General features: G+C 69.3%; 370 protein-coding genes, 1 tRNA gene, 3 rRNA genes, 9 pseudogenes and 2 riboswitches. Of the genes and pseudogenes, 116 read left to right on the top strand and 267 right to left on the bottom strand.

Annotated elements, in window-relative coordinates; translation table 11 throughout:
* Positions 1-7 precede the first annotated feature (7 nt).
* The 4 genes from OG741_RS30220 to OG741_RS30205 all read left to right on the top strand — a co-directional run bounded on the left by OG741_RS30220 (position 8) and on the right by OG741_RS30205 (position 5,511).
* Positions 8-1,282 carry an HRDC domain-containing protein gene (locus tag OG741_RS30220; protein ID WP_405603111.1) on the top strand — a complete coding sequence of 425 codons (1,275 nt, stop codon included), beginning with the start codon at positions 8-10 and terminating at the stop codon, positions 1,280-1,282.
* 404 nt (positions 1,283-1,686) lie between these two features.
* On the top strand, positions 1,687-2,907 hold the full coding sequence (locus OG741_RS30215; RefSeq protein WP_266482186.1) for an acetyl-CoA C-acyltransferase: 1,221 nt from the start codon (positions 1,687-1,689) through the stop codon (positions 2,905-2,907).
* A complete protein-coding gene (locus OG741_RS30210; RefSeq protein ID WP_405603110.1) occupies positions 2,904-5,030 on the top strand; it encodes a 3-hydroxyacyl-CoA dehydrogenase NAD-binding domain-containing protein in 2,127 nt (708 codons plus the stop codon). The genes OG741_RS30215 and OG741_RS30210 overlap by 4 nt, the downstream gene beginning before the upstream one ends.
* A 94-nt stretch (positions 5,031-5,124) precedes the next feature.
* Complete coding sequence (locus OG741_RS30205) at positions 5,125-5,511, top strand: NTP pyrophosphohydrolase (RefSeq protein ID WP_405603109.1); 387 nt, start codon at positions 5,125-5,127, stop codon at positions 5,509-5,511.
* Between the two features lie 82 nt (positions 5,512-5,593).
* Here the strand turns inward: OG741_RS30205 and OG741_RS30200 are convergent, their stop codons facing one another.
* From OG741_RS30200 to ngcE, 11 genes are all read right to left on the bottom strand, one after another.
* Positions 5,594-7,111, bottom strand: coding sequence for an amino acid permease (locus tag OG741_RS30200; protein WP_405603108.1), 1,518 nt, complete (start codon positions 7,109-7,111; stop codon positions 5,594-5,596).
* Between the two features lie 154 nt (positions 7,112-7,265).
* Positions 7,266-9,179 (bottom strand): 1-deoxy-D-xylulose-5-phosphate synthase, encoded by a 1,914-nt coding sequence (gene dxs / locus OG741_RS30195; protein WP_405603106.1) that lies wholly within the window; start codon positions 9,177-9,179, stop codon positions 7,266-7,268.
* A 212-nt stretch (positions 9,180-9,391) separates the two neighbouring features.
* Positions 9,392-10,681: a sugar ABC transporter permease gene (locus tag OG741_RS30190; protein WP_405603105.1), complete on the bottom strand. Its 1,290-nt coding sequence runs from the start codon at positions 10,679-10,681 to the stop codon at positions 9,392-9,394.
* Positions 10,678-11,466: an ATP-binding cassette domain-containing protein gene (locus OG741_RS30185; RefSeq protein ID WP_405603104.1), complete on the bottom strand. Its 789-nt coding sequence runs from the start codon at positions 11,464-11,466 to the stop codon at positions 10,678-10,680. Before OG741_RS30185 ends, OG741_RS30190 begins: the two co-directional genes overlap by 4 nt.
* 182 nt (positions 11,467-11,648) lie before the next feature.
* Positions 11,649-12,761 carry a substrate-binding domain-containing protein gene (locus OG741_RS30180; RefSeq protein WP_405603103.1) on the bottom strand — a complete coding sequence of 371 codons (1,113 nt, stop codon included), beginning with the start codon at positions 12,759-12,761 and terminating at the stop codon, positions 11,649-11,651.
* 121 nt (positions 12,762-12,882) lie between these two features.
* Positions 12,883-14,082: an ROK family protein gene (locus OG741_RS30175; RefSeq protein ID WP_405603102.1), complete on the bottom strand. Its 1,200-nt coding sequence runs from the start codon at positions 14,080-14,082 to the stop codon at positions 12,883-12,885.
* 234 nt (positions 14,083-14,316) lie between these two features.
* The gene (locus tag OG741_RS30170) at positions 14,317-14,760 is read right to left on the bottom strand and encodes a hypothetical protein (protein WP_405603101.1); all 444 of its coding nucleotides are present in this window, start codon (positions 14,758-14,760) and stop codon (positions 14,317-14,319) included.
* 2 nt (positions 14,761-14,762) lie between these two features.
* On the bottom strand, positions 14,763-15,230 hold the full coding sequence (locus tag OG741_RS30165) for a MarR family winged helix-turn-helix transcriptional regulator (RefSeq protein ID WP_405603100.1): 468 nt from the start codon (positions 15,228-15,230) through the stop codon (positions 14,763-14,765).
* Positions 15,231-15,335: 105 nt separating this feature from the next.
* Positions 15,336-16,271 (bottom strand): carbohydrate ABC transporter permease, encoded by a 936-nt coding sequence (locus OG741_RS30160; RefSeq protein ID WP_405603098.1) that lies wholly within the window; start codon positions 16,269-16,271, stop codon positions 15,336-15,338.
* Positions 16,272-16,285: 14 nt separating this feature from the next.
* Positions 16,286-17,215, bottom strand: coding sequence for a carbohydrate ABC transporter permease (locus OG741_RS30155; protein ID WP_405603097.1), 930 nt, complete (start codon positions 17,213-17,215; stop codon positions 16,286-16,288).
* A gap of 43 nt (positions 17,216-17,258) precedes the next feature.
* Positions 17,259-18,698, bottom strand: coding sequence for an N-acetylglucosamine/diacetylchitobiose ABC transporter substrate-binding protein (ngcE, locus tag OG741_RS30150; protein ID WP_405603095.1), 1,440 nt, complete (start codon positions 18,696-18,698; stop codon positions 17,259-17,261).
* Between the two features lie 506 nt (positions 18,699-19,204).
* Between ngcE and OG741_RS30145 the strand changes: the two genes are divergently transcribed.
* Positions 19,205-23,041, top strand: coding sequence for a GH92 family glycosyl hydrolase (locus tag OG741_RS30145; RefSeq protein ID WP_405603094.1), 3,837 nt, complete (start codon positions 19,205-19,207; stop codon positions 23,039-23,041).
* 90 nt (positions 23,042-23,131) lie between these two features.
* On the opposite strand, the gene acnA is transcribed toward OG741_RS30145, so the two are convergent.
* A complete protein-coding gene (gene acnA / locus OG741_RS30140; protein WP_405603093.1) occupies positions 23,132-25,846 on the bottom strand; it encodes an aconitate hydratase AcnA in 2,715 nt (904 codons plus the stop codon).
* A 264-nt stretch (positions 25,847-26,110) separates the two neighbouring features.
* Here acnA and OG741_RS30135 point away from each other — a divergent pair, with 264 nt between their 5' ends.
* Positions 26,111-26,467 carry a VOC family protein gene (locus tag OG741_RS30135; protein ID WP_361905015.1) on the top strand — a complete coding sequence of 119 codons (357 nt, stop codon included), beginning with the start codon at positions 26,111-26,113 and terminating at the stop codon, positions 26,465-26,467.
* 48 nt (positions 26,468-26,515) lie between these two features.
* The gene (locus OG741_RS30130; RefSeq protein WP_324987218.1) at positions 26,516-28,045 is read left to right on the top strand and encodes a UDP-N-acetylglucosamine 1-carboxyvinyltransferase; all 1,530 of its coding nucleotides are present in this window, start codon (positions 26,516-26,518) and stop codon (positions 28,043-28,045) included.
* 96 nt (positions 28,046-28,141) lie between these two features.
* Here the strand turns inward: OG741_RS30130 and OG741_RS30125 are convergent, their stop codons facing one another.
* The 10 genes from OG741_RS30125 to OG741_RS30080 form a co-directional block, all read right to left on the bottom strand.
* Positions 28,142-30,115, bottom strand: a complete 1,974-nt coding sequence (locus OG741_RS30125; RefSeq protein WP_405603092.1) for a collagenase — start codon at positions 30,113-30,115, stop codon at positions 28,142-28,144.
* Positions 30,116-30,403: 288 nt separating this feature from the next.
* Positions 30,404-31,594, bottom strand: a complete 1,191-nt coding sequence (locus OG741_RS30120) for a M6 family metalloprotease domain-containing protein (protein WP_405603090.1) — start codon at positions 31,592-31,594, stop codon at positions 30,404-30,406.
* A 65-nt stretch (positions 31,595-31,659) separates the two neighbouring features.
* The gene (locus OG741_RS30115; RefSeq protein ID WP_405603089.1) at positions 31,660-32,925 is read right to left on the bottom strand and encodes an alpha/beta fold hydrolase; all 1,266 of its coding nucleotides are present in this window, start codon (positions 32,923-32,925) and stop codon (positions 31,660-31,662) included.
* A 378-nt stretch (positions 32,926-33,303) separates the two neighbouring features.
* Positions 33,304-33,990 carry a GntR family transcriptional regulator gene (locus tag OG741_RS30110; RefSeq protein ID WP_405603088.1) on the bottom strand — a complete coding sequence of 229 codons (687 nt, stop codon included), beginning with the start codon at positions 33,988-33,990 and terminating at the stop codon, positions 33,304-33,306.
* 47 nt (positions 33,991-34,037) lie between these two features.
* Positions 34,038-35,408, bottom strand: a complete 1,371-nt coding sequence (locus OG741_RS30105; protein WP_405603087.1) for an aldehyde dehydrogenase family protein — start codon at positions 35,406-35,408, stop codon at positions 34,038-34,040.
* The gene (locus tag OG741_RS30100) at positions 35,405-36,409 is read right to left on the bottom strand and encodes a proline racemase family protein (protein WP_405603086.1); all 1,005 of its coding nucleotides are present in this window, start codon (positions 36,407-36,409) and stop codon (positions 35,405-35,407) included. Before OG741_RS30100 ends, OG741_RS30105 begins: the two co-directional genes overlap by 4 nt.
* Positions 36,410-36,440: 31 nt before the next feature.
* A complete protein-coding gene (locus OG741_RS30095) occupies positions 36,441-37,349 on the bottom strand; it encodes a dihydrodipicolinate synthase family protein (protein ID WP_405603084.1) in 909 nt (302 codons plus the stop codon).
* A gap of 71 nt (positions 37,350-37,420) precedes the next feature.
* Positions 37,421-38,884, bottom strand: a complete 1,464-nt coding sequence (locus tag OG741_RS30090) for an NAD(P)/FAD-dependent oxidoreductase (protein ID WP_405603082.1) — start codon at positions 38,882-38,884, stop codon at positions 37,421-37,423.
* Positions 38,865-39,179, bottom strand: coding sequence for a (2Fe-2S)-binding protein (locus OG741_RS30085; protein WP_324987141.1), 315 nt, complete (start codon positions 39,177-39,179; stop codon positions 38,865-38,867). The genes OG741_RS30090 and OG741_RS30085 overlap by 20 nt, the downstream gene beginning before the upstream one ends.
* A gap of 28 nt (positions 39,180-39,207) precedes the next feature.
* Positions 39,208-40,362 (bottom strand): NAD(P)/FAD-dependent oxidoreductase, encoded by a 1,155-nt coding sequence (locus OG741_RS30080; protein WP_405603080.1) that lies wholly within the window; start codon positions 40,360-40,362, stop codon positions 39,208-39,210.
* 240 nt (positions 40,363-40,602) lie between these two features.
* Between OG741_RS30080 and OG741_RS30075 the strand changes: the two genes are divergently transcribed.
* From OG741_RS30075 to OG741_RS30050, 6 genes are read left to right on the top strand one after another with little or no spacing between them, the layout of a single operon-like run.
* Entirely contained in the window at positions 40,603-42,354 is a 1,752-nt protein-coding gene (locus tag OG741_RS30075) for an ABC transporter substrate-binding protein (RefSeq protein WP_405603079.1), read from the top strand.
* Positions 42,355-42,369: 15 nt separating this feature from the next.
* Positions 42,370-43,302 carry an ABC transporter permease gene (locus tag OG741_RS30070; protein ID WP_266482033.1) on the top strand — a complete coding sequence of 311 codons (933 nt, stop codon included), beginning with the start codon at positions 42,370-42,372 and terminating at the stop codon, positions 43,300-43,302.
* The gene (locus OG741_RS30065; RefSeq protein WP_405603077.1) at positions 43,299-44,285 is read left to right on the top strand and encodes an ABC transporter permease; all 987 of its coding nucleotides are present in this window, start codon (positions 43,299-43,301) and stop codon (positions 44,283-44,285) included. The genes OG741_RS30070 and OG741_RS30065 overlap by 4 nt, the downstream gene beginning before the upstream one ends.
* Positions 44,285-45,289, top strand: a complete 1,005-nt coding sequence (locus OG741_RS30060) for an ABC transporter ATP-binding protein (protein WP_405603075.1) — start codon at positions 44,285-44,287, stop codon at positions 45,287-45,289. The genes OG741_RS30065 and OG741_RS30060 overlap by 1 nt, the downstream gene beginning before the upstream one ends.
* The gene (locus OG741_RS30055; protein ID WP_405603073.1) at positions 45,286-46,284 is read left to right on the top strand and encodes an ABC transporter ATP-binding protein; all 999 of its coding nucleotides are present in this window, start codon (positions 45,286-45,288) and stop codon (positions 46,282-46,284) included. The genes OG741_RS30060 and OG741_RS30055 overlap by 4 nt, the downstream gene beginning before the upstream one ends.
* Before the next feature lie 8 nt (positions 46,285-46,292).
* Positions 46,293-46,568, top strand: coding sequence for a hypothetical protein (locus tag OG741_RS30050; protein ID WP_405603072.1), 276 nt, complete (start codon positions 46,293-46,295; stop codon positions 46,566-46,568).
* On the opposite strand, the gene OG741_RS30045 is transcribed toward OG741_RS30050, so the two are convergent.
* The 5 genes from OG741_RS30045 to OG741_RS30025 form a co-directional block, all read right to left on the bottom strand.
* Positions 46,565-48,040 (bottom strand): PP2C family protein-serine/threonine phosphatase, encoded by a 1,476-nt coding sequence (locus OG741_RS30045; protein ID WP_405603070.1) that lies wholly within the window; start codon positions 48,038-48,040, stop codon positions 46,565-46,567. The genes OG741_RS30050 and OG741_RS30045 overlap by 4 nt on opposite strands.
* Positions 48,041-48,156: 116 nt before the next feature.
* Positions 48,157-49,707, bottom strand: a complete 1,551-nt coding sequence (locus tag OG741_RS30040) for an MFS transporter (protein ID WP_405603068.1) — start codon at positions 49,705-49,707, stop codon at positions 48,157-48,159.
* 86 nt (positions 49,708-49,793) lie between these two features.
* Positions 49,794-50,639, bottom strand: a complete 846-nt coding sequence (locus OG741_RS30035; protein WP_405603066.1) for an alpha/beta fold hydrolase — start codon at positions 50,637-50,639, stop codon at positions 49,794-49,796.
* Positions 50,640-50,700: 61 nt separating this feature from the next.
* The gene (locus OG741_RS30030; protein ID WP_405603064.1) at positions 50,701-51,099 is read right to left on the bottom strand and encodes a RidA family protein; all 399 of its coding nucleotides are present in this window, start codon (positions 51,097-51,099) and stop codon (positions 50,701-50,703) included.
* On the bottom strand, positions 51,096-52,226 hold the full coding sequence (locus OG741_RS30025) for an acyl-CoA dehydrogenase family protein (RefSeq protein WP_405603062.1): 1,131 nt from the start codon (positions 52,224-52,226) through the stop codon (positions 51,096-51,098). Before OG741_RS30025 ends, OG741_RS30030 begins: the two co-directional genes overlap by 4 nt.
* Positions 52,227-52,357: 131 nt before the next feature.
* Between OG741_RS30025 and OG741_RS30020 the strand changes: the two genes are divergently transcribed.
* A complete protein-coding gene (locus OG741_RS30020; RefSeq protein ID WP_405603061.1) occupies positions 52,358-53,974 on the top strand; it encodes an AMP-binding protein in 1,617 nt (538 codons plus the stop codon).
* Positions 53,975-53,978: 4 nt separating this feature from the next.
* Positions 53,979-54,785, top strand: coding sequence for a PaaX family transcriptional regulator C-terminal domain-containing protein (locus OG741_RS30015; RefSeq protein WP_266481982.1), 807 nt, complete (start codon positions 53,979-53,981; stop codon positions 54,783-54,785).
* A gap of 4 nt (positions 54,786-54,789) precedes the next feature.
* Here OG741_RS30015 and OG741_RS30010 read toward each other — a convergent pair whose 3' ends face one another.
* On the bottom strand, positions 54,790-57,228 hold the full coding sequence (locus OG741_RS30010) for a bifunctional salicylyl-CoA 5-hydroxylase/oxidoreductase (protein WP_405603059.1): 2,439 nt from the start codon (positions 57,226-57,228) through the stop codon (positions 54,790-54,792).
* A gap of 86 nt (positions 57,229-57,314) precedes the next feature.
* Positions 57,315-58,142, bottom strand: coding sequence for an enoyl-CoA hydratase family protein (locus OG741_RS30005; protein WP_405603057.1), 828 nt, complete (start codon positions 58,140-58,142; stop codon positions 57,315-57,317).
* Between the two features lie 239 nt (positions 58,143-58,381).
* Between OG741_RS30005 and OG741_RS30000 the strand changes: the two genes are divergently transcribed.
* On the top strand, positions 58,382-58,801 hold the full coding sequence (locus tag OG741_RS30000; RefSeq protein ID WP_405603055.1) for an ATP-binding protein: 420 nt from the start codon (positions 58,382-58,384) through the stop codon (positions 58,799-58,801).
* Positions 58,802-58,995: 194 nt separating this feature from the next.
* On the opposite strand, the gene argF is transcribed toward OG741_RS30000, so the two are convergent.
* The 21 genes and pseudogenes from argF to OG741_RS29895 form a co-directional block, all read right to left on the bottom strand.
* Positions 58,996-60,027 (bottom strand): ornithine carbamoyltransferase, encoded by a 1,032-nt coding sequence (gene argF, locus OG741_RS29995; RefSeq protein WP_405603054.1) that lies wholly within the window; start codon positions 60,025-60,027, stop codon positions 58,996-58,998.
* A gap of 100 nt (positions 60,028-60,127) precedes the next feature.
* Positions 60,128-61,360 carry an arginine deiminase gene (locus OG741_RS29990; protein ID WP_405603053.1) on the bottom strand — a complete coding sequence of 411 codons (1,233 nt, stop codon included), beginning with the start codon at positions 61,358-61,360 and terminating at the stop codon, positions 60,128-60,130.
* Between the two features lie 81 nt (positions 61,361-61,441).
* The gene (locus OG741_RS29985; protein ID WP_405603051.1) at positions 61,442-63,448 is read right to left on the bottom strand and encodes a hypothetical protein; all 2,007 of its coding nucleotides are present in this window, start codon (positions 63,446-63,448) and stop codon (positions 61,442-61,444) included.
* Positions 63,448-65,565, bottom strand: coding sequence for a hypothetical protein (locus OG741_RS29980; protein ID WP_405603049.1), 2,118 nt, complete (start codon positions 65,563-65,565; stop codon positions 63,448-63,450). The genes OG741_RS29985 and OG741_RS29980 overlap by 1 nt, the downstream gene beginning before the upstream one ends.
* Entirely contained in the window at positions 65,562-68,108 is a 2,547-nt protein-coding gene (locus OG741_RS29975; RefSeq protein ID WP_405603048.1) for a hypothetical protein, read from the bottom strand. Before OG741_RS29975 ends, OG741_RS29980 begins: the two co-directional genes overlap by 4 nt.
* An 8-nt stretch (positions 68,109-68,116) precedes the next feature.
* Positions 68,117-71,446, bottom strand: coding sequence for a tubulin-like doman-containing protein (locus tag OG741_RS29970; RefSeq protein ID WP_405603046.1), 3,330 nt, complete (start codon positions 71,444-71,446; stop codon positions 68,117-68,119).
* A 41-nt stretch (positions 71,447-71,487) separates the two neighbouring features.
* Positions 71,488-73,929, bottom strand: coding sequence for a VWA domain-containing protein (locus tag OG741_RS29965; RefSeq protein ID WP_405603044.1), 2,442 nt, complete (start codon positions 73,927-73,929; stop codon positions 71,488-71,490).
* A gap of 7 nt (positions 73,930-73,936) precedes the next feature.
* Entirely contained in the window at positions 73,937-74,383 is a 447-nt protein-coding gene (locus OG741_RS29960) for a Pycsar system effector family protein (protein ID WP_266481952.1), read from the bottom strand.
* A gap of 59 nt (positions 74,384-74,442) precedes the next feature.
* Positions 74,443-75,828 carry a hypothetical protein gene (locus OG741_RS29955; protein ID WP_405603042.1) on the bottom strand — a complete coding sequence of 462 codons (1,386 nt, stop codon included), beginning with the start codon at positions 75,826-75,828 and terminating at the stop codon, positions 74,443-74,445.
* Positions 75,825-78,119 carry a hypothetical protein gene (locus OG741_RS29950; RefSeq protein ID WP_405603041.1) on the bottom strand — a complete coding sequence of 765 codons (2,295 nt, stop codon included), beginning with the start codon at positions 78,117-78,119 and terminating at the stop codon, positions 75,825-75,827. Before OG741_RS29950 ends, OG741_RS29955 begins: the two co-directional genes overlap by 4 nt.
* Complete coding sequence (locus OG741_RS29945; RefSeq protein ID WP_405603039.1) at positions 78,116-78,943, bottom strand: hypothetical protein; 828 nt, start codon at positions 78,941-78,943, stop codon at positions 78,116-78,118. Before OG741_RS29945 ends, OG741_RS29950 begins: the two co-directional genes overlap by 4 nt.
* Before the next feature lie 77 nt (positions 78,944-79,020).
* Positions 79,021-79,749, bottom strand: coding sequence for a Crp/Fnr family transcriptional regulator (locus tag OG741_RS29940; protein WP_405603038.1), 729 nt, complete (start codon positions 79,747-79,749; stop codon positions 79,021-79,023).
* 308 nt (positions 79,750-80,057) lie between these two features.
* Positions 80,058-82,637: a polynucleotide kinase-phosphatase gene (locus tag OG741_RS29935; RefSeq protein ID WP_405603036.1), complete on the bottom strand. Its 2,580-nt coding sequence runs from the start codon at positions 82,635-82,637 to the stop codon at positions 80,058-80,060.
* On the bottom strand, positions 82,634-84,109 hold the full coding sequence (locus OG741_RS29930) for a 3' terminal RNA ribose 2'-O-methyltransferase Hen1 (RefSeq protein ID WP_405603034.1): 1,476 nt from the start codon (positions 84,107-84,109) through the stop codon (positions 82,634-82,636). The genes OG741_RS29935 and OG741_RS29930 overlap by 4 nt, the downstream gene beginning before the upstream one ends.
* Before the next feature lie 104 nt (positions 84,110-84,213).
* Positions 84,214-85,137 (bottom strand): homocysteine S-methyltransferase, encoded by a 924-nt coding sequence (gene mmuM, locus OG741_RS29925; protein WP_405603033.1) that lies wholly within the window; start codon positions 85,135-85,137, stop codon positions 84,214-84,216.
* A gap of 5 nt (positions 85,138-85,142) precedes the next feature.
* Positions 85,143-86,066: an LLM class F420-dependent oxidoreductase gene (locus tag OG741_RS29920; RefSeq protein ID WP_405603032.1), complete on the bottom strand. Its 924-nt coding sequence runs from the start codon at positions 86,064-86,066 to the stop codon at positions 85,143-85,145.
* 378 nt (positions 86,067-86,444) lie between these two features.
* Positions 86,445-86,939, bottom strand: a pseudogene (locus OG741_RS29915) (DUF6099 family protein); the annotation flags it as partial.
* Between the two features lie 181 nt (positions 86,940-87,120).
* Positions 87,121-87,456, bottom strand: a complete 336-nt coding sequence (locus OG741_RS29910) for a nucleotide pyrophosphohydrolase (protein ID WP_405603031.1) — start codon at positions 87,454-87,456, stop codon at positions 87,121-87,123.
* Positions 87,453-88,649: an ATP-binding protein gene (locus OG741_RS29905; protein WP_405603030.1), complete on the bottom strand. Its 1,197-nt coding sequence runs from the start codon at positions 88,647-88,649 to the stop codon at positions 87,453-87,455. The genes OG741_RS29910 and OG741_RS29905 overlap by 4 nt, the downstream gene beginning before the upstream one ends.
* Positions 88,650-88,705: 56 nt before the next feature.
* Entirely contained in the window at positions 88,706-89,104 is a 399-nt protein-coding gene (locus tag OG741_RS29900) for a cell division protein SepF (RefSeq protein ID WP_405603029.1), read from the bottom strand.
* Between the two features lie 109 nt (positions 89,105-89,213).
* Positions 89,214-89,645, bottom strand: coding sequence for a nuclear transport factor 2 family protein (locus tag OG741_RS29895; protein ID WP_328667491.1), 432 nt, complete (start codon positions 89,643-89,645; stop codon positions 89,214-89,216).
* Between the two features lie 107 nt (positions 89,646-89,752).
* Here OG741_RS29895 and OG741_RS29890 point away from each other — a divergent pair, with 107 nt between their 5' ends.
* The 10 genes from OG741_RS29890 (at position 89,753) to OG741_RS29845 (ending at position 99,383) form a co-directional block, all read left to right on the top strand.
* Positions 89,753-90,322: a PadR family transcriptional regulator gene (locus OG741_RS29890; RefSeq protein ID WP_405603028.1), complete on the top strand. Its 570-nt coding sequence runs from the start codon at positions 89,753-89,755 to the stop codon at positions 90,320-90,322.
* Between the two features lie 502 nt (positions 90,323-90,824).
* Entirely contained in the window at positions 90,825-93,422 is a 2,598-nt protein-coding gene (locus OG741_RS29885) for a tetratricopeptide repeat protein (protein ID WP_405603027.1), read from the top strand.
* Positions 93,419-93,799, top strand: a complete 381-nt coding sequence (locus OG741_RS29880) for a hypothetical protein (RefSeq protein ID WP_405603026.1) — start codon at positions 93,419-93,421, stop codon at positions 93,797-93,799. The genes OG741_RS29885 and OG741_RS29880 overlap by 4 nt, the downstream gene beginning before the upstream one ends.
* On the top strand, positions 93,796-94,464 hold the full coding sequence (locus OG741_RS29875) for a hypothetical protein (protein WP_405603025.1): 669 nt from the start codon (positions 93,796-93,798) through the stop codon (positions 94,462-94,464). Before OG741_RS29880 ends, OG741_RS29875 begins: the two co-directional genes overlap by 4 nt.
* A 53-nt stretch (positions 94,465-94,517) precedes the next feature.
* Complete coding sequence (locus OG741_RS29870; protein ID WP_405603024.1) at positions 94,518-95,081, top strand: hypothetical protein; 564 nt, start codon at positions 94,518-94,520, stop codon at positions 95,079-95,081.
* Between the two features lie 192 nt (positions 95,082-95,273).
* On the top strand, positions 95,274-96,242 hold the full coding sequence (locus OG741_RS29865) for an RNA polymerase sigma factor (protein ID WP_405603023.1): 969 nt from the start codon (positions 95,274-95,276) through the stop codon (positions 96,240-96,242).
* A gap of 85 nt (positions 96,243-96,327) precedes the next feature.
* A complete protein-coding gene (locus OG741_RS29860; protein ID WP_405603022.1) occupies positions 96,328-97,233 on the top strand; it encodes an alpha/beta fold hydrolase in 906 nt (301 codons plus the stop codon).
* Positions 97,234-97,364: 131 nt separating this feature from the next.
* On the top strand, positions 97,365-98,054 hold the full coding sequence (locus OG741_RS29855) for an alpha/beta fold hydrolase (RefSeq protein WP_405603020.1): 690 nt from the start codon (positions 97,365-97,367) through the stop codon (positions 98,052-98,054).
* A gap of 114 nt (positions 98,055-98,168) precedes the next feature.
* Positions 98,169-99,005, top strand: coding sequence for an alpha/beta fold hydrolase (locus OG741_RS29850; protein ID WP_405605845.1), 837 nt, complete (start codon positions 98,169-98,171; stop codon positions 99,003-99,005).
* A 168-nt stretch (positions 99,006-99,173) separates the two neighbouring features.
* On the top strand, positions 99,174-99,383 hold the full coding sequence (locus OG741_RS29845) for an alpha/beta fold hydrolase (protein WP_405605843.1): 210 nt from the start codon (positions 99,174-99,176) through the stop codon (positions 99,381-99,383).
* Between the two features lie 139 nt (positions 99,384-99,522).
* Here the strand turns inward: OG741_RS29845 and OG741_RS29840 are convergent, their stop codons facing one another.
* A complete protein-coding gene (locus tag OG741_RS29840) occupies positions 99,523-99,900 on the bottom strand; it encodes a winged helix-turn-helix transcriptional regulator (RefSeq protein ID WP_405603019.1) in 378 nt (125 codons plus the stop codon).
* 105 nt (positions 99,901-100,005) lie between these two features.
* Between OG741_RS29840 and OG741_RS29835 the strand changes: the two genes are divergently transcribed.
* The gene (locus OG741_RS29835) at positions 100,006-100,371 is read left to right on the top strand and encodes a DoxX family protein (protein ID WP_405603017.1); all 366 of its coding nucleotides are present in this window, start codon (positions 100,006-100,008) and stop codon (positions 100,369-100,371) included.
* Positions 100,372-100,452: 81 nt separating this feature from the next.
* Here the strand turns inward: OG741_RS29835 and OG741_RS29830 are convergent, their stop codons facing one another.
* The gene (locus OG741_RS29830) at positions 100,453-101,250 is read right to left on the bottom strand and encodes an SDR family NAD(P)-dependent oxidoreductase (protein ID WP_405603016.1); all 798 of its coding nucleotides are present in this window, start codon (positions 101,248-101,250) and stop codon (positions 100,453-100,455) included.
* A 107-nt stretch (positions 101,251-101,357) separates the two neighbouring features.
* Here OG741_RS29830 and OG741_RS29825 point away from each other — a divergent pair, with 107 nt between their 5' ends.
* The 3 genes and pseudogenes from OG741_RS29825 (at position 101,358) to OG741_RS29815 (ending at position 103,167) form a co-directional block, all read left to right on the top strand.
* A complete protein-coding gene (locus tag OG741_RS29825) occupies positions 101,358-101,960 on the top strand; it encodes a TetR family transcriptional regulator (RefSeq protein ID WP_405603014.1) in 603 nt (200 codons plus the stop codon).
* Positions 101,961-102,510: 550 nt separating this feature from the next.
* Positions 102,511-102,627: pseudogene (locus OG741_RS29820) on the top strand (cold shock domain-containing protein); the annotation flags it as partial.
* Between the two features lie 147 nt (positions 102,628-102,774).
* A complete protein-coding gene (locus OG741_RS29815; protein WP_405605841.1) occupies positions 102,775-103,167 on the top strand; it encodes a cupin domain-containing protein in 393 nt (130 codons plus the stop codon).
* A gap of 78 nt (positions 103,168-103,245) precedes the next feature.
* Here the strand turns inward: OG741_RS29815 and OG741_RS29810 are convergent, their stop codons facing one another.
* From OG741_RS29810 to OG741_RS29760, 11 genes are all read right to left on the bottom strand, one after another.
* A complete protein-coding gene (locus tag OG741_RS29810; RefSeq protein WP_405603012.1) occupies positions 103,246-103,986 on the bottom strand; it encodes a thioesterase II family protein in 741 nt (246 codons plus the stop codon).
* 21 nt (positions 103,987-104,007) lie between these two features.
* Positions 104,008-105,282 carry an aminotransferase class I/II-fold pyridoxal phosphate-dependent enzyme gene (locus OG741_RS29805; protein WP_405603011.1) on the bottom strand — a complete coding sequence of 425 codons (1,275 nt, stop codon included), beginning with the start codon at positions 105,280-105,282 and terminating at the stop codon, positions 104,008-104,010.
* 147 nt (positions 105,283-105,429) lie between these two features.
* Positions 105,430-105,657, bottom strand: a complete 228-nt coding sequence (locus OG741_RS29800) for a phosphopantetheine-binding protein (protein WP_405603009.1) — start codon at positions 105,655-105,657, stop codon at positions 105,430-105,432.
* 44 nt (positions 105,658-105,701) lie between these two features.
* Positions 105,702-106,649: a chlorinating enzyme gene (locus OG741_RS29795; protein WP_405603008.1), complete on the bottom strand. Its 948-nt coding sequence runs from the start codon at positions 106,647-106,649 to the stop codon at positions 105,702-105,704.
* 90 nt (positions 106,650-106,739) lie between these two features.
* Complete coding sequence (locus OG741_RS29790; protein ID WP_405603006.1) at positions 106,740-108,320, bottom strand: amino acid adenylation domain-containing protein; 1,581 nt, start codon at positions 108,318-108,320, stop codon at positions 106,740-106,742.
* Positions 108,308-109,018 carry a hypothetical protein gene (locus tag OG741_RS29785; RefSeq protein WP_405603004.1) on the bottom strand — a complete coding sequence of 237 codons (711 nt, stop codon included), beginning with the start codon at positions 109,016-109,018 and terminating at the stop codon, positions 108,308-108,310. The genes OG741_RS29790 and OG741_RS29785 overlap by 13 nt, the downstream gene beginning before the upstream one ends.
* Before the next feature lie 45 nt (positions 109,019-109,063).
* Positions 109,064-110,854 (bottom strand): 2-isopropylmalate synthase, encoded by a 1,791-nt coding sequence (locus OG741_RS29780; RefSeq protein WP_405603003.1) that lies wholly within the window; start codon positions 110,852-110,854, stop codon positions 109,064-109,066.
* Positions 110,855-110,958: 104 nt separating this feature from the next.
* Positions 110,959-112,254 (bottom strand): cation:proton antiporter, encoded by a 1,296-nt coding sequence (locus OG741_RS29775; RefSeq protein WP_405603002.1) that lies wholly within the window; start codon positions 112,252-112,254, stop codon positions 110,959-110,961.
* 162 nt (positions 112,255-112,416) lie between these two features.
* The gene (locus OG741_RS29770; protein ID WP_405603001.1) at positions 112,417-114,231 is read right to left on the bottom strand and encodes a BTAD domain-containing putative transcriptional regulator; all 1,815 of its coding nucleotides are present in this window, start codon (positions 114,229-114,231) and stop codon (positions 112,417-112,419) included.
* A gap of 247 nt (positions 114,232-114,478) precedes the next feature.
* Positions 114,479-115,477 (bottom strand): DMT family transporter, encoded by a 999-nt coding sequence (locus tag OG741_RS29765; protein ID WP_405602998.1) that lies wholly within the window; start codon positions 115,475-115,477, stop codon positions 114,479-114,481.
* A 98-nt stretch (positions 115,478-115,575) separates the two neighbouring features.
* Entirely contained in the window at positions 115,576-116,007 is a 432-nt protein-coding gene (locus OG741_RS29760) for a DUF2000 family protein (RefSeq protein ID WP_405602996.1), read from the bottom strand.
* A gap of 49 nt (positions 116,008-116,056) precedes the next feature.
* Between OG741_RS29760 and OG741_RS29755 the strand changes: the two genes are divergently transcribed.
* Positions 116,057-116,899, top strand: a complete 843-nt coding sequence (locus OG741_RS29755) for an AraC family transcriptional regulator (RefSeq protein WP_405602994.1) — start codon at positions 116,057-116,059, stop codon at positions 116,897-116,899.
* A 69-nt stretch (positions 116,900-116,968) separates the two neighbouring features.
* Here OG741_RS29755 and fabD read toward each other — a convergent pair whose 3' ends face one another.
* From fabD to OG741_RS29680, 15 genes and pseudogenes are all read right to left on the bottom strand, one after another.
* Complete coding sequence (gene fabD, locus OG741_RS29750; RefSeq protein WP_405602993.1) at positions 116,969-123,790, bottom strand: ACP S-malonyltransferase; 6,822 nt, start codon at positions 123,788-123,790, stop codon at positions 116,969-116,971.
* On the bottom strand, positions 123,787-124,671 hold the full coding sequence (locus OG741_RS29745) for a 4'-phosphopantetheinyl transferase family protein (protein ID WP_405602991.1): 885 nt from the start codon (positions 124,669-124,671) through the stop codon (positions 123,787-123,789). The genes fabD and OG741_RS29745 overlap by 4 nt, the downstream gene beginning before the upstream one ends.
* A 1-nt stretch (position 124,672) precedes the next feature.
* Positions 124,673-124,936, bottom strand: a complete 264-nt coding sequence (locus tag OG741_RS29740; protein ID WP_405602988.1) for a phosphopantetheine-binding protein — start codon at positions 124,934-124,936, stop codon at positions 124,673-124,675.
* A 71-nt stretch (positions 124,937-125,007) separates the two neighbouring features.
* Positions 125,008-125,868: a 3-hydroxyacyl-CoA dehydrogenase family protein gene (locus tag OG741_RS29735; protein ID WP_405602985.1), complete on the bottom strand. Its 861-nt coding sequence runs from the start codon at positions 125,866-125,868 to the stop codon at positions 125,008-125,010.
* A gap of 12 nt (positions 125,869-125,880) precedes the next feature.
* A complete protein-coding gene (locus OG741_RS29730; protein ID WP_405602983.1) occupies positions 125,881-127,065 on the bottom strand; it encodes a hypothetical protein in 1,185 nt (394 codons plus the stop codon).
* A 4-nt stretch (positions 127,066-127,069) separates the two neighbouring features.
* A complete protein-coding gene (locus OG741_RS29725) occupies positions 127,070-128,236 on the bottom strand; it encodes an acyl-CoA dehydrogenase family protein (protein ID WP_405602980.1) in 1,167 nt (388 codons plus the stop codon).
* Between the two features lie 25 nt (positions 128,237-128,261).
* A complete protein-coding gene (locus OG741_RS29720) occupies positions 128,262-129,491 on the bottom strand; it encodes an ATP-grasp domain-containing protein (protein ID WP_405602978.1) in 1,230 nt (409 codons plus the stop codon).
* A 15-nt stretch (positions 129,492-129,506) separates the two neighbouring features.
* The gene (locus OG741_RS29715; RefSeq protein ID WP_405602976.1) at positions 129,507-130,511 is read right to left on the bottom strand and encodes a hypothetical protein; all 1,005 of its coding nucleotides are present in this window, start codon (positions 130,509-130,511) and stop codon (positions 129,507-129,509) included.
* A gap of 5 nt (positions 130,512-130,516) precedes the next feature.
* A complete protein-coding gene (locus OG741_RS29710; RefSeq protein ID WP_405602973.1) occupies positions 130,517-131,749 on the bottom strand; it encodes an ATP-grasp domain-containing protein in 1,233 nt (410 codons plus the stop codon).
* Positions 131,746-133,215, bottom strand: coding sequence for an FAD/NAD(P)-binding protein (locus OG741_RS29705; protein WP_405602972.1), 1,470 nt, complete (start codon positions 133,213-133,215; stop codon positions 131,746-131,748). The genes OG741_RS29710 and OG741_RS29705 overlap by 4 nt, the downstream gene beginning before the upstream one ends.
* 104 nt (positions 133,216-133,319) lie before the next feature.
* Entirely contained in the window at positions 133,320-134,357 is a 1,038-nt protein-coding gene (locus OG741_RS29700; protein WP_405605839.1) for a 3-isopropylmalate dehydrogenase, read from the bottom strand.
* 24 nt (positions 134,358-134,381) lie between these two features.
* Positions 134,382-134,963: pseudogene (leuD, locus tag OG741_RS29695) on the bottom strand (3-isopropylmalate dehydratase small subunit); the annotation flags it as partial.
* A gap of 5 nt (positions 134,964-134,968) precedes the next feature.
* A complete protein-coding gene (gene leuC / locus OG741_RS29690; RefSeq protein ID WP_405602969.1) occupies positions 134,969-136,375 on the bottom strand; it encodes a 3-isopropylmalate dehydratase large subunit in 1,407 nt (468 codons plus the stop codon).
* A 417-nt stretch (positions 136,376-136,792) separates the two neighbouring features.
* On the bottom strand, positions 136,793-138,121 hold the full coding sequence (locus OG741_RS29685; RefSeq protein WP_405602966.1) for a class I SAM-dependent RNA methyltransferase: 1,329 nt from the start codon (positions 138,119-138,121) through the stop codon (positions 136,793-136,795).
* A gap of 82 nt (positions 138,122-138,203) precedes the next feature.
* Positions 138,204-140,252: an APC family permease gene (locus OG741_RS29680; protein ID WP_405602963.1), complete on the bottom strand. Its 2,049-nt coding sequence runs from the start codon at positions 140,250-140,252 to the stop codon at positions 138,204-138,206.
* A gap of 184 nt (positions 140,253-140,436) precedes the next feature.
* Here OG741_RS29680 and OG741_RS29675 point away from each other — a divergent pair, with 184 nt between their 5' ends.
* The gene (locus OG741_RS29675; protein WP_361904881.1) at positions 140,437-141,105 is read left to right on the top strand and encodes a TrkA family potassium uptake protein; all 669 of its coding nucleotides are present in this window, start codon (positions 140,437-140,439) and stop codon (positions 141,103-141,105) included.
* Positions 141,105-141,773, top strand: a complete 669-nt coding sequence (locus OG741_RS29670; RefSeq protein WP_266481867.1) for a TrkA family potassium uptake protein — start codon at positions 141,105-141,107, stop codon at positions 141,771-141,773. Before OG741_RS29675 ends, OG741_RS29670 begins: the two co-directional genes overlap by 1 nt.
* 93 nt (positions 141,774-141,866) lie before the next feature.
* Here the strand turns inward: OG741_RS29670 and OG741_RS29665 are convergent, their stop codons facing one another.
* The 7 genes from OG741_RS29665 to OG741_RS29635 all read right to left on the bottom strand — a co-directional run bounded on the left by OG741_RS29665 (position 141,867) and on the right by OG741_RS29635 (position 148,424).
* The gene (locus tag OG741_RS29665; protein ID WP_405602961.1) at positions 141,867-142,604 is read right to left on the bottom strand and encodes a DUF3159 domain-containing protein; all 738 of its coding nucleotides are present in this window, start codon (positions 142,602-142,604) and stop codon (positions 141,867-141,869) included.
* 3 nt (positions 142,605-142,607) lie between these two features.
* Positions 142,608-143,015: an OB-fold nucleic acid binding domain-containing protein gene (locus OG741_RS29660; RefSeq protein WP_266481863.1), complete on the bottom strand. Its 408-nt coding sequence runs from the start codon at positions 143,013-143,015 to the stop codon at positions 142,608-142,610.
* 33 nt (positions 143,016-143,048) lie between these two features.
* Entirely contained in the window at positions 143,049-143,735 is a 687-nt protein-coding gene (locus OG741_RS29655; RefSeq protein WP_405602958.1) for a response regulator, read from the bottom strand.
* Positions 143,736-143,772: 37 nt separating this feature from the next.
* The gene (locus OG741_RS29650) at positions 143,773-146,313 is read right to left on the bottom strand and encodes an ATP-binding protein (RefSeq protein WP_405602956.1); all 2,541 of its coding nucleotides are present in this window, start codon (positions 146,311-146,313) and stop codon (positions 143,773-143,775) included.
* Positions 146,314-146,513: 200 nt separating this feature from the next.
* Positions 146,514-147,290: a DUF3710 domain-containing protein gene (locus OG741_RS29645; protein ID WP_266481857.1), complete on the bottom strand. Its 777-nt coding sequence runs from the start codon at positions 147,288-147,290 to the stop codon at positions 146,514-146,516.
* Between the two features lies 1 nt (position 147,291).
* Positions 147,292-147,804 (bottom strand): dUTP diphosphatase, encoded by a 513-nt coding sequence (gene dut, locus OG741_RS29640; RefSeq protein WP_266481855.1) that lies wholly within the window; start codon positions 147,802-147,804, stop codon positions 147,292-147,294.
* The gene (locus tag OG741_RS29635) at positions 147,804-148,424 is read right to left on the bottom strand and encodes a PaaI family thioesterase (protein WP_405602954.1); all 621 of its coding nucleotides are present in this window, start codon (positions 148,422-148,424) and stop codon (positions 147,804-147,806) included. Before OG741_RS29635 ends, dut begins: the two co-directional genes overlap by 1 nt.
* A 58-nt stretch (positions 148,425-148,482) precedes the next feature.
* Here OG741_RS29635 and OG741_RS29630 point away from each other — a divergent pair, with 58 nt between their 5' ends.
* On the top strand, positions 148,483-148,941 hold the full coding sequence (locus tag OG741_RS29630) for a DUF3093 domain-containing protein (RefSeq protein WP_405602952.1): 459 nt from the start codon (positions 148,483-148,485) through the stop codon (positions 148,939-148,941).
* 13 nt (positions 148,942-148,954) lie between these two features.
* Here OG741_RS29630 and OG741_RS29625 read toward each other — a convergent pair whose 3' ends face one another.
* The 4 genes from OG741_RS29625 to OG741_RS29610 all read right to left on the bottom strand — a co-directional run bounded on the left by OG741_RS29625 (position 148,955) and on the right by OG741_RS29610 (position 152,471).
* Positions 148,955-149,872: a hypothetical protein gene (locus OG741_RS29625; protein WP_405602951.1), complete on the bottom strand. Its 918-nt coding sequence runs from the start codon at positions 149,870-149,872 to the stop codon at positions 148,955-148,957.
* Positions 149,873-149,885: 13 nt separating this feature from the next.
* Positions 149,886-150,182 (bottom strand): DUF4193 domain-containing protein, encoded by a 297-nt coding sequence (locus tag OG741_RS29620; protein WP_142213239.1) that lies wholly within the window; start codon positions 150,180-150,182, stop codon positions 149,886-149,888.
* A 394-nt stretch (positions 150,183-150,576) separates the two neighbouring features.
* A complete protein-coding gene (locus OG741_RS29615) occupies positions 150,577-151,812 on the bottom strand; it encodes a sensor histidine kinase (protein WP_405602949.1) in 1,236 nt (411 codons plus the stop codon).
* A gap of 5 nt (positions 151,813-151,817) precedes the next feature.
* Positions 151,818-152,471: a response regulator transcription factor gene (locus OG741_RS29610; RefSeq protein ID WP_142213241.1), complete on the bottom strand. Its 654-nt coding sequence runs from the start codon at positions 152,469-152,471 to the stop codon at positions 151,818-151,820.
* Positions 152,472-152,806: 335 nt separating this feature from the next.
* Between OG741_RS29610 and OG741_RS29605 the strand changes: the two genes are divergently transcribed.
* Positions 152,807-152,974: a hypothetical protein gene (locus tag OG741_RS29605; RefSeq protein WP_355824410.1), complete on the top strand. Its 168-nt coding sequence runs from the start codon at positions 152,807-152,809 to the stop codon at positions 152,972-152,974.
* Positions 152,975-153,373: 399 nt separating this feature from the next.
* On the opposite strand, the gene OG741_RS29600 is transcribed toward OG741_RS29605, so the two are convergent.
* Both OG741_RS29600 and OG741_RS29595 read right to left on the bottom strand, forming a co-directional pair.
* Entirely contained in the window at positions 153,374-154,174 is an 801-nt protein-coding gene (locus tag OG741_RS29600; protein WP_405602946.1) for an inositol monophosphatase family protein, read from the bottom strand.
* A 9-nt stretch (positions 154,175-154,183) separates the two neighbouring features.
* A complete protein-coding gene (locus OG741_RS29595) occupies positions 154,184-155,323 on the bottom strand; it encodes a ferrochelatase (RefSeq protein WP_405602945.1) in 1,140 nt (379 codons plus the stop codon).
* Positions 155,324-155,475: 152 nt separating this feature from the next.
* Here OG741_RS29595 and OG741_RS29590 point away from each other — a divergent pair, with 152 nt between their 5' ends.
* The 3 genes from OG741_RS29590 (at position 155,476) to sepH (ending at position 159,512) form a co-directional block, all read left to right on the top strand.
* Positions 155,476-156,711: an MFS transporter gene (locus OG741_RS29590; RefSeq protein ID WP_405602943.1), complete on the top strand. Its 1,236-nt coding sequence runs from the start codon at positions 155,476-155,478 to the stop codon at positions 156,709-156,711.
* Positions 156,677-157,990, top strand: a complete 1,314-nt coding sequence (locus OG741_RS29585) for a D-arabinono-1,4-lactone oxidase (RefSeq protein ID WP_405602941.1) — start codon at positions 156,677-156,679, stop codon at positions 157,988-157,990. Before OG741_RS29590 ends, OG741_RS29585 begins: the two co-directional genes overlap by 35 nt.
* 466 nt (positions 157,991-158,456) lie before the next feature.
* Entirely contained in the window at positions 158,457-159,512 is a 1,056-nt protein-coding gene (gene sepH / locus OG741_RS29580; protein ID WP_405602939.1) for a septation protein SepH, read from the top strand.
* A 60-nt stretch (positions 159,513-159,572) separates the two neighbouring features.
* Here the strand turns inward: sepH and OG741_RS29575 are convergent, their stop codons facing one another.
* A complete protein-coding gene (locus tag OG741_RS29575; protein ID WP_405602937.1) occupies positions 159,573-160,403 on the bottom strand; it encodes a sulfurtransferase in 831 nt (276 codons plus the stop codon).
* Between the two features lie 225 nt (positions 160,404-160,628).
* Here OG741_RS29575 and OG741_RS29570 point away from each other — a divergent pair, with 225 nt between their 5' ends.
* Positions 160,629-161,402, top strand: coding sequence for a VOC family protein (locus OG741_RS29570; protein WP_405602935.1), 774 nt, complete (start codon positions 160,629-160,631; stop codon positions 161,400-161,402).
* Position 161,403: 1 nt separating this feature from the next.
* Here OG741_RS29570 and OG741_RS29565 read toward each other — a convergent pair.
* From OG741_RS29565 to OG741_RS29555, 3 genes and pseudogenes are all read right to left on the bottom strand, one after another.
* Positions 161,404-161,517 (bottom strand): annotated as a pseudogene (locus OG741_RS29565) (thymidine kinase); the annotation flags it as partial.
* Between the two features lie 24 nt (positions 161,518-161,541).
* Positions 161,542-163,008: a glycoside hydrolase family 1 protein gene (locus OG741_RS29560; protein WP_405602933.1), complete on the bottom strand. Its 1,467-nt coding sequence runs from the start codon at positions 163,006-163,008 to the stop codon at positions 161,542-161,544.
* A 44-nt stretch (positions 163,009-163,052) separates the two neighbouring features.
* On the bottom strand, positions 163,053-163,484 hold the full coding sequence (locus OG741_RS29555; protein WP_405602931.1) for an ATP-binding protein: 432 nt from the start codon (positions 163,482-163,484) through the stop codon (positions 163,053-163,055).
* A 74-nt stretch (positions 163,485-163,558) separates the two neighbouring features.
* On the opposite strand from OG741_RS29555, the gene OG741_RS29550 reads away from it, so the two are divergent.
* Complete coding sequence (locus tag OG741_RS29550) at positions 163,559-166,165, top strand: LuxR C-terminal-related transcriptional regulator (RefSeq protein WP_405602929.1); 2,607 nt, start codon at positions 163,559-163,561, stop codon at positions 166,163-166,165.
* Between the two features lie 62 nt (positions 166,166-166,227).
* Here OG741_RS29550 and OG741_RS29545 read toward each other — a convergent pair whose 3' ends face one another.
* From OG741_RS29545 to OG741_RS29530, 4 genes are read right to left on the bottom strand one after another with little or no spacing between them, the layout of a single operon-like run.
* Positions 166,228-166,878 (bottom strand): thymidine kinase, encoded by a 651-nt coding sequence (locus tag OG741_RS29545; protein WP_405602927.1) that lies wholly within the window; start codon positions 166,876-166,878, stop codon positions 166,228-166,230.
* 45 nt (positions 166,879-166,923) lie between these two features.
* Entirely contained in the window at positions 166,924-168,129 is a 1,206-nt protein-coding gene (locus tag OG741_RS29540; protein WP_405602925.1) for an alkaline phosphatase family protein, read from the bottom strand.
* On the bottom strand, positions 168,129-168,713 hold the full coding sequence (locus tag OG741_RS29535) for a DUF5998 family protein (RefSeq protein ID WP_405602923.1): 585 nt from the start codon (positions 168,711-168,713) through the stop codon (positions 168,129-168,131). Before OG741_RS29535 ends, OG741_RS29540 begins: the two co-directional genes overlap by 1 nt.
* 37 nt (positions 168,714-168,750) lie before the next feature.
* Positions 168,751-171,696 carry a GNAT family N-acetyltransferase gene (locus OG741_RS29530; protein WP_405602922.1) on the bottom strand — a complete coding sequence of 982 codons (2,946 nt, stop codon included), beginning with the start codon at positions 171,694-171,696 and terminating at the stop codon, positions 168,751-168,753.
* A 106-nt stretch (positions 171,697-171,802) separates the two neighbouring features.
* Here OG741_RS29530 and OG741_RS29525 point away from each other — a divergent pair, with 106 nt between their 5' ends.
* Positions 171,803-172,084, top strand: coding sequence for an HPr family phosphocarrier protein (locus OG741_RS29525; RefSeq protein ID WP_266489224.1), 282 nt, complete (start codon positions 171,803-171,805; stop codon positions 172,082-172,084).
* 171 nt (positions 172,085-172,255) lie between these two features.
* On the opposite strand, the gene OG741_RS29520 is transcribed toward OG741_RS29525, so the two are convergent.
* The 4 genes from OG741_RS29520 to OG741_RS29505 all read right to left on the bottom strand — a co-directional run bounded on the left by OG741_RS29520 (position 172,256) and on the right by OG741_RS29505 (position 177,037).
* On the bottom strand, positions 172,256-172,933 hold the full coding sequence (locus OG741_RS29520; protein WP_266489222.1) for a GntR family transcriptional regulator: 678 nt from the start codon (positions 172,931-172,933) through the stop codon (positions 172,256-172,258).
* A 197-nt stretch (positions 172,934-173,130) separates the two neighbouring features.
* Positions 173,131-173,901: a M23 family metallopeptidase gene (locus OG741_RS29515; protein WP_405602919.1), complete on the bottom strand. Its 771-nt coding sequence runs from the start codon at positions 173,899-173,901 to the stop codon at positions 173,131-173,133.
* A 12-nt stretch (positions 173,902-173,913) separates the two neighbouring features.
* Positions 173,914-174,078, bottom strand: a riboswitch (cyclic di-AMP (ydaO/yuaA leader).
* A gap of 230 nt (positions 174,079-174,308) precedes the next feature.
* Positions 174,309-175,697, bottom strand: a complete 1,389-nt coding sequence (locus OG741_RS29510; RefSeq protein ID WP_405602916.1) for a M16 family metallopeptidase — start codon at positions 175,695-175,697, stop codon at positions 174,309-174,311.
* Positions 175,694-177,037 carry a pitrilysin family protein gene (locus OG741_RS29505; protein WP_266489218.1) on the bottom strand — a complete coding sequence of 448 codons (1,344 nt, stop codon included), beginning with the start codon at positions 177,035-177,037 and terminating at the stop codon, positions 175,694-175,696. Before OG741_RS29505 ends, OG741_RS29510 begins: the two co-directional genes overlap by 4 nt.
* Positions 177,038-177,236: 199 nt before the next feature.
* Here OG741_RS29505 and OG741_RS29500 point away from each other — a divergent pair, with 199 nt between their 5' ends.
* Positions 177,237-179,687 (top strand): DNA topoisomerase (ATP-hydrolyzing) subunit A, encoded by a 2,451-nt coding sequence (locus OG741_RS29500; RefSeq protein WP_405602914.1) that lies wholly within the window; start codon positions 177,237-177,239, stop codon positions 179,685-179,687.
* Here OG741_RS29500 and OG741_RS29495 read toward each other — a convergent pair.
* The gene (locus tag OG741_RS29495; RefSeq protein ID WP_405602912.1) at positions 179,684-180,733 is read right to left on the bottom strand and encodes a CobW family GTP-binding protein; all 1,050 of its coding nucleotides are present in this window, start codon (positions 180,731-180,733) and stop codon (positions 179,684-179,686) included. The two genes, OG741_RS29500 and OG741_RS29495, sit on opposite strands and share 4 nt — an antisense overlap.
* 112 nt (positions 180,734-180,845) lie before the next feature.
* Between OG741_RS29495 and OG741_RS29490 the strand changes: the two genes are divergently transcribed.
* On the top strand, positions 180,846-181,532 hold the full coding sequence (locus tag OG741_RS29490) for a DUF6082 family protein (protein WP_405602910.1): 687 nt from the start codon (positions 180,846-180,848) through the stop codon (positions 181,530-181,532).
* 68 nt (positions 181,533-181,600) lie between these two features.
* Here the strand turns inward: OG741_RS29490 and OG741_RS29485 are convergent, their stop codons facing one another.
* Positions 181,601-182,764, bottom strand: coding sequence for a citrate synthase/methylcitrate synthase (locus tag OG741_RS29485; RefSeq protein ID WP_405602907.1), 1,164 nt, complete (start codon positions 182,762-182,764; stop codon positions 181,601-181,603).
* Positions 182,765-182,851: 87 nt separating this feature from the next.
* Here OG741_RS29485 and OG741_RS29480 point away from each other — a divergent pair, with 87 nt between their 5' ends.
* Positions 182,852-184,087: a citrate synthase gene (locus tag OG741_RS29480; RefSeq protein ID WP_405602905.1), complete on the top strand. Its 1,236-nt coding sequence runs from the start codon at positions 182,852-182,854 to the stop codon at positions 184,085-184,087.
* A 21-nt stretch (positions 184,088-184,108) separates the two neighbouring features.
* Here the strand turns inward: OG741_RS29480 and OG741_RS29475 are convergent, their stop codons facing one another.
* The 6 genes from OG741_RS29475 to OG741_RS29450 all read right to left on the bottom strand — a co-directional run bounded on the left by OG741_RS29475 (position 184,109) and on the right by OG741_RS29450 (position 194,627).
* Positions 184,109-185,725 (bottom strand): glycoside hydrolase family 13 protein, encoded by a 1,617-nt coding sequence (locus OG741_RS29475; protein WP_405602902.1) that lies wholly within the window; start codon positions 185,723-185,725, stop codon positions 184,109-184,111.
* A gap of 155 nt (positions 185,726-185,880) precedes the next feature.
* Positions 185,881-186,756, bottom strand: a complete 876-nt coding sequence (locus OG741_RS29470) for a carbohydrate ABC transporter permease (RefSeq protein WP_405602900.1) — start codon at positions 186,754-186,756, stop codon at positions 185,881-185,883.
* A 16-nt stretch (positions 186,757-186,772) separates the two neighbouring features.
* Positions 186,773-187,732, bottom strand: coding sequence for a carbohydrate ABC transporter permease (locus OG741_RS29465; protein ID WP_405602898.1), 960 nt, complete (start codon positions 187,730-187,732; stop codon positions 186,773-186,775).
* 3 nt (positions 187,733-187,735) lie between these two features.
* Positions 187,736-189,121, bottom strand: a complete 1,386-nt coding sequence (locus OG741_RS29460) for an ABC transporter substrate-binding protein (RefSeq protein ID WP_405602895.1) — start codon at positions 189,119-189,121, stop codon at positions 187,736-187,738.
* Positions 189,122-189,270: 149 nt separating this feature from the next.
* The gene (locus OG741_RS29455; protein ID WP_405602893.1) at positions 189,271-190,278 is read right to left on the bottom strand and encodes a LacI family DNA-binding transcriptional regulator; all 1,008 of its coding nucleotides are present in this window, start codon (positions 190,276-190,278) and stop codon (positions 189,271-189,273) included.
* 59 nt (positions 190,279-190,337) lie between these two features.
* Positions 190,338-194,627, bottom strand: coding sequence for a discoidin domain-containing protein (locus tag OG741_RS29450; RefSeq protein WP_405602890.1), 4,290 nt, complete (start codon positions 194,625-194,627; stop codon positions 190,338-190,340).
* 253 nt (positions 194,628-194,880) lie between these two features.
* On the opposite strand from OG741_RS29450, the gene OG741_RS29445 reads away from it, so the two are divergent.
* On the top strand, positions 194,881-196,524 hold the full coding sequence (locus OG741_RS29445) for an ATP-binding protein (RefSeq protein ID WP_405602887.1): 1,644 nt from the start codon (positions 194,881-194,883) through the stop codon (positions 196,522-196,524).
* The gene (locus tag OG741_RS29440; protein WP_405602884.1) at positions 196,521-197,246 is read left to right on the top strand and encodes a response regulator; all 726 of its coding nucleotides are present in this window, start codon (positions 196,521-196,523) and stop codon (positions 197,244-197,246) included. The genes OG741_RS29445 and OG741_RS29440 overlap by 4 nt, the downstream gene beginning before the upstream one ends.
* A gap of 37 nt (positions 197,247-197,283) precedes the next feature.
* Here the strand turns inward: OG741_RS29440 and OG741_RS29435 are convergent, their stop codons facing one another.
* The 5 genes from OG741_RS29435 to OG741_RS29415 all read right to left on the bottom strand — a co-directional run bounded on the left by OG741_RS29435 (position 197,284) and on the right by OG741_RS29415 (position 203,505).
* The gene (locus OG741_RS29435; RefSeq protein ID WP_405602882.1) at positions 197,284-198,876 is read right to left on the bottom strand and encodes a cation acetate symporter; all 1,593 of its coding nucleotides are present in this window, start codon (positions 198,874-198,876) and stop codon (positions 197,284-197,286) included.
* Positions 198,873-199,352, bottom strand: coding sequence for a DUF485 domain-containing protein (locus OG741_RS29430; protein WP_405602879.1), 480 nt, complete (start codon positions 199,350-199,352; stop codon positions 198,873-198,875). The genes OG741_RS29435 and OG741_RS29430 overlap by 4 nt, the downstream gene beginning before the upstream one ends.
* A 99-nt stretch (positions 199,353-199,451) precedes the next feature.
* A complete protein-coding gene (locus tag OG741_RS29425; RefSeq protein WP_405602877.1) occupies positions 199,452-200,126 on the bottom strand; it encodes a response regulator in 675 nt (224 codons plus the stop codon).
* Positions 200,123-201,283, bottom strand: a complete 1,161-nt coding sequence (locus OG741_RS29420; protein WP_405602874.1) for a sensor histidine kinase — start codon at positions 201,281-201,283, stop codon at positions 200,123-200,125. The genes OG741_RS29425 and OG741_RS29420 overlap by 4 nt, the downstream gene beginning before the upstream one ends.
* A gap of 104 nt (positions 201,284-201,387) precedes the next feature.
* A complete protein-coding gene (locus OG741_RS29415) occupies positions 201,388-203,505 on the bottom strand; it encodes a type IIA DNA topoisomerase subunit B (protein ID WP_405602872.1) in 2,118 nt (705 codons plus the stop codon).
* Positions 203,506-203,938: 433 nt separating this feature from the next.
* On the opposite strand from OG741_RS29415, the gene OG741_RS29410 reads away from it, so the two are divergent.
* Positions 203,939-204,169: a hypothetical protein gene (locus OG741_RS29410; RefSeq protein WP_142213264.1), complete on the top strand. Its 231-nt coding sequence runs from the start codon at positions 203,939-203,941 to the stop codon at positions 204,167-204,169.
* 127 nt (positions 204,170-204,296) lie between these two features.
* On the opposite strand, the gene OG741_RS29405 is transcribed toward OG741_RS29410, so the two are convergent.
* From OG741_RS29405 to OG741_RS29380, 6 genes are all read right to left on the bottom strand, one after another.
* Positions 204,297-205,118: a S1 family peptidase gene (locus OG741_RS29405; RefSeq protein ID WP_405602870.1), complete on the bottom strand. Its 822-nt coding sequence runs from the start codon at positions 205,116-205,118 to the stop codon at positions 204,297-204,299.
* A gap of 149 nt (positions 205,119-205,267) precedes the next feature.
* The gene (locus tag OG741_RS29400) at positions 205,268-206,827 is read right to left on the bottom strand and encodes an RNA polymerase sigma factor (RefSeq protein ID WP_266489189.1); all 1,560 of its coding nucleotides are present in this window, start codon (positions 206,825-206,827) and stop codon (positions 205,268-205,270) included.
* 345 nt (positions 206,828-207,172) lie between these two features.
* Positions 207,173-208,060: a FadR/GntR family transcriptional regulator gene (locus tag OG741_RS29395; protein WP_266489188.1), complete on the bottom strand. Its 888-nt coding sequence runs from the start codon at positions 208,058-208,060 to the stop codon at positions 207,173-207,175.
* Between the two features lie 159 nt (positions 208,061-208,219).
* Positions 208,220-210,061: an ATP-binding cassette domain-containing protein gene (locus OG741_RS29390; RefSeq protein ID WP_405602868.1), complete on the bottom strand. Its 1,842-nt coding sequence runs from the start codon at positions 210,059-210,061 to the stop codon at positions 208,220-208,222.
* 101 nt (positions 210,062-210,162) lie between these two features.
* On the bottom strand, positions 210,163-210,927 hold the full coding sequence (locus tag OG741_RS29385) for an NUDIX domain-containing protein (protein WP_389370040.1): 765 nt from the start codon (positions 210,925-210,927) through the stop codon (positions 210,163-210,165).
* Between the two features lie 168 nt (positions 210,928-211,095).
* Positions 211,096-212,466 (bottom strand): DUF4192 domain-containing protein, encoded by a 1,371-nt coding sequence (locus tag OG741_RS29380; protein WP_405602864.1) that lies wholly within the window; start codon positions 212,464-212,466, stop codon positions 211,096-211,098.
* Between the two features lie 111 nt (positions 212,467-212,577).
* Here OG741_RS29380 and OG741_RS29375 point away from each other — a divergent pair, with 111 nt between their 5' ends.
* Together OG741_RS29375 and OG741_RS29370 are read left to right on the top strand one after the other, a co-directional pair.
* Positions 212,578-214,755, top strand: coding sequence for a RecQ family ATP-dependent DNA helicase (locus OG741_RS29375; protein ID WP_405602862.1), 2,178 nt, complete (start codon positions 212,578-212,580; stop codon positions 214,753-214,755).
* Positions 214,756-214,982: 227 nt separating this feature from the next.
* Positions 214,983-215,612 (top strand): hypothetical protein, encoded by a 630-nt coding sequence (locus OG741_RS29370; protein WP_405602860.1) that lies wholly within the window; start codon positions 214,983-214,985, stop codon positions 215,610-215,612.
* A gap of 193 nt (positions 215,613-215,805) precedes the next feature.
* Here OG741_RS29370 and OG741_RS29365 read toward each other — a convergent pair whose 3' ends face one another.
* The 3 genes from OG741_RS29365 to OG741_RS29355 all read right to left on the bottom strand — a co-directional run bounded on the left by OG741_RS29365 (position 215,806) and on the right by OG741_RS29355 (position 217,959).
* Positions 215,806-216,429, bottom strand: a complete 624-nt coding sequence (locus OG741_RS29365; RefSeq protein ID WP_405602858.1) for a hypothetical protein — start codon at positions 216,427-216,429, stop codon at positions 215,806-215,808.
* A gap of 82 nt (positions 216,430-216,511) precedes the next feature.
* On the bottom strand, positions 216,512-217,213 hold the full coding sequence (locus OG741_RS29360) for a ribonuclease HII (protein WP_405602855.1): 702 nt from the start codon (positions 217,211-217,213) through the stop codon (positions 216,512-216,514).
* 119 nt (positions 217,214-217,332) lie between these two features.
* The gene (locus OG741_RS29355) at positions 217,333-217,959 is read right to left on the bottom strand and encodes a TetR/AcrR family transcriptional regulator (protein ID WP_405602852.1); all 627 of its coding nucleotides are present in this window, start codon (positions 217,957-217,959) and stop codon (positions 217,333-217,335) included.
* 119 nt (positions 217,960-218,078) lie between these two features.
* On the opposite strand from OG741_RS29355, the gene OG741_RS29350 reads away from it, so the two are divergent.
* Positions 218,079-219,635 (top strand): MFS transporter, encoded by a 1,557-nt coding sequence (locus OG741_RS29350; RefSeq protein WP_405602850.1) that lies wholly within the window; start codon positions 218,079-218,081, stop codon positions 219,633-219,635.
* 94 nt (positions 219,636-219,729) lie between these two features.
* Here OG741_RS29350 and OG741_RS29345 read toward each other — a convergent pair whose 3' ends face one another.
* From OG741_RS29345 to OG741_RS29335, 3 genes are all read right to left on the bottom strand, one after another.
* Positions 219,730-220,638 carry an ADP-ribosylglycohydrolase family protein gene (locus OG741_RS29345; RefSeq protein WP_405602848.1) on the bottom strand — a complete coding sequence of 303 codons (909 nt, stop codon included), beginning with the start codon at positions 220,636-220,638 and terminating at the stop codon, positions 219,730-219,732.
* 12 nt (positions 220,639-220,650) lie between these two features.
* Positions 220,651-221,310, bottom strand: a complete 660-nt coding sequence (locus OG741_RS29340) for a histidine phosphatase family protein (protein WP_405602846.1) — start codon at positions 221,308-221,310, stop codon at positions 220,651-220,653.
* A 92-nt stretch (positions 221,311-221,402) separates the two neighbouring features.
* Positions 221,403-222,008, bottom strand: a complete 606-nt coding sequence (locus OG741_RS29335) for a YdbC family protein (RefSeq protein WP_266489158.1) — start codon at positions 222,006-222,008, stop codon at positions 221,403-221,405.
* 166 nt (positions 222,009-222,174) lie between these two features.
* Between OG741_RS29335 and OG741_RS29330 the strand changes: the two genes are divergently transcribed.
* Positions 222,175-222,696, top strand: coding sequence for a TerD family protein (locus OG741_RS29330; protein ID WP_405602842.1), 522 nt, complete (start codon positions 222,175-222,177; stop codon positions 222,694-222,696).
* A gap of 77 nt (positions 222,697-222,773) precedes the next feature.
* On the opposite strand, the gene OG741_RS29325 is transcribed toward OG741_RS29330, so the two are convergent.
* Both OG741_RS29325 and nrdR read right to left on the bottom strand, forming a co-directional pair.
* Positions 222,774-225,671: a vitamin B12-dependent ribonucleotide reductase gene (locus OG741_RS29325; RefSeq protein WP_405602840.1), complete on the bottom strand. Its 2,898-nt coding sequence runs from the start codon at positions 225,669-225,671 to the stop codon at positions 222,774-222,776.
* 173 nt (positions 225,672-225,844) lie between these two features.
* Positions 225,845-226,357 carry a transcriptional regulator NrdR gene (gene nrdR, locus OG741_RS29320; RefSeq protein ID WP_266489153.1) on the bottom strand — a complete coding sequence of 171 codons (513 nt, stop codon included), beginning with the start codon at positions 226,355-226,357 and terminating at the stop codon, positions 225,845-225,847.
* A 587-nt stretch (positions 226,358-226,944) separates the two neighbouring features.
* Between nrdR and lexA the strand changes: the two genes are divergently transcribed.
* Positions 226,945-227,730 (top strand): transcriptional repressor LexA, encoded by a 786-nt coding sequence (lexA, locus tag OG741_RS29315; protein WP_142213283.1) that lies wholly within the window; start codon positions 226,945-226,947, stop codon positions 227,728-227,730.
* 111 nt (positions 227,731-227,841) lie between these two features.
* Here the strand turns inward: lexA and OG741_RS29310 are convergent, their stop codons facing one another.
* The 5 genes from OG741_RS29310 to OG741_RS29290 all read right to left on the bottom strand — a co-directional run bounded on the left by OG741_RS29310 (position 227,842) and on the right by OG741_RS29290 (position 235,878).
* The gene (locus tag OG741_RS29310; protein WP_405602837.1) at positions 227,842-229,836 is read right to left on the bottom strand and encodes an ATP-dependent DNA helicase; all 1,995 of its coding nucleotides are present in this window, start codon (positions 229,834-229,836) and stop codon (positions 227,842-227,844) included.
* A gap of 49 nt (positions 229,837-229,885) precedes the next feature.
* On the bottom strand, positions 229,886-231,718 hold the full coding sequence (locus OG741_RS29305) for an IucA/IucC family protein (RefSeq protein WP_405602835.1): 1,833 nt from the start codon (positions 231,716-231,718) through the stop codon (positions 229,886-229,888).
* Positions 231,719-231,793: 75 nt separating this feature from the next.
* Positions 231,794-232,531, bottom strand: coding sequence for a GNAT family N-acetyltransferase (locus OG741_RS29300; RefSeq protein WP_405605837.1), 738 nt, complete (start codon positions 232,529-232,531; stop codon positions 231,794-231,796).
* Between the two features lie 35 nt (positions 232,532-232,566).
* Positions 232,567-234,474, bottom strand: coding sequence for an IucA/IucC family protein (locus OG741_RS29295; RefSeq protein ID WP_405602833.1), 1,908 nt, complete (start codon positions 234,472-234,474; stop codon positions 232,567-232,569).
* A 27-nt stretch (positions 234,475-234,501) separates the two neighbouring features.
* Entirely contained in the window at positions 234,502-235,878 is a 1,377-nt protein-coding gene (locus tag OG741_RS29290) for a diaminobutyrate--2-oxoglutarate transaminase family protein (protein ID WP_405602831.1), read from the bottom strand.
* A 295-nt stretch (positions 235,879-236,173) separates the two neighbouring features.
* Here OG741_RS29290 and OG741_RS29285 point away from each other — a divergent pair, with 295 nt between their 5' ends.
* Entirely contained in the window at positions 236,174-237,349 is a 1,176-nt protein-coding gene (locus tag OG741_RS29285; protein ID WP_405602830.1) for a trypsin-like serine peptidase, read from the top strand.
* A 252-nt stretch (positions 237,350-237,601) separates the two neighbouring features.
* Positions 237,602-238,759, top strand: a complete 1,158-nt coding sequence (locus OG741_RS29280; RefSeq protein ID WP_405602827.1) for a trypsin-like serine peptidase — start codon at positions 237,602-237,604, stop codon at positions 238,757-238,759.
* Positions 238,760-238,845: 86 nt separating this feature from the next.
* Here OG741_RS29280 and hflX read toward each other — a convergent pair whose 3' ends face one another.
* The 6 genes from hflX to miaA all read right to left on the bottom strand — a co-directional run bounded on the left by hflX (position 238,846) and on the right by miaA (position 246,889).
* Positions 238,846-240,336 carry a GTPase HflX gene (gene hflX, locus OG741_RS29275; protein ID WP_405602825.1) on the bottom strand — a complete coding sequence of 497 codons (1,491 nt, stop codon included), beginning with the start codon at positions 240,334-240,336 and terminating at the stop codon, positions 238,846-238,848.
* Between the two features lie 166 nt (positions 240,337-240,502).
* Positions 240,503-241,963 (bottom strand): M1 family metallopeptidase, encoded by a 1,461-nt coding sequence (locus OG741_RS29270; RefSeq protein WP_405602822.1) that lies wholly within the window; start codon positions 241,961-241,963, stop codon positions 240,503-240,505.
* A gap of 66 nt (positions 241,964-242,029) precedes the next feature.
* Positions 242,030-244,108: a RelA/SpoT family protein gene (locus tag OG741_RS29265; protein WP_405602819.1), complete on the bottom strand. Its 2,079-nt coding sequence runs from the start codon at positions 244,106-244,108 to the stop codon at positions 242,030-242,032.
* Between the two features lie 359 nt (positions 244,109-244,467).
* Positions 244,468-245,370 (bottom strand): diaminopimelate epimerase, encoded by a 903-nt coding sequence (dapF, locus tag OG741_RS29260; protein ID WP_405602817.1) that lies wholly within the window; start codon positions 245,368-245,370, stop codon positions 244,468-244,470.
* Between the two features lie 34 nt (positions 245,371-245,404).
* Positions 245,405-245,845, bottom strand: a complete 441-nt coding sequence (locus OG741_RS29255) for a hypothetical protein (protein ID WP_405602814.1) — start codon at positions 245,843-245,845, stop codon at positions 245,405-245,407.
* 105 nt (positions 245,846-245,950) lie between these two features.
* Positions 245,951-246,889 (bottom strand): tRNA (adenosine(37)-N6)-dimethylallyltransferase MiaA, encoded by a 939-nt coding sequence (gene miaA / locus OG741_RS29250; protein WP_405602811.1) that lies wholly within the window; start codon positions 246,887-246,889, stop codon positions 245,951-245,953.
* Between the two features lie 183 nt (positions 246,890-247,072).
* Here miaA and OG741_RS29245 point away from each other — a divergent pair, with 183 nt between their 5' ends.
* Together OG741_RS29245 and OG741_RS29240 are read left to right on the top strand one after the other, a co-directional pair.
* Positions 247,073-247,402, top strand: coding sequence for a hypothetical protein (locus tag OG741_RS29245; RefSeq protein WP_405602809.1), 330 nt, complete (start codon positions 247,073-247,075; stop codon positions 247,400-247,402).
* Between the two features lie 31 nt (positions 247,403-247,433).
* Positions 247,434-247,688 carry an antitoxin gene (locus OG741_RS29240; RefSeq protein ID WP_405602808.1) on the top strand — a complete coding sequence of 85 codons (255 nt, stop codon included), beginning with the start codon at positions 247,434-247,436 and terminating at the stop codon, positions 247,686-247,688.
* 82 nt (positions 247,689-247,770) lie between these two features.
* On the opposite strand, the gene OG741_RS29235 is transcribed toward OG741_RS29240, so the two are convergent.
* Positions 247,771-248,475 (bottom strand): class III extradiol dioxygenase subunit B-like domain-containing protein, encoded by a 705-nt coding sequence (locus OG741_RS29235; RefSeq protein WP_405602806.1) that lies wholly within the window; start codon positions 248,473-248,475, stop codon positions 247,771-247,773.
* A gap of 45 nt (positions 248,476-248,520) precedes the next feature.
* The gene (gene miaB / locus OG741_RS29230) at positions 248,521-250,011 is read right to left on the bottom strand and encodes a tRNA (N6-isopentenyl adenosine(37)-C2)-methylthiotransferase MiaB (protein WP_405602804.1); all 1,491 of its coding nucleotides are present in this window, start codon (positions 250,009-250,011) and stop codon (positions 248,521-248,523) included.
* A 99-nt stretch (positions 250,012-250,110) separates the two neighbouring features.
* On the opposite strand from miaB, the gene OG741_RS29225 reads away from it, so the two are divergent.
* Complete coding sequence (locus OG741_RS29225) at positions 250,111-251,106, top strand: TAXI family TRAP transporter solute-binding subunit (RefSeq protein ID WP_405602803.1); 996 nt, start codon at positions 250,111-250,113, stop codon at positions 251,104-251,106.
* On the opposite strand, the gene OG741_RS29220 is transcribed toward OG741_RS29225, so the two are convergent.
* Complete coding sequence (locus OG741_RS29220) at positions 251,096-252,487, bottom strand: ATP-binding protein (RefSeq protein WP_405602801.1); 1,392 nt, start codon at positions 252,485-252,487, stop codon at positions 251,096-251,098. The genes OG741_RS29225 and OG741_RS29220 overlap by 11 nt on opposite strands.
* Positions 252,488-252,502: 15 nt before the next feature.
* A complete protein-coding gene (locus tag OG741_RS29215) occupies positions 252,503-253,210 on the bottom strand; it encodes a response regulator transcription factor (protein WP_324974892.1) in 708 nt (235 codons plus the stop codon).
* 261 nt (positions 253,211-253,471) lie between these two features.
* On the opposite strand from OG741_RS29215, the gene OG741_RS29210 reads away from it, so the two are divergent.
* From OG741_RS29210 to OG741_RS29175, 8 genes are all read left to right on the top strand, one after another.
* Entirely contained in the window at positions 253,472-254,254 is a 783-nt protein-coding gene (locus OG741_RS29210; protein ID WP_405602798.1) for an amino acid ABC transporter ATP-binding protein, read from the top strand.
* 59 nt (positions 254,255-254,313) lie between these two features.
* Complete coding sequence (locus OG741_RS29205) at positions 254,314-255,144, top strand: glutamate ABC transporter substrate-binding protein (RefSeq protein WP_405602795.1); 831 nt, start codon at positions 254,314-254,316, stop codon at positions 255,142-255,144.
* A gap of 74 nt (positions 255,145-255,218) precedes the next feature.
* A complete protein-coding gene (locus OG741_RS29200) occupies positions 255,219-255,887 on the top strand; it encodes an amino acid ABC transporter permease (RefSeq protein WP_405602794.1) in 669 nt (222 codons plus the stop codon).
* Positions 255,884-256,789, top strand: coding sequence for an amino acid ABC transporter permease (locus OG741_RS29195; RefSeq protein ID WP_405602791.1), 906 nt, complete (start codon positions 255,884-255,886; stop codon positions 256,787-256,789). Before OG741_RS29200 ends, OG741_RS29195 begins: the two co-directional genes overlap by 4 nt.
* Before the next feature lie 175 nt (positions 256,790-256,964).
* Positions 256,965-258,560, top strand: a complete 1,596-nt coding sequence (locus tag OG741_RS29190; protein ID WP_405602789.1) for an FAD-dependent monooxygenase — start codon at positions 256,965-256,967, stop codon at positions 258,558-258,560.
* Positions 258,561-258,592: 32 nt separating this feature from the next.
* Positions 258,593-258,679, top strand: a complete 87-nt coding sequence (locus OG741_RS29185; RefSeq protein ID WP_319285218.1) for a putative leader peptide — start codon at positions 258,593-258,595, stop codon at positions 258,677-258,679.
* A gap of 70 nt (positions 258,680-258,749) precedes the next feature.
* Positions 258,750-259,298, top strand: a complete 549-nt coding sequence (locus tag OG741_RS29180) for a cysteine dioxygenase (protein ID WP_405602787.1) — start codon at positions 258,750-258,752, stop codon at positions 259,296-259,298.
* On the top strand, positions 259,295-259,681 hold the full coding sequence (locus OG741_RS29175; protein WP_405602785.1) for a rhodanese-like domain-containing protein: 387 nt from the start codon (positions 259,295-259,297) through the stop codon (positions 259,679-259,681). Before OG741_RS29180 ends, OG741_RS29175 begins: the two co-directional genes overlap by 4 nt.
* Before the next feature lie 108 nt (positions 259,682-259,789).
* On the opposite strand, the gene recX is transcribed toward OG741_RS29175, so the two are convergent.
* The 4 genes from recX to OG741_RS29155 all read right to left on the bottom strand — a co-directional run bounded on the left by recX (position 259,790) and on the right by OG741_RS29155 (position 263,420).
* The gene (gene recX / locus OG741_RS29170) at positions 259,790-260,362 is read right to left on the bottom strand and encodes a recombination regulator RecX (RefSeq protein WP_266489095.1); all 573 of its coding nucleotides are present in this window, start codon (positions 260,360-260,362) and stop codon (positions 259,790-259,792) included.
* Positions 260,363-260,365: 3 nt separating this feature from the next.
* Positions 260,366-261,493 carry a recombinase RecA gene (recA, locus tag OG741_RS29165; RefSeq protein ID WP_266489093.1) on the bottom strand — a complete coding sequence of 376 codons (1,128 nt, stop codon included), beginning with the start codon at positions 261,491-261,493 and terminating at the stop codon, positions 260,366-260,368.
* 196 nt (positions 261,494-261,689) lie between these two features.
* The gene (locus tag OG741_RS29160; RefSeq protein ID WP_405605835.1) at positions 261,690-262,865 is read right to left on the bottom strand and encodes an AI-2E family transporter; all 1,176 of its coding nucleotides are present in this window, start codon (positions 262,863-262,865) and stop codon (positions 261,690-261,692) included.
* A gap of 360 nt (positions 262,866-263,225) precedes the next feature.
* Entirely contained in the window at positions 263,226-263,420 is a 195-nt protein-coding gene (locus tag OG741_RS29155; RefSeq protein WP_142213313.1) for a DUF3046 domain-containing protein, read from the bottom strand.
* Between the two features lie 78 nt (positions 263,421-263,498).
* On the opposite strand from OG741_RS29155, the gene OG741_RS29150 reads away from it, so the two are divergent.
* Positions 263,499-264,434, top strand: coding sequence for a hypothetical protein (locus OG741_RS29150; protein WP_405602783.1), 936 nt, complete (start codon positions 263,499-263,501; stop codon positions 264,432-264,434).
* A 4-nt stretch (positions 264,435-264,438) separates the two neighbouring features.
* Here OG741_RS29150 and OG741_RS29145 read toward each other — a convergent pair whose 3' ends face one another.
* Positions 264,439-264,588 carry a hypothetical protein gene (locus OG741_RS29145; protein WP_405602781.1) on the bottom strand — a complete coding sequence of 50 codons (150 nt, stop codon included), beginning with the start codon at positions 264,586-264,588 and terminating at the stop codon, positions 264,439-264,441.
* A gap of 78 nt (positions 264,589-264,666) precedes the next feature.
* On the opposite strand from OG741_RS29145, the gene OG741_RS29140 reads away from it, so the two are divergent.
* Positions 264,667-264,963, top strand: coding sequence for a hypothetical protein (locus tag OG741_RS29140; protein WP_405606012.1), 297 nt, complete (start codon positions 264,667-264,669; stop codon positions 264,961-264,963).
* A gap of 34 nt (positions 264,964-264,997) precedes the next feature.
* Here OG741_RS29140 and OG741_RS29135 read toward each other — a convergent pair.
* A pseudogene (locus OG741_RS29135) lies at positions 264,998-265,381 on the bottom strand (toll/interleukin-1 receptor domain-containing protein); the annotation flags it as partial.
* A 179-nt stretch (positions 265,382-265,560) separates the two neighbouring features.
* Here OG741_RS29135 and OG741_RS29130 point away from each other — a divergent pair.
* The 3 genes from OG741_RS29130 (at position 265,561) to OG741_RS29120 (ending at position 272,051) form a co-directional block, all read left to right on the top strand.
* Positions 265,561-270,180, top strand: a complete 4,620-nt coding sequence (locus OG741_RS29130; RefSeq protein WP_405602779.1) for an ATP-dependent helicase — start codon at positions 265,561-265,563, stop codon at positions 270,178-270,180.
* 237 nt (positions 270,181-270,417) lie between these two features.
* Entirely contained in the window at positions 270,418-271,227 is an 810-nt protein-coding gene (locus OG741_RS29125; protein ID WP_405602776.1) for an Fpg/Nei family DNA glycosylase, read from the top strand.
* A 50-nt stretch (positions 271,228-271,277) separates the two neighbouring features.
* The gene (locus OG741_RS29120) at positions 271,278-272,051 is read left to right on the top strand and encodes an SDR family NAD(P)-dependent oxidoreductase (RefSeq protein WP_405602774.1); all 774 of its coding nucleotides are present in this window, start codon (positions 271,278-271,280) and stop codon (positions 272,049-272,051) included.
* On the opposite strand, the gene OG741_RS29115 is transcribed toward OG741_RS29120, so the two are convergent.
* The 10 genes from OG741_RS29115 to OG741_RS29070 all read right to left on the bottom strand — a co-directional run bounded on the left by OG741_RS29115 (position 271,999) and on the right by OG741_RS29070 (position 286,525).
* On the bottom strand, positions 271,999-272,268 hold the full coding sequence (locus tag OG741_RS29115; RefSeq protein ID WP_405602771.1) for a hypothetical protein: 270 nt from the start codon (positions 272,266-272,268) through the stop codon (positions 271,999-272,001). The two genes, OG741_RS29120 and OG741_RS29115, sit on opposite strands and share 53 nt — an antisense overlap.
* A gap of 174 nt (positions 272,269-272,442) precedes the next feature.
* Positions 272,443-272,913 (bottom strand): Dps family protein, encoded by a 471-nt coding sequence (locus OG741_RS29110; RefSeq protein ID WP_405602769.1) that lies wholly within the window; start codon positions 272,911-272,913, stop codon positions 272,443-272,445.
* Between the two features lie 146 nt (positions 272,914-273,059).
* Complete coding sequence (locus OG741_RS29105) at positions 273,060-273,443, bottom strand: helix-turn-helix domain-containing protein (RefSeq protein ID WP_019889909.1); 384 nt, start codon at positions 273,441-273,443, stop codon at positions 273,060-273,062.
* Between the two features lie 109 nt (positions 273,444-273,552).
* Positions 273,553-274,062, bottom strand: a complete 510-nt coding sequence (locus OG741_RS29100; protein ID WP_405602767.1) for a CinA family protein — start codon at positions 274,060-274,062, stop codon at positions 273,553-273,555.
* Positions 274,059-274,724 carry a CDP-diacylglycerol--glycerol-3-phosphate 3-phosphatidyltransferase gene (gene pgsA / locus OG741_RS29095; protein WP_405602765.1) on the bottom strand — a complete coding sequence of 222 codons (666 nt, stop codon included), beginning with the start codon at positions 274,722-274,724 and terminating at the stop codon, positions 274,059-274,061. The genes OG741_RS29100 and pgsA overlap by 4 nt, the downstream gene beginning before the upstream one ends.
* On the bottom strand, positions 274,721-276,178 hold the full coding sequence (gene rimO / locus OG741_RS29090; protein WP_405602762.1) for a 30S ribosomal protein S12 methylthiotransferase RimO: 1,458 nt from the start codon (positions 276,176-276,178) through the stop codon (positions 274,721-274,723). Before rimO ends, pgsA begins: the two co-directional genes overlap by 4 nt.
* Positions 276,179-276,249: 71 nt before the next feature.
* Complete coding sequence (locus OG741_RS29085; RefSeq protein WP_405605833.1) at positions 276,250-277,083, bottom strand: helix-turn-helix domain-containing protein; 834 nt, start codon at positions 277,081-277,083, stop codon at positions 276,250-276,252.
* A gap of 189 nt (positions 277,084-277,272) precedes the next feature.
* Positions 277,273-280,002 carry a DNA translocase FtsK gene (locus tag OG741_RS29080; RefSeq protein WP_405602760.1) on the bottom strand — a complete coding sequence of 910 codons (2,730 nt, stop codon included), beginning with the start codon at positions 280,000-280,002 and terminating at the stop codon, positions 277,273-277,275.
* Positions 280,003-280,116: 114 nt separating this feature from the next.
* Positions 280,117-280,797: a two-component system response regulator gene (locus tag OG741_RS29075; protein ID WP_266489058.1), complete on the bottom strand. Its 681-nt coding sequence runs from the start codon at positions 280,795-280,797 to the stop codon at positions 280,117-280,119.
* Between the two features lie 244 nt (positions 280,798-281,041).
* The gene (locus OG741_RS29070) at positions 281,042-286,525 is read right to left on the bottom strand and encodes a HAMP domain-containing protein (RefSeq protein ID WP_405602756.1); all 5,484 of its coding nucleotides are present in this window, start codon (positions 286,523-286,525) and stop codon (positions 281,042-281,044) included.
* Between the two features lie 268 nt (positions 286,526-286,793).
* Here OG741_RS29070 and OG741_RS29065 point away from each other — a divergent pair, with 268 nt between their 5' ends.
* On the top strand, positions 286,794-289,448 hold the full coding sequence (locus tag OG741_RS29065) for a SpoIIE family protein phosphatase (protein ID WP_405602754.1): 2,655 nt from the start codon (positions 286,794-286,796) through the stop codon (positions 289,446-289,448).
* A gap of 46 nt (positions 289,449-289,494) precedes the next feature.
* On the opposite strand, the gene OG741_RS29060 is transcribed toward OG741_RS29065, so the two are convergent.
* The 7 genes from OG741_RS29060 to thyX all read right to left on the bottom strand — a co-directional run bounded on the left by OG741_RS29060 (position 289,495) and on the right by thyX (position 299,094).
* A tRNA-Thr gene (locus OG741_RS29060) sits at positions 289,495-289,567 on the bottom strand.
* Between the two features lie 178 nt (positions 289,568-289,745).
* Positions 289,746-289,862: ribosomal RNA gene (rrf, locus tag OG741_RS29055) — 5S ribosomal RNA — on the bottom strand.
* Positions 289,863-289,958: 96 nt separating this feature from the next.
* Positions 289,959-293,082, bottom strand: a 23S ribosomal RNA gene (locus tag OG741_RS29050).
* Positions 293,083-293,387: 305 nt separating this feature from the next.
* Positions 293,388-294,913 (bottom strand): 16S ribosomal RNA (locus OG741_RS29045).
* Together the 16S, 23S and 5S rRNA genes with 1 tRNA gene alongside form the textbook arrangement of a ribosomal RNA operon.
* A gap of 514 nt (positions 294,914-295,427) precedes the next feature.
* The gene (locus OG741_RS29040) at positions 295,428-297,113 is read right to left on the bottom strand and encodes a ribonuclease J (RefSeq protein WP_405602753.1); all 1,686 of its coding nucleotides are present in this window, start codon (positions 297,111-297,113) and stop codon (positions 295,428-295,430) included.
* Between the two features lie 132 nt (positions 297,114-297,245).
* On the bottom strand, positions 297,246-298,145 hold the full coding sequence (dapA, locus tag OG741_RS29035) for a 4-hydroxy-tetrahydrodipicolinate synthase (protein WP_405602752.1): 900 nt from the start codon (positions 298,143-298,145) through the stop codon (positions 297,246-297,248).
* Between the two features lie 208 nt (positions 298,146-298,353).
* A complete protein-coding gene (thyX, locus tag OG741_RS29030) occupies positions 298,354-299,094 on the bottom strand; it encodes an FAD-dependent thymidylate synthase (RefSeq protein ID WP_405602750.1) in 741 nt (246 codons plus the stop codon).
* A 167-nt stretch (positions 299,095-299,261) separates the two neighbouring features.
* Between thyX and OG741_RS29025 the strand changes: the two genes are divergently transcribed.
* Together OG741_RS29025 and OG741_RS29020 are read left to right on the top strand one after the other, a co-directional pair.
* Positions 299,262-299,501 (top strand): hypothetical protein, encoded by a 240-nt coding sequence (locus OG741_RS29025; RefSeq protein WP_405602748.1) that lies wholly within the window; start codon positions 299,262-299,264, stop codon positions 299,499-299,501.
* A 128-nt stretch (positions 299,502-299,629) separates the two neighbouring features.
* The gene (locus OG741_RS29020) at positions 299,630-300,178 is read left to right on the top strand and encodes a hypothetical protein (RefSeq protein WP_405602746.1); all 549 of its coding nucleotides are present in this window, start codon (positions 299,630-299,632) and stop codon (positions 300,176-300,178) included.
* A 29-nt stretch (positions 300,179-300,207) separates the two neighbouring features.
* Here OG741_RS29020 and OG741_RS29015 read toward each other — a convergent pair whose 3' ends face one another.
* From OG741_RS29015 to eccD, 6 genes are all read right to left on the bottom strand, one after another.
* Positions 300,208-300,660 (bottom strand): hypothetical protein, encoded by a 453-nt coding sequence (locus OG741_RS29015; protein WP_405602743.1) that lies wholly within the window; start codon positions 300,658-300,660, stop codon positions 300,208-300,210.
* Between the two features lie 5 nt (positions 300,661-300,665).
* Complete coding sequence (gene dapB / locus OG741_RS29010) at positions 300,666-301,418, bottom strand: 4-hydroxy-tetrahydrodipicolinate reductase (protein ID WP_405602740.1); 753 nt, start codon at positions 301,416-301,418, stop codon at positions 300,666-300,668.
* Between the two features lie 17 nt (positions 301,419-301,435).
* A complete protein-coding gene (locus tag OG741_RS29005) occupies positions 301,436-302,815 on the bottom strand; it encodes a M16 family metallopeptidase (protein ID WP_405602737.1) in 1,380 nt (459 codons plus the stop codon).
* A complete protein-coding gene (locus OG741_RS29000; RefSeq protein ID WP_266489028.1) occupies positions 302,812-305,031 on the bottom strand; it encodes a polyribonucleotide nucleotidyltransferase in 2,220 nt (739 codons plus the stop codon). Before OG741_RS29000 ends, OG741_RS29005 begins: the two co-directional genes overlap by 4 nt.
* A 301-nt stretch (positions 305,032-305,332) precedes the next feature.
* Positions 305,333-305,623: a 30S ribosomal protein S15 gene (rpsO, locus tag OG741_RS28995; RefSeq protein ID WP_215096097.1), complete on the bottom strand. Its 291-nt coding sequence runs from the start codon at positions 305,621-305,623 to the stop codon at positions 305,333-305,335.
* A gap of 156 nt (positions 305,624-305,779) precedes the next feature.
* Positions 305,780-307,279, bottom strand: coding sequence for a type VII secretion integral membrane protein EccD (eccD, locus tag OG741_RS28990; protein ID WP_405605831.1), 1,500 nt, complete (start codon positions 307,277-307,279; stop codon positions 305,780-305,782).
* 223 nt (positions 307,280-307,502) lie between these two features.
* On the opposite strand from eccD, the gene eccCa reads away from it, so the two are divergent.
* The 5 genes from eccCa (at position 307,503) to OG741_RS28965 (ending at position 315,909) form a co-directional block, all read left to right on the top strand.
* Positions 307,503-311,480, top strand: a complete 3,978-nt coding sequence (gene eccCa / locus OG741_RS28985; protein WP_405602733.1) for a type VII secretion protein EccCa — start codon at positions 307,503-307,505, stop codon at positions 311,478-311,480.
* A gap of 154 nt (positions 311,481-311,634) precedes the next feature.
* Positions 311,635-312,135 carry a hypothetical protein gene (locus OG741_RS28980; RefSeq protein WP_405602730.1) on the top strand — a complete coding sequence of 167 codons (501 nt, stop codon included), beginning with the start codon at positions 311,635-311,637 and terminating at the stop codon, positions 312,133-312,135.
* A gap of 11 nt (positions 312,136-312,146) precedes the next feature.
* Entirely contained in the window at positions 312,147-314,411 is a 2,265-nt protein-coding gene (locus OG741_RS28975; RefSeq protein ID WP_405602727.1) for a hypothetical protein, read from the top strand.
* Positions 314,412-314,632: 221 nt separating this feature from the next.
* Positions 314,633-315,058 (top strand): hypothetical protein, encoded by a 426-nt coding sequence (locus OG741_RS28970; RefSeq protein WP_405602726.1) that lies wholly within the window; start codon positions 314,633-314,635, stop codon positions 315,056-315,058.
* A gap of 224 nt (positions 315,059-315,282) precedes the next feature.
* Positions 315,283-315,909, top strand: coding sequence for a hypothetical protein (locus OG741_RS28965; RefSeq protein WP_405602724.1), 627 nt, complete (start codon positions 315,283-315,285; stop codon positions 315,907-315,909).
* A gap of 76 nt (positions 315,910-315,985) precedes the next feature.
* Here OG741_RS28965 and OG741_RS28960 read toward each other — a convergent pair whose 3' ends face one another.
* The 9 genes from OG741_RS28960 to eccB all read right to left on the bottom strand — a co-directional run bounded on the left by OG741_RS28960 (position 315,986) and on the right by eccB (position 328,605).
* Positions 315,986-318,031, bottom strand: coding sequence for a protein kinase domain-containing protein (locus OG741_RS28960; protein WP_405602721.1), 2,046 nt, complete (start codon positions 318,029-318,031; stop codon positions 315,986-315,988).
* Positions 318,032-318,046: 15 nt separating this feature from the next.
* Positions 318,047-320,293, bottom strand: coding sequence for a protein kinase domain-containing protein (locus tag OG741_RS28955; protein ID WP_405602719.1), 2,247 nt, complete (start codon positions 320,291-320,293; stop codon positions 318,047-318,049).
* 5 nt (positions 320,294-320,298) lie between these two features.
* Positions 320,299-321,192, bottom strand: a complete 894-nt coding sequence (locus OG741_RS28950; RefSeq protein WP_405602717.1) for a serine/threonine protein kinase — start codon at positions 321,190-321,192, stop codon at positions 320,299-320,301.
* A 117-nt stretch (positions 321,193-321,309) separates the two neighbouring features.
* On the bottom strand, positions 321,310-321,609 hold the full coding sequence (locus tag OG741_RS28945) for a WXG100 family type VII secretion target (protein WP_405602715.1): 300 nt from the start codon (positions 321,607-321,609) through the stop codon (positions 321,310-321,312).
* Between the two features lie 66 nt (positions 321,610-321,675).
* A complete protein-coding gene (locus OG741_RS28940; protein WP_328667694.1) occupies positions 321,676-322,038 on the bottom strand; it encodes a WXG100 family type VII secretion target in 363 nt (120 codons plus the stop codon).
* A gap of 101 nt (positions 322,039-322,139) precedes the next feature.
* Entirely contained in the window at positions 322,140-323,375 is a 1,236-nt protein-coding gene (locus tag OG741_RS28935; RefSeq protein WP_405602714.1) for a S8 family serine peptidase, read from the bottom strand.
* Between the two features lie 1,750 nt (positions 323,376-325,125).
* Positions 325,126-325,647 carry a hypothetical protein gene (locus OG741_RS28930; RefSeq protein WP_405605829.1) on the bottom strand — a complete coding sequence of 174 codons (522 nt, stop codon included), beginning with the start codon at positions 325,645-325,647 and terminating at the stop codon, positions 325,126-325,128.
* A gap of 172 nt (positions 325,648-325,819) precedes the next feature.
* Positions 325,820-327,058, bottom strand: a complete 1,239-nt coding sequence (mycP, locus tag OG741_RS28925; protein ID WP_405602713.1) for a type VII secretion-associated serine protease mycosin — start codon at positions 327,056-327,058, stop codon at positions 325,820-325,822.
* A 14-nt stretch (positions 327,059-327,072) separates the two neighbouring features.
* Positions 327,073-328,605, bottom strand: coding sequence for a type VII secretion protein EccB (gene eccB / locus OG741_RS28920; RefSeq protein WP_405602712.1), 1,533 nt, complete (start codon positions 328,603-328,605; stop codon positions 327,073-327,075).
* Between the two features lie 181 nt (positions 328,606-328,786).
* On the opposite strand from eccB, the gene eccE reads away from it, so the two are divergent.
* From eccE to OG741_RS28875, 9 genes are all read left to right on the top strand, one after another.
* Complete coding sequence (gene eccE, locus OG741_RS28915) at positions 328,787-330,121, top strand: type VII secretion protein EccE (RefSeq protein ID WP_405602710.1); 1,335 nt, start codon at positions 328,787-328,789, stop codon at positions 330,119-330,121.
* Positions 330,118-330,837, top strand: a complete 720-nt coding sequence (locus OG741_RS28910) for a hypothetical protein (RefSeq protein WP_361910148.1) — start codon at positions 330,118-330,120, stop codon at positions 330,835-330,837. Before eccE ends, OG741_RS28910 begins: the two co-directional genes overlap by 4 nt.
* A gap of 136 nt (positions 330,838-330,973) precedes the next feature.
* Positions 330,974-331,207, top strand: coding sequence for a DUF397 domain-containing protein (locus OG741_RS28905; protein ID WP_108152923.1), 234 nt, complete (start codon positions 330,974-330,976; stop codon positions 331,205-331,207).
* A gap of 534 nt (positions 331,208-331,741) precedes the next feature.
* Entirely contained in the window at positions 331,742-334,735 is a 2,994-nt protein-coding gene (locus OG741_RS28900) for an SCO5717 family growth-regulating ATPase (protein WP_405602708.1), read from the top strand.
* Positions 334,736-334,932: 197 nt separating this feature from the next.
* Positions 334,933-336,756: an ABC transporter substrate-binding protein gene (locus OG741_RS28895; protein WP_405602707.1), complete on the top strand. Its 1,824-nt coding sequence runs from the start codon at positions 334,933-334,935 to the stop codon at positions 336,754-336,756.
* A 3-nt stretch (positions 336,757-336,759) separates the two neighbouring features.
* Complete coding sequence (locus tag OG741_RS28890) at positions 336,760-337,818, top strand: ABC transporter permease (RefSeq protein ID WP_405602705.1); 1,059 nt, start codon at positions 336,760-336,762, stop codon at positions 337,816-337,818.
* The gene (locus OG741_RS28885; RefSeq protein WP_405602704.1) at positions 337,815-338,708 is read left to right on the top strand and encodes an ABC transporter permease; all 894 of its coding nucleotides are present in this window, start codon (positions 337,815-337,817) and stop codon (positions 338,706-338,708) included. The genes OG741_RS28890 and OG741_RS28885 overlap by 4 nt, the downstream gene beginning before the upstream one ends.
* Positions 338,705-339,697, top strand: a complete 993-nt coding sequence (locus tag OG741_RS28880; RefSeq protein ID WP_405602701.1) for an ABC transporter ATP-binding protein — start codon at positions 338,705-338,707, stop codon at positions 339,695-339,697. The genes OG741_RS28885 and OG741_RS28880 overlap by 4 nt, the downstream gene beginning before the upstream one ends.
* Positions 339,652-340,662 (top strand): ABC transporter ATP-binding protein, encoded by a 1,011-nt coding sequence (locus OG741_RS28875; RefSeq protein ID WP_405602699.1) that lies wholly within the window; start codon positions 339,652-339,654, stop codon positions 340,660-340,662. The genes OG741_RS28880 and OG741_RS28875 overlap by 46 nt, the downstream gene beginning before the upstream one ends.
* 284 nt (positions 340,663-340,946) lie before the next feature.
* Here the strand turns inward: OG741_RS28875 and OG741_RS28870 are convergent, their stop codons facing one another.
* The 8 genes from OG741_RS28870 to rimP all read right to left on the bottom strand — a co-directional run bounded on the left by OG741_RS28870 (position 340,947) and on the right by rimP (position 349,186).
* Positions 340,947-341,891: a bifunctional riboflavin kinase/FAD synthetase gene (locus OG741_RS28870; RefSeq protein WP_405602697.1), complete on the bottom strand. Its 945-nt coding sequence runs from the start codon at positions 341,889-341,891 to the stop codon at positions 340,947-340,949.
* A gap of 294 nt (positions 341,892-342,185) precedes the next feature.
* Positions 342,186-343,085, bottom strand: coding sequence for a tRNA pseudouridine(55) synthase TruB (gene truB, locus OG741_RS28865; protein ID WP_405602694.1), 900 nt, complete (start codon positions 343,083-343,085; stop codon positions 342,186-342,188).
* Positions 343,082-343,543, bottom strand: a complete 462-nt coding sequence (rbfA, locus tag OG741_RS28860; protein WP_266488970.1) for a 30S ribosome-binding factor RbfA — start codon at positions 343,541-343,543, stop codon at positions 343,082-343,084. The genes truB and rbfA overlap by 4 nt, the downstream gene beginning before the upstream one ends.
* A 36-nt stretch (positions 343,544-343,579) precedes the next feature.
* Positions 343,580-343,873, bottom strand: a complete 294-nt coding sequence (locus tag OG741_RS28855) for a DUF503 domain-containing protein (RefSeq protein WP_266488968.1) — start codon at positions 343,871-343,873, stop codon at positions 343,580-343,582.
* A gap of 138 nt (positions 343,874-344,011) precedes the next feature.
* Entirely contained in the window at positions 344,012-347,122 is a 3,111-nt protein-coding gene (gene infB / locus OG741_RS28850) for a translation initiation factor IF-2 (protein ID WP_405602690.1), read from the bottom strand.
* 147 nt (positions 347,123-347,269) lie between these two features.
* Complete coding sequence (locus tag OG741_RS28845) at positions 347,270-347,548, bottom strand: YlxR family protein (RefSeq protein WP_405602688.1); 279 nt, start codon at positions 347,546-347,548, stop codon at positions 347,270-347,272.
* Positions 347,549-347,666: 118 nt separating this feature from the next.
* Positions 347,667-348,686: a transcription termination factor NusA gene (nusA, locus tag OG741_RS28840; protein ID WP_405602685.1), complete on the bottom strand. Its 1,020-nt coding sequence runs from the start codon at positions 348,684-348,686 to the stop codon at positions 347,667-347,669.
* Between the two features lie 2 nt (positions 348,687-348,688).
* Positions 348,689-349,186, bottom strand: coding sequence for a ribosome maturation factor RimP (rimP, locus tag OG741_RS28835; protein WP_405602683.1), 498 nt, complete (start codon positions 349,184-349,186; stop codon positions 348,689-348,691).
* Between the two features lie 151 nt (positions 349,187-349,337).
* On the opposite strand from rimP, the gene OG741_RS28830 reads away from it, so the two are divergent.
* From OG741_RS28830 to OG741_RS28820, 3 genes are read left to right on the top strand one after another with little or no spacing between them, the layout of a single operon-like run.
* The gene (locus OG741_RS28830) at positions 349,338-349,826 is read left to right on the top strand and encodes a hypothetical protein (protein ID WP_405602682.1); all 489 of its coding nucleotides are present in this window, start codon (positions 349,338-349,340) and stop codon (positions 349,824-349,826) included.
* Complete coding sequence (locus OG741_RS28825; protein ID WP_405602680.1) at positions 349,823-350,254, top strand: ferritin-like domain-containing protein; 432 nt, start codon at positions 349,823-349,825, stop codon at positions 350,252-350,254. The genes OG741_RS28830 and OG741_RS28825 overlap by 4 nt, the downstream gene beginning before the upstream one ends.
* A 23-nt stretch (positions 350,255-350,277) precedes the next feature.
* The gene (locus OG741_RS28820; RefSeq protein ID WP_405602678.1) at positions 350,278-351,147 is read left to right on the top strand and encodes an aminoglycoside phosphotransferase family protein; all 870 of its coding nucleotides are present in this window, start codon (positions 350,278-350,280) and stop codon (positions 351,145-351,147) included.
* A 201-nt stretch (positions 351,148-351,348) separates the two neighbouring features.
* Here OG741_RS28820 and OG741_RS28815 read toward each other — a convergent pair whose 3' ends face one another.
* From OG741_RS28815 to OG741_RS28760, 12 genes are all read right to left on the bottom strand, one after another.
* A complete protein-coding gene (locus OG741_RS28815) occupies positions 351,349-353,043 on the bottom strand; it encodes a proline--tRNA ligase (protein ID WP_361903332.1) in 1,695 nt (564 codons plus the stop codon).
* Between the two features lie 65 nt (positions 353,044-353,108).
* Entirely contained in the window at positions 353,109-353,678 is a 570-nt protein-coding gene (locus OG741_RS28810; protein ID WP_405602677.1) for a GNAT family N-acetyltransferase, read from the bottom strand.
* A 29-nt stretch (positions 353,679-353,707) separates the two neighbouring features.
* Positions 353,708-354,550 (bottom strand): GNAT family N-acetyltransferase, encoded by an 843-nt coding sequence (locus OG741_RS28805; protein ID WP_405605827.1) that lies wholly within the window; start codon positions 354,548-354,550, stop codon positions 353,708-353,710.
* A gap of 127 nt (positions 354,551-354,677) precedes the next feature.
* On the bottom strand, positions 354,678-355,832 hold the full coding sequence (ispG, locus tag OG741_RS28800; protein WP_405602676.1) for a flavodoxin-dependent (E)-4-hydroxy-3-methylbut-2-enyl-diphosphate synthase: 1,155 nt from the start codon (positions 355,830-355,832) through the stop codon (positions 354,678-354,680).
* A gap of 161 nt (positions 355,833-355,993) precedes the next feature.
* The gene (locus OG741_RS28795; protein ID WP_405602674.1) at positions 355,994-357,295 is read right to left on the bottom strand and encodes a M50 family metallopeptidase; all 1,302 of its coding nucleotides are present in this window, start codon (positions 357,293-357,295) and stop codon (positions 355,994-355,996) included.
* Positions 357,292-358,542 carry a 1-deoxy-D-xylulose-5-phosphate reductoisomerase gene (gene dxr / locus OG741_RS28790; protein WP_405602673.1) on the bottom strand — a complete coding sequence of 417 codons (1,251 nt, stop codon included), beginning with the start codon at positions 358,540-358,542 and terminating at the stop codon, positions 357,292-357,294. The genes OG741_RS28795 and dxr overlap by 4 nt, the downstream gene beginning before the upstream one ends.
* A gap of 45 nt (positions 358,543-358,587) precedes the next feature.
* Complete coding sequence (locus OG741_RS28785; protein WP_405602671.1) at positions 358,588-359,271, bottom strand: hypothetical protein; 684 nt, start codon at positions 359,269-359,271, stop codon at positions 358,588-358,590.
* Between the two features lie 124 nt (positions 359,272-359,395).
* Positions 359,396-361,342 (bottom strand): acyl-CoA dehydrogenase family protein, encoded by a 1,947-nt coding sequence (locus OG741_RS28780; protein WP_405602669.1) that lies wholly within the window; start codon positions 361,340-361,342, stop codon positions 359,396-359,398.
* 217 nt (positions 361,343-361,559) lie between these two features.
* Entirely contained in the window at positions 361,560-363,005 is a 1,446-nt protein-coding gene (locus OG741_RS28775; protein ID WP_405602668.1) for an aldehyde dehydrogenase family protein, read from the bottom strand.
* 238 nt (positions 363,006-363,243) lie between these two features.
* Entirely contained in the window at positions 363,244-364,149 is a 906-nt protein-coding gene (locus OG741_RS28770) for an EamA family transporter (RefSeq protein ID WP_405605825.1), read from the bottom strand.
* A gap of 169 nt (positions 364,150-364,318) precedes the next feature.
* On the bottom strand, positions 364,319-365,884 hold the full coding sequence (locus OG741_RS28765; RefSeq protein WP_405605823.1) for a PucR family transcriptional regulator: 1,566 nt from the start codon (positions 365,882-365,884) through the stop codon (positions 364,319-364,321).
* A 138-nt stretch (positions 365,885-366,022) separates the two neighbouring features.
* Positions 366,023-368,119: an ATP-binding protein gene (locus OG741_RS28760; protein ID WP_405602666.1), complete on the bottom strand. Its 2,097-nt coding sequence runs from the start codon at positions 368,117-368,119 to the stop codon at positions 366,023-366,025.
* 316 nt (positions 368,120-368,435) lie between these two features.
* On the opposite strand from OG741_RS28760, the gene gabT reads away from it, so the two are divergent.
* A complete protein-coding gene (gene gabT / locus OG741_RS28755; RefSeq protein ID WP_405602665.1) occupies positions 368,436-369,770 on the top strand; it encodes a 4-aminobutyrate--2-oxoglutarate transaminase in 1,335 nt (444 codons plus the stop codon).
* A 401-nt stretch (positions 369,771-370,171) separates the two neighbouring features.
* Complete coding sequence (locus OG741_RS28750; protein WP_405602662.1) at positions 370,172-370,699, top strand: phosphatase PAP2 family protein; 528 nt, start codon at positions 370,172-370,174, stop codon at positions 370,697-370,699.
* On the opposite strand, the gene OG741_RS28745 is transcribed toward OG741_RS28750, so the two are convergent.
* The 7 genes from OG741_RS28745 to OG741_RS28715 all read right to left on the bottom strand — a co-directional run bounded on the left by OG741_RS28745 (position 370,635) and on the right by OG741_RS28715 (position 379,732).
* Positions 370,635-372,434, bottom strand: coding sequence for a chitinase (locus OG741_RS28745; protein ID WP_405602659.1), 1,800 nt, complete (start codon positions 372,432-372,434; stop codon positions 370,635-370,637). The genes OG741_RS28750 and OG741_RS28745 overlap by 65 nt on opposite strands.
* Before the next feature lie 139 nt (positions 372,435-372,573).
* Complete coding sequence (locus OG741_RS28740) at positions 372,574-373,986, bottom strand: NAD(P)/FAD-dependent oxidoreductase (RefSeq protein WP_405602656.1); 1,413 nt, start codon at positions 373,984-373,986, stop codon at positions 372,574-372,576.
* 19 nt (positions 373,987-374,005) lie between these two features.
* On the bottom strand, positions 374,006-374,803 hold the full coding sequence (locus OG741_RS28735) for an ABC transporter permease (protein WP_266488929.1): 798 nt from the start codon (positions 374,801-374,803) through the stop codon (positions 374,006-374,008).
* On the bottom strand, positions 374,803-375,729 hold the full coding sequence (locus tag OG741_RS28730) for an ABC transporter permease (protein WP_405602652.1): 927 nt from the start codon (positions 375,727-375,729) through the stop codon (positions 374,803-374,805). Before OG741_RS28730 ends, OG741_RS28735 begins: the two co-directional genes overlap by 1 nt.
* Complete coding sequence (locus OG741_RS28725; RefSeq protein ID WP_405602650.1) at positions 375,726-376,877, bottom strand: ABC transporter ATP-binding protein; 1,152 nt, start codon at positions 376,875-376,877, stop codon at positions 375,726-375,728. The genes OG741_RS28730 and OG741_RS28725 overlap by 4 nt, the downstream gene beginning before the upstream one ends.
* A 42-nt stretch (positions 376,878-376,919) precedes the next feature.
* Entirely contained in the window at positions 376,920-378,167 is a 1,248-nt protein-coding gene (locus OG741_RS28720) for a PotD/PotF family extracellular solute-binding protein (protein WP_405602648.1), read from the bottom strand.
* A 50-nt stretch (positions 378,168-378,217) separates the two neighbouring features.
* A complete protein-coding gene (locus OG741_RS28715) occupies positions 378,218-379,732 on the bottom strand; it encodes a gamma-aminobutyraldehyde dehydrogenase (RefSeq protein WP_405602646.1) in 1,515 nt (504 codons plus the stop codon).
* Between the two features lie 175 nt (positions 379,733-379,907).
* Here OG741_RS28715 and OG741_RS28710 point away from each other — a divergent pair, with 175 nt between their 5' ends.
* Positions 379,908-380,456: an NADAR family protein gene (locus tag OG741_RS28710; RefSeq protein ID WP_405605821.1), complete on the top strand. Its 549-nt coding sequence runs from the start codon at positions 379,908-379,910 to the stop codon at positions 380,454-380,456.
* Between the two features lie 274 nt (positions 380,457-380,730).
* Here the strand turns inward: OG741_RS28710 and OG741_RS28705 are convergent, their stop codons facing one another.
* The gene (locus OG741_RS28705) at positions 380,731-381,435 is read right to left on the bottom strand and encodes a DUF4190 domain-containing protein (protein WP_405602644.1); all 705 of its coding nucleotides are present in this window, start codon (positions 381,433-381,435) and stop codon (positions 380,731-380,733) included.
* Positions 381,436-381,547: 112 nt separating this feature from the next.
* On the opposite strand from OG741_RS28705, the gene OG741_RS28700 reads away from it, so the two are divergent.
* Both OG741_RS28700 and OG741_RS28695 read left to right on the top strand, forming a co-directional pair.
* A complete protein-coding gene (locus OG741_RS28700; RefSeq protein ID WP_405602642.1) occupies positions 381,548-382,573 on the top strand; it encodes an adenosine deaminase in 1,026 nt (341 codons plus the stop codon).
* 21 nt (positions 382,574-382,594) lie between these two features.
* Positions 382,595-383,287 carry a glycerophosphodiester phosphodiesterase gene (locus OG741_RS28695; protein WP_405602640.1) on the top strand — a complete coding sequence of 231 codons (693 nt, stop codon included), beginning with the start codon at positions 382,595-382,597 and terminating at the stop codon, positions 383,285-383,287.
* A gap of 18 nt (positions 383,288-383,305) precedes the next feature.
* Here the strand turns inward: OG741_RS28695 and OG741_RS28690 are convergent, their stop codons facing one another.
* Together OG741_RS28690 and OG741_RS28685 are read right to left on the bottom strand one after the other, a co-directional pair.
* The gene (locus OG741_RS28690) at positions 383,306-383,836 is read right to left on the bottom strand and encodes a hypothetical protein (protein ID WP_405602638.1); all 531 of its coding nucleotides are present in this window, start codon (positions 383,834-383,836) and stop codon (positions 383,306-383,308) included.
* Positions 383,833-384,402, bottom strand: coding sequence for an HXXEE domain-containing protein (locus tag OG741_RS28685; protein WP_405602636.1), 570 nt, complete (start codon positions 384,400-384,402; stop codon positions 383,833-383,835). Before OG741_RS28685 ends, OG741_RS28690 begins: the two co-directional genes overlap by 4 nt.
* 120 nt (positions 384,403-384,522) lie before the next feature.
* Between OG741_RS28685 and OG741_RS28680 the strand changes: the two genes are divergently transcribed.
* Both OG741_RS28680 and OG741_RS28675 read left to right on the top strand, forming a co-directional pair.
* Positions 384,523-384,885: a DUF1304 domain-containing protein gene (locus OG741_RS28680; RefSeq protein WP_266488906.1), complete on the top strand. Its 363-nt coding sequence runs from the start codon at positions 384,523-384,525 to the stop codon at positions 384,883-384,885.
* Positions 384,882-385,457, top strand: a complete 576-nt coding sequence (locus tag OG741_RS28675; RefSeq protein WP_405602633.1) for a TetR/AcrR family transcriptional regulator — start codon at positions 384,882-384,884, stop codon at positions 385,455-385,457. Before OG741_RS28680 ends, OG741_RS28675 begins: the two co-directional genes overlap by 4 nt.
* A 43-nt stretch (positions 385,458-385,500) precedes the next feature.
* Here the strand turns inward: OG741_RS28675 and OG741_RS28670 are convergent, their stop codons facing one another.
* A complete protein-coding gene (locus OG741_RS28670; RefSeq protein WP_405602631.1) occupies positions 385,501-386,940 on the bottom strand; it encodes a gamma-aminobutyraldehyde dehydrogenase in 1,440 nt (479 codons plus the stop codon).
* A gap of 165 nt (positions 386,941-387,105) precedes the next feature.
* Here OG741_RS28670 and OG741_RS28665 point away from each other — a divergent pair, with 165 nt between their 5' ends.
* The 6 genes from OG741_RS28665 to OG741_RS28640 all read left to right on the top strand — a co-directional run bounded on the left by OG741_RS28665 (position 387,106) and on the right by OG741_RS28640 (position 392,559).
* Entirely contained in the window at positions 387,106-387,612 is a 507-nt protein-coding gene (locus OG741_RS28665) for an Lrp/AsnC family transcriptional regulator (protein WP_324981522.1), read from the top strand.
* Positions 387,597-388,976, top strand: coding sequence for an aspartate aminotransferase family protein (locus tag OG741_RS28660; protein WP_405602628.1), 1,380 nt, complete (start codon positions 387,597-387,599; stop codon positions 388,974-388,976). Before OG741_RS28665 ends, OG741_RS28660 begins: the two co-directional genes overlap by 16 nt.
* A 207-nt stretch (positions 388,977-389,183) precedes the next feature.
* Positions 389,184-389,915: an ABC transporter ATP-binding protein gene (locus tag OG741_RS28655; RefSeq protein ID WP_405602625.1), complete on the top strand. Its 732-nt coding sequence runs from the start codon at positions 389,184-389,186 to the stop codon at positions 389,913-389,915.
* On the top strand, positions 389,897-391,060 hold the full coding sequence (locus OG741_RS28650; RefSeq protein WP_405602622.1) for a hypothetical protein: 1,164 nt from the start codon (positions 389,897-389,899) through the stop codon (positions 391,058-391,060). The genes OG741_RS28655 and OG741_RS28650 overlap by 19 nt, the downstream gene beginning before the upstream one ends.
* 332 nt (positions 391,061-391,392) lie before the next feature.
* Positions 391,393-391,542 carry a hypothetical protein gene (locus OG741_RS28645; protein WP_405602621.1) on the top strand — a complete coding sequence of 50 codons (150 nt, stop codon included), beginning with the start codon at positions 391,393-391,395 and terminating at the stop codon, positions 391,540-391,542.
* A gap of 84 nt (positions 391,543-391,626) precedes the next feature.
* Positions 391,627-392,559 (top strand): hypothetical protein, encoded by a 933-nt coding sequence (locus OG741_RS28640; protein WP_405602619.1) that lies wholly within the window; start codon positions 391,627-391,629, stop codon positions 392,557-392,559.
* Here OG741_RS28640 and OG741_RS28635 read toward each other — a convergent pair.
* The 4 genes from OG741_RS28635 to rlmN form a co-directional block, all read right to left on the bottom strand.
* The gene (locus OG741_RS28635) at positions 392,546-393,574 is read right to left on the bottom strand and encodes an ABC transporter ATP-binding protein (protein WP_405602616.1); all 1,029 of its coding nucleotides are present in this window, start codon (positions 393,572-393,574) and stop codon (positions 392,546-392,548) included. The two genes, OG741_RS28640 and OG741_RS28635, sit on opposite strands and share 14 nt — an antisense overlap.
* Entirely contained in the window at positions 393,574-395,190 is a 1,617-nt protein-coding gene (locus OG741_RS28630) for an ABC transporter permease (RefSeq protein ID WP_405602613.1), read from the bottom strand. The genes OG741_RS28635 and OG741_RS28630 overlap by 1 nt, the downstream gene beginning before the upstream one ends.
* Before the next feature lie 62 nt (positions 395,191-395,252).
* A complete protein-coding gene (locus OG741_RS28625; RefSeq protein ID WP_405602611.1) occupies positions 395,253-396,344 on the bottom strand; it encodes a thiamine ABC transporter substrate binding subunit in 1,092 nt (363 codons plus the stop codon).
* Positions 396,345-396,412: 68 nt separating this feature from the next.
* A riboswitch (TPP riboswitch) is annotated at positions 396,413-396,537 on the bottom strand.
* A gap of 20 nt (positions 396,538-396,557) precedes the next feature.
* Positions 396,558-397,664 (bottom strand): 23S rRNA (adenine(2503)-C(2))-methyltransferase RlmN, encoded by a 1,107-nt coding sequence (rlmN, locus tag OG741_RS28620; protein ID WP_405602608.1) that lies wholly within the window; start codon positions 397,662-397,664, stop codon positions 396,558-396,560.
* Positions 397,665-398,092: 428 nt separating this feature from the next.
* Here rlmN and OG741_RS28615 point away from each other — a divergent pair, with 428 nt between their 5' ends.
* The gene (locus OG741_RS28615) at positions 398,093-398,266 is read left to right on the top strand and encodes a DUF6233 domain-containing protein (RefSeq protein ID WP_405602606.1); all 174 of its coding nucleotides are present in this window, start codon (positions 398,093-398,095) and stop codon (positions 398,264-398,266) included.
* Positions 398,267-398,356: 90 nt separating this feature from the next.
* Positions 398,357-398,755: a transposase gene (locus OG741_RS28610; RefSeq protein ID WP_405602603.1), complete on the top strand. Its 399-nt coding sequence runs from the start codon at positions 398,357-398,359 to the stop codon at positions 398,753-398,755.
* A 74-nt stretch (positions 398,756-398,829) separates the two neighbouring features.
* Here the strand turns inward: OG741_RS28610 and OG741_RS28605 are convergent, their stop codons facing one another.
* Positions 398,830-399,285 (bottom strand): DUF6326 family protein, encoded by a 456-nt coding sequence (locus OG741_RS28605; RefSeq protein ID WP_217505176.1) that lies wholly within the window; start codon positions 399,283-399,285, stop codon positions 398,830-398,832.
* Positions 399,286-399,515: 230 nt separating this feature from the next.
* Here OG741_RS28605 and OG741_RS28600 point away from each other — a divergent pair, with 230 nt between their 5' ends.
* From OG741_RS28600 to OG741_RS28590, 3 genes and pseudogenes are all read left to right on the top strand, one after another.
* The gene (locus OG741_RS28600; protein ID WP_405602600.1) at positions 399,516-400,661 is read left to right on the top strand and encodes a sensor histidine kinase; all 1,146 of its coding nucleotides are present in this window, start codon (positions 399,516-399,518) and stop codon (positions 400,659-400,661) included.
* A complete protein-coding gene (locus OG741_RS28595; protein WP_108153103.1) occupies positions 400,658-401,305 on the top strand; it encodes a response regulator transcription factor in 648 nt (215 codons plus the stop codon). Before OG741_RS28600 ends, OG741_RS28595 begins: the two co-directional genes overlap by 4 nt.
* 545 nt (positions 401,306-401,850) lie before the next feature.
* A pseudogene (locus OG741_RS28590) lies at positions 401,851-402,078 on the top strand (tyrosine-type recombinase/integrase); the annotation flags it as partial.
* A gap of 887 nt (positions 402,079-402,965) precedes the next feature.
* Here OG741_RS28590 and OG741_RS28585 read toward each other — a convergent pair.
* Positions 402,966-403,517 carry a hypothetical protein gene (locus OG741_RS28585; protein ID WP_405602597.1) on the bottom strand — a complete coding sequence of 184 codons (552 nt, stop codon included), beginning with the start codon at positions 403,515-403,517 and terminating at the stop codon, positions 402,966-402,968.
* A gap of 528 nt (positions 403,518-404,045) precedes the next feature.
* Here OG741_RS28585 and OG741_RS28580 point away from each other — a divergent pair.
* A pseudogene (locus tag OG741_RS28580) lies at positions 404,046-404,284 on the top strand (hypothetical protein); the annotation flags it as partial.
* Positions 404,285-404,295: 11 nt separating this feature from the next.
* Here the strand turns inward: OG741_RS28580 and OG741_RS28575 are convergent.
* From OG741_RS28575 to rpsB, 6 genes are all read right to left on the bottom strand, one after another.
* Positions 404,296-404,733: a hypothetical protein gene (locus OG741_RS28575; RefSeq protein WP_405606010.1), complete on the bottom strand. Its 438-nt coding sequence runs from the start codon at positions 404,731-404,733 to the stop codon at positions 404,296-404,298.
* Positions 404,734-405,070: 337 nt separating this feature from the next.
* The gene (locus OG741_RS28570; RefSeq protein ID WP_266488850.1) at positions 405,071-406,180 is read right to left on the bottom strand and encodes a phosphatidate cytidylyltransferase; all 1,110 of its coding nucleotides are present in this window, start codon (positions 406,178-406,180) and stop codon (positions 405,071-405,073) included.
* The gene (gene frr, locus OG741_RS28565; protein ID WP_266488847.1) at positions 406,180-406,737 is read right to left on the bottom strand and encodes a ribosome recycling factor; all 558 of its coding nucleotides are present in this window, start codon (positions 406,735-406,737) and stop codon (positions 406,180-406,182) included. The genes OG741_RS28570 and frr overlap by 1 nt, the downstream gene beginning before the upstream one ends.
* 128 nt (positions 406,738-406,865) lie before the next feature.
* Positions 406,866-407,648 carry a UMP kinase gene (gene pyrH / locus OG741_RS28560; protein WP_266488844.1) on the bottom strand — a complete coding sequence of 261 codons (783 nt, stop codon included), beginning with the start codon at positions 407,646-407,648 and terminating at the stop codon, positions 406,866-406,868.
* A 160-nt stretch (positions 407,649-407,808) separates the two neighbouring features.
* On the bottom strand, positions 407,809-408,645 hold the full coding sequence (gene tsf, locus OG741_RS28555) for a translation elongation factor Ts (RefSeq protein ID WP_266488843.1): 837 nt from the start codon (positions 408,643-408,645) through the stop codon (positions 407,809-407,811).
* 99 nt (positions 408,646-408,744) lie between these two features.
* Positions 408,745-409,704, bottom strand: a complete 960-nt coding sequence (rpsB, locus tag OG741_RS28550) for a 30S ribosomal protein S2 (protein ID WP_405602592.1) — start codon at positions 409,702-409,704, stop codon at positions 408,745-408,747.
* A gap of 302 nt (positions 409,705-410,006) precedes the next feature.
* Between rpsB and OG741_RS28545 the strand changes: the two are divergent.
* Positions 410,007-410,501: pseudogene (locus tag OG741_RS28545) on the top strand (M23 family metallopeptidase); the annotation flags it as partial.
* 220 nt (positions 410,502-410,721) lie between these two features.
* Here OG741_RS28545 and OG741_RS28540 read toward each other — a convergent pair.
* The 18 genes and pseudogenes from OG741_RS28540 to proS form a co-directional block, all read right to left on the bottom strand.
* Positions 410,722-411,279, bottom strand: coding sequence for a TetR/AcrR family transcriptional regulator (locus tag OG741_RS28540; RefSeq protein WP_266489294.1), 558 nt, complete (start codon positions 411,277-411,279; stop codon positions 410,722-410,724).
* Positions 411,280-411,350: 71 nt separating this feature from the next.
* The gene (gene whiG / locus OG741_RS28535) at positions 411,351-412,187 is read right to left on the bottom strand and encodes an RNA polymerase sigma factor WhiG (protein ID WP_266488838.1); all 837 of its coding nucleotides are present in this window, start codon (positions 412,185-412,187) and stop codon (positions 411,351-411,353) included.
* Between the two features lie 243 nt (positions 412,188-412,430).
* Complete coding sequence (gene dprA, locus OG741_RS28530) at positions 412,431-413,618, bottom strand: DNA-processing protein DprA (RefSeq protein WP_405602589.1); 1,188 nt, start codon at positions 413,616-413,618, stop codon at positions 412,431-412,433.
* On the bottom strand, positions 413,618-415,234 hold the full coding sequence (locus tag OG741_RS28525; protein WP_405602588.1) for a YifB family Mg chelatase-like AAA ATPase: 1,617 nt from the start codon (positions 415,232-415,234) through the stop codon (positions 413,618-413,620). Before OG741_RS28525 ends, dprA begins: the two co-directional genes overlap by 1 nt.
* The gene (locus OG741_RS28520; RefSeq protein ID WP_405602586.1) at positions 415,234-415,596 is read right to left on the bottom strand and encodes a YraN family protein; all 363 of its coding nucleotides are present in this window, start codon (positions 415,594-415,596) and stop codon (positions 415,234-415,236) included. Before OG741_RS28520 ends, OG741_RS28525 begins: the two co-directional genes overlap by 1 nt.
* Positions 415,597-415,728: 132 nt before the next feature.
* Positions 415,729-416,037, bottom strand: a complete 309-nt coding sequence (locus OG741_RS28515; protein ID WP_003993268.1) for a DUF2469 domain-containing protein — start codon at positions 416,035-416,037, stop codon at positions 415,729-415,731.
* A 55-nt stretch (positions 416,038-416,092) separates the two neighbouring features.
* The gene (locus OG741_RS28510; RefSeq protein WP_405605819.1) at positions 416,093-416,599 is read right to left on the bottom strand and encodes an NUDIX hydrolase; all 507 of its coding nucleotides are present in this window, start codon (positions 416,597-416,599) and stop codon (positions 416,093-416,095) included.
* A 22-nt stretch (positions 416,600-416,621) separates the two neighbouring features.
* Positions 416,622-417,383: a signal peptidase I gene (gene lepB, locus OG741_RS28505; protein WP_405602584.1), complete on the bottom strand. Its 762-nt coding sequence runs from the start codon at positions 417,381-417,383 to the stop codon at positions 416,622-416,624.
* Positions 417,384-417,456: 73 nt separating this feature from the next.
* Positions 417,457-418,410: a signal peptidase I gene (gene lepB / locus OG741_RS28500; protein WP_405605817.1), complete on the bottom strand. Its 954-nt coding sequence runs from the start codon at positions 418,408-418,410 to the stop codon at positions 417,457-417,459.
* Positions 418,304-419,387 (bottom strand): annotated as a pseudogene (gene lepB / locus OG741_RS28495) (signal peptidase I); the annotation flags it as partial. The gene lepB (OG741_RS28500) and the pseudogene lepB (OG741_RS28495), both read right to left, overlap by 107 nt.
* Positions 419,380-420,183 (bottom strand): signal peptidase I, encoded by an 804-nt coding sequence (gene lepB, locus OG741_RS28490; RefSeq protein ID WP_405602581.1) that lies wholly within the window; start codon positions 420,181-420,183, stop codon positions 419,380-419,382. The pseudogene lepB (OG741_RS28495) and the gene lepB (OG741_RS28490), both read right to left, overlap by 8 nt.
* Positions 420,184-420,264: 81 nt before the next feature.
* Positions 420,265-420,615, bottom strand: a complete 351-nt coding sequence (gene rplS / locus OG741_RS28485; protein WP_266488825.1) for a 50S ribosomal protein L19 — start codon at positions 420,613-420,615, stop codon at positions 420,265-420,267.
* Between the two features lie 131 nt (positions 420,616-420,746).
* On the bottom strand, positions 420,747-421,568 hold the full coding sequence (gene trmD / locus OG741_RS28480) for a tRNA (guanosine(37)-N1)-methyltransferase TrmD (protein WP_405602578.1): 822 nt from the start codon (positions 421,566-421,568) through the stop codon (positions 420,747-420,749).
* The gene (gene rimM / locus OG741_RS28475) at positions 421,568-422,113 is read right to left on the bottom strand and encodes a ribosome maturation factor RimM (RefSeq protein ID WP_405602575.1); all 546 of its coding nucleotides are present in this window, start codon (positions 422,111-422,113) and stop codon (positions 421,568-421,570) included. The genes trmD and rimM overlap by 1 nt, the downstream gene beginning before the upstream one ends.
* Before the next feature lie 79 nt (positions 422,114-422,192).
* Entirely contained in the window at positions 422,193-422,432 is a 240-nt protein-coding gene (locus OG741_RS28470; protein ID WP_005311361.1) for an RNA-binding protein, read from the bottom strand.
* A 2-nt stretch (positions 422,433-422,434) separates the two neighbouring features.
* Complete coding sequence (gene rpsP, locus OG741_RS28465) at positions 422,435-422,884, bottom strand: 30S ribosomal protein S16 (RefSeq protein ID WP_266488820.1); 450 nt, start codon at positions 422,882-422,884, stop codon at positions 422,435-422,437.
* Positions 422,885-423,101: 217 nt separating this feature from the next.
* On the bottom strand, positions 423,102-423,695 hold the full coding sequence (locus OG741_RS28460) for a hypothetical protein (protein ID WP_266488818.1): 594 nt from the start codon (positions 423,693-423,695) through the stop codon (positions 423,102-423,104).
* A 226-nt stretch (positions 423,696-423,921) separates the two neighbouring features.
* Positions 423,922-425,334 (bottom strand): proline--tRNA ligase, encoded by a 1,413-nt coding sequence (gene proS / locus OG741_RS28455; protein ID WP_405602572.1) that lies wholly within the window; start codon positions 425,332-425,334, stop codon positions 423,922-423,924.
* A 211-nt stretch (positions 425,335-425,545) separates the two neighbouring features.
* Here proS and OG741_RS28450 point away from each other — a divergent pair, with 211 nt between their 5' ends.
* On the top strand, positions 425,546-426,385 hold the full coding sequence (locus tag OG741_RS28450; RefSeq protein ID WP_405602569.1) for a methyltransferase domain-containing protein: 840 nt from the start codon (positions 425,546-425,548) through the stop codon (positions 426,383-426,385).
* Positions 426,386-427,215: 830 nt separating this feature from the next.
* On the opposite strand, the gene ftsH is transcribed toward OG741_RS28450, so the two are convergent.
* From ftsH to OG741_RS28420, 6 genes are all read right to left on the bottom strand, one after another.
* On the bottom strand, positions 427,216-429,129 hold the full coding sequence (ftsH, locus tag OG741_RS28445; RefSeq protein WP_405602568.1) for an ATP-dependent zinc metalloprotease FtsH: 1,914 nt from the start codon (positions 429,127-429,129) through the stop codon (positions 427,216-427,218).
* A 153-nt stretch (positions 429,130-429,282) separates the two neighbouring features.
* Positions 429,283-430,833: a signal recognition particle protein gene (gene ffh / locus OG741_RS28440; RefSeq protein ID WP_405602565.1), complete on the bottom strand. Its 1,551-nt coding sequence runs from the start codon at positions 430,831-430,833 to the stop codon at positions 429,283-429,285.
* Positions 430,834-430,930: 97 nt separating this feature from the next.
* Positions 430,931-433,384 (bottom strand): [protein-PII] uridylyltransferase, encoded by a 2,454-nt coding sequence (locus tag OG741_RS28435; RefSeq protein WP_405602562.1) that lies wholly within the window; start codon positions 433,382-433,384, stop codon positions 430,931-430,933.
* A gap of 34 nt (positions 433,385-433,418) precedes the next feature.
* Complete coding sequence (locus OG741_RS28430; protein WP_101390346.1) at positions 433,419-433,757, bottom strand: P-II family nitrogen regulator; 339 nt, start codon at positions 433,755-433,757, stop codon at positions 433,419-433,421.
* Complete coding sequence (locus OG741_RS28425) at positions 433,754-435,109, bottom strand: ammonium transporter (protein ID WP_266488802.1); 1,356 nt, start codon at positions 435,107-435,109, stop codon at positions 433,754-433,756. The genes OG741_RS28430 and OG741_RS28425 overlap by 4 nt, the downstream gene beginning before the upstream one ends.
* 345 nt (positions 435,110-435,454) lie before the next feature.
* Entirely contained in the window at positions 435,455-436,924 is a 1,470-nt protein-coding gene (locus tag OG741_RS28420) for a hypothetical protein (protein WP_405602558.1), read from the bottom strand.
* 428 nt (positions 436,925-437,352) lie between these two features.
* On the opposite strand from OG741_RS28420, the gene OG741_RS28415 reads away from it, so the two are divergent.
* A complete protein-coding gene (locus OG741_RS28415; RefSeq protein WP_405602556.1) occupies positions 437,353-438,009 on the top strand; it encodes a bifunctional DNA primase/polymerase in 657 nt (218 codons plus the stop codon).
* Positions 438,010-438,090: 81 nt separating this feature from the next.
* On the opposite strand, the gene ftsY is transcribed toward OG741_RS28415, so the two are convergent.
* Positions 438,091-439,296 (bottom strand): signal recognition particle-docking protein FtsY, encoded by a 1,206-nt coding sequence (gene ftsY / locus OG741_RS28410; protein WP_405602553.1) that lies wholly within the window; start codon positions 439,294-439,296, stop codon positions 438,091-438,093.
* Between the two features lie 235 nt (positions 439,297-439,531).
* Between ftsY and OG741_RS28405 the strand changes: the two genes are divergently transcribed.
* Positions 439,532-440,503, top strand: a complete 972-nt coding sequence (locus OG741_RS28405) for an LLM class flavin-dependent oxidoreductase (RefSeq protein ID WP_405602552.1) — start codon at positions 439,532-439,534, stop codon at positions 440,501-440,503.
* A 39-nt stretch (positions 440,504-440,542) separates the two neighbouring features.
* Here OG741_RS28405 and OG741_RS28400 read toward each other — a convergent pair whose 3' ends face one another.
* The 4 genes from OG741_RS28400 to OG741_RS28385 form a co-directional block, all read right to left on the bottom strand.
* The gene (locus OG741_RS28400) at positions 440,543-441,964 is read right to left on the bottom strand and encodes a sugar porter family MFS transporter (protein WP_405602549.1); all 1,422 of its coding nucleotides are present in this window, start codon (positions 441,962-441,964) and stop codon (positions 440,543-440,545) included.
* 219 nt (positions 441,965-442,183) lie between these two features.
* A complete protein-coding gene (gene smc, locus OG741_RS28395; RefSeq protein WP_405602547.1) occupies positions 442,184-445,738 on the bottom strand; it encodes a chromosome segregation protein SMC in 3,555 nt (1,184 codons plus the stop codon).
* Positions 445,739-445,900: 162 nt separating this feature from the next.
* Positions 445,901-446,119: a hypothetical protein gene (locus tag OG741_RS28390; RefSeq protein WP_142213425.1), complete on the bottom strand. Its 219-nt coding sequence runs from the start codon at positions 446,117-446,119 to the stop codon at positions 445,901-445,903.
* Between the two features lie 390 nt (positions 446,120-446,509).
* On the bottom strand, positions 446,510-446,791 hold the full coding sequence (locus tag OG741_RS28385) for an acylphosphatase (RefSeq protein ID WP_405602545.1): 282 nt from the start codon (positions 446,789-446,791) through the stop codon (positions 446,510-446,512).
* A gap of 150 nt (positions 446,792-446,941) precedes the next feature.
* On the opposite strand from OG741_RS28385, the gene OG741_RS28380 reads away from it, so the two are divergent.
* Entirely contained in the window at positions 446,942-447,820 is an 879-nt protein-coding gene (locus OG741_RS28380; RefSeq protein WP_405602544.1) for a CAP domain-containing protein, read from the top strand.
* A gap of 52 nt (positions 447,821-447,872) precedes the next feature.
* Positions 447,873-448,262, top strand: coding sequence for a winged helix-turn-helix transcriptional regulator (locus OG741_RS28375; protein WP_405602542.1), 390 nt, complete (start codon positions 447,873-447,875; stop codon positions 448,260-448,262).
* Here the strand turns inward: OG741_RS28375 and mutM are convergent.
* From mutM to OG741_RS28330, 9 genes are all read right to left on the bottom strand, one after another.
* The gene (gene mutM / locus OG741_RS28370) at positions 448,226-449,095 is read right to left on the bottom strand and encodes a bifunctional DNA-formamidopyrimidine glycosylase/DNA-(apurinic or apyrimidinic site) lyase (RefSeq protein WP_405602541.1); all 870 of its coding nucleotides are present in this window, start codon (positions 449,093-449,095) and stop codon (positions 448,226-448,228) included. The genes OG741_RS28375 and mutM overlap by 37 nt on opposite strands.
* 124 nt (positions 449,096-449,219) lie before the next feature.
* Positions 449,220-450,119: a ribonuclease III gene (gene rnc, locus OG741_RS28365; RefSeq protein WP_405602539.1), complete on the bottom strand. Its 900-nt coding sequence runs from the start codon at positions 450,117-450,119 to the stop codon at positions 449,220-449,222.
* 19 nt (positions 450,120-450,138) lie between these two features.
* Positions 450,139-450,312 (bottom strand): 50S ribosomal protein L32, encoded by a 174-nt coding sequence (gene rpmF / locus OG741_RS28360; protein WP_026165248.1) that lies wholly within the window; start codon positions 450,310-450,312, stop codon positions 450,139-450,141.
* Positions 450,313-450,314: 2 nt separating this feature from the next.
* The gene (locus OG741_RS28355; protein WP_405605815.1) at positions 450,315-450,953 is read right to left on the bottom strand and encodes a YceD family protein; all 639 of its coding nucleotides are present in this window, start codon (positions 450,951-450,953) and stop codon (positions 450,315-450,317) included.
* A gap of 149 nt (positions 450,954-451,102) precedes the next feature.
* Positions 451,103-452,161: an ATP synthase F0 subunit B gene (locus tag OG741_RS28350; protein ID WP_405602536.1), complete on the bottom strand. Its 1,059-nt coding sequence runs from the start codon at positions 452,159-452,161 to the stop codon at positions 451,103-451,105.
* A 98-nt stretch (positions 452,162-452,259) separates the two neighbouring features.
* On the bottom strand, positions 452,260-452,739 hold the full coding sequence (gene coaD, locus OG741_RS28345; protein WP_324979675.1) for a pantetheine-phosphate adenylyltransferase: 480 nt from the start codon (positions 452,737-452,739) through the stop codon (positions 452,260-452,262).
* A gap of 26 nt (positions 452,740-452,765) precedes the next feature.
* A complete protein-coding gene (rsmD, locus tag OG741_RS28340) occupies positions 452,766-453,350 on the bottom strand; it encodes a 16S rRNA (guanine(966)-N(2))-methyltransferase RsmD (RefSeq protein WP_142213436.1) in 585 nt (194 codons plus the stop codon).
* Between the two features lie 195 nt (positions 453,351-453,545).
* Positions 453,546-454,841 (bottom strand): RNA polymerase sigma factor, encoded by a 1,296-nt coding sequence (locus tag OG741_RS28335; protein ID WP_405602533.1) that lies wholly within the window; start codon positions 454,839-454,841, stop codon positions 453,546-453,548.
* A 12-nt stretch (positions 454,842-454,853) separates the two neighbouring features.
* The gene (locus OG741_RS28330) at positions 454,854-455,201 is read right to left on the bottom strand and encodes a YciI family protein (RefSeq protein WP_405602532.1); all 348 of its coding nucleotides are present in this window, start codon (positions 455,199-455,201) and stop codon (positions 454,854-454,856) included.
* A gap of 187 nt (positions 455,202-455,388) precedes the next feature.
* Here OG741_RS28330 and OG741_RS28325 point away from each other — a divergent pair, with 187 nt between their 5' ends.
* The gene (locus OG741_RS28325) at positions 455,389-456,882 is read left to right on the top strand and encodes an MFS transporter (protein ID WP_405602530.1); all 1,494 of its coding nucleotides are present in this window, start codon (positions 455,389-455,391) and stop codon (positions 456,880-456,882) included.
* Between the two features lie 59 nt (positions 456,883-456,941).
* Here OG741_RS28325 and OG741_RS28320 read toward each other — a convergent pair whose 3' ends face one another.
* From OG741_RS28320 to OG741_RS28310, 3 genes are all read right to left on the bottom strand, one after another.
* Complete coding sequence (locus tag OG741_RS28320) at positions 456,942-457,313, bottom strand: nuclear transport factor 2 family protein (RefSeq protein ID WP_405602528.1); 372 nt, start codon at positions 457,311-457,313, stop codon at positions 456,942-456,944.
* 70 nt (positions 457,314-457,383) lie between these two features.
* Entirely contained in the window at positions 457,384-459,570 is a 2,187-nt protein-coding gene (recG, locus tag OG741_RS28315; RefSeq protein WP_405602526.1) for an ATP-dependent DNA helicase RecG, read from the bottom strand.
* Between the two features lie 107 nt (positions 459,571-459,677).
* Positions 459,678-461,279, bottom strand: coding sequence for a DAK2 domain-containing protein (locus OG741_RS28310; RefSeq protein WP_405602523.1), 1,602 nt, complete (start codon positions 461,277-461,279; stop codon positions 459,678-459,680).
* Between the last annotated feature and the right edge of the window lie 94 nt (positions 461,280-461,373).

The following is a 461,373-nucleotide window of genomic DNA, read 5'->3' as shown; positions in this document are numbered from 1 at the left end:
TTGACACGTGACCGACGCCCAAGAGACCGCAGCAGAGACAGCACTGCGAACCACCGGGGGCGCTCCCCCGGACGACGTCGAACCGGCGCCGATTCCCTTGCTGGAGCCCCGCGAAGGCATTCCTCCGGTTGTCGCGGACGACGCCGCGCTCGCCGAGGTGATCGCCGCGTTCGCCTCCGGCACCGGCCCCGTGGCCGTCGACGCCGAGCGCGCGTCCGGCTACCGCTACGGCCAGCGCGCCTATCTCGTACAGCTGCGCCGCGAGGGCGCGGGCAGTGCGCTGATCGACCCTGTCGGCTGTCCGGATCTCTCCGGGCTCGGCGAGGTGCTGGCGGGCACGGAGTGGATTCTGCACGCGGCCACCCAGGACCTTCCCTGCCTGCGCGAAATAGGCATGATTCCCACCCGGCTCTTCGACACCGAGCTGGCCGGGCGGCTCGCGGGCTTCCCGCGGGTCGGGCTCGGCGCGATGGTCGAGTCGGTCCTCGGCTATGCCCTGGAAAAGGGCCACTCGGCGGTCGACTGGTCGACCCGCCCGCTCCCCGAGCCGTGGCTGCGGTACGCCGCGCTCGACGTGGAGCTGCTGGTCGATCTTCGCGACGCGCTGGAGAAGGAGCTGGACCGGCAGGGCAAGCTGGAGTGGGCCCACCAGGAGTTCGACGCGATCGCCTCGGCCCCGCCCGCTCCCCCGCGCAAGGATCCCTGGCGCCGTACGTCCGGCATGCACAAGGTGCGGCGTCGTCGCCAGATGGCCGTCGTACGGGAGCTGTGGAATGCCCGTGACGCGGTGGCGCAGCGGCGCGACGTGTCGCCGGGCAAGGTGCTCAGCGATGCGGCGATCGTCGAGGCCTCGCTCGCGGTGCCGGCGGACGTCCAGGCGCTCACCGCACTGCCGGGATTCGGCCACCGGATGGGGCGGCGTCAGCTGGAGCAGTGGCAGGCGGCCGTCGACCGCGCGAAGGCGCTGCCCGACGCCGATCTGCCGCAGCCCGGCCAGCCGCTGAACGGTCCGCCGCCGCCGCGTTCCTGGGCGGACAAGGACCCGGCGGCCGCGGCCCGGCTCTCCGCGGCGCGCGCGGCCGTGTCCGCGCTTGCCGAGGAGCTGAACATGCCGCAGGAGAACCTGATCACTCCGGACACGGTGCGGCGGGTGTGCTGGGAGCCGCCGGCGGAGATCGGCGAGGACGCCGTGGCCGAGGCTCTGGCCTCGTACGGCGCGCGCCGCTGGCAGATCGAACAGGTGGCGCCGCTGCTGGTCGAGGCACTGGCGGCACAGGCCTGACGCCTGCGGCGGGGCTGTTCCCCACCCCGCCCTCCCCCTACGGCCTGGCGGCCGTGGGAGGTACCCCCATCCCGAACTGGGGGCAAGCCCCCAGACCCCCGGTCGGGGCTTCGCCCCGGACCCCGAATGCGACCTTCGGCCGCATGGCCTCAAACGCCGGACGGGCTGGATAGTTCAGCCCCGCCGGCGTTTGAGGCGCGGGGTCCGGGGCGGAGCCGCGGTTACGGGGAGGGGCGGGGTAGGGAACAAGCCCCGCGCAGGCGACCCCCGCCCCGTGTGACGTTCGCCGCTCCCGCCCCTGGGACTGTGCACGATGGTTACCCGCAAGTAGCATGAGCGAAGGAAGCGCGCGCTTAGCCGCGTGCCCGCAGCAGTGCCACCCCGCACCCTGGAGGAGAGCCATCGTGCCTCGTACCGTCAGGGACGTCGTCTTCGTCGACGGCGTCCGCACCCCGTTCGGCAAGGCGGGCCCGAAGGGCATTTACCACGAGACCCGTGCCGACGATCTCGTTGTGAAGGCCATCCGGGAGCTGCTGCGCCGCAACCCCGGCCTGGACCCCAAGAAGATCGACGAGGTCGCCATCGCCGCGACCACGCAGATCGGCGACCAGGGCCTCACCCTCGGCCGCACCGCCGGCATCCTCGCGGGTCTGCCGCAGTCCGTTCCCGGGTACTCCATCGACCGCATGTGTGCGGGCGCGATGACCGCCGTGACGACGACCGCCGGTTCGATCGCCTTCGGCGCGTATGACGTCGTGATCGCCGGTGGCGTCGAACACATGGGCCGTCACCCCATGGGCGAGGGCGTCGACCCGAACCCGCGGTTCGTGAGCGAGAAGCTCGTCGACGAGTCCGCCCTCTTCATGGGCATGACCGCCGAGAACCTGCACGACCGCTACCCGACCATCACCAAGCTGCGCGCCGACGAGTACGCCGTGCGCTCGCAGGAGAAGGCCGCGAAGGCGTACGCCAACGGCAAGATCCAGCAGGACCTGGTGCCGGTCTCCGTACGCCGCACCAACGCCGAGGCGGGCGAGACCGGTTGGGGCCTGGCCACCGCCGACGAGCCGATGCGTCCGGGCACGACCCTGGAGTCGCTCGCGGGCCTGAAGACGCCGTTCCGTGCGCACGGCCGGATCACCGCGGGCAACGCGGCCGGTCTCAACGACGGCGCCACCGCCTCGCTCCTCGCCTCCGAGGACGTCGCCAACGAGCTGGGCCTGCCCGTCAAGATGCGGCTCGTCTCCTACGCGTACGCCGGTGTCGAGCCCGAGGTCATGGGCTACGGCCCGATCCCGGCGACCGAGAAGGCCCTCGCCAAGGCGGGTCTGTCGATCGACGACATCGGCCTGTTCGAGATCAACGAGGCCTTCGCCGTCCAGGTGCTGGCCTTCCTCGAGCACTACGGCATCGCCGACGACGACGCGCGCGTCAACCAGTACGGCGGCGCCATCGCCTACGGCCACCCGCTGGCCTCCTCCGGTGTGCGTCTGATGACGCAGCTGGCGCGGCAGTTCGAGGAGCAGCCGCACGTCCGCTACGGCCTGACCACGATGTGCGTCGGCTTCGGCATGGGCGCGACGGTCATCTGGGAGAACCCGCACTTCGACGGAGGCAACAAGTGAGCACCGCTGAACTCCTGAAGGGCGCGGCCGAGCTGTTCCCGGACGAGGTCGTCACGCAGGCGCACGTGCGCCACCTCGACCTCCCGGCGGGCGCGGGCAAGTTCGCGCTCATCACGCTGGACAACGGCCTGGACCACACCAAGCCGACCACCTTCGGCCCCCAGTCGCTGGCGAACCTGAGCACCGCCGTCGACCAGGTCGAGGCCGAGGCCGCGAACGGCGACATCGTCGGCGTCGGCATCACCGGCAAGCCGTTCATCTTCGCCGTCGGCGCCGACCTCAAGGGCGTCGAGCTGCTGAAGCGGCACGAGGACGCGCTCGCCATCGGCAAGGGCGGCCACGACGTCTTCAAGCGTCTGTCCGGTCTCGCGGTCCCGACGTTCGCGTACTACAACGGCGCGGCGATGGGCGGCGGTGTCGAGGTCGGTCTGCACTGCTCGTACCGCACCGTCTCCACGGCGATCCCGGCCTTCTCGCTGCCCGAGGTCTTCCTCGGTCTCGTCCCGGGCTGGGGCGGCTGCGCGATCCTGCCGAACCTGATCGGCGCCGACAAGGCCGTCTCGGTGATCATCGAGAACTCGCTCAACCAGAACAAGCAGCTCAAGGGCAAGCAGGTCTTCGAGCTCGGCATCGCCGACGCGATCTTCGAGGGCGCGGACTTCCTGGAGCAGTCGCTGATCTGGACGGCGTCCGTCCTCAAGGGCGACCTCACGGTCGAGCGTCCCGAGGTCGACCGCGGCGAGGCCTGGGACCAGGCCGTCGAGCGCGGCCGCTTCATCGCCGACTCCAAGGTGCACGGCGCCGCCCCGGCCGCCTACCGCGCGCTGGACATCATCGCCGCCGCCAAGAGCGGTGACCTGCAGGCCGGCTTCGACGCCGAGGACACCGCCCTCGCGGACCTGATCATGGGCGGCGAGCTGCGCAGCGGCATCTACGCCTTCAACCTGGTCCAGAAGCGCGGCAAGCGCCCGGCGGGCGCCCCGGACAAGAGCCTGGCCCGCCCGGTCACCAAGGTCGGCGTCGTCGGCGCCGGTCTGATGGCCTCTCAGCTGGCGCTGCTCTTCCTGCGCCGCCTTGAGGTGCCGGTCGTGCTGACCGACATCGACCAGGAGCGCGTCGACAAGGGTGTGGGCTACGTCCACGCCGAGATCGAGAAGCTGCTCGGCAAGGGCCGTATCAACCAGGACAAGGCCAACCGCCTCAAGGGCCTGGTCACCGGTGTGCTGGACAAGGCCGAGGGCTTCTCCGACGCCGACTTCATCATCGAGGCGGTCTTCGAGGAGATCGGCGTCAAGCAGCAGGTGTTCGCGGAGGTCGAGGCGGTCGCCCCGGCGCACGCGATCCTCGCCACCAACACCTCCTCGCTGTCGGTCACCGAGATGGCCTCCAAGCTCCAGCACCCGGAGCGCGTGGTCGGCTTCCACTTCTTCAACCCCGTCGCGATCCTCCCGCTGCTGGAGATCGTCCGCGGCGAGAAGACGGACGACGCGGCCCTCGCCACCGCCTTCGGCGTGGCGAAGAAGCTGAAGAAGACCGCCGTCCTGGTCAAGGACGCCCCGGCCTTCGTGGTCAACCGCATCCTGACCCGCTTCATGGGCGAGATCCAGAACGTCATCGACGAGGGCACCCCGGTCGAGGTGGCCGAGAAGGCCGTCGAGCCGCTGGGTCTGCCGATGTCGCCGCTGGTCCTCCTGGAGCTCGTCGGCCCGGCCATCGGTCTGCATGTCTCCGAGACCCTCAACCGGGCCTTCCCGGACCGCTTCACGGTCTCCGAGAACCTGGCCGCGGTCGTCAAGGCGGGCAAGCGCGGCTTCTACGTCTACGACTCCGGCAAGCCGGAGCTGGACCCGGAGGTCGTCGCCCTCCTCAAGCAGGGCGATGCCGTCCTGACCGAGGAGCAGACCCGCGCGCGCGTGCTCGACGCGGTGGCGCAGGAGATCGGTCTGATGCTTCAGGAGGGTGTCGTGGCCGAGGCCCAGGACATCGACCTCTGCCTGATCACGGGCGCCGGCTGGCCCTTCCACCTGGGCGGCATCACGCCGTACCTGGACCGTGAGGGTGTCTCCCAGCGCGTGAACGGCAAGCCGTTCCTGGCGCAGGGCGTCGCGAGCGTCCCGGCGTAACACCGGCCGCTGTCGCACGAACGGGCCGTACGGGGCTTCCCGTACGGCCCGTTCGGCGTTCCCGCGACGGATCGTGCCGTGCGAAGCTGTGCGCATGCGTGCGCTGGTGATCGTCGACGCGGCGAATGTGGTCGGCTCGGTCCCGGACGGCTGGTGGCGCGACCGGCGCGGGGCGGCCGAGCGGCTGCGCGACCGGTTGGCCGCCTTCGCCCCGGCCGGGGTGCCGGGGCATCCCGGTCCCGTGGAGCTGGTCCTCGTCGTGGAGGGCGCGGCCCGAGGGGTGGAGAGCGTGCCGGACGTACGCGTGGAGTCCGCGCCGGGCAGCGGTGACGACCTGATCGTGGAGCTGGCGTCGGCCCGTGAGACGGGCCGGGAGTGCGTGGTGGTCACGGCGGACCGGGAGCTGAGACGGCGGGTGGAGGCGTGCGGCGCGCAGTGTCTGGGGCCGCGGAGCGTTCAGCCTCCGGGCGATCGTACGTAGCGCCCGGCCGCGCAGACCCTGTTGGAGCAGGGCGTACGGGCCGGGCGCATCCGGATCGGGCACCGAGCGGTCAAGGGACGGCCTAGAACACGGCGTCCTTGCCCATCTTGCCGAGGCGGCTGTTCCTGCGCCCGTAGAGGAAGTACACGACGAAGCCGATCAGCATCCAGATGGCGAAGCGGAGCCATGTCTCGCCCGGCAGGTTCAGCATGAGCCAGAGCGATGCGGCGATCGACACGATCGGGAGGACCGGCACCCACGGCGTACGGAACGCGCGGTGCAGATCGGGGCGGGTGCGGCGCAGGACCATCACGCCGATGGCCACCACGATGAACGCGAAGAGGGTGCCGATGTTCACCAGGGTCGCGAGCTCGTTGATGCTGGTGAAGCCCGCGATGATGGCGATGAGGACGCCCAGCAGGATGGTGGGACGGTACGGGGTCCGAAAGCGCGGGTGCGTGATGGAGAAGAAGCGCGGCAGCAGACCGTCGCGGCTCATCGCGAAGAACACACGCGTCTGCCCGAGCAGCAGGATCAGACACACGGTGGTGAGACCGACGGCGGCGCCGAAGCTGATCACACCGGCATACCAGGGGTGCCCGACGGACTTGAAGGCGTCCGCGAGGGGGGCGCTGACGGACAGTTTGGTGTAGTGCTGCATACCGGTCACGACGAGGGCGACGGCCACGTAGAGCACGGTGCAGATCAGGAGCGAGCCCAGGATGCCGCGCGGCATGTCGCGCTGCGGGAGCTTGGTCTCCTCGGCGGCGGTGGCCACCACGTCGAAGCCGATGAAGGCGAAGAAGACGACGGAGGCGGCGGTGAAGATGCCCATGACGCCGAAGTTGGTGGCTTCGTAACCGAAGATCAGCTGAACCATCGGAGCGTCTTCCCAGCCGAGCCCGCCCTCCGGGGTCACCGCGTCGGGGATGAACGGCGAGTAGTTGTCGCCCACGATGAAGAACAGCCCCGCGATGATCACGATCATGACCACCGTCACCTTGATGGCCACGACGACCGCGGTGATGTTGGCGGACAGCTTCATGCCGACCACCAGGATCGCGGTCAGCACCAGGACCAGCAGGAAGGCCAGGATGTCGAAGGTGCCGCCCGGCACATCGGGGCCTTCCAGCGCATTCGCCAGATGCCAGTCCGCGTTGTCCATCAGGGAGCGCACATAGCCGGACCAGCCGACGGCGACGACGGCCGTGCCCAGCGCGAACTCGAGGACGAGGTCCCAGCCGATGATCCAGGCGGGCAGCTCACCGATGGAGGCGTAGGCGAAGGTGTACGCCGACCCGGCCACCGGGACGGTCGAGGCGAACTCGGCGTAGCACAGGGCCGCCAGCGCACAGACGATGCCGGCGGCGACGAAGGCCAGCGCGGTCGCAGGTCCCGCGTTCTCCTTGGCCACCTTCCCGGTGAGGACGAAGATGCCGGTGCCGATGATGACACCGACGCCGAAGACGGTCAGATCCCATGCCGAGAGGGATTTCTTGAGGGCATGCTCCGGTTCTTCGGTGTCGCGGATCGACTGCTCGACCGTCTTGGTCCTGAACAGCCCGTTCCCGCGCGGGCCCGTGTCCTGCTGCGTACTCACCGGCGTACCTCCACGCACTCGTCGTGAACGCCATGATTGGGACATCGGCGGCCCGACAGAGCTCCGTACGAGTGGATTTCACGCGAATGGGCCGGTCGGACCACCCATACAGGGTGACCGACCGGCCCATCGGCGGCACGAGAACCGGTTCCGCTCAGTCGCGGGCGGGCTCCACCGACTCGCTCTCGAACCGGCCGTCCAGCTTGGCCACCAGGCCGGTCACCTGACGGGCGATGTCCGGTGCGGTCAGACCGATCTCCACCAGGACCTCCTTGCGGGAGGCGTGGTCGAGGAAGCGTGGCGGGATGCCGAAGTCGCGCAGCGGTACGTCGACACCGGCGTCGCGCAGCGCCTGGGAGACGGCCGATCCGACGCCTCCGACACGGCTGTTGTCCTCGACGGTGACGACCACGCGGTGCTGCTCGGCGAGCGGCGCGAGCGCCTCGTCGACGGGCTTGACCCAGCGCGGGTCGACGACGGTGGTCGAGATGCCCTGGGCGTCGAGCAGGCCGGCGATCTCCAGGCACATCGGGGCGAGCGCGCCGACGGAGACCAGCAGCACGTCCGGCCGGTCGGTGCCCGCGTTGCGCAGTACGTCCATGCCGCCGACCTTGCCGACGGCCTTCACGGCGGGGCCGACCGCGCCCTTGGAGAAGCGCACCACGGTGGGCGCGTCGTCCACCTCGACGGCCTCGCGCAGCTGGGCGCGGACCTGGTCGGCATCGCGCGGGGCCGCGATCCGCAGACCGGGAACGACCTGAAGGATCGACATGTCCCACATGCCGTTGTGCGAGGCGCCGTCCGTGCCGGTGACACCCGCGCGGTCGAGCACGAAGGTCACTCCGCACTTGTGCAGGGCCACGTCCATCAGCACCTGGTCGAAGGCGCGGTTGAGGAAGGTGGCGTACACGGCGAAGACGGGGTGCAGTCCGCCGGTCGCGAGGCCGGCGGCGGACACTGCGCCATGCTGCTCGGCGATGCCGACGTCGTAGACCCGGTCGGGGAAGGCCTTGGCGAACTTGTCGAGGCCGACCGGCTGCAGCATCGCCGCGGTGATCGCGACGAGGTCCCGCCGCTCCTTGCCGAGCTCGACCATCTCCTCGCCGAAGACGGAGGTCCAGTCGAGGCCCGAGCTGGAGATCGGCAGGCCGGTGTCCGGGTGGATCTTGCCGACGGCGTGGAAGCGGTCCGCCTCGTCCTGGAGGGCGGGCTGGTACCCGCGGCCCTTCTCGGTGAGGCAGTGGACGATGACGGGGCCGCCGAAGCGCTTGGCGCGGGCGAGCGCGGACTCCAGGGCTTCGATGTCGTGGCCGTCGATGGGGCCGACGTACTTCAGGCCGAGGTCCTCGAACATGCCCTGCGGGGCGATGAAGTCCTTCAGGCCTTTCTTGGCGCCGTGCAGGGTCTCGTAGAGGGGCTTCCCGACGACGGGGGTGCGCTCCAGGATGTCCTTGCCGCGGGCCAGGAAGCGCTCGTAGCCGTCGGTCGTGCGCAGCGTGGCGAGGTGGTTGGCGAGGCCGCCGATCGTGGGGGCGTACGAGCGTTCGTTGTCGTTGACGACGATCACCAGGGGGCGGTCCTTGGCGGCCGCGATGTTGTTCAGCGCCTCCCAGGCCATGCCGCCGGTGAGTGCTCCGTCACCGATGACTGCGACGACGTGGTCGTCCTTCTTCAGCACCTCGTTGGCCTTGGCGAGACCGTCGGCCCAGCCGAGGACGGTGGAGGCGTGGGAGTTCTCGATGACGTCGTGCTCGGACTCGGCACGCGCCGGGTAGCCCGACAGGCCGCCCTTCATCTTGAGCCGGGAGAAGTCCTGGCGCCCGGTCAGAAGCTTGTGCACGTAGCTCTGGTGGCCCGTGTCGAAGAGGACCTTGTCCTTCGGCGAGTCGAAGACACGGTGCAGGGCGATCGTCAGCTCCACCACGCCGAGGTTGGGACCGAGGTGGCCACCGGTCTTGGAGACCGCGTCCACGAGGAAGGTCCTGATCTCGGCGGCCAGCTGGTCGAGCTGCTCCGGACTGAGCCGGTCCAGATCGCGCGGTCCCGTGATGCGGGTCAGCAGGGCCACCCGTGCCTCCTTGCAGTTGAGCGGTCTAGCGTGCCGGTCTGCCGAGTCTAATGTTCCGCCTGCTGCGGACGTCATCGGGCGGTGCGATCTACATCACGCAAATGGGTGAAGTGGCGCGTAGCGCCTCCGTACAAGGGTGTGGGCGACGGCGGGCGAACACACAGAGGTGCCCGGCACCGCGAGCGGTGCCGGGCACTCCTGCGGAGCCGCGGTCAGGCGCGGCCCGCGGTCTTCTGGGTCTTCCGGGTGACGGAGTCGATCACTACGGTCGCCAGCAGGACGCCACCAGTGATCATGTACTGGATCGGCGTGGCGATGCCTTCCAGCGCCAGCCCGTACTGGATCGAGACGATCACCATGACACCGAGCAGCGCGTTCCAGGTCCGGCCGCGTCCGCCGAAGAGGCTGGTGCCGCCGATGACGGCCGCCGCGATGACGTTCATCAGCAGGTCACCGGCGCCGGCGCTCTGGTTGGCCGCCGCGATCTTGGACGCCCAGAACAGACCGCCGATGGCGGCGAAGGTGCCCGCGAGGGCGAAGACCGAGATCCGCACCATCTCGACGTTGATACCGGCACGCCGAGAGGCCTCGACGCTGCCGCCGAGCGCGAAGATCTTGCGGCCGTAGGTGGTGCGCCGGAGCACGAAGTCCGTCACGACCAGCACCACCAGGAAGAGGACCAGCGCGAGCGGCAGGCCCTTGTACTGGTTGAACATGACAGCGGCCGCGAAGGCGACGATGGCGAGCAGAACCGTACGCACCACGATGTCGACGAGCGGCCGGGACGGGATTCCGGCGGCCTCGCGGCGACGGGCGTCGAAGAAGGCCGACAGGAAGAACCCGGCGACCGCGACCGCGGCGAGGCCGTAGGAGGCCGCCACGTCCGAGAAGTAGTACGTGGTCAGCTTGCCGACGACACCCTCGCCGTCCAGGTTGATCGTGCCCTGGTCGCCAAGGAGCTGGAGCATGAAGCCCAGCCAGAAGAGCAGGCCGGCCAGCGTGACGGCGAACGCGGGTGCGCCGATCCGGGCGAAGAAGAAGCCGTGGATGGCGCCGATGACCGCGCCGCTGGCGATCGCGACGATGACGGCGAGCCACTCGTTCATACCGTGGGTGACGGTCAGTACGGCGACGATCGCGCCGGAGACACCGCTGACCGAGCCGACCGACAGGTCGATCTCGCCGAGCAGCAGCACGAAGATGATGCCGACGGCCATCATGCCGGTGGCGACCATCGCGACGGCGATGTTGCTGAGGTTCTGCGCGGAGAGGAAGTTCGAGTTCAGGCTCTGGAAGACGATGGCGATGATGATCAGGCCGATCACCACCGGAATCGAGCCCAGATCGCCGGAGTGCAGCTTGCGCTTGAACTCCGAGATGTAACCGGCGAAGCCCTGCTCACGCACGAGCAGCCGGGGGTCGACCGCGGTGACCGCGTCGTGGGCGGCCTCCGGGTTGACGACCGGCGCGTCGGCGGGAGCGGAGGTCTTGTCGACGTTCACTTCTGAACCTCCGTGGTGCGCGCCGCACGACGGGTCACGGCGTTGTCCGTGGCGCCGGTGATGGCGGAGATGATCTCTTCCTGCGAGGTGGTCCTGACCTCGAAGACGCCGTTGTTGCGGCCGAGGCGGAGCACGGCGACCTTGTCGGCGACGGCCTTCACATCGGCCATGTTGTGGCTGATGAGGATGACCGCGTGACCGCGCTCGCGCAGTCGCTCGACGAGGTCGAGGACCTGGGCGGTCTGCTCGACGCCGAGGGCTGCCGTCGGCTCGTCGAGGATGACGAGCTTGGGCTCGCCGAGCATCGAACGGGCGATGGCCACCGTCTGGCGCTGGCCTCCGGAGAGGGAGGCGATCGGGATGCGCACACTCGGGATACGGATCGACAGCGTCTGGAGCAGTTCGCGGGCGCGGCGCTCCATCTCGACCTCGTTGAGGATGCCGCGCTTGCGGATCTCCCGGCCCAGGTAGAGGTTGCCGACGACGTCGATGTTGTCGCACAGCGCGAGGTCCTGGTAGACGGTCGCGATGCCCAGGTTCTGGGCGTCGTGCGGCCTGTTGATCTGGACCTTGCTGCCGTCCCACTCGAGGACGCCTTCATCGATGGGATGTACGCCGGCGATCGTCTTGACCAGCGTGGACTTGCCGGCGCCGTTGTCGCCCACCAGGGCGACCACTTCACCGGCATGGACCTCAAGCTCTACATCGGTGAGCGCCTGAACGGCACCGAATCGCTTGGAGACCCCGCGCAACGCCAGCACGGGCGTAGCGGACACGTGAACCATCTCCTTCGCCGCCTGACCGGCGGGGATGCCGCGCCGGGGGAACGGGCGCGGAGGTTGAGCAGAAGCGAACAGTAGGAAGAAGCGTTTCTGTCCGGCACCCCGCCCCGGTAGCGGGGGCTGAAAAGGGGGCGGGGCACCGGACAGGCTTCATGGGTGCGTAAGTCCCGTGAGGCTCTGTGGACTTACTTCAGACCGAGCGCGTCGCAGGCGGCCTTGTACTTCGGGGTGCAGATCTGGGCGACGGTGTAGACGCCGTCCTTGACGACCGTGGCGCTGATGTTGTCCTTGGTCAGCGACACGACCGGGACGAGCACCGACGGGATGTCCTTGGTGGTCGGGCTGGAGACCTTCTCCTTGGCAATGGCGTCGAGCTTCTCGCCCTTGGCGAGCGCGACGGCCATCTCGGCGGCGGCAGCGGCCTCCGGCGCGTACGGCTTGTAGACGCTGGCGTACTGCTCACCCGCGACGATGCGCTGCACACCCGCGAGCTCGGCGTCCTGGCCGGTGACCGGCGGGAGCTTGGTGAAGCCGCCGGCCTTCAGGGCGGTGATGATGCCGCCCGCCATGCCGTCGTTGGCGGAGTAGACGCCGATGATCTTGTCCTTGCCGAGGGCCGTGATCGCGGCCTCCATGTTGGCGTTGGCGTTCTCCGGCTTCCACTCCTTGGTGTCGTACTCCTTGCCGACGGTCACCTTGCCGTCGAGCTCGGCGTGCGCGCCCTTCTTGAACAGGGCGGCGTTCGGGTCGGTGACGGCACCGTTCATCATGACGATCTGGCCGTCCTTGGCCTTGGCGCCGAGTGCGGTGAGCAGCGCCTTGCCCTGGACGTGGCCGACCTCTTCGTTGTCGAAGGAGGTGTAAGCGTCGATCGGGCCCTCGGCGAGACGGTCGAAGGCGACGACGGGGATGTCCGCGTCCTTGGCCTTCTTGACCGAGCCGGCGATGGCCTTGGAGTCCACCGAGTCGACGATGAGTGCGTCCACCTTGTTGGTGATCATCGTGTCGACCTGCTGGTTCTGCAGCGTCGCGTCCTGCTTGGCGTTGGCGTAGATGACCTTCGCCTTGCCGTTGGTCAGCTCGCTGATCTTCTTCTCAATGAGCGGCTTGTCGAACTGCTCGTAGCGCGCGGTCTGGTTCTCCGGCAGGAGAAGACCAATCGTGATGTCGTCGCCCTTGGCGGCGCCGGTCTGGTCGGACTTCTCGCCCGACTCCTTGGCGCTGCCACAGGCGGCGAGGGAAACGGCCATCGTGGTGGCGGCTACGGCTACGGCTGCACGACGCATTCGCATGTTCATCTTCGAAACCTCCCTGACGAGGCCGCGTCGTTGCGGCCGAGGTGGCTGGAAGTCAACTCGGCCCCGGTGCCATCGTCAAGGAGTAAATCCTTAACGAGATGACAACGGTGCCATTCGTTATCTAAGTGAAGGCAGGTGCCCCGGCGGGCATCGAGCTGTCCAGAAGGGTTGAATCGCCCATTTCGCTCAGGACGAGTGCCAGTGACCCAAGCACCTCGGCGCGCGCGCCGAGCGCCCCCGGAAGGACGGACAGCTGGCGCGCCGCGCTGGGAATCGCGTACCGGGAGACCGACTCCCTGATCGGTCCAAGAACCAATTCTCCCGCTTCCGCGAGATTTCCGCCCAGCACGACGCGACTGGGATTGAGCAGGTTGCACAGATTGGCCACACCACTGCCGATGTGCCGCCCGACGTCGGCGATGACCCGGCGGCAGCCTGGGTCGCCCTCGCGGGCCAGCTGGACCACGCGCTCCATGGTCAGATCCGGGCCGTGACTGGACTGGAGCAGCGGCAGTACGTAACGGGCCGCGGTGAAAGTCTCCAGGCAGCCGCGGTTGCCACAGCGGCAGACGGGACCCGACTCGTCCAGGGTGATGTGGCCGATCTCGCCGGCCGTGCCGCCCGGGCCCCGGTAGATCTGACCGTCTATGACCAGACCGGCGCCGACACCGCTGGCGACCTTGATGTACGCGAGATCCTTGACCCCTCGGCCACTGCCCCAGACGAGCTCGCCCAGGGCGCCGAGGTTGGCGTCGTTGTCGACGTACACGGGCACGCCGAGCCGTCCGGAGAGCTCCTCGCTGGGGTTGATCCCGGTCCAGCCCGGCAGGATCGACGTGGAGCCGAGGGTTCCCGACTCGACATCGATCGGGCCGGGTACACCGAGACCCACTCCGACCACCTTGTCCGGGCCAATGCCCGAAGCCGCGATCAGGCGGTTGACCAGCTGTTCCGCGCGATCGAAGCCTTCTGCGGACGAGGCGTCCACATCGAGCGGCTCGGACTCCTCAGCGAGCACCTGGTGGGCCAGATTGCCGATGGCGACGCGCAGGTGGGTATGGCCGAAGTCGACGCCGATGACGATGCCCGCGTCGCCGCTGAGCGAGACGCTGCGAGCCCGGCGGCCGCCCGCGGATGTGGGCGTCACCTCGACGGTGCCGCCGTCCTTCAGTTCGCGAACGATATTGGAGACGGTGGCCGCGGAGAGGCCGGTACTCCTCGCGATCTCCGCCTGCGTGAGCGAGCCCGCCATGCGCACGGCGCGCACGACCCGCTCGAGGTTTGCCCGGTGCAGCGATGTCTGCGATCCCGGAGTCTCCATTGACTCATCCACTCCTGCCCCCGGTGGGCGGCGCGACGACCGCCCCCGGCCGGAGTCACCGTGAGGCAACCCCGACGTTTCTCCAACTTGTGAACTCTAAGCACAACTCTCGCGCGTTATCGCGTCAAGACCTTGAGCGGAGAGAACCACGGATGAGCGATCGCGGGGCGCCGGCCCGGGGGCGGTCCGGCAGCGGGGTGACAGGAGCACTTCCGGTGTCGGGCCGGACACCTCCTAGCGGCCGGCCGCCTCGGCGTTCGCACGGGCCGTGACCAGCGTCAGCACACGGCCCGCGGTCCGAAGGTCCTCGGCCGGGAGATCGCCGTAGAGCCGCTCAGTGATCTTCGCCGTGCCGGCCTTGATCCGGCTCTGCAGCGCCCGGCCCTTTTCGGTGAGCGCGACGAGCCCCACATCCCCGGGCAGGGCATCCAGCAGCCCGGACGCGGTGAGCTCGGCGATCGTCGCGAGCACGGCCGACTCGTCGGTCTTGAGCGTGCTGGTCATCCTGGCGACGAGCCCGTCGCGCTCGACGGTGTCGCCGCCGTCGGCAGTGGCATTGAGGGCCACCGCCTGGTGGAAGGTGATGCCCTCGTCGGCCAGCAGGCCGTCGAGGAGGGCCCGGGTCGCGTAGTGGGCCTGGCCTATGACCTGGCCGTTCAGGGTGGGTGCAGTGGACATGGCTACTCCTTGGCCGGGATGTCGAGTGGTGTGTCGAGCAGAACCGCCAGTTCGCGTGAGAACACTTCGGCGCGGCGTCCCTCCAGGCCGCCCAGCGGCTCCAGGAGCCGGTCGAGGAGCTGCTGGACGACGTCGATCGCGCGGCGCGTGACATCGCGCCCCTGATCGGTGAGCGACAGCTGGACCGCCCGCGTGTCGGAGGGGTCCGGGAGGCGCTCGACCAGACCGGCGGCCTCCAGGGTGCGTGCCAGCTTCGAGACGTAGAGCGGTTCGAGGCCCGTGTAATCGGCGAGCCCGCGCTGACTGGGCCGCCGGCCGGACCGCTGCATGCCGTACAGCGAGGCGAGAAGTGAGTACTGCGCGTGGGTCAGCCCCAGCGGCGCGACGGCCCGGTCGACGGCGACCCGCCACTTCATGGACAGCCGCCAGACCAGGAAGCCGGGCGTCGGACCTTCGGTTGCTGCGCTCATGGCAGATACAGTACATGGATACTATGTACATGGCTACTATCAAGGGAGCGAACGCCGGAGGCGCCGCGGTAGCCACCGCGGCGCCTCCGTCATCACCTCAGGGAGCTACTTGAGCGTCGCCGACGTCAGACCGGCCTGAACCTGCCGCTGGAAGGAGAGATAGACCACCAGCATCGGGACCATGGCGATCGTGACACCGGCGAACAGCACCGGCAGATCCGTCGCATACCCCTGCTGCTGCTGAAGCTGGATCAGGCCCTGCGTGAGCAGATAGCGCTCCGGATCGGCGTTGTCCTTCGGCTGCATCAGCACCGCGGGGAGAATGTACTGATTCCACTGGCCGAGCGTGTTGAAAATCCCCACGCTGAGCAGCCCCGGTTTCGCCATCGGCAGCATCACCTGGAAGAACACCCGGGTGTGCGAGGCTCCGTCGATCACCGCCGCCTCGTGCACGGCCGTCGGAAGCGTACGGAAGAAGGAGTGCATGAAGAACACGGTGAACGGCATCGAGTACGCGACGTAGACCAGGATCAGGCCCTGATAGGTGTTCAGCATGCCGAACCGCTGCACCATGAAGTAGAGCGGTACGAGCGCGAGGAACACGGGGAACATGGCCCCGCCGACGAAGAAGTAGTAGATGAGCCGGTTGCCCGGAAACTCGTACCGCGCGAGGACGTACGCGGCCATGGAGCCGAAGAGCATCGTCAGGGGCACTGAGAAGACCAGCACGATCAGGGTGTTGGTGAAGTAGTCGCCGATGCCCTTGTCCCAGGCCCGCCCAAAGACGTCCAGGGACCAGTCACTCGGCCAGCTCAGGGCCGAACCGCCGATCTGTGCATCCGTTTTGAACGAGCTCAGTACGAGCCAGAGCAGCGGCAGCACGATCATCACGGCCCACAGTGCCAGAAAGCCGTGGGAGAAGACCTTGAGGGTGAAGCCCTCGCTGGAGGGGGCGCCCTGGCGGACGGGCCGCCCCGCGGAACGCTGCCCGGGTACCTTGTCCGTCGACGTGGCTGCGGGCTCTTTGATGGGTGTGGTCATCGCTCTTCCCCTGCTCAGAACTCGATGCGCTCGCGGCGGGTGGCGCGCAGCGTGACGACGGACAGGATCAAGGTCAGCACAAGCATCACGACACCCATGGCGCAGGCGTAGCCGCTCTTGCCGAAGTAGAGGAAGTTGCGCATCAGTACGGTGGCCATGACTTCGCTGTGGTGGTCGGGACCGCCTCCGAACGGCCCGGAGGTCATCGTCGACACCAGCACGAACAGGTCCATGACCGTGATGCCGAGGTAGACCCAGGACGTCTGCACCGAGTCCCACAGCAGCGGGAGGGTGACCCGGAAGAAGGTCTGGGCCCGGCCTGCGCCGTCCAGCAGCGCCGCCTCGTAGATGTCCCTGGGGATGGACTGCATGGCCGCCGAGAACAGGACGAGATAGAAGCCCACTCCGTGCCAGACGACCACCGCCATCAGGCACCAGAGCACGAAGTTCGGCTCATTGAGCCACTCGATGGGGCTCGCGGCGTCCACCAGGCCCGTCTTGACCAGGACACCGTTGAGCAGGCCGCCTTCGTCACTGCGGTACACCGCACCGAAGAGCACCGCGAGAATCGCGAGGGACAGGACCTGGGGGAAGAAGTAGACGATCTTGTAGACGCCGGACCCACGGACGCCCTTGACGCCTCCGGCGCCACCCCGCCCGCCGGCATTCACCATGAAGGCGAAGAAGAGGGCGAGCAGGATGGTGATCACCGGAATGAACACCAGGAACAGGATGTTGTGCCAGATTGCCTTCAGGAAGACATCGTCGTCGAACAGAGCGGTGTAGTTGTCGAAGCCGACGAATCCGAAGGTCTGCGACTGACCCTTCCAGTCGGTGAACGAGTACCCGATCGTCTGCACATACGGCCAGATCACGAAGATCAGATACAGCGCCAAGGGTGCCAGAAGAAACCCTGTGACAAACCGGTACTGCCCTTTTCGCATGGCATCCTGTCCCTGGTGTTCCGGGTGAGCGGGGTGAGACCGCTCAGTCGCGGCGGTTGTTCTTGCTGTTCGGGTCCTTCGCTGCCTTGTCGACCGCCGCCTGAGCCCGCTTCAGCCATTCCGCCGGCTGGATTCGCTTGGCCATGAGCTCGTTGGACGCGTTCTGGATGTCGGTGTCCATCTGGCTGTACCAGTTGGGGTACAGGTAGTTGAAGGTGTTGTCGCCCGCCGCCTTCACCGCGTCCACCGCGGACTTGGTGCCGGGGCGGAGCTGGACGTTCGCGTCCACGCCGTCCTTGACGATGGTCAGCGAGTTCGCCTTCTGGGCGAAGATCGTCGACCATTCCTTCGAGAGCATGGAGCGCAGGAACTCCTGGCCCGCTGCCTTGTTCTTCGCCTTTTCCGGGACGATGAAGGGCTCGCCGGCTCCGGCCCGGATCGCCTCGAAGGGCAGCTTGCTGCCGGTCAGAATCGGCATCGGCAGGAACTTCATGTCGAAGTCGTCCGGAGTCTGCTTGAGTTGCTCATTCTCCAGCCAGGAACCCGAGGTGATGAACGCGGCCTTGTACTGGTTCCAGCGGGTCTGCGACTCGGTGTGCGTCAGGCCGTTGGTACCGGGCATGAGATAGCCCTTCTCGACCACTTCGTAAACCGCTTCGACGGCCTGCTTGGCGACATTGCTGCCGACGAACGCCTTGGGGTCGAGATTGTCGATCGCCTTCATGGCGTCCAGACCACCGAGCTTGGCGATCAGGTCCATGATGGCGACGTTGATGTAGTAAGGGAATTTGCCCTGGTGGGCGAGACCGCCGATGCCCGCGTCCTTGGCCGACTTGCAGACGGCGAGGAATTCGTCCCAGGTCTTGGGAGCCGTCCAGCCCTTCTCCTTGAAGAGCTTGCCCGAGTACCACAGCCCCCAGACGGTGTAGACGTAGTTGAGCGAGACGATCTTGCCGCCCTGGAGTCCCTGTTCCACGGTGCCCGCGATCAGGGTGTCCCGGACCTTCTTGCCCGGGTCGTCGAGGGAGGGGGCGTCCAGGATCGGCCCCAGATCGGCGAGCTGGCCGCTCTTGAAGAGCACGTCCAGCTTGATCTGCTGGGCGCCGGAGTCGTCGATGACGTCCGGCGGGTTGCCTCCGTTGAAGCGCGGCTGCAGCTTCCCGGTGATCTCCTGGGTTCCCAGGTGGGAGGACTTGGTCCCCCACTTCTTGTCGAAAGCGGCTTCCCATGCCTTGGCGTAGTCGTCGCCGTAGCCGCCCTTGAAGACGACGACGTCAACCTTGCTGCCCTTGGCCACACCGAACGGGTTGTCCTTGCTGACCTTCCCCTTGGTGTTGCCGTTGTCGTCGCCGCCACCGCCGCCGGAGGCACACGCGGACAGGAAGCTCATCGTCGGAACGGTGATCAAACCGAGTGCGGCAGACCGCTTGATCAGATCACGACGGCCGAGGCCGTCATTCTTGTGGGCGGAGGTGGATCCCATGCTCAAGTCCTCGCCTTCTCCAGGACTCAGGCGGTGTACCGGTCGCCCGTCCGTCTCGCCTCAGGCGAAGGGCCCCGCCACCGCGGTCAGTTGCTGAGTCTTCCCGGGGGGAAACTCAGTGAAGCTTGGGTCGTGCACGGTCGGCAGCGGGAACGGGCCATGCGGCGGCAGACGATGCGCAGACGCCTGTCACCGGTCCCCGACCCTCTGGCCCGCTGCCATGTGGAACAGCTATGCGGACGCCGACAGGTATAGTCCACTTCAGGCCGAGGGAGCAAGATCGAAAGCAAGTTTGGGCGGCAGTCTTTCCCGAGTTGAGACCTCGCGGACATCTGAGTCCCGTGCGCGCCCATCCGACCACAGCGTTCTGCGCGGAACGGCGGAATCCAGCCGCCGCGCCCCGCCAACACCCTTGACACCGTATGGCACTTGCCTCCCTACTGGAGCCTGCGCATCGCGCCTGACAACGTTGTCCAACGCGGTTTCCAGTGCAGGAAGGCCCCGGGATGCAGCCCAGAACCCGACCTCGGCAGAGACAATTCCGTGCGGCAGCCCTCGTGGCTGCCGCTTCACTGCTCGTGATGACGGCCCAGTCGGCGGCCGTCGCCCTGCCCGCCCAGTGGGCCCAATCTCCCTCGGCGGAGCGGGAATTCACCTCGTCCTTCGAAGCGGACGAGCCTCAGCCGGACTGGCGTAATACGGTTGAAGTCGACGCCGGTGGAACGAAGCGGTCATCCGGCGTCGACGGCGGATTCTCCGCCGGAATCCCGGGCAATGTCACCGATAAGGTGACAGAGCTGCGCGCCAGCGCCGAGAACACCGGAGCCGGAGAGACCAAGGAGAACCTGGTCGACCTGCAACCGGGCACCAAATGGCTGGCCTTCGAGCCCACCGCCTGGATCGAGTTCGACACCGACGCCCCGGTCAAGGTCGTCACGTATGCGATGACCTCGGCCAATGACGCCGCGGAGCGCGACCCCAAGGACTGGACCCTCAAGGGCTCGGCCGACGGCAAGGAGTGGAAGGTCCTGGACTCGCGTGAGGGCCAGACCTTCGAGAAACGCTTCGAGACCAAGACCTACGACATCGCCGACGGCGCGAACGCCACCGCCTACGCGCACTATCGGCTGGAGATCACCAAGAACAGCGGCGCGGGACTCACCCAGCTCGCAGATGTGCAGTTCTCCAACGGCGACACCAGCACGCCCACGCCCGACGACATGCGCAGCCAGGTCGACCGCGGGCCCAGCGGCTCCCCCACCGCCAAGTCCAATGTCGGGTACACCGGCAAGCGGGCGCTGAAGTACGCCGGCACCCACAAGGCGGACGGCCGGGCCTACTCGTACAACAAGGTCTTCGACGTCAACACGGCCGTGGGCCGCGACACCGAGCTCTCGTACCGGATCTTCCCCTCCCTGCCGGAGACGGATCTCAGCTACCCGGCCACGAACGTGTCGGTGGACCTCGCGTTCACGGACGGCACCTATCTGAGTGATCTTCGGGCCACCGACTCGCACGGCGGTCTGCTGACTCCGCAGGGCCAGGGCGCGGCCAAGCGGCTCTACGTCAACCAGTGGAACCAGGTCTCGTCCAGGATCGGCGCGGTCGCCTCCGGCCGGACGGTCGACCGGATCCTGGTGGCGTACGACTCCCCCAAGGGCCCGGCGAAGTTCCAGGGCTGGATCGACGACGTCTCGCTGAAGCCGAAGGCTCCCGAGAAGCGGCTCGCCCATCTTTCGGACTACGCCTCGACCGTCCGGGGCACCAACTCCAGCGGGTCCTTCTCCCGCGGCAACACCTTCCCCGCGACCGCCGTCCCGCACGGCTTCAACTTCTGGACGCCGGCGACCAACTCCGAGTCCAGGAGCTGGCTGTACGAGTACGCGCGCGGCAACAACGCGGACAATCTGCCCACCGTGCAGGCCTTCAGCGCCAGCCATGAACCGAGCCCCTGGATGGGCGACCGGCAGACCTTCCAGCTGATGCCCTCGGCGGCGGCAGGCACTCCGGACACCGACCGTGCCAAGCGGGCCCTGCCCTTCCGGCACGAGAAGGAGACCGCTCGTCCGCACTACTACGGGGTCACCTTCGAGAACGGCCTCAAGGCCGAGATCACCCCGTCCGACCACGCGGCGATGATGCGCTTCACCTATCCCGGTGACGACGCGAGCGTCATCTTCGACAACGTCACCAAGGAAGGCGGCCTGACCCTCGATCCGGCCACCAGCTCCTTCACCGGCTTCTCGGACGTCAAGAGCGGACTGTCCACCGGTGCGACGCGGCTCTTCGTGTACGGCGTCTTCGACGCGCCGGTCACCGCCTCGGGCTCCGAGGGCGTCAGCGGCCATCTCCGCTTCAGCGCGGGCGAGGACCGCACCGTCGGTCTCCGTATCGCCACGTCGCTCATCAGCGTCGACCAGGCGAAGAAGAACCTCGCCGACGAGATCCCGCAGGGCACCGGCTTCGAGCGGGTCAAGGACCGCGCGCAGGACGCCTGGGACGAGCTGCTGGGCACGGTGGAGGTCGAGGGCGCGAACCACGACCAGCTGACCACCCTCTACTCCAGCCTGTACCGGCTGTACCTCTATCCGAACTCCGGCTTCGAGAACACCGGCACCAAGACCCAGCCCAAGCACCAGTACGCGAGCCCGTTCTCGCCGATGACCGGACCCGACACCCCGACCCGTACCGGCGCGAAGATCGTCGACGGGAAGGTGTACGTCAACAACGGCTTCTGGGACACCTACCGCACGACCTGGCCCGCGTACTCCTTCCTCACCCCGACGAAGGCGGGCGAGCTGGTGGACGGCTTCGTCCAGCAGTACAAGGACGGCGGCTGGATCTCCCGCTGGTCCTCACCCGGCTACGCGGACCTGATGACCGGCACCAGCTCGGACGTGGCCTTCGCCGACGCGTACGTCAAGGGCGTGGACTTCGACGCCGAGGCGGCGTACGAGGCGGCGCTGAAGAACGCGACCGTGGTGCCGCCCGCACCGGGTGTGGGCCGCAAGGGCATGGAGACCTCGCCGTTCCTCGGCTACGCCTCCACGCAGACCCATGAGGGCCTGTCCTGGTCGCTGGAGGGCTATCTCAACGACTACGGCCTGTCGAAGATGGGCCAGGCGCTCTACAAGAAGACCAAGAAGGCCCGCTACCAGGAGGAGTCCCAGTACTTCCTCAACCGTGCCCGGAACTACGTCACCCTCTTCGACTCCAAGGCCGGCTTCTTCCAGGGCCGCGACCTCAAGGGCGACTGGCGGGTTCCCTCCGGGCAGTTCGACCCGCGGGTGTGGGGCTACGACTACACCGAGACCAACGGCTGGGGCTATGCCTTCACCGCGCCCCAGGACAGCCGGGGCCTCGCCAATCTCTACGGCGGCCGCCCGGCCCTCGGCGAGAAGCTCGACGCGTACTTCTCCACCCCCGAGACGGCCTCGCCGGAGTTTGTCGGCTCCTACGGCAGCGTCATCCATGAGATGACGGAGGCCCGTGACGTCCGTATGGGCATGTACGGCCACTCCAACCAGGTCGCCCACCACGTCACGTACATGTACAACGCCGCCTCCCAGCCCTGGAAGACCCAGGAGAAGGTGCGCGAGGTGCTCTCCCGCCTCTACACCGGCAGCGAGATCGGGCAGGGCTACCACGGCGACGAGGACAACGGCGAGCAGTCGGCCTGGTATCTCTTCTCCGCGCTCGGCTTCTACCCGCTGGTGATGGGCAGTGGCGAGTACGCGATCGGGTCGCCGCTGTTCACCAAGGCGACGGTCCACCTGGAGAACGGCCAGGATCTGGTGGTCAAGGCCCCGAAGAACAGTGCGCGGAACATCTACGTGCAGGGCCTGCGGGTGAACGGCAAGGCGTGGAACTCCACCGCCCTTCCGCACGAACTGATCGCGCGGGGCGGCACGCTGGAGTTCTCCATGGGCGCGAAGCCGTCCTCGTGGGGCACGGGCAAGAACGCCGCCCCGGTCTCCATCACCCAGGACGACAAGGCGCCCGCCCCCCGCACCGATGCGATCACCGGGGGCGGCCCGCTCTTCGACAACGCCTCGGCGACGGAGGCCGCGTTCGAGACGGCTGAGCTGCCCGTGGCGCCGGGGACCCGGGCGGTGCAGTACACGCTCACCTCGTCGGCAAGGGCCAAGGCCCCGGTGGGGTGGGTGCTCCAGGGCTCGCAGGACGGGACGACCTGGAAGGACCTGGACAAGCGGTCCGCCCAGAGCTTCGCCTGGGACAGGCAGACTCGCGTCTTCACGGTCGGCGCACCGGGCAGCTGTGCGAAGTACCGGCTCGTGGCGACGGGCCCGGCGACGCTCGCGGAGGTCGAACTGCTCTCCTGACAGCGAGGGCCGAGGATCGGACAGACGAATGGGCCGCATCCCCGTCGCGGGGGATGCGGCCCATTTCGCCGTACTGCCGTACTGCCGTACTTAGTTGCGGATCAGGTTCCGCAGCACGTACTGCATGATGCCGCCGTTGCGGTAGTAGTCCGCCTCACCGGGGGTGTCGATGCGGACGACCGCGTCGAACTCCACACCCGTGTCGGTGGTGACCTTGACCGTGCGCGGCGTGGTGCCGTTGTTCAGCTCGCTCACGCCGGTGAAGGAGAAGGTCTCCTCGCCGCTCAGGCCGAAGGACGCGGCGGAAGCGCCCTCCGGGAACTGCAGCGGCAGGACGCCCATGCCGATGAGGTTCGAGCGGTGGATGCGCTCGTACGACTCGGCGATGACGGCCTTGACGCCGAGCAGCGCGGTGCCCTTGGCGGCCCAGTCGCGGGACGAGCCGGAGCCGTACTCCTTGCCCGCGAGGATCACCAGCGGGGTGCCGGCGGCCTGGTAGTTCTGCGAGGCGTCGTAGATGAACGACACCGGAGCGCCGTCCTGGGTGAAGTCGCGGGTGTAGCCGCCTTCGGTGCCCGGCGCGATCTGGTTGCGCAGGCGGATGTTGGCGAAGGTGCCGCGGATCATGACCTCATGGTTGCCTCGGCGCGAGCCGTAGGAGTTGAAGTCACGGCGCTCGACGCCGTGCTCCGTGAGGTACGTGCCGGCCGGGGTGTCGGCCTTGATGGCACCGGCCGGGGAGATGTGGTCGGTGGTGACCGAGTCGCCCAGCTTGGCCAGCACGCGGGCGCCGGAGATGTCCGAGACCGGGGTGGTCTCCATCGTCATGCCCTCGAAGTACGGGGGCTTGCGGACGTAGGTGGACTGCGGGTCCCACTCGAAGGTGTTGCCGGTCGGGATCGGCAGCGCCTGCCACTGCGCGTCGCCCGCGAAGACGTCCTGGTAGGACTTGTTGAACATGTCCTCGCCGATGGCGTTGGCCACCACGTCGTTGACCTCGGCCTCGGTCGGCCAGATGTCGTTCAGGTAGACCGGCTTGCCGTCCTGGTCGATGCCCAGCGCGTCCTTGGTGATGTCCACCTTCATGGAGCCCGCGATGGCGTACGCGACGACCAGCGGCGGGGATGCCAGGTAGTTCATCTTGACGTCGGGGTTGATGCGCCCCTCGAAGTTACGGTTGCCCGAGAGGACGGACGTAACAGCCAGGTCGTGGTCGTTGACGGCCTTGGAGACCTCCTCCGGCAGCGGGCCGGAGTTGCCGATGCAGGTGGTGCAGCCGTAGCCGACGAGGTTGAAGCCGACCTTGTCGAGGTAGGGGGTGAGCCCCGCCTTGTCGAAGTAGTCGGTGACGACCTTGGAGCCCGGGGCGAGCGTGGTCTTGACCCACGGCTTGCGGGTAAGGCCCTTCTCGACCGCCTTCTTGGCCACCAGCGCGGCGGCGACCATGACGTACGGGTTCGAGGTGTTGGTGCAGGAGGTGATCGCGGCGACGGTGACGGCGCCGTGGTCGATCTCGTACGTCGAACCGTCGGGGGCGGTGACCAGCGTCGGGCGGGTCGGTACGCCGTTGTGCTCGGCGGGTGCGTCGGAGGCCGGGAAGGACTCCTTGCCCGCCTCGTCGTCGTTGTCGACGTAGTTGCGGACGTCCTGCGCGAACTGCTCCTTGGCGTTGGCCAGGATGATGCGGTCCTGCGGGCGCTTCGGGCCGGCGATCGAGGGGACGACCGTGGAGAGGTCCAGCTCCAGCTTCTCGGAGAAGTCGGGCTCGGCAGCCGGGTCGAGCCAGAGGCCCTGCTCCTTGGCGTACGCCTCGACCAGCGCGAGCTGCTGCTCGCTGCGGCCGGTCAGCTTCAGGTACTTGATGGTCTCGTCGTCGATCGGGAAGATCGCGGCAGTGGAACCGAACTCCGGCGACATGTTGCCGATGGTGGCGCGGTTGGCGAGGCTCGTCGCGGACACACCCTCGCCGTAGAACTCGACGAACTTGCCGACGACGCCGTGCTTGCGCAGCATCTCGGTGATGGTGAGCACCAGGTCGGTGGCGGTGGTGCCGGGCGTGAGCTCACCGGTCAGCTTGAAGCCGACGACGCGCGGGATGAGCATCGAGACCGGCTGGCCGAGCATCGCGGCCTCGGCCTCGATGCCGCCGACGCCCCAGCCCAGCACGCCCAGGCCGTTGACCATGGTCGTGTGCGAGTCGGTGCCGACGAGGGTGTCGGGGTAGGCCTGGCCGCCGCGGACCATGACCGTACGAGCGAGGTGCTCGATGTTGACCTGGTGGACGATGCCGGTGCCCGGGGGGACGACCTTGAACTCGTCGAAGGCGGTCTGGCCCCAGCGCAGGAACTGGTAGCGCTCCTTGTTGCGGCCGTACTCCAGCTCGACGTTCTGCGCGAAGGCCTCGTTGGTGCCGAACTTGTCGGCGATGACGGAGTGGTCGATGACCAGCTCGGCCGGGGCCAGCGGGTTGATCTTCGCCGGGTCGCCGCCGAGCTCTTTCACGGCCTCACGCATCGTGGCGAGGTCGACGACACAGGGAACGCCGGTGAAGTCCTGCATGATCACGCGGGCCGGCGTGAACTGGATCTCCTGGCTCGGCTGAGCCTGGGAGTCCCACCCGCCGATCGCGCGGATGTGGTCGGCGGTGATGTTCGCGCCGTCCTCCGTGCGGAGCAGGTTCTCCAGCAGCACCTTCAGGCTGTAAGGGAGGCGGGCGGAGCCCTCGACCTTGTCCAGCTTGAAGATCTCGTACGACTCGTCGCCCACGCGCAGCGTGCTGCGGGCGTCGAAGCTGTTCGCCGACACGACAGTCTCCTTCATCAATGTGCGCGTACCTACCGCAATGCTGCCGCCATGGCTCCTCGCCGATCCGCTAAGGTAAGGCTTAGTTAGGTAGCCCTTACCAGGTGGCGGCTGCGGTACGCCTTCGATAGATATCTCGATGTCGAGATAACTCTAGTACATGACCGCTGCCGGGTCATGCCCGGACCTCCCCCGAGGGCGGGGCCCGGGCGCTCGTACGGCGGCACAGGGATTGCCGCGCGCGTGCGCCCGGCTCAGTATCGGAGCATGTTCAGCGGTGCGCACGTGATCCTCTACAGCCGGGACTCGGATGCCGACCGGGCCTTCGTCAAGGACGTCCTCGGCTTCGCGCACGTCGACGCGGGCCGCGGCTGGCTCATCTTCAAGCTGCCGCCGGCGGAGATCGCCGTGCATCCGACAGGGGATCAGCCGAAGGCGGAGTTCTATCTGATGTGCGACGACCTCTCGCGGACCCTGGCCAGGCTCACGGAGCGCGGGGTCGAGGTCTCGCAGCCACCGAGCGACCAGGGGTGGGGAGTACTGGCCGCGGTGCGGATGCCGAGCGGTGCCGAACTGCCCCTGTATGAACCAAAACACCCAGTTGCTCATAGTCTGTCACCCTGATGGCCCACCCCACGCGATCACATCTCATATCTGAGATAGCCTGCCGCCATGGCAGACGACTACCTCGTACGCATCGGCAAGCTCATCCGTGACGCCCGTCAGCATCGGGGCTGGACACAAACGCAGTTGGCCGAAGCACTCGGCACCAGCCAGAGCGCCGTGAACCGCATCGAGCGGGGCAATCAGAACATCAGCCTTGAGATGATCGCGCGCATCGGCGAGGCGCTCGACAGTGAGATCGTTTCGCTCGGCTACGCCGGGCCCATGCATCTCCGGGTGGTCGGCGGGCGCCGGCTGTCCGGGGCCATCGACGTGAAGACGAGCAAGAACGCGTGTGTCGCGCTGCTCTGCGGCTCACTGCTCAACAAGGGCCGTACGGTACTGCGGCGCGTGGCCCGTATCGAGGAGGTCTTCCGGCTGCTGGAAGTGCTGAACTCCATCGGGGTGCGCACCCGTTGGATCAACGAGGGCGTGGACCTGGAGATCGTGCCGCCCGCGCAGTTCGACATGGACGCCATCGACGCGGAGGCCGCACGCCGGACCCGGTCGATCATCATGTTCCTCGGCCCGCTGCTGCACCGGATGGAGAGCTTCAAGCTGCCGTACGCCGGCGGCTGCGACCTCGGCACGCGGACCATCGAGCCGCACATGATCGCGCTGCGCCGCTTCGGCCTGGACATCACCGCGACGGAGGGCCTGTACCACGCGAAGGTGGAGCAGGCGATCGCGCCGGACCGCCCGATCGTCCTGACCGAGCGCGGCGACACGGTGACCGAGAACGCGCTGCTGGCCGCGGCCCGGCACGACGGCGTGACCGTCATCCGCAACGCCTCCTCCAACTACATGGTCCAGGACCTGTGCTTCTTCCTGGAGGCGCTGGGCGTCAAGGTCGAGGGCGTCGGCACGACCACGCTGACCGTGCACGGCATCCCGAACATCGACGTGGACGTCGACTACTCCCCCTCCGAGGACCCGGTCGAGGCGATGAGCCTGCTGGCCGCCGCGGTTGTCACCGAGTCGGAGCTGACGATCCGCCGGGTCCCGATCGAGTTCATGGAGATCGAGCTCGCGGTGCTGGAGGAGATGGGCCTGGACCACGACCGCTCGCCCGAGTACGCGGCGGACAACGGCCGTACCCGGCTGGTGGACCTGACGGTGCGCCCCTCCAAACTGGAGGCGCCGATCGACAAGATCCACCCGATGCCGTTCCCGGGCCTGAACATCGACAACGTCCCGTTCTTCGCGGCGATCGCGGCGGTCGCGCTGGGCAAGACGCTGATCCACGACTGGGTCTACGACAACCGCGCGATCTACCTCACCGACCTCAACCGCCTGGGCGGCCGCCTGCAGTTGCTCGACCCCCACCGCGTCCTGGTGGAGGGCCCGACCCGCTGGCGCGCGGCGGAGATGATGTGCCCGCCGGCACTGCGGCCCGCGGTGGTGGTGCTGCTGGCGATGATGGCGGCGGAGGGCACGTCGGTGCTGCGCAATGTGTATGTGATCAACCGGGGGTACGAGGAGCTGGCGGAGCGACTGAACTCGGTGGGGGCGCAGATCGAGATCTTCCGCGACATCTGACCAGGGAATGCCGCCGAGCCTGGTGTCCCGCGCACGAACGATGCGCGGGACACCAGGCTCTCCTGGCTCAGTTCTTGCCGGTGCCCGAGGCCCCTGTCACCGGCCGCTCCGGGCCGGGAGTTGGCCGCAGTCGCCGCCGGCGCACTTGCTCAGCCAGTCGGCGAAGTCGGCGTCGTACGTGGTGCCGATGGTGTCGCGGAGCACGCTGTAGGCCGCGTCGTACTCGCCTGCGCGGTAGTGGCCGAGCAAGGTGGCCACGTCCTGGGGGTGCGACTGGAGCATGTAACGGACGCCCAGATAGCCCCACTGGTAGATACGGGTGGTGTCGGCGTTGTCGTAGGTGGTCCCGAAGAGCTGGCTGAGCTTGTAGGTGTTCTTGCCCGCCTCCTCGATCGCCCTGTCGTAGGTGATGCCGCGGTACGAGTAGGAGACGTACTCGGCGAAACCCTCGATCCACATCACGGTCGGGGTGGTCTGCCCGGCTGCGAAGTCGCCGTACATGTCGTAGCGGCCGTCGAGGTAGTGGGTGTACTCGTGGTTGAGGTTCCAGATCTGGAAGGCGCCGTCCTGGGCCGGCTGCTCGTAGGCGATGAAGCGCGGCTGGTTGCCCTCGGCGGCCGGGTCGCCCTCCAGGTACATGCCGCCGTTGTTGGTGTCGATGCCGAAGACCACACCGGCGTAGGTCTTGTAGTCGGTACTGGAGTTGAAGGCGACGATCTCGATGCTGGTGTTGTTGTCGTCCTTGACCGGACCGTTGTCCTTGACGATCCCGTGGAAGACCGGGTCCTGCTTGAGGACGCTGTCGCACGTGGCCGACAGTTCGGACGCGGTCAGCTCCTGTGCGAGGACCTTCACGCTCGGACCGCAGTCGTGCTTGACCGTCAGCACGGCGTTGCGCACGCGGTTCTGCAGGTCACAGGTGTCGTACTCGGCGCAGTTCTCCTTGTCGTACTCGTCCGTCATCTCAGCGAGGCCGACCCAGAGCGGGGCGGTGCGTCCGGTGATCTCGCTGCGGCCGAGCAGCTCCTTGACCAACGGCTTGACGGTGTCCTTGAGGTCGGCGTGCCGCAGGAAGCGGGCGAGTTCGCGTCCGGCGTTGCCGGCCAGGTAGGACTTGTCGGTGCCGAGCAGATCATCGTGCGCGACGGCGAAGTCACGCAGTCCGGTGAGGACGCTCGGGTCCGCCTTCACGGCTTCCACGAACTCCGGCAGCTGGTGGCCGCGGAAGAGCACGGTGTAGGTGTTGTTGACCGCCGAGAGCATCCCGTAGAACTGGTCGTACGACGAGTTGTAGTCCTTCTGCAGACGCTTGACCACGTCGAGGTGGCGGGTGTTCTCTCCGGAGCTGTCGATCAGGGTGACCGTCTCGGCCAGGGTTTCTCCGTTGGCCTCGGTGACGTCGAAGGCGTGGGACGAGCCGAAGAAGGCGTCCAGGGCGCCCTGGACGGCGCTCTTCAGCGTCGGTCCGTATTCGCCGACGTTCTCCGGCTGGTTGTACTGGATGTAGTAACCGGCGCGCAGGTACAGCACCACCTGGGTCGCGAAAGTGCTGTTGTCACCTGGGTAGTTGGCCGCGACATCCTTGAGTGCGTTCGCCACCGTGACCATCTGTTCCTCGCGGAAGAGGGCCTTGGAGTCCTCACCGGTCACGCTGAACAGCGTGTTGACACAGGTGGTTTCCGACTGCTTGATCTGCTCGACCAGGGCAGCGCCCGTCTTCGAGGTGAAGTCGCTGACCTTGCAGTCCGCCGCGGCCTTCGCCGCAGAGCGGGCCTGCTTGCGCTCTGCGGCGTTCTGGGCCGCGGGGAGCGGAGGCCGTTGCGCGGGGTTCGAGGTATTCGTGGCCGATCCCGCGGGGTCGACGGCGTGTCCGGGTGCGAGATCGGCGGCAAGCACGGTTGCGGAGGCGGGCTGTGGGGCGGGGGCCGACCTCGGTGCGGGCTTGGGTGCCCCGGAGCCGGCCGGGGCCGCCGCGCCATGGGGAGCGAGCATGGTGAGCCCCAGGCCGGCGGCGGCCACGGTGGGTATCAGCAGTTGGGCGAGTTTCTTGAGGGTGGGGGGTCTGCGCATGGCAATGGCCTCCAGGCCGGTCGGCAGCCGTGCGTGGGGCACGGCGGTGGGGGGGTGCGGACCGTGATGGCAGCGGAAGTTGAGCCCTCCCGCAGCTGTCATGCCCACGGAAAGTGTGACCGTACAATTTCACAGTTCACATGGCAGTGAAAGAGGGTTGCAAGCAGCAAAAGAAACTGATGAGTCGTCAGAGAGTGGTCCTGTCACGGACCTTGAGAGGGCAAGGTGTCCGGCAGGGTGAACTTCACCCTGCCGGAACATCACGCGGGATCAGCAGGCCATGGGTCTTCACGCCTTGCTGAGCCGCACCACGTCCCCTGCCCAGCCGTCCGCGAGGACATCGATACGGGCTCCGGTGTCCGGGTCGGTGAAGGTCTGGCCAGGCGCGTAGGCGGCCATGTCCAGCTGGGTGCAACCAGTGGGCGGGGTGGCGGTCGGGTTGGCGTTCATGACCCTGACCGGTCCCTCGCCGGTCTGAGCGGCGGAATCGACCTTGTAGATGAGCACGCCGGTGGAACAGGCGGCCTCGTCATTGCCCTCGGCACGGCGGGACTCCGCGACATACGCCGTGGTCTCGCCGGTGCGCAGTACCGCGATCTTGGTCCCGCCGGGGCGCTCCACCGGGGTCAGCCGTACCGTGCGGCGTCCGGGCCCGGGCAGACAGGCGACCTGGTTGTCGCGGGTCCAGCCGAGCTTCCACGAGTGCCAGCCGAGGTACTGCGGGGCGGGTCCCGCGATGTTGCCCATGACGTCCCAGCCACCGGCGTACTGGTGGGTGGGGGCGGTGAAGGAATACAGGTCCGGGAGGCCGAAGGTGTGACCGGTCTCGTGGGCGGCGACCTTGTATCCCCAGCGCCACATGTCCTGTCCGAAGGTGACCGCCCACTTGAGACGGGTGCCGTCGGCGGTGACACCGGACGTGTTCGGGTCGAAGAGGTAGGTCGGGGAGAAGGAGATCGCGGCCGCTGCCTTCGTGGGGACGACATAGACCATGTCGTACTGGGAGAGGTCCGCGTAGGGGTCGGCTGCGGTGATGGCGTCGCGTACGTACTTCTCGTGGGTCTCGAAGGTGAGGCCGCGCGCGAACCCGAACGAGCCGGAGTCCGCGGGCATCCGGATCCACCGGTGCAACGAGCTCATGGCGAGCTGGGAGCGGCCGTAGCTGGCGCGGCTCATCCAGTCGGCCGCCGGGGCGAGTTGGGCGGCGTACGCATCGGTGGAGTCCGTGGCCTGAGCATCGGGGAAGTCGACGAACAGGGTGAGGACGCGGCGGACGCCTCTGGAGGGCTGGAACTGGTTCGCGTCGGTGTTGTGGCCTTCGTCGGTCCAGCCGGTCTTGCCGACAAGAGCACAATCAGCGGCCGGAGCAGGCGAATTGGGCTCGGCGGCAGCGGTCGCCGTGGTCGGGGCGGCAAGACAGGAGGCAAGGGCGATTGCGGCGGCGAGGGGCCGCAGGCGGGTGGTCGGCAGAGTGGACATGTCTCTCCCATCAGAGGCAGTGGTAGATAGGCGGAAGGGAAGGGGAAGGACGGAAGAGGAGGGGGTTACGCGCGGTCAGCGGCCAGGTCCATCAGGCGGGCCAGCACGCGGCCGCCGGAGGCAGTGACGCCGTCGTGTTCCCACTCATTGGTGATCCAGACGCGGGTGCCGCCGACTTCGCGCGCGGTGCGCAGGGAGAGTGCGGCGTCCACATACATGTCGTCGTGGTAGACGATCGCGGAGAGGGGGACCTGGTTGGCGGCCAGGCGGTGCGGGTCGTACAGCGGCGGCCAGTCGGCGCGTTCGGCCAGCAGGTCGGCGGCGTTCGCGAAGGGGCGCAGACCCGTGATGTCGCGGAACATCCACGGGTAGATCATTTCTCCGGTGAGGAGAAGGGGATCCGCGTCCTCGGCGAATTCGGGGAGGTCCTCGAGCGCCCTCGAGGCGGCCCAGCCGCTCGAACCCGCGCCCTGACCGTAGAGCGTCTCCTGCATCACGGCGAACAGCGGATTGTCGGTGAAGCCGGTGAGGGCCATCACCTGGTGGAGGAAGGTGTCGCTCGGCTCGCCGCCGGCGTCCAGCGATTCGTCGAGCAGCCAGTGGATCCGTTCGAAGCCGTCGCCCATGCCGAGGGCGAGTCCGAGGGTGCGCAGGCGGCGGGTGGTGAGGCGGTCTCCGTTGGGCAGGCGGACCTCGGTGGCCGCGAGGAGATCGGCGATCTTGCGGAGGCGTGGGGCGTCGTCGGGGTAGCGGGCGTAGAAGTCGAGGACGCGGTCCCGCACCCGCGGGTAGGTGCGGGCGTATACGTCGTCGGCGGTGGCGGTGAGGCCGGGCAGACCACCGGTCACGTAGCAGGCGCGCAGTCCCTCGGGCGCCTGGGAGAGGTACGTGAGGGTGATGAAGCCGCCGTAGCTCTGGCCGAGAGTCTCCCAGGGCTGTTCACCGCAGAGCTGATGGCGAATCAGTTCCGCGTCGGCGACCACGGCGTCCGCACGGAAGTGGCCGAGATACGTGGCGAGTTGGGCGGGGGAGGTGAAGCGGGCGGCGGACCGGGCGGTGATCGGGGTGGAGCGGCCGGTGCCGCGCTGGTCCAGCAGGAGCACCCGGTGGGTCTTGAGCGCCTGGGCCAGCCAGCTCGGTGAACCGGCCGACGGACGCGGTGATTTGCCGCCCGGGCCGCCCTGCAGGTAGAGCAGCCAGGGAAGCCGCTCACCGGCTCGGGCCGGGTCGACGACCTCACGGGCGAAGACCTGGATGCCCGGTCCGCTGGGGGCGGAGTGGTCCAGAGGGACGGTGAAGACGTGGTCGACAGTCGCGTACGCGGGGTTCATGGATCCCTTTCACAGCCCAGAGCCGCAGCATGCAGTGTGACATTGCACAGATCAGCATGATGCGGCCGACTGTCGGTGGGGAGCCCCCACGTCCGCATAACTCCACGTTATGGAGGGCGGCGCGGCCCGAGTCGGCCGTGGCCCGACGCGAACGGGCCGCTAGGGCGTGTTTGAGAAGTAGCGCCGTCCGCCCGCAGGGCGGGCCCCGCGGCGTCTGGTGCGTGCAGTCGCAAGGCGGTGGGGGCACCTGGGGGAGATCGCCCACGTACTGGACGTACTTGGGCGACTCCGACAACACCGCGAGTGCGCGTGCCAGGCGTCGCGGGGTGGGGGTCCCTCCCAGGCGAAGCTCTGGGGGAGCTACTGCTCAAGCACGCCCTAGCCCGCGCTCTTCGCCGCGGTCCCGCTCTTGGCCCAGAGGGAGCGGACATGGCTCAGGTGCTTGGCCATGAGCTTCTCCGCTCCCTTCGCGTCGCCGGCGAGCATCAGGTCCAGGAGTTCCAGGTGTTCCTCGGCCGAGGGGATCAGCCCGCCGCGCTCGTCGAGGGCCGTGAGCCCGTACAGGCGGGATCGCTTGCGCAGGTCGCCGACGGTTTCGACGAGCCTCTCATTGCCGGAGAGGGCGAGGAGCGAGAGGTGGAACTGCCGGTCGGCCTCCAGATAGCCGATGAGGTCGTGCTCGCGCGCGGCCCGGACGATCTCCTCGGCGACCGGCCGCAGCGCCTCCAGTGCCTCACGGGCTGCGGACCGGGTGATCCGGCCGACCGTGGGGATCTCGATCAGGGCACGGATCTCGGTGTACTGGTCGAGATCGCGCTCGTTGACCTCGGTGACCCGGAACCCCTTGTTGCGGACGGGCTCGACCAGGCCCTCCCGGGCCAGGTCGAGCATCGCCTCGCGCACGGGCGTCGCGGAGATCCCGAAGTCCTCGGCGAGGACCGGTGCCGAGTACACCTCGCCCGGCCGCAGCTCGCCGGAGATCAGGGCGGCCCGCAGGGCGTGGGCGACCTGGTCGCGCAGCCGCTCGCGGGTGGCGTTGAGGTCGCGCTGCTTCAGGTGCCCCATAACGGTGGTGATCCCTTCATGCCGGAGCGGATCACCAGCGTACAATGTCACGTTGTTTTCACAGGTGACAGGGTGTACGTACGGCTGGAGGTGTAGAACTCCAAGGCCGAGTGACCCTGTTCGCGCGGACCGTGGCTGGATGCCTTGGCGCCGCCGAAAGGCAGATGGAAGTCGACGCCGTTGGACGGGGCGTTGATCCGGATCATTCCGGTGTCGAGCTGATCCAGTCCGTTCAGGGCGGTGTCCAGGTCCGCGGTGTGGACCGAGGTGACCAGGCCGTACGGGACCGAGTTGGTGATCCGTACCGCATGGGTGAGGTCGTCGGCGGGCAGCAGGGCCGCGATGGGCCCGAAGACCTCCTCGCGAAGCAGCCGGTGGCCCGGGGACACCTTCTCGACCAGGGTCGGGGCCGTGTACCAGCCGGGGCCGTCGGGCACGGTGCCGCCCGCGAGCACCGAGGAGCCCTCCCAGGCACTGCTGACCTGATCGCGGGCCTGTCCGTTGATCAGTGGTCCGCACACGGTGGACGGGTCGGCGGGGTCGCCGACCGGGACGGTCCGCAGCGCCTCGGAGAGTGCCTCGCGCAGAGGGTCGAGGGCCGCGCCGACCGCGATCACGCGGCTGGTGGCGGTGCACTTCTGGCCGGCGTATCCGGCGATCGCGGCGGCGATGTGGACCGCGGCCTGCTCGATGTCGGCGTCCGGCAGGACGAGGGCCGCGTTCAGGCCGCCCATCTCCGACTGGACGGGGATGCCCCGGGCCGTGGCGGCACGTGCGACTGCCTGGCCGACGGCTGTCGAGCCGGTGAAGGAGACGACGTCGGCGGCGGAAACGAGTGCGTTGCCCTCGGTCGCCCCGCCGGGCAGCACGGTGAACACCCCTGCTGTCAGGCTCTGTTGGACGATCTCTGCCAGTCGCTGGGCACACGCCGTCGCTTCCGGAGCGGGCTTGAGGACGACCGCGTTGCCCACGGCGAGTGCCGGGGCGGCCTTCCAGCTCGGGATGGCGAAGGGGAAGTTCCAGGGTGTGATGAGGCCCGCGACGCCGTGCGGGCGCCGGCGGGTGAGGAGGAGTCCGGGGCCGGCCGCGGGCTCGTGGACGGCTCCGGTGGGTTCGTAGGGGGCCTGGGCGTAGTACCGCCAGATCGCGACGGTCCGCGCGACCTCGGCCCTGGCCTCGGCGAGCGGCTTGCCCACCTCGCGCACGGCGAGGTGGGCAAGCTCGTCCGCGGCGGCCTCGATGCCGGCGGCGACCGCGGTGAGGGCCGCCGAACGCGCGGCCGCGCCACCGATCAGCCAGCCGGGCTGGGCGGCACGGGCCCGCTCGACGGCGTCAACCGTCGCGAACGCGCCGGGAGTCGGGATGTTGAGGAGTACGTCGGTGGGGTCGGCCGGGTTGTGGGAGACGATGCTGGTCACAGGAGGAAGCCTCCGGGGAAGGGGTCGTCCGGGTCGAGGAAGTACTGGGCGGTGCCGGTGATCCAGGCGCGGCCGGTGATGGCCGGCACGACGGCGGGCAGCCCGCCGACCTCCGTCCGGGAGAGGAGGCGGCCGGTGAAGCGCGTCCCGATGAAGGACTCGTTGACGAAATCGCGGCCCAGGGGCAACACACCGCGAGCGTGCAGCTGTGCCATCCGTGCCGAGGTGCCGGTGCCGCACGGGGAGCGGTCGAACCAGCCCGGGTGAATCGCCATCGCGTGCCGCGAGTGCTCGGCGTTCGAGCCGGGAGCCGCCAGGTAGACATGCTTGACCCCGGCGATCTCCGGCTGTTCCGGGTGGACGGGCCGGTCCGGCGAGGCGTTGATCGCGTCCATGACCGCGAGCCCGGCGGCCAGCAGGTCGTCCTTGCGGGCGCGGTCGAACGGCAGCCCCAGGTCGTCGAGCTCGACGAAGGCGTAGAAGTTGCCGCCGAACGCGAGGTCGTAGGTGACCGTCCCGTACCTGGGGACGTCCACCTTGCGGTCCAGGCCGACACAGAAGGAGGGCACATTGGTGAGCGTGACCGACTTCGCCGCGCCCTCCTCGACCGCTACGTCGACGCTGACAAGGCCGGCCGGGGTGTCGAGCCGCACCGTGGTGACCGGTTCGCTCACCGGCACCATGCCCGTCTCGACAAGGACGGTGGCGACGCCGATCGTGCCGTGCCCGCACATCGGCAGCAGCCCGGACACCTCGATGTAGAGGACCCCGAAGTCGGCGTCGGGCCGGGTCGGCGGCTGGAGGATCGCCCCGCTCATCGCGGCATGGCCCCGCGGCTCGTACATCAGAAGCGTCCGGAGATGGTCCAGATGCTCGATGAAGTGCAGCCTGCGCTCGGCCATGGTGGCGCCGGGGATCACCCCGACGCCGCCGGTGATCACCCGGGTGGGCATGCCCTCGGTGTGCGAATCGACTGCGTGGAAGACGTGTCGCGTGCGCACGATCAATCCTTTCGAAGCAGCGCGGATGCGGTCAGTGGTGACCGTCGGCGACGGCCTTCTCGGTGGCGGCCCGGACTCCGGCCTCGATCTCCCCGGTGAGAGGGGAGCGCGGCGGGCGGGTGGGGCCGCCGCGGCGGCCGACGATGTCCATGGACAGCTTGATGGACTGGACGAACTCCGTCTTCGAATCCCAGCGCAGCAGCGAGTGCAGGGACTTGTAGAGCGGCAGGGCGGTGTCCAGGTCACCGGCGACGGCGGCCTTGTACAGCTCGGCGCAGGTGGCGGGGAACGCGTTGGGGTATCCGGCGATCCAGCCGACCGCACCGGCCAGGGCGAGTTCGAGCAGGACGTCGTCCGCGCCGATCAGCAGGTCGAGTTCCGGAGCGAGTTCGGCGATCTCGTACGCGCGCCGTACGTCGCCGGTGAATTCCTTGACGGCGACGATGCTGCCGTCCTGGTGCAGACGGGCCAGCATCCCGGGCGTCAGATCCACCTTGGTGTCGATGGGGTTGTTGTACGCGACGACCGGCACCCCCGCCTCGGCGGCCTCGGTGTAGTGGGCGCGGACGGCCTGCTCGTCGGCCCGGTAGGCGTTCGGGGGCAGCAGGAGGACCGAGCCGCAGCCGGCTTCGGCCGCCTGCTCGGCCCAGCGGCGGGCCTCGGCGCTGCCGTAGGCGGCGACACCGGGCATGACCCGCGCGCCGTCGCCCGCGGCGTCGACGGCGGTGTGGACCACGCGGGCCCGCTCCTCGTCGGTGAGGGTCTGGTACTCGCCGAGCGAACCGTTCGGCACGACACCGTCGCAGCCGTTCTCGATCAGCCAGCGGACGTGCTCGGCGTACGCGTCGTAGTCGACGGACAGATCGTCGCGCAGGGGCAGCGCGGTGGCCACCATGATCCCGCGCCAGGGACGGGTGCTGTTCCAGGCGGTGCCTGTCATGAGTTGAGCCCTCTCTATAATGTGTGACATTTTACTGCTACGTATGCGGCGCCCACAAGGGGGACCGCGGGTCAGTGGTCGGCGCCCGGAGCCGGGTCGGGCCCGGTCTCGGGGGGTCCGGCGAGCGAAGCGAGTGCCGAGAGCGGAACGGGCACGGCGAACGGACGGCGTTCAGCGGGTGGTTCCACGGCACCCTCGCGGGCCGCGAGGCACGCTACAGCCGCCCCGCACATCCGCCCCTGACACCATCCCATACCGGCCCGGGTGAGGAGTTTGACGGTGCGTGCGTCGCGGGCCCCGAGGTCGGTGACGGCTTCGCGGATGCTGCCGGCGGATACTTCCTCGCAGCGGCACACCTCCGTGTCGTCGGTCAGCCAGCCCGCCCAGCCCGGTGCCGGGGCATGGGCGGCGGTCATCGCGTCGGCGAAGGCGCGCATACGGTCCCGGCGGCGTTGCAGCTCGCGGACGCGCCCTTCACGGACGGGGTGCCCGTGCAGTCTGGCGGCAGCCGCCAGCCCGGCCAGTTCCCCTTCCGAGCGGGCGAGCCGCACGCCACCGACTCCCCCGGTCTCCCCCGCCGCCCACAGGCCAGGCACCGAGGTCTCCTGAAGGCCGTCCAGGGCCAGGGCGGTTGTCCCGTCCCCCAGGGGGCGGGTGGCGCAGCCGAGCGCGGTGGCCAGTTCGATCTGCGGGGCAAGGCCGTGCCCCACAGCGAGCGCGTCGCACTCGATCCGCCGGCCCGCCCCCTGTACGGGCCGCCAGTCGCGGTCGAGCCGGGCGACGGTCACGGCCTCCACCCGGTCGGTGCCGTGCACCTGGGTGACCGCGCTGCGCAGCCGCACCCGCACCCGGTGCCGCAGCAGAGCGGCGCCGTGGACCGCGGCCTCCGCCAGCTTGTGCGGGTTGGTGACAAGCGCCCCGGGGCTGCGGGCGTACCGCAGATAGCCGGATGCCTCGACCACCGCCGGGACGCGTGCGCCCGCGGCGGCCAGCGATGTGGCGACCGCGAGCAGCAGGGGGCCGCTGCCCGCCACGACAACGCGCTTACCGGGCAGCACCAGGCCGGACTTGAGCATGGCCTGCGCTCCCCCGGCACCCACGACACCCGGCAGGGTCCAGCCGGGAAAGGGCAGTTGACGTTCGTACGCCCCGGTCGCGAACAGGACCGTACGGGCCGTCACCCGCACCGACCGCTCCGCGGTGCCGTCGGCCCCGGTGACGGCGTGCACCGCCCACAGACCGTCCTCCTCCTTGGTGACCGCCCAGACATGGTGTCCGCAGAGGTGGCTGACGTCGCTCTGCTCCAGGCGTCGGCGGAGCTCGGCGAAGGCGGCCCAGTCGTGGTGCAGTGCCTCGGGCCGCGCCGCCCCCAGGCCGGCCGCCGGATGCCGGTAGAACTGTCCGCCGTGCTGCGGCGATCCATCCAACATGGCTACGGACAGGCCGAGTTCGGCGGCGGTGACGGCACCTGCGAGACCGGCCGGTCCCGCTCCGATCACCGCGAGGTCGTACGGTTCAGACGCCGAGGCGGGCATGGCCGTGTCCCTCCTGGGTGGTGATCACGTCGCCGGGAGCGGCGGGCACCAGACAGGCTCTGCGGTTGGGCTCCCCATTGATGGTGGCGAGGCAGTCGTAGCACTGCCCGATGCCGCAGAAGACACCTCGCGGGCGGCCGGCCTTGCGCGTGGTGCGCCAGGCGAGGATGCCCGCGGTCCACAGGGCTGCGGCGACGGACTGCCCTGGCAGGGCGGTGACCGGACTGCCGTCCATCGTGATCTCGAACGACGGGCCGGGGTTCGCCCCGACCAGGTCGGTGGGGGTACGGGCCACTGCGGGCCTCCTCTCGTAGCAGACGGGGTCAAGCTGCGGCTTCGAAGCGGCCGGGATGGAACGGGCCCAGGTCCAGCGGTGGTTCACCGCCGTCCAGGCAGCGCGCGATGAGCAGCCCGGTGGCGGGGGCAAGCCCGATCCCCGCGCCTTCGTGACCACAGGCGTGCAGCAGGCCCGGCACCCGCGGATCGTGGCCGATGGCAGGGAGATGGTCGGGCAGATACGGGCGGAACCCCGCATACGTCCGCATCGCCCGGACCCCGGCCAGGACCGGGAACAGTGCGGTGGCCTGCACCGCCAGGCGGCGCACCACCTCGGTCGACAACGTGGTGTCGAAGCCGACCCGTTCCCGGCTGGCACCGATCAGGACCGGGCCCGCCGGGGTGCCCTCGACCACGGCCGAGGTTTGGAGCGCGGCGGAACCGCTCGCGACATCGGCGACGTAGTCCGCGGAGTACACCTTGTGCCGCACCACGCGCGGCAGCGGTTCCGTGACGAGAACGAATCCGCGCCGGGGCAGCACGGGAAGCTCGACGCCGGCGAGCCGGGCCAGCTCACCGCCCCAGGTGCCGGCGGCGTTGACCACGTACGGGGCATGCATGTCGCCGGCCACCGTACGCACCCCGCGTACCGATCCGTCCGCCGTGGTGAGCAGGCCGGTGACCTCCTCGCCGAGTCTGAGGCGCACCCGCCCGCCGCCCGCGCGCAGCAGATGCGCGGCCGCCAGGGCCGGCATGACCTGCGCGTCCTGGGGGTAGTGGAAGCCACCCGCCAGGCCGGGGGCCAGATGCGGCTCCAGGTCGTTCAACCGGTCCGCCGTGACTTCCTCCGCCCGCACACCGGCCTTGTCCTGTCCGGCCGCGAAGTCGCGCAGGGCGCGCATCCCGGCCTCCCCGGAGGCGACGACGAGGCCGCCCTTGGGTTCGTATTCGATCTGCGGCGGGAGCAGCTCGGCCAGTTCCTGCCACAATCCGGTGGACAGCAGCGCGAGTTCGAGTTCGGGTCCGGGCTCCTTGTCGGAGACCAGCAGGTTGCCCTCGCCGGCACCCGTGGTGCCGCCCGCGACGGGGCCGCGGTCGACCACGGTGACGGAGAGGCCGGCTCGCGCTGCGTAGTAGGCGCAGGCTGCGCCGATCACGCCCGCACCGACGACGATGACGTCCGAGGTGTTTCTCTTGGGCACGACAGTAATATTTCACATTGCATACCCGATGCCAAGGGCTTCGCGCGATCCACCCGCGCTCGCCTCCGCAGCAAGGCACCCATCCTTCCCTCGACGGCATCCGGCGCCCTCGGTGGCGCGCCCACTCGGACACAGGTGAGTAACGGGCTCGCCAGCACCTTGTCAGTGCAATTTCACATTACTATGTTACCTGTCACATTCCAGCCCCTGGCTGGCCGACTGTTCTCGGAGTGACCACTGATGAACACGCGCACCCTCACCGCCGTCGCCACCGCCCTGGCGGCGACCGTCACACTCGGCGCAGCCGGCTGTTCCGGCTCCAAGCAACCGTCCGGCGGCAAAGGTGCCGACGGCAAGAACCCTGCGACCGCCAACCAAGGCGCCGTGGTCGGCGGCACTCCGCAGAAGGGCGGCACCCTCACCGTCCTGTCCAACCAGGACTTCACCCACCTCGATCCGGCCCGCAACTGGGTGATGAGCGACATGGAGTTCGGGACACGGCTGCTCTACCGCACCCTGGTCACCTACAAGGCGGCCCCCGGCACCGGGGGCGGTGAACTCGTCCCGGACCTCGCGACCGATCTCGGCACCTCCTCCAACGGCGCCAAGACCTGGACCTTCCGCCTCAAGCAGGGAGTCAAGTACGAGGACGGTACGCCCGTCACCGCGCAGGACATCAAGTACAACGTGGAGCGGTCCTTCTCCCCCGACCTGCCCGGCGGCGCCGACTACGCGGCCCGCTATCTGGCCGGCGCCGACGGCTACCAGGGGCCCGCCGAGGGCAAGCACCTCGCCTCCATCAAGACGCCCGACGACCACACGATCGTCTTCGAACTCCGCAAGCCCTTCGCGGAGTTCCCCAACGCCACCGTCATGCCGACCTTCGCCCCGGTGCCCAAGGGCAAGGACAAGGGGCCTCAGTACGACAACCGGCCGTTCTCCTCGGGCCCGTACAAGATCGAGTCGTACCAGCGCGGAAAGAAGCTGGTGCTGGTGCGCAACACCAACTGGGACGCCTCGACCGACCAGGTGCGCAAGGCGTACCCGGACAAGCTGGTCATGGTGATGGGGCTGAAGGCGAACCAGATCGACGACCGCCTGATCGCCAGCCAGGGCGCTGACGCCTCCGCCGTCTCCTGGGGTGCGCTGCGCCCGGAGAGCGCGGCCAAGGTGCTGCCCAACGCGGAGGTACGCAAGCGGCTGATCGCCGAGTCGACCAACTGCACGGACATGGTCCAAATGCACACCGGGCGGGCCCCGTTCAATGACCTGAAGGTCCGTCAGGCCGTGCAGTACGCGCTCGACAGGGACTCGGTGCTCACCGCATCGGGCGGCCCCGCCTTCAACGACCTGTCCACCGCCTACATGCCGGCCACGCTCTTCGACGGCAAGGAACCGGACACGCTGAAGATCCCCGCGACCGGTGACGTCGAGAAGGCGAAGGAGCTGCTGAAGGCGGCGGGCAAGCCGGACGGGTTCGCGACGAAGATGACCGTCTCGACCGGGGACAAGGGGCGGGCCGAGGCGATCCAGCAGTCGCTGGGCAAGGCCGGAATCAAGGTCACCATCGAGACCGTCGACCCGTCGGCGTTCTACGCGACGATCGGCGACACCAAGAACCGCACCGACATCGCGTACACGGGCTGGTGCCCCGACTACCCGTCGGGCTCGACCTTCCTGCCGTTCGTCTTCGACGGCCGCTACATCAAGGAGAAGGGCAACTCCGGCAACCACTCGCTCTTCCGCGACGAGCCGACCATGAAGCGGATGGACGAAATCGCCGCCATGACCGACGCCAAGCAGGCCAACACCGCCTGGCAGCAGCTGGACGGCGAGATCCTCGCCAAGGCCCCCGCCGTACCGGTCCTGGTCCGCCGCTGGCCCCTGGTGCTCGGCAGCAACATCGCCGGCGCCTACGGACAGACCTCCTTCGGCGGTCAGCTCGACTACGCCACAGTCGGCCTCAAGGACCCGTCCAAGAGCCAGGGCTGAGGGCTCGTAAAGATCATGGCTCTCACAACAGCACCGGTGGAGGTTCCGGCGGGCAGCGGCCCCTGGCAGCTGGCCCGCGCGGAACTACGCCGCCGCACCTCCGTCAAGATCTCCCTCGTCATTGTCGCGCTCTTCGTCGTCATGGCCGCCGCCGCGCCCCTGCTGAGCGCACTGGGCGGCTGGTCGCCCGAGGAGTTCGACAAGTCCGCCGTCGACCCCTACCTGGGCGGGCTGCCGCTCGGACCGCTCGGCGGGATCTCCGCCGACCACTGGCTGGGCGTCGAACCCGTCACCGGCCGCGACCTGTTCGCCCGGGTCGTGCACGGCGCCCAGGTCTCCCTCCTGATCGCCTTCACCGCGACCGCGATCGTCGTGGTCGCGGGGACGGCGGCCGGGATCGCGGCCGGCTACTTCGGCGGCCGCACCGACGCGGTCCTCAGCCGGATCATGGACCTGACCATGTCCTTCCCCTCCCTCATCTTCATGATCGCGATGATGTCGGTGGCCAAGGACGTCAACCGGATCGTGCTGATGACCGCGGTGATCGGGCTGTTCGGCTGGCCCGGCATCGCCCGCGTGGTGCGCGGCCAGACGCTCTCGCTCAAGCACCGCGAGTACGTCGACGCCGCGCGGGTGGGCGGATCGGGGTCCTGGCGGATCCTCACCCGCGACATCCTCCCCGGCGTCGCCGGGCCGGTCATCGCGTACACCACCCTGATCATCCCGGGCATGATCGCCACCGAGGCGGCCCTGAGCTATCTGGGCGTCGGCGTCCGCCCGCCCACCCCGTCCTGGGGCCAGATGATCGCCGAGAGCGTCGCGTTCTACGACACGGATCCCATGTACTTCGTCATCCCGAGCATCTGCCTCTTCCTCGCCGTGCTCGCCTTCACCCTCCTCGGAGACGCGCTGCGGGACATCCTCGACCCGAGGGGAAGCCGCACATGACCCGCTACCTCGGCCGCCGGCTGCTCGGCGTGATCGGCGTGCTGATCGCGATCGCCGCCGTCACCTTCACCATCTTCTACGTCCTGCCCTCCGACCCGGCCGCCGCGGCCTGCGGCAAGTCGTGCAGCGCCGAACGCCTGACGGCGATCCGCGCCCACATGGGCCTGGACCAGCCGATCTGGGTGCAGTTCTGGGAGTTCCTCAGCGGCATCTTCACCGGCCGCACCCTGGGCAGCGGCCAGTACGCGCTGCACTGCGGCTTTCCCTGCCTCGGCTACTCGTACGAGAACAGCGAGTCAGTCTGGGGCCTGCTGATGGACCGGCTTCCGGTCTCCGCCTCGCTGGCGTTCGGCGCGGCGGTGCTGTGGCTGCTCCTCGGCCTGACCGCCGGGGTCACCGCCGCCCTGCGCAAGGACACCCTGCTCGACCGGGTCCTGATGATCGGCGCGGTCGGCGCCGCCTCGATGCCCGTGTACTTCACCTCGATGATGCTCATCTACGGGCTGATCCGGGTGGCGGGGCTGTTCCCCTATCCGCAGTACGTGTCCTTCGGCAGCGACCCCCTCGACTGGGCGACCAACCTGCTCCTGCCGTGGCTGGCACTCGCCATTCTGTACGCGGCCATGTACGCACGCCAGAGCCGCAGTTCGATGATCGAGACGATGGCGGAGCCGTTCATCCGCACTGCCCGCGCCAAGGGTCTGCCGCGTCGCACGGTCGTCGTCAAACACGGTTTGCGGGCCGGCATGACGCCGATCCTCACCATCTTCGGCATGGACCTGGGCGGGCTCCTCGCGGGCGCCGTCATCACCGAGTCCATCTTCGGACTCCCGGGCATCGGCCGGCTCTTCTACGGCGCGCTCGCCAGCGGGGACCAGCCGGTCATCCTCGGGGTCACGCTGCTCGCCGCCACCTTCATCGTCGTCGCCAACCTGGCCGTCGACCTGCTGTACGCCGTCGTCGACCCGAGGGTGAGGTTTTGATGACCGGAAGCCAATCTCTGCTGACCGTACGGGACTTGAGTGTCACCTTCGGGACAAAGCGGGGGCCGGTGCGGGCCGTGGACTCGCTCAGCTTCGACGTCCACCGGGGCCGCACCCTGGGCATCGTCGGCGAGTCCGGTTCGGGCAAGTCCGTCACCTCGATGGCGGTGCTCGGGCTGCACACCGCCGCAGAGGTCACCGGCTCCATCAGCCTCGAAGGACAGGAGCTGCTGGGGCTCCCGGAACGGGAGCTGAACCGGCTGCGGGGCCGCCGGATGGCCATGATCTTCCAGGACCCGCTCTCCAGCCTCCACCCGTACTACACGGTCGGCGAGCAGATCGCCGAACACCACCGGGTTCACTTCGACTCCCGCCGTGCGGTGGCCCGCAGGCGGGCCGTGGAGATGCTCGCCGAGGTCGGCATCCCCGAGCCGGAACGCAGGGCGGGCGAGTATCCGCACCAGTTCTCCGGCGGGATGCGCCAGCGTGTGATGATCGCCATGGCGCTGGCCTGCGAGCCCGAACTCCTCATCGCGGACGAGCCGACCACCGCCCTCGACGTCACCGTCCAGGCCCAGATCCTGGAGCTGATCGCCCGGCTGCAGGAGGAGCGCGGACTCGCCGTCGTCATGATCACCCACGATCTCGGGGTGGTCGCCCGGGTCGCCCACGAGGTGCTGGTGATGTACGGCGGGCGCGCGGCCGAACAGGCCCCGGTGGACGACCTGTTCGCAACCCCCGCCCACCCCTACACGCGCGGGCTGCTCGACTCCCTGCCCCGGCTCGACGACAGCGACGACGAACCGCTGCGGGCCATCCCCGGAAGCCCGCCGTCCCTGCTGGCACCCGGCCCCGGCTGTGCGTTCGCGCCCCGCTGCCCCCGGGCGGCAGGCGCCTCGGGGAGCGAGCGGCTGCGCTGCGAGACCGAACGGCCCCTGCTCTCCGGACCGGCCGAGCATCCGGCTGCCTGCCACCTCCCCGCATACGAAGGCGTCGCGTCATGACCAGTACAGCTCAGCCACTCCTCAGCGTGCGGCCGCTCCTCAGTGTGCGGGACGTAACGATGGCCTTCCCGGGAAAGCGCCGCCGCGCGGATCCCGTGCGAGCCGTCGACGGCATCAGCTTCGATGTGGCCGCCGGGGAGACGCTGGGCCTGGTCGGCGAGTCCGGCTGCGGCAAGTCCACCACCGGGCGCATGATCGTACGGCTCCTGGAACCCACCACCGGCTCGATCACCTACGACGGCCACGACATCAGCCATCTGTCCCAGCGCGAACTGAGGCCACTGCGCCGCGAACTCCAGATGGTCTTCCAGGACCCGCACTCCTCCCTCAATCCACGCCAGACCGTGGCCCGGATCATCTCCGACCCCCTTCTGGCGCAAGGGAGTTCAGCGGCGGACGCACGCAAGCGGGCAGCGGAGCTGATGGACCTGGTCGGACTCATCCCCGAGCACATCGACCGCTATCCCCACGAGTTCTCCGGCGGCCAGGCCCAGCGCATCGGCATCGCCCGCTCGCTCGCCACCAGCCCCCGGCTGGTCGTCGCCGACGAGCCCGTGTCCGCCCTCGACGTCTCCGTACAGGCCCAGATCGTCAACCTCATGGAACGCCTCCAGCAGGAGCTCGGCCTGGCCTACCTCTTCATCGCCCACGACCTTTCGGTGGTCAAGCGGGTCTGCGACCGGGTCGCCGTCATGTACCTCGGCCGGATCGTCGAAATCGGCGACAAGAAGCGGGTGTACGCCGCCCCCGCCCACCCCTACACCCGGGCGCTGCTCTCCGCGGTGCCCCTGCCCGACCCCGCGGCCGAGCGTGCCCGCGAGCGCATCACGCTCCTGGGCGACCCGCCCAGCCCGGCCTCTCCCCCACCGGGCTGCACCTTCCACCCGCGCTGCCCCAAGGCCCAGGCCATCTGCCGCGCCGAGGCACCACTGCTGCGGATCGCCGCACCCGGCGAGCCGAGGGAGGTCGCCTGCCACTTCCCCGAGGCGGCCTGAACACGGCTGTGCCCCGGATCCGCACAACGGATCCGGGGCACAACTGTTCCGAGCTGCAGGAGCGCGCCGCCCTCAAGCGCGCCGGACTTGCCGGAGCCATCGCAGACGCACTCCGCGAGCGCGGCGTACAGGAACCGACCGCGAGCCTCGCCGCCGAACTCGGCGTCCGCGCCTTCTACCACGCCTTCGACGAGTGGGCCGATCCGGCCAACCAGCAGACGTTCACCGAGCTCGCACGCCACGCACTCGCCGAACTCCGGGCCGCGACAGCTGCACTCGGCTAGGAGGCGTCGTCGTCCGGCGCGGCCTTGCGGCGGATGCGCGCCGCCATGACCGCGACGTCGTCCTCCGCGTGGGCGGCGTCGAGTTCGTGGAGGACCTCGTCGACCAGGTCGTCGAGTGTGCCGCCCGGGTCGGGGCGGACGTGGGCCAGGCGGGCGAGGGAGGTGTCAATGTCCTCGCTGCGGCGTTCGACGAGGCCGTCGGTGAACAGGAGCAGGGTGTCACCGGGGTCGAAGGTGCGCGAGACGAGTTCGTAGCCGCCCACGCCCGTCCCGAGCGGTGGTCCGACCGGGACATTGACCAGGTGGGCCACGCCTTCGTTGCTGAAGACGACGGGCGGCAGATGGCCCGCGCTGGAGAAAGACGCGAGCATGCGCGCCGGGTCCACCCGGGCGAGCAGGCAGGTGGCGGGGCGGCGGGCGGAGGCGTCGGAGATGTCCATGTCCAGGCGGCGCAGGACCCGGTGCGGCGGTAGGTCGGCGGCCGCCACGCCGCGCAGGGCCGAGCGGTAGCTGTTCATGTCGACCGCCGCCTCCACCCCGTGGCCCATCACATCGCCCATCACCAGCAGCGTGCGCCCGAAGTGCAGGCGTACGGTCTCGAACCAGTCCCCGCCCACGAGGTCGGCCGAGCCGGCGGGGAGGTAGCGCGTGGCCAACTGGAGGTTCGGGTGCGGCAGTCCGGGGTCGGTCAGCAGGGCCCGCTGGAGCTCGACCGCGGTGCGTTGCGCCTGGCCGAAGAGGCGGGCGTGCTCGATGGCCACCGCGGCCCGGTGGGCCGCCGACCGGGCGATCAGCAGGTCGCGGTCGGTGAAGCTGCCGGACGCCCGGGCGATGAGGACGGCGCCCAGGACATGGTCGTGGATGCTGAGGGGTACCGCTAGCCGGCCTTCATCGAGGGCCGTCCGGCCGCGCAGTACGGCAAGGGGCGCGTACGGGGGCAGCAGCTCGGCATGACCCGCCACGGCGGCCCGCTCCACGCCCGGCCCGCCGCCGGGCTGCGTCTCCCGCGGCAGCAGGTCCACAGCGGCCGCGTCGGCCAGTCCCGAACCGAGAAAGCTCACTACCTCCAGACAGGTGGTTCTCTCGTCGAGCGTCGTCCCGATCCGGTCGGCGGCGTCCGCCATGTGCAGCCGGTCGGCCGGAGTGAGGCTCTCGACGACCAGGCCCACCAGACCGGCCACCTCCCCGCGGATGGTCAGCTGCTGCCAGGTGCAGCGGCTGACGGGCGTCACATGCGTACGGGGGCACCCGTCGGCCAGGACGGCGGCGACGAGCGCCGCCGGGCCGACGCTCAGCTCGGCCCGGGGGCTGACGGCCCTGCCTTCCAGCCCTGCGCGTATTTCGCCCGAGACACGGCAGTAGACCGGGTCCGCGAAGAGATATCTCATGTCCGTGCCGAGGACGGCGAGCCCCACCGAGGCCCGAGGCTGCGAGGACGCGTCCCCGCGTCCGTCCGGCGAGTCGGCACGCACACGATCACCTCCTCCCGCACGGGCGCTGTCCTCAAGTCTTATGCGCCCCTCGTCCCCGCGCATCACAGGTCCGGGCCCGCACCGGGCGAGGATGCGGGCCGGATGGCGGGAGGGGTTCAGGGCCGGCCGGCAGTGACACCGCCCTGGAGGCGTGCCAGGTCGGCGGGGCGGACCTGGATGGCAAGGACGGCGATCACGGCCGCGACGACGGTGAAGATGGCGGCCGCGACGAACGCGGCGGAGACTCCCGAGGTGAGGACCTCATCGCTGAAGGGCCGTGGAAGCTGGCCGGTGCGCTGGAATTGCAGCTTCTCCACCGGGGTCGCCTGGGCGAGGAAGCTCGGCACCTGGTCGTCGGCCTCGTTGCGGCTGGCCGTGCCGAACACCGTGACCAGGATGGACAGCCCCAGCGAACCGCCCACCTGCTGGGTCGCGTTGAGCATGCCGGACGCCGCACCTGTCTCGTGCGTGGCCACGCCGGAGACGGCCATCAGCGTCAGCGAGACGAAGTTCAGGCCCATGCCGAAGCCGAAGACCACTATCGGTCCCAGGATGCTGCCCAGATACGTGGAGTGGATATCGGTCAGGGTCAGCCAGGACAGACCCACCGCGCACAGGATCGAACCGGTCACCATAAAGGGCTTCGGGCCGTATTTCGGCAGGAGTTGAGAGGCGATGCCCGCGCCCACCGCGACGACCGCGCTCACCGGCAGGAAGGCGAGACCGGCCTCCAGCGGGCTGAAGTCGAGCACGTTCTGCACGAAGAGCGTGAGGAAGAAGAACATGCCGAAGATCGCGGCAGCAATGCTGAGCATGATTCCGTACGTGCCCGACCGGTTGCGGTCGGCGAACATGTGCAGGGGCGTGATCGGCTGCTTGGATCGGCGCTCTATCAGAATGAACGAAGTGAGAAGCACCACCGCGGCGCAGAACGACGCAATCGTCCACGGATCGCGCCAGCCTTCCTGAGCAGCCCGGATGAAGCCATAGACCAGCGCCACCATGCCGAGGGTCGAAGTGAACGCACCCGCCAGGTCGAAGTGGCCCGGATGGCGTTCGGACTCCTTGATGTGGCGGGGAGTTGCCAGAGCGATGAGCAGGGCGATGGGCACATTGACGAAGAACACCCAGCGCCAGTCGAGCCATTCGACGAGGATGCCGCCCGCCAGCAGGCCGATCGCGGCGCCGCCCGCGGAGACGGCCGCGAAAACACCGAACGCCCGGTTGCGTTTCGGGCCTTCGGTGAAGGTGGTGGTGATCAGCGCGAGCGCGGTCGGCGATGCGATGGCGCCGCCGACGCCCTGCAGGGCGCGCGATGCCAGCAGCTGACCGGAGTTCTGGGACAGGCCGCCGAGCAGCGAGGCGAGTGCGAACAGCAGCACTCCGAACATGAAGACCCTGCGTCGGCCGAGGATGTCGCCCATACGGCCACCGAGGAGCAACAGGCCGCCGAACGTGAGCGTGTAGGCGTTGACCACCCAGGACAGGCTCGTGGTGGAGAAGTCCAGCGAGCTCTGGATGTGCGGGAGCGCGATGTTCACGATGGTGATGTCGAGGACCACCATCAACTGACAGGATGCGATGACGAGGAGTGCGATCACATCGCCGCCGCTCATCTTGTTCGAGGCGGCGATCTGCGATGTGGGTACCGGCTGCGGGGTCGTCATGGCGCATCGAGCCCTCACACGAGGGTCTGTAGACGGTTCCGTCCACTAATGAACGGTAAACCTACGGCGAGCCCGCCACCAGTCGATCAAGATCCGCCGCCGGAGGGCTCCGCGACGAAGGCGCGCAGTGCCTCGGTGAGCGCGTCGGGCCGGTCCTCGGCGATGAGCGTGCAGCTGTCCTCGATCTCCAGCAGCCGCCCCTCGGGCAGCAGTTCGGCGAGCCGCCTGCCGTGTTCGCGCGGCATCATCCGGTCCTCGGTGGCCCAGACCACCAGCGCGGGCCTGTCGAACTTCCGCAGCCCCTCGGCCGCCTCGAGAAGTTCGGTCTTGCGCAGGCCCGCGTTGTAGCGCTTGAAGTCCGACCTGATCGCTTTGTCGGTCAGCAGTGGACGCAGCCAGTTGTCGATGATCTCGTCGGGTACGGGACGCTTGGTGAGCGCGCCGAAGCCGATGGGCAGCCGGCGCAGCGGTTTCAGCCCGAGGATCCGGGCGGTCAGCGCGATGCCGCCGGGCACCTTGCAGACGAACGAGATCATCTTTCCGGGCGCTCCCGGCGGGTAGTTGTCGAAGGCTTCGCAGGAGATCAGCACCAGCCGGGCGAGCCGCTCGGGGTGGCGGGCCGCGACGGTCTGGGCGCGGCCGCAGTCGCTCTCCACCAGGGTGACGCCGCACAGGTCGAGGCGGTCGAGGAACTCCGCGATCAGCTCGTTGACGGAGTCGGGGCTCAGGGGGACGCCCGGGCGCATGGGGGTGCGGTGGGCGCCGTACGGGAGGGTCGGGGCGATGCAGCGGTGGTCGCGCCGCAGGCCGGCGACGACCTTGCGCCAGACCGTCGCGTCATGGACGAGCCCGTGCAGCAGGACGACGACGGGGCCCGTGCCTCCGCTGTCCTCGTAGGTGATCGTCCCCGCGCTGAGCTCGATCTCCGGCATGGCCTCTCCCTCGTGTCATAACGATGTTATGTATTGGGGGTGGCGGCCCGCCAGAGTCCGGTCAGGGCAGCACCGCCGTGCCGTCCAGCTCCACCATGGCCTCCTCGTCCCAGAGCCGGTCCACTCCGATCACCGCCATCGCGGGATAGTCGCGGCCCGCCAACCGCCGCCAGATACGGCCCAGTTCAGGGGCGTGGGCGCGATAGCCGGCGACATCGGTGGCGTAGACCGTGACACGGGCGAGGTCCTGCGGGGCGCCGCCGGCGGCCGCGAGTGCGGTGAGCAGATTCGCCAGGGCCGTCTCGAACTGCTCGGGCAGCGTCTCGCCGACGATCTTGCCGCCGGGGTTCAGCGCGGTCTGCCCGGCCAGGAACACCAGCCGCGAGCCGGTGGCCGTGATGGCGTGCGAGAAGCCGGTGGGGGGCGAGAGCTCGGCCGGATTGTGACGGTGCAGGCTCATGCGTGCGGCTCCTTGACGCTTGCGTACAGCTCCTTGGCGATGATCGTGCGCTGGACCTCGGTCGCGCCCTCGTAGATCCGCGGCGCGCGGACCTCCCGGTACAGATGTTCCAGCAGATGACCGCGCTGGAGCCCGCGGGCGCCGTGCAGCTGGACGGCCGCGTCCACGACGTACTGCGCGGTCTCCGTCGCGAGCAGCTTCGCCATCGCGGACCGCTTCGGCACGTCGGCGGCCCTTTCGTCGTACGCCGCGGCGGCCGCGTAGACCAGCAGCCGCGCGGCCTCGGTGCGGGTGGCCATCTCGGCGACCTGGTGGGCGACGGACTGGAGGTCCTTGAGCGGGCCGCCGAAGGCCGTGCGGCGGGCGGTGTGGTCGATGGCCGCGTCCAGGGCAGCCTGGGCCATACCGACGGCGAAGGCGCCGACGCTGGGCCGGAAGAGGTTCAGGGTGTTCATCGCGACACGGAAGCCACCGTCCACGTCACCGAGGACGTCGTCCCTGGTCACGGGCACATCGGCGAAGGTCAGCGCGCCGATGGGGTGCGGCGAGAGCATCTCCAGGGCGGTTCCGGTCAGCCCCGGCCGGTCGGCGGGGACGAGGAACGCCGTCACGCCGCGTGCTCCGGCGCCCTCGGTCGTACGGGCGAAGACGGTGTAGAAGTCGGCCTCGGGCGCGTTGGAGATCCAGCGCTTCTCGCCGCTCAGGCGCCAGCCCTCACCATCCGGCTCGGCCCGGAGGGCGAGGGCCGCCGCGTCCGAGCCCGCGTCCGGCTCGCTGAGCGCGAAGGCGGCCACGGCGCGCCCGATGATCACGTCGGGGAGCCAGCGCTCCTGCTGGGCCGCGGTGCCCGCCTGGACGATGGGGTAGCTGCCCAGGCCCTGGAGGGCGAGGGCGGTTTCGGCCTCCGTGCATCCGTGGGCGAGGGATTCGCGCAGCAGGCACAGTTCCAGCGCCCCGGCTCCGAACAGCCGGCCCAGGAGCCCTAGTTCACCGAGGGCGGCCACCAAGGGGCGATTGACGTGGCCCGGTTCCCCCTTGTCGGCGATCGGGCGCAACTGCTCGGCTGCCAGCGTACGCAGCTGAGCACATCGGGCGGTTTGTTCCGGATCGAGCGAGAATACGGGCATTCGTGCCCCCATTTCATGCGGCCCGGGGATCGGGGGTGGGCTCCGGAAAAGCACGGTATCGCGGACTGTTGACTGTCGTCACCTTCACGATACGCTCGATTCGCGACCCCACCACGAGAAGGGGGCGAACAATGGGACTGTCACCCTCGGCCCACCGCGACACCTTTGCGCGCGACCACCTCCCGCCGCCCGGGCAGTGGCCGGAACTTCTCTTCGATCTGCCCGCGCTGCACTATCCACAGCGGCTCAACTGCGGAGCCGAACTGCTGGACCGTACGATCGAGCGCTTCGGCGCCGACCGGCCCGTCTTCCGGACCGGCGGCGGCGAGATCTGGACCTACGGAGAGCTGCGGGACCAGGTCGACCGGATCGCGCATGTCCTCACCTCCGGCCTGGGCGTCGTCCCGGGCAACCGTGTCCTGCTGCGCGGCCCGACCACGCCCTGGCTCGCCGCCTGCTGGCTTGCGGTGATGAAGGCGGGCGCGGTGGCCGTCACCGTGCTTGCCCAGCAGCGGGCCAAGGAACTGGCCACGGTGTGCGAGATCGCCGCCGTCAGCCACGCCCTGTGCGACATCCGCTCCCTCGACGACCTGGCCAAGGCCGAGGTGCCGGGGCTGAGCATCACGGCGTACGGCGGCGACGGGCCCGACGATCTGCTGCGGCTGGCCGCCGCCGGGCCCCCGGAGCCCTACGAGGCGGTGCAGACCGCGGCCGACGATGTCGCGCTGATCGCCTTCACCTCCGGCACGACCGGGCGGCCCAAGGGCTGTATGCACTTCCACCGCGATGTACTGGCCGTCGCGGACACCTTCTCCGCGCAGGTGCTGCGGCCGGAGCCCGACGACGTCTTCGCGGGCAGCCCCCCGCTCGGCTTCACCTTCGGGCTCGGCGGCCTGGTGATCTTCCCGATGCGTGCGGGGGCGTCGGCGCTGCTGCTCGAACAGGCGGGCCCGGACCGGCTGTTGCCCGCGATCGCGGCCCACCGGGTGTCGGTTCTGTTCACCGCGCCGACGGCGTACCGCGTGATGCTGGAGCGCATCGACGAGCACGACACCGGCTCGCTGCGGCGGTGCGTGTCGGCCGGCGAGAATCTGCCCGCGGCCACCTGGCAGGCCTGGCAGGAGCGGACCGGGCTGCGCATCATCAACGGCATCGGCGCGACCGAGCTGCTGCACATCTTCATCTCGGCGGCCGACGACGCGATCAGGCCGGGCGCCACCGGGATACCCGTACCGGGCTGGCAGGCCCGCGTCGTGGACCGCTCCGGGGTTCCGGTTCCCGACGGCGATCCGGGACTGCTCGCCGTGCGCGGCCCGGTGGGCTGCCGCTATCTGAACGACCCGCGCCAGCTGGATTACGTGCACGAGGGCTGGAATCTCACCGGTGACACCTACGTGCGTGAACCCGACGGCTATTTCCGCTACGTCGCCCGCGCCGACGACATGATCATCTCGGCCGGGTACAACATCGCCGGGCCCGAGGTGGAGGAGGCCCTGCTGCGGCATCCGGACGTTGCCGAGGCCGCGGTGATCGGCCGCGAGGACGACCTGCGCGGACAGATCGTGGTCGCGTATGTCGTCCTGCGGGAAGGCGTCCCGAGGGGCGAGGAGACCGTGGAGGCGCTCACCGACGCGGTCAAGCGGCGGCTGACCCCGTACAAGTGTCCGCGCGAGATCGTCTTCCTGGATGCGCTGCCCCGCACGCCCACCGGCAAGCTGCAGCGCTTCCGCCTGCGGGCTCTAAAGTGATCACGTGGCCGAGCAGCACACTCCCCGTTCCCTGATCGTCTCCCTGTACGGCGCGTACGGACGCGAGCGGCCGGGCCCTCTCCCCGTGGCCGAACTCATCCGTCTGCTGGCGGTTCTCGGCGTCGACGCCCCGTCCGTGCGCTCCTCGGTCTCGCGGCTCAAGCGCCGCGGCCTGCTGGTCCCCGAACGCACCGAGGACGACGCGGCCGGGTACGCCCTGTCGGACGACGCCCGCCAGCTGCTCGACGACGGCGACCGGCGGATCTACGCCCGCCAATCGCCCCTGCTGTCCGAGGGCTGGGTGCTCGCGGTCTTCTCGGTGCCCGAGGCCGAACGCCACAAGCGTCATCTGCTGCGCTCGAGGCTCGGGCGGCTCGGCTTCGGCTCGGCCGCTCCGGGCGTGTGGATCGCGCCCGCGCGGCTGTACGAGGAGGCGCGGCACACCCTGCGCCGGCTCCAACTCGACCCGTACGTCGAGCTGTTCCGGGGCGAGCATCTCGGCTTCGCGGCGACGGCGGAGGCGGTGGCGCGCTGGTGGGACCTGGGCGCGATCGCCAAGGAGCACGAGGAGTTCCTCGATCTGCACGAGCCGAGACTGCGGGCGTGGGAGGCGCGCGGCGAGCTGCCCCCGATGGAGGCGTACCGCGACTATCTTCCGGCGCTGGACTCCTGGCGGCGGCTGCCGTACATCGATCCGGGGCTGCCGGCCGAACTGCTGCCGCAGGGCTGGCCGGGGGGACGGTCGGCGGAGGTCTTCGCCCGGCTGCACGCGCTGCTGCGGGACGCGGGAGCGGCGTTCGTGCAGGCGTGAGCGCTCAGCTCAGGGTGAGCCGGGGCTTGGGCGCGTCCGTGCGGCCGGTCGGGGGCCTGCGGCTGCCTGCCGCGTACTGGTCGGGCCAGATCGCTCCCGGCCCCTTGTAGTTCTGTTCGGCGGCCGCGTGCAGAGTCCAGTGCGGATCGTAGAGATGCGGCCTGGCCAGCGCGCAGAGGTCGGCGCGGCCCGCCAGCAGCAGCGAGTTGACGTCGTCCCAGGAGGAGATGGCGCCGACCGCGATGACGGGAATGCCGAGCGTGTTGCGGATCCGGTCGGCGTACGGGGTCTGGTACGAGCGGCCGTACTCCGGCTGTTCGTCGGACACGACCTGTCCGGTGGAGACGTCGATCGCGTCGGCGCCGTGGGCGGCGAACGCCCGGGCGATCTCGACGGCGTCCTCGGCGGTGTTGCCGCCCCGCGCCCAGTCGGTGGCGGAGATACGGATGGTCATGGGCCGGTCGTCGGGCCAGACCGCGCGCATGGCGTCGAAGACTTCGAGGGGGAAGCGAAGACGGTTCTGAAGGGAGCCGCCGTAGGCGTCGGTGCGCTGATTGGTGAGCGGGGAGAGGAAGCCGGAGAGGAGGTAGCCGTGGGCGCAGTGGAGTTCGAGCAGGTCGAAACCGCACTCGTCCGCGCGCCGGGTCGCGTCGGCGAACTGCTCGCGGATCTGGGCGAGTCCGTCGCGGTCCAGCGCCTGGGGGACCTGGTTCACGCCGGGACGGTAGGAGAGCGGTGAGGCCGCGACGAGAGGCCAGTTGCCCTCGTCGAGCGGCTCGTCAATGCCCTCCCACATGAGCTTGGTGGAGCCCTTGCGGCCGGAGTGCCCGAGCTGCACGCCGATCGCGGTGCCGGGCGCGTGGAGGTGCACGAAGTCGGTGACCCGGCGCCAGGCGGCGCCCTGCTCGGGGGTGTACAGACCCGTGCAGCCGGGGGTGATACGGCCCTGTGCGCTCACGCACACCATCTCGGTCATCACCAGGCCCGCCCCGCCGAGGCCCCGCGCGCCCAGGTGGACGAGGTGGAAGTCGCCGGGGACACCGTCGTTGGCGGAGTACATGTCCATGGGCGAGACGACCACGCGGTTGCGCAGGGTCAGCCCGCGCAGCGTGAGGGGCGTGAACATCGGCGGGGTGGCGGGCGGGCAGCCGAAGTCGCGCTCGACGGCGTCGGTGAACGCCGGGTCGCGCAGCCGCAGATTGTCATGGGTGACGCGGCGGCTGCGGGTGAGCAGATTGAACGCGAACTGCCGGGCCGGCTGGTCGAGATACGTGCCGAGCTCCTCGAACCAGCGCAGGCTGGCGGCCGCCGCGCGCTGCGTGGACTCGACGACGGGGCGGCGCTCGCTCTCGTACGCGGCGAGGGCAGCGGGGAGGTCGGGCTGCTCCTCGATGCAGGCGGCGAGCGCGAGGGCGTCCTCGACGGCGAGCTTGGTTCCGGAGCCGATGGAGAAGTGGGCCGTGTGGGCGGCGTCGCCCAGCAGCACCGTATTGCCGTGGGACCAGTGGTCGTTGACGACCGTACGGAACGCGATCCAGGCGGAGTTGTTGCCGTGCAGCGGCCGGCCGTCGAGCGCGTCGGCGAAGATCTTGGCGCACCGGTCGATGGACTCCTGCTCGTCGCAGCGGTCGAGACCGGCCGCCCGCCAGACCTCCTCACGCATTTCGACGATGACGGTGCTGGAGTCGGGCGCATAGGGGTAGCCGTGCAGCTGCATCGCGCCGTGCTCGGTCTCGGCGACCTCGAAACGGAAGGCGTCGAAGGCGAAGTCCGCGGCGAGCCAGATGTAGCGGCAGCGGTGGGTGGTGATGTGCGGGGCGAAGGCGTCGGCGTGCGCCTCGCGGGTGAGGCTGTTCACGCCGTCCGCGGCGATGACCAGGTCGTGGGTGGTGGCGAGTTCGGCGGCGGGCGGGGCGGGGGTGCGGAAGCGGAGCTGTACGCCGAGACCGGCGCAGCGGTCGTGGAGGATCTGCAGAAGCCGGCGCCGGCCGAGGGCGGCGAAGCCGTGGCCGCCGGAGGTGAGGGTGCGGCCGCGGTGGACGATGTCGATGTCGTCCCAGCGGACGAACTCGTCCTGGAGCGCGCGGTAGATGACGGGGTCGGCGTGCTCGATCCCGCCGAGGGTCTCGTCGGAGAGGACGACGCCGAAGCCGAAGGTGTCGTCGGGGGCGCCGCGCTCCCAGACGGTGATCTCGCGGTCGGGGTCGAGGCGCTTGAGCAGGGCGGCGGCGTAGAGACCGCCGGGGCCGCCGCCGATGACGGCGACGCGGAGGGGGTGGGCTTGTCCCTGCTGACGGGGCGCGGCGCCTGCGGCGGGCCTCTCCCCGCCCCGCCCCTTCCCGACGTGGGGCTCCGCCCCGGACCCCGTACGGCCTTCGGCCGTGTCCTCAAACGCCGGACGGGCTGAGATGGCGCCCGCGGGCGCAGGGGAAGTTTCCTCCATCGCCGGACGGGCTGGATTCTCCGGCCCCGCCGGCGCTTGAGGCGCGGGGTCCGGGGCGGAGCCCCGAGACGGGCGGCGCGGCATGGTCAGCGCCCCCGCCACTTCGGGGCGCGCTTTTCCGTGAACGCCGCGTGGAACTCCGCGTAGTCCTCGCCGTTCATCAGCAGGGCCTGCGTCGCCGCGTCCAGTTCCACCGAGGCCGCGAGCGGCATGTCGAGCTCGGAGGTGAGCAGGGCCTTGGTCTGGGCGTAGGCCAGGGCCGGGCCCTGCGCGAGGTGGCGGGCCAGCTCGGCCGACCGCGCGTCCGCCTGGCCCTCTTCCGTCAACTCGCTGATCAGGCCGATCCGTTCGGCCTCGGGAGCGCGGACCGGTTCGCCGAGCATCAGCAGTCGCGTGGCGTGGCCGAGGCCGACGACCCTCGGCAGCAGATAGGCCGCCCCCATGTCGCCGCCCGAGAGGCCCACCTTGGTGAACAGGAAGGCGAAACGCGCGGACGGGTCCGCGACGCGGAAGTCCGCGGCCAGCGCCAGTACCGCCCCCGCGCCCGCCGCGATGCCGTGGACCGCCGCGATCACCGGGAAGGGGCACTCGCGCAGCGCGCGTACCACCTGACCGGTCATCCGGTTGAAGTCGAGGAGCTGGGCGGTGTCCATGGAGAGGGTCGCGCCGATGATCTCGTCGACGTCCCCGCCGGAGCAGAACCCGCGCCCTTCGCCGCCCAGCACCAGCGCCCGTACGGACCGCTCCCGTGACAGCTCGGCGAGCAGATCACGCAGGTCGGCGTAGGCGCCGAAGGTGAGGGCATTGAGCTTCTCGGGGCGGGCGAGGGTGACGGTCGCGACGCCGTCCTGCGTGCTGATCCGCAGATGGCGCCAGCGCTCGGTGCGCTGCGCGGAGCCGGAAAAGGGGCTCATGGAGTGTGGCCTCCTTCAGGCGGGCGGTCTGCTGCTGCCCGCCCTTCCGAAGTTATCACTCTTACGTGACTCCCGTCACGACTACGCGATACGAGCTTGTAACCCGTTTGTACCGAGACAAAGGTCTCGTACCAGGCGTGGCACAGGTCCTGCCCAAGATGGGCACGGGCCCCTTCTTCGCGCCCATGCCTCTCTAGGGTTGAAATCCGGACCTCCCCCGTCGAACGGAACTCCCCGCCTTGCTCGAAGCCTCCGGCCCCGCCTCCTGGCGCGTCGCCCTGCCGCACTCCGCGGCCGCCGTGCCCATCGCCCGCGCCCTGGTGCGTACGGCACTGGCGGACATCGAGGCGTCGGCGGACCGCGACACGGCCGAGCTGCTCACGGCGGAGCTCGTCGCCAACGCGGTGGAGCACACGCGCGGCGGGAGCCCCATCCAGCTGGTGGTGGAACTGCTCCCGACGGGCTGCCAGGTGGAGGTCCACGACGGGGACCCGGTCCCGCCGGGCCGGCTGTCCCGGCACGCACCCGGCCCCGAGCCCGACGCCCTGCAGGAGCACGGCCGGGGGCTGCTGTTGATACGCGCACTGAGCTCGGCCTGCGGGCACCGAGTCACCGACGGGGGCAAGGCGGTCTGGTTCACCCTCCCGTCGCGGAGCTGACGGCTCCCTAGGCCGTGTCTGACAAATCTCGCCTGGCGCGCGACGCCCGGCACGCACACTCGCTGCGTTGTCAGAGTCATCCAAGTACGTCCAGTACGAGGATGATCTCCCCCAGACTTCGTCCAGGGGTGCCCCCACCGCCTTGCGATTGCACGCACCGGACGCCGCGCACCCCGCCCTGCGGGCGGACGGCGCTATTTGTCAGACACGGCCTGGCCAGGTCCCGTCCGGCCGAGCGTGGCCACCATGATCGCCTTGATCGTGTGCATCCGGTTCTCCGCCTCGTCGAACACGACGGAGTGCTCGGACTCGAAGACCTCGTCGGTGACTTCGAGCTCGGTCAGACCGTGCCTCTCATAGATGTCGCGGCCGATCTTGGTCCCCAGGTCGTGGAAGGCGGGGAGGCAGTGCAGGAACTTCACGTTCTCGTTGCCGGTGGCGCGCAGCACGTCCATGGTCACGGCGTACGGGCCGAGCAGCGCGATCCGCTCGTCCCACACCTCCTTCGGCTCCCCCATCGAGACCCATACGTCGGTGGCGACGAAGTCCGCACCGCGCACTCCCTCGGTGACGTCCTCGGTCAGCGTGACGCTGCCACCGGACGCCTTGGCCAGCCCGCGCGCCAGGTCCACGATCGTGTCGTCGGGCCACAGCAGCCGGGGGGCGACGATCCGCACGTCCATACCCAGCAGCGCGCCGGTGACCAGGTAGGAGTTGCCCATGTTGTAGCGGGCGTCGCCGAGATAGGCGTACGCGACCTGGTCCAGCGGCTTGTCGGTGTGCTCGGTCATCGTCAGCGCGTCGGCGAGCATCTGGGTGGGGTGCCATTCGTCGGTGAGCCCGTTGTAGACGGGGACACCGGCGTGCACGGCGAGCTCCTCCACCACGCCCTGGCCGTGCCCGCGGTACTCGATGGCGTCGTACATCCGGCCGAGTACGCGCGCGGTGTCCTTCACGGACTCCTTGTGTGCGATCTGCGAGCCGACGGGGTCGAGATAGGTCGTCGCGGCGCCCTGGTCGGCGGCCGCGACCTCGAAGGCGCAGCGGGTACGGGTGGAGGTCTTCTCGAAGATCAGCGCGATGTTCCTGCCCCGCAGCCGCTGAACCTCGGCTCCCGCCCGCTTGGCCGCCTTCAGCTCCGCGGCCAGATCGATCAGGCCGCGGAATTCCTCGGCGGTGAAGTCCAGCTCCTTGAGGAAGTGGCGGCCTTCGAGATGTATCGCCATGGTGGCTGCTGCTCCTGGGTCGCGAATGCGGGGACCGTGGAAGTATATACGTACGCCTGTATTGCTATACAGACGGTCCCGGCCGGGCGGTCCCGGCCGGCTAGACGGCGTCGCGCTCGAACGGACAGCTCATACAGCGAGGGCCTCCCCGGCCCCGGCCCAGTTCGCTGCCGGGGATCTCGATCACCTCGATGCCCTGCTTGCGCAGATGGGTGTTCGTCGTGACATTGCGCTCGTACGCGACGACGACACCCGGCTCGACGGCGAGGACATTGCAGCCGTCGTCCCACTGCTCGCGCTCCGCCGCGTGCACATCCTGCGTCGCCGTGAGCACCCGGATCTCCTTCAGACCGAGCGCCGCCGCGATCGCGCTGTGCATGTGCTCCGGCGGATGGTCGGTGACCTTCAGCGCCTGCCTGCCCTCAGCCGGTTCGATGGTGTACGAGCGGAGCATCCCGAGCCCCGCGTACTGGGTGAAGACATCGCGGTCGACCATCGTCATCACGGTGTCGAGATGCATCAGGGCCCGCCGCTTGGGCATGTCGAGCGCGACGATGGTCCGCGCGGAACCGGCCGCGAACATCCCGCGTGCCAGCATCTCCACGGCCTGCGGGGTGGTGCGCTCGCTCATGCCGATCAGCACCGCGCCGTTGCCGATCACCAGGACGTCACCGCCCTCGATGGTCGAGGGATAGTCGTCCTGCCCCTCCGACCAGTGGTGGAAGTCCCCCGCCTGCGGACTGGTGAAGAGCGGGTGGTGCTTGTAGATCGCCTCGAAGTGGACCGTCTCGCGCTGCCGCGCGGGCCAGCGCATGGCATTGATCGAGACGCCGTCGTATATCCAGGCGGAGGTGTCGCGGGTGAAGAGATGGTTGGGCAGCGGGCCGAGGAGAAAGTCGTCCAGGTCCATCACATGGAAGCGGACAGAGGTCGGCTCGGGATGACCGGCGAGGAACTCCCGTTTGGTCATGCCGCCCACCAGCGCCTCCACCAGGTCGGCCGAGGACAGCTCGTCGAAGACCGCGCGGAGGTGATCCGTGGCGAGCGGACCGTACTCCTTCTCGTCGAAGACCCGGTCCAGGACGAGCTTCCTGGCCTCCGGGATCTCCAGCGACTCGCGCAGCAGGTCGCCGAAGAGATGCACCTCCACCCCGCGGTCGCGCAGCACGTCGGCGAACCCGTCATGCTCCTGGCGGGCACGGCGCACCCACAGGACGTCATCGAACAGCAGCGCGTCCTTGTTGCTGGGCGTGAGGCGCTTCAGCTCCAGATCGGGCCTGTGCAGTATGACCTGGCGCAGCCGCCCGGTCTCGGAGTCGACATGGAATCCCATGACCCCATCCTCACCCGCGCTGAGCGCCATTCAACCTGCGAACAGCTACTCATCCGGTGAATCTTGATGGTCCGCGAGCGTTCACACGACGTTCCACAGCACCACGAGGAGGGCAACGGCCACCACGAGCACCCCGGCGAGGGCGACGACGATCATCCGGCCGTCCTGTGGAGCGGAGCGGTCGGGATCGGGCGGTGCCGCCGAAGGCGGCGGGGGCCGGTCCGGCACAGGGCGGTCCGGGAGCCCGTGCGGGACGGCCCGGGCTTCGGGGGCGACGGTGTCCGACTGTCGCTTTCCGTGCGCCGCGCTGAGCAGGGAGAACCACACCGCCTCGGGCAGTCCGGGCCGCTCGCCCGACACGATCTGCCAGACCGCGGCGCGCCCGGCCCGGTGCGGTCCGGTGCTCAAACGCGGCAGCAGCTCGGCCAGCCGGGTGTTCGCGGCCGGGTCCTTCAGCAGAGGCCGGATCGCCCAGCTGTACAGGGCCGCGGCGTTGGCGGCCCGGATCTCGTCACCGGGACCTCCGATGCCGAGCCCATGCGTCTGAGTCAGAAAGAGGTCCAGGTCGAGGACGGTGTCGCACAGGTGACGGCGCTGGCGCTGCGGCCAGTGGGACCATCTGCGGGCGATCTCCGCCATCACGAGTGTCAGTGCCTCGTAGTGGATGCTCGCCCGCAGCGCGTACAGAAGATCCTCGTCCGCGGCGCCCTGCACCACGGTTCTGGCCTGGGCCGCGGAGCCGTTGTAGCGATCGGGGAAGGCGGCGAGGACGGCCAGGAGTTCCTGGTGCTCGACGGTGGGCCGCCGTCCGCGGCGGCCGCGGGGGACGAGGCGGCGCGGGCTGCCCTGCGGGAGCGGCCATTCCGGCCGTACGACGCGGACTTCGGGCTCGGCCGCGGGGCCCGGGGACGGTTGCGGGACCGTGCGCGGGCCGGCGAGGGGGCTCGGGTGCGAGGCGGGCTGAGCGACGGTCCGGGGCTGCTGCACCGGGGGCCGTTGATGCGTCGTATGCGGCTCGCGCCAGGAATACGGGTCCGGCTTGGCGTACATCTCGCGGTCGGCGTGCCTCTCACGCTCGGCGTACGGGTCCGGCTGCCTGGCGTAGGGCTCACGTGCCTGGGCCACGGGCGCCTCCCACGGCGGCGGGCGGTGTTCCTCCGCCCGGCGGGTGCGGTCCCGTCCCGCGCTCTCCAGGGCCGACACGGCGCGTTCCACCGTGTCGAGCAGGGTTTCGCGTCCGCCCCCGGCCCCCGCCCGCCGCGCGGCGGCCTGCCGCAGCTCCCTGTCGACCTCGAACTCCCGCCCCTCGACCTGCGCCCGCACATGGTGACGGACCAGTTCGGACGCGAGCTGCTGGGCGCGGTCGCGGCGGTGCTCCAGCGGATCCGTACGCAGCCGCTGGGTCTCCTGAGCCGCCGCGCCCGGCCAGCTCCGCACGAAGACGAAGCGCAGCAGCGGCGTCTCGGCGGTGTCGTGGGTGGCGAAGGTCCAGCCCTTCTCGAAGAGCCCGCCGAAGATGCCCGCCATTCCCCACAGCACCCGGCAGGCGCTGTCGCCGCCCTGCCGGTCGAGCACCGTGAAGCAGTGCCGCGGATGGCGCAGATACTCCGCGACCAGGCCGGTCAGCTCCTCCTCCACACCCGCCAGGCTCCCCGACAGCCGGCGCTGTCCCTCCATGGCCGAGCCGATCAGCTCGGCCGCCCGCACCTGGCCGACGGGCCCGCGGACTTCGTCCAGCGGGAGTTGGCTGCCCTCCCAGCGCCAGGTGTGCAGCCCGAGACAGGTCTCGGGGTCGAGTGTCTGGGACGACCCGAGCAGCGCATGGCAGATCGTCTGGGTGCGTCCGCTCTCGTCGCGCCAGGGAGTGCGGTGCAGCAGCAGCGCACTGTTGTCGCGCTCCAGCCGGACCAGCGCCGGCACCGTGTCCTCGCCGGTCGCCCGCAGCAGCGCGGCCGCGCTGCGAAAGACGATGTCGGCGTGCTCCTGGCCGCAGGACCAGGCCACCGGGCCGAATCCGGTGGTGCCCGAAGCGTTGTCCGCGTCCCAGCGGAAGACGATCTGGTCCACCGATTCCTCTTGCCGGACCATCAGGCGCCCACCTCTCTCGGCTCCGCTCCCGGCAGGAGCCCGCACATGGCGAAGATCGACAGCAGTGGCGCCAGCACCCGACGTGGCCTGACACCGTGGGGGAATTCGTCGCCCCTCGCCTGTCCCCCGGTCGCCGCCACGAAGTGCAGCGTGCAGCGGGCACAGTCGTCGAACGGCTTGAGCCAGGCGGAGCTGGCGTGATGCGACACGAACGCGTAGGCGTCACGGCTCTCCGCCCGTACCGCTTCCGCGTCGAAGTGCGGCGGCAGGGCGCGGCCCAGCCAGCGGTCCACGGACGGGTCGAAGCGCACCAGGTCGCTCTTGTTCACCGCGACCGCCGCCGGGGCCTCGATATAGGGCCCGCGCCGCGGAATCCGGTTGAGGACGGTGGTGAACGCCTCGTCGCCCAGATCGCGCCGCCGCAGCTTGTTGCGCTCGCGCACCGGGTCGAGGAACGGCAACCGCAGTGCCCGCAGCGGATCCAGTACGAAGATGAACGCGCCGACCCCCATCAGAAAACCGGTCACCTCCCCCTCCTCGGCCAGGTCCTCACCGGCGAGGTCGAAGAAGACGACCGGCCTGGTCGCCGCGCGCCCGGTGACCAGGAGACCGTCGGCGAAGCGCGCGAAGGTCTGCTGTCCCGTGCGGGCCAGCTGCTTGCCCTGGTGCAGTCCCTGCACCCGCTCCCGCAGAAAGGTGCGGTGCGAAGCCGGGTTGAGCGGCAGGCACTTGAGTCCGTACGGCTCGAGGCCGCCCTGCTCGATCTCGCCGAGCATGGCAGCCAGCAGATGCGTCTTGCCCACGGCCGAGCTGCCCACCAGGGCGATGGACAGCGGCTCGCCGTTGGTCAGATACGGGACCGGCAGCTCGTGGGACCTGTCCCCGTCGGCGTGGGGGCAGCGGTGGAACGCCTGGCGCAGCGCGTCCTCACGGTGTGCGGGGCGGTGTTCCTTACTGAGGTCGAGCGGTACGCGATCGCCCTTGGCGGAGATGGTGATCAGCATGCTCTCGTCGAACGTGACCGGGAGCAGGCAGTGGGGGCAGAGCCGCGAACGGGTGGGCGCAGGCGGCTCGGGGGCGGGCGGTGAGGGTCCTGTTCCGTTCGCCGGCGGTGGCACGCCCAGCAGCGAGCGCAGGGAGCGGCGGGTGGGTGAGGGCGGGGTGGTGATCGCCTCGTCGGGGTGCCCGTCGAGGCCCAGCTCCCTTCTCTTGCGGGCGCGTTGCGCGTCGTATTCGGCACGCGCCCGGCCGAGGGGGTCGCTGGCCCCGGCGGCCGTGGCCAGCGGGTCGGAGACGTTGAGCAGCCGCATCAGTTCCGCCGGCGTGGGCCTCGCCTGCGCCAGCGGGGCGAACACACCGCCGTGGTCAAGGGCGGCCAGCCGCCGGAAGTCGGCGAGGTCGGCGGGCGGGCCCGTACCCTTGTCCGCCCGACCGGAGAGCAGGAAGTACATCAGCTGGGCCACGGCCCACAGATCGTCCCTGGCATCGGCGACGCCGGTGCCCTCGCGCTGCTCCGGCGACGCCCAGGGAGCCGCGCCGAACGCGCTCCTGGGCTCCTTGGTGCGCAGCGCGCCGTACGGCTCGGTGAGGCGCACATGGGTGCCGTCCCAGCGGACGGTCTCCGGCGCGATGGCCCGGTGTACGAGGCCCACGTCCTCCAGCAGCCTTACGGACAGGGCGAGTTGTGCGAGCACACGGTGCTGCTCGTCCACGCTCAGGGCGCCCCGCCGGGCGCTGATCGGCTCACCGCCGTGGATCCTGTAGAGGATGAAGGGTTCCGGGGCCTCCAGGTCGAAGCCGATCATCCGGGTGAAGACCTCGCCGAAGCGCTCGGAGCCGTAGCGCCGTTCCAGAGCGACGGCCGCCGCCACCTCGCGCTCCAGCGTCCCGTACGCCTGGGGATCGCCCTGGGCCGAGAGCGGAAGCCGGTACTGGTGCACCTGCCAGCCCGCGCCCAGGATCACCTTGCGGGCGAGCAGCGAAGGCCGCTCGGGGGTCGGCCGGTCCGCGCCGAAGCGGGCCGCGAACCGGACCGCGTCCTCCTTGTGCGTGAAGAATTCCAGCTCGTCCGGTCCTGGTCCCTGCGCGAAGTGCGCACCGCCTTCCGGCCGGTTCACGGCGCACCGCCCTCCTCTCCCCTGACGGTGCGGACGGTCTCCGCGCGCAGCGGCACGAGCCGCAGTACGCCCGCGTGGCGGCCGGCAGCCGTCCACACCACGTCCTCGGCAGCGCCGCGCCAGCTGTCCTGGGCCTCGTCCTGTTCGGCGCCGCGGCGCATCGCCTCCGGGACGAACCGCACCTGGCGTATCGCCACCGGGTCCTTGGAGAGCATCCGCCGGTGTTCGGCACCGCACAGGGGTACGGCCTGCTCGGCCACACCGCCCGATCCGAGGAGCCAGGCGACCCGCTCGGCCGAGACCCCGAGCAACTGGGGTGCGCCCGGGCGCCGTTCGGGATGGGAGGCGTACGGCGGCGGAGAGGCCGCTCCGTCCCGCTGAAGCCGGGTGTGCACCTCGTCGAGCAGCTCGCCCATGGGCCGCTCCAGAGGCATCCGGCCCGCGTTCGACGGGTCACGTTCGACGGCTCCCCAACAGGGTTTGACGATGAGGGCCACTCCGTCCATGAGGTCGGAGACGAGCGTGTCGACCAGCGCCGGGCCGCCGTCTCCCCGCTCCCGCTCCAGCCATGCGGGATCGGCGACGGGCTCGGCGTTCCAGGGTTCGGCCGGTGGCTGGTCCTTCCCTTCGGGCGCCCGGACCGCCTCCTGGGCCCGGGCGGGCTCGAAGAGGTCGGCGTGCTCCGGAGAACCGGCGGGCTGCGGACCACCCGCGGGACCGGCCGTCGCCGTGGCATCGAGCCAGCCGTCCTCGGCCGCGCTGTCGCCCCAGCTGTCCCAGCTCCATGGCGCAGACTGCGGATCCGCTCCCGTCGACGGCTCCGGCCCCTGCTCCTCCTCCCGCGCCGCCACGGGCCGTGGCGAGCCGCCCGGAGTGTGCTGTTCCGCGGTGTCCGCGAGGCCCCGAAGGAGCAGGGAGACGGCTCGCGCGCCGTCCGAGCAGTGGTAGCGCGCATCCGCGAACAGCCAGTCGTGGACGGCCGTTTCGATGAGCAGCTGATCGACCTCCCGCACCATCTGCCCGGCGAACTCCGGGTCCATCGCGCGCCACCAGGAGTCGACGGCCGCGGTCCATTGGCGTACGGCCAGCAGCACAAGCAGCACCAGCGAGATCACCAGGGCGAGCGCACCGGCCCAGGCGGGCAGCGCAAGGAGCTGACCGGTGAGCGCCCCGGCGAGCCCGCCCGCCAGACCGCCGAACAGGCGGGGCGGAGCCCCCGTACTGCCCCCGCCGTCGAGTCTGCCGTCGGGCGAGCGGTTGGGCCGGCGGCGCAGCATGAGGACGGCGAGTGCCGCCCCGGCAAGCCCGGTGGCCGGTCCCAGCGCCCAGCCGAGTCCGGGCCACAGCCCGGCGGCCAGGGCCACAACGAAGGCCACCAGGGCCGCGATGCGCCGTGAACCGCCCGCGGTGAAGGGCACGGGCGAGGTGAGATGCGCCAGATAGGTCCGGTCGCAGATCTCGTCGAGCCGGGCGAGCCTGGCCGTACTGCCTGCAGGGGCCGAGCGGTCCGAGAGCGCCGCAAGGCGGGCGGCGACCGAACGCAGCGGCAGGCGCCTGGCGATCAGGCTCTCCGTGAAGCCGCGCAGGCCGGGTCCGACGCTGCTGCGGGAGACTTCGGGGATCTCCGGCAGATCGATACCGCGCTCCACCAGCCGGCTGCGCTGCTCGGAGGTGAGCCGTACGCCGCCGCCGTCGGACAGCGCCCCGGCGATCGTCTCCTGGTACCCCGCCAGGGCGAACGACAGCCGTTCGAGGCGGCCGGGCAGATCCGCCTCCCCGGCCTTCCTGGTGAACAGCCCGGCCCAGCCGCGCACTTGCTCGTATCCGTCCACGGCGTCACGCAGCGCCGCGCCGCACTCCTGGTGCCGCGCCTCGGCCGGGCCGCCGGGCAGCAGCCAGGCCCGGCTCTCCAGGTTGCGCGGGACAAAGTCGCCGAGGAGGAGCGCCAGTTCGGCTGGGAGGGCGTCTCCCAGCGCGGGGGCGGGGCCTTCCTGTCCGACGAGGCTCTCCAGCGCCTGCCACCAGGACCTGGTCCTGGCGTCGTCCGTCAGATCGTGTTCCAGGATGCGTACGGCAGGCACCGCGACCCCGTGGACGACATCCCCGAGCGCGCTCAGCACGGCGTCGAACACCCCGGGCAGGACGAGGAGTTCGACGAGCGGGCGCAGGGCCTCGTCCGCCCCGGGCCGCGGGCCGCCTCCCGTGGTGCCCGCCCCGCCGGACACGTCGAGGAGCCACAGCACACCGGCGGCGGGTGGCCGCAGGGTGAGCGGCCTTCGCAGGGTCCGGTCGTCTCCCGCGCCCAGCGCCAGGCAGATCACCTGGGCCGGTCCGTAGGAGTAGAGCTGCTCGTAGAGGAGTTGATGGGCGATGAGGTCGCACGCGTCGTCGATGACGAGGAAGCGCCGCTCGTCGCCCTCCTGGGGCTCGTCCAGGGCCTCGGCCACCGCGCGCTCCAGCGGCGGTTTGCCGGCGGGCGGCCGGGCTGAGGACCGCAGGTCGAGGCAGACCGCATGGGACGGAGTGTGGTGTTCGGGTGTCACGGCCGGCTTCACTCCTCCCCGCCGTCCCGGTCCCAGGGGTACCTCGCCGAGGACGTGTCGGCTTCCGGCGCCCCGTGCTCCGGGGACTGCCGTGGCCTCGGGGGCTCGCGCCGTTCCTGTTCACGCCGCGGGGCCTCGGGCTCGTGCCACCCGGGCGCCGGTGCCCCGGCGCTGCGCCCGCCGTTGGACCGCCCGTCCGGCTGCTCGGCGGCCTGGCGCGCATAGCGCTCGTCCAGTGCCCGAAGCGAGGGCCGGGTGGGCCGCGACGCCCCCGGGAAGCGCAGCTCAAGGGCTCCCTTGAGGGTCTGCTCCCAGAAGTGCCGCAGGGGTACGAGCCACTCCTCGTCCTCTTTGCCGTACTGCCCGGTGAGCTCGTCCAGGAGCGCGATCTGCCGCGGAGCCACCTCGTGCACGAGTGTCTTGAACAGCGGCGAGGGAGCAACGGGCGTGGTGGCGAGCCCGGTGGGCTGGGTGCGCATCAGCCGGTCGCAGAAGTCCTCGATGATCTGTCCCTCGTCCAGCAGCGCCCACCGCTCGTACGCGGGCAGCAGCCCGGCCCAGCTGGAGACGGATCCGTCGAAGGCCTCCAGGCGCAGGGTCATGGTCGCCGAGTCGCCGTCCTGGAGCCGGATCCTTATCAACTCGGGTGATGTGGCCGGTCCTTCGACATCGACGCGGCCGTTCCACATCGCGCAGAGGATCCGGTGCAGAATCCGCTGCCGGTCGTCCTCCGTGCTGGCAAGCCAGTCGTCGCGGTAGCCGAGCCGCTGCCGCCAGTGCAGGAAGTCGTCCACCCCGGCGGCGTCCCGCGCCTCCGCCCAGAGCCTGAGCACATGCCGTACCTCGGAGACATCGGTCAGACTCATACCGCTGCGGAACAGGACCACCGTGATGGACTCGGTGTCCACCGCCCGGTACTCCTGGGTCGCCTGGGGGTCGCGCGGCAGGTTCAGCTCCTGCTGCAGGAACTGTGCGGCCCGGCCGTCAGCCTCGCTCTGCGGGTGTACGACCAGGACCTTCAGCGGACCGCTGCCGTCGGGGGTGAAGCCGACCGGCAGCAGTCCCGCCAGCTGCGAGCGGAACTGCTCCAGCCAGCGGCTGTCCACGGTGGCCTCGGCGTCCTCGTCCCCGGCCGCGGCCCGCAGCAGCACCGCCATCGAGGGCAGCAGGGGACGGTCGTTGAGCACGCTCGCCTCCCCGAAGAGGCCCTTCACGCGCTGCTCGACGACCTGCTTGATCTCCTTGACGGCGGCGCGCGGGGAGCGGCGTCCTGCTTCCAGCGCGCGCTGCCAGTCCTCGGGCTGGATCAGTCTGGCCAGCAGCCCGGCGGGATCGGTGTTGTCCGGCAGACCCTCGTGCTGGACGAGCCGGTCGAAGACATCGTCGTAGAAGGCCCGGAGGTTGCTCTGCGGCGGCAGCAGATACGAGACACCGGTGCGGTCGTCGCGGTAGAGCTCCTTGCGGCGCTCCATGAACAGCTTGCGCTCGCCCTCCTCGTGGGCGCGCAGGGCCCTGGCGAGTTCACCGATCTCCTTGCTCGCGCGGGCCAGCGGGGGCCGCCACCGGGACTCCTGCTCCTTCCAGGCCTGGTGCCACAGCCGGTTGGCCCGCCAGCGGTACCAGGCGTCCTGCTCGTCGATCGCCTCCTGGACGTCCGGGTCGCCCCAGCGGGCCGGTACGAGACCGCCCACGGCGCCCTTGATCCGCGGGATCTTGGGAGCGGAGGGCTGGATGCCGTCCGGCCGCTCCGGGTCGTTCTTGCGGTTCTCCAGCATCCCGGCGAACCCGACCTCGGCGGGCCGCTGAGGATGGCCGGGCAGACCGGCGAGGGTCCGCTCCAGTTGGAACGGCCCGATCAGGCCCAGGAGTTCACGCGCGCCGGCCTGCGGTTTGAAGTCCTCGACCAGCCGCGGCACCTCCCGCTCCAGGTCGCGGCCCAGCCGGCTGAGGCGGTCCTCCATGTCCCCGATCCGGTCGCGGAGCGCCTGGCCGATCTGCTTGGACCCCTTGGGCAGCGGATCGGGGACCGGGATCTCCGGTGCCTCACGGGTCCACAGCCTGTCGATGCCCGAGCGTTCGAAGAGCTCCCGGACCCGCTCGCTGCCGTCCTCGCGGGGACGCCGGGCGTCCTCGGCCATGCCCCGGACCGCGTGGGCGAGCATCCGGCCCGCCACTATCTCGGCGAGATCGTCGACGGGGACGGTCAGGGAGGCGGCCAGGCTGGTCGACATGCCGCGGTAGCCGATACCCGAGCGGGCCGGGGTCGAGCGCTCCACGCTCTTGTTGACGAAACTGGCCGCGAACGACTGGTAGTCGTCCTCGGAGCGCCCCTGGTTGTTCTCGTCCCCCAGCTCCGTACCGATGAGCGACATCACCATCGCGGTGATGGAACGGCGCAGGTCCTCCGGGCGGATGACGGCGGGCCTGCTGAAGAGGAAGGCCGTCTGCACGGTCGAGGGGCGCAGCGCGACGACCCCGTCCACGGGATAGCGCACGCTGATCGAGCCGCGCTGCTCCACATCGCCGAGCTCGCCGTGGGCGTAGGGGACGTTCTGGTCGTCGACCAGCCGGGAGAGATCCACCAGCGCGCGGGCGGAGTTGAGCTCGGCCTCACGTCCGCCGCCGGCCTCCGGCGTGAACGCCGACGGCATGACGACGAGCGGATAGATCTTCACCCCGGGCACCTTGGACTTGCGGAACTCGTGCCCGATGAGGTGGATGAAGTCGTAGTAGATCCCGGCTCCGGTGCCTCCCGCCACCGAGAACGCCACGAATACGTCGCAGCCGCGGATCTGCCGCCCACCGAGGTCGCGGAGGTCTCCGGCGGAGTTGCTGATGGTGCTGATGGCCGCGCGCAGCTGGCGCAGTACCGGCTCCAGTCCGCTGCGGAGCGTGGCGAAGAGGGCGGCCCGGCCCACCGTGGGCAGTTGCCCGGCGCCGTTGTGCAGCGGTGCCACGCGCGGCTGCCGCTCCTGGGGTGGCAGCCAGCTGTGGGTCTCGTCGTGCAGGGCGACCCGCAGCATGCGGGTCACCTCGGGGGAGCTGTCGTAGCCGGTGGGCAGCAGGTCGTGGACGACGCGTGAGGTACGCGCGTACGCGGCGGCCTCGACGCCCTTGGCGCTGAACTGCGGCAACCGGTCGAGTTCCGCCTCGCTGAAGTCGGCGTAGACGAACTGCAGATGGTCCGGCAGCTGGAAGGGGGCGCGGCGGCCGGCGGCCACCAGGTTGGTGCCGTCGGGGCCGCACAGCTCCCGGCGCAGACCGCGTTCGAGCTCGGCGCCGATCCGACCGCCGGTTCCGCCCAGGCCGACGAAGAGCATGGGCTGGTAGATCTTCATCTCGTCTCCCGTTGGGGCTGTCCGCGACAGCCCGTCGTCACTCAGAAATTGGGGTCGAACCGGCGCGTGCCGGCGGGCTGTTCTCCACTGGCGCCCGGGTCGGCCTCCGGGCGCGGGCGGTCCGGCACATCGCTGCCACGGTTGGGCCTCGACCAGCGGCCTCGCGGCTGCGCGCCGCCCGCATCGCCCTCGGTCCGTCCGTCGCGTCCACCGCCCCGGCCGCTGCCGGACCCTCCATGTCCGCGGCCCCGGCCGCTGCCGGACCACGCGCCACGTGACGGCCGTGCGGCCGGGGCGCGCCGGTCGCGTACGACGAGCTCCAGGCCGTCGGCGATACCGGTGGCCTCGCCCGCGCGTACGGCGCTTTCGCGCCCCTGGTGCGGGCGCAGCAACAGCTCGCCCCCTCCGGTGCGCCGCAGCCGGTGGGCCCCGGACGCTCCGGGTGTACTGCGCTGCAGCGAGGGCGCGGCGCCCCTGGCCCGGTCCACCGTGAAGTGGAATTCGCCGCCGGTGCTCTGCCCCGACCGGATGGTGAGCTCGTCGAGCGCCCGGCCGTCCGTGCTCAACTCCAGCTGTACGCCGGACAGATCACGGCGCCGCCTGCGTGCCGCGAGACGTACGACCGCGAAGGCCGCGAGCAGCAGCGCCAGCGTCGCGCCGCCGGTCACCGGGCCCCACCAGTGGTCCCACCAGGTGGGCGGCGCCTCGACGCGGACATCGAGGAACGAGGTGTCGAGCACCCGTCCTTCGTCGCCGGTGTCGACGACCGTGATGTTTCCGCCCACCTCACCGAGCGGGGTGCCGTGGCCCAGCGAGAGGGTGAACTTGGCACGGGTGCGCTCGCCGGGGGGCGCCGTGACGGTGGCCGGGCTGATACGCACCGCCGAGCCGGGCGACTGCTCGTCGAGGGCGAGGCGCAGGGTGTGCGGGACGGTGTCGTTGTTGGTGACGTCGAGGGTGCCTTCGACGGTGTCACCTGGGTGCACGGTCTTCCGCTCGACGGTCAGGCCTGCGGTGACCTTCTCGGTGCCCGAGGCGACACGGGCGTGCAGGGGGCGGTGGTCGGCGGTGACCCCGGGGGCGGCCATCTGCGTGGTGAGTTCGAGATCGCCCGAGGCGCCGGCCGGTACGGTGAGCGTGCCCGTGAAGCGCACGTCCTGGGCCTGGCGGTCCGGTTCCCGGCCGTCGTCCGCGAGGCTCACGGTGACCGGGGCGAATCCGGTTCCGGACAGCCGCGCGGAGACCTTGACGCCCGCCAGCTGGCGCGGGTCGGTGACCACGACACCACGCCTGGTCTGCATCCGTACCTCGACGACGGCACGCTCTCCCGCCCTCGGGGATGCCGGGTCCAGGGTCACCGCGGAACGCAGCCTGCCCTGCCAGATGGCGCGGACCGCGACCTCCCGGTCCCGGTGACCCTCGGGCGCCTCGACATGGACGCGCCAGCGGCCCGGCAGCGGGTTCTTCACCCGCAGCGCCTCGACCGGTCCGTCCTGGCCGCTGGTCTCGAAGGTCGAGCCGTCGAACTCCCCCTGGGTGGGCACCTTTCGGCCGCTCGGGTCGTAGTACGTGACCGACACCTTGGGGTCGTGCTTGCTGACCGTGATCGAGCCGTCGGTGGCGATCGGCGGGATCGTCACCGTCAGATTGGCCGGGGGCTTTCCGACCGTTCCGTGCGCGATCTGGGCGCAGCGGGCCGCGGCGAAGGTCTCCTGGAGCGCCTTGTCGATCTCCGCCGAGCTGTCCACGACCCGCATCCGGGGTGTGGCGCCGGGCAGATCGGCGCAGCCGTTGCGGTAACCGCCCTCGGCCATCGCGGTCAGGGCCGCCTTGTCGATCTGGCTGCCGAAGCCGAGCGGCCAGATCTGGACGGACTCTCTGCGGGCGCGGGCGAGTTCCTCGGTCAGCCGCTTGGCGCCGTTGGCCTGGCGGCTGGCGGCGTCGGTGCCGTACTCCGGGCTGTCACTGACGTCGAGCTTGCCGTCGGTGAGCAGGAAGACGACCTTCGGGACGGCGCTGTCCGCACCTTCGGACAGCCGGTCGACGGCCTGGCGCACCGCGGCCGGGAAGTCGGTTCCGGGGCCGGTGTGTTGGGGGTCCCTGCGGGACAGCTGCTGTACGCAGTCGCTCAGGCGCTGCCGACCGGCGGCGTCGGCGACCGTCAGCCCGCACACCTCCCGCACCGGTGACTGTCCCGCCTTCTCGGAGCTGCCGAAGCCGATGACGGCGGCGCGGGAACGCTCGGAGATCTCGCCCTGGCTGAGCAGTGCCGCCGCCTCCACCTCGCGTATCAGATCCTTGTCGGCGAGGGACTTCGACTGGTCGACGACCACGGCGAAGTCGATCGGATCCGGGCCTTCGGCCGCGGCTTCGGCCGCGCCGGGCGCACGGGCGGGCTCCGTCGCCGTCGCGTTCGGCGGCCCGGACAGGGCCAGCAGCACACCGGTCACAACCAGCGCGCCCGCCTTGCTTCTCAGCTGCATCGTCTTCTCACCACAGTTCACTGAAGAGGGCCAGTAGCGCGCCGAGCGCGAGGGAACACACGCCCAGGCGCAGCCACCGGTATTTCGCGGCGAGCACCGCTCCGTGCACGCTCGCCTGGTCGAGCAGCCAGCCGGTGACGTCCTCGCCCGACGCGGCGAGGCGGGCCAGCAGTTGTTCGGACGTGGCGCGGGTCGCCAGGTCGCGCAGCAGGGTGCGGTCGGCGCCGATCCGGGTGCGCGGCAGGATCACGGCGACGAGCATCAGTACGCCCGCGCTCCAGAACAGTCCGCCCACGACGAGTAGCGGCGGCACCGAGTCCGCGGCGGGCAGCGGGGTCTGGCCCTTGGAGGCCACGACGGCGAGGAAGGCGACCGCGCCGGAGAGCAGGATCGCCGCCTTCGTGTCGGCTCTGCCGATGTCCTCGCGGACCGAGGTCAGCAGACGCTCCGCCATGAAGCGGACATCTTCGGGCGCGGTGGGCCCCGGTGGGCCGGGCCCCAAGGCGCCGGAACTCATTCGTCGTCCCAGTCGTCGAATGCCTCGCTCGGCTTGGTGGGAGACCGCCGGGACCGGCGGCGCTCGTCGAGGTCCCGCTCCGCGGCCGACTCCACCCGGGTCGGTTCGTACACATGGGGATCGCCCGGGCCCGCGGCGTAGCCGTCCAGCGGACCGTCGAGCGGGCCGAAACCCGAACCGGAAACCGAACCGTCGCGCGAACCGGAGCCCGAACCGAGCCCGGCCGGCGCCTCCTCGTCCCAGGAGGGCCGCCGCGGCTCCGGCCGCATCGCGCGTTCCTCCAGCGCGGGTCGCGGCGCGCCCGACCGGGGCAGCACATGGTCGACGACCCCGCCGAGCACACCGCCGGTGCTCTCCCGCAGGAACTGCAGCACCTCGTACATCGGCTCTCCGATGTCGTGACGCTCCAGGACGCCACTGTCGATGAGCCGGTTGAACACCGCGAGGAAGTCGGCCTGGCCATCACGCTTCTCCTGCCGGATCGCGCGCCGGATCTCCCACTGCTTGTCGGGGTTCTGCGCCATGTGGTGCGCGATCTCGGCTTCCTCGCCGCGGCGCAGAAGGATCTCCAGTTCACGGGCCCGTTCGGCGACCATCCGCCGCTCGGCCGCGTCCTCGTACTGCTTCTGGACGTTCTGCTGGACCACCGTGCTGAGATCGATGAAGACATGGACCCAGGTGCGCAGGCCGAGGTCGCGGCCCAGGACCAGCCGGCCGGCCCGCAGTTCCTCCCGTACCGCCTCGTCCGCACGCTGCGCATCGGTGAGTGCGAATCGCCGCGACACGGCGCGCAGCCCGTCGAGAAGTTCGTCGTGCAGCAACTCGGCGACGTCCCAGACCCGTTGGGTGACCACCACATAGGGGTCCGTGACCTCCCAGTGCACCTTCGCCGACGCGTCGAAGAAGATCCCGTCTCCCGAGGCGGGCAGCCGCAGGTCGAACTCGGTGACGTTCCGGCCAAGAAGCACCTCGAACACGGTGTAGGCGCGGCTGAGCAGCCACCGCCGATCGTGGTTCTCGCGGCGCCCCGGCCACACCACGCTGTGTCCGCCGCTCCCGTACATCACGACCGCCACGATCTGGCCGCTGCGGCGTCGGTACGGCGGCGAGCACTCGCGTACGAGTGGCCCCTTAGGACGCTCCCGGTGCTGCTCCCGGTCCTTGTCCCGGTCCATATCCCTGTCCCTGTTCCCGTCCCGGTTCCCGTCCTGCTCCGCGCGCTGCCACGGGCGCTGTTCCCGGTTCTGCGCCAGGTTCCGCGGCTGCGCGGGCTGCCCCTGGCGCTGCTCCTGCTGCGGTATCCGGTTCTGGTTCTGCTTCCACTCCCAGCCCTGGTTCTGCTTCGCCGCCGCCGGCTCCTCGTCCTCCCCGCGTGCGGTCATCGCTCAGCTCCTTCACCCACGGCGTCCCACATCCGCCCCGCCGCCGCCTTGTCCATCGGCCTGTCGCGGTCCCTGACGAGGTCCGCCAGCAGACTCCGCAGCCGGTCGCGGTCCCTGCGCGTCGTGGCGAGCAGCGGCAGGAACCCGCAGACCAGCCCGAGCGCCTCCTCATTGCGGGCGGCCCGGCGCAGCAGGCTGCTCAGCTCGTCGAGCGCCGTCCCTCCGGCGCGGGCGGTGGACACGGCGCGCCGCACCAGGTCCGCCAGATCCGGCGCGAGCTCCGGCCGGGTCGCCAGCAGCGCGACGATCAGCGGCTGTGCGTCGTACGGCTCGAGTTCGGGGACCTCGTCAAGGCCCCAGAGGTAGGTGGTACGCATGGTGAGCGTCCCGATCATGGAGATCAGCACAAGGTCGACGAGCTTGCGGCGCCCGTCCTCCACCCAGTCGACGAGCCGTTCGACGACCGTCTCGGGCTCACCGGACGCGAGGAGCCGCATGACACTGAACGACGCCGTACCGATCACGCCGGCGTCCTCGTCGTCGAGCTTGCGCACCACGCTCGCCAGCGCGTCGAGCGAGGACCTGACCGATCCGGCCGGCAGGGCATAGCCGTGGGCCAGCACGGCGGTGTCGCGCAGTGACTCGTTCTCGCTCTTCGCCCAGTCCTTCACCAGCGCCTTGACTGCGGGCTGCACCTTCGGCTCGCGCGCCGCCTCGGCGAGCGCCGTGGCCGCGGCCATCTGCGGGACGACGCCGTCCAGCGTGGCCATGGGGCGCACCAGTTCACCGAATCCGTAGATCCAGTCCCAGGAGCACAGAACACCGGCCGCGATGGAGGCGCGCACCCACACCTCGGGGCGCGGGTCGTCGCACAGGACCCGCAGCCAGCGGGCCATGGGGCCGCGCACATTGTGATAGCCGTGCCACACCTCGCGGAGCACGGCGGTCGCGAGCGCCTCGCCCTGGAAACGGATGGCCCGCATGGGGACCTTGGCATCTCCGAGGTCGAGTTCGCCGTCCTCCAGCACGGAGCGGGCGAGCATCGGGCGGATCTCGGCATGCGTGCCGAAGAGCCGTCGCCCCGTGGGCTCTTCGGGGTCGAGGGTCACCGCAAGTTCCCACGCCAGGAGTTCGGCGGCCTCCGCCGTAAGGCTGTAGGGAGAGCCGTTGAACACGGCCACGGCGATACGGAACGCGGCGGCGCTCAGCGTCGGCTGCGCCTCGGGAAGGGTGCCGGGCCGGTCTGCCCCGGCGAACCACGCGCGTGCCTGTGCCCGGACGAAGGAGGCGCAGTCGTCCAGCAGTTGCTCGTCCGTCAGCTCGCCCTTCTGGCGGCGCGCCAGAAGGTCGGCGAGCCGGGCGGCCTCCCGGGGTCGCAGCTCGTCGAGGCCGAGTGCCTCGGTGACATCGGTCCGCACGGCCAGCGCTCGCGCGCTGTCCAGGGCACCTTCCGGCTCGCCCTTGAGCAGCACCCGCAGGTGGCGGTGGAGCACCTCGTCGGCGGGGGCGGGCGGGCAGTACATGCCGTAGCGGCCGCGGAGCACCCGGTCGGCCAGGTCTCCGCTCTCGATCAGCACCACTCCGTACGCATCGGCCTTGCGCAGCATTTCGGCGAAGCGGTCGAGGTGCAGCTCGGAGAGGCGGCCGGGCCTGCGGGTTTCCCTGCGGTGCTCGCCCCGGACGCGCTCGGGTTCGCGCCGCCCGTCGTCCTGCGGCAGCTCCAGCAGATGCCCGACCGCGCTCTCGATCATCTGCTCGTTGATCTCGTGCACCGCGTGAGTGGGGTCGAGGCGGGTGACCTGGTTGCCCGTCAGCTCGGAGAGCAGGGCGAGCGCGGTAGCCTTGCGGCCGCTGCCCGGTTCGCCGCACAGCACCAGAAGGCCGTCGGTGCGCAGGAGTTGCTTCATCCGGTGGTAGCCGGACGCCTCGCAGTAGACGTCGGCGAGCTGATTCAGCGTCTCCTGCGGGACCCTGCCCTGGACCACGGGCCGGCTGTCGGGGCCGAACTGGCCGATGAAGAGATTGCCCTCATACACCTGGCCGTCGCCGCGGATGTCGTACGTGCGCTCGGCACGGCCGGGTGCGAAGGTGCGCCGGGCGGCGTGCGCGGTGCCCGCGCCGCCGGTGCCGCCCGCGCCGCCGAGGGGGTTGCGTCCGGCCTTCTCGAAGGGGTTGGCCTCGGTCTGCTGCGGCTCGCCCGAGTCGCCGCCGCTGTTCTCGGACGCGGAGGGCTGCGGCTGCGCATCCTCGCTCTTGTCGTCCTGGGGCGGGGCGTCGTCCTGGTCGCTCATGCGGCGTCGCCTCCCGTGCCCGGGCGGTCTTTGCGGATGCCGGTGAATCCACCGTGGATCTTGTTGCCCTCGAAGATCTGCATGTCTCCCTGGGCGTTGTACTGCTTCGCCGGCTTCGTCGGCTTCGTCAGCTTCGTGGGCGGCTCATCGCCCGCTGCGGGGTTCACATCCGGCGGGGAAGGAGGCGGTGGGCCGTCCCCCTTCGGCCCACCGCCGGTCTGATGCCCGGCCGGACCGTCGAGCGGCGGCTCCGGCCGGCGGGGAATGAGGAACCATGCCGCCTCGTCGGTCTCCTTGTTCTTCACCGGCGCCTGGCGGTAGTGGCCCGGCTCGACATAGCGCCCGCCCTCGGCGACCACATTGGCGTACAGCCAGTCGGAGACCACGATCAGCAGGTCGGCGTCGGGGGCGTTGGTCATGACCCGCTTCGCCGCGGCGCTGTCGCACAGCCGGCAGGCGAGGTCCACCGCGCGTCCCACAAGGCCCTTGCCGTCGTTGAGGACGAGGCCCGCGTTCATGCCGACGCGTAACCGGAGGCGCTGTGCGCTGCCGTCGTTGAGCTCCCGCAGGCTCTCGTAGAGGGTGTCGACCCACCTGCCGACCATGAGGGTCGGCGGCACCTCGGGCTGCAGGGCCGCGAGTATGCCGTCTCCCCTGTCCTCCTGGTGGACCCGGTCCGGCTCGATGCCGACGGACGCGTATGCCTCCGCGAACGCCTCGTACATCGCGGCGCGCATGCGCTTCTTGGCTTCCAGGCCCAACTCCCCCGAACCACAGGCGTCTCCGAAGACGACCAGTCTGTGGACGGCTCCCGCACTGCTCACTAGGACTCCCTGCGTGTGCTGTGGCGCTTGGTGACAGGACAACTCTTGCCGCGCTCGGCAACCGGCGATGTAGCCGTTTACACAGCCGGCGGAGATTTCTCCGGCGGGCGTGTCCCCGGTGGCTGCCCCCGGCCCTGGGCGAGCAGCAGGAGCACCTGAAGATCGGTGACGATCACTGTGCGGTTGGCTGTACGGACGACGTCCTGCTCCCTGAGCAGGCGCAATGCCTTGGCGACCGCCTCCCGGGTCGCTCCTATGGCTGCCGCCAGATCGTGCTGCGGCAAGGGAAGTTCGAGCACGATGCCTTCGTCGGCGCGGCGGCCGGCCCGCTCGGCGAGCTCGACGAGGCGGGCGGCCAGCCGCTGCAGGACGGTCCCGGAGGCGAGGGAACGGCGCTCGATGTCGGAGCTGCGCAGCCTCGTGCTGAGCTGACGCATGATCAGCGATGTGGCGTGCGGCCGGGCGGCGAGGAAGCCACGGAAACGCACTCCGGACACGGCCACCGCCTCCACCCGTCCGAGTGCGGTGACGGTGGCGCTGCGGGAACCCTGGTCGACGGCGGCCTGATCACCCACGACCTCGCCCGCGCCGCGCAGGGCGAGTATGAGCCGGGCGCTGCGCTCCGTCTCGACCGAGACGACCGCCCAGCCGGAGAGCAGCGCCAGCACATACGTCGTGGTGTCCCGTTCGCGGATCATCACGTCGCCGGGTTCGTAGGTACGGGGTGCGCCCTCGGCGAGCAGCGCCCGGCGGTCCTGGACGCCGAGGGCGTCGAGGAACGAGCGGTCCTGGCCGAACAGACTCATCGCTCCCCCACAACGATTTTTCTGGCCCTTTTCCGGGGGACCACGGCTTCTGTCGGTGTCTGCTTCCTCCCACGTCAGATGGCGTTCTCAGGCTCAGAGTCAGAGTTGATTCCACGTCACCCGGCGGGGTGAAAAACGCTAGGTGTCGCGGCACTTGAGCGTCAACGCGAAACCGGCGTGCGCCCCTCACCCGCACCCGTGCGCCCCTCGTACCGTCGATCAGGAGTCCGATTAGGGTTCTGTCCGGTCGATCCGGCCGGATCAGTGAGCGGGGTCCGGCGGATCGAATCCGATCCGCCGGACATCCCTCAGAGGCGGGGGTCGACCGGCTCCGACTCCAGTGCCAGCACCGCGAACACCGCTTCGTGGACCCGCCACAGCGGCTCCCCGTCGGCAAGCCGGTCCAGGGCCTCGAGCCCCAGCGCGTACTCCCGCAGCGCCAGCGAGCGCTTGTGGTTCAGGAACCGGTTGCGCAGCCGCTCCAGGTTCTCGGGGCGGGTGTATTCGGGGCCGTAGATGATCCGCAGGTACTCGCGGCCGCGGACCTTGATGCCCGGCTGCACGAGCCTGCCCTTCCCGTCCCGCGCCAGGGCCTGCAGCGGCTTGACGACCATGCCTTCGCCACCCCTGCCGGTCATCTCCAGCCACCAGTCGACACCGGCGCCGACCGAGGCCTCGTCGGCTGTGTCGACGATGAGGCGACGGGTGACCTGGAGCAGACCCGTCGGGTCGTGCTCCACCAGCCGGTCCAGCCAGGCCAGCTGCTCGTCGTGCGGTACGGAGGCGAGCGAACGCCCCTGCACGGCGAGAATCTGGAACGGCGCGAGACGCACCCCGTCCAGCCCGTCGGTCGTCCAGCAGTAGCGCCGGTACGCCTCGGTGAATGCCGCGGCGTCGGCGGCCCGGTCGCGCTGTTTGGCGAGCAGCGCGTCCACCGGGACGCCGCGTGCGACGGCTGCTTCGAGGGCAGCCGCGGCACCCGGGAAGACGGCGCCGGATGCGGCTCCCACCGCCGCGTACTGCGAGCGCAGCAGCCCGGCCGCCTTGAGCGACCAGGGCATCAGCTCGGCGTCCAGCAGCAGCCAGTCGCACGCGCCGGAGGCGCTGTCGGATGCAGCCAGTTCCTGCCAGAGCCCGGCCGCGGTGACGGCCGTGCGCAGCCGGTCGAGGATCTCCTCGGTGACCGAGGGGTCGTCGAAGAACGGTCGTCCCGTACGGGTGTGCAGCGCGCCCGTGGGGCCGTCGACCCCGAACCGCTCGCGAGCGGCCTCGGCGTCACGGCATACCAGTGCCACCGCACGCGAGCCCATGTGCTTCTCCTCGCACACGACCTTGGCGATGCCGTCCGCCCGGTACTGGGCGAAGGCCTCGGCCGGGTGCTCCAGATAGCCCTCCTCCTTCGAGGTCGCGGTCGGCGACATCGTCGGCGGCAGGTAGGTGAGCAGCCGCGGGTCGACCGCGAAACGGCTCATGACTTCGAGCGCCGCCGCGGCGTTCTCCTCTCGCACGCCGATGCGGGCCATGTGCCGGGTCTCCACGACCCGGCGCCCCTGCACATCGGCGAGGGCGAGCGGCCTGCCTTCGCGACCGCCCGGAGCCTCGGTGACGAGCGGCTTGACCGGCTCGTACCAGACCTTCTCGGCCGGTACGTCGACGAGCTCACGCTCCGGCCAGCGCAGCGCGGTCATCTTGCCGCCGAAGACCGCTCCGGTGTCCAGGCAGATGGTGTTGTTGATCCATGAGGTGTTGGGCACGGGTGTGTGGCCGTAGACCACAGCGGCCCGGCCCCGGTAGTCCTCTGCCCACGGGTAGCGCACGGGCAGGCCGAACTCGTCGGTCTCGCCGGTGGTGTCGCCGTACAGCGCGTGCGAGCGGACCCGTCCCGAGGTGCGCCCGTGGTACTTCTCGGGCAGACCGGCGTGGCAGACGACGAGCTTGCCCTCGTCGAGGACGTAGTGGCTGACGAGTCCGTCGATGAACTCCCGCACCTGCTCGCGGAAGGCGTCGTCCTCCTTCTCCAGCTGGTCGATGGTCTCGGCCAGTCCGTGGGTGTGCTGGACGTTCCTGCCCTTGAGCCAGCGTCCGAGCTTGTTCTCGTGGTTGCCCGGCACGCACAGGGCATGGCCGGAGGCGACCATGCTCATCACACGGCGCAGGACGCCGGGGCTGTCGGGTCCCCGGTCGACCAGGTCACCCACGAACACGGCCGTACGGCCTTCGGGGTGTGCTCCGTCCACATAGCCGAGCTTGGCGAGCAGGGTCTCCAGCTCGGAGCTGCAGCCGTGGATGTCGCCGATGATGTCGAAGGGGCCGGTGAGGTGGGTGAGGTCGTTGTAGCGACGCTCCAGTACGACCTCGGCGGCCTCGACCTCCTCCACGCTGCGCAGGACGTGCACCTTGCGGAAGCCCTCGCGCTCCAAGTCGCGCAGCGAACGGCGCAGTTCGCGGCGGTGGCGCTGGATGACATGACGGGGCATCCCGGCCCGGTCGGGGCGCCCGGCATTGCGCTCGGCGCACACCTCTTCCGGCAGATCGAGGACGATCGCGATCGGCAGCACGTCGTACTCGCGCGCCAGCCGCACCAAATGCTTGCGGCTCTCCGGCTGCACGTTGGTGGCGTCGACGACGGTCAGCCGTCCGGCCGCGAGGCGCTTGCCCGCGATGTAGTGCAGTACGTCGAAGGCGTCGCCGCTCGCGCTCTGGTCGTTCTCGTCGTCGGCGACGAGGCCGCGGCAGAAGTCCGAGGAGATGACCTCGGTGGGCTTGAAGTGCTTGCGGGCGAAGGTGGACTTGCCCGATCCGGTGGCGCCGACGAGGACGACGAGGGACAGGTCGGTCACCGGGAGCCTGCGCTTCACGGGCGCGGTGGTCGTGGCGGACGTGGTCATGCGGCCTTCGCCTCCTTCTCGGTCTCGGTCTTGTCGTTTCTGCTGAACACAGCCATCTGAGTGGGCGGCCCCACCTCGGGGTCGTCGGGCCCCACGGCCACGAACTCGACGTCGTATCCGTCTCGTTCGGCGACCGCCCCCGCCCATGCGCGGAATTCCGCGCGCGTCCACTCGAAGCGGTGGTCGCCGTGGCGCACATGCCCGGCGGGGAGCGTCTCCCAGCGGACGTTGTACTCGACGTTCGGCGTGGTCACGATCACCGCCTGCGGCCGCGCGGAACCGAACACCGCGTACTCCAGCGCGGGCAGCCGGGGCAGATCCAGGTGCTCTATGACCTCACTCAGTACGGCCGCGTCATAGCCCGCGAGCCGCTTGTCGGTGTACGTGAGCGAGCCCTGGAGCAGCGTGACCCGCGCGGCCTGCCGCTCGCCCATCCGGTCCAGCTTCAGCCGCCGCCCGGCGATGGTGAGCGCACGCACCGAGACGTCCACCCCGACGATCTCGGTGAAGCGAACGTCCTTGAGCAGCGCCTGCACCAACTGGCCCTGCCCACAACCCAGGTCGAGCACCCGGCTCGCCCCGGCACCGCGGAGCGCCCCGAGAATCGCGTCCCGCCGCTGCTCGGCCAGCGGCACCGGCTTTTCTTCCGTGTCCGTCGTCTCGTCCACGGCGTTGTCGACGGCCTCGACCTCCAGGTCGTCGGTCTCGGCGAGCCGTACCAGCTCGAGGCGCTCCATCGCCTGCCGCGTCAGCCCCCAGCGCCGGGACAGATAGCGGCTGGTGATCAGCTTCTGCTCAGGGTGCTCGGCCAGCCAGCCCTCGCCCGCCCGCAACAGCTTGTCCACCTCGTCGGGCGCGACCCAGTAGTGCTTGGCGTCGTCGAGCACCGGCAGCAGGACGTACAACTGCCGCAGCGCATCGGCCAGCCGCAGCTCCCCCTCCAGCACCAGCTGTACGTAACGCGAGTCGCCCCACTGCGGGAACTTCTCGTCCAGCGCGACCGGCTCCACCTCGACCGATGACCAGCCCAGCGGCGCGAAGAGCTTGTGGACCAGCTCGGCGCCACCGCGCGCGGGCAGCGCCGGCACCTCGACACGCAGCGGCATCGGCGCCTCGGCCCGCCCGGGCAGCGCGGCACACACGCCCCGCAGAGCGCTCTTGAACACGCTGCTCAGCGCGACCGCCAGCAGCGAGGACGCGGCGTAGGGCCGATCGTTCACATACTGCGCGAGCGCCGAATCGGGCGCTCCGCCGCGGCCCTTCCCCTTGCCGCGCCGCACCAGCGCCACCGGATCCACCTCCAGCAGCAGCGCGGCCGTGCAGCGCTCGGTGGATGCCTCGGGATAGAAGACATGCGCCGTGCCGTGCGAGGTGGAGAACGTCTGCGCCTTGTCGGGATGCTTGTGCAGCAGAAAGCCGAGGTCGGTCGCGGGACGCTCTGGGGTACCGGTCGTACTGATCGTCAGGAACACGCGTCCGAGTATGGCCGGATTCACCCGTCCCGACCAGGGAATTCCCGCCGCGTGCGGGCGGGCCCGGGGCGCGCTGTCCAACCCGCACCGCCCCCGCGCGTCCCCTACCGGCCGCCGCCCTCGGTGACCTCCGTGACGGCCCTCGCGAGCTCGGCGATCTGCCCCGGCCCCACCCGGCAGCAGCCGCCCACCAGCCGGGCTCCGGACGCCAGCCAGTCCCGCACCCTGCCCGGGTCGTATGTCGACGCGCCCCGCCACCCCCTTTCCTCGGTGTTCCACCGCTCCCCGCTGTTGGGATAGACAACGACCGGCTTGGCGGTGACCGACGCCGCCAGCTCCACCGCGCGGTCCGCGTCGCGCGGATCGCAGCAGTTCACCCCGACCGCGATCACCTGGTCGCGTCCTGCGGCCAGGGCGAAGGCCGCCGCCAGCTCCTGCCCGGCCCGGGTGCGCTCGCCGGTGATCGTGTACGAGAGCCAGACCGGCAACCCGTACGCGTCCACCGCCCTCAGCAGGGCCTCCGCCTCGTCCATGTCCGGCACCGTCTCCAGCGCGAGCACATCGGGGCCCGCCGCGACGAGAGCCTCGATCCTCGGCCGGTGGAAACGCTCCAGCTCCCGCACGGACAGCCCGTACCGCCCCCGGTACTCGCTGCCGTCCGCCAGCATCGCCCCGTACGGCCCGACCGATGCCGCGACCCACACCTCGTGCGGAACCAACTCGCCTGCAGTGCGGGCCAGTTCAACACTGCGGGCGAGCAGCCCCGCGGCCTCCTCCCGTACGACTCCACGCCGCTCGAAGCCCTCGAAGGTGGCCTGGTAGCTGGAGGTGATCAGCACCTGCGCGCCCGCCCGCACATAGGCCGCGTGCGCCGTCTCGATCTCGCGGGGATCGTCGGCGAGCAGCCGCGCCGACCAGAGCTCGTCGGACAGATCGCAGCCCTGTGCCTCCAGCTGGTTGGAGAGGCCGCCGTCGAGGACGACGACACCTTCGGCCAGGGCGGCGGCGAGGGGCCGGGCGGGGCGCACCGGGATCAGCTCAGCTGGGACTGGACCTGGGCCGAGATCAGCTCCAGGTGCTCGAGGTCGCCGAGGTCCAGGACCTGGAGGTAGATCCGGGACGCACCGATCGCGCCGTACCGCCCGATCTTGTCGACCACTTCGTCGGGCGAGCCGGCCAGGCCGTTCGCCTTCAGTTCCTCCACCTCCCGTCCGATGGCGGCGGCGCGGCGCGCCACCTCTGCGTCGTCCTTGCCCACGCAGACGACCAGGGCGTTGGAATACACCAGGTCGTCCGCGCCACGCCCGGCCGCCTCAGCGGCGGCGCGGACCCGGCCGAACTGCCGCTCGCTGTCCTCGATCGAGGCGAACGGGATGTTGAACTCGTCGGCGTACCGCGCGGCCAGTCTCGGGGTGCGGGTCGCCCCGTGCCCGCCGATCAGCACCGGCACCTTCCCCCGCACCGGCTTGGGCAGCGCGGGCGAGTCGGCGAGCTGGTAGTGCCGGCCCTCGTACGAGAACGTCTTGCCGGTCTCTGTGTCCCACAGCCCGGTGACGATCGCCAGCTGCTCCTCCAGCCGCGCGAACTTCTCCTTGGGGAAGGGAATGCCGTACGCCCTGTGCTCCTCCTCGAACCAGCCCGCGCCGAGACCCAGCTCGACCCGGCCGCCCGACATCTGATCGACCTGGGCGACCTGGATGGCCAGCACGCCCGGCAGCCTGAACGTGCCCGCGGTCATCAGCGTCCCGAGGCGGATCCGCTTGGTCTCCCGGGCCAGCCCGGCCAGGGTGATCCAGGCGTCGGTCGGTCCGGGCAGCCCGTCGGCGGACCCCATGGCGAGATAGTGGTCGGAGCGGAAGAAAGCGTCGAATCCGAGGTCCTCGGTGGCCTTGGCAACGGTCAGCAGGGTGTCGTAGCTCGCCCCTTGCTGGGGCTCGGTGAAGATTCGAAGATCCATGCATCCATCCTGCACCTTCGAACGGCCGTCAACCCCACCATCCTGGCCAGACCCGCACCGGCCCGGTCGGGTGAGAGTCCTCAGCCCGTCGGCGCCCGCTGCCCATCCCGCCCAGCGCCTCCGACGTCACGCCGACCCGGCCGCCGCGTCCACCGCGTCGACGGATATGCCCGCGCCGTCCGGCGATCCGGAAGAGCCGGGAAGTCCCGGCGGGCTCGGAAGACCGGACGGGCCCGGAAGTCCGGAGGCACCTGGCGGGCTCGAGAAGCCCGACCGTCCGGGGGAGCCCGGCGCGCGCGAGGGGGCCGGCGGGCCCGACGGCTCCCGCACCCCGGACACCCTCGGCACCTTCGACGCCACGGGAGCCTCCCGCACCTCCGGTGCGGCCGCCGGACCCGCTCTGCCCAGGACCGCTTCGGGAGGTCTGTCGCCGTCCCGCACCGTGAGCCGCCGCAGCATCCCGCGCACCCGGTCGCTCGACTCGTCGGCGGCGTCGATCGCCTCGATGCACTGCCAGTACAGCCCCTCCTCGTCGGTGGAGCACGCGACCCCGACCAGGGCGATGCCCACATCCGCCAGCAGCACACTCAGCCCGATCAACGTCCTTCGCGCATCAGCCACTTCGGACAGCTGCGCGGCTCTGACCCCACCGCTGCGCACCATCGGATGGTCGAGCACCCCGCACCCGCGTCCACCGATCTCGCTGAGCCCTCTTGCCTCACCTCTCAACTCCGGCGGTCCGTACGCCGCCAGCCTGCTACCGATCGCCTGGGCGAGGGCCTGCGCCTGCCACGCCTCCGCCACGATGTCGGGCACTTCACGGCTCTGCGCCAAGGCGTGCCGACTGAGCCCGATGAGCCGCTCCGCGTCCATGTGTACGCCACCCCCGTTCGTACGACTTACTGCCCACTCAGTTATTACCCAGAGTGAAGGTGGTTGAGCCTGAACGCCAGGGGAATTCGGAAATCTGTGGACACCAAGGCCGTTGTGGATAACTCGACAACTCCATAGAGTGACGACGCCCTGATTGCCGGGGTATGAGACCCGCCCGGAATCACTTCGGCGGGAAGCGAATCTCGTTCCGGTCGATCTTTCTGGAGAGCGCCGCCAGCACGTCGATGCCGAGCACCTCGCAGAACTGCAGCAGATACGCGAGCACATCGGCGACCTCGTCCCGCACCCGGTGCGCCGAGTCCTCCTTGTCCATCACCCGGGCCGACTGCTCGGGCGTGAGCCACTGGAAGATCTCAACCAGTTCGGACGCCTCGACGCTCAGCGCCACCGCCAGATTCTTCGGGGTGTGGTATGACTCCCAGCCCCGCGCCGCCGCGAACTCCGCGAGCCTGCGCTGCAACCCCGCCACATCCAGTCCGTCGTCTTCTCTCGTCACGTCACCAGGTCTACCACCGTCACACCGTCCACTCCTCGCGCATACGACGCGTCGGCGACCGCCCCCACCAGCCGGACATGCCCCCTCGCCGCCATCTCCACGCCCAGTGCCACCAGTTGGCGCGCCTGCCGGGGATCCATGCAGCGGTCGAAGCCGTCCGCGAGCACCGTGAGCGCCTGGTAAGCGGCCGGGACCTCGGCAGCCTGGTCCATCGCCAGCACCCCCGGCCCGGTGAGCAGCACCAGGGCGAGGGCCAGATATCTCAACTCACCCTCGCCGAGCCGCCCCAGGGGGGTCGCGACGCGCGCTCCGCCCCGTCCCAGCAGCGCCCGTACCGTCCCGTCGCCCAACTCCTCCACGGCCAACTCCTCCACGGTGCCCGCGCACCCCAGCCGTGCCGCCGCGGCCAGCCTCGCGTGCCGGATGGCGCACTCGCTCCGCGTCCGGTGCAGCACCTCGGCGAGGTTGTCGCAGCCGCGCCGCAGCCGTCCCTCGCCCGCCGCGACCGGCTCGCGCATCCGGTGCGGCTGCGGATCGCAGGCGAAGACCGACCTCAGCGCTACGACGACCTGCTCGGCGGCCGCCAGTACCTGTAACTGGCCCTGAGTCTTGCCGGCCACGCGCAGCGGCAGCAGCGCCGTGCCGAGCCGGTCGTCCGGGAGCGGTGCGCGCGTGACCGCGACCGCACCGGCCGTGTGCCATGCCGCCTGCACCGTGGACCGTCCGGGATCGCGCAGCGCGGTGGCCAGCAGGATCTGTCCGCCGCTGGTCAACCGTTCGCCGACGACGCGCAGTTCGGGCTCTGCCTGCACGGCGAGGTCGAGCTGTACGGGACCGGCCGGGCCGTCGACCGTGCAGCCGATCCTGAATCCCCGCCGCCCCTGCCCGTCGACCTCGGCCGACTCCGGCACACATGCCGAGGGATCGGGGAAGACGCTTTCGAGCTCCTCGCCCGCGCCCAGCCGTGCCAGTGCCTCGTACGCCTGCAGCGCACTCGATTTGCCGCTGCCGCTGGCGCCCGCGAAGAGCGTCAGCGGACCGAGGGGGAAGCTGGCGCCCCGGTGGGTCCTGAAGGCGGAGAGCCGCAGTTGGGTGACGGTGGGGCGGGCGCTGTTCGCACCGGTGGGCGGCGTGTGTGCGGGGCGGGTGCGCGCTGGCGTGAGCGGGGGCCCTGTGGGGGAGGTCGCGTTCATGATCGGGACGGTACGCAGCGCGCAGCGCGCGGAACCGTTCCCTCTGCACGACCTTCCTACGAACGGGGGACTGCGGCCGCCGCGATCCCTTCGACCTCCGTGCCGATCGGCGCAAGGAGGAAGACGTTCCGGTCGACCCGGTGCATCCCGCTGCCGAGTCCGAAGACGACTCCGCTGCTGAAGTCCAGGATGCGCTTGGCGACTTCGGTGTCGGCGCCGGTGAGATCGAGCAGCACCGGGATCTGCGCGACGAGGTATTCGGCGACCTCGCGCGCGTCGGCGAAGACCTGGACCCGCAGCACGACGAAACGACGCTGCTCGGCCGCCGCGCAGTCCTGCGGAACCGTCCGGTGGTCGACTCGCGAGGGCCACTCGTTACGGCTGCGCAGTGGGACGACCTGGGCCAGGCCCTCCCACTGCTCGTCAGTGACGTCGTACCTCTCGTACCTACTCATGCGCCCCATCCTGGCGCCCCTCACCCGTTCGGCCCAACAGCGACACGGGCGAGTCGGCCATGGATCGATGCGCGCGAATCGTAGCGGCCGTCGGCGTCCCGATGCGGGGTCAGCCCGCGGCAGGGTCGGGGACGAGACCGGCGGCGACCAGGCCCGCGAAGACCGCGTCCCTCATGACCTCGACAGCGGACAGGGGGCGGACCATCACGGTGAACTCCTTGATCAGGCCTGCCTCGTCGAACTGCAGGAGATCGAGGCCGTGGATCTCCTTGCCGTTCACGACGGCCCGGAAGATCAGGATCTCCGAGGGGGTCTCGTCGCCGTCCGTGCTGGTCTGCGCCGTGCCGGCGAGCTGTCCGACATAGCGGAAGTCCTCGAAGGTACGCAGCAGGACGCCGAGGAGACCGAGCACCATCGGCCGCCCTTCGAAGGGGGTGAATTTCACCGGGCTGTAGAAGCGGATGTCCTCGGTGAACAGGTCTTCCAGTGCGCTGAGATCCCGCTTCTCCACGGCGGCGCGGAAGCGTTCGGCAGTCTCCATGATTCCTCCTGATGCCCGCATTCTTACCGGGGCTGATTACTCAAGAATCTGACTAGTCACTTTCTTGAGTATCATGCGGACAGAGACTGAGGGAAGGGGCTGCCGCGATGGCTTTGCGACATGCCGTGCTGGCGGCGCTGCTGGACGGCGAACACAGCGGCTACCAACTGGCCAAGTCGTTCGATGTCGGCGTCGCGAACTTCTGGCACGCCCTGCCCCAGCAGCTCTACGCCGAGCTGGCCCGGCTGGAGAAGGACGGACTGGTCACGGGTCGGCAGGTGGTGCAGGAAACCCGGCCCAACAAGCGCCTGTTCACCGTCACCGACGCAGGTCTCGCGGAGCTGGAGCAGTTCGCCGCGACCGCGTCCAAGCCCTCCTTCGTCCGCGACGACCTGCTCGTCAAGGTCCAGGCCGCCGACCGCATCGACACCGGGCCGGTGATCGAACAGCTCGAAGAGCGCGCGTCCGTCGCAGCCGCCAAGATCGAGCTCTTCGGCAAGCTTCTTCGGAAGATGCGGGGCGAGATGGACGAGGAGGACTTCCTGCGCCGGGGCGAGCGGATCGGGCCGTATCTGACCTGTCTGCGCGGTCTGGCCTTCGAGGAGGACAACCGCGCCTGGTGCTTGCGGATCGCGGCCGTTCTGCGCGAACGGCAGCCGGACCGCGTGCAGTTGTGAGTCTTTGCGGGACGCTCGGTGCCACTGGGGGCGGACGCGGGTGAGGACGGCGGTCCGGTGGTGGCGGCCACCTTGGTGACCGGGTTCCGCGAGGAACTCGCCGACCGGCTCCAGCAGTATCTCGCTGGGCGCGGGATCACCGACCTGGAGGAGCTGCCGTCCGGGGGCTACGGCGCGAAGGCGTGCCCGGTGGGCCGGACGGTGCGGGTTCCTGCGTGGCGGATCCTGGCGGGCGAGGACATGCTGGCGCCACTGCTCGGCTGCCCCCTGGCTGTGGGGACACATGTCCGGGGCCCGCGCCGACCCCGGATACCCTGCGGAGCCCCGCCTTCGACGGCGTGCGGTGGCCGGCACCGAGTTCGACGGGCGCCTTTCGTTGCCGCGCCACCACACAGTGATCGAACATCCCGACCAGAGTTAACCCGAAAGGGTGACCCCTGTTCTCGTGGTGGCCAGGCCGACGGGAGCTGGATATCTTCGGCCCTCGGGGAGAGGGGCACCAATGGGGGATTCCTATGTCACGGACATCGCCGGGAATCCGGCATGCGAGGTGCTCCTGGCCGCGTGGCAGAGCCCGGACGCCGAGCAGAAACGGGCGCTGGTCCGGGACATCGAGGTTCCCGGGCCGATCGCCCTGCGCAGCCGCTACCGGATGCTGCTGGACACCGAGGCCCCGTCAGGTCCGTGGAATCCGGACCTGACGCCCGAAGCCTGGGTGCGGCAGTTACGCCTGGAGACCGAAGGCGACAATGCGGTGAGGTCGGGCTCTCGCACCGCGGCGCTGGCCGCGTTCCAGGCCCTTCTCGACGAGGAAACCGGAAGCAAGCCACAACTGCCCACGGTGCACGCCCACATCGGGCTCGGCAAAGTCGCCATGGACCAGAACGACATCGAAGCCGCCTCCGAGCACTTCGAGATGGCAACAGCGGTCGCGGACGAGTCGATGTACCGCTTCGGCCGAGTGCAGGCGCTGGTCCCCTGGGCGTACATGACCCTGTGGAACCACTCCGCGGAACTCGCCCTGGACCAGTTCCAGGAGGCGGCGGGGATCGCCTCCGCCCTCGACGACCCCGTGTACCGGGGGAACTCGCTGCTCGGTGCCGCCGAATGTGCACAGTGGCTCGACGAACGGGCCCGGGCGGAACAGCACGGCAAGGAAGCCTACGCCGCGTTCTCGGCAGTCCGGTCCGCCCTGGGCCAGGGGAACGCGGCACAGAGGTTGGCCGGCTGGATGCACCGGTGGGGACGGCACGCCGAAGCCTGGGAGTGGCTCGACCTCGCGTTGACGGCCTTCCAGCAGGACGGCAACCCGAACGGCCTCGTCAACGTCCACTCGTTGCGCGGTGACCTCTACCTGGACGACCGCCGGTTCGACGATGCGGCGAACGAGTACGACAAAACCCTGGAACTCGCCACGTCCGCAGGTCTGCCGCGTGCGCAGGCGCACGCAGCGCAGGACCTGGCCAGGACCGCACGAGGCCGGGGGAACTGGGCGGAGGCCGTGGACCTGTTCACCCGGTCCCTGGAGCGGTACCGCGAACTCGGCGATCTGCTGGGCGTGTCCAACGCCATGAGCAAACTGGCGGAGGCACAGGAAGAGTGCGGCTCGGTGGAGGACGCGTTGCGGACCTGGCGCGAGGCGGTCGTGGAGGTCGAGTCCTACCGAGCCGACCACCAGGAGGAACGCTTCCAGGAGGAGTACCGGCGACGCTTCCGGGACGTGTACAAGGGATCGCTGTCGGCGGCGGAAAAACACCACTCGCCCGAGACCTTCGCCGTGGTGGCCGACTTCCTGGCCGGTCGCCGACTGGCGGGCCTGCTGGAGGCGAACAGCACCGCCATGGCCGACGACAAACTGGATCAGCTCCAGGAACTGCTGGCCAGGGCGGACCGCAGGCTGCTCGCGCACCGGAGAAGCGCTCGCTCCGACGAAGACCGCGTCGGCGACGAGCGTCGGGAGAGCCGGATACGCCGCCTGGGCGCATTCGAGTTCCGGCAGGGAGCCGAGCCCCGGGCGGGCAAGTCGCTGGACGATCTGCTGGCGGCCGTGTACCTCCCACCGGCCGACGAGGGCGGCGCGCTCCTGGAGGCACTGCCCGACGGATGCCATACGCTCCAGATCCTCCTCGACCCCGTCGACGAGGATCTGGTCCTCTGGTCGTGGAGCGCCCCGGAGGCCCGCTCCGCCATGGGCAGCTTTCGGCTGACACCGAGCACACTGGACCTGCTGTCCGTACTCAGGTCCGGTGACCGGGCCACAGAACGTCTGGCACTGACGGTCGACGATCTGCGGCCGCTGTCCGCACTGCTCCCACCACGTCTGATCGCGGCACTCTCGGCTTCGGGCCCGCAGGATCTGCTGATCGTCCCGGCCGGTGAACTGTGGGCGGTGCCGTGGGGCGCGCTTCCGCTGGAGGGCGGCCTCGTCCTGGGGGAGGCCGCGCGCTTCGTGATCTGCCCCTCGCTGACCATTCAGCGGCAACTGGCCACGCGGTACGTCAAGGCGCTCCCCACGCCATCACCTCGATCGCCTCTGGATGTCGACGTGTGGCGCAGCCCGCTCGTGCGGCGTCATCGAATGGACCTGTTCGAGCGAGACCGCCGATGGAATCCCCGTCGGCTGTCCTCGGCAGCCGAAGCCCGCGGCGCCATCTGCGACGGGCGGGAATTGATGGTGCTGGCCGGGCACGGTCGGCCGCTCCCCGGAGCGGGCCACTATCTCGAACTCGACGAGAACGAGTGGCTCCTGCCCGCGGACCTTCTGGGCCAACGCCCGCCCCGGCGGCTCGCGCTGATCGCCTGCTGGGGCAGCGCCTACCCCGGCCGCGCGCCCAGCGACCCGATCAGCATCGCCACGCTCGCGCTGGCGGGAGGCTCCGACGAAGTACTGGCCACGGTCGGAGAACTCGGAGACTCCACGTTGGCCAGCCGATACGCGGAGATGGTGCTGCACGCCTTGCCGGAGAACACCATGGCAATGGCGGTGCATCAGTCCACCCGTCGGCTCCTCGCCGGACGAGGCGTACGGTCACGTCCCGTTCACGACTGGGCTCCTCTCATTCCCATCGGCACGCATCAGCAGCCCGGAGGTCAACAGTGACTGCCCGCGAACACCGTGCCCTGAGGTATGAGCTCGATGATCCACTGGCATACAAATGGACGGACGCCGCCTACGACATGTGCATCGGGGAGGACCCGGTGCTGAGCGCGGTCGTGGAGAGCTCGGGCGGGGTCACACGGGTTCTCATCAGCGGCGCCTGCCCCCGCTGCTGGGGGGACATCTCGGGCGAGGAGACCCTGACCGCCGCCGGTGAATCGGGCGTGCTCGGTGACGCCGCCACGGGGGCCCCGGACCCCTACACCCGCGTCAATGTCACATGCAACTGCGAGCTCACGCACGGCAACAGACCCACAGACGTCAAAACCGGCTGCGGCATCACGTTCGCCCTCGAAGTGCTCCGGGACGACATCACATGACTCCCCCGGCGCGATACCGGAAGCCGTCCTCTCCACCGAGCGAGCACGAGCTCGCGGAGGACGCGGAATGGCGGGAGTACGCGGAGGACTCGCTCAACCGGGCCCGCACCAGCGCGGAGCAGTGGCGAACCGGGCTGGGACTGCTCGTCACCGTCATGGCCGCCGGGCTCATGCTGGGCGGCCCCGGCAGGATGGCCGAACTGAGCCCTGTGTGGCGCGGTGTCGTGACCGCGGTCCTGGGATTCGGCTTCGCCGTGGCGCTCTGCGGTCTGTGGGCCGCGTCGCGCGCTTCCGCGGTGGGTGGTTCGGGGCCGGTCGACCGGGACCGGATGCGCAACCGTCACGGGTCTCTGGCCCGGTACAAGGCCGCTGCCGCGGCGAAGAGTTGGTCCGACGTCCGCAGGGCCAGGATCGCGCTGCTGGTCTCCCTGCCCGTGGTCGTCGCCATGACGCTGACGTCCTGGTGGCTCCCCCGCGACTCCTCGACCGGGGATCAGGACTCGCGGCCCCGGGTGCTCGTCGTGACGCCCAGAGCTGTCCTCTGCGGCGAACTGACTGTCGGGGCGAAGGCCTTCACCATCCTCACGGACAAGTCCACCACCCCTCGCCGGGTGCCGGCCGCCGAGGTCGTGTCCCTGGCGGTCGTCGACTCCTGCCCGCCGTGAACACATGCCGCCCGGCGTGGCCGGTCGCCCGGGCAGGAGGGAAAGGAAGCACCGTGAGCAGACCGAGCAGAACCGCCTACGAACGAAGCGAGCTGGACTGGAACCGGCTGCGGCGCTACGCGGAAAAGGTGGCCCGGGAGACCCGGGCGCCGCGCGGGACCCGGCAGGTCGTCGAACGGTCGGAGCGAATCCGCCAGGTCAGGAGTGGGCCGTTCGGCCTGTTCACGCGGCAGGAAACCTACACCGTCGACGTCCCACGGACCGAGACCGACGGCTTCTGGGTATTGCAGACCCGGTCCTGGCACAAGAAGGAGCGCGGACAGGGGAACCAGGCGGACGAGGACCAGAGTGAGTTGTACGCGTACTGCCTCACCATGAAGGGCGGCCTGGTGGTCAAGGTGACCTCGGAGACGGAGGTGTTCCCCAAAGGAGCGCGGATGTTCTGGGACAGGACGACGTCCGAACGACCGATGACCGCCGAGGATGTGATGCTCTTCGACTTCGAGGCCCGGCGGTACTACCGGGAGGAGGGAAGGTTCACGATCGAGACCGACCGCGACCCCGACCACAAACGGCTCAAGCACCACGCGAAGGGCGTCGGGCTCTCAGGTCCCTGAATCGCCTGCACCAGAGCTGAGCACAACCGCCCGGCGGGGAGGCCCTGCACGCGACGGCCCTCGGGGGTGTCTCCACATGGCAGGTGCGGTCGGTTCAGCTTCCGGCGACACCGCGCACCCGGGCAGGCCCTGACGTCACTGTGCCGCGCGCAGTACCGTCACACGCACGACGGGAGACCGGAAGAGGACCCCATGAGCCAGAACGCAGGCGAAGCCGTACGCCTCGAGGACGCGGTGCTCACGCGTGCCGCGCAGGCGGGTGACGTCGCTGCCCTGGCGCTGCTGCTGGAACGACACCGGGCGGGTATGCGCGCCGTGGCGGTGAGCATTCTGGGGCCGGGTCCCGACGTCGACGACGTGGTCCAGGACGCGGCGGTGACCGCCCTCCGCCGGGTGGGCGACGTCCGCGACCCGGCGGCCGTGGGCCCATGGCTGCGGATGATCGTGCGCAACGCCAGCCGCTCCCTGGTGCGGGGCTCCGTTCCCTTCCAGCCGCTCGACGATCTGCACGTGCCCGCCACGAACGCCGGTCCGGAGCGGTGGCTGGAGCACCACGCGATGCGGGACTGGATCTGGGAGGCCATGGAAGAGCTTTCCCCCGCACTGCGGCTGCCCCTGGTGCTGCGTCACTTCAGCACCCACGTCACGTCCTACGAGCAGATAGCCGTCGCCTGCGGCGTCCCGGTCGGTACGGTCCGCAGCCGACTCAGCCAGGGACGATCCAAGCTGGCGACCGCCCTCGCCGCCACGGCGGACGCCCCGCACGGCGACACCGCGCAGCGCACGCGCGCCAGCCGGGTCGAAGCGCGCGAGACACTGGCCGCCGCCGAGAGCGGACACTTCGGCAGGCTGCTCACAGAGCGCTGGTCCCCCGAGGTCGCCCTGCTCAGGGGGAACGATCCGGTGGGCGGCTGGAGCCGGTTGGTGCGCTCCATGGACAGTGACGTCGAGGCCGGTGTACGGCAGCGCCTCGTTCATGCCGTGGCCGGGCGGTCGCTCGTCATCTGGGAGATGGACATCCTCAATCCCGCCGACAACCCCGAGCACTGCCCGCCCGAGGTGGCCTGGCTCATGCCCCTGGACGACGCCGGCCGCGTGCACCGGCTGCGCCTGTTCCACCCCAGGCCGTTGCGGGCCACCAGCCCACTCCTTCCTGTGTGACGGCCATCACGCGATTCGGGTCGAACTTCCTTCTGTCTCCAGCGTCCTGTCGGTGTCGTTGACACCTGCCGGATACGGAGACCCCATGACGACCTCGTTGACCAATCCTCTGGCCGTCGGAACACACACCGTCGAAGTCGACGGAGTCGTGCAGCGCTATCACGTGCACGGCACAGGGCCGGTGTACGTCGCGCACTCCGGCGGGCCGGGCATTTTCTGGGAGTACCTGCGCATGCCCGCGCTGGAGCGGCACCTGACGGTCGTTTACCCGGATCCGGTCGGCACCGGCGCCTCCGACCGCCTGCCCTCCCACCCCCACGGCTACACCCGGCCCCGCTACAGCCAGTTCCTCGGTGCGCTGGTCGAGCACCTCGGCGTCCCCGCGGTGCACCTTCTGGGCCATTCGCACGGCGGCTTCGTCGTCCAGTACCACGCCCTGCACTGCCCCGAGCGCGTCGCCGGGGTGATCCTCTACGACAGCGCGCCGGTGACCGGTCCCGAACACGCCGCCGAGGCCGTGCTCCAGGTGCAGTCGTTCGCCGCGCGGCACGCCGACAACCCGGAACTCCCCGAAGTCCTGGCGGCTTTCCAGGCCATCCCCACCATCTCCGACGACGCACAGATGACAGCCGTCGCCAGGGGGCTGATGCCCTCGTACTTGGCCGACTACTGGGGCCGGGAGGAGGAGTTCGCTCCCCTGCGTGCCTCACTGCGGGCCGCCCACATCTCCGGGCTGGACGAGAACCTCTCCCCGCATGTCGTCGACGACCGTGCGGACCTCGGCTCACTCACCGTACCGACCCTCGTCGTCGTGGGCCGCCACGACGTCATCTGCGGGGTTCGGTGGGCCGAGGAACTGCACCGGCTGATCCCCGGATCAGAACTGCTGATCCTGGAGAACAGCGGGCACTTCGGTCACATCGAGGAGCCCGCTGCCTTCTCGCAGGCGGTGACGCGTTTCGTGACGACCACGGCGCGCACCACGCAGTGACCGTCGGGCCGTTCGAAGTCGTTCGCCGCGCCCACTCCCAATAACTAGGTCATTTGGTCGAAGCCCGCGCGCACGGTGCGACCTAGTTTGTACCTGCCCGGAAGGCTTTCCGACACTCAAGGAGCAATCGCATGAGTACCGTCAAGAACATCGTTCTCGTGCATGGAGGATTCGTCGACGGCTCCGGCTGGCAGCCGGTGTACCGCCTCCTGACCCGCGACGGCTTCAACGTCAGCGTCGTACAGAACCCGACCCACTCGCTCGAAGGCGACGTGGCGGTCACTCACCAGGTCCTCGACACGCAGGACGGGCCGGCGGTGCTCGTCGGCCACTCCTACGGAGGGGCTGTGATCACCGAGGCCGGCATGCACGAGGGCGTGGCCGCGCTCGTCTACATCGCGGCCTTCGCACCGGACAAGGACGAGTCGGTCGGCACCCTGATCGCCAACCCGGCCCCCGACGCGCCCGTTCCGCCGATCCTGCCGCCCCAGGACGGCTTCCTCTTCCTGGACCGTGAGAAGTTCGCAGCGTCGTTCGCGGCTGATGTACCGCCCGAGGAGGCCCAGTTCATGGCCGACTCGCAGGTTCCCTGGGGTGTGGGGGCGCTGGGCGGAACGGTCACGGAGGCCGCCTGGCGTGCCAAGCCGAGCTGGTATCTCGTCGCGACCGACGACCGCATGATCCCGCCGCCGGCCCAGCGCGCGATGGCCGAGCGAGCCGGAGCCACCGTGAGCGAGACCGCCGCAAGCCACGCCGTCTACGTATCCCAGCCGGAAGCCGTGGCGGAGCTGATCAAGCAGGCCGCAGCCCACCAGTCGTAATCCGCACCCAGCCTGCTCCGCGGCAGGCGCCGCGCCACGTCGGCCCCAACGAGCGTGAGCTCTCACGAATCCCGAAAGGATCTCGTGCCTTCACCTGAGGAGAAAGCCAAGAACATGCACAAAAAGGTCGTACGCCACGGAATAATTGCCGCGGGCGCTGCGGGCGCCACAGCGGCTGCCCTTCTGGCATCGACGGCTTCAGCGGCGCCGGCGTCCCCCCGGACGGATGCCGCCAAGCCGACGGTGGTGCTCGTGCACGGCGGCTTCGCCGACGCGTCCGCGAGCTGGAACGCTGTCATCAAGCAGCTCCAGAACGACGGCTACCAGGTCGTCGCCCCCGCCAACCCGCTGCGTGGACTGCCGACCGATGTGCCTTACCTGGCAAGCGTCCTCAAGTCCATCGAGGGTCCGATCATCCTCGCCGGCCATTCCTACGGCGGCGCGGTGATCACCAACGCCGCAGCCGGCAACCCCAACGTCAAGGCGCTTGTCTACGTTGCAGCCTTCGTGCCCGACAAGGGTGAGAAGCTCGGCGAGCTCATCAACAAGTACCCGGGCACCGAGATCCCCGACGCGGTCAACGCCGTGCCGTTCCCGAACCAGGACGGCAGCACCGGTTCGGACCTCTACCTCAAGGCCGACAAGTTCCGCAGCGCTTTCGCCGCGGACCTTCCCGTGTCGGTCACCAACGTCATGCAGGCGGCTCAGAGGCCCTTCAGCGCATCGTCCTTCTCCGACGCGACCGAGGCCGCCGCCTGGCACACCATCCCCTCCTGGGGAATGGTCGCGACATCGGACAAGGCCATTCCGCCGGCTCTGCAGCGCTTCGAGTACCAGCGCGCCAACGCCCGTGGCACGGTCGAGGTCTCGGGTGCCTCCCACTCCGTCATGATCAGCCACCCCGGCGCGGTCACCAAGCTCATCAAGAGAGCTGACCGCGGCACGCGCTGATCGCCGTCACTCCTCCGCGACAGCCCGCCTGTTCCCAGGCGGGCTGTCCGCTTCGCTTTCTGAAAGAGAAGAAGATTCATGACCAGTCTCGTTCAGCCGTCCGTCGCGGAGTAGTCCGAGGCGGAAGCACTCTTCCGGTTCGAGGCGGAGGCTTCGGGAGTCGAAGCCCTGAGCGGCGCCGTCGGCGTGCCCGCGTGGCGAACCAAGCCGAGTTGGTACCTGGTAGCTGCCGACGACCGCATGATCCCTCCCCCGGCCCAGCGGGCGATGGCCGAGCGTGCGGGTGCCACCGTGGCCGAGGCTCCGGACAGCCGCTCCATCTACGTGTCGCAGCCCGCCACGGTCGTCGACCTGATCAGGCAGGCCGCCGCCGCTTAGGTCGTGTCTCAGCGGCAACGCCGTCCGCCCGCAGGGCAGGCGGAGGTCAGCGTGGCCTCGTAGCAGGCGAGTTGAACGTGGATCGCTTTCCGCAGGCGCGCAGGACCGGACCGGTTCCCACCCCACAGCCGGGGGCCGGTCACGCGGGCGGGGTGTCGTACGCGGCTCTGCTGGCCTGGATCCGTGCGTTGTGCGCGATGGCCCAGCCCGCGAGCGCCAGGGCGGGCGGGATGAGGCTCTTCCCCATGGCCGTGAGCGTGTACTCGACACGCGGCGGAACCTCCGCGTAGACGGTGCGGGAGACCAGTCCGTCGCGCTCAAGGTTGCGCAGGGTCAGTGTGAGCATCCGCTGTGAGATGCCGGGGATCTGCTTGTGCAGTTCGGTGAAGCGCAGACGCCCCTCGTCGAGCGTCGCCACGATGAGCATCGTCCACTTGTCGCAGATCCGGTCCAGTACGGCACGGATCGCCCGACCGCCGTCGCCTCGGATCATGCAGGTGTGTTCGTACTGCGACATGACAGCTCCCTGTGCCTTGCTCACATCAGTGTGCCTTTTGTAGGCCTCCCGATAGTGACTCATGATGAGGCAACTTACGGTTCGTAACTATCGGGAGGGAACTCCATGCATGTCGCGTACTGGATCGTCGCCGCGCTCCTTGCGCTGTTCTATATCTATGCGGGCGGCAAGAAACTCCTCCAGGATCGGGAGCAGCTGCGTCCCATGATGGGCTGGGTCGACAGCGTGCCCATGCCGCTCGTCAAGCTCATCGGGGCCCTGGAGGTCCTCGGCGCGCTCGGTCTGCTCCTCCCGCCCCTGACGGGGATTGCGGCGTGGCTCGCCGTCGCGGCCGCGGTCGGTCTGGCCCTTGTCCAAATCGGCGGTATGACGCTGCACTTGTCCCGGGGTGAAGTCCGGGACACCGGGCTCAACATCGTTCTTCTGGTGCTCGCCGCGGTGTCCGTATGGCTGGGAACCGTCTGGCTATGACCGTGCGCCCGGCCTGGCTGCGCCACTCAACTCCGTGATCTCGACGGTGCCGTGGCGTTCCGGGCCGAGCCGGCCATTCATCTAGCGGGCAGCGGTCATGGATCCCATGAGCAGGACCGCACGACGCCTGCTCAACCCCCGGCCCAGGCTCGCCATCACGCGGTTGAGCCGGCCGGAGACGACGCTCGGCGGTGGTGTACGGCGGTCGAGGGCCCGCAGCGCCGTCGCCACGACCTCCGCAGGGGACTGGCGCTTCGAGCCGCCGTCCGCGGCATCCGAACCGATGACGTCGAAGAACTCGGTGCTGGTCGCACCGGGAGACAGCGCGAGCACGCGCAGCCCCGTGCCGCGGGACTCGTGCCACAGGGCTTCGGTGAAGCTCAGCACGAATGCCTTGGCCGCCGCGTAGACGGCCATGTTGGGGACGGGAAGGTACGCGGCCATGCTCGCGACGTTGATCAGCACTCCGGTGCCGGTGGTCCGCAGCGGCTCGATGAACGCCCGGCTGATGTCGATGACGCCTGCGACGTCGACGCTGATCTCCTCCCGCAGGCGCTGCGGGTCCTCTCGATGGAACGGGCCGAAGGTGCCGAACCCCGCGTTGTTCACGACGCTCGTCACGGTCAGGCCGCGCCGCGCCACCTCCTCGGCGAGGGTCTGCCCCGCGGCGGGCAGGCTCAGGTCGAGCGGTATGGCCGTGGCCTCGATGCCGTGGGCCGCGGTGAGTTCGGCGGCCAGTTTGTCGAGCCGCTCCTGGCGCCGGGCGACAAGGATGACGTGCGATCCGCGCTGGGCGATCTGGCGGGCGAACTCTGTACCGATGCCCGCGCTGGCACCGGTGATGAGGGTGGTCTGACCGCGGTAGTCGACGGCGCTCATGGCTGCTCCCAAAAGACGGCGGATACACTCATGGTGGCACTGTAAGCCTAAACTGTCACTCGGTGTCAATATGGCACTCGGTGTTGAAGGTGGTAGGCTGCTTACCCATGAACGATCACGAGGGCCGCCCCGCCGGACTGCGAGAGCGCACCCGGCGAGCAGTGCAGGCCGAGATCGTCGCCACCGCGATGAGGCTGTTCCTCGAGCGCGGTTTCGAGGCCACGACCATGGAGCAGATCGCGGGCGAGATCGGCATTTCGCGGCGCTCGCTGTTCCGTTACTTCGGCACGAAGGAAGACATCGTGCTGGGTGACCACGCCGCGAGCGGCAGGGTCCTGCAGGCCGCACTGGAAGCCCGTCCGGCGGACGAGTCTCCATGGGACGCACTGCGGGCGGCCCTCAAGACACTCTTCGAGTCGCTCCCGTACTCGCCGGAGGACTTCCTCAAGATCACCAGCATGCTCCACGCGTCGCCCTCGCTCCGAGCACGTCAGCTGGAGAAACGTCAGCAGTGGACCGAACTGCTCGTGCCGGACATCGCTCGGCGACTGGGCGCCGACGCGGACCCGATGACCCAGCTGCGCGCGGGCGCGCTCGTCGCCTGTGCCCTGGCCTGCTCCGAAGCAGCAACGGAAGCCTGGGTCCGGAGCAACGGCACGCTCGACATGGAACGGGCCTTCGACGAGGCGGTAGCCGCAGTCCGCGGATAGGACCCAGCAACTGCCTTCGAGCGCCGACGTCGCCGCACCCGGCCGGAGCCGCAGCCGCGCACACGGTCTGCCGGACACCAGTCCCACCCGGTAGGCCGCGTGCGTGACGGCGGGCGCCAGCAGTGCTTCGCCCCGGGCCACCGTCCGGATGGCGCTCACCAGTTGGGCCCGGGGTATGTCCTTACCGCAGCGGGGATCCACCTCCCCACGACCCATCTGGCCTGCGCATCAAACATACTGACGCACCATCAGGCTCGGCCCCGACGCGGCGACGAGCGTCGAGGCCATCGGCTCATTCAGTTCTCCTCATCGGTGTGGTTCGGACGATTTGGATCCGGGCCCGCCCGCCGGGATCCATGGAAGCGGGTCCCCCTCGCCCACACCTGTCCCCGCCTTCACCGTTCCAGCGAGCCGCAGCCTCTTCGCAGAAGTCGATGGCGCCAACGCGGGAGTTCCCCATGGAACTTGTGGCACGCGCCACAGCGAGCCAGGCGTGCCGAGACAGTAAGGATGGATCGCCGGGTCCGGCCGGGCCGCTGCGGAAGCGCGGATGACGAGGGCCGAAGGTCAGGTCAAGTGGTTCAGCGAGGCCAAGGGATTCGGCTTCATCGGCCCGGACGACGGGAGCGAGGGCGCCTTCGTGCACTTCTCCGCAACAGCGGGCAACGGTTTCAAAACACTCACCGAAGCCAAGCACGCGGAGTTCGAGATCCAGGAAGCACCAAGGGCCGGCCGCCGTGAATGTCATGCTCGTCCGAAAGTTCGCAACGGAATTTTCTTGCGGCATTCCGGTGCCATCGTGCATTATTGCTGCATGATGAGTGAATCGATTGAACTACAGAACGTACTTGATACTTTCGAGGACCTGTGGAGCCCACGGATCGTCACTCAGTTCAATGATTACGACGTACGAGTGGCCAAGTTCGGCGGCGAATACATCTGGCACGCACACGAGGATACGGATGAGTTCTTCCTCGTCGTGGACGGCACCCTGACCATCTGGCTCCGAGAGAACGACGAGGAACGTTCAGTCACGCTCCCCAAGGGCGCCGTGTTCGTCGTACCAAAGGGCATGGAGCACAAGCCCGTGGCCTCGGACGGGGCGTCCATCCTGATGATCGAGCCCACCGGCACGCTCACCGTCGGCGACCGCCACGAGGACGTCCCCGACTACATCGACGCCACCACCGGCCACCGCCTCGCGTGACGCCACGCCGACGCGCAGGCCCCCGAGTCATTTCGACCGAGGGCCTGTGCGTTTTTGTCTGTGCTTTTCTGCGCGTTTTCAGCGGGGCGAGATCAATTCTTTGGATACTGCCTCGACAACCGCAGGCTCCTGATCCCTGAGGTAATGGTGCCCACCCTCGAAGATCCGTACGTCACTTCCCGCCACGGTCGCTTCCTCCCAGAACGCGAGCTCCGAGAGAGGACACGTGTCATCCCTTTCTCCGCCGAATGCGGTGAAAGGAGCACGCAGTCGCGTCAAAGAATTCGGGCGGTATTCGTCGAGCAGCCGCAGGTCCGATCGGAGCGGCGGCAGGATCAATGGCAGCAGCTGCGGATAGTCGTAGACCTCCGCGTCAGGCCCGCCCAGTCGGCGCATCGCGGCGATCAGCTCCTCGTCGCTCAGCCGGTGACGGTGCTCCCCGTCGATGCGGTGCGGGGCCGGCCGCGCCGACACGAAGATCCGCTCCATGACGAAGTCGTCATCCCGTTCCAGGCGCTTGGCGACCTCGTAGGCGAGCCCGGTCCCCATGCTGTGACCGAACAGGGTCATCGGAAGGTCGAGCAGGGGACGCAGTTCGGCGGCCAGCTGATCCGCCATCTCGTGCATGTCCTCGACGTAAGCCTCCGACAGACGGTCCTGACGGCCGGGGTACTGCACGGCGACCGTCTCCACACCGGGAGGCAGTTGGGCGGGCCAGCTCGCGAACGAGCTGGCCGTGCCACCGGCATGCGGGAAACAGACCAGCCGTCTCTCAGCGATTCCCGTGGTGGCACCGCGTAGTCGCAGCCACGAAGTCATGTCATCGCTCCTTCGTCGTTCTCATACGGGCTCTCGTTCGTCGCGCAGCTCCAGCAGTGCCTCGCTGAGGCGCGCGATACCTTCGGCGATCACCCATTCGTCAGAACTGAGGCTCAGCCGGATACAGCGGGTTCCGTGGTCGGCGAGGAACGGGGTGGTCATCGGACCGGTGAAGAAGTGCCTGCCCGGGACGATGAACACGCGCTTGCTCTTGAGCACTCGGTAGATCTCAAGGTCGTCGAACCAGTCGTGGTCGATCCACAGCCAGCAGAACATCCCGCCGTCGCTGGCGTGCAGCCGCCACTTGATCGATTCCGGAAGGTTGTCGTGCAGCAGTTCTTCGGCCATGCGCCACTTGACCCGGTAGTACGGCTTGATGACCTTGGTTGCGAGAACGTCGATCTCCCGCGACACGAGGGCGCGTTCGACCACCGACTGCATCAGCTGCGGTGCGTGCAGGGTCGCGTTGGCCGTGCAGGACACCATCGAGTCGATCATCTCGGCCGGGCCGATCGCAAAACCGATGCGCTCCCCGGGCAGTCCTGCCTTGGAGAAGGTGAAGCAGTTGATGACGTTCGGGTGCAGCGGCGGAGCGACCTTCGTGTCGACGACGCCGGGGAACGGCTGGCCGTAGGCGTGGTCGATGACCAGCGGAACGTCCCGCTCCTCGGCCACCGCCACCATGGCCTCAAGTTCCGCGACCTCGACACTGCTGCCCGTCGGGTTCGCCGGATTCGACAGCAGCATCATTCCCATCGGGGTCTGCCGCCGCAGCGCCTCAATGTCAACCGCGTAGTGGAAGGACCGCTCGCCGTCGGGAACGACGATGGGCGGGATGCCGACGATGCCGCCCTCCTGAAGGCTGAGGCCCTGGTATCCCGTGTAGTCCGGCAGCCTCGGGAGCACCAGCGGCCGGAATCCCGACTCGCTCGGGCCGGTGAAGATCGTCGTCGCCATGAAGCAGAGCATCTGGCTGCCCGGACCGACCACCACGTTCTCGGGGCCGATGGACCATCCGTAGGTGGTGTTGAAGTACTGGACAATGGCACCGGCCAGGGCGTTCGTCCCGCGCGACGGACCGTAACGGCAACTGGACTCGACGAAGTTCTCGGCCAGGGCCTCCTCGGCGAGCCGACGCCAGATGGAGACCGCCTCAGGGATGAGCGAAGGGTTGCCCGGACTGAGGTTGAACCACTCCTCGTCCAACGGCCCGCTGTCAGCGACAGCGATGTCTTCCATGATGCTGCGGATTCCCGACAGGCGGGACATCTGGACGCCCCAACTGGATAGCTGCACGCGCGAATTCCTTATCGGTTGTGACGTCGTTCCGGTAACCGCAAGAGGGCCGGCAGCGTGGTGCGACGCACGCTGCCGGCGGTCTGGCGGGGCTGGGGCCGCTCTTTCGGATCTTGCCTGGCTCGGCCTGAACCGAAGGAGAGGGCCCTAGGCCACTGCGAGGCTCTCGTCGATGTGCGCGGCTATCGCGGTCACGGTCGACTTGCGGAAGAGCTGGTCCATCGGAACCTCCACGCCGAATTCGGCGATGATCCGCTGCTGGATCCTCGCCATGATCAGCGAGTGGCCGCCGAGGGTGAAGAAGTCATCGGTGTCGGCGAATTCGTCGAGCGCAAGTTCCTTGCTCCAGATCTCGTGGATCTTTGACGCGGTCACGGTGCGTTCCTCTCTGAGGTGTGTCCGGAGTGGTGGACGAGCTGCTAGGCGGACGGGTTGGCGAACTTCACGCCGTGGTTGTTCTCCGTGCGGATCCGGTTGTGCTCGTACCGGTTCTCACCGGCGACCAGAACGCTGCCGTACTCGGACAGGTCGAACGTGGCGCCGTGAGCGGTGAACGAATCCTGCTCCGGGTACACGCGCACGTGGGTCGGCACGTACCGGCTGGCGATCGCGAAGCGCGTCTCCCGCTCGGTGTTGTTCGGAGTGGAGCCGTGGACGCACGAGGCGGTGAAGATGACGGCTTCGCCGGGCTTCATCTCCAGCTCCACGACGTCCTCCGGACGCGGCTCCCAGTTGGGGTCGATCGCGAAGTCCGAGAAGTCGTAGCCGAAGAAGCCGGTCTTCGCCTGCTCGACGTTGAAGTCGCCGCGGCCCTGCTGGGTCGTCTTGTGCTCGTCGAAGATCCAGTCACGCTGCGAACCGCGCACGAACTTCATGCAGGCGGTGTCCTTGGTCGCGGGCGTGAAGGTCGTCCAGACGGTGATGTCGATGTACGCGTTCCAGTTCGACTCGGTCGGCAGCAGCTGCGGCTTCCCGTTGGCGTAGCTGTAGTCGCGGACCTGGTGCCACTCGGTGGCCTTGGCGCCAGGGAACTTCGGGAACCACTCCGTACGCCAGTTCAGAACGTCAGGGCCGAGGATCGCCGTCAGGTACTTGATGATCGTCGGATGGGTGACGTGCCGGCTCAGTTCCGGGATGTCGAAGTGCCGGTCGTAGTTCACGCTGTTCTGGTACAGCGCACGCGACGAGTCCTGGTTGTTGATCCGGATCTCGCGGATCAGCTCGGCGGCCTCCTCGGGCTCGTACAGCTTGATCGGTCCGATGAAGCCGTCGCGGCTGAACTGCTCGATGTCGGCCTTGATGTCGTCCGGGACATAGGCGTTGGCGGAGATCTGGGCCGCCGGAGTCGGGCGCTCTGTCTGCGTCATTCGGTATCGGTTCCTTTGTAAGAGTGCGTTTCTTCGGTCAGTGGCCGCGCCGCAGAGCTGATGGGGGGGCGGCCTGCGTAGAGCGTTGGGCTACGAGCCGACCGCTGAGTCGGCAGGTCGGAAACGGGCCGCCAAGGCCTTGCGATCGATCTTCCCGTTGGGGTTCAGCGGGAAGGACGGGACCACCACGAAGTCCTGCGGCACCATGTTTCGGGGCAGGATGCCGAGCAGCTCGCCGCGCAGTGCGCGGGTATCGAGATCGCCATAGGCGGGGATCACGAAGGCCATCAGGTTCAACTCGCCCTGAGCGTCCGGAACTCCGAGCACCACCACGTCCTCGACGTGTGCGCTGCCGCGAACGCCGTGCTCGACGTCCCCGAGGTCGATGCGCATTCCGCGGATCTTGACCTGGGCGTCAACCCGGCCGACCACCACGAGTTCCCCGTCGGAGGTGGCGAACCCGCGGTCGCCCGTACGGTAGATCCGCAGCGGACCGCCGTCCGACTCGATCTCGGTGAAGCGCTGCGTGTCTGCGGGGGACGCGTTGAGATAGCCCGCGCTGACGCTCGCGCCGGAGATACAGATCTCGCCGGTCTCACCGTCCGGGACCTCACGGAGTTCCTCGTCCAGCAGACGGATCTCCGTGTTGTAGACCGGCCTGCCCACCGGGGTGGCGGCGCCGCGGTAGCGCGGGTAACCGGTCAGTTCGTGGGACGAGGCCACATCCGTGCACTCGGCCACACCGTACTGGTGCAGGAGGGTGCAGTCGTTCCCGTCCTGGGACGCCCACTCCTCGACCCTCGCCACGTTCAGCGGCTCCCCGCCGATGAACACGTAGTCGACCCCAGTCAGCGCCTTGGTCCCGCGCGTCATCTCCTGGTCGATGAGCACGTAGAGCGTGCTGGGCGCGCAGTGCAGCGTCTTCACACCGTGCTCGCCGATCAGCCGGTACGCCATGCTCGGGTCGAAGCTGCGGCTGGGCAGCAGATGCAGCGTAGCGCCGACGAACAACGGTGCCATCAGACCGCGTTGGCTGATGTCGAAGCCGAATGAGCTGACACTCAGCCCGCTCGATCCGGCGTCCAGACGGTACTCGACCTGGAGCCAGTTCAGCAGGTTGTACCAGCCTTCGTGCCGTACCGCGGTGGCCTTGGGGGCACCGGTGGATCCCGAGGTGAACACCACGTAGCACAGGCCGTCGTTATCGAGCTCGATCTCTGGGTCCGTGGTCGGCAGCGCTTCGAGCTGCGCCGACAGCGACTCCACGACAACGGTCTCGCTCCGCGCCCCGTCGATCAGCTCCAGTGTTTCGAGCGAGGCCACATTGAACGTGTTCCGCTCCAGCTGCGAGAGCATCAGCTCAAGGCGCTCCCGGGGGTAGGTCGGGTCCAGCGGGACGTACGCGGCGCCCGCCTTGAGGATGCCGAGAATGCTGACCATGAGTTCGGGGGTGCGGTCCAGACACACGCCGATGATCGAGCCCGGGCCCACCCCACGCGACCTCAGATAGTTCGCGAACTGATTCGCCTGGGCATTGAGTTCCGCGAAGGTCCGGCTCTCCTTCCCGCAGGTGAGTGCGATCCGATCGGGATGCCGCCGCGCGTGCGCCTCGAAAGTGCGGTGCACGAGCCGGACGTCCGGAAGTGGCGCGCGCAATCCTATGAGGGACATTGGGTCGTTCCTCTCGAACAAGTTTCAAACGTGCTGAGAGTCACGCTGGGGCGGCGCGGGATCTCGACCTGCACGCTCTCGTCGAATTCCATCAAGTAACGGAAGTAGGGGTTCGTCGACCGGAAGGACCGTGAGACGAGTTCGCTCACTCTGAGCTCCAGCGTCTGCCCGCCTGCCGACAGTTCCGTCCCGATGACCGGAACAAATCCGATCCGGCCAAGGAATTGTGCGGCGTCCCGGTCCACGACATCCACCACGACATGGTGGATGTCGTTCAGTACACTCCATTGCAAGCAGCCCTTGACGAGACTGCCAATCGCGCCGAACGGAAGCTCCGGCAGTGGCTTGTTGCGAAACCCGTCGCGCACCACAGGACGCCGGCACTGGACGATCCGCCCGTTGCCCCGCAGCATGCCGCCAACCTCGGCCCATGAATTGATGGGAAGGCCGAGTGCCGAATACGCCACGAGTTCCACGCCGGCGACCACTTCGCCCTCGATCATGGTCAGCACATGGGTCGTGTGCGGTGCATAGACATCACTGATGTCACCGGACCGGTCGTTGTCACATCCGAATTGATCCCACATCACATTGCTGTGGAGCGTGGCAAGGCTGTGGAGGTCAAGACCGCTGTGCGCCGTGTAGACGAAGCAGTCACGGTCCGCGCCCTTCGGTTTCTCGATGAAGGTGAGGTCCATCTGGCAGCTCACAAGGGGTGTGTACCGGAGGGCCCGGTCAGGCGGTCAGGACTGTGCGCGGTTGACCGCGGAGAGAACGGCACCCAGCAGTGCCGCGTCCTGGTGGCCGTCGATGGCCGCACCGTGGCAGACATGTCCGTCGACCTGAAGCGTGGCGTACGCGGCGGTCCGGGCGCCCTGCGAGTCGGTCAGCGGGTGGTGGACCAGGTCGGTCAGCTCCACGGAGAGCCCGTCGCGTACGAGTGTGTCCACGAAGGCCGCAACCACGCTCTGGCCCCAACCGCTGACCTGGGCCTCCCGCCCGTCCTTGCGGACCAGCAGGACATCCACGCGGGACACCTCGCCCTCCTGCGCAACCCGGAACTCCTTGAGCAGCAGGTACGGCAGGTCGGCCTGCAGGTACTCGGCGCTGAAGACATCCCACAGCCTGCGGGAGGTCAGCTCCGCGCCGTTCTCGTCGGCGACCCGCTGCACCCGGCGGGCCAGTTCCATGCGCATGCTGCGCGGCAGGTCCAGGCCGTAGACGCTCTTGAGTACGTGGGCGATGCCGCCCTTCCCCGACTGGCTGTTCACCCGGACCACAGACTCGTAGCTGCGCCCGACGTCCTTGGGATCGATGGCGAGGTAGGGGACGCCCCACGGCTGGTCGACCGTGGTGGTGCCGGCCGCCATGGCCTTCGCGTCGAGGGCTGCAAGGCCCTTGGCTATGGCGTCCTGGTGCGTACCGGAGAAGGCCGTGTAGACGAGATCGCCGACGTAGGGGTGGCGCGGGTGCGCGGGGATCTGGTTGGCGAACTCCACCGTGTCGCGGATCTCGTCGATGTTGGAGAAGTCGAGCTGGGGGTCGACGCCCTGACTGAACAGGTTGAGGGCCATGGTCGCCAGACAGACGTTGCCCGTGCGCTCACCATTGCCGAAGAGAGTGCCCTCGACCCGGTCGGCCCCGGCCATGATGGCTAGTTCCGCCGAGGCCACCGCGGTTCCCCGGTCGTTGTGCGGGTGCACGGAGAGGATGATCGAGTCACGGTTGTCGAGGTTGTTGTGCATCCACTCGACCTGGTCTGCGAACACGTTCGGTGAGTCGGTCTCCACCGTGGTCGGCAGGTTGAGGGTCACCGGGCGGTCAGGACTGGCGTCCCAGATCGAGGCGACGGTGTTCGACACCCGGAGGGCGTACTCCGGCTCGGTCACATTGAATGTCTCCGGGGAGTACTCGAAGCGCAGCTTCGTACCGGTCATTTCGTTCGCGCGCCGGGCCACGTGCTCGGCGGACCCGACCGCCATCTTCTCCACCTCGTCGGCGGTCATGGAGAAGACGACCTCACGCCACAGGCACGCCGTCGCGTTGCAGAGGTGGACCATCGCGCGCTCCGCGCCCTCGATCGCCTCAAAGGTCCGGTCGATCAATTCCGGCTTCGCGGGAGTGAACACGGAAATCGTCACATCGTCAGGAATGCGGTCCTGGGTGATCAGCTCACGGAGGAAGGAGAAGTCGGCGTCGCTTGCCGAAGGGTAGCCGACCTCAATGTCCTTGAAACCCATCCGCACCAGCAGTTCGAACATCAGGCTTTTGCGACGGGTATCCATCGGATTGGCCAGCGCCTGGTTTCCGTCACGCAGGTCGACCGACGCCCAAAGCGGTGCCCGGCCAAGTGACTTCGTCGGCCACGTCCGGTGGGTGAGTTCCTCAGGAAGTCTGGCCTCGGTACGCACGTACCGGTGGGCCGGCATAGCGGAAGCCCGTTGCGGATTCCACCACTGCTGGTCCGGACGGTGCGGTCCGGAAGGGGTTTTGAGTCGGGACGGAAGGAGCAAAGACGGCGGTACCTCGGACATACCTGCCTCCTGGTCACCCTTCGGAACAATGACCGAGGGCCTATAAGATAGATGGTTCAGCCGGTGATGAAATGAAGCTATCGAGGGGCGTCCTTGATGCGTCCCTATTCCGTCCTCGCCGGGGCCTTCTGGGCGATCTCGTCGACCGGTCGGCGCGTTACGGCGGTTTCCACGGCGCCGGAAGGAGCCGCCGCCCTGGAATCGTGACCACCGGCGCCGACCAACTTCAGCAGAGGGCCTGTCATCGCGGTGGTCAATACGGCCATCACGACCATCATCGAGTAGAAGTTCCCGTCGATGAGGCCCAGGTCGAGCGCCACCGCGACGATGACGACCTCTGTGAGCCCACGAGTGTTCATCAGTACGGAGAGGGGAAGCGCGTCACTGTGCGGCAGGCCGGACAGCCGGGCACCCGCGTAGGCACCCACGCCCTTCGTGCCGATCGCCACGGCGATCACCGCCAGCAGCGTGCCGAGCATCGCCGCGTCGAAGCCGTCCAGGTTGACCTTCGTTCCCGCCACGATGAAGTAGAGCGGCAGCAGGATGAGCCCGGCGTGTTCCATCTGCTCGATCACCCGGATGCGCATGTGCTCCAGGGCCGACTTGGGCATCATCGCGCCGAAGGTGAAGGCCCCGAAGATGAAGTGGATCCCCAACCACTCGGTCGCCGAGCAGGACAGCATGAGCACAACGACGAGCGCGGGCAGCAGTGTGGTGGACGGCGTTCCGCGTCGGTCGGCGGCACGCAGCGCCCGTGCCAGCAGCGGGCGCACCGCGGTGACCATCACCAGGAGATAGATTGGCAGGAGCGCGACACGCCACTGTCCCGAGACACCCGCGAAGGCGATCACACCGGCCAGGCAGACCCACGCCACCAGGTCCCCGATCGCCGCCGCCGCGAGCGCCAGGCCGCCGATCGGCTGCCGGTTGAGCCCTCGGTCGGCCAGGATCCTCGCCAATACGGGGAAGGCGGTCACCGACATGGCGATGCCGACGAACAGGCAGAACGCGGTACGGCTCCCCGGCGCGTAGGTGGCCGCCAGTGGCACGGCCACCGCGACGCCGCCGGCGAACGGGATCAGCACGGAACCGGCTGCCAGCTTCAGTGCGGCGGATTGGCCCCGTCGCAGGAACGAGCCGTCCAACTCGTAGCCGATGATGAACATGAAGGTGGCGAGGCCGACGTTGGCCAGGGCCGACAGGAGCGGTTTCACGCTGCTGGGTATGAGCGCTTCGCTCACCGAGGCAGACAGCACCATGGGGCTGGCGAGTATGCCCGCGCATATCTCGCCCACCACGGCGGGTTGGCCGATGCGGCGGGCCGCGGCACCGAAGGCCCGTGCCGCGCCCAGTGCGATCGCGATGGCCAGAAAGAAGTCTGCGGCGGGATTCCCGGTCATGAGGTATCTCCGTAGAAGTGTGTGCGCGAGGAGTTGGTGTGCGAGAGCGCGCCCGCGGTGTGACGCGTCACAGTGCGAAGAGAACGGAGCGGACGGCGCGCGCGGCGGCTTGCCGAAGGGGCGACGCGGTACGGGGACGAGATGCGGCCGACGCGATCCGGATCAGCGCAGAACGGCCCGGACGTGGCCCTGCGAAATTCGGCATGTCGGCACCGAGGCACGTGTGAGTCCGTGCTCGTCCATGCGCTTGAGTGCCGCGTCACGGGTGTCCTGGGAGTCGATCAGGTTGGACATCTCCGTGCCGTACACCCTCAGCAGATCAGCCATCTGGTAGCTGCCGGGACGCGGCTGCTGGAGCAGGTGCTCGTCCATCAGCCCTTCGAGCAGCAACTCCGCGTGGATGACGGGGAGGTCCAGCAGGACGGACACGCTCTCGACGTCCACTTCGCGTCGGGGGATGAGGTCCAGCAGTCGCATCAACCGCTGTTGCTCGGTACTCAGGTAGCGGTAGCTGGCGAGGAAGCAGCCCACCAGTCCGCCGCTCTCGGTCTGGAGTTCGGCCAGTCGGCGCTCGGGGGCCGCGAGCCGGGCCGCCAGATAGGACACGGGCCAGGTGGGCCGGTGGCGCAGCCGCGCCGCCGCCGCGACGATGGCGAGCGGCAGGTAGCCGCAGTACTCAAGGACGCTGTCCACGCGGTCGGGCTCAGGCGCGGGACACCGGTCGCCCACCAGCCGGTAGAACAGCTCTCGCGCTTCGTTCCGGGGCAGCACGTCGAGCGAGACCAGCCACGCGGAGGTGAGATTGGTGAGGCAGCGGCGGCTGGTGACGAGGGTGAGGCAGCCAGGGCCGCCCGCCAGCAGCGGACGGATGTGCTCGGAACTGGCGACGTTGTCCAGCACGAGCAACACCCGGCGGTCGGCGAGCCGGTACCGCCACAGTGTGGTCATGTCCTCGATGGAATGAGGGATTTCACTGTCCGGCAACCCCGTGGTGCGCAGCAGCCTGCGCAGGGCGGTCCCAAGGGGGACCGGATCATGGTCGGCGGAGCGTCCTTGCAGGTCAAGGAAGAACTGCCCGTCGGGGTATCGCGACGCCAGCCGGTGCGCCACATGCACGGCAAGGGTGGTCTTCCCGGCCCCGCCCATGCCGTCGATGACGACGACCTGCCCGCTCGACCGGTCGCCGGCCCGCCGGTCGGCCGTCGGTAGTTCCACCAGCAGTTCAGTCAGCGCGTCGCGGCGACCGGTGAACTCCCGGATGTCCAGGGGCAGATCGCATCGGCCGAATCCGGTGACAAGCGGGACCTGGGCGGAGACGGCGGCATTTTCGTCCTCCTGCAGCATCTGCTGGTGCAGTTCCTGCAGTTCGGCCCCGGGGCTGAGACCGAGGGACTCGGCCAGGGTCCGCCGCGTCCGGTCGTACAGTGTCAGGGCGCGCGCCCGGGCACCGGAGCGGAAGAGCGCGAGCAGGTACTGGGCGACGATCCGTTCCCTGAGCGGGTATTCGGCTACCCAGGTGGAGAGTTCGCTGACCAGCGCCTTGTGGTTTCCCTGGTCCAGTTCCAGGTCCGCACATTCTTCGAGAACCGACAGCCGTTCCTCGTTGAGCCCGGCGACCTGCGCCTGGAGCGCGGTGCTGCCGAGGCCGGAGAGGGCCGGCCCGCCCCATAGCGCCAGCGCGCAGCGGTACTCCGCGATTGCCTCGGTCAATCGGTTTGAAGTGAGGTGCTCCCGCGCTTCCGCGACCCGCCGCCGGAAGGAGCGCAGATCGAGGTCGGCTCCCGCGATATCCAGCTGGTACCCGTCAGCCGCCGGGGTAATGGTGGCACCACTGTCGCTGAGGAAATTGCGGAGATCGGAGGCGGCGTTGCGAATCTGCTTTCTGGCCGTGCTGGGCGGATTATCCCCCCATACGGCGTCGACCAGCCGAGCCATGGACATGCGGTGCCCGTCCGCGGTGAGCAGCGCCCCAATCACAACCTGATGTTTCGTTCCCCGCAGTGGTATTCGTTCACCGGCAATCTCTAATTCAAGCGGACCAAGTACTCGAAACTCAACATCAGACATAGAGTCACATCCCCCTGTGCAGACTCAAATCTGAAACCATGGTCGGTCAGACTTCGCATGGTGTCAGATTGCTTTAGTACAGTTTTCGAGGGGCTGCGACGCCATTGTCATCAGCTTCCGAGGCCGCGCCGGGCCGGTGGAACTGTGGTGCGGAGAATCAGCTCTGCTGAAGTGATTCGCTGTCGTCGGTGCGCTTGACGGGCCTGGGAACCGAGGTGTTCCCGCTCCGCCTGAAGCGACCCTGGGTCACCGCGAGCAGTGCTCCGACAATCATGACAACCGCGCCGACCAATTGCAGTCCGGTGAAGGATTCATCCAAGAAGATCACAGAACAGGTAACGCCGAACACGGGCACCGTGAACATCATGATGGTGGCTGTTGACGGGCTGACCACGCGCAACCCGCGGTAATAGAAGACATAGGCCGCGGCGGTGGGGCCGACAGCGAGATATATGATGATCATCCAGGTACTACCGGTCAGGCTGCTCCACTCGGTCTCGGGCAGCGACGGAATGGAGAGGATGATCAGCCCCAGCGCACCGGCGACCGTTCCGTACGTTGTGGCGCGCAGCGGATTCATACCGACCAGCACCTTTTTTGACGCGATGCTGTACGCGGCCCAGGAAGCCGCTCCGAGAAGGAAAATGAAGTCCCCGGTAAGGCGTGACCCGCTCAACTCTGAGCCGGTGTCGCCGACTCCGACGAAGAACGCCGCCGCGCCGACCACGCCAAGGGCGAGTCCGCAGAGTCGAGCGGGCGAAGCAGCCTCCCAACCCATGACAATGAGAGCACCTGTGGTCAGTACCGGGCTCAGTACCGGGACGATGATGCTGCCGTCGATCGATGGTGCGAGAGAAAGCCCCCAGAAGAAGAACAGGTTGTACGCGAATACTCCCACCAGTCCTACGGATCCGGCGCGGACGACCTCGCGCCACGAGGTCAGCTCCTTCCCCTTGGAGCCACCGCCCCACAGCGCGAGGAGCGCCACGAGGATGACGGCCCCACCACCGAATCGCAACGCTGCGGCAACCTGGTGCGGCACATCTCCCACGACCACCTTGGAGCACGCGAACGCGCTGCCGAAGAAAGCCATCGTCATCAACAGATAGAGATGCGCATCAGCGGATTCACTTCGCCGACCGGTTATTTTTGGCATGCCAGAAGCTCCGCACCATGAGTCTTGTGAGTCTGTGGCCTCACCCGTCGGCGCGGCATGCCGACGGGTAAGGGAAAGGTTTGAACGGGAGCGCCGGCTCAGGGATGCATTCGCGCACCCTTGAGGATCTTGTCCACGGCGTTCTTCGGACCGTATACGGCCAGTCCCACAAGGTCGAGCTGGTCCTTGGAAACCACGCGCACAGCGGCCCGGTTGTCCCGGTCGTTGTTCGTGACAAACAAATCGGAGGTGAATACGGACATCGGCACATCCCGACCGATCGCGCGGGAGTGTGAATTCTTCAGCATATCCTTGGTGCCTTCGAAGACCAGCACCGGCTGCCTGAACATCGAAAGGTACCGGGTGTCATCCGCGTCCTCGTAAGGCTCACCGATCACTTCCGGAGCACCCGCACCGATCCCACTGACCAGAAAGGCGGTTACATTCAGTCGCTGCCACGTCTCGAGGTCCTCGCGCAACAGCACGGCGATCTTGGTGTCAAAGCGGACAATCTGGCTCTCAGGTTCCATATACTGGATTCTGCTAGGTGGCTCCGGGGAAGTCTTGTACGTTTCTTGCATGATCGCTCGTCCGGACATCAAAGCATGGAGTCCACCCGTCCAGGGCATCACTGAGGTCTTCCATGCTCGCTTCACCGATCACGTCTACCCCATGCACACGCACGATTCGTGGACGCTTCTCATCGTCGACGAGGGTATGGTGAAGTACGACCTGGATCGCCATGAACACGGCGCCCTGGCCGAGTTGGTCACGCTGCTACCACCCCATGTACCGCACAACGGCTGCGCGGTCACGCCCCAGGGCTTCCGCAAGCGAGTGCTCTATCTGGACTCGACGCAGTTGAGCGAAGACCTCGTCGGGCTCGCGGTCGACAGTCCGGTATTGGACGATCACGCCCTGCGCCACCAGATTCATCTGCTCCACAGTTCCCTGATACTTCCCGGCGAGGAGCTGGAGGCCGAAAGCCGCCTCGCCCTCGTCTCCGAAAGACTGCAGGATCACATGCAGAAGCAGGTGCACTCGAGATCGCCCTTACATGACCCGGGCATCGCCCGCCGCCTCCGCGATCTGCTCGATGAGCACTATGTCGACGGCATCACCCTTCAGCAGGCGTCGAATGTGCTGCATGCCCATCCCGCCCATCTGGTGCGGGCGTTCAGCGCTGAGTTCGGCATTGGGCCGCACAAGTACCTGACCGGACGCCGCGTCGATCTCGCGCGACGGCTGTTGCTGGACGGTCTGCCGCCGCGCGCCGTCGCGACGGCTGCAGGCTTCTACGACCAGTCCCATCTCACGCGACACTTCAAGCGCATCCTGGGCACGACGCCGGGGCACTACGCACGTACGGGCTCAGGGGCACGTACGGGACCGGTGAGAGAGTCCGCCGAAGTCGGCGTCTGACGAAACGTCGAAGCCTTCGCAACCCCAGAACCACAGGGCCGCGAAGGCTTCGGAGACCAGGGACCGCCCTTACTGGGGGCGCCCGACGTGCCGGGTGATCGCCTCCTCCTCCGTGTGGACCAGGTGCCGAGTCAGCAGTTCCACGCTCGGGTGGTCGAACAGCACGACGACGTTGAGTTGCAGGCCCAGCTCCTTGTTGAGCAGGCTGCTGAGCCGGGCCCGCATGACGGAATTCATCCCGAACTCGGCGAAGTCCCTGGCCAGTTCCACATCCGCAGGACTGATCTTCGTGAGCTCCGCAACCATCCGGCGCAGGCGTTCGCCCAGTATGGGGACGAGCGGATGCAAACGGTCGGCCAGCACTCGCTGCGTCCGGTCTTCTGCTCCAGGCGACGCCGCACAGACGACTGCTTGAGGTTCGGCCACGGCGGTCGCCACGACACATGCGGCCTCGGTGGTCTGCGCGGTCTGCAGGGCACCAGCGGGGCGCGGCAGCCAATGGCGTGCCGGGACGAACGGGTAGGTGGGCAGCGGCACCCTCCGGCGGACGCTGTGGCCCGGGAGTCGGTACCACGGGACGTCGCCGCCCCGGCACCACAGGTCGGCCAGGGCGTGCAGCCCCTCCGGCAGGACGTCCACCGGCGTCCCGCCATCACTCACGGTGCCGCTGACCGCGCCGGGAATCCCTGCGGAGCCGTTGTGGACCAACTCCTCGAGGGCCTTGAGCAGTTCCACGCCGGACCGGACGACGAAGGCCACCCGAAAGGTGAGCGCCTCCCGTCCCGCCCTCAAGGTGTATGCGACGTCGGCCAGGTCGAACGGCCGGTCGCTCAGGTGGGCGTGCAGGCGTCGGGCGTAATCGGTCAGGGCCTGGGGGACGTTGGCCGAGAGCACGATCAGTTCGGCACCGCGGGGTGCCGGTCGACGCGGGGAGACGTCAGACCGCGGGGCTTCCTCGACGATGAGGTGGGCGATGACGCCTCCCGCGCCGAAGGCGCTGACTCCCGCGCGCAGCGGCGCCTCCGTACGGACGCCTTGCCGCTCCTCGACGAGACGCGGCCAGGGGCTCAGCTCCTGCGGGACGAAGAAAGGGGTGCTCGCGAAGTCGATGTACGGGTTGGTCCTTCCGGAGTGCAGGGACGGGGCGATGAAGCCGTGCCGCAGCTGCAGCAGGACCTTGGTCAGTCCCGCGATGCCCGCGGCGGACTCCAGGTGTCCGATGTTCGTCTTCACGCTGCCCACGGCGCATGGCCCGCCGGCATGGCTGCCGGCCTCGAACGCCTTGGTCAGGCCCCTGATCTCGATGGGGTCACCCAGATTGGTCCCGGTGCCGTGCGCCTCCACGTAGTTGACCGATCGTGGTGCGAGCCCGGCCCGTTCAAGGGTGCGGGTGATCAACCGTGCCTGGGATTCCGGACTGGGCACGGTGAAGCCGCTGGTGCGTCCCTGCGAACTGGTCCAACTACCCCGGATGACTCCGTGGATGTGGTCACCGTCTGCCTGCGCCTGCCGCAGCCGTTTCAATACGACCGCCCCCACGCCTTCGCCGAGCACGATGCCGTCGGCACCCTCACCGAAGGCGTTGCAGGCGCCGGTGCGCGACAGCATGCCCATGTTCCCGTATTGGATGTGGCGTGAGGGATGGGCGATGACGTTCACCCCGCCGGCGATCGCCGCCGAGACGACGCCCTGGCGCAGGGCCTCGCAGGCCAGGTGCACCGCGACGAGGGAGCTGGAGCAGGCCGTGTCGACCGTCAGGCTCGGGCCGGTGAGGTCGAGGAAGTACGAAACCCGGTTGGCAAGCTGGTAGTTCACCGAGTAGGGATAGGGGCTGTTCCCCTTGAGGGCCGCCTCCGCGCTGAGCAGACCGTAGTCGTTGGCCATCGCGCCGACGTAGACGCCCACCTCGTCCCCCAGGGTCGCCCGGGTGTGTCCGGCGTCCTGCATCGCCTCGTAGGCCACTTCCAGGAACAGCCGTTGCTGTGGGTCCATCAGCTCCGCTTCGCGCGGCGAGATGTTGAAGAAGAGCGAGTCGAAGCCGTCGACGCCGTCCATGAGCGCGGCCCACTTGGAGTGGGTCTTGCCCTCGTCCTCGCCGTCCGCGTCGTAGTAACGGCTGTGGTCCCAGCGGTCGGCGGGGATCTCACCGACCGCGCTGCCGCCCTTCGCCAGGAGTTCCCACAGCTGCTCGACATCACGGGCCCCCGGGTACCGTCCGGCCAGGCCGACGATGGCTATGGGTTCCTCCGATGCCGTCACCGCCGGCTCCTCGGCGGGGCGGGTGCGGGCCCGGGTGACGGTTCGCGCCTCAGGGAGACCGGTGAAGCGGGCCAGCGGGCCCGCGCACTTCTCGACCAGGTACCGGCCGACCCCGGCTATGTCCTTGTACTCGAAGAACAATGTCTTGGGCAGCCGGCCGAGCTTCCTCTCCAGCGCGACGGTGATGTCGACGATCATGAAGGAGGTGAGCCTCAGCCGGTCGAACGTCGTGTCGGGACGCGGTGGGACGGGGAGCTCCGGGAACACACGGCCGATCTCCTCCGTGATCAGCGCACATGCCTCGGCGAAGAGCCGTCCGGCGTCGCCCGCGGCCGAGTGGTCGAGGGAGGTGTGTGCGGGCAGTACGGGCGCCGACACGGGTGCCTGGGAGGGAACGCCGCGCAGTCGCGCGTCGATGAGTGCGACGTCGTTGAGCTCGTAAGCGATGACGGACAGGTCCGCCGCGCGCATGCGCCGGTCCGGTGCGCTGCCGCCGGTGGCAACGGGCCGCTGGACCGCGCCGTCGGCCGCTTCGATGTCCTGCGGCCGGAAGGTGACGGCCGCGAGCGCTTCGGCAGGTACCCGGTACCGCAGCTCCAGGCCGTCCCCGGACGCCGACTCGGCCTCGAAGCCGGCACCGATGCCGGCCAGGAAGCGCCGTGCGGGCGCGTTCCGGTCCGTCGCCACGCAGCTGATCTCGACCGCGTTCAGACCGGTCCGAACCGCGAACTCGCCGACCCGGGCCAGGATCGCGTGCTCCACGCCCCGGCCGAGGGCCCGGCAGCTCAGCAGCAGATTGTCCACCAACAGGCGGTCCTCCTGCCGGTGGACCATGACGGCACCGACCAGACCGTAGTCGCCGAACCGGTCGGACACCTCCGCCGTCCAGAAGGTGTGGCCCTTCGTGAGAGCGTCCCGGATTTCGGGTTCCGTCAGCCGCAGGGCGGTGAGGTTGAACTGATTGGTGCGCAGGCTGAGCTGGCTCAGCCGCCCCAGCTGCTCGGCCGAGGGCTCGTGGACGTCGATGCGCAGGTCCAGGCTCTCGATGAAGTCGGCGAAGCTGATCGCCCCGCGCTCGGACTCCTTGCGGCGGCCGCTCACCTGGTACGCCTCGGTGCGCAGCCGGTCCTCCTCCGTCACCGCCAGCCGGTCGAACGCCCAGAGGTGGTCGATGAAGGCGGGCAGCTGCTCCGGATCGGCGGGCAGCTGGAGCGACAGCACCTCCGGCACCCGGGATCTGACCTCGGCGATCTCGACCGGGTTGTCGTCGAGGAAGACGATGCTGTCCGTCCCGATGCCGAGCTCCTCGGCCAGGGAGCGGATGTTGTCGGACTTGGCTTCCCAGTTGACCCGGGAGGCGGCCAGGTGGCGGGCGGTGAGAGGCAGGCCGGGGTGCGCCTCGAAGACCGCCGTGACGTCCTCCGCGGCGTTCTTGCTGCACAGGCAGACCAGGATCCCGCGTTCGCTCAGGTCGGCCGCGTACTGCTGGAGGTACCGGTGCCCGGACCCGAACCGGATGCCCTCGGTGCCTTCCTCACCCACGGCACCGGCCCACAGGGTGTTGTCGCAGTCGAGGACCAGGGCCTTGAACGGTGTCCTGGTCACGGCGTGCACCGCGCGCATCACCGCCGCACCGAGCGCGTTGAACGCCTCCGGCGTATAGGGGATGTGGGCCATCTCGTCGCGCGCCGCGTCGTGGCCGTCCGGCACCACGTACGCACCGTGCCATGTGTCGTCCGCGACGACCTGGACGCCTGGCAGGCACCGCAGCCGGTCGCTCAGGTCCCGCTCCAGGTCTGCGTACATGAGCCGGCGGCCCTTGGCGGCGGTGAGCAGGGGTGACGGAGGGCAGAAGCAGACCAGGAGCGGAACCTTGCTGACCGAGGCAAAACGTTCCACTGCCTGGCCGAACTCATCGGCCACGCCGCGTGCGGCTTCCCAGTCGACCGTCCGGTCCGACGATCGCGGGGCCAGCCAGTCCTCCAGCCGCAGCAGAATCACGTTGACGCCCCGGTCGTTCGCCCCGAAGGCGCCCGCCGGATCGAGCAGGGACTGGAACACCTGGTCGTACTGGGCGAACGTCACCTCCATGCCGAGGTCCAGCTGCCGTTCCCAGAAGCGCAGGGAGTCCGCAACGGGCTCGGCGGTGAAGGTGGCCGCCACGACAAGCCGCCCGAGGGATGGCGGTGGCGCCGCCGAGGCCTCGGCCGCCGCCTGGGTCTCCTCTTCACCGGCGTCGGGGAACTCCTCCAGCAGCCCCGGCACACCCGGCTCGACACCGTCCAGGATCCGGTTCACCACGGCGACGGCCACCGGCTCGGTACGGCGTGCCGCATGCCCCACCCCCGGGCTGGTGAGCGAGGTTTCCAGCCGTGGCGGCCGCACGATCAGGAAGCGCCCGTCCGGGTATTCCCGAGCGGCTGCCTGGACCAAGCCCTCGACCGCGTGCTTAGCGGTGACGTAGTGCGACCAGCCCATCGAAGGGCGGGACACCTCGGTCGAGGAGATGACCACACTCCAGCCGCCGCGATCCGAGACCTCCTGAATCATCGCCGCCAGCGGTGTCCTGACCAGCGCCACGCTCTGCGCGAGATAGGCCGCCGCCCGCTCGTCGCCGGACGCGTCGAGCGGGACCACGTTGACCGGCGGGCAGGCGCTGAGGATCAGGATGTCCAGGCGGCCCTGCTCGGCGACGATCTGGGAACGGGCCGCCTGGCACCACGCGTTGTCGGCAGCGTCGCCAGGAAGCAGCCGCAGCCGGTCGGCCGCGTCCCCGAGGCCGGTACGCAGCCGGTCGGCCGCTTCGCCACTGCGGTGGAAGCCGATGTACACCGTGCAGCCCTGGTCGAGGAGCGCCAGGGCCAATGACGCCCCCAAGCCCCGGCTTCCGCCGACCACCAGGGCCACCTTCCCCTCCAGGGAACGGCCCGGCGATGACAGCCGCGCCACGAGGTCGAAGGAGGGCTCCGCGGGGTCCTGCCGGACGAAGGACTGCAGCTTGGCGCGTGCAGTCAGGCCCGGCATGGTCAGTTCGCCGTCGAGCCAGATCATCCGCAGTTCGCGGTCGACGCAGGTCACCTCGGCACGTCCGTGGGCGACGCTGCCCGGGGTGTCGCGGTCCGGTCGCTGATCCAAGTCCTGTTCGGGGCGGAAGAATTCGATGGACAGCTCGCGGAAGAGCGCCGCCCTGCCCGGGATCCGGGTCCCGACCAGATGACTGGTCCAGGCCAGGGCCGCGGCCTCGGCCTGGCCCACGCCGCGAGCCGCCAGCCCGAACCGTTCAACGAGTGCCCGGAGTTGCTCTTCGTCGGGGACGTACTCACCTTCCGAGGTCAGGCCAGGGACCAGGTCGGGCCAGGAGACATCGGCCGGATCCGGTATGAGCCGCGGATCGGGAGCCTCGCCGCGCGCGTCCTGGTGAAGGGTGCCGACGGCGCCCTCCTCGAAGACGGCTTCGATCTCCAGCAGGACGTTGCCGCCGTCCATGACCCGTATGGCGGCGGTGTCCGCGGGCCCGGAGACGGCCACGCGGTAGGTCCGGCCGGTGAAGAGCGGGCCTTGGAACCGCGCCCGTAGCCGGCGCAGCCGCCGGTTCGGGACGGCGGAGAGCTGGGCCAACGCGGAGAACACGCCGAGCACGCCGTGTGCGATGGGTTCACCGAACGGCGTGGTGTGGGAGTAACCGGCGTCTGTGTGCAACGGGTTGTTGTCGCCGCTCGCGATGCCGAAGGCGGTGACATCGGCGGGGGCGACGCGGATCTCCCCTGCGGACGGGGCCTCCACGGGGTGTTGGCGGATGGTCCTGATCAGGCCGGTGAGCACCGTTCCGGGACCGATCTCACGGAACTCCGGCGCCGGGTACGCGGCCAGATACTGCACGATCTCGGTCCAGCGCACGGGGTGGGTCAGCTGCCGCACCAGCATGTCGGCGATCTGGTCCGCTCCCTCGTACGGCTGCGCGGTGACGTTGGACAAGACCGGGAACTGGGGCGTCCGCAGCGGGTACGAGGCCAGGGCGTCCCGGAACTTCCGGGCGGCGGGCTCCAGGTACCGGGAGTGCGACGCGCTGGTCCGGGAGATCCAGAAGACGGCCTCAGCTTCCCGGCCGAGGATCTCGGCCGCATGCGACAGTTCTTCCCGGGGGCCTGACAGCGCCGTCTGCTCCGGCGAGTTGAGGCCGGAGAAGTCCACGGCCGTGCAGCTGTGCAGGTCCAGCAGTTCGCGAATGCGGCGCGGGTGCAGGCCGATCACGGCGATGACGGCGCCGGTCGCCTCCGCGTTCATCAGCTCTGCGCGTCGGTCGACGATCTCCAGCCCGGTACGGAAGTCGAAGACCCCGGCGGCGAACAGGGCGACGTACTCGCCCAGGCTGTGGCCCGCCACGACGTCCGGCAGGTGGCCGCTGTCCGCCACGTGGTCCAGATAGCTCAGCGCGCCGACGACGTACATCGCGGGCTGGGTGAAGCGGTTGTCGCTCAGCCGCTCCGCGGGCCCCCTGAGGCAGAGCTCCTCGATCGAGTAGCCCAGTACGGAGTCGGCTTCGCGGACCAGGTCGGGATACCGGGCAAAGAGGTCCTGTCCGATGCCGACACTCTGCGAACCGTGACCGGGAAAGACATAGATCCTCGTCATGTTGGGCCTCTTCGTGCGAGTGGTGGGTGGGAGGAGCGCGGGCCGGCCCGGAGCATTCCGTCACCGTCCCGGTCGGTCAGGGGTTTCAGCCGGACGGCGCGGAACGGAGTAACCCGGCGCAGCGCGAAGGAGACGGCCGGCCCGTGCCCCGGCCGGGGCACGGCGACCGCTGCCACGAACCCGGGGTGCAGGTCGAGCAGCCGGAACACCCAGGACTCGGCGTCCCGGGGCGTGGCCGGCCCGGGTTCCAGGCGGGGCGGCGCCCCCGGGCCGACGATGAAGCCCGCCCCGCCGAACTGTGTGGAGATCCCCGTGCCCAGAGCCTTGGCGTACGCCTCCTTGAGCACCCATCGCTCGAAGAACTGCCGGGTCCGCGACTCGTGAGGCTGCTGGGCCAGCGACCTCCGTTCGGCGCGGGTCAGCAGGACGGCACTGAGCGACTCCTCGTCGTCGACCGGCCGGAGCTGCTCGATGTCGACGCCGAGGGAGGGCCCGCCGGTGAATCCCAGCAGGCACAGCCCTTCGGAGTGCGACAGGTTGAACGAAACGCGGGGCATCCCGCTACCGCCCAGTCCGGCCAGCCCCGGCTTGCCGTCCGCCCCCATCCGCAACGGCCACGTGGCGGGCGCGCCGCCGAAGTAGCGGGTGAGGCAGGAGCGGAGCAGCATCCGGCCGAGGAGAAACTCCAGCCTGGCCGGTTCGGCGTGGATCCCGGCGGACCTGCAGAGTTCCGACGCGGGCAGCAGCCCGTCCGCGGCGTACCGCAGTCCGGCCGGGTCGCAGTCGCCGACCTCGGCGGCCCACAGGTCGACGGTGTGTGACGGGAACGGGATCCGGGTGCCGGTGTGCGGGCCGAGCAGTTGCGGTGCGGGAAGCCCCACGTCAGACCTGGGCCACGTCGGCCGCGGCCAAGTACTCCTTGCGTTCCACGAATGACACGAGCGCGTTGATGGTCCGGAAGTTGTCGATCATGAGGTCTTCACTGGCGATGTCGAGATCGAACGTCTTCTCCACCCAGGTGAGGGCGTGCAGAGCGAACATCGACGTGACATATCCGGTGTCGAAGATGTCCTGGTCGTCGCCGAGTTCCATTCCATTGGCGCGGGACGTGAAGAACTCTCGGATCTGAAGGCGCGGATTACTCATGGGGGCTGCCTCTCTGGTTTGGTGTAGCGTCCGCCGGCGTCTGCCGTCCGTCCGCGTTATTACGTCAGCCGTCAGCAATAGCTGTAGAATCCGCTTCCGCTCTTCTGGCCGTGCTGTCCCGCATAGACCATCTTCTTCAGCAACTGACTCGGCCGGTATTTCGGGTCGTTGAAGCTGTCGTAGAGGACATCGAGGGAATACAGCACCGTGTCCAGGCCGATGAGGTCGCAGGTCTCGAGCGGCCCCATGGTGTGGCCGAAGCAGTCCTTGAAGAGGCGGTCGATCTCCGGCGCGGTGGCGACGCCTTCCTCCAGCAGGCAGACGGCCTCGTTCACGGTGAGCATCATGACGCGGTTGGTCACGAAGCCCGCCGAGTCGTTGACGACGATGCCCTCGTTCCCGGCACGCGAGAGGAGATCGCGGGTGCCTTTCAGGGTCTCCTCGGATGTATGGAAACCCCGGATGACCTCGACTACCCGCTTGAGGGGCGCGGGGTTCATGAAGTGGGTTCCGACGACCTGCCCCGGACGCAGTGTCAGAGCAGCGACCCGAGTGATCGAAATAGCCGAGGTGTTGACTCCGAAGATGCAGTGGGAAGGGCAGATCCCGTCGATCTCCCGGTAGATCTCCTCCTTGATCCCCCAGTCTTCCGTGGCGTTCTCCACCACGAAGTCGGAGTTCTGGAGGGCATTGACGTCGGTGGTGAGGTGGATACGGGAGAGGATCTCCTCGGGACCGGCCGTCTGCTCGGGACGCAGCATGCGATACGTCATGGCGTTGCGCGCGATCTTCTTGCGCGCCACGTCGAGGGCCGCGTTCGAGATGTCGGTCAGGGTGACCGGGAAACCTGCTTGCGCAAAGAGGTGGGAGACACCCACACCCATGGTTCCGGCTCCGATGACACCTATGTGCTGGACGAGTTCACTCGTCATGCTCTCTTCTCCTTACAGGGCGAGGGAAAGGGCGCGGCGGGCGGCGACCGGCCACTGCCCGGGGTCCAGTCCGTGCTGGCACAGGAACGCGTAGGTGATCCGCTCCAGTCCGATACCGGCACATCCCGTGTATGCCGGGACTCCGTCCGTGTGGGATATGTCGAAGGACTCGGCGAAGAAGCGCTCATGGAAATTGAAGGAGCCGACGGATATCGTGCGGTCGGCTGCGACCGGCAGCCGCAGTTCGTACTTGAGCTCCATCAGCCGCTGCGTCGCGATCTGCTCCGCGGTGTCGTCCTGCCGGAAGAACAGATCGCTGGCCGGCTCCGAGTGCCCGGCGAGTTCCAGTTCTTCGGCGAGTGCGAAGACCCGGTTCATGAAGTCCTCCCGGCGGCCGAGGACGAAGTCCCGCGAGCCGACGAAGACTATTTCCCGGATGGTGAAGTCCCACAGCCGCTCCAGCGAGCGGCTGTAGCGCGACTCGAACCGGAAGGACTTGCCGCGTGCCGTGACGACGCCGTTGGGGACCGCCTGGCCACGCAGCTGGTGGTAGGTGTGGAAACACATGGTCGGCGGCAGGCAGTAGTCCACCTGCCCGCAGTTCCGCAGCACCGCCGGGTCGGCATCGCCTTCCGAGAAGGCCTGCTGGAACTCCGCGTAGGTGTCCAGATCGCTGTGCAGGCGGGTGACGAACATGAGGTACTGGGGGAACGAGGAGAGGTATCCGGTGCGCTTGATGACGTCGAACGGAATCAGCGTCGGATAACGGTATTCCCGACCGCTGAATTCTTCGCCGACGATATCGCGGATCCTTCCGTCCAGATAGGCCATCAGCCCGAGGAAGTCCCCGGACAACGCCATCTGACCCTCGCCCGCTTCCGTGACCATGCCCCGTGCGAGCATGTCCTCGAATACGTTCTGGACCAGGTGGGGTTGGTGCTTCGAGCGCCAGATCTCCTTTTGCGGGACGGACAGCAGGGGCGTGATCTGGCGGGACACCAGCAAGCTGATCTTGCGGGTTATGTCCGCCTCGTCGATCGGCCGGGCAGTGGATATCGACACTTCCCGGATCCATCCGTCCACCGGGGTGAGGGAGAACTTCTCGATGAGCCCGGAGACGAAATAGATCCGGGACTCGAACTCGCCCCGGGATGTTTCGGCAACCGGCTCTTCCAGCGCGATGCGGTAGTGGTGCAACGGACTAGTCCCTTCTGTCAGCGGCCGGAAGCCCGACCAGCCCGGAGATGATCTGACGCTGGATCTCCGAGGTGCCGCCGTAGATGGTGCCGCCGAGCGCGTCACGCAGTTCGCGTTCGACACCGAAGTCGGTGAGGTAGCCGCGTGCGCCGTGAATCTGCACCGCGTCCAACGCGGCCTGGACATGGCTCTCGCTGACGAACAGCTTGGTGATCACGGATTCAGCGAGGGCGAGCCGCCCTTCGGTCTTGAGCCAGCCGACCTTGTAGAGCATCAGGCGGGCCAGTTCCAGCCGGACCTTCATGTCCGCGATCTTGTGCGCCACAGCCTGGAAGGAACCGATGGACTGGCCGAACTGCTGTCGCCGGCCGGCGTACTGCACGCAGTCGTCCAGGATCCGCTCCATGACGCCCACCTGGTTGGCGAACATGAAGGCGCGTTCCCACTCGATGGTGGAGGTGAAGATCGAGTAGCCGTCTCCCGGGCGGCCGAGCATGTTCTCGGCCGGGATCCGGGCGTCGGTGAAGCTGACCTCACCCATGGGGCAGCCCCGGAGGCCGGATTTCTCCCACTGGCGGGTCACGGTGACACCTGGTGTGTCACGGGTGACGATGAAGGCCGAGAGCGCGTCCTGGCCCCGGCCGTCCGCCCCGGTCCGCGTCATGACGATGAAGACGTCGGCGATCGGCGCGTTGCTGATGAAGGTCTTCGTGCCGTTCAGGACGTAGGTGTCGCCGTCGCGTACGGCACGGGTCCGCAGCGAGAGGATGTCCGACCCGGCGTCATGTTCGGTCAGTGCGTGGGCGCCGATCAGGCGCCCTTCGCACATCGGCGGCAGGAAACGCCTCCGCTGCTCGTCGGTCCCGTACTGGCTCACATATGCGGCGCAGGCCCACAGGTGGTTGTTGGCGACGAACACCAAGCCGTTGTCACGGCAGGCGTAGCCGAGTGATTCCAGCGCGATGACGGTGGACAGCGGGTCGAGCCCCGAGCCGCCGTATTCCTTGGCCACCGGCCAGCCGAGCACGCCGAAGTCGGCGCAGCTCTGCCAGCCTGCCCGGTCGTAGGTTCCCGTCCGGTCCGATTCGGCGCCGTCGGAGAGTTCGGTACGGGCGAAGGCGACTACCGACTTGCGCAGTTGGCGCTGCTCAAGCGTGAGTGAGAAATCCATGCAGGCACTCCAAGGGACTGTGACGTCATGCGGTCATGTCGATCCGGAGGTCGGCCACAAGTTGTGCGGCAAGCGATGAGGCTGTGGCGACGTCCTCCGTGCCGACGACAACCGCTCCGCACCGGTCGAGGTTGGAAGAGAGGGGCTGGACGGCCGAGCCGGGGAAAAGAGCACAGGACGCGGCCAGCAGCGAGGGATGAGCGGTCACTTCGGACCAGCCGTGGACCGCCTGGACCACGCCGGTGGGTGGGGTCAGGAAGCGGGCGGCCGCGCCGCGGGCCGGGCGGAGCGGCAGGGCGGTCGCGGCCGGGACGCCGAGCAGGTCGTCGAGCCAGCGGCCGTAGAGCTCCAGTCCCGGGTGGATCCACTCCAGCATCGAATGGAGCCAGTCACCGGGTTGCCGGGCATGCACCTCGCCCAGGACGACGCCGGATTCCGTGATCCAGCATTCGACGTGGAAGTGCCCCCGGTTCAGGCCGAGGAGGCCCAGGGCCCGGGTCACGGTGGACCGGACCTCTGCCTCCGCCGCATCAGGAAGTGGAGCGGGCATGACATGCCCGATCTCTACGAATCCACCCGGCGCCAGATGCTTCTGGGTTACCGCCAGGACGTGCGGAACACCGGCCTCGCAGACGCCCTCGACGCTGAACTCGGCCCCGTGGACAAACTCCTCGACCAGCACCAGCCCCTCGGCATCCAGGGCCTCGCCGAACGCGTCCGCCATCGCCGCCGGATCGGACACCTTGCGTACGCCTTCGCTGCTGGAGCCGCGCCTGGGCTTGACCACGACCGCGGGGCCGTGGGCCGCGAGGAAGTCCACGGCCTCCCGCTCGGTGGCGCACAGCACCAGTTCCGGCTGCCGCAGGCCGTGCCGCCGCAGGAACTCGCGGCACTCGTCCTTGGTACGGACCCGGCGTACGGCTTCGGGCGGGTTGCCTGGCAGACCGAGCGCGGCCGCCACCTCGGCCACGCTGACGGCGGCGTACTCGCGGAAACCGACCACCGCGTCCACCGGGGTGTGCCGGGCGAATGCTGTCGCCCAGTCACGGCAGGCCGCCGCATCGGCGAAGTCCAGCTCGTGGGAGACCGCTGCGCGAGCGACGAGTTCCGGCGCGGCGGCCAGGTTCTCCTTGGTGTCGGTAAGTATCACCGTGGCGTTCCGGGCCAGGAACTGGTCCATCGCCCGTTCGCAGATGTCCCGGACGAATCCGGATTCTCTCGGCGCCGCGCCACCGATGACAAGAACGGTGGTCATCAGAATCTCCTGGGATCATGAACTCGGGTGAGGGACGGGCCTCGACACGGACGGTGTGTCCGCGCGTGCCGTGAGGACGGAACGGATGTCGGGATCGGGCTGAACGTCGGGGCCAGGCGGGGCGCCGCGCCGGGTGCGCCCCTCCAGCACGGCGAAGCCCACGGTCAGGATCACCAGCAGTGCCACCATCACGGCGGCGGCCAGTCGGAACGGGTCACCGAACGCCACCTGCGCCACATAGGTCAGTCCCGGCACGGCCGTGAGCAGCACCATGGTGACGATCGGCGGGCAGCGCTGGATGCTGATCTGCAGCAGGTACAGCGGGACGACCACGCCGACCAGTGCCGTGAGCGCGGTGACGCCAAGGGACAACTCTGACGCAGCGCCCCCGCCGCGCAGCAGGAGTACGGCCCCTGCCAGCACATAGGTGAGATGAAACCGGTGGGCCATCACCCGGGTGGGGTCCACGCCGAGAGCGCCCAGCCGCCGCGACACCACGGCCAGGTACGCTGCGCCGAACCCGGCGAGCACGGCGAGCGCCCCGCCGACGTGGACGAGGTAGCCGACCTCCCGCAGGGAGCCCGGCTGGACGCATGCCGCAGTCGCCAAGGACACCGCGAGCAGGAGGACAGCACGCGCCCAGCCCGCCGGGCCGCCCGGGTTCCTAGCGCGTACGGTGCCGATCAGCACGACCGCGAGCGGACCGACTCCTGCCACCAGGCTGGCGGCCAGCGCAGCCGGTACCCAGGCCATGGCCAGATAGAAGCCCAGAAAGGTCAGCGCGCTCGCGGCGTTCATCTCCCACAGCAGCCGTCGCACCTCCCCGCGTGATGCCTCGGTGGCCTGCCTCTTCGACCGGGTACGCCCTCGTAGCCAGGTGATCGCGGTGAAGATGAGCGCGGTCACCAGGAAAGCCAGCACGGAGAAACGCAGGCTCGCCGTCACGTCGAGCCGTCCCGAGAGGAAGCCCTCGGCGCCTGCCTGGAGGAAGACGGACACGAGGATAAGTGCGATCGGCATGAACATCAGTCCTGTTCGTCGAGCCGGTAGAAGCCGCCGGTGTCCTCCAGCGCGTGGATGACACCGAGCGAGCTCTGCAGCAGCTCCTCGTCCTCATGCACCAGGTAGGCGATACCGCCCGCCCCGGTCGTGAGGTGACGGTCTCTTATGGCCTCACCGACGACGGGCAGCCTGTCGATGCTGTGGAAGCCGGGCATCCGGCGCAGCACCCGAGCCCCGTCGATCGCGCGCAGGACTCCCGGACGGGGCGTCCGCAGGAAGATCTTGGCCATGGTCCGCGCGGCGGTGTAGGGCAGTTCGAAACGGCGGGCGAAGTCGTCGGGCCGCAGGAATCGTTCCGCCACCAGGTGCTGATGGCTGTACCCGAACGCTGCGTGATAGGGGTCAGGGGCCAACGAGGGCCCCATGACGCGGGAGTTGACCTCCACCAGGCGCGGCCCGGCCGGGGTCAGCATCACCTCGGTGTGGGCCGCGCCCTCGCGGATGCCGAGGGCCCCGAGGCACTCCAGCACGTAGTCCACCATGCCCGCCTCAGCCGGCTCCAGCAGCGGCCGGGAGATGATGTGGCGGAGCACAGGCGCGCCGTCGATGTGGTCGATGCGCTCGGCGTACACATCAGTGACCAGGTGCCGTCCCTCAATACTGACCGTGTTGACGATGTACTGGGTGCCGCTCAGGAACTCCTGGACGAGTACGTCCTCGTTGACCTCGCCCATGAGATTGCGACGGTTCACGAGGTCGCGGAATGCCCGGAGCGCGGTGTGCCGGTCGGGGGAGATGGTGCAGCCGTCGCTGCCCGCGCTGTTGCGCGGCTTGACCATCACCGGATAGCTGTCCCAGCCGGAGAGCACCCTGCTGAGCTCCCCCTCGGTGCGGACCGATGCGGTACGGGCCGTCGGCACACCGGCCTGCTCCAGGGCTCGGACCATCAGCTCCTTGTCCCGCCGGGCGGCGGCGAGTTCGGGCTGGTGGTGGGGCAGCCCGAGGGCCGCGGCGAGTTCGTCTGCGAGCAGCACCCCGAACTCGCTGGCGGCGATCACCGCTGTCAGCGGCAGCTCCGCGAGGATTTCGAGCGTCTTCGCCAGGTCGTCGTGGAGCAGGGTGCGGGGCGAGTCGTCGGCGTCGTAGGCGTCGCGTAGTGAGGCGTCGTAGAGGTGCAGGCACTCAGCTCCCTCCTCGCGGAACGCCGACGCCAGGGCCGTACCGGTGGAGACGGGGTCGACAAGGATGAACATCATGCGAGCCTTCCTACGAGTGACGTGGTCTCGGGTTTCGCGGCGGCGAACCGGTCCGCGACGGCCTTGCTCTGACGGGCTGCCGTGTTCAGGTAGTTGACGATGGCGGTACGCCGGTGCGAGGCGGCACCGAGCACCCACACGCGCTCGGGCTTGCCGGTCAGCGGGTCACAGACGCGCAGCTCGCTGGAGATGTACGGGTCCGTGCGGGGGCCGGAGGCCCCGTCGAGGCGCAGCGTGCCGTCCGACAGGCGGCTGAGCGCGGGCTTGTGGTAGCCGGCGGCGCAGACGATGTGGTCGAAATGCTCGGCGGGCGCTCCGTCCCAGCGGACCTGCCATCCGCTTCCGCCCCGGGATGGGAGGACGCTCTGCGGGATGCCGGGCACGACGGAGAGCGTTCCATCGGTGAGATGTCCCAGGAGCAGCCGGGCGTTGCGCACCGGAATGGCGGAGATGTAGCGGGAGATGAGATGCCGGTACTGGTTGAGGACAGCGCTCCGGGTGGTGTGCCGCCAGGCGGCGGAGATGTCGTTGACCGTCTGGATGATCTCCGCGATGGTGTCCTGCCAGTGCGCCCGGCCGGTCATGGCGATCTCCAGTTCCTCGGCCAGGCGTTCGGCGGGTCGGGCCGCCACGCTCGTCTGCGAGCGGAGGGCGGTGCCGTTCGCGGCCTGCGCCACGGCGGTGAGGACGAGGCGGGTCACCTGCCGCTCGAGGGACGGTGAGTCCGGGGACAGCCCGCTCCAGGCGACCGTGTCGAGCCGGGGCGTTTCCGGCCGACGCAGCCGGGTACGGACCGCGGGCAGGGTCCCGGATCCCGAGGCCATCACCACCCGGTGCCGGGCGCGGCCGAGGACGAGGGCCGCGTCGACGGCCGCCAGTTTGCTTCCGAGGACGAGCACCCGGGAGTTCTCGGGCAGTCGGCGCAGTCCTTCGACCGGGTAGGGGGAGACGGCCAGCGCCGGATTGCCGAGGTGGTCGCGCACCACGTCGGGGATGACCGGCCGGTCCAGGCCGGGGCACAGGAAGACGTCCGTGCCGCAGAGGCGTCGGCCGTCGGCAAGCTCGACGGCGTAGCCTTCGGCACCGATCGGGCTGACGGCTTGCGCCCTGGAGAGGTGGTGCCGGACCCGGACTCCGGCCTGCTCGGCCTCGCGGCGGCGTTCGAGGAAACGCTCGCGGCAGTACTGGCCGATGAGGTACCGGGGGACGAAGTCGTCGCGGTGCACAGGCCAGCCACGCCCGGTGAGATACCCGAGCAGGTCCGATTCGCCGTTGGGGTCCATGGACGTGACGTCCACGGAGGTGTTGCACAACAGCAGCGGATCCGTGGTGCCGAACGCCGTACCCAGCCCGACGGGGTTCGGATCGACGATGGAGATCGACGAGATGCCAGTCACGCCGGACAGTGTCGAGAAGAGGCTTACTCCGGTAGCACCTCCGCCGACGATGATGACGTGCTTGCCCACGGTCCTGTACTCCTTCAGCGATTCCTGCGCGGCCGTCGGCCGCAGTGTGTCCTCGATCTCCCCGAGCTCCGTCCGGAGAGATCGAGGACGAACTGGCCGTCGCGTCAGGCCTGTCCGATGACGGCGGCCGCGAGCGCGTCGCCGATCTCGTCCGTCGTGCGGACGGTGCTGCCGTCGCGTCCCGCGAGGTCGGCGGAGACGGCCTCCTCGATACGCACGGCCTCGGCCTGGAAGCCGAGGTGGCGCAGCAGGAGGGCGACGGACAGGATCGTGGCCGTCGGGTCGGCCTTGCCGGTGCCCGCGATGTCGGGCGCCGAGCCGTGGACGGGCTCGAACATCGACGGGAAGGTCCCCGTCGGGTTGATGTTGCCGGACGCGGCCAGGCCGATACCGCCGGTCACGGCAGCGGCGAGGTCGGTGAGGATGTCACCGAAAAGGTTGTCGGTGACGATGACGTCGAAGCGCTCCGGCTGGGTGACGAAGAAGATCGTCGCCGCGTCGACGTGCAGATAGTCGGTGGTGACCTCGGGGTATTCCGTGCCGACCTTGTCGAAGATGTTCTTCCACATGTGGCCGGCGTAGACGAGGACGTTGTTCTTGTGGACCAGCGTCAGCTTCTTGCGGGGGCGGGCATTGGCCCGCTCGTACGCGTCACGGACGACACGCTCGACACCGAACGCCGTGTTCAGGCTGACCTCGGTGGCGACTTCGTGCTCGGTGCCGGTACGCAGCGAACCGCCGTTGCCGGTGTACGGGCCCTCGGTGCCCTCGCGGACGACGACGAAGTCGATGTCGGGGCGCCCGGCCAGCGGGGTCGCGGTGTTGGGGAACAGCTTCGACGGACGCAGGTTGACGTAGTGGTCGAAGGCGAAGCGGAGCTTGAGCAGCAGCCCGCGCTCCAGCACACCGGACGGCACGGACGGGTCGCCGATCGCGCCGAGCAGGATCGCGTCGTGGTTCTTGAGCGAGTCGAGCTCGGCGTCGGGGAGGGTCTCTCCGGTGCGGTGCCAGCGCTGGGCGCCGAGGTCGTACTCCTTGGTCTCCAGCTTCACATCCTGCGGGAGGACGGCCGTCAGGACCTTCAGGCCCTGAGCCACGACCTCCTGGCCGATGCCGTCACCGGGGATCACTGCGAGATTGATGCTGCGCGCCGACTCCCACTCCTGCGTCCGGGGTTTGAAAGCGGGGCGGCGGGCCTCGTATGCGGCGATGTCCGCCTCGTCGGCGAGCGTCAGGCTGATGTCGTCGAGCCCTTCCAGCAGCCGCCAGCGGGCGTTGTCGTCGAGCTCGAACGACGCGGTGACGCCTTCCGCACGCACCTCGCGGGCGACCAGGTCAACGGTGATCTCGGCGGTCGGGTCGGCCGTCGTGAGCTCCAGCAACCGCTCGACGGTCTCCTGCGGCAGAATCACCGAGAGCAGGCCGTTCTTGAGCGAGTTGCCGCGGAAGATGTCCGCGAAGCGGGACGAGATGACGGTCTTGAAGCCGTAGTTCTGCAGCGCCCACACCGCGTGTTCACGGGATGATCCCGTGCCGAAATCGGGACCCGCGACCAGAACGGAAGCGCCTTGGCGCTCCGGCCGGTTGATGATGAATTCCGGGTCCTTGCGCCAGGCCTCGAAAAGCCCGTCCTCGAACCCGTTACGGGTGACCTTCTTCAGCCAGTGGGCCGGGATGATCTGGTCGGTGTCGACGTTGCTGCGGCGCAGCGGGACGGCCCGGCCGGTGTGCGTGGTGAAGGCTTCCATCGTTCTCAGACCTCCTGCAGGTCGGCGGGGGATGCGAGGTGGCCGACAAGGGCGGTGGCGGCAGCGACCTGCGGCGAGACCAGGTGGGTGCGGCCGCCCTTGCCCTGCCGACCCTCGAAGTTGCGGTTCGAGGTGGAGGCAGAGCGTTCGCCGGGTGCGAGTTGGTCGGGGTTCATGCCCAGACACATCGAGCAGCCCGCGTGCCGCCATTCGGCTCCCGCGGCGGTGAAGACCTTGTCCAGACCCTCGGCCACGGCCTCCAGGGAGACCCGTACCGAACCAGGCACCACGAGCATCCGAACGCCGTCGGCGATCTTGCGGCCCTCGACGATCGAGGCCGCAGCCCGCAGGTCCTCGATGCGGCCGTTGGTGCAGGAGCCGACGAAGACGGTGTCGACTGTGACCTCGCGCAGCGGCTGGCCGGCGCGAAGTCCCATGTACTCCAGGGCCTTCTCGGCCGCCAGACGGTCACTGGGGTCCTCGTACGAAGCCGGATCGGGCACGTTGGAACTTAGCGGGGCACCCTGACCGGGATTGGTGCCCCAGGTCACAAACGGCGACAGCTCGGTGGCATCGATGACGACCTCGGCGTCGAATACCGCGTCGTCGTCGCTGCGCAGCGTCCTCCAGTACGCCACCGCGGCATCCCACTCCGCACCCTGCGGGGCGTGGACGCGGCCTTCCAGGTAGTCAAAGGTGGTCTGGTCGGGGGCGATCATCCCGGCCCGTGCGCCCGCCTCGATCGACATGTTGCAGACGGTCATCCGCGCCTCCATCGACAGCTTCTCGATGGCCGGGCCGCGGTACTCGATGACATAGCCCTGGCCGCCGCCGGTGCCGATCTTCGCGATGATGGCGAGGATCAGGTCCTTGGCGGTGACGCCGTCGGGCAGTTCCCCCGCAACGGTGATCGCCATGGTCCTCGGCGGCGCCAACGGCAGCGTCTGGGTGGCCAGCACGTGCTCGACCTGACTCGTTCCGATACCGAACGCGAGCGCTCCGAAAGCGCCGTGGGTGGAGGTGTGGCTGTCGCCGCACACCACGGTAGTGCCGGGCTGCGTCAGTCCCAGCTGCGGTCCCACCACGTGGACAACGCCCTGCTCGATGTCGCCCAGCGGGTGCAGTCGGACTCCGAACTCGGCGCAGTTCTTACGCAGCGTCTCCAGCTGGGTGCGCGAGACCGGATCGGCGATCGGCTTGTCGATGTCGACCGTGGGGGTGTTGTGGTCCTCGGTCGCGATGGTGAGGTCGAGACGCCGCACCTGGCGGCCGTTGATCCGCAGCCCGTCGAAGGCCTGCGGGCTGGTCACCTCGTGCAGGAGATGCAGGTCGACGTAGAGGAGGTCGGGCTCACCCGCCACGCGTCGGACGAGGTGATCGTCCCAGACCTTCTCCGCGAGTGTCCTACCCATCGCTGTCCCTCCGGCGGGCATCGTGTGCCCGGTCATATCGGATTGAGATCCGCTAACTCGTGCTGGTCGGAATGCCCATAGGGCGCTAGGCCGAGGACATGATCAACCTAGAGAGGAGCGTCCTTGGCGCGTCCTCGGTCCGTCCTCGCGACGTCGGGGGCCGCCAGCACACTCGGCCCGCGCGCAGGCTCTTCGCCTCGTCGAGCATCGCGACCGAAAGTTCAGGTGCCTGCAGAGGGACTCGCTGAACGCGAAGGAGCCGTCCGCCCCCTGATCAATTCAGGGGGCGGACGGCCCTTTCGGTGCCTGACGACATGTCAGAACGAGCGTGAGATAAGCGTCCGGGCATCGCTTCAGCGTCGAGATATCGCCCGTAACGCACACAACGCCCATAATGCACAACCGAGGAAACGCAGGTCAGACGCCCTTCTCGGCAGGCTCCAGGATCGCCACGCACTCCACGTGGTGCGTCATCGGAAACAGGTCGAACGCCCGCAGCGTCCGCGGCTTGTAGCCCGCCTCCCCGAAGTACGCCAGGTCCCGCGCCAGTGCCGCCGGGTCGCAGGCCACGTATGCGATGCGCCGGGCGCCCAGGCCCGCCAGGTGGTTCACCGTCTGCTTGCCCGCCCCCGCGCGCGGCGGGTCGAGGACGATCAGGTCCACCTCGGTGATCTTGGTGCGCGGCAGGACCTGGTCCACCTTGCCGTGTTCGATGCGTACGCGCTCGAAGTCCTGGAGGTTGTGGCGGGCGTCCTCGACGGCGCGCTTGGTCGATTCGATGCCCAGCACCGCGCCCTTCTCGCCCACCCGGTCGGCGATCGCGCCCGCGAACAGGCCCACGCCGCAGTACAGATCGAGCGCCATGTCGCCCTTGCGCGGCAGCAGCCCCTGCATCACGGCCTTGACCAGGATGTCCGCGGCCTGCGGGTGGACCTGCCAGAAGCCGCCCATGCCGACGCGGTACGTCCGGTCGTCGGCCCGCTCCCTCACGAAGGCGCGGCCGTGCACCCGGTGCACTCCGCCGTCGTTCTCCTCGACCCGCAACACCGAGACCGGCTTGTCCAGTTCGACCAGCGGCAGCCGGCCGCCCGCGCGCGGGGTGAGGATGACCTGGCGGTCGTTCGAACCCGTCGCCGCGATCGCCTCGACCGTGGCCATCTGCGGCCAGTCCTGCTTCTCGATGCCGAGCTCGGTGACGCCGGGCGCGGCGATCATGCAGTGGTCGATCGGCTGAACGTCGTGCGAGCGGTGCTTGCGCAGGCCAGCCCGGCCCTCCGTGTCGATCGCGTACTGCACGCGCGTGCGCCACGCGGGCACCTCGCCCGGGGGCAGCTTGTCCCCCGGCGCCGGCATGACCGTGCCGTCCCAGCCGGCCTCCTCGGGCGTGAGGCCCGCGAGCCGCTGCAACTGCTCGGCGATCACCTCGCCCTTGAACCGCCGCTGTGCGCCCGGCTTGGCATGCTGCCAGTCGCAGCCTCCGCAGTTGCCCGGACCCGAGTAGGGGCAGGGGGCCTCGACGCGGTCCTTGGACGCCTCGATGATCCGTACGGCGTCGGCCCGCAGGAAACGGGAGTCCTCTTCGCCCTCGGTGATACGGGCGACGATCTTCTCACCGGGCAGCGTGTGCCGTACGAACAGCACCCGCCCCTCCTCGGTGCGGGCGATGCAGTGGCCGCCGTGTGCGACGGGGCCCACCTCGACCTCGTACTCCTCCCCGACCAGCGACGACTCGGATGCGTTCTGCATGACGGGGTGACTCCAGGGATGAGGGGGCTGCCGTCCGTGTGCGGACGGCAGCCCCCCAGTCTACGTGGGTGCGCGGACCCCCTCAGCCCTTGCCGGTGGGCTCCTTGGGGCGCTGGTCCACGGGGCCGCGCCGCACCGAGCCGGGCGCGTTCCATTCCTGGCGCTTCCTCGCCCGCAGCTTCGCGGCCTCGGAGGACACCAGCTGGTACGGCACCGAGGTCACCATCACGCCGGGCGTGAACAGCAGCCGCCCCTTGAGCCGCAGGGCGCTCTGGTTGTGCAGCAGGTGCTCGTACCAGTGCCCCACCACGTACTCGGGGATGATGACGCTGACCACGTCCCGCGGGCTTTCGCGCCGCAGCCCCTTGACGTAGTCGATGACCGGCCGGGTGATCTCGCGGTACGGGGAGTCGAGGATCTTCAGGGGCACATTGATGCCACGCCGCTCCCACTCGTCCCTGAGCGCCTTGGTCTCGGCCGCGTCGACACTGATACTGAGCGCTTCGAGCCGGTCGGAGCGCATCAGCTTGGCGTACGCGAGGGCGCGCAGCGTCGGCTTGTGGATCTTGGAGACCAGCACGATGGAGTGCACGCGCGAGGGACGCACATAGTCGTCGGGACGCTCCTCCTCGGCGGCGATCTCCTCGGCGACCCGGTCGTAGTGCTTACGGATCGCGGACATCGTCCCGTAGAAGATCACCATGCCGAGCAGGGCGACCCACGCGCCGTGGGTGAACTTGGTGGCGAGGACGACGACCAGCACCAGACCGGTGAAGAAGGCACCGAAGGTGTTGATCGCCCTGGAGCGGATCATGTGCCGGCGCTTGGCCTGGTTCTTCTCGGTCCGCAGATGGCGGTTCCAGTGCCGCACCATGCCGGTCTGGCTGAGCGTGAAGGAGACGAAGACGCCGACGATGTAGAGCTGGATCAGCTTCGTCGAGTCCGCCCCGTAGATCCAGACCAGCAGGATGGCCGCACCTGCCAGCAGCACGATGCCGTTGGAGAAGGCGAGCCGGTCGCCTCGCGTGTGCAGCTGACGCGGCAGATAGCGGTCCTGCGCGAGGATCGAGCCGAGCAGCGGGAAGCCGTTGTACGCGGTGTTGGCGGCCAGGAAGAGAACCAGCGCGGTGGCCGCGGCGAGCAGTACGAAGAAGAACGTGCCGTCGCCGAAGACAGCGGCCGCGACCTGGGAGATCACCGGGTTCTGGACATAGTCGGCGCCGACCGGCGTGCCGCCCTCCAGGAGGTCGCTGGCGGGCGTCTCGGCCATCTTCACGTCGGTGGCCATGGCCAGGCCGATGATGCCGCAGAACATGGTGACGGCCAGGCCGCCCATGAGGGCCAGGGTGGTCGCGGCGTTCTTGCTCTTGGGCTTGCGGAAGGCGGGGACGCCGTTGCTGATCGCCTCGACTCCGGTGAGCGCGGCACAGCCGGAGGAGAAGGCCCGCAGCAGCAGGAAGACCAGCGCGAAGCCGGCGAGGCCCTGGTGCTCGGCCTTGATCTCGAAGTCGGCGGTCGGGGCCTTCATGGTGTCGTCGAGGACGAAGCCCCTGAAGGCACCCCACGCGATCATGATGAAGACGCCTGCGACGAAGACATACGTCGGGATGGCGAAGAGCTTGCCCGACTCCTTCACGCCACGCAGATTCATCAGCGTGAGGAGGATGATTGTCGCGATGGCGCAGAGAACCTTGTGCTCGACCACGAAGGGGATCGCGGAGCCGAGGTTCTCCACACCGGAGGAGATCGACACGGCCACCGTGAGGACGTAGTCGACGAGCAGGGCGCTGGCGACGGTGAGGCCGGCCCTGGGGCCGAGGTTGGTGTTGGCGACCTCGTAGTCGCCGCCGCCGCTCGGGTAGGCGTGGACGTTCTGACGGTAGGAGGCCACCACCGTGAACATCAGCACCACGACAGCCGCGGCGATCCACGGGCTGAAGTGATAGGCCGACACACCCGCGATGGAGAGCACCAGAAGGACTTCTCCCGGTGCGTACGCCACCGAGGACAGCGGGTCGGAGGCGAAGACGGGAAGTGCGATGCGCTTGGGCAGGAGCGTTTCTCCCAGCCTGTCGCTGCGCAGCGCCCTTCCGATCAGGATCCGTTTGGGGAGGTCGGTCAGTTTGGACACGCAGAGGATCGTAAGCGTTCGATATGCGCCAGGCCCACCCACCTCACCTCTCTCCGCAGCGGAATCTCTCGCTCCACCGCCCAAGGGGTCCCTGGGCGGACCGCGCGTGTGTAGCTTGGGCCGCGGTCTGAGACCCTGACCCTGTTAGGTCTCAGCAAGACCATGGACAGCCGGAAGGACGGTCGTGCACATCGTCATCATGGGATGCGGGCGAGTGGGAGCCGCTCTCGCGCAGACCCTGGAGCAGCAGGGGCACACGGTCGCCGTCGTCGACCAGGACCCCACGGCCTTCCGCCGCTTGGGCTCCGGGTTCGGCGGCCGCCGCGTCACCGGAGTCGGTTTCGACCAGGACACCCTGCGTGAAGCGGGTATCGAGGAAGCCGGCGCCTTCGCAGCGGTCAGCAGCGGCGACAACTCCAACATCATCGCCGCGCGGGTAGCCCGCGAGATGTTCGGCATCGAGAACGTCGCGGCCCGCATCTACGACCCCCGGCGCGCCGAGGTCTACCAGCGGCTCGGCATCCCGACGGTCGCCACGGTCCGCTGGACGGCCGACCAGATGCTGCGGCGGCTGCTGCCGTCCGGCGCGGAGCCGCTGTGGCGCGACCCGAGCGGCGGTGTGCAGCTCGCCGAGGTGCACACGTCGGCCTCCTGGGTCGGCCACAAGGTCAGCAAGCTGCAGGAGGAGACGGGCGTACGCGTCGCCTTCCTCACCCGGCTGGGCGAGGCGGTCCTGCCGACGTCGCAGACGGTTCTGCAGGAGGGCGATCTGGTCCACGTGATGATGCGTACGGACGAGACCGAGAAGGTCGAGGCGGCGTTCGCCGAGGGCCCTGAGGAGGGCGGTCACTGATGCGGGTCGCTATTGCGGGCGCCGGTGCGGTGGGCCGTTCCATCGCGGGTGAGCTGCTGGAGAACGGGCACGAAGTGCTCCTGATCGACAAGGCGCCGACCGCCATCTCGGTGGAGCGGGTGCCGCAGGCGGAGTGGCTGCTGGCCGACGCCTGCGAGATCACGTCACTGGACGAGGCGGCGCTGCAGCGGTGCAACGTCGTGATCGCGGCGACCGGCGACGACAAGGTGAATCTGGTCGTCTCGCTGCTCGCGAAGACGGAGTACGGGGTGCCGAGGGTGGTCGCCCGCGTCAACAACCCCAAGAACGAGTGGCTCTTCAACGAGTCCTGGGGCGTCGATGTCGCGGTCTCCACTCCGCGTCTGATGTCGGCACTGGTGGAGGAGGCGGTGAGCGTCGGCGATCTCGTACGGCTGCTGCGCTTCAGCCACGGCGACGCGAACCTGGTCGAGCTGACCCTGCCGCCGGAGTCTGCACTGGCCGGTACGCAGGTCAGCGATGTGGCCTGGCCCGAGGACACCTCGCTGGTCACGATCATCCGCGGCTCGCGGGTGCTCACGCCGGGCGCCGAGGAGACGCTGGAGGCGGGCGACGAGCTGCTGTTCGTGGCCGCGCAGGCGCGCGAGGAACAGCTGGAAGACCTGCTGTCGGTACGACGCGCCTCGTGACCCTCCGGGGCGCCGCCCCGGACCGCGGAACAGAATCGCCGGGCGGGCTCGGAATTCCGAGCCCGCCCGGCGCTTGCGTATGAGGCCCGGGGATTACACCTCGGGCGCGGCCGCGGCGCGCTTGCGCTCCTTCTCGGCCTGCTCCTCCGCCTCCATCTCCGCGAAGACGTCGATGGGCGGCGGTGCCTTCGCCAGGAAGACCCAGGTCAGATACACGGCCAGCAGGAAGGGCGGGATCTTCAGGGCGACCAGGACCCAGCCGAGCTGGGTGGTGTCGGCCCACCAGTAGAGCGGGAAGAGGATCGCGCACTTGGCCAGCAGGATCAGGCCCCACGCCCAGCTCGCCTTGGCGTACGCCTTCTTGCGGCCCGGGTTCCGCGTCCGCCAGGAGAGGTTCTCCTTGAAGACCGGGCCCAGGATCAGACCGATCAGCGGGACACCCGCGATGGTCGTGACGATGTACGCCACGGCCAGGCCGAGGGTGTAGATCATGCCCGGCAGATAGAAGTCCTTGGCGTTGCCGGTCATCATCGCGAAGACGACACCGAAGGCCACCCCGAAGACGCCGCTGAAGGCGTGCTTGACGGTGTCCCTGCGGATCAGCCGGACTGCGACGAGCAGCAGCGAGAGGGCGAGTGCCGCGATCGCCGAGATGTGCAGGTTCTTGTTGACCGTGAAGATCGTGACGAACAGCAGTCCGGGCAGGACCGTCTCCACCATGCCGCGCACGCCGCCGAAGGCCTCGAACAGCGCCGCCTCCGTGATTGCTTTGGCGTCGCTGTCCTGCTGCTGGTCGTTCGTCTTGGTGGTCGGCTTGTCGAGAGACGTCACCGGCTACTCCTGTCCGAGCGGTCGGAGTTCATATTTGGGGTTGAACAGCACCCGGCGGCCGTGGCTCATGGAGATCCGGCCCGAGGCGATGAGCCTGCGGCCCGGTTCGATGCCCACGATGGACCTGCGGCCGAGCCAGACGACGTCCAGCGGGGCCGTACCGTCGAAGAGCTCCGCCTCCAGCGCGGGCACGCCGGCCCGCGGACGCAGGGTGACGGTGCGCAAGGTACCAGTCACCCGGACTATCTGGCGGTCGTGGCACTCCGCGATGCGGGTACACCCCGATGCCTGCGCATCCTCCTGAAGCTCCTCGGACTCGAGGTCCTGCGGGGAGCTGGACAGTCGGTCGAGCATGCGGCGGAAGCGGCCGGCCGGCTTCTCGGCCTTGTCGGAACGGGGTACGGCACTCATGCGTCAAGCGTACCGGCCACCACCGACACCGAATCAGCGCTCGAAGCGGTATCCCATACCCGGCTCGGTGACGAAGTGTTCGGGGTGCGAGGGGTCCCTCTCCAGCTTGCGCCGCAGCTGCGCCATGTAGACCCGGAGATAGTTCGTCTCGGTGCCGTAGGAGGGGCCCCAGACCTCTTGGAGCAGCTGCTTCTGGCTGACCAGCCGGCCGGTGTTGCGGACGAGCACCTCCAGCAGATGCCATTCGGTGGGGGTGAGCCGCACATCGCGACCGTCCCGGTGGACCTTCTTCGCCGCGAGATCGACGGTGAAGCCGTTCGTCTCGACGATCACCAGGTCGTCCTCCCCGCCGCCGACCGGCTCGGCCCTGCGGACCGCGGCCCGCAGCCGGGCCAGCAGCTCGTCCATGCCGAACGGCTTGGTGACGTAGTCGTCGGCCCCGGCGTCCAGCGCCTCGACCTTCTCGTCGGAGGTGTGACGGGCCGAGAGGACCAGGATCGGGACGCGGGTCCAGCCGCGCAGGCCCTTGATCACCTCGACGCCGTCCATGTCGGGCAGCCCGAGGTCGAGTACGACGACATCGGGGTGGCGGGCCGCGGCCAGCTCAAGGGCTGTCGCACCGTCGGGAGCCGCGTCCACCTCGTACTTGCGCGCCTTCAGGTTGATCACGAGGGCGCGTACGATCTGCGGCTCGTCGTCGACCACGAGCACCCGGGTCATGCGGGCCTGCCTTTCCACACTGTCACTGCCGTCCCGGTCATGAGGTGAGCCGGGCGGGAAGATCGGGGCCGACCGGTGCGAATCCCGGCGCCGCCCGGAGGGTGAGGACCATCGTCATCCCGCCGCCGGGTGTGTCCTCGGCGGTGAGGGTGCCGCCCATGGATTCGACGAAGCCCCGGGCGACCGCGAGACCGAGGCCCACTCCGGCTCCGCGCGGCGCGTCACCGTAACGCTGGAACGGCTCGAATATCCGCTCCTTCGCGTCATCGGGGACGCCGGGGCCGCGGTCGGCGACGCGCACCTCGACCCGGTCGCCGAGGGCGCTCGCCGCCACCGTGACGGGCATGGCGTCGGGGCTGTACTTGACGGCGTTCTCGACGATGTTGGCGACGGCGCGCTCCAGCAGTCCGCGGTCGACGGCCACCATCGGCAGCGTCTCGGGTATGTCCAGCTCGACGCTCTGAACCGGCACCCCGACGAGCGCCATCGGGACGACCTCGTCGAGATCGGTCACCCGGATCAGCGGGGTGACGGTGCCGGTCCTGAGGCGGGACATGTCGAGGAGATTGCCGACGAGATGGTCGAGCCGGTCGGCGCCGTCCTCGATGCTTTCGAGCAGTGCCGCCTCGTCCTCCTCCGACCATGCGACGTCGTCGGACCTGAGCGAGGAGACGGCAGCCTTGATCGCGGCGAGCGGTGTGCGCAGATCGTGGCTGACGGCGGCGAGCAGGGCGGTGCGGATGCGGTTGCCCTCGGCCAGCCTGCGGGCCTCCTCCGCCTGTCCGACCAGGCGCTGGCGCTCCAGTACGACGGCGGCCTGGGCGGCGAACGCGGCAAGCACCCTGCGGTCCTCGGCGGGCAGCACCCGGCCCGAGAGCGCAAGCGCCATGTGGTCGCCGACCGGCATGTCCACGTCCGCGTCCTCGGGGCGTACGACGGAGCTCTTGCCGGCGCTGCCCGCGCAGGTCCACGGGTCGACGTCGCTCTGCCGTTCCAGCAGCGCCACGGACTCCATGGAGAAGGTCTCGCGGACCCGTTCGAGCAGGGCGTCGAGCGTGGTCTCGCCCCGCAGCACGCTCCCGGCGAGGAAGGAGAGGATCTCTGACTCGGCGCGCAGCCGGGCGGCCTGATGGGTGCGGCGGGCGGCCAGATCCACCACGGAGGCCACCGCGACGGCCACGGCGAAGAAGATCACGATGGCGACGATGTTCTTCGGGTCGCTGATCGTCAGGGTGTGGGTGGGCGGCGTGAAGTAGTAGTTCAGCAGCAGCGAGCCGACGGCGGCCGAGGCGAGCGCCGGGAGCAGCCCGCCGAGCAGCGCGGACACGACGGTCAGGAAGAGGAAGAGCAGGACGTCGTTGGCGAGCCCGACGTCGTCGAGGCTGGTGAGCAGCAGTGACAGCAGTACGGGACCGGCGACGCCGGTGATCCAGCCGGCGATGATCCGGGAGCGGCCCAGGCGGGCGCCGCGGGCCACCGGCAGCCCGCGGCCCTTGCCCGCCGCGTCGTGCGTGACGATGTGTACGTCGAGGTCGGGACCGGAGTCGCGGGCGACGGTGGCGCTGACGCCGGGGCCGAAGGCGTACTGCCACACCGGGCGGCGGCTCGCGCCGAGCACGATCTGGGTGGCGTTCACTCCGCGCGCGAACTCCAGCAGGGCGGAGGGGACATCGTCGCCGATGACATGGTGGAAGGTGCCGCCGAGATCTTCGACGAGGGTGCGCTGGACCGCGAGCTCCTTGGGCGATGCGGAGGTCAGTCCGTCGCTGCGGGCGATATAGACCGCCAGCACCTCGCCTCCGGCGCCCTTCTCGGCGAGGCGGGCGGCGCGGCGGATCAGCGTGCGGCCCTCGGGTCCGCCGGTGAGGCCGACGACGATGCGCTCGCGAGCCTGCCAGGTCGTACGGATGTTGTGCTCGCCGCGGTACTGCTGGAGGTATTCGTCGACGCGGTCCGCGACCCAGAGCAGGGCCAGCTCGCGCAGCGCGGTCAGATTGCCGGGGCGGAAGTAGTTCGACAGGGCCGCATCGACCTTGTCCGAGGTGTAGATGTTGCCGTGCGCCATGCGACGGCGCAGCGCCTGGGGCGACATGTCGACGAGTTCGAGCTGGTCGGCACGGCGGACGACCTCGTCGGGGACGGTCTCACGCTGCCGTACGCCGGTTATCGACTCCACCACGTCGCCCAGCGACTCGAAGTGCTGGATGTTGACGGTCGATATGACGTCGATCCCGGCCGCGAGCAGTTCCTCGACGTCCTGCCAGCGCTTGGCGTTGCGCGAGCCCGGCACATTGGTGTGCGCCAGTTCGTCCACCAGGGCGACGGCCGGGCGGCGCTCCAGGACCGCGTCGACGTCCATCTCGGTGAAGACGGTGTCCCGGTACTCGATCTCGCGGCGCTGAATCTGCTCGAGGCCGTGCAGCATCACTTCGGTGCGGGCGCGTCCGTGGTGCTCGACGAAGCCCACGACGCAGTCGGTGCCACGTTCCACGCGCCGGTGCGCCTCGGACAGCATCGCGTACGTCTTGCCGACGCCCGGCGCCGCGCCGAGGTAGATCCGTAGCTTGCCGCGTCCCATGGCCCCATTGTCTTTCAGTTTCAGCTGCGTACGCTGCGTCGACCCTAAGGCCAGAGATCCAGACATTCAGGGCATGGGGCGCCCCTCAGGTGCGTATTGACGCGATTCTGACGCCCGGACAGCACAACGGCCCGCGGCGGTCCGGAAAGCCGGAACCACCGCGGGCCGCAGGCTGAATGCCGGCGCGTCCCCGGTAAGGGTCAGCGCACCTCGGTGATCTCGGGGCCGCGCTGCAGCTGCCCCATGCCACCGGAGAACCGGGAGCTCTCCTGGTCCTCCTGCTGGACGCCCTCGGGCACCATCTGGGCATCGTCCGGCAGCTTGAGGACGATCGGGTCGCGCGGCGCCATCGGGCCCTCGCCCCGTACGACCACGGTGTCCCGGAAGATCTGCTCCAGCAGACCGGCGGCCTGGGGCTGCACCGCGCCCTGCCCGGAGATCACTCCGCGCAGGAACCAGCGGGGCCCGTCGACGCCGACGAAGCGCACCAGCTGCACACCGCCGGTGCCGTCCGGCAGCTGTACGGGCACCTGCGCCCGCAGCTCCCAGCCGAGCGGGCCCTCGACCTCGTCGATGATGCCGCCCTGCTGCGTGATGCCGGAGGCGATCTCCTCGCGGACCTCGCCCCAGATGCCTTCCTTCTTGGGCGCCGCGAAGGCCTGCAGCTGTACGGCGCTGTCGCGCAGTACGACGGTGGCGGCGACGATCGCGTCACCCGCGACCTCGACGCGCAGCTCCATTCCCTCGACTCCGGGCACGAAAAGACCGCCCAGATCGACCCGGCCCTCGCCGGGCTTGGATACCTCGGACACGTCCCAGGGGCCGTCGGGCCGGGGCGCCGGCGGAAGGTTCACCCGGCGGGGCTTGCCTTCCTCGTCGGAGTACTCCGTGTCGCGCTCGTCGACGACCTGCTCGGCCTCGCCCGCTGCGTCCGCCGCGTCCCCGGCGGAACCACTCTTCTTGCGACGTCCGAACACGTCACTGTCCTTCCCGGTCGGATACGACCGAAGCGTATCGATTCCCACCCGTTGAGCCGTCCACGACGGCGTGACCGCCGGTGGACCCGAAGCCCCCCTCGGCCCGCGCCGAGCCGGGAAGCTCCGCCACCTCGTGGAAGCGCACCTTCTCGACCTGCTGGACAACCAATTGGGCAATCCGGTCGAACCGTTCGAACCGCACACTCTCGCGCGGGTCGAGATTGACCACGATTACCTTGATCTCCCCACGGTACCCGGCATCCACCGTCCCCGGGGCATTCACGAGGGCCACTCCGCAGCGGGCGGCGAGGCCCGAGCGAGGGTGCACGAAGGCGGCGTATCCGTCGGGCAGCGCGATGGACACTCCGGTGGGCAGAACGACCCGCTCGCCCGGGGCGATCTCGACGGCCTCACAGGTCACCAGATCGGCGCCGGCGTCGCCCGGGTGCGCGTACGACGGGAGCGGCACCTCGGGATCCACACGGCGGATCAGCACATCGACAGGGTTGCGCATCAGGGGTTCACCTCGAAGGCGCGGGCGCGCCTGATCTGGTCGGGGTCGGACATGGCTGCCTGGATCTCCTCCGGGCGGCCGTTGTCGATGAAGTGGTCGACCTTGACCTCGATGAAGAGGGCGTTGGCGCGCACGGCGACGGGCCCTTCGGGGCCGCCGATCCGGCCCACGGCACTGGAGTAGATCTTGCGCCTGGCGACGGCGGTGACCTCGGCCTGCAGATGCAGCACGGTGTCCACGGGCACGGGGCGTACGAAGTCGGTCTCGAGCCGGCCGGTGACCGCGATCGTCCGCAGCAGCCAGTTGAGCGAGCCGAGCGTCTCGTCCAGCGCCGTGGCCAGCACGCCGCCGTGCGCGAGGCCGGGTGCGCCCTGGTGGGCGGGCTTGACGGTGAACTCGGCCGTGATGCTCACGCCTTCACCGGCCCGCGCCTGCAGGTGCAGCCCGTGGGGCTGTCCCTCGCCGCAGCCGAAGCAGTGTTCGTAGTGCGCGCCGAGGAGCTCACCGGGGGCCGGGGCGTCGGGATGCCGTACCGGCGCTGCGGCGTCGGCCGGTGGGGTCAGAGCCGATGCCCGGGCCGAGGGACCGGGGGCCGCCCCCCGGGATTTCGCAGTACTCACAGGCCCAGACCTTACCCGCGCGGCTACCCGCCGGTCGCACCGTGCCAAGCTTGGATTCATGCAGCCTTCCGCCCCGCACTACGAAGAACGTCTGACCGCGCCCCGTTCGTGGTGGGTCATCACCGCCCTGGTGGGAATCGCGGGCGGCCTCGTCGTGCTGCCGCTCGGTCCGCTGCCGATGCTCGGCGGGCTGATCGGCGCCGCCGCGGTGGCCGCCGTCGTGGTGAGTTCGTACGGCTCGGTCCGTATCCGGGTGGTGGCCGGCTCGCTGGTCGCGGGTGAGGCCCGGATCCCGCTCACGGCGCTCGGTGAGGCCGAGGTGCTGGATGCGGAGGAAGCGCGCGCCTGGCGCTCGTACAAGGCCGACCCCCGGGCCTTCATGCTGCTGCGCAGCTACGTGCCGACGGCACTGCGGATCGAGATCACGGACCCGGCCGACCCGACGCCGTACGTCTATCTGTCGACCCGGAATCCGCAGGCGCTGGCTGCGGCGCTGACGGCTGTGCGCGCGGCCTGAGAGGCCACCCGGGTCAGGGGCCCAGTTCGCGCGGGGCCCGGAGCGCCTCCAGCGGGTCATCGGGCTGTTCCAGCGGCGGGAGCGTGGGCAGCGCGTCCCACGGGATCTGTCTGCTGCGCAGGTCCTTGCGGATGCGGTCCGCGACCTTCTTGGTGTCACGGCGGTTCATCACCGCGCCGACGGCCGCGCCGACCATGAACGGAATCAGGTTCGGCAGATTCCGGATCATGCGCTTCATGATCTGCTGCCGAAGCTCGCGCTTGAACCGGCCGCCCAGCGCGACATCGATCGTCGCCGGTTTCCTGACGTCGATCCCGCGCTCCTCCGTCCAGGAGGTCAGATACGCGATGCTGCGCTCCCTGAGGGTGCCCTGCGGCCGCATGCCGTAGACCTCATGGAGCTCGGCGATCAGCTTCAGCTCGATGGCGGCGACGCTGATGATCTCCGTGGCCAGTTCGGCCGGCATCGCCGGGGGGACGGGCAGCATCGCGGCCGCGCCGATACCCGCACCCACGGTCGAGGTGCCGTTCGCCGCGCCCGCGACCAGCTTGTCCGCGAGCTGTTCCGGACCGAGTCCGGGGAACTGTTTGCGCAGGGTCGCCAGATCACGCACCGGCACGCGTGGTGCGTTCTCGATGATCCGGTCGGCCATGAACGCGAGCGCCACTCTGGCGCCCACGCGGCCCTTGTGGACCCCCTGCCGCACGGCGGTCAGGCGTGATGCCCTTGTCGTGGGCTCCGCCTGACCGGCTGCTTCGAGCGAGGCCCCACGGCCCCGCTCGTCGTCGTCTGCTGCGCCGTGGGGCAGCAGGGCGGCCGAGTGCTCGGCAGACGCCTTGGCGTCCTGCGCCGGGCCCGTACCGCCCCGGTGCGCCTCCGGCGGTTTCTGACGCCGGAAACGCCGCTTCCCGGACGGTGTCTCGCCTGCCACGGCCGACCGGACCTCAGTCGCAGTCGCGGCAGATCGGCTGGCCGTTCTTCTCGCGGGCGAGCTGGCTCCTGTGGTGCACCAGGAAGCAGCTCATGCAGGTGAACTCGTCCGCCTGCCGGGGCAGCACGCGAACGGACAGTTCCTCGTTGGAAAGGTCCGCTCCGGGCAGCTCCAGGCCCTCGGCCTGCTCGAATTCGTCGACGTCGACGGACGACGTCGTCTTGTCGTTCCGACGGGCCTTCAGTTCCTCAAGGCTGTCCGAATCGACGTCGTCGTCGGTCTTGCGTGGGGTGTCGTAGTCCGTTGCCATGTCGCTCTCCCCCTCTGGGTGTCTGCGGTGTCTCCAGCGCACGTAACGCGTGAGAGGCCGGACTTGTGCCCGACCCGAGGCGGAGATTTTGCCTCACATCAAGGTCTGTTACTCAATCGACACCCAACCGGATCCCCCGAGAGTGATCGGACTGGATGGCGATCGGGACCGTACACGGTCCGAATGTCGCACTTCACGGGCGCCACCCCGTGTACTTCCCGTGATCTCGCCCCCCGGAAACCCGGACTTTTCCCGGCTTTCCGGCAAGAGTCTTGATCACTGAGAGTAGATGGCCTGAAATTCGCCTTTGTGATCGATCCCACACGGGCCTCTCGGGTACGGGTCCCGAAAATTCCGCGTAAAGCGAACGAAGCGATTCGCGTCGGTCAGCATCTCAGACCGGGAAGGTGACTCGCATCACGAGGCCACCGCCGTCACGAGGCTCCGCGATGATACGGCCTCCGTGAGCCCGGGCGACCGACCGGGCGATCGAAAGCCCCAGGCCGACGCCTTTGTCGCTGCCCGTGCGCTCCTGACGCAGGCGTCTGAAGGGCTCGAAGAGGTTGTCGATCTCGTACGCGGGAACCACCGGCCCCGTGTTCGAGACCACCAGGACCGCCTGGCCGTGCTGGATCTCGGTCGTGACCTCCACCCAGCCTCCTTCCGGGACGTTGTAGCGCACGCCGTTCTGCACGAGGTTCAGAGCGATCCGCTCCAGCAGGACGCCATTGCCCTGGACGACGGCGGGCGCGCACTCCCCGCGGATCTCGATGTCCTTGGCGTCTGCCTCGGCGCGGACCTGGTCCACCGCGCGCGTGGCGACCTCGGCCAGGTCCACCGGCTTGCGCTCGACGATCTGGTTCTCGCTGCGGGCGAGCAGCAGCAGACCCTCCACGAGCTGCTCGCTGCGCTCGTTGGTGGCGAGCAGCGTCTTGCCGAGCTGCTGGAGCTCCGCGGGCACCCCTGGGTCGGAGAGGTGGACCTCCAGCAGCGTGCGGTTGATCGCGAGAGGGGTACGCAGCTCGTGCGAGGCGTTCGCGACGAACCGCTGCTGAGCGCTGAAGGCGCGCTCCAGGCGGTCCAGCATCTCGTCGAAGGTGTCCGCGAGCTCCTTGAGCTCGTCGTCCGGGCCGTCCAGTTCGATCCGCCGCGAGAGGTCGGAGCCGGCCACCTGACGGGCGGTGCGGGTGATCTTGCCGAGCGGCGAGAGGACCCTGCCCGCCATCGCGTAACCGAAGGCGAAGGCGATGACACTCAGGCCGAGCAGCGCGAACAGCGACCGGCGCAGGAGGTCGTCCAGGGCCATCTCGCGCTGGTGCTGGAGACAGCTGGCGACAGCCTGGTTGAACTGCTCGCCGGTCCCCGTCTCGGGCAGCTGGCACCAGGAGGTGGTGGGCTGCACCCGGCCCGTCTCGATCCTGAACGGCAGGTCGCCGACGCTGACCTGCAGCGCCTGCGCGGTGAGCAGATAGATGATCGAGAGCAGCAGAATCCCCGCGATCAGGAACATCCCGCCGTACAGCAGGGTGAGGCGTATCCGGATCGTGGGGCGCAGCAGGGGGCGGACGGGGTCGCGCGGGTCCCAGGTCGGTTTCGGAGGCGCCTCGGGAGGCGCGGGGGTCGCGGTCACCGGGATCAGATCCGGTAGCCGGAACCGGGCACGGTGACGATCACGGGAGGCTCGCCGAGCTTGCGACGCAGGGTCATCACGGTCACCCGCACGACATTGGTGAAGGGGTCGGTGTTCTCGTCCCAGGCCTTCTCCAGCAGCTGCTCGGCCGAGACGACCGCACCCTCGCTGCGCATCAGGACCTCCAGTACGGCGAACTCCTTGGGCGCGAGCTGGATCTCCTTGCCGTCGCGGAAGACCTCGCGGCGGTTGGGGTCGAGCTTGATCCCGGCGCGCTCCAGGACGGGCGGCAGCGGCACGGTGGTACGCCGGCCGAGGGCCCGCACGCGCGCGGTGAGCTCGCTGAAGGCGAATGGCTTGGGGAGATAGTCGTCCGCGCCCAGCTCGAGGCCTTCGACGCGGTCGCTGACGTCGCCGGACGCCGTCAGCATCAGCACGCGGGTCGGCATGCCCAGCTCGACGATCTTGCGGCATACGTCGTCGCCGTGGACCAGCGGGAGGTCCCGGTCCAGGACGACCACGTCGTAGTCGTTGACCCCGATGCGCTCCAGCGCCGCGGCGCCGTCGTACACGACGTCGACGGCCATGGCCTCCCGGCGAAGTCCGGTGGCCACCGCATCGGCGAGCAGCTGCTCGTCCTCGACGACGAGTACGCGCACGTCGTGATCCTTCCTCTGGGCCCGTCACCCATGATCGGGGCAGGTGTGTGAGCACTGGCTGTGCGCATCCATCCTGCCCGTTACGCGCGTAAACCGGCTGTAAGGCGGAACAGGCTGCCCTTGGGCGACCTGGGCGGAAAGGAATTCACCGGATTCCCGGGCCAGTTGAGGTTTCCTTGAGGGAGGGCCGGGGGAGGACGACTAAACACCCGCGATCACGCCCTGTATGTGGCACACCACGACCTGTTTCAGGGTTGATCACCCCGTCCTCTGCCTGCGGCAGGGGAAACCCCAGGCACACCCCCGTGCCACCGACCCACGACGAGGGGGCGCACATGGACGCATTCACCGCAGGACTGTTGCAGCGCATAAAGGCCGCCGAGACCGACTTGACCCTGGCCCGCCAGACGGGCGACGACTTCCTTGCGGATGTCGAGCAGGCAGAGCTTGACGACCTGCACCGGCTGGCCGCGGAGCACGGCGTGGAGGTCAGCGCCGCGTAGCGCCGGGCCGCACAGGTACCGGACATGAGAAGGGCCCCGACGCCGCGGGACGGCGCCGGGGCCCTTCTGTGTGTCCTCATCGCCGGACGGGCGTGCGCTGTTTGGCGGTCCCTGCGGGGCTTTCCCCTACCCGCCCTCCCCCAGACTCCGTCCGGGGGGACCCCCAACCTCCCCGCGCCTCAAACGCCGGCGAGGCTGGAATGTGCGGCAGGGCCGCACATTCAGCCCGTCCGGCGATTGAGGACATGCGGCCGAAGGTCGCATACGGGGTCTGGGGGCTTGCCCCAGTCCGCGCCGCGAAGCGGGCGCAGGGGTCCGGGGCGGAGGCCCCAGTTCGGGAAGGGGCGGGGTGGGGAACAAGCCCGCCGCAGGCGGCCGCCGTGGCCTGCCGGGCGCCGGCTAGTCGTGCCAGGCGCCGAAATCCTCCAGCAGCGACTGCAGCGGGCCGAATACGCCCGGGCTCGCCGCCACCGCCAAGTCGCCGTCCGGGGGCCCGCCGGGGCGGCCGCCCGTCAGGGCTCCCGCCTCGCGGGCGATCAGGTCGCCCGCCGCGAGGTCCCACGGGTTGAGCCCGCGCTCGTAGTAGCCGTCCAGGCGGCCCGCGGCGACGTCGCAGAGGTCCACCGCCGCGGAGCCGCTGCGGCGGATGTCGCGCAGGAGCGGGATCAGCCGCTGAGCCACGTCCGCCTGGTGGCTTCGTACGGCCGCGACGTAGTTGAAGCCGGTGGAGACCAGGGCCTGGTCCAGCGGCGGCGCTGGGCGGCAGCGCAGGGGCTTGTCACCGGCGTACGCGCCGCGGCCCAGGACCGCCCGGTACGTCTCGCGGCGCATCGGGGCCTCCACGACCCCCACGACCCTCTCGCCGTCCCGCTCGGCAGCGATGGAGACCGCCCAGGTCGGCAGGCCGTAGAGGTAGTTCACGGTGCCGTCGAGCGGGTCGATGACCCAGCGGACACCGCTGGTGCCGGTCGTGGAGGCGCCCTCCTCGCCGAGGAAGCCGTCGTGGGGACGGCGCTCGGCCAGGAAGCCGGTGATCAGCTTCTCCGCCGCGATGTCCATCTCGGTCACGACGTCGATCGGGCTGGACTTGGTCGCGGCGACGCCGAGGTCGGCGGGGCGGCCGTCGCGCAGCAGCTCCCCCGCCCGGCGGGCGGCCTCCAGGGCGAGGTCGAGCAGTTCGGACAGGAGAGGGTCGCTCACAGGGCTTCCTTAGGACGTACGGGAGGCGTACGGGCTGTCGGTTCCGGCGGCCGCGGGCTTGGGCGCCCGGGCAGGACAGCAGCCGACCGGGCAGAGGTCGTGGGAGGCGCCGAGCGAGCCGAGCGCGCACCGCTCGGCGTTCACGCCCCGCTCGCTCGCGGCGCGCTCCAGGACGAGGTCCCGTACGGCCGCGGCGAACCGCGGATCGGCGCCCACCGTCGCAGAGCGCCGCACCGGCAGCCCGAGCTCGGCGGCCTTCGCGGTGGCCTCGGTGTCGAGGTCGTAGAGCACTTCCATGTGGTCGGAGACGAAGCCGATGGGGATCATCACGGCCGCGGGCACCCCGGAGGCGTGCAGCTCCTCCAGGTGGTCGCAGATGTCCGGCTCCAGCCACGGGATGTGCGGGGCTCCGCTGCGTGACTGGTAGACGAGCTGCCAGGGGTGCTCGATGCCCGTCTCCTGGCGCACGGCGTCGGCGATCAGCCGGGCCACGTCCAGGTGCTGGCGTACATAGGCGCCGCCCTCGCCATGCTCGTCGGCCGGGCCCGACGTGTCGGCCGAGGAGGTCGGGATCGAGTGGGTGGTGAAGGCGAGATGGGCCCCCGCGCGTACGTCCTCGGGGAGGTCCGCCAGGGAGTGCAGGACGCCGTCGATCATGGGGCGTACGAAACCGGGGTGGTTGAAGTAGTGCCGCAGTTTGTCCACGCGCGGCAGCTCAAGTCCCTCGGCCTCCAGGGTCGCCAGCGCGTCCGCAAGGTTCTCGCGGTACTGGCGGCAGCCGGAGTACGAGGCGTACGCGCTGGTCGCGAGGACGGCGATCCGGCGGTGGCCGGCGGTAACCATCTCGCGCAGGGTGTCGGTCAGATACGGCGCCCAGTTGCGGTTGCCCCAGTGGACGGGCAGGTCCATGCCGTGCTCGGCGAAGTCCTTGCGCAGGGCGTCCAGCAGGGCGCGGTTCTGGTCGTTGATCGGGCTGACCCCGCCGAACAGGAAGTAGTGCTGCCCCACCTCCTTGAGCCGCTCCTTGGGGATACCGCGGCCGCGCGTCACGTTCTCCAGGAACGGGACCACGTCGTCCGGGCCCTCCGGGCCGCCGAAGGAGAGCAGCAGCAGGGCGTCGTAGGGGGCTGGGTCACGCTGATCCGACATGGCAACGATCCTGCCACCAGCCTCGGACGGCGGGAAAACCGCGGTGCGCGGTACAGCGGCAGCGCGTAAGCTGCCAACGCCTTCACGTGCCTTACGTTGGCGCAACCCACGTCCAGGACGGCCCCCGGTGAGGCCGCCTTACGGAGCTCTCCTTGCCCAGTCCGTACCGCGCCCTTTTCGCTGCCCCCGGCGCCAAGGCGTTCTCCGCCGCAGGCTTCGTCGGACGGCTGCCCCTGTCGATGATGGGCATCGGCATCGTCACGATGATCTCGCAGCTCACCGGGCGCTACGGCCTCGCCGGCGCACTGGCAGCCACCGTGGCACTCTCCGCCGCCACGCTCGGCCCTCAGATATCCCGGCTGGTGGACCGGCACGGCCAGCGCCGGGTCCTGCGTCCCGCGACCCTCGTCTCCGCCGCCGCGGTATCCGGACTGCTGCTCTCCGCGCATCAGGACTGGCCGGACTGGACCCTGTTCGTCTTCTCGGCCGGAATCGGCAGCGTGCCGAGCGTCGGCTCGATGGTCCGGGCCCGCTGGGCGGAGATCTACCGGGGCTCGGCCCGCGAACTGCACACCGCGTACGCCTTCGAGTCCGTCGTGGACGAGGCCTGCTTCATCTTCGGGCCGATCGCAGCGATCGGTCTGTCCACGGTCTGGTTCCCCGAGGCAGGCCCGCTGGTCGCCGGTCTCTGTCTGCTGGCGGGCGTCTTCCTGCTGACCGCGCAGCGGTCCACCGAGCCGGTGCCGCAGCCGAAGGAGCACCACACCAAGGGCTCGGCCCTGCGCTCCCCCGGTCTTCAGGTCCTCGTGGGCACCTTCGTCGCCACGGGCGCGATCTTCGGCTCCGTCGACGTGGTGACGGTTGCCTTCGCGGAGGAGCAGGGCCACAAGGCGGCGGCAAGTGTGGTGCTGGCCGTGTACGCGCTCGGCTCGTGCCTCGCCGGAGTGGTCTTCGGCCTGCTGCATCTCAAGGGCCCGGGCGAGCGCACGTGGCTGCTGGGCATCTGTGCGATGGCCGTGAGTATGATCCCCCTCCAACTGGCCGGGAACCTGCCGTTCCTGGCCGTGGCGCTCTTTGTCGCGGGCCTTGCCATCGCACCGACGATGGTGACCACCATGGCCCTGATCGAGCAGCACGTACCACGCGCGAATCTGACCGAGGGCATGACCTGGGTGGGCACCGGGCTCGCGGTCGGGATCGCGCTCGGCTCGTCGGTCGCCGGCTGGGTGATCGACGCCGCCGGGGCGGATGCCGGGTACCTGGTCTCGAACGCGGCGGGAGTGATCGCGGCCGCGGTGGCGTTCCTGGGGTACCGCCGGCTGCGGATGCCGGTGCCGACGCGGGAGGGGCAGCGTGAGCAGCAGGACCGGCAGCACCACGTGGCGTAATTGGGCGGGGAATGTCATCTCCCGTCCCGTACGGGAGATATCGCCCGCCTCCACCGAGGAACTCGCCGCAGCCGTACGCAAGGCGGCCGAGGACGGGCTGAAGGTGAAGGCCGTCGGCACGGGCCACTCGTTCACGGCCGCCGCGGCCACCGACGGAGTGCTGATCCGGCCGGAACTGCTGACCGGGATCAGGGAGATCGACCGTACGGCCATGACCGTGACCGTCGAGGCGGGCACCCCGCTCAAGCGGCTGAACGCGGCCCTTGCCCGTGAGGGCCTTTCGCTCACGAACATGGGCGACATCATGGATCAGACCGTCGCGGGCGCGACCTCCACCGGCACCCATGGCACCGGCCGCGACTCGTCCTCGATCGCCGCGCAGATCAGGGCACTTGAGCTGGTCACCGCGGACGGCTCGCTGCTGACCTGCTCCGAGAAGGAGAATCCGGATGTCTTCGCTGCGGCCCGGATCGGGCTCGGCGCGCTCGGCGTCGTCACCGCGATCACCTTCGCCGTGGAGCCGGTCTTCCTGCTGACGGCCCGTGAGGAGCCGATGGCCTTCGACAGGGTCACGGCCGAGTTCGACCAGCTCTTCGCCGAGAACGAGCACTTCGAGTTCTACTGGTTCCCGCACACGGGCAACTGCAACACCAAGCGCAACAACCGCAGCTCGGGCCCTGCCGCCCCTCCCGGGCAGATCAGCGCCTGGATCGAGGACGAGCTGCTGTCCAACGGCGTTTTCCAGCTGGTCGTTTCGCTCGGCCGGGCCGTCCCCGCGACCATCCCGACGATCGCCAAGATCTCCAGCCGCGCCCTCTCGGCCCGCACCTACACCGACATCCCGTACAAGGTCTTCACATCTCCGCGCCGGGTGCGGTTCCTGGAGATGGAGTACGCCCTGCCGCGGGAGGCGGCGATCGGCGCACTGCGCGAGGTGAAGGCGATGATCGACCGCTCGCCGCTGCGGGTCAGCTTCCCGGTGGAGGTACGTACCGCCCCGGCGGACGACATCACCCTCTCTACGGCATCGGGCCGGGAGAGCGCATACATCGCCGTGCATCTCTACCGGGGCACGCCGTACCAGGCGTACTTCACCGCGGTGGAGCGGATCATGACCGCGCACGGCGGGCGGCCGCACTGGGGCAAGGTGCACACGCGGGACGCGGAGTACTTCGCCGAGGTGTATCCCCGATTCGGTGAATTCACCGCGCTGCGCGACCGGCTGGACCCGCAGCGGCTGTTCGGCAACGACTATCTGCGGCGGGTCCTGGGCGACTGAGGGCCAACTGCCCATTCAGATAGGGACATGCGAGCGAAGCGAATAGTTCCCTTTGAGAAGATTCTGCGAATCAGGACACCTGGTCACCCATGTCGCAGACGCCCAACTCCCCTACCCTGCGAGAAGTTCGGCGGCGCGGCGGTCCACCCCCGTGGCCCGAATGGAGTACTGTGGCGAGCCCTGGGCCCGGCCTCCCTCATGGGTGTTCGGACCCCAGGTAGGGGGCCGAAAGCGGCGCTCGATCCGGCGGCGCCGCGGCACCGCACGGGCACCTGATGCGGAGAGTGACAGGCCAGTCACTCAGAGTGGCAAACAGGTAACCGTGCCATAACGGCGATCCAGGGCCTGTGCCCGACACGCCGGGCAACTCGGCAAGGTTGTGGCAGGCTGCACCCGGGCAGGCCACACTCGACTAGCGGAAGCAGCGACGCACGTGACGTCGGCAGGCACCACCCGGGAGGTCCCCATGCCCGAACTGCGTGTCGTGGCCGTCTCCAACGACGGCACACGACTGGTGCTCAAAGCTGCGGACAGCACGGAATACACGCTTCCGATTGATGAGCGGCTGCGCGCCGCCGTGCGCAATGACCGCGCCCGCCTCGGCCAGATCGAGATCGAGGTGGAGAGCCACCTCCGTCCCCGCGACATCCAGGCACGCATACGCGCCGGAGCCTCCGCGGAAGAGGTCGCACAGCTCGCCGGAATTCCGGTGGACCGCGTGCGCCGCTTCGAGGGACCCGTGCTCGCCGAGCGCGCGTTCATGGCGGAAAGGGCCCGCAAGACTCCCGTACGCCGTCCCGGGGAGAACACCGGACCGCAGCTCGGCGAAGCGGTTCAGGAGCGCCTCACGCTCCGCGGCGCCGAGAAGGACACCGTGCTGTGGGACTCCTGGCGCCGCGACGACGGCACCTGGGAAGTCCTGCTGGTCTACCGGGTCGCGGGTGAGCCGCACTCGGCGAGTTGGACGTACGACCCGCCGCGGCGACTGGTACAGGCCGTCGACGACGAGGCACGCGCGCTGATCGGCGAGACCGACGACACGATCGCCTCCTCGCAGGAGCCGAGCTTTCCGTTCGTACCGCGCATCGCGCGGCTGCCGCGGGACCGGCCGCTGGACCGGGCGCTCGACCGCCAGATGGAGCGGCCTGCCGCGCCCGCTGCGTCGGCCGAGCCGGAGGAGAGCGGCGGGGAGAGGGACTCCCTGACGAGTCTGCTGGAGGCGGTACCGAGCTTCCGCGGCGACATGGTCGTGCCGGAGCGGCCCGCGCCGCCGGAGCCGGCGCCGACGGAGCCCGCCCAGGAGCCGGAGGCCGAGGAGCCCGTGGCACCGGCCGCGTCGGCGGGTGCGGGCTCGGCGTACGCGGATGTGCTGATGCCCCGTTCGGTGGCGGGTCACCGCGACCGTCTGACGGGGACGACCGACCGCCAGGCGGAGGCGGACGGGGTGCGCCCCGGCCGCAGGGCCGCGGTGCCGAGCTGGGACGAGATCGTTTTCGGCACGCGCCGCAAGAAGCAGGAGTAGCGGTACACAAGGGGCCCGGCGCGAGCGGTTGGCGCCGGGCCCCTTGCGTACCCGCGCGCGTCAGCCCGGCTGAGGGCCCGTTGCCACGGGGCGGTTGGGGTCGCGGGACCATTCCGACCAGGAGCCCGCGTACAGCGCGGGCTCGAAGCCCGCGATCTCCAGGGCGATGACCTCTTGCGCGGCGGAGACGCCCGAGCCGCAGTAGACGCCAACAACCCCGGAGTCGGCCGTCGCGCCGAAGGCAGCGAAGCGGGAGGCGAGTTGCCCGGCCGGGAGGAAGCGGCCGTCCTTGTCGACGTTCTCCGATGTCGGTGCCGAGACCGCGCCGGGGATATGGCCCGCCACCGGGTCGATGGGCTCCACCTCGCCGCGATAGCGCTCCGCGGCGCGGGCGTCCAGCAGCAGGCCGGAGCGGGCCAGAGCAGCCGCACCGTCGGCGTCCAGGAGCGCGAGCGCGCCCGGTGCGGGCCTGAAGGTGCCCTCGTCGGGCTCGGGGACCTTGGTCTCCAGTGGGCCCGTCCACGCGGCGAGGCCGCCGTCCAGGACCCGTACGTCCGCGTGTCCCGTCCAGCGCAGCAGCCACCACGCGCGTGCCGCCCCCCAGCCCTTGTCGGCGTCGTAGGCGACCACCGGAGTGTCCGGCGAGACGCCCGCCCGGCGCATCACCGCGCCGAAGGCCTCCGGGTCCGGCAGCGGGTGACGGCCCCCGGCGCCGGGCGGACCGGCCAGTTCCGCATCAAGGTCGACGAAGACCGCTCCGGGAATGTGCCCGGCCTCGTAGTCCGGCCGCCCGTGCGGCCCGCCCAGCTGATAGCGGATGTCCAGAAGCACTGGAGGCCGGGTCGAGGACAGCTCGCTCGCGAGTTCGGTGGCGGTGATGATGGGGTTCATAAGGGCCATCCTTGCGCAGTGCCCGGCCGCACGATAACGCCGCGGAAACGGATGGGAAATGTCAAAGCGGGCATCCTCCATCGGGAACCCGCCAAATCCGGCGCGGCCGGGGCGCGCCGGACGCCGGGTGGTGGAACCATCTGCACGGGGCGCGGCCGTTCCGCACAACGGCGCGTACCCGGTCCCCCCGCACGGCCACCACGATGGTCCGAGGAGAGAGTGACGATGACCGAGGCGACTCGGCACACGCCCGGCACACCCTGCTGGGTGAGCTTGATGGTGCATGGCCTTGACAGGACCCAGACCTTTTACGGCGAGTTGTTCGGCTGGGAGTTCTCCCCCGGCCCGCAACAACTCGGCCCCTACGTCCGGGCGCTGATCGACGGCAAGGAGGTGGCCGGTATCGGCATTCTTCCGGCCGACCGGCAACTGCCGATCGCCTGGACGCCCTATCTGGCGACCGACGACGCGGACACCACCGCGGAGACGATCAGGAGTTGTGGAGGCACCGTCGGAGTCGGCCCGCTGGACGCCGAGGACGCAGGCCGGATGGCTGTGGTGACCGACCCGGCGGGCGCGGTCTTCGGTATCTGGCAGGCGAGCGCCCACGGCGGCACCGCGGTGTACGGCACACATGGCACGCCTGTCTGGAACGAGCTGCTGACCGTGGAGACCTCGTCGGTCGGCAAGTTCTATCAAGCGGTGTTCGGCTACGAGGTGGAGGCGGTCGTCTCGGCGGACCTTGACTATGTGACGCTGCTTCTGGAAGGGCGCCCGGTGGCTTCGTTGCACGGTGTGGGCCATGCGCTGCCGCGCAACCGGGGCACGCACTGGATGACGTACTTCGAGGTGGAGGACCCCGACGAGGCCGCGGAACGGGTGGTGGGGCTCGGCGGGCATGTGGTGCAGCCGCCGCGCGAGGCGTCCAGCGGCCGGCTCGCGATTGTCGCGGACCCTGAGGGCGCGGTGTTCACGATCGTACGGTCGGCTGCCCGCTGACCTAAGTGACCTCCACCGGGAGGACGTCCGGCGAGAGGGCGGCGGGAGCGGTGGCCGCCGTCATCCGCCGCCGGTGGTGGCGCCGGCACAGCACCTCGTAACCGATTTGCCACGGCTCGGGGCCCGCTCCCGCCCGGGCTCAGGTCACCGCGTTCGCCGCGATGACGTCGCGGTACCACAGGGCGCTGTCCTTGAGGGAGCGCCGCTGGTTCTCGAAGTCGACGTGGGTGATGCCGAAACGCTTCCCGTAACCGAAGCTCCACTCGAAGTTGTCGAGGAGCGACCAGACGAAGTAGCCCCGCAGATCCACCCCGGCGGTGATCGCCTCATGGGTCATGGCCAGATGCTCGCGCAGGTAGCGCACCCGCTGCGGGTCGTGCACCCGGCCCAGGCCGTCGGCGCCGTCGTCGTAGGCGGCGCCGTTCTCGCTGATGATCAGGGGGATGGGCGGGTAGTCCTCGTGGAGCCGCAGCAGCAGTTCGTACAGCCCGCGTGGCTGCACGGCCCATCCCATGGCGGTCCGGGGCAGACCTTCCGGCTGATGGAACTCCACGCCGTCGGTACCGGCCCACGGGCTCGCGCCCTCCTCGGTGGCGCAGGAGCGTGGGCCAGCCGCGCCCGCCCACGGGCTCGGCACACTGGACGGCTTCGCGGCGCCCACCGTGGTGGGGCTGTAGTAGTTCACCCCGAGCAGGTCGATCGGCGAGGCGATCACGTGCTCGTCCCCGTCGCGTACGAACCCACAATCGGTGAGATGGCGGATGTCTTCGCGGACGTCCGCCGGGTACCGGCCGAGCAGCAGCGGCTCGATGAACATGCGGTTGAGCAGCCCGTCGATGCGGCGCGCCGCATCGGAGTCCGCCTCGCTGTCCGTGGCCGCGGTCACCGGTGACAGATTGAGCGCGACGGAGATTTCGTGGTCGCCGCCGAGCGTGGCACGCAGCGCCTGCACAGCGAGTCCGTGCCCGAGCAGCAGATGGTGCGCGGCGCGAAGGGAGAGGGCCGGATCCATCAGGCCCGGCGCGTGTACCCCGGCCGCGTGACCCAGGAAGGCCGCGCACCACGGCTCGTTCACGGTCGTCCACAGCGCGACCCGGTCTCCCAGCCTGCCGGCGACCGCCTCGGCGTAGTCGGCAAAGCGTGCGGCCGTGTCGCGGGCGCCCCAGCCGCCGCGGTCCTGGAGCGCCTGCGGAAGGTCCCAGTGGTACAGGGTCAGGACCGGATCGATTCCGCGGCTCACCAGCGCGTCGACGAGACGGTCGTAGAAATCGAGCCCGGCCGCGTTCACCGGTCCCGCTCCGGTCGGCTGGACGCGCGGCCACGACACCGAGAAGCGGTACGCGTCAAGGCCGATGCGCCGCATCAGCTCCACGTCCTCGGCGTACCGGTGGTAGTGGTCGGCCGCGATCTCGCCGGTGTCCCCGTTGCACACGACGCCGGGGCGCGCACAGAAGGTGTCCCAGATGGACGCGGCGCGGCCGTCCTCGCCGATGGCACCCTCCACCTGGAACGCGGCGGTGCCGGCGCCCCACACGAAGCCGTCGGGGAAGGCCAGGCGTTCGGCGGGAGCTTCCGCTGCGGCGCGGTCCGACGCCGTTGCGTTCACTTGTGGGCCCTTCCGGTGTCAGTGGTGCAGGGATGCTGGTGTTGTCAGGCGGCGCTGAAGACGGCGTCCGGCGCCCGGGGGCGGGCCGCTTCGGGACTCTCGTACGTCCCTGCTGAGCCCCCGCTCTTGTACCGGCACACCGTGCGGGGCGCGTCCTCGGTGCCCGCGGGCCTCAGGATGTCCGCGAGGAGGCCGGGGAACTCGGCCCAGACGGTCTTGCCGCCGCCCCGGTGACGCTCGACCGCGATCGTGCCGCCCAGCTCCGCGGCGAGGAAGCTCGCGATGGCCAGGCCACGGCCGCGCTCCGCGTCCTTGGACGCGTAGGCGAGGGCGGGGGTCCCGGGGTGTTCGTCGCCGACGCCGAAGCCCAGTTGCCCCTCCGCCCGGACCTCCATGGTCACGACGATGCGCGGGGTGAGCCCGCCGGCGTGGCGTACGGCGTTGGTGACCAGTTCGGACGCGACTGATGTCGCCAAGGTCATGTCGCAGTTGCGGTCAGCGGGCGGGCGAGGCCGCGGCAGGCTGGGAGTTCTCGGTCACCGAAGCGGCCGTGGAAGTTGTGGACGAGTGGTGTGCCCACGGCCCCGGCGCGCTCGTTGTCGATGATGTGCACTGGGCCGACGGCTCCACACAGCTGCTGTTCCAGCGCCTGCAACGGGCGCTGCCCACGCTCCCGCTGCTGATCACCCTGGCAATCCAGCCGACCGAGCCGCGGTCCTGCTCTGCGGCATCGCATCCCACGAAGCTCGACCCGGCCGCCGTCCTTCGTGCGCTGCGGGCGGACGGGGCGATCGTGCTGGACCTGGCTCCGCTCAGTGACACGGAGGTACTCCGGCTGGCCGAACGGCTGAGCGGACCGGCGCGTCCCTCTCCCGCGCTGCTCGCGAGCCTGTCCGCGGCGGCCGGGAACCCGCTGTACGTCCACGAGCTGATCTCCGCCCACGAACAGCGTGCGGCGGCACGCGATCGTGAGGCGACGGCCACGGGCATCGGATTCGCACCGGACGCCAGTGACCCCGGTGACCCGACCGATGCCAGTGCCGGCGATGACGCGAGGGCGGCGCTGCCCGGCTCGCTGACCGCGACGATCCTCGACGGCCTCCAGCACCTGCCGCGCCCCACACGGCAGGTGCTGGAGGAGACCGCGGTGCTGGGCTCGCGGGTGTATCTGTCCGAGCTGGCGACCGTGCTCGGGATGCCCGTCATGAAGCTGTGGGAGGCGCTGAGCGCGCCGGTTCAGGAGGGGCTGTTGGTCGACGCGGGCGACCGTCTGGTGTTCCGGCACGACCTGGTGCGCCAGGCGCTGGCGGACGGTGTCTCCCAGAGTGTGCGCACGGCCCTTCGCGTACAGGCGTGGCAGTCGCTCGCGGCCGCAGGAGCCCCGGTCGAACGGGCGGCCGAGTACCTGGTGCTCGCGGACTCCTACGAGTACCTGCGCATCGTGGACTGGCTGGTCCGGGACATCGAAGCGCTCGCGGTCAGGGCCCCGGCCCTGGCCGTGGAACTGCTGGAACGCACCCTGCCGCTCATGGACGGCGACGACCCGCGCACCCACACGCTGCGCGGGCAACTGGCGCGTGCCCTGCTCCGGGCGGGGGACCCCGCGAGCGCCCAGCGGGCGGCGACGCAGGCGCTGGACGCCGGGGGCGGTGTCGTCGTCGGCAAGACGGATCTGCGCTGGCTGCTGGCGCAGAGCGTGTTCCAGCAGGGCCGGGTGGACGAGTCGGTGGCCGTCGCCGAGGCGGCGCTGGCCTCTCCTCAGGTCCATGGGGCGACGGCTGCCCGCTTCCAGGCGCTCGCCGCCCAGGGACACTATCTCCTCGGCAATCCGACGCCGTGCGCGCAGGCCGCCCGGCGCACCGTGGAGATGGGCGAGAGCAGCTCGGACCCGTACACGACCGCCTTCGGCCACTGGCTCCTGGCGATCCTGCGCCTGTCCGTACAGGAGTCGGCCGAGGCGCTGGAGCTGGTCGACCGTTCGCTCGTCCAGCTGGCCAACCAGGAGATCAGGCCCGACCTTCAGATGGCCCCTCATCTCATACGCGGCCTCTCCCTGATGGATCTCGAGCGCGGTCCCGAAGCGCACCAGGCCTTCGACGCGGCCCTGCACGACTGCGAGCACGGCGGCAACGTCTTCCTGACGTGGTACCACCTGGGCAAGGCCAGGCTCTGCTACGCCGAGGGCTGGTGGGACGACGCCCTGGCGGAGGTCGACGCCGGCCTGGAGGGCTTCGACGGGCTGGGCCTGGGGCAGAGCCTGCGCAGCCAGGCCGCGCTGATCGCCGTCCACCGCGGTGACAACCGCACCGCCGCGCACCTCGCGGACCGATCCACCCTCGCGCACCGACCCACCCTCCTGCACCCGGGCAATCAGCCGGACGACACCCCCAGCGGCCGGAATGGGGAACTCCTGCGCCAGTGGGCGACGGCGCTCGTACGGGAGGCGGACGGTGCTCCCGATCGTGCGCTCGACCTGCTCCTCGAGGTCTGGACCGAGGGCGTACGGTCCCTGCCGCTCGCGTCCCTGCACGCACTCGGTCCCGACCTGGCTCGCCTGGCCTCGATGTCCACCGCCCCCGGGCTGCTGACGACTGTCGGTGACGCACTCGACGACCTCGCGGCCACCAAGCCGGCGCAGTGCCTGCGGGCCACGGCTCTTCTGTGCCGCGCCGCCGAAGCCCGGGATCCCGACCGGCTCGACGAGGCGGCGCAGTCCTTCAGCCGTGTCGGCCGCCGCCTTTACGTCGGCTACACCCGCGAGCAGGCGGCCGTCACGCTGGCGGCCCTGGACAGGAGCGACGAGGCCCGTGCGGAGCTGCACGCGGCTCTCGACGTGTACGGCACGCTGGGAGCGGCGTGGGACGCGCGCCGCGCGGAGGAACGTCTCACCGCGGCGGGCGTGGCCGCCGGCCGACGCGCGAAGCGTTCAGCGGGCACGGGCTGGGACGCGCTGAGCGGTACGGAGTGCGAGATCGTCGCCCTTGTGTCGCAGGGTTACTCGAACCCCGACATCGGGGCACGGATGTTCCTCTCGCACCGCACGGTCCAGTCCCATCTCACCACCATCTTCAGCAAACTGGGCGTGGGCTCCCGCGTCGAACTCGCCGTCATGGCCCACCAGCGCGAGCCCGGCCCACCCACCGGCCCGCCCTCCTGAACGCCTGCTCGCGCCTCTCGCCTCCCCCGCGCTCGGCCGCCAACTCCCGTGGCACCACGCCGTCAAGCTGATGTGACCGGCAGGACGTCGGGGGACAGTGCGCCCGCGTGGGCCGAAGCACTGGTCATCCGGCGACGGTGGTGGCGGCGGCACAGGACCTCGTAACTGATCTCCTCCACCGGGCGGTTGACGTCGCCGACGACCACCTGGGCGCCCTGGACCACCATCTCCCCGCCCACCGTGCGGGCGTTGTGTGTCGCCCGGGCGCCGCACCAGCACAGAGCCTCCACCTGGAGGGCCTCGATCCGGTCGGCCAGCTCGATCAGCCGCTGCGAGCCAGGGAAGAGTTTGGTGCGGAAGTCGGTGGTGATACCGAAGGCGAAGACATCGAGCCCGAGGTCGTCGACGACCCGCGCCAGCTGGTCGATCTGGGCCGGCGCGAGGAACTGCGCCTCGTCGACGATCACATAGTCCGCCTTGCCGCCCTTGGACAACTGGTCCACGAGGTACGCGTACAGGTCCATGCCCTCGGTGGCCTCGACCGCCTCCGTGACCAGGCCCAGCCGGGAGGACAGCTTCCCCTCCCCCGCCCGGTCATCCCGCGTGAAGATCACACCCTGAAGCCCGCGAGCCGAACGATTGTGTCCGATCTGGAGCGCCAAAGTGCTCTTTCCGCAGTCCATCGTTCCGGAGAAGAACACCAGCTCGGGCATGGGGAGTTGAGGACCTTTCGGGGCTGTGCGGGGGGAGAGGAACAGTCAGGAGCGTACTTCGAAGAGCGGAACGAGCTGCTCGACGGGGGTCATGGAGCCGTGCATCCCGACCATCGCCGACTCGTGGGGCTCGTTGACGGACGCGGTGATCACCACGTCGTCGTGGGCCGCCGCGACGACGTCGCCGATCCGCCCGTACACCCGCTCGTCGACCCTGGCGCCGAACCAGCCGGCCGCGATCGCCTCGTCCCGGCTCGCCACCCAGAACTGCTCGCCGAGCACCTCGCGCCAGACGGCGAGCACGTCGGACTCGGCGCCGGGGACGGCGTAGACATGGCGGGCCCGCCCCTCGCCGCCCAGCAGGGCGACTCCGGCGCGCAGCTCCCAGTCCTCGTCGAAGTCGATGCGCGACTGCTCGTCGAAGGGGATGTCGATCATGCCGTGGTCAGCGGTGACATACAGCGCGGTGCGGGGCGGCAGTTGCTCGGCGAGGCGCTGCACCAGGCGGTCGACGTACATCAGCTGGCCGCGCCAGGCGTCGGAGTCGACACCGAAGCGATGGCCCTTGCCGTCGACTTCGCTGTAGTACGTGTAGACCAACGAGCGGTCCCCCATGGCCAGTTGCTCGGCCGCGAGGTCCATGCGCTCCTCGCCGGTGAGTCTGCCGAGGAAACTGCCGCCGCTGAGTGCGATCTTCGTGAGCGGGGTGTGCTCGAAGGTCGGCGAGGACACCTGGGCGGTGTGGACGCCCGCCTCGTCGGCGAGCTGGAAGACGGTGGGGTACGGCTGCCAGACGCGCGGCTGCGTCCATGGCTTCCAGCGCAGCTGGTTCATCAGCTCGCCGGTGTCCGGATTGCGCGCGGTGTAGCCGGGCAGGCCGTGGGCTCCGGGCGGCAGACCCGTGCCGATGGAGGCCAGCGAGGTGGCGGTGGTGGCGGGGAAGCCGACGGTGATGGGCCGTCCCGTGCCGCCGCGCGAGGTGCCGAGCAGCGAGGTGAGGTAGGGGGCCTCGTCGGGGTGGTTCTTGATCTGCTCCCAGCCGAGTCCGTCGATCAGGAAGACGCAGTTCCGGTCGGCGGGGGTGAGCTCGGGGATGCTGTGGGCGAGTCCCGGTACGCCCTGGCCCGCCGCGAGCGTCGGCAGCAGATCGGCGAGCGAGCCGGTGCCGTACTCGGGGACGGGTGCGGTGTCGACGGCCAGCCGCACCGGGTCGTCGGGCCAGATCGCAGACTGGGCGGTGGACTGGGGCATCAGCGCGTGGCTGCCGTGGCTTCGGAGAGCGCCTGGGCGAAGGCCAGCGTCTGGCGGACAGCGTCGGGGCCGTCGCCGGCCTCGCTCACGCGCAGGCTCAGGTCGTCGGCGGTGGAGTTGCCGGTGTAGCCGTGGTCGGCGTCGCAGTTGGGATCCCCGCAGGCGGCGGGCTCCAGGTCGATCCGGGAGACGGCGCCCCAGCCGATGGTCAGGACGACCTCGCGGGGCAGGGTGCCGGGGGCGTACGACTCGGGGTTGGCGACGACACGGCTTACCACGACCGAGGAGATCCGGCCGAGCTTGACCGATTCGGTCGAGGTCGTGGCGTACGGCGTCGGGGAGCTGGAGTCGGCGGCCTGCTCGTCGGTGTGGCTGACGATGAAGCGGTTGGCCGTCAGGACGAGGACGGTGACATGGCGACGCACCTCGTTGGCGTCGAACGTCGTCTCCTGGTGCACCAGGTACGACGCGATCTGCTCGCCACCGACAGCGGCCTCCACCGCCTCGGCCACGAGGGCCGGGTAATAGCCGCTGCGCTCGATCGCCGCGCGCAGCCCCTGGGTCGTCGTACCGGTCTTCGCCATGCGGTCCATCCTACGGGCCCGCAGGGCCGGTGAGCGCTCAGTAGCTGGGGAGTCGGCGGGGGCCCAGGTCAGTGCGGGCGGGGGGTGGCGCGAGGCGTACGGAGGCGTCGAGCACGGAGAGGCCTCGCTGAGCGACAACGACCGGTTCGAGGCTGATCCCGACCACTTCCGGGTGGTCGTCAACCAGTCGTGACACCCGGAGCAGCAGCTCCTCCAGGGCGGGGGTGTCAACGGGCGCGGAGCCGCGCCAGCCGAAGAGGAGGGGCGCGGTCCGGATGGCCCTGATCAACTCGGCCGCGTCACGGTCGGTGGCGGGAACGAGCCGGTGGGCGGTGTCGCCGAGCAGTTCGGAGGCCGCACCGGCGAGCCCGAAGGAGAGGACCGCGCCGACGGCGGGGTCGATGGCGGCACGGACGACGGTGTCCACCCCGCGGGGTGCCATCGCCTGGACGACGGGCTGCAGCTCTTCCGGCTTGCCGAAGGTCTCGGTCAGCTCCCGGTAAGCCTGGCGCAGTTGGTCCTCGGTGGCCAGATCGAGCCGTACGCCGCCGAGGTCGGCGCGGTGGCGCAGGTGCGGGGCGGTGGTCTTGAGGGCCACCGGATAGCCGAGCTGTCCGGCGGCGCGAACCGCGGCATCCGGTCCCGGCGCCGGGAGGGTGGGCCGGACGTCGATGCCGTACCGGCCCAGCAGCGCGCGGGCGTCGTCCGGGGCGAGCGTGCGCGCGCGAGGGTCGTCGTGCCCCCCGAGGAGCGCCTCGATCCGGCGGGCGGCACCGGGCTCGTCGATGTCCTCGTATTCGGGGACCTTGCCGGGGTCGGCGGCGTTGCGGCGCCACTGGGCGTACTTCACGGCCTCGGAGAGCGCACGGACGGCGCGCTCGGCGGCGGGGTAGGCGGGGATGCGGTAGTCGTGCGGGGCGGCCGCGGGGGCGGGGGCCCCATAGCGGGCGGCCGCCGACACGGGGGGCGCGGTCGGCGCCGGAGGTGGCGCGGGAGCGGTGGCGGAACGGGCTGGAGCGCTGGGGGGCGGGGCGGGAGCGGTCGTGGTGGCGGGCGCTTCCGTCGTCCGCGTGCTCGACGCCGCCGCCAGCGCCTCCGCCAGGCCGCCCATCTCCACATGGACCACCGCCACCGGCTTCGCCGGGGACGCGTCCGAGGCCTCGCGCAGGGCCGCGGCCAGGACCTCGCCGTCGCCCGACTCCGTGACGCCGTTCTCGCCGACCCACGGGATGGCCGTCACCACCACCGCGTCGCACGCGTCGTCCTTCAGCGCCTCGGCCAGAGCCGCACGGAAGTCCGCGGGCGTCGCCGCCGTCGTCAGGTCGAGCGGCGGCTGCGGGCGCAGCCCCTCGGTCAGGCAGGCGTCGTACGTGAGGAGCCCGAGGGACTCGGAGTTGCCGAGGATCGCCACGCGCGGCCCCGCGGGCAACGGCTGGCCCGCCAGCAGCAGACCCACGTCGACGAGTTCGGTGACGGTGTCGACGCGGATCACGCCCGCCTGGCGCAGCAGCGCGCCGACCGTGGCGTCCGGGATCCGGGTCACCGGCACCGCGTGCCCCGGCGGCTCGCTGCCGCTGTGGCGGGCGCCCTTGACCACGACCACCGGTTTCACCGCCGCCGTACGCCGTGCGAGCCGGGTGAACTTGCGGGGGTTGCCGATCGATTCGAGGTACAGCAGGACGACATCGGTGTCCGGGTCCTCGTACCAGTACTGCAGAAAGTCATTGCCCGACACATCCGCGCGGTTGCCCGACGAGATGAAGGAGGAGAGCCCCGCGCCGCGCCGGTGGAGGCCCGCCAGCAGGGCGATGCCGATCGCGCCCGACTGGGTGAACAGGCCGATGCGCCCGGGGGCCGGGGACTCAGGCGCGAGCGAGGCGTTGAGCCGGACGGCTTCCGCGGTGCCGATGATGCCGAAGGAGTTCGGGCCGATGATGCGCATGCCGTACGAGCGAGCCTGCCGGACCAGTTCGAATTGCCGCTCACGTCCCTCGGCGCCGCTCTCGGCGTATCCGGCGGTGAGGACAACCAGACCCTGGACGCCGTGCTCGCCGCAGTCGGCGACCGCCTCCGGCACCCGCTCGGCGGGGACCGCGACGACCGCGAGGTCCACCGGCTCGCCGATCTCGCCCACGGACCGGAAGGCGGGGACACCGTCGATCTCCCGCTGATCCTCGGACAGGGCGCGGTTCACGGCGTACGTACGGCCCGCGTACCCGGCCTCCAGGAGGTTGCGCAGCACGGTGCGCCCCACGCCGCCCGGCGCGCGGCCGGCGCCGACGACGGCGACCGACCCCGGTGCGAGCAGACGCTGCACGGAGCGCGCCTCCGCCCGCTGCTCGCGGCCGCGCTGGACGGCGAGGGACTCGGCGGTCGGTTCGAGGTCGAGGGTCAGATGGACGGAGCCGTCCTCGAAGCTGCGCTTCTGTGTGTACCCGGCGTCCCGGAACACCTTGATCATCTTGTTGTTGGCGGGCAGCACCTCGGCGGCGAAGCGCCGGATGCCCCGCTCACGGGCGACCGCCGCGATGTGCTCCAGGAGGGTGGAGGCGACACCGCGCCCCTGGTGCGCGTCCTGGACGAGGAAGGCGACCTCCGCCTCGTCGGAGACGGGAGGGGCGGGCGCGGAGCGCCCTCCGGCAAGGGTGGCGGTGGGAGACGGGTGGGAGCTCGCGGGGCGGCCCTCCGCGTTGATGCGGTCGTAGCGGACGGTGGCGATGAACTCGCCGCCGACCGTGACCGCCAGACCCACCCGGTCCACGTAGTCGTGATGGGTGAAGTGGTGGACGTCCTTGGCGGAGAGCCTGGGGTACGGCGCGAAGAACCGGTAGTACTTCGACTCGTCGGAGACCTGTTCGTAGAAGCTGACCAGACGCTCGGCGTCCTCGGTGGTGATGGGCCTGATGTGCGCGGTACCGCCGTCACGCAGCACCACGTCCGCCTCCCAGTGATCGGGGTAGGCGTGATCCGGCTGGGTCTGCATGTGTGAAAGCGTACGGCTCACCCACCGGTCGCGGGTCGGTTCGGGAGCACGCCGCGACACATGAGAGACTGGTCTAGACAACCGTTGAGACTTGAAGGGCAACACCATGGCTGAGCGCCGCGTCAATGTCGGCTGGGCCGAGGGCCTTCACGCCCGCCCCGCTTCCATCTTCGTCCGTGCCGCCACGGCTGCCGGCGTCCCCGTGACGATCGCCAAGGCCGACGGCAACCCGGTCAACGCCGGCTCCATGCTCGCCGTGCTCGGCCTGGGCGCGCAGGGCGGCGAGGAGATCGTGCTCGCTTCCGAGGCGGACGGCGCCGAGGCGGCCCTGGACCGGCTGGCCAAGCTGGTCGCCGAGGGGCTCGAGGAGCTTCCCGAAACGGTCTGAGCGGCTGAGCAGAATGCGCCCGGCGGCACGCAGCCGCGGTCTCCCGAATTGGGGCGACCGCGGCTGTGCACATTTTCCGGTCCGACGTTCATTTCCGCGCCCGGCTCCATGAATTCGGGCAGCAGAAAAGAAGCCCCGCGAATATCCTTCCCTTTGTATACGGCGCGCCTGTTAATGGCGGACGCTCGTGGTGTTTACGGCATGTTGCGAAGTCCTCACCCGCTCGGGACGGCGCAGCCGGTGCGCCGACGCGGCCCGCTCCGCGTGCACAGCCGTCAGCGCGCGGGCCCGCTCCACGTCGCCGCGCGCCACCGCGTCCACGATCGCGCCGTGCTCCGCCCAGGAGTCCACGGGCGTGGCGGGCTGTTCGACGGCGTACATCCAGGCGATCTTGTGCCGCAGCTGGGTGAGCAGGGCGATCAGCCCCGGGCTGCCGGAGGCCTGGGCGAGGGTCTCGTGGAACCAGCCGCCCAGTGAGCGCAGGTCCTCGCCCTGGCCGCGGCGTGCGCGCTCCTGGCCCAGCCTGACCAGGCCGCGCAGGACCTTCAGGTGCGCTTCCGTACGCCGCTGTGCCGCGCGGGCCGCGCCGAGGGGCTCCAGCAGCATCCGGACCTCCAGCAGGTCGGCCGCCTCCTGCTCGGTGGGCTCGGCGACACAGGCACCCGCGTGCCGGCGGGTGGTGACGAAGCCCTCGGACTCCAGGGTGCGCAGGGCCTCGCGCACCGGGACCCGGGAGACGCCGTAGCGGCGCGCCAGCTGCTCCTCGGTGAGCCGGCTGCCGCGCTCGAATACACCGGAGACGATGTCGTCGCGGATCGCCGTGCATACCGAGTGCGCGGGAATGCGCATGACCGAACCTCCGCTTTAATCCGCGCGAAACGCAGCCGATTGGCGTCTGTTCGGTGACTCTATTGCAGTGGGCCGGATTTTCCGATGGCACCCGGGAATCCATGGATATCTTTTGGCCAGGGCTCCGAACGCCGAAGGCCCCGGCAGGAAGCCGGGGCCTTCTCGCGCGCCCGCGCTCGGGCGCTGTTCTGCTGTTCTCAGACGCTGACGCCGTGGGCGCGCAGGTACGCGAGGGGGTCGATGTCGGAGCCGTAGTCGGGGCCGGTGCGTGCCTCGAAGTGGAGGTGCGGCCCGGTGGTGTTGCCGGTCGCGCCGGAGAGGCCTATCTGCCGGCCCGGGGTGACGCTCTCGCCCACCGAGACCGAGATCGAGGAGAGGTGGCCGTACTGCGTGTACGAGCCGTCCTTCATCTTGATCACGACGTTGTTGCCGTAAGCGCCGCCCCAGCCGGCCTCGACGACGGTGCCGGAGCCGACCGCGTGCACGGTGGTGCCGGAGGCGGCGTGGAAGTCGATGCCGGTGTGGCTGCCGGAGGACCAGACGGCGCCGCCGGTCTTGTAGCCCGTGGAGACGTACGAGCCGCTGATCGGCGCGACGAAGGAGTTGAGGCGCTTGCGCTCGGCCTCGCGGGCGGCGCGCTCCTTGGCCTCGCGGGCGGCCTTGACGCGGGCCTCGGCCTTGCGCTTGGCCTCCTCGGCCGCCTTCGCCTTGGCGATGGCCTCGGCGGCCTCCTGCTTCTGGGCGGCGGCCTGGTCGGCGATCTGGTCCGCGAGGGTGTCGGCGGTGACGACCTGGGTCAGGCCGGTGTCCTCGACGGGGGCCATGCCCGGGGTGGCGGCGAGCGCCGGGGAAGCGAGGGTTCCGATGACGCCGGTGGTGGCAAGGGCCGCTGCGCCCGCCATGTTCGCGCTCCTGCGCGACAGGCGGCTCGGGGCACGGTGCTTCCCGGTGGCACGGGTGAACGCCATGAAGTGGCTGGTCCTTTCCTTCCTTCTCGCCTACCGGGTTAGCTGACGGGTTCGGAGCAGGAAGGTCTCCTACGGGCCCCTCCGTACGGATACGAAGGCGTCCGATTCACCCCAGGGACTGAGTGGGTCCCCGGCTCCCCAGGCTCGCGCCAGACGGGGACTCGGCGATGGCTGTCCGATGCCGCGGATGCGACGGGCTACTGGCGAACAGCCGGACCGACGCTAGGCGGGCCGACTTTCAATCACCAAACAGACAGGCCCTTTTGTCGTGCATCCCACAGGGCAGACAGGCAGCCTCCGCAATAAACCGGACATAGCACGGAACCCCGGCACCGCTTGGATGCCGGGGTTCCGCTTGTCTGTTGCGCCGGGTTCAGCCGGAGTTGTCCGGATCGCGCGAGGGGCAATCAGCCGGTGACAACGGTCACTTCGCCGATACCCAGCGCCCTGACAGGCTCCTCGATCTGCGAGGCGTCTCCGACGAGCACCGTGACCAGACGGTCCACCGGGAAGGCGCTGACGGCCGCCGCCGTCGCCTCCACGGTGCCGGTCTCGGCCAGCCGCACGTACAACTGCGCCTGGTAGTCGTCCGGGAGGAACTGCTCGACCTGGTCGGCGAGCGTGCCCGCGACGGACGCGGCCGTCTCGAACTTCAGCGGCGCGACACCCACCAGGTTCTGCACCGCGACGTCACGCTCGGCGTCGGTCAACCCCTCGGCGGCGAGCGTCCGCAGCACCTTCCACAGGTCGTCCAGCGCCGGTCCGGTGTTGGGCGTGTCCACCGAGCCGCTGATCGCCAGCATCGAGGCGCCCGAGCCGTCCGGGGCGGACCGCAGCACCTGGCCGAAGGCCCGTACGCCGTAGGTGTAGCCCTTCTCCTCGCGCAGCACGCGGTCCAGGCGCGAGGTGAGGGTGCCGCCGAGGCAGTACGTGCCGAGCACCTGCGCGGGCCATACGCGGTCGTGCCGGTCCGCGCCGATCCGGCCGATCAACAGCTGGGTCTGCACGGCGCCCGGGCGGTCCACGATGACCACGCGGCCGGTGTCTTCCGCCGTGATCGGAGGTACGGGGCGGGGCTTGGCGCTGTCGCCCGTCCAAGTGCCGAAGGTCTCGGCGAGAACGGCGTCCAGGTCGACCCCGGTGAGGTCTCCGACGATCACCGCGGTGGCTGTGGCGGGCCGGACGTGCGCCTCGAAGAAGGCACGCACGGCCGCGGAGTCGATCCGGGCCACCGTCTCCTCGGTGCCCTGGCGGGGGCGCGACATACGGGCGGCGGCCGGGAAGAGCTCCTTGGAGAGCTCCTTGGCCGCGCGGCGGGCCGGGTTGGCCGTCTCGTGCGGGATCTCGTCGAGGCGGTTGCGTACGAGCCGCTCCACCTCGCTGTCGGCGAAGGCGGGCGCGCGCAGGGCCTCGGCGAGCAGGCCGAGCGCCTTGGGCAGCCGGGAGACCGGGACCTCCAGGGAGACCCGGACGCCGGGGTGGTCGGCATGCGCGTCAAGGGTGGCGCCGCAGCGCTCCAGCTCGGCGGCGAACTCCTCCGCGGTGTGCTTGTCGGTGCCCTCCGACAGGGCGCGCGCCATGATCGTGGCGACGCCGTCGATGCCCTCGGGCTCGGCGTCCAGCGGGGCGTCGAGGGAGAGCTCGACGGCCACCACCTGCTGGCCGGGGCGGTGGCAGCGCAGCACGGTCAGGCCGTTGTCCAGTGTGTCGCGCTCGGGGGCGGGAAACGCCCAGGGCCTGGCCTCCCCCGCCGTGGGCTGCGGGTGGTACGTCATCGTCACGGCAGCGTCGCTCACTGGTCCGCCTCTTCCTCTTCGTTGCTTCCCTCGGGCGCCGAGACGGGTTCGTACACCAGCACCGCCCTGTTGTCGGGGCGCAGCCGCGCCTTGGCGACCGCCTGCACCTCCTCGGCGGTGACCTCGAGCACCCGCTGCACGGCGGTCAGCGCCAGCTGCGGGTCGCCGAACAGCACGGCGTACCGGCACAGTTCGTCGGCGCGGCCCGCGACCGTGCCGAGCCTGTCGAGCCACTCGCGCTCCAACTGGGCCTGCGCGCGCTCCATTTCCTCGGGCGTGGGGCCGTCGGCGGCGAACCGCGCCAGCTCCTCGTCGACCGCGGCCTCGATCTCCGGGACCTCGACACCGCCGGACGTCTTGACGTCCAGCCAGCCGAGAGAGGGGGCGCCGGCGAGGCGCAGCAGACCGAACCCGGCGGCGACGGCCGTCTGGTCGCGTCGCACCAGACGGTTGTGCAGCCGGGAGGACTCGCCGCCGCCGAGAACGGTGAGCGCGAGATCCGCGGCGTCGCACTCGCGGGTGCCGTCGTGCGGCAGCCGGTAGGCGGCCATCAGCGCCCGCGCGGGGACCTCCTCGCGGATCTCCTCGCGCAACTGCTCGCCGATGACCTCGGGCAGCGAGCCGTCGCGCGGGGGCTGCTTGCCGTCGTGCGAGGGGATCGAGCCGAAGTACTTCTCGATCCAGGCGAGCGTTTCCACCGGGTCGATGTCGCCGACGACCGACAGCACGGCGTTGTTCGGCGCGTAGTACGTACGGAAGAAGGCGCGGGCGTCCTCGAGGGTCGCCGCGTCCAGGTCGGCCATCGAGCCGATCGGGGTGTGGTGGTACGGGTGGCCCTCGGGGTAGGCGAGAGCAGTCAGCCGCTCGAAGGCCGTGCCGTACGGGACGTTGTCGTAGCGCTGGCGGCGCTCGTTCTTGACGACGTCGCGCTGGTTCTCCATCGACTCGTCGTCGAGTGCGGCGAGCAGCGAGCCCATCCGGTCGGCCTCCAGCCAGAGCGCCAGCTCCAGCTGGTGGGTGGGCATGGTCTCGAAGTAGTTGGTGCGCTCGAAGCTGGTGGTGCCGTTCAGCGAGCCGCCGGCCCCCTGCACCAGCTCGAAGTGACCGTTGCCCTTGACCTGCCCCGACCCCTGGAACATCAGGTGCTCGAAGAGGTGAGCCAGGCCGGTACGGCCCTTGACCTCGTGCCGCGAGCCGACGTCGTACCAGAGGCAGACCGCGGCGACCGGGGTCAGATGGTCCTCGGAGAGGACCACACGCAGGCCGTTGGCCAGCCGGTGCTCTGTCGCTGTGAGGCCGCCGGAACCGGCCTGCGCTGTGGCCGTGTGACCCATGGGCATGTACGTCCCTTCGATCGCGATGCTGCTTGTCTTTGTCAGCCCTGCCACTTTAGAGGGGGAGGTCTGGGACCGGGCGGCGTCGCGGGCCGATGCCTGTCGCCTGGCGGCGTTCCCGGGTCGCGGTCGGCGTTGTCAGTGGGACGGTCCACAATGGTCGGCGTCAGTTCCAGACCTGGTACGTGAAGGAGCAGCAGCCGCGATGGCCCGCCGCAGCACGAAGACCCCGCCTCCGGACGATTTCGAGGAGAAGATCCTCGACATCGACGTCGTGGACGAAATGCAGGGCTCCTTCCTCGAGTACGCCTACTCGGTGATCTACTCCCGGGCCCTGCCGGACGCACGTGACGGTATGAAGCCGGTGCACCGCCGGATCGTGTACCAGATGAACGAAATGGGCCTGCGCCCCGACCGTGGCTATGTGAAGTGCGCCCGCGTCGTGGGCGAGGTCATGGGCAAGCTCCATCCGCACGGCGACGCGTCGATCTACGACGCCCTCGTGCGGATGGCACAGCCGTTCTCCATGCGCCTGCCGCTCGTCGACGGGCACGGCAACTTCGGCTCGCTCGGCAATGACGACCCGCCCGCCGCCATGCGGTACACCGAGTGCCGGATGGCCGACGCCACCAGCCTCATGACCGAGTCGATCGACGAGGACACCGTCGCTTTCGAGTCGAACTACGACGGCCAGGAGCGCGAGCCCGTCGTGCTCCCCGCCGCCTACCCGAATCTGCTGGTCAACGGCGCGTCCGGGATCGCGGTCGGCATGGCGACGAACATGCCGCCGCACAATCTGGGCGAGGTGATCGCCGCCGCCCGCCATCTGATCAGGCATCCCGGCGCCGACCTCGAGACCCTGATGCGCTTCGTCCCCGGTCCCGACCTGCCGACCGGTGGCCGGATCGTCGGCCTGAGCGGCATCAAGGACGCGTACGAGTCGGGCCGCGGCACCTTCAAGATCCGCGCGACGGCCTCCGTGGAGGACGTCACGGCCCGCCGCAAGGGCCTGGTCGTCACCGAACTGCCCTTCACGGTCGGCCCCGAGAAGGTCATCGCGAAGATCAAGGACCTGGTCTCGTCGAAGAAGCTCCAGGGCATCGCGGACGTCAAGGACCTCACCGACCGCTCGCACGGACTGCGCCTGGTCATCGAGGTCAAGAACGGCTTCGTGCCCGAGGCAGTCCTCGAGCAGCTCTACAAGCTGACGCCGATGGAGGAGTCCTTCGGCATCAACAATGTGGCGCTGGTGGACGGCCAGCCGCTCACGCTGGGGCTCAAGGAACTGCTCGAGGTCTATCTCGACCACCGCTTCGACGTCGTACGCCGCCGCAGCGAGTTCCGGCGCACCAAGCGGCGCGACCGGCTGCATCTGGTCGAGGGCCTGCTCGTCGCCCTGCTCGACATCGACGAGGTCATCCGCCTCATCCGCTCCAGCGACAACTCCGCGCAGGCGAAGCAGCGGCTGATCGAGCACTTCTCGCTCAGCGAGATCCAGACGCAGTACATCCTGGACACCCCGCTGCGCCGGCTGACCAAGTTCGACAAGATCGAGCTGGAGAGCGAGCGCGACCGGCTGAACGGCGAGATCGACGAGCTGACCGGCATCCTGGAGTCGGACAACGAGCTGCGCAAGCTGGTCTCCTCCGAACTGGCCGCGGTGGCCAAGAAGTTCGGCACCGAGCGGCGGACCGTGCTGCTGGAGTCGGCGGGCACGCCCATCGCCGCGGTGGCACTGGAGGTCGCGGACGACCCGTGCCGGGTGCTGCTGTCCTCGACCGGCCTGCTGGCGCGTACGGCCACCGGCGAGCCGCTTGCCGACGACGGCGGCAAGCGCACCAAGCACGACGTGATCGTCTCGGCCGTCCCGGCGACCGCGCGCGGCGATGTGGGGGCGGTGACCTCGACCGGGCGGCTGCTGCGGCTTGCGGTGATCGATCTGCCACAGCTGCCGGACACGGCGTCCGCGCCCAATCTCTCGGGCGGCGCGCCGGTCGCGGAGTTCCTGTCGCTGGACGCGGACGAGCAGATCGTCTGTCTCACCACACTCGACGAGTCCTCGCCGGGCCTGGCGCTGGGCACCCTGCAGGGTGTCGTCAAGCGCGTCGTGCCCGACTACCCGGCCAACAAGGACGAGTTGGAGGTCATCACTCTCAGGGACGGTGACCGGATCGTCGGCGGCGCCGAGCTGCGTACGGGCGAGGAGGACCTGGTCTTCGTCACGTCCGACGCGCAGCTGCTGCGCTATCAGGCGGGGCAGGTACGGCCGCAGGGCCGGGCAGCGGGCGGCATGGCCGGAATCAAACTGTCGGAGGGCGCCGAGGTGATCTCGTTCACGGCGGTGGACCCGGCCGGGGACGCGGTGGTGTTCACGGTCGCGGGCTCGCACGGCACGCTGGACGACTCGGCGCTGACGGCGAAGCTCACGCCGTTCGACCAGTACCCCCGCAAGGGGCGGGCCACGGGCGGGGTGCGCTGCCAGCGCTTCCTCAAGGGCGAGGACGTGCTCGTACTGGCATGGGCGGGCGCGGCCCCGGCCCGGGCCGCGCAGAAGAACGGCTCACCGGCCGAGCTCCCGGAGCAGGACCCGCGCCGTGACGGCTCGGGCACTCCGCTGACCTCGGCGGTGGCGGTGCTGGCAGGCCCGGCGAGCTAGGGCCTGTCGTCTTCCGCCTGGACGAACCGCAGGACGCCCCACATGCTGTGCTCATCGGGGGCGTCCTGCGGTCCTGCCGTCCGGCACTCGTCCAGCCCTTCGCGCAGCTTGTCCGCGTCGACGCCGGAGCCGATGAGCACCAACTGAGTGAGGCGTTCCGCCCCGCGCGGCCAGGGCTCGGGGTAGAAGCGCAGAAAACGGCCGACCGCGTGGACGGCGTACCGGTTGCGGGGGTCGGCCGTGCCGAAGTCGACGAAACCCTTGATCCTGTACAGCCCTTCGGGCGGGGAGTCGAGGAAGTCCATCAGCCGGCGCGGGTTCATGGGTGCCTGCGCGGTGAAGTCCACGCTGTCGTACGCGGCGTGCAGATGCCCCGCGTGATCATGATCGTCCTCGTGGTCGTAGAGGTCCTCGAAGGAGAGCTGGCGTACCTTCTCGCGCTCGGTCCTGGCGGCCGGGTCGAAGAGCACTTCGTGGTCCACCCGGCCGTACATCGCGGGCATGACAGGCGCGGCACCGCTGAGCTCACCGAGCGTCCCGAGCACCCGGTCGAGATCCGTCTGCCCGACCCGGTCCGTCTTGTTCAGCACGACCAGATCGGCGATCGCGAGATGCCGGTCGATCTCCGGGTGCCGCGAGCGCGTCGCGTCGAACTCAGCGGCGTCGACGACCTCGACCAGTCCCCCGTACACAATCCGCGGATTGTCGCTGGCCAGCAGCATCCGGACGAGTTCCTGCGGCTCGGCGAGCCCGCTCGCCTCGATGACGATGATGTCGATACGGGCGGCGGGCCGGGTGAGCAGCTCCAGATAGTCGTCCAGCTCGCTCGCGTCGACGGCGCAGCACAGACAGCCGTTGCCGAGCGAGACGGTGGATCCGACCTGGCCGGCGACCGTCATGGCGTCGATCTCGATGGAGCCGAAGTCATTGACGATCACGCCGATACGGCTGCCGCCGTTGTGGCGCAGCAGATGGTTGAGCAGGGTGGTCTTGCCGGATCCCAGAAAGCCCGCGAGAACGATGACGGGTACGGGTTTGCTGACCATGACCGCCGATAGTAGCTCCGGTGGCGCACCGCGTACGGAGCGGGCATCCGCACGGCGTCTCCGTGGTGGCGCGGGGTAAGTCTGAGAGTCCACACCCTCGTGGGAGGAAACGATGACCGCACAGTCAGCCCGGGCAGGCTGGGCCTTACGACTCGCGTTATGGGTCACCGCCGGGGTGGGCGCGACAGCCCTCATCGCCTTGGCCGCGATCATGGTCAGTAGCTGGCTCATACAGACCGTCGAGCGTCGTGAGGGCGGGACGGCGGAGGCCGCCGCCCGCGGCCAGGTTGGTGACTATTTCGGCGGCGTGAACGCAATCTTCTCCGGCCTGGCGTTCCTCAGCCTGTTGGTAGCCCTCCTGCTTCAGTACCAGGAACTGCGGATGCAGCGCAGGGAACTGGCGGACCAGCGTGACGAGCTGACGCGATCCAGGGAGGCGTTGCACCGCAGCGCTGAAGCGAGCATGCGCTCCCTGCACATAGAGCTGATGCGGATGGCCATGGACGATCCTGACCTTGCCGCCGTGTGGAACGACTACCCGGACGTCTCCGTTGAGGAGGGCCGACAGCATCTCTACGCCAACCTCATCTACGGACACTTCGTCCTCGCGTACGACTGGAATCGATACACGGACGAAGAACTCCTGGTCCACGCGCGGGGCTTGCAGGCCAGCGAGCCGTTCAGGCGCTATTGGGAGCTCTCACGCGGACGGAAGCTGGACCTGCCGGAAGGCAGCAACGAACGAAGGCTGGTCGAGATCATGGACGCCGTGATCACGGCCGCGCGTCCGGCGACATAGGCTCGCCGTGCGCCCGCCGCAAAGCGCCCCGGCCCGGCACCGCCCTGCGGTACCGGGCCGGACGTTTGTCAGGACGCCACCGGAACGGGCTGGGGCGGCGGCGGTCCCGCGTAGCGGGCCGACGGGCGGATGATCTTGGAGTCTTCCGCCTGCTCAAGGATGTTGGCGCTCCAGCCGACCACCCTGGCCGCGCAGAACGTGGGCGTGAACATCTCGCGCGGCAGCCCGCACAGTTCCATGACCACCCCGGCGTAGAACTCCACATTGGTGTGCAGCTCACGGCCCGGCTTGAGTTCGGCGAGGATCGCCTCGACGCGCGCCTCCACCTCGACCGCGAACTCCACGAGCGGTCCGCCGAAGCTCTCGGCGATGCCCCGCAGCATCCGCGAGCGCGGGTCCTCGGTGCGGTAGACAGGATGGCCGAAGCCCATGATCCGCTCGCCCGCCAGGACCCGTTCCCTGATCCAGGGGTCGATCCGCTCCGGCGTGCCGATCGCGTCGAGGGTGTCCAGGGCCCGGCTCGGGGCGCCGCCGTGCAGCGGACCCGAGAGCGCGCCGATCGCTCCGACGAGGCAGGCGGCCACATCGGCTCCGGTGGAGGCGATCACGCGGGCGGTGAAGGTCGAGGCGTTGAAGCCGTGGTCGACGGTGGAGACGAGGTACTGCTCGATCGCCCGGGCCCGCGCGGGCTCCGGCTCGGAACCGGTCAGCATGTAGAGGTAGTTGGCGGCGTACGGCAGGTCGTCACGCGGTTCGACGGGCTCCAGCCCCTGGCCCAGCCGGTACAGCGCGGTGAGCAGCGTCGGCACGGCCGCACACGCGGCGAGTGCGTCCGTGCGGCGGCGGTCGGTGTCGAGGTCGTACACCGGGCGCAGCCCCGCGGACGCTCCCAGCAGGGAGAGCGCGGTGCGCAGTCCGGCGAGCGGCCCGGACAGCGCGGACGAGCGGGCTGTCGCGGGCAGCGCGGCGCGGACGTCGTCGGGCAGACGGCGCAGCGACGCGGTGTGCTTCACGAAGGCCGCACGCTGCGCGGCGTCCGGCAGTTCGCCGTGGAACATCAGATGCCAGACGTCCTCGAAGCCGCGCCGCTGGGCGAGTTCGACGGCCGAGTACTGGCGGTAGTGGTAGAAGCCCTCGCGCCCTCTGACGTCGCCCAGCGCGGTGTCGGTGACGACGACGCCCGCGAGTCCGCGCGGTACGTCGACGGGTGCGGTGGTCCCGGTGCTCTGCATGGTGTCCTCCCTGAACTTGATTCGACTGTCCATGCTTGACGGGATCACTGTCAACATTGATTGAATCAATATGTGTACGGTGACGGCATGACGGACCACGCAGCGGACAGCGAGCGGCTGACCACCAAGGAGGCGGCCGCACGGCTCGGTGTGAAACCCGAGACGGTGTACGCGTATGTCAGCCGCGGCCAGCTCTCCAGCAGGCGCGACCCCACCGGCCGCGGCAGCACCTTCGACGCCAAGGAGGTCGACGCGCTCGTCCGCAGAGGTCGGCGCGAGCCGTCGTCCGGCGGCGACATCACCCAGCAGATCCGCACCCGCATCACCCTGATCGACAAGGACCGCTACTACTTCCGGGGCGTCGACGCGACCGAACTCGCCGGTCGCTACAGCTACGAGGAGATCGCCGAGTGGCTCTGGACCGGCACTCCGCGACCCGGCGTACGGTTCACGTCTCCGCCCGAGACGCTCGCCGCGGCCCGTCGCGCGGTCGACGCGCTGCCCGCGCACAGCGGATCGACGGACCGGCTGCGGGTCGCCGCCATCGCGGCCGCCGTCGCGGATCCGCTGCGCTTCGACCTCGACCGGGACGCCGTACTCGGCAGCGCGCGCATGCTGATCCCCACCCTGGTCGACGCGCTCCCCACGGTCGGGCAACAGCATCGTGGCGAGGGCAGGATCGCCGGGCGGCTCTGGTCACGGCTCACCGCCGAGCGCCCGGACGAGAGGTCCGTACGAGCCCTGGACATGGCGCTCTCGCTGCTGATCGACCACGATCTGGCCGCATCGACGCTCGCCGTACGGGTCGCGGCCTCGGCGCGTGCCCACCCGTACGCCGCTGTCTCCGCGGGTCTCGGCGCGCTGGAAGGTCCGCTGCACGGGGCCGCCAGCGGCCTCGCGCACCGGATGCTGGCCGAGGTTCTGGAGAGGGGAAGCGCCGCGCCCGTGGTGGCGGACCATCTGCGGGCGGGCCGTCGTGTCCCGGGTCTCGGCCACCGGCTCTACCCGGGCAAGGACCCTCGCGCCGAGGCGCTGTTCGGCGTACTGGCGGAGCTGCCCGCGGCCCGTCCCGCGCTGGAGGCGGCGCGCGAGGTGGAGGTGACGACGGCCCGCCATGTGGAGCTGCACGCCAATGTCGACCTGGCGCTGGCGGTCCTTTCGGTGGCGTCGGGCATGCCGGCGGAGGCGGGCGAGACGGTGTTCGCCGTGGCGCGTACGGCGGGCTGGATCGCGCACACGCTGGAGGAGTACGAGGAGCGCCCGCTGCGGATGCGCCCGAGCGGGCAGTACGACGGCCCCCGCCCGCCCAGGCCACTGCCGTGAGCGGGTGGAGGACTCCCTGCGTCAGGCCCGCAGCCAGGCGGCCGTGTCCCGCGGCAGCCGGCCCGCGTCGTCCAGCGGGCCGCTCATCAGTAGGACGCTTGTGTTGCCGGGCAGTTCGGCGGGCTCCCCGGCGAGATTGACGACGCAGATCAGTCCGTCGCCACGGCTGAAGGCGAGGACTCCGGGCGCGGCCGGCAGCCAGCGCAGCGGTCCGTCCCCGAACCCGCGCTCGGCCCGGCGCAGCCGCAGGGCCCGCCGGTAGAGGTTCAGCATCGAGCCGGGATCGGCCGCCTGCCGGTCGGCGGCGTACGGGGCCCAGCCCTCGGGCTGCGGTAGCCAGGGACCCACCGCCGAGCCGAATCCGTAGTACGGCGCGTCCGCGGCCCAGGGCAGCGGCACCCGGCAGCCGTCGCGTCCCGGGTCCGCTCCCCCGGAGCGGAAGTGCATCGGATCGTGGATGCGGTCGAGCGGTATGTCCGCCTCGGGAAGCCCCAGTTCCTCGCCCTGGAACAGATAGACGGAACCGGGCAGGGCGAGCGAGAGCAGGGCCGCGGCCCGGGCGCGCCGGGTGCCGGTGGACAGGTCGGTGGGGGTTCCGAAGCGCTTCTTCGCGAAGTCGAAGCCGGTGTCGTCCCTCCCGTAGCGGGTGACCGTGCGGGTCACGTCGTGATTGCACAGCACCCAGGTCGCCGGAGCGCCGACCGGGGCGTGGAAGGCGAGCGTGGTGTCGATGGAGGCACGAAGCTCGGCCGCATCCCAGGGGCGGGCCAGGAAGTCGAAGTTGAAGGCGGTGTGCAGCTCGTCGGATCGCAGATAGCGGGAGAAGCGGTCCGGGTCGGGCACCCACAGCTCGCCGATGAGGACCCCGCCGTACTCGTCGGCGACAGCCCGCCAGGCGCGGTAGATGTCGTGCAGTTCGTCGCGGTCGACGTAGAGCGTCGTGTCGTCCTCGTCGGCGTCCGGCAGACCGGGGGCCTTGGCGCACAGGGCGGCCGAGTCGATCCGTACACCCGCGGCACCGCGCTCGAACCAGAAGCGCAGGACGTCCTCGTGCTCCTGGCGTACGACGGGGTGGTCCCAGTTGAGATCGGGCTGCTCCGGGGTGAACAGATGCAGATACCACTCGCCGTCGGGCACGCGGGTCCAGGTCTCCCCGGCGAACTGCGACGGCCAGTTGTTGGGCGGCAGTTCGCCCCTCGCACCGCGGCCGGGACGGAAGTGGAAGAGTTCGCGCTCGGGGCTGCCCGGTCCGGCGGCGAGGGCCGAGCGGAACCAGGTGTGCTGGTCGGAGACATGGTTGGGCACGATGTCGACGATGGTGCGGATCCCCAGCTCGCGTGCCTCGCTGATGAGCTTCTCGGCCTCGGCGAGGGTCCCGAAGGCCGGGTCGACGGCACGGTAGTCGGCCACGTCGTAGCCGCCGTCGGCCATCGGTGAGAGGTACCAGGGGTTGAACCAGATCGCGTCGATGCCGAGTTCGGCGAGGTAGGGCAGTCTCGCCCGGACGCCCGCGAGGTCGCCCGTGCCGTCCCCGTCGCCGTCGGCGAAGCTGCGCAGGTACACCTGGTAGATGGCGGCCGAACGCCACCAGTCGTCCGTACGGTCCACGTCCGCGTGATCCGGATGAGGGGCTGCCACGTGACGCTCCTTTCGGGCAGGTGGGACTCCGCCGCCGGCCCGACAGCAGGGCGCCGGAGTGAGGCCGGCGGCGGAGGCTTGACGAAGAGCGGTGCGGCGGGCCGGTGTCAGCCCCTGAGACAGGGCCGGGTTCAGCCCCTGGGACAAGGCCGGGTTCAGCCCTTGAGGCCGCCCGCGGTGAGACCGCTCATGATGTTGCGCTGGAAGATCAGGAAGATCAGCAGCGTCGGCACGGACGCGATGGTCAGCGCCGCGATCAGCACGTTCTCGGGCACGCCGTTCGCCAGGGAGTAGATCCCGACATTGAGGGTCTGCTTGCTCGGATCGGGCAGCGTGAGCATCGGCCAGAGGAAGTCCTTCCAGACTCCGACGACCGCGAAGATGGAGACGACGCCGAGGATCGGCCGGGAGATCGGCAGCACGACCGACCACAGGGTCCGCATCCGGGACGCTCCGTCGATGGCCGCCGCGTCCAGGAGCTCGCCCGGGATCGAGTCGAAGAACCTCTTGAGCAGGAAGATGTTGAAGGCGTTGGTGACGGACGGAAGCCATATCGCCCAGGGCGAGTTGAGCAGATTGCGCTCCACGACCGGCACGTCGAGCACCGTCAGATACTGCGGGACGACCAGGACGGTGGCCGGGATCATCAGCGTGGCCAGCATCATCGCGAGGATGACCTTGCCGAACACGGGCCGGAGCCTGGAGAGCGAGTAGGCCGCGGCGACATCGAGGACCAGCTGGAAGGCGAGCGCGCCGAAGGCGTAGTAGAGGGTGTTGAACAGCAGCCGGGCCAGGTCCATCACGTCCCAGGCCCGCGAGTAGTTCTCGGGGTGCACCGCCCGGGGCAGGAAGGTCGGCGGTGACTGGACGACCTCCTGGGTGGACTTGAGCCCGCCGGAGACCATCCAGTAGAGCGGGCCGAGGAACACCAGGGTGAAGAGGCAGACGACCAGGACGAAGACCGTCCAGTAGAGGAACTTCGCGCGGGGCCTGGCGAGTTGGGCCGGTGAGATGAGTGTGCGTGTGCTCATGTCCGTCTCCCCCGTCCTACTCGTCGTCGCCTGCACGGCTGAGCCGTACGTACGCCGCGGAGAACCCCGCGAGCAGTACGAGCAGGACCAGGCCGAGCGCGGCCGCGCCGCCGTAGTTGTTGAAGTTGAAGGCGTACTGGTAGATGAGATAGACGACGGTCGTCGTGGACCCTTCGGGACCCGCGCCGTTGGTGAGCAGGAACGGCTCGGTGAAGACCTGCATCGTCGCGATGATCTGCATGAGCAGCATCAGCGAGAGGATCAGCCGCGTCTGCGGGATGGTGACGTGCCAGATCTTGCGCAGCAGGCCGGCGCCGTCGAGCTCTGCCGCGTCGTAGAGCTCCCCCGGTATGCCCTGCAGTGCGGCGAGATAGATCAGGGTCGCGCCGCCCATGTTCATCCAGGTGGCGGCGATGACGACCGAGAGCATCGCGGTGTCGGGGTCCTGGAGCCACTGCTGCTGCGGGAGGTGCAGCAGTTCCAGGATCCGGTTGAGGAGTCCGTACCCCGGGTCGTACAGGTACTTGAAGAGCAGGACGGACGCGACCGGCGGCAGCATGACGGGCAGATAGACCAGCAGCCGCAAGTAGCCCTGCGCGTGCCGGAATTCATTGAGGACCAGGGCGACGACGAACGGGACGGCGAAGCCGAGCAGGAGGGCGAGGCCGGTGAACAGCAGGGTGTTGCGCCAGGCCTGCCAGAAGGCCGGGTCGTTGAACACGGTGCTGAGGTTGGACCAGCCGGCCCAGGTGGTGCGTCCGTCCTCGGTCTTCTGGAAGGCCAGGACGAACTCCCTGACCATCGGATACCAGGAGAAGAACGAGAAGCAGAGCACGGCGCCAATCAGGAAGCCGTGTGCTGAGAGATTGCGGCGCAGGGCCCGTACGAACGTCTCCCTCGATGCGTTCGTACGGAGCCCGGTGGCGCGCCCGGGGCGCGGTGGGACCTTGCGCGGGGTGAGTGTGGGGGCCGACATCGGCTACTGGTTCGCCAGGATCTGGTTGACCTGCGTCTCGGCGGTGGCCAGCAGCTTGCCCGCGTCGGCCTTCTCGTTGGTGAGCACTGCCGACATCACGTTGTCCAGGACCTTGTAGATCTCCTGGGCCTTGGGCGGTTCGGCCTTGCCCTTGACCGGGTTGTCCATGAAGGCCTTGAAGTTCTGGACCGGCATGGTGGCACTGGCCGCGCGTGCCGCATCGTCCTTGGTCTTGCTGGCGCCCAGCCAGAAGTTGGGCTGCGGGACACCGACGGGCAGACCGTCGGCCTTGGTGCGTGCCCAGTCGAACTGGCCCTTGCCGAGGGTGAGGTTCTTGAAGTTGAGCCAGGCGACCGCGGCCTTGATCTTGTCCGGGGAGATCCCCTTCTTGACCATGTAGTTGTTGCCGCCGAAGAGGGTGTTCTGCCGGCCGGGGATCGGCCCCATGCCGAAGTTCTCGTACGTGGCGCCCAGTTGCTGGACCATGTACGCGATGTCGTCGGGCGCGGCGAGGAACATCCCGAGCTTGTCGGTCGCTATCTGCTTCTGCAGGTCGCCCCACTTGAGCAGCTGGGTCTTGCCCATGCTGTCGTCGTCCCAGCGCATGGCGTGCAGATTCTGGACGATCTGCCTGCCCAGGTCGTTGTTGAAGGCGGCCTTCCTGCCGCTCGCGTCGACGACCTCGCCGCCGAGGCCGTACATCGTGGCGGTGAAGTGCCAGCCGCCGGTGTTGCCCGCGCTGTACTCGCCGTATCCCGCGATTCCCTTGCCGAGTCCGGCGATCGCCCTGGCCGCGGTACGGACCTCGGCCCAGGTCTTCGGCGGGTTGTCGGGGTTGAGCCCGGCCTGCTGGAAGAGTTTGCGGTTGACGAGCAGACCCATGGTGTAGTTGCTGGTGGGCAGTCCGTAGAGCTTGCCGTCGTGCTTGAGGGAGTTCATGACGTCGGCGTCGATGTCGGCGAGCGCGGGGACCGTCTTGGGGGTGACGTACGCCGAGATGTCCTCGGCTCCGGCGTTGTCGAGGACCTGCTGGAGATCGGTGAAGTACGTGTAGAACACGTCCGGTTGGGACTTGGCCTTCAGCATCGCGGTGAAGCGCGGCGGCTCCAGGCACTGGCCGGGCGTCGAGCGTCCCTCGATCTTGATGTTCGGGTACGTCGTGTTGAAGGCCTTGACGTCCTCGTTCCACTCCTTGAGCTCCGCGGCCTTGGCGGGCGAGGGCATGCAGTCGATCGTGAGCGTCAGCTTGGTCTTCGGGTCCAGTGGCGCCGACGGGTCGGACGAACCGCCTCCGGAGCCCTCGTCGTTGTCGCCGCTGCTGCTCGTGCCGCAGGCGGCCAGGACGGTGAGGGCGAGCGCGGTGACGAGGACGGTCGTAGCACTTCTCATGGGTGGTCCCCTTCGGGCATGAGCGTGGATGACCCCGCGGCAGACACGCTGCGGGAGCGCGGCACACTCAACCACCGGCGACAGGAGACCGCAATATCTCGCGCTGACTTCGTAAAACTTTGACAGCCCCTTGTGAGGCGCTTGTTGGGCTAGCGCGGAGCCTGCGCAGTGGAGCCGCGCACCACCAGTTCCGGCTCGAACAGCAGCTCACCGGGCGGGACATCGCCGCCCTGGATCTGCGCGCACAGCAGCTCGACCGCGGCCCGCCCCATCGCCTCGATCGGCTGGCGGACGGTGGTCAGCGGCGGCTCGGTGCAGTTCATGAAGGCGGAGTCGTCATAGCCGACGACCGAGACATCCCCGGGCACGGCAAGTCCGCGCCGGCGGGCGGCCCGTACGGCTCCCAGGGCGAGCGGATCGCTGGCGCAGATGATCCCGGTGATCCCGCGGTCGAGCAGCCGCGAGGCCGCCGCCTGCCCGCCCTCCAGAGAGAACATGGAACGCTCGACGCAGTCGTCGGGCAGCTCACGCCCGGCTGCCCTCGCGGCCGCGTGCGCGGCGGCGAGCTTGCGCCGCGAGGGCACATGGTCGTTCGGTCCGAGGACGAGGCCGATGCGCCCGTGGCCGAGCGAGGCCAGATGACGCCAGGCCTGCTCCACCGCCACCGCGTCGTCGCAGGCGATGCAGGGGAAGTCGAGATTCTCGATGGAGGCGTTGATCAGCACCACCGGAATCTTGCGTTCGGCCAGCAGCCTGTAGTGGGCGTGCGGGGCGTCCGCCTGTGCGAAGAGTCCGCCCGCGAAGACCACTCCGGACACCTGCTGCTGGAGCAGCAGCTCCACATAGTCCGCCTCGGAGACGCCGCCCTTGGTCTGGGTGCAGAGCACGGGCGTGAGCCCCTGCTGCGCGAGCGCCCCGCCGATGACCTCGGCGAATGCCGGGAAGATCGGGTTCTGCAGCTCCGGAAGGACGAGACCGACCAGCCGCGCCCGCTCGCCGCGCAGCTGGGTCGGCCGCTCGTAGCCGAGGACGTCGAGCGCGCTCAGCACCGACTGCCGGGTGGACTCGGAGACTCCCGGCTTGCCGTTGAGCACCCGGCTGACCGTGGCCTCGCTGACCCCAACCTTCTTCGCCACCTGAGCAAGTCGTCGCGTCATGAGCGCAAGACTAGCGCAAGCCATGCAAGTGGCTTGCGCCAGCGCTTGCCCCTGTTCTGCTAGTTGATGTTGATCTTGAATGTGGAGGTGGTGTTCTTCACGTCCTGCGCGTTGCCGCTGAGCTGCAGACCGTTGAAGGTGACCTCTCCGACCGCGGGCCCCTGCCCCGACTCCGGCATCTCGTTGGCCCAGAGCCCGAAGCCCGACTTGGCATCGAAGGCGTCACCGCTCTTTTTCGCGCCGCTGACGGCGACATCGGTCAGCACGCTGTCCTTGACGGGGTACATCGGCCGGCTGCCGTCGTACTTCGTCTGGAACATGATTCCCGAGTAGGTCGGATCGGTGATGTCGAGTCCGCTGATCCGGATGCCCTGGTACTCGTACTCCGCCGAGTACATCCACAGCGCCGGGAAGGTCTGGTTGCCCCAGAAGTGCCCACCGGCCCGTTCCAGCGAGATGTTCTCGAACGTCGATGGAGTGGCGCCGAAGCCCAGCGCCGGGATCGATCCGAACTTCAGCGTGGCGATGGTGAGTCCGGAGTAGGTGAGCGTGTCCGCGACATAGGCGTTGCGTACGGCGTTCCCGCTGCCGCCGTAGACCGCGATACCGGCCGCCCGCCAGGTCAGCAGCGAGGTGATGTTCTCGTACACATTGCCGGTCTGGTCGGCGTTGACGATGTCCACGGCAGGGAACAGCGCGAAGGCGTCGTCTCCCGTCGTGCGCGCCTCCACATTGCTGACACGGTTGTCGCTGCTGCCGTTGGTGACGTTGATCCCGTCGGCGTACATGTCCCGGATACGGGAGTTCTTGATGGTGATCCGGTCCGTGTCCGTGCCCCAGTAGAGGCACATCATGTGCTCCGTCCAGATGTTGTCCACAGTCATGTCCGAGACCTTGGACCAGTCGAACACCTTGCCCGGACCGTCGTTGCGCGCGGTGTAGTTGCCGAAGAATCCGAAGCCGGAGAAGGACGAGCCGTTGGCGGTCGCCCGGACATCGAAGCCGGCGTCGGTGTTCTCCTGGTCGGGCGGGGTGGTGAAGCGGCTGAACCAGGGGCCCGCGCCGACGACCTTGACCGCCTTTCCGTACACTTGGAACTTGTTGGACGTGCGGTAGTCGCCCGGCGGCAGATAGACGCCGACGAGCTTGCCCGTGCTGTCCATCCGCACCTTGTCCAGGGCGTTCTGGACATCCTGGTGGGTGGTTCCGGCCGGGACGGTGTACGTCTCCGGGTCCGGGTTCGCCGCCGCGGCGACCTGCTCCAGGTTGATGAAGTCGATCGCGTACGTGTCCTTGTTGGCGGCGTCCTTCTGCAGCCGGATCTTCGAGCCCGCCCGGACGGTCTCGCCGAGCAGCATGTTCGCCTCGTCGTAGATGTGACGCGGCGCGCCCGCTCCCGGGGAGTTGCCGGGGCTCGCCTCGGCTCCGTACTGCCACATGTACTTGGACGTCAGGTCGATCGCTTTGCGGAAGGTGCCGTCGACGTAGACGTTGAGCGTGGAATTGATGCCTCCGCCGCCCGGGGCGTCCGGTATCGAGAACCGCGCCACCAGCGTGTTGGTGCTCGCCCTGGTCGTGAACTCGACATAGTTGCCGGTGCTGTTGAGGGTGACGGCCTGGCGTCCGGACGCCTCGCCGCCGAGGTCGCCGATGGTCCGGTTGGGTCCGACCTTCTGGGCCCCGCCGCCGAGGGTGCCGTCCTCCGCCTCGTACATGTCGTACGGCATATTGGCGCCGCGCCCGACGAACAGCGGCCGGGTGCTGGTGTTGTTGGCGCGTTTGACCGGGAGTTCGTTGGCGTCGTCGGCGACGACCACCTTGACGCTGTACGAGCCGTTGGCGACCGCCCAGGTGCCGAGGTTCACGGGTGAGGTACTCGCGCCGGAAGCGATGACTCCGCCGTGCTCGCCCGTGAGGGTCTTGACCGTGGCGCCCTTGGAGTCGGTCACGGTGAGCGTGATGCCGTGGCTGCCGCCGGCGGAGGCCACCGTTCCCTGGTTCTTGAGAGTCACGGAGAAGGTGACGGTGTCACCCGCGGAGGGGCTGCTCGGGGTCCAGCCGACCGCGGACGCGATCAGATCGGAGCTCTCGACCGGCTTGACCACCAGTGATGTCGGGCTGGTGTAGGTGTTGTTGGTCTCGTTCTGCTCGATGACCGCGTTCGCCTCGTCGGCGACGACGCTGAGCTGGTATGTACCGGCGTCACGCGCCCCGATCGAGGCGCTGACGGTCGATGTCGCCCCGGCGGCCAGTGCCCCGGCCTGCGCCGTGGCGACCTTGGTGCCGCCCAGCCGGAACGCCACGGCACTGGCCGCGGAGGCGACGGGTCCGCTGTTGCGCACGGTGGCCGACAGGGTGATCGGGTCGGACTCGACGGGCGCGGCGGGCGAGGCCGTCAGGCCGGTGACTTCCAGATCGGGGTTGGGCGCCGGGACGCCCAGGATCTGGAACTCCGCGACCTGGCCGGCGGTGGCACCGGTGTTGGACGTGAACTTCAGCTGGACGTCGGCGACTCGCGCGTCCACCGGGACGGTGACGGTGTTCGCGCTCGCGGGATCGAAGGTGTAGTCCTTCGCCGCGACCAGACTCGTGAAGCCGGTCGCGCTCTGCTCACGGCCGAGGACCTGGATGTTCTGGTTCCTGGTGCCCCAACTGCTGTCCGGATTGAGCTTGAGCACCACACTGCCGATATCGGCGTTGGCGCCCAGTTTCACGGTGAGGGTGTTCGGGTAACTGCCCGCGGCGCCCTCCCAGTAGGTCGTCAGGCTGTTGTCGTTGGCGTTCTCCGCGACGAAGGTGTGGATCACGGAGGAGGCGGTGATGGGCTTGCCGACGGCGAGGTTCGAGGCCGAGCCCGGTGAGCCGTTGCGTGTCACGGTGTTGCTGTTGCCGGACTGGTTCCCGGCCGCGTCCTTGGCGCGTACGACATAGGACACCGTCGCACTCGCGGGCTGGCTGTCCGTGTACGTCGTGATGTTGCCCGCCACGCTCTTGCGCAGCGAGTTGTTGGCGTAGATGTCGTAACCGGTGACACCGGTGTCGTCCGAGGACGCGCCCCAGCTGAGCTTGATCTGCCCGGCTGCGGGCTCGGTGAAGGAGAGACCGGCTGGTGCGGTCGGCGCTTGCGTGTCGCCGGTGTCACCCTTGCGAGTGACGGTGTTGCTGTTGCCCGACTGGTTCCCGGCGGCGTCCTTCGCGCGGACGACGTACGAAACCGTGGCGCCCGCGGGCTGCGCGTCCGTGTACGTCGTGATGTTGCCGGCGACGGTGGTGCGCAGTTCGTTGTTGGCGTAGATGTCGTAGCCGGTGACTCCGGTGTTGTCGGTGGACGCCTCCCAGGTGAGCTTGATCTGCCCGGTGGCAGGCTCCGTGTAGGCGAGCGCGGTGGGAGCGGTGGGCGCCTGGGTGTCGCCGGTCTCCGGGCCGTAGATCTCGAATTCGGCGACCTGGGCGGCCGCCCGGCCCGTGTTGGCGGTGACCAGGACGCGGACGTACCGCGTGGTGGCGGCGTCGAAGGCGATCGTCACCGACTGGCCGCCCGCCGCGTTGAACTCGTACGCCTTCGACGCGGTCAGATCGGTGAAGTCGGTGCCGTTGGTGCTGCCCTGGATCTTCACTGTCTGCGTCCGGGCGTCCCAGCCGTCGGGCAGCCGCAGCACGACCCGGTCGATACGGACGGACGCGCCGAGGTCCGCCTGGATCCACTGCGGGAGATCGCCGTTGCGGCTCTCCCAGTAGCTGGATCGGTTGCCGTCATTGGCGTTGGCAGCCGTGTAGACCTCGGTGTGGCTGCCGGCCGTCAAGGTCTTGCCGCGGGCGAGGTCGACCGAGGACTCACCTGCCGCGTGGACTTCGAGCTCGGACAACTGGGCGGCCTGCCAGCCCGAGTTGGCCGTGATGTGGATACGGACGAAACGGGTCTGAGCTTCGGCCAAGGCGATGACCACGGTATTGGCCCGACCGGGACCGAAGGTGTACGTGGCCGAGGTCTTCAGGGTCGTGAAGCCGACGCCGTCGGCGCTGCCCTGGACGGAGAGGGTCTGCTCGCGGCTCTCCCATCCGGCGGGCAGCCTGAGCACGACCTCGTCGATCCGGTGGGCGGAGCCGAGGTCGGTCTGGACCCACTGGGGTGAGCCGCTGCCTGCGCTCTGCCAGTAGGTGGCCTGGTTTCCGTCGGTGATGTTCCGGGCGGCGTATTCGCTGTGGGCGCTGCTCGCCGCCGCGGGGCGGCCCGCGGCGATATTGGGGCCGGCGGCCGCCGAGGCGGTGAGCGACGGCCAGGCGATCATCAGAAGACTGGTGGTGATGACGGCGGAGAGAAGCCGCCAACCCCAGCGTTGCGGTCGCATATGTCCCCGATCTGCACGTCAGATTGAGTCTTTTGCGTATGGCGGTCAGAGAATTGCAGAGATCTGCCACATCGTCCACCGCCATGACCGCGTCAAATTGATCGCCGCGATCGGCCGAAACCGCAAAATCCGGCCGCACCAGCGCCTTTGTCGTCCGCTTCCACCAAAACATAAGTGGGCTGCAAAGCGCGCAAGCGGTTTGCGTAAAGAGGGGATTTCGGAAAGGGCCGCACGCCCCTTACCGTTCCTAGGCATGAGCCCCGTACCGACCGCTCCCGCCCGGCGCCGGCGGTTCGGCTGGCCGCAGCGGGTCTTCTCCCAGGTCCTGCTGATGCAGCTGGCCATCGCCACCGGTGTCACCGTGCTGGCCACCGGCCTCTTCCTCGCCCCGCTCAGCGCCCAGCTCGACGATCAGGCGATGCGCAGGGCCCTCGCCATCGCCGAGACGACCGCGTCCCCGGAGGTCGCCGACGAACTGCTCGGCTCGCAGCCGACGGCAGGCGGTCCGGTTCAGGCCAAGGCCGAGCGGATCCGGAAGGCCACCGGCGCCGAGTACGTCGTGATCATGGACATGCGCGGAGTGCGCTGGTCCCACACCGCCCCCCGGCAGATCGGCAGGGTCGTCTCCACCGACCCCAGCGACGCGCTCGCGGGCCGTGAGGTCATGGAGATCGACAGCGGGACGCTCGGCCGCTCCGCCCGCGGAAAGGTGCCGCTGCGCGACGACAGCGGCGCGATCGTCGGCGCGGTGTCGGTCGGCATCGAGTACGACAGCGTGCGCGCCCGGCTTCTCGCGGCGATTCCCGGACTGCTCGCGTACGCGGGCGGGGCGCTTGCCGTGGGAGCCCTGGCCGCGTATCTGATCTCCCGAAGGCTCCAGCGGCAGACCCACGACCTGGCCTTCTCGGACATCTCAGCGCTGCTCGCGGAACGCGAGGCGATGCTGCACGGCATCCGGGAAGGGGTTGTCGCCCTCGACGCCTCGGGCCGGATCCGGCTGATGAACGACGAGGCCCAGCGGCTGCTCGGCCTCGGCCCCGAGGCCGAGGGGCGCCCCCTCGACGAGGCGCTCGGCGAAGGGCGCACGACGGACGTGCTGGCCGGGCGGGTCACCGGCGAGGATCTGCTGACCGTACGCGGCAGCCGGGTGCTCATCACCAACCGGATGCCGACCGACGACGGAGGGGCGGTCGCCACCCTGCGCGACCGCACCGAATTGGAACAGCTCGGCCGTGAACTCGACTCCACCCGAGGGCTGATCGACGCCCTGCGCGCACAGGACCATGAGCACGCCAACCGCCTGCACACCCTGCTCGGTCTCCTCGAACTGGAGATGCACGAGGAGGCGGTCGAGTACGTCACCGAGGTGGTCGGCGTCCACCGGGCCACCGCCGAGCAGGTCACCGAGAAGATCCACGATCCGCTGCTGGCCGCGCTCCTGGTGGGCAAGGCGACGGTGGCGGCGGAACGCGGCGTATCGCTGCGCATCGCGCCCGGGACACTGCTGCCCGACCGGCTGGTGGACCCGCGCGGCCTGGTCACGGTCGTCGGCAATCTCGTCGACAACGCGCTGGACGCGGCGACCGGCTCGCCGGACGCCCTGATCGAGGTCGAGCTGCGCGCGGAGGGGCGTACGGCTGTCCTGCGGATCGCGGACAGCGGCCAGGGAGTCCCGCCCGACCAGCGGGAGTTGATCTTCACCGAGGGCTGGTCCACCAAGGAACTCCCCGCACACGGCAAGCGCGGCCTCGGCCTGGCGCTGGTGCGCAGGCTCGCGGAACGACAGGGCGGCAGCGCGCGGGTACGGGAGGCACAGGGGGGCGGCGCCGAGTTCACGGTCGTACTCCCCGAGGCGCTGACGGAGCCGGGCCTGGCCGCGGCCGTGGAGGCGCGATGACCGACGCACCGATCGACGTACTGGTGGTGGACGACGACAAACGGGTCGCACAGATCAATGCGGCCTATGTCGCCAAGGTGCCCGGCTTCCGGGTCTCCGCGACAGCGCACTCGGCCGCCGAGGCGCTCGCCCGGATCGCCGACTGCCCGGTGGATCTGATCCTCATGGACCACTATCTGCCGGACGGGAACGGCCTCGCGGTCGTACGGGAGCTGCGCAGACTCGGCCACCAGACCGACGTGATCATGGTGACGGCCGCGCGGGACGTGGCCACCGTCCAGGCGGCGATGCGTCACGGAGCGCTCCAGTACCTGGTGAAGCCGTTCAACTTCGCCGGCCTGCGCGCCAAGCTGGAGGCGTACGCCACGCTGCGCCGCACCCTGGAGGGCGGCGGCGAGGCGGAACAGGCGGAGGTGGACCGCATCTTCGGGGCACTGTCGGTCGGCTCCGTCGCCCCGGACCTGCCCAAGGGCCACTCCCCGACCACCGCCGAGGTGGTCCGCCAGGTGCTGCTGGCCGCCGAAGGACCGCTGTCCGCCCAGGAGATCGCGGAGCGCGCGGGCGTGAGCAGACAGACGGCACAGCGCTATCTGAAACTGCTGGAGCGAACGGGCCGGGTCCGCCTGAGCCTGAAGTACGGCGAGACGGGCCGGCCGGAACACCGCTACGTATGGGGATCGTCGAGCCCGTCCGGGCCTGCGGCAAGCCCGTCCGGCGACTGAGGACAGGACGGCCCGGGAACGGCCCCGGGCCAGGGACTCACACCGCTCCCGCGCCCGTCAGCGCCCGTACCTCCGTCTCCGCGTGCTTCGCCTCATCCGGCGGCTCCGTCGATGTGACCGTACCGATCCAGCCCGCCAGGAAGCCCAGCGGAATGGAGACCAGGCCCGGGTTCTGCAGTGGGAAGACGTGGAAGTCCACCCCCGGGAACAGCGCTTGCGGGCTGCCCGAGACGACCGGTGAGAGCACCACGAGCAGCACGGCAGGAACCAGCCCTCCGTACACCGCCCAGACCGCCCCGCGCGTGGTGAAGTTCCGCCAGAACAGCGAGTAGAGCAGGACCGGCAGATTGGCCGAGGCGGCGACCGCGAAGGCCAGGCCCACCAGGAACGCGACATTCAGGTCGCGGGCGAGCAGGCCGAGCGCGATCGCGGCCACGCCGATCCCCGCGGCCGCGACCCGCGCGACGGCAACCTCGCTGTGCTGTTTGGCACGGCGGCGCTTGAGCGAGGCGTACAGGTCGTGCGCGACGGAAGCCGATGAGGCCAGCGTGATCCCGGCGACGACGGCGAGGATGGTCGCGAAGGCCACGGCGGCGACCACCGCGAAGAGAACGGTTCCGCCGGTGGATCCCGCGCCTCCGCCGAGGTCCAGCGCCAGCAGCGGGACCGCGGTGTTCCCGGCGGCGTTCGACTTCCGTACCTCGTCGGAGCCGAGCACGGCGGCCGCGCCGAAGCCGAGCACGATCGTCATCAGATAGAAGCTGCCGATGAGACCGATCGACCAGACGACCGAGCGGCGGGCGGCCCGCGCGGTCGGCACGGTGTAGAAGCGCGACAGGATGTGCGGCAGACCCGCCGTGCCCAGGACGAGCGCCAGGCCGAGGCTGACGAAGTCGAGGCGTGCGGTCCAGTCTCCGCCGTACCTGAGGCCGGGTGCGAGGAAGTCCCTGCCGTGGCCGCTTCGTTCGGCCGCGGAGTTGAGCAGCTGGTTGAAGTCGCCGTGGAAGCGCGCGAGGACGAGGACGGTCATCGCGATCGCGCCCGCCATCAGCAGCACGGCCTTCACGATCTGGATCCAGGTGGTGGCTCGCATCCCTCCCAACGACACATAGATGACCATCAGTGCACCCACGCCGATGACGGTCCACGAGCGCGCGGCTTCGCTCGTACCGCCAAGCAGCAGCGCGACGAGGCTGCCGGCCCCCACCATCTGCGCCACCAGATAGAGAACGGACACGGTGACCGAAGAAGTTCCCGCCGCGATGCGCACGGGGCGCTCGCTCATCCTGGATGCGACGACGTCCGCGAGCGTGAACCGGCCGCAGTTGCGGACGAGTTCCGCCACCAGCAGAAGCACGACCAGCCAGGCGACCAGGAAGCCGACGGAGTAGAGCATTCCGTCGTAGCCGTAGAGCGCGATGAGCCCGGAGATCCCGAGGAAGGAGGCGGCGGACATGTAGTCGCCCGCAATGGCGAAGCCGTTCTCCAGGGGCGAGAACAGCCGCCCGCCCGCGTAGAACTCCTCCGCCGAACCACGCCTGTTGCGGCTCACCCAGGTAGTGATGCCGAGCGTGACCGCGATGAAGGCGCTGAACAGCAGCAGCGCCAGGGTCTGGTGGTGGCCGCTCACCGCACGACCCCCCGTGTCAACTCCTGTGTGTCCCAGCGCAGATCGAGCGCCGCCCGGTCCCGGTGCAGGCGGGCATGCCGTGCGTACGCCCAGGTCAGCAGGAAGGTGGTGAGGAACTGCCCGAGCCCGGCGACCATCGCCACATTCACCGCACCCGCCACCGGCCTTGCCATCAGCTCCGGTGCGGTGGTCGCTGCGACGACGTACGCCAAGTACCAGGCGAGAAAGGCGAGGACCGCAGGGACGGCGAACCTGCGATAACGGCTGCGCACTTCCTGGAAGGCGGCGCTCCGCTGCACTTCCAGATAGATGTCGGCGGCGGCGCTCGGTCCACGCTCCGGGACCGCGGGTCCCGGCGCCGCGACGGGCGCGGGGGCGCCCGTGCCGTCCAACTCCCCCCAGCCGGAGGCCAGGGCGTCGTACCACGGGTCGTCGAGCCGTACCTCCGCAGCGTCCCGCCCTTCAGGTTTCTCCACCGATCAGCTCCCCTTGGTCAGCGAACCGTTTCGGCCGCGTGCACAAGGATGGACAGAGCGGGAAGATCCCGGACTCTTCTCCCGCCGGTCTTCACCCCATCAGGTGATGCTCGACCCAGGTGGCCGCGCAAGGCCTGCCCGATAGGCGTACCGCACAGCCTGAGCGCGGTCGTGGATACCGGTTTTCGAGAAGAGATTGTTGATATGAGTCTTCACGGTGGCCGTGGAAATGTGCAGCCTGCGCGCGATGTCGGCGTTGGTGAGGCCCTCCGCGATCAGGGTCAGCACCTCGCCCTCGCGCGCGGTCAGCCCGTCGGGCAGCCTCCGCCCGGTCGGTTCGGGCGCGGACGTGACCTGCTCGAGCAGCCGCTGCTGGACGACCGCCGAGAGCCCGGCGCGACCCGCCATGACGTCCTGAATGGCCCGTACGATCTCGTCGCCGTCGGCGTCCTTGGTGAGATAGCCGCGCGCTCCCGCCCGCAGCGCGGGGAAAAGCGAGTCGTCGTCGGCATAGGTGGTGAGCACGACGATCTGGGTGCCCGGGTGTTCACTGCGGATGCGGCGGGTCGCCTCGACGCCGTCGCAGCGGGGCATCCGCAGGTCCATCAGGGCGACATCGGGGGCCAGTTCGGCGACGAGGGCGACCGCCTCCTCGCCGTCCTTGGCAGAGCCGACGACCTCGATGCCGGGCAGCAGCCCCAGGAGCATCACAATGCCCTCGCGCACCACGGCCTGGTCGTCGACGACGATCACTCTGGCGTCCTGCGTTGTCATGCCGGCACCCGCAGCCGCACTACGAAGCCCTCTCCCTCGGGTCCTGCCTCCAGGGTGCCGCCGAGCAGTTCGGCCCGTTCGCGCATCCCCAGCAGACCGTACCCGGAGCCGGAGACCCCGAGCTCACCGCCGTGCGCACCGGCGCCCGAGTCCCGTACTTCCAGGGCCACTTCATCCTTCTCGTAGGCGAGCCGTATGCGCACCTTCGCGCCGGGCGCGTGCTTGCGCGCGTTCGTCAGGGCCTCCTGGGCCACGCGCCGTACCGCCTGCGAGGCCTCGGCCGTCAGCTGTCGCCGCTCCCCCGTCACCTCGGTATCCGCTCCGTCCGCGACAGCGAGCTCGCGCAGATAGTCCTCTACTGGAGCCATCTCGCCGCGCAGCGCCGAAAGCGCCTGCCGGGTCTCGGCGAGTCCCTCGCGGGCCATCACCCGGGCCGCCACCACCCGTTCCAGGATCTGTTCCCGGAACGGCCCCTCCGGTCCGCGCTCGACCTGGATCCGGGCCGCTTCCAGATGAACGAGCTGCGCGGAGAGGCTGTGCGCGAGGACGTCGTGGATCTCCCGTGCGATACGGGCCCGTTCGGCGAGGGCGACGGACGTGGCCTCGGCCTCGCGAGCAGCCCGTTCCTGGGCGAGCAGCCGGAATCCGGCACCCCGCGCCTGGGCATCGAGCCGCAGTGAGTACCCGCCGAGCAGCACCGCTGCGATCGTGAAGTAGGCCCCGAGCTCACTGTCGTCGGCCAGCGTGAAGCCGATCGACATCACTGCTGCGGTACCCAGGCCGGCGAAGAGCGGGAGACGCTCCATCGACATGACGGATGCCGAGATCCACAGCACCATCGCGGGAACCGCGGCCCCGGCGATGTACGCCGCCGCTCCGACGGCCGCGAGGGCGGCGACCAGTCCGAGCGAGGGTCCCAGCCGGTTGGCGAGGGTCGTCCGGTGAAAGCCGAAGACCGCCGCTGCGCAGCAGAGCAGACCCAGCGGCGGGAGCACCGCGCCCGGGCCGTGGAAGACCTCCGAGTCGTACGCGCTGTACACGGCCCATGCCGCAAGACCGGCCAGCACCGCGATGTCGAGGGCGATACGGACGCGCGGTACGCCGAGACGGGACAGTGCTTCCCGCGTCGGCCACACGGTCAACTTGCTGCTGCGCACGTCAGATCCTCCTCCGTCGCCCCGATGCTACGAAGGAAGAGCCGGACCCGGGATCGGCTCAGGGGTGGAGCCTCGGGCTCCACCCCTGGGTGGGCGGGCCGTCGTCAGGCGTCGATCCTCGAGCGGTCCAGCGTCGCCGCGGAGCTGGTGATGAACTCCTTGCGGGGCGCGACCTCATTGCCCATGAGCAGGTCGAAGACCTGCTCGGAGGACTCCAGGTCGCCGATGTTGATCCGGCGCAGGGTGCGGTGACGCGGATCCATGGTGGTCTCCGCGAGCTGGTCGGCATCCATCTCGCCGAGGCCCTTGTATCGCTGGATGGAGTCCTTGAAGCGGACCCCCTTGCGCTGGAACTCCAGCAGGGTCTGGCGCAGTTCGCTGTCCGAGTACGTGTACACGTACTTGTCCTGGCCCTTCTTGGGCTGGACCAGCTCGATACGGTGCAGCGGCGGCACCGCGGCGAAGACCCGGCCCGCCTCCACCATCGGCCGCATATAGCGCTGGAAGAGCGTGAGCAGCAGACAGCGGATATGGGCGCCGTCGACATCGGCGTCGACAAGCAGGACGATCTTGCCGTAGCGCGCGGCGTCGATGTCGAAGGTCCGGCCCGATCCCGCTCCTATGACCTGGATGATCGCGCCGCACTCGGCGTTCTTGAGCATGTCCGAGACGGACGACTTCTGTACGTTGAGGATCTTGCCGCGGATCGGGAGCAGCGCCTGGAACTCGCTGTTCCGGGCGAGCTTGGCGGTGCCGAGCGCGGAGTCTCCCTCGACGATAAAGAGCTCACTGCGCTCCACGTCGTCGCTGCGGCAGTCGGCGAGCTTGGCGGGCAGCGAGGAGGTCTCCAGCGCCGTCTTCCGGCGCTGCGCCTCCTTGTGCTGGCGGGCGGCGATGCGGGTGCGGGCCGCGGCGACGGCCTTCTCCAGCACCGCGCGGGCCTGCGCCTTGGCGTCCCGCTTGGTGGAGGTCAGGAAGGCCTTGAGTTCCTTGGCGACGACATTGGCCACGATCCTGTTGGCCGCCGAGGTGCCGAGGACTTCCTTGGTCTGGCCCTCGAACTGCGGCTCGGCCAGCCGGACCGTGACCACGGCGGTGAGGCCCTCCAAGGCGTCGTCCTTGACGATGTCGTCCTCGGCGACGCGCAGCAGCTTGGCGGAGCGCAGTACCTCGTTCATCGTCTTGGTGACGGAGCGCTCGAAGCCGGTCACATGGGTGCCGCCCTTGGGGGTGGCGATGATGTTGACGAACGACTTCACGGCGGTGTCGTAGCCCGTGCCCCAGCGCAGGGCGATGTCGACGGCGAGCTCCCGGGTGACCTCAGTGGGGGTCATATGGCCGCGGTCGTCGAGGACCGGCACGGTCTCCTTGAACGTGCCCTGTCCGGTGAGCCGCAGCACGTCGCAGACGGCCTTGTCCTGGGCGAGGTACTCGCAGAACTCGCTGATGCCGCCGTCGAAGCGGAAGGTCTCCTCGCTCTTGCCCTCTCCTTCCAGGTCCCGCTCGTCACGGACGACGATGGTCAGGCCGGGCACCAGGAAGGCGGTCTGGCGGGCGCGCTGGTGGAGGTGCTCCAGAGAGAGCTTGGCGTCCTTCAGGAAGATCTGCCGGTCCGCCCAGTACCGCACGCGCGTGCCGGTACGGGTCTTGGGCACGCGCTTGCCCTTGAGCAGGCCGTTCGCCGGGTCGAAGGGAGCGTCCGGGCCCGATTCGGTGAAGATGCCCGGGACCCCGCGCCGGAAGCTGATCATGTGCGTCGCGCTGTTGCGGTCGACCTCGACGTCCAGGCGTGCCGAGAGGGCGTTGACGACGGACGCGCCCACGCCGTGCAGACCGCCGGACGCCGCGTACGAACCACCGCCGAACTTCCCTCCGGCGTGCAGCTTGGTCATCACGACCTCGACGCCGGAGAGGCCGGTCTTGGGCTCCTTGTCGATGGGGATGCCCCGGCCGTTGTCCTTGACCTCGACGGATCCGTCCTCGTGGAGGATCACGTCGATGTGGTCGCAGTGGCCCCCCAGGGCCTCGTCGACGGAATTGTCGATGATTTCCCAGAGGCAGTGCATCAGGCCGCGGCTGTCGGTGGACCCGATGTACATTCCGGGGCGCTTGCGGACCGCCTCGAGCCCCTCGAGTACGAGCAGGTGCCGCGCGGTGTAATTGGACCCGTCACGGTCTGCGGTCAGTACCGCACTGGACGGCACGGACGTTTCGGCGGTCACGCGGTTCGCTCCTCGCTGAATTTGAGATGTGGCCCGGTGGGGTAAAGGCCCGGCGTCGGTCGCCGGTCAGAGCGTACCGAGGCCTGGTAGAGCCGATGTAACGCCACCCTCGTGATTTCTCATGCTAGTCCAGTCTCGTATAGGTGTTCGATCCCTCGATGGAGTGACGTGCACATCACGTTCCCTTCCAGGCATGAACCATTTAGGCTCCGGGCACGTCCTCATGAACAACCGGCAACCCAGCCGGGAGGGCCAAACGAGACAAGCAACGCGAAATCCGTAGAGCGAAGCAATACGGCTCATTCGCCGCCAACCGGCAGCAGACAGCCACCTTGACAAGAAGTTTCGAGGAAAAGCCACGAGCGGGAACGTTTTCGGCCTGGTTGGATGTTGACCCTGGTACGACAGCTCGTCGAGCTAGAGAAGAGGCGACGTGACTACTGTTCTGACCCCCGCGAGCCCCCTGACGGCCGCAGACCGCTGCGACCGCTGCGGCGCCCAGGCGTACCTGCGCGTCGTCCTGACCAGCGGCGGTGAGCTGCTCTTCTGTGCCCACCACGGGCGCAAGTTCGAGCCGGAACTCAAGAAGATCGCCGCGGAAATACAGGATGAGACCGACCGACTCACGGCCGTCCCGGCCGCCGCCGGTGAAGAGGAACACTGACACCTCGCATCCCACGACGAGCCAAGGCCGGTCCCGGACCGGCCAACGGGCGGCCGCCCCTGAATACCAGGGGCGGCCGCCCGCTCTCATACCGTGACCGCGACAGCGGCCCGATGCCGTGCCGGCCTCAGTCCGACGGCAATGCCACCGCCGAGATCCGCGTGTACACCCCGGGGCTGCCCGCCAACCCGCAGCCGCTCCCCCAGGAGACCAGGCCGATGAGCATCCCGCGTGCCACCAGCGGCCCTCCGCTGTCCCCCTGACAGGCGTCCCGGCCGCCGCTGGTGTCTCCTGCGCACAGCATGGTGGCAGCCACGTAGCGCCCGCCCAGCCCGCCCGGATAGGCCTGTCCGCACGTCTGGTCCGGGAGCACGCTCACCTGCGCGGCCCGGAGCGAGGAGGAGTAGCTGCCGTCGCCTCTGGTATCGCCCCAGCCGTAGACGGTGGCGCTCGTGCCCGGCTCGTACGCCGGATCACCGGCCCCCGCCAGGCGGATCACCTGCGATGCGGGCAGCGCCTCGGCCAGCGTCACCAGCGCCATGTCCGAACTGTTGGTCAGCGGGTTGTACTGCGGCGCGACCCAGCTGTCGCTCACCGCGATCTCCCGGCCTTCGACGCCCGTCAGCTCGGAGCGCCCGGAGATGACCCGCAGATCCCGCACCTCCGTCACGTCCTGGCCGAGCACGGTCCGGCTCAGACAGTGGGCGGCGGTCATCACCTTCGTCGGCGCCACCACCACGCCGCCGCAGAATTGACCCGCGCGTGTTCCCCCGAACCGGTCACGGCTGGCGAGTGCGACGACCCAGGGGGCCTCGATTGTGGTGACCGGATCGCCGCCGACGACCACGCTGTCGGCGCCGGCGGGGACGGGCGATACCAGGGGCGCCACAGCCGCCGCGGTAACAAGCGACAGCGCCCCGGTCAGGGCTCGGGCGAGGGAACGACGCATACGGCCTCCTGACTCTGCGTTGAAGTAATTCCACCCAGAGTCAGCCACCTCACACTCGCCCGCACCCGCGACATGGCGAAGGGCCCGGTCCCCTGACGGGATCCGGGCCCTTCGGCGTACTTCTACGACCGGTTGCGTACCACCGCGACCTAGTCGAGGTAGTCGCGCAGCACCTGCGAACGCGACGGGTGGCGCAGCTTCGACATGGTCTTGGACTCGATCTGACGGATGCGCTCACGCGTCACGCCGTAGACCTTGCCGATCTCGTCCAGGGTCTTCGGCTGGCCGTCGGTGAGACCGAAGCGCATGGAAACAACGCCCGCCTCACGCTCGGACAGGGTGTCGAGCACCGAGTGCAGCTGCTCCTGCAGAAGCGTGAAGCTGACCGCGTCGGCCGGCACGACCGCCTCGGAGTCCTCGATCAGGTCACCGAACTCGCTGTCGCCGTCCTCGCCGAGGGGGGTGTGCAGCGAAATCGGCTCGCGGCCGTACTTCTGGACCTCGATGACCTTCTCGGGGGTCATGTCGAGTTCCTTGGCCAGCTCCTCCGGGGTGGGCTCGCGGCCCAGGTCCTGGAGCATCTGGCGCTGCACGCGCGCGAGCTTGTTGATGACCTCGACCATGTGCACCGGGATACGGATGGTGCGGGCCTGGTCGGCCATGGCGCGGGTGATCGCCTGACGGATCCACCAGGTGGCATACGTGGAGAACTTGTAGCCCTTGGTGTAGTCGAACTTCTCGACCGCGCGGATCAGACCGAGGTTGCCCTCCTGGATCAGGTCCAGGAAGAGCATGCCGCGGCCGGTGTAGCGCTTGGCCAGCGAGACGACCAGGCGGAGGTTGGCCTCCAGCAGGTGGTTCTTGGCGCGGCGGCCGTCCTCGGCGATGATCTCCAGCTCGCGCTTCAGCTTCGGCGCAAGCTTGTCGGAGTTCGCCAGCTTGTCCTCGGCGAACAGACCGGCCTCGATGCGCTTGGCGAGCTCGACCTCCTGCTCGGCGTTGAGGAGGGGAACCTTGCCGATCTGCTTGAGGTAGTCCTTGACCGGGTCGGCGGTGGCACCGGCGACGGCGACCTGCTGGGCGGGCGCGTCGTCCTCGTCGTCGTCGGAGAGGACGAAGCCCTTGCTCTCGCCCTCGGCCTCTTCCTCTTCGCCCTTGCCACCGGGCTGGACCTCATCGAGCAGCTCTTCGCCCTCGGTGGCCTCGTCGGTGTCCTTCTTGCCCGTGGTCTTCTTGGCCACGGTCTTCTTGGCGGCGGTCTTCTTGGCCACCGTCTTCTTGGCCGCTGTCTTCTTGGCGGCCGCCTTCTTGGCAGGCGCGGTTGCCGTGACCTCTTCGTCGGCCTGGACGTCGACGGTCTCGGCCGTCGGCGCCGCGGTTGCCGCGACGGTCTTGGCCGTGGCGGTCTTGGCCGCGACGGTCTTGGTGGCGGTGCGCTTTGCCGGGCTCTTAGCTGCGACGCTCTTGCGGGCGCGCTTCGGCGACTCCGCGGCACTGACCATCAGCGTCACACCCTCTTCCTCGAGGATCTGGTTGAGGCTGCGCAGAACATTCTTCCACTGGGTTGGCGGAATTTGGTCAGCCTCGAAGGCCCGACGCACGTCATCGCCGGCGATCTGCCCATCAGCCTTTCCCCGCTCGATGAGCGCCATCACAGACTCGGACTCGGCGATCTCCGGCGGGAGCGTACGGGATGTGCTGGCCGACACGAACAACCTCTCGGAACGATGGAAACGGCTTCCGGCCCCGCCCATGATCGGGCCGGAGCCGACGACCACCAGGCTGCGGATGTGCCGGTGGCGCGGGGCTGAGCCTCGGAATTGCACAGCGCCCTGAATGGCGGCTGTATTCCCTCTTCGGCTGTCACCTCTTAGGTCATCGCACTGTTTCGAGGAGTGTTACGCCCAATCCACGTGGCCCGAGTCACACCTCATTTAAGACGAAGCGGTCAAATGGGGGCATTCACTACACAATCGTGTCGCCGGATCCCGTGGAATCCGGCGACACACGATGCGTACGCCTCCGTACTTCCTGACCGCGTCCCGCTGCCGCGCTCAGTGCTCGCGCGGCGCGGGGACGACTCGCTCCACTTCCGGGTGAACGGTGAGCAGTTGGCGCATGGCCGATTCCGCGGCGTGCGCGTCGCCGGTCGCGAGTGCGTCGGCGATCCGCGCGTGATGGGCCAGAGAAGCCTCGGTAGCGCGGTCACAGCCAGTGACCGGGCCGCCGGAGACCTGGAGGGCCGCGGAGACGATCCCGGAGAGGTGCTCCAGCATCCGGTTGCCCGCGAGCTGGATGAGGAGGGAGTGGAACTCGGCGTCCGCCCGGGAGAAGGTGATTCCGTCACCCTGAGTGAGGGCATGGTTCATGATCTCGACCATGTCGGCGAGCCGCTGCTGGACGTCCTCACGGCCGTGCCCCGCGGCGAGGCGGGCGGCGAGCGGCTCGATGGTCCAGCGCAGCTCGCTCAGCTCCCGGCGCTGGTCGTCACGCTGCGGGCCGAACGCGCGCCACTCGATGATGTCGGGGTCCAGCAGGTTCCAGTCGCTGACCGGACGGACCCGGGTGCCGACATTGGGGCGGGCGCTGACCAGGCCCTTGGCCTCGAGGACGCGCAGCGACTCCCGCACGACGGTGCGGGAGACCTCGAAGCGCTGGCCGATCTCCTCCGGGACGAGCGGGCGATCGGCGCCCAGGTCCCCCGAGACGATCATCTGGCCGAGCTGCTGGACGAGTTGGCCGTGCAGTCCGCGGCCCCGGCTGCCTGCCGCGCGGCGGCCGACCCGGCCCAACTCGGCGTCCGCGCCTTCCCAGGAGGGTGGGCCGACGCGGTCGGCGCCGTGCGCCTCCGCGTAGGGGTATCGGTCGAGTTCGCCCGGGCCGGCGAGGCCGGACTCGGCGGGGCGGGCGGCGGTCATCATGGTGTGCGCAAGGGTACTCACGCATCCTTTGTCGGCGTGGCTCCGGCGGCCCTTGAGGTCTTTGGTGAAAAGCACACGAAAGGGTGATCGGCGCTGGCCTCGCAATTGACGCCTTATCGGAAGGAAACGGGCGCTCTCAAGGGAGTTGTGAACAGATCGCCGAGTCCCGGTCGATCATGATCACCAACGGGCGCTACGGCGAAGGCCCGTGAACAGATATGCACAGATCAAGGCCGACAACGACAACATCAGCGCCGCGCCGACGGGTTGGGCCAGCAGATGCACCCCCGCCATCAGCCAGTCGTCGGCCTGCTGCGGCAGCCACACCCAGGTCAGTTCACGCAGCCTGCCGGGAAGCCCGGCGATCGAACGGACGGACGGAGCGATCAGCGCCTTTTGCACGAGAGGGGCGATGAGGACCGGTACGGCGAGCACGGCGGCCACTCCAGCGGCGGTCACCCTGAACACTCCTGCACCCAGCAGCCCGGCCCAGGCACATCCGACCGCGAGAGCGCTCCAACTGGTCATCAGGGCGGGCCAGTTCTTCGGTACGGGGACCTCATCGCTTCCGTACGCGAGGCGGAGCGTCTGGAAGTCGGCCACTGCCACGAGGAGCGCGATCAGCAGGGCGGCCGCCGCGGTCACCGCGAGCTTGGCAAGGAGAAGGCCGAGGCGGCGCGGCACGGTGCCGCGGGCGGCGGCGAGGGCGGGGTAGCGGAACTCCTCGCCGAAGGCGAGTGCCCCGAGCAGTCCGGCACCGAAGGCGGCGGGCGGCAGCGGAAAGAACTCGGGCCAGGCGGTGAGCAGGGCCGGGAGCGGGGTTCCGCCGGTACGGCCGAGCAGGACGCACAGCGCGGCTGAGGAGACGAGGACGGCACCCAGAACGAACAGGGCCGTACGGACACCGAGGAGGCGGCGGAGTTCGTAGCGCAGGGGCCTGAGGGGGCTGCGGACGGGGCGCGGCAGGGGGAACGACTGAGGGGGCACGGGGGGACGTGAGGCTTGTGGGGGATTCGGCGGGTGCGGGGCCTGCTCGGCGGGCGGGGACCCCTCTTGGGTGGCGGGTGCGGGTGGCGGTTGGACGGCCGCTGCGGGGGCGCCCGCGGGCGCGGGGGTCGGCTCGGAGCCAGGAGCGGGGTCAGGTTCGGGTCCTGCGTCTCCCACCTCGTCGGACAGCCGGTGGACGAGTACGCCGTGCCGGAAGGCCGTTTCGCCGATCTCGGCGCAGTTGCTGCCGTAGACGGACAGCAGGCTGCCGCTCTCGGTGACGACCTCGACGGAGCGCTGGTCGGCGCGCGCCTCGCGGGCCACGACGGCGGCCAGGCGGGCGGCTTGCGGGGTACGGACGGCGACGCGGGGGCGAAGTCTGGTGCGGGAGAAGGCGGCCGCGTCCTGGTCGGCCACGAGGCGGCCCGCGTCGAGGCTGACGACCCGGTCGGCGAGGCGGGCGGCTTCCTTGGGGTCACTGGTGGTGCACAGGACGGTGCCGCCATGGGCGGCGTGAGCGCGCAGCAGTCCGTACATCCAGCTGTTCTCCCGGGGCGAGAGCCCCTTCGTGGGCTCGTCGAGGATCAGCGTCTGCGGATCCCCGAGCAGGGCGGAGGCCAGCCCGAGCCTGCGGTCCATGCCGAGCGAGAGCGTGCCGAGACGCTCACCGCCGAGGCCCGCCAGACCGACGGCCTCCAGCATTTCGTCGGCGCGGGAAGCAGGAACTCCGGCGGCGGCGCAGAGCATACGGAGCTGCCCCCGAGCCGTCCGCGCCGGATGACCGGGTACGTCGCCGAGGAGCACACCGACCTCACGGGCCGGGTGCGCGATGCGGTGGAGGGGGTTCCCCCGGAAGTACGTGACGCCCCGGCCGGCCTCGAGTTGGAGCATCAGACGCAGAGCCGTCGTCTTGCCGGAGCCGGCCGCGCCGAGGAGGGCAGTAACGAGGCCCTGCCGGGCCTCGAACGTGACATCGTCGACGGCGGGCGGCTGGGCTCGGCGGTGGGCGCTGGTCAGTCCGATGGCCTGGAGCATCGCTTCTCTCGCGGAAGTTGAGACCGCTCGGCGGCAGGTCGGGTACCGCAGCAAGATAACGCGACATTTAGGACTTTTAGTGCAATGGCCAGGCCCGGGTGTCAGACTTCCGGACGCAGCATCGGGGGGTTCAGCACGGTGGCGCCGCCCGCCCTGAACAGCTGCGCCGGACGGCCGCCCTGACGGGTGGTGGTCCCTCCCGCGGGCACCAAGAAGCCCGGAGTGCCGGTCACCTTGCGGTGGAAGTTCCGGGGGTCGAGCGCGACGCCCCACACCGCCTCGTACACCCGTCGCAGCTCGCCGACCGTGAACTCCGGCGGGCAGAACGCGGTGGCGAGCGAGGAGTACTCGATCTTGGAACGGGCCCGCTCCACCCCGTCCGCCAGAATCCGCGCATGGTCGAAGGCGAGCGACGCGGCCTGATCGTCCTCGCGTCCGAACCCGTTCTCCTGGCCCAGGAGATCCTCGACCGGGGCCCAGCGCGCGCTGTTGGCGTCACCGCCCGCGCGGGGCGCGGGAAGGTCGGGCGCGAGCACCAGATGGGCCACGCTGACAACGCGCATGCGGGGGTCACGCTTGGGATCTCCGTAGGTGGCCAGCTGCTCGAGATGTGCGCCGTTCCCGGGTGCCGGGGAAGCGGGGTCGTGCGCGCACAGTCCGGTCTCCTCGGCGAGCTCACGCGCCGCGGCCGCCGCCAGATCCTCGTCGCCCCTGACGAAGCCGCCGGGCAGCGCCCACCGACCCTGGAACGGCGGCTCTCCGCGGCGTACCACCAGCGCGCAGAGCGCATGACGACGCACGGTGAGCACGACCAGGTCGACGGTGACAGCAAAGGGGGGATAGGCCGACGGGTCGTAGGGAGACATGCCGTGATCATAGTCGTCTGCCTGACGATAAACACTCCCTTCGCCACGTGCGGCGACTGTTTCTTCATCCACTCCCCCGCCTCACTCACCCGCACGCCTGACCCCCCAACTGGAAGCCGTCGGCGGCCTCCTCCACCACCCCGGGGCCGGGCGACCAGGTCATGGCCCTCACCTCCCGCTCCTCGTGCCGCGCTCCCCGCTGCGCCTGCTCCCCCGGGCCCGGTCGGCCGACGCCGACTTCGCGGGGCGTGGTCCCGCAGGCGGAAGAGCCTTCTTGCCCAGGGGTGGCCGAAGCCTCCGTGGCCGCGGGCGGGACCTGGCCTTCCGTCGCCCGTCGTCACCTCGCCCGTCGTCATCTGGCACGCCATCCCCTCGCGCTGCCTCGTCCGGCCCGCCGTTGCCCGAGAGCGCTCGGGAGCTGCCGGCCGCGCGCAGACAGCTGCGCACCGTTTCAGGATCCAGGCCCTGGTTGCAGGCCTCATGCAGCAGGCGGGCGAAGAGGTAGTCCGGGTCGACCCGCAGCGCCCGTCCGAGGGCGACCCTCGCTGCGGGTTCGTCGCCGGTGGACCAGGCGACCCATCCGGCCAGGGTGAGCGGTGCGGCGGCATGCTCGAAGTAGGGCCCGACACAACGGCGGGCGAGCGCCCGCCACAGGCGCAGCGCCGGAGGAGCGTCGGGCCCCTCCATCCATGCCGCGGCACGGTCCCGGGTGTCCCGGTCCTGGATGCCGAGGATCACGGCAGCGGCTTCGTCGTGAGTGATGAGCCGGTCGTCCGCGACGTCCGTCTCGGCCCAGCCACCGGATCGCGGTGATTCCTCGATGCGCTTGATCAGCCGTCGGGCCAGCGCGAGGGTCTCGGCAGCGACCTGCTCACGCCCCTTTTCGTCCAGGATCCTCGGCACCAGCGTGGCGCCCGCGGTGTCCAGTGCTTTCTCCTGGTCGGCAGCGGGGGGAGTGGTCAGGGGCGCGAGCCGTCCCTCCATCTCCCGCAGGGATCCACGCACTTGGATCCCCGCGTAGGCGGCCGCCGCCGCCATGACCGAAGTGCCGGGCAGCGCAAGGGCGCTGCCTTCGGGTGGACAGCAACGGGCGTCGGGGCAGCAGTAGGACCAGAATCGGCCGTCGGAGATGCAGAGAGCCTCGTAGACCGGCACCTCGAGGGTGCCGCAGGCGGTCCTCAGTCTTTGCGCGAGCGGGCGCAGCCGCTCCATCACCCGGCGGCTCGTCTCGCCCTCGGCCGGGTCCTGGCAGAGGAAGACGACAATGCCGTCGGGCCGGGAGCCACGGCGCTCACTGCCCTCGATCAGACATTCCGCGAGTTGCTCCGCCACGGGCGACCACTCGCGAGGCGAGCTCGGAATGCCGAGCCTCAGCCGACCGCCGAAGCGGCCGCGGTTGCCGTGCAGGGCGACGAGCACGATCGAATCGTTCGGATGGAACCCCATCATGTACGGCAGAGCGTCGGCCAGTTCGGCGGGCCCGCGCAGGGTGATCTGCTGCTCGTCGGCGGGACCGGTGGTTTCGTGGTGCTTGTTCATGGCACGACGGTCCCGCGGCGGCCCCGACCCCCGCGACCCCTGTGGATAACGTTATCCACAGGCCGACAGCTTCGTTCGCGCTTTGTCGGTGCCATCAGGTTGCATGGGGGCATGACCAACGCAGACCTCGACCTCGCGAACCTCCGCGCCTCAGCCGACTCCGTACTCGCCCGCCTCGTCTCGGACACCACGGGCACCGCCCGGCTGCGTGAGGACCAGTGGCGGGCGATCGAGGCGCTCGTCGCCTACAAGCGCCGGGCTCTGGTCGTGCAGCGGACGGGCTGGGGCAAGTCCGCGGTGTATTTCGTCGCGACCTCGCTGCTGCGCGAGCGCGGCAGCGGCCCGACCGTGATCGTCTCCCCCCTGCTCGCGCTCATGCGCAACCAGGTCGAGGCGGCGGCGCGAGCCGGTATCCGCGCCCGGACCATCAACTCCTCCAATACCGAGGAGTGGGACACGGTCCAGGACGAGGTGGCCGCAGGAGAGGTGGATGTGCTGCTGGTCAGTCCCGAGCGGCTCAACAACCCCGATTTCCGGGATCAGGTGCTACCCAAGCTCGCAGCCGCGACCGGGCTCCTGGTCGTGGACGAGGCGCACTGCATCTCCGACTGGGGCCATGACTTCCGGCCCGACTACCGGCGCCTGCGCACCATCCTCGCGGATCTGCCGGCCGGGGTCCCCGTGCTCGCCACCACCGCCACCGCCAATGCGCGCGTGACCGCGGACGTCGCCGAGCAATTGGGCACCGGGGCGGGCACCGACGCCCTCGTGCTGCGCGGCGCGCTGGACCGGGAGAGTCTCAGCCTGAGTGTGCTCCAGCTCCCCGATGCCGCGACCCGCCTGGCCTGGCTGGCCGATCACCTCGGTGAGCTGCCTGGTTCGGGAATCATCTACACGCTCACGGTCGCGGCGGCCGAGGAGGTCACGGCGTATCTGCGGCAGTGCGGTCACACGGTGGCCTCGTACACCGGCCGCACGGAGAACGCCGACCGCCAGCAGGCCGAGGAGGATCTGCTGGCCAACCGCGTCAAGGCCCTGGTCGCCACGTCCGCCCTGGGCATGGGCTTCGACAAGCCCGATCTCGGATTCGTCGTGCACCTAGGTTCGCCCTCCTCACCCATCGCGTACTACCAGCAGGTGGGCCGCGCGGGCCGCGGTGTGAAGCACGCGGAGGTGCTTCTGCTGCCGGGCCGGGAGGACGAGGCGATCTGGCAGTACTTCGCCTCGGTGGCCTTTCCGCCCGAGGAGCTGGTGCGACGTACCCTCGGCGTGCTTGCCGAGGCCGGCAGGCCACTGTCCCTGCCCGCGCTGGAGCCGCTGGTCGAGCTGCGGCGTACGCGACTTGAGACCATGCTCAAGGTCCTCGACGTGGACGGCGCGGTGCGCCGGGTGAAGGGCGGCTGGACCACCACCGGCCGTCCTTGGGCGTACGACTCCGAGCGCTATGCGTGGGTCGCCCGGCAGCGCGAGTCCGAGCAGCAGGCGATGCGCGACTACGCACGGTCAACGGGCTGCCGTATGGAGTTCTTGCGGCGGCAGCTGGACGACGAGGAAGCGGTGCCCTGCGGACGCTGCGACAACTGCTCGGGTGCCCGCTTCAGCGACAAGGTCACCGAAGCGGCCCTGGACACCGCGCGCGGGGAGCTGGGCAGGCCGGGCGTGGACGTGGAGCCCCGCAAGATGTGGCCGACCGGGCTCGCGGCGGTGGGCATCAGCCTGAAGGGCCGTATCCCCGAAACGGAGCAGTCCTTCACGGGCCGGGCGCTGGGGCGGCTCTCCGACATCGGCTGGGGCAACCGGCTCCGGCCGATGTTCGCGCCACAGGCCCCGGACGGACCGGTTCCGGACGATGTCGTCACGGCCGTGGTGACCGTGCTCGCCGACTGGGCCAAGGGCCCCGGCGGATGGGCATCCGGCGCAGCGGACGCACCGGCGCGGCCGGTGGGCGTCGTCACTGTCGCCTCGCGCAGCAGGCCCCAGCTGGTCGGTTCCCTCGGCGCCCGGATCGCCGAAGTGGGCCGGATGCCGCTACTGGGGACGGTCGAGTACGCGCCGGAAGCAGTGGACGCCCGGATCTCACGCACCAACAGCGCCCAGCGAGTGCGCGGCCTGCACGAGGCGTTCGCCGTACCGCCCCGATTGGCAGAGGCGCTGGCCGAAGCCGACGGACCTGTCCTCCTGATCGACGATCTTTCGGACAGCGGCTGGACCCTCGCCGTGACGGCGCGGTTGCTGCGCCGCTCCGGCGCGAAGGGGGTGTTTCCCCTGGTCCTTGCCGTTCAGGCGTGACAAGAAGGGTCAGAGAGGCTCCGGATGGGCAGGATCAGTGAAGGAATATGAGCCTCATACCCGCCGATTCCCGCCGGTGACGCCAAATTGCTCGTTGCCGCATGACCACGCGCCAGCAAGAATTGGAGCGCTCCCCGCGGGCCCGTTCGCGGCCCTGAAGGGCTGTGCCGCGGTGCGCCCGCACCCGTCCCCGCCCGCACTGTGGGCGCGTATGCGAAGGGAGGAACGTGACCTTCGGATTCGCTCCGTCCGCAGCCACTTCGTTCAGCACGTCGGCGAATTCCGCCAGCCGCCTGGCCAGGATGCTCGAACCGGCCGAGTGGGCGGCAGCGGGGATACCCCTGCTGCGCAACCCCCGCGAGGTGGTCAGCGGGCTGCACACCCGGCACCGGCCGAGGCCGGCGACCGCGGTTGTCGCCGTGCTCGACCACGAGGAACGGATCGCCGCCAGCGCGTCGTTCGCCCGGCGCACCGCCCCCGTGGACGGCTGGGAGTTCCGCAACGTACTGCTGGCCCATCTGCGCCGGGTCATCCCGCACGATCTGCGTCGGCGCACGCCGGTGCGCACCGCCGTACTGCTCTACTGCCGCGAGGGCGACGAGCGCTGGACGGAGGAGGACGGGGCGTGGATGTGGGGGCTGCGGGACGCGTGCACGCTGCATGGGCTGCGCTGCGGGGCGTACATCACGCTGACGCGCGGCGGCTGGCAGGTGCTCGGTGAGGGCAGGGGCGGTCGGCGGCCCAGTTCCCTGTCGTCGCCGGGCGATCTCTCCGACGCCGGGGCCGACGCCGAACTGCTGCCGCTGCGTACCGCGAGCGGCGCGGCCGAGGCCCTGCGCCGCACAGCCGCCCGCTGACGGACCACCCGGCCGCCGAAGGGGAGCCGGTGGTGCCACTTTCGGTTGCCCGTCTTGTGGGCGGCCGGCCGACCGACCGGCCGCTCGGCACAGGCCGAGTGATCCGCCACGACCGTGCGATCGCCGAAGACCGCGCGGTCTCAGCGGGCCTTGCGGCCCGTGAACACCCCGCGGTCCATGGAGACCGTACGGCTCAGATGCCCGTCCCCAGCGCGGTGTTGATGCGCTGGGGGTCGCCGCACACGATCAGCAGAGCGGTCGCCTTCGCCAGGGCCGCGGGCAGTGCGCGGGCGGCATCGTCGTCGGCTCCTCCGTTGATCGCGACCACCACTACGGGACGGGCCGAGGCCCGGTCCACCGCAGCGGCATCCGCGTAGAAGACGTCGTCACGGGCATCGTGCTGGGCCCAGTAGGCGGTCTCGCCGAAGGACAGTTCGTGCGCCGCCCACGGGTGCTGTTCACCGGTGGTGAGCACCAGGACGTCGGCCGGGGCGCGACCGGAGTCGAGCAGCAGGTCGACGGCCTCGTCGGCGGCGTCGAGCGCGCCGTCGGCCGGGGCGGGGATCAGCTGGATCTGAGGAACTGACGGCTTGGTCGGCCGGGGAGCCTGGGGCTTCCCGGCGGAGGTGGCGGCGGTATGCGTACGCGGCGGGGCGGGCCTGGCCGGACCGGGGCCCGGGTGTCCGGGACGCGGCGAGGCCGCGGAACGCGGACCGGGTACGGGACGGGGGGTCGGCGCGGTGCGGCCTGCGGCCGGAGTAGCGCGGGGACCCTGGGCACTCTCGTGAATCTGAGGCTCCTCGGGGATGAGAGGCATGAGTGGATGTCTATCAAATGCCGACGCGGAAGGCATCGGCGGGTGGGCACATGGGTGCGACTGCCCTGACGGCAGGGCCGGTTCAGAATTCGAAGCCGAGCTGGCCCCCGCTTTCCAGTTCGGCCGCCTCGGCGGAGAGCCGCACCTTCTTGAGGTGCCGCCACTGGGGCAGCGCGTCGAGATAGGCCCACGAAAGCCGGTGGTAGGGCGTGGGCCCCCGCACCGCGAGGGCAGCCTTGTGCACGGGTGAGGGGTAGCCGGCGTTGGCGTCGAAGCCGAAATCGGCGAACTCGCCGCGCAGTTCGGCCATCATCGCGTCCCTGTGCACTTTGGCGATCACGGAGGCAGCGGCGACCGCTACGCAGGACTGGTCCCCCTTGATGACCGTACGGACCTTCCATGGCGAGCCGAGGTAGTCGTGCTTGCCGTCGAGGATGACGGCGTCCGGCCGGACCGGGAGTGCGTCCAGCGCACGGACGGCTGCCAGCCTCAGCGCCGCGGTCATCCCCAGTTCGTCGATCTCCTCCGGCGAGGCGTGTCCCAGGGCGTGCGCTGTGACCCACTGCTCCAGCAACCCGGCCAGCTCCGTACGGCGCTTCGGGCTGATCAGCTTGGAATCGGTGAGACCTACGGGGGGTCGGCGTAGTCCGGTGATCGCGGCGCACACCGTGACGGGACCGGCCCACGCCCCGCGTCCGACCTCGTCGACACCAGCGACGATCTTGGCGCCGGTGGTGGCTCTGATCGAGCGCTCGACTGTGTGGGTGGGTGGTTCGTACGGCATGGCGCCAGCAAGGTTACGCCGCCGCACCCCACCCGCGACAACCGGATTGCACCTGCCGCCTCCGCGTGACTGCAGTCACCCCCTCCGCGTCACCGCGCGCACCGGTTCCGCCTCGGCGATCAGCCGTTGTGAGGACGCAGCAACGGCACCATCACCTGATCGATCATCTTGGAGATGTCTTCGTCGGGCCATTCGCTGCCGCACACCTTCGAGCGGTACATCATCAGGCCCGGAATCACGTCGAAGACCAGGTCACCGATGGCATCGGCACGTACGTCGCCCCGCGCGACCCCGCGGTGCACCACCTTGCGGAACAGCTGGTTGGACGGTTCGACGAGCTGGCGCACGATCACTGCGTGGAAGCGCTCCGCCGTGGAGCTGTCGCATTCGTGAAGCACAGAACGCAGGGCGAAGCCCGACCTGGAGTACATCGCGTCGCGCACCCGCCGACAGAGCTGGAAGAGGTCCTCGCGGATGCTGCCGTGATCGGCGGCCTCGTCCAGAGTCGGCAGTCCTGCCTGCAGGGCGTCTGCGACAAGGTCCTCCTTCGACGGCCAGCGCCGGTAGACGGCCGCCTTGCCCGTCTGGGCGCCTGCGGCGACGCCTTCCATGGTGAGCCCGCTCCAGCCGACGGTACTCAGCTGTTCCAGAGCGGCCTCGAGGATCGCGCGTTCCAGCACGGGTCCTCGGCGGCGCAGCGAGACCGGGGATGCCTCGGTGGCGCCGGTGCAGCGCGAATTGCCCATCTTCATCTCTCCGTTGGGGACAGGAGTTCAGTGAACGCTTGCGTTCACTGAAGGGGATTCTCTACGGTATACGCGACAGTGAACGGCTACGTTCACTAACTCACTTGTGGGGGACCATAGTGACAACCTCTCAGTTGACTTCTCCAGCCAAGCCGGGAGCCGCCCGCAGACAGGGACGCCCCGGGATCGCCCTCGCCGTTATCGCGGCCCTGCAGCTCATGGTGGTCCTCGACACGACGATTGTGAATATCGCCCTCCCGCACATCCAAGGGGCGCTCGAGTTCACCACGACCCAGCTCTCCTGGGTGGTCAATGCCTACACCCTCACCTTCGGCGGACTGCTGCTCCTCGGGGGCCGGGCGGGCGACATTCTCGGCCGGCGGCGGGTGTTCGTCTTCGGCGTGCTGCTCTTCACCTTCGCCTCGCTGCTGTGCGGTGTGGCGCAGGAGCCCTGGCAGATGCTCGCGGCCCGCGCGCTCCAGGGGGTAGGCGGCGCCATCGCCTCACCCACGGCGCTCGCGCTCATCACCACGACCTTCCGCGAAGGCCCCGAGCGCAACCGCGCGTTCGGCATCTTCGCGGCGGTCTCGGCCAGTGGCGCGGCCATCGGCCTGCTCGCAGGCGGCATGCTCACCGAGTGGCTGAACTGGCGCTGGGTGTTCTACGTCAACCTGCCGATCGGCATCCTGATAGCCGTCCTGGCACCGATGTTCATCAACGAGTCCGAAAGGCACTCCGGCCGGTTCGACATCGCGGGCGCCCTCACCTCGACCGCGGGAATGGCATCACTCGTCTACGGCTTTGTCCGGGCTGCCGAGGACGGCTGGAGCGACCGGCTCACCCTCGGCGCGTTCGGGGCGGCGGTCGTGCTGCTCACGGCGTTCGTACTGATCGAGCGGCGGGCGAAGGACCCGATCACTCCGCTGCGGATGTTCGCCGACCGCAACCGTTCAGGCACGTATCTGATCATGATGAGCCTCGCCGCGGCGATGTTCGGCATGTTCTTCTTCATCGTCCTGTTCGTGCAGAACGTGCTGGACTACAGCCCGATCACCTCCGGTCTGGCGTTCCTGCCGGTCACGGTGATGATCGTGACCGCCGCCGGTATCTCGTCCAAGCTGCTGCCGGTGCTCGGGCCCAAGCCCTTCCTGGCCGCGGGGGCGGTGCTCACCGGAAGCGGCATGGCGTGGCTGACAGTGCTCGACCCGGGCAGCTCATATCTGGGCGGGGTACTCGGGCCGATGCTGCTCTTCGGATTCGGTATGGGTCTGGTCTTCGTGACAGCGACGCTCACGGCGGTCTCCGGCGTCGCTCAGCACGAGTCGGGTGCGGCCTCCAGTCTGCTCAACGCCACGCAGATGGTGGGTGGTTCCCTGGGACTGTCGATTCTCATGACCGTCTTCAGCACCGCCAGCCGCGAGGAGGCGGATCGTCAGATCCCGCTCTTCCTCGCGGATGCGACAGCGGCCCAAAAGGAAGCTTTCGCCAAGACGCACGAGCTGCCGCCGCCGTGGGGGCACCAGGTGCTCGCGGAAGGCATCGCGACGGCGTTCTGGGCAGGAGTCGGACTGGTCGGACTCGCGGTGCTGACTGCGGTGTTCGTCATCCGGGTACGCAAGAGCGACCTGGAAGCGCTCAGCGGGGCGGCGGGTGCGGGCGGCGGCCACACGGCATAGGTGCCGCCTCGCAGAGCCGGGGTACGGGCCGTACATGGGGGTACGGCCCGTACCTCAGGTGAGCCGGGTCATTCGGCAGCCTGACGGCAGTCACTCATGGCGTCTGCTGCGGCACCCACTGCGGAAGCCGCTCGGTCTGCTCCAGCCAGGCAGCCGGCGGCTGTCCCGACTTGCCCGCGGCCACCACTCCGCAGGCGATGGCGCAGGTCGTGTCGACATCTCCGCCCACTTGGGCGGTCGTCCAGAACACCCGCTCGAAGTCGCCGAGCGAGCGGGCCGCGGACCACAGCGCGAACGGAACGGTGTCATGCGCACTGGTGCGCCGACCGCTGCCGAGGACCGCCGCGACCGTCCCCGCGTCGTCGTAGTCGAGCATGTCCCGCGCCCGGCGGAGTCCGGCTCCCACCGCGCTGCGCGGTACGAGCGCGATGACGCCGTCGAGCAGGTCCTCGGCCCCCGGAGGCCCGGCCGGATCCGCGGCCAGCGCGGCGGCGGCCGCCACGGCCATCGCCCCGACCACGGCCTCCCGGTGCTGGTGCGTGGTGTACGAGGAGATCTCGGCCTGGTGGGTGGCCTGCTCGGGGTCGTCGGCGTACCAGGCACCGAGCGGCGCAATGCGCATCGCGGAACCGTTGCCCCACGACCCCTGGCCCTGGAAGAGCGCGGCGGCGAGTTCACGCCAGTCGCCGCCCTCTCTGATCAGCCGCAGCATACGGTTGACGGCAGGGCCATAGCCTCGGTCGAAGTCGTGGTGCTCGGCGAAGGACCGGGCGAGTGCGTCCTGGTCCACCCGGTCATGGGCCGCGAGCACGGACAGCACGGAGCAGGCCATCTCGGTGTCGTCGGTCCACTGCCAGGGGCCCGGCGGCAGGGCACGCCGTTTCAGTGATGGATAGTTCGAAGGAACGAAGAACTGGGAGCCCAGGGCGTCTCCCACGGACAGTCCGCGCAGGCTGTCCAGGGCGCGTTCGAAGCGCCTGTCGCGAGAGGAATCAGCGGTCATCTTCCTGCCACTCTATCCGGTGACGCCATAAGGCTCAGGTGTGCGCCACCGTTCAAACGGCCGGTCAAGGGTGTAGCGGCCGTCCTTGCCGAGCTGCAGAATCCGGCTCTCGCCGTTGCCCGGGTTGGAAAGGGATTCGAATTCCGCGACCGACCAGTGGAACCAGCGCATGCAGAACAGCCGCATGGTCAGTCCGTGCGTCACCAGGAGCACGTTCGGCGGATGATCCGGCGACTCGAAGCTCCGGTACAGACTCTCCAGGAAGGCCCCGACCCGGTCGTACACATCCGCTCCCGACTCCCCCTGGGCGAAGCGGTAGAAGAAGTGGCCATAGGCGTCGCGATAGGCCTTCTGCAGCCGGACGTCCTCCCGGTCCTGCCAGTTCCCCCAGTCCTGCTCGCGCAGCCGCGGCTCCTCCCTGACCCGTACCAGCTCGGGGTCGAGGGCGAAGGCGCGGAAGGTCTCATGGGTACGGCGGTAGGGCGAGACATAGACGCTGACGCGCTCGCGTCCGAGCAGCTCACGAAGCCGTGCGCCCGTCTCCTCGGCCTGCGTCCAGCCGGTCGGGGTGAGCCGCAGCGCATGGTCGGGCTCGCGCTCGTACACAGTGTCATCGGCGTTCCCCTCCGACTCACCGTGCCGGACGAGAACGATGCGTTGCGGTCGGGCCATGTCACGACAGTAGATCGGTCCGGACTCGGCCGAGCAGCCGGGACGGGTCCGACCGGCGTACCGGTCCGGTGAAGACGGCCGAGCGGCAGGCTTCATACCGTCCAGGACGGTTCGAGCTGCACCACATCACCGGCGAGCGCCGAGACATCCGCCTCGGTCTGCGCACGCAGCAGGAGCCGCTCGACCCGCTCTCTGCGGTACTTGCCGTGCTCCGCCGCCGACTGCCACATCGACATGACCAGGAACTCGCTCCCCGGCGCCTCCCCGAACAAGCCGCGCACCATTCCCGGCGACCCGGCCATCGCCGGGTTCCACACCTTCTCCTGCATCAGCGCGTAGTGCTCGACCCGGTCCTCGCGCACGCGGCAGTGCGCGACCCGTACGACATCGGCGTCCGTGAACCGCGGCTCGAACCCGGTCTTCACATCGAAGCGATAGTCGAAGAGCTTGGCCTGTATGTCCTTGTACGTGCCCGTCTGTCCGGACGCCAGCCGGTCATGGGAGCGCGCCATGAAGGAGTCGTAGAACGCCCGGCTCTCCCAGAAGGTAAAAACATGCGCGACATGCGGCCGCCCCTTGCTCCACCCGCCACCCTGTCCCCGGAATCCCGGCTCACCCAGCAGCCCCGCCCACTTCCGCTGCCCCCGCTCGAACCCACGACGGTCCACGACGGTGCAGCGAATCCACTTGACCAGCACCGCGCCATCGTACGGCGCGGAACGTGGCCCCGGTCACTCTCCGGCGGAGTCCACCACCAGCAGCTCTCCCAGCCTCCCTGCGCACCCACCCCTTCTCGGGCAGCGAGCCGTGACAGCATGGTCAACCGACGTGACACTCCCGGCAGTTACGGGGAAGGGGAATCTGGTGAGCAGTCTCAACAAGGGGGTCCGGAAGGCTGAGGTGACCCTCCGGTGGGATCCGAGTCCCCTGGGTGAGCCGGCGCATGATCTCGACATCGTCGCCGCGACGTACCCGGCGGAGGCCCCACATGGCGAACCGGCGTACGTCGTCCACTTCGACAGCCGGTCACCGGACGGCACGATCATCCTGACCAGGGACAGCAAGACCGGTCAGGGCTTCGGCTCCGACGAGGTCATGACGCTGGAGTTCGACCGGCTGGCGCCCACGTACGGCCGCGTCGTCGTGGGTGTGGTCATCCAGCAGCGGGACGGACGCCGGGTGTTCTCCGACATCGCGAACACCCTCGTCCGCATCCTCGAAGGACACACGGAGCTGGCCCAGAACGACTTCGCCGCCGTCCTGGAATCCACGGCGGCCGTGGTGGGCGAGTTCGTCCGGAGCGATGCGGGCGAGTGGCAATTCCACGAAACCGTCCGCGGATTCGACGCCGACCCTCAGGCCTTCGTCGACCTGATGGGCAGCTGATCGGCAGCTGAGAAGAGGAAGGGAGGGGCGCCCGGCACGGTGGCCGGGCGCCCCTCCCTCTCATTCAATCGGTGCCGTCAGCTGCAACCGCTGGTCGAGCCGCAGCCCTCGCAGATGTAGCAGGAGCCGGCCCGCTGCATCTTCGTCCCGCAGGAGAAGCACAGCGGCGCGTCCGCGCTGATGCCCATCTGCATCTCGACGAGCTCCGCAGACGTGTGCGCCTCCTTCGGAGCCGGGATTTCCAGCTTGGGGGCGGCGACCGGCTTCAGCGTCTCCTGCTGCTGGCGCGGGGCGGACTGGGCGAGACCCTCGACGTCCATCTCCTCGTCGGACGGCTCGTACGAACCGGTCTCCAGGTGACGCTGACGCTCCTCGGCCGAGTGGATGCCGAGCGCCGAGCGCGTCTCGAAGGGCAGGAAGTCCAGCGCCAGGCGGCGGAAGATGTAGTCGACGATCGACTGCGCCATCCGCACGTCCGGGTCGTCCGTCATACCGGCCGGCTCGAAGCGCATGTTGGTGAACTTCGAGACATAGGTCTCCAGCGGCACTCCGTACTGCAGACCCACCGACACGGCGATCGAGAAGGCATCCATCATGCCCGCGAGGGTCGAGCCCTGCTTCGACATCTTCAGGAAGACCTCGCCGAGACCGTCGTCCGGGTAGGAGTTGGCGGTCATGTAGCCCTCGGCGCCGCCCACCGTGAAGGAGGTGGTGATGCCCGGACGGCCCTTGGGGAGGCGCTTGCGGACGGGGCGGTACTCGACGACCTTCTCGACCGCGGCCCGGATCGTCCCCTCGGCCTTCTCTGCCGCTGCGGTGGCTTCGGGGCTCTGGTTGCCCTTGGTCTTGGCGGAGAGAGGCTGGCCGACCTTGCAGTTGTCGCGGTAGATCGCGAGCGCCTTGACGCCCATCTTCCAGGCCTCGAAGTAGACCTCTTCGACGTCCTCGACCGTGGCGGTCTCCGGGAGGTTGACCGTCTTGGAGAGCGCGCCCGAGATCCACGGCTGGATGGCGGCCATCATGCGGACGTGACCCATTGCGGAGATGGAGCGCTCGCCCATCGCGCAGTCGAAGACCTCGTAGTGCGCGGTCTTCAGGCCGGGGGCGTCGACGACATTGCCGTGCTCGGCGATGTGGGCGACGATCGCCTCGATCTGCTCCGGCTGGTAGCCGAGACGGCGCAGCGCCTGCGGGACCGTGCCGTTGACGATCTGCATCGAGCCGCCGCCGACCAGCTTCTTGAACTTGACCAGCGCGAGGTCGGGCTCCAGGCCGGTGGTGTCGCAGGACATTGCGAGACCGATGGTGCCGGTCGGAGCGATGACGGACGCCTGGGAGTTACGGAAGCCGTTCTTCTCGCCGAGACGGACCACGTCCTGCCAGGCCTCCGTGGCGGCGGCCCAGATCGGCGTGTCCAGGTCGTCCATGCGGACGGCCACGGCGTTGGCGTCGGCGTGCTGCTTCATGACGCGCTTGTGCGGAGCGGCGTTGCGGGCGTAGCCGTCGTACGGACCGACGACCGCGGCGAGCTCGGCGGAGCGCTTGTACGAGGTACCCGTCATCAGCGAGGTGATGGCGCCGGCGAGCGCGCGCCCGCCGTCCGAGTCGTACGCGTGGCCCGTCGCCATCAGCAGGGCGCCGAGGTTGGCGTAGCCGATGCCCAGCTGGCGGAAGGCGCGGGTGTTCTCGCCGATCTTCTGCGTGGGGAAGTCCGCGAAGCAGATGGAGATGTCCATCGCGGTGATGACCAGCTCGACGACCTTGGCGAAGCGCTCGATCTCGAAGGACTGGTGGCCCTCGCCGTCGTCCTTCAGGAACTTCATGAGGTTCAGCGAGGCAAGGTTGCACGAGGTGTTGTCCAGGTGCATGTACTCGCTGCACGGGTTCGAGCCGTTGATCCGGCCGGACTCGGGGCACGTGTGCCAGTGGTTGATGGTGTCGTCGTACTGGATGCCGGGGTCGGCGCAGGCCCAGGCGGCCTCGGCCATCTTGCGGAAGAGCGACTTGGCGTCGACCTCCTCGATGACGTCGCCGGTCATCCGGGCGCGCAGCCCGAACTTGCCGCCGGACTCGACGGCCTTCATGAACTCGTTGTTCACCCGGACCGAGTTGTTGGCGTTCTGGTACTGGACGGACGTGATGTCGTCGCCGCCCAGGTCCATGTCGAAGCCCGCGTCACGCAGCGCGCGGATCTTCTCCTCTTCCTTGACCTTGGTCTCGATGAAGTTCTCGATGTCGGGGTGGTCGACGTCGAGGATCACCATCTTGGCCGCGCGGCGCGTGGCACCGCCGGACTTGATCGTTCCCGCGGACGCGTCGGCGCCTCGCATGAAGGAGACCGGACCCGAGGCGTTGCCGCCGGAGGAGAGCAGTTCCTTGGAGGAACGGATCCGGGAGAGGTTCAGGCCGGCGCCGGAGCCGCCCTTGAAGATCATGCCCTCTTCCTTGTACCAGTCGAGGATCGACTCCATGGAGTCGTCGACGGCCAGGATGAAGCAGGCGGAGACCTGCTGCGGCTGGGGCGTGCCGACGTTGAACCACACCGGCGAGTTGAAGCTGAAGATCTGGTGCAGGAGGGCGTACGCCAGCTCGTGCTCGAAAATCTCGGCGTCGGCGGGCGAGGCGAAGTAGTTGTAGTCCTCGCCGGCCTTCCGGTACGTCTTCACGATCCGGTCGATCAGCTGCTTCAGACCGGTCTCGCGCTGCGGGGTGCCGACGGCCCCGCGGAAGTACTTGCTGGTGACGATGTTGACCGCGTTCACCGACCAGAAGTCGGGGAACTCGACGCCACGCTGCTCGAAATTGACCGAGCCGTCGCGCCAGTTGGTCATGACGACGTCACGGCGCTCCCAGACCACCTCGTCGTACGGATGCACGCCGGGGGTGGTGTGGATTCGCTCGATGCGCAGGCCCTTGCTCGCCTTGGATCCCTTGGGGCGGGACCCTCGTGCCGGACCGCTCGTCGTCTCTGTCATGCCGCCTCCCATACATGGGCAAAAACGCCCTGAAGTGCCCAGTTCTTCCCGTGGCACAGTTCTGTGTCTGATGCCTCGGGCGCCAGCGCACAGCGCCCGTGACAGGTCTCTTGCCGCTCTGCCGGCGATCGGCGGGCCACAGGGGCGGGCCGATCCGCTCAGCCAGGTGTTGCTCAGTCGGCGGCGGTGGCGGGGACGGGGACCTCAAGGGTCTCGCCGCTCCCGCATTTCTCTGCGGGAGGCCGTTGTTCGCGGAGTTCCGCGATGGCGGCCTCGAAGTCTTCGAGTGAGTCGAAAGCCCGGTACACGGACGCGAAGCGCAGGTACGCGACGAGGTCGAGTTCCTGCAGGGGGCCGAGTATGGCCAGACCCACGTCGTGGGTGGTCAGCTCGGCACTGCCGGTGGCGCGCACCGCTTCCTCGACCCGCTGGCCGAGCTTGGCGAGGGCGTCCTCGGTGACCGGCCGCCCCTGGCATGCCTTGCGGACGCCGGAGATGACCTTCGTACGGCTGAAGGGCTCGGTCACGCCGCTGCGCTTGATCACCATCAGCGAGGCGGTTTCCACCGTCGTGAAACGGCGGGAGCAGTCAGGACACTGCCGGCGACGCCGGATCGACGTTCCGTCGTCGGTGGTGCGACTGTCGACGACACGGCTGTCGGGGTGCCTGCAGAAGGGGCAGTGCATGGCTCCCAACCCCCTCCTTCACTGCACGACGAAATGGCTCAACAGGGCGGTCGAAGCCCTTCGAAGCAGCCCCAAGCATAGGCGATGGCCGTGGTCTTGAAGGACCAGGGACCACAACTTCTAGGCTGCAGACACAATCCAACCACTAGATCTGGGGTTTGGTCGCATTTTCGAGCCTCAGCGCGTGTCGCGCGGCTGCGCCTGTGCACAGCAGGCGTACGGGTGGTGACACCGCGCCATCGAAGCGGCGCGGGACCATCCGGGACCGACGCAGAACGGGCGGAAACGTGGCGCGGACGCCGGGCGGGACCGGCCACGAGGTTACGGGAATCGCGCGGCTCCGTGGATTCCGGGCCCCCGAGTGCAAGACTGGGAATCACCCCGCCACACCCCGCTCCACCGCATGCCGGCGGTGAAGGTTACCGTCGTGGCCCGCATTGCCTCACGGCCCGATCGTTCGCACATACACCCAGCCAGACGCTCACGTCAGGCAATCTGCGATTTTTCACTCGAACGTGTGTTTGGCGCAACCTTTCGAAACCCACTACCGTTGTTCCAGCTAGGGAGACCATTCGAGAGGGGCCGACGTGACCACCACCGCAGACAGTGCCACCATCACTGCCCAGGACCGCTCCCAGAACCGATTCGAGCCGGTGCATGCCATGAATGACGCAGCCACGACACCCGAGGGGCCCAAGCCCACGCGTTCGCTGCCCGGCCGACCTCCAGGGATCCGAGCCGACAGCTCCGGTCTCACGGATCGGCAGCGGCGCGTCATCGAGGTGATCCGTGACTCCGTACAGCGTCGGGGATACCCGCCGTCGATGCGTGAGATCGGCCAGGCGGTCGGGCTGTCCAGCACTTCTTCCGTGGCACACCAGCTCATGGCTCTGGAGCGCAAGGGCTTCCTGCGCCGGGACCCGCACCGCCCCAGGGCGTACGAGGTGCGCGGCTCCGACCAGCCCAGCACGCAGCCGACGGACACGACCGGCAAGCCCGCCGCCTCGTATGTTCCGCTCGTCGGCCGGATCGCGGCCGGTGGCCCGATCCTCGCCGAAGAGTCCGTCGAGGACGTCTTCCCGCTGCCCCGCCAGCTTGTGGGTGACGGCGAGTTGTTCGTGCTCAAGGTCGTCGGCGACTCGATGATCGAGGCCGCGATCTGCGACGGCGACTGGGTGACCGTGCGCCGCCAGCCGGTCGCGGAGAACGGCGACATCGTGGCCGCGATGCTGGACGGCGAGGCCACGGTCAAGCGCTTCAAGCGGGAGAACGGCCATGTGTGGCTCCTCCCGCACAACGCGGCGTACCAGCCGATTCCGGGTGATGAGGCAACCATCCTCGGCAAGGTGGTGGCGGTGCTGCGGCGGGTGTGACAGGCCCGTCGGCTCTGACCGGCCCCGGGACCCACTGCGCCGGTCCCGGGGCCCAGTTGTTCCTGCCCACCGTCATTGCCCCCGTCACTGTCCTACCTGCCGTCGCTGGACCTACCTGCCGTCCGCCTTGGCCGAGGAGTCGATCGCGGCCAGCGATCGGCGCACCTGGTTACGGTCCGTCGTGTACCAGAAGTCCGGCAGCGAGGCGCGCAGATAGCTGCCGTACCGGGCATTGGCCAGCCGCGGGTCGAGTACGGCGACGACGCCCCGGTCGCCCGTCGCGCGTACGAGACGGCCTGCGCCCTGGGCCATCAACAGGGCTGCGTGCGTGGCGGCGACGGCCATGAAGCCATTGCCGCCCGCCTCCTCCACGGCCTTCTGCCGGGCGCTCATCAGCGGGTCGTCGGGGCGTGGGAACGGGATCCGGTCCATCACGACGAGCTGACAGCTGGCCCCCGGCACATCCACGCCCTGCCACAAGGAGAGAGTGCCGAACAGACAGGTCTCCGGGTCGCCGGCGAAGGTCTTGATCAGCTCGCCCAGCGTTTCCTCGCCCTGGAGCAGGATCGGCTTCTCGAGCCTGCCGCGCAGCTCCTCGGCGGCCGCCTGGGCGGCCCGCATCGAGGAGAAGAGACCGAGCGTACGACCGCCGGCCGCCTCCACCAGCTCGGCGAGCTCGTCCATCATGTCGCCGCGGGAGCCCTCCCGGCCGGGCGTCGTCAGATGGCGCGCGACGTAGAGGATGCCCTGCTTCGGATAGTCGAAGGGCGAGCCGACGTCGAGCCCCTTCCACTGCGGGCTCGTGACCTCGTCACCTTCGCCCGTGGCCGCTTCCGCAGTGCCCTCGGGAGCCAGGCCGAGCGAGGCCCCGACGCCGTTGAAATCGCCGCCGAGCTTGAGCGTGGCCGAGGTCAGCACCACCGAGCGCTCAGCGAAGAGCTTCTCGCGCAGCAGACCGGAGACGGACAGCGGTGCCACCCGCAGGGACGCACCGAAACGATCGTGTCGCTCGAACCAGACGACGTCGTACTCGGAACCCTGCGTGATGCGCTCGGCGACGTCATGGATGTTCTCGACGGAGGCGAGCGCTTGCTTGCGTACGGCGTCCTCGTCCTGGACGGATTTGTCGCGGGTGCTGCCGAGGGCCGAGATGACCGTGCGCGCCGCGTCGCGCAGTGCCATCAGCGCATATCCGAGATCCTCGGGGATCTCTTCGAGCCGGCCGGGGAGCGCGAGCTCCATCACCCGCTCGAAGGTCTCGGACGCCGTCTGCAGAGCATCCGCTGCCTTCTCGTTGACCAGCTTGGCGGCTCGGCGCACGGCACGGTTGACCTGGCCCGGTGTGAGCTCGCCGGTCGCGACACCGGTCACCCGGGAGACCAGCTCATGGGCCTCGTCGACGATCAGCACCTCGTGCTGCGGGAGCACCGGGGCGCCCTCGATCGCGTCGATCGCGAGAAGCGCGTGGTTCGTGACCACGACATCGGCCAGCTTCGCCCGCTCGCGGGCCGCCTCGGCGAAGCACTCCGCGCCGTATGCGCACTTCGACGCCCCGAGGCATTCCCGGGACGAGACGGAGACCTGCGACCAGGCACGGTCGGAGACGCCGGGCGTGAGGTCGTCGCGGTCCCCGGTCTCGGTCTCGTCGGCCCAGTCGCGCATCCGGAGCAGATCCTGCCCGAGCTTGCTGGTGGGTGCGGCGGCCTCGAACTGATCGAAGAGGCCGTCGTCCTCTTCCTGCGGTACGCCCTCGTGGAGGCGGTGCAGACACAGATAGTTGGAACGCCCCTTGAGCATGGCGAACTCCGGCCGCCGGCGCAGCAGCGGGTGCAGCGACTCGACCGTTCGCGGAAGATCACGCTCCACGAGCTGCCGCTGCAGGGCCAGGGTGGCCGTGGCCACCACGACCCTCTCGCCGTGTGCCAGGGCGGGCACCAGATAGCCGAGCGACTTTCCGGTACCGGTGCCGGCCTGGACAAGCAGATGGGAATTGTGGTCGACCGCTTCGGCGACGGCCTCGGCCATGGTGACCTGGCCTGGCCGTTCCACGCCGCCGACGGCGGTGACGGCGGCATGGAGGAGCTCGGGGAGGGATGGCTTCGTCATAGCCAGTCCACCCTACGGCGCGCCACTGACAGCCCGATCCCGGATCGGCTCATCGCGCCGGACTCAGCGGATTGGGGACCGTGCCGTGGACTGCGGCATGGGGACGGTCGGGGCGGTCACGGTAGCCGTCCAGATGCAGTCGGTTGCGGTTGAGACAGAGGCGCTCGATGTCCGGCGTGAGCAGGTCGAACGTCTCGAAGCGTTCCTTGAGCTGCGGGAAGCGGGCCTGATGGCGCAGGATCTCCGCCCGTACGAGCGAGAAGAACTGCGCCTCCGGCACACCCAGTTGCTCCTCGCAGAGGGGTGCGAGGAAGCGGAAGACGCCGACGAAGAGCCCTGAGTGGATGAACTGCGTCAGGAAGGCGGGCTCCTCGGTGAGAAGCGTCCTGCGTACGTCGTCGGGCATGGAGTCGTGCTCGGGGAGCGGCTGGGCGCTGATGTTGACGTCGTCGACGAAGTCCTTGATTGCCAGACGGACGGGGACGTCGTGGTCGTCGTGGACGACGATGGCGTTCTCGCCGTGCGGTGAGAAGACGGTGCCGTAGCGGTACAGGAAGTGCAGCAGGGGCGGGAGCAGCGCGGAGAAGAGCCGCTGGAGCCAGACGGCGGGAGCGAGTCCGGAGCGGGAGACGAGCTCGGCGGTGAACGACCTGCCCTCGCGGTCGACGTGCAGCAGCGAGGCGAGAGTGCGCGCCCGCTCGCCGGGGGCGAGACGCGGCTGCAGGGGCTCGCGCCAGATCGCGCCGAGGAGTTCCTTGTACTGGTACGGCACCTCGGGGAGGTGGTCGTACAGGGGGTGCTCGACGGTGACCGATGCGACTTCGCCGAGCAGGATCACACCGCACTCGTCACGCAGGAACGGATCCGCGTCGCGCAGTCCGCACACCCAGGAGGTCACGGCGGGAGCGGCGAGGGTCCGCTCGGTGGGCAGGCCGCGCCAGACCAGGGTGTTCAGGATGGACAGCGGCAGCTTCACGGTGTGCCGGTCGGCGCGGTCCAGGTTCACGAAGGTGCGGATGGACTGCTGCGGCAGCCGCCGATCACCGTCCGTGGGGAGCGGAACGATGGCTCCCTGCGCGATGGCGGGGGCGAAGAGAGGCAGGAGTACCTCGTCCCACTGCCAGGGGTGTACGGGCAGATAGAGATACGCGTCCGGGTCGAGGCCCCTGGCGCGCAGCACGGCGGCGAAGGAGGTACGGACGGACGCGTCCAGCTCACGGGCGTACAGGTCCTCGGGGTGGGACAGCCGGGAGATGCCCCGGTAGGCGGCGAGAGCGGAGCTGACCGCGATCCAGGGGAGCTGGGCGGGTCGGCGGGACTCGGGCGACCAGCGGGCACTGTCCGTGGCGGAGAAACCGATGCGGCCCTTGTTGAGGACGATCCAGGGGTGGCCGGTCTGGTGGCCTTCGAGTTCGGCGTAGCCGAGGTCGGCGAGCTCCGCCGCGGTGAGCGCGTCGTGGTCGAGTCCGGTGTCGCAGACAAGGGTCGTGGTCAGCTCGCGCAGGAGGTGGCCGAGCGTGGCGCCGTCGACGGCGAGCCGGTCGCGGGCCCGGGCGAGGAACGCGAGCGGGTCGGTGAAGGGCCGGCCCTCGTGCTCGATGGAGTCCGGATCGACTCTCCAGCTTCCGTACGCTCCGCGCCGGGCCCGGAAGGACAGGCTGCCGCCGTCGTCCAGCGCGAGTGTGTAGCGGGCGGGGGACGCGGAGGCAGGGGCCGCGTGGTCGGGGACCGGCTCGATGATCTCTTCGTAGGCGAACTCCCCGAGCATTTTGGCGAGGAGGCGCCCGGCCGCCCGGTTCCAGGCCCCCGAGGTCAGACCGGGCGGGGTGAACGGGATGGCGGGCGGCTGTTCGGAGTCGTGGGCGGCAGAGGACTTCGGCACGAGGACTCCTCGAGTGGAACCGATGCGGGTCGAGCGGTGTGAATGTCGAGCGGTGCAGATCGGGCAGCGGGTAGTTCACAGCAGGTTGCGAAGCGCGCGATCGCGGACCATGAGGGCAGCACGCTTGTCGGGGAGGTCGACTTCGGCGGAGAAGCGGAAGCCGGCACTCAAGAAGGCGGACACGGACGGGGTGTTGCGCAGATCGGGTTCCGCGATGACGCGTGCGCAGCGGGGGCGATGGTCGAGGACAAGATCGGCCACCGCTCTGAGGAGAGTCGAGCCGACACCGCGGCCGCGGTCGGCGACGCCGCCGATGAGGATGTGGATGCCGGTGTCATGGGGCCGGGCGGGATAGTGCCGCGCGAGCGGGTCGAGATCGGCGCGGTAGATCTCGAAGTAGCTCATGGGGATTCCGTCGAGGACGCCGAGGCAGGGGACGCTGCGGCCGTCTCCGTCGAGTTGGGTGCGCAGGTGGGCGGCGGTGACGGAGTGGGGGCCCGCCAGTTCCCAGAAGGCGGCCACGGCGGGGTCGTTCATCCAGCGGCTGATGAGCACCACGTCGCGTTCGATGCGTACGGGGACCAGCTGCAGGGAACCGGCGGAGGTGGCGGCAGGGCCCCAGTCGGCGGGGGTGCCGAGCAGATCACCGGTTGCCGTGGCGCCCGCCTCGCCGGAGTCGGCCGACGGCTCGGTCTCCCGGAAGAGCGCGAGGAGTTCCTCGGGCAGGCGCAGTTCCAAGGTGTCCTCGGCGCCTGAGCCGAGCTGGGCTGTCGGACCGGCTCCGGTGTCGGTGCTCGCATCGGTGGGGGGCACAGCGGCGCTCTCCTCTCGCAGGTCGGTCGTGTCGTTCAAGAACGAAGCGGATTGGTGATCGTGACGTAGACGGACTGCGTGTCCACGGGGCCGACTAGCTCGTCGAGGCCGCGCAGCCGGGTGAGCAGATTGGCCTTGGAGCGGAGCGTGGGGGCTTCGAGCAGCTGCGCGGGCAGGGGCGAGCCGAGGCCCACGGTCGCCCTGAGGAACTGCCGGAATGCGGCGATGAGTACGCGCTCGTCCGCCAGGCGCTGCGCGCCGAAGGCTCCGATCAGGCCGAAGACGTTGTTGATGCCGAGGTAGTAGGCGAACCGCTCGTCGGTGACTTCGTCGGAGACGAAGGTGTCGCTGGCCGAGCCGATGCCGGGGAGGCGGCGTTCCAGTGCGGCGCGGTGGGACTCGCGGAAGTAGTAGCCCTGGTTGTCGCGGTAGCGGCCGCCGACGGGCCAGCCGTCGGGGTCGAGGATCACCAGGGTGTTCTGCTGGTGGGCTTCAAGGGCGATGCCCGCCGTGGCGTCCAGCCAGAGCACCGGGCGTACGACGCGGTCGAGGTAGCGCAGGAACCACTCGGCCGCGACCGCTCCGGCGGGCCGGCCGGTGCGCGCGGAGAGCCGCGCCACGATGTCGGCGAGGCGTGAGTGCATGCCGGTGCGGCCCGGCCAGGGGCGGGGCGCGGTCAGTCCCGCGATGCAGACGGCGTCGTCGTCCGGGCCGAAGGGGTTGTGGCGCAGCATGACGTCGAGTCCGGGCACCGGTTCGCCGTCGGCGGTGTCGACGGCGAGCCAGGCGGGGTCTCGCACGATGTCGAAGCCGGGGTGTGCGGACTGCCACTGCTCGGCGAGTCCGGTGCGCAGGAGCCGGTGGACCTCCACGCCGCGGTGGAGTTCTTTGCGGAGGTTCTCTCGGCGGGAGTTGGTGATGCGTACGCCGAGGGAGAGCTTGAGCATGGCGGGGGCGCCGGGACGGTGCACGGTGCGGACCGAGGATGTGGGGTGCCAGGGGTCTCCACTGGGCCCGAGGTCGTGAAGGAGACCGGCGTCCAGGAGGGCGCTGACGGCGGGTCGGTGCTTGAGTTCGTGTGCCTGCCAGGGGTGGAGCGGCAAGGCAACGGTGTGGTCGGGGAGTTGGAGGTCTCCGCAGAGGCGCGCGGTGAGCTGTTCGGCCGGCAGGGTGCGGCCCTGTTCGGTCCAGGCCGATTCGGTGGCCAGGACCGACCGGTCGACGGCCATCCAGTGCAGGGGGAACGAGCCGCGCAGCTCCGGTGAGTAGAGCTCGGCTTCGGTGTCGGAGAGGCCTTCACGGCTCTTGGGTGCGGGGTGCAGGGGGTGGCCGAGCAGGAGCGACTGCTCGGCGGTGAGGAAGAGGCCGGCCCCGGGGTCGGGTTCGGGGTGGGCGCGGCGGTCGGTGATGAAGTCGGCGGTGCGTCGTACGGAGTCGGCGACCCGGCCGACAAGGTCGGCTCCTTCGCTCTGGCCCGCCTCCCTGCCGAGCAGGGCCGCGACGGTGACGGCGTCGGCGGCGGGCGCGTCGCGCAGGGCTTCCTCCAGAGCGGGCGGACCGAAGCGGTGCCAGCCACCGGCCGACCAGTACCGGACGGGGACGAGCAGTGCGGTGCCGCTGGCATGCAGCGGGATGCGCAGGGTGTGTCCGTCGGGCCTGTCGAGGTTGTTCTCCCGTACCCAGCAGCGGAGCAGATTCTCGACGCCCGCCGCGTCGGCGGCACGGCGGGGATCCGGGTGGTCGAGGTATTCGACGGCTCTCGCTGTCGTGGGCGGGCCGAGCGTGGGGGCGGTGGTGTGCTGATCGGCCTGACCCCCGCCCTGCTGGCGCGGCACCGTCGCCGGCTCGGCCGTGCCGGTGCGGCGGCATCCGCTCTGCCCACGGTCGTCAGCGGTGGGGCGGCCGTCGGCCTCGGGCACTTCGGGTGCGGGAGTGATGTTCACGGGGGTCTTCCTTGTGATGTGTCCGGGTCAGCGGGACTGCCCGCTGTCGGTGCGGCGGTGCATCGAGCGCTCGGCGGCAGCCAGGGCGTCGGCGAAACGGTCGAGGACGGCCACGGCCTGTTCGTCGGTGAGGGTGAGAGGAGGCAACAGTCGTACGACGCCGCAGTGGCGTCCGCCGAGTTCGACGATGAGCCCGCGGCTGAGGCACTCCTGCTGGACCGCGGCGGCAAGGGCGGGGGCGGGCGGCGGGACGAGGGCGTCCGGGGCAGCCGCATCGGGGTCGACGAGTTCGACGCCGATCATGAGGCCCCGGCCGCGTACGTCTCCGATGCACGAGTGGGCGGCGGCCAGGCCCTGCAGGCTGCCCAGCATGCGCGCGCCGAGCCTCGCCGCGCGGTCGGCGAGCCGGTTCTCGCGTACGAAGGCGAGGGTGGCCGCGCCCGCCGCCATCGCGAGCTGGTTGCCGCGGAAGGTGCCGGCATGGGCGCCGGGCTGCCAGGTGTCGAGTTCGGACCGGTAGACGATCACAGCAAGCGGAAGGGAGCCGCCGATCGCCTTGGAGAGGACCATGACATCGGGCACGACGCCGCTGTGCTCGACCGCCCAGAAGGTGCCGGTTCGACCGACCCCTGTCTGCACCTCGTCGGCGATCAGGGGGATGGACCGGGCGGCGGTGATCTGCCGCATCCTGCGCATCCAGGTGTCGGGGGCGGGGATGACTCCGCCCTCCCCCTGCACCGGTTCCAGGATCATGCCCGCAGGCCGGGGCACCCCGCCCTTGGCGTCGTCGAGGAGGCTCTCGGTCCAGCGGGCGCCGAGTTCGGCGCCTCGCTCGCCGCCGATCCCGAAGGGGCAGCGGTAGTTGTGCGGGAACGGCAGCCGGGTCACCCGTACGTCGGTGGCGCCGCCCGAGGCGTCGAGCGCTCCGGCCGTCATGCCGTGGTAGGCGCCGGTGAAGGAGAGGAGGCCGTTGCGGCCGGTCGCGGTGCGGACGAGTTTGAGGGCAGCCTCGACCGCGTCCGTGCCTGCGGGCCCGCAGAACTGGATGCGGGCGTCGTCGGCCAACTGCCGTGGCAGCGTGGCGAACAGCTCGGTGGTGAAGGTGTCCTTGACCGGTGTGGCGAGGTCCAGGACATGCAGCGGCGCCCCCGAGTCGATGACCTTCTTGATCGCTTCGAGGACCACAGGATGGTTGTGTCCGAGTGCCAGAGTCCCCGCACCCGACAGGCAGTCGAGATAGCGCCGCCCGTCCGCTCCCTCGATCGTCAGCCCGCGCGCCCGTACGGGAACGATGGGCAGCGAGCGCGCGTACGTACGGGCCGCGGACTCGCGCAGCGACTGCCGTCGCAGGATCCCCTCGTGTGCGGCGGGTGGTGCCACCGGAGCAGGTTCGGTCACGGCCACGGTGTTGGTCCTCCCGCTGTAACAGTTGCGTTCCACATCGGTACAGCGCTCACACGCCGCCCGGCCGGGCTGAACGCTGACCTTGCGTACCCCGTACGTACCAACGACGACGGAAGCCGTGGATCACGGGGCAATCGGAAGATCCTTGCGGGGACGGAACCGCGGACCTGGTGCGCGCCGTCCCCATCGGCACCGGCATAGTGGGAGCCGCGCTCCGGCTCGGGCACCCGACGCCGGAGGCACGTCAGTTGGTCAAGTCAGCTCAGCAGTACTGAAGTCCCAGGGGGATCACGACATGCGACCCATTCGCCCGACGCTGGCAGCGGCTTCCATCGCCGCCGTCCTCGCGCTGGCTGCCACCGCCTGCGGTCCGAGCGAGGACAACGCGGGCGACAAGCCGAGCGCACCCGCCAGCCAGTCCGCCGACGGCAAGATCACTATCCCGGACGATCTCAAGGACCGGCTCAAGGAGCACGGGATCGACCTGGACAAGTGGAAGAACGGCGAGTGGAAGAACTGGGAGAAGGACAAGTGGCTGCGTGAGGCCAAGGACTTCGTCAACCCGATCATCGAGGATCTGTGGGACACGGACCGGATGCGTGACGCCGAGAAGCCGCCGGAGAAGCCCGTCGACAACGACATCTCGGGCGACAAGGGTGTCACCGACCCGACGCCCGCACCGGTCAACGCGCAGGCCGTGAAGGCTCCGTACCACTCCAACGCCGCTGAGGCCGGGAAGGTCTTCTTCGACGGGCCCGAGGGTTCGATGGTCTGCTCCGCGACCGTGGTGAAGGACCCGGCCCACCCCGGCAAGTCCAACCTGGTCTGGACGGCGGGCCACTGTGTGCACGCGGGCAAGAAGGGCGGCTGGTACCGCAACATCATGTTCGTGCCCTCGTACAACGACAGCGCCAAGCCCACCTCCGAGCTGAGGAAGGCGCCCAAGGAGGAGGTCGCCCCGTACGGCACGTGGTGGGGCGACTGGGCGCAGACCTCCGATCAGTGGATCTCACAGGGCGCTACGACCGGCGGCCAGGGCGCTCCGTACGACTTCGCCGTGATCCATGTCATCCCGGAGAAGGGCGGCACCGGCAAGTCCCTTGAGGAGACGGTCGGTTCGGCGCTTCCGGTGGACTTCAACGCACCGGCCGCGCCGAAGATCGCCAACATGACCGCCACGGGTTACCCGGCGGCGCCTCCGTTCGACGGTCAGAAGCTGTTCCAGTGCGCCGACAAGCCGGGCCGGCTCTCCATCACGGCCAACCAGCCGACGATGTACCGCATCGGCTGCACCATGACGGGTGGTTCGTCCGGCGGCGGCTGGGTGGCCAAGGGCTCGGACGGCAAGCCCGCCCTGGTCTCCAACACCTCGATCGGCCCGGTCACGGCCGGCTGGCTGGCGGGTCCGCGCCTGGGCGAAGAGGCCAAGGGCGTCTACGACGCGGTCAGCAAGAAGTACGCGAGCCAGTAGGCGAGTTGCCCCCATGGGGCATACGCGCTGACGGAAGGACAGGGGGCCCGCGGCCTGGTGGCCGCGGGCCCCTGTCTGTTTCCTCGTGGAGAATCCGTGCAGGTGGGACCCCGTTTCAACGGCGCGGCGAGGCACCCGCCTAGAGTGGTGCCGCAGCAAGGGGCGGCCCCGGAAGGCCGCCCTTTCGCGTGACACGTTCATGGCATAAATCCATTGCACATCAGGCATTGCGCATCAGGGGGAATCGTTTCCATGCGATCCATACGTCCATTGCTGGCTGCCACTGGCATCGCCGCGGCGCTCGCGCTGACGGCCACCGCCTGTGGCCCGGGCGAGGACAAGGGCGCCGGTAAGCCCGCCGCTTCCAGCACCGCCGCCGACAAGGGCGCCGACCTTCCCGGCCTGGCCGACAAGCTCAAAGAGCACGGCATCGACCTGGACAAGTGGAAGAACGGCGAATGGAAGAACTGGGACAAGGACAAGTGGCTGCGTGAGGCCCAGGACTTCGCCAACCCGGTGATCGACGGCCTGTGGAAGACCGAGCGGATGAAGGAGGCCAAGGACCCCTCGAAGACGCTCGCCACGAAGGACGCCCCGGTCGACTCCGGCACCGACCCGGAGCCCGCGCCGGTCAAGGCGAAGCCGGAGAGGCTCCCGTACCACGACTACGCGGCTCCGGTCGGCAAGGTCTTCTTCGACTCCCCCGAGGGTTCGATGGTCTGCTCCGGCACCGTCGTGAAGGACCCGCGCAACCCCGGCAAGTCCAACCTCGTGTGGACCGCGGGCCACTGCGTGCACGCCGGTCAGAACGGCGGCTGGTACCGCAACATCGTCTTCGTGCCCTCGTACAACGACAAGGGCAAGTCGGCGGCCCAGCTGGCGAACGCGCAGCCGCAGGAGATCGCCCCGTACGGCTCCTACTGGGCGGACTGGGCCTCGACGTCCAACGAGTGGATCAGCGCGGGCGGCCCGACGGGCGCCGGCGGCGCCCCGTACGACTACGCCGTGCTGCACGTGAAGCCCGAGAACGGCACCAAGTCCCTGGAGGAGACGGTCGGCAACGCCCTGACGGTCGACTTCTCCGCTCCGGCGGCCTCGACCGTCAGCGCGATGGGCGCCTGGGGCTACCCGGCCGCTCCGCCCTTCAACGGCCTGATCATGCACAAGTGCATCGACCGTCCCGGCCGTCTGACGGTGGTCCCGGGCACACCCGCGATGTACCGCATCGGCTGCACCATGACAGGCGGTTCGTCCGGTGGCGGCTGGTTCCGGGTCCAGGGCAAGAACACCGTCCTGGTCTCCAACACCTCGATCGGCCCGGTCACCAGCGGCTGGCTGGCCGGCCCCCAGCTGGGCAAGGGCGCCGAGCAGCTCTTCACCGTGATGAGCGAGAAGTACGGCGACAAGTAGCCGGCCTGATGGCGTGAACGCTTGAGGCCCGCACCCCGATTGGGGGTGCGGGCCTCAAGCGTTGCGACAGTTGCGCCAGGACGAGGTCAGCGAATCACCGGTACATACGGCGCCAGCGCGGCGGCCAGCTCCTCATGCACCTGCGCCTTGAGTAGCGTGCCCTCCGTGGTGTGCTCCTCGGAGAGAACCTCGCCCTCGGCATGCACCCGCGAGACCAGCCCGCCCTGGGTGTACGGCACGAGAACCTCGATCTCGACCTCGGGCCGCGGCAGTTCGACGTCGATCAGCGCGAGCAGCTCGTCGATGCCCTTGCCGGTACGCGCCGACACCGCGATCGCGTGCCGCTCAATGCGCATCAGCCGCTGCAGGACGAGCGGATCGGCCGCGTCCGCCTTATTGATCACCACGATCTCGGGCACGTCCAGAGCGCCCACATCGCGGATCACCTCACGCACGGCGGCCAGCTGCTCCTCCGGCGCCGGATGCGATCCGTCGACCACATGCAGGATCAGATCGGATTCGCCGACCTCCTCCATGGTGGAGCGGAACGCCTCGACAAGGTGGTGCGGCAGATGCCGTACGAACCCGACGGTGTCGGCCAGGGTGTAGATCCGGCCGCTCGGTGTCTCGGCCCGGCGGACGGTCGGGTCCAGCGTGGCGAACAGCGAGTTCTCCACCAGGACGCCGGCGCCCGTGAGGCGGTTGAGCAGCGAGGACTTTCCGGCGTTGGTGTAACCGGCGATCGCGACCGAAGGCACCTTGTTGCGGCGGCGCTCCTGGCGCTTGATCTCGCGGCCGGTCTTCATTTCCGCGATCTCCCGGCGCATCTTCGCCATCTTCTCGCGGATCCGGCGCCGGTCCGTCTCGATCTTGGTCTCACCGGGGCCACGGGTGGCCATGCCGCCACTGCCGCCGCCACCCATCTGCCGGGACAGCGACTGACCCCAGCCGCGCAGCCTCGGCAGCATGTACTGCATCTGCGCGAGCGCGACCTGGGCCTTGCCCTCTCGGGACTTGGCGTGCTGGGCGAAGATGTCGAGGATCAGGGCGGTCCGGTCGACCACCTTCACCTTGACGACGTCTTCGAGTGCGATGAGCTGACCGGGGCTGAGCTCACCGTCGCAGACGACGGTGTCGGCGCCGGTTTCGAGCACGATGTCGCGCAGTTCCCGCGCCTTGCCCGAGCCGATGAAGGTGGCCGGGTCCGGCTTGTCACGGCGCTGGATGACGCCATCGAGAACCAGCGCGCCCGCCGTCTCGGCGAGGGCCGCCAGCTCCGCGAGAGAATTCTCCGAGTCCTGCACCGTCCCCGAGGTCCACACGCCAACCAGCACCACACGCTCAAGGCGCAGCTGCCGGTACTCGACCTCGGTGACGTCCTCGAGCTCGGTGGAGAGGCCCGCCACACGCCGCAGCGCGGCTCGCTCGGTCCGGTCGAACTGATCGCCGTCCCGCTCTCCGTCGATCTCGTGGCTCCAGGCGACGTCCTCTTCCATCAGGGCATCGGCCCGAAGGCTCTCGGTGCGCGTCTCCGCGAAGCTCTGCTCGTCCTGGGAAGGGGATGAAGAGGAGGTCATTGGATCCTTTACGTCGATGGGAAAAAGCAAGATCAGTGCCGGAGGGAAGTCCGGTACATCAGTCACAACGCGTAACGGATCCGGATGATTCCCGAGGGGCTCCGGCCCCGGCCGCGTCGCCGACCTGTTGATGGTCGCACGCCCCCGCCCGGCCGTCACCCGGGTTTCAGCCCCCCACGGGGGGCGTGGGAGCCGTGCTTCGCCAGTCCGGGTGCCCGGGCATCGGCGGCGTCCGCTCCGCGTACAGCCACGCGTCGAAGAACGCCGACAGATCACGCCCCGCGATCCGCGAGGCGAGCGCCGCGAAGTCCGCGGTCGTGGCCACAGCGTCCCGGTACTCCCGCACCCAGTGCCGCTCCAGCTTCCTGAACGCCTCCGTCCCGATCGTCTGCCGCAGCGCGTAGAGGACCAGTGCGCTGCCGTCGTACACCACCGGCCGGAAGAGGCTGATCTTCTGTCCCGGCACCGGACGCTTGGGTGCCGCGGGCGGGCCGCCGTCCGTCCGCCACTGGTCGGACCGCTCGTATGCCGCTCGCATCCGCGTCTCCATCGGCCGCTGCGCCTTCTCCTCGGCGTACAGGGCCTCGTACCAGGTGGCATGCCCCTCGTTGAGCCACAGATCGGACCAGGTGCGGGGAGAGACGCTGTTGCCGAACCACTGGTGGGCAAGCTCGTGGACCATGACCGAGTCGACGTACCACTCGGGGTAGGCCGTGGTGGTGAAGAGCGAGCGCTCGAAGAGCGAGAGGGTCTGCGTCTCCAGCTCGAACCCCGTGGATGCGTCGGCGATCAGCACTCCGTACGTCTCGAAGGGGTAGCGGCCGACCTTCTGCTCCATCCACTCCAGATGCGCCGGTGTCTTCTTCAGCCAGGGCTCCAGCTTCTCCCGGTCCACGGCGGGCACCACATCGCGTACGGGCAGCCCGCCCGGCCCCAGGCGCTTCACGACGGCCGAGCGGCCGATCGAGACCTGGGCCAGCTCGGTGGCCATGGGGTGCCGGGTCCGGTACGCCCACGTGGTGGTGGAGCCCCTCCGCGCCTTCGCCCTCCGTACACCGTTGGCGACCACCGTGTACTCGTTCGGCGCGGTGACGCGGAAGGTGAAGTACGCCTTGTCGGCTGGGTGGTCGTTGGAGGGGAAGACCCGGTGGGCGGCGTCGGCCTGGTTCGCCATCGCCAGCCCGTCGCCGGTGCGCACCCAGCCCCCGGTGGTCGGCGGGCCGCTCGGGTCGCTGGTGTGGGTGACCGTAATGTTCATCCGGGAGCCCGATGCGACGGCCCCGTCCGGCTCGACCACCAGGTCCTCTCCGGCGGTGGAGAAGGTGGCCGGGTGGCCGTTCACCTCGACCGTACGGACCGTGCCGTGCGTGAAGTCGAGGTTGATCCGCTCCAGTCGCTCCGTCGCCCGGGCGCCGATCCTGGTGACGGCGTCCAGCGGCTTGCTGTTGCTGCCGCCGTAGGTGAGGGCGATGTCGTAGGTGAGGACGTCGTAACCGGGATTGCCCAGCTGCGGGAAGAGCGCGTCACCGATGCCGAGCGGTGCAGGCGGAGGCAGGGCCGCGGCGACGAGGGTGGCCGAGGCGGCGGCCAGCAGGGCGGCCCGGAGGCGCCGTGAAGTGAGCAGCATGCCCTACGGCTATCAGCGCGCCCGGCGAGGACCGTGACGGCGCGCGTCGCGCCCACCCGAACGAGGTCAGGTGGTGGCAGCCGGGTGCTGGGCACGGCTCACGTCGTACACCCCCGGAACATCGCGCATGGCCCGCATCAGGGCGGGAAGTCCTGCGGAGTCCGGGAGTTGAAGGGTGTACGTGTGCCGTACGCGCTGCTGGGTCGGCGGTTCGACGGTCGCCGAGACGATGGCCGCGCCCTGGGCGGCGATGGCTTCGGTGAGGTCGGCGAGCAGCCGGGGGCGGCCGAAGGATTCGGCGATCAGCGTGACTCTGCACTCGGCCGAGTCGCCCCAGGTCACCGGGATGGGCTCACGGTCGAGTGACTTCATGCGGGTCACGGCGGGGCATTCCTCGCGGTGGACCGTCACCGTGCCGCCGCGGACCGCGAAGCCGGTGACGGCGTCCGGCGGCACGGGTGTACAGCAGCCGGCGAGCCGGACGGTGGCGTCCGGGAGGTCGACGACGGCGTTGGCCGCGGTGGGCCGGTCGGCGGTGACGGGGGCGGGTCTGCGAGGGGCGGCGGCCGGAATCTTCGTGCCCTCTGGATGGGCCGCGAGCCAGGAGGTGATGGCGATGCGTGCGGCGGGTGTCCGGGCGTGGTCGAGCCAGTCGGGCGAGGGGCCGGACGCGGCGTCCTGGGCAAGGAGCAGATGCACGGTGTCGCCGTCGCTCAGCACCGTACTCAGCGTCGCCAGGCGGCCGTTGACGCGTGCGCCGATACAGGCGTGCGCCTCCTCGCCGTACTGGGCGTACGCGGCGTCCACACAGCTCGCGCCGGCCGGGAGTCCGAGCGTGCCACCGTCGGCGCGGAAGACGGTGATCTCGCGGTCCTGCGCCAGTTCGGCGCGCAGGGAGGTCCAGAAGGTGTCGGGGTCCGGGGTGGACTCCTGCCAGTCCAGCAGGCGGGAGAGCCAGCCGGGACGGGTCGGGTCGGCGCGCTCGCCGTCGGCCGGCTCCGCGCCCTCGACGGGCACGTAGGGATTGCCGAGGGCGATCACTCCCGCCTCGGCGACCTTGTGCATCTGGTGCGTACGGATGAGGACTTCGGCGACCGCGCCGTCCGGGCCCGCGACGGCCGTGTGCAGCGACTGGTACAGGTTGAACTTGGGCGCGGCGATGAAGTCCTTGAACTCGGAGATCACCGGGGTGAAGCAGGTGTGCAGCTCGCCCAGGACGCCGTAGCAGTCGGCGTCCTCGCCGACCAGCACGAGGAGCCGCCCGAAGTCGGTGCCGCGCAGTTCGCCGCGCTTGATGCGGATGCGGTGCACGGAGACGAAGTGCCGTGGCCTGATCAGCACTTCGGCCGCGATGCCAGCGTCCCGGAGCACGGTCCGGAAGTTCTCCGCGATGGCGTCGAGCGCGTCCCAGGCGGTCGCGTTCTCCGCGATGAGGGCGCGGGTGCGTTCGTACTCCTCCGGGTGGAGGATCGCGAAGACCAGGTCTTCCAGTTCGGTCTTGAGTGCCTGGACGCCGAGGCGTTCGGCGAGGGGGATGAGGACGTCGCGGGTGACCTTGGCGATGCGTGCCTGCTTCTCGGGCCGCATGACGCCGAGCGTGCGCATGTTGTGCAGCCGGTCGGCGAGTTTGATCGACATCACGCGGACGTCGTTGCCGGTGGCGACGAGCATCTTGCGGAAGGTCTCGGGCTCGGCCGCCGCGCCGTAGTCGACCTTCTCCAGCTTGGTGACGCCGTCGACGAGATAGCAGACCTCGGCGCCGAACTCCGCCCGTACCTGATCGAGCGTCACCTCGGTGTCCTCGACGGTGTCGTGGAGGAGAGAGGCCGTCAGGGTCGTTGTCTCCGCGCCCAGTTCGGCGAGGATCAGGGTGACGGCGAGCGGATGCGTGATGTATGGCTCGCCGCTTTTGCGGAACTGCCCGCGGTGGGAAGACTCAGCCAGGACATACGCCTTGTGCAGGATGGCGAGGTCCGCCTCCGGGTGGTGTGCGCGGTGCGCATCGGCGACATGGCCGATCGCGTCGGGCAGCCGGTCACGGCCTGCGGGCCCGAGGAGCGCGGCGCGACCCAGCCGACGGAGGTCGATCCTGGGACGGCCGCGCCTGCGACTGTGGGCACCAGGGTTCGTGGCCTCTGCACTCATGGGCACCTCCGGCAGCTTCGACCGGCGGTGGAGTAGCAGGCGTGCCCTCCGGGCCGGTGCTTGATGCTACCGAGCCCACCACGTGGCGCAGTCCGGCTCTCGCTCAGCGTGAAACGGATCACCCATTCGAGCGAAGCTCTATGCGATCACGGTTTCGGTCCGAGCGAGGAGAAGCTACGTCCGAAGGGCTGGGGAGTGTCTTCAAAGTAGCGTCGTCCGCCCGAAGGGCGGGCCCGGCGGCGTCTGGTGCGTGCGATCGCACGGCGGAGGGAGTCAATGCGGAGCATCGGCGACTGACGACAACACGGCGAGCGTGCGTGCCAGGCGTCGCCGACCAGACGGGACGTTGAAGACACGACCTAGGCGAGAGGGGGTCGCTGAGCGAGCAGCGCCGGTTCGATGTGGCCCTCGGCGACGATCAACGCGGGGCCGGTCATCTCGATCTCGCCGTCCGGATGCTCCGTGATCACGAGCCGGCCGCCGGGCAGATCCACGGTGTACGCGACGGGGGCGCCGGTGACCGAGGGGTCCAGGCCGTCCCTGCGGGCCGCCGCGACGGCGACGGCGCACGCGCCCGTGCCGCACGAGCGGGTCTCGCCGGAGCCTCGCTCGTGCACGCGCATCGCGACATGGCGCTCGCCGCGGTCGACGACGAACTCGACGTTCACGCCGTCCGGATAGACCGACGCCGGGCTGTAGGGCGGTTCGCGGAACAGGTCGCCCGCGTGGTCCAGGTCATCGACGAAGGCGACCGCATGGGGATTGCCCATGTTCACATTGCGGGCGGGCCAGCTGCGGCCGTCGACCGTGACCGTGACGCCCTCCCGCGGGAACTGCGCGCGACCCATGGAGACCGTGATGTCACCCGCAGCGGAGCCGGTGACGGACTCGGCCTTGGCGAGGTGCACCTTCTTGACGCCGCCGCGGGTCGCCACCGCCAGGTCGCCCTCCTCGACGAGTCCCGCGCGCTGGAGATACCGCGCGAAGACGCGTACGCCATTGCCGCACATCTCGGCGATCGATCCGTCCGCATTGCGGTAGTCCATGAACCATTCGGCCTCGCCGGCCATGGCGTGTGCTTCGGGGTGAGCCGCGGACCGTACGACATGCAGCAGGCCGTCGCCGCCGATGCCGGCCCGGCGGTCGCAGAGTCCGGCGACGGCGGAGGCGGGCAGGTCGATGGCGTTGTCCGGGTCCGGAATGATCACGAAGTCGTTCTCGGTCCCGTGGCCTTTGAGGAAGGCGATCTGCGAGGTGCTCACGGATCAACTGTACGAGAGCCCGCCGACAACGCGGTCAGCGGAGGCGGGCCACACGCCAGACGGCGAGTGCGACGAGCGCGGCACCCACCCCGATATACAGGGCGATCACTCGCCAGTCGGGGCGTTCGCCGGAGCCGACGGGTGGCAGACCGGGCCAGGTGTGACCGACGCGGCGGGCGGCCATCAGACCCCAGCCCGCGGCGCAGCAGCTGATGAGCACGCCCAGCATGGCGACGACGGCGCCGCCGTCGCCGGTGCCGAAGGCGAGGGGGAACGCGAACATCAGCGAGCCGACAGCGGCGAGCCCCACGATGGGGGCGAGCTGCCAGATGCGCAGCCTGCGCTGCGGTCGCAGTTCGACCTCGACCTCGTCCGGAATCACGTCCTGCTCATCAGGACCGTCGGGACTGAGACGGGACGCGATCTGCGCTGCGTCCTGTGCTTCCTGTGCTCTGTCGCGAGGGCCGGCCTCCATCGCCACGCGCCTCCCAACTCGGACTCCACGTCGATCGATGCTGCGATGATGGCACGCTCCAGGGTTCCGAAATGACGGGCAGAGCGTCCCGATGCCATCACGTGATCAGGCTGTGACCGCTCGTTCGACCAACGTCAGCGCCAAGTGCGGAAGTTCCGCCCGGTCCTCGGCGGCGCCGCTCAGCCAGTGCACACGCGGGTCCCGGCGGAACCATGAATCCTGGCGGCGCGCGAAGCGCTTCGTGGCGCGCACGGTCTCCTCGCGCGCCTGAAGTTCGGTGCACTCCCCCGCGAGCGCCGTGAGCACCTGTTGGTAGCCGAGCGCGCGCGATGCCGTGCGCCCCTCCCGCAGACCCTGGGCCTCCAGCGCGCGCACCTCGTCGACCAGGCCCGCCTCCCACATGCGGTCGACGCGCAGCGCGATGCGCTCGTCGAGCTCGGGGCGGGCCACATCGACGCCGATCTGAACGGTGTCGTAGACGGCGTCATGTCCGGGGAGGTTGGCCGTGAAGGGCTTGCCGGTGATCTCGATGACTTCGAGTGCCCTTACGATGCGGCGGCCGTTGCTGGGCAGGATCGCCTTTCCGGCCTCCGGGTCGGCGGCGGCCAGCCGGGCGTGCAGGGCGCCCGAGCCGCGCACCGTCAGCTCCTCCTCGAGCCGGGCGCGGATCACCGGGTCGGTGCCGGGGAATTCGAGGGCGTCGATGGCGCCGCGCACGTACAGCCCGGAGCCACCGACGAGGACGGGTGTACGGCCTTCAGCGAGCAGCCGGTCGATCTCCGCCCTGGCCAGCCTCTGGTACTCGGCGACGCTCGCGGTCTCGGTGACGTCCCAGATGTCCAGCAGCCGGTGCGGGACACCGCCGCGCTCCTGGGTCGTCAGTTTGGCGGTGCCGATGTCCATCCCCCGGTAGAGCTGCATGGAGTCGGCGTTGACGACTTCGCCGCCCAGCCGCTGGGCCAGGAAGACGCCCAGATCGGACTTTCCGGCCGCGGTGGGACCGACGACGGCGATGACCCGCGGTGCGGGAGCTGCACTTCTCACTGCCCTAGTCTCGCAAACCCGCGGGCATGTCCCCGAACGAGCGAGGTGACGGCACGGGACAAGGTTCGTTGCCTGTTGCGAGGTTCCGAACGCCGGTTTCTCGACCGGGTGCCCGCGGGCGGCGCAATGGAACGCTCCGGGCGACGCGGAACTTCGTCCACACGAGTAGCCTATGGAGCAGATATGGGTGTTTTTTCGCGATTTCGTCGTAAGTCCAGCACGACTGTCGAGGCGTCAACCGAGGAAGCGACCGCCGGGACACTGACGGCCGAGTCCTCGGTCGATTGCGGTTCCGACGCCGGTACCGGGAAGGCGGGTACCGACAGCGGTTCGGTGTCCGGGTCCGATGCGGGTCCCGAAGGGGAAGCGCCGAAGGACGCGGCGGCGAAGGTCACCGAAGCCGAGGAGGCCGCGGTTGTCGAGAACGCGGTCGCCGAGAGCGTGGAGATCCCCAAGCAGCAGTCGGCGGATGAGGCGGCGGACAACGAAGCCGACGAGGGCGCCCGCAAATAGTCCCGCAGTCCCCCACGAGGGAAGGTGACCCATGGGTTTCATGGACTCTTTGAAGGTCAAGCTCGCCCCGGCAAGGAACAAGGTCTCCGACTTCGCGCAGCAGCACGGGGACACGATCGAGCACCGGTTGGACAAGGCCGCGAAGGCGGTCGACGCCAGGACCAAGGGCCGGTACAGCAGCAAGATCGAGTCTGGCACCGGCAAGGCCAAGGACGCCCTGGACCGCATTGCTCACAAGGCCGACACCGCACACAAGGACGACGGCACCACGCCGCCGCCCGCCTGACAACATCCAGCACATCGACGGACGGCCGCGGAACGCGTGTTCCGCGGCCGTCCGCCGTTTCCGTCCGGCCGTTGTCCCTCCGCTACGACCAGGCGGCCACGAAGTAGCCGACGCCATAAGGAGCGTCCTCGTAGAGCAACTGCCCTGCCAGGCCCGCCCCCTCGGCCGCCCCCGCAAGAACCTGCCAGGGCGCGCGGCCCGCCGCCTTGAGTTCGTACGCCAGTGACTCGTCCAGCGCGTTGAGCGCCTCCACGTCGGCCGCTCCCAGCGCGCGAGCGGCCTGCGCGTCGAAGTCGGCCGCCCGCTCGTCCAGATAGCCGGGCGCCTTCAGCGTGCGGCAGGCGCTGCCGTCGCCCATCACCAGCAGCGCGACACGCTCTGCCCGGGCGCCTAGCTCCCGGCCAGCGGCAAGGCAGCGCTCCGGGGCGAGTGGCTCGCCGACTCCGAGGCCCTCCACCGGGGAATTCCACTGGGCGCGGGTCAGCAGCCAGGCTCCGACGGCGAGGGACGGCGGCAGCGGCCGCTCCTGACCCTCGCCCGTCCCCAGCGTCACGTCGATGTCGACACCGAAGCCGTGGAAGGAACCGGTCGCGCCCGCCGCATACGAACCGCGGCTGTGCTGTTCGGCAGGCCCGATCACGACCAGCAGATCGGGACGGGCGGCGCCGAGCACCCCGAGGGCGTCGCAGCACGCGGTACGCGCCGCGTCGAGTTCCGGCGCGGCGCCGGCGGCGACGTCGGGAACGAGCAGCGGCGGGCAGGGGCACACGGCGGCGGCGACAAGCATGATCGGCAGCCTAGTGCGTGTTCACGGGTGCCTCACCGACGCCGGTCAGTGGCTGCCGCACGCGGGCGCGGCAGCGGCCGGCAGCGGCTCAGGAACGCCGATCTTCGGCAGTCCCAGCATCACGCCGGCAGGCTTCGCGGCCGCCTCGGCGTTGCGCTTCTCCCAGGCGTCGCCCGCGCGGGTGCGCCGTACGGATGTCGCAGCGCCCTCCGCGAGCAGGTGGTGCGGTGCGGCGTAAGTGATCTCGACCGTCACCACATCGCCGGGGCGCACGTCCTCGTCCGGCTTCGCGAAGTGGACGAGACGGTTGTCCGGCGCACGTCCCGAAAGCCGGTGCGTGGCCCCGTCCTTGCGGCCCTCGCCCTCCGCGACCATGACCTCCAGCGTCCGGCCGACCTGCTTCTTGTTCTCCTCCCAGGAGATCTCCTCCTGGAGGGCGACCAGACGCATGTACCGGTCCTGGACGACCTCCTTGGGGATCTGCCCCTCCATGGTCGCCGCGGGGGTGCCGGGGCGCTTGGAGTACTGGAAGGTGAAGGCGTTCGCGAAGCGCGCCTGCCGCACGGTGTGCATGGTCTGCTCGAAGTCCTCCTCGGTCTCGCCGGGGAAGCCCACGATGATGTCCGTGGAGATGGCGGCGTGCGGAATCGCGGCGCGCACCTTCTCGATGATCCCGAGGAATCGCTCCTGCCGGTACGAGCGGCGCATCGCCTTGAGCACGGTGTCCGAGCCGGACTGCAGCGGCATGTGGAGCTGGGGCATGACGTTCGGCGTCTCGGCCATCGCCGCGATCACATCGTCCGTGAAGTCGCGGGGGTGCGGCGAGGTGAAGCGGACCCGCTCCAGGCCCTCGACCCTTCCGCAGGCGCGCAGCAGCTTGCTGAAGGCCTCGCGGTCACCGATGTCGGAGCCGTACGCGTTGACGTTCTGTCCGAGCAGGGTGATCTCACACACGCCCTCGGCGACGAGCGCCTCGACCTCGGCCAGGATGTCGCCGGGCCTGCGGTCCTTCTCCTTGCCGCGCAGTGCGGGCACGATGCAGAAGGTGCACGTGTTGTTGCAGCCGACCGAAATAGACACCCACGCGGCATACGCCGACTCACGGCGGGTCGGCAGCGTCGAGGGGAAAGCCTCGAGCGACTCCGCGATCTCGACCTGTGCCTCTTCCTGGATGCGGGCGCGCTCCAGCAGGACCGGCAGCTTGCCGATGTTGTGGGTGCCGAAGACGACGTCGACCCACGGCGCCTTCGTGACGATGGTGTCGCGGTCCTTCTGGGCCAGACAGCCGCCGACGGCGATCTGCATCCCGGGCCGCTTGGTCTTCATCGGCGCGAGCCTGCCGAGATTGCCGTAGAGCTTGTTGTCGGCGTTCTCCCGCACCGCGCAGGTGTTGAAGACGACGACGTCGGCGTCACCGTCGGCGCCCTCGGGCGCGCGGACATAGCCCGCGTCCTCCAGGAGGCCCGACAGGCGCTCGGAGTCGTGGACGTTCATCTGGCACCCGTAGGTGCGCACCTCGTAAGTTTTCGCACTCATCGCGCCAACCAGGGTACGGGGTCGCACTGACGCTCCGCCTCGCCCGTCCGCGAGCCGGGGCCTGGCCATCACAGGGAGTGAGCTGGCAGGATCGCGGCCATGTTCCCCGCCCCGTCCCGCATCAGCCGAAGCCGCGCCCTGCAGGCGTCCGCGGCCGCCCTCGTGGTGTTCGGGCTGCTGGCGTGGTGGCTGCTGCCCATCGGAGAGTCCTCCCCAAAGGGGAAGCTGACTTTCAGCACGGGCGTGCAGAGCGGGGTCTACCAACGGTACGGCGCACTGCTCGAGGAGGCTCTCGCCCAAGACATGCCGGACGTGCAGATAGATCTGCGAACCAGCGAGGGCTCGCAACAGAATCTCGCGCGCGTGGCCACCGGCGAGGCCGACTTCACCATCGCCACGGCCGACGCGGTCGCCAAGTACAGGCGGGACAGCAAGCCGGGCGCCGACCGGCTGCGCGGCTGCGCCCGGCTGTACGACGACTATGTGCAGCTCGTCGTACCCCGCTCCTCCCAGGTGAAGTCCGCCCGCGATCTGCGCGGCAAGCGGGTGGGTATCGGGCCGGCGAGGTCGGGTGTACGGCTGATCGCCGAGCGGCTGCTCACGGCCTCGGGGATCGATCCGGCGCGAGACATCACTCCGGTCGCGGCCGGGATCGACACCGTGCCTGCCCGGCTGGAGGCCGGCGAGCTCGATGCCTTCTTCTGGTCGGGCGGGCTGCCCACCAGCACCATCCAGGAGTTGTCCGAGCGCTTCGAGATCAAGCTCATCCCGCTGGCGGCCGATCTCGTCGACAAACTGCACACCGCGGGCGACACCAGCTACTACCGCGCCGCCGTGATGCCCGCCGACGCCTATCTCCAGGCGCAGAGCGGGGTGCCGGTGCCGACGGTGGCGGTGGCGAATCTGCTGGTCACCACCGACCGGACGGATCCGGCGATGACCGAGGGCTTCACCCGTACGGTGATCAAGAGCCGGGACCGGATCGGCAACACCGTGCACCCCGCGCAGCTGGTGGATCTGCGGACCGCCGTCTACACGGATCCGCTGCCACTGCACGAAGGAGCCCGGCGCTACTACCGCTCGGTCAAGCCGTAGGAGACGTACGCGGGACGGTCACGGTCACCCGCAGACCGCACGGCTCGTGGTGCTCGTACGCGATCGAGCCGCCGCCTGCCGTCAGCAGTGCGCGCGAGATCGACAGGCCCAGACCCGAGCCCTTGATGTTCTGATGGCGGCCGCTGCGCCAGAAGCGGTCGCCGATACGGGCGAGCTCCTCGTCGGTCAGGCCGGGACCGCGGTCGGTGATCACGACCGTCGAGGTGGCCCCGTTGGAGGCGACCGAGACGGTGACCTCCTCGCCGCTCGGGGTGAACTTCAGGGCGTTGTCGATCACCGCGTCCAGGGCGCTGGAGAGCGCGACCGGGTCGGCCCAGGCCGTGACCGCTGCGCGGTGTTCGGTCAGACGAACGCCCTTCTCCTCGGCGAGCGGACGCCAGGCGGCGACCCGTTCCGCTGCCAGTTCGCCAATGTCTGTGAGCCGGAGGTCGGCGCAGGCGTGCTCGGCCAGCGCCAGGTCCAGCAGGTCGTCGAGGACCTGGGCCAGGCGCTTGCCCTCGGTGCGGACCGAGGCGATCTCCTCGTTGCCCTCGGGGAGCTCCAGGGCAAGGAGCTCGATGCGCAGCAGCAGGGCGGCGAGGGGATTGCGCAGCTGGTGAGAGGCGTCGGCCACGAACGCCCGCTGCTGTTCCAGTACTTCTTCTACGTTGTCGGCCATCTCGTTGAACGAGCGGGCCAGGCGTCTGAGTTCCGGGGGTCCGCCCGCCGCCGCGACGCGCGAATTCATCTGCCCGGTCGCGATGTCATGGGTGACCGCGTCCAGGATACGTACGGGCCGCAGGACCCAGCCGGTGAGGCGGAACGCGGCGCCGACGGCGACCAGCATCGCCGCGCACTCGCCGGCCGCGATCAGCAGCCAGCCCTTCAGGACGCGTGAACGCAGCTGGGCGGTGGGCGAGTCGGTGAACACGACGGCGACGACGTCCCCGTCCCGTACGACGGGTGAGGCGACGACGAGCCGGGCGCCCTGCTGCCACGGCCAGACCTGCCCGGGGTCCTGGCTGCGCCGGCCGGTGAGCGCTTCCTGGAATGCCTCCCGGCCCTCGCCGCTGCGCGGCACGTACCAGCCCTCGGGGGCACTCGCGATGTCGTCGCCGTCGCGGTAGAAGACGCCCGCCTTGATGCCGTACGTGTCGTGATAGCGGTCGAGCTGCTCCTGGAGCGTGGAGCGCCGCTCGTCCATTCCCGGGCCTTCGGTGACGAACTGCGCGAGCGCCGCGAAGCGCACCGTGTCGTCGATCCGGTCCACGACGACCCGCTGCTGCTGCGCGGCCGCCACGCTCACGGCGAGCGGGAAGCCGAGCGCGAGCAGCACGCCTGCCATGAGGACGATGAGCAGCGGGAGAAGTCGGGTACGCACCGGGGTGTACGGGCCTTACGGGGCCGCGGGCGCGACGAGCCGGTAGCCGACTCCGCGCACGGTCTCGATCAGGGCGGGCATCCGCAGCTTGGAGCGCAGGGACGCCACATGCACCTCGAGGGTGCGGCCGGTCCCTTCCCAGCTGGTGCGCCACACCTCGCTGATGATCTGCTCCCGGCGGAACACGACGCCCGGCCGCTGCGCGAGCAGCGCCAGCAGGTCGAACTCCTTGCGGGTCAGCTGAACCGTCTCCCCGTCGACGCTGACGCGCCGCGTGGGCAGCTCGATGGTGACCTGCCCCAGGCGCAGCGCATCCTCGGACCCGGCCGCGGCGGCATCGTCACCGCTCGCGGTTCGGCGGCTGACGGCGTGGATGCGGGCCAGCAGCTCCCCGGTGTCGTACGGCTTGGTGACGTAGTCGTCGGCCCCGAGGTTGAGCCCATGGATCCGGGAGCGGACGTCGGCCCGCGCGGTCACCATGATCACGGGCGTGGAGGTGAGCTTCCGGATCTTGCCGCACACCTGATAGCCGTCCTGGTCGGGCAGCCCCAGGTCGAGGAGCACGACTCCGAACGGCGGTTTTTCGGGATGCGTGGCGGGCAGCACGGCCTGCAGCGCCTCCTCGCCGTTGCGGGCGTGGACGACCTGAAAACCGTGCCTGGCGAGCACCGCGGACAACGCGGCGGCGACATGGTCGTCGTCCTCGACGAGCAGCAGCCTCATGGCCCCCCTACGGTCAAACGGTCATGGATCCGGTCAAGGATGTACCAGGGAATCAAGGCCGATGTGCACCCGGCCAGTCAAGGGGGTTCCCGATACCTGCCCGTTTCCGTTACCCACCCGGTACGCCGATCATCACCCTGTTCACGCATAGTGTCCAGGTGCAGCCGGATCGTTATCCTCAATTTCCGCTCAGATGTAATGACACTGGTCGCAAGGCGTGATTAACGTCCTCCCAACCGAGGAGGACGGAGCAAGAAGCCGATGAGCGGAGTTTCAGTGACCAAGGGCGTCGAGGACGCTGTACCCGCGGGCGACCTGGTCGTGCTGAGCAACGTCAACAAGCACTTCGGCGCGCTGCATGTGCTCCAGGACATCGACCTGACGATCGCCCGTGGCGAGGTCGTGGTCGTCATCGGACCCTCCGGGTCCGGAAAGTCCACGCTGTGCCGCACCATCAACCGCCTGGAGACGATCGACTCCGGCGCGATCTCGATCGACGGCAAGCCGCTGCCCGCCGAGGGCAAGCAGCTCGCACGGCTGCGCGCCGACGTCGGAATGGTCTTCCAGTCGTTCAACCTCTTCGCACACAAGACCGTGCTGGAGAACGTGATGCTGGGCCAGATCAAGGTCCGCAGGGCCGACAGGAAGGCCGCCGAGGACAAGGCGCGCTCGCTGCTCGACCGGGTGGGCGTCGGCTCGCAGGCCGACAAGTACCCGGCGCAGCTCTCCGGCGGCCAGCAGCAGCGTGTCGCGATCGCGCGAGCGCTGGCGATGGGCCCGAAGGTCATGCTCTTCGACGAGCCGACGTCTGCCCTCGACCCCGAGATGATCAACGAAGTTCTCGAGGTCATGCAGCAGCTTGCGCGCGATGGGATGACGATGGTGGTTGTCACCCATGAGATGGGCTTCGCCCGCTCTGCCGCCAACCGTGTTGTCTTCATGGCGGACGGCAGGATCGTCGAGGAGGCCACGCCGGACGAGTTCTTCAGCAATCCGCGCAGCGATCGTGCTAAGGACTTCCTGTCGAAGATCCTGCACCACTGACGACCGGCGCTCCCCGCACAACCGACGACCGGCGAGTTACGACACAAGGGATGTTCATCATGAAGCTGCACAAGGCAAGCGCCGCGGCCGCCGCGGCCCTCGTCCTCTCCCTGACCGCGACCGCCTGTGGCGGCGACAGCGACTCGGGCGACGGCGGCGGCAAGAAGATCACCGTCGGCATCAAGTACGACCAGCCGGGCCTCGGCCTGAAGACGCCGGACGGCAAGTTCACCGGTTTCGACGTCGCCGTCGCCACGTACGTGGCGAAGGAGCTCGGCTACGACGCCAAGGACATCACGTTCAAGGAGACGAAGAGCGCCGACCGCGAGACCGCGCTCGCACGCGGCGACGTGGACTTCATCGCCGCCACCTACTCGATCAACGACGAGCGCAAGCAGAAGGTCGACTTCGCCGGCCCTTACCTGCTCGCTCACCAGGACCTGCTGATCCGTGCCGATGACAACATCGCCAAGGGCGAGGACCTCAACGGCAAGAAGCTCTGCTCCGTCACCGGCTCCACGTCCGCTCAGAACGTGAAGAAGGACTTCGCGCCGAAGGCCAACCTGCAGCAGGTCGGCACGTACTCGGAGTGCCTCAACGGACTGCTGAGCGGCGCCGTCGACGCGCTGACCACGGACGACTCGATCCTTGCCGGCTACGCGGCGCAGGACCAGTACAAGGGCAAGTTCAAGCTCGCCGGCCTCAAGCTGAGCAACGAGAACTACGGCATCGGCGTCAAGAAGGGCGACAAGGAGATGGTCGACAAGATCAACGCCGCCCTCGCGAAGATGGTCAAGGACAAGGCCTGGGACAAGGCCGTGGCGGACAACTTCGGCCCGGCCAACTACCAGAACGAGCCCGCCCCGAAGATCGGCAACATCGTCAAGTGAAGCAGGGCTGACACGGCGTGCCGCCACTGAAGGCGGCGCGCCGCGCCCTCCTACACGCGGAAGCGCGGGAGACAGTGTTCGACTTTCTTGAAGGTTATGACTTGCTCGGGGCGTTCTGGGTGACGGTGCAACTCACCGTCCTCTCCGGAATCGGCTCCCTGGTGCTGGGAACCCTCCTCGCCGCGATGCGGGTGAGCCCGGTGCCTCTGATGCGTGCGTTCGGCACGGTCTACGTGAACGTGGTCCGGAACATCCCGCTCACCGTGATCATCGTCTTCTCCTCGCTCGGTCTCGCCGATGTCTTCGGCATGACGCTGGGCGCGGCCGACGACTTCGAAGCCAAGTACTTCCGGCTGGCTGTCTTCGGGCTCGCGGCCTACACCGCGGCGTTCGTCTGCGAGGCGGTGCGATCCGGGATCAACACGGTGCCGGTCGGTCAGGCGGAGGCGGCACGGGCCATCGGGCTGAGCTTCACCCAGGTCCTCTCAAGCGTCGTTCTCCCGCAGGCGTTCCGCTCGGTCGTCGGTCCGCTCACCAATGTGCTGATCGCCCTCACGAAGAACACCACGGTCGCGGCGGCCATCGGTGTGGCCGAGGCGGCTCTGCTCATGAAGGAGATGATCGAGAATGAAGCGCAGCTCGTCCTCATCTCAGCGATCTTCGCGTTCGGCTTCGTAGCTCTGACCCTTCCCACCGGCCTCATCCTCGGCTGGGTCGGCAAGCGTGTGGCGGTGAAGCGATGACCTCCGTTCTCTACGATGCTCCCGGCCCCGGGGCCAAGCGGCGCAACATCGTCTACACGGCCTCGTTCCTCGTGCTGCTGGCGCTGGGGATCTGGTGGGCGATCAGCATCATGGACGACAAGGGCCAGCTCGAATGGGCCCTGTGGAAGCCCTTCACCGAGGCGCCGGCCTGGACGACCTACCTGCTGCCGGGTCTCGTCAACACATTGAAGGCCGCGTCCCTCGCGATGGTCATCGCGCTGCCGCTGGGTGCAATCTTCGGCATCGCCCGGCTGTCCGACCACCGCTGGGTCAGGGTCCCGGCCTCGGTCGTGGTGGAATTCTTCCGCGCCATCCCGGTTCTGCTTCTGATGCTGTTCGCGAACCAGCTCTACGCCAACTCCGGCAGCATCAGCAGTGACATCCGTCCCCTGTACGCCGTGGTCACCGGACTCGTCCTGTACAACGCCTCGGTGCTGGCCGAGATCGTGCGGGCCGGCATCCTGTCGCTGCCCAAGGGCCAGACGGAGGCAGCCAAGGCGATCGGCCTGCGCAAGGGCCAGACGATGACGAGCATCCTGCTGCCGCAGTCCGTCACCGCGATGCTGCCGGCACTGGTCAGCCAGCTCGTCGTCATCGTCAAGGACACCGCTCTCGGCGGTGCGGTGCTGGCCTTCACTGAACTGCTGAACGCGAGGGGCACGCTCGCCGCGAACTACGCGAACGTCATCCCCAGCTTCATCGTCGTCGCGGTGATCTACATCATCCTCAACCTGATGCTCACGACCTTCGCCTCATGGCTGGAGCGCAGGCTGCGCCATGCGAAGAAGAGCACGGGAGCGGTGCTCACCGCCGACCTGGCCGGTGCCGAGGAGCCAATCGCCGAGCCCGGCGTCCAGAAGGATGACGGCCGCAGCACCTGACGGTTCATCGGATGCTCGACCAGCGAGGGGCGGTGGCCGCGAGGCCACCGCCCCTCGCCGCGTTCCTGTGTCACTTGACGCAAGCACCGGCAATGGGTTGCATACGTTCTGTGATCGCGCACCGGGCTCCCACCTCACCTTTCCGCCTGACCCTTCGGGCCCCAGGAGTCACGCCGTGGACCCGGTGATCATCGTCGGCGCCGGGCCCGTCGGGCTCGCGCTCGCGCTGGCCCTGGCGCAGCAGGACGTGCCCTCCGTCGTACTCGACGAAGGCGCCGGCAAGGACGAGACGCGGCCCGCTCGCACCGTCGTGCTGCGGTCCGACATGGCGGCCATGGTGGAACGGCTCGGCTGCAGCACTGTCCGTGACGAAGGCGCCCGCTGGGCCGGCTGGCGCTCGATGCGCCGGCGCCAGGACGTGCGGCAGCTCCCGCTCGGCGACGAGGCTGCACCCGCGCCGCTGCACATCCCCCAGCACGCCCTCACCCGCGGCCTGCGGGACGCCGTCGCCGGACAGGGGCTGATCCAGCTCGTCACCGACAGCCGCGTCGACTCGCTGGAGCAGGACGCGAGCGGAATCAGCGTGCACACCCGCGGGCCCGCGGCGACATGGTGGCGCGGAAGCCATCTGGTCGGGTGCGACGGCGCGAGGTCGACGGTCCGCAAGCTGCTCGGCATCCGTTTCCCGGGGCGCACCGCGGTGGAACGGCATGCGGTCGCCGCCCTGCGCACCGAACTCCCCTGGCCCGACGAGGCGTTGCTGCACCGTCAGCCGCCGTGGCGCACGGGCGGCGAGGAGGTCACCGCCCGGCCGCTGCCGGACGGCGTGTGGCGGCTCGACTGGCTGCTGGCGCCCCGCGGTGAACTGGTCACCCCCGACTCCCTGGTGGCCCGCCTGCGCGACACCCTGGCGGGCTGGTGCGGCGAGGCACCTGCGTACGAGCTTCTCGACACCGGTGTCTACACCCTCCACCACCGGCTCGCGCGGCGCTGGCGGGTCGACCGGGCCTTCCTCGCGGGCGACGCGGCGCATCTGCTGGGGGCGCTCGGCACTCAGGGGCTCGACGAAGGCCTGCGGGACGCGGACAACCTGGCCTGGAAGCTGGCGCACAGCTGGCACCACGGCCCGTCCGAGCCGCTGCTCGACAGCTATCAGGCGGAGCGGCGGGCGGCCGTGGCCTCGCGGCTGCGCGCCGCCGACCAGTCACTGCCGATACTGCGCGGCGGCAGCGCACTGCGTACGTACCTCCCGGGCGCCGCGCGCGGGCACGACATCCTGCTCACTGACGGCCATCTGGGGTACGGCCCGCTGGGCGCGCCCCCCGTATACACGCACTCCCCCCTGGCGCCCCAACACGCCCCTTCGCAGACCCTCGTCGGCACTGAGGCGGGTGCGCCCGTCGCGGATGTGCGGGTGACCGCCCCGGACGGGACGAGCGCGCTGCTACGGGACCGGCTGGGGCAGGGGCAGCTGCTGGTGATTCTCGTCGCACCCGGAACGGGGGTGTGGGACCGGCGGCACTGGGTGAGCGCGGGCGTGATGCCGCGACTGGCGGCGGCGGTCAGCGCGCTGCCGGTGCGGGCGGAGCTGCTGGTCACGGAGGGCTACCCAGGGGCTTCGGCACACACAGTGCTACTGGTGCGGCCCGACGGGCATCTGGTCGCGTCCTTCGCGGGAGTACGGCCCGCTGAGCTGTACTCGGCGGCGGACGCGGCGCGCGGAGGCGCCCCTTCAGCGGTGCGCAGTGACCGTACTGCGGACATCAATTGACCGTCGAAGGCGCACATGGTGTACTCCGGAGCGTGACTGACACCAATGTGCGCCTGTGGCGGAGGGTCCATATGGACCTCGTCCGCTACGCGGGCTGCGTGTGTCGTCCGTCCTGCTGAATTCGCATTCCCCGCGCGCCGTGACCCGCTGAGCCGGCGCGCTTTCCCGCGAACTTCCAGGACGGTTTCCGTGTCCCAGCCTGTCTCCGCGCAGCCTGTCTCCACTGTCGCCACCCGTGACTCGGGCCCGCCGACGGCGGCCGAGCTTCTCGACTTCGTACGGCGCTCAGCCGCCGACCAAGACCTCATCGCCTCGCTCCCCCTCGACCCCGAAGGGCGTACCTGGGTACGGCTCAAGGGCCCCGGCGGCAGCGAGGCCTGGCTGATCGGCTGGCCCCCGGGCACGGGTACCGGCTGGCACGACCACGCCGAGTCGCACGGCGCGTTCGCCACGGCCGCGGGCGAACTGAAGGAGAACTCCCTCGCCGTACGCCTGCCCGCGAGCGGCTGGAGGACCCTGGAGCTGAACGAAGGGGTCGACCGCGAACGGCAGTTGGGGCCGGGAAAGGGCCGGGCCTTCGGGACGCATCATGTGCACGAGGTGCTGAACGAGTCGGTCAGCGAGCACGCCGTCTCGGTGCACGCGTACTACCCACCGCTGCCGCTGATCCGCCGCTTCAGCCGGTCCGGTGCGGTGCTGCGTCTTGAGCAGGTCGAGCGTCCGGAGGACTGGCAGTGAGCGAGCAGGTGGGAATCGACGATCTTCTGGAACGGGTCCGCGAGGACCTCGACCGCGTCGAGCCGAAGGATGCCTACGCGGAGGCTGCGGACGGCGCGCTCCTCGTGGATATCCGGTACGCAGCCCTGCGCGAGCGGGACGGCCTGATCCCGGGCGCGCTGGTCGTCGAGCGCAATGAGCTGGAGTGGCGTCTGGACCCCCGGGGCAGCCACCGCGCACCGGAGGCGGTGAGCCACGATCTGCGGGTCGTCGTGATCTGCAACGAGGGCTACGCGTCGAGCCTCGCGGCAGCGTCCCTGCGCCAGTTGGGCCTGCACCGCGCGACTGACCTGGTCGGCGGCTTCCAGGCATGGAAGTCGGCGGGCCTCCCGGTGCAGCGCTGACGGTCCCGGCCTGACGGTTTCGCCCGACGGAGGCCGGGCGGGGGGCGGCAACGGCGAGGGGGGCCGGTGGAAGCGGTTACCCCGCCCCCGTACCGCGCTCCCGCGACGCTAGATCCCGCCCTCCTCCGGCACGTCCCCCACGTCCTCGCCCTCTTCCTCCAGTGCGCGCTTGACCACCCTGAGGGCCATGCCCTCCGGGTAGCCCTTGCGGGCCAGCATGCCCGCCAGGCGGCGCAGTCGCCGGTCGCGGTCCAGGCCCCGCGTCGAGGCGAGCCTGCGGGCGATCAGCTCGCGCGCCGTCTCCTCCTCCTGATCGGAGTCGAGCTGCCCGACCGCCTCGTCGATCAGGGCGGAGTCCACACCCTTGGTACGCAGCTCTCGCGCAAGTGCGCGCCTGGCCAGGCCCCTGCCGTGGTGCCGGGACTCCACCCACGCGTCCGCGAAGGCCGCGTCATTGATCAGTCCCACGTCCTCGAAGCGCGAGAGGACCTCCTCGGCCACCTCCGAGGGGATCTCACGTTTGTGCAGAGCGTCCGCGAGCTGCTTACGGGTGCGCGGGGTTCCGGTGAGCAGGCGCAGGCAGATCGCCCGCGCCCGCTCGGCGGGGTCCTGGGGCGACAGCTCCTTCTCGGCCCTCGACGAGGAGGTGCTGTCGCCCGGCCATTCGGTTCGCCGGGCCATGGTCTAGCCCTTGGCCGCCGCCGACTTGGCCGACTTGGCCTTGGAGGCGGGCGCGGGCACCGACTTCGCCGGGTCCTCGGCCGCAGCCGCCGCACCGGCGGCATCCGCGCCCGGCTCGGCCGGCAGGGCCTCCGGCCTCACGCCGACGCCCAGCTTCTCCAGGATCTTCTTCTCGATCTCATTGGCGAGATCGGGGTTGTCCTTCAGGAAGTTGCGGGCGTTCTCCTTGCCCTGGCCCAGCTGGTCGCCCTCGTAGGTGTACCAGGCGCCCGCCTTGCGGACGAAGCCGTGCTCCACGCCCATGTCGATCAAGCCGCCCTCGCGGCTGATGCCCTGGCCGTAGAGGATGTCGAACTCGGCCTGCTTGAAGGGCGGCGCGACCTTGTTCTTCACGACCTTGACGCGGGTACGGTTGCCGACCGCGTCGGTACCGTCCTTGAGGGTCTCGATGCGGCGGATGTCGAGCCGCACCGAGGCGTAGAACTTCAGCGCGCGGCCACCGGTCGTGGTCTCCGGCGAGCCGAACATCACGCCGATCTTCTCCCGGAGCTGGTTGATGAAGATCGCGGTGGTCTTCGACTGGTTCAGCGCGCTCGTGATCTTCCGGAGCGCCTGGCTCATCAACCGCGCCTGCAGACCCACGTGCGAGTCGCCCATCTCGCCCTCGATCTCCGCGCGCGGCACGAGGGCCGCGACGGAGTCGATGACGATCAGGTCGAGCGCGCCGGAGCGGACGAGCATGTCGACGATCTCGAGTGCCTGCTCGCCGTTGTCCGGCTGGGACAGGATCAGGTTGTCGATGTCGACGCCGAGCTTCTTCGCGTACTCGGGGTCAAGGGCGTGCTCGGCGTCGATGAAGGCCACCGAGCCGCCGAGCTTCTGGGCATTGGCCACGGCGTGCAGCGTGAGGGTCGTCTTACCGGAGGACTCCGGGCCGTACACCTCCACCACACGGCCGCGCGGAAGGCCGCCGACGCCGAGCGCGACGTCGAGCGCGGTCGACCCGGTGGGGATGACCTCGATGGGCTCGTTCGGCCGCTCGCCGAGGCGCATCACCGCGCCCTTGCCGAATTGCCGTTCAATTTGTGCGAGCGCGGCGTCGAGCGCCTTCTCGCGGTCGGTTCCTGCCATGGGTTCCACCCGATTTGCTTGAGTCGATCGCTTCACGTCAAAGACGCTAACCCCTGCCACTGACAATGGGCCCCGCCGTCCGTCCAGCCTGTGGATAACTCCGGCGAACCGCTGGGAAACCTGGGGCCGGAATCCCATGAGAATGGATGTTCGATTTTGGTGTCAAGCGCACCACGCGAGGCACCGCGGGTGTGCCTCAGGGCCGGTCGTCGGTCCCGGAGGTTCCGGACGCGGCGTCCTCCTCATCACCGGACTCCCGGGTGTCCCTGTCACGCAGGAGGCCGCGCAGCCGGGCCAGCGCCCGACCCCCGCCACTCCGCCGGTGGCCATGGACGCGCGGGTCGTCGGTCACGGCGTACCGCTTCACATAGGCACCCAGGAAGGCCTGCAGAGTGGCCACCGCCGGAATCGCGATCAGCGCGCCGACCGCGCCCAGCAGCGCCGTTCCCGCGACCACCGAGCCGAAGGCCACCGCGGGATGGATGTCGACCGTCTTGGAGGTGAGCTTGGGCTGCAGCACATAGTTCTCGAACTGCTGGTAGATCACGACGAATCCGAGCACCCACAGCGCGTACCAGGGGTTGATCGTGAACGCGATCAGCATGGGCAGTGCGCCCGCCAGATACGTGCCGATGGTCGGAATGAACTGGGAGACCAGCCCGACCCAGACGGCGAGCGCCGGGGCGTACGGCACGCCCAGGATCTCCAGCAGGATGTAGTGCGCGACACCCGAGATCAGCGCCATGAGGCCGCGCGAGTAGAGGTAGCCGCCCGTCTTGTCGACGGCGATCTCCCAGGCGCGCAGCACCTCGGTCTGCTTGGCGGGCGGCAGCAGAGAACACAGCGTGCGGCGCAGCCGGGGCCCGTCGGCCGCGAAGTAGAACGAGAACAGGAAGATCGTCAGCAGTTTGAAGAGTCCGCCGAGGACGGTGGCGGAGATGTCCAGTACACCGCTCGCGCTGTTCTGGACGTACTTCCGCAGCCAGTCCGAGCGCAGCAGGCTTTCCTGGATCTCGACGCGCGAGAGCTCGGTACGGAAGGTGTCGTTGATCCAGCGGATCACCGAGTCGAGGTACTTGGGGAAGCCCTCGACCATGTCGACGATCTGGCCGGCCAGCATCGAGCCCAGGAGGAAGACGAAGCCAGCGGCCGCGACGAAGACCGCGAAGAAGACGATGAAGGTGGCAAGGCCGCGGCGCATGCCGCGCGCCGACATTCTGCCCACCGCCGGCTCGATCGCGAGCGCCAGGAAGAAGGCGATCAGGATGTTGATCAGCAGCCCGATGAGCTGGTGGAAGGCCCAACTGCCCAGCTGGAAGCAGGCGTAGAGCGCCAGTGCGAGCACCATGGCGCGCGGCAGCCACCGGGGCATGCGGACCGGCCCGGGGCCTCCGGCTGCGGGCGCGGGGGGCGGCGGGTTCGGCGGGGGCGCGTCGTGAGCGGGGGTGTCCGAAGCGGTCGTGTGCTGAGCGCGCGGGTCCGAAGCACGCGCGTCTCCAGCGCTCGCATCCGAAGCGTTCGTGTCGTGCGCGCTGCTGTCCTGAGCAGTGGTGTTCCGAGCGGCGGTGTCCTCGGCGGTCACATCCGGCTCGGCCATGCCCTGCTCGGTCTTGTCGGTCTGGGCCACCCGGCCAGTGTCGCCTACGGGTTCCGCTACCGGTCCCCCCGGTCCCCGACCTGTCCCCGGCCCCCGGAACCGAACGCCCGTCCCGCCCTCAGCCCGCTGCCGGTGTCACTGCTTCTCGGCCGGGACCCCGACCGCCGCGCAGACCCCGCGCCACACGTCCTTGGCCTCCCAGCCGGCGGCCAGGGCCTCGTGCACCGTACGCCCCCCGAGCTCGGCCATCACATGGTCGCGCGCGAAGGAGTCCGCGTAGGCCTGACCGAAGTGATCAGCCATGCGCTCCCAGAAAATCGTCAACCGCATGAAGCCAGTATCCCGCCCCTGGGGTGCAGCTTTGTCCGTCCCGCGTGCCGAAAGCCCTTTCCGCCCTACGGTCGGAACATGGCTGGAACCGGAGCAACCCCCGTGCCCTCACTCGCGTCGCCGCTCGCCCGCGCAGAGCACTTCATCTGGCTGACCGCCCGCGTGCTGGAACAGCGGAGGTTCGCCTACCACTTTCTGGGCGGTGGCTCGGACACCGTGGAAACCGCCCTGGCCGCGTATCTCAATGAGGACGGCGGCTACGGCCACGCTCTCGAACCCGATCTGCGCGGCCCGGTCAGCCAGCCGCTGCACACCGCGCATGCCCTGCGCATCCTCGACTCCGTCGGACGCTGCAGCGGACTGCGCGTGGAGCGGATGTGCCGCTACCTCACCGAGGTGTCGACGTCCGACGGTGCGCTGCCCGCGATCCACCCCTCGCAGCGGGGATATCCGGCCGCGCCCTTCATCCCGATCGTCGACGATCCCCCGAGCGAACTGCTCGCGACGGGGCCAGTGGTCGGGCTGCTGCACCGTAATCAGGTGTGGCACGCATGGCTGTTCCGGGCCACGGACTTCTGCTGGGCCGCGGTCGACGGTCTCGATAAGTCGCATCCGTACGAGATCGAGGCCGCGGTGGCCTTCCTCGACGGGGTGCCGGACCGCTCACGCGCCGAAGCCGCGGCGGACCGGCTGGGACGACTGGTGCGCGAGCAGCACCTGGCGGTGCTCGATCCGGGACGGCTCGAGGACTATCCGGTCTCGCCCGGCTACGCGCCGGGTGAGCACCACTTCCCGTACCACTACGCCCGTACGCCGCAATCGCTCGCCCGCCTCTGGTTCACGGACGAGGAGATGACGCGCTCTCTGGAACATCTGGCGAGCGATCAGCGCGAGGACGGCGGCTGGCCGATCAATTGGCGCCAGTGGGCGCCGGGCACGGCTCTGGAGGCGCGGCCGATCGTGACGATCGAGGCACTGCGGACGCTTCGCGCACACGGCCACGCCATTGACTGACCTCTCAGCCGAGCCACAGCTCGTACACGTAGATACCACCCACGGAATCGTCATCCAGAGGGCCGATCTTCTTCGCCCGGAACTGGAATCCCTGCTCTTTGAGGATCTGCTCGTACAGCGAACGTGACAGCTTGAAGTCACCTTGCTTTGCCAAGCCGGATTCGAGTGCGGCGGATTCCAGCTTGATCAGCTCCCGGTGCGCGCGGGCCTGCTCCTCCTCGCCCCGGCTCTCATGCTCGTCAGCACGGGCAGCGGCGAATTCGATGATGTGCCCGTGGTATCCGCGCAGGGCGGCCTGCCAGGCTTCGTCGTCGTTCGGGTCGTATTCCGGCAGGAACTCGTCACCGATGATGATCCGGCCGCCCGGCGCAAGATTGTTCTTGATGTTCTCGAAATAGCGGCTCTTGTCCTCCAGCTTGATGTGGTGATCCGCGAAGGAGGAGAAGATGAACTGGAAACGCCCGTTGTCGCCACCCTCCCGGTAGGTGCGACTGTCGAGGGGCGGGCGGCAGAAAGTTCAGCGTTTTGATCAAGTCGCCCCAAGGGGCCGAGTGCCGACGGAAATCAAACCCGTGCAGCTGATCGAGCCGGGACGGGCGGGATGTCATCTCGAAGCGCAGCGGGAAAACCGGGACACCGACCCCCAGGGCATAAGCCCATTCCGATGCCACTTCCTCGGAAGTGCGCGCCGACTCGGTCAGAATCACAAGAATTGCCTGCGAAGACCTGATCAGCCGGAACAGTTCGGTGCGCCATTCCTGGCCGGCCTGCAGAGCATCCTGGTCCACGACAACGTCGAACCGAGCCGACCTCAGCTGCCGAATGACTCGCTCCGCGTATAATTTATCGGCATGACTGTACGAGATGAAGACCCGACCCGTCGCCCCTCCAAGCCTACAAACCCAGCACGATAACTTTAGCAAGATCCAATATTGTTCTGGAAGCATTGAGAATTAAAACCGGCTCCGATACTCAAATGACCGACCGCGTGTCCGGGGGCTCGGTTTACGCATTCCGTGCCATAAGGGACAGGAATCTCCTCCCGTCGCGGGCTGTGGTGCCCTGTTTCACAGCGCCAGGGTTGCGGGAGCCCGCGTTGTCAGTGGTGCGGTGCACGATGGGGGGCATGACGGCTTCAGCGCTCGACGCCTTCTCCCCCGCGACCCGGAGCTGGTTCACGGGAGCCTTCAGCGCGCCCACCGCCGCGCAGGAGGGTGCCTGGCAGGCCATCGGCGAGGGCTCGGACGTGCTGGTGGTCGCCCCGACGGGCTCCGGCAAGACCCTGGCCGCATTCCTCGCGGCCCTGGACCGTCTCGCGTCCACGCCCCATCCGGCGGACCCGAAAATGCGCTGCCGTGTGCTGTACGTGTCGCCGCTCAAGGCTCTCGCCGTCGATGTGGAGCGCAATCTCCGCAGTCCGCTGACCGGGATTCGTCATGAGTCCGTGCGGCTGGGTCTGCCCGAGCCGGATGTACGGGTCGGCATCCGCTCGGGCGACACCCCGGCCGCCGAGCGGCGGTCGCTGGCCACCAAGCCGCCGGACATCCTGATCACCACACCCGAGTCGCTGTTTCTGATGCTCACCTCCTCGGCGCGGGACGCGCTGTCGGGCATCGAGACGGTGATCCTGGACGAAGTGCACGCCGTCGCGGGGACCAAGCGGGGCGCGCATCTCGCCGTATCGCTGGAGCGGCTCGACGAGCTGCTGCCGCGCCCCGCCCGGCGGATCGGGCTGTCGGCGACGGTGCGCCCGGTCGACGAGGTGGCGCGCTATCTGTCGCCGCAGCGCAAGGTGGAGATCGTCCAGCCGCCCTCGGGCAAGGAGTTCGACCTCTCGGTGGTCGTACCGGTGGAGGATCTGGGTGAGCTGGGCGGCTCCCCCGCGTCCGACTCGGGCAATGGCGAGAAGCCCTCGATCTGGCCGCATGTCGAGGAGAAGATCGCCGACCTGGTCCAGGCGCACCGCTCCACGATCGTCTTCGCCAACTCCCGCCGCCTGGCGGAGCGACTGTGCAACCGCCTCAACGAGATCGCATACGAACGGGCCACCGGAGAGGCTATGCCCGACGGGCCGCCACCGGCCGAGATCATGGCGCAGTCCGGATCCGCGCACGGAGCACCCCCGCTCCTCGCCCGCGCGCACCACGGCTCGGTCTCCAAGGAGCAGCGCGCCCTGGTCGAGGAGGACCTGAAGGCAGGCCGGCTGCCCGCAGTCGTAGCCACTTCCAGCCTGGAGCTGGGGATCGACATGGGCTCGGTGGACCTGGTGGTCCAGGTCGAGTCGCCGCCGTCCGTCGCTTCCGGCCTGCAGCGGGTCGGCCGCGCCGGACACCAGGTGGGCGCTGTTTCCACGGGTGTCGTCTTCCCCAAGTACCGCGGCGATCTGGTGCAGTCGGCCGTCGTGACCGAGCGGATGCGAACCGGCTCCATCGAGGCGCTGCGGATCCCGTCCAACCCGCTCGACGTGCTGGCCCAGCAACTGGTCGCAATGGTCGCCCTGGACACCTGGCAGGTCGACGATCTGCTGGCGCTGGCACGCCGGGCCGCGCCCTTCGCCTCACTGCCGGAGTCGGCCTTCACCGCCGTCCTCGACATGCTCGCCGGGCGATATCCCTCCGACGCCTTCGCCGAGCTGCGCCCACGCGTGGTGTGGGACCGCGTCGCCGGTACGGTCACGGGCCGGCCGGGAGCGCAGCGGCTCGCGGTCACCTCGGGCGGCACCATCCCCGACCGCGGACTGTTCGGCGTCTTCCTCGCCGGCGCGGACCCCAAGAAGGGCGGCGGCCGGGTCGGGGAACTCGACGAGGAGATGGTGTACGAGTCCCGGGTGGGCGACGTCTTCACCCTCGGCACGACCTCCTGGCGGATCGAGGACATCACCCGCGACCGGGTGCTGGTCTCCCCCGCCCCCGGCGTTCCCGGCCGGCTTCCCTTCTGGAAGGGCGACCAGCTGGGCCGCCCGCTCGAACTGGGCCGTGCGGTGGGCGCGTTCCTGCGCGAGGTGGGCGGGCTCACTCCCGAGGACGCCCGGCTGCGCCTGCTGGCCGCAGGCCTGGACGCCTGGGCCGCCGACAATGTCCTCGCCTATCTCGACGAGCAGCGCCGCGCCTGCGGTCATGTCCCCGACGACCGGACGATCCTGGTCGAGCGCTTCCGCGACGAGCTCGGCGACTGGCGGGTCGTGATCCACTCCCCCTTCGGCGCCCAGGTGCATGCCCCTTGGGCGCTGGCGCTCGGCGCCCGCCTGGCCGAGCGGTACGGAATGGACGCGCAGGTCATGCACGCCGACGACGGCATCGTGCTGCGCCTGCCCGACGCCGATCTGATGGGCCTTGACCTGCTCGACCAGGACCCGGTCCATCTCGACACGACGTACGACAGCGAGCACGCTCCGATCGGCGCGGCGGACGCCGTCTTCGACAAGGGCGAGATCAATCAGATCGTCACCGACCAGGTGGGCGGCTCGGCGCTCTTCGCCTCCCGCTTCCGCGAGTGCGCCGCGCGTGCGCTGCTGCTGCCCCGGCGCAGTCCTGGCAAGCGCACGCCGCTGTGGCAGCAGCGCCAGCGCGCTGCCCAACTGCTCCAGGTGGCGAGCGAGTTCGGCTCCTTCCCGATCGTCCTCGAAGCGGTCCGCGAGTGCCTCCAGGACGTCTTCGACGTACCGGGGCTGACCGAGCTGATGGGCGACATCGAGTCCCGCCGGGTCCGCCTCGTCGAGGTCACGACACCCGAGCCCTCGCCCTTCGCCCGGTCGCTGCTGTTCGGTTACGTCGCCCAGTTCCTGTACGAGGGCGACTCACCGCTCGCCGAGCGGCGGGCGGCGGCCCTCTCCCTGGACTCGAGGCTGCTCGCCGAACTGCTCGGCCAGGCCGAACTGCGCGAGCTGCTCGACCCCGAAGTGCTGACCGAGCTGGAACGCGAACTGCAGTGGCTCACCGAGGACCGCCGGATCAAGGACGCCGAGAGCGTGGCCGACCTGCTGCGGATCCTCGGCCCGCTGACGGACGCGGAGTTGGCGGAGCGCGGCGGGGACGAGCGGTGGCCCCGGGATCTGGCCGCATCGCGCCGGGCCATCCGGGTCCGGATCGCGGGCGCGGACCACTGGGCGGCGATCGAGGACGCGGGCCGGCTCCGGGACGCCCTGGGAACGGCGTTGCCGGTGGGCGTTCCGGAGGCCTTCACGGAGCCGGTAAAGGATCCGCTCGGCGACCTGCTGGCCCGGTTCGCGCGTACGCACGGTCCCTTCACCTCGAACCAGGCAGCAGCGCGCTTCGGCCTCGGCGCGGCGGTCACCGACGGCGCGCTGCACCGGCTCGCCGCGAGCGGACGGGTCGTCCAGGGAGAGTTCCACCCCTCGGGCATCGGCCAGGAGTGGTGCGACGCGGCCGTGCTGCGCAGGCTGCGCCGCCGTTCGCTGGCCGCGCTGCGCCAGGAACTCGAGCCGGTCCCGCCCGCCGCCCTCGCCACGTTCCTTCCGCAGTGGCAGCACCTGGGCAGCAACAGCCTTCGCGGTATCGACGGACTCGCCCGCGCGATCGAGCAACTCCAGGGGGCTGCGGTCCCGGCCTCGGCGCTGGAGAAGCTGATCCTCCCGTCGCGCGTCTCGGGTTATGCCCCCGGCCTGCTGGACGAACTGACCACGACGGGCGAGGTCATCTGGGCGGGAGCGGGCTCCCTCCCGGGCAAGGACGGCTGGATCTCCCTCTATCTCGCCGACGCCGCCCCGCTGCTCCTCCCCCAGCCCCACCCCCTGGAACTAAGCGCGCTCCACGAGTCGGTCCTCAGCGCCCTCGCCCCCGGGTACGGACTGTTCTTCCGCCAGATCGCCGACCAGATCCGGGCCACCACCCACCCCGAGGCCACCGACCCCGAACTGGCCGACGCCGTCTGGGACCTTGCCTGGTCGGGACGGCTCACCAACGACAGTCTGGCGCCGCTCCGTTCGCTGCTCGGCTCGGGCCGCACCGCCGGGTCCACGGCCCATCGCGCCAGACGTACCGTGCCCCGCGGTCGGTACGGCAGCCTCACGGCCGCGGCCCGCCCCGCTTCCCGCACAGGCCCTCCGACGGTCAGCGGCCGCTGGTCGCTGCTCCCGGGCGCGGAGCCCGACCCCACGCATCGCGCGCACGCCATCGCCCGCACGCTCCTTGACCGCCACGGCGTGGTGACCCGGGGGGCGGTGGCCGCGGAGGGTGTGGAGGGCGGCTTCTCCGCGACGTACCGCATCCTCTCCGCCTTCGAGGACAGCGGTCAGGCACGGCGCGGCTATGTCGTGGAGGGGCTGGGCGCGGCCCAGTTCGCGATGGACGGCGCGGTCGACCGCCTCCGGGCGGCGGCCACGGCCCGGGACCGGGCCGATGCGCAGACGGCGCCGCAGGCCGTGGTGCTGGCCGCCGCCGACCCGGCCAATGCGTACGGCGCTGCACTGCCCTGGCCGGAGCCGCCGACCGGCGCCGGCCACAAGCCAGGCCGGAAGGCGGGCTCCCTGGTGGTCCTGGTCGACGGCGAGCTGACCCTGTACATGGAACGCGGCGGCAAGACGCTGCTGGCCTGGGCCACGGACCCGGACTCGCCTGTCCTCCACACGGCGGCGGGGGCGCTGGCTCAGGCGGCTCGCGCGGGGGCGCTGGGGACGGTGACGGTCGAGCGGACGAACGGCATACCGGCGCTGACGTCGCCGCTGGGCCGAGCGCTGGAGACGGCGGGGTTCCACGCGACGCCGAGGGGGCTGCGGCTGCGGCCCTGAAGGGGGTGCGGTGGGGCGCGGGTGCGCCTGCGGCGGGCCTTGTCCCCTACCCGCCCCTTCCCGAACTGGGGGCAAGCCCCCAGACCCCCGTATGCGACCTTCGGCCGCACGTCCTCAAACGCCGGACGGGCTGAACTTCAGCCCCGCCGGCGTTTGAGGCGCGGGGGTCCGGGGGCAGCGCCCCCGTTAACGGGTCGCCCCCGCCGCAGACGACCCGCACCCCGCATCATGGATGGCATGCCCGAAGGAGACACCGTCTGGCAGACCGCCCAGCGCCTGCACACCGCCCTCGCAGGACAAACCCTCACCCGGTCCGACCTCCGCGTCCCCCGCTTCGCCACCGCCGATCTCACCGGGCGGACCGTCCTGGACGTCACCCCGCGCGGCAAGCATCTGCTCACCCGCATCGAGGGCGGCCTGACCCTCCACTCGCATCTGCGGATGGAGGGCTCCTGGCAGGTGTACGGCTCCGGCGAGCGCTGGCGCGGCGGCCCCACGCACCAGATCCGGGCGATCCTCGGCAATGCCGCCCACACCGCCGTCGGCTACCGGCTGCCCGTCCTGGAGTTGCTGCGTACGGCCGACGAGAACCAGGCGGTCGGCCATCTCGGCCCGGACCTGCTGGGCCCCGACTGGGACCCGGACATCGCCGCCGCCAATCTGCTCTCGGACCCAGCCCGCCCCCTCGGCGAGGCCCTGCTCGACCAGCGCAATCTGGCGGGCATCGGCAATGTCTACAAGTCGGAGCTGGCCTTTCTGGCCCGAGTGACGCCCTGGCTGCCCGTCGGCGAGCTCCCCGCCGACACTCCCGTCCGCCTCGTCGCCACGGCCCACCGCCTCCTTGAAGCGAACAAGAACAGCTTCGACCGCCGCACCACCACCACTGCGGCCGACCGCCGCCCCGGCGACCGGCTCCATGTCTACGGCCGCGAGGGCCGGCCGTGTCTGCGCTGCGGCGCCGCGATCCGCAAGACCGAGCAGGGCGACGGCAGCCGGGAGCGCCCCACCTACTGGTGCCCGGGCTGCCAGTCCGGACCCATTCCCTGATCCCGCCACACCAGTTGACGCCCCGTCAGATCCAGTCGTACGGTCCCCGCATGCCCCTCACGGCGTACGACCTCACCGGCCGCACCGCGTTCATCACCGGCGCGGCGAGCGGCATAGGCCGCGCCTGTGCCGTCCTGCTGGCCGAGGCGGGAGCCACCGTCCACTGCGCGGACATCGACGAGAAAGGCCTCGACGAGACCCGGTCCCTGATCTCCGAGGCGGGCGGCACCGCGCACACCCATCCCCTCGACGTGAGCGAGCGCGCCCAGCTCAAGTCCGCGATCGAGTACGCCGCGAGCAGCGGCCGGCTGGACATCCTGGCCGCCGTCGCCGGAATCATGCACAGCAGCACGGTCCTGGAGACGAGGGACGAGGACCTGGACCGCGTCCTCGCGGTCAATTTCAAGGGGATCCTGTACGCCTGCCAGGAGTCGGCGCGCGTGATGATCGCCGCGGGCACACCCGGTTCCATCGTCACGATGGCATCCGGCGCCGTGGATGCCGCGAGCGCTGGTCTGCTCTGCTACAGCGCCGCCAAGGCGGCCGTCGTCCAGCTCACCAAGACCCTCGCGACCGAACTCGGCCCGCACTCCATCCGGGTCAACGCCGTTGCCCCCGGCTGGATCCGCACGCCGATGACCGACCGGCATGACGCGACGCTCCAGCACCAGGCCGAGGCGGCGATGGTCCGGCTGTCGCCGCTCCGCCGCGTGGGCGAGCCCGAGGACATCGCCCATACGGTGCTTCATCTGGCCTCGGACGCGTCCAGCTTCATGACGGGCCAGATCCTCCGCCCGAACGGCGGCGTCGCGATGCCCTGGTGATCCTGAGCTCGCGCACCGCACCGATCCCGGCCGTGCTCCCGCGGGACGCTGTCACATGCACCGGCAGCAGGCTCAGCCCCCATCCACCCGCTGCCACCGCGCCCTCCACGAGACCCGACTGCTCGGGCACCATCACCAGCCGCAGCACGGCCCACCACCACAGCCCGCCCGCCACCAGGCCCAGGGCGACCACCGGCGCGACCCCGCGTACTGCCATGGCTGCCTCCTCCGGTCCACGCTAGACCGGCGCAATCGCCCACGGGAGGGCGCACCGGAGCCCAACCGGCGCACAGTGAGCCGATCGCCTCTCTCCAGCGTGCGCCGGGACGCCGCAGCCCGCAGCCGCCCGAAGCCCGCCGGATGCGCGAGGCACGAAACCCGAAGCCCGGTCCTATGCGCTCTCCGCCTGGAACATCCACGCGTGCTTCTCCAGATCCGCCGTCAGCCCGATCAGCACGTCCTGGCTCACCGGATCCGGATCCGCGGTCACATCGATCCGCTCCCGCATGCGCCCGATCACCGCCCCCAGTGCGTCCACCAGCGTCCGCACGGCATCCCCGTCCTTGATCCACCCCTCGGGCACCGCGCCGATCGCGCTCTGCGCCGCCACCGTCGCAGCCCGCCCGTCCGGCGTCACCCCGATCGCCGACGCACGCTCGGCCACCGTGTCGGAGTGCTGCCGCGCGGTGTCCACCACCTCGTCGAGCTGCAGATGTACGGACCTGAAGCGCGGGCCCACGACATTCCAGTGGACCTGCTTCGCCACCAGCGCGAGATCCACCAGATCGACGAGCGCACCCCTGAGCGCGTCGCCGACCGTCTTGAGGTCCGCCTCGGACAGAGAGCTCTTCACGACAGACATCCATGTCCTCCACTCGGTTCGCAGCTACCCGCCCACGATTACACAGCCACCGCAAACGGGACATCCAGGGCAAGCGAAAGCCCCGACCGGTACTCGAGTACCAGTCGGGGCTCAGTTGCAAACCAGGCCGTTCAGAGCCGTACGGATCAGGCGGCGACGACGTCGACCGCCTCCGCAGGCGCCTTGATGGTCACCCGCTCCGTCGGCACACCCGCCACCGACGTCACGGAGACGGAATTGAGCATCGGGCGTACTGGCGCAGGCACCGGCTCGCTGGCCGCTGCCGACTCGGCCAGCTCGGCCAGCGACAGCTCGTCGCTCACTTCTCGCATGAGCTCGGACATCCGTACGTCAAGCGCGTCGCAGATCGCGGAGAGCAGCTCGGAGGAAGCCTCCTTCTGCCCCCGCTCCACCTCGGAGAGATAGCCGAGCGATACTCGGGCGGACGAGGAGACTTCGCGCAGAGTACGGCCCTGGCGCTGGCGCTGCCGACGCAGCACGTCACCCAGCAGGCGACGGAGCAGAATCATCGGTGGCTCCCTCCTCGGACCGCGTAGCCGCATCCTTCACGCCCCACCGTACCGCCTCGTGCCGCGGCCGTGCGGGGAGCGATGTCGTGTTCACTCAGGGCTGCAAACATCAAGTCCCCCCGTTCTGTTCCGTATAGTGTGTCCGCGCATTTTCGTGGAGTTCGTCCGAGAGCAGTTCGAGCACGCTCCGTACACTCTCTCTACGGATGTCCACCCGGCCACCGTTCAATCGCAGAGCGGCCACCTTCCCGGTGCCGTCCGGTCCCGCGACTGCCACATAGACCGTCCCGACGGGCTGCCCGTCCTGCGGTTCGGGGCCAGCCACACCCGTGGTCGCGATGCCCCAGGAAGCGCCCAGCACCTCCCGCGCACCGGCCGCCATCTGCCGCGCAACCTCGGGATCCACCGCTCCGCGCTCCGCCAGAAGTGTCCCGTCGACTCCGAGAACATCCCTCTTCAGAGTGGTTGCGTACGCCGTCACGGAGCCGCGGAAGGTCTTTGAGGCTCCCGGTACGGCGGTCAGCTCGGCGGCCACAAGACCGCCGGTGAGCGACTCGGCGACGGCCAGCGTCTCGCCACGCTCCGCAAGCAGAGCAAGCACCCGAGCCGCGGTCTTCACCGCGTGTTCCCCGCCGCGGCCCGTTCCGCCGCCAGTCCCGCGCGCCTCAGCACAATCGCCTGTCGCACATAGTCGAGGCCGGTGAGCACCGTCAGCACGACGGCAACGGCCATCACCCAGAAGCGAAGAGTGGCCAGGGGCCCGGTGAGCGCCAGAACGTACATACCGACCGCCGTGCCCTGCGCGAGGGTCTTCATTTTGCCACCGCGACTGGCGGGAATTACTCCATGCCGGATCACCCAGAACCGCATCACCGTGATTCCGAGCTCCCGGAAGAGAATCACTCCGGTCACCCACCACGGCAGATCGCCGAGCGCCGACAGGCAGATCAGCCCGGCCGCCATGATCGCCTTGTCGGCGATCGGGTCGGCGATCTTCCCGAAGTCGGTGACGAGGTTGTACGCCCGCGCCAGGTGGCCGTCGAAGATGTCGGTGATCATGGCGACGGCGAACGCCGCCCACGCCCAGGCCCGCCAGGCCGGGTCGTAGCCGCCGTCCTGGAGCATCAGCACGACAAAGGCGGGCACCAGCACCAGCCGCACCATGGTGAGGATGTTGGCGATGTTCCAGAGGCTGGCCTGATTGACGGCCGCAGCGCCCAGCTTGCCGCCGGGCGCCGGCCTACCCGTGCCGCCCCCCGCGGATGCCGGCACTCCGGTCATCTGCCTGCCTCCTCGGAAAGACATTCGGCCACCAGGTCGACGCCTTCCGTATCCACTGCCTTCGCCATGACGATACGGCCGGGCACAAGCCCGTCGCTCGTGGTGAAGACGACCTGGCCGTCGGTCTCGGGAGCCTGGTGCAGCGCACGGCCCACCGCACCGTCCTCGCCGTCCACCGACTCGACGAGCACCTCGAGCGTCTCACCGAGACGCTCCTCGGCGCGCTGGGCGGTCAGCTCCTCCGCGAGCCGCGACAGGTGGTCGAGGCGCTCGGCGATGACATCGGCGTCGAGCTTGTTGTCGTACGAGACCGCCTCGGTGCCGTCCTCGTCGGAGTAGCCGAAGACGCCGATGGCGTCCAGGCGCGCCTCGGTGAGGAAGCGTTCCAGTTCGGCGAAGTCCGCCTCGCTCTCGCCGGGGAAGCCGACGATGAAGTTGGACCGCACACCCGCCTGCGGAGCCTTGCCGCGGATGGTCTCGAGCAGCTCCAGGAAGCGTTCGGTGTCGCCGAAGCGCCGCATCGCGCGCAGCACGTCGGGGGCGGAGTGCTGGAAGGACAGGTCGAAGTAGGGGGCGATCTTCGGTGTCGAGGTGAGGACGTCGATCAGCCCCGGCCGCATCTCTGCGGGCTGCAGATAGCTGACCCGCACCCGCTCGATGCCGTCGACCTCGGCGAGCTCGGGCAGCAGGGTCTCCAGCAGGCGGATGTCGCCGAGGTCCTTGCCGTACGAGGTGTTGTTCTCGGAGACGAGCATGACCTCCTTGACGCCCTGCTCGGCCAGCCAGCGCGTCTCGCCGAGCACATCGCTCGGCCGCCGCGAGATGAAGGAGCCGCGGAAGGACGGGATGGCGCAGAAGGAGCAGCGCCGGTCGCAGCCGGATGCCAGCTTCACGGAGGCGACGGGGCTGGTGTCGAGCCGGCGGCGAAGCGGGGCGCGCGGCCCGGAGGCGGGCGCGACGCCTTCGGGAAGATCCTCCGGCGCACCGTGCCCCGGCAGCGCCACGTCCGTGCCGGCCTCCTGGCGCTCGACCGGGCTCAGCGGCAGCAGCTTGCGGCGGTCGCGCGGGGTGTGCGAGGCGTGGATGCCGCCGTTGAGGATGGTCTGCAGGCGGTCGGAGATGTCGGCGTAGTCGTCGAAGCCGAGCACACCGTCCGCCTCGGGCAGCGCCTCGGCCAGCTCCTTGCCGTACCGCTCGGCCATGCAGCCGACGGCGACCACGGCCTGGGTCCGGCCCTGGTCCTTGAGATCGTTGGCTTCGAGCAGGGCGTCGACGGAGTCCTTCTTGGCGGCCTCGACGAATCCGCAGGTGTTGACGACTGCGACATCCGCGTCGGAGGCTTCCTCGACGAGCTCCCAGCCGTCCGCTGCCAAGCGGCCTGCAAGCTCCTCCGAGTCCACCTCGTTACGGGCGCAGCCAAGAGTGACAAGGGCGACGGTACGGCGTTCGGGCATGGGCTCAAGACTACTTTGTCCTGACCCACGCCCCTGCCCCCAGGGTTCTGGGCCCCTCGACGCCTTCCGAGCTAGCCGACCTCGGGGTCGCCCTTGGTGTAGGAGAGCCGCTCGACCTGGCCCGTCTCGAACTCGTCCTCGACCTTCTTGCCGTTCACATACAGCTCGATCGCGCCGGCGTTCCCCAGGATCAGATCGACCCGCTCGTCGTCCTGGAAGGTCTTGGACTCGCCTTTGAGGAGGGTTCCGTCGAAGAGCAGTTTGCCGTTGTGCGACTTGGCGGAGATCCAGCTCTTGTCGTCCAGGACGGAGAGCTTCACCGTCACCTTGTCCTTCGGCACCGCCGCGATGGCGCTGTCGGAGGGGGTGGGATCGACGGGCTTGGCCGGGGCGGGCTTGGTCGGCGTGGGCTTCTGGTCGGGCGCCGGGCCCTCCGCCACGTGGTTGTCCTTGTTGCCGCTGTCGCCGCCGTTGACGAGCGTGAAGCCGACGAAGCCGATCACCGCGACGATCGCGGCGACCATGGCGGCGGTCCAGTTGGGACGGCCGCGTTCGGGACGGATGCGTTCGGCCTCGAAGAGCGGCGCGGCAGGTGTGGGGGCGGGACGGCCGCCGTGGTCCGCGTCGTACTGCGCGACGAGCGGATCGGGATCGAGCCCGACGGCACGCGCGATCGTGCGGATATGACCGCGCGCGTAAACGTCGCCGCCGCAGCGGGAGAAGTCGTCCTCTTCGATCGCGTGCACGATCGGGACGCGCACCCGGGTGGAGGAGCTGACCTCGTCAACGGTCAGACCTGCGGCGGTGCGGGCTTCCTGGAGCGCACGTCCGATCGAAGGCCGGTCGTCCTCAGCCGGGGGTTCGACTGAAGGCCGGTCGTCTTCGGGGGAGTTGCCGATGGACACGGGGGCGCCTTTCGAGCGTGTAGCCACCTGCTGGAGGTTCAGTCTATGGGTGGTACGAAAGGGTGGGGCAACCGGGCGGAGGGAGTTTGTACGCCATCAGAATGGCGGTCTGTCCCGATGGTGGGACATCTGGCTGTCCCTCCCTCCAACTTGACGTACGACCAAGGGAAACGGTTGCTCTCAGAAGGGTTACGACTCGGACTCCCCGCGTATCACGGCGAGCACTCCGTCCAGCTCATCAGGTTTCACCAGAACGTCGCGCGCCTTGGAGCCCTCGCTCGGCCCGACGATGTTCCGCGACTCCATCAGATCCATCAGTCTTCCCGCCTTCGCGAAGCCCACACGCAACTTCCGCTGGAGCATCGACGTCGACCCGAACTGGGTGGACACGACCAGCTCGGCCGCCTGGCAGAGCAGATCGAGGTCGTCGCCGATGTCCTCGTCGATCTCCTTCTTCTGCTTGGTGCCGACCATGACGTCCTCGCGGAAGACGGGCGCCATCTGATCCTTGCAGTGCTGGACGATCGCCGCGACTTCGTCCTCGGTGACGAAGGCGCCCTGCATACGGGTGGGCTTGTTGGCACCCATCGGCAGGAAGAGGCCGTCGCCCTTGCCGATCAGCTTCTCCGCGCCGGGCTGGTCGAGGATGACCCGGCTGTCGGCGAGCGACGATGTCGCGAAGGCCAGCCGTGAGGGCACGTTCGCCTTGATCAGACCGGTGACGACATCGACGGACGGGCGCTGGGTCGCCAGCACCAGATGGATGCCGGCGGCGCGAGCCAGCTGGGTGATGCGGACGATGGCGTCCTCGACATCGCGCGGGGCGACCATCATCAGGTCGGCGAGCTCGTCGACGATGACCAGCAGATACGGATACGGCGTGAGCTCGCGCTCGCTGCCCTCCGGCGGCTTGACCTTGCCGTTCCTGATGGCCTGGTTGAAGTCGTCGATGTGGCGGTAGCCGTACGCCGCGAGGTCGTCGTAGCGCAGGTCCATCTCGCGCACGACCCACTGCAGCGCCTCGGCTGCCCGCTTGGGGTTGGTGATGATCGGCGTGATCAGGTGCGGAATGCCCTCGTACGCGTTGAGCTCGACCCGCTTGGGGTCGACGAGCACCATGCGTACGTCCTCCGGGGTCGCCCGCACCATGACCGAGGTGATCAGACAGTTGATGCAGGAGGACTTTCCGGAGCCGGTCGCGCCCGCGACCAGGACGTGCGGCATCTTGGCGAGGTTGGCCATCTCGTAGCCGCCCTCGACGTTCTTGCCGAGCGCGACCAGCATCGGGTGGTCGTCCTCCGCCGCGTCCGCGAGGCGCAGCACATCGCCGAGCTTGACCATCTCGCGGTCGGAGTTCGGGATCTCGATGCCGACCGCGGACTTGCCGGGGATCGGGGAGATGATCCGTACGTCGGGGCTGGCGACGGCGTACGCGATGTTCTTGGTGAGGGCGGTGATCCGCTCGACCTTCACGGCGGGGCCCAGCTCCACCTCGTACCGCGTGACCGTCGGACCGCGGGTGAAGCCGGTGACTGCCGCGTCGACCTTGAACTCCATGAAGACATTGCTGAGCGAGGCGACGACCGCGTCATTGGCGGCGCTGCGCGTCTTGCCGGGGCCACCGCGCTCCAGCAGGTCCAGGGAGGGCAGGGCGTAGGTGATGTCGCCGGAGAGCTGAAGCTGCTCGGCGCGCGCAGGCAGGGGCTGTGACTCCTCGGGCGCGGGCTTGGTCAGATCCGGTACGGATCCCTTCGACCCGCTCTGCTTCGGCTGGGGCTCCTCCGGCTCGCGCGCGCCGGGCACCGGGCTCGCCGCCCGTCGGCGCTCGGCGGTGACATCGCGTGTGAGGTCGGCGACCAGCGGGGAGGGCGGCATGCCGTTCAGTACGGCACCGTCGAGCGCGGCCGCTGCCGCCGCTGCCACGTCTACGGCATCCATCGGGCGGTCCATGGCGGGCTGCACCGAGGGCCTGCGCGGCCGCCTGCGCCTGGACAGCGCCTCCTGCTCGGCGTGGTCCGGGTCGTAGTCCGCCGGGGCTTCGCTCCGGCGCGCGGAGGAGCGGCGCGCACGCCCGGGCACGGCCTCGCGCCACTGCTCGTCGTAGCGCTCGTCGTCGGTGGCCTCGGCGTCCGGCCCCGGCTCGTACACCGGGTCGACGATGCCCAGCTTGGACCCGAGCAGCCGCAGCCGCTGAGGAATCGCGTTCACGGGGGTCGCGGTGACGACGAGCAGCCCGAAGATCGTGAGCAGCACGAGCAGCGGTACGGCGAGCACCTCGCCCATGGTGAAGATCAGCGGCTTGGACGCGGCCCAGCCGATCAGCCCGCCCGCGTCCTGCATCGCCTCGGTGCCTTCCCCGCGGCCCGGCGAGCCGCAGGCGATATGAACCTGGCCGAGCACGCCGACGACGAGCGCGGACAGACCGATCACGATCCGGCCGTTCGCCTCGGGCTTCTCGGGATACAGGATCAGCCGCACGGCGATCGCGGCGAGCAGTATCGGCACGAGCAGATCGAGCCGGCCGAAGGCTCCGGTCACCAGCATCTCGACGAGATCGCCGACCGGGCCGCTCAGATTGGACCAGGTACCCGCGGCGACGATCAGGCCCAGGGCGAGGAGCAGCAGCGCCAGGCCGTCCTTGCGGTGCGCGGGGTCCAGACCCTTGGCGCCCCGCCCTATGCCGCGGAACATCGCGCCCACGGCGTGGGCGAGACCGAGCCAGAGGGCGCGCACGAGGCGGTACACGCCCCCTGTGGGGGACGGTGCGGGCTTCGGCGCGGCCTTCTTGGCCGCCGCCTTCTTCGCGGCGGCTTTCTTGGCGGGCGCCGCCTTCTTCGCGGCACCGGTCGTACGGCCGGCGCGCGGTTTCGCGGTGCCCGCCGCGCCCTGGGAACCCTTGCCGGACGTACGTGAGGCCATGATGGTGAGGTTACCGGTGTCGACCGCAGTGGACACGTGTGCCTACTGCTTCACCCGTTCGTGTCGTCGTCCGGGGGCCGGAGACTGACGGTCCCTCAAGCTCCCGGTGCCGGTTCAGTTCTGCGAGGGCAGCGTCGGCGTACCACCGCCGGCGCCCGGCTCCAGCGCGTCGAGCGCCCTGCGCAAACCTGTGAGTTTGCGTTCGAGATGGGCGGCGGTGGCGACGGCGGCGGCATCTGCCGAGTCGTCGTCGAGCTGCTTGGACAGCGCTTCGGCCTGTTCCTCAACTGCCGCGAGCCGTGCGGAAAGCTCGGCGAGCAGCCCCGCGGGCTCCTTGCTGTTCCCCGCCGGGTGTCCGCCGCCCTCCAGCTGGAGGCGCAGCAGCGCGGCCTGCTCACGCAGTTGGCAGTTCTTCATGTAGAGCTCGACGAAGACCGAGACCTTCGCGCGCAGTACCCACGGATCGAAGGGCTTGGAGATGTAGTCGACGGCACCCGCCGCGTAACCCCGGAAAGTGTGGTGCGGGCCGTGGTTGATCGCGGTGAGGAAGATGATCGGGATGTCCCGGGTCCGCTCCCGCCGCTTGATGTGCGCGGCCGTCTCGAATCCGTCCATGCCGGGCATCTGGACATCCAGCAGAATGACCGCGAAGTCGTCCGTCAGCAGCGCTTTGAGCGCTTCCTCCCCTGACGATGCCCGCACCAGTGTCTGATCGAGCGCAGAGAGGATCGCCTCCAGCGCGAGCAGATTCTCCGGCCGGTCATCGACCAGGAGGATCTTGGCCTTCTGCACCATGGCCCGTCCTCCTCGCCCCGGAAGTGCACCGGGCGCCGCCCCAGGGGACGACTCCCTTGCGTCGCCCGTCCTTGTGCCGGTCATGGTAGCCGCACCCCGCCTGTCGCCACACCCTGTCACCGTGATGTCACTGTGCACGTAGCAGAAACGCAGCGGGAGACCAGAAGGTTCCCCGAATACCGCCGCCTCACACGCCTTCGGCCACAGTCAGTCAGCAACTCGCGGCAATCCGGGCAGGCATCGCTCACTCCCCGCGCATCCACTGCTCCATCACCGAGAGCAAATGGTCCGGATCAACCGGCTTGGTGACATAGTCGGAAGCGCCGGACTCGATGGCCTTCTCGCGGTCGCCCTTCATCGCCTTCGCGGTCAGCGCGATGATCGGCAGACCGGCGAACTGCGGCATCCTGCGGATCGCCGTCGTCGTGGCGTACCCGTCCATTTCCGGCATCATGATGTCCATCAGTACGACCGTCACATCGTCGTGCTGCTCCAGGACTTCGATGCCCTCCCGGCCGTTCTCCGCGTACAGCACCGACAGGCCGTGCTGCTCCAGCACGCTGGTGAGGGCGAAGACATTACGGATGTCGTCGTCGACGATGAGCACCTTCTCGCTGTCGAACACGAAGGTGCGCCTCGTCTCCGACGCCTCCTGGCTGCCGTTCGCCCCGCCCCACTGCTCCGAGCCGGGCGCAGCGCCCTGACGCCCGGGCAGCGCGTGCCGCTGCTCCACGGAGCCGAGAGCGTTGCGCCGGCGCCGGAACAGGGCCGCGGGACCCGCGTGGGCGTCCAAGGGCCCCGTCGGCTCCTGGTGCCCCTGCGGGATGAAGTCCTCCCCACCGTCGTCGGCGCCGCCGCGCAGCGGATCGGCGGCGCCGGGGGCGAGCTGCGGGTAGCCCTGCGGCGGCAGTTCGCTCGGGTGAAGGGGCAAGTAGAGAGTGAAGGTCGAGCCGCGGCCCGGTTCGCTCGCCGCGTGGATCTCACCGCCGAGCAGCCGGGCGATCTCCCGGCTGATCGACAGACCTAGGCCCGTACCGCCGTACTTGCGGCTGGTCGTGCCGTCCGCCTGCTTGAACGCCTCGAAGATCACCCGCATCTTGCCGGCCGCGATCCCGATCCCGGTGTCCGTGACGGAGAAGGCGATCAGATCGCCGTCCGCGTCGCGCAGCGAGCCCGCCTCCAGCAGCTGCTCGCGGATCGACTGCGGCACATCGGCGCTCGCCGGGCGGATCACCAGCTCGACCGCGCCGCTGTCGGTGAACTTCACCGCGTTGGACAGGAGGTTGCGCAGCACCTGCAGCAGTCGCTGCTCGTCGGTGTGCAGCGTCGCGGGCAGCTCCGGCGACACCCGTACGGAGAAGTCGAGACCCTTCTCCGCGGTCAGCGGCCGGAACGTCGCCTCCACATAGTCGACGAGCTGCACCAGAGCGATACGGGTCGGGCTGACGTCCATCTTGCCCGCCTCGACCTTCGACAGATCGAGGATGTCGTTGATCAGCTGGAGCAGATCGGAGCCCGCGCCATGGATCGTCTCGGCGAACTCCACCTGCTTCGGCGAGAGATTGCCCTCGGCGTTGTCCGCGAGCAACTTGGCCAGGATCAGCAGGGAGTTGAGCGGCGTACGCAGCTCGTGCGACATGTTCGCCAGGAACTCCGACTTGTAGCGCATCGAGACCGCGAGCTGCTCGGCCCGCTCCTCCAGCACCTGCCGCGCCTCTTCGATCTCGGTGTTCTTCACCTCGATGTCGCGGTTCTGCTGCGCCAGCAGCTCGGCCTTCTCCTCCAGCTCGGCGTTGGAGGCCTGCAGCGCCTTCTGCCGGTTCTCCAGCTCCGCCGAGCGCTCACGCAGTTGCTCGGTCAGCTCCTGCGACTGCTTGAGCAGCACCTCGGTCTTCGTATTGACGCTGATGGTGTTGACGCTCGTCGCGATCATCTCGGCGATCTGGTTGAGGAAGTCCCGCTGGATCTGGGTGAAGGGCTGGAACGACGCCAGCTCGATCACACCGAGGACCTTCCCCTCGAAGAGCACCGGCAGCACGATCACATACGCCGGTGAGGCTTCCCCGAGCCCCGAGGAGATCTTCAGATAGCCAGGCGGAACATTGACCTGGATGGTCCGCTTCTCCTCGGCCGCGGTGCCGATCAGGGTCTCGCCGGGACGGAACGAGGTCGGCATCAGACCGGCGGAGTAGCCGTAACTGCCGCGCATGCACAGCTCGTACGACAGCTCCCCGCCTCCTGGCACATCCGCGCCGCCGCCCGTCGGCATCGCCAGGAAGAACGCGCCGTGCTGCGCCGAGACGACCGGCGTGAGCTCGCTCATGATCAGCGAGGCCACGTCGTGGAGGTCGCGGCGGCCCTGCATCAGACCGGAGATACGGGCCAGGTTGCCCTTGAGCCAGTCCTGCTCCTCGTTGGCGAGGGTGGTGTCGCGGAGGTTCGCGATCATCGTGTTGATGTTGTCCTGGAGGACCTGGATCTCGCCTGCCGCGTCCACGTCGATCTTGAGGTTCAGATCGCCGCGGGTCACCGCCGTCGCCACGGCCGCGATCGCGCGCACCTGACGGGTCAGGTTCCCGGCCATCTCGTTCACCGACTCGGTGAGGTCGCGCCAGGTGCCGTCGACGTCCCGGACCCGGGCCTGACCGCCCAACTGCCCGTCCGTGCCCACCTCGCGGGCCACGCGGGTGACCTCTCCGGCGAACGAGGACAGCTGGTCGACCATCGTGTTGATGGTGGTCTTCAGCTCCAGGATCTCGCCCCGGGCGTCGATGTCGATCTTCCGGGTGAGGTCGCCCTTGGCGATGGCGGTGGTGACCGTCGCGATCTGGCGCACCTGACCGGTCAGATTGGAGGCCATCGAGTTCACGGACTCGGTGAGGTCCTTCCACGTACCGGAGACGCCCGGCACATGGGCCTGGCCGCCCAGTTCGCCCTCGGTGCCCACCTCACGGGCCACCCGGGTCACCTCGTCGGCGAACGACGACAGCGTCGTCACCATCGTGTTGACGGTCTCGGCCAGCTCGGCGACCTCGCCGCGCGCCTCGACCGTCACCTTCTTCGTCAGATCACCGTTGGCGACTGCCGCGGAGACCCGGGCGATGTTACGCACCTGATTGGTGAGGTTGTTGGCCATCAGGTTGACGTTGTCGCTGAGGTCTTTCCAGATGCCGGTGACGCCGCGGACCCGCGCCTGACCGCCCAGCACACCTTCGGTGCCCACCTCACGGGCGACCCTGGTCACCTCGTCGGCGAAGTCGGAGAGCTGGTCGACCATCGTGTTGACCGTCGTCACCAGTTCGAGGATCTCGCCCTTGGCGTCGACGGTGATCTTCTTGGAGAGGTCGCCCTTGGCGACCGCCGTCGTCACCTCGGCGATATTGCGCACCTGCGAAGTCAGGTTGTTCGCCATGAAGTTGACGGACTGGGTGAGGTCCTTCCAGGTGCCGGAGACACCCTGCACCTCGGCCTGACCGCCCAGGATGCCCTCGGTGCCCACCTCGCGGGCCACCCGCGTGACCTGCTCGGCGAAGTTGGAGAGCTGGTCCACCATCGTGTTGAGGGTGTTCTTCAGCTCCAGGATCTCGCCCCGGGCATCCACGTCGATCTTCTGCGACAGGTCGCCGCGGGCCACCGCCGTGGCGACCTGCGCGATGTTACGGACCTGACCGGTGAGGTTCTCGGCCATTCCGTTCACCGAGTCGGTCAGATCACGCCATACCCCGGCGACGCCCGGCACCTGCGCCTGGCCGCCGAGGCGGCCCTCCGTACCCACGTCCCGCGCCACCCGGGTCACCTGCTCGGCGAAGGCCGAGAGCTGGTCGACCATGGTGTTGATGGTGTTCTTCAGCTCCAGGATCTCGCCCCGGGCATCCACGTCGATCTTCTGCGACAGGTCGCCGCGGGCCACCGCTGTCGTCACCTGAGCGATCTGCCGCACCTGTGAAGTCAGATTCCCCGCCATGAAGTTGACGGAGTCGGTCAGTTCCTTCCACGTACCGCTGACGCCGTCGACCCGCGCCTGGCCGCCCAGGATGCCCTCCGTGCCCACGTCCCGCGCCATCCGCGTGACCTGGTCGGCGAACGAGGACAGCTGCGACACCATCGTGTTGACGGTGTTCTTCAGCTCCAGCATCTCGCCCGCGACATTGACCGTGACCTTCTGCGACAGGTCGCCATTGGCGACCGCCGTCGTCACCTGGGCGATGTCCCGCACCTGGCCTGTGAGGTTACGGAACGCGGTGTTCACCGAGTCCGTGAGGTCCTTCCAGGTGCCTGCCGCGCCCGGCACTCCGGCCTGCCCGCCGAGGCGGCCCTCGACGCCGACCTCCCGGGCCACTCGCGTCACTTCGGAACCGAAGGCCGAGAGCTGGTCCACCATCGTGTTGACGGTGTTCTTCAGCTCCAGCATTTCGCCCGCGACATCCACCGTGACCTTCTGCGACAGGTCGCCATTGGCGACCGCCGTCGTCACCTGGGCGATGTCCCGCACCTGAGTGGTCAGATTGCGGAAGACGGTGTTCACCGAGTCCGTGAGGTCCTTCCACGTCCCGGCCGCTCCCGGCACCTGCGCCTGCCCGCCGAGCAGACCCTCGGCCCCGACCTCGCTCGCCACTCGCGTGACCTCGTCCGCGAACGTACGCAGCGTCTCGGTCATCTGATTGATGGTCTCCGCGAGCTGCGCCACCTCACCGCGCGCGCTCACCGTGACCTTCTGCGACAGATCGCCGTTGGCGACGGCCGTCGTGACCTCGGCGATGCCGCGCACCTGCGAGGTCAGATTGCCGGCCATGGTGTTCACCGAATCGGTGAGGTCCTTCCACACACCCGCCACACCGGGCACCGTCGCCTGGCCGCCGAGTTCGCCCTCCGTGCCGACCTCCCGGGCCACCCGGGTGACCTCGGATGAGAAAGAGGACAGCTGGTCGACCATCGTGTTGACGGTGTTCTTCAGCTGAAGCATCTCGCCGGCCACATGGACAGTGACCTTTCGTGACAGATCGCCCTTGGCCACGGCCGTGGTAACGAGAGCAATGTCACGTACCTGAGCGGTCAGCCGGTACGCCATCGTGTTGACCGAATCCGTGAGATCTTTCCACGAACCGGACATACCGCGCACCTGCGCCTGGCCGCCGAGCTTGCCCTCGGTACCGACCTCCAGCGCCACCCGCGTCACCTCGTCGGTGAACGCCGACAGCTGGTCGACCAGGTTGTTGACAGTACGGGCAACCTTCAGGAATTCGCCGCGCAGCGGCCGTACGGACCCGTCCGTGCCGTCCGGGGCGTGCGAGCGCAGCTCCATACGCTGCTCCAGGTCGCCCTCGGCTACCGCCGAGAGGACCCGCCCCACCTCGGACACCGGGCGCGCCAGGTCGTCCACCAGCGCGTTCGAGGCGTCGATGGCGGCCGCCCAGGAACCCTCACAGGCCCCCGTCTCCAGCCGCTCGGTCAGCTTCCCCTCGCGCCCGACCATCCTGCGTACGCGGGCGAGCTCACCCGTAAGGTGCAGATTCCGGTCCGCCACCTCGTTGAAAACGGCGGCGATCTCGGCCATCACGCCGTCGCCGGACACCGTCAGGCGCCGACGGAAGTTCCCGTCCCTCATCGACACCAGAGCCGCCAGCAGCCTGTTCAGGGCCGCCGAATCGACTTCGGTTGTCCCATTGTTCCGGGACCGTCCGCCTTTTGCGCGCGTGTTGTTGGCACGCGCCGCCACGCCAGACTCCACCGTGTCCCTCCCGCAGGGGTTGACCGTACTGCCCGGGCTGTCTCCGGAAGCCTGCCCAGTGTTTCACCATGGCCGAACCAGGCCATAACAGTTCGGCAGCTTCGCATAGCGTCCCCACCCCCGGTAGGCGGAAACAGCATCGACCGGCATCCGCCCGGACAGCGAAGGTAAGTAACCTGGCATCCGGCTGTCCAACCGCCCCGTCCGCCCGGCGGGGGCGGTGTGGGGCGAGTACTGGCACCGGGCACCGGGAGGGGCAGGCCGCATCATGGCAGAGCCGGGCGTCGAAACGCGTACGAGGAGTTCCGTGATCACCGCGCGGGCGGCTGCCACCTTCGACCCTGTCGGGCGGTCCGTCGCGACGGCCCGCGCCTTCGTCCGCGACACGCTCCAGGGGTGGGGGCACGCCGACGTCGTGGACGACGCGGTCGTCCTCACCAGCGAGCTCGTCACCAACGCCGTCGTGCACGCGGGCACAGCCGCCGATGTCCTGTGTCTGCGCACGGACGACGGCGTACGCGTCGAAGTCGGCGACCGCTACCCGGAACGGGAGATCCCACTCCAGGGCAGCGGACGTGTCATCGTCAGCCCCGACCGCGAGAACGGCCGCGGTCTGCTTCTGTGCGCGGCCCTCGCCTCCCGCTGGGGCGTCGAGTACACCCCCACCCACAAGCAGGTGTGGTTCCAACTCGACCTCCCCCAGCGCCCCGTGGGCACCCGCTCCGCCGGCCCGGTCCTGCCCGTGGCCCTGCTCCCGGTCGCCGACGAACGCGTACGCGTCGCCGTCATCCAGATCGACCGCTCCGCCTCGATCTCCGTCTGGAACGAGGACGCGGAGCACCTCTTCGGCTACCCGGCCGACCAGGTCATCGGCAAGCCCCTCACCGACGTCGCCGCCTGGCCGCACACGCCCGGCATCGGCACCGGCATCGCCGACGCCCTGCGACTCTCCCGCTGGGAAGGCAGTTACGGCATCCGCGGCACCGACGGCCGGGTCGTCCCCGTCTACGCGTCACACCTTCGCGTACGGGACACCAACGGCGAGCCGTCCACCGTCTGCCTACTCGTACGCGACGACGAACGCGCCATCCTGCAGACTCCGCAGCGCACCCCCGTGACCGAAACCGGCGCCGAGAGCCGCAGCACCGACCCCTTCGAGATCTTCATCGGCTCCCCCGCACCCGACGACCTCGACGGCCTCCTCCAGCGCACCGTCGAACGCGCCCGCGACATGCTCGACGGCGACGCCGCCTTCCTGCTGCTCGCCACCGACGACGAGACCGAGCTGGAGGTACGGGCCACCACTGGACTGCCCTCCGCCCGCCAGCGGTTCGCCCGCGTCCCCGTCGAAGCCGGCACCGGACGCTACGGCTCCGCCCGTATGCCCGCCGTCCACGAGGACCTCACCGCCGTCCCCGGCGCCGTCCCGCTCCTCAACTCCACCGGCATGCGCTCGGTCGTCACCGTCCCGCTCAAGGTAGAGGGCCGCCTCACCGGCTCCCTCGGCGTCGCCGCCGAATCCGCGGGCCGCTACTCCAACGAGGAGGCCCTGCGCCTCCAGTTCGCCGCCGACCGCATCGCCCTGGCCGTCGAATCGGCGCGCCTCGGCGAACTGGAACGACTGCGCCGCGGCTCCCTCTCCTTCCTCGTCGAGGCCTCCGACCTGCTCGCCGGAACACTCGACCGCGACCAGACCCTGGCCCTGATGGCCCAGATGACGGTTCCGACACTCGCCACCTGGTGCGCCGTCTACACGATCGCCGACCAGGCCTCCGAGCCGTATCTCAGCTTCGTACTCCACGAGGACGAGGAGAGGATCGACGGCCTCAAGGCCCTCCTCTCCAAGATCGACCCGCCCGACCCGGTGACGACCCCAGGCGCCCGCGTGTGGACCGCGCCGGCCGACGCCGCCCACCGGGCGGCCCTGCGCACCTCCCGGCGCGAACTCGGCCTGGGCTCAAGCCCACCGGTCTCCTCCGGCATCGGCGCCACCCTCGCCACGGCCGCCGCGGTCGGCGGCGAGACAGTCGTCCTGCCGCTCGTCGCCCGCAACCGCGTCATCGGCATGCTGACCCTCGGCAAGCCCTCGGACGACCACTTCCGCCAGGAGATCCTGGAACTCGCCGAAGACCTCTCCCGCCGAGCGGCCCTCGCCCTCGACAACGCCCGCCTGTACTCCGAGCGCGTGGCGATCAGCCAGTCCCTCCAGCGCAGCCTGCTCCCGCCGGAACTCCCCCATGTCCCCGGCGTGGAGGTCGAAGTCATCTACCGGGCGGCGGGCGAAGGCAACGAAGTCGGCGGTGACTTCTACGATCTCTTCCCGATCCGCGACGGCGCGTACGGCTTCGCCATCGGCGACGTCTGCGGTACGGGTCCCGAAGCCGCGGCCGTCACCGGCCTCGCCCGCCACGCCCTGCGTCTGCTCGCCCGGGAGGGCTTCGGAGGCCCCGCCGTCCTGGAGCGGCTGAACGCCGCGATCCTCGACGAGGGAGCCCGCAGCCGCTTCCTCACCCTCCTCTATGGCGAGTTGTGGCCACAGGAGGACGGCAGTGCGATCCTCAAGGTCGTCTGCGCCGGCCACCCGCTCCCCCTGCGCCTGCGCCAGGACGGCACCGTAGAAGCGGCAGCCGAACCCCAGCCCCTCCTCGGCGTCATGGACGACCTGGAGCTGTACGAGCAGATGGTGACCCTCGACCCGGGCGACGTCCTGCTCTGCGTCACGGACGGCGTCACCGAACGCCGCGAGGGCACCCGCATGCTGGGCGACGACGGCCTGATCGACGTCCTCACCAACTGCACGGGCCTCACCGCGGGCGCGGTCGCCTCCCGCGTCCTGCGCGCGGTCGAACGCTTCGCCGCCGAGCCCGCATCCGACGACATGGCGATCCTGGCGATGCGCGTCCCGGAGCCCCACAGGTCCTGAACACGCCGAAGGCCCCCGCCAGCTGGCGAGGGCCTTCGTCTGTACGAGCCCCAATACGGAATCGAACCGTAGACCTTCTCCTTACCATGGAGACGCTCTACCGACTGAGCTATTGGGGCGTGCTGCGCGGCGGCAACGAGATAGATCGTACACCGAACAGACGGGTGCTCTGAACCGCCACACCCGGTCCGCAGCCTTGGTCCACGCACTCGGGCCCACGTGGACGCCGGCGTCAGCACCCTGAACGCAAAAATGCCTCAACCCCCGGACAGAGTCCGGGGGTTGAGGCTAAAGATTGTTCGGCGGCGTCCTACTCTCCCACAGGGTCCCCCCTGCAGTACCATCGGCGCTGAAAGGCTTAGCTTCCGGGTTCGGAATGTAACCGGGCGTTTCCCTAACGCAATGACCACCGAAACACTGTGAAGATATCGATTCCGGAATCCGCCCCGTGGCCGTGGGGGGACTCGACAGTTCGTTACTTCAGAACTGACACAGTGGACGCGAGCAACTGAGGACAAGCCCTCGGCCTATTAGTACCAGTCAGCTCCACCCCTTGCGGGGCTTCCACATCTGGCCTATCAACCCAGTCGTCTACTGGGAGCCTTAACCCCTCGAAGGGGGTGGGAGTCCTCATCTCGAAGCAGGCTTCCCGCTTAGATGCTTTCAGCGGTTATCCTTTCCGAACGTAGCCAACCAGCCATGCCCTTGGCAGGACAACTGGCACACCAGAGGTTCGTCCGTCCCGGTCCTCTCGTACTAGGGACAGCCCTTCTCAAGACTCCTACGCGCACAGCGGATAGGGACCGAACTGTCTCACGACGTTCTAAACCCAGCTCGCGTACCGCTTTAATGGGCGAACAGCCCAACCCTTGGGACCGACTCCAGCCCCAGGATGCGACGAGCCGACATCGAGGTGCCAAACCATCCCGTCGATATGGACTCTTGGGGAAGATCAGCCTGTTATCCCCGGGGTACCTTTTATCCGTTGAGCGACGGCGCTTCCACAAGCCACCGCCGGATCACTAGTCCCGACTTTCGTCCCTGCTCGACCCGTCGGTCTCACAGTCAAGCTCCCTTGTGCACTTACACTCAACACCTGATTGCCAACCAGGCTGAGGGAACCTTTGGGCGCCTCCGTTACTCTTTGGGAGGCAACCGCCCCAGTTAAACTACCCATCAGACACTGTCCCTGATCCGGATCACGGACCCAGGTTAGACATCCAGCACGACCAGAGTGGTATTTCAACGACGACTCCACCTGAACTGGCGTCCAAGCTTCACAGTCTCCCACCTATCCTACACAAGCCGAACCGAACACCAATATCAAACTGTAGTAAAGGTCCCGGGGTCTTTCCGTCCTGCTGCGCGAAACGAGCATCTTTACTCGTAGTGCAATTTCACCGGGCCTATGGTTGAGACAGTCGAGAAGTCGTTACGCCATTCGTGCAGGTCGGAACTTACCCGACAAGGAATTTCGCTACCTTAGGATGGTTATAGTTACCACCGCCGTTTACTGGCGCTTAAGTTCTCAGCTTCGCCACACCGAAATGTGACTAACCGGTCCCCTTAACGTTCCAGCACCGGGCAGGCGTCAGTCCGTATACATCGCCTTACGGCTTCGCACGGACCTGTGTTTTTAGTAAACAGTCGCTTCTCGCTGGTCTCTGCGGCCACCCCCAGCTCAAGGAGCAAGTCCTCTCACCAGTGATGGCCCCCCTTCTCCCGAAGTTACGGGGGCATTTTGCCGAGTTCCTTAACCATAGTTCACCCGAACGCCTCGGTATTCTCTACCTGACCACCTGAGTCGGTTTAGGGTACGGGCCGCCATGAAACTCGCTAGAGGCTTTTCTCGACAGCATAGGATCATCCACTTCACCACAATCGGCTCGGCATCAGGTCTCAGCCTTAATGTGTGACGGATTTGCCTATCACACGGCCTACACCCTTACCCCGGGACAACCACCGCCCGGGCTGGACTACCTTCCTGCGTCACCCCATCGCTTACCTACTACCACCTTGGGCCGGCGGCTCCACCACTTCCCTTTGCCCGAAGGCTCCAGGACGGCTTCACGGCCTTAGCATTAATGGGTTCAGTACTGGGCGTTTCAAAGCGGGTACCGGAATATCAACCGGTTGTCCATCGACTACGCCTGTCGGCCTCGCCTTAGGTCCCGACTTACCCTGGGCAGATCAGCTTGACCCAGGAACCCTTAGTCAATCGGCGCACACGTTTCTCACGTGTGTATCGCTACTCATGCCTGCATTCTCACTCGTGTACCGTCCACCACTCGCTTACGCGGCGGCTTCACCCGGCACACGACGCTCCCCTACCCATCCCAGCGGGCGTTGGCCCTCATGCTGGAATGACACGACTTCGGCGGTACGCTTGAGCCCCGCTACATTGTCGGCGCGGAATCACTTGACCAGTGAGCTATTACGCACTCTTTCAAGGGTGGCTGCTTCTAAGCCAACCTCCTGGTTGTCTCTGCGACTCCACATCCTTTCCCACTTAGCGTACGCTTAGGGGCCTTAGTCGATGCTCTGGGCTGTTTCCCTCTCGACCATGGAGCTTATCCCCCACAGTCTCACTGCCGCGCTCTCACTTACCGGCATTCGGAGTTTGGCTAAGGTCAGTAACCCGGTAGGGCCCATCGCCTATCCAGTGCTCTACCTCCGGCAAGAAACACACGACGCTGCACCTAAATGCATTTCGGGGAGAACCAGCTATCACGGAGTTTGATTGGCCTTTCACCCCTAACCACAGGTCATCCCCCAGGTTTTCAACCCTGGTGGGTTCGGTCCTCCACGAAGTCTTACCTCCGCTTCAACCTGCCCATGGCTAGATCACTCCGCTTCGGGTCTTGAGCGCGCTACTAAACCGCCCTGTTCGGACTCGCTTTCGCTACGGCTTCCCCACACGGGTTAACCTCGCAACACACCGCAAACTCGCAGGCTCATTCTTCAAAAGGCACGCAGTCACGACTGTTGCTCCGAAGAACAACAGCGACGCTCCCACGGCTTGTAGGCACACGGTTTCAGGTACTATTTCACTCCGCTCCCGCGGTACTTTTCACCATTCCCTCACGGTACTATCCGCTATCGGTCACCAGGGAATATTTAGGCTTAACGGGTGGTCCCGCCAGATTCACACGGGATTTCTCGGGCCCCGTGCTACTTGGGTGTCGCACAAGCAAGCCGTATAGATTTCAGCTACGGGGGTCTTACCCTCTACGCCGGACCTTTCGCATGTCCTTCGCCTACCTATACGGTTTCTGACTCGCCCAACAGCCGGCAGACTGTTGAAGTGCGATCCCACAACCCCGTATGCGCAACCCCTGCCGGGTATCACACGCATACGGTTTGGCCTCATCCGGTTTCGCTCGCCACTACTCCCGGAATCACGGTTGTTTTCTCTTCCTGAGGGTACTGAGATGTTTCACTTCCCCTCGTTCCCTCCACACTGCCTATGTGTTCAGCAGCGGGTGACAGCCCATGACGACTGCCGGGTTTCCCCATTCGGAAACCCCCGGATCAAAGCCTGGTTGACGGCTCCCCGGGGACTATCGTGGCCTCCCACGTCCTTCATCGGTTCCTGGTGCCAAGGCATCCACCGTGCGCCCTTAAAAACTTGGCCACAGATGCTCGCGTCCACTGTGCAGTTCTCAAGCAACGACCAGCCACCCACCACCCCACCCAACAGGGCGAGTTCACTGGGGCCGAGCATCGCGAAGGTCCAGACGTTTCAGTCCGTACCCTCAGACACCCAACAGCGCGCCCGGCACGATCCCCTGACTCACACGTTCCACGCCGAAGCAGTACTAGTGAAGTCCTGAAACCGTGCCGAATAGTCAACGTTCCACCCATGAGCAACCAGCACCGGACGTACGCCGATGTACTGGCCTCTGGACCGGCAAAGACCGGCCTAGAAGTGCTCCTTAGAAAGGAGGTGATCCAGCCGCACCTTCCGGTACGGCTACCTTGTTACGACTTCGTCCCAATCGCCAGTCCCACCTTCGACAGCTCCCTCCCACAAGGGGTTGGGCCACCGGCTTCGGGTGTTACCGACTTTCGTGACGTGACGGGCGGTGTGTACAAGGCCCGGGAACGTATTCACCGCAGCAATGCTGATCTGCGATTACTAGCAACTCCGACTTCATGGGGTCGAGTTGCAGACCCCAATCCGAACTGAGACCGGCTTTTTGAGATTCGCTCCGCCTCGCGGCATCGCAGCTCTTTGTACCGGCCATTGTAGCACGTGTGCAGCCCAAGACATAAGGGGCATGATGACTTGACGTCGTCCCCACCTTCCTCCGAGTTGACCCCGGCAGTCTCCTGTGAGTCCCCATCACCCCGAAGGGCATGCTGGCAACACAGAACAAGGGTTGCGCTCGTTGCGGGACTTAACCCAACATCTCACGACACGAGCTGACGACAGCCATGCACCACCTGTATACCGACCACAAGGGGGGCACCATCTCTGATGCTTTCCGGTATATGTCAAGCCTTGGTAAGGTTCTTCGCGTTGCGTCGAATTAAGCCACATGCTCCGCTGCTTGTGCGGGCCCCCGTCAATTCCTTTGAGTTTTAGCCTTGCGGCCGTACTCCCCAGGCGGGGAACTTAATGCGTTAGCTGCGGCACCGACGACGTGGAATGTCGCCAACACCTAGTTCCCAACGTTTACGGCGTGGACTACCAGGGTATCTAATCCTGTTCGCTCCCCACGCTTTCGCTCCTCAGCGTCAGTAATGGCCCAGAGATCCGCCTTCGCCACCGGTGTTCCTCCTGATATCTGCGCATTTCACCGCTACACCAGGAATTCCGATCTCCCCTACCACACTCTAGCTAGCCCGTATCGAATGCAGACCCGGGGTTAAGCCCCGGGCTTTCACATCCGACGTGACAAGCCGCCTACGAGCTCTTTACGCCCAATAATTCCGGACAACGCTTGCGCCCTACGTATTACCGCGGCTGCTGGCACGTAGTTAGCCGGCGCTTCTTCTGCAGGTACCGTCACTTGCGCTTCTTCCCTGCTGAAAGAGGTTTACAACCCGAAGGCCGTCATCCCTCACGCGGCGTCGCTGCATCAGGCTTTCGCCCATTGTGCAATATTCCCCACTGCTGCCTCCCGTAGGAGTCTGGGCCGTGTCTCAGTCCCAGTGTGGCCGGTCGCCCTCTCAGGCCGGCTACCCGTCGTCGCCTTGGTAGGCCATCACCCCACCAACAAGCTGATAGGCCGCGGGCTCATCCTTCACCGCCGGAGCTTTCAACCCCCCAAGATGCCTCGGAGGGTGGTATCCGGTATTAGACCCCGTTTCCAGGGCTTGTCCCAGAGTGAAGGGCAGATTGCCCACGTGTTACTCACCCGTTCGCCACTAATCCACCCCGAAGGGCTTCATCGTTCGACTTGCATGTGTTAAGCACGCCGCCAGCGTTCGTCCTGAGCCAGGATCAAACTCTCCATGAATGTTTACCCGTAATCGGGTCGAACACCACAAGAGCGGGACAATCGGTCGGAATAAGACCGGTCATCCACAGCGTCCTCGCTGTGTCATTTGCCTGCCCGCCACAAAGGGCCGACAGGACTTTCAAAGGAACCTCAACCCACCGAAATGGGCCGGGGTTGTCAATCTGGCGTTGACTTTTGGCACGCTGTTGAGTTCTCAAGGAACGGACGCTTCCTTCGTACTCACCCTCACGGGCTTTCCTCCGGGCGCTTCCCTTCGGTCTTGCGTTTCCAACCCTACCAGACTCTTTTTCCATTCCGTTTCCGGTGAGGAATTCGATTCCAGTGGCCGTTGGAAGGCCTTTGCCTTTCGGCTGACCCGACTTTATCAGAGATTCTGAGTCGGAATTCCCGCCCCTTCCGGGACTGTTCCGAGCGCACCAGTGCGCCGGGTTCCCGTTCGGGCGGAGACGTAAACGTACTGGAGCGGAGCGCCCCGACGCAAATCGGGGGCTCCGCTCCGGAGTTGGCCTGGTCAGACCTCTACGACGACCGGAAGGATCATCGGGCGCCGACGGTAGGTGTCGGAGACCCACTTGCCCGCCACGCGGCGGACGAGTTGCTGCAGTTGGTGCGGCTCGGCGACGCCGTCGGAGGCCGACTTGGCGATCGCTTCCTCGATCTTCGGGAGTACCGCGCCGAAGGCGCTGTCCTCGATTCCGGAGCCGCGGGCGTGAATGTGCGGGCCGCCGACGACCTTGCCGGTGCTCGAATCGACCACGAGGAAGACCGAGATGATGCCCTCGTCGCCGAGGATCCGGCGGTCCTTGAGGGAGGCTTCGGTGACATCGCCGACCGAGAGGCCGTCGACGTACACATAACCCGCCTGGACCTTGCCGACGATCTTGGCCTTGCCGTCGATGAGGTCGACGACGACGCCGTCCTCAGCGATGACGATGTGGTCCTTCGGGACGCCCGTCAGGGCTCCGAGTTCGGCGTTGGCGCGCAGGTGGCGCCATTCGCCGTGAACCGGCATCAGGTTCTTCGGCTTGCAGATGTTGTAGAAGTACAGGAGCTCGCCGGCCGAGGCGTGGCCCGAGACATGGACCTTGGCGTTGCCCTTGTGGACGACGCTCGCGCCCCAGCGGGTCAGGCCGTTGATCACGCGGTAGACCGCGTTCTCGTTGCCCGGGATCAGGGACGACGCCAGGATCACGGTGTCGCCCGGGACGATGCGGATCTGGTGGTCCCGGTTGGCCATGCGGGACAGGGCCGCCATCGGTTCGCCCTGGGAGCCCGTACAGACCAGGACAACTTCGTGGTCCGGGAGGTCGTCGAGCGTTTTCACGTCGACGACCAGGCCCGCGGGGACCCGCAGATAGCCCAGGTCGCGGGCGATGCCCATGTTGCGGACCATTGAACGGCCGACGAAGGCCACCCGGCGGCCGTACTCGTGGGCCGCGTCGAGGATCTGCTGGATGCGATGGACGTGGCTGGCGAAGCTCGCCACGATGATGCGCTTCTGGGCGTTCGCGAAGACCGTGCGCAGGACGTTCGAGATGTCGCGCTCGGGCGGGACGAAGCCCGGGACCTCCGCGTTCGTCGAGTCCGAGAGCAGGAGGTCGATGCCCTCCTCGCTCAGCCGCGCGAATGCGTGCAGGTCGGTCAGCCGGCCGTCCAGCGGGAGCTGGTCCATCTTGAAGTCGCCGGTGTGGACCACCATGCCCGCGGGCGTGCGGATGGCGACGGCCAGCGCGTCCGGGATGGAGTGGTTGACCGCGATGAACTCGCAGTCGAACGGGCCGACGCGCTCGCGGTGGCCCTCGGTGACTTCGAGGGTGTACGGGCGGATGCGGTGCTCCTGGAGCTTTGCCTCGATCAGCGCGAGGGTCAGCTTGGAGCCGATCAGCGGGATGTCCTGCTTTAGTCGGAGCAGGAAGGGGACGCCACCGATGTGGTCCTCGTGGCCGTGCGTGAGCACGATGCCGTCGATGTCGTCGAGGCGGTCCCGGAGGGTGGTGAAGTCCGGCAGGATCAGGTCGATTCCGGGCTGCTCCTCCTCGGGGAAGAGGACGCCGCAGTCGACGATGAGCAGTCGGCCGTCGTATTCGAAGACCGTCATGTTCCGGCCGATCTCACCGAGACCGCCGAGCGGGGTGACACGCAGGCCACCCTTGGGAAGCTTCGGCGGGGCGCCGAGTTCAGGATGCGGATGACTCAAAAGACTCTCCTCACCACGCACGCCACGTACCGCTCGGCACGTGGCGTACATGACATTCGTGCACTTGCTATTGTCTTGGTTCCGACCGCTTTCGGTCGGCCTTCTTCGCGTATTCAGTTGTGAAGTCTGTGTTTAGAGCTGTACCCCACCAGCCGCGAGGTCGATCTTGAGCTGCGCGGTTTCCTCCGGAGAGAGCTCCACCAGGGGAAGCCGGAGCGGTCCGGCCGGAAGTCCCTGGAGTGCCAGCGCCGCCTTGGTGGTGATGACGCCCTGGGTGCGGAACATGCCCGTGAAGACGGGGAGCAGCTGCTGATGGATCTCGGTGGCCTTCTGGACGTCACCGGTGGCGTGTGCGTCGAGGAGGGCGCGGAGCTCCGGGGTGACGACATGACCGACGACGGACACGAAGCCGACGGCGCCGACCGAGAGCAGCGGGAGGTTGAGCATGTCGTCGCCGGAGTACCAGGCGAGACCGCTGCGGGCGATGGCCCAGCTGGCGCGGCCAAGGTCACCCTTGGCGTCCTTGTTCGCGACGATACGCGGGTGATCGGCGAGGCGCACCAGTGTTTCGGTGTCGATCGGGACGCCGCTGCGGCCGGGGATGTCGTAGAGCATGACGGGCAGTTCCGTCGCGTCGGCGATGGCCGAGAAGTGACGGAACAGGCCCTCCTGCGGGGGCTTGTTGTAGTAGGGCGTCACCGCGAGCAGGCCGTGCGCGCCGGAGCGTTCGGCCGTGCGGGCGAGCTCGATGCTGTGGCGGGTGTCGTTGGTGCCGATACCGGCGACGATGTGGGCCCGGTCTCCGACGGCTTCCAGTACGGCCCGTACGAGCTGGTCTTTCTCCGCGTCGCTGGTGGTCGGCGACTCACCGGTGGTGCCATTGATGATCAGGCCGTCGTTGCCTGCGTCCACCAGATGGGCCGCCAGGCGCTGTGCGCCGGCGAGGTCGAGTGCGCCGTCCGCCGTGAAGGGCGTGACCATGGCGGTGAGGACCCGCCCGAAGGGGGTCTGCGGAGTGGAGATCGGAGCCATGGGTAACACGCTACTCGCTGCTCAGTACGCAGTGTCCCCTCGGGGGACGTGACGTAGGACGTGACATGCGGAGCCCGGCACTGCCTGCTCGGGGGTTCAAGCAGTGCCGGGTCCGTTTGATCAGCCTAGATGAACTTCATGAAACACCGCAATGCGGACACTTCTCCGGGCTGACCCGTACATCTGTGCTCTACGGGACGATTGTGCCCTACGGGGCGATGCGGCCATTGGCGTTGAAGGCCGCATACGTGAGCGGCATGAGCTTCGCCCAGTGCTGCTCCATCTTCTCGCCGACCATCTCGATCTCCCGCTGGGGGAAGGACGGGACCTTCGCCAGCTCGTGCTGCGTGCGCAGGCCGAGGAAGTGCATCAGCGAGCGGGCGTTGCAGGTGGCGTACATGGACGAGAACAGGCCAACGGGGAGGACGGCGCGGGCGACCTCGCGGGCGATGCCCTCGTCGAGCATCTCCTTGTACGTCTCGTACGAGCGGCGGTACGAGTCGATCATGGCGTCGCTGACGACCTTGTGCTGCTCCGGGCTGCCGTCGATGAAGACGTACTTGCCGGGGCGGCCCTCCTGCACGAGCTTGCGCTGCTGGCCCGGGACGTAGAAGACCGGCTGCAGCTCCCTGTAGCGCCCGGACTCCTCGTTGTAGGACCAGCCCACACGGTGGCGCATGAACTCGCGGAAGACGAAGATCGGGGCGCTGATGAAGAAGGTCATCGAGTTGTGCTCGAAGGGGCTGCCGTGGCGGTCCCGCATCAGGTAGTTGATCAGTCCCGTGGAGCGCTCGGGGTCCTTCTGGAGCTCCTCCAGAGACTGCTCGCCTGCCGTGGAGACGCGGGCGGCCCACAGCACGTCGGAGTCACCGGCGGTGTGCTTCACCAGCTCGACGGTGACATCGCTGCGGAAACTGGGCGTGGCTGTCTCGGCGGGGGTGTCGGGCACCAGGAGTCCTTCCGGTTGAACGCTTAGGCGGCGCCCACTTTAACGACGGAACGCCTCGGCAGTGCCTCTGGCCCCTTTGAGCAAATCTGGGAACGTGGGCACCAAATGACTGCTTTTGACGTCTCTACCAGTAGACCACCGACACGTTGCACAAGGAGAGTGCCCTGATGTTCCTCCGGCGAGAGGCCGTCCCGTTCGAGTTCGTCGCTGAGGCCGATCGCTTCCGCAGTAACGTCACTCCGCCGCCCCGTGTACGTCCCAGCGGCTCCCAGCTCGCGGGGCACACGCTGATCGGGCTGACCGTCGTCGCCGGGCTGGTCGGCTCCCTGCTCTTCGGGCTTCCCGCGCTGGAATCCGGCCCGGCGGCGGGGCATTCGCAGCAGTCCGAGGCGTCCGACAGGCGCTGACTCTCCCCCGCAGCCCCCAAGGGCGCGGGGGCACCCCCATGGCCCCCCGGGGGTGGTCGGGGCGTGGGTGCCTCGGTAGCCTCACCGGGCACAGCCGAATCGAGTGTGCTGGTGAGTGAGGATCAGTCGTGCCCCTGCCTTTTCTGACGGCCGACCGTGCGTTCGGCACGAGCGAAGACGACGTCGCGCTGCCCTTCGACGATCACGACCGCTGGCGGCGTCCGTACCGTCCGGGTCCCTGGCGGGTCGGCGCCGCGGCGCTGTTGCTGCTGCTCGCCTCGTTCGTGCTCATCGCTGCGATGATCATCGCGTTCGCCGGTGCGCTGCCGGGCGCCGGCGTCTGTCTGGGCCTGGGGCTCGCGCTCATCTTCACCTCGCTGAGGCTGCTGCGGGCGGGCGTCTGGGTCAGCCGGCACGGCGTGCGGCGCGTGGCCTTCTTCTCGACCACGACGGTGCCGTGGAACCGCGTCGTGGCGGTACGGACCGTGCAGCAGCCCGTGCGCTGGCTCGGGCTGCCGCGCACCGTACAGGGGCAGGCGCTCGTCGCCGTACTGCAGGGCGGGGAAGCGCTGCCCCTGCTGACCGATCACAACGCGGACTTCCTGTCGCGCACCGAGGCCTTCGACCGTGCGGCGGACTCCATCGAGGCCTGGGGAGCCGAGTACCGCGGGGCCTGAACGACGGCTCCGCCCCCGGGTCCCGCTTCTCAAACGCCGGAGGGGCTTGTTCTGCGCAGCGTGATCGCGCGCTGCATCGCCTTGCGGGCACGCGGGGTGTCGCGGGCATCGTGATAGGCCACAGCCAGCCGGAACCAGCAGCGCCAGTCGTCCGGCGACTCCTCGGTCTCGGCCCTCCGCTGCGCGAAGAGCTCGTCGGCCGCGTCACGGTCGATCCGCCCGCCGGGCGTACGCCGCGACTCCTGAACCGGCAGACCGCCTTCGGCCTCAAGCTCGCGGGCCAGCCGATGCGCGTTGCGCGCGAAGCTGGTGTTGTGCCAGAGGAACCAGGCGCCGACGACCGGCAGCAGGAACGCCACCGCGCCCATCCCCATGGCGGCGGGCTCACCGGTCAGGATGAGCAGCACCCCCTCCAGCGCCACCACGCCGAAGACGAGCACCAGCGCGGTGGCGAGGAAGAAGTACGTGATCTTTCCACCCATGACCGTCAGCCCAGGTCGAGGAAGTTTTCCAGGCCGAAGGTGAGGCCCGGAGTGGATACGACACGGCGGACGCCCAGCAGGATGCCCGGCATGAAGCTGCTGTGGTGCAGCGAGTCGTGGCGGATGGTCAGGGTCTCGCCCTCGCCGCCCAGCAGGACTTCCTGGTGGGCGAGCAGACCGCGCAGCCGTACGGCATGCACGGGCACGCCGTCGACATCCGCGCCGCGGGCGCCGTCCAGCCCGGTGACGGTCGCGTCCGGCTGCGGGGCGCAGCCCGCCTCCGCCCGCGCCGCGGCGATGAGCTGTGCGGTGCGGGTCGCGGTGCCGCTCGGGGCGTCGGCCTTGTTCGGGTGGTGCAGTTCCACGACCTCGACCGACTCGAAGTACCGCGCGGCCTGCTGCGCGAACTTCATGGTGAGAACCGCGCCGATGGAGAAGTTCGGAGCGATGAGGACACCGGTCCCGGGCGATGCGGCGAGCGAGGTGCCCAGCTGCGCGAGGCGCTCATCGGTCCAGCCGGTGGTGCCGACGACCGCGTGAATGCCGTGGCGTACGCAGAAGTCGAGATTGCCCATCACCGAAGCCGGCGTGGTCAGTTCGACCACGACCTGGGTTCCGGAATCGACCAGGGCCTCCAGCTTGTCGCCCCGGCCGAGAGCCGCGACCAGGTCCATGTCTTCCGCGGCCTCGACGGCTCGTACCGCTTCCGAGCCGATACGGCCCTTGGCGCCGAGAACGGCCACGCGCAGCTTGCTCATTGCTCTCTTCCTTAACGTTAGGAGACCGCTTCGTGGAGGCGGTCCGCCTGCTTGTCCTTGAGCGGGCCGATCACCGACAGGGAGGGACGGTGTCCCAGCACCTCACCTGCTACCGCGCGTACCTCGTCGGGCGTGACGGAGGCTATCTGCCTCAGCATGTCGTCGACCGACATCTGCGAGCCCCAGCACAGTTCGCTCTTGCCGATGCGGTTCATCAGCGCGCCCGTGTCCTCGAGGCCCAGCACGGTGGATCCGGAAAGCTGGCCGACGGCGCGGCCGATCTCCTCGTCCGAGAGCCCCTCGGACGCGACCCGGTCGAGCTCGTCCCGGCAGATCTTCAGGACGTCGTGGACCTGGCTGGGACGGCAGCCCGCGTAGACGCCGAAGAGGCCCGTGTCGGCGAAGCCCGAGGTGTACGAGTACACGCTGTAGGCCAGGCCGCGCTTCTCGCGGACCTCCTGGAACAGGCGGGACGACATGCCGCCGCCGAGGGCGGTGTTCAGTACCCCGAGCGCCCAGCGGCGGTCGTCGGTGCGGGCGAGGCCGGGCATGCCGAGGACGACATGGGCCTGCTCGGTCTTGCGCTCCAGCAGCTCGACGCGGCCGGCGGTGCGCAGGGGCCGGTTCCCGTCGCGCGGCGGGGTGGGGGCCGCGTCCGTACGGGACAGGGCGCCGGCCTTTTCGAAGGCCCTGCGGACCTGGCGTACGACGGTGGCGTGGTCGATATTGCCCGCGGCGGCGACGACCAGATGGGTCGGGTCGTAGTGCTTCTTGTAGAAGCGGCGGACGCGCTCGGCGCTCAGCGCGTTGACCGTGTCGACCGTGCCGAGAACGGGACGGCCGAGGGGGCTGTCGCCGAACATCGTGTGCGCGAACAGATCGTGCACACAGTCGCCCGGGTCGTCCTCCGTCATGGCGATCTCTTCGAGGATGACACCGCGCTCGGCGTCGACGTCGTCCTGGAGGATCAGCGATCCGGTGAGCATGTCGCAGACCACGTCGATGGCGAGCGGCAGGTCGGTGTCGAGCACGCGCGCGTAGTAGCAGGTGTACTCCTTCGCCGTGAAGGCGTTCATCTCGCCGCCGACCGCGTCGATCGCCGACGAGATGTCGAGGGCAGAACGCCGTCGCGTGCCCTTGAAGAGCAAGTGCTCCAGGTAGTGCGTGGCGCCGCCGAGCGAGGGCGTCTCGTCGCGGGAGCCTACGTTCGCCCAGATACCGAAGGTCGCGGAGCGTACGGAGGGCAGGGTCTCGGTGACGACCCGCAGGCCGCCGGGCAGGACGGTGCGGCGGACGGTGCCGATGCCGTGCTCGCCCTTGAGAAGCGTTTGGGTACGGGCGACGGCCCGCGCCTCCGAAGAGGTGCGGGCCGTCGTCCTGGAACTACGGGACGTCACTGGGCAGCGTCGTCCTTGTTCTCGTCGGCGGACTCTTCGCCCTCGATCACGGGGATCAGGGAGAGCTTGCCGCGGGAGTCGATCTCGGCGATCTCGACCTGCACCTTGGAGCCGACCGCGAGCACGTCCTCGACGTTCTCCACGCGCTTGCCACCGGCGAGCTTGCGGATCTGCGAGATGTGCAGCAGGCCGTCCTTGCCCGGGAGCAGGGACACGAACGCACCGAAGGTGGTCGTCTTGACGACCGTGCCCAGGTAGCGCTCGCCGACCTCCGGCATGGTCGGGTTGGCGATGCCGTTGATCGTGGCGCGGGCGGCCTCGGCCTGCGAGCCCTGAGCGGCACCGATGTAGATGGTGCCGTCGTCCTCGATCGTGATGTCGGCGCCGGTGTCCTCCTGGATCTGGTTGATCATCTTGCCCTTGGGGCCGATGACCTCACCGATCTTGTCCACCGGGATCTTGACGGTGATGATCCGCGGGGCGTTCGGGGACATCTCGTCCGGGACGTCGATGGCCTCGTTCATCACATCGAGGATGTGGAGGCGGGCGTCGCGGGCCTGCTTCAGCGCGGCGGCCAGGACCGAGGCGGGGATGCCGTCGAGCTTGGTGTCGAGCTGGAGCGCGGTGACGAAGGTCTTCGTACCGGCGACCTTGAAGTCCATGTCACCGAAGGCGTCTTCCGCACCGAGGATGTCGGTGAGGGCGACGTAGTGCGTCTGGCCGTCGATCTCCTCGGAGATCAGACCCATGGCGATACCGGCGACGGGGGCCTTGAGCGGCACACCGGCGTTCAGCAGCGACATGGTGGAGGCGCAGACCGAGCCCATGGACGTGGAGCCGTTGGAGCCCAGCGCCTCGGAGACCTGGCGGATGGCGTACGGGAACTCCTCGCGCGTCGGCAGCACCGGCACGATGGCGCGCTCGGCGAGCGCGCCGTGGCCGATCTCGCGGCGCTTCGGCGAACCGACGCGGCCGGTCTCACCGACGGAGTACGGCGGGAAGTTGTAGTTGTGCATGTAGCGCTTGCGGGTCACCGGGGAAAGGGTGTCCAGCTGCTGCTCCATACGGAGCATGTTCAGGGTGGTGACGCCCAGGATCTGGGTCTCGCCACGCTCGAACAGCGCCGAGCCGTGCACGCGCGGGATGGCCTCGACCTCGGCGGCGAGCGTACGGATGTCCGTGACGCCACGGCCGTCGATGCGGACCTTGTCCTTGATGACGCGCTCGCGGACCAGCTTCTTGGTCAGCGCGCGGTAGGCACCGGAGATCTCCTTCTCGCGGCCCTCGAACTGCGGGAGCAGCTTCTCGGCGGCGACCTCCTTGATGCGGTCAAGCTCGGTCTCGCGCTCCTGCTTGCCGGCGATGGTGAGCGCCTGCGCGAGCTCGCCCTTGACGGCAGCGGTCAGCGCCTCCAGGACGTCGTCCTGGTAGTCGAGGAAGACCGGGAACTCACCGGTGGGCTTGGCGGCCTTGGCGGCGAGGTCCGACTGGGCCTTGCACAGCGCCTTGATGAAGGGCTTCGCGGCCTCGAGACCGGCGGCGACAAGCTCCTCGGTCGGCGCCTCGGCGCCGCCCTTGACGAGCTCGATGGTCTTCTCGGTGGCCTCGGCCTCGACCATCATGATCGCGACGTCGCCGTCCTCCAGGACGCGACCGGCGACCACCATGTCGAAGACGGCGTCCTCGAGCTCGGTGTGCGTCGGGAAGGCGACCCACTGGCCCTTGATCAGGGCGACACGGGTGCCGCCGATCGGGCCGGAGAAGGGCAGGCCGGCCAGCTGCGTGGAGCAGGAGGCGGCGTTGATCGCGACCACGTCGTACAGGTGGTCGGGGTTGAGCGCCATGATCGTCTCGACGATCTGGATCTCGTTGCGCAGGCCCTTCTTGAAGGAGGGGCGCAGCGGGCGGTCGATCAGGCGGCAGGTGAGGATCGCGTCCTCGGAGGGCCGGCCCTCACGACGGAAGAAGGAGCCGGGGATCTTGCCGGCTGCGTACATCCGCTCCTCGACGTCCACCGTCAGGGGGAAGAAGTCGAGCTGGTCCTTGGGCTTCTTGGAAGCGGTGGTGGCCGACAGCACCATGGTGTCGTCGTCCAGGTACGCCACGGCGGAACCGGCGGCCTGCTTGGCCAGGCGGCCCGTCTCGAAGCGGATGGTGCGGGTGCCGAAGGAACCGTTGTCAATAACGGCCTCGGCGTAGTGGGTCTCGTTCTCCACTAGCGTTTTCTCCTCGTCTTCGTCCCCTCGCCCGTGTGGCGGGGGACGGTGGCCGAGAAGCGCTCGTTCTGCGGGCCGGTCTTCGATCGAAGCACCCGGGGCTTGGTTCTCCGGGGGCCACTACCGAGGACCGGCGGCGGTGAGGCGGCTTCTCGTTCGTTCGGTATTGCGTTGTCGTTCGGTATTGCGTTGTCGTTCGGTACTGCCTTGTGCGACCAGACTAAATGCCGTCCGGCAGGTCGCGCACGTACAGCAAAGGGAGCGGCCCCCTAAGAGTGGGAACCGCTCCCTTCACGGCGTCTTACTTGGCACCGCCGGCCGCACCGCGGCGGATGCCGAGGCGGTCGACCAGCGCACGGAAGCGCTGGATGTCCTTCTTGGCCAGGTACTGCAGCAGACGGCGACGCTGGCCCACCAGGATCAGCAGACCACGGCGGGAGTGGTGGTCGTGCTTGTGCGTCTTGAGGTGCTCGGTCAGGTCCGAGATCCGGCGGGAGAGCATCGCGACCTGGACCTCAGGGGAGCCGGTGTCGCCCTCCTTGGTGCCGAACTCGGACATGATCTGCTTCTTCGTAGCGGCGTCGAGAGACACGCGGTACTCCTCTTTGATGTTCGATGCGCCCACAAGTGCCCCTGGTCTTGATCTCAGGGGAGCTTCCGTGACTCGGAGGCGAAGGTCCGATGAGCGCTGCACCCAGATACTCCGGGAGCGCGTACACAAACGGCCGTCACCCACAGTACCAGTCAGTCAGGAGGTCATCGCACGGATGGAGTGGTAGACGTCGAAGACCGCGAGGCAGAGCGGTACGAGCGTCAGCAGCACAGCGGCTTCCGCGATCTCCAGAGAGCGGCCCCAGAAGGGCGTGACGCCCTTGCGCGGCACGATCAGTCCGATGGCGGTGATCACCGCGGCGACCCCGGCGACCGCGGCGGTGAGCCAGACCGTACGGATGTCGAGCGCTGTGCCGTCGCCCTTGAGGGCGTCGAGCATCAGCCCCCTCGGCGGGTTGAGGCACAGTCCGACCCCGAGCAGGGCCAGCGAGCCGAGGCCGGCCGCCAGGGCGCAGCCGACCTGCGCCGTGTAGCGGAACAGGTGGGCGCGCATCAGCATGGCGATGCCGGTGGCGAGAGCGAGCAGCTGGCCCCACACGTTGTCGGAGAATCCGAGCACCGCCGAGGCTCCGAGGGCCACCAGCGCACAGCCGCCGACCAGGCCGACCAGCAGTTCGTGACCGCGCCGGACCTGGGCTGCGATGCGCTCGGCGTCGACCGGGCCCTGAGGGGCGGGATCGTTTCCGTAGTCGCCGACGGTCGTACGAGGCGGCTCGAAGCCGATGGGGAGGCGGGCGAAGCGCGTGGAGAGACCGGGCAGGAAAGCCAGGGCTCCCACGGCGAGCGGGGCGCACACGGCAGCGGTCTCGGCCGGCTCCATCTTGGTCGTGATCGCAGCGAAGGTCACCAGCAGGCCTACGGCGGCGGCGAAGACGAAAGCGACGAAGGGACCGTCTCCGCCGGGGGCGACGATCATCAGGATCACGGAGACGACGAGAACGGCGGCGCAGGCGAGCAGGAACTGGAGCTTTCCGATCCCCTGCCCCTCGGCGAGGGGCAGGAGTCCGGCTCCGGCGACCGCCGCGTTGGCCATGGAACCGATGCCCAGAGCGACGGACGAGGCCCGGTCGTCGTACACCCGTGCTCGTACACCGGCGAGCGCGAGCAGCATCACGCCACTGACGGCGGCCAGAATGCCGGGCAGGCCGTGCATGTCGTGCCGGGGGTCGGCGGTCCACAACACGAAGGCGAGAAGGACCAGCAGGACGGATCCGCCGAAGAGCCCGGCGCCGCGCATCAGGCTGTCGTTCCACAGCGTGCGGTCGCGGGCGACGGCGGAGGCGACGGCATCGGAGACGTCGTCGAAGACCGCCGGGGGCAGCGATTCGGCGAAGGGCCGCAGCGACAGGAGCTCGCCGTCGAGGATGCGCTGGGCCGCCAGGGAGCGCGCGCCGTCGAGCACGGTGCCGTCGCGACGCACGAGGTGGTACCCGACCGGTGCACCCTCCGCGGGGCTCTGCCCGGACAGGCGGAGGATCTCCGGGTAGAGGTCGGCGACGGGGATGTCTTCGGGCAGTGCCACGTCGACGCGGCCGTCCGGCGCGACGACCGTGACTCGGCAGAAACCGGTTCCGCCGCCGGACGGAGTTCCGGGACCCGGGTGACCGGTTCCGGTGGCCGCCGCTGAGGCCGTCATACTCACCTGCTGCTCCCCCTCGTGATTCTCATGGATCGTGAGCCTCGCTTGCTCCCCGAATGACCCTTTTTTTGCGGTAGTTCACGGGCGAGCAAACGCGTCGCGCCACCCTACCGCCAACCGTTGACCGGCCACGCAAGTAGGATCCCTCCCCGCGGATGGAACCCGTCGCCACGGGGGCGCCGATAGGAACATTTCCATCCGGCAAGGGAATTGGTGAGCTGTGAGCCAGATCGTCGTGAAGCGCCCACCTCGGGCCCTGCCCTCCGAAGTACCCGGCGAGCAGGTGCAGTTGCAACCCCCGCCCGAGCTGCCACGAGGGCAGCAGGAGGGGGCGCTGATGCAGCTGCTGCCGATGCTGGGAATGGGCGGTTCTGTCGTCTTCTTCTTCATGACCCCGAATCCGATCATGCGGATCATGGGCATGGTGATGATCGCGTCGACGGTCGGCATGGGCATCGCCATGCTGGTCCGCTACCGGCGCGGCACCCAGGGGCAGCTCGCCGACATGCGACGCGACTACCTCAAGTACCTGACTCAGACCCGGCGTGCGGTTCTGCGGACCGCCCACCTGCAGCGTGACGCGCAGTTCTATCTGCACCCGTCCCCGGAGCAGTTGTGGGCGCTGGTGGCCGAAGGAAGCCGAGTCTGGGAACGCCGCGTGGGCGACGACGACTTCGGGCAGGTACGCATCGGCCTGGGCAGCCAGCAGCTCGCGACCCCGATCATCGCCCCCGACACCGCGCCCGTCGACGAGCTGGAACCGCTCACCGCGGGCGCGATGGCGCAGTTCCTGACGGCACACGGCACGCTCGACGGCCTGCCCATGGCCGTCTCGCTGCGCGCCTTCTATCACGTGACGGTGAGCGGCCACGCGGAGTCCGTCCGCTCCACGGCCCGCGCGATGGTCGGCTCGCTCGCCTCCCTGCACTCCCCCGAAGACCTGGTCATCGCCATTGCCGCCGGGCGCGAGGCAGCCCCGCAGTGGGAGTGGGCGAAGTGGCTACCGCATGTCCAGGCTCCTGGGGCCGGTGACGGAGCGGGCAGTCGCCGCCTCATCACGACCGACGCACGGGATCTGGAAGAGATGCTCGCCGGGCGGCTCGAGGGCCGTCCCCGCTTCCAGGGCGGCGGCCAGCCGCTGCTGGACCAGCCGCACATCGTCGTCGTACTCGACGGCCAGTCGGTGCCCCCCGTATCGGCGCTGGCGGCAGCCGAGGGTCTGCAGGGCGTGACCGTGATCGAGGTCGTACCGGGCGAGGTCACCGGGGCGCGCGGAAGCCTGTCCGTGACCGTGCACCCCGACTCGCTTCAACTGGAGTCGGGACACGGCCTGGTGTACGACGGGACGCCCGACCTGCTGAGCCGCGAGGCGGCCGAGGCACTCGCCCGCCAGCTCGCCCCCCTCCGCATGGCCTCCGGCGGAGACGACGACGAACCGCTGCTCGCCAACCTCGACTTCACCGACCTGCTGAACCTGGGCGACGCGGCGTCCGTCGACGTCAGCCGCACTTGGCGCCCGCGCTCCCAGGCCGAGCGGCTGCGCGTCCCGATCGGCGTCGGCGAAGACGGCACTCCGGTGATGCTGGACCTGAAGGAGGCGGCCCAGGAAGGTATGGGCCCGCACGGGCTGTGCGTGGGTGCGACCGGTTCCGGCAAGTCAGAGCTGCTGCGCACGCTCGTACTTGGCCTGGCTGTCACGCATTCCTCGGAGACGCTGAACTTCGTCCTCGCGGACTTCAAGGGTGGCGCCACCTTCGCCGGCATGTCCCAAATGCCGCATGTCGCCGCGGTGATCACCAACCTTGCGGACGACCTGACGCTGGTGGACCGCATGGGCGACTCCATCCGCGGCGAACTCAACCGCCGGCAGGAGATGCTGCGCGACGCGGGGAACTACGCCAACATCCACGACTACGAGAAGGCGCGCGCGGCGGGTGCCCCGCTGCAGCCCATCCCGTCACTCGTTCTGGTCATTGACGAGTTCAGTGAACTCCTCACCGCCATGCCGGACTTCATCGAGATGTTCGTGCAGATCGGACGTATCGGCCGTTCGCTGGGCGTCCATCTGCTGCTGGCCTCGCAGCGCCTGGAAGAGGGCCGGCTGCGCGGGCTTGAGACGTATCTGTCGTACCGGATCGGCCTGCGGACCTTCTCCGCGGCCGAGTCGCGTGCGGCGCTGGGTGTGCCCGATGCCTACCAGTTGCCCAACGTTCCCGGCTCCGGGTACCTGAAGTACGGCACGGACGAGATGGTGCGGTTCAAGGCGGCGTACGTCTCCGGGGTGTACCGCACAAACCCCCAGCAGGCGGCTTCTCTCGGAGGACCGCTTCCGGTGGACCGCAGGCCCGTACCGTTCACGGCCGCTCCGGTGCCGGTCAGGTACGCCGAACCCACCGCTCAGCGCCAGGTGCCGGAGGCGCGTACGGCGGAGGACGACGCACTGGCCGACTCCGTACTCGATGTGATCGTGCGCCGGCTGGAGGGGCGGGGTGCGGAGGCCCACCAGGTATGGCTGCCCCCGCTGGACAACCCACCGCCGCTGGACGAGCTGCTGCCCGGACTCGCGGGAGTGGAGGGCCGCGGCCTGACGCAGCCCGGGTACGAGGGCGCGGGCCGTCTCGTCGTCCCGCTGGGTGTGGTCGACAAGCCGTACGAGCAGCGCCGCGACACTCTCTACCGGGACTTCTCGGGAGCAGCTGGCCATATGCAGATCGTCGGTGGCCCACAGTCGGGCAAGTCGACCCTGCTGCGGACGCTCATCTCGGCCTTCGCGTTGACGCACACGCCGCAGGAAGTGCAGTTCTACGGCCTCGACTTCGGTGGTGGCGGCCTGTCCTCGATCGCCGGCCTGCCGCATGTCGGCGGGGTCGCGTCCCGCCTCGATCCTGAGCGGGTGCGGCGCACGGTCGCCGAGGTGTACGGCATCCTGTCGCGGCGCGAGGAGTACTTCCGCAGCGCGGGCATCGACTCCATCGGCACGTTCCGCAGGCTGCGGGCGCGCGGTGACATCTCGATGACGGAGCAGCCGTGGGGTGATGTGTTCCTGGTCATCGACGGCTGGGGCAATTTCCGCACGGACTACGAAGGCCTGGAGCCGGCGGTCCTGGACATCGCGGCGCGCGGTCTCGGCTACGGCATCCATGTGATCCTCACGGCCTCACGTTCGATGGAGGTCCGAGCGAACCTCAAGGACCACCTGATGAACCGGCTGGAGTTGCGTCTTGGCGACACGATGGACTCCGAGGTGGACCGCAAGGCGGCCGTCAACGTCCCGGCCGGCGTACCGGGACGCGGTCTGAGCCCGGAGAAGCTGCACTTCATGGCAGCCGTTCCGCGGATCGACGGCATCAACTCCGACAGCGACCTGTCGGAGGCCACGGCGGCCATGACACAGGAAGTCACCCGGCACTGGACGGCACCGGGAGCCCCGGCAGTGCGGCTGCTGCCGCGCGAACTGCCGGTGGGCAACCTTCCGGCGGGCTTCGCGCACCCGGAGCGCGGAGTCGCCTTCGGTATCGACGAGAACAATCTGGAACCGGTCTTCCTCAACTTCGAGCGCGACCCGTTCTTCCTGGTGTTCGGCGAAAGCGAGTCCGGCAAGTCCAATCTGCTGCGGCTGCTCATCAAGCAGCTGACCGAGCGGTACGACGGAAACGCCTGCAAGCTCTTCGTGATCGACAACCGTCGCGCACTGCTGGACGTGACCCCGGCCACACACCTGGCCGAGTATGTGCCCATGTCCAACAACATGGACCACCACGTCGACGCGCTGGAGGATCTGATGCAGCGCCGTACTCCGTCGGCGGATGTCACGGCACAGCAGCTGAGGGACCGCAGCTGGTGGCAGGGACCGTCGGTGTATGTGGTCGTGGACGACTACGACCTGGTGTCCACTTCGAGCGGTAACCCCCTGAGCAAGCTCACGGAACTGCTGCCCTTCGCACGCGACGTGGGCGTCCGCTTCATCATCGCCCGCAGCGGGGCCGGTGCCAGCCGCGCCGCGTACGAACCGTTCATGCAGCGGATGATGGAACTGGGCGCGCAGGGTGTGCTCCTTTCCGGTGACCCGCAAGAGGGAGACGTACTCGGCGGCGCGAGGATGCGCCCGATGCCGGCGGGGCGGGGCATCTTCGTCTCACGGCAGCGGGGGAACCCGCTGGTGCAGACGGGGCTCATGGCTTCGGACCTTCACTCGTGATCGGCGCGGCGGTCTAAATGGATCACGCCATGGACAACCTGATGTACGGCCTCAAAACCGATGCGCCGGACGGCGCTTGCGAGTAGTTGGAGCACATCAATAGGTTGGGCGGAATGTGACCGTCCATCGGTACGCACGGGGGAAGGACCCGCAGATGGCGTGGGACGAGTGGGAGCAGTTGAAGGCGTCGGCGGCTGAGAGGCATTCGACGCAGATGCAGCTCAACGGGCTACCGCCGGAGGACAGGCCCAACGCAGGCAGCCCTCAGGGTGATCTCCAGGTCAACCAGAAGGACTTGGCCGCGATCGGTGACGAGGCGTTCAAGCTGTACAACCGCCTGTGGAACGAGGCGCGGGTCACCAGCACCGACTCGGCCGGAACCAGTCTCACAACCCAGGGCTTCGCCCTCGGCGGGGCGCTGTCACATGTCTCGTTGCGCTGGGACAAGCAGCTCGGCTCGGTCATGGACGCCTGCGCGCTCATCTCGAACCACATGGACTTCACCAAGAATGCGCACCAGGGCGACGAGATCTTCATCGAGCGCCACGTGAGCAGCATCCACACACTCGACAGCGGCTTCGACGAGTCGTACGCACCGCCGGGCAAGGAGAACGCGGTGTACGGCGAGAAGGACAAGAAGGACGAGAAGGACTAGGGGTACACCTCATGGATTTCGAAGCCCTTCACTCGGCCAACTTCAAGCTGCTCGATGACACGGTCACCGACTGGACGAGCATGCTCACGAAGCTCAAAGAGCTTGAGAAGGACGCACGGGAAGGACTCCGGGGCAAAGCCATCAAGGCCAACTGGGCCGGCTACAACGCCACGGTCTCCCGGGAGTTCATCGGCAAGACCGCGGGCGAGTTCGACGACGCACAGAAGCAGGCGAAGTCGATCCGCGACATTCTTCAGGATACGCGTGACGAGCTGAAGACACAGCAGCGCCTGCTCAAGGAAGCCATCGAACGGGGGCGCGGGAAGCATCTGACCGTCAAGGCAGAGGGCAGCGGGTTCCGTGTCGACGTGAATCCTGACTCGAAGAGCTCCACGGGTCAGAAGGATGCCAATGACTTGCGCGATGAACTTGAGGGGATTCTCAAGGAGGCCACGCGGATGGACAGTTCCGCCTCCGAAGCCCTCAAGGCACTCGTTGACCTCACGGATTACGGTTTCTCCGGGGCCGTGTACAAGGACCGCGACTCGGCAGACGCCGCGATCAAGAAGGCGGAGAGGCTGGCCGCGCTGGCTGGGAAGAATCCCGAGGATCTGACGGTCAAGGAGTTCGACGAGCTCAATGCCGGGCTGAAGGAGTACTCCGGCGACGAGATCTTCGCCGAACACTTCGCCTCGACCCTCAAGGCAAAGGGAACGCTGGAGTTCTGGACGGACATCACCGACCCGTACAAGAACCGGGACGTCTACAGCGAGCGCCGCGAACAGCTCGACGATCTCCAGAAGAATCTCAGCCTCACGCTCGCCACGGCCTCCCAGGCGGACACTCCTGAGATGTCGCAGTGGCGGGTCGACATGACGAACCTCGGCAGCCAGCCCGTGCACAAGAACGGCGGGCCAATGGGCTTCCAGGTGATGAGCAACCTCATGCGCTGGGGGAATTTCGAGGACAGGTTCCTCACGGACTACGGCTCCGCGTTGATGGACACCGAGAAGAAGCACACCAGCAACGGCCGCCACGGGGCGGCCGTGTGGTCGCCGATGGGGATGGACCCGGATCTCAACCGTACCGGCACGGACTCCGGGCATGATCCCATGATCGGCTTCTTGAAGGCGCTGTCCAACAGCCCTGATGCGGCCACCGACTTCTTCAACGATGACTTTGTCACGAAGGACGAGGATCACGACTTCAAGACGAAGGACAAAGACGGGAAGGAGGTCAAGGACGAGCTCTCCAACTTCGACTACCTCTTCGAGGAGCGCGACTGGCCGCCCGAGATGGACAGTGAACGGGAAGACAGCATCGAGGGCCGCAACAACCTGGCACTGGCCCTGGAAGCGGCGACGACGGGTCACCCGGCCGGCGAGCTGCCCACCGTCGACACGCCGCCGCACAACGCGGGGCAGGCCAACCTCATGAAAAGCATCGTCGAGTCCATCTCGGAGGACAGCGCGCGCCTTACCGATCATGGCTTCATGTCAGACAGCATGGGCCAGATCGCGTCAGAGTATCTGCCGGACATCAACCGAGCGATGACCAATGACGGTGACGACGACACGAACAGGCTCTTCCCGCTCGCCGGCTCTCAGGCAGAGATGAATCATCGGGACGTGACGCGATTCCTGTTCACCGTTGGCCAGGACGACGAAGGTTACGCTGCAGTTGAAGTGGGTCAGAAAGCCTACATGGCGAGCCTCATGGACTATCACCTCAACCCCGACCTTCCAGCAGACCTGCGCTACTCCAACGACCCACAGTTTGTCGTTGAACAAATTGCACACGGATCGGGTGAAGTCTCGGGAACCCTTGCACAAGCCCGCGCGGAAGCCGTTGCCGGAGAGGCCGAAGAGAAGGACAAGGCCTACGAGCACTCGGTGGCGCAGTTGAAGAACGGAATCTCGGGCGTGGTAGGCACAGGCGTTGGCGTCGGCACAACCTTCATCGCCAGCCCCGTAGGAGGGGCTGCAGCAGGAGGGGCCGCCGGCACCGTGACCAGCATGATCCTCGAAGAGGTGTTCAAGGACGCCGAGGGCAAGGCCAAGGATGAGGCCGGCCCCGTCATGGGTGAGCATTGGGAAAGCGGTCTGGAGAGCAACACCAAGTACACCGAGAGGGCAGCTGAACTTGCGGCAGAGGCACATAAGAGAACTGGCCTTGAGGATGTAGGGGAATGGGCGCGCACTGGCACCCAGAGCGGATTCAGGGCGTCCGAGGCGAGTGTGAATTCCATGGCAGCGGACCTCAAGACAGACATCTGATGCCACACCCTCGGCGATCGATCTCGCAGCTTGAGTAACTCTCACCCCGTCCAGAGAGGCCTTCAGTCTTGATGTACTCCCGTGCCAGACTCTCACTGCCCCCAAGGAAGGTTGCGTTCCTGGCGACAGCCATCGTCCTCGGAATCGCGCTGTCAGCATGCTCAAACTCAAAGAGCGAAGAGCGGAAGTACGCCGTCCCGGACTCGCTGTGCGGCGTAAGCGTGAAATCCGACCTACTGTCACCGTTCTTGCCACCCGGAGAGAAAATCTCCACGCAAAAAGAGTCACCCTCCGGCGGAACTACTCGATGCAACATCATCGTGGATGGAAAAGTTGCTGTCATCGCGAGCCGGGTATGGTGGGGGAAAGCGGCGGGTGACAGGGTGATCGATGTGGCCGCCGTACACGCAAAGGTGGCCCCCGGGCAGGTATCGGATGACGAGAAGTACCTTTATTCAGGTACCGGAGCCGTCGGCAAAACAGAGGGGTGCGCCGACTCAGCCCACCCCAGGCAGGATTTGTTCACCGTCATCCAGGTATTTACATCCGGCCGGGATGACGAATCCGCGATGAAACGTCTGATCCCCGCTTACACCAAGGCGGTCGAGCAATCCGATGAGTGCCCTCACGATGAAGGCGCACCGTAAGAGGGAGTCGCGGCCGTGCGACGTCAGCGGTACCCCATCAAGCGTCGAAGCTCCGGTTGAAGACGGATGGCCTTGCTCAAGTCACCGTTCACAACTGGAGCTTCGATGTGCCGCCAGTCAGCCCGACACCATGCGTCCCCTTGCAGCGTGCAGCAAGAGGACGCAGTCCTTCTGGAACGGCGGGACGTCGTACAGGACGCAACGCAACGTCCACAGGAGACTCCATGAGGAAACGACGGTTCGCACGGATCGTGGTGGCCGGTGCTGTGCTGGTGCTGGCCGGCTGCGGAAAGAGCAGCGGGGGCGAGGCGTCGGCGCTCAGCGAGCAGCAGATGAAGGCCGTGGTGCCGGACTCGAGGGCCGTGCCGGGTTGGGAGGTCCTCAGTGGGCCTGCCGCGGACACCATGGAGGGCGACCTCAGGGGCAGCTTGTGTCCCGAGAAGGAGAAGCAGGCCTGCGAGGGCGCCCGATTCGTTGGGACCTCACGCTTCGAGAAGAAGAAGGCGGAGATCGGGTTCTGGGCCATGACCTATCAGGATGAAAAAGCCGCCGAAGATGCCTTCGACGTCCATTGGGACTGGTACAGGAAAGGCCTGGGCATGCCCGAGAGCCTGGACCTTGGCAGTGTGGGCGAGCAGCGCCAAGCCGCGTTGGGCACGAGCAATTACCAAGGTGACAAACGCGCTGTCGCGCAGGTGAGACTCGGCACCGTCATCATGTGGGTCAGCGTCGATGCCTCCCGCCAGACAGACATCGATGCCACGCTGGTCAAGGACCTTGCCACTGTCTTCGCCGCCCGGGCCGACGAGGCTGAGAAGGGCAGGACTCCAGCGGCTGCGCTCGACAGCTGAGCAGACACGAGACAGGGCAGGCCGCGTGCCCACCTCGGGTCGTGATGCCGTCCATCTGCTGTAACTCGGCCAACGGTCAGGGGCGGACCGGCAGGGCGGCGATGAAACCGGCTTGAGTGACGAAAATGCGATTGCCATCGCCCGACACCGTGTATGCACCGATGCCGCTGGACTGATATGGGAACACCTCTTTGCCGGTGCGGGTACTCGCGGCAATGAGCCCCTCGTCATTCCGCTTGGCGATCCACGCAGTGCCGCCCTGTACGGCAGGCGGCATCCGAGTGCCGACGTTTCCCCCGGTATCGGCCTTCCACTGCTTCTTACCGTCGCTCACTCTGCAGCGGTGCAGCTCGTCGTCGACGGCGTACACCTGGTCACCGCGAACGGCTGGAGGGCCCCATCCTCCGTACTCTGCCGGCACAGACCACAGCTTCTTGCCGTCGTCGAGCGAGCGAGCAGTCAGTGTCCATCCTCCGAGGTAGACCTTGTCGTTCACAACTGCCGGCGCCAGGGCTGAATCCCCCTGATTGGGGAGGTCCCATGCTGTACGCCCTGTGGCCGTGTCCACGGCGATCACATTGCCGTCAGCGGGAAACAGGACCAGACGCCCCTTGCCGGCCGCCGCCGCTGGTGGTTCGGCTCCTGATGTCCGTACGGGCGTGGGGATCGACCACAGCACCTTCCGCGTCGCCACGCTCACGGCGCGCAGCTGCCGTTCCCGGGTCATTACGTACACCGCGCGGGCGTCCGCGGCCAGGAGCTTTTCCGTAGTGCCGGAAGCCGTCCAGGCATGCACGCCGGTCGAGGCGATGAACGCGTGCAGCGAGCCTTCCGCATCGGCGCCCACGACGAGCCTGTCGGCGATCGTGAGATAGCCGGCGGACGCCACCACATCGGGGGCGCGCCACTTCTGCTTCCCGTCCATCACCTTGCGGGCGGTCAGTCCGCCGTCCGCTGCCTCGTGGAGCACAACGTCGCGCACCGGAAGGGGAGCCGGGGTACGTACTCCCGCTCCGGACAAGGGCCCCCACAGAGGCGTCAGGCTCTGGCTGGGCGCCAAAGGCGATGCCGTCGGTGTTCTGGCGGCGGGAGGGACGGCGACCGCCTTCTGGGTGTTCTGGCCGGCCTTGAGCCACCAGGCAGTGGTGCCACCGCCGGCCGCAAGGACAGTGACGCCCACGCCGAGGACGGTCAGAAGGCGGCGTCGGGACGGCCTGGGGGAACCCTCTGCCGTGTACGTCGAAGCCAGTGATGCGGCCGCGGTCTCACGTCGCGTGATGTCTGCGGCCAACGGGCCCTGGCGCCAGACCTTGTCGGCACCCTTGGGAGGCGCGAGGGCCCGCGCGATCTGTTCGGGCAGCGGACGGTGCGCCGGGTCCTTGGCCAGGCAAGGGAGGACCAGAGGCCGGATCTGGTCGGGTACCAGGCGCAAGTCCGCCTCACCGTGGACGACTTGGTACTGCACGCCCGCCGCATGGGGACCGTCGTAGGCACGCTGCCCACTGACCGCGTAAGCGAGAACCGCGCCGAGTGAGAAGACATCAGCCGCCGGACCGACTCGTTGCCCGAGTACCTGCTCGGGTGCGCCGTATCCGGGTGTGACCGGGATCTGGCCGGTCGTGGTCAGTGTCAGTCCGTGCTCGGGACGGGCGATTCCGAAGTCGATGATGCGGGGGCCGCGGGAGGTGAGCACAATGTTGGACGGCTTGAGGTCGCGGTGGACCAGGCGCGCATCGTGGATGTCCTGAATGGTGCGAGCAAGTGACGCGGCAAGGGCGCGAAAACCGGCCTCGTCCATCGGCCCGTATGCGGTGACTGCCTCATCGAGCGTCGGGCCCGCCAGGAATTCCGCTGCGATCCAGGGCCGTCCGCCCTCCAACTGCGCCCCGAGGACCCGCGCAACGCCACTGCTGGTCACAGCCTGTGCGGTCTGGGCCTCGCGCACGAATCGCTGAGCCAAGTTCTGATCGTGCGCGAGCTCGGGGCGGAGGACCTTGACTGCTGCTTTCCGTCCGGCGTTGTCCCGACCGAAGTAGACCTTCCCCATCCCGCCTTCGCCTAGTGCGCCGAGGAGGCGGTACGGGCCGAGGCGCAGTGGATCACCAGTGCTGAGGGGGATCATCGTGGAGTTGCTTTCTTACTCGAACGGCAGGGCGGTCATGGTGGTGCCGTCGGCGCAGACGAGCCGCCTGGCTCCCTCATGCGCCCCGAAGTGAACAGCCGAAGTCCGGTACGTCCAAACGGACTTGTGGGTACGGACATCAACGGCGCTCAGGCCCGTGGTGAGGCGGGCGTAAGCGTACTTCTTGCCGATGATCGGTGGGAGATCGAGGTAAGGTTCCTCGTCCTTGGTCAAGTCCTCCGCTTCCTCCCACAGCAACTTTCCGGTTGCGGCATTCAGGGCGACGAGTCCGCGGGTGCCCTCGGCCGCGTACACGACGCCGTCTTTCACGGCCGGAGTGCCGTAGAGCCGGGCACCTTCGGCGACCGCACCTCGATTTCGGCCCTTCCCGAACTTCCAGGCCTCCTCGCCGTCGGAGAGCCGCAGTGCCCAGACGTATCCGCTGGCGACATAGACGTGCTCCTGGTCCAGGGCGAGCTGGCCCGGGATCATGTATGACTTGTCATCACTCTCCCTGGGGATGTCCATACCCCAGAGCCACTTGCCCGTACGGATGTCCACGGCATATACGCTGAAATGCGGCTCAATAACCAGGGGGTTCGACCCAGTTGTCTCTTTCCGGCAGACGATCAGGCGCTTCCCGACGGCTTTCGCGGTGACTGCCCCCGCCTCGTCGCCGGGGTAGAACTGCCTCGCATGCTTCTCCCAGAGCTTCTTGCCCGTACGGAGATCGATGGCCAGCAGGTACCAATCCTTGGACCTCTCATTGACGTCGTGGGACAGCACCTCCTTCCGGGCCCCCAGACAGAGCACGCCATCACCGACGGCGAGCACTTCCGCGTCGTCGACGGAGTCGGCGAATTCGGAGTATTGGCCAATGCGACGGTGTGGGGTTCCGGGGGCGGGCGTGAAGGTGTGCACGGACAGGCCCTTGTCGCCGACGTACGACCCTTGCTCGCCGTACCCCTTCGGGAGGAATCCGTAGAGCGCCGTGCCGTCCGACATGATCTGATGCGTTTCGCTCAGCAGTCGAGACGACCAGCGCCGTTCGCCGCTCTTGGCGTCCAGAGCAGCGAACTCCCCGCGCGACCAGGTCGCGATCACATCGCCTATGGGCATGATGAGTTGGTGCGTCCCGTCATTGCCGGTGTCGGTCTGCCACAGGGCACGAGGCGCGTCACCGGGGGTGCTGGTGGGACTGCTCGTCTCGTCGTCCGCTCTCTTCCTGCCGAACCACGCCCACGCTCCTGCTCCTGCCGCAGCCACGCCCATGACGGAACCACCGCCCACCGTCAGTAGCTTGCGGCGAGACACGGTACGTGGCAGGGGAACCGACGGCGACTCCGGCGACGTGTCCGCCGGAGGCAGGAGGCGGTGCGGCGGGACACTCCACACCCTTTCCGCTCGGCGTGCGATCTCAGCGAGCAGGGACTCGGGGAGGTGCTGAGCGAAGTCGGAGGGGCAAGTGCCCAGTTGGGCTGCAAGTTCCGTTGTCGAAGGACGGTCGGCCGGGTTCTTGCTGAGGCAGCGGGCCAGGATGGGGATCAGGGGCTGCGGGAGACCGGTGAGGTCAGCCTCGGCGTAGCGGACACGGTAGAGGAGGTCCGCGGGCTGACCTGAACCGAAGGGGCCGTGGCCAGTGGCGGCGTACGTCAGGACGCCGGCCAGGGCGAAGACGTCGCCAACGGAGGTGTGCTCTTGGCCGGTCGCCTGTTCCGGGGACATGTAGGCGGGGGTGCCGGCGGCCGCACCAGTGCGGGTGAGGCGGTCGTCGCCGATGGCGCGGGCGATGCCGAAGTCGATGACTTTGGGGCCGTCCGCCGTGATCATGATGTTGGACGGCTTGAGGTCGCGGTGGACCACATCCGAGTCATGGAGCTGAGCCAGGGCGGCACACAGCAGAGCCCCCAAGGCACGCACCGCGGGCTCCGGGAGGGAGCCGGAGAGGGCGACGGCATCGTCCAGTTGCGGGCCCAGGACGTACTCCGTCGCCAGCCAGGGAGTCTCGGCGAGCGGGTCGGCGTCGAAGACCCGGGCGCCGTGGACGGGGCCGATGACGCGGGCAGCGTCCACTTCGAGCCGGAATCGAGTCCGGAAAACGGGGTCGGTGGCGATGCGGGCTTGCATGGTCTTGAGCGCGACCGTACGGCCCGAGGCTGAGCGAGCGAGGTAGACGGTGCCCATGCCACCGCTGCCGAGACGGGCGACGAGACGGTAGGCCCCTAGCTGGTAAGGGTCGTCGTGGACGAGTGGGGAGAACATCAGCCTCAGTACAGGGGAATAGGGATGGGTAGTTCGGCGGCCAGGACGTCCGCCGACTGGCGGGCCAGGGCTGCGACCACCCGCGCGGGCAGCGAGAACGGGACGGCGGAGTCCATGACAGTGGCCCCCGGGGTTGCGGTGGTCGCGGACGAGGTCAGGTCTGTGAGGATCTGGTGCGCGTGCGGGCGCGCCGCCGGATCGCGGGCGAGGCATGCGGTGATCAATCCCCGCAGGGAAACTGGGATTTCGGCGCGTTCCGGGAGTGTGTGGCCGGTGCTCGCGTAGGAGAGCACTGCTCCCAGGGCGTACACGTCGCCCAGTGGGCGGGGGCGACCGCCCTGGGCTTGTTCCGGAGCGAGGCTGCCAGGGTCCAGTCCCTGGAGGCCGGCGCGCTGTTCGCCGTCCGGGGCTGCTGCACGTACGGCTCCGAAACAGGCCAGGCGAGGGCCCCCAGCTGTGAGCAGCACCGCAGAGGGCGACAAGCCCGCGTGCGTCACACCCTGGGCGTGGGCAGTGACCAGGGTCTGGGCGAGGGCGGCACCCAGGGCGCGTACGGCGGGTTCCGGCAGGAGTCCGCCGTTAGCCGTCAGTACTGCTGTGAGCGGGAGGGCGGGGACGTACGGCGCCGCTTGCCAGGGAAAGCCCGGAGTGCCGCCAACTTCTGCGACCGGCAGCAGACCCGGTATTGAGAACCGGCGCACCTCCTCCGCCTCAACCGCCCAGCGGCTCGGGTCGACTCCGGTACGCGGGATGGACACGATGACCGTGCGATCGCTGTCGGCGCTGCGGGCAATGTAGCGGCGGTCGGGAACGGTTCCTTCCGTGCTCCCTGCGTCGAACCGGACCAGGGTGATGTAGGGCCCGATCTGTGACGGGTCGTCGTGGCGTAGGCATTCCATGCGCAATTTCCCCCGTGTAGGTGCCGAGCCGCCTGAGCCTACTCACGCACCGGGCAAAGACAGAGGTGGGCACCTCCCGCGCGTGCCCACCCTGTTGCCCATCCTGCCGCACAGCTCTTAGAAGTTGCTGGCAGCCTTCTTGTCGCCCGCCTGGTACGCGGGGCCCGCTTCGCGAACCGCCTTCGCGATGCCCTTCAGGGCCTGGTGAATAGCCCGCGTCTCGGTGTCCCACTTCTTGTGAGCAGCATCCGCCGCGGTCTTGGCTTCACCTTCGAAGGTGTTGGAAACGCCACGGATCTTCGTCTGGATGGCCTCAAGGCTCTGATCCAGGCGTGCCGCCTGCTTCTCGATCTGACTCGCCGCCTCGTCCAGCGACGAGTAGGTGACGACCATCATGCCGTCGTTCTGCTGTGCCACGGGTCCTCCAATTACCGCTTGTGCCTGGTGTGTTGGCTACTGAATGCGCAATGCCGAGGGGCTCTGTCAGTAGCCGGCGATGTTCGAGGTCGCCGCCCTGGTCGCACCTGCGTCACCGGAGAAGCCGGCGGTCACGTCGACCCCGTGCAGGGCCTGGTAGACCTCGTCATCGGTGTTGCCGGCGGTGGTACGGGTGACCTGAATCGCTTCCTGGAAGTTGAGCAGCATCTTGGCGATGCGCACCATGCCCTGGTTGATCTCGGTCTGCTTCGCGTCGAAGGCGCCGGCGCCGACGCCCTTCCAGTGACCTTCAACGCCGTCGATGACGCCCTGGAGGGTCTTCAGCTGACCCTTGACGTCCTCGAAGTTCCTCGAGATTTCGTCCTGGAAATCCTTGAGGCTTTGATCGCCAACCTTCTGGACTGCCATGTGTCGATCTTCCTTCCCTGTGTTTTCTATGGATTGCGTCGTGGCGGTGCGTGCGTCCGGCGCGACGGCTTGGTGGGCTGAGTGGTTGAAGGAAGCCGTAATCAGGCGCTGCGGCGCCTGCGGACTACCGCGAAGGCCCCAGCCGCGAGGACGACTACGGCTGCGGCCGCGCCGATAATCAGGCCCAACTGGCTGTCGTCATCAGCGTTCTTGCTGGAGTTTGCCGCGGCGGCCTGGTCACCGGAGTTGCCCTTCGGGGCTTGTGACGAAGCTGGTGCAGAGGGGGCAGGCGGGTTTGCGGCGCCAGACGCCTTCTCGTTGGTGAGAGGGTTCACATCCCCCGCACCCGGGTCACCCTTGCCGTCGAGGATGATCTGGCGGGGACGGATCAGACCGTGGCCGAGGTAGTTGCTACGGGTGCCCTTCTTCCAGTCCCGGCCCGCGGTGTCGATGAGCGCGCGGAGGACTTGATTCGCGGTCCATTCCCGATGCATCGACCAGACCAGGGCTGCGGAGGCAGAGGCGATGGCGGTGGCGGAACTGGTACCGCCGTCACCGTCGCAGTAGCGCTGGAACTTCTCGTCGCACCAAGCCGGAATGTCGTTTCCGGGCGAGGCGATGTCCACGTTGTCGCCGTGCTGGGAGTATTCGGCTACCTGACCCTCACGATCAGCCGCGGCAACACCGACTACGTCTGGATAAGCAGCCGGATAGTGAGCCTTGTTGCCCTCCTTGGCGTTGTTGCCAGCAGCGGCAAAGAACAACTTGCCTTTGCTCTCTGCGTACTCGACTGCCTGCCTCTCTGCCAGGCTTGAGTAATCGCTACCGAACGACATACTGATGATCTGCGCATCACTATCTGCCGCAGCCCGGATAGCATCCGGCGCGTCCTGGCCGTTCACCCGACGTCCGTTCTGAAACTCTGTGTCGGAGATCCGAAATGGAATGATCTTCACTCCTGGAGCGAGACCTCGCAGGCCACCGCCCTTCCCCGTGCCGGCGATCAACTCGGCCATGGTTGTCCCATGCCCCCTGTAGTCGTCGGTCTCATCGCCCTCGGCCTCCGTGGTATCCAGTCCCTTCAGAACCTGTCCTTTCAGCGAAGGCGCGGACGGGTTGACACCGGAGTCGATGACGGCCACCTTGATGCCTTCACCCGTGGTGATCTTCCACATGTCCTTGGCACGCATCGCGTCCAGGTACCACTGCTTCGACTGCACATCCGCGGCAACGGCGGCCGGAGCCATGCCAGCAATACCGACGCTCCAAGCGCTGACCGCAGCCAACATGCAGAGCAAGCCTCTACGCTTCCGGGCCTGGCTCATTCCTGCCGTCATCCTGACTTCCGAACCTTCCGTCTGCCTATTCGATCACTGGCGGCACGGCGCCACGCTGCCGAGCTGCCCATGTCTCTTCGTCTTCCGTCAGGTAGTCAGGACGCGCCGATCCGGTGCGCTCCTGCTCCTCGTTCTCGCGCTGGTTTCGCCCTGTTGTGCTGCGCACGAGGCCAGCACCCCCTTGTGTGAAGCCTCCTGCGCCGGGTCGTGCCCCAGGGGCGCTGCCACGGGGCGTGCCAACGACTCCGTTCGAGCTGGCTGTTCCCCGCCCCCCAGGCCGACTTGCGCCATTCGCAGGCTTCGCGCCGACGACCCCCTGCTGGCTGGTCCTTCCTGTGGACGTACGTCCCGGTGTCGTTCCCTCACCACCGACGACCGTTCCCCTCGGTAGGCGCGATCCTGAAGAGCCTCCAGCGGCACGCTGCGGGTTACCGCCCACGATCCCGTTCCCACGACCTGCGCGGGAACCTGTCGCACCCGTACCTCCACGGCCCGCTGGGGAGCCTGCCGTACCGGCCCGTCCGGCTGCGGGATTCTGGCCTGCGGCGCCGACCGGGCGGGCTGCTCCAGCGCGTCCTGTCGCTGGGGAGCTGGCACCGACGCCACCCTGCCGCCCGACGGGACTGGGGTGTCCGGCCGCACCGTTCCGGCTCCCCGCCGCCCCCGGTCGCCCGACTGAGCTGGTGCCTTGTCCGCCTGCCTTCGACACACCAGACGCGCTCGTCGGCCGCGGTGCGCCACCCTTCACAGGGTTGGCAAGCCCGTTGGCCATTGGAGGAACAGGCCCTCCCGCGGGGCCTGTAGGTCCGGTGACAGCGGGAGCAGGAGCAGGGCCAGGACTTGTGGTGGGAGGCGGCGGTGCCGCGACACTGTCGATCTCCACCGACGTGTTCCGGTCCGGAGCGGGCGCGACCGTGCCAATTGCCTCCGCCCGAGACTCTCGACCGGTGACGCTGGAATCCGCATGACCCGAGGGCGACTGCGGCGCGGTAGTGCCCGACGACTCGACGCCCGTCGCCGTTGCGCCCGAACTCGGTTCCGGACTGCGATCGAACCCGGTGGGCCGAGGCACATTCGCCTTGAGCGCCCTCTCGAACCTAGGCGGTTCCTGAGCAGCCAGCGTCTGCTCCGAGACCGCGTAGTACGACGCCAGGCGGTTCATCTGGTTGATGGCCTCCTGGCGGTCCTTCTCAACCTTCACGGCCTTGTCGTAATCCGGATTGCCCTCGACGCGCCCAGGAGCCGCGATGTCCGCAACTGTCTTCTTGTGCAGCCGGTCATCACGCGGAGGCATGTGCACCGAAGCCAACCCTGTGCCAGCGACCGTGATCTGAGTTCCGGCCACGTCGGCGAAATTACCCAGCTTCTCGGCATGCGCGACGAGTTCCGTCCCAAAACTACGGAACTCGTTGCCCGCCTCGCCCTTCCACTCCACCTTCTCGATGTAGTCCTTGAGCTCCCGCGCTGCTTCCCTGATCGCATCCCTGGCTTTCCAGAGAGCCGTGCCCGCGTTCTCCAGGTCCGCCGGATTGGTGCTCTCGACCAGGTCAATCATCGCGTTGAGCTCGTGACCCTCGAAGCTGGACCTGGCGAAGGGCCCCGGACCACGTCCGGATCCGAAGACACTGCTCATCACCGACGCCACCTGTCGAGTGACTTCGGTAACGCCGAGCTGAGTTTGGACCCGCGTCAGGTCCTGCTCGTGCTGCTCCTTGGGGCTCAGTTCCTTCGGGCTCTCGTCACTCATCGGTCACCACCCGGACTTCGAGGTCTTGTCATTGACGTTCGGCGTCTCGGACTTGGGCTTCTTCGCCTCATCCTGGAGTGCCGCGTGCTCACGATCGATGCGGGCCTGGATCGCCGCGTATCGCCGCCGGAGATCCTCCTCCACATTGTCGAAGCCGACCTCCGAAGCATGCACGCCAATGCTCAGACCCTCGATTTGATCACCAAGGGTCCTGGAGAGCGAGACAAGGGCCTGGTGGACACGGTTGTACTGCTTGTAGAGCCCCTCCGCCTCGGGGAACTCTGCGGGGTTGCCGCCACTCAGGGAACCCCTGGAGACCGTCTGTGCCGCCACCTTCGTGTGGCCTGCCCCCCCGTTCTCAAACTCTTCCAGCAGCTTGTTCACACGCGTCTGGAAATTCTGCAGCGCTTGAACGCCCCGCTCGAGGTCACTCCCACCGGTCGGGACGCCTCCGCCCCCACCACCGCCGCCATCGAGCACGATGCCCGTTCCTCCCCGTTTGCTCCAGCTGTCACACGTTGCGATCGTGGTCACTCGCACATCACTGATCGCGCAAATACCAGTCTAGCCACTGGGTATGACAGCCCCAAGTGTCTTATCCGTCACGCGACTTCGCCCGGCCACCAGGTGTGACGTCCCCAGAGGCCTATGCGGTTGCAACGTTCCCCGTCAGGTCCGGTCTCTTGCTGTCGATCACTCAGCCGCGCGCTTCCCCCGTCATCCGCCTCGTACGCCGCCGCGCGTCACGAAGTGCCACCGCGCCACCGGCGATTGCAGCGACCAGGACGCCTCCGCCCACCACCACATACGTCGCGAGGCGGGCGTTGCGTTCATCCGCCGTCTCGCCGAGGTGCAGTTCGGCCGGGGTCGGTGCCTCGCCTCTGGTTACGCCCTCGTGGGCGACCGGTTGGTCGATGGGCTTGTCGTCCTCGGTCAGGGCGCGCACCGGGTCGACGACGCCCCATCCCACGAGGCGATCGTGGCCCGCGGTCGAGCGTTCGGCTGTCTGCTGGAGCTGGGCGACGATCTGCTTCTGCGTCCACTTGTTGTGCTTGCTCTTGACGAGTGCGGCGATCGCCGCGACATACGGCGCCGAGAAGCTGGTGCCGTTGTCGGCGCAGTGGCCGCCCCCGGGGACGGTGGTGACCATGTCCACACCGGGGGCCGCGATGCCGACGAACTCGCCCGACTGGGAGAAGTACGCGCGTTCGTTGTTGCGGTCGGACGCTGCCACGGCCAGAACGCCGGAGAAGGAGGCTGGGTAGGTCTTCTTGACGTTGCCGCCCAGTCCGTCGTTGCCGGCCGAGGCGACGACCACGATGTCCTTGGCCAGGGCGGCGTCCACCGCCCTCTTCAATTCGGGTGCGGGCTCCACGGCGTTGGCCGTGTCCTGAGAGATGTTGATGACGTCGGCGCGGGCCCGGACCGCATGGTCGATCGCCTGGGCGAGAGTCTTGGCGGTGCCGTGGCCCTCGGCGTCATTCTGCTTGATGGGAATGATCGTGGCGTCCGGAGCGAGGCCGACGAAACCGGTGCCCTTCGCTGGGCGGGCCGCGATGATGCCGGCGATCTTGGTGCCGTGGCCCACCGTGTCCGTGGTGCCGTCCGCCTTGCCGCGCTCGATCTTGTCGCCCTTCTCGTCCTTCTCGGGGAGCAGGTTCAGGCCACTCTTGACGTCCACCGCACGGCTCAGCTGCGGATTCTTGACGTCGACACCGGTGTCGATGACCGCGACCCGTACACCCTTGCCGGTGGACTGCTTCCACAGCTCGTCCAGCATGACCCGCTGCAGCGCCCACGGGCGGCCCTCGTACATCTTCCCGCCGAAGGTGCACTGGGTGCCCGAGTCGGCGGCCGCAGGGGCAACCGGCAGGCCGATGAAGGTGATTGCGGTGGCGGCCGCAGCGGTGAGGAGCCGGCGGTACGTGTGAGTCATGTCTGCCACCGCCCTCACGAACCCTGGGGCTGGATGGCGGCTCCGGTCGACAGGCGCGGTCCGGTCGGCAGGAACGAGGACCACGCCGCGGGAACCGGCACCGGATCGACGCTCTTGTAGCCGAGCCGGTTCTGGGCCTGCTGGGCCTCTTGCTGGCGCGCCTCCTTCTCCTTCGCCGAGCCGGAGGAGCCGATACCGGAATCGCCGGTCGCAGTGTCTCCGTTGGACTGCATCGCGTAACGCAGTCCCGTGTCGGTGACCAGGAAGAGGAAGCCCGAGCCGGTCGTGGAGCCCTTGAACTGCCGGAACAGCAGGCCCGATCCGGGAGTGACGTAGGCGCTGCTCGAACCGGTCGGCAGGATCGCAGGGAAGTCGGTGCCGGCCCAGGTGCTGAGCGTGGTGGCGCCGTTGGCACCGTCCACCTTGCGCAGAACGTTGCACACGGTGTTGCGGCTGCCGTCGGCAATGGTCGGCGAGTTGACCGGCTTCGGGGCCTGCTCCGGCCAGTCGTTGTTCTGCCCGAAGGCCTCGCCAGGCTGGAAGGTGGCGGCGCTGACGGACTTCGCCCGGCCGGCCTGGCCGAGCTGGATCGAGTCCTTGCTGTTGAGCAGCAGCTTCGCGGTGAAGTCCGAGACGGGGGCGACTCGGCCGGGCAGAACCACGTACTGCTGGTTCTTTGTCCCGTCGGTCGCCATGAGGACCATGCCCACCTTGTTGAGGTCGGGCTCCAGGTCACCGGGCACCTTGGCGTCAGTGCCGACAGTGCCGGTCACCTTCGGGAACTTGATGAGGTCGCCCTTGTGCAGTGTGTCCAGCCAGGCGGCCGACACCCGCTGAGGTGCACGGCCCTGCCCCACCAACTGGCGCAGCAGGAGTTCGTCCTTCGCCACGGCATACGCCTTGCCCTCGGCGTCGACGACATAGCGGGTCTGGTCGGGAGCGGGTCCCTCCACGTACAGCAGTTCACCGCCAGTCAGACGGTTCGCGCCTTCGGTCTTCTTGTACTCGCGTTCGGCGAGGACGAATGCCGCCTTCTGAATCGCCCTGCCGCCCTCGCCCGGGCGTTCGCAGACCGCCCAGCGCTTGGCTCCGCCGGCTTCCCCGGCGTCGGGCAGCCGGTCAGGGGCATAGGGAATGCCGAGGGTTGCTCCGTGCGGGATCTTCCCGTTGTCGAGTACCGACTCGGAGACGTTGATGACCTTGCCCTTGTCCGGGTCGAGGAGGAGTTTGGCGGACGCCATGTTCAGAACGGGGTGGAGCTGCCGCTTGCCATTGGTCTCCAACACCACATAGCGCGTGGTGGACTTGCTGGCAATGATCACGTTCTCTTTCGGTTTGTCCCACCCTTTGGGTGCTACCGGTTTGAACATGCCCCACGCCCCGAAGACGGCGAGGATCACCACTCCGACGATCGCTCCGGGCATCACCGCACGCAGGGGGCGCGGCGCACCTTCTTCCGAACCGGTCGAGTTCGGCTGTACGAACTGCGCAATCAGCCTTCGCTTCGCGAAGGTGTAGGCGTTGAGTTCGTCCCGTCGTGATGCCATCTGTCCGCTGTCCCTCTCCCCGCCGGGCGACCAGGTTCCCATACTCACCGAGCAGGGCCGCCGTCGTACCAGCCCCCTACTATGCCTGCTGGCGCTTCCGTCTCACTGCTCAGGTAGGGTGATCGCCCGGTCAACGCCCATGGGAATTTGGTAATTACGGACACGAGGGGGCAACGCGGCGATGGGTACGGCGACGCGCGCGCGAAATGGGCGGACTAGCGAACGGGCCCCTGACACTTCCCGACGGCAACGAAGCAACGGGCGGGGAACTTCGACGCTGCAGCACATACCCCCGACGACGACTCTGCGGCCTCTTTCGCGAACCAATCGTGTCGGTCCCTTCCAGTTGCGACAACTCGTCCTCGTCGAGGCGGCACTTGCGCTGACGGCGGTCGGAGTCGCCCTGGGCGGACTCTGGATGGTTCCCACCATTGCCGTCTCGTCCGTGCTGGTACTGGTCGCGGTGATACGCCGCCGCGGCCACGCCGTGCAGGACTGGCTGTCGACAGCGCTGGCCCTCCGCGCGCGCAGGCGTGCCGCCGGACTACCCGCCGGGGAAGTGGACCCGTCGCTGGCTCCGGTCGTTGAAAGCGTGCCGGGATTCCGGCCGTTCACTTACGTCGACCGGGATCGGCGCACGGTGGGGATGCTCGGTGACGGCACCTTCCTGACCGCGGTGGTGAGGGTCGAGGCGAGCGGTGACGCCCTTCGCCCTGCGTTCGGTGCACGGGCGCTCCCGCTGTCCCTCCTGGGCGGTGCCCTCGAAGTGGACGACATCGTGGTGGAGTCGGTGCAGTTGGTTCAGCAGGTGCGTTCGGCGCCCGCGCCGCATCTGCCCCAGCAGTCGGTCGCGCGACTCTCCTACGCGCCGCTGCAGGAGCGGACCGGGGCGCCGGCTCTGAGGATGACCTGGGTGGCGGTGAAGCTGGACCCGGAGCTGTGCCGGGAGGCCGTCGAGGCACGTGGCGGCGGAATCGAAGGCGCCCAGCGCTGCCTGGTGCGCGTGGCCGACCATGTGGCGAGCCGGATCACAGGTGCCGGATTCCGGGCCGTCGTACTGGACCAGGAGGACCTGAACACCACAGTGGCGACCTCGGCCTGCGCCAGCCCCAGGCTGGCCGCGCGCGCGAGTCGGCCGGACGCCGCGCCACAGCGTCGCACCGCCGAGACCGCGCGCGTCTGGCGCTGCGACGATCGCTGGCACACCACATACGCGGTGGGCCGCTGGCCCGAGTTGGGACGTGGAGCGTCTCCGCTCCCCAAACTGGTGTCGTTGCTCACCTCGGCACCGGCCTACGCGACCACCTTCAGCCTCACGCTGCGCCGTGGCACACACCAGGGGTCGATGACCGTGGGCGGCCATGTCCGCATCACCGGCGGCTCCGACACCGAACTGGTCGGGGTGCGGCGGGCGTTGGAGCAGGCCGCACGATCGGCGAAGGTCGGTCTCGTACGACTGGATCGCGAGCAGCTGCCCGGCGTGCTGGCGACGCTGCCCCTGGGAGGTGCGCGATGACGACCGGAACCGGAGCGGCGCGTGGGCTGCGGGGGCTCCTCGGCCCCCGCCACGCGGGGCACACGATGGCCGCGGACGATCTGGGCGCGCTGTCGCTGCCCGTCGGGGACGACGGTGTGGTCATCGGCGACGACGCGGAGGGGCGCCCCCAGATGGTGGGGTTCCACCGTTCGTCACCGTACGACGTACTGCTGATCGGCGGTCTGTGGACGGCTCAGGTGCTGGCGCTGCGCGCGGCGGGCACCGGCGCACGGGTCGCGGTCGAAACGGGGCGCGCCCAGGCATGGACCCTGCTGGCGCAGGCCGCGGGCGCGGGTCTGGAATGCATCACGCTCCATGACGTGGGGCGGGTTCCGCCGATGGGCGCGACGGTGGGCAGTCCCGTGGTTGTGATCCGGGACTGCGGCATGAGGCCGCCACGGGGGCGCGTGGTGTCGTCGCCGTGGCAGTCGGTGCTGACGCTGCTGCCGTATCTGAGCCCGGTTGCACCCCGGTTGATGCGGGACTCCACGCTGGTGGGTATCCAGCGGGTCTCGCCTCAGGAGGCGAAGCAGACGGGCCGGATCCTGGGGCTCGCCCGGGGCGAGATCGATGCCCTGCCGACCCTCGCCGACGGCGTGACTCTCTGGTGCGCCGGACGTGAGCGGCACTGGGTGATGACGACCGCCACGGACGCCGAGTCGGGCCTGCTGGGTGTGGCCCGGCGGATGGACTGAGTTTCCCGCCGTCGTCAGGGAAAGAGCTGCCCTAAGATTGCCCGTAGTGACGCTGAGTTGCATCCAACTACGCGACGTTTCTTGGCGCATGGGGCAGGAACATCCATCTCGGCAGTTACGAAGGAGAGCATCACTGATGGGGAGCGCACAGGAGAAGGAAGAGCTGTACGCCCTCGACATCTCTGGCGTCGAGTGGCTCAGCGCCCCCGGCACGAGCGAGGACGAGGAGCGCGTGGAGATCGCGCATCTGCCGGGCGGCGCAGTCGCCATGCGATCGTCTCTGGATCCCGAGACCGTGCTCCGGTACACCGAAGCCGAGTGGAGGGCATTCGTGCTCGGGGCACGCGACGGGGAATTCGACCTGCGCTGAGACGCAGGGCGGACGGAAGCGTCCCGGCGGCGGACAGCCACACATTTCGCCGCGTAATGCGGGTGGGGGGCGCCGCGGGTGTCTCGGCCGGCCGATGGTCGTGGTGCGAGACAGAGGCGCTGTCCACCCTCGCTGACGGCGTCACACTCTGGTGCACCGCGCGGGACCGGCAGTTCGTCATGACGCAGGCCACGGACGCCGAGACCGGATTGTTGGGCAGCGCCCGGCGGATGGACTGACGAGGGCACGACGGGCGGAAGTCCGTAGGCAGTTGTACCGATTTGACCTGTCGGCTTCCTTGCCCTCCGCCGCACCCGGCTCACTTGGGGGCGCGGCGTGACGTACGGGACAGTGGACGACGGGCGGTCGGGCCTGCCGGTCGGGCGTTGTTGACGATTAGGGTGGGACATGACGCGGCAGGAGAACCTGCGGGCATGGTGGCCGCGTCCACAGGGGGAGAGCCGGGCCGATCGGACGAAGAGGTCGCCCCCACCCACGACGGCACAAGGGTGCTCGACCACACCAGGAGGCAAAGTGAACGGCGATCGGGACGAGATCCACGGGGGCTGGAACATTCCCGTCGATGATCAGTCCGACGCGGAGCCCGCCGAGCTGACGGGTGAGTTCACCATCGACTACACCCCGCCGGCCTGGTACACGCAGAACGCGGGCGACACGTCGGGCGGGGGCGCGGGGCAGACGCCGCCTCCCCCGCCGCCGAACGGGGCGCCTGTGGCCGTGCCCGGGCTGCCGGCGGGCAGTGGCTTCGAGCCGAACTGGGCGCCGACGCCTACGCCTCCCCCGGCGCAGGTCCCGGCACCCGCGCCCGCGCCATCGCCTGCGCCTGCGCCTGCGCCTGCGCCAATACAGCAGGCACCTGCTCCTGCGCCTGCGCCCGTACTTCCCGTGCAGCAGACGCCTCCCGCGGCGCCCGCTCCGGCTCCCGTCGCCCAGGCGGCCCCCGAGCCCGCGCCGCAGCCCTTCGGCGGCGGCGATCTGGAGAGCGGGGCGACCATGCGGTTCTCCCCGGCCGCTCTGAAGCGTGAGATGGAGGAGCGGGCCGCGGCCAAGGAGGCCGAGGCTGCTCCCGAACCGGCCCCGGAGAGCGCCCCGGAGGTTTCCGGTGAGCCTGAGGCGGACGCCGCGGGCTCACCCGCCGTGACCGCGGCTACGGTTGCGGATGCGGACGCGGAAGAGGCGCCTGCCGCGGAAGTCGTCGACAGTGACGACGAGGCCGAAGCCGAGGCCGACGAGCCTCGTGACGAAGACGCCTCTGAGGGTGCGGCCGAGGAGCCTGCCGACTCCGTGCCGCAAGACGCGGTACCGCAAGACGCCGTGCCGCAAGACGCGGTGCCGCAGGACTCCGTGCCCGCCGTGGTCGGCGAGCCCCAGGACGCACCGCCCGCGCCTGCGCCCGCCCAGCCCTGGGCGCCCGTGCCGCCCGCGCAGGTGCAGGGCGGCGAGCCGCCGCTGCCCCTGCCGCCCGCCTTCCAGCCGGCCGCGCCGACCTCGGCGCCGCAGTGGCCCGTGTCTCCGCAGACCGCCGAGCAGTCCGCGGCTCCGCAGGGCGGCTATGGCTTCCCCCAGCCCGGACAGCCGAGCCACGCGGGCCAGCCGGGCCCGGCCGGACAGCCCGCACAGCAGAGCGGTTACGGCTTCCCCCAGCCCGGACAGCAGCCCGCACAGCAGAGCGGTTACGGCTTCCCGCAGCCCGGGCAGCCCGCACAGCCCGCGCCCGCAGCGCCGCTGCCGCCCGCCGTTCCCGGCCCCAACACCCAGGGCCCGCAGGGCGGTTACGGGTTCCCGCAGCCCGGCCAGCAGCCCGGCGCGAACGCGCCCGTACCGCTGCCGCCCCACATGCCGCAGGCACCCCAGCCCCAGGCACCGCAAACGCCGAATCTGCCCGCGCCCGCCACGCCCCATCTCCCCGCGCAGCAGGCCCACCCGCAGTCCCACCCACAGGCGCAGCCCCAGCCTCACCCCCAGGGCCAGCCCCAGCCCCAGCCGCCGGTCGGGCCCTCCGATCCGCGTGCAGGTGCCGCCTGGCCCACGCCGGTCACGCACGACCAGCGTGAGCGTTCCGTGCCGGGTGCGCCTCTCGGGTACACCGCGGCCGTCGAGCTGTCCTCCGACCGCCTCCTGCGCAACAACAAGCAGAAAGCCAAGAGCAGCCGTAACCCCGGCCCCTCCGCCCGGTTCAAGATCGGCGGCAAGAAGGAGGAGGCCGAGCGCCAGCGCAAGCTCGAACTCATCCGTACGCCGGTGCTGTCCTGCTACCGGATCGCGGTCATCAGCCTCAAGGGCGGTGTCGGCAAGACCACGACGACCACCGCGCTGGGCTCGACCCTGGCCACCGAGCGGCAGGACAAGATCCTGGCGATCGACGCCAACCCCGACGCGGGTACGCTCGGCCGTCGCGTGCGCCGTGAGACCGGGGCGACCATCCGGGACCTGGTGCAGGCGATCCCGTACCTCAACTCGTACATGGACATCCGCCGGTTCACCTCGCAGGCGCCCTCCGGACTGGAGATCATCGCCAACGACGTGGACCCTGCCGTCTCCACGACCTTCAACGACGAGGACTACCGGCGCGCGATCGACGTGCTGGGCAAGCAGTACCCGATCATCCTCACCGACTCCGGCACCGGCCTGCTCTACAGCGCGATGCGCGGAGTGCTGGATCTGGCCGACCAGTTGATCATCATCTCGACCCCGTCCGTGGACGGCGCGAGCAGTGCGTCGACGACTCTGGACTGGCTGTCGGCGCACGGGTACGCGGACCTGGTGCAGCGGTCCCTCACGGTCATCTCCGGAGTCCGCGAGACGGGCAAGACGATCAAGGTCGACGACATCGTGCAGCACTTCCAGACGCGCTGCCGCGGTGTGATCGTGGTGCCCTTCGACGAGCACCTTGCGGCCGGTGCCGAGGTCGACCTCGACATGATGCGGCCCAAGACCCGTGAGGCGTACTTCAACCTCTCGGCCCTGATCGCCGAGGACTTCGTACGCGCCCAGCAGCAGCAAGGGCTGTGGACGGCGGACGGCAACCCGCCGCCGCACCTGGCCCCGCCGATGCCGGGCCAGCAGCAGGTACCGGGCCAGCAGGTACCGGGCCAGCCGATGCCCGGACAGCCGTACCCCCCTCAGCAGCCCAACCAGCCACTGCCTCACCAGCCCCAGCCCCACCAGCCGCAAGGGCAGCCGCAGCCGCCGTACGGAGGCCAGCAGCCCTACCCGCAGGGTCCCTACCCGCAGGCTCAGCCGCCGCAGCCGTACCCGGGCCAGCAGCCGCCCCAGCAGCCCTACCCGCCGCAGGGCTGGCAGCAGTCGTACCCCTCCCAGGCCCAGTCCCCCGCGAGCCCGGCCGGACCGCCGCCCGGACAGCCCGGACAGCCCGGGCACCCCGGCCCGCCCGGACAGCAGGGCCAGTCGGGTGGTCCTGGACAGCAGGATCTCCAGGGGCCCGTGCCGCCCGCCGGATGGCCTCAGCAGCAGCCTCCGCAGGCACCGCCAGCCCCTCAGCAGTAGCGCAGCAGAGGTCTCGACCAATGAGGGCCCGCACCGTCCCGACGGTGCGGGCCCTCAGCGCATTCCCGCAGCCCAGACGACATCTGACGGACCGTTGACTCGACTCGGCCACCGCTGATAAACCTTCGCTTCACCAGCTGGCGAGCCAGGCATCAAGCCGCCTTTCCGAGCGAGTGACGACGCGAGGTCCCCGTCTCATGGTCAATAAGAATGCGCCCCGCATCCGATTGCTGCTGGCCTCCGGCGCCGCCATACTGCTGGCCGGTTCGGCGACCCCTCCAGCCGGGGCCGCCGACGACGGTGGCAAGAACGACGGTGGCAAGAAGGTCCTCACCGTCGCCGTCTCGCAGAGCGTGGACTCGCTCAGCCCGTTCCTCGCGCAGAAGCTGGTCAGCACCAGCGTCCACCGGCTGGCGTACGAGTACCTGACGAACTACGACGTCAAGGACGCGCACCCGATCCCCGGTCTCGCCACGGAGTGGAAGACGTCCCCGAACAAGCTGACGTGGACGTACACCATCCGTAAGGACTCCTCGTGGTCCGACGGACAGCAGGCGACCGCCGAGGACGCCGCCTGGACCTTCAACAAGATGATGACGGACCCGGATGCCGCCACCGCCAACGGCAGCTTCACCGCCAACTTCAGGAAGGTCACGGCTGCGGACCCCGAGACCCTGGTCATCGAGCTGAAGAAGCCGCAGGCCACCATGCTGGCGCTGGATGTCCCGATCGTGCCCAAGCACATCTGGGAGAAGGTCGGCGACTTCTCGAAGTTCAACAACGACAAGCAGTTCCCGATCGTCGGCAACGGCCCCTTCGTCATCACCGACTTCAAGGTCGACCAGTTCGTCAAGCTCAAGCCCAACAAGGACTTCTGGCGCGGCGCGCCCAAGTTCGACGAGCTGGTACTCAAGTACTACAAGGACGGTGACGCGGCCGTCGCCGCGCTCCAGAAGGGCGAGGTCTCCTTCGTCCAGGGTCTCACCCCCGCCCAGGCCACCGCCCTGGGGCGCAACAGGAACATCAAGGTCAACGACGCTCCGGGCCGCCGCTTCTTCGCCCTCGCCACCAATCCGGGAGCCAGGTCCAAGGACGGCAAGACCTTCGGCAGCGGCCACAAGGCACTGCTCGAACCGGCAGTGCGCAAGGCCCTGTTCCATGCCACCGACCGCAGGACGCTCGTCGACAAGGTCTTCCAGGGCCATGCCGTGGAGGGCGAGGGCTACATCCCGCCGCGCTTCGGCGCGTACTTCTGGAAGCCCGGAGCGAGCCAGAAGATCGCCTACGACCCGGCGAAGGCGGCAGCCCTCCTCGATCGGGCGGGCTACCGGAAGAACAGCGGCGGCAAGCGCGTCGGCAAGGACGGCAAGCCGCTCGATCTGCGCATTCTCTGCCACTCCACCGACCCCAACGACAAGGCGGTCGGCAAGTATCTGCAGGAGTGGTGGGGCGAGCTCGGCGTCGGGCTCAAGGTCGACTGTCTGGACAATGTCTCCGACCCCTGGATCAAGGGCGATTACGACCTGGCCTTCGACGGCTGGTCGGTCAACCCGGACCCGGACTTCGTCCTGTCCATCCACACGTGCTCCGCGCTCCCGGCCACGCCCAAGGACACCGGCGCGACGGACAACTTCATCTGCGATCAGCCGTTCGACGGGCTGTACGCGCAGCAGACCGCGGAGTACGACACCGCCAAGCGGACCGCGCTGGTCAAGCAGATGCAGTCGCGGCTGTACGACACGGGCTACATGAATGTCCTCGCGTATCCGAACGCCGTCGAGGCGTACCGGACCGACCAGATCAGGTCCATCACCACGATGCCGGAGGCCGGGGGCAATCTCTGGGGCCAGGACGGTTACTGGAGCTGGTGGTCGGCCGAGCCGGCGGCCGGTGACGGCGGCTCCGGCAGCGGCTCCTCCACGGGCATCGTGATCAGCATCGGTGCGGTCGTGGTCCTCGCCGCCGCAGCTGGGTTCCTCGTCGTGATGCGCCGCCGTTCCACCGCGGAAGACCGTGAGTAGCCGATGAGCACCACGAGCACGACCGGCGCGACGGGCACTGCCGCCGTGGCCCGGGCCCCCGAGGCCCGTGCCACGAGCGGCAGCACCCGCGCGTACATCCGCTATGTGGCAGGCAAGCTGGGCGGCGCGGCCGTCTCGCTGCTCGCCGTCCTCGTCACCAGCTTCTTCCTCTTCCGGATCATCCCCGGCGACCCGGTGAAGGCCATGACGCACGGCGCGCCGACGTCCGCCGAGCAACTGGCCGCGCTGCGCCGCCAGTTCGGCCTCGACCAGCCGGTGTGGCAGCAGTTCACGGACTACTGCGGCAAGGCGCTGACCGGCGATCTCGGCAGGTCGTACCAGTTCCACGCGCCCGTCGGGGAGCTGATCACGCAGAAGCTGCCAGCGACGCTCCTGCTCACCGGCGTCGCCGTGGTGATCTACTCGGCGATCGGGCTCTGGCTCGGCACCCGCTCGGCCTGGCGCCACGGCAGCACCGGCGACCGGCTCAACACGGGTGTGGCGCTGACCCTGTGGTCCGTTCCGTCCTTCTGGCTCGGACTGCTCCTGATCATCACCTTCTCGGTGGGGGTGGGCCCGATCCCCGGTCTGTTCCCGACCGGCGGCATGGAGTCGGGCGACGCGACCGGTTTCGCGTACGCCGTCGACGTGGCCCACCACATGGTGCTGCCGGTGATCACCCTGGTCGCGGTCGGATACGCGCAGACGCTGCTGGTGATGCGCTCCTCGCTGCTGGACGAGATGGGAAGCGACTATCTGACGACGGCGCGGGCAAAGGGGCTGCGGGACGACGCGGTACGCCGCAGGCATGCCGTCCCCAACGCACTGCTGCCCACCGTCACCATGGTCTTCATCAACCTGGGCCATGTGGCGGCCGGTTCGATCCTGGTGGAGACGGTGTTCTCCTGGCCGGGGCTCGGCGGGCTGTTCTACCAGGCGCTGAGTGTGCCCGATCTGCCGCTCGTCCAGGGCCTGTTCGTGGTCTTCGCGGGGGCGATGATCCTGATGAACCTGCTCGCCGACCTGCTCTATCCGCTGCTCGATCCCCGGGTGGGCCGATGACGACCGCCACAGCTCTCACGTGGACGCGGCGCCGCGATTCGGCGGCCCGCTTCTGGCACGCGTACCGCACCCACCGGGCGGGGCTCTTCGGCCTCGGCGGGCTCGCCGTCATCGCCCTGATCGCGCTCGCCGCGCCGCTGCTCGTCGGCAGCGACGTGCAGAGCGTGACCAACGCGCCCGGCACCGCGATGGAGCCGCCGAGCAGTCAATTCCCGCTCGGCACAGATCAGTTCGGGCGTTCGTTGCTCGGGCTGCTGGTGTGGGGCGCGCGGATTTCCCTCACCGTCGGGCTGCTCGCGGCCTCCCTGTCGGTGGCCATCGGCACGCTCGTGGGCATCATCGCCGGGCATTACGGTGGCTGGTTCTCGACGGTCCTCATGCGGGTCACGGACTGGTTCCTGGTGATGCCGACGCTGGTGCTGGCGATCGTCCTGGCGACCGTGATGTCCCGGAGCGTGTGGACGGTGATCCTGGCGATCGGCGTCACCAGCTGGCCGACCACCGCCCGGCTGGTGCGGGCGCAGACGATCGCGGTCGAATCGCGTCCGTACATCGAACGCGCGAGGGCACTCGGCGGCGGCCACAGCCACGTCATGACCCGCCATGTACTGCCGAACGTCATGCCGCTCGTCCTCGCCCAGACGACGCTGGGCATCTCGACCGCGATCCTTACGGAGGCGACGCTGGCGTTCCTCGGGCTCGGCGATCCGGCCGTGGTCTCCTGGGGCGGCATGCTCCAGGACGCACGGGAGGCGGGCGCGGTCTCGTCCGGCCACTGGTGGTATCTGGCGCCGCCCGGGATCGCGATCGCGCTGGTGGCGCTCGCGTTCACGCTGTGCGGGCGGGCGATCGAGGCCGTCCTCAACCCGAAGCTGGGGGTGGCTCGATGACGGCGCAGCGCCTGCTCGAAGTCAAAGACCTTCAGGTGACCTACGGTTCGGGGGCCCGGGCGGTCCCCGCCGTACGCGGTGTCGATCTGAGCGTGGCCGCCGGGCAGAAGCTGGGCATCGCGGGCGAGTCCGGCTGCGGCAAGTCCACCGTGGCGCTGGCGCTGCTGCGTCTGCTGCCCGCCTCCGCGCACCTGAGCGGCGAGATCCTCCTCGACGGGGAGGACGTCCTCACCATGAAGTGGGGGCGGCTGCGGGCCGTGCGCTGGGCCGGTGCGTCGATCGTCTTCCAGGGCGCGATGCACTCGCTCAACGCGGTGCACCGGATCGGCGACCAGATCGCCGAGCCGATTGTGCTGCACCACAGGACCACACAGGCCGAGGCGAAGAGACGCGTCCGCGAACTGCTGGCGCAGGTCGGACTGCCGGTCGCCCGCGCGGACGCGTATCCGCACGAACTGTCCGGCGGCCAGCGCCAGCGCGTGATGATCGCGATGGCGCTCGCCTGCGAACCGCGGCTGATCGTGGCCGACGAGCCGACGACCGCCCTCGACGTCATGATCCAGGCGCAGATCCTGCGGCTGATCGAGCAACTGGTCGCCGAGCAGGACATCAGCCTGCTGATGATCAGCCACGATCTGGCCGTGCTCGCGGACACCTGCGACCGGCTGGCGGTGATGTACGCGGGCCGGATCGTCGAGGAGGGCCCGGCGCGGGCGGTGTACGGCGCGGCCTCGCACCCGTACGGGCGGGCCCTGTCCGCTGCCTTCCCGCGCATCGGCGACGCCGCGTCCCGCCGGGCGCCACGCGGTCTGCCGGGCGATCCGCCCGATCCCTCCGCGCTGCCGGGCGGTTGTACGTTCCACCCGCGCTGCCCGGTCGCGGTCGACGCCTGCGCCCACGAGGACCAGACCCTGGTCGCGGCGGGCGAGGGGCACCTGGCGGCATGCGTGCATGTGGGCGCGCCCGTACGGACGGAGAAGGCACTGTGACCACCCTGCCCACCCCCCTCCTCTCGGCCGCCGGTCTGCATGTCACCTTCCCCGGGCGCCGCGGCGGCCCGTCCGCCCGTGCCGTCGACGGGGTCGACCTCGACATCGGCGCGGGCGAGATCGTGGCCCTGGTCGGCGAGTCCGGCTGCGGCAAGACGACGCTGGCGCGCTCGCTGCTCGGCCTCGTGGCGCCGACGTCGGGGCGGGTCACCTTCGGCGGCGTGCCGCTCGGCTACGGCTCGCGCGCGCTCAAGGCGTACCGCAAGCGCGTGCAGCTCGTCCTCCAGGACCCGAGCGGCTCGCTCAACCCGCGGCACACGGTGTACGACGCGGTGGCCGAGGGCCTGCGGATCCACGGGTACACGGGCGACGAGCACGCGGCGGTCTCCCGGGCCCTCTCGCGCGCGGGCCTGCGTCCCCCCGAACGCTTCTTCCTCCGCTACCCGCACGAGCTCTCCGGCGGCCAGCGCCAGCGCGTCGTCATCGCGGGCGCGCTGGTCCTGGAGCCCGAACTGATCGTCGCGGACGAGCCGGTGGCCTCACTGGACGCGTCCGTACGCGGCGAAATCCTCGCGCTCCTGCTGCGCCTGCGGGACGAACTGGGCCTGTCCGCACTCGTGGTGACCCACGACCTCGGTCTCGCGTGGAACATCGCGGACCGGGTCGCGGTGATGTACCTGGGCCGGATCGTGGAGTCGGGCACGGTCGAGGAGGTCCTGACGTCACCCCGCCACCCCTACACCCGGGCCCTGCTCTCAGTCCTCCCGGAATCGGACGTCCCCCCGGTCATCCTCACGGGCGAACCCCCCGACCCGTCCCGCATCCCGCCCGGCTGCCGCTTCCACGCGCGCTGCCAGGTGCTGGCGTCGGGGGAAGCGGAGAGGGCGGGGGTGGCGGAGAGGTGCAGGACGGGGGAGGTGGGGGTGCTGGGGAGTGGGGCGGGGGTGGCGTGCCACTTGGCGTGAGGGGGTTGTGTCCCCCACCCCGCCCCTTCCCGAAACTGGGGGCTTCGCCCCCAGGCCCCCGGGGGAGGTTCACCTGGGGCTGACGCCCCACACCCGAAGCGCGAGCTTCGCGCCGCGGGCCGCATGTGCTGGCCCGGGTGGGATGTGGAGGCTGACGCCCCCACTGCCCCGCCGGCGGCAGCTTCGCGCCGCGGGCCGCCGGCGCGGGCTTGGCCGAGGTGACCCGCACCCCGAACCGCCGCGCCCCGCGGTAGGTCCGAGCAGCCGGGCGGACCGAGAGGAACCTACGCCGCGCCCGTCAGCTCGCGGCACTTCTTTACGTCCGCCGCAATCGCGTCCAGCAGCGCATCGATCGAGTCGAACTTCTCCTGGCCCCTCACATACGCCAGGAAGTCCACCGCCACATGCAGCCCGTACAGATCCAGCCCCACCCGGTCGATCGCGTAAGCCTCCACCGTCCGCTCCGTACCGTCGAACTGCGGGTTCGTGCCGACCGAGATCGCCGCCGGCATCTTTTCGCCGTCCGCCGTCAGCCAGCCCGCGTACACCCCGTCCGCCGGGATCGCCGTGTGCGGCAGCGTTTCCACGTTCGCCGTCGGGTAGCCCAGCTCGCGGCCGCGCTGCGCGCCCCGCACCACCACGCCCTCGACGCGGTGCGGGCGGCCCAGGATCTCGGCCGCTCCCTCGACGTCGCCCTCGGCGATGAGGCGGCGGGTCAGGGTCGAGGAGAACGGCTCGCCGCCCCCCGCCGCGCCGCTGACGTAGAGGTCGACGACCTCGACCTCGTAGTCGTACGTCGTGCCCAGCTCGGCGAGGAAGCCGACGTTCCCCGCCGCCTTGTGGCCGAAGCGGAAGTTCGGGCCTTCGATGACGGCCCGCGCGTGCAGCTTGTCGACGAGCACCTTCACGATGAAGTCCGCGGGCGACAGCTTCGAGAATTCGGTCGTGAAGGGAAGGATGAGGGCCGCGTCGACGCCCAGCTCGGCCATCAGCTCGGCCCGCCGGTGGTGCGGTGCGAGCAGCGGCGGGTGGCTACCGGGGCGGACGACCTCGCTGGGGTGCGGGTCGAAGGTCACGACGACGGAGGGCACGCCGAGCTCGCGGGCGCGGGCCACGGCCCGGCCGATGATCAGCTGGTGTCCGCGGTGCACACCGTCGTAGGAGCCGATGGTGACGACGCTGCGTCCCCAGTCCTGGGGGATGTCCTCCAAGCCACGCCAGCGCTGCACTGTGACCGCTCCTCGCCCGAACCTGTGTACGTCATTGCCGATTACGCAGGTCTAAGACTGCCATGCCCGCGACCGTCGGTTCGCATCGGCATCGGGCTGCCGAGGTCTGTGGCCGACGTACTCGCCGAGGGTCGCGTACTGAACGCGCCCCCCAGTACACCCGCGGTTCACTCCGAGCGCCGCCCCGATGGGGTGAATCCCGGGTGCCCGGCGGATAGACCCTTGGGCGAGGGGGATCGTGGAACGGGCAGTGGCACTGCCCGTTCCACGATGGGACCTCACAGGCCGGCCCGTTCAGCCGAAGACGGCGAGGCTCTTGGCCTTGCCCTTCTGCTCCTCGACCAGTGCCAGGAAGCGGCCGTCGGGCCCGAAGACCGCCACGGGCGCGGTGTCGTAGGCGGGCATGTCCAGCCGTACACCGTTGATGAGCAGCTTGGCGCGCTTCTCGTCCACGTCCCAGCGGGCGAACGCCGCAGCGGCAGCGTCGGCGATCGGCATCACGGTCAGCTCCTCCTGGAGCTGCTCCAGCGTCTTCGCCGCGTCCAGGCCGTAGGGACCGACCCGGGTGCGCCGCAGTGCCGTGAGATGCCCGCCGACACCGAGACCGGCGCCGAGGTCACGGGCGAGGGCGCGGATGTACGTACCGGACGAGCAGACGACCGAGACCACCAGGTCGACGACCGGAGTCCCGTCCTCGGCCTCGGCGTCCCGTACGTCGTAGACGCGGAACGCCGAGACGGTCACCGGACGGGCGGGGATCTCGAAGTCCTCTCCCCCGCGCACGCGCGCGTACGACCGCTTGCCGTCGATCTTGATGGCGCTGACCTTCGACGGCACCTGCATGATGTCGCCGCTCAGCGCTGCCACACCCGCGTCGATCGCGTCCCTGGTCACCTTGGAGGCGTCCGTGGAGGACGTGATCTCGCCCTCGGCGTCGTCGGTGACGGTGTTCTGCCCCAGCCTGATGGTGCCGAGGTACTCCTTCTCGGTCAGCGCGAGGTGACCGAGAAGTTTGGTGGCCTTTTCGACGCCCAGCACCAGCACACCGGTGGCCATGGGGTCCAGCGTCCCCGCATGCCCGACGCGGCGGGTCCTTGCGATCCCGCGCATCTTGGCGACGACGTCGTGCGAAGTGAAGCCGGACGGCTTGTCGACGATGACAAGGCCGTCCGGCGTCTTGCTGTGCTGCGTCATTCGGAGGCTTCGTCCCCACCCGCGGCGGAAATGTCATCCTCCGGCTTGCGGTACGGGTCGGCCTCGCCCGCGTACGCCGCGCCCGAGGACGCCTCGCGCACCTTGGCGTCGGAGGCCCGTGCCTTGTCGAGGAGGTCCTCGATCGTCTTGGCGTTCTCCGGGAGGGCGTCCGCGACGAAGGTCAGGGTCGGCGTGAACTTCGTCCCCGCCGCCGCTCCGACCGCCGACCGCAGGACGCCCTTGGCGCTCTCCAGCCCGGCCGCCGCGCTCGCCCGGTCCTCGTCGTCGCCATAGACCGTGTAGAAGACCGTGGCCTCCCGCAGGTCGCCGGTGACGCGGGTGTCCGTGATGGTCACGTGCGTGCCCAGACGCGGGTCCTTGATGCCGCGCTGCATCTTCTCGGCGACCACCTCCCGGATGAGGTCCGCCAGCTTTTTCGCCCGCGCGTTGTCGGCCACTGGTCCTTCTCCCTTTTCCTGCTGTGCCCAGCTCATTCAGTCTTCGTCGCTGTGGAGCCTGCGTCGAACCGACAGCAGCTCCACCTCGGGCCGGGCGGCGACGAGGCGCTCGCACCGGTCGAGTACATCTGTGAGGTGCCCGGTCTCCCCGGACACCACGGCCAGGCCGATCTGGGCCCGGCGATGGAGATCCTGACCGCCGGTCTCCGCCGCGCTCACCGCGTATTTGCGCTGGAGCTCGGCCACGATCGGGCGGATCACGGAACGCTTCTCCTTCAGCGACCGTACGTCGCCGAGAAGCAGATCGAAGGACAGTGTCCCCACATACATGTATGTCCGGATGTCCCGCCGGTACGGGTTCGACGGCCCCGCCAACGACTTGGCAGGGACACAAGAACCGTACACGCAACGGCCGGGGCCGATCGACGGAAATACGTCCCGTCGACCGGCCCCGGTCAGAGGTGTCGATCAGCCGCGAGGCTTCTCACGCATCTCGTACGTCGCGATGACGTCGTCGATCTTGATGTCGTTGAAGTTTCCGAGGTTGATACCGCCCTCGAAGCCTTCGCGGATCTCTGTGACGTCGTCCTTGAAGCGGCGCAGACCCTCGATGTTGAGGCTCTCCGCGATGACCTTGCCGTCGCGGATGAGACGGGCCTTGGTGTTGCGCTTGACCTCGCCGGAACGGATGAGAACACCCGCGATGTTGCCCAGCTTGGACGAGCGGAAGACCTCGCGGATCTCCGCCGTACCGAGCTCGACCTCTTCGTACTCCGGCTTGAGCATGCCCTTGAGGGCCGCCTCGATCTCCTCGATGGCCTGGTAGATCACCGAGTAGTACCGGACGTCGACGCCCTCGCGCTCCGCCATCTGCGCGGCACGGCCGGCCGCACGGACGTTGAAGCCGATGACGATGGCGTCGGAGCCCATCGCCAGGTCGATGTCGGACTCGGTGACCGCACCCACACCACGGTGCAGGACGCGGATCTCGACCTCTTCGCCGACGTCGAGCTGGAGCAGCGAGGACTCGAGAGCCTCCACCGAACCGGACGCGTCGCCCTTGATGATGATGTTGAGATCCTGCACCAGACCGGCCTTGAGCACCTTGTCGAGGTCCTCGAGGGACACCCGGCGGGTGCGCTTGGCGAAGGCGGCGTTGCGCTCACGCGCAGCACGCTTCTCGGCGATCTGACGGGCCGTACGGTCCTCGTCCACGACCAGGAAGTTGTCGCCGGCGCCGGGGACGTTGGTGAGACCCAGGACCAGGACGGGGGTCGACGGACCCGCTTCCTCGACGTTGTTGCCGTTGTCGTCGAGCATCGCCCGGACACGGCCGTACGCGTCACCGGCGACCATCGTGTCGCCGACGCGGAGCGTTCCGCGCTGGACGAGCACGGTGGCGACGGCACCGCGGCCACGGTCGAGGTGAGCCTCGATCGCAATACCCTGCGCGTCCATCTCGGCGTTCGCCCGGAGGTCGAGCGAAGCGTCCGCGGTCAGGACCACGGCCTCCAGCAGGCTGTCGATGTGCAGACCCTGCTTGGCGGAGATGTCGACGAACATGGTGTCGCCGCCGTACTCCTCGGCCACCAGACCGAACTCGGTCAGCTGACCGCGCACCTTGGTCGGGTCCGCGCCCTCGACGTCGATCTTGTTGACCGCGACCACGATCGGCACGCCGGCCGCCTTGGCGTGGTTCAGCGCCTCGATCGTCTGGGGCATCACACCGTCGTTCGCCGCCACCACGAGGATCGCGATGTCGGTGGACTTGGCACCACGGGCACGCATGGCGGTGAACGCCTCGTGACCCGGGGTGTCGATGAAGGTGATCTTGCGCTCTTCACCGTTGACCTCGGTGCCGACCTGGTACGCACCGATGTGCTGCGTAATACCGCCGGCCTCGCCCGCAACGACGTTCGTCTTGCGGATCGCGTCCAGCAGTCGGGTCTTACCGTGGTCGACGTGACCCATGACGGTCACGACCGGCGGACGGGAGACGAGCATCTCCTCGCCGCCCTCGTCCTCGCCGAACTCGATGTCGAAGGACTCGAGAAGCTCGCGGTCCTCCTCCTCGGGGCTGACGATCTGAACCGTGTAGTTCATCTCGTCGGCCAGCAGCTGCAGCGTCTCGTCGGAGACCGACTGCGTGGCCGTGACCATTTCGCCGAGGTTCATCATCACGGCGACGAGCGACGCCGGGTTGGCGTTGATCTTCTCCGCGAAGTCGGTGAGGGACGCACCGCGCGACAGGCGAACGGTCTCGCCGTTGCCGCGAGGCAGCATCACACCGCCGACCGACGGGGCCTGCATGGCCTCGTACTCCTGGCGCCTCTGCCGCTTCGACTTACGGCCACGACGCGCCGGGCCGCCGGGACGGCCGAAGGCGCCCTGCGTGCCACCACGGCCGCCGGGACCACCCGGACGACCGCCGAAGCCGGGACGGCCACCGCCGCCACCGAAGCCTCCGCCACCACCGGGGCCACCGCCACCGGGACGACCGGCGAAACCGCCGCCGCCACCACCGGGACGACCGCCACCGGGACCGGCGGGACGACCGGCGAAACCGCCGCCGCCACCACCGGGACGACCGCCACCGGCACCGCCGGGACGACCGCCGCCGCCACCGGGGCCACGGCCGCCGCCACCACCAGGACCGCCACCAGGACGGGGGCTGGCAGCGGGACGCTGCGGCATCATGCCCGGGTTCGGGCGGTTACCCGCGGGGCCGCCACCGGGGCGGGGAGCCTGCGGACGCGGCATGCCGCCGGGGGACGGACGGGCGCCGCCCTGACCCTGCGGCCGGGGAGCGCCGCCGGGACCACCCTGCGGACGCGGGGCGCCGGGACGGTCCTGACCGCCGCCGGGGCGCGGGGCACCACCCGGACGGGGCGCCTGCGGGCGCGCCATACCGGTGGAGCCACCCGAGGTGAAGGGGTTGTTGCCCGGACGGGGACCGGACGGGCGGCCGCCGGGACGCGGGGCGCCCTGACCGGCGGGACGTGCGGGACGCTCGCCACCACGGCCACCGTCACGGCCGCCATCACGGCCGCCGTCACGCTGACCGCCGGCCGGAGCCGGACGGGCGGGACGCGGGCCGGGAGTGGCACCCGCGGGACGCGGGGCCTGCGGCGCGGCGGGCTGGGCCGGAGCCGGGGCCGAGAACTCGGCCGCGGGCACCGGAGCCGCCGGAGCGGGCTTGGCCGGTGCGGGCTTGGGACCCGGACGCGGACCCGGGGAAGCCGGGGCCACTGAGGGGGCGCTGCTCGCCGGAGCCTCGGCTGCGGCCGGCTGGGGGGCCGGGACGCCGGGCTTGGGGGCAGCGGGACGGGCCGACGACGCCGGGGACGGCGCAGCAGGCTTGGCGGGCGCGGCCTTGCGGGGCGCGCCGGGCTTGGCAGCGGACTTGCCGGCGTTGCCGCCGGGTCCCTGCAAAGCGTCAGTCAATTTACGTACAACCGGCGCCTCGATCGTCGAGGACGCCGAACGGACGAATTCACCGAGTTCTTGGAGCTTGGCCATGACGACCTTGCTCTCCACACCGAACTCCTTGGCGAGTTCGTATACCCGGACCTTAGCCACTTCGCTCCTTTTAGGTCCGGGTTACCGCCGGACCGTCGCTACTTCATGGGCGTACTCATCGCGTACTCATCGAGTGCTCATCGCAATCTCGACCTACTTCCAACTCGCGAGGTACCTGACCGCACGGGGTCCCGTGCCGTTCTCTTCTTACGGTGCTGCCTGCTCGACATACCGCCGTACGTCGGCGGTATCGAGCGGTCCCTTGGCCCTGAAGGCCCGTGGAAACGCCCGGCGGCGAACCGCCAGGTCGAGACAGACCAAGGCGGGGTGTACATATGCACCCCGGCCGGGCAGCGTACCGCGATCATCGGGGACGCAGGCGTCTCCGGTCACCACGATGCGCAGCAGATCGCTCTTGGCCGCCCGCTCCCGGCATCCCACACAGGTTCGCTCAGGGCATACGCGGGCACGCGTCCGGCCAGACACCTTCAGTCTACCTCCCCGCACCGACCTCACCCCTTTGGGGCAAGAATCGAACGGTTGTTGTCTTGATCGCGGCCGGGTCCCGCCGTCAGCGCAACGGCGTCACGACCGGATGCATTCCTCAGCCCTGGTCCGAGCGGTGGTCGGAACCCTGCTCGCCGCTCTGCTCCGTGTCAGGACGGATGTCGATGCGCCAGCCCGTAAGGCGGGCGGCCAGGCGGGCGTTCTGCCCCTCCTTGCCGATCGCCAGCGACAGCTGGTAGTCGGGCACGGTCACCCGCGCGGAACGGGCGCCGAGGTCGACGACCTCCACCTTGCTGACGCGAGCCGGCGAGAGGGCGTTCGCCACCATCTCGGCCGGGTCGTCCGACCAGTCCACGATGTCGATCTTCTCGCCGTGCAGCTCGGCCATGACATTACGCACACGGCTGCCCATCGGGCCGATACAGGCACCCTTCGGGTTCAGGCCGGAGCGGGTCGAGCGAACAGCGATCTTGGTGCGGTGACCGGCCTCGCGGGCGATCGCCGCGATCTCGACGCTGCCGTCCGCGATCTCCGGGACCTCCAGCGCGAAGAGCTTCTTCACCAGGTTCGGGTGGGTGCGCGACAGGGTCACGGACGGACCGCGCACACCCTTGGCGACGCGCACGACGTACGTACGCAGGCGCAGGCCGTGGGTGTACTCCTCGCCCGGCACCTGCTCCTGCACCGGAAGGATGGCCTCAAGCTTGTCGTCGAGCCTGACCAGGACGTTCTTGGGGTCCTTGCCCTGCTGCACCATGCCCGCGACGACATCGCCCTCACGGCGGGCGTACTCACCGAAGGTGACGTCGTTCTCGGCGTCCCGCAGCCGCTGCTGGATGACCTGGCGGGCGGTGGTGGCCGCGATCCGGCCGAAGTCGGAGGGAGTGTCGTCGAACTCCTTGGGCTCCTGACCCTCTTCGAGGTCGGCAGCGTCCTCCTTGGCCCACACCGTCACATGGCCGGTGTCCCGGCTCAGCACGACGCGGGCGTGGCGGCGGCTGCCCTCGGTGCGGTGGTACGCGATGAGGAGGGCCGACTCGATCGCCTCGACCAGCAGGTCGAAGGGGATCTCCTTCTCTTGTGCCAAGCCCTTCAGGAGCTTTACGTCGATGTCCACGGCTACGCCTCCTCTTCCTTCTTGTCCTTGCGGTTGAACTCGAGCTCCACGCGGGCCTTGGCGATCTCCGCGAAGGTGACCCGGCGGGAGGTGGGCTTGCGCCCCTTCACACCCGGCACCTCGAGGTCGAGTCCCTCGTCGTCCACGGTGAGGATGCGCGCCACCAGATCGCCGCTCTCGTGCAGCTGAAGCTTCACAAGGCGGCCGGTCGCGCGAACGTAGTGGCGGTGTTCGGTCAGCGGGCGGTCGGCGCCGGGCGAGCTCACTTCGAGTACGTACTCGCCCTCGCCCATCGCGTCCGTCTCGTCGAGCTTCTGCGAGATGACGCGGCTCAGCTCGGCACAGGCGTCCAGCGTGGCGCCCTCGTCGGAATCCACGATGATCCTCAGCATGCGGCGCTTGCCCGCCCGGGACACCTCGATCTCTTCCAGATCCAGGTCCGCGGCGCTGACGAGCGGTTCCAGCAGCCCGCGCAGCCTCTCGCTCTGGGTGGTGCTCATCCGGGTGACTCCTCGGCCGCGTGTGCTGTTGTGGGATCGTCGCGTGTCAGCTCAAAGGGTATCCGGTTCCGAGGGGTGTTGCCGTCCACCTGTGCCGGACTCGCAGGTACGCTCGCCTGCGGCGATGATCAATGGTCGTAGGGAGACAGGCGTGGGGCGCACGGCGACGACACGCAGGCGCGCGCTCATCGCGACGGGTGCGGTCGCGGTCACGGCGTTGACGGGCTGTTCGAACGAGGAGCCGGAGCGCCGGAGCGCCGCCGGCTCGGCTCCCGATCCGGCGCGCGCTCGGGCGACGCTGCGGCGGCGGCTCGCCGCGGAAAGCGGTGCGCTGCATGACCAGTACGACGCCGTCATCGCGCAACATCCGGCCCTGTCAGGGCAGTTGGCCGCCCTGCGGGCCGCGGTCGCCGAGCATGTCACGGCGCTCGGCGGGACGACGCGGGTGGCGCCGGCGGTACCGGTTCCCGCCGCTGCCCCGGCCGCGCTCAGATCACTGGCCGCGGCCGAGCGCCGCACCGGCGACGCGTACTCCGCCGCACTCCTCGGCGCGGAGCCGGAGCTTGCGCGGCTGCTCGCCTCGGTGGCGGCCGCGAGCGCCGCGCATGAGTACCTGCTGACGAAGGGGGGCTCGCGATGAGCACGCTTGACGCCATACAGGCCGCGCTCGCGGCCGAGCACGCGGCGGTGTACGGGTACGGGGTCGTCGGCGGCCGGATCGACGAGGCCCGCGAGGCCGAGGTGAAGGCCGCCTACGCCGCGCACCGGGCCCGCCGTGACGCGCTGGCCCGCACGGCCCGAGACCTGGGCGGCGAGCCCGCCGCGTCGGCCGCCGCGTACGCGCTGCCCTTTCCGGTCCCGGACGCGGCCGCGGCCCTGCGGCTCGCCGCCGTGCTGGAGGACCGGGTCGCCAACGTCTACTCCGACCTCGTACGGGCCGCGGGCGGACCACTGCGGCAGGAGGCCGCGGGCGCGCTGCGCGAGGCGGCCGTCCGCGCGGTGCGCTGGCGCGGCAGCGGCGTAGCCTTTCCTGGGCTCGCCGAGCGGTCCGGGAGTCGAACAGGCTGAAGGGGAAAAGGATCAACGAACGCATGGCTTTCGAAGCGCCACTACGGCTCGTCCGGGCTCTTGGCGAGAGTGACGACTGGCTCGGGCAGCTGCCCAAGACCGTCCAGGAGGCGGCGGACCGCTGGGAGCTGGACGTCGAGCGGGTGATGGCACCCGGCGGCCGGAGCAGTCTGGTCCTTCTCGTACGCCGGCCCGACGGCACGGCCGCGGCGCTCAAGGTCGCCCCGCCCTCCGCGTCCCCGCCCCTGGAGCAGGCGGCGCTCGCGCACTGGGACGGCTTCGGTGCGGTCCGCCTCCTCGGCGCCGCGGACGGCGCGCTGCTGCTCGAAAGGCTGCATCCGGAAGTCTCGCTGCGGTCCCTGCCGGAGGCGAAGGCGCTGCTGGAGGCGGCGGGGGCGGTGCGGCGGCTGTGGGTCGAGCCGCCGGCGGACCACGACTTCGAGACGGTCACGGAACGGACGGCACGTCAGGCGGAGGCGATGCGGGCGTCCGCGGGATCGGCCGGGCTGGTCTCGGCGGCGCTCGCGGCGCGGGACGAGCTCACGGCCCTGTCCCCCGAACTCCTGTTGCTGCACGGCAACTTCCGCCAGGGCAAGGTCCTCGCAGCCGACCGCACCCCCTGGCTGGCGGTCGGCCCCGAGCCGCTGGTCGGAGAACGCGCCTACGACCTGGCCCGGCTGGTCCGTGACCGCGTCGAGGACCTGATCGCCTCCGCGGCGGGTGCGTCGGCGGCCCGCCGCAGGGTGAACAGGCTCGCGGACTCTCTCGAGGTGGACGCGGACCGCTTGCGGGGGTGGACGCTGTTCCGGGCGGTGGAGTCGGGGACGCGGGCGGTTGCCGCGGGGCGGCGGCGGGAGGGGGAACTGGCGCTGGAGTTCGCGGACTGGTTGTAGTTCCCCACCCCGCCCCTTCCCGTAACCAGGGGCTCCGCCCCCGGACCCCCGCGCCTCAAACGCCGGCGGGGCTGGATGTGCGGCCCAGCCGCAAATCCAGCCCCGCCGGCGTTTGAGGACACGCCCAAGGGCGTACGGGGGTCTGGGGGCTTGCCCCCAGTTCGGGAAGGGGCGGGTAGGGGACAAGGCCCGCCGCAGGCGTTACCCCCGCAGCCGCGACACCGCCTCCGCCACCGTCAGCTCCTCGCGCTCACCCGTCCGGCGGTCCTTCAGTTCCACCACGCCCTCCGACGCACGGCGTCCCGCGACCACAATCTTCGGGACGCCGATCAGCTCCGCGTCGGTGAACTTCACACCCGGCGAGACACCCGGCCGCTCGTCGACGAGCACCCGCAGGCCCGCCGCCGCCAGCTGGTCCGCGACCTCCAGGGCCAGCTCCGTCTGGAGCGCCTTGCCCGCGGCGACCACGTGGACGTCCGCCGGGGCGATCTCGCGCGGCCAGCACAGGCCCTTGTCGTCGGCCGTCTGCTCGGCCAGGGCCGCCACCGCGCGGGAGACGCCGATGCCGTACGAGCCCATGGTCACCCGGACCGGCTTGCCGTTCTGGCCGAGGACGTCGAGCTGGAAGGCGTCGGCGTACTTGCGGCCCAGCTGGAAGATGTGGCCGATCTCGATGGCGCGGTCGAGCTTCAGCCCCGCCCCGCACTTGGGGCACGGGTCGCCGTCCTCGACGACGACCACGTCGAGGTAGTCGTCGACCGTGAAGTCCCGGCCCGCGACGACATTGCGCGCGTGTGTGTCGGGCTTGTTCGCGCCGGTGATCCACGCGGTGCCGGGCGCGACCCGCGGGTCGGCGATGTAGCGGACCTTCTCCAGGCCCTGCGGGCCGACATAGCCGCGTACGAGATCGGGGCGGCCCGTGAAGTCCTCAGCGGTGACCAGCTCGACCTCCGCGGGGGCCAGGTGGTCCGACAGCTTGCCCAGGTCCACCTCGCGGTTGCCGGGTACGCCCACCGCGACGATCTCGCCGTCGACCTTGACCAGGAGGTTCTTGAGGGTGGCCGAGGCAGGGACGCCCAGGTGCTCGGCGAGCGACTCGATCGTGGGGGTGTCGGGGGTGTCCAGCTCCTCGACGGGACCGTGCCCGGCGGAGTCGACGGCCTCGGCCGCGAAGGTCACGGCCTCGGTGTTCGCGGCGTAGTCGCAGGAGGGGCAGTAGACGAAGGTGTCCTCGCCCGCCGCGGCCGGAGCCAGGAACTCCTCCGACGCCGAGCCGCCCATCGCGCCCGAGACCGCCGAGACGATGCGGTGCTCGAGCCCGAGGCGCCGGAAGGTCTTGATGTACGCCTCGCGGTGCAGCGCGTACGACTCGGCCAGGCCCTCGTCGCTCGTGTCGAAGGAGTACGAGTCCTTCATCTGGAACTCGCGGCCGCGCAGGATGCCCGAACGCGGACGCGCCTCGTCGCGGTACTTCGTCTGGATCTGGTAGAGGATCACGGGCAGGTCCTTGTAGGACGTGCACTGGTCCTTGACGAGCTGGGTGAAGATCTCCTCGTGCGTCGGGCCGAGGAGGTAGTCCGCGCCCTTGCGGTCGTGGAGGCGGAAGAGCTCCGCGCCGTACTCCTCCCAGCGGCCCGTCGCCTCGTAGGGCTCCTTGGGCAGCAGCGCCGGCAGCAGCACCTCCTGCGCGCCGATCGCGTCCATCTCCTCGCGCACCACGCGCGTGACGTTCTCCAGGACCTTCTTGCCCAGCGGCAGCCAGGACCAGATACCGGCGGCGTTGCGCCTGACGTAACCTGCGCGCACCAGCAGCTTGTGGCTGAGCGTCTCGGCGTCCGCCGGGTCGTCGCGCAGTGTCTTGACCATCAGACGGGACATGCGCTGGACCTGGGCCATGGTGAACTCCTGCTCGGAATGTGTGATGAGCAGGAGGTTAGCCGGGCCGCACCGGCAGGCGGAAATCAGTTGTCGCGCACCAGCGGCAGCGGGGCGCCCATCACCGCGTACGGACTGGGTGCACTGGGGAACATCACCTGGCGTGCAAGGTCCTGGTAGCCGAGCGCGCGGTAGAGGCCGCGGGCCGGGCTCTCGATGTCGATCGCGGAGAGGATCGAGCGCGGCTGCTCGACGCTGTCGGTGATCGTGGTGATCAGCGAGCGGCCGATGCCTCGCCCCTGGAAGCCGGGGTGGACATGCAGCTCTGTGATCACGAAGGAGTCGTCGAGCCAGTTGTCGGTGCCGTTGCGGCGCAGATACGGCTCGACGACGGTGGACCACCAGTGGGTGCGGCTGTTGGGCATGCCGTACACGAAGCCGACGAGTCGTCCCGTCTCCGTCTGCGCGCCCAGCGCACGCGCGCCGGGGTGGAGGAGATGCCGGTAGACGATATGGCGGCGCACCTCGACCTCGTCGTCGCTGAGCCCGAAGGCGAGGGCCTGCACCGCGAGGGCTTCGTCGATCCGCGCGGAGAGATCGACCGGGGCCACGACGACGCTGGGGGTCTGCGGTCCACCGCCTGAGAGTGCTGCCATGCGCGAACCCTACTTTGCGCGGCTCGAGGTCAGAACAGCACGCTCATGAAGGCGCCGACCTCGCTGAAGCCGACCCTGCGGTATGCCGCTCTGGCTGCGGTGTTGTAGTCGTTGACGTAGAGGCTGACGACCGGGGCGACGTCCGCGAGGGCGTAGCGCAGCACGGCCGCCATGCCGGTCTCGGACAGTCCGCGGCCGCGGAACTCCGGTGCCACCCAGACGCCTTGGATCTGGCAGGCCTCGCTGGTGGCCGCGCCGATCTCGGCCTTGAAGACGACCTGGCCGTCGTCGATGCGGGCGAACGACCGTCCGGCGCCGACGAGTTCGGCGACGCGGGCCTGGTAGAGCAGTCCGCCGTCGCCGGCCATCGGCGAGATGCCGACCTCCTCGGTGAACATCGCCACGCAGGCCGGCATGATCACTTCCATCTCGTCCTTGCGGATCCGGCGGACGTACGGGTCGGGCTCGATGCCCTGGGGAATCTGCTGGGTGACCATCAGCGGCTGGTTGCCGCGTACGTCCCTGGCGGGGCCCCAGCTCGGCTCCAGCAGCCGCCACAGCCGGGAGGTGGGCTCGGCGGGGCCGACGATGGAGGAGCAGCGGCGGCCGGCTCTGCGCGCACGGTCGGCGAAGGCGCGCACGGCCTCGGGGGTGGCACAGATGGGGACGAGGTTGGCGCCGGAGTAGCACAGCGAGCGCAGCCGCCCGTCGGCGTACCAGCCCCACATCTCGCCGCCCAGGCGCCACGGGTCGAGTCCGGCGACCTGGACGCGCGACGTGATGAAGGCGTTGGCGACAGGCTCGCTCTCGAGGATGGCGAGCGCTGCGCCGAGGTCACTGGGGTCGAGGACCCGGGTGGTGGTCTGCGTCAACACGAGGGGGCCTCACCATACGGTCTGCTGATCTCCGAACTGTACCTGGCAGGTCCAGGGCCTGCCGAGCTCAGCACAGGGCCCCGCTGAACGCGCTGGGGCGTACAACGGGGCCCGTACGTTGCTGTCAGCTGACGGAGACCTCGGGCTCGCCCGACAGGACGCCGTCCTTCTCCATCTGGTCGGCGATCTTCAGCGCCTCTTCGATGAGCGTCTCGACGATCTTCGACTCGGGGACGGTCTTGATGACCTCGCCCTTGACGAAGATCTGGCCCTTGCCATTGCCGGAGGCGACGCCGAGGTCGGCTTCGCGGGCCTCGCCCGGGCCGTTGACGACGCAGCCCATGACGGCGACGCGCAGCGGCACCTCCATGCCCTCCAGGCCGGCGCTGACCTCGTCCGCGAGCTTGTAGACGTCGACCTGGGCGCGGCCGCAGGACGGGCAGGAGACGATCTCCAGACGGCGCTGCTTGAGGTTGAGGGACTCCAGGATCTGGATGCCGACCTTGACCTCTTCGGCGGGCGGGGCGGAGAGCGAGACCCGGATGGTGTCGCCGATGCCCTCGGAGAGCAGCGCGCCGAAGGCGACGGCCGACTTGATGGTGCCCTGGAAGGCCGGTCCGGCCTCGGTGACGCCGAGGTGGAGGGGGTAGTCGCACTGGGCGGCGAGCTGCCGGTAGGCGTTGACCATGACGACCGGGTCGTTGTGCTTGACCGAGATCTTGATGTCGCGGAAGCCGTGCTCCTCGAAGAGGGACGCCTCCCACAGGGCGGACTCGACGAGCGCCTCGGGGGTTGCCTTGCCGTACTTCTTCAGCAGCCGGGCGTCCAGCGAGCCCGCGTTGACGCCGATACGGATCGGGGTGCCGGCCTCGCCCGCCGCCTTGGCGATCTCCTTGACCTTGTCGTCGAACTGCTTGATGTTGCCCGGGTTGACCCGGACCGCGGCGCAGCCCGCGTCGATCGCGGCGAAGACGTACTTCGGCTGGAAGTGGATGTCCGCGATAACGGGGATCTGGGACTTCCGCGCGATGGTGGCGAGCGCGTCCGCGTCGTCCTGGGTGGGGCAGGCGACCCGTACGATCTGGCAGCCGGACGCGGTGAGCTCGGCGATCTGCTGCAGCGTCGCGCCGATGTCGGAGGTCCGGGTCGTCGTCATCGACTGCACGGACACGGGCGCGTCACCGCCGACGGCCACGGAGCCGACCTGGATCTTGCGACTGACCCTCCGGTCGGCGAGCTTCGTCGGAACGGACGGCATTCCGAGAGAAATTGCAGTCATCTGCTGTGCAACCCCAAGGTGTGGATCGAGGTCCCGAGATCGGCGGGCTCCAGGCTCCGAGATTACGGCACGGAGGTTGACCGGAGCACATCGCAAGGGAAACGCCACACAAAGGTGAAGGCCGGACACAAAGGGTGTCCGGCCGTCACCAAAGGGTTCATTCAGCTGATTTTGACCGGATTGACGATGTCGGCGACCAGCACGAGCAGGGTGAAGCAGATGAAGATTCCCGCCACCACATAGGCGACCGGCATCAGCTTGGCGACGTCGAAGGGACCCGGGTCGGGGCGCCGGAACACCTTGGCGATGTTGCGGCGTACGGACTCCCACACAGCTCCCGCGATATGTCCGCCGTCCAGCGGCAGCAGGGGCAGCATGTTGAACAGGAACAGGGAGAGGTTGAAGCCCGCGAGCAGCATCATGAACGTCGCGATGATGCTCTGCGTCGGGACGTCCAGGTTCAGCACCTCACCGCTGATGCGGGCCGCGCCGACCACGCCGACCGGGGAGTCGGCCTTGCGCTCGCCGTCCGAGAACGTCGCGTTCCACAGGTCGGGGATCTTGGACGGCAGCGCGACGATGGACTCGACGCCGTTCTCGAGCATGTCGCCCATGCGGTCCACGGAGTCGGTGAAGGAGAGCGGCAGGATCTCGGTCCGCGCCGCGAAGCCGAGATAGCCGGCCTCGACGAAGTCCTCGGGAACGGGCTCTCCGTCCGCGTCCTTCCTGACCACCAGGTTCTTGGCGAGCGTGGCCTTGAGGACCTGCTGCTTGCCGTCCCGCTCGACGGTGATGTCGGCCGGGCCGATCGTCTCGCGGATGTGGTTGGACAGCGTGGTCCAGTCGGCGACGGGCTCTCCGTTGAAGGCGACGATCTTGTCGCCCACCTTCAGACCGGCGGCCTGGGCGGGCGAGACGGGGTCGCCCTTCTTGCAGGTGTCACGGTCCTCGCTCTGCGAGATGACGCACTTCTGTACGCCCGCGACCTCGGTGGTCTGGGTGGCGAAGCCGTACGCCATCGCGACGCCGAGGAAGATCGCGACGGCGAGGACCAGATTCATGAACGGTCCCGCGAACATCACGATCACGCGCTTCCAGGGCTTGCGCGTGTAGAAGAGACGGTTCTCGTCGCCGGGCTTGAGCTCCTCGAAGGCCGCCGATCGGGCGTCCTCGATCATGCTGCGGAACGGCGAGGTGGACCGCGACTCGATCCGGCCGTCGTCGCCGGGCGGGAACATCCCGATCATGCGGATGTAGCCGCCTGCCGGGATGGCCTTGATCCCGTACTCCGTCTCGCCCTTGTGCCGGGACCAGATGGTCGGGCCGAAGCCGACCATGTACTGGGGCACCCGGATGCCGAAGAGTTTCGCCGTCGAAAGATGGCCGAGCTCGTGCCAGGCGATGGAGATCAGCAGGCCCACAGCAAAGAGAGCTATGCCGATAACCGTCAACAGAATCGTCATGCGCGAGCCTCCGCTGTCGCCTTCACTGCCAGTTCCCGCGCCCGTGCCCGGGCCCAGGTCTCCGCTTCCAGGACGTCCGCCACCGTGAGCGGAGTTCCCCTGGCGGGCACACCGTGTTCGGTGACGACTTCGGTGACCGTATCCATGATTCCGTTGAACGGCAGCCGCCCGGCGAGGAAAGCGTCCACGCACTCCTCGTTCGCGGCATTGAACACCGCCGGGGCTGTTCCGCCCAGTTCCCCCACGTGCCTGGCGAGTCCCACCGAGGGGAAGGCCTCGGTGTCGAGCGGGAAGAACTCCCAGGTCGAGGCCTTGGTCCAGTCGAATGCGGGCGCGGCGTCGGGGACCCGCTCGGGCCAGCCGATGCCAATGGCGATCGGGCCGCGCATATCGGGCGGGGTGGCCTGGGCGAGGGTGGAGCCGTCCGAGAATTCCACCATGGAGTGGACATAGGACTGGGGGTGGACGACAACCTCGATGCGCTCGAAGGGGATGTCGTAGAGGAGATGCGCCTCGATGACCTCAAGACCCTTGTTGACCAGCGTCGCGCTGTTGACGGTGATGACCGGGCCCATCGCCCAGGTGGGGTGCGCGAGGGCGTCCTTGGGAGTGACATCGGCCAGCTCGGCGCGGGTACGGCCGCGGAAGGGGCCGCCGGAGGCCGTCACCACGAGCTTGCGCACATCGGCTCTCGTCCCGGCCGCCAGCGCCTGGAAGAGGGCGGCGTGCTCGGAGTCGACGGGGATGATCTGGCCGGGCTTGGCGAGCGCCTTGACCAGCGGCCCGCCCACGATGAGCGACTCCTTGTTGGCGAGGGCGAGGGTGCGGCCCGCTTCGAGGGCGGCGAGGGTGGGCGCGAGGCCGATGGAGCCGGTGATGCCGTTGAGCACGGTGTGGCAGGCGGACGCGGCGAGCTGGGTGGCGGCGTCGGCGCCCGCCAGGATCTCGGGTACGGGTTCGGAGCCGTACTGCTCGGCCAGCGCCTCGCGCAGTGCGGGCACCACGTCCTCGCGGGCCACCGCGACCGTGTCGACCCGCAACTGCCGCGCCTGCTCGGCGAGGAGTCCGACCCGCCCGCCGGCGGCGGAGAGCGCGGTGACGCGGAAGCGGTCGGGGTTGCGCAGAACCAGGTCGATGGCCTGGGTGCCGATGGACCCGGTGGAGCCGAGGACGACGATGTCGCGGCGGCCTTCGGTCGCGTCGAAGGCGAGATGCGGGTCGGCGAGGGGGGATGGGCTGTCGCTCATGACCCCATTGTGGCCGCAACTGCTGTCCGACTGGACAGTGCGTCCCTATGCGCCGCTCTTCGCGCCCGCAGCGAACTTCTCCCACTGGGCGTTCATGACCTCTTCGGGCACCTTCCCGATGTCCTTGGTACCGAGGAACTCGGCGCGGAAGGACAGGGTGGTCGAGCCGGAGCGGACGACGGTCAGGTACTCGTACAGCTTCAGCTTCCCCTTCACATCCAGGACGGTGAAGCGGTACGCCCTGGCCTCGTCCCCGAAGGCGGGGGCCTTGACGGGCTGCACGGTGAGGACCTTCGCCCTGGCGAGTGCACGCTCCTCGATGTAGCCCTCGGCGCACGAGGTTCCCGCGGTGGCCAGGGCCTTCATGACGGCGGTGGCCCGGCCCTTCTCGTACGACCGCAGCTGCACGGCAACGCTGAGTCCGCCCATCTGTCCGGGTACGTCGACCTCACGGTTGACCTCAGCGGCGGGGTCATGGGCGGTGGCGCCCCTGGCGAGGCTGACGAGGGGCTGGCAGACGGCGGGATCGGCGGTGTAGTCCTCCCCGAGCGGCCCGCCGAGGGTGTACTCGGATGCGGTGTATGCGCCGACCTTCTCGCCCTCGGTGAAGGAAACGGCCTTGAGTTGCGCCTCGGTCAGGGCGGCGGGGGCGGCGGCAGGGGGCTTGTCGTCGGACTTCTTCTCCTTGGCGCCGTCGCAGGCGCCGATACCGCCGAGGACGACCGCCACAAAGGCGGCCGTCCCTAGGCCACTTCGATTCCCCGCCCCGAACATCCCTGCCCCGTTTCCGTGTTGACCGTGATCCCTGATCAGAGGTCGATTGTGGGGCAGGGGCGCCGGAGCGGTCGAGCAATCAGCGGATCGGACGGTGGAGGTTGGTGCGTTCGGACGCGCCGGGCGTCGCGTCGGCGATCCAGGGGCCCTCGCCGCTGGGGTCGACGATGCCCTGTTCCAGCCAGGTGTACGAGCCGGACAGCACGCCGTCGACTACCTTGCGGTCCAGATCGTCGGTGTTGGACCACAGGCGCGTGAAGAGCTCCTCAATGCGGATCCGGGCCTGGCGGCAGAAGACGTCGGCCAGTTGGTACGCCGCGCGGCCGTGGTCCTCGCTCCCGCGCAGCAGCTCCGCGCGTACGCACGCCGCGCTCATCGCGAAGAGTTCCGCGCCGATGTCGACGATGCGGCCGAGGAAGCCCTGCTTGGTCTCCATCCTGCCCTGCCAGCGGGACATGGCGTAGAAGGTGGAGCGGGCAAGCTTGCGGGCCGAGCGTTCGACGTAGCGCAGATGGCCGGAGAGATCCGCATGGCCCGCCGGGTGGAACTCGCTGTACGTACGCGGGAGTTGACCCGGTCCTGCGACCAGTTTGGGCAGCCAGCGGGCGTAGAAGGCGGTTGCGTGGGCGCCGGCCTTGGCCTTGTCGCCGAGCGACTTGTCCGGGTCGATCAGGTCGCCCGCAACCTTGAGGTGTGCGTCGACCGCCTCTCGGGCGATCAGCAGATGCATGATCTCGGTAGAGCCCTCGAAGATGCGATTGATGCGCAGGTCGCGCAGGATCTGCTCGGCGGGCACGGCCCGTTCGCCGCGGGCCGCGAGGGAGTCCGCCGTCTCAAAGCCGCGGCCGCCCCGGATCTGGACCAGCTCGTCCGCCATGACCCAGCCCATCTCGGAGGCGAAGAGCTTGGCCAGCGCGCCTTCGATACGGATGTCGTTGCGGTCCTCGTCAGCCATCTGACTGGACAGGTCGAGCACCGCCTCCAGGGCGAAGGTGGTCGCCGCAATGAAGGAGATCTTCGAGCCGACGGCCTCGTGCTTGGCGATCGGCTTGCCCCACTGCTCGCGCGCGACGGACCACTCCCGGGAGATTTTCAGGGCCCACTTTCCGGCCGCTACACAGGAGGCGGGCAGCGAGAGGCGGCCGGTGTTGAGCGTGGTGAGGGCGATCTTCAGGCCAGCGCCCTCGGAGCCGATGCGGTTCTCCGCGGGGACCCGGACCTGGTGGAAGCGGGTTACGCCGTTCTCGATGCCGCGCAGCCCCATGAAGGAGTTGCGGTTCTCGACGGTGATGCCCTCCGAGGCGGCCTCGACGACAAAGGCGGTGATGCCGCCCTTGTGGCCCTCGCTCTTCGGCACCCTGGCCATGACGACGAGCAGGTCGGCGACGACGCCGTTGGTGGTCCAGAGCTTGACGCCGTCGAGGACGTACGAGTCCCCGTCGGGCAAGGCCGTGGTCGCCAGGCGTGCCGGGTCGGAGCCGACGTCCGGCTCGGTGAGCAGGAAGGCGGAGATGTCGGTGCGGGCGCAGCGCGGCAGAAACCGCTCCTTCTGTTCGGGCGTGCCGAACATCTTCAGGGGCTGCGGTACGCCGATCGACTGGTGCGCGGAGAGCAGCACGCCGATGGCGGGGCTGGCGGAACCGGCGAGGGCCAGCGCCTTGTTGTAGTACACCTGGGTCAGGCCAAGGCCCCCGTACTTCGGGTCGATCTTCATGCCGAGCGCGCCGAGTTCCTTGAGTCCGTTGATCACCTCGTCGGGGATCCGCGCCTCGCGCTCGATCAGCGCCCCGTCGATCTTCGTCTCGCAGAAGTCGCGCAGCTTGGCGAGGAAGGCCTCGCCACGCCGGGTGTCCTCGTCCGCGGGCAGCGGGTGCGGATGGATCAGATCGAGGCGAAAGCGGCCGAGGAAGAGCTCTTTGGCGAAGCTTGGCTTGCGCCAGTCCTTTTCGCGCGCGGCCTCGGCGACCTGTCGCGCTTCGCGCTCACTGACCTTCGGAGTCTGTGTCGTGTCGAGTGGTGCGGACATGAGGCTCACCTCGCCGCGAGTCGGGGCTTCCGGGGCGTCGGCCGGGGCACACACGCTCTACCGACCGGTGCTACTCGTCCGTAGTACCCGATTCCTGCCCTCTCCACCAGTCCGCGTACCGCAGTGGAGGGAAGTGCGGGAGAAAACGGCAACGGCCGGAGCCCCCGCACAGTGGGCTCCGGCCGTCGGCCGTGACGCGCAGGGTTGCAGCGCGCGGTTACAGCGCGAGGCCCGTGAGGACCAGCACCCGCTCGTAGGTGTAGTCGTCCATCGCGTAGCGCACGCCCTCGCGGCCCACGCCGGACTGCTTGGCGCCGCCGTACGGCATCTGGTCCGCGCGGTACGAGGGGACGTCGCCGATGATCACGCCGCCGACCTCGAGCGCACGGTGGGCGCGGAATGCGGTCTGCACGTCGTGCGTGAACACACCCGCCTGCAGGCCGTACTTGGAGTCGTTGACCGCGGCGAAGGCCTCGGCCTCCCCGTCGACCTTCCGGACCGTCAGGACCGGTCCGAAGACCTCCTCGCAGGCCAGCGTGGTGTCCTCGGGGACGTCGGTGAGGACGGTCGGCGCGTAGGAGGCGCCGTCGCGCTTGCCGCCCGCGAGCAGCTTCGCGCCCGCCTGCACGGCCTCGTCCACCCAGGACTCGACGCGCTTGGCGGCGTCCTCGCTGACCAGCGGGCCGACGTCGGTGGCGCTGTCGGACGGGTCGCCGGTGACCTGGGCCTCGACGGCCGCGACGATCTTCGGCAGCAGCCGGTCGTACACCGTGGCGTCGGCGATCACGCGCTGCACGGAGATGCAGGACTGGCCGCCCTGGTAGTTGGAGAAGGTGGCGATACGGGTCGCCGCCCAGTCCAGGTCCTGCTCGGACGCGAAGTCGCCGAGGACGACGGCCGCGCCGTTGCCGCCCAGCTCCAGGGTGCAGTGCTTGCGCGGCACCGAGTCCATGATCGCGTAACCGACCTTGTCGGAGCCGGTGAAGGAGATGACCGGAAGGCGCTCGTCCTGGACGAGGGCGGGCATCTGGTCGTTCGGGACCGGAAGCACCGACCAGGAGCCCGCGGGCAGCTCGGTCTCGGCGAGCAGTTCGCCGATGATCAGGCCGGAGAGGGGGGTCGCCGGGGCGGGCTTGAGGATGATCGGCACGCCGACCGCGATCGCCGGGGCGATCTTGTGGGCGCAGAGGTTCAGCGGGAAGTTGAACGGCGCGATACCGAGGACGACACCCTTGGGGAAGCGGCGGGTGAGCGCGAGACGGCCCTGGCCGCCGGCGTCGGTGTCGAGGCGCTGGGCCTCGCCGCCGTTGAAGCGGCGGGCCTCTTCGGCGGCGAAGCGGAAGACGGAGACGGCACGGCCGACCTCACCGCGGGCCCACTTGACCGGCTTGCCGTTCTCGGCGGAGATCAGCTGCGCGATCTCCTCGGTGCGCTCCGCGAGCCGGCGCGACACATGGTCGAGTGCGGTGGCGCGTACATGGGCCGGGGTGGCCGCGAACTCGTCCCGCACGGCGTGCGCGGCGGCCACGGCCTCCTCGATCTGGGCCTCGGTCGGGACCGAGACCTGGCCGACGAGGCGCCCGTCCCAGGGGGAGGTGACGTCGAGGGCGGTCTCGCCGGTGGCCTCGCGGCCGGCGAGCCAGAAGGCGTGGGTGGAGGTCATGTCCCGGCCCTTCCGAAATAGATGGGGTGTCTCTGCCCCACGGTAGGGGCGGGAGGGCGAGTCGGCGTTTGTCCGGGGTGGAGTGGTGGGCGCGGCGTGTCCGCCGCTTTGGCTAGTCACCGGGGTCGTGGTGAGCGTGGGCCGGGGGCGTTGGCGGTGGCCGTCCGGTGGGTGTTTCGCGGGCGAACCGCGAGGGGGTGACACGGCACCGGGCCTCAATCGCCGGCCCGGTTGGAAACTAGCGGCGGCGTTCCGTCGAAACGATCAGGAAGACCCCCGCCACGACGACCGCACCGCCGAGGGCGATCGGCCAGGTCAGCTGCTCGTTCAGGATCAGCGCGCCGAGGAGGACGGCGACCACCGGGTTGACGTACGCGTACGTCGCGACCAGGGACAGCGGCGCGGAGTGCAGCAGCCAGGCGTACGCCGTGAACGCGACGACCGAGCCGAAGACGACGAGATAGCCGAGCGCGGTCCAGGAGCGGCCGGAGACCTCGTCGAGGGCGAAGCCGTACTGCTCGCCCCGGCCGAGGCCCACCAGCAGACAGCCGATGCCGCCCGCGACCATCTCGTACGCACTGGCCGCGAAGGGATTGGCGGGCATCGGGATACGCGAGGAGGAGAAGGAGCCCACCGACCACATGACGGTCGCCACGATCACGGTGAGGACGCCCCACAGGCGCACGTCACCGCTGAGGCCGGGCAGAGTCAGCACGGCCAGGCCCGCCAGCCCGAGCAGCACGCCCAGATAGGCGCCGAGACCGGGCCGCTCGCCGAAGGCCCTGCGCAGCACGACCACCCAGGCGGGAACGACGGCGATCAGCAGGGCGGCGAGGCCGGAGGGCACTGAGGTCTCGGCGAGTACGACCATGCCGTTGCCGCCGAGCAGGAGCAGCAGGCCGACCACGGCCGTGGATACGAGCTGGACCCGGGTGACCTTGAGAGCCGCCGTCCCCTGCCGCCAGGCCACGAGCCCGGCGAGGATCAGCCCGGCGACGATGAAGCGGGCCCCGGCGGAGAGGAAGGGCGGCATGGTCTCCACGACGACCCGGATACCGAGGTAGGTGGAGCCCCAGACCACGTACACGATGGCGAGCGCGCCCCATACGGCTCCGGATATCCGGCGGCGGGGTTCGGCCGCCACGAGGGCGTCGGACAGGTCGGGCGGTGGGGTGTCCGAGGGGGAAGCGCCTGCCTCGGGGGTGCTGGAGTTGGTGGCCACGAGGCAGGACTTTAGGCACTTCGGCCAGCAAGTTCCAATGATTTTGCCCGACTTCGGGCACGAAATCGGAAGAATCAATGGCGCCCGCCGATTATTCGGTCGCCGGGCCCGCCGTCGTCTTCAGCGCCAGCCACAGCTCCATACGTACGTCCGGGTCGTCCAGCGAGCGGCCCAGGATCTCCTCGACCCGGCGCATCCGGTAGCGCAGCGTATGGCGGTGGACTCCGAGGTCGGCGGCTGCCGCGTCCCACTGGCCGTGCCGCGAGAGCCAGGCGCGCAGCGAGGCGACCAGATCGCCCCTGCCGGTCGCGTCGTGCTCGTACAGCGCGCGCAGCATGCCGTCGGCGAAGGCACGCACGGCGTCGTCCGCGAGCAGCGGCAGGATGGATCCGGCGGCCAGCTCCTCGTGCTCGACGAGGGCGCGGCCGCGGCGCCGGGCCACCGAGAGCGCCTGTTCGGCCTGTTTGTACGCGCCGGCGGCGGCGATCGGCCCGGTCGGTGCCGAGAGCCCGACGACCACCTCGGCGTCCTCGGCCTCCTTGTCGGCGTACGCCGCGGTGCAGGCCGCGACGACCGCGCCGCCGTCCGCGGCCAGCACCACGAGACGGCCGTCGACGTCGGGGACGACGAGCAGGGGCTCGGGGGCCCGGGACGCCGCGGCCTCCAGCGATTCGGCGAAGGCCGGCAGCGGGTCCTCGGCGGCGGGGTCCGGCTCGCCCGCGAGCTCGGCGATCAGCAGCCGGAAGGGCGCGTCGAGCAGTCCGCCGTACAGGTCCCCGGCGACCGCGCGGGCATGGTCCTGCTGGCCGGAGAGCAGCATGCGCAGCACCGCGGCCCCGAGGCGCTGTTCGGCGGCCTGTAGCGAGCGCGAGCGCTCCGTGGTGAGGGTCAGCAGGGCGACGGCGGAGTGCACGGCATAGCGCTCGGCGGTGCCGAGCGGGGCTCCGGTGCCGACGGCCAGCGCGCCGCGGACCCGCCGTCCGCTGCCCAGCGACTGCAGTTCGACCCGGTCGTCGTCGGTGTCGCCTACCACCGCGCTGGCGGGTGCGGGCCGCTCGCGCAGCCGCTCCACGTCGGCGGTGAGCCGCGCTGCCCGGCGGGCCGCCCATTCGGGAGCCGCGGCGACGACGGCACCGGACGCGTCGTACAGCGCGGCCCAGCCGTCCACGGTCGCGGCGAGCCGGGCCACGACGGCCCCCGGGCCTTCGGCGAGCGCGGCCCGCGTCAGCTCCCGCTGGGCCTCGAAACCGGCCGTCACCGCGCGGTACTGGTCGGCCGCGATCGCCGCCGAGACCGCCTTGCTGATGGCGAGGAAGGGCGTGCGACGCGGTACGGCGAGCAGCGGCAGGTCCTCCTCCTTCGCGGCCTCGACCAGCGCGTCCGGGATGTCCTCGTAGTACACGCCGACCGCGAAGCCGAGCCCGACGACACCGGCGCCCACCAGCCTGCGTACGTAGCGCCGCATGGCATCGCGGTCCTCGGCGTCCAGGGTCATCGCCGTCACCAGCAGCAGCTCGCCACCCTCCATGTACGGCACGGGGTCGGCGAGTTCACTGACATGCGCCCAGCGCACAGGCGTCTCCAGCCGGTCCTCCCCGGCGCGCACGGTGAGTTTGAGCGCCGAGTGCTGGACGAGCGAGGCGAGCGTGGGCGGCATGGGGACCGGGGGCCCTTCGAGCAGAGGTGCAGAGGCAGACATGCGGGTGATTTCGCCGTCCCGTATGAACGGCCTACCTCGATTCTGCCAGGGCGTAGCAGTACGGGGATCTGCTCAGGTCCTGGTACGGGGATCTGCTCAGGTCCTCAGATCCACCAGAAGCGGCGGTGCGTGCTCGCCCCGTACGGTCGTCAGCGAGAGCACCGCATGCCCGGCGGGCACGGCGTGTGCCAGGTCGGAGGCGGACCAGCGAGCCCGCTCGACCTCGCGGACCGTGACCGCCTCGGCCGTGGCCGCCTTGCCGGTCACCAGGCGGCGCATCATGTGCAGCGCCTTGGTCAGGGGCTCGTCGGAGATGATCTGCCGGTTGGTGACGTCTCTGGTCTGCACCCACTCGGTGCCCCAGGCCTCGGCGAACCGGCCGCCGTCCCAGGGCGCGAGCCCGGCGAACGCCATCCGGCAGCCGACCGCGCCGAGCAGCGCGCCGCGAAGCGGCTCCGGCACGTCCTCCAGGGTGCGCAGCGCGAACACGACACCGGCGTTGGCTGAGCGCAGGCGCTGGACCGCGCGCACCGAGTCGGCGGTCACGGTGTACGTCGCGTCGTCGAGGACGAGACATGCGAAGAGCGAGCGGTCCGAGCGGGTCAGCGCGGCCTCGTTGAACTGGGCGAGCACCAGGCGCGCCACGATCCGCGAGGCCTCGGCGTGCCCGCGCTCGGGCAGGTCGATACGGACCCGCAGCGGGTGCTCGATGGCCCGCAGCGAGAACTGCCGCCCGCCGCCGTCGGTGCGGAAGAACTCCGCGAACGCGGGCCGGTCCAGGAAGGCGATGCGTTCGGCGAGCAGGACGCCGATGTCGTCGGCGCGGGCCGACTGCCGTTCGCGGGCGTCCAGTTCACGCAGCTGGGCCGCCTCCCCGGCGGCCTCCAGCGCGGTGCGCAGTACGCCCACGGCAGTGGGCGCGCCACCGAGCAGCTCACGCAGTTCGGGTACGGCCGGGAAGTGGCCGTGCACGCACTGGTAGGGCCCGATCAGCTGCGCCAGCGCGGTGGCGGCGCGTCTGCTGTCGCCGCCGGGCAGGGTGGCGGCGAGATCCCCGACCAGAGCCTCGGCGAGCACACGGGCGGCCTCGTCGGGGTCCTCGGCGCCGCCGTAGAGGTCGAGGTCATGCGTGGAGTCGGGCTGGCCGACACCGATGACGAGGTCGAAGGCGTCGTCGGGGGCGAGCCCGGTGCCGTAGGCCGTGACGGCGACGACGGCAGCGCGGTTGGCGAGCGCGAGCAGACACATGGACTCGACGACGGGCCGCACGAGCCGCACGCTCTTGCCGGACCCGGAGGGCCCGACGGCGAGCAGCGAGGTCCCGAGAAGCGCGGGTTCCAGCGCGACGCCGGTGGTGCGGCGGGCATAGGGGTTGCGCTCGTCGTCGACGGCGGTGCCGATCTTGACCTGGGCGGTGGCCAGATCGTGGGTGGCGGTGCGTACGGGCAGGTCGCGCAGGCCGGAGGGGTGCGCGCATGCGGCAGCGCCGTGCTTGCGCACCGTGTCGGTGAAGGCGGCGAGCCGGTCCGGGCGGGCATGGACGCCCTGCCACGCGCGCCGGATCCGTGCGTAGTCGACATCGCCGAGCGCGCCCGAGCGGGTGGCATCGGTAAGGCTCTGCGCGGCGTCGAGGAGGCCCGCGGAGCGCAGGTCGGGCCAGTCGGCGGGGTCGGCATCGGGGCGCGGCGGCGGGGCGGTGACCGGCTTGTCGCTGCGGAGCACGTAGCGCTGCCAGATCTCCGGCACATGGCCGATCCGGCCGAAGAACACCAGCAGGGCGCCGCCGACGATGGCGTAGTAGACATAGCTGGCGGTCGCCCAGACGGGCGGGTCGGAACGCCAGGAGTCGGGGGTCAGGACGAGTAGTGGCCAGATCCAGTAGCGGCCTAGGTAGCCGTTCCACAGCAGTGACCACAGCAGCCAGCCGCTGAGCAGCGCGACGAGGGCGCCGGCGAAGAGCCGCCGGGCCGGAACGAGCTCGGGCTCCTCCTCGGGCCTGGCCCGGTGGCCGAGCCGCCAGACACCGGGCTCGGCGGCCGGGCGGGGGGTGCGCAGCCACTCGGCGACGGCGGGGCGGGTGGTCGGGGCGTGGCCGGGGATGGCCGGGATCCCGGGCGCGACGGGTGGCCGCGCGGGCCGTGGCACCGGGTTGGACCGTGTGCCGCGCGCGTCGAATGTGCCTTCGGAATCCATGAACCGCTGCCCCCTGACCAGCCAGGCCCGCTCTGTGCACCCGTCAATCTAGTGCCCGCCGCGGGTAGTTCACAGGTTCGCCCCGCCCTGTGCGGTCTCCCGGGGGTCCGGGGGTCGCCCCCCGGGAAGACACAGCACCGGTTCGCACCGCCCCGCGCGCTCCTCGCCGGGGTCCGGGGCGGACTACGCCTATGTCCGGCGCGGACAACGACACACCCCCAACACTCCCGAACGGCGCATGCCCGCCCCCCTCCCCCGCGCCTAGCCTGCGGAGAAAGAGAACACGTAGCGTCCAAAGCACCCCCAGGAGCCCCTCATGACCGCAATCCCGCAGGAGCGCCGCGTCGTCACCGCCATTCCCGGGCCGAAGTCGATCGAGCTGCAGGCCCGCCGTACCGCCGCGGTCGCCGGCGGTGTGGGGTCCGTGCTGCCCGTCTTCACCGCCCGCGCCGGCGGCGGTGTCATCGAGGACGTGGACGGCAACCGCCTCATCGACTTCGGTTCCGGTATCGCCGTAACCTCGGTCGGCGCCTCCGCCGAGGCCGTCGTACGCCGTGCATCCGCGCAGCTCGCGGACTTCACCCACACCTGTTTCATGGTCACGCCCTACGAGGGGTACGTGGAGGTCGCCGAGGCCCTCGCCGAGCTGACCCCGGGTGACCACGCGAAGAAGTCCGCGCTGTTCAACTCCGGCGCCGAGGCCGTCGAGAACGCCGTCAAGATCGCCCGCGCCTACACCAAGCGCCAGGCGGTCGTCGTCTTCGACCACGGCTACCACGGCCGCACGAACCTCACGATGGCGCTGACCGCCAAGAACATGCCGTACAAGCAGGGCTTCGGGCCGTTCGCGCCCGAGGTCTACCGGGTGCCCGTGGCGTACGGCTACCGCTGGCCGACGGGTGCCGAGAACGCCGGTGCCGAGGCGTCCGCCCAGGCCATCGACATGATCAACAAGCAGGTCGGCGCCGACAACGTCGCCGCGATCATCATCGAGCCGGTCCTCGGCGAGGGCGGCTTCATCGAGCCGGCCAAGGGCTTCCTGCCCGCGATCGCGCAGTTCGCGAAGGACAACGGGATCGTCTTCGTCGCGGACGAGATCCAGTCCGGCTTCTGCCGCACCGGCCAGTGGTTCGCCTGTGAGGACGAGGGCATCGTTCCCGACCTGATCACCACGGCCAAGGGCATCGCGGGCGGTCTGCCGCTCGCCGCGGTCACGGGCCGCGCCGAGATCATGGACGCCCCGCACGCGGGCGGCCTCGGTGGTACGTACGGCGGCAACCCGGTCGCCTGTGCCGGTGCCCTCGGCGCCATCGAGACCATGAAGGAGCTCGACCTCAACGGCAGGGCCAAGCACATCGAGCAGGTCATGAAGGGCCGCCTCGCCGCGATGGCCGAGAAGTTCGACATCATCGGCGACATCCGCGGCCGCGGCGCAATGATCGCGATCGAGCTGGTCAAGGACCGGGACACCAAGGAGCCGAACCCGGAAGCGACCGCCGCGCTCGCCAAGGCCTGCCACGCCGAGGGTCTGCTCGTCCTCACCTGTGGCACGTACGGCAACGTGCTGCGCTTCCTGCCCCCGCTGGTGATCGGCGAGGACCTGCTCAACGAGGGTCTGGACATCATCGAGCAGGCCTTCGCCGGCGTCTGACGGGGGTCTGACCGGCGGTAACGGTCGGGGCCTGTGAAGACTCTGTGGGGGGCCGATGGCGGGATGGAGATCCGCCTGTCGGTGACCCTGCGCCTGCCGTACGGTTTCTGCAGATGAGAGAAACACCCCGCTCGCAGGGGACTGCGGGCGACTCCAGGGCGGAGCCTCCCCAGCCCCGACCTGGTCGTGCCCTCGCGCACACCACTGGAGCCTCTGGCTCCGGAACTCCTCACCGATCGGATGGCCGCCCGCCCCAAACCCCCCGGGGCGCGCGGCACACCGGTCCGGCCGGCCGGCTCGGAACCACCCCCCCTGTTCCGAGGCGGCCGGCTTCTCTTTTTCCGGCGCTTCGGACGCTTCTGACGCTGTGCGTCGCTCTCTTCACGCTGATCACCTGGCAGGTGGCCGCCCACGGGCCACTGCGGTCCCTGGACGAACGCGTCGAACTCAGGATCGCCGGCCGCGGCCCCCAGGCACTGGCCGATCGGCTCGCAGACCTCGGCAGCATGCAGGTCGCGCTTCCGGTCCTGGCCGTGGCGATCGGGTACGCCCTGCGGCAGCGCCGCGGGACCGAGGCCCTGTACGCCGCGCTCACCATGGCCGCCGTTCCCGTGCTCGTCGTCCCGCTGAAGGCGCTGATCGACCGTCAGGGCCCGCTCACCGAGGCGGTTGGCTTCTACCCGTCGGGCCACACGGCGACCGCGGTGGTCGCCTACTTCGGCGCTGCGCTGCTCGTATCGGTGCGACTGATGCCCGTCGCCGTCCTGCTGACGGTGGCGACGGGCATCGGCCTGATGCTGCGCGGCTACCACTGGCCCCTCGATGTGCTGGCCAGTTGCTGCCTGGGCGGGGCGCTGCTGCTGATCAGCTCCATGGGTAGGCGTCGAAGTTCTTCGCGAACTCCCACTGGTTGTAGCGGTCCCAGTTGACCGACCAGGTCATCAGGCCGCGCAGCGACGGCCAGCTGCCATGGGTCTGGTACGAGCCGCAACTCACCTTCTTCGTCAGGCAGTCCAGCGCCTTGTTCACCTCGGCGGGCACGGTGTGGCCGTTGCCCGCCTGGGTGGAGGCGGGCAGTCCGATCGCCACCTGCTCGGGGCGCAGGGCCGGGAAGACCCTGGTGGTGTCGCCGGCGACCGGGAAGCCGGTCAGCAGCATGTCGGTCATGGCGATGTGGAAGTCCGCGCCGCCCATCGAGTGGTACTGGTTGTCGAGGCCCATGATCGAGCCCGAGTTGTAGTCCTGGACGTGCAGCAGCGTGAGGTCGTCGCGCAGGGCGTGGATGACCGGCAGGTAGGCGCCCGCCCTCGGGTCCTGGCCGCCCCAGGGGCCCGAACCGTAGTACTGGTAGCCCAGTTGTACGAAGAAGGTCTCCGGGGCCATGGTGAGCATGAAGCCGGAGCCGTACTTCGCCTTGAGGGTCTTGACCGCCGAGATCAGATTGACGATCACCGGGGAGGTCGGGGAGCGGAAGTCCGTGTCGCCGGTGTTCAGCGACAGCGAGTGGCCCTCGAAGTCGATGTCCAGGCCGTCGAGTCCGTACTCGTCGATGATTTTCGAGACCGAGGAGACGAAGGTGTCGCGGGCGGCCGCGGTGCTGAGCTGCACCTGGCCGTTGGCGCCGCCGATGGAGATCAGGACCTTCTTGCCCGCGGCCTGCTTGGCCTTGACGGCGGCCTTGAAGTCGGCGAGGGACTCGACGTTCGGGCACTCGGAGGCCGGGCAGAGGCTGAAGCGTATGTCGCCCGAAGTGACGGAGGTCGGTTCGCCGAAGGCGAGGTTGATGACATCCCAGGAGTCGGGCACGTCCGCCATGCGTGTGTAGCCGGAGCCGTTGGCGAAGCTGGCGTGCAGATAGCCGACAAGGGCATGGGCCGGGAGGCCGGTGCCCGGGTTGCCGCCGCTGGTGGTCGTCGCGCTGACGGCGGCGGACTTCGGGGACTCTCCCGCACTGTTCGTCGCGGTGACCTCGAAGCTGTACGAGGTGGAGGGGGCGAGCCCGGTGACGGTGGCCGAAGTCCCGCTGGCGGACAGGACCTTGGCGCCGCCGCGGTAGACGTTGTAGCCGGTGGCGCCGGAGACCGGGGACCAGCTCAGCGGGACCGAGGTGGAGCCGGGGGATCCGGCGGTCAGGCCGGTGGGGGCGGCCGGTGTCTGGACCGGGTCGCCGCCCGGGCCGAGCAGGGAGAGGTCGTCGGCGCCGTAGGCGGGGGTGCCGTACCAGCCGTGGGTGTAGATGGTCACCGAGGTGGTCGAGGCGCCGGTGCGGAAGGTCGTCGAGAGCTTCTGCCAGCTCGGCGCCGACGCCGTCCAGGTGGAGACGTCACTCGTGCCGGTGCCGGAGGCGCCGAGGTAGACATAGCTGCCCTGGACCCAGCCGCTGAGCGTGTAGTCGGAGTTGGGCTTGACGGTGACGGTCTGGCTGCACTTGGCGTTGTCGCTGCCCGCGGGCGTGGCCTTGAGCGCGGAACCGCCGCCGTGGACAGGCGAGTTGACGACGGCGCCGCTGCCCGCCGTGCAGCTCCAGCCGTCGAGACCCGTCTCGAAGCCGCCGTTGCGCGCGAGTTCGGTGTCTGCCGCCCCGGCCGAGGCCGCCGTGGCAACGAGTCCGCTGATGGCGAGGGCGGCCGCCGCGAGGGCAGCCGGAAGTCTGGTGCGGTCCACAACTGCCTCCGGGCATGGGGGGATTGAGTGGGAGCGCGCTCAACATGGTCCAGACCAATCAACGTTGTCAAGACCTCTGGCAGCGCCCGGCTCCCCTCACTCCCCCATGCCCGGGGCGTGGCGAAAACGTGCGATCGCTTTAGCTGTCGAAGCCGAGGCCGAGCCTGTCCATCGCCTTCAGCCACATATTGCGGCGGCCGCCATTGGCGTCCGCCCTGGCCAGCGCCCATTTGGTGAGACCGATACCGGCCCAGGCGACGGGCTCCGGCGGGAACGGCAGCGGCTTGCTGCGCACCATCTCCAGCTCCGTGCGCTCGGTCGGCTGCCCGGAGAGCAGATCGAGCATGACATCCGCGCCGAAGCGGGTCGCGCCGACGCCCAGACCCGTGTACCCGGCCGCGTAGGCGACCTTGCCGCCGTGCGCGGTTCCGAAGAAGGCCGAGAAGCGCGAACAGGTGTCGATCGCACCGCCCCAGGCATGGCTGAAGCGCAGCCCCTCCAGCTGCGGGAAGCAGCGGAAGAAGTGGTCGGCGAGCTTCAGATAGGTCTCGGGCCGGTGGTCCATCTCGGCACTGACCCTGCCGCCGTACGGATAGATCGCGTCGTAGCCGCCCCAGAGGATGCGGTGGTCGGCGGTGATCCGGAAGTAGTGGAACTGGTTCGCGCTGTCGCCCAGTCCCTGCCGGCGCTTCCAGCCGATCGCGGCGAGCTGCTCCGGGCTGAGCGGTTCGGTCATCAGGGCGTAGTCGTAGACCGGGACGGTGTACGCGCGTACCCGCTTGACCAGGGACGGGAAGACGTTCGTGCCGAGCGCGACCTGGCGTGCGAAGACCCGGCCGTAGGGGGTGCGGACCGCCATCCCCGCGCCGGACGCGGCGAGTTGCTGCCCGCTGGTGTTCTCGTAGATCCGCACGCCGAGGTCGAGGCAGGCCTGCTTGAGACCCCAGGCGAGCTTGGCCGGATGCAGCATCGCGACACCCCGCCGGTCCCACAGGCCGCCGAGGAAGGTCGGGGAGTTCACCTCGGCCCGTACCGCGTCCTGGTCGAGGAGTTCGAGCCCGGTGAAGCCGAGCCGTGTCGCCTCCTCGTACATCTCCCGGAGCTCTTCGGCCTGGTGGGGCTCGGTGGCGACGTCGATCTCACCGGTGCGCTCGAAGTCGCAGTCGATGGAGTACGTGGCGACCGCCGCCTCGATGGCGTCGAGATTGCGGCCGCCGAGCTCCTCCAGCTTCGCCATGTCCCCGGGCCAGCGGGCGAGTCCGTTGCCGAGGCCGTGGGTGAGCGATGCGGCACAGAAGCCGCCGTTGCGGCCCGAGGCGGCCCAGCCCACCTCGCGCCCCTCGATCAGTACGACGTTCCGCCCGGGGTCGCGCTCCTTGGCGAGCAGCGCGGTCCACAGTCCGCTGTATCCGCCGCCGACGACGAGGAGGTCGCAGTGCTCGTCGCCGGTCAGTGCCGGCAGCGCGCCGGGCTTCGCGGGGTCGTCCAGCCAATAGGAGACGGGCTGGGCGTCGGAGAGTGATGAGGCAAAGGTCATGGCAGCTGGGGCCATGGTTTCCACTCCTTCGGAGCTACTTGGACAGGGCGCTGTTCTTCCGCCTGCCGCTGATGATCTGGCCACCGGCCACGATCAGCACGGCGATGGCGAACATCGCTGTGCCGATGACATTGATCTGGACGGGCGTGCCGCGCTGCGCCGATCCCCACACGAACATGGGGAAGGTGACGGTGTTGCCCGAGTTGAAGTTGGTGATGATGAAGTCGTCGAACGAGAGCGCGAAGGCAAGCATCGCGCCGGCCGCGATGCCAGGAGCGGCGATCGGCAGCGTGACCCGTACGAAGGTCTGCACAGGTCCCGCGTACAGGTCGCGCGCGGCCTCCTCGAGGCGCGGGTCCATCGACAGCACACGCGCCTTGACCGCGACCACCACGAAGCTGAGGCAGAACATGGTGTGCGCGATGAGGATGGTCCAGAAGCCCAGCTCCGCGCCCAGGTTGAGGAACAGCGTGAGCAGGGATGCGGCCATGACGACCTCGGGCATCGCCATCGGCAGGAAGATCAGCGAGTTGACCGCGCCACGCGCCCGGAAGCGGTAGCGGACCAGCGCGAAGGCGATCATCGAGCCGAGGACGGTCGCGCCGATGGTGGCCCACAGCGCGAGCTGGAGGGACAGGGAGAGCGAGCCGCACATGTCGGCGACTCCGCACGGGTCCTTCCAGGCGTCGGTGGAGAACTCCTGCCAGGAGTAGTTGAACCGCCCGGCGGGCTTGTTGAACGAGAACACCATCACGACGATGTTCGGCAGGATCAGGTACGCGAGCGTGAGCAGCCCCGCGATGACCACAAGGTTGTTCCGTATCCAGCGCATCAGACCAGGTCCTCCGTTCCGGCCCGGCGGATGTAGACGGTGACCATGATCAGCACGACCGCCATGAGAATGAACGACAGCGCGGCCGCGGTCGGGTAGTCGAGCACCCTCAGGAACTGCGACTGGATGACGTTGCCGACCATCTTGGTGTCGGTGGAGCCGAGCAGTTCGGCATTCACGTAGTCACCGCTGGCCGGGATGAAGGTCAGCAGGGTGCCGGAGACGACACCGGGCATGGACAGCGGGAAGGTCACCTTGCGGAAGGTGGTGGACCCCTTCGCGTACAGGTCCCCCGCCGCCTCGTGGAGCCGCGGGTCGATCCGCTCCAGCGAGGTGTACAGCGGCAGGATCATGAAAGGCAGGAAGTTGTACGTCAGACCGCAGACCACCGCGAGCGGGGTGGCGAGCAGCCGGTTGCCCTCGGTCATGCCGAGCCAGCCGGTGACGTCCAGGAAGCCGACGCTGTCCAGCACGTTCACCACCGGGCCGCCGTCCGCGAGGATCGTCTTCCAGGCGAGCGTACGGATCAGGAAGCTGGTGAAGAACGGTGCGATGACCAGCACCAGCAGCAGGTTGCGCCAGCGGCCCGCCTTGAACGCGATCAGATACGCGAGCGGGTAGCCGAGCAGCAGACACAGAATCGTGGCCGTACCGGCGTAGAGCACCGAGCGCAGGAACTGCGGGTAGTACTCGGTCAGCGCGTCCCAGTAGGTCTGGAAGTGCCAGGTGACCTTGAAGCCCCCTTCGAGGGAGCCCGTCTGCACGGATGTCGAGGCCTGGTAGACCAGCGGCAGCGCGAAGAAGATGATCAGCCAGAGGATTCCGGGCAGCAGCAGCCAGTACGGGACGAGCTTGCGGCGTACGGACGGTTTGTGGACGACCGGCTCGACGGCGGGCGAGGCGGGCGGTGCCTCGGTGACGGTCATGGCGTCTCCTCCACCGTCTCCACACCGGCGTCGATGTCCTGTGCGGCGTCGAGACCGAAGGTGTGCTCCGGGTTCCAGTGCAGGACGACCTGGGCGCCGGGTACCAGGCGCGGGTCCCGCTCGATGTTCTGTACGTACACCTCAAGCTCCGGGCACACCGGGCTGTCGATGACGAACTGCGTGGAGACGCCGATGAAGCTGGAGTCGGCGATCGTGCCGGTGAACCGGTTGCGGCCGTCGTTGATCGTGCCCGCGTCGTCCGCGTGCGCCAGCGATATCTTCTCCGGGCGCACGCCGACCAGCAGCTTCCCGCCGGTGCGAGGCTGGGTGGCGCAGCGCTGGGCGGGCAGCCGCAGCTTGGCGTCGGCGGCCGTGACGATGACCTCGCCGCCGCTGTTGGACGCGACCTCGGCCTCGATGAGGTTGGAGGTGCCCAGGAAGTTGGCGACAAAGGTGGTCTGCGGGTTTTCGTAGAGCTCGGCGGGCGCGCCGAGCTGCTCGACCCGTCCGCCGCTCATGACCGCGACCGTGTCGGCCATGGTCATGGCCTCCTCCTGGTCGTGGGTGACATGCACGAAGGTGATGCCGACCTCGGTCTGGATGCGCTTGAGCTCCAGCTGCATCTGGCGGCGCAGCTTGAGGTCGAGGGCGCCGAGGGGCTCGTCGAGGAGCAGCACCTGGGGGTGGTTGATGAGCGCGCGGGCCACGGCGACGCGCTGCTGCTGGCCGCCGGAGAGCTGGTGCGGCTTGCGCTTGGCGAAGTCGCCGAGCTCGACGAGGTCGAGCATGTCGCCGACCTGCTTCTTCACCGACTTGATGCCGCGCCTGCGCAGTCCGAAGGCGACGTTCTCGTAGATGTCGAGGTGCGGGAAGAGCGCATAGCTCTGGAAGACGGTGTTGACGGGGCGTTTGTACGGCGGCAGGCCGGTGACGTCCTTGTCGCCGAGGAACACCGTTCCGGTGCTCGGGTCCTCAAGACCGGCGATCATCCGCAGGGTGGTGGTCTTTCCGCAGCCGGAAGCGCCGAGCAGGGCGAAGAACGAGCCCTGCGGGATGGTCAGATCGAGCGGATGGACGGCCGTGAAGCTGCCGAAGGTCTTGCTGATCCCGGAGAGGCGGACGTCGCCGCCCTCTGTCTTTTCAGTCATGGGTCGCGGTCCCAGTGGTGTCGAGGGGAGCAGGGGGGCAGATCAGGCGCCGATGAGCTTGGCGAACTTCTCTTCGTACGCCTTCTCCTCCGCGCTGCTGAGCGAGCGGAAGGCGTGGGACTTGGCGGCCATGGCCTTGTCCGGGAGGATCAGCGTGTTCTCGGCAAGCGACTTGTCGATCTTGGTGAGTTCGGCGGCGACGCCCTCGACCGGGCACACATAGTTGATGTACGCGGCGAGCTGGGCGGCGACGGGAAGCTCGTAGTAGTAGTCGATCAGCCGGGTGGCGTTCTTCTGGTGCCTGGCGTTGGCCGGGACCAGCAGATTGTCGGAGGAGGTCATGTAACCGGCCGCCGGGATCGAGAACTTGATGTCGGGGTTGTCGACCTGGAGCTGAATGAGGTCACCGGCCCAGGCGAGACAGGCGGCGATATCGCCCTTGTCCAGGTCCGAGGTGTAGTCGTTGCCCGTGAAGCGCCGGATCTGCTTCTTGTCGACGCCCTTCTGGAGCCGGCCGATCGCCGCGTCGTAGTCGGCGTCATTGACCTTGGCCGGGTCTTTGCCCATGTCGAGCAGGGTCATGCCGACCGAGTCACGCATCTCGGTGAGGAAGCCGACCCGGCCCTTGAGCGTGGGGTCGTCCAGAAGCTGCGTGACGGAGTCGACCTTCTTGCCGCCGGTCGCCTTGGCGTTGTAGGCGATGACGGTCGAAATGCCGGTCCACGGGTAGGAGTAGGCGCGACCCGGGTCCCAGTCGGGGCTGCGGAACTGGGGGGAGAGATTGGCGTACGCGTGCGGCAGCAGCGAGGCGTCGAGCTTCTGCACCCAGCCGAGCCGGATCATCCGCGCGGCCAGCCAGTCGGTGACGCAAATCAGGTCGCGGCCGGTGTCCTGGCCCGCGGCGAGCTGCGGCTGGATCTTTCCGAAGAACTCGACGTTGTCGTTGATGTCTTCGGTGTACTTGACCTTGATACCGGTCCGCTTGGTGAACTGCTCCAGCGTGGGACGGTGCTTCTCGTCCTCGCTGACGTCCATGTACTCGGTCCAGTTGGAGAAGCTGATCCGCTTCTCCGCACTGGAGTGGTCGTCCGAGGCCGCTCCCTCTCCCTCGCGCTTCGCGGGCGGGATGCCGCAGGCGCTCAGGGAGGCGAGGCCGCCGACGGTGAGCGCGCCTATACCACCGGCGCGCAGCATCGAACGGCGGGTGAGGGCGCCCCGGCCGCTGGTGATGCTGCGTCGCATCGCCGCCAGTTGGGCTGCGGACAGGACGTCCGGCTCGTGCTGATCCATGCGCTGTGCCCTTTCGGGATGGTGCCGCCGGTCGAGCGGCGCTGGGCTGGCTATCGGTCCCCGAAGATGGTGCGGTGCCAGTCCTTCCTGGCTACCGCGGTGTTGTCGAACATCACGTGCTTGACCTGCGTGTACTCCTCGAAGGAGTACGCCGACATGTCCTTTCCGAAGCCAGAGGCCTTGTATCCGCCATGAGGCATCTCGCTGATGATCGGAATGTGGTCGTTGACCCAGACGCACCCCGCCTTGATCTCGCGGGTGGCGCGGTTCGCGCGGAACACGTCGCGGCTCCAGGCGGAGGCGGCGAGGCCGTAGGGGGTGTCGTTGGCCAGCGCGATGCCTTCGTCGTCGGAGTCGAAGGGGAGGACGACGAGGACCGGACCGAAGATCTCGGACTGGACGATCTCGCTGTCCTGGGCTGCGCCGGCGACGAGGGTGGGCCGGTAGTAGGCGCCCTTCTCCAGGTCACCGCCCGGGGCTTCGCCGCCGGTGACAACCGTGGCGTAGGCGCGGGCCCGGTCGACGAAGCCCGCGACGCGGTCGCGCTGGAGGTGCGAGACGAGCGGGCCGAGGTCGGTGGCGGGGTCGAGGGGGTCACCGAGGCGGACGCCCGCCATCAGATCGGCGACACCGCTGACGAAGGCGTCGTACAGCGGCCGCTGCACATAGGCGCGGGTGGCGGCCGTGCAGTCCTGGCCGGAGTTGATCAGCGAGCCGGCGACGGCGCCGTGGATCGCGGCCTCCAGGTCGGCGTCGTCGAAGACCACGAAGGGGGCCTTGCCGCCGAGCTCCAGATGCAGGCGCTTGACGGTGGCGGTGGCGATCTCGGCGACGCGCTTGCCGACGGGGGTGGAACCGGTGAAGGAGGTCATGGCGACATCGGGGTGCCCGACGAGATGCTCGCCCGCGTCCTTGCCCGCTCCGTTGACGATGTTGACCACGCCGTCGGGGATCCCGGCCGCCTTGGCGGCCTCGGCGAACATCAGCGAGGTCAGCGGGGTGATCTCGGCGGGCTTGAGGACGATGGTGTTGCCCGCGGCGATGGCCGGGAGGACCTTCCAGGCAGCCATCTGGAGCGGGTAGTTCCAGGGAGCGATGGAGCCGACGACTCCGATCGGCTCCCGGCGTACGTACGAGGTGTGGTCACCGCTGTACTCACCGGCCGACTGCCCCTGGAGATGGCGCGCGGCGCCCGCGAAGAAGGCCGTGTTGTCGACGGTGCCCGGGACGTCGAACTCGGTGGTGAGCCGGATCGGCTTGCCGCACTGGAGGGACTCGGCGTACGCGAAGTCGGCGGACTGCTCCGCGAGGACGGAGGCGAAGCGGTGCAGGGCGTCGGAGCGCTCGCCCGGGGTGGCGCCCGCCCAGCCGGGGAAGGCATCGCGGGCAGCGGCGACGGCCGCGTCGACATCGGCGGTGGCTGCCAGTTCGTAGCTGTGGACCGTCTCCCCGGTGGCCGGGTCGACGATGTCCTGCGTGCGTCCTGAGGTGCCGGGCCGCAGCCGCCCGCCGATGTACTGCGCGCCGTCCGCGTAGCGGTCCCGCGCCTGGAAGCGGTTGCTCATGAAGCTCTCCGTTGTTCCAGCTCGAATTGAGTGCCGATCCTGACAGAGCAACCCGTCTCCAACAAGGGATTCCGTTGTTGCCTTTTGGTTACGCGACGGAATCGGTCGACCATGTGTCGGGTCATGGCGACAAAAGGCGTACGGAGTGTCAGTGCTGGATGCCAGACTCGCGTTCATGGGGATGGAAGAGCTGATCCAGCAGGTCAGCAGCGACAAGCGAGTCAAGTTTCTGCACTTCTGGGGGCACGCGCCGCGCCGGGACGGGAGCATCGGCCCGAGCTGTCTCAGCCAGTGGTGGCCGTCACCGTTCGTGGTCGACGGCGTGCGGTACGCCACGGCGGAGCACTGGATGATGGCGGGCAAGGCACGGCTCTTCGGCGACGCGGAGGCCGAAAGGCAGGCGCTCACGGCGACCAGCCCTGCCGCGGCCAAGCGGGCCGGGCGGCTGGTGCGCGGTTTCGACGACGCGATATGGGAGCGCGAGCGGTTCGCGATCGTGCGCTCGGGCAGTGTGCACAAGTTCGGGCACCATGCCGAGCTGCGCGACTATCTGATGCGCACGGGCGACCGGGTGCTCGTGGAGGCCAGCCCGCTCGACCGGGTGTGGGGCATCGGGCTGGCCGCGGACGACGAGCGGGCGCAGGATCCCGCGCGCTGGCGCGGGCTCAATCTGCTGGGGTTCGCGCTGATGGAGGCGCGGGAGGAGCTGCGCAAGCGCGGGTGACGGGGGGACCGGGCTCGACCGCATTCCGGTCCGCGAGGTGAGACCGGCTAGGTCCTGTCCGGTCGATCAGGCCGGATCAGTGAGCGGGGTCTGGCGATGGGGGCACCTCCCGTGCCCGAAGGGCTACGGGGGAGCATCGCAAGGCGGAGGATGGAGCCCACGCGGAGCGTGGGCGACTACGACAACGGTGGGGGTACCTCCCGTGCCCGAAGGGCTACGGGGGAGAGGTGCCGTGCCAGGGCACGCGAGCCTGGCAAGATCGGCCGGACAGGGCCTAGCGGGCCGCGTCCTGGAGCACGAGCGTGTTCGAGTAGTCGTCGTAGCGGTCGTCCCTGCTCCGGTCCTCGTTGACCGCCTTGGTGATGCCCCAGATCATCAGGCCCACGATGACCAGGCCGAGCACGATGCCGATGGAGCCGGTGATGATGCCCGCGAGCGCCATGCCGCCGTTGGTCGCCTCGCCCCGCTGGGCGCGCTTGCGGCCCAGGATGCCGAAGATCAGGCCGAGCACGCCGAGGACGATCGACACGACTCCGTACAGACAGAACAGGCAGATCGACAGGATGCCTAGCACCATCGCGGTGATGCCCATGCCGTTCGCCGGCTGGGCCTGCCAGCCCGGCTGGCTGTAGCTCTGGTAGCCCGGGTATCCGGGGTAGCCGCCGTACGGATCACCGGTACCGACGCCCGGCTGCGGGAGGCTCGGGGCTGCGGGGTAGCCGTAGGGACCCGCGACGGGCTGGGCAGGTCCGCCCGGGGCTATCGGGGGCGGAGGCACGGCACCCGCGTCGGGAACCGGACCGGCACCCGGCATCGACGTGACGGTGGGCTGGTCGTGCACCGGCGACGTCGGCGGGCGCTGCGCGGCGGGCTTGTCCAGCGGCACCCTGTTCTGTGCCGCACCGCTCTGTGGCGGAGCCCACGGATCGCGGTCGCGGGGCTCGGACCCGCCCGTCGGCTGGGCCTGGTTGTCTGACATTGTTCTCCCCCATCGTGGTTCGCCGTCATGCTACGGCCCCTCGCCCTGTCCCCGGCCGGGCACCCTACGATGATCCCTGACCCGAGCGGCGCATTGAACACGGAGGACCCCGATGACCGATCTGCACCCCTTCATCGCGGGGCTCCCCAAGGCCGAACTGCATGTGCACCACGTCGGCTCGGCTTCGCCGCGCATCGTCGCCGAACTGGCCGCCCGCCACCCCGACTCGAAGGTCCCCACCGACCCCGAAGCGCTCGCGGACTACTTCACGTTCACCGACTTCGCGCACTTCATCGAGGTCTACCTCTCGGTCGTGGACCTGATCCGCACCCCCGAGGACGTACAGCTGCTGACCTTCGAGGTGGCCCGTGACATGGCCCGCCAGAACATCCGCTACGCCGAGCTGACCATCACGCCCTACAGCTCGACCCGCCGCGGCATTGACGAGAAGGCCTTCATGGCGGCGATCGAGGACGCCCGCCGGGCGGCCGAGGCCGAGCTCGGTGTCGTACTGCGCTGGTGCTTCGACATCCCCGGCGAGGCCGGGCTCGAAGCGGCCGAGGAAACCGCACGGCTCGCTGTGGACCTCCACCCCGAGGGCCTGGTCTCCTTCGGACTCGGCGGCCCGGAGATCGGTGTGCCGCGCCCGCAGTTCAAGCCGTACTTCGACCGTGCGATCGCCGCGGGACTGCACTCCGTGCCGCACGCCGGGGAGACGACGGGACCGGGGACCATCTGGGACGCGCTGAACGACCTGCGCGCCGAGCGCATCGGCCACGGCACCAGCGCGACGCAGGACCCGAAGCTGCTCGCCCACCTCGCGGAGCACCGGATCGCGCTGGAGGTCTGCCCGACCTCGAACATCGCCACCCGTGCGGTCGCCGACCTCGACCAGCACCCCATCAAGGAGATGGTCGCCGCCGGTGTGCTGGTGACGATCAACAGCGACGACCCGCCGATGTTCGGCACCGACCTGAACAACGAGTACGCGGTCGCCGCCCGGCTGCTGGAACTGGACGAGCGCGGACTCGCCGAACTCGCCAAGAACGCCGTGGAGGCGTCCTTCCTCGACCCGGCGGGCAAGGCGCGGATCGCGGGCGAGATCGACGCGTACACCGCCGCCTGGCTCGCGCGCTGAGCGAACCCGACAATGGGCCCCATGCGCAGAGTCAGTGTTGTCGGCCATCGCGGCGATCCGTACCGCGTCCGTGAGAACACCCTTCCCTCGCTCCGCTCCGCCCTCGAACAGGGCGCGGACGCGGTGGAGATCGACGTACGCCTCACCCGTGACGACGTGCCGGTGCTGCTGCACGACGACTCACTGAAACGGCTGTGGGGCCACGACCGGCCCCTCGCCCGACTCACCCGGGACGAGCTGCACGAGCTCACCGGCGGCGGGGTGCCCACGCTGAGCGAGGCTCTGAACGCCCTCGGATCGCACCGCGTGATGATCGATCTGCCCGGCGCCTCGAAGGAGTCGGTGCGGACCGTGGTGGGCACGGTCCGCGACTGCGGCGCGGGAGAGCGGGTGTACTACTGCGCGGGCCCGGTCACCATGCTCGCGGTGCGCGCGGCCGACCCGTCGGCCGAGATCGCGATGACATGGACGTCCCTGGCCCCGCCGCGGCCCGCGCTGCTGGCCGCGGTTGGACCGCGCTGGCTCAACTACCGGTTCAGCCTGCTCGGCCAGGAGCTGACGGACCGTATCCACCGGGACGGCATGCTGGTCTCGGCCTGGGTGGCGGACACCCGTCGCAGCATGCGGCGGCTGGTTCGGTACGGCGTCGACTCGATCACCACCAACCGCGTCGACGCGCTGCACGGTGTTGTCACCCCGCGGCCGAACTCGTAGGCCTGAACCAGGCCTGAACTAGGCCGCGACGGCGGCCGGTTCGGGACCGGCCGCCTGTCCCGTCAAGGCCTCCAGCTGCTTGATCTTCCGGCGCAGGACGTACAGCGGGATCACTCCGAACACCCCGAACGACATGTCGACGACCGACCACCAGACGGGGATCCCGCGGATCGGACCGCAGATCAGGGCGAGCGGGATGATCCCGGCGCAGGCGATCATCCCGAACTCGACGACCCAGATGTTCCGTACGGGATCGCGGTACGGGCCGTGGAAGGCGACCGCGATCACGAGGTGGGCGAAGGCGAGCCAGTCCGTTCCGTACAGCACAAAGGGGTACTTCTCGTCGGTGGCGTCCAGCCCGGCCCGTACCCGCTCGATCCACTCCATCAGCGCCGGGAACCGGCCGCCGGTCCCCAGCGAGTTCAACAGGTCTTCCAGCCAGTGCAGTTCGTGCACGAGGGGGAAGGCGGTCAGCCCGCTCAGCACCAGGCAGACGATGAAGACGATCAACCACACGCGTATGCGCCGCAACAGGGCTCGCTCGCTCATGACCGCAGCGTACGCCCGTTGTGAACGTGTTCAAAAACGGGGGTCCCCGTGATCCGGCGCGCGATCGCGTGCGAGACGACCGTGGCACCTGCGGCCAGCGCCAGGCCTGCTGCCGCGTCGCGGGCCCGCGCGGGGCGGAGCACTCCCCCGCGTCGCAGTCGGCCGCGCGCCCAGAGGGTGAACGGGACCACGATCAGCGGCGAGGTCGCCGAGCCCGGGGTGTAGCCGCGTACCGCCGCGGCCTGGGCGAGATGGACGAGGCCGTGGAGGCCGAAGCCGTTCAGCACGGCCTGATAGAAGCCGGACCGGCCACCGGAGTGCCGGCCCGCGACTGCGGCGGAGGCGACGATCGCACCCATCACCCCGACGGCGACGGCGAATTCGCGTTCGTCGACCGACTCCATCGTGCGCCAGAGCCGCTCGGGCACGCCGGGGAAGCGTTTGCGCAGCACAGGGACGTTCTCCCGTATCCAGCGCGGCCCTGTGGCCAGCTCTTCGGCGTCGTGCAGCAGCCATGCCACGAACAGCCCGTATGCGACAGCGGAGTTCACGTGATCCTCGCTCATGATCGCGAGTCTGCTACAGCCCGACGATGAGGTTCCACCCCCTCGCGAACGGCGCCCCCCACCCGTCATGGACATGTGTCTATACTTACTGGACACCTGCCCATGAACTGAGGATCCGCGATGAACACAACGGCAAACGTCCTGGTCGGCCTGGTGGCCGCGCTGCACATCTACATCCTCGTTCTGGAGATGTTCCTCTGGGAGCGCAGGCCCGGCCGTGAGCTCTCCGGCTTCGACGCGGAAATGGCCCGCGCGACCGCCCCGCTCGCCGCGAACCAGGGGCTCTACAACGGCTTTCTCGCCGCAGGCCTGATCTGGGGCCTGATAGCCGCCGACCCGACCGGGTACCGCGTCCAGGTCTTCTTCCTCAGCTGTGTGCTCGTCGCGGGCCTGTACGGCGGCTTCACCGCGAACCGGCGCATCCTGGTGGCGCAGGCGCTGCCCGGCGCGCTCGCGCTGGCGGCCGTACTGGTGGCGGGATGAGCGCCCCCGCGGGAGACCCGCGCGCCGAACGCACCCGGGCCAGGCTGCGCGAGGCCCTGCTGGAGGAGTGCGCAGAGCGTCCCCTCGCCGAGGTCAGCGTCGCGGCGCTGGTCCGCAGGGCGGGCCTGGGCCGGGCCACGTTCTACCTGCACTACCCGGACCTCGGCGCCCTGGCGGTCGACGCCTGCGCCGAGGTCGTACGGGACGCGGTTGACGCCCTTCACGCCTGGCGAGGCACCCCGGATCCCGCCGCTCCCCCGCCGGCCCTGACGGACTTCTTCAGGGACCTGGCCCCGCACGCCGCGCTCTACCGCACGCTGCTCCACGAGGGCGGCAGCGGCCCCCTGGGCGATCTGCTCCACCGCGAACTGCGCCAGCGCAGCCGCAGGGAGCGCGAGCTGGCCGGAGCCCCGTCCGCGCCCCTGATCGCCTCGGCGGTGGCGGCGACCTTCGCGGGCGTCCTGGCGGACTGGCTGCACGGGACGATCGAGGCGACGCCCGAGCTGGTGGCGGCTCAGATCTGGTGCCTGCTGCTGGCGTTGCACCGCACGCCGGTGGCACAGACGGCATGAGAACGGGGCGCGGGAAGCAGTCCCCGCGCCCCGTCAACAAGGCTTACGCGTCGAGCGACGTCATGACGTGCTTGATGCGCGTGTAGTCGTCGAAGCCGTACGACGAAAGGTCCTTGCCGTAACCGGACTTCTTGAAGCCACCGTGCGGCATCTCCGCGACCAGCGGAATGTGGGTGTTGATCCACACACAGCCGAAGTCGAGGTTCTTGGACATGCGCATCGCGCGCGCGTGGTCCTTGGTCCACACGGACGAGGCAAGGGCGTACTCGACGCCGTTCGCCCACTCCAGGGCCTGCGCCTCGTCCCGGAAGGACTGAACGGTGATGACCGGGCCGAAGACCTCTTTCTGGATGATCTCGTCGTCCTGCTTGAGGCCGGAGACGACGGTCGCGGCGTAGAAGTAGCCCTTCTCGCCGACCTGGTGGCCACCGGCCTCGACCTTGGCGTGTGCCGGGAGCCGCTCGATGAAGCCGCTGACCTGCTTGAGCTGGTTGGCGTTGTTGAGCGGGCCGTAGAGCACGTCCTCGTCGTCCGCCGCGCCCGTCTTCGTGTCCGTCGCCGCCTTGGCCAGCGCCGCGACGAACTCGTCGTGGATCGACTCGTGCACGAGCACGCGCGTCGCGGCCGTACAGTCCTGGCCCGCGTTGAAGTAGCCCGCCACCGCGATGTCCTCGACGGCCTTGGGGATGTCCGTGTCCTCGAAGACGACGACCGGCGCCTTGCCGCCCAGCTCCAGGTGTACGCGCTTGACGTCCTTGGCCGCCGACTCGGCGACCTGCATGCCCGCCCGTACGGAACCGGTGATCGACGCCATCGCCGGAATCGGGTGCTCGACCATCGCGCGGCCGGTGTCCCGGTCGCCGCACAGGACGTTGAAGACACCCTTCGGCACGATCGCGCCGATGATCTCGGCGATCAGCACGGTCGAGGCGGGGGTGGTGTCCGAGGGCTTGATGACGACCGTGTTGCCCGCGGCCAGCGCGGGCGCGAACTTCCAGACGGCCATCATCATCGGGTAGTTCCACGGCGCGACCTGCGCGCAGACGCCGACCGGCTCACGCCGGACGATGGAGGTCATGCCCTCCATGTACTCGCCGGCCGAGCGGCCCTCCAGCATCCGCGCCGCGCCCGCGAAGAAGCGGATCTGGTCCACCATCGGCGGGATCTCTTCGCTGCGGGTCAGGCCCAGCGGCTTGCCCGTGTTCTCCGACTCGGCGGCGATCAGGTCCTCGGCCCGCTCCTCGAAGGCGTCCGCGATCTTCAGCAGCACCTTCTGGCGCTCGGCGGGCGTGGTGTCGCGCCAGGCGGGGAAGGCGGCCGCGGCAGCGTCCATGGCGGCATCGACGTCGGCCTGTCCGGAGAGCGGCGACGTGGCGTACGCCTCACCCGTGGCCGGGTTGACGACCTCGATGGTCCGCCCGTCGGCGGCGTCCCGGAACTCCCCGTTGATGTAGTTGCGCAGACGACGCAGCTCGGTGGTCACTGTTGCCACCCCTCCTGTCAGATGTCCGATGGGTGAGACACCCACCCTAATCTCTCGGGTAACGCTTTCGACAGCCCCGACCCTCCACAACTTCGGATTCAGTTAGATTTGACCTCTCGAACAACGAATTTCATCGCTCAGGGGTTGCGGCACAGACGAGTCGCAGTGCAAAGTGAGCCCGTGGCCAGTCGTAACGCAGACTCCAGGAACGGCAGCGGATCGTCCCCGACGATTGACGCCGTCTCCCTCGCGATCATCGAACAGCTCCAAGAAGACGGGCGCCGCCCGTACGCCGCCATCGGCAAGGCCGTCGGCCTCTCCGAAGCTGCCGTACGCCAGCGCGTCCAAAAGCTGCTCGATCAGGGCGTGATGCAGATCGTCGCCGTCACCGACCCACTCACCGTGGGCCTGCGACGCCAGGCGATGGTCGGCATCAAGGTGGAGGGAGACCTCGACCCGGTGGCCGACGCGCTCACCGCCATGGCCGAGTGCGAGTACGTGGTGATGACCGCGGGCTCCTTCGACCTCATGGTGGAAATCGTCTGCGAGGACGACGACCACATGCTCGAAGTGATCAACAAGCGGATCCGTGCGCTCCCCGGCGTGCGCTCCACCGAGAGCTTCGTCTACCTCAAGCTCAAGAAGCAGACCTATATGTGGGGAACCCGATAGCCGTGAGCAAGGACCTCTCCAAGACCGCGTACGACCACCTGTGGATGCACTTCACCCGGATGTCGTCGTACGAGAACGCACCCGTGCCCACCATCGTGCGTGGCGAGGGCACCTACATCTACGACGACAAGGGCAAGCGCTACCTCGACGGCCTCTCCGGCCTGTTCGTGGTCAACGCCGGCCACGGCCGTCACGAGCTCGCCGAGACCGCGTACAAGCAGGCTCAGGAGCTCGCCTTCTTCCCCGTATGGTCCTACGCCCACCCCAAGGCCGTCGAGCTGGCCGAGCGGCTGGCGCAGCACGCCCCGGGCGACCTGAACAAGGTCTTCTTCACCACCGGTGGCGGTGAGGCGGTCGAGACCGCCTGGAAGCTGGCCAAGCAGTACTTCAAGCTCACGGGCAAGCCGACCAAGTACAAGGTCATCTCGCGTGCGGTCGCCTACCACGGCACCCCGCAGGGCGCCCTGTCCATCACCGGTCTGCCCGCGCTCAAGGCCCCCTTCGAGCCGCTGGTCCCCGGCGCGCACAAGGTGCCGAACACCAACATCTACCGTGCTCCGATCTACGGCGACGACCCCGAGGCCTTCGGCCGCTGGGCCGCCGACCAGATCGAGCAGCAGATCCTCTTCGAGGGCGCGGACACGGTCGCGGCCGTGTTCCTGGAGCCGGTGCAGAACGCCGGCGGCTGCTTCCCGCCGCCGCCCGGGTACTTCCGGCGGGTCCGCGAGATCTGCGACCAGTACGACGTGCTGCTCGTCTCGGACGAGGTCATCTGTGCCTTCGGCCGCCTCGGCACGATGTTCGCCTGCGACAAGTTCGACTACGTGCCGGACATGATCACCTGCGCCAAGGGCATGACCTCGGGCTACTCCCCGATCGGCGCGTGCATCATCTCCGACCGCCTCGCCGAGCCGTTCTACAAGGGCGACAACACCTTCCTGCACGGCTACACCTTCGGCGGCCACCCGGTCTCCGCGGCGGTGGGCCTGGCCAACCTCGACATCTTCGAGAAGGAAGGCCTCAACCAGCACGTCCTCGACAACGAGGGCGCGTTCCTCTCCACGCTGCAGAAGCTGCACGACCTGCCGATCGTCGGCGACGTCCGCGGAAACGGCTTCTTCTACGGCATCGAGCTGGTGAAGGACAAGACCACCAAGGAGACCTTCACCGACGAGGAGACCGAGCGTGTGCTCTACGGCTTCCTCTCGAAGGCGCTCTACGACGCCGGCCTGTACTGCCGCGCCGACGACCGTGGCGACCCGGTCGTGCAGCTCGCTCCGCCGCTGATCTCCACGCAGGAGACCTTCGACGAGATCGAAGGCATTCTGCGCAGCGTTCTCGCGGAGGCCTGGACGAAGCTCTAGCCCCTCGTGTCACGGCTGGCTGCTTACGGCTATCGGCCCGGGGCACCCCTCACTCATTCGGCCATCCGAGTGAGATGGGGTGCACCCGGGCCGTGTGCTTCCCGCCACCCCGGTTCTGAATCCTTAGCGTGCCGAGTGACCGATCGGCCCTGTCTTCGTTCCCCCGGACGGGGGAGGGGAAATCTGATCAGAACCGAGGTGTACGCCATGGTGGCCCCGCCGGACAACGATGTGCTCTGGGCGCGTTCCCTGCACCACTCCCACAACGGCTCGCCCGCGCTCGTGGGCGTATCGCTGGGCGTACGGGAGGGCGAGATCCTCGCCGTGTACGGGCCCCGCGGCAGCGGCAAGACCACGCTCCTGAGATGCCTGTCCGGTCAACTGGTCGCACAGGAGGGCGAGGTCTGGTTCAACAGCTCCCCCGTGCACACGCTGAGCCCGCCGCGGCGCGAGCGGCTGCGGCGGGACCGCTTCGGGTGGATCGACTCCGAGCCGACGCTGGTCCCGGAGCTGACGGCCTGGGAGAACGCCGCCCTGCCTCTGCTGCTGCGCGGCATCTCGCACCGCGCGGCGAAGACCGCGGCGATGGAGTGGCTGGAGCGGCTCGACATCGGCGCGTGCGCGCGGAAGCGGCCGCACGCGCTGCTGCAGGCGCAGCAGCAACGGGTCGCCACCGCGCGGGCGCTGGCCGCCACGCCGTCGGTGCTGTTCGCGGACGAGCCGACGGCGACGCTGCACCGGGCGGACCGGGCGCATGTGCTGCGTATGGTCACGGCCGCGGCCCGTTCGCACCGCATCACCGTCGTGCTCGCCACGCATGACGCGGAGGTGGCGGCGCTCGCCGACCGTTCGATCGCCCTCGTCGACGGCCGACGCGTCAACTCCCTCCCGACCGCGGACGCGGAAGGCCGGGCCGCCGAGTGCTCGCTCTCCGTCTAGCCCGAGGCGCGCACCCCCTGGTCCTGCTGCGTCGCCTGATGGTGGCGGCGGCGTCCGCGGGCGTCGGGTTCCTGCTGCTGTGCACGCTGACGTATGCACTGTCCCACCCCACCGACCCCGGCGCGTCCGCGGTACGGCTGCTGTGGTGCCTGATCCCGCTCGCGGCGACGGTGCACTTCGCGGTGGCAGTGGCGCGTACGGATCCGAGTACGCGTCCGAGGCCCGGGCTCTCGGCGATCGGCCTGGGGCCCGTACGGCTGAGCGCGCTGGCCGCGGTGTCGACGGCCGTCTCCGGCACGCTCGGCAGCATGGTCGCGCTGCTGTTCTTCCTCCACCTGCGAGGCGATCTGACGGGGCTTCCGTTCGACGGGGCCGCGGCCGAACTGCTCGCGGCGGACCGGCCATTGCCGCTGGGCGCGGCGCTGACACTGCTCACGCTGGTGCCGCTGCTGTCCTCGGTGGCGGCCGCGCTGACGCTGCGCCCGCGCCAGTCTCCGCCGCGGTCTGCGCAGTCTTCACCCTCCCCGGTGCCTTCTCCCGCTCCGGGCGGGCTGCCGTGGGGGGTCGCGCTGATGGCGGCGGGCCTGGCCGTCGAGACGTACGCGAGCCGCGGCGCATCGGGTTCACCTCTGCCTCTGCCGGGCGAATTCGAGGGCAACCCGGCAGGCGTCCTCGTGGGCTGGACCCTCGCCGCCCTCGGCCTCGCCCTGGCGGGCCCGGGCATCACCCGTTTCTGCGGCCGCCTCCTCCAGGCCCTCCGCCCGGGCCCGACCCGCCTGCTGGCGGGCCGCACCCTGATGGAGGAGTCGAGCCGCATCGGCCGCCCGCTGGGCGTGGTCTGCGCGGTCGCCGCGGCGGCGCTCGCGGCCGCCACGCTGTACGACGACGCAGCTCCCCGCCCCGTCGGCCCGCTCACCGGCCTGGGCGCGGCCCTGGTGATCACCTGCACGACGGCGACGCTCCTGTTCTCGGCCCTGGAGGCCAAACAGGCCCGCGCCACAACGACGGAATCCCTCCGCCGCCTGGGCACCCCGGCCCCCCTCCTCCGCCAGGCGGCGGCCCTGCGAGCGGTAACGCTTCTGCTGGTCTTCGCCCCCCTGACGTGCGGGGTGGGCGCGCTGGCGGCGTTCCCTCTCACGGGCTGAGGGAGCCTCAGCCGCCACGACTCGTGGGCGGCAGGCGGCGTCCCGCAGGTGCCACGAGCGCCGCGGGGCCGGGCCCGCGGCCGACGGTCGCGCAAGGCGCCGCGAAGGCGGCGCACGGGGCCGGGGGCAGGGGGCGTCAGCCCCCGCATCGCCCGGCACGCGGGTGCCCGACAAGGCGAGGTGCGGCGAGGCCGACGGCAGCGCAGGGCCGGTCCCGCAGGACGCCGCGAAGCAGGCACACGGGACCAACGGGGGCGCCAGCCCCCGTAGTTGCCCGGCACGGGGTGCCGGGTAGGGCAAGGCGCCGCGGCGAACCGACCCCCACGGTCCTCGTGAACCGCGTGCACTGGACGCGGACGCTCCCCGCCTGGCCACTGCTCCAGTCCCTCGCGATGGGCCGCGCGATGGAGTCCCGTATCGCGCTCGTCGACTCGGTCGACGAGGCTCCGGCCGCGCTGATGAGCCTGACCAGCGGCGATTAATCACCGAAAAGCAACTTCGGAGGCCGAACACGCGTCTGGCAGTCCAGCCGGAGTTGGACTGACCCCACGTGAACGGAGCCCCTGGTGCTGATTGGCCTACTGACCGCTGTCGCGGCCTCGATCTGTTATGGCACGGGGTCGGTGCTCCAGGCCGTGGGATCCCGCAGGTCAGCCCGGGAGGCGGCCGCGTCGGGCGTCACGCAGCACGGCGGGCCGAGCCTGTCGTCCACCGCGAAGGCCGCGATGACCTGGGAGTTCATCGTCGGCACCATCCTGGACTTCGTCGGCTTCGGCCTGGGCGCGCTGGCGGCCCGGCTGCTCCCGCTGTTCCTCTCGCAGACCGTGATCAGCGCGAACCTGGTGATCACGGCCGTGCTGAGCGTCAAGCTGCTGGGCATCCGCCTGAACCGCGCCGAGTGGACCTCGATCGCCGTCGTCTGCTCGGCCCTGGTGCTGCTGGGGTCGGCCGCGGGCCCGGAGGGCAGTGGCCACACCCCGATCGCGACGCACTGGTGGCTGCTGGCGATCTCGCTGCTGCTGATGGTCGGCGGGACCGTCGTCGTACGTCTTCTCGGCGCCCGCGCCGCGATCCTGGCCGGTCTGCTGTCGGGTCTCGGCTTCGGCGCTCTGGGTGTCGGCGTACGCGTACTGAACGGCATCGACCCCTTCGACCTGGGCGCTCTGCTCGCGGACCCGGCGCTCTACGCGATCCTGGTGGCCGGGATCGGCGGCATGTATCTGCACACGATTGCCCTTCAGATCGGCTCGGTGAACGGTGCGACGGCGGCGCTGGTGGTGGGCGAGACCGTACTGCCGGGCATGATCGGCGTCCTGTGGCTGGGCGACACCTCGCGCGAGGGCTTCGCCTGGATGGCGTTCCTCGGGTTCGTCCTGGCGGTGGCGGGCGCCGTCGCGGTCGCCTGGTTCGGCGCGCCGGAGGCTCATGGCACGGAGCCACAGCCGCAGGAGCCCGGCGCCGACGAGCTGCGTCCGGAAGAGGTCGTCACCGTTCGCTGAGCACGACCACGTCCTCGGCGCCGAAGACCACGCCCACTTCGGCTCCTTCCTCCGGCGCGTCCCGCAGGGAGCACTCCGCCTCCAGCGGCGGCGCGCCGGCGGGCCTCAGCCGTACTGCGACATGGTTGCCCCGGAACGTAAGCCCCTCGACCCTGCACGCCAGCCCGGACGACGCGTCGTCCAGCCGTACGCCCGCGGGCCGGACCAGGATCTTGCACTCGCCCTGCGGCGAGCCGTCCGGCACCGGGATCTTGCCCCACACCGTGTCGGCGGCCGTCCCGCTCACCGTCGCCGCCACCACGTTGTCGAAGCCGAGGAAGCGTGCGACGAATTCGGACGCGGGCCGCTGCCAGACCTCCAGCGGAGTGCCGGCCTGGGCGATCCGCCCGTCCCGCATGACCACGACACGGTCGGCGAGGGCGAAAGCCTCACCCTGGTCGTGAGTGACCGCCAGCACGGTGGTGCCCAACCGCCCGAACAGCTCCCGCAGTTCGACGACAAGCCGCTCCCGCAGCCCCCGGTCCAGCTGGCCGAGCGGCTCGTCCAGCATCAGCAGCCGGGGCTCCGGCGCGAGCGCCCGGGCCAGCGCCACCCGCTGCTGCTCGCCGCCGGACAGCGAGGCCACCGCCCGGCGCTGTGCGGCAGGCAGCCCGACGAGCGTCAGCAACTCATCGACGCGGCGGGCCCGTTCGGCCCGGCCGACACCGCGCATCCGCAGCCCGAAGGCGACATTGCCGCCCACGTCGCGCTGCGGGAAGAGCTGGTGGTCCTGGAACATCAACCCGACTCCGCGCCGGTGCACGGGCACCCCCGCCTGGTCGGCGCCGGACAGCAGCACCCGCCCGGTGTCCGCGGACTGGAGTCCGGCAACGATCCTCAGCAGGGTGGACTTGCCGCTGCCGCTCGGCCCGAGCACGCAGACGATCTCGTGCTCGGCGACCTCCAGGTCCACCGCGTCGAGCGCCGCGCGCGCCCCGAACCGTACGGTCACATCCTCCAGTCGCAGCAAGGCCATCAGAACTCCCCGGAGGTTTTGTCGGTACGGATGCGTTCGAGGAGCAGCACCGCTGCCGCGCACACCACCATCAGGATCGTCGAAAGAGCCATCGCCTGACCGTAGTTGAGCTCGCCGGGCCTCCCGAGCAGGCGTGCCACGGCGACCGGCAGGGTCGGACGGTCGGGCCTGGCGATGAAGACGGTCGCCCCGAACTCACCGAGCGACACGGCGAAGGCGAACCCCGCCGCGATCAGTACGGCACGCCGCACCATCGGCAGATCGACCTCACGCCAGACCCGCAGCGGCGAGGCTCCGAGCACGGCCGCGGCCTCGCGCAGCCGGTCGTCGACCGCCCGGAGGACGGGCAGCATGGTCCGTACGACGAAGGGGACACCGACCAGTGCCTGCGCCAGTGGTACGAGAATCCACGAGGTACGCAGATCCAGCGGCGGCTTGTCGAGGGTGATCAGAAAGCCGAAGCCGACGGTCACCGCGGAGACCCCGAGCGGAAGCATCAGGAGCGCGTCGAACCCGCGCACGAACCGTCCCGCGCGCCGGGTGAGCGCGGCGGCCGCGAGCCCGCCGATGAGCAGTGCGATGCCGGTCGCCGCCAGCGCGTACCGCATCGAGTTCCAGATCGCCTCGATCGGCGGGACGAGGAAGCTGCTGCCTGCGTCTCCGGTCGACTGCAGGGCCCGGTAGAAGTCGAAGCCGTAACCGCCCGGCCCGTCCAGCGAGCGTTCGACGAGCACTCCGAGGGGCACCAGGATCAGCAGCAGCACGGTGAGCAGGACCCCGCCGAGCAGTGCCCACTGCCGGGGACCGCGCGGCCGGCGCGCGGTCTGAGCCGGGTCGACCAGCTTCAGCGCGGTCTCCCGCCGCCGGACCGTCGACGCGTGCACCGCCAGGATCGCGCCCACCGCGGCGAACTGAACCAGCGTGAGCACGGCCGCCGTGGGCAGATCGAGCAGTTGGGCCGTCTGCCGGTAGATCTCCACCTCGAGCGTCGAGAACGTCGGTCCGCCGAGGATCTGTACGACGCCGAACGAGGTGAAGGTGAAGAGGAAGACCATAAGAGCGGCGGCGGCCACGGCGGGTCCCAGCGCGGGCAGCGTCACCCGCCGCCAGGCCGCGAACCGCCCGGCACCCAGCACGCGCGCGGCCTCCTCCTGACGCGGGTCGAGCTGTGACCACAGACCGCCCACGGTCCGTACGACGACGGCGTAGTTGAAGAAGACATGCGCGAGCAGAATCGCCCACACAGTGGTGTCCAGCCGGACGCCCCACAGCTCGTCCAGCAGTCCCCCACGGCCGAGGAGGGCCAGGAACGCGGTCCCGACGACGACGGTCGGCAGCACGAACGGAACGGTCACCACCGCCCGCAGCAGCTGCTTGCCCGGGAAGTCGAAGCGGGCGAAGACATACGCGGCGGGCAGCGCGATCAGCAGCGTGAGCGCGGTGGACGCGAGCGCCTGCCAGGCGGTGAACCACAGCACGCGCTGGATGTCGGCGCGGCTCAGCACCTCGCCGATCCGCCCGAACTGCCATACCCCGTCGACCTGGAGGCCGCGGCCGACGATCGAGACGACGGGGTAGGCGAAGAAGACCGCGAAGAACACGGCGGGCCCGGCCATCAGCCCGAGCCGTGCCGCATTCCCCCGAACGGAACCGCGGACGGAGGACCGGACGGACTTCGTTACTTCACTACGAGCGAGGACCATGACTGGACCCACTGCTCACGGTTCTTGGCGATCTTGTCGGGAGCGACGGTCTCCGGCTTGTCGACGACAGCGCCGAACTTGGTGAACGCCTCGGGCAGCTTCGCGCCCTTGATCACCGGGTAGACGAACATGTTGAGCGGCATGTCCTCCTGGAACTGCTTGGAGATCATGAAGTCCAGCAGGGCCTTGCCGCCCTCCTCGTTCTTCGCGCCGCTCAGGAGTCCCGCGAACTCCGTCTGACGGAAGCAGGTTCCGGTCGCGACGCCGGTGGGCGCCTCGGTCGGCTGCGGCTTGGCGAAGACCACCTCGGCCGGCGGGCTGGAGGCGTACGAGACGACCAGCGGGCGGTCCGCCTTGGCCTTCTTGCCACCGGCGGAACCGGAGAACTCGTTGTTGTACGCCTGCTCCCAGCTGTCGACGACCTTGACGCCGTTGCTCTTCAGCTTCTTCCAGTAGTCCTGCCAGCCGTCCTCGCCGTACTTGCCTATGCTGCCGAGGAGGAAGCCGAGGCCGGGCGACGAGGTCGCCGCGTTCTCCGTGACCAGCAGGTTCTTGTACTCGGGCTTGATCAGGTCGTCGAAGGACTGCGGCGGAGCCAGCTTCTTGTCGGCGAAGTACTTCTTGTCGTAGTTGACGCAGATGTCGCCGGTGTCGACGGGCGTGACGCGGTGCTTGTCCTTGTCGAGCTGCACCTCGTCGGGCACCTGGTCCAGGCCCTTGGCCTCGTACGGCGTGAACAGATCGTTGTCCAGTGCGCGCGAGAGGAGGGTGTTGTCGACGCCGAAGAAGACATCGCCCTGCGGGGAGCCCTTGGTGAGGATCTCCTTGTTGAGGGCAGCGCCCGCGTCGCCGCTCTGGAGCACCTTGACCGTGTAGCCGGTCTCCTTGGTGAACTGCTTCAGTACGGCGGGCGAGGCGACGAACGAGTCATGGCTGACCAGCGTCACGGTCTTGGACTTCGGACCGCTGTCCGTGGCGGAGTCCTTGGACTCCCCGCACGCGGCGAGCGTCGAGACGCCGAGCGCGACGGCGATGGCGGAAACCGCCACCTTCTTGGTGGTGCTCACTGAATTCCTCCTGGAGTGACCAGGAAGAGACGCGGCCCTGCTCACACGGCGTGAGCAGGGCGCAACAGCTTGAGTGATGACCGAACTTCCTACCCAGAATGACCTGGGCAAGGTTCAGAGGGTCTGCGACCACGTGCTTGTCTCCAAGCATGTGCCGCACTCTCAGCGCTGTGGCGCTCCCCTGTCGGAATATGCAAATGGTTCGAGCCCAGACTACCGCTCGGACGCCGCGAGCTGTCCGCACGCTCCGTCGATCTCCTGGCCACGGGTGTCCCGTACGGTCACGGGCACACCGTGGGCCGCGATCGCCTCCACGAAGGCCTTCTCGTCCTCGGGGCGCGATGCCGTCCACTTCGAGCCCGGCGTCGGGTTGAGCGGGATCAGATTCACGTGGACGCGCTTGCCCTTGAGCAGGCGGCCGAGCAGATCGCCCCGCCACGCCTGATCATTGATGTCCCTGATCAGCGCGTACTCGATGGAGATACGGCGGCCGGACTTCTCCGCGTACTCCCAAGCCGCGTCCAGGACCTCGCGGACCTTCCAGCGCGTGTTGACCGGGACCAGGGTGTCGCGCAGCTCGTCGTCCGGCGCGTGCAGCGAGACGGCGAGGCGGCACTTGAAGCCCTCGTCGGCGAAGCGCAGCATCGCGGGCACCAGACCGACGGTGGAAACGGTGATCCCGCGCTGCGAGAGACCGAGACCGTCCGGCTCGGGGTCGGTGAGACGGCGGATGGAGCCGACGACCCGCTTGTAATTGGCGAGCGGCTCGCCCATGCCCATGAAGACGATGTTGGACAGCCGCGCCGGGCCTCCGGGCACCTCGCCGTCGCGCAGCGCGCGCATGCCGTCGACGATCTGGTGCACGATCTCGGCGGTCGACAGATTGCGGTCGAGTCCCGCCTGCCCGGTGGCGCAGAAGGGGCAGTTCATTCCGCAGCCGGCCTGCGACGAGATGCACATGGTCACCCGGTCCGGGTAGCGCATGAGTACGGACTCGACGAGCGTCCCGTCGTGAAGCCGCCACAGGGTCTTGCGGGTGGTCTCTTCGTCGCACGAGATGTGCCGTACGACGGACATCAGATCCGGCAGCAGCTCGGCGGCGAGCTTCTCGCGCGCGGATGCGGGGATGTCGGTCCACTGGGCGGGGTCGTGGGCGTACCGCGCGAAGTAGTGCTGCGAGAGCTGCTTGGCACGAAACGGCTTCTCGCCGATCGCGGCGACGGCGTCCTTGCGCTCGGCGGGCGTGAGGTCGGCGAGATGCCGCGGGGGCTTCTTGGCTCCGCGGGGCGCGACGAAAGTGAGTTCTCCGGGCTTGGGCATGGTCCCACCAGTGTCGCAGAAGGATTCTCGTGACCTGGGGCCGTCGGCTTGCGGGGTAGGCGTTGTCGGTCGTTGTCGGTCAATGGTGGGCACCCTCGGACGGCCCACAGACGGCCCAGCCCGGAGCGCGTTCTGGCTGGCCAGCGGGCCAAGGGGAAGCGCGAGCGATACCACTGGAGCCTTCGACCACGGCATGGCGAACCTCTCCCCCGCTGTGGCCTCTCTGTCGAACTGGGACTCCCGAAGACCTAGACTCGAACACGTGTCCGAAGAAGTGCCCCGCCTGGAACGCCTGCGCAGCGTCCGCCAGTGGCTCGCATGGCAGCTGCGCCGCACTGACGAATCCATCGCAGAACTGGAGCGCCAGGAGGCAGCAGCTGCGCGCGCGGCACGCACTCTGCCCCCGCGAGCCTGCATGGAAGCTGTCGATGCTGAGAGCAGGCGGTAAGCCCAGCCCGGACGCGGTACACATGAGCGACTGCCGTATGGCTGGCAATCCCACGAAACTGCTGACCCGCGAGCAAGCACTCCGCGCAATCACAGAAGACGGCATCACGGCGTGCCCGTACTGCCGACCCGATACAGACCTCGGTGTGCTGTGAACCGCGAGGTGTCCGAGCCTGAGGGCATGGGCACAGTGCCGATCGTCGTGCACCGTGCGGCAGGAACGGGCGGCCGGCGGGTGACGATCCGTGGTCAGATCGCGCCACGCCGCCGTGGACGGCTTCGACATCCTGCCGCGCTTCGCCGGAGTGCTCATCCGCGATGACTGGCACGGCTACCACAAATACAGCGACCCCACCCGTGGCGGGAAGGTCACCCAGGTGCAACTGTGCTGCGCTCACCTGCTGCGCGACCTCAAGGCCGTGTGGGAGTCCGACCCCGAACATCAGGCGTGGGCCGAGCAGGCGATCAGGATGGCCAAGCTCCAAGCCAAGATCAGCGGGAGCTGGCGCAGCATGCGAGGACTCACCGCGTTCTGCCGCGTCCGTTCCTACATCGCCACGGCCAAAGCCCACGGCGTCGAGGTCTTCACAGCCCTACGCAACGCCTTTCTGGGCGATCCCTGGAGCATCGCCACACCGGCATGACCATCAGGTCACCGCTGAATGGACCGTGCCCGCGGGTGGCGCGAGCGAAGGATGGTCGGGCGCGGGGCGGGCAGTCACGCCTGCTGCGGCCTGCGGAGTGGCTCGCTGTCGAGGCTGGCTGCCAGGGTCGCCGGTGATGCGATGCGGCGTGGCCAGGTCCAGGCGGAGCGCAGGATGAAGGCCAGGAGCAGCACCTCGAGTCCGATGGAGAGGCCGTAGAAGTAGAAGTAGGTCCAAGACTCCCCTACCGCGTTGAACATCGAGACGGGGATGTAGAGCGTTGCTACGACGAGGTTGATGGTGCGGTTGACACGGGCGGGCAGTGTCGCGGAGAGCAGGATCATGAGGATCGGGATGGCCATGAGCGTGAGCGCAATGGCGACAAAGGTTGGACCGATGTCGAACTCGTGGACGATGCCGGCCAGGATGTCGTCGACGAAGCCGGGCTTGTACAGGGCGAGGTAGTCGACGTAGATGTAGAGGAACATGAAGCTGGTCCATGCTGCTGCGAGCTTGGCCTGCACGGGCATGCGCAGATCTTCCAGCGTGCTCTGGGACGGCGGATTCTCTAGTGCGGTATGGGATTGAGGCGTTCTCATCACAACGCTCCCTGGCTTGATTGGGTGGGTGCTTCCACCTTCACGGATGCCGGCGGCGGGCACATCAGCCGCGGAGCCTGATTCGACCTGGCCGTTGGCACAGCCGAGCTCTTGTACTTTCAGCGGATACACCGAGCACGCGGGCCGCCTAGGCTGATCAGATGGCCACCAACGCACTCCGCTCGCTGTGGGCCGAACCTCGACCCACGAATGCCCCGGACCGGAGGCCGCGGGACTGGGCCTTGGTCGCAGTACTGATCTGCTGGTCCCTGCTGGAAGTGGTGCTTCGCCAGGACCTGGCGCCACGCCCGCTGCTGCTACTCGCGGTGCTCGCGGTCCTCGGCCCCCTGCTGTGGCGACGCACGCACCCGCTCGTCGCGGTTGCGGTCTCCTTCGGCACGTTGACGATCGTCGACATCGTCAGAATCCTCACCGGGTCGCAAGGCGCCCTGCTGAACAGCATCTCCGCGGCGCTGATCCTGGCCTACGCCCTGTTCCGGTGGGGCTCCGGTCGGGAAGCCGTAAGCGGCCTCGGCGTCATCCTGCTCTGGCTGGCCATCACCAACGTCGCCGACACCACCAGCCTGGCGGATGCGGTCGCAGCATACGGGTTCTTCCTGTTCGCCGCCGCGCTCGGCGCCGCGATCCGCTATCACACGAAGATCCTCATCCGCGACATCGACCAAGCCAAGGCCCGCGAACGCGAACAGCTCGCTCGTGAACTCCACGACACCGTCGCCCACCACGTCTCGGGCATCGCCATCCAGGCCCAAGCAGGACGTGCCATCGCGGCCTCCCACCCCGAGCGTGCCATCGAGGCCCTGGCCATCATCGAGGACGCAGCGACCCGCACCCTCACCGAGCTGCGCGCCATCGTCGGCGTGCTCCGCGCCACACAGGACACCGAGTTCGCGCCGCAGCCCGGCGTGGCCGAGGTCGAGCAGCTCGCCACCGATGGCCAGACGCGTCCCTGCGTCGAGGTGACGCTATTCGGCGAGTTCGACGACCTCAGCCCGGCGGTCGGGGCCGCGATCTACCGCCTAGCCCAGGAGTCCATCACCAACGCTCGACGGCACGCCCGCCACGCGACCCAGGTCACCGTCGCCGTCACAGGCGACGCCGACCAGGTACGGCTGACCATCGACGACGACGGCTCCGCCGCTGGCGGCCGCGCCCCAGCAGGCTACGGCCTGGTGGGCATGCGGGAACGCGCCTCACTGCTCGGCGGCACCTTCCACGCAGGCCCCGCCGCCGAGCGGGGCTGGCGGGTAGAGGCGGTCCTGCCCCGAACCGGGACGCCACGATGAGCATCAGGGTCCTCATCGCCGACGACCAGCCCATCGTGCGCACCGGGCTGACGATGCTGCTCGACGCCCAACCCGACATCGAAGTGGTCGGCGCGGCCGCCGACGGGCGCGAGGCAGTCCGCCTGGCGCTCCAGCTGCGCCCCGACGTCGGCCTGTTCGACATCCGAATGCCGCTGATGGACGGCATCGAAGCCACCCGACGCCTCGCCGGCCCCGACGTCACCGATCCCCTGCCGATCGTGGTCATCACCACCTTCGATCTCGACGAGTATGTCCACGGGGCGCTCAAAGCCGGCGCCCGCGGGTTCCTGCTCAAGGACGCCGGACCCGCCCTGCTGACCCAGGCCATCCACGCCGCCGCCGACGGAGACGCACTGATCGCACCCAGCGTGACTGTCCGACTGCTCGCAGCGTTCGCCCACGCACAGACCCCACCACCAAGGCAGCCGATAGAACCGCTCACCGCCCGCGAGGAGGAAGTCCTCGTGCCTGTAGCCCAAGGCCGCACCAACAATGAGATCGCCAACGAGCTCCATATCACCCCAAGCACCGTCAAAGCCCACCTCGCCAGCCTCATGCGAAAGCTCGGCGCCCGAAACCGCGTCGAGGTCGCCATGTGGGCCCACGAGACCGGCCGCATCTGACGCCGCAAAGGCTCCCGCCGCCGTTTGCCGCAACCCCCCAGCGTCACAAAGCGGCTCGCGCGCATATCGACCAGCCTTGTAGTACGCCACTCCCCCGGTCCGTTGCTATTCGAGAGGCTCGGTCTGGAACACGCTGCAGGTTCGGGACCGTCTAGCATGGGGACACCGCCGGCGTCCCGTCAAAGAGGACGCTGGCATGGGAACTAGCTCCGTGGTGCGTGCCCCGCGCGTCCACCGGACTGTCGACGTAGCTCCTGCGAGACCAGCCGTCAAAGCAGCGGCTAGGCAGCTACCGGTTCGGGGGCAATACTCCGTAGGACGTGGGCTTGGATTCCAAGCGGGTCACCTGCTCGGGAATAGATGCCCTTTCGGCCATACTTTGCCGCGAGTAGTTTCCACATCAGCATTGGCTGTTCCGCATGGACAGTTACGGGCTCGGACTTCCTCCAGCCTCGTGCCGACAGTTGCTTGAATAGTGACAACTTGCGTCGGTCGTCTATCAAACCCAAATGTGCGCCGCGCATGATAAGAGCCTGAATAGAAACTCCGCCCGCGAACACGGCATGCACGCGCTGAGGCACTTCTACGCGTCCGTTCTGCTGGACGCGGGAGAGAGCATCAAGGCCGTCAGCCAGTACCTGGGCCACACAGACCCGGCCCTGACACTGCGGGTGTACGCGCACCTCATGCCTTCGAGCCAGGAGCGGACCAGGAAAACAGTGGACGGTGTCCTATCGCCTTTCCGTGACGTCTCGCATCCCGACCCCACCTGACATGCATGCGCCCGTGCGAGGCACGGGAACAATGCCTTGCATGGGCGCATGGGGGACGTTGTTAGCAACCATTGCTGGTGCCGCGATCGCACTCGTGGGTCAGCACCTGGTGAAGCGGTCTGAGGAACGGGCTCGCATCTCGGAGCTCCTACTTGAGCAATGCGCCATGGTGGCGGCGTCCTCCACGGAGTTCCGGGATCGCATATGGGAGGAACGTCACCTGGGCTTGGAGGGGCGGGTCGCTAGTTGGGATCTTTCGGCCCTGCGGCTGGCAACAGCCCGCCTGCACATCCTCTCGAAGGATGAAGCCCTGCTGTCGTCACTCGATCAGCTGAACAGGGCTGGCCGGCGGTTGGGAAGCTGCTGGCGACGTGGGGACATGAACACTGTATTCCGACCTTTGGGACCAACACCACGCTGCTATGGAGCAGTTCGTAGCGGCCGGCGGCAAAGCGGTGCGCCGCCGTCTGTCTCACACTTGAGCGCCGAGCACGGCCCAGAAAGTCGAAACAGGGACCCTACCGACGCCAAACGCGCAGGTGGGTGGCACGTTCGCGCCTGATGGCTGCAAGTTCTCCAGGCTTAGGCATGGCTTTACCAAAGTCGCAGATCGAAGCGTGTGACCTGGGACCCGAGCCGCGCCCGGTGGTCGTTGTCGGTCGTCCCGGCCGTGGCTGGGCCCCTTCGGACGGCCCACATATGGCTCCGCCGAACACAGTGTCCGTGCACGCGAGGGGTCGCCCGCTGAGTGGAGGACGAAGGCAAGATGCGTTGCATCTGAACCTCACAGACGTCTGGCGACAGGCAAACAGGAAAGTCGGTTTGCGCATCACACAGGGAGGCGAGATGCGCTAAGCGTAGCTTTGGTAGCCACGCTTCACCTCTACTTAATCAACGCCACAGTTGTCGGCCTTCTGAACTGCGCCCAATTGCCGCAACTCTTCGAGATACCAAGTGACCCCATACGATTTCGACACCTTACGCAGTTTTTCGATTTTTTCCAACCTGGGAGGATCGGTAGGATCCCCGGAGAATCGATCCCACGCCAAACCCGAGGTGTCATAGAAATTTATACCAGCGCCACCCCAAATTGGCTTTCCACCTGCTTTACCTTCCGGGTTGATTCGGTAAGCCTGATCAACAATCATTTTCGGAGGGAGCTTGATCCGAGTACATGCGGGCAAGAAGCGCCCCACAGCAAAGACCATGGTCTTGCGCTTGGTAGCTCCATCCTTTTTATCGAACTCATCATAGTCAAAGTAGACTACAGGGACGTATGCCGCATCGGGGGATCGATTCTCAATGTAGATAAAATACGCAGAATCGCTCCACCTCTTCCCGACGAGGTCCACGTCTGTCCAAATGTTCACCTTCACAGCCTGCGACGTTTCCTCTTTCTCATCCTCTTCCCGACTATTAGCAAGCTGATCGTTGGACACTCGCACGGAATAGAGGGTAGCGACACCAGAAAACACTAGAGCAATCACTGCCGCAATAGCCGCCATTAGCGTACCCAGAGCGGTTGCCTTTTCGTACTTTCTAGACCTTTGCTCAGATGGAGATGACGCGCCAGAACTCCCAAGAGTGGCGCCATCGACACTGCCGAGATCTACCCGATTGACGGGTTCGTCGCCCTCCGATATTCCCCCATCCGGAGCACTATCGGAATCTCTCTGAATTTCCTCAGACACCCCGCCGGCCACAGCGGCCCCAGTTTCCGATCTCACATGTGAACTGGAATCGGAATCCCCGCCCGGGATTGAGGATCGATTAGCTTCAGACATGAAGCAACCCCCACATCAATGAATCGCACCCTCTTGCCCTTAGCGCAATTTACAGCACAACCAAGCCTAGCGACCTGCGTTTGACAATAACGAGGTTCCCCCGGCCAGCAGGCATCTTCCACTTGATGGAATTCGAACACGCGATCCAGTCAGGTAGGGGATCAACGCGGCAAGACAGTTCGGCTGGCAGAACGGCGCACTCGAACCCGGACACATTGGTTCAAGACCGAGACCAACGCTGACAGCAAGACCGTCCGCGTCAAGGCCGACCGCCACGGCTCGGGCATGCGCTACCGCACCCGCTACATCGGCCCCGACGGCACCGAGAAGTCCAAGAGCTTCCCCGACGGACAGAAGCGTCTCGCTGAAAATGGCTCACCAACATTGCGGCCGACATGTCGCGCGGCAACTACATCGGCCCCGCCCGGAGCAATCAGCGGCGGCTCGACCGCGTTCTGCGGTTCCTTGCCGCCGCCGATGATGAGGCTTGGGCCCTGGGTCGTTCGTCAGCAGCGGCCGGCACTGCTTCTTGATAGACGTACCTGGACAAGACCGCATCAAGCGTGATCGTGGCCAGCACGATGAGGGCGCCCAGGAACAGCCTGAGCGCAAGCGCGGGATCTTTGTCCTTGCCCCCATTAGCCGACCACCACAGAACCTGAGCGATGGAAATGACCATGACTGGGAAGGGGGCTAGCCACAGCACTCGGGCAACGCGCGTCGCCTGTCCATCGCCCTTTGTGCGGTAGGAGTGGAGTTGGACGGATGCCGCGATGAGGAGTGCGCCGTCGACGCCCGCGATAAGTGCGGCGTAGTCCTGGCTCATCTCAAGGCTCACTTGCTCCCCCAGTGTCAGCATGTTGGTGGCCATGCGTGCAAGAGCGGTCGTGGCGCCATGCACGGATCAATGGTGGCGGCTGGGTGCCAGCCTTGGAGTGCGTTCGCGCACTTGCTCAATCGTCCGGCAGCGGCTTCCCCACGCGCCGAACTGATCGGCACGTCTTACCCAGACGGCCCCGAGACGGCCCAGCGGCCCCGAACGGGCCCTCTGCCGACGCTAAACGCACAGGTGGGGGCCCGTTTCACTGCAGGATCACTGCCAGTTCTCCGGGCTTGGGCATGGTGTTACCAGTGTCGCAGAGATACCAAGAGGGGTTCGCCGTCGTGTGGACAACGAACCCCTCGGCCCAAAAGCGCAGGTCAGCCGGTCAGCCGGATCCGACGAAGATCACCATCAGCAGCCACACCACGGGAGCCGTCGGCAGCAGGGAGTCGAGCCGGTCCATGATGCCGCCGTGTCCCGGCAGCAGCGTGCCCATGTCCTTGATGCCGAGGTCCCGCTTGATCATCGACTCGCCCAGGTCACCGAGCGTGGCAGTGGCCGCGACCGCGAAGCCGAGCAACAGGCCCTGCCACCAGGTGCCGTCGTCGATCACGAACTCCATGAGCAGCGCGCCCGCCGCCATCGCGAACGTCACCGCGCCGACCAGGCCCTCGCGGGTCTTCCCGGGGCTGATGCGCGGCGCGAGCTTGTGCTTGCCGAAGCGCCAGCCGACGGCATACGCACCCGTGTCGCTGACCACGGTCAGCACCAGGAAGGTGAGCACCCGCTGCGGTCCGTCGTCGGCGGTGAGCATCATCGCGACGAACGTCGCCAGGAACGGCACGTAGAACGCGGCGAAGACACCTGCCGTGACGTCCTTCAGATATCCCTCGGGCGGCTCCGTCATCCGCCAGACCAGGACCGCGAGCGCCGTGAGCGCCATCGCGACCCAGGCGCCCTCCGCACCGCGGACATAACCGGCCACGACCATCGCCGCGCCGCCCACCGCGAGCGGTACCAGCGGCGCCTTGATCTGCTTGCGCTCCTCGAGACGCGAGGTGAGCTCCCACAGCCCGACGACGACCGCGACCGCTATCACGCCGACGAACACGGCCTTGACGATGAACAGCGATGCCACGATCACAGCGCCGAGCCCGACGCCGACCCCTATGGCCGCCCGCAAATCACGGCCGGCCCGCTTCTTCTGCGGCGGCTCGGACGCCGGCGGCGGCGTGGGCATGGGCTCCTGCGGAATCTCGTCCCGGAACAGAGGGCCGCTCAGCCGAGCGGCCCCCCGGTCACGGTCGTCGTTCTGGTCGCGGTCGTTACGGTCTTCGGCGTCTCTACCTGCGTCGGGAAAGTCCGGCACGATGGGCATGGGCCGAGTCTGCTGTGCGTCATGCTCATCGTATGCGGGACCCGCCGGGGCGGGCCCCTGGTCGGGCGGCCCCCAAAAACCGGCTCTCGGCGGGGCCCCCCAGGAAGAGTCGTTCATCAGACCTCGAGCAGCTCGGCTTCCTTGTGCTTCAGCAGCTCGTCCACCTGCGTGACGTACTTCGCGGTGGTGTCGTCGAGCTCCTTCTCCGCACGGCGGCCCTCGTCCTCGCCGACCTCGCCGTCCTTGATGAACTTGTCGATCGTCTCCTTGGCCTTGCGGCGCACGGAACGGATCGAGATCTTGGAGTCCTCGGCCTTGGTCTTGGCGACCTTGATGAACTCCTTGCGGCGGTCCTGCGTCAGCTCCGGGAACACCACCCGGATGATGTTGCCGTCGTTGCTCGGGTTGACGCCGAGGTCGGAGTCGCGGATGGCCTGCTCGATATTGCGCAGCGCGCTCTTGTCGAAGGGGGTCACCACGGCCATCCGCGCCTCGGGAACCGAGAACGAGGCCAGCTGGTTGATCGGGGTCAACGCACCGTAGTAGTCCGCCACGATCTTGTTGAACATCGCCGGGTGCGCACGTCCGGTGCGGATCGCGGCGAAGTCATCCTTGGCGACCAGGACGGCCTTCTCCATCTTCTCCTCGGCCTCGAGGAGGGTCTCTTCGATCACCACTTGCTCCTGCGTGTCTTGAGTAGGCCCGGCGTTCGACTGGGCCGGCGGAACCTGCGTCGCGTCTTTTCCCTGCACGGTGTCCGACCGGCAGGACTTTGTCCATCCCTCGAGGGAAGCCCCCGGGGTCAGGCCCTGGTGCCCTGGTCGCTCACGAGCGTGCCGATCTTCTCACCCTTGACGGCCCGAGCGATATTGCCTTCTGCGAGCAGTTCGAAGACAAGGATCGGAAGGGCATTGTCGCGGCAGAGAGTGATGGCCGTGGCGTCGGCGACCTTGAGGTTGCGGGAGAGCACCTCGCCGTACTCCAGCGCGTCGAACTTCACCGCGTCGGGATTGGTCTTGGGGTCGGAGTCGTAGACCCCGTCGACGCCGTTCTTGCCCATCAGCAGGGCTTCGGCGTCGATCTCCAGGGCGCGCTGCGCGGCGGTGGTGTCGGTGGAGAAGTACGGCATACCCATACCGGCGCCGAAGATGACCACGCGCCCCTTCTCCAGGTGGCGCACGGCGCGCAGCGGGATGTACGGCTCCGCGACCTGCCCCATGGTGATGGCGGTCTGGACACGGGAGTCGATGCCCTCCTTCTCCAGGAAGTCCTGGAGGGCGAGGCAGTTCATCACCGTGCCGAGCATGCCCATGTAGTCGGAGCGGGCCCGGTCCATGCCGCGCTGCTGCAGCTCGGCCCCGCGGAAGAAGTTGCCGCCACCGATGACGACCGCGATCTGCGCACCGTCGCGGACGACCGCGGCGATCTCACGCGCGATGGCGTGTACGACGTCGGGGTCGACGCCGAGTCCGCCGCCGCCGGCGAAGGCCTCACCGGACAGCTTCAGCATGAAGCGCCCGGCCTTGTTGACGTCGTGGTCGCTCTTGTCGTCGGCTGCCTGGTTGGCGTCCGCGCCCTTGTTCATGGAGATCTCCTCGTGCACATACGAAGAAGGCCATTGCCTTGGGGTGCTGGTGTCCCTGTCGGCAATGGCCTCCTCGTCAGATCTGCGGTCGTCCGGCGCGAGCGCGACCGGCGACTGCGTAAGAAACCCTAGCGGGCTCCCGTGTCGATCGCTTAACGGGTCAGATGCCGACCTTGATGCGCGAGAAGCGCTTCAGCGTGACACCGGCCTCGTCCAGGACCTTCTGGACGGACTTCTTGTTGTCGAGCGCGTAGGGCTGGCCAAGGAGGGTGGCCTCCTTGAAGAAGCCGTTGACGCGACCCTCGACGATCTTCGGGAGGGCGGCCTCGGGCTTGCCCTCGGCGCGGGTGGTCTCCTCGGCGACGCGGCGCTCGGTCTCGACGACCTCCGCCGGGACGTCCTCGCGGGAGAGGTACTTCGGCGCGAAGGCGGCGATGTGCTGCGCGACGCCCTTGGCGACCTCGGCGTTCGCCTTGTCGAGCTCGACAAGGACACCGATCTGCGGCGGGAGGTCAGGCATGGTGCGGTGCATGTACGCCGTGACGTAGGCACCGGAGAACTGCGCGAAGCGGTCGAGGACGATCTTCTCGCCGAGGTTGGCGTTGGCCTCGTCGACGAACGCCTGGACGGTCTTGCCGGCCTCGATCTCGGAGGCGAGCAGCGCGTCGAGGTCGGCCGGAGAGGTCGCGGCGACGTGGACGGCCAGGGCGTTGGCGACGGCCTGGAACTTCTCACCCTTGGCGACGAAGTCCGTCTCGCACTTCAGCTCGACGAGGACACCGGAGGTGTTGTCGTCGGCGATCAGGGAGACGACGGCGCCGTTCTCGGCGGAGCGGCCCTCGCGCTTGGCGACGCCCTTCTGGCCCTTGATGCGCAGGGCCTCGACGGCCTTGTCGACGTTGCCCTCGGCCTCGTCCAGGGCCTTCTTGCAGTCCATCATGCCGGCGCCGGTGAGCTCGCGGAGCTTCTTGACGTCAGCGGCGGTGTAGTTCGCCATGTCCTTGAATCTCTCTCGAAAGTCGAAGATCTACGGGTGAGCGGCGGGGGCCGGCGCTTGTGGCACCGTCCCCCGCCGTCAACTACCGAACCTGTGTGATCAGGCCTGCTCGGCGTCCGCGGCCGGCTTCTCAGCCTCGGCGGCCGGGGCGGCCTCAGCGGCCGGAGCCTCGGCAGCCGGAGCCTCAGCAGCCGGAGCCTCAGCAGCCGGAGCCTCAGCAGCGGCCTCGGCCGGCTTCTCGGCCTCGGCGGCGGCCGGAGCCTCGGCGTCGTCGGCCTTCTTCTCGCCCTCGAGGAGGTCGCGCTCCCACTCGGCCAGCGGCTCGCCGGCGGCCTTCTCGCCCGGCTTCGAGTCACCGGTGGCGACGCCGGAACGGGCGATGAGGCCCTCGGCGACGGCGTCGGCGATCACGCGGGTGAGCAGGGTGACGGAGCGGATGGCGTCGTCGTTGCCCGGGATCTTGTAGTCGACCTCGTCCGGGTCGCAGTTGGTGTCCAGGATCGCGACGACCGGGATGTGGAGCTTGCGCGCCTCACCGACGGCGATGTGCTCCTTCTTGGTGTCGACGATCCAGACGGCGCTGGGCACCTTCTGCATCTCGCGGATACCACCAAGGGTCTTCTCCAGCTTGGCCTTCTCGCGGGAGAGGACCAGGAGCTCCTTCTTGGTGAGGCCGGACGCGGCCACATCCTCGAAGTCGATCTGCTCGAGCTCCTTCAGACGCTGAAGGCGCTTGTAGACGGTGGAGAAGTTGGTGAGCATGCCGCCCAGCCAACGCTGGTTGACGTACGGCATGCCAACGCGCGTCGCCTGCTCGGCGATGGCCTCCTGGGCCTGCTTCTTGGTGCCGACGAACATGATGGAGCCGCCGTGGGCGACGGTCTCCTTGACGAACTCGTAGGCGCGGTCGATGTACGACAGCGACTGGAGCAGGTCGATGATGTAGATGCCGTTGCGCTCCGTGAAGATGAATCGCTTCATCTTCGGGTTCCAACGACGGGTCTGGTGACCGAAGTGGACGCCGCTTTCCAGCAGCTCCCGCATCGTGACGACGGCCATGGCCGTATCTCCTTGGGTTCTCGGTTATGTCCTGACGCCCCGACGCGCCGTGCCACAAGGGACCGAGGAGCGCGGCCACCGACCGGAAGAAGGTGTGGTGGCGGGGCGTGCGAAGTCGACCCGGTGACCCGGATCGCCAGAAGAAGTGTACGGGACCCGCGCAGTGCCGGGTGACGGCGCTGTCCACAACCGGTCGGTACTCCACAGATCGGGACCATGATCCACTCGGCCGCGGGATTCGCGGGACGGTCTGTGCCATGAACCGCGCCCTGTTTCGCAGTCTTCTCGTCCTGCTCGTTCTGATGCTTTCCCTGGCCTGGGCGGGCAGCGGCCCGGCCCGGGCCAACGATTCCCGCGGCCGGAGCTGGCCGCTGGGGCCGCCCCGTCCCGTCGTCGTGCGCGGGTGGGAGCCGCCGGCCACGGCGTACGGGGCGGGGCACCGCGGGGTGGACCTGGCCGCGCCGCCCGGCACGGAGGTACGAGCGGCCGCGCCCGGCCGGGTCTCGTTCGCGGGCCGGGTCGCGGGCCGCGGCGTGCTGTCCGTGACCCTCACCGGTACGGGTGAGCCGCCGCTGCGCACGACCTATGAACCGGTGCGCCCGCTGCTGCCCGAGGGCGCGGAGGTGAGCGCGGGCCAGGTGGTGGCGACCATGCAGGCGGGGCCGTCGCACTGTGCTTCGGGGTGCCTGCACTGGGGGCTGCTGCGCGGGAGGGAGTATCTGGATCCGCTGTCCCTGCTGCCGCCCTGGCTGCTGCGCCGTCCCCCGTCCCGGCTGCTGCCGGTGTTCGGCGTCCCGGCTCTGGAGTCGACCGCCGCCGCGGATGTCCCTGCGGTGCGCTCGCCGGTGCACGCGCCGGTGCACCCGCCGGTTCTCGCGGGGGCGGGCGGGGCGCTGCACGCTGTGATACTCGCGGTCACGGCCGCCGTGTCCCAGTGGGTGCTGCGGCGTGGCCGGGCGATCGGCCCGCGCCGGCCGGGTCCGCGAGGCCCGTGGCCGGAAACAGGCCCGCGCCGGCTCAGCCCCGTACGCCTCGCAGAGCCATCGCCACGGCCGCGTCGGCGATCGCCTCCGGGTCCTCCGCCGCACCGATCTCGATACGGCGCACCGCCGCGTCCACAACACCCTGCAGCAGCATCGCCGCCAGCCGGGGCTGCTCCTGGCCCAGCTCGCCCAGCGCCTCGACGATCATCGCGATCAGCCCGCCGTGCGCGGCACGGATCTTCTCCCGTGCCCCGGCGTCCAGCTCGCTCGCGGAGATCGCGACAACCGCCCGGTGACGCCGGTCGCCCACGAGATCCAGCTGCTTGCGTACGTACGCCTCGACCTTGCCCTCCGCCGTGTCCGCCTGCTGCATCGCGGTCTCGACCTCCGCCGCCCAGACGGGGAAGTCGACGGCGCACAGCTCTTCGACGACCGAGGCCCTAGAGCGGAAGTACTCATAGACGGAGGACCTGGCCAGGCCCGTGCGCTCGGCGAGGGCGGGGAAGGTCAGCGCCTCCGTGCCGCCCTCGGACAGCAAGGAGCGTGCGGCGTCCAGCAGGGCGCCGCGCTGCATCGTCCGGTGCTCGGCCACGGAGGCCGCTCGAATCCTTGGCACGCCTCCACTCTACGGATGCCGACGGATGAGGCAGGGGCGAATCGGCGTCAGCGCCCCACGTCGGCAAGCTTCGCGCGCAGTTGCAGGACCGACTTCGTGTGGATCTGGCTGACCCGGCTCTCGGTGACACCGAGGACATTGCCGATCTCGGCGAGGGTGAGGCCCTCGTAGTAGTAGAGGGTGACGACGGTCTTCTCGCGCTCGGGCAGGGTGTTGATCGCGCGGGCGAGCAGCCGGCGCAACTCCCGGTCCTCGGCCACCTCGACCGGGTTGTCGGCGGCCGTGTCCTCGAGGGTGTCCATCAGACTGAGCCGGTCGCCGCCCTCGCCGCCCACATGCAGCAGCTCCTCCAGCGCCACGACGTTCGCCAAGGACAACTGGCTGAAAACCGCGTGCAGTTCGTCCACCGCGATCCCCATCTCGGCGGCGACCTCGCACTCCGTGGGCGTACGCCGCAGCTGCGCCTCCAGCGTGCCGTAGGCCCGCTCCACGGCCCTGGCCTTCTGCCGCACGGAGCGCGGAATCCAGTCCAGGGCCCGCAGTTCGTCGATCATCGCGCCACGGATCCGGGTGATCGCGTACGTCTCGAACTTGATCGACCGGTCGATGTCGAACTTCTCGATGGCGTCGATGAGTCCGAAGACTCCGGAGGAGACGAAGTCCGCTTGTTCAACATTGGACGGCAGCCCCACGCTCACCCGTCCCGCGACGTACTTCACCAGAGGTGAGTAATGCAGGATCAACTGCTCCCGCAGCCGCTCGTCACCCGTGGCCTTGTACGACCGCCACAACTCGTCGAGCGACGAAGGAGCGGGGGGCCGCACGGTGCCACGGGCAGCGGGGGGCACTGCCGCGCGGTCAGACCCGGAGGTGTGCTGGGGCATGCGTTGCCTTGAGCCGTTCTGCTGTGAGGGGGGAGGGGGACGAGCGTCTGGGCCGGAACCTTGGTGAGCGTAGCGTGACTGCAGCGTTGCGGTGGGCGAAGGACGAGGGAACGAACCTGTGCGGGTATCTGCTGTCGCCCACACCTTCGAACCGGGGCGGCCACCGCGCGCGCCGGGCTCTCAGATGTCGCCGACAGGCCTGCAAAGCTCATCGGCATCACCTTTTCACCCGAATGCTCCAGGTCAAGGACCGCCTCGCCGCGCGTTCGAACCGCGGATCGCGCTGCGCGTCAAGTGCCATCCTTCTCCGTGCCGTTCGACGAACCCCAGCGAGTGCAGTTCGTACAGCCTGCCGAGCGTCTCGTCGGTCGTCGTTCCGCCGGCCCGCGCCAGCCGGCCGACGTCGGCCGCGCCGCGCGCGGGCATGGCCTCAAGAACCCGCGCGCTGACGGGATCCAGCAGATCCCTGGGGAGCACGGGCCCCCGCCGCTCAGGGGCGAGATCACCGATGTCCCCGACCAGTTCGGCCACTTCGGCGGCATCGGTGACCAGCACACCCTCCCCGCGCAGGAGTTCGTGCACGCCCGCCGAGAGCCCGCTGGTGGCCGGCCCCGGGACTCCCATCGTGTAGCGGCCGAGCTTCTGTGCGCTGCGCGCGGTGACCAGCGAACCGCTGCGGTATTCGGCCTCGACGACCACCGTGCCCCTCGTGAGGGCTGCGATGACCCGGTTGCGCAGGACGAATCTGCTGGGCGTGGGATGGTCGCCGGGCGCCAACTCTCCGATGACCAGCCCCTGTTCGGCGATGCGTCCGATCAATTCGGCATGCCCGCGCGGATAGACGACATCGACCCCGCAGGCGAGTACGGCAACGGTGGCTCCGCCCGCGGCGAGTGTGCCCCGGTGCGCCGAGCCGTCGACCCCGTAGGCCGCCCCCGACACCACGACCCAGCCGCGCTCGGCAAGCCCGGAGCCGAGGGTGGCCGCCATGTGCGCCCCGTACGGAGTGCAGGCCCGCGCTCCGACGACGGCGACCGAGCGCAGTGCCCATTTCCGCAGGTCGGCCCGTCCCCGCACCCAGAGTCCGATCGGTCTCGCGTCACCGAGGTCGTCGAGCTGGGTCGGCCATTCCTGGTCGCCCGGGCAGATGAAGCGGCCACCGACCGCGGCGATCGCCGCCAGGTCGCGGCCGGGGTCGGCCCCCGTAGCCCGTATCCGGTAGCCCGCGAGCCGCCTGGCCGTGGCTCCGGTCAGCCCTGCCTCCTCTAGCTCCGCTGCGGTCAGCCGTGCCATGAGCCCCTGGGCGCCGAACTCGCGCAGCCACCGCCCGCCATGCTCGTCCCCCGGCTCGATCACCCGCGTCAGCGCGGCCCGCGCGAACCGCTCACGCTCCCCGGCGACCGCCCGGGCCTCTCCCCCTGCGTCCGGCATCACGGCCCTCCGGCGCCGACGGTCATGGGCGCACCGCGGGCGATGCCCGTACGCAACTCCAGGGCCAGGTCGACGTCGCAGGCCTGCGGCCGGTCCCGTCCCGCGAGGTCCGCGATCGTCCACGCCACCCGCAGCACCCGGTCGATGCCCCGCGCCGTGAGCAGTCCCCGTTCCATGTCCCGCTCGGCCGCGGCCAGCGCCCCGGGCGCGACGAGCCAGCGCGTCCGCAGCTCATGCCCCGGCACCTCGCTGTTGACCGTCCACGGCGTGTCCAGCAGCCGGGCCGCGGCACGCTCCCTGGCCTCCCGCACCCGGGCCGCGACGACCGCCGTCGGCTCGCCCCGGCCGCCCTGACACATCAGGTCTCCGCGGTTGACGGGCTCGACCCCGACCCGCAGATCGACCCGGTCGAGCAGGGGCCCGGACAGCCGCGCCTGATACCGCCGGATCACCGACGGCGGGCACTCGCAGCCCGCCCCCTGCAGGGTGTGCCGCCCACACGGGCAGGGATTGGCCGCCAGGACCATCAGGAACCGGGCCGGCAGCCGCACCACTCCCGCGCTCCGCGCCACCACCACATGCCCGGATTCCAGCGGCTGCCTCAGAGCATCGAGCGCCTTGCCCGAGAACTCGGGCGTCTCATCCAAAAACAGCACGCCCCTGTGGGCGAGCGAGACCGCCCCGGGTCTCGGCAGGCCGTTTCCTCCGCCGACGAGCGACTGCATCGTCGCCGAATGGTGCGGCGCGCAGTACGGAGCGGTTCGCACCAAAGGCTCGCCCGGCGGCAGGATGCCCGCCACCGAGTGAACGGCGGTGACCTCCAAGGACTCCCGTCTGGTCAGTGGCGGCAGCAAGCCGGGCAGCCTCTCGGCCAGCATGGTCTTGCCCGCGCCGGGCGGTCCGTGCAGAAGGAGATGGTGGCCGCCGGCCGCCGCGACCTCCAGCGCCGTCCGTGCGGCGCGCTGCCCGGCGACATCGGCCAGGTCCGGCCCTTCGCCGGGCTCCCTCGACAGTCCCGTGCCGACGCCAGCGCCCGGCACCATCAGCCCGGCCAGCATGGGATCCGGCCTGCCCTCCGGCACCGGTTCCTCCTCGGGCACCGGTTCATTGGTCAGTACGGCGATGAGCTGGCGCAGACTACGGACGCCCAGAACCGAGACCCCCGGCACCAGCGAGGCCTCCCCCGCGGTCTGCTCCGGGACGACCACCTGCCGGTAGCCCGCCTCGGCGGCCGCGAGGACGGCCGGCAGCACTCCGCGTACCGGTCTCACCCTGCCGTCCAGGCCGAGCTCTCCGATCAAGACCAGATCGGCGATGTCCTTGGCGTCGATGCGTTCCGCCGCACCGAGCACCGCGCAGGCAACCGCCAGATCGAATCCGCTGCCGCCTTTCGGGACGGAAGCCGGGCTGAGCCCTACGGTCAGCTTCTTCTGCGGCCACTCCGCGCCGGAGTTCACCACCGCTGCTCTCACCCGGTCCCGGCTCTCCGACAGGCTCTTGTCGGGCAGCCCCACCAGCGTGAAGGCGGCCACGCCCGGTTCCAGGTCCGCCTGGACCTCGACCACCACACCCTCGACGCCGACCAGCGCCACGGAACACGCACGCGCGAACCCCATCAGGCCACCCCCCGCGCATGCTCGACGGTGGGTGCGCCGCGCCTGGGCAGCACCACACCCACCAGGTCGATGCGCACGCCACCGGGCGGCGGCCCGCCGGTGCGCTCCAGCCAGCACTCGGCCAGTCGCCTCAGCCGCTCCGCCTTCGCCGGCGTGACCGCCGCCATCGGATGCTGGAACGGGCCCGCCCTGCGGGTCTTGACCTCGCAGACGACCACGGTGTCGCCGTCCCGGGCCACGATGTCGATCTCACCGGCCCGCCCGCAGCGCCAGTTCCTCGCCAGCACCGTCATTCCGGCCTCGGCCAGCAGCCGCGCCGCCAGGTCCTCGCCGTACCGCCCCAGTGCCCCCGTCGCGTTCATATCGGCACCACCTCCGGCACCGACTGTGACGCGTCGGGCGTCCACTGGTGGATCTTGGTGGACAGCCCGTCGATTGTGGATAACTCAGTCACTCAGGAGTGCACTCACCACGGCATGGACTCACCCGGGGGTTCAGCCGCTCGGGAGTTCCAGATCGCTCTTGTTGAGCTCTTCGATATTCACGTCCTTGAACGTGAGCACCCGCACCTGCTTGACGAACCTGGCCGGTCGGTACATGTCCCAGACCCACGCGTCCGCCATCGAGACTTCGAAGAAGACCTCGCCCTGCACCGAGTGCACCTGCATCTCGTAGTCATTGGTGAGGTAGAAGCGACGCTCGGTCTCGATCACATATTTGAACAGCCCGACGACGTCTCGGTACTCCCGGTAGAGCTTCAGCTCCATCTCGGTCTCGTACTTCTCGAGGTCCTCGGCGCTCATGGCATGTTCCCCTTCAGCCGTGCGTCCCCCTATTGTGCGCCAGCCCCACGGGCCCCTAGACGATTTCGGGGGCCAGGACAATCGGCGCACTCGGAGGACCCTCGTCGAGCAGCGTTCGCAGCAGCTCGGCGAGCCTGGTCGGATATACCGTCTCACGGGCCGCCGACAGTTCGGCGGAAGTCCACCACCTCAGCCCCCCGACACTGCGCCGCTCAAGCTCCGTCAGTCCGCCCGGTGCCGTCGCCGTCTGCGCCGTACGCGCCAGGAAGTACCACTCGTCCTGGTCCCAGCGGCGTCCGTCGAACGGAAATGAGCAGGTCCGCCGCCACAGCACCGGCCCCAGTTCGACCTCTGTGATCCCCGTCTCCTCGGCCAGCTCGCGCAGGGCGGCCTCCTCCCGGGTCTCCTCGCCCTCCAGTCCGCCGCCCGGCGTGAACCACCAGCGGTCGTCCGGATCCTGCGGCTCGTACCCGTGCATCAGCAGAATGCGGTCATCGGGATCGAGCAGGACGACCCGGGCCACCTTCCGCAGCTCGCCGAGCGCCGGCTCCTCGTCCGTCACCGGCTCGCCGTGCGCCGATGGCTCATCCGACACCGGCGGTGGCCTTCTTGCGCCCGGCACCCGCGGCCCCGCGACGCCTCCCCGACAGCCTGCGCGCGATGGGACCGTACAGAGCCCCGGCCACGATCAGCACTCCCCCGACCGCCACCGACCCGACCACCAGCTTCACCGGTCCCGGCCGGGACACCCCGCCCGGCAGCGCGGCGAAGCCGTCCGGCCGCTCCAGCAGACCGCCGTTCAGGGGCCATGCCACGGCGTCCAGCCGTGCCTCCACGGCCGAGCGCGGCACCGACCCCTGGCCGGGGTCCTGCAGGTGTACGCGGGAGTCCTGCGAACCCATGCGCTCGTCGCCCAGCAGGAACAGCTGCCCCTTGGGCACGTTCGCCGTGAAGCTGTTCGACGCGGGTCCCTTGGTGCGCAGATACGGTTCCTCGACGGCCTTGCCGTTGACGGTCAGCTTGCCGCCGTCGCCGCAGCAGGCGATCGTGTCGCCGCCCACGCCGACCACACGCTTCACCATCGGCATGTCGCCCCACTGCTTGTCCCGGAAGACCACGATGTCCCCGCGCCGCACCTGGTCGCCGTCTATCCGCTCCGCAAGCACACGGTCTCCGGCTTGCACGGTCGGCGTCATCGAGTCGGTCGGCACGGTGTACGGCTGGTAGACCACGGCCCCCCAGATGAACCCTCCGAGGAAGAGCACAGAGCCGACGGCCACGGCCAGACCCGACAGTGCATTGCCGAGCCGGCCATGGCCGTCGTCCGTACGTACTGTTCCGCTCATCCCAGCGCTCCCCAACTCGGAGATTCGGTCCCCGGACATCGTGCCCCGGGGATCGGCGATCTGGGACGGCACCCTACCCGGCGGTACGCCCGGAGGTCAGCCTCCTCCGGCGCAGGAGCACGATCGGCAGAGCGCCGATCGTGCCCAGCGCCAGGGGCGCGGCCGAGGCGGCAGCCGCGGCAGCGGAGTTGATGCCCGGCTGGTCGAAGGTCTCGGGCACCGGTAGCGTCGCCCAGCGGTCCAGCGGCCAGGCCACCACCACGGCACGTCCGACGACCTTGTCGACCGGAACGAAGCCGCCGTTCACGTCTTCCATGTGGTATCGGGAGTCACGGGAGTTCTGGCGGTTGTCGCCCATCACCCAGATCCGGTCCTTCGGCACCTTGAAGGGGCCGAAGGGCTGGTCGTCGCAGGCGGTGCTGCCCGGGAAGATGTACGGCTCGTCGAGCGCCTTGCCGTTGACCTTGACCGGGCCGCCCTTCTTGCACTCCACGGTGTCGCCGGCGACCGCGATCGTCCGCTTGATCAGGTCCTTCTCCTCGGACGACGGCATCAGGCCGATAAAGCTGAGGAAGTTCTGCACGGCGTTCGGCTTGGGGGTGGGCTCACCGTCCAGCCAGCCGCCCGGGTCGTGGAAGACGACGACCTCGCCGCGCTCCGGCTCCGAGCCGAACCAGGGGGTGAGTTTGTCGACCAGCACCCGGTCGCCCCGCTGGAGGGTGTTCTGCATCGAGTCCGAGGGGATCGAGAACGCCTGTACCAGGAAGGTCTTGATGAGCAGCGCGAGAAGCAGCGCGATACCGATCAGGAGCGGCAGTTCCTTCCAGAAGGATCGCTGCTTCTTCTGTCCCGTACCACTGCCCTCGGAGGATCCGCCCCCAGCGTCCTGGACGCTCTCGTCGTCCACGCCGCCCGCCGTCCCCGGCGTACGCGCCGCCGATTCGTCCGTCACAGCTGCGGGTGACTCGGCGGGTTTCCCCGGCCTCTCCTCCGGCCCGTCGTGTCCGGATCGTGCGCCGACCGCCACGTCCCCCACATCCACTCCTCAGTCCGTGCGAACCGCCTGCCCCGGATCCGGAGCAGGCCCACTACTCCCATAACGAGCGGGAGTTCCGCAGGGCTCGGGAGCAGGATCATTCCGTCGAGATCCTGAGGTGACACCCTATTCGACGGGTGGAGTGCTGATGTCGACCCGGCACGCGCGTTCGGCACGGATGCGTACGTCTCGGGCTCCTCCAGCTTCCGCCAGTGGCCGATCGGCCAGGCGATGACCATGGCACGTCCGACGACCTGGTCCTCCGAGACCGTGCCCCGGTCCTTCTCGTCGAGATGGAAGCGCGAGTCGGCCGAGTTGGCACGGTGGTCGCCCATGACGAAGATCCGCCCGGCCGGCACCTTGACCTCGAACTTCAGCGTCGAGGGAACGTTTCCGGGGTTCAGGTACGGCTCGATGAGCGGTACACCGTTGACGGTGACCCGCCCGTCCTTGTCGCAGCACTTGACGGTGTCCCCGCCGACCGCGACCACGCGCTTGATCAGATCCTGCTCGTCGTCGGAGGGCAGCAGTCCGATGAAGGTCAGGCCCTGTTTGACCTGCTTGACGACGATCGGGTCGTCAGTCTTCGGCTTCTCCTCCTGCCGGAGCCAGCCGCCCGGGTCCCTGAACACCACGACGTCACCGCGCTGGGGCTTCGAGCCGAACCAGGGGGTGAGCTTGTCGACGAGCACGCGGTCCTGGATCCGGATCGTCTGCTCCATCGAGCCCGACGGGATCACAAAGGCCTGCACCAGGAACGTCTTGAGAACCAGCGCGATCATCAGCGCCACGGTGATCAGGAGGGGTATCTCCTTGACGGCCGAACGGCGGCGCTTGCGCTTCACCTTCTGAGCGAGCCTGCGCCGTTCCGCACGGCCCGGCAGCGTCCGGGAACCGTTCGTCGGCCGGGTCCCGGTGGGCAGCCTGGTGTCGGCCCGGTGGCTCGCTCGACGCCCGCGGTTACCCATGGGCGCCGCCCGGCATTCGTTCCGCCTCCCCGACGCGCGCGAAGGCATCGGACGGCTCCAGCGAGGTCCAGCGGCCGACCGGCCAGCCGACCCAGTCCGCCCGTCCGATCACCCTGTCGACGGGCACCATGCCGCCGCCGGGCTCCCCCAGATGGTCGCGGGAGTCACGCGAATTGCTCCGGTGGTCCCCCATGACCCACAGAGTGCCCTGTGGGACGACGATGTCGAAGGGAACCTCTGACGGAACGTCACCGGGGTGCAGATATCCCTCGTCGACGGGTACGCCGTTCACCTCGACCCTTCCCCCCTTGTCGCAGCACACCACGCGGTCACCGCCCACGCCGACCACGCGCTTCACGAAGTCGGTCTCGGCGGGTTCGGCCAGCCCCAGCGCCGCGAACACGCCACGCGTCGCCGCACTGACCGGGTTCTCCTGCAGACCCTCCTGTACGAAGGATCCGGTGCCGTCGAAGACGACAACGTCCCCCCGCTCGGGCCCCGAACCGAAACGGTACGCCAGCTTGTTCACCAGAACCCGGTCCCCGACCTGAAGGGTGGGTTCCATCGAACGGCTGGGGATCTGGAACGGCTGCACCACGAAATGGCTGAACAGCAGCACAACGACCGTGCAGGCGAGGCCGAGCAGCCCGGCCCTGCGCCAGGACATCCCGGAGAGACGTTTGATCAGGTGCCCGGAGGGGCTCGATGAACGCACAGAGCGCGACCCCTCTCCCTCTTCCCCGGCGTCGGGGGCGGAAGAGCGGTCGCGCTCCGTGTACTTCGCTTCGGTGTCCATCGGGGCCAGAGCCTATCCGGCCCCTATGTGAACCCGGCGTGAGTGTGAGCCGAAGCTCAGGCGCGAGGGGCGAGCCGGGGCTCAGTTGTCGCGCTTCTCCTTGATCTTGGCGGCCTTGCCGCGCAGGTCGCGGAGGTAGTACAGCTTCGCGCGACGGACGTCACCGCGGGTGACGAGCTCGATCTTCTCGAAGATCGGGCTGTGCACCGGGAAGGTGCGCTCGACGCCGACGGAGAAGGAGACCTTGCGGACCGTGAAGGTCTCGCTGACGCCCGAGCCCTGGCGGCGGATGACAACGCCCTTGAACTGCTGGATACGCGAGCGGTTGCCCTCGATGACGCGCACGTGGACGTTCACGGTGTCGCCGGGACGGAAGGCGGGGACGTCGCTGCGCAGCGAAGCCGCGTTGACGTTGTCGAGCAGGTGAGCCATGTTGGTCTGCTTCCTCGCCGATGCCACAGGTCATCAGCGGAACGATCGAGATGAGAATCAGGGTGCTGGCCGCGTCGGGCGGGCGTCGTTCCCCCTGTGGCAGGGGCGCCGACCGGACGCACAGCAGCGGCCTATTCTTCCACGGCCTCGGGCCTGCGCCAAAATCGGCCGCCGGGCTCCGGTGACCAGCCCATGATGGACAGGATCTCCCGGTCCTTCTTGTCGAAGGCGGAGGGATCGCAACGCTCAATCAGATCGGGCCTGTTGGCGGCCGTACGCCGCAGCGCCTCGTCCCGCCGCCACCGCGCGATCTTCCCGTGGTGCCCGCTGACCAGCACGTCCGGAATGGCGCGGCCTCGCCACTCGGGCGGCTTGGTGTAGACGGGGCCTTCGAGCAGATTGGCCATCGCGCCGGGTGCGAAGGAGTCGTCCCGGTGCGACTCGGCATTGCCCAGGACGCCCGGCAGCAGCCGGGCCACGGCCTCGGTGATCACCAGGACGGCGGCCTCGCCGCCGGCCAGGACGTAGTCCCCGATGGACACCTCGTAGACAGGTATCCGGGTCGCGTACTCGTCGATGACCCGGCGGTCGATGCCCTCGTAGCGGGCGGGGGTGAAGATCAGCCACGGCCGCTCGGAGAGCTCGACGGCGAGTTCCTGGGTGAAGGGGCGGCCGCTGGGGGTGGGCACGACCATGACCGGGCCGTGCGCGCCCGTCTCGTAGCCGCTCGCGAGCGCGTCGTCGAGGGCGTCGCCCCAGGGATCGGTCTTCATGACCATGCCGGGACCGCCGCCGTACGGAGTGTCGTCGACGGTGTTGTGCCGGTCGTACGTCCACCGGCGCAGGTCGTGCACATGGACATCGAGCTGTCCACGCGCGCGTGCCTTGCCGACGAGCGAGACGTTCAGCGGTTCGAGGTACTCGGGGAAGATCGTGACGACGTCGAGCCGCATCAGTTCTCGTCCCTCGACGATGCGATCTCGGCCTCACTGTCGTCGATCAGCCCGGGCGGCGGTGTGATGACGGCCCGCTGCTTAACCAGGTCGATCTCGCTCACGATGTCGCCGACGAAGGGGATCATCACCTCGCTGCCGTCCGGCCGCTCGACGATGAAGAGGTCCTGCGAGGGCATGTGGCTGATCTCGGTGATCCGGCCGATCTCGGTGCCGTCGGCGAGGACGACATCGAGGTCCATCAGCTGGTGGTCGTAGTACTCGTCCGGTTCCCCGGGCAGCTCTTGCGGGTCCACGTCCGCGATCAGCAGGGTGTTGCGCAGAGCCTCGGCCGCGTTTCGGTCCCGTACGCCCTCGAAGCGCAGCAGCAGCCTGCCGCTGTGCACCCGGCCGGTCTCGATCGTCAGCGGCCCCACCGCGGCCGGGTCGGTGGCCAGCACGGCGCCGGGGGCGAGCCGCAGTTCCGGCTCGTCCGTGCGCACCTCGACGGTGACCTCGCCCTTGATGCCGTGGGCCCGGCCGATACGCCCGACTACCAGCTGCACATGCTTCTCCTTCGATACGACTACGGGCCGGGGCGGGCTCGTAAGCCCTCCCCGGCCCGAGCCGGTGTTCAACAACGTGTCAGCGAACCTGGTCCACGTCGACGAGGTCGACGCGGATGCCACGGCCGCCGATGGCGCCCACGACGGTGCGCAGGGCGCGTGCGGTGCGGCCGTTGCGGCCGATCACCTTACCGAGGTCGTCGGGGTGGACCCGGACCTCGAGCACACGCCCGCGGCGCAGGTTGCGCGAGGCGACCTGCACGTCGTCCGGGTTGTCGACGATGCCCTTCACGAGGTGCTCGAGAGCCTCCTCGAGCATGCTCAGGCCTCGGTCGACTCAGCGGCGGACGCCGACGAGGCAGCCTCGGCCTCGTCCGCCTTCTTGTCGGCCTTCTTCGCCTTCGGGGTGATGGCCTCACCCTTCGGCTCGTCGCCCTCGAGGCCCTTGGTGAAGGCCTCGAACGCGGCGCGCTTGTCCTTCGGCTCCGCGACGAGCAGCGGCGCCGGGGCCGGCAGGCCCTTGTGCTTCTGCCAGTCACCGGTGAGCTTCAGGATGGCGAGGACCGGCTCGGTCGGCTGGGCGCCGACGGACAGCCAGTACTGCGCGCGCTCGGAGTCGACCTCGATGCGCGAGGGGTTCTGCACCGGGTGGTACAGACCGATCTCCTCGATGGCCCGGCCGTCACGGCGGGTACGGGAGTCGGCAACGACGATGCGGTAGTGAGGCGAACGGATCTTGCCCAGACGCTTCAGCTTGATCTTGACTGCCACGGAAGTGGTGTCTCCTGGTCTTGACGTGGTTGGGCACAACGAGATGCCACGTGGGGTTGCGGTACTCGGGTGCCCGATGGACGCGTCAGCCGGAGGCGAGAGGGTTCCTGTGCGGCTGTCGAGTACAGCTAGCCATTGTGCCACACACCTGCGGCGGCCTCGCACCCGACCGGAGTCGCACCGCCCGTCGGGCGGCCCGACCCGGCGGGCGTGGCGGTCAGCTCGCCGCGGCGGCCACTTCCGGGATCCGGAAGGGCTTGCCGCAGCCGCCGCAGACAATGGGAGCCTGGGCGAGAACGGACGGGACGACCCGGACATTGCGCCCGCAGTCGCAGACCGCCTTCACACGCACACCGCCGCCGGACGAGCCGTGCCGGGCAGCTGGCCCGCGGAAGGAGCGCTTGGTGTCGGAGGCCGTCGCGACCGTGTGCGCCTTGAGGGCGCGCTGCAGTCTCTCGATCGTGGGTCGGTACCGCCTCTTCGCCTCGGGATTGAGCATGACCAGCGAGAAGCCGCTGCTCGGATGCGGCTCGTCGACATGGTCCAGGCCCATCTCCTCGGCGATCGCCAGGAATCGGCGGTTGTGATAGCGGCCGGCGCGTGAGGTGTCGCGGACACCTCGGGCGGCGGCGATGCCGTGGACTGCCTCATGGAGCAGTCGCTCGAAGGAGAGCTCGGCGCCACAGGCGGACGAGGACTCTCCGATAAGGGACTCTGGCGCGGCAAGATCCGGCAGCTCGGGGTGGTGCCGCTGAATATCGGCCCACGCCTGTGCCAGCTCTGCGGCGAGAACAGGTGGTGTCGTGCTCACGTCGTGATAACGAGCCGAAGCGCTTGCGGGTTCCATTCCGGGGCATCCCAAATATTTTGCACGTACCCGTCAGTTGCCATTGATGCGTCCTGACGAGGGCGGGTGCGCTGATCTGCGGAGAAGCCTCGCAGCTCACAACAAGGTGGTACGTAGCGGCGCGTACGCCCCAGCGCGTAGGCAAGCTTCGTGCGCCGGGGCGGCTACCCGCTTGCGGGTGGCCCAAGCCTCAGTAGGCGCGGGCCACGATCGCGACAGTACCGGGGGCGTCGTCGGCCTCCGGCACCGACCCGTCCTCGGCGACCAGACACCGTACGGACACCGCCTGCTCGGCGAGCCGGGCCTCACCCTCCTGGCCCAGCGTCGACCACGGGATTCGCGCCCAGCCGCCCGCGACCGCGGCCTCGGCGGCCTCGTCGATCGTCCGCACCTCGGTCGTACGGGACTCACGGCGCTCCCGCGACTCGCGCAGCAACTGCGCCTGGTCCTCCTCCAGTACCGCGGGCAGCAGCTCGGCCAGGGCGTCGAGGCGCACCGGCTCCTTGCCTCCCGGGATACGGCGGGCCAGCATCGCGGTGCCCGCCTCCAGGTCCCGCGGTCCGATCTCGATCCGTACCGGCACGCCCTTGAGCTCCCAGTCGACCGCGCGGCGGCCGAAGGGAGTGTCGGTGCGGTCGTCGACCTGTACGCGCAGGCCCGCGGCCTTGAGCCGGTCGCCGATCTCGCGGACCTTGGCGACGGCCTCGTCGCCCTTGATGGCCATGACGACCACCTGGACGGCGGCGAGGCGGGGCGGGACGCGCAGTCCGTTGTCGTCGCCGTGGGACATGATCAGGCCGCCGACCATCCGGGTGGAGCTGCCCCAGGAGGTCTGCCAGGCGAGCTCCTGCCGGCCGTCCTTCGACAGATACGTGGTGTTGAAGGCCTTGGAGAAGTTGGTGCCGAGCTCGTGGCTCGTACCCATCTGCAGGGCCTTGCCGTCGCCCATCATGCCTTCGAGCGTGAGGGTGTTGATGGCGCCGGCGAAGCGCTCCCTGGGCGTCTTGCGGCCGAGCACCACGTCGATGCCGAGGACGTTGACCATGAAGTCCGCGTAGACCTCCTTGTGGATGTACGCGGCGTAGTCCCGGGCTTCCTCGTAGGTGGCGTGGGCGGTGTGGCCCTCCTGCCAGAGGAATTCCGTCGTACGGAGGAAGACGCGCGGACGCATCTCCCAACGGACCACGTTGGCCCACTGGTTGATCAGGAGCGGCAGGTCGCGGTAGCTCTGGATCCACTTCGAGAAGTAGTCGTTGATGATCGTCTCGGAGGTGGGGCGTACGACGACGGGCTCCTCCAGCTCCTTGCCGCCCCCGTGGGTGACGACCGCGAGCTCGGGCGCGAAGCCCTCGACGTGCTCAGCTTCCCGAGTCAGGTAAGACTGTGGGATGAAGAGCGGGAAGTAGGCGTTCTGGGCGCCCGCATCCTTGATGCGGGCGTCCATCTCCTGCTGCATCCGCTCCCACAGGCCGTATCCGTACGGTCGGATGACCATGGTGCCGCGCACCGGGCCGTTGTCCGCCAGCTCGGCCTTGTTGATCAGGTCCTGGTACCAGCGTGGGAAGTCTTCCGACTGGGGCGTGAGAACAGGTGCCTTTGCCATGGCGCGCATCGTACGGCGACACCGGTGCCGAGCGTGAATCGGCCTGCGTCCTGGGGGCGCACGCCGGTGGCACGCAAGCATTGCCATTCAACCCCTGGACTTGCGGACGCATGCGGAGTTCTCTGGCATACGGGGGGCGCGCAGGCGTACGCACACGGGGGGCTGTCCTTCAGGGCTCGGCTGACCTCTTGGCGGATTGGGGCGCTTTCTGATGACACCGACTCTCGTCCAGCACCGACCCCAGGCGGCGTCCGCGGCTCCGTCCCCGGCGGAGGCGTACGCGCGGGCCCGGGACTGGGCCGAGATCCAGGAACGGATGCTGGTGCCGCTCTACGAGGCGGTGTACGAGCGCCTGGAGGTCGGTCCGGGGACGCGGCTGCTCGGTCTCGGCTGCGGGTCCGGTCTGGCGCTGCTGATCGCGTCGGCGCGCGGTGCGAGCGTGACCGGCTGCGACACGGACCGCGAACGCCTGGCGCTGGCGCGGGAACGGATGGCTCCGGACACGGGTGCGCACCGTGATGTCGAACTCGTGGAAGGCGAGGCGGCGGCGGATCCGGCGCGGCCCGCGTACAACCTGATCACCGCGTTTCAGCCGATCGGCTGTATGGCGGGTGACTCCGAAGGTCTCGTTCCGGCGCTGACGGCGGCCGTGGAACTGGCCGAACACGGCAGCGCGGTGGTCCTGACCGGCTGGGGCCCGCCGGAACGGTGCGCCACGTCGGGCGTCCTGCGGGTGGCGGGCCGGCTGACGGACCCCCTGCGCACGGGCGGCTGGCGCGCGGCCCGCCGGGACGACCTGGAGGACGTCGCGTCCCGGGCCGGCCTGAAGCCCGACGGCTCGGGGCGGGTGGCATGCCCCTTCGGCTACGCGGACATGGAGAGCGCGGTGCGGGGGCTGCTGTCGACGGGGCTGTACGGGGCGGCGGTGCGGGCGACGGATGTGTCGCAGGTGGAGAAGGAGATGACGGAGGCGCTGCATCCGCATCGGCGGCGGGACGGGACGGTGTGGATGCCGAATGTGTTCCGGTACCTGATTGCGCGGACGCGCTGAGGGGGGCGGGGCGGTTCGGGTGGCGGGGTGGGGCCGCTGCGCGGGGCTTTCCCCCTACCCGCCCCTTCCCACAACCGGGGCAAGCCCCGGACCCCACGGGGGGGGCGGCAGCTTCGCGCCGCGCGGTGCGCGCCCGTCCGTGGATGCACGGTGCGCCCGGGCTCGACGCCGGGGCAGGCCCTGCGGCCACACCGGGCGGCAGCTTCGCGCCGCAGGGTGTCCGCCGGTTCGCGCCGTCCCGGGCCGACCCGGCAGGCGGCACTTCGCGTCGCACTGTGCGGGCGTGCGCGGCGCAGCTTGCGAGCCGGTTCGCGTCAACACTGCTCACTACCCGGGCAGCCCCCGGAACCCCACGGGCGGCAGCTTCTCCCGGCACTCTGTGGGCCCGTTGCTCCGCAGGGGTGTGCGCGGGGCGGCAGCTTCGCGCCGCAGGGTGCGGGCTGCCGGTTCACGCCGCCATGGCCGACTCCGTGGGGGGGCAGGCCCCGGACCCATGCGGCAGCAGCGTGCCCTTTGCGCACGGCGGGACGCAGGCCCGCCCCACCGGGCAGCAGCTCGCAGCGCGCTGTGCGCCCGTACGCGGCGCACGGCGTCGGCCCGTGCGCCCTTCCGGGCGGCAGCTTCGCGGCCCAGGGTGCGAGCCGGTTCGCGCCCCCGGGCCGACTATCGGAGGCAGGACCGAAGCCCCGCAGGCGGCAGATCGCGCCGCACTATGCGGCGCCGTTCGCGGTGCCAGGCCCGACCATCGGGGGCAGGCCCCCGACCCCACCGGGCGGCCGGCGACGCCCGGTGGCACCCGTTCGCAGCGCGCCGGCCGACCGGCGCCCCGCCTACGTGTCCTGGGTGAGGCGTGCGATGCCCGCCGCGCGGTAGGCCGCCTCCTCGTCGAGTGTTTCGTGGGTCAGGAGCGCCTCCGCCAGGGCGTCCAGGCGGTCGCGGTTGTCGCGGAGTTGGCGGCAGGCGCTCTCGTAGCACTCGTCGACGATGCGGCGCATCTCGTGGTCCACCGCGTCCAGCGTCGCGGGCGCCGCCATGAGGCCGTACGGCTGCTGGGCGTCCCCCGGGATCGCGGTCAGTCTGCCGACGCGCTGGCTCATGCCCCAGCGGCCGACCATGCCCCGGGCCAGCTGGGTGACCTGTTCGAGGTCGCTCTCCGAGCCCGTCGTGATCACGTCGAAGACGACATGCTCGGCCGCCATGCCGCCCAGCGAGCCGACGATGCGGCCGCGCAGATACTCCTCCGTGTACGCGTACCTGTCGGCGTCCGGGGTGGAGATCGCGACGCCGGGCGCCCGGCCGCGGGGCACGATGGTCACCTTGCGGACCGGGTCGGCGCCCGGCTGGAGCATGCCGAGCAGGGCGTGGCCGCTCTCGTGGTAGGCGGTGCGACGGCGTTCCTCCTCCGGCATCACCAGTGCGCGTTCCGCGCCGAGTTGGACCTTTTCCAGTGCGGCGAAGAGGTCGGACCGGGTGACCGCGGGCTCCTTGCGCTTGACCGCGAGGAGCGCCGCCTCGTTGGCCAGCTTGGCGAGTTCCGCGCCCGTCATCCCCGGTGTCGCACCGGCGATCCGGCCCAGGTCGACGTCGTCGGCGAGCGGGATCTCCCGGGTGTGGATCCTCAGGATCGCCTCCCGGCCGCCCCTGTCCGGCGGTGAGACCTGGACGACCCGGTCGAAACGGCCGGGCCGGGTCAGCGCGGGATCGAGCACGTCCGGCCGGTTGGTGGCGGCGATGACGACCACGCCCTCCGAGCCGGTGAAGCCGTCCATTTCGCCGAGGATCTGGTTGAGCGTCTGCTCGCGCTCGTCGTGCCCGCCCAGGCCCGCCCCGCCGCCGCGCGCCCGCCCGATGGCGTCGATCTCGTCGATGAAGAGGATGGCGGGGGCGGCCTCGCGGGCTTCGGCGAAGAGTTCACGGACCCGGCTCGCGCCGCCGCCGACGATCATCTCGATGAACTCCGACGCCGATGCCGAGAAGAAGGGCACGCCCGCCTCCCCCGCCACCGCCCGTGCGAGCAGCGTCTTCCCGGTCCCGGGCGGCCCCGCGAGCAGCACGCCGCCTGGCATCCGGGCGCCCATCCTCCCGTACGCCTGCGGGTTCTTGAGGAAGTCGACGACGTCGTTGAGCTCTGCCTCGACCTCGTCGATCCCGGCGATGTCCTCGAACGTGGTGCGTTTGCCCGCCTCGAGCTCGACCGGTCCGGGCGGCGGCTTGGGGGCGAGCATGCCGCCGCCCAGCGGGGCGCCCATGCGACGGGCGATGTACACCCACAGCAGTACGAGAAGCGCCAGCGGTGCGAGGGAGATCAGCAGATTGGCCAGAATGCTGCGCTCCTGGACGACCGGCTGAGCCGTCACGGTGACCTGCTGCCTGCTCAGCTCGTCCCACAGCCTGTCGTCGGCGAAGGCCGGACGCTGGGTCTTGAAGGTCGTGTAGTCGCCCTCGCCGTCGGGGGCCGGGGCCTTCTGCTTGAGCCGGCCCTGGATCGCGTCGCCTTCGGAGTAGATCTTCGAGACATTGCCGGCCGCGACCTGCTTGCTGAACTCCGTGTACGGGATGGTGGGCTCGCCGACGCCGTTGAAGAAAGACAGCAGAAGGTTGGCGATCAGATAGACGACGAGCGCGGCAAGGACCAGCCCGATCCAGCCGCCGGGCATCCTCTTCCTCGGCGCAGGCGGTGGGGGCGCGCCTTCCGAGCGCCACGGCTGGTCCGTCCGGTCGCGTGGGGGTACGGGGTTGGCCACGCCTGTTCTCCTCCGCCCTGCCTCGGCCCCTGTGCCCATGACCGCATGGATCCCCTGGCGTCGCCAGCCGAGGACGTATCCGGGGTAGTCGCCCGGGGCAGGACGGCAAAAGGGCCCGCGGCCGGTCCGGCCGCGGGCCCTTCAGAACTGCTGTCAGCCCATGAACTTCTTGAACTCGTCGGGCAGTTCGAAGTCCTTGCCCTGCTCACCGGCCGGCAGTCCGAATGCCCCGCCCTGCGCCGCCTGCTCGCGGCGGACCGCTGCCGCCTGCTCCTCGGCCTTGCGCTTCATCGGGTTGCCGCTCTTGCGCTTGCCCTTGGCCTGCTTGATCTGCTTCTTCTGACGGCCGGGGCCGCCACCCATGCCCGGCATCCCGGGCATTCCCGGCATCCCGCCGCCCTGGGCCATCCTCGACATCATCTTGCGGGCCTCGAAGAACCGCTCCACCAGGCTCTTCACGGCGCTGACCTCGACACCCGAGCCCTTGGCGACACGGGCCCGGCGCGAGCCGTTGATGATCGTCGGGTCCTGGCGCTCGGCCGGGGTCATCGACTTGATGATCGCGGCGGTACGGTCCACGTCCCGCTCGTCGATGTTGTTGATCTGGTCCTTGATCTGGCCCATGCCGGGCAGCATCCCGAGCAGCTTGGAGATGGAGCCCATCTTCCTGACCTGCTCCATCTGGGCCAGGAAGTCGTCGAGCGTGAAGTCCTTGCCCTTGCTGCTCGCCAGCTTGGAGGCCATCTTGGCGGCCTCTTCCTGGCTGAAGGTCTGCTCGGCCTTCTCGATCAGGCTGAGCATGTCGCCCATGCCGAGGATGCGGGACGCCATGCGGTCCGGGTGGAACGCGTCGAAGTCGTCCAGCTTCTCGCCGTTGGAGGCGAACATGATCTGGCGGCCGGTGACATGCGCGATGGAGAGCGCCGCACCACCGCGGGCGTCGCCGTCGAGCTTGGAGAGCACCACGCCGTCGAAGCCGACGCCGTCGCGGAAGGCCTCCGCGGTGTTGACCGCGTCCTGGCCGATCATCGCGTCGACGACGAACAGGACCTCGTCGGGGCTGACGGCGTCGCGGATGTCCGCGGCCTGCCGCATCAGCTCCTGGTCGATGCCGAGGCGGCCGGCGGTGTCGACGATGACGACGTCGTACTGCTTGGCCCTGGCGTGCTCGATGGAGTCCTTGGCGACCTTGACCGGGTCGCCGACACCGTTGCCCGGCTCCGGCGCGTAGACCGCGACGCCCGCGCGCTCGGCGACGACGGCGAGCTGGTTGACCGCGTTGGGGCGCTGCAGGTCACAGGCGACGAGCAGCGGCGCGTGGCCCTGGCCCTTGAGCCAGAGGCCCAGCTTTCCGGCGAGCGTGGTCTTACCGGCACCCTGGAGACCCGCGAGCATGATCACGGTCGGCGGCTGCTTGGCGAAGCGCAGGCGCCGCGTCTCGCCACCGAGGATGCCGACGAGCTCCTCGTTGACGATCTTGATGACCTGCTGGGCCGGGTTCAGCGCCTGGGAGACCTCGGCGCCGGTCGCGCGTTCCTTGATCTGCTTGATGAAGGCACGGACGACGGGCAGCGCCACGTCGGCCTCGAGCAGCGCGATACGGATCTCGCGCGCCGTGGCGTCGATGTCCGCCTCGGACAGGCGGCCCTTGCCCCGGAGGTTCTTGAATGTCGCGGCAAGGCGGTCGGAGAGGGTGTCGAACACGGTGGTCGCGGATCCTCAGATGTCGGGAGCGGGCGGACAGTGTCCCCCAGGGTATCCGGCCGCGCGAGGTGGGGTCTGCCCCGTGGGGAGTCTCACGTCATGACCGCAGTACGGCCTCCAGGGCACGGGCGGTCCGGGCGGCCTCCTCGGGAGGCAGCGGCGCCCCCTCGGGATCGGTCACATAGAAGGCGTCGACGGCATTCGAGCCGAGGGTGGAGACATGGGCGCTGCGCACCCGTACCGCCTCGTCCTCCAGTGCCCGGCCGATCCGGTGCAGCAGGCCCGGGGCGTCCTGGGCACGGACCTCGATGACCGTGGCCAGGCTCGAACCGGCAGCGGCGACCGTGACCTGCGGGGGCGGGGCCTGGACCCCGCGACGGCGCGGGTAGGCGGACTCCCGCTCGGCGAGCCTGGCCGGGATGTCGAGCGAGCCGTCCAGCGCCCGGACGAGATCGCTGCGGAGGCGGGCGGCCTGCGGCAGGGAGCCGTACTCGGCGGCGACGCGCCAGCTCAGCAGCAGTACGCCGGCGGGTCCGCCCAATTCACTGGGCAGCTCGATGGAGCTCAGATCGGCGGCGCGCACGGTCAGCCGGTGCAGCGCGAGCACTCCGGCCGCGGCGGGCAGTACGCCCGGCTGGTCGGGCAGGGCGATCAGCAGCTCGACGCCGACCGGTTCGGGTTCGTCCCCGGCGGGCGCCTCGGTCTGGGCGTGCAGCGCGAGTACGGGTTCGCCTGTACGCAGCGCCTCGATGGCGAGCCGTTCCTGTTCGGCGCTGGGCGCCGCGGGCTCCGGCTCGGCCGGGGCGTTGCCGGCGAGGACCGCCGCGACCCGTTTGACCAGGTCGGTCACCAGCGAGCCGCGCCAGGCCGACCAGGCCGCCGGCCCGGTGGCGAGCGCGTCGGCCTCGGTGAGGGCGTGCAGCAGCTCCAGGGTGCTCACCGATCCCACGACCTCGGCGACGGAGGCGACCGTCGCGGGATCGTCCAGATCGCGCCGGGTGGCTGTTTCGATCAGCAGCAGATGGTGGCGCACGAGGGTGGCGATGACGGCCACGTCGGCCCGGTCGAATCCGATCCGGGTGGCGACGTCTCGCGCGATGGTCTCGCCGGCCACCGAGTGGTCGCCGGGCCAGCCCTTGCCGATGTCGTGCAGCAGGGCGGCGATCAGCAGCAGGTCGGGGCGTCCGACGCGGCGGGTCAGCGCCGAGGCCTTGACCGCGGCCTCGACGAGATGCCGGTCGACGGTCCAGGTGTGTACGGCGTTGCGCTGCGGGCGGCACCGTACGCGCTCCCAGTCGGGCAGCAGCCGGGTGATCAGGCCCTCTGCCTCCAGCGCCTCCCACACGCCGATCGTCGACTCCCCCGCGCCGAGCAGGGTGACGAGCTCCTCGCGCGCCTCGGAGGGCCAGGGCACGGGCAGCGGCCGGGTGGTCGCGGCGAGTCGCCGCACCGCGTGAAGCGAGATCGGCAGACCCGACTGAGCGGCCGCGGCAGCGGCTCGCAGCGGGAGCACGGGGTCGCGCTCGGGCTTGGCGGTGCGGGCGAGCACCACCTCGCCGTCCTGCTCGACAACGCCTTCGGCGAGCGGAGTGCGCTCGGGCTGCTGTCCACGGCCACCGCCGAGCATGGCGCGCAGCCGCGGCCGTACGGCCCGTGACCTGAGCACCCGGTTCACCTCGCGCCAGGTGACATCGGTGGCGTACGAGACGGTGCGCGCCGCCTCGTACACCTGGCGCAGCAGCGCGTCGGCGTCCAGCAGGCCCAGCTCGGCGGCGACCTGGTCCTGTTCCTGGAGGGCGAGGCGATCGGTGGCCCGCCCGGTCGTCAGATGGAGCGCGTCGCGGGCGTCCAGCAGCGTCCGGCGCGCCTCGGCGAGCCCTTCGCGCGGCGCGTCGGCTAGCCAGGAGGCGGCGACGGCGCGCAGTGCGGTGGCGTCGCGCAAGCCGCCGCGCGCCTCTTTCAGGTCGGGCTCCAGAAGAAACTGCAGCTCGCCCTGGCGCTCGGCCCGTTCGCGGCAGAGCTCGTCGAGCTGGGGCAGCCGTTTGGGGGCCTGGTTGCGCCAGTCGGCCAGTACAGCGGTGCGCAGCCCGGCGACCAGACCCAGATCGCCCGCGACCGGGCGCGCGTCCAGCAGCCCCAGCTGCACCTTCAGGTCCTCGCCCGCGGTCTTGCGGGCCTCGGCAGGGGTGCGTACGGAGTGGTCGAGGGCGAGCCCCAGGTCCCACACCGGGTACCAGATCCGGTCCGCGAGTGCGGCGAGCGCGCCCGCTCCGGCGCTCCCGTCGTGCAGCAGGAGCAGATCGAGGTCGCTGCGCGGGGACAGCTCCCCGCGTCCATAGCCGCCGACGGCGACGAGCGCCGCGCCGCGCACCTTCGCCTCCTTACAGGCGGTGGTGAAGAGCGCGGACAGCCACTCGTCGGTCAGCGTGGCCAGGGCCGCACGGCGCGGCGGCCCGGACTGCTCCTTCTCGTTGAGAAGGCGCAGCCGGGCCGCCGCATAGCCGCTGGGTCCCGAGTCTTCCGCTTCGGTGGTCACTTCGAGGCTCGTCACCCAGTAGCTCCTGTTCTGTAGAGCGGTCCGCGACTCAGAGCGCGTCGGGGCCGCGCTCGCCGGTCCGCACCCGTACGGCCGTCTCGACCGGGACGCTCCAGACCTTGCCGTCGCCGATCTTGCCGGTGCGGGCCGCCTTGACGACCACGTCGATGAGCTGCTCGGCGTCGTCGTCCTCGACCAGTACCTCGATACGGATCTTCGGCACCAGGTCGACGGTGTACTCCGCGCCCCGGTAGACCTCGGTGTGACCGCGCTGGCGGCCGTATCCACTGGCCTCCGTGACCGTGAGGCCCTGGACGCCGAAGGCCTGAAGGGCCTCCTTGATCTCGTCCAGCCGGTGTGGCTTCACGACTGCGGTGATGAGCTTCATGCGTCCACCTTCTTGTTCTCTGCAGCTGCCACGGAATCGGCCGGCGCGGGCGCGGCCTTGCGGGAGCCGGCGCCGCCGCCCGCACCGCTGAAGTCGTACGCCGTCTCGGCGTGCTCGTCCTGGTCGATTCCGGAGATCTCGACGTCCTCGTCGACCCGCATACCGATGGTCTTGTCGAGGATGAAGGCGAGGATCGCCGATGCCACCAGAGAGTAGGCCAGCACCGCGCCGACACCGATGGCCTGCTTGCCGAGCTGGTCGAGGCCGCCGCCGTAGAAGAGGCCCTTGGCGTCGGACTGCACGCCACCCGTGGCGAAGAAGCCGACGAGCAGGGAGCCGACGACACCGCCGACGAGGTGGACGCCGACGACGTCCAGGGAGTCGTCGTAGCCGAGCTTGAACTTCAGGCCCACCGCCATGGCGCACAGCACACCGGCGATGACACCGATGGCGATCGCGCCGAGCGGCGAGCAGGAGCCGCCGGACGGGGTGATGGCGACCAGACCGGCGACCGCGCCGGAGGCGGCACCGAGGGTGGTGAACGCACCGTGGCGGATCTTCTCGTAGGCGAGCCAGGCGAGCATCGCGGCGGCGGTGGCGACCTGCGTGTTGACGAACATCACCGCGCCGACGCCGTCGTCGTTGCCCAGCCACGATCCGGCGTTGAAGCCGAACCAGCCGAACCACAGCAGACCGGCGCCGAGCATCACCAGCGGCAGGCTGTGCGGCCGCATCGGGTCCTTCTTGAAGCCGACGCGCTTGCCGATGACCAGGATCACGCCGAGGGCCGCGGCTCCGGCGTTGATGTGGACGGCGGTACCGCCGGCGAAGTCGATGACACCGAGCTCGAAGAGCCAGCCGCCCGCGCCCCACACCCAGTGCGCGACCGGGAAGTACACGACGGTGACCCAGAGCGTGATGAACAGCGCCCAGGCGGTGAACTTGACGCGGTCGGCGAGCGCACCGCTTATCAGCGCGGGCGTGATGATCGCGAACATGAGCTGGAAGACGGCGAAGACGTACACCGGGATGGTGTAGCCGTCCCACAGCTGGGTGAGGCCGAGGCCGCTCAGTCCGACGTAGTCGGATGTCCAGCCGATGAGGCCACCCTTGTCGGTGCCGAATGCGGCGCTGAATCCGTACAGCACCCACAGGATCGTGACGATCCCGAGGCTGATGAAGCTCATCATCAGCATGTTCAGGGTGGACTTGACCCGGACCATGCCTCCGTAGAAGAAGGCCAGGCCCGGTGTCATGATCATCACCAGGGCGGAACAGATGAGCATGAAGCCGGTGTTGGCTGCCGACAGCGTCGGGGTGTCTGCTGCAAGCGTCGAGATGCCTGTTGGCATCGGCGTCTCCTCGTCGTCGGTGCGGCCGCGTGCGGGCGAAGCCTGAGCGGAAGGGCGGGCCGGTTATGCGCCCTGAGATTGGCCCAATGCGGTTTCCGTCGATGCCGCACGATGTTTCGCCGCAGTGACGAAGAGGTCCGGCGTGTTACACCGCCATGAACAGCGGGGTCACGAGTACGTAACGGGAGTACCCTCTGCGCACGTCACGGACTCCCGGAGAAGAGCCCCGTCAGCCGCCCCGCAGAACCGGCCGCGACGTCACCCGGCTGACCTGGCAAATGGGGGAGCCGAGTCGGGCTGTTTCGAGGTGAACGTCGCGGCCGGGGCCTGCTGGGCGCAGCCCTCTCAGACCGCTTCCGCGGTCTCGGGCAGCTGGGAGGTGAGCTGGTCGGTGAAGTGGGCGACCTCGGCCACGTCACCGAAGTCGCGGGCCGCGGTGTCGACGGTCTTGCGCAGCCGGGTGTTGACGCGCTCGGAGCGGACCCGCTTGGCGACCTTCAGCGCCTGCCCGGCCAGGTCCGTCGACTGTTCGGGCTCCCTCTTGAGCAGATGAACGGTGGCCATGCCGATCAGATTCAGTGCGTACGACCGCTGGTGCTCCTCGTCCTTGCCGAAGAGCTCCACGGCGCGCTGCATTATCGGCTCGGCGAGCGAGGCGTACGTGGGGCTGCGGCCCGCCACATAGGCCAGATCGCGGTACGAGTGCGCGTTCTCGGCATTGAGCTCGGCCTCGGAGAAGAAGCGGATCCAGTCGGGCTCCGGCTCGCCGTCGAGACCGGCGTCGGCGAAGGTGTCCTCGGCCATCCGGACGGCTCGCTTGCACTTGCTGGGCTGGCCCATATTGGCGTAGGACCGGGCCTCCATCGCATACAGCATCGCCTGGGTGCGCGGGGTCGCACAGTCGCGACTGCCGTACTGCGCGAGATGGACGAGCTCCAGGGCGTCGTCCGGCCGCCCCAGGTGGATCATCTGGCGGCTCATGGAGGACAGGATGTACGAGCCGAGAGGCTTGTCGGCCGCCTCCTTGGCGGCGTGCAGCGCGAGCACGAAGTACTTCTGCGCGGTGGGCTGCAGGCCGACGTCGTAACTCATCCACCCGGCCAGCTCGGCGAGCTCGGCCGCGCACTTGAACAGCCGCTGCGCGGTGGCTTCGGGCTGCGGCTCCTGCAACAGGTCCGTGACCTCGTGCAGTTGGCCCACCACGGCCTTGCGGCGCAGTCCGCCGCCGCACTGGGCGTCCCACTGGCGGAACATCGCGGTGGTGGACTCCAGCAGATCGAGCTCGGGCCCGGAGAGCCGCGAGGCCCTGCGCGCGGCGCTCGGCGGCGCTCCCGGCTCGCCGGCCGGGGAGGGCACCAGCCAGCGCTGCATCGGCTCGACGAGGGCGGGACCCGCGGCCAGGGCGAGCGAGGTGCCGAGGAAACCGCGCCGCGCCAGCATGAGATCGCTGCGCGAGAACTCACTGAGGAGGGCGACGGTCTGCTCGCCGGCCCACGGCAGGTCGACCCCGGACACCGACGGTGACTGGTGCGCCGAGCGCAGACCGATGTCCTCGATGGCGACAACACACCCGAAGCGCTCGGAGAACAGCTCGGAGAGGATGCGCGGGATCGGCTCGCGCGGCTGTTCGCCGTCGAGCCAGCGGCGCACCCGCGAGGTATCGGTGCTGATGTGGTGTGCGCCCATCTGGCGTGCCCTGCGGTTCACTTGGCGCGCCAGCTCGCCCTTCGACCAACCACTGCGCACGAACCACGAACTCAACTGCTCGTTCGGGCGCTTGCCGGTATTCGTACCGCCTGCGCCGGTGCCGCCCACTGGTTTGCCCCCATCCGCCGAAAAGCTCTGTCGCCCGAACCCTTACCAGAATGCCCTGAGTTGAGGCTCTCCGTAGGGAGGTTGCGCCCCATCGAACAGGAAGCCGACTTGCCTCCGGCATACCCACGGATGCGCAGAACTCCAGGGTTCGTGTACTGAAAGTAGTCCTACGATCACCCCTCCAGCGAGGGCGATTCCAGAAACGCCACCATTCGCCACCCCTTCGAATGAACTCCCCTGCCGTCAGGCGCGATTCACTTGACACACGACGATCAGGAGTCAGCGGAGCGGTGCACGCACAGGCGCGCGACCCGGGCCGCACCACCCCTCTCGCCACTGTGCGCCGCCGGACCTTCACCGAATGCGACGCAGTGTCACGAGCAGACTTCGGGTCGTAACCACCGGCGATTCGACCCGTTGGAGGGGGCATGGGCTTCACAATCGGCGGCAGCCGGGGGATCAGTCAGATCAGGCCCGGCTCACGGCGCCGTGCGCGCACCGCGGAGTGCACCGTGGTGGCGGAGTACACGGGGCTGTGGGGCTGGGACGTGGCGCCGGGGGCGCGAGCGGCTTCCGGCGAGTGTTCCTGCGGGGCGGGCGACTGCGCGTCCCCGGGGGCTCATCCGCTCGGCTTCGCCCCCGAGGTCCCCGCAGGGGCCACGCTGGACGAGGTCACCAGGGCATGGGCCCTGGTACCGGGCGCGGCGCTGCTGCTGCCGGTCGGCCGTACCTTCGACATCCTGGACGTCGCCGCCCCGGCGGGTCGGCGGGCGCTGGTGCGCTTGGAGCGAATGGGCCTGCCGCTCGGCCCGGTGACGGCCACGCCGGACGGCCGCTGCCAGTTCTTCGTCGCGCCGGGCGCGGCCGACGAACTCCCGCAGCTGCTCTACCGGATGGGCTGGGACGACGCGGATCTGGACCTGCACTGCCTGGGCCCGGGCGCGCACATCACGGCGCCGCCGTCGGACCACGCGGGTCTTGGGCCGGTCAGCTGGCTGCGACCGCCGTCGCTGGACACGGCGGCGGCGCCGCCGGAGGCGCGGCTGCTGCTGGGGACGCTGGCGTACGTCTGCCACCGTTCCTGAACCGGGCGCGCTGCCCCCGGACCCCCGCTGCGACCGAAGGTCACATACGGGGTCCGGGGCGGGGCCCCGCTGAAGGGCCAGCTACTCGCCGATCAGCGCGTCGACGAACGCCTCCGGCTCGAACGGTGCCAGGTCGTCCGGCCCCTCGCCCAGGCCCACCAGCTTCACCGGGACGCCCAGCTCGCGCTGGACTGCGACCACGATGCCGCCCTTGGCCGTGCCGTCCAGCTTGGTCAGCACGATGCCGGTGATGTCCACGACCTCCGCGAAGACCCGGGCCTGCACCAGGCCGTTCTGACCCGTCGTGGCGTCCAGGACCAGCAGGATCTCGTCCAGCGGGCCGTGCTTCTCGACGACGCGCTTGACCTTGCCGAGCTCGTCCATCAAGCCCGTCTTGGTGTGCAGCCGGCCCGCGGTGTCGATCAGTACGACGTCCGCGCCCTCGGCGATGCCCTCCTTGACCGCGTCGAACGCGACAGACGCCGGGTCGCCGCCCTCGGGCCCGCGCACCGTGCGCGCGCCGACCCGCTCGCCCCAGGTCTGGAGCTGGTCCGCGGCCGCCGCGCGGAAGGTGTCCGCCGCGCCGAGAACCACCGAGCGGCCGTCCGCGACGAGCACCCGCGCCAGCTTTCCGGTCGTGGTGGTCTTTCCGGTGCCGTTGACACCGACGACCATGACGACGCCCGGGGTGTCCAGACCGCTCTCGGTCTTCACCGCACGGTCGAAGTCGGTGCCGAGGAGGCGCAGCAGCTCCCCGCGCAGCAGCCCGCGCAGTTCGTCGGGCGTACGCGTGCCGAGCACCTTCACGCGCTCGCGCAGCCGCTCGACCAGCTCCTGGGTCGGCGCGACACCGACGTCCGCGGTGAGCAGGGTGTCCTCGATCTCCTCCCAGGTCTCCTCGTCGAGGTGCTCGCGCGACAGGAGCGTGAGCAGACCCTTGCCGAGGGAGTTCTGGGAGCGGGCGAGACGCGCGCGCAGCCGGACCAGCCGGCCCGCGGTCGGCTCGGGGATCTCGATCTCGGGGGCGAGGGGCTCCTCGACGACGACGGGAGCCGTGGCTCCCGTGGCGTCGGGGAGATCGACCTCCTCGATCGTGCGGCGCGGCTCCTCGACCGTCGGGGCGGCGTCCTCACCGACCTGAGGCTCGGCGGGCGGGGCAGTGATGGTCGGCGTGCTCGACGGTGCCGAGGGCGGCAGCTGCTTCTTCTTGCGGCTGCTGACCACGAGCCCGCTGATCGCGCCGACCGCGACCAGGGCGATGACTACAGCAAGGATGAGGATTTCCATAACCCGTCCAGTATGCGTGACCTCGCAGAGGGCCATTCGCTCCCTCTGCGTGGCCTCGCGCCGCTGCGGGAAGGGCCGGTCCGCCGTCCGGTCTCGTGGGCGACCGGGCCGGGCGGCCACCGTCGTGGTCGCCCAGCCCCTCGCAGAACCCGGGTCCGCCGCTCTATCAATCTGACGCGACGTCAGCTAGCGTCCCTCTTCGCCGTGCTCATACGCTGCGGAGGGGGACGTTCCCATGGCCTTCACGGTGGCCCGCTTCAATCTCGTCGATCCCGACGCGACACCCGAGACCCTCGCGGCCCGCTATGGCGCCGCCCTGGAGATGGCCGCGTACGCCGACGACCGCGGCATCGACACCATCCAGACCGAGGAGCACCACGGCGCCGGCAACAACTGGCTGCCCTCCCCGTTCGTCTTCGCCGGCGCGGTCCTCGGGTCCACCCGCCGTATCGCGGTCACCGTCTCCGCGATCATCGGCCCGCTCTACGATCCGCTGCGGCTGGCCGAGGACATCGCCGTGCTCGACCTGATCGGCAAAGGACGACTGGTCACGGTCGCGGGCATCGGCTACCGGCCCGAGGAGTACGAGGCCCACGGCGTCGACTGGGGCAGGCGCGGCAAGATCCAGGATCTGCTCCTGGAGACCCTTCTCAAGGCGTGGACGGGCGAGCCCTTCACCTACGAGGGCCGCACGGTACGGGTCACCCCGCGCCCGTACACCCAGCCCCACCCCCTGCTGCTCGTCGGCGGCTCGTCGAAGGCGGCGGCCCGCCGCGCCGCCCGCCTCGGGCTGCCGTTCTTCCCGAGCGCGCACCTGCCGGAGCTGGAGGCGTACTACCAGGACAGGCTCGCCGAATACGGCACCGAGGGCTGGACGATGATGCCCGCCGAGAAGACGCCGCTCCTGCATCTGTCCGACGACCCGGACCGCACCTGGGCCGAGTACGGAAAGCACTTCCTGCACGAGGCCCGGATGTACGCCTCGTGGCAGTCCAAGGACATCCGCTCGGCGGTGAAGTCCGCTGCCACCACCGTCGACGAGCTCCGCGCCGAGGGCGTGTACCGGATCGTCACGCCGGACGAGTGCGTGGCGCTGGGCGCCGAGAGTCTCGTACTGCATCCGCTGTGCGGCGGCATGCCGGTGGACGAGGGCTGGCGCAGCCTGCAGCTGATGTGCGAACAGGTACTGCCCCGGCTCACTGGGTGAGCCGGGGCAGTTCCGTGGTGAGGAGAGGGGCAGCGGGGATTAGCCCATCTCCTCCAACGCCTTGCCCTTCGTCTCCTTGACGTACCTGAGCACGAAGGGGATCGAGAGCACGGCGAAGGCTGTGTAGATGACGTACGTGCCCGAGAGGTTCCAGTCCGACAGGCTCGGGAAGCTCGCGGTGATGGCCCAGTTGGCGATCCACTGGGCGGAGGCGGCGACGCCGAGCGCCGCGGCGCGGATCCGGTTGGGGAACATCTCGCCCAGGAAGACCCAGACCACAACACCCCAGGAGAGCGCGAAGAAGAGCACGAAGACATGGGCTGCGACCAGGGCCACGACACCCTGGGTCGTGGGGAGCTTGCCGTCGACGAGATCGGCGGAGAAGGCCCAGGCCTCGAAGGCCAGCGCGATCGCCATACCGGCCGAGCCGATGAGGGCGAGCGGGCGGCGGCCGACCCTGTCCACAAAGACCATCGCGATCACGGTGCCGACGATGTTGATGATCGAGGTGGTGAAGGAGTAGAGGAACGAGTCGGTCGGGTCGATGCCGACGGACTGCCACAGCGTCGAGGAGTAGTAGAACGCGACGTTGATGCCGACGAGCTGCTGGAAGACCGAGAGTCCGATGCCGACCCAGACGATGGGCAGGAAGCCGAAGCGGCTGCCCAGCAGGTCCTTGAAGGTCGACTTGTGCTCGCTGCGCATTGCCAGGTCGATCTCGGCGACGCGGGCGTCCAGGTCCACGCTGTGGCCCTCGACCTCGCGGAGGACCTCCTTCGCCCGGTCGGTCCTGCCGACGGAGATCAGGAAGCGGGGCGACTCGGGGATCACGAAGGAGAGCAGTCCGTAGAGCACCGCGGGCACGACCATGACGCCGAGCATCCACTGCCAGGCCTCGAGCCCGCCGATCTCGCCGCGCTGCTCACCGTCGGCGAACTGCAGGATTCCGTAGTTCACCAGCTGGGACACGGCGATGCCGATGACGATCGCGGCCTGCTGGAAGGAGGCGAGCCGGCCGCGGTAGGCGGGCGGGGAGACCTCGGCGATATAGGCCGGGCCGATGACCGATGCCATGCCGATGGCGAAACCGCCGATGACGCGCCAGAAGGCGAGGTCCCAGAGGGCGAAGGGGACGCAGGAGCCGACCGCGCTGACGGTGAAGAGCACGGCGGCGATCTGCATACAGCGGATGCGGCCGATGCGGTCGGCGATCCGGCCGGCGGTGGCGGCGCCGACGGCGCAGCCGATCAGGGCGATCGCGATGACCTGGGCGAGCGTTCCGGAGCCTATGTCGTAGCGGTCGCGGATGGCCTCGACAGCGCCGTTGATGACCGAACTGTCGTAGCCGAAGAGGAAACCGCCCATCGCGGCGGCGGCCGTGATGAAGATGACATGGCCGAGGTGGTCGGGATGGGCCTCACGGGCTCCCGATACAGGTGGTGGCTGCGCGGTGCTGGTCACATGTACTCCTCGGGCGTCCGGCAGCGTCGCCGGGCGTGGGGGCGAGCCCTTCAAGCGGCGTACAACAAGCCGCCGCCCACCACTTGAAGGTAAAGGCAACGTTGCAGAGACTATTCATTCAAGTGTCGAAGTCAAGAGACGGGTCAAGTCGACTTCAGAGGACGCCGGTATCCATCTTCATTCAAGTGTTGAAGAAGTGTGCAGGGTGTGGACGAAGCGTCAGCGAAGGCGCTGACTGATGACCTTGGAGACACCGTCACCCTGCATGGACACGCCGTACAGCGCGTCCGCGACCTCCATCGTCCGCTTCTGGTGCGTGATCACGATCAGCTGCGAGGACTCCTGGAGCTCCTGCATGATCCTGATCAGCCGCTGGAGGTTGGTGTCGTCGAGCGCCGCCTCGACCTCGTCCATGACGTAGAACGGGCTCGGCCGGGCCTTGAAGATCGACACCAGCAGCGCCACCGCGGTGAGCGACCGCTCCCCGCCCGAGAGCAGCGAGAGCCTTTTCACCTTCTTGCCGGGCGGCCTGGCCTCGACATCCACACCCGTGGTGAGCATGTTGTCGGGATCAGTCAGAATCAGCCGTCCCTCACCGCCGGGGAACAGCCGCGAGAAGACGCCCTCGAACTCGCGGGCGGTGTCCCGGTACGCATCGGTGAAGACCTGCTCGACGCGCTCGTCGACCTCCTTGATCACCTGAAGGAGGTCGGTCCTGGTCTTCTTCAGGTCTTCGAGCTGCTCGGAGAGGAACTTGTGGCGCTCCTCCAGTGCCGAGAACTCCTCAAGCGCGAGCGGATTCACCTTCCCGAGCTGCTGGTACGCCCGTTCGGCGGACCTGAGGCGCTTCTCCTGCTCGCCACGTGCGAAAGGTTTCGGCAGGTTCCGCGGGTGCTCGGAGTCCTCCGGCAGCTCCTCGCCCTCGGCGGGCGGTGAGGGCGGCACCAGCTGGTCGGGCCCGTACTCCGCGATCAGCCCGGCCGGTTCCACGCCGAGCTCCTCCAGAGCCTTGGTCTCCAACTGCTCGATCCGCAGCCGCTTTTCGGCCCCGAGCACCTCGCCGCGGTGCACCGAGTCGGTCAGCTTGTCGAGCTCGCCCTTGAGGTCGCGCCCCTGGTTGCGGGCGGCGCTCAGATCCTGTTCACGCTCGGCCTTGGACGCCTCGGCGGCGACCCGTTCCGCCTCGGCGCGCACGAGGGAGACCTCGACATGGGCCAGCAGCTGGCGGGCGCCGCTCGCCACCGCGGAGGCCACCTCGGCCTCGTGACGCAGCCGGGCGCGCCGCTGTTCGGCCCGCGCCCGCGCCTCGCGCTCGGCGCGCGCTCCCCGGTCGAGCGAGTCCGCGCGTCCCGCGAGCCCCTTGACGCGCTCCTCGTGCGTACGGACCTGGAGGCGGGCCTCCATCTCGGTCTGGCGGGCGTTGGCGCCGTCGGCTGCGAGCCGGTCCCGTACATGCGTGTCCGGTTCCTCCTCGGCGGGAGCCTCCTCGGCGACCAGCAGCCGCTCGGCCAGCTCCTCGGCCTCCTCGCGGGCCCGCTCCAGCGCCTCCTGCGCCCGGGCCGCGGCCGCGGTCGTCCGCTCGGCCTCGCCCGCGGCGCCTCGCGCCTGGCCGGCGAGCCGCCCGAGCTGCCCCGACACCGCGGACTTCTCGCGGTCGGCGGCCCGGCGGCGCTCCCCCAGCTCCTCGACCAGCGCGGCGCATTCACGGCGGCGGGCGGTGGCCTGCTGCTGGGTGGCGGCCAGTTCCTCGCACTGGACGGCCAGCTCCTCCAGCTCGGCGGCGGCCTCGTCGACGGAGGCCTGCACCTCCAGCAGGCTCGGCGCACCGGCGGAGCCGCCCTGCGCGAAGTGCGCGCCGAGGACGTCGCCCTCGGCGGTCACGGCGGTGAGTTCGGGCCGCCCGTAAACCAGATCCTCGGCGTCCTCCAGCGTCCCGACGACGACGATGCCCCGGAGCAGTCTGCGCACGGCGGGCATCAGCTCCTCGGGCCCGCGCACCAGGTCGGCGGCGTACGGGGAACCGTCCGGTCGCCGCTCGGGCGCCGCGGACTCGGGGGCGCCGCTCAGCAGTATCGCGGCGCGCCCGGCGTCGGTCTTGCGCAGCAGCCGCAGCGCTTCGGCGGCCGTCGCCGGGCTGGACACGGCCACGGCGTCCGCGGCCGCGCCGAGCGCCGCCGCCACCGCGACCTCGTGGCCGGTGGCCACCGTCAGCAGCTCCGACGCCGGTCCCAGCAGTCCGCTCAGCCGGTCCTTCGCGGCGAGCAGCGCGCCCGTGCCGTCCTTGCGGCGCAGGCCCAGGGCGAGGGCTTCACGGCGGGCCGCCACGGCGGCGCGCCGTCGTTCGGCGGCGGTGAGCGCCTCACGGGCCGCGCCGAGTGCGGCCTCCGCCCCGGACAGCTCCCGCTTGGCCGCGTCGTGCTGCTCGCCGAGCGCGGAGTCGTCGGCGTCGAGCCCGTCGACCTCGGCCTTGAGCTGCTCGTACTCCTCCTGCGCGGCGACGGCCCGCTCCTGGGCCTCGTCGCGTGCGGCGGCCAGCCGGTCGATCTCGGCCTGCGCCGAAGCGGCCCTGCTGCGTGCCGCGTTGACCTGGCCGTTGAGCCGGGCAAGACCCTCGCGCCGGTCGGCGATCGCCCGGGCGACGTCCTTGAGCCGCCGCTCCTCGACCGTCAACTCCCGCTCCAGCTCGGCGCGGTGCGCGACGGTGTCCTCCAGGGCGCGCTCGGCCGCCTCCAGCGCGGCCTCCAGCTCGGCCTCCTGCTCACGGATCCTGGCGGCCTCGCGCTCCATGTCCTCCGGGTCGCGGCCACGCCGCTCGTCCGCGGGCGCGGCGCTCGCGCTCTTGACCCTCGCGTCGGCCAGCGAGATCGTGCCGCGCACCCGCTCGGCCAGTTGGGAGAGCTCGTACCAGCTCTGCTGGGCCTGCTGCAGCCGTGGCGCGAGCCGCCGTACCTCGTCCTCCAGCTCCGCCTCGCGCGTCAGCGCGGCCTTGAGCTCCGCCTCGGCCGCGTCCTTGCGTTCCTTCAGCGCGGCCTCGTCGGCGATCTCGCTGCGCAACGCCTCCCGCAGCCGTACGAGATCGTCGGCGAGCAGCCGCAGCCGGGCGTCACGTAGATCGGCCTGGATGACGGCGGCCCGCCGGGCGACGGCGGCCTGCCGCCCCAGCGGCTTGAGCTGGCGGCGCAGTTCGTCGGTCAGATCCTGTACGCGCGCGAGGTTGGCCTGCATCGCGTCCAGCTTCCGCAGCGCCTTCTCCTTGCGCTTACGGTGCTTGAGGACGCCCGCGGCCTCCTCGATGAAGGCCCTGCGTCCCATCGGATCGGCGTGCAGTACGGAGTCGAGCTGGCCCTGGCCGACGATGACGTGCATCTCGCGGCCGATGCCGGAGTCGGACAGCAGCTCCTGGATGTCGAGGAGCCGGCAGGTGTCGCCGTTGAGCTGGTACTCGCTGCCGCCGTTGCGGAACATGATCCGCGTGATGGTGACTTCGGCGTAGTCGATGGGGAGCGCGCCGTCGGAGTTGTCGATGGTGAGGGAGACCTCGGCGCGGCCCAGCGGGGGCCGTCCGGTCGTCCCGGCGAAGATGACGTCCTCCATCTTGCCGCCGCGCAGCGACTTGGCCCCCTGCTCACCCATGACCCAGGAGAGCGCGTCCACCACATTGGACTTGCCCGACCCATTGGGCCCCACGACGCAGGTGATGCCCGGCTCGAAGCGCAGCGTCGTGGCGGACGCGAAGGATTTGAACCCGCGCAGGGTCATGGCCTTGAGGTGCACGCAGCCGGACTCTACCTTTCGCGCTCGGTTTCACCTATGAAGGTGCAGGGCACATCAGACGGTAAGGGAAGGACTGTAAGGGGCGGAGCGCAAAAGAAAGAAGGGACGCCGAGGCGTCCCTTGCATATCTTGTGCGCGATGATTCTCCAGCGAACGCCGTGCTCAGGTGAGCGCAGGCTCCGCCTGGGGTACGTCGATGTCGATGCCTTCGAGCAACGACTCTCCAGGGTGCTGAGCGACGGCAGCGTTGAGCGCGTCGTTCTCGGACTGAATCCGTACAAGTTCGGATTCGAGGTCCTGGACGCGCTGCTGAAGCCGTCGCATCTCGGCGAGGAGTCGCGGGTCGTTACCGCCGACGTAACCGAGAAGCGCCTTTGCCATGATGGATGGTCCTCCACACTGAGTGACCGACCGAAGCGGTGTGGGTCGTGAGGGATTCGCACCCGCGGTGCTCGACAGTGCTTGTTGGTGCTGAATACGGCTGCGGTTCTTACTGCCAAACAGCTAAGGTGCGCGGGGCTTCCAGAGTCTCACCAAAAAGTTTGACGGTCAACACGATCACGCCCCGCGTCGGCGGGCAAACCCGGGGGCGTACGGCCGCGGAACGTGCGGCGAAGCCTCTCAGCGGGGCCCAGGGGGCGTAGAGATCATTCTTACTGGCGCAGCCTGGCACGACAAGCCCTTCTTGGCAACCACCAGCCAATTTCTGCCGGGGCAGGTGCCCGGGGCATGCCCGCAGGACCGACTTCCGCGAGGAAATGCGCGATGACCTCAGCGGATCGCGAAGCCTTCGTAGCCGCCGCGCGGGGTGTCCCAGATCTCGGTGACACCTTCGACCCGCCCGGGTGTGTCGTCCGAGCGCAGCCACTCCAGCAGACGGTGGCAATTCTCACGTGGCCCCTCTGCCACAACCTGCACTCTGCCGTCGTCGAGATTCACGGCGAATCCCGTGAGGCCGCCGATCTGAAGAGCATTCGCCCTGGTGAACCAACGGAAGCCCACTCCCTGTACCCGGCCGCGTACCCAGGCGGTGAGCCGTGCGTCATCGTTCATGCGTGCAAGGTAACGGGCCAATTGCACACAGAGCACTTCGCCCCCACGCGTCATGGCGTACAGTCCCGTCGAAATGAGCTTCACCCATATGGGTGAGTCAGTTTGACGTTTGACCGTCGAGCTTCGTCGAGCATCAGGAAGGCACAGCAGATGGGACGCCATCGACGCTCCGCCGACGCACCCGCCGCGCACGACAACGCGGACGGAGCCGCAGGCAGGCACCGGGGTGGTGCACGCCGGAAGAAGCGGTCGGGCATGCCCGTGCGCACCGGGCTGCTCGGCGCCTCCGCGGCCATGGCCGTAGGCGCTGTCGCCGTCGCGTCCGGCCTGCTGCCGGGCGGCGACAAGTTCGACGTCAGCGGCGGCAGTGAGCCGAGCGGGCAGATACGCAGCGAGGGCTCCGCCCAGCTGCAGACCCAGGGCGACGCGAGCGCCGAGCCGACGAAGGGGACCTCGGCCCCCGCGAGCCCCACCGCGCCGCGCCCGCAGGCACCGTCGAAGACCCCCTCCCCCACGCCGACCAAGCCGTCGGCGACTCCGTCGAAGCAGACGAAGGCCCCGCAGGCGGAGAAGAAGACGACGGCCCCGACCCGTACCGAGACCCGCGCCCCCGCCCGTTCGTCCGAGCGGGCCAAGCCCCCTGTCTCGGGCGCGGCGGCCGCCGAGGCCGAGGTGCTCACCCTGGTCAACAAGGAGCGCGCGAAGGTGGGCTGCAGCCCGGTGCGCCCGGATGCCGGTCTTGCGGATCTCGCCAGTGACTTCAGCGCCGACATGGCCGCGCGCGGCTTCTTCGACCACACCGACCCCGACGGGGACACTCCCTGGGACCGCGCCGACCAGGCGGGCGTCAAGGGTCTGGGCGGCGAGAACATAGCCCGCGGGCAGGCCGACGCCGCCGCGGTGATGAACTCCTGGATGAACAGCGACGGTCACCGCGCCAACATCCTCAACTGCGACTACAAGACGCTGGGCATGGGTGTGGTCATGGGCGACGGCGGCCCCTGGTGGACCCAGGACTTCGGCTTCTAGCCGCTGATCCAACACTTACGGACAGTTAGTACACCGGAGTAGGGTGGCCGTCATGGACGACGACGGCCGCCCCTTCGACGTTTTCTCCAAGCAGTGCCCCTCACGCGGCACGCTCGAGCACGTGACGGGCCGCTGGGGCAGCCTGACGATCGGGGCCCTGCACGAGGGGACCCTCCGCTTCAACGAACTGCGCCGGCGCGTCGATGGTGTGAGCGAGAAAATGCTCTCCCAGACGCTGCACGCGCTGGAGCGCGACGGCCTGGTCCACCGCGAGGCACAGGCCACCAATCCTCCGCGCGTGGACTATGAACTCACCGCGCTGGGACACGCCGTCGCCGAGCGGCTGCTCGGGCTGATCCACCTCGTCGAGGGCCGGATGCCCGAGGTGCTCGCCGCGCGCGAGCGCTACGACGAGGTGCGGATGAGTCTCGGCGCCCGCTGACAGCGCGGGCAGAAGTAGCTGGAACGGTTCATCCAGGGACGGCGGCGCATGAGTGTGCCGCAGCGTCGGCAGGGCTCGTCCTCGCGGCCGTACGCATCCAACGACCTGTCGAAATAGCCCGATTCGCCGTTCACGTTCACATACAGGCTGTCGAAGGTGGTGCCGCCGACGGCCAGGGCCGCGGTCATCACGTCCCGTACATGACCGAGCAGTTCGGCCGAGCGGGGGCGCGTCAGGGTCGCGGTGGGGCGCTCGTAGTGGAGCCGGGCGCGCCACAGTGCCTCGTCCGCGTAGATGTTCCCGACGCCGCTGATCAGCGACTGGTCGAGCAGCGCGCGCTTGACCGTCGTACGGCGCAGCCGCAGCGCAGCATGGAAGGCCGCGTCGTCGAAGGCCGGGTCCAGCGGATCACGGGCGATGTGGGCGATCGCGTCCGGGAGCCCCTCAGGAGTGTTGTCGTGCAGCGACAGACCGCCGAAGGTGCGCTGATCGACGAAGCGCAGCTCGGTGCCGAGCCGGTCGTCGAAGCGGATCCGGATACGCAGATGCTTCTCGTCGGCGGCGTCCTCGGGCTGTACGAGCAGCTGCCCGCTCATGCCGAGATGGCCGAGGATCGAGGTGTCCGTGTCCGCAAGCGGCAGCCAGAGGTACTTGCCGCGGCGGCGGGCGATCCCGACGCTGTGGCCCTTGAGCCGGGCCGCGAAGTCCCCGGCGCCGGCCGGATGGCGGCGGACCGCGCGCGGGTGCAGCACCTCCACCTCGGCGATCGTCCGCCCGCTGACCCAGCGCTGGAGTCCGCGACGTACGACTTCGACCTCGGGCAACTCGGGCACGGGGCTCCTTCGGGCAATCTCAGCGTGACGCCCGCAGCGTACCTCCGTGCCTGAGGCGGAAAACCGCGAGGCCCCTGCGCTCCTGAAGAGCGAGGGGCCCCGCGGGGAAAGCGGAAACGTGGACTCAGGCCGAGGCCCGGTCCCCGGATTCCGAGGCCGAAGGGGCGGCGGCCCCTTCGTCATCAGCAGCGGTCGCTTCGGCTTCCGCGTCGGCCAGAGCCTCCGCCTCGGCCCGGGCCTTGGCCCCGGCCTCCGCTTCGGCCTTCGCCGCAGTCGCGCGCTCGTCCGCGGCGGCACGGATCTCCCGCCATGCGGAGTCCGCCGCCTGCTGCTCCGCTTCCTTCTTGCTGCGGCCGGTGCCGGTGCCGTACGAGACACCACCGACGCGGGCGGCAGCAGTGAAGGTCTTCTCGTGGTCCGGGCCGGTCTCGGTGACGAGATACTCCGGAACTCCGAGCCCCTCGGCGGCGGTGAGCTCCTGGAGACTGGTCTTCCAGTCCAGGCCCGCGCCCAGGTTCGAGGACTTCTCGATCAGCGGGTCGAAGAGCCGGTGCACCAGCTCCGAGGCCGCTTCGAGGCCCTGGTCGAGATAGACCGCACCGATCACCGCTTCAAGGGTGTCGGCGAGGATGGACGCCTTGTCCCGGCCTCCCGTGCCCTCTTCGCCCCGGCCGAGCCGGATGAAGAGGCCGAGTTCGAGGCCGCGGCCGACCTCCGCCAGCGCACGAGAATTGACCACCGCGGCCCGCAGTTTGGCCAGCTGGCCTTCGGGCAGGTCGGGGTGGGTGCGGTACAGCGTGTCCGTGACCACCAGGCCGAGCACCGAATCCCCGAGGAATTCGAGACGCTCGTTGGTGGGCAGACCGCCGTTCTCGTACGCGTACGAACGGTGGGTCAACGCACGCACCAGAAGGGCGGACTCGAGGTGATACCCGAGCCGCCCTTCCAGAAGCGTGTGGGACGAGGCTGCGTTGGCTGTGTTTACTGCGTCTGCCTGCTTCTTGGCATTGGACAGCTCAGACATCGGGCCTCTCACCAGCCGCTCAGACCTCGAGGACCTGGCGCTTGTTGTAGGTGCCGCAGCTCGGGCACGCGATGTGCTGCTGCTTCGGCTCCTGGCAACGCTCACACGAAACCAGGGTGGGGACCGCAGCCTTCCACTGCGACCGGCGGTGGCGCGTGTTGCTGCGCGACATCTTCCGCTTCGGAACAGCCACGGCTACTTCTCCTGCTTCTCGTCGACGCCCGCTTCGGCGCCGCCCATGTTGTCCTTCTCGCCGTCCTGAATGGTCTCGGCGAGTCCCTGCAGTGCCGCCCAACGAATGTCGACGGCGTCATGGTGGTGGTCCGGGTTCTCGTCCAGCCTGATCCCGCATTGGGGACACAGACCGGCACAGGTCTCCCGGCACACCGGCTGCATCGGCAGTGCGAGCACCACCGCATCACGCAGCACGGGCTCGAGGTCGAACATGCCGTCCTCGAGAAAGAGCACGTCCTCGTCCTCGGCGTCGTCGACCGGCTCCGCAGTGCGACTGCGGCCCCGGTCATCGGCGTCGGGGTACGAAAACATCTCCTGGAAGTCCGCCGCGACCTCTTGGCTCAGCGGCTCCAGACACCTTACGCACTCCCCTTCGGCCGATGCACGGGCGGTGCCTGTGACAAGCACACCTTCCATGACCGACTCCAGACGGAGGTCGAGCTTCACGGGTGCGCCTTCCGGCACACCGATGACCCCTGCGATACCGAAGTCCTTGGGGGCATCGACCGAGCGGGTCAGCCGCTGGAGGGCACCAGGACGCCGCCCCAGCTCGTGTGTGTCGAACACGAGGGGGTTGCGGTGGTCGAGGCGCGTGCTCAGGGTTTTTCCTGCTTTCGGATCGTGAGGAAGGGCCGTCCCGGGCTTCTCGGTGCGAAGCGGGCAGCCGTGATCGCGGAGCTGCGCGCGACCGAAGAGCCAGGATACTGGACGGGCCGCCGTAGACCCAATCCGCGCCTCCCGGCAGCCGTTCAGCGCCCCTGCTCGTACCGGCGCAGCTGCTCCAGGTCGATCATGCTGGTGTCGAACAGGCTGGTCTCGTCGAGGGCGGCGCCCTGCTGCTGGACCTGCTGCTGCGGCTGGTGCTGGGCCTGCTGCTGGTAGGCGTACGGGTCCTGCTGGGCGTACTGCTGCTGGTCGTAGCCCTGCTGCTGGTAGGCGGCGTACGGGTCGGCCTGATAGCCGGCGTACGCCTCCTGCGGCTGGTAGGCGTACGGGTCCTGCTGGGCCGGGATCTGGGGCTGCTGTTCGGCCACCGGCTGGTACTGGTGCTGGGGCTGAGCCTGGGGCTGCGGCTGCGGCTCGGGCAGTTCCGCGAGCCCGGCCAGATAGTCGGCGTCACTGGCGTGCTGCTGGGTGCCCGCCGCGTCCTGGGCGGCCATGTGCTCGCCGAGGGCGTCGCTGGTGGTACGGCCGTGCAGCTTCTGGCGGCCGCGGCCGACCGCGTCGAGAGTCTTGGAGAGCACGGCCTCGAAGGCGCCCAGCTTGGTGTCCACGTACGCGTCGGCACGCTGGATCAGGGTCTGCGGGTCAGCGCTGTACTCGGGGGCGTCCTCGTCGGCGAAGCCCTGCTCGTCCAGGCCGGGGCCACGGCCCAGCAGCTTCTCGCGGCCGCGGTCGACCGAGCCGATGGTCTTGGTGAGGACGACCTCGAAGTTGGCGAGCTTGGAGTCGACGTAGTCGTCAGCCTCGGCACGGATCTCCTCTGCCTCCCGGCGGGCCTCCGCGAGGATGCGGTCGGCCTCGTCCTGGGACTGGCGGGCGACCTGGGTGTCCGCGATCAGCGAACCCCGCTCGGCGTGGGCGGTCTCGATGATCCGCTCGGCCTCCTGGCGGGCCTGCTCGACCATCTGCTCACGGCCGCCGATCAGCTCCTGGGCCTGGGCCAGGGAGCCCGGCAGGGCCTGACGGACCTCTTCGAGCATGGCGAGCAGCTCGGCGCGGTTGACCACGCAGGAGGCCGACATGGGCATGGACCGGGCGTTGCCGACCGCCTCGACGATCTCGTCGAGCTTCTTCTGGACGTCCACCGTGGGTTCGCCACTCTCTAGAACTGATGGGAGACGGACGGGACGACTGTACGGGCAGTCGGCGCCCGCCCGACACCGGGTGACGGACTGTCAGTTCGTCACTTCTGGGCGAGGCGCCGGGTCAGGGCCTCGTGAACAACCGGAGGCAGCAGGTGGGAGACGTCGCCGCCCCAGGCCGCGACCTCCTTGACGAGGCTGGAGGACAGGAAGCTGTAGGTGGGGTTGGTCGGGACGAAGAGGGTTTCGACACCCGTGAGCCCGTTGTTCATCTGGGCCATCTGCAGCTCGTAGTCGAAGTCGCTGACCGCGCGCAGTCCCTTGACGATGGCCGGGATGTCGCGCTCCTTGCAGAAGTCGACAAGGAGGCCGTGGTGGGACTCCACGACGACGTTCCCGTACTCGCTGGTGACCTGGCGGATCATCTCCATCCGCTCTTCGACCGTGAACAGCCCCTGCTTGGACTGGTTGATCATCACCGCGACATGTACGACGTCGTACAGCTTGGAGGCGCGGGCAATGATGTCGAGGTGCCCATTGGTGATGGGGTCGAATGACCCCGGACAGACTGCGCGGCGCAACTGAAGTCCCTCGCTCTCCGAACCGGTCATCGTGCGTCTTCGCACGTAGAGGCGGCGCGACCGTACCAAAGCGTGCCCTCGCCGTAGCGACGGGCCCGCAGTGGCTCGAAGCCCTGCGGCCAGACGAATTCGCCGCCTCTGGTGCTGCGCTCCACGGTGGCGAGAGCATCGTCCGCGAGCCAGCCCTGGCGACGGAGTGTGAGCAGAATCTCCCGAAGATCGTCATCGGTGACGGCGTACGGAGGGTCGAGGAAAACGACGTCGTACGGGAGCTCGGGCGCCGGGCCTGTCACGATCTGTTCCGCTTTGCCGGTACGGACCTCGGCACCGGGCAGTCCGAGCGCCCGGACGTTCTCCCGGACGATGCGGGCTGCGCGGTTGTCCGCCTCGACGAGGAGGGCGTGGGACGCGCCCCGGGACAGTGCCTCCAGGCCGACGGCGCCGGAGCCCGCGTACAGGTCGGCGACACGGATGCCGCCGAGCGTGCCGAGGAGGGACTCCCAGCTGGAGAAGAGCCCCTCGCGAGCACGGTCGGATGTGGGGCGGGTGCCGGTGCCGGGCGGGACGGCGATACGGCGCCCGCCGGCCGCGCCGGCGATCACGCGGGTCATCTGAGTCTGGGTCCTTCGAGACGGAGGCGGATGAGGCTGAGGATGCGGCTGAGCGGATGCGCTTAGCTGTGGTGCCGAGCTGTGGTGCCGAGCTGTGGTGCCGAGCTGTGGTGCCGAGCGGATGCGCTGACCGGATGTGCTTAAACGATAGGCCGTCGCACGGGTTCGGTCCGCTCAGGTTCGGACCACTCCGTATCAGTCCGCGCTGCCCAGCTGCTCCAGGCGACCCGCCAGGAAGTCGCTCTCGACGGCGTTCTCCGTGAGCAGGAGCGCCTCCTCGTACGCCGATCTCGCCTCCGCGGTGCGGCCGAGCCTGCGCAGGAAGTCGGCGCGGGCCGCGGCCAGATAGCCGTACCCCGCCAGCTGGGGCTCCGCGGACAGCGCGTCGACCGCGGCGAGCCCGGCTGCGGGGCCGCCCGCGAAGCCCACCGCCACGGCCCGGTTGAGGGCCACCACCGGCGACGGCCAGATCTGCACCAGCAGGTCGTAGAGCGCCACCACCTCCCGCCAGTCGGTCTCCTCCCAGCTCGGCGCCTCGGCGTGGACCGCGGCGATGGCCGCCATGAGCGCGAAGCGCCCCGGAGGTCTGCGGCGCAGGGCCTCGCGCACCAGCGCGATCCCTTCCCCGATCGCCGCGCGGTCCCATTGCGTACGGTCCTGCTCGGCGAGCAGCAGCAGCCGCCCGTCGTCGCCCGCGCGGGTGTCGCGGCGCGCGTCGGTCAGCAGGATCAGGGCCAGCAGTCCGGCGACGCCCGCGTCGTCGGGCAGCAGCGTGCGCAGCATCCTGGCGAGGTCGAGCGCCCGTTCCACGAGGTCACGGCGGACGAGGTCGGCGCCTGCCGGAGCGGTGTGCCCGGTGGTGTAGAGCAGATGCACCACGGTGAGTACCGCTTCGATACGGGCGGGCAGTTCGTCGGCGGGCGGCACCCGGTAGGGGATCCGCGCGGCGGCGATCTTCTTCTTCGCCCGGGTGATCCGGGCGGCCATCGCGGGCTCGCCGACCAGGAAGGCGCGTGCCACCTCCGCGGTCGTCAGGCCGCACAGCAGCCGCAGTGTGAGGGCGACCTTCGCCTCTTCGGCGAGCGCGGGGTGGCAGCAGGTGAAGATCAGCCGCAGCCGGTCGTCGGGGAACTCCTCCGGCCCGTCCCCGTCCACCACAGCCTCCGGTTCCGCGAAGGGATCGCCCGAGAGGTCCAGGAGCTGCGGCAGCGACCTGCGCAGGGTCGCGTCCCGCCGGAGCACGTCCAGCGCCCGGTTGCGGGCGGTCGTGGTCAGCCAGGCGCCGGGGCGGCGCGGGATGCCGCGCTCGCCCCATACCGTCAGCGCCTTGGCGTACGCGTCCTGCACGCACTCCTCCGCCAGGTCGAGGTCGTGCGTCAGGCGCGCTGTCGCGGCGAGCACGAAGGCCCACTCGCGGCGGTGCGCGTCCGCGACAGCGGCGGCGACCGCGGGGTCCGTGCGGACCCCGCCGGCCGCGCCGTCTCTGGCCACCGGGGGCTCCCGTCAGTCGAAGATCTGCACGGGCCGTACCTCGATACCGCCGAAGGCCATCGGGCACTGCTTGGCCACGGCGATGGCTTCGTCCAGGTCGGCGGCTTCCACGAGGTAGTAGCCGCCGAGCGCCTCCTTCGTCTCGGCGAACGGTCCGTCCGTGACGGCCAGGGCGCCCGAGTCGTCCGTGCGGACGCAGGTGGCCGTGGCGGTCGGGTGCAGGGCGTTGCTGCCGAGGATGGCTCCGACGTTGGCCTCCTGGAAGGCGCGGTGCTCCTTCAGGGTCCGGTCCCACACCTCCTGCGGGGCATCCGCCCAGGCCTGCTCGTCGTGGTAGATCAGGATCAGGTACTGCGCCATGGCGCGATCCCTTCTCGCTCGTGGGCCCGCCGCTCGGGCCTTCTGTTGATGCCGACGTACGGCACCCGCCCGGATCGACAGCCTCTCCCCAGCAATTTTCCTGCGGTCTGTGTCGATTCGCCCCCTTCCCGCCCGTCGGGGAGGTGAGACGGAATCCGAGACAACGATCCGCAAGGAGCGGAGAGCCATGCCGCAGGAAAACGTGCCGTACGAAACCACCCCCCGCGTCCCCGCCGCAGTCGGCCCCCACAAGGGATGGACCTTGGTCCTGGCCTCCTTCGGGCTGTTCATGGTCGCCCTCGACACCCTGGTCGTGGCCACCGCGCTGCCCGTGCTGCGCGTCGACCTTGACGCGAAACTCACCGACCTCGAATGGACGGTCAACGCCTACAACCTGAGCTTTGCCTGCCTGCTGCTGACCGGGGCCGCGCTCGGCGACCGCTTCGGCAGGCGGCGTATGTACGCCATCGGGCTCTTCGCCTTCGCCGTCGCCTCGGCCGGGGCGGCCCTCTCGACCTCCGTCGGAGCACTGATCGCGGCCCGCGCGGTGCAGGGCGGAGCCGCCGCGATCGTAATGCCCCTGACGCTCACCCTGATCAGCCAGGCCTTCCCGGCCGAGAAGCGTGGGATGGCCATCGGGCTCTGGGGCGGCATCGCCGGCACGGCGGTCGCCATGGGACCTGTCGTCGGCGGAGCCATCACCAACGGTCTCGACTGGCAGTGGATCTTCTGGCTCAACGTCCCGATCGGTCTTGTCCTGGTCCCGCTCGCGCTGCGCCGGCTGACCGAGAGCTTCGGCCCGAGGCCCCGCCTCGACCTGCTGGGACTCGCTCTGGCCGGAGCGGGCTTCCTCGGCCTGACCTGGGGGCTGGTGCGCGCGAACACGGTCGGCTGGGCCAGTGCCGAAGTGATCTCCTCACTGCTGGCCGGGGCGGCGCTCGTCGCCTGCTTCGTCGCCTGGCAGCGGCGGGTCCGCAACCCGATGGTTCCCCTCGGCCTGTTCCGGCTGCGCGGCTTCGCCACGGCCAACGGCGTCAGCTTCTTCATGTACGCCTCGCTCTTCGGCGCGCTGTTCCTGATGTCGCAGTTCCTGCAGATCGGGCTCGGCAACTCGCCCCTCGCGGCCGGGCTGTGGATCCTCCCCTGGACCGCGACGCCCATGCTGATCGCGCCCGTGGCGGGCACCCTGGCCGACCGCTGGGGCAACCGCCCCTTCATGGCCGCCGGACTGGCGCTGCAGGCGATCGGACTCGGGTGGGTCGCCGCGATCGCCGACCCCGGTATGGGTTACGCGGAGCTGAGCGCCGCCCTCACGGTGGCCGGCGTCGGGACGTCGATGTGCTTCCCGACCGTGGCCAACGCGGTGATGGGCTCCGTGCCGCAGCAGGAGGCCGGAGTCGCCTCGGGGACGAACAGCGCGGTCCGTGAACTCGGCGGCGTCTTCGGTATCGCCGTCCTCGCGGCCGTCTTCACCGGCCCGGCCGTCTACGGATCACCCGACGCGTTCGTGGACGCCTTCAAACCGGCCCTGTGGGTAGGAGCGGGTCTGGCGGCGGTCGGCATCGCCTCGGCGCTGCTCGCACCCCGGCACGAGGAGCCGCATTCGGTCGAGGCGCCGGGCGCTGCCGCCCGCGCCGCCGACCCCCAGGCCGTGCCTCAGATGGTGCGGACCGACTCGTAGGAACTCTGCGGCGCTCGCAGGCACCGGGCCGCGTGAACCTGCCGCAGCCGAACCCGGGTTCAGCCGTTCTGCGCGAACCCCGCGGCGCGAATCGTCACGGTGTCGTGGATCTGGCGGATCCGGGTGATCCGGCCGGCGGCGACGGTGAAGTGTTCCGCCACACGCAGCGTTCCCAGCCCCTGGACATCCATGTCGTAGAGCAGCATCGCTTCGTCTTCTCCGTAGAGCGCCGAGAGCAGTGCCACGCGAGTGGCGAGTCCGCCGAAGGCAGCGAGGGCCGCGGCGAACGACTCGGTCGTGGGGTAGTCGTTGACAGGCACCTCGACCTTGAGGCCGGGGGAAAGCAGGCCGACCGCGGTCTCGAAGTCCCCACGGGTCCAGGCATCGTGATAGGCGCGCACTACCGAGCGGGGGTCAGTGCCGGAGTCCATGGCGGCACACTCCTTTCCGGTACGCCGTCTTCCACTCGCCACCTTCCCACCGGAGACACTTTCCCGCAGGTCAGCCCTTGTCGAGGTACTGCTCCCGCTCGGTGTCGAGCAGCGCGTCCAGCGCCGTACGCAGCTCCGGCTGGTGCTGGAGCTCCGGATCCGCGGAGACGATCGCGACGGCCTCCTCCCGTGCCGCCGCGATGATCTCCTCGTCGTCGATGACGGTGAGCATCCGCAGCGAGGAGCGGACGCCGGACTGGGCCTGGCCCAGCACATCGCCCTCTCGGCGCTGTTCGAGGTCGATACGGGAGAGCTCGAAGCCGTCGAGCGTGGCGGCGACCGCGCCCAGCCGGGCACGGGCGGGGGCGGCCTCGGGCATCTCGGTGACGAGCAAGCACAGCCCGGGGGCCGAGCCACGGCCGACCCGGCCGCGCAGCTGGTGCAGCTGCGAGACTCCGAACCGGTCCGCGTCCATGATCACCATCGCGGTGGCGTTGGGGACATTGACACCGACCTCGATGACGGTGGTGGCGACCAGGACATCGACAGCGCCCGCGGCGAAGCGGCGCATGACGTCGTCCTTGTCGTCGGGCTGCATCCGGCCGTGCAGGACCTCCACCCGCAGGCCCTTCAGCGGGCCCGCCGCGAGCTGTCCGGCGATCTCGATCACGGCCAGCGGCGGGCGCTTCTCGGCCTCGTCCTCCGCGGACTTCTTCCTCGGCTCGTCCTCGCCGTCACCGATGCGGGGACACACCACATAGGCCTGATGTCCGCTCTCCACTTCCTCGCGCACACGCTCCCAGGTGCGCGCGAGGAAGTGCGGCTTGTCCTGGGCGGGGACCACATGGCTGGCGATCGGCGAGCGCCCGGCCGGCAGCTGGTCCAGGACCGAGGTCTCCAGATCGCCGAAGACCGTCATCGCGACCGTTCGCGGAATGGGGGTCGCGGTCATGACCAGCAGATGCGGCGGCTGCTTGCCCTTGGAACGCAGGGCGTCGCGCTGCTCCACGCCGAAGCGGTGCTGCTCGTCGACGACGACCAGCCCCAGATCGTGGAACTGCACCTTGTCCTCGATCAGCGCATGCGTGCCGATCACGATCCCGGCCTCACCGGTCACCAGATCGAGCAGTGCCTGCCTGCGCGCGGCCGCGCCCATCGAGCCGGTCAGCAGCACGACCTTGGTGGCGTGCTCGGCGCCGCCGAGCATCCCTCCCTCCGCGAGCTCGCCCATCATCTCCGTGATCGAGCGGTGGTGCTGCTGGGCAAGGACTTCGGTGGGCGCGAGCATGGCCGCCTGACCGCCCGCGTCGACGACGGCGAGCATCGCCCGCAGGGCCACCATGGTCTTGCCCGAGCCGACCTCGCCCTGGAGCAGGCGGTGCATCGGATGCTCGGTCGCGAGGTCGTCGAAGATCTCCTTGGTGACCTTCTGCTGGCCGTCGGTCAGGGTGAAGGGCAGCTTGGCGTCGAAGGCGTCGAGCATCCCGTCCGGCCGCGGTGTGCGGGCCACCGCGGGCAGTTGGGTGTCGGCGTACCGGCGGCGGGCGAGGGCGACCTGGAGGACGAAGGCCTCGTCCCACTTCAGGCGGTCACGTGCGACCGCGATGTCCGCCTTGGTGTGCGGCCGGTGGATCTTCAGCAGGGCCTCGGGGAGCGGGACGAGGTCGCGTCCTTCGCGCAGTGCGTCCGGCAGGGGGTCGACGGCCTCGCCGGCCCTGGGCAGTGCCGCGTCGACCGCCTTGGCGATCTTCCAGGACTCCAGTTTCGTGGTGGCCGGGTAGATCGGGATGAGGGCTCCGGCCCAGGAGTCGACGGCCTCGTCGCTGTCTCCGTGGAGCAGTTCGTACGCGGGGTGGGCGAGCTGCAGCTTGCGGTTGAAGACCGACACCTTGCCGGCGAACATCGCGCGGGTGCCCGGCAGAAGATCCTTGTGTGGCTTGTGAACGCCCTTGCCGAAGAAGACCAGTTGCAGCTGACCGCTGCCGTCCGTGATGACGACCTCCAGCCGCTGGCCCCGGCCCTTCGAGCCGCTGAAGGTGAGCACGCGGGCGCTCGCCACCTGGGCGACCACGGTGACGTGCTCGTCCAGCGGCAGGTCGGACAGGTGCGTGAGCTCGCCCCGCTCCGCGTACCTGCGCGGGTAATGGTGCAGCAGATCACCGAGGGTGTGCAGGTCCAGATGCTCGGCCATCACCTTCGCGGTGGCGGCTCCGAGCGTCTTCTTCAGGGGTTCGTCGAGCGCGGACACGCGATCCATTGCACACCACAGCACTGACAGACGTCGCGCACCTGTGGATAACCGCTGGTCACATCGGTGCCGCGAGTCGGGCATCGGCATCGCGGTCCGTCGGGCGGCCCGTCCCCCTACTCCACCCCGATGAGCAGTGGTGACGCCCCCCGGCCGCCCAGGTAGACCACCGTGTCCACCGCCAAGTGGCCTTCCCTGACGTGCCGTTCCAGGCGCTCCGCCACCGCGTCGCCCTCCGGTACGTCCTCGCCCAGGATCAGCGTCACCAGTTCGCCGCCCGCCGCCAGCATCCGGTCCAGGACCGCCTCCGCCGTGCCCGGCAGGTCCGCGCCGATCACCGCCACGTCGCCGTCGATCAGACCGAGGACATCACCGGCCTGGCACACGCCCGCCGTCGTCCACGACTGCCGTTCTGCGACGGCCAGTTCGGCGTAGCGGGTCGCGCCCGCGGCCGCTGTCATCGCGACGACGTCCTCGTCGAAGCGGCGGTCCGGTTCGTGGACGGCGAGCGCCGCGATGCCCTGGACCGCCGCGCGGGTGGGGATGAGGGCGACCCGTACGCCCTCCGTACGGGCCTGTTCCGCGGCCGCCGCCGCGGTGTGCCGCAGCTCCGCGGAATTCGGCAGCAGAACCACCTCACGGGCATGCGCGCGCCGGATCGCCTCGACCAGTTCGCCGCTGGCCGGCGGCTCCCCCGGACGCGCGAGCACCGTCGTCGCGCCCGCCTCGGCGCACAGGTCCGCCAGGCCCTCCCCGGGGACGACCACGACGACCGCCCGCTGCACCTGCTCGCGCGACGTACCCGCGGCGCTGTCGAAGTGGGTGATCCGGATCCGGTACGGCCGCCCGGCCTCGACGCCCGCCTCGACCGCCGCGCCCGCGTCATCGACGTGCACATGCACGTTCCACAGCCCGTCGCCGCCGACGACGACCAGCGAGTCACCGAGCCCGTCCAGCCGGGTCCGCAGCCGGGCCACGGCCGCGTCGTCGGCCTCCAGGAGGTAGATCACCTCGAACGCCGGCCCTCCGTCCGCGCACGGTTCGCCGCCTTCCGCCGCGACGGCGGCAGCTACCGGGGGGTGTACATGCGTGGGACCGGGCGCGGAAGGAGCCTCCCCCGTCACCGCCTGCACGAGCGCCCCCAGCACCGCCAGCAGCCCGCGACCGCCCGCGTCCACGACCCCCGCGCGGTCCAGCACAGCAAGCTGTCCCGGCGTCGCGTCCAGCGCGGCCCGGGCCCCCTCGTACGCGGCGCGCACGGGGTCGTCCGGTGAGGCCTCGGCCGCGTCCGCCGCCGCCGCCGCGACCGTGAGGATCGTGCCTTCGACGGGATGCGCGACCGCCTCGCGCGCCAGCCCGGCGGCTCTGCGCAGCGCGTCGGCGAGGTGGTCTCCGGCACCGAGCCGTTCCGCCATGCCCCGCAGCAGCTGCGCCAGGATCGTCCCGGAGTTGCCCCGGGCGCCTATCAGCGCGCCGTGGGCCATCGCCCGGACCACATCGGCGGGCGCGGGCGCCGAGCGTTCGGTCTCGTGCGCGGAGAAGACCGCCTCCACTGCCTGGGCCGCGGACTCGACGGTCAGATACAGGTTCGTTCCGGTGTCCCCGTCCGCGACCGGGTAGACGTTGATCGCGTCGATCTCCTCGCGCTCCCGGCCCAGCGCTTCCAGTGCCAGTGAGCACCAGGTGCGTACCGCTGCGGCGTCGAGGGTCTGCGGCACCTGGTGATCCTCCTTGAACGGCCGGAAGGGCCCTGAGCAGCGGGTTGCACCGCAGGGTAGACCCCTGGCGGGAGCGGGGTCCGGGGCGGGGGCG

This window comes from Streptomyces sp. NBC_01410, assembly GCF_045040195.1.
In the GTDB taxonomy this organism is placed as follows: Bacteria; Actinomycetota; Actinomycetes; order Streptomycetales; family Streptomycetaceae; genus Streptomyces.
The sequence above is the reverse complement of the archived record's forward strand: the minus strand, read 5'-3'. Positions and strand labels throughout refer to the sequence as shown.

Coding starts and splice junctions, on each gene's coding strand:
- OG741_RS30205 (WP_405603109.1), top strand. CDS start 5,125: ATGCGTGCGCTGGTGATCGTCGACGCGGCGAATGTGGTCGGCTCGGTC.
- OG741_RS30185 (WP_405603104.1), bottom strand. CDS start 11,466: ATGGTTCACGTGTCCGCTACGCCCGTGCTGGCGTTGCGCGGGGTCTCC.
- OG741_RS30180 (WP_405603103.1), bottom strand. CDS start 12,761: ATGAACATGCGAATGCGTCGTGCAGCCGTAGCCGTAGCCGCCACCACG.
- OG741_RS30175 (WP_405603102.1), bottom strand. CDS start 14,082: ATGGAGACTCCGGGATCGCAGACATCGCTGCACCGGGCAAACCTCGAG.
- OG741_RS30170 (WP_405603101.1), bottom strand. CDS start 14,760: ATGTCCACTGCACCCACCCTGAACGGCCAGGTCATAGGCCAGGCCCAC.
- OG741_RS30165 (WP_405603100.1), bottom strand. CDS start 15,230: ATGAGCGCAGCAACCGAAGGTCCGACGCCCGGCTTCCTGGTCTGGCGG.
- OG741_RS30160 (WP_405603098.1), bottom strand. CDS start 16,271: ATGACCACACCCATCAAAGAGCCCGCAGCCACGTCGACGGACAAGGTA.
- OG741_RS30155 (WP_405603097.1), bottom strand. CDS start 17,215: ATGCGAAAAGGGCAGTACCGGTTTGTCACAGGGTTTCTTCTGGCACCC.
- ngcE (WP_405603095.1), bottom strand. CDS start 18,698: ATGGGATCCACCTCCGCCCACAAGAATGACGGCCTCGGCCGTCGTGAT.
- OG741_RS30145 (WP_405603094.1), top strand. CDS start 19,205: ATGCAGCCCAGAACCCGACCTCGGCAGAGACAATTCCGTGCGGCAGCC.
- OG741_RS30135 (WP_361905015.1), top strand. CDS start 26,111: ATGTTCAGCGGTGCGCACGTGATCCTCTACAGCCGGGACTCGGATGCC.
- OG741_RS30130 (WP_324987218.1), top strand. CDS start 26,516: ATGGCAGACGACTACCTCGTACGCATCGGCAAGCTCATCCGTGACGCC.
- OG741_RS30125 (WP_405603092.1), bottom strand. CDS start 30,115: ATGCGCAGACCCCCCACCCTCAAGAAACTCGCCCAACTGCTGATACCC.
- OG741_RS30120 (WP_405603090.1), bottom strand. CDS start 31,594: ATGTCCACTCTGCCGACCACCCGCCTGCGGCCCCTCGCCGCCGCAATC.
- OG741_RS30115 (WP_405603089.1), bottom strand. CDS start 32,925: ATGAACCCCGCGTACGCGACTGTCGACCACGTCTTCACCGTCCCTCTG.
- OG741_RS30110 (WP_405603088.1), bottom strand. CDS start 33,990: ATGGGGCACCTGAAGCAGCGCGACCTCAACGCCACCCGCGAGCGGCTG.
- OG741_RS30095 (WP_405603084.1), bottom strand. CDS start 37,349: ATGACAGGCACCGCCTGGAACAGCACCCGTCCCTGGCGCGGGATCATG.
- OG741_RS30090 (WP_405603082.1), bottom strand. CDS start 38,884: ATGCCCGCCTCGGCGTCTGAACCGTACGACCTCGCGGTGATCGGAGCG.
- OG741_RS30075 (WP_405603079.1), top strand. CDS start 40,603: ATGAACACGCGCACCCTCACCGCCGTCGCCACCGCCCTGGCGGCGACC.
- OG741_RS30070 (WP_266482033.1), top strand. CDS start 42,370: ATGGCTCTCACAACAGCACCGGTGGAGGTTCCGGCGGGCAGCGGCCCC.
- OG741_RS30065 (WP_405603077.1), top strand. CDS start 43,299: ATGACCCGCTACCTCGGCCGCCGGCTGCTCGGCGTGATCGGCGTGCTG.
- OG741_RS30060 (WP_405603075.1), top strand. CDS start 44,285: ATGACCGGAAGCCAATCTCTGCTGACCGTACGGGACTTGAGTGTCACC.
- OG741_RS30055 (WP_405603073.1), top strand. CDS start 45,286: ATGACCAGTACAGCTCAGCCACTCCTCAGCGTGCGGCCGCTCCTCAGT.
- OG741_RS30040 (WP_405603068.1), bottom strand. CDS start 49,707: ATGACGACCCCGCAGCCGGTACCCACATCGCAGATCGCCGCCTCGAAC.
- OG741_RS30035 (WP_405603066.1), bottom strand. CDS start 50,639: ATGCCGGAGATCGAGCTCAGCGCGGGGACGATCACCTACGAGGACAGC.
- OG741_RS30030 (WP_405603064.1), bottom strand. CDS start 51,099: ATGAGCCTGCACCGTCACAATCCGGCCGAGCTCTCGCCCCCCACCGGC.
- OG741_RS30025 (WP_405603062.1), bottom strand. CDS start 52,226: ATGCCCGTATTCTCGCTCGATCCGGAACAAACCGCCCGATGTGCTCAG.
- OG741_RS30020 (WP_405603061.1), top strand. CDS start 52,358: ATGGGACTGTCACCCTCGGCCCACCGCGACACCTTTGCGCGCGACCAC.
- OG741_RS30010 (WP_405603059.1), bottom strand. CDS start 57,228: ATGGAGGAAACTTCCCCTGCGCCCGCGGGCGCCATCTCAGCCCGTCCG.
- OG741_RS30005 (WP_405603057.1), bottom strand. CDS start 58,142: ATGAGCCCCTTTTCCGGCTCCGCGCAGCGCACCGAGCGCTGGCGCCAT.
- argF (WP_405603054.1), bottom strand. CDS start 60,027: ATGGCGATACATCTCGAAGGCCGCCACTTCCTCAAGGAGCTGGACTTC.
- OG741_RS29990 (WP_405603053.1), bottom strand. CDS start 61,360: ATGGGATTCCATGTCGACTCCGAGACCGGGCGGCTGCGCCAGGTCATA.
- OG741_RS29985 (WP_405603051.1), bottom strand. CDS start 63,448: ATGGTCCGGCAAGAGGAATCGGTGGACCAGATCGTCTTCCGCTGGGAC.
- OG741_RS29970 (WP_405603046.1), bottom strand. CDS start 71,446: ATGAAGATCTACCAGCCCATGCTCTTCGTCGGCCTGGGCGGAACCGGC.
- OG741_RS29965 (WP_405603044.1), bottom strand. CDS start 73,929: ATGCAGCTGAGAAGCAAGGCGGGCGCGCTGGTTGTGACCGGTGTGCTG.
- OG741_RS29960 (WP_266481952.1), bottom strand. CDS start 74,383: ATGGCGGAGCGTCTGCTGACCTCGGTCCGCGAGGACATCGGCAGAGCC.
- OG741_RS29955 (WP_405603042.1), bottom strand. CDS start 75,828: ATGACCGCACGCGGGGAGGACGAGGAGCCGGCGGCGGCGAAGCAGAAC.
- OG741_RS29950 (WP_405603041.1), bottom strand. CDS start 78,119: ATGAGCGACCAGGACGACGCCCCGCCCCAGGACGACAAGAGCGAGGAT.
- OG741_RS29940 (WP_405603038.1), bottom strand. CDS start 79,749: ATGAGTCTGTTCGGCCAGGACCGCTCGTTCCTCGACGCCCTCGGCGTC.
- OG741_RS29935 (WP_405603036.1), bottom strand. CDS start 82,637: ATGACCACGTCCGCCACGACCACCGCGCCCGTGAAGCGCAGGCTCCCG.
- OG741_RS29920 (WP_405603032.1), bottom strand. CDS start 86,066: ATGGATCTTCGAATCTTCACCGAGCCCCAGCAAGGGGCGAGCTACGAC.
- OG741_RS29905 (WP_405603030.1), bottom strand. CDS start 88,649: ATGAACGCGACCTCCCCCACAGGGCCCCCGCTCACGCCAGCGCGCACC.
- OG741_RS29900 (WP_405603029.1), bottom strand. CDS start 89,104: ATGAGTAGGTACGAGAGGTACGACGTCACTGACGAGCAGTGGGAGGGC.
- OG741_RS29895 (WP_328667491.1), bottom strand. CDS start 89,645: ATGGAGACTGCCGAACGCTTCCGCGCCGCCGTGGAGAAGCGGGATCTC.
- OG741_RS29890 (WP_405603028.1), top strand. CDS start 89,753: ATGGCTTTGCGACATGCCGTGCTGGCGGCGCTGCTGGACGGCGAACAC.
- OG741_RS29885 (WP_405603027.1), top strand. CDS start 90,825: ATGGGGGATTCCTATGTCACGGACATCGCCGGGAATCCGGCATGCGAG.
- OG741_RS29875 (WP_405603025.1), top strand. CDS start 93,796: ATGACTCCCCCGGCGCGATACCGGAAGCCGTCCTCTCCACCGAGCGAG.
- OG741_RS29865 (WP_405603023.1), top strand. CDS start 95,274: ATGAGCCAGAACGCAGGCGAAGCCGTACGCCTCGAGGACGCGGTGCTC.
- OG741_RS29860 (WP_405603022.1), top strand. CDS start 96,328: ATGACGACCTCGTTGACCAATCCTCTGGCCGTCGGAACACACACCGTC.
- OG741_RS29855 (WP_405603020.1), top strand. CDS start 97,365: ATGAGTACCGTCAAGAACATCGTTCTCGTGCATGGAGGATTCGTCGAC.
- OG741_RS29850 (WP_405605845.1), top strand. CDS start 98,169: ATGCACAAAAAGGTCGTACGCCACGGAATAATTGCCGCGGGCGCTGCG.
- OG741_RS29840 (WP_405603019.1), bottom strand. CDS start 99,900: ATGTCGCAGTACGAACACACCTGCATGATCCGAGGCGACGGCGGTCGG.
- OG741_RS29835 (WP_405603017.1), top strand. CDS start 100,006: ATGCATGTCGCGTACTGGATCGTCGCCGCGCTCCTTGCGCTGTTCTAT.
- OG741_RS29830 (WP_405603016.1), bottom strand. CDS start 101,250: ATGAGCGCCGTCGACTACCGCGGTCAGACCACCCTCATCACCGGTGCC.
- OG741_RS29825 (WP_405603014.1), top strand. CDS start 101,358: ATGAACGATCACGAGGGCCGCCCCGCCGGACTGCGAGAGCGCACCCGG.
- OG741_RS29815 (WP_405605841.1), top strand. CDS start 102,775: ATGATGAGTGAATCGATTGAACTACAGAACGTACTTGATACTTTCGAG.
- OG741_RS29810 (WP_405603012.1), bottom strand. CDS start 103,986: ATGACTTCGTGGCTGCGACTACGCGGTGCCACCACGGGAATCGCTGAG.
- OG741_RS29795 (WP_405603008.1), bottom strand. CDS start 106,649: ATGACGCAGACAGAGCGCCCGACTCCGGCGGCCCAGATCTCCGCCAAC.
- OG741_RS29790 (WP_405603006.1), bottom strand. CDS start 108,320: ATGTCCCTCATAGGATTGCGCGCGCCACTTCCGGACGTCCGGCTCGTG.
- OG741_RS29785 (WP_405603004.1), bottom strand. CDS start 109,018: ATGGACCTCACCTTCATCGAGAAACCGAAGGGCGCGGACCGTGACTGC.
- OG741_RS29780 (WP_405603003.1), bottom strand. CDS start 110,854: ATGTCCGAGGTACCGCCGTCTTTGCTCCTTCCGTCCCGACTCAAAACC.
- OG741_RS29775 (WP_405603002.1), bottom strand. CDS start 112,254: ATGACCGGGAATCCCGCCGCAGACTTCTTTCTGGCCATCGCGATCGCA.
- OG741_RS29765 (WP_405602998.1), bottom strand. CDS start 115,477: ATGCCAAAAATAACCGGTCGGCGAAGTGAATCCGCTGATGCGCATCTC.
- OG741_RS29760 (WP_405602996.1), bottom strand. CDS start 116,007: ATGGAACCTGAGAGCCAGATTGTCCGCTTTGACACCAAGATCGCCGTG.
- OG741_RS29755 (WP_405602994.1), top strand. CDS start 116,057: ATGATCGCTCGTCCGGACATCAAAGCATGGAGTCCACCCGTCCAGGGC.
- fabD (WP_405602993.1), bottom strand. CDS start 123,790: ATGACGAGGATCTATGTCTTTCCCGGTCACGGTTCGCAGAGTGTCGGC.
- OG741_RS29740 (WP_405602988.1), bottom strand. CDS start 124,936: ATGAGTAATCCGCGCCTTCAGATCCGAGAGTTCTTCACGTCCCGCGCC.
- OG741_RS29735 (WP_405602985.1), bottom strand. CDS start 125,868: ATGACGAGTGAACTCGTCCAGCACATAGGTGTCATCGGAGCCGGAACC.
- OG741_RS29725 (WP_405602980.1), bottom strand. CDS start 128,236: ATGGATTTCTCACTCACGCTTGAGCAGCGCCAACTGCGCAAGTCGGTA.
- OG741_RS29720 (WP_405602978.1), bottom strand. CDS start 129,491: ATGACCACCGTTCTTGTCATCGGTGGCGCGGCGCCGAGAGAATCCGGA.
- OG741_RS29715 (WP_405602976.1), bottom strand. CDS start 130,511: ATGCCGATCGCACTTATCCTCGTGTCCGTCTTCCTCCAGGCAGGCGCC.
- OG741_RS29710 (WP_405602973.1), bottom strand. CDS start 131,749: ATGATGTTCATCCTTGTCGACCCCGTCTCCACCGGTACGGCCCTGGCG.
- leuC (WP_405602969.1), bottom strand. CDS start 136,375: ATGGGTAGGACACTCGCGGAGAAGGTCTGGGACGATCACCTCGTCCGA.
- OG741_RS29685 (WP_405602966.1), bottom strand. CDS start 138,121: ATGCAGAACGCATCCGAGTCGTCGCTGGTCGGGGAGGAGTACGAGGTC.
- OG741_RS29670 (WP_266481867.1), top strand. CDS start 141,105: ATGCGGGTCGCTATTGCGGGCGCCGGTGCGGTGGGCCGTTCCATCGCG.
- OG741_RS29660 (WP_266481863.1), bottom strand. CDS start 143,015: ATGAGTGCCGTACCCCGTTCCGACAAGGCCGAGAAGCCGGCCGGCCGC.
- OG741_RS29655 (WP_405602958.1), bottom strand. CDS start 143,735: ATGACCCGGGTGCTCGTGGTCGACGACGAGCCGCAGATCGTACGCGCC.
- OG741_RS29650 (WP_405602956.1), bottom strand. CDS start 146,313: ATGGGACGCGGCAAGCTACGGATCTACCTCGGCGCGGCGCCGGGCGTC.
- dut (WP_266481855.1), bottom strand. CDS start 147,804: ATGCGCAACCCTGTCGATGTGCTGATCCGCCGTGTGGATCCCGAGGTG.
- OG741_RS29630 (WP_405602952.1), top strand. CDS start 148,483: ATGCAGCCTTCCGCCCCGCACTACGAAGAACGTCTGACCGCGCCCCGT.
- OG741_RS29620 (WP_142213239.1), bottom strand. CDS start 150,182: ATGGCAACGGACTACGACACCCCACGCAAGACCGACGACGACGTCGAT.
- OG741_RS29605 (WP_355824410.1), top strand. CDS start 152,807: ATGGACGCATTCACCGCAGGACTGTTGCAGCGCATAAAGGCCGCCGAG.
- OG741_RS29595 (WP_405602945.1), bottom strand. CDS start 155,323: ATGTCGGATCAGCGTGACCCAGCCCCCTACGACGCCCTGCTGCTGCTC.
- sepH (WP_405602939.1), top strand. CDS start 158,457: ATGCCCGAACTGCGTGTCGTGGCCGTCTCCAACGACGGCACACGACTG.
- OG741_RS29575 (WP_405602937.1), bottom strand. CDS start 160,403: ATGAACCCCATCATCACCGCCACCGAACTCGCGAGCGAGCTGTCCTCG.
- OG741_RS29570 (WP_405602935.1), top strand. CDS start 160,629: ATGACCGAGGCGACTCGGCACACGCCCGGCACACCCTGCTGGGTGAGC.
- OG741_RS29545 (WP_405602927.1), bottom strand. CDS start 166,878: ATGCCCGAGCTGGTGTTCTTCTCCGGAACGATGGACTGCGGAAAGAGC.
- OG741_RS29540 (WP_405602925.1), bottom strand. CDS start 168,129: ATGCCCCAGTCCACCGCCCAGTCTGCGATCTGGCCCGACGACCCGGTG.
- OG741_RS29535 (WP_405602923.1), bottom strand. CDS start 168,713: ATGGCGAAGACCGGTACGACGACCCAGGGGCTGCGCGCGGCGATCGAG.
- OG741_RS29530 (WP_405602922.1), bottom strand. CDS start 171,696: ATGCAGACCCAGCCGGATCACGCCTACCCCGATCACTGGGAGGCGGAC.
- OG741_RS29525 (WP_266489224.1), top strand. CDS start 171,803: ATGGCTGAGCGCCGCGTCAATGTCGGCTGGGCCGAGGGCCTTCACGCC.
- OG741_RS29520 (WP_266489222.1), bottom strand. CDS start 172,933: ATGCGCATTCCCGCGCACTCGGTATGCACGGCGATCCGCGACGACATC.
- OG741_RS29515 (WP_405602919.1), bottom strand. CDS start 173,901: ATGGCGTTCACCCGTGCCACCGGGAAGCACCGTGCCCCGAGCCGCCTG.
- OG741_RS29505 (WP_266489218.1), bottom strand. CDS start 177,037: ATGCCCATGGGTCACACGGCCACAGCGCAGGCCGGTTCCGGCGGCCTC.
- OG741_RS29500 (WP_405602914.1), top strand. CDS start 177,237: ATGGCCCGCCGCAGCACGAAGACCCCGCCTCCGGACGATTTCGAGGAG.
- OG741_RS29495 (WP_405602912.1), bottom strand. CDS start 180,733: ATGGTCAGCAAACCCGTACCCGTCATCGTTCTCGCGGGCTTTCTGGGA.
- OG741_RS29490 (WP_405602910.1), top strand. CDS start 180,846: ATGACCGCACAGTCAGCCCGGGCAGGCTGGGCCTTACGACTCGCGTTA.
- OG741_RS29485 (WP_405602907.1), bottom strand. CDS start 182,764: ATGCAGAGCACCGGGACCACCGCACCCGTCGACGTACCGCGCGGACTC.
- OG741_RS29480 (WP_405602905.1), top strand. CDS start 182,852: ATGACGGACCACGCAGCGGACAGCGAGCGGCTGACCACCAAGGAGGCG.
- OG741_RS29470 (WP_405602900.1), bottom strand. CDS start 186,756: ATGAGCACACGCACACTCATCTCACCGGCCCAACTCGCCAGGCCCCGC.
- OG741_RS29465 (WP_405602898.1), bottom strand. CDS start 187,732: ATGTCGGCCCCCACACTCACCCCGCGCAAGGTCCCACCGCGCCCCGGG.
- OG741_RS29460 (WP_405602895.1), bottom strand. CDS start 189,121: ATGAGAAGTGCTACGACCGTCCTCGTCACCGCGCTCGCCCTCACCGTC.
- OG741_RS29455 (WP_405602893.1), bottom strand. CDS start 190,278: ATGACGCGACGACTTGCTCAGGTGGCGAAGAAGGTTGGGGTCAGCGAG.
- OG741_RS29450 (WP_405602890.1), bottom strand. CDS start 194,627: ATGCGACCGCAACGCTGGGGTTGGCGGCTTCTCTCCGCCGTCATCACC.
- OG741_RS29445 (WP_405602887.1), top strand. CDS start 194,881: ATGAGCCCCGTACCGACCGCTCCCGCCCGGCGCCGGCGGTTCGGCTGG.
- OG741_RS29440 (WP_405602884.1), top strand. CDS start 196,521: ATGACCGACGCACCGATCGACGTACTGGTGGTGGACGACGACAAACGG.
- OG741_RS29425 (WP_405602877.1), bottom strand. CDS start 200,126: ATGACAACGCAGGACGCCAGAGTGATCGTCGTCGACGACCAGGCCGTG.
- OG741_RS29405 (WP_405602870.1), bottom strand. CDS start 205,118: ATGCGTCGTTCCCTCGCCCGAGCCCTGACCGGGGCGCTGTCGCTTGTT.
- OG741_RS29390 (WP_405602868.1), bottom strand. CDS start 210,061: ATGCTCCAGGCCATCGGACTGACCAGCGCCCACCGCCGAGCCCAGCCG.
- OG741_RS29385 (WP_389370040.1), bottom strand. CDS start 210,927: ATGTCTCCCTACGACCCGTCGGCCTATCCCCCCTTTGCTGTCACCGTC.
- OG741_RS29380 (WP_405602864.1), bottom strand. CDS start 212,466: ATGAACAAGCACCACGAAACCACCGGTCCCGCCGACGAGCAGCAGATC.
- OG741_RS29375 (WP_405602862.1), top strand. CDS start 212,578: ATGACCAACGCAGACCTCGACCTCGCGAACCTCCGCGCCTCAGCCGAC.
- OG741_RS29365 (WP_405602858.1), bottom strand. CDS start 216,429: ATGCCTCTCATCCCCGAGGAGCCTCAGATTCACGAGAGTGCCCAGGGT.
- OG741_RS29360 (WP_405602855.1), bottom strand. CDS start 217,213: ATGCCGTACGAACCACCCACCCACACAGTCGAGCGCTCGATCAGAGCC.
- OG741_RS29355 (WP_405602852.1), bottom strand. CDS start 217,959: ATGGGCAATTCGCGCTGCACCGGCGCCACCGAGGCATCCCCGGTCTCG.
- OG741_RS29345 (WP_405602848.1), bottom strand. CDS start 220,638: ATGACCGCTGATTCCTCTCGCGACAGGCGCTTCGAACGCGCCCTGGAC.
- OG741_RS29340 (WP_405602846.1), bottom strand. CDS start 221,310: ATGGCCCGACCGCAACGCATCGTTCTCGTCCGGCACGGTGAGTCGGAG.
- OG741_RS29325 (WP_405602840.1), bottom strand. CDS start 225,671: ATGACAGAGACGACGAGCGGTCCGGCACGAGGGTCCCGCCCCAAGGGA.
- nrdR (WP_266489153.1), bottom strand. CDS start 226,357: ATGCACTGCCCCTTCTGCAGGCACCCCGACAGCCGTGTCGTCGACAGT.
- OG741_RS29310 (WP_405602837.1), bottom strand. CDS start 229,836: ATGACGAAGCCATCCCTCCCCGAGCTCCTCCATGCCGCCGTCACCGCC.
- OG741_RS29285 (WP_405602830.1), top strand. CDS start 236,174: ATGCGACCCATTCGCCCGACGCTGGCAGCGGCTTCCATCGCCGCCGTC.
- OG741_RS29280 (WP_405602827.1), top strand. CDS start 237,602: ATGCGATCCATACGTCCATTGCTGGCTGCCACTGGCATCGCCGCGGCG.
- hflX (WP_405602825.1), bottom strand. CDS start 240,336: ATGACCTCCTCTTCATCCCCTTCCCAGGACGAGCAGAGCTTCGCGGAG.
- OG741_RS29270 (WP_405602822.1), bottom strand. CDS start 241,963: ATGCTGCTCACTTCACGGCGCCTCCGGGCCGCCCTGCTGGCCGCCGCC.
- OG741_RS29265 (WP_405602819.1), bottom strand. CDS start 244,108: ATGAGTGCAGAGGCCACGAACCCTGGTGCCCACAGTCGCAGGCGCGGC.
- OG741_RS29255 (WP_405602814.1), bottom strand. CDS start 245,845: ATGGAGGCCGGCCCTCGCGACAGAGCACAGGAAGCACAGGACGCAGCG.
- OG741_RS29245 (WP_405602809.1), top strand. CDS start 247,073: ATGGGTGTTTTTTCGCGATTTCGTCGTAAGTCCAGCACGACTGTCGAG.
- OG741_RS29240 (WP_405602808.1), top strand. CDS start 247,434: ATGGGTTTCATGGACTCTTTGAAGGTCAAGCTCGCCCCGGCAAGGAAC.
- OG741_RS29235 (WP_405602806.1), bottom strand. CDS start 248,475: ATGCTTGTCGCCGCCGCCGTGTGCCCCTGCCCGCCGCTGCTCGTTCCC.
- miaB (WP_405602804.1), bottom strand. CDS start 250,011: ATGAGTGCGAAAACTTACGAGGTGCGCACCTACGGGTGCCAGATGAAC.
- OG741_RS29225 (WP_405602803.1), top strand. CDS start 250,111: ATGTTCCCCGCCCCGTCCCGCATCAGCCGAAGCCGCGCCCTGCAGGCG.
- OG741_RS29215 (WP_324974892.1), bottom strand. CDS start 253,210: ATGAGGCTGCTGCTCGTCGAGGACGACGACCATGTCGCCGCCGCGTTG.
- OG741_RS29210 (WP_405602798.1), top strand. CDS start 253,472: ATGAGCGGAGTTTCAGTGACCAAGGGCGTCGAGGACGCTGTACCCGCG.
- OG741_RS29205 (WP_405602795.1), top strand. CDS start 254,314: ATGAAGCTGCACAAGGCAAGCGCCGCGGCCGCCGCGGCCCTCGTCCTC.
- OG741_RS29195 (WP_405602791.1), top strand. CDS start 255,884: ATGACCTCCGTTCTCTACGATGCTCCCGGCCCCGGGGCCAAGCGGCGC.
- recX (WP_266489095.1), bottom strand. CDS start 260,362: ATGGCCCGGCGAACCGAATGGCCGGGCGACAGCACCTCCTCGTCGAGG.
- recA (WP_266489093.1), bottom strand. CDS start 261,493: ATGGCAGGAACCGACCGCGAGAAGGCGCTCGACGCCGCGCTCGCACAA.
- OG741_RS29160 (WP_405605835.1), bottom strand. CDS start 262,865: ATGCCCCGGTGGCTGCCGCGCGCCATGGTGCTCGCACTGGCGCTCTAC.
- OG741_RS29155 (WP_142213313.1), bottom strand. CDS start 263,420: ATGCGGTTGACGATTTTCTGGGAGCGCATGGCTGATCACTTCGGTCAG.
- OG741_RS29150 (WP_405602783.1), top strand. CDS start 263,499: ATGGCTGGAACCGGAGCAACCCCCGTGCCCTCACTCGCGTCGCCGCTC.
- OG741_RS29140 (WP_405606012.1), top strand. CDS start 264,667: ATGCTCGTCAGCACGGGCAGCGGCGAATTCGATGATGTGCCCGTGGTA.
- OG741_RS29130 (WP_405602779.1), top strand. CDS start 265,561: ATGACGGCTTCAGCGCTCGACGCCTTCTCCCCCGCGACCCGGAGCTGG.
- OG741_RS29125 (WP_405602776.1), top strand. CDS start 270,418: ATGCCCGAAGGAGACACCGTCTGGCAGACCGCCCAGCGCCTGCACACC.
- OG741_RS29120 (WP_405602774.1), top strand. CDS start 271,278: ATGCCCCTCACGGCGTACGACCTCACCGGCCGCACCGCGTTCATCACC.
- OG741_RS29115 (WP_405602771.1), bottom strand. CDS start 272,268: ATGGCAGTACGCGGGGTCGCGCCGGTGGTCGCCCTGGGCCTGGTGGCG.
- OG741_RS29110 (WP_405602769.1), bottom strand. CDS start 272,913: ATGTCTGTCGTGAAGAGCTCTCTGTCCGAGGCGGACCTCAAGACGGTC.
- OG741_RS29105 (WP_019889909.1), bottom strand. CDS start 273,443: ATGATTCTGCTCCGTCGCCTGCTGGGTGACGTGCTGCGTCGGCAGCGC.
- pgsA (WP_405602765.1), bottom strand. CDS start 274,724: ATGACCGGAGTGCCGGCATCCGCGGGGGGCGGCACGGGTAGGCCGGCG.
- rimO (WP_405602762.1), bottom strand. CDS start 276,178: ATGCCCGAACGCCGTACCGTCGCCCTTGTCACTCTTGGCTGCGCCCGT.
- OG741_RS29080 (WP_405602760.1), bottom strand. CDS start 280,002: ATGGCCTCACGTACGTCCGGCAAGGGTTCCCAGGGCGCGGCGGGCACC.
- OG741_RS29075 (WP_266489058.1), bottom strand. CDS start 280,797: ATGGTGCAGAAGGCCAAGATCCTCCTGGTCGATGACCGGCCGGAGAAT.
- OG741_RS29065 (WP_405602754.1), top strand. CDS start 286,794: ATGGCAGAGCCGGGCGTCGAAACGCGTACGAGGAGTTCCGTGATCACC.
- dapA (WP_405602752.1), bottom strand. CDS start 298,145: ATGGCTCCGATCTCCACTCCGCAGACCCCCTTCGGGCGGGTCCTCACC.
- OG741_RS29025 (WP_405602748.1), top strand. CDS start 299,262: ATGTTCCTCCGGCGAGAGGCCGTCCCGTTCGAGTTCGTCGCTGAGGCC.
- OG741_RS29015 (WP_405602743.1), bottom strand. CDS start 300,660: ATGGGTGGAAAGATCACGTACTTCTTCCTCGCCACCGCGCTGGTGCTC.
- dapB (WP_405602740.1), bottom strand. CDS start 301,418: ATGAGCAAGCTGCGCGTGGCCGTTCTCGGCGCCAAGGGCCGTATCGGC.
- eccD (WP_405605831.1), bottom strand. CDS start 307,279: ATGACGGCCTCAGCGGCGGCCACCGGAACCGGTCACCCGGGTCCCGGA.
- OG741_RS28980 (WP_405602730.1), top strand. CDS start 311,635: ATGGCGTGGGACGAGTGGGAGCAGTTGAAGGCGTCGGCGGCTGAGAGG.
- OG741_RS28975 (WP_405602727.1), top strand. CDS start 312,147: ATGGATTTCGAAGCCCTTCACTCGGCCAACTTCAAGCTGCTCGATGAC.
- OG741_RS28965 (WP_405602724.1), top strand. CDS start 315,283: ATGAGGAAACGACGGTTCGCACGGATCGTGGTGGCCGGTGCTGTGCTG.
- OG741_RS28960 (WP_405602721.1), bottom strand. CDS start 318,031: ATGATCCCCCTCAGCACTGGTGATCCACTGCGCCTCGGCCCGTACCGC.
- OG741_RS28955 (WP_405602719.1), bottom strand. CDS start 320,293: ATGTTCTCCCCACTCGTCCACGACGACCCTTACCAGCTAGGGGCCTAC.
- OG741_RS28950 (WP_405602717.1), bottom strand. CDS start 321,192: ATGGAATGCCTACGCCACGACGACCCGTCACAGATCGGGCCCTACATC.
- OG741_RS28940 (WP_328667694.1), bottom strand. CDS start 322,038: ATGGCAGTCCAGAAGGTTGGCGATCAAAGCCTCAAGGATTTCCAGGAC.
- OG741_RS28935 (WP_405602714.1), bottom strand. CDS start 323,375: ATGACGGCAGGAATGAGCCAGGCCCGGAAGCGTAGAGGCTTGCTCTGC.
- mycP (WP_405602713.1), bottom strand. CDS start 327,058: ATGACTCACACGTACCGCCGGCTCCTCACCGCTGCGGCCGCCACCGCA.
- eccB (WP_405602712.1), bottom strand. CDS start 328,605: ATGGCATCACGACGGGACGAACTCAACGCCTACACCTTCGCGAAGCGA.
- eccE (WP_405602710.1), top strand. CDS start 328,787: ATGGGTACGGCGACGCGCGCGCGAAATGGGCGGACTAGCGAACGGGCC.
- OG741_RS28910 (WP_361910148.1), top strand. CDS start 330,118: ATGACGACCGGAACCGGAGCGGCGCGTGGGCTGCGGGGGCTCCTCGGC.
- OG741_RS28905 (WP_108152923.1), top strand. CDS start 330,974: ATGGGGAGCGCACAGGAGAAGGAAGAGCTGTACGCCCTCGACATCTCT.
- OG741_RS28895 (WP_405602707.1), top strand. CDS start 334,933: ATGGTCAATAAGAATGCGCCCCGCATCCGATTGCTGCTGGCCTCCGGC.
- OG741_RS28890 (WP_405602705.1), top strand. CDS start 336,760: ATGAGCACCACGAGCACGACCGGCGCGACGGGCACTGCCGCCGTGGCC.
- OG741_RS28885 (WP_405602704.1), top strand. CDS start 337,815: ATGACGACCGCCACAGCTCTCACGTGGACGCGGCGCCGCGATTCGGCG.
- OG741_RS28880 (WP_405602701.1), top strand. CDS start 338,705: ATGACGGCGCAGCGCCTGCTCGAAGTCAAAGACCTTCAGGTGACCTAC.
- OG741_RS28875 (WP_405602699.1), top strand. CDS start 339,652: ATGCGTGCATGTGGGCGCGCCCGTACGGACGGAGAAGGCACTGTGACC.
- truB (WP_405602694.1), bottom strand. CDS start 343,085: ATGACGCAGCACAGCAAGACGCCGGACGGCCTTGTCATCGTCGACAAG.
- OG741_RS28855 (WP_266488968.1), bottom strand. CDS start 343,873: ATGTATGTGGGGACACTGTCCTTCGATCTGCTTCTCGGCGACGTACGG.
- rimP (WP_405602683.1), bottom strand. CDS start 349,186: ATGAGCACCACCCAGAGCGAGAGGCTGCGCGGGCTGCTGGAACCGCTC.
- OG741_RS28825 (WP_405602680.1), top strand. CDS start 349,823: ATGAGCACGCTTGACGCCATACAGGCCGCGCTCGCGGCCGAGCACGCG.
- OG741_RS28820 (WP_405602678.1), top strand. CDS start 350,278: ATGGCTTTCGAAGCGCCACTACGGCTCGTCCGGGCTCTTGGCGAGAGT.
- OG741_RS28815 (WP_361903332.1), bottom strand. CDS start 353,043: ATGGCCCAGGTCCAGCGCATGTCCCGTCTGATGGTCAAGACACTGCGC.
- OG741_RS28810 (WP_405602677.1), bottom strand. CDS start 353,678: ATGGCAGCACTCTCAGGCGGTGGACCGCAGACCCCCAGCGTCGTCGTG.
- ispG (WP_405602676.1), bottom strand. CDS start 355,832: ATGACTGCAATTTCTCTCGGAATGCCGTCCGTTCCGACGAAGCTCGCC.
- OG741_RS28795 (WP_405602674.1), bottom strand. CDS start 357,295: ATGACGATTCTGTTGACGGTTATCGGCATAGCTCTCTTTGCTGTGGGC.
- dxr (WP_405602673.1), bottom strand. CDS start 358,542: ATGAGCGACAGCCCATCCCCCCTCGCCGACCCGCATCTCGCCTTCGAC.
- OG741_RS28780 (WP_405602669.1), bottom strand. CDS start 361,342: ATGTCCGCACCACTCGACACGACACAGACTCCGAAGGTCAGTGAGCGC.
- OG741_RS28775 (WP_405602668.1), bottom strand. CDS start 363,005: ATGACCTCCACCCACGCCTTCTGGCTCGCCGGCCGCGAGGCCACCGGC.
- OG741_RS28765 (WP_405605823.1), bottom strand. CDS start 365,884: ATGCCGCCCACGCTCGCCTCGCTCGTCCAGCACTCGGCGCTCAAACTC.
- OG741_RS28760 (WP_405602666.1), bottom strand. CDS start 368,119: ATGGATTCCGAAGGCACATTCGACGCGCGCGGCACACGGTCCAACCCG.
- gabT (WP_405602665.1), top strand. CDS start 368,436: ATGACCGCAATCCCGCAGGAGCGCCGCGTCGTCACCGCCATTCCCGGG.
- OG741_RS28740 (WP_405602656.1), bottom strand. CDS start 373,986: ATGGCCCCAGCTGCCATGACCTTTGCCTCATCACTCTCCGACGCCCAG.
- OG741_RS28735 (WP_266488929.1), bottom strand. CDS start 374,803: ATGCGCTGGATACGGAACAACCTTGTGGTCATCGCGGGGCTGCTCACG.
- OG741_RS28730 (WP_405602652.1), bottom strand. CDS start 375,729: ATGACCGTCACCGAGGCACCGCCCGCCTCGCCCGCCGTCGAGCCGGTC.
- OG741_RS28725 (WP_405602650.1), bottom strand. CDS start 376,877: ATGACTGAAAAGACAGAGGGCGGCGACGTCCGCCTCTCCGGGATCAGC.
- OG741_RS28720 (WP_405602648.1), bottom strand. CDS start 378,167: ATGGATCAGCACGAGCCGGACGTCCTGTCCGCAGCCCAACTGGCGGCG.
- OG741_RS28715 (WP_405602646.1), bottom strand. CDS start 379,732: ATGAGCAACCGCTTCCAGGCGCGGGACCGCTACGCGGACGGCGCGCAG.
- OG741_RS28710 (WP_405605821.1), top strand. CDS start 379,908: ATGGGGATGGAAGAGCTGATCCAGCAGGTCAGCAGCGACAAGCGAGTC.
- OG741_RS28705 (WP_405602644.1), bottom strand. CDS start 381,435: ATGTCAGACAACCAGGCCCAGCCGACGGGCGGGTCCGAGCCCCGCGAC.
- OG741_RS28700 (WP_405602642.1), top strand. CDS start 381,548: ATGACCGATCTGCACCCCTTCATCGCGGGGCTCCCCAAGGCCGAACTG.
- OG741_RS28695 (WP_405602640.1), top strand. CDS start 382,595: ATGCGCAGAGTCAGTGTTGTCGGCCATCGCGGCGATCCGTACCGCGTC.
- OG741_RS28690 (WP_405602638.1), bottom strand. CDS start 383,836: ATGAGCGAGCGAGCCCTGTTGCGGCGCATACGCGTGTGGTTGATCGTC.
- OG741_RS28685 (WP_405602636.1), bottom strand. CDS start 384,402: ATGAGCGAGGATCACGTGAACTCCGCTGTCGCATACGGGCTGTTCGTG.
- OG741_RS28680 (WP_266488906.1), top strand. CDS start 384,523: ATGAACACAACGGCAAACGTCCTGGTCGGCCTGGTGGCCGCGCTGCAC.
- OG741_RS28675 (WP_405602633.1), top strand. CDS start 384,882: ATGAGCGCCCCCGCGGGAGACCCGCGCGCCGAACGCACCCGGGCCAGG.
- OG741_RS28655 (WP_405602625.1), top strand. CDS start 389,184: ATGGTGGCCCCGCCGGACAACGATGTGCTCTGGGCGCGTTCCCTGCAC.
- OG741_RS28635 (WP_405602616.1), bottom strand. CDS start 393,574: ATGGCCTTGCTGCGACTGGAGGATGTGACCGTACGGTTCGGGGCGCGC.
- OG741_RS28630 (WP_405602613.1), bottom strand. CDS start 395,190: ATGGCCGGGCCCGCCGTGTTCTTCGCGGTCTTCTTCGCCTACCCCGTC.
- rlmN (WP_405602608.1), bottom strand. CDS start 397,664: ATGCCCAAGCCCGGAGAACTCACTTTCGTCGCGCCCCGCGGAGCCAAG.
- OG741_RS28615 (WP_405602606.1), top strand. CDS start 398,093: ATGCTGAGAGCAGGCGGTAAGCCCAGCCCGGACGCGGTACACATGAGC.
- OG741_RS28605 (WP_217505176.1), bottom strand. CDS start 399,285: ATGCCCGTGCAGGCCAAGCTCGCAGCAGCATGGACCAGCTTCATGTTC.
- OG741_RS28600 (WP_405602600.1), top strand. CDS start 399,516: ATGGCCACCAACGCACTCCGCTCGCTGTGGGCCGAACCTCGACCCACG.
- OG741_RS28595 (WP_108153103.1), top strand. CDS start 400,658: ATGAGCATCAGGGTCCTCATCGCCGACGACCAGCCCATCGTGCGCACC.
- OG741_RS28575 (WP_405606010.1), bottom strand. CDS start 404,733: ATGGCCACCAACATGCTGACACTGGGGGAGCAAGTGAGCCTTGAGATG.
- OG741_RS28570 (WP_266488850.1), bottom strand. CDS start 406,180: ATGAACGACTCTTCCTGGGGGGCCCCGCCGAGAGCCGGTTTTTGGGGG.
- pyrH (WP_266488844.1), bottom strand. CDS start 407,648: ATGAACAAGGGCGCGGACGCCAACCAGGCAGCCGACGACAAGAGCGAC.
- tsf (WP_266488843.1), bottom strand. CDS start 408,645: ATGGCGAACTACACCGCCGCTGACGTCAAGAAGCTCCGCGAGCTCACC.
- rpsB (WP_405602592.1), bottom strand. CDS start 409,704: ATGGCCGTCGTCACGATGCGGGAGCTGCTGGAAAGCGGCGTCCACTTC.
- whiG (WP_266488838.1), bottom strand. CDS start 412,187: ATGCCCCAGCACACCTCCGGGTCTGACCGCGCGGCAGTGCCCCCCGCT.
- dprA (WP_405602589.1), bottom strand. CDS start 413,618: ATGCCGGACGCAGGGGGAGAGGCCCGGGCGGTCGCCGGGGAGCGTGAG.
- OG741_RS28525 (WP_405602588.1), bottom strand. CDS start 415,234: ATGGGGTTCGCGCGTGCGTGTTCCGTGGCGCTGGTCGGCGTCGAGGGT.
- OG741_RS28520 (WP_405602586.1), bottom strand. CDS start 415,596: ATGAACGCGACGGGGGCACTGGGGCGGTACGGCGAGGACCTGGCGGCG.
- OG741_RS28515 (WP_003993268.1), bottom strand. CDS start 416,037: ATGAGCGCCGAGGACCTCGAGAAGTACGAGACCGAGATGGAGCTGAAG.
- lepB (WP_405602584.1), bottom strand. CDS start 417,383: ATGAGCGGAACAGTACGTACGGACGACGGCCATGGCCGGCTCGGCAAT.
- lepB (WP_405602581.1), bottom strand. CDS start 420,183: ATGGACACCGAAGCGAAGTACACGGAGCGCGACCGCTCTTCCGCCCCC.
- rplS (WP_266488825.1), bottom strand. CDS start 420,615: ATGGCTCACCTGCTCGACAACGTCAACGCGGCTTCGCTGCGCAGCGAC.
- trmD (WP_405602578.1), bottom strand. CDS start 421,568: ATGCGGCTCGACGTCGTCACGATCTTCCCCGAGTACCTCGAACCGCTG.
- OG741_RS28470 (WP_005311361.1), bottom strand. CDS start 422,432: ATGCTCGAGGAGGCTCTCGAGCACCTCGTGAAGGGCATCGTCGACAAC.
- proS (WP_405602572.1), bottom strand. CDS start 425,334: ATGGCAAAGGCACCTGTTCTCACGCCCCAGTCGGAAGACTTCCCACGC.
- OG741_RS28450 (WP_405602569.1), top strand. CDS start 425,546: ATGACACCGACTCTCGTCCAGCACCGACCCCAGGCGGCGTCCGCGGCT.
- OG741_RS28430 (WP_101390346.1), bottom strand. CDS start 433,757: ATGAAGCTCATCACCGCAGTCGTGAAGCCACACCGGCTGGACGAGATC.
- OG741_RS28425 (WP_266488802.1), bottom strand. CDS start 435,109: ATGCCAACAGGCATCTCGACGCTTGCAGCAGACACCCCGACGCTGTCG.
- OG741_RS28415 (WP_405602556.1), top strand. CDS start 437,353: ATGGGCTTCACAATCGGCGGCAGCCGGGGGATCAGTCAGATCAGGCCC.
- ftsY (WP_405602553.1), bottom strand. CDS start 439,296: ATGGAAATCCTCATCCTTGCTGTAGTCATCGCCCTGGTCGCGGTCGGC.
- OG741_RS28405 (WP_405602552.1), top strand. CDS start 439,532: ATGGCCTTCACGGTGGCCCGCTTCAATCTCGTCGATCCCGACGCGACA.
- OG741_RS28390 (WP_142213425.1), bottom strand. CDS start 446,119: ATGGCAAAGGCGCTTCTCGGTTACGTCGGCGGTAACGACCCGCGACTC.
- OG741_RS28385 (WP_405602545.1), bottom strand. CDS start 446,791: ATGAACGATGACGCACGGCTCACCGCCTGGGTACGCGGCCGGGTACAG.
- OG741_RS28380 (WP_405602544.1), top strand. CDS start 446,942: ATGGGACGCCATCGACGCTCCGCCGACGCACCCGCCGCGCACGACAAC.
- OG741_RS28375 (WP_405602542.1), top strand. CDS start 447,873: ATGGACGACGACGGCCGCCCCTTCGACGTTTTCTCCAAGCAGTGCCCC.
- rnc (WP_405602539.1), bottom strand. CDS start 450,119: ATGTCTGAGCTGTCCAATGCCAAGAAGCAGGCAGACGCAGTAAACACA.
- rsmD (WP_142213436.1), bottom strand. CDS start 453,350: ATGACCCGCGTGATCGCCGGCGCGGCCGGCGGGCGCCGTATCGCCGTC.
- OG741_RS28330 (WP_405602532.1), bottom strand. CDS start 455,201: ATGGCGCAGTACCTGATCCTGATCTACCACGACGAGCAGGCCTGGGCG.
- OG741_RS28325 (WP_405602530.1), top strand. CDS start 455,389: ATGCCGCAGGAAAACGTGCCGTACGAAACCACCCCCCGCGTCCCCGCC.
- OG741_RS28320 (WP_405602528.1), bottom strand. CDS start 457,313: ATGGACTCCGGCACTGACCCCCGCTCGGTAGTGCGCGCCTATCACGAT.
- recG (WP_405602526.1), bottom strand. CDS start 459,570: ATGGATCGCGTGTCCGCGCTCGACGAACCCCTGAAGAAGACGCTCGGA.